The sequence below is a fragment of the Vibrio sp. CDRSL-10 TSBA genome, from assembly GCA_039696685.1.
Lineage (GTDB): Bacteria > Pseudomonadota > Gammaproteobacteria > Enterobacterales > Vibrionaceae > Vibrio.
Window position 1 is genome coordinate 1,903,160 of record CP155566.1, and the last position, 461,373, is coordinate 2,364,532.

Sequence of the window (461,373 nt, forward strand, 5' to 3'; positions counted from 1 at the left end):
AAAGATGCGTTGGTGTTCGAATGTCTGGAAATGGACTTATCGGTACTGAAAGACGATAAAGGCAAGTCCCAACTGAAAGTCACCTACCGTGGCGACAACAACGCCCAAGTACATGAATTTTGGTCATTGAGTACCCCGAAACAGAAAGCAACCTTCAGGCAGCGTTTTGTCCGGCCTCATCTGGCTGACAAACATCGTCCGTTTGACGAGGCATCCCCGACCAAGGTGGTCAACAACCAGCATCGCTTCCGCCCGCCGCAGTTTGTCATCGCGCGAAAATCCGGCCGATTCTGGAAAATGCGCGATAAAATTTTTGAAGATGAACTGCGCTGAACGATACCATTCTGCGCCAATCCCATGTGTTTGCTGACATTGCACCAATATGCAACCGGATGTTAGCTTAACAAACAATTCAGCTTGGGTTCATTTTGTGCTTCGTATACTGAGCATCAAATCGTTAACCACAATCGGACGGAATCACCTATGTTAAATCAAAGCTTAAAACTTCGTACTTGTATCACCCTGCTTGGCTGCCTGTCATTACCGGTTATGGCTCAACAAAGCGTCGGACATGATTTTTTGCAAGATGCAGAGCGACACGGAGCGCGCGTCGAGATTGATGAAGACCAGGATGAAGTATTTGCCGCTGTGCAACAGGGCCGTATCCGCCCGTTTCTCAGAATTATATGCGGCGATTGATGAGCAGCTCTATGGCCGCGTGATTAAAGTCGAACTCGAAGAAGACGATAATGAGTGGATCTACGAACTCAAGCTGGTGCATGACAATAAAGTGATTGAGGTGGAATACAACGCCACCACCCTTGAGCTAATGTCTATTGAAGGACGTAACGTGCTTGAGTTTATCAAACGCTAACTCGGGAAAAGATATGGCGCCTGCCGGCGCCATAAACTGAATAAAAAATAACAAAGAGAAAGTACATGAAAATTCTGGTTATCGAAGACGATACCCGCTTGGGCGAACAAATTATCGACGCCCTGGATCAGGCTGGCTGGGTCGCAGAGTTGTCCAAAGACGGCGTGGATGCGCTGTATCGTGCCACCTCTGAGCCCTGGGATGCGATTGTTCTCGATTTAGGCCTGCCAAAACTCGATGGCCTGACGGTACTTAAAGGTATCCGGGATGAGAACATCAACACACCGGTCGTTATTCTGAGCGCCCGTGACACGCTAACCCAACGGATTGATGGACTGAATGCGGGCGCAGATGACTATCTCACCAAACCGTTTGAAGTTCTGGAGCTGATCGCGCGTTTGCGTGCCCAGTTGCGCAGAGCATCCGGTAGTGCGTCACCGGTTCTGTCATACGGCCAGCTCAGTCTGGACACTCGCACCTCCACTGTAACCTGGCAGGGCGCACCGGTCAGCCTGACGGCTTTGGAATATAAAGTGATTGCCTATTTTCTGCATAACCCGGATAAAGTGATTTCACGAACCGAACTGGTTGAGCACATCTATAAGCAAGATTTTGATCGTGACTCTAATACCATAGAAGTGTTCATCGGCCGGATACGCAAAAAAGTCGCACCTGAAATCATCAAAACCGTGCGTGGCCTGGGATATCAGCTGAATGCCGAATAAGTCCTCGCCGCTCAGAAAGCTCAGTCTAAAAACCCGCTTATTGCTTGCTGCAACCTTATGGCTGGGCGCGATGATTCTTGCCGCCGGTTATCTGATACCAAGCCTTATCAAAGATTATCTGGTTACCGATGCCGAGCAGCAGCTGACTCTCGCGATGGATGAAATCACGGCGAACCTCGGAGCCAATGACCGCGGCAGTTTGAGCCTTGGTATCCGCTTATCAGATCCCCGTTTCTATCAGCCCTACAGCGGCCTGTACTGGACCGCCAAAGTCGGCAGCCAGGAGCTGCGTTCACGCTCTCTGTGGGACCGATCAATGACCAAAGAAACCCATGCACTTAAAACCCGTTACTTTGGCGCCAAAGATGAACCCTTGATTGTGCTGTCGCGTACCATTTATCTGCGCGAGTTCTCCAATCCGATTAACATTGTGGTCGGAGTGGATGAAGCCCCTATCATGGCGACCTTGAAACAGGTCGGAGGCCAATTGTGGGGGATCCTCGGCTTACTGTTTATCAGCGTGTTGATATTGATTGGTGCGCAGATTTCATGGTCTCTGTGGCCGCTGGCCAAAATGCAAAAAGAGCTGGTCGCATTGCGTAAAGGGCAACAATCGAGTCTGGATGAAAGTTACCCGAAAGAAATCGCTCCGCTTATTCGCGATCTCAATGCCCTGCTGTTCCACTACCAGGAGCTGCTGGAAACGCGCCCGTCATCATGCCGGTAACCTGTCCCATGCTTTGAAAACCCCGCTGTCGGTACTGAAAAACGAAAGCGAACAACTGCCACAGGATCAGCAAAGCAAGCTGCAACCTTCTATTGAGCAGATTCAGTCTCAGATTGACTATCATCTCGGCCGGGCCCGAATGGCCGGCTCGGCCAATATTCTGGCCGCCAAAACGAATCCGAGTGAACGAGTTGACGCCATATCCATCGCGTTTGATAAGGTATACGCCGAACGTGACATCATTTTGGTCAACGAATTGGATTCAGAACTCGAAGTCAGTGTCGAAAGCACCGACTTTGATGAGATGATGGGTAACATACTGGAGAATGGCTATAAGTGGGCCTCATCTCTGATTCGAGTTTATAGCCGTGCCGTTGATAAACAACGGGTGGAAATTATCGTTGAAGATGACGGGCCGGGCATCGATGAGGCTGATTTGCATCGTGCGACAAAACGTGGCGTACGCCTGGATGAAAGTGAACCGGGCACCGGACTCGGGCTCAATATTGTCAGTGAAATGGCGCACAGTTATCAGGGCAAACTGACTTTATCACGTAGTCAAATGGGCGGACTGAAAGTCACGCTGCTTCTTAAGCAACCAGCGCAGTGATCAGGTTATGCCGTTATCCGATTAAGACGTTCATTTCAGCACATTTTTATCAGCGAATAACCAAACGCTGCTAAAGGCAGCGGGAATCGGGCAAATAGGCATCACACAGCATCGGGACAGGTGAAATTCTATTGCTCAAAAGTGTTTTGAATGCTAGTATCCGCGCTCGTTTTGATGCTAACTCTTCGTTAGTTTCAAAACTTTAACACAGTAACAAGGTCGCATTGTTACTGTAACACTATCTATTTTTACTAATTTGAGAGTAAATACTATGAAATTTGAAGCAGTAGTACGTACTGAGCTAGGTAAAGGTGCGAGCCGCCGCCTACGTCACGCTGGTCAATTCCCTGCTATCGTATACGGTGGTGAGGCTGCGCCAGTTTCTATCGCTCTGAACCACGATGACGTGATCAACCAGATGGATAAGCCTGAATTCTACGAAACTATCGTTCTAGTAATCGATGGTGCTGAAGTTAAGGTTAAACCACAAGACGTTCAACGTCACGCGTTCAAGCCAAAAGTTGAGCACATGGACTTCATCCGCATCTAATTCCTCACCAGGGAATTAGCCGGATTTAATCCAGCCTTTTGCATAAAGATTATCGGCCTTACCAACCGAGACATCTAAAAATTCGAAACCCCGATGCTACCAACATCGGGGTTTCACCGTTTTTAAAGCCTGAAAAACTCAATTTACCAATTAAGATCAAACACTTAAAATACCTGACTATTTTTTGGGTGTATTAAGGGTGTAGTTAGGGTGTAGTTATACAGTAGTTGGATAAGCACAGGTTTAACGTCATTTTCTTCCCCCCTTCAACAGCCCATTCTCCCCTTCTTTACCTCAACGTTTTTCCCTGGAATGGCCCGTATTTCATTGACACCCTGATGCCTCAAAATGAGTCTGTTCAAATTGTTCTGGGCTTCCAATGCACATCCCGCCAATTGGCAAAATTACCATCAATAGTAAACCCATTCAGTTTTGGGATCTTGCACCAAAACCTCCGCCACCAATATAAAACAAATTGCGTAACATGTTAGTCTCCTTTGAATGAAACTACTTATAAAGGTATCTAAATGGCTTGCAACATTGATGTAGAGTTCAGTTTGGAAAGTAGAAGGGCTTTAGACGAAATTTCAGAAATGAAAGATATGGCAAATGTCCTATCTGTATTCATTGGGATGTCAGCAATGATAGATATTTTCGCAGGTAACGGTGTAATTGGTTCATCATACAAAATATCCACAACTGATTTTGAGCTCCTTACTAAATCTATGTACTCCTCAAACCCAATATTAGTTCGTCAGGTGGAAAACATTGCAGCTCGAATGTATTTGAAGTCATCACTGTCTTATGAAGAAAAGCAATTCTGGAGATGTTTATACGATGCACTTTAAGAAGACATTGATAATACTGTCGTTATTTGTACCTTCAGTATGCTTAGCCGCGAGTAGTTATGATCAGTACAAAGAAGCGGTTACCAACTGTATTGATATCGAGAAAAACAAAGCTCCTCTTGCCGCGCACGACCTAGAACGATTAAAGCCCGAAGACGTTGAAAAATACTTGTTCCTTATCAAAGACATCAGGATTCAGCAATGTTCCTCTCAAGAAGAGATGAAAGCGCTAGTGGATGAACTAGCTGCCAGCGATAAACCTGTTGACGCTAAAGATTTGGGCTACCGTTATCTGTCAATCTACAACAACCGACGCATACGCGAACTGAATGATTTCGAGAAAGAAAAGCTGAACCAAATAGACACATCACTTCGAGGTAAGAATCTGGAGGTCAACTTGTTAGATCTACGGGAAAAGCTAAAAGATAACTAACAACGCGATGAGTGCCGCGGACAGTCCCAAGGCACTCAATACTCTGACTACATTCTCATGCACCGAATCCTGCAGATCCGAGAATATGAACGCCGCGTAAGAGAAACGCCGGAACACCTAAGTAAAACGAGCCGATTCGAGAGTTTAATGGCATATCTTTCGTCGTCACTAACGTCAGCGCATAGAGTAAATAATAAAGCGTAAACGCCCATTCATATTTACTGAACGTTTTCCACTTGAACACCAATATTAATAGCGGAAGAAACACTATCCCCGTCATCCAACCCACCCTGAACATCTAAAAATCAGCTAGTTACTGTAGCTTAACAGAAACATGCTCATGCAATCATAACAATATTCAAATCTGTTATTTTGCCCCAAACGACAGAAAAAACTTGATGACGTTACGGTAAGTAGACCCCAGTACATTGGAGATAGTGTCCTCACCCAATTGGCCATGTGTGTAGAGCAAGCGGATGCGTAGGTAGAATCCCCTGTTATTCAGAATTAAAAATAGATTACTGTTTGATCTGAATGATCATTTTGGTCGTAATGAATCGTCGCATGCTTGATGTAGTGATTGTAAATGTTAGTGATAGCCGCGATATCTTGCTCCGCGACGGTCCTGATTACCATATGTCCTACTGACTGATATAATTAACGCCGCTTATGAAAAGATGGCGTCTCACCAATATTGAGATAGGCATTCTCACTCTATCTCCATTTCCATTCGGTAGTTAGTCAGTGACTGTCCTCGTAACCTCACTTGCTGCTCTTTCACCACTTGAAAACCGGCATGTTCGAAAAACGGACGCGCGGTGATACTGACATAAGCACGAAGAGAAAGAACAGACCGTTGCCGGGCTTGTTCCAATATATGCTGCATCAAGCTCCGCCCTATTCCCTGCCCCTGATATTGATGGTGACAGAAGAAATGATCAATCAGACCATCGGACTGTAAATCTGCATAGCCAACTACTTTGTTATCAATGACGGCAACAAAAGGAGTGAGCGCCTGAAGGTGTGTGTCCCAGGCAGCTTCGTCATACTCATCAGGAGCCCATGCTTGCAGTTGGTCTCTTGTGTAGTCTCGACGATTGATATTGTGTACGGTGCTAAAATAGAGTTCACGTAGTACTTGGCCGTCGCCTGGCTGATAATCGCGGATGATAATCACTTTGAGCTCCTGATAACCTATTAAAAACGTTTACGATTCAGCCGGACTATTTCTAACTTCAGCGGAATATAGAGTATTCGTTATAGCTTTATCTAAGATGTGTGTCCTCCACCAGCATTCAGCAGATATTTACTTGGCTTCACCACACAAGGAGCTGAGATGCTGCGTCAGAGATACGCTGTCAGAGAAAAACTCTTCGCCGGTGATGCTCTGTTTATCAATGTTGAGCAGCGTCACTTGGTCTTCACGCGTTGGAAGGCCGGCAGAAGCCTCGCCGTCACGGTCGAGCCAGACCGGATAGCCATAATCACGCATTTTTGGCACCGCGATGAACTTTGAGATCAACCCCGGCATCGCGCTGATATCCGCAAGATAAACTAATTTCCCTTCATCCATACATTGCGTATCGATGGCATTCAGTGCGTTCTGAATCAGATCTTTACCCGCCATCCCGTCGACAAACAACAAGGCTTGCATGTTGTTTTGATGAGTGAAAGTGTTCTCATTTTGGTCCTGCAGACCAGCCAGATTCACTTTATCACCAATAGCCAGTGGCTGTACTTCAGAAGTCGCGCACCCGGTCAGAGGCAACAACAGTGTCAGTGCAAGCAGAGTTAAAGTTTCTTTGCATAGTAAGCCCGAATAAAAGAATGAATTTAATCTTCTTTTTATCACATAACGTTGCCAGAAACACCTGCGACGCTCGGGTCGGTTAAGGCCAAGCACAACCATTAGTAATTGAAAGGTAAGCATGCCAATTCCTGACGCCGTTTCAGTCATTGCGCCAGATTTTATAACCGGTTTTTATCATTGCGCGGCCAAGCAGATGAGTGGCAACCGGAGCGGTAAGCAGAATAAACAAAATCGTACCCAGAACGCGGGAGATAACCGTAATTTCCGGGATACTTAACGCTAATGCCAGCAATAAACAACTGACGCCAACCGTACCGGCTTTGGTCGCCGCGTGCATGCGTGTGTAGAGGTCGGGCATTCTCAGTACACCTAAACTCGCGATCACAATTAATACCGTTCCCAGACACAGCAGAATTCCCGTGATGACTTCCATTACTCGTCTCCCTTCTGTTTAATGATCAGCCGGGCAAACGCGACTGTCCCCAGAAATGCAACCAGCCCGAGTGTAATCGCAATATCTAACAATGCTTGCTGACCACTATCGAGTGTATAGACAGTCACAAAACCGATGGTGGTAAATGAGATCAGGTCAAGCGCAACGACTCTATCGGCCAGCGTCGGTCCCAGAAACCAAGCGGATAAACGCAAATAATAGGCTAATTAATAACCCGGCGTAGGCGATATTGATACTCAGTGCTAACCAGTCAGTCACGAGTCACCTCCAGAATTCTTTTCTCCAGTCCCTGTTTAATGCTTCGTACCACCTGGTCTTTTTTAGAAGCGAACATGGCATGCACAATAAGGTATTTCTTGTCCGATGTAACATCCAGGCTCAGGCTGCCCGGAGTCAGAGAAACCATATTCGCCAGAAGCGTAATTTCCAGGTCAGACTGCACATCCAGCGGGATATAAAGGATGTCGGGGTCACTGAGATGAGTCGGCGTAATCACATCCCAGACGACACGGGCAGATGAGAGAATCACTTCATAGCCAAAATAGATCAATAGAGCGAACACCGCGCTGAAGCGTCGAAAATAACTGCTTTTGAGTCCAAAAGGCTGGCTAAGACGCAAGATAATTAAACCAATCACAAATCCGGCGATAAAATTAAGGCTGGTGTAACTGCCGTTGAGCATCATCCAGATCAGGGCTAAAAAAAGATTGAGTAATAAATACGTCATCCCTTCTCTCCCAGCACAGCATGAATATAGCCATCAGGCTGTAATAACTGTCCCGCCGCCTGAACAGCAAACTGATAAAATGGCTCGGCCACCAGGCCAATCAACAGACTGATTAAAGTTAGCAGTGCGATTGGTGCACAATACAACCACTGGATTTTCGCCGGTAGAAAGGCCTCTTTCCGGACCTCGGGAGAAGCTTTCCAGAACGCTTCGCTCCAGATTTTGGTCATGGAGAATACCGTTAACAATCCGACCACCAAAGCGACCGTGGCCAGTGCGTAGTACGTTGTTTCCACACTGGCTTTTATCACCAGAAACTTGCCCCAGAACCCCGACAGAGGCGGAAATCCCGCCAGCGAGAATGCCGGTATCAAAAACAACACAGCAAGCCACGGCATGGCCTTATACACGCCCCCCAACTGCACCAGTTGGTCCGAGCCATATTTGCGTTCCAGAAAACCGCCGATTAAGAACAGGTTAGCTTTAACGATAATATGATGAACGATATAAAAAATGGCACCGGATAACGCCAGCGGCGTATACAACGCCAGCCCCATGATCATGTAGCCAATCTGACTAATAATATGAAATGACAATATTTTTTTAATGCTGAACTGACTGGCAGCACCGAGCACACCGGTCAACATCGTCAATGCGGCAACCCATAGCAAGGTTGACTGCCATCCGCTGCCGGGCAGCGGAAACACCAGGGTAAAAACCCGCATCAGCGCATACACGCCCACTTTGGTCAGTAAAGCCGCAAACAGGGCCACAACACCGCTGGGTAAGGTATGATAGGACGCGGGCAACCAGGCAAAAAGCGGAAACAAAGCCGACTTTATCGCAAACGCAAAGAGAAATAACGCGGCTAATGAGGTCTGCATTTCGCCCGACAAGCTGTCCACTTTACCATGTAAGTCTGCCAGATTAAGCGTACCAGTCGCGCCGTAAAGCAAGCCAATCGCCAGTAAGAACACCAGGGTAGACACCAGATTAAGGACGACATACTTCACCGCACCGTCAATTTGTTGCTGACGTGCATTGATGACCATCAGAGCAAATGAAGCGATGAGCATCACCTCAAACCACACATAGAGATTAAAGATATCGCCGGTCAGAAAAGCGCCATACACACCGGCTAGCAGCACGTGCATCAGCATGTGATAAAGTCCGTAGCCTGGTTTATACGACAAATCTGCCATGGCATAAAACACACTCACCACGCCGATCAGGGCGGTTACCGTCACCATCGCCACACTAAACAGATCAGCCACAAACACAATACCAAACGGTGCCGGCCACTGACCCAAAGCCACCGCCTGTGGCCCCTGTTCAAACACAGTAACACCCAGTACCCAGCTCACGATCAGAGTAAAAATCGAGCTTATCGCACTGATCCATTCCGAAACACGATGAGAATCCCGGACAAAAAACAGCCCGATCGCCGTAAACAGAGCAATCACCACCGGCAGAGTCAGCAATACAGAGCTCATTTGTCTTCCTCCGATGACTGCATGCTATCCGTATCGGCCGAAACCTGCTTCAGAATTGGCACGGTAAAGCAGTATCAAAGTGAATATCAGCAAACCAAAACCAATCACAATCGCGGTCAGGATCAAGGCCTGTGGTAAGGAGTTAGCCGCCCCTTCCGGCGGTAAGGCCTGTTCGGCTTCAATCAGTGCCGGTAAGCCTGGTGTCAACCGGCCAGCGGTAAAGATCGCCAGATTAATCGCGCTGCTGAGCAGAATCAGCCCGAACAGTAACCGCAGCACATGCCTCTCTAACATCAGATAGACGCCTGCCGAAACAAATACACCGACGACCATGCTCCAGAGCAGTTCCATCAGTCCAGCTCCTCATTAATACGCAGCAGCATTCCCATCACGCCGCCGATCACCGCCAGGTAAATACCGATGTCGAACATCAGCGGAGTGCCTATCGTGACGGGTTCTGTCCACCATAAACCGGTTAATAAGGGTAAACCGGCAACATAGCTGAAACTGCCGGCCGTCAGACTCAACAGCACCCCGAACAGCGCAATCCGAAACGGCGGATATTGCAATCTGTCACGCACATAGCGCGGTGACTTAGCAAACATCAGCAAAGAGAAACCGATCACCGCGATTAACGCGCCGATAAAACCGCCACCGGGATGGTTATGTCCGCGCAGCAGTAAGTACAGAGAGAAGACCAGCATCAGAGCCGCGACAATATGAGAGGTCGTCGCGAAAATCAGCGACTGGATACGATTTTGTTTACCATAGCGTGAAGAGAGCAAACTCACCGCAGCCAGACCCGACATGACAACCACCAGCGCTTCACCCAAAGTATCCAGCGCCCGAAAGTCAACAAGGATAACGTTAACGATATTACGCCCGTGTCCGCCCGGCACACTGTTGCGTGCATAGAAGTCGCTCACCGTCAGGTCCAGCGGCTGTTTGGTCACATGGAGCAAAAGCATACAGACGCTGAACCCTATCGTCACAGCGACGATCGCATGCACAGTCTTACGCAGAGTGGAATGCGCTTGCACCGTTTCCAGACGGGGAATATGGCGCATCAGAAGCGCCATAAATACCACCATCAAAGTTTCAACCAACAGCAGAGTTTTGGCTACATCCGGCGCACTGTAGAGCATAAACACAAGTGTGGTCATAAACCCTATGCTGCCCAGCGCCGCAATCGCCAGCAGGCGTGCACCGGTTGTGATACAAACCAACACCGCCGCCACCATCAACAGTGCTATCGCAATTTCGTAAAAAGCCACATCAGACAGGGAATGAAAGGGCTGCGAGGTCAACGCCATCGAGCTGATGAGCAGCAAACCGGCCAGTACGCTAAAAAACAATAATACGTAACTTCGCAGCGGTTTGTGTTGCAGGCACTGTGTTTGCCAGCGGGCAAGGTCCGTCATCGCCCGGATGATCCCGGAAAACACCTCCTCAGCTTTAATAACGCGCTCCCCTGCACTGCGCCAACGGCAAAGCAGGCCCGGACATAACGCATACACCGCCACCCCAAGCAAAACCGTGATGACACTCAGCAATAACGCGAAGTTAAACCCTTGCCAAAGTTTCGTTGCTTCAGGCTCGGCTCCGGGCAGGATCGCCGCGACGCCGGGCTTAATGACCTGCTCATCCAGCCAGTTCAGACCAAACAGAGGTAAAAGAAGGCTGCCAAATGCTAACAAGGTCGCGGGAAGCCACAACGCCCAGGTTTTTTCGACCGGTTTGATGGCTGATGCCGTCCCGGTTTGACGGGAGAAAAATGGCTTGCGCACTAACAAAATAGCTACTGATACCATTAATGCATTGGCAGCAACCAGAGTCGCGGTAACCATAACCCCGATTTCCAGCGAGGCTTTGTACATATACTCTTTACTGACAAATCCCATCATGGGCAGCAGACCGGCCTTTGATAACGCCGCAATCACCAATGCGGTTGTGCTCATGACCAGGACTGATTTCAAGCCGGACAGTCGCCGTATATCTCTCGTCCCGGTAGCCAGATCAACGTTTCCCACCACCATGAATAAAGCCGCTTTATACAGAGCGTGCGCCACGATAAAAAGCAGCAATGCTGACACCGATAACTGAGTACCGATGCCGAGTAATAACATCAGTTTACCCAGAGCAACATTAGTACTGTATGCAAGCATTAACTTGAGATCCGTTTGCCGGATAGCGACCAGCGTACACCAGACCGCCGTTATTCCGCCGATGACAACCAGGGTATAAAACCACACTTCGCTGTGGGAATAGATCGGTGAAAAGCGAGCCAGTAAATAGACCCCAGCCTTGACCATAGTCGCCGAATGCAGATAAGCACTGACCGGTGTCGGCGCCGCCATTGCATTGGGCAGCCAAAAATGAAAAGGAAATTGTGCCGATTTAGTCAGGGCACCGAGAAAGATGAGAACCATGGAGGGCAAAAACAGGGTATGGCTGGCTATCACTTCAGTCTGTTGCAATATCACTTCCAGCTCATAGCTGTTCGCCATGGCACCCAGCATGATCAGCCCCGCCAGCAAAGCCAGCCCACCCGCGCCGGTAACCAGTAACGATTGCAATGCATTTTGGCGTGAAGTCGGGCTCTCATGGTTAAACCCGATCAGCAAATAAGAAGTGAGCGTGGTTAACTCCCAAAAAACAAACAGGAGTAACAAGTTGTCACTGACCACCAAACCGAGCATAGCCAGCATAAACAGAGTGAGTTGACAGTGAAAGGAAAACCGGGCCGGTTTACCACGCAGATACGCCAGGGCATACACCTGAATCAGAAAACCGATACCACTGATTAATCCGGCGAAAAGCACAGATAACCCGTCGAGGCGAACACTCAGGTTGATCCCCATCGGCGCAACCCAGGGTACAGACCAGACTATCCCTTGTGCATCAGTCCCCTGCGCGTCATAGCAGAAAAACAAGGCCACCAATATAATCAGCGGCAACAACGGAAACAAAAGCCAGGCTAAAGGCTGTGAACGAGCATGATGAGTCAGTTCAGACATTTCAGCTACAATCTGATACAGCGGTGATGATAACGCTAAGGGGGGAGCTAAACGGCGTATCCAACAGCCGGTTAGCCCACCCTGTCAGCAACATTTGTAACAGGTATTTATTGAGAGATATGGCGCGACACCACCCGGCGTATCTTGATTGCCCGTTTGAGCTATTTGTTGCTGTCGGCGGTGTTAAAAGAACGCAGATCGCTGTGAACAGACTGACTCCGCGTGCTTTCGTAATCGCCGTCCGTGCTGTCAAATGCATCGTAAGTGCAATCGCCGATATCATTTCTGGGGCAGACGTAAACATTAAGACGTTCTATCATTTCTGTTTTACATCGAGGGCAAAATCGTTGCATATCGAGCTCCCTATTTATTTAACATCGGATTAGTTATTTGTAATCGAATCAGTTACTTGAAATTGGGTCAGTAATTTGAAATCAGAATCGTTATTTGAAATCAGATTAGCTATTTAACATCGGCCACATCACTACTTGATCGGAGAAATAAATCCTTCCGGCTTGAGAGCGACCAGAGAACAGCGAATAGATTGCAGAATATTCTCCGCGGTGTTGCCAATGACAAATCCGGCAATGCCGGTTCTCGCCAGAGTGCCCATCACCAGGACATCCACCTCTTCCTGCTGCACGCATTCCGGAATGGCGTCATCTGGACTTCCGTGCAGATAATGAATCACTGTTTCACCTGCAATACCGGACTCTTCAAGCAATTGCTGTAACGCTTGTTGATGGCTGTTTTTGGCTTTATCAACTTCCTGATTCAGCTCTTGCGGATCGGCATGGATCCAACTGTTATCTTCAAGATAGTGCTCGAGATAATATTCCCAGCATGAAATCAGGTGCAGCCGACTGTCACAGGAATCAGCAAGCGAGCGGGCCAGCTCCAGTAAACGCAACGACAGCGCATGTTGCGCCTCACCGCTTGGCGTCGGATCAATCGCTACCGCAACTCTTCGTTTGTTTTTGGGCTTATCGGTGGGACGGTGCAACCAAACCGCACACGGGCATTTTCGTAATAAGGTCATATCAAGCGCTTTGAAGCCGCCGGCCCCATTACGCAGCGGCTCCGCTTCTTTGATGATCAGATCGTGGCCGTTCTCAAGCGCTTGTTTAATGATACAGATGGCAGGTTGCTCACTGTGTTTGACCAGGAGCGGAAATGGTGCTTGCTGTTCAGATAAGTCATTTTCTGCTCTGAAACGGGCCACCTTTTCCTGCAGCGAATGCGACAAGGAGTGTTCATAGCTTTGCTGGTAATGAGCCCACTCTTGCGGGAAAGCCGGACAGGCAATCAGGCCAGTGACAGCAACGCCATTATTGAGGGCGATTCGAATAGCCTGGTCGAGCGCGTCACTATGGCCAGGTAACCCTTGGGTGGCATACAGTATGTTCTCAAATCGTTTCATACACACCTCCTTAAGTGATTAAATTTTAACCACCCGGAAAGTATAATACCTAACCGACAATTGTAACGGCGTATTAATCTCTATAGGTATACCCAAACAACTTGGATTTACAGGTAGGCGGCAAATGAGTGAATCCCCATGAGCATATAGACACTATGTGATTGGGGTGAACGAACGCAGCCAACACCGCTGCAGCTTCAAGTAGCAAGGGTAAAACACGATACCCAACCTGTTGCTTCTACCCCGCAGGCCGGGGGCTTTTTAGCGAATTAAGCCACTGGCTGGATACTTTGACCGCCAGCACTTCTCCGCGGCAGCATAGGACATGCTGTGAGTATAACTGACAAGTTATACTCATCTTATTCTCTTGCACATCCTCAATCTCTGCAATCAGTTCGACTGGATGATCAACGGGAAACAGGCTTGAGATAAGTGACGGTAAGCTGCCCGGTCGCAAACCAAACCGCGTCGCCGCTGCCAATCGGGCACCGCTGTAACTGGTAACCCTTGGCGATAGCGGTACACACACAATGACAATCAATCAGAGTGGAAATAATACCGCCATTAAGAAAATGCAGCGGGCCGGCACTGTGGTGACTGGCCGGGGTAAAGTGGCACACTGATTCATTCTCGCCGCGCCAATGGCTTTTTATCTGTAACCCGAGCGGATTAGACGGTCCGCAGCCAAAACAATGGTTGTTGGGAATCTGATCCTGAAACGCTTGCTCACTCTGCATACGACCTCCTGAATTAACGAAAAAATACCAAAGACCCGGCAGTAACGTTACTCAATAGATAGCACAGCTTTTCATCGTTCGCTGGCCGCGGATACGCGGCATCTGGGATTTTTGGTCAGGACATCTGTCGCAGGTTTACTGTTGGTTATGCCATTAACCTATTGATATATTTCAAAGTATGCATAAAAACTTCATCAAGCTGAAACCTGATTGTCATTTGCAGCGACTAGCATCCTCGCCTGATTTAAGCCTCTGGCGCATACCGTCAGGACTCGCATTGTAAAAGGTAAGGACAACTTTCACCGATGAAACTTCACCACCAGCATAAAATCTTCACGCTAACCGCTCTGGCCGCCGCACTACTCAGTGCCTGTAATTCTGACTCAACCAACTATGATAAGCCGGCAGTGCCACAAGGCTTGGGCTATGAACAGAGTGTCAGTGTCCCTCTGATTAGCGGAACGCCGGTCGTGGATGGGGACATACCGGTGACCAACGCCAAAGGTAACGTTGTGGCCTACCACTCCGGCGTGAACCCGATTCTGCAGATCCTGGCCGGCTTTGATGATATCTGGACGCTGGGCGATACCACCTGGGCAAGCACAGGTTCGGATTCACTCAGTATTGCGGCTGGCTACGAAACCTACCCGGGTATCAGTGGTGGTGCGACCAACAGTACCAGTCGTGCTCTGCTGGTCGATTTCGGCGCAGAGCAGACGCTTGATCAGGACGTATGGCAATATAACTTTGACTATGTAAAAACGCTGACCCGTCCGGGCCAAAGCACTCCTGATGTGGATCGCACTGACGCGGCTTCGCAAGTGTTTGCTTATCTCGATGATCAGCGCGATAAAGGTTACAGCCTGACATCAGGCCTGGGTGCACTGGCGGACGACTATCGCAGCGGTGCCAATTCCGTCTCCAATTATGCCTACAGTGCTGATGGTACTGAGGTCTCTGTCGGCGGAACAACCATTGATATTCTTGATGAATCCCGCCTGATGAACGACGGTCTGGGCAATGGAACCAACTATGGTGAACTTGGTTACGAGCTTGACGATGTGGTCACGCTGCTCAATCTGGTCAGAGACTTTGGCGCGTCAACGGAGGCACCTAAATACCACTTTGAATCACCGCGTCCATGGCGGATTGAAAACGACTACAGTGTCGCCAGTTTCAGCGACATCAATGATGTCACCCAGCTCACCTGTTACAATCTGGATGGCAGCGCGGATACCAAATTCTATGATTTCCCGGTCAATCCGCTTGTGTCCCCTATTCCCGGCCTGCGTTGTGCCGGTCGAACGATTTACACTGATAACGGCGATGGTTCATTCAGTTCCAACTATACCGCCGGCAGCGGCGATGCCTGGGTTTCGGGTCGGGCTAAAGATGGCGGTTTCCCAAGCGGACACACCACTGAAGCGGTTGACCGCGGTCTGGCCTTTGCGTACGCCATTCCAGAACGCTTTGCTGAAATGGCCGCACGCGCAGTTGATTTGGGCACCAACCGCATCGTGGCTGGCATGCACTCTCCGCTTGATGTTATCGGCGGCCGTATCATGGGCACAGCCGTGACCGCCGCTGCATTAAACGCGCGCCCGGATCTGGCCAGTGCAGCATTGGCTCAGGCCAACAGCTATTTTGCTCAGAAAGCACAGGATGCAGGCTTTGACTCTGTGTATGCTTTTGCTCACAGCGCAACCTCTGATGCAGAGGCTCAGCGTTATACAGACCACGACGCGATGAAAGCGCGCTATCGCGCCGCTCTGACGTACGGTTTTCCGGCGCTGGATGAAGCCAGTGTCGCGCCGCAAGTACCAAAAGGCGCTGAAGTTTCTGTTGGCGACACGCTTCCCTTACCTGAGCGATGCGCAGCGCCGCGCGGTGCTGGCCACGACGGAAATTGATTCAAATTATCCGGTCATCAACCAATCTCGTGGCTGGGGACGTCTGGATCTGGTTATGGCAGCCGATGGCTATGGCGCATTCAATGGTGATGTCACTGTGGTCATGGACGCCGCAGACGAAGGATTCAGTGCTCAGGATACCTGGGGTAACGACATTTCCGGTCATGGTCTGCTGACCAAGCAAGGCAGTGGCTCACTGACCTTGCAAGGCAACAACAGCTTCAGCGGCGGCGTTGTACTGCAAAGCGGTGAACTGATTGCGGCATCGTCTTCTGCAACCGGGACAGGCACGCTTTATCAGCAGGATGGTGTACTTTCTGTGTCAATCGAAGCCGGAAACAACGACGCGGCGGCGGGCAGTCTCAATGTCTCGGACTTTGTACAAGATGGCGGGACTCTGGCACTGAACCTGGTCAATAACGCTCAGGTTCAGGCTGACAAGACCATCTATCTGAGCGGTGCTGATCTGCAACTGACTGTGCCAGTGTTATCCGCTGCGACAACTTACATGCTGTTGAGTGCAGACTATCTGCAGGGTCAGTTTGACAACGTGAGCGCAACTGACGCGAACGGCACCACGTACACGGCGCAGCTGATATACAGCGAAACCGGCGTCAGCGTGACCATTACACCCGCAGTATAAAAAGACCAATGCAGCCTCTCTCACTATGATTGAGGCTGTATCCTCCGATAAAAAATGGCCTGTATAACAGACCATTTTTTATTTCAGCCCCCCTGTCAGGCCGCGGTGACTGGTCTGCGGTGGCTGGTCCGAGGTGACTTCGTGTTCACGATAAATCAGTTTTCACGATGAATCGCAAACGGAGACCAGGCCTGATCGGTCGGCATCACTTCCATGCGATTGACGTTGATGTGTGGCGGTAAGGTCGCGAGATAGAACATGGTTTCGGCAATGTCCTCTGCTTCCAGAGCCCGGGTGCCTTCATACAGCGCATCCGATGCAGCCTGATCGCCCTTGGTGCGCACCAGGGTAAACTCGGTTTCCGCAATGCCCGGCGCCAAATCGGTCACGCGCACACCCGTGCCCTGCAAGTCACAGCGCAGGTTATAGCTGAACTGTTTCACAAACGCTTTGCTCGCGCCGTAAACATGGCTGCCCGGATACGGCCACTGGCCGGCAATCGAACCGACATTGATGATGGACGCGCCGCTACCGGTTTCAATCAAAGTCGGCAGAAGAGCGTGCGTGACATTGACCAGCCCCGTAATATTGGTATCAATCATAGTGTGCCAGTCATTGATATCCACTGTCTGCGACGGCTGCGGAGCCAGAGCCAGACCGGCATTGTTGACCAGACAAGTGATGTTTTTAAATGCCTCAGGCAGGGATTGCACCATCTGCACCACTTCTTCGTTGTTTCTGACATCCAGTACCTGATAATGCACCGGGGCCAGTGCAGCTAACTCGTCACTCAATGCCTGCAGTCGCTCTTCTCGCCGCCCGGTAATCACTACCGACCATCCTTGTGAGGCAAACTTTCGCGCCGCAGCGCGGCCAAAACCTGATGTTGCGCCGGTAATAAATGCAACTTTCGACATTTCTCATTCCTTCTTTCAAACAGTCATTGTGCGTATTCAGAGTGACATAGCCTCGCGCTGCTTGTCTATGTCACTCTTGGTCATCTTAGATATATCGGTCGTCTTTGTTTCAGGCTTTATTCAAACCGGCTGGCATAAACGGTTTAGCCAGTGGTGCGGTCAGATACTTGCTGGCAACGAAATAAAGCACAGCACCACTGATAGCCCCGGTAAACCAACCGTAATCATAGAACCAGGTCATCACATCAAACGAAATTGCCAGGAAGGTACACCCGACCGGGATCAAAAAGGCGATAAAGCCAGCCCAGTTCACCGCCGGATAAGCATGCTCCTGATACAGCGCCAGGATATTGAGCTGCTGCTTACGAATCATGAAATAATCGACAATCATGATCCCGGCAATCGGCCCCAGCAGGCTCGAGTAACCCAACAACCAGTTAGAGATAAATGCTTCTACGCTGACATCTGACTCAATCCAGCCCATTTTTTTCAGCAGTTCCCAACTCATCAGCACAATACCCACCGCACCGGTCAGCAAGACACCTTTGGTGTGGTTGATGTAGCGCGGGGCAATATTCTGAAAATCGTTGGTCGGTGAAACCACATTAGCCGCGGTATTGGTCGACAAGGTTGCGATGATAATCAGCACCATGGCGACAGCGACCCAGAAACGGACTCTGGATTTGCGCGATCAAATTGATCGGGTCTGAAATAGTTTCACCAAACAGCGTCTGCGACGCCGCGGTTAATACCACACCCAGCGCTGCGAACAGGAACATGGTCAGTGGCAAGCCAATTACCTGACCAACGATCTGATCTTTCTGCGACCTGGCATAACGGCTGAAATCAGGAATGTTGAGTGACAAGGTAGCCCAGAAGCCGACCATAGCGGTTAAACCGGACAAGAAATATTTTGCCACACCATCCTGCGGCGGGCGATTAGCCGGGGTTGACAGTAATTCAGCATAAGAGACCTTATCACTGGCCCAGAACAGCAGTCCGAGCGAAACAATCAGCAGCAGCGGTGCCGACAAGGTTTCCAGCCACTTAATGGAATTAGCGCCTTTGAGTACGACACCGATATTCAGCAGACAAAAGATAAAGAAACCAAATACCTCACCCTGACCGCCCAGACTGGCCCAGCTGGTTGAAATTTCCGATAATAAAAGGTGAATCGCCAGCCCGCCAAACATGGTCTGAATACCAAACCAGCCGCAGGCAACAAAGCCGCGGATAAGACACGGTACGTTCGAACCCACGATCCCGAACGATGAACGCAGCAGCACCGGAAAAGGTAATCCGTATTTAGTTCCGGCGAACGCGTTCAGCGTCAGCGGGATCAACACGATAATATTGGCAATAAAAATAGTCAGCAGTGCCTCTACCACCGACAGACCAAAATAAGCGGTTAGTATCCCGCCCAGCGTATAGGTCGGCACACAAATCGCAATCCCCACCCACAGAGCCGCAATATTCCACTGACTCCAACTGCGCTCTTTGATCTTAGTTGGCGCTAAATCCTGATTAAAGTTTTTACTGTTTAATAAATCGTCCCCGACTTCTAATTCATAGAAGTCACCCACTTTCTTCATTTGCGTTTGCATAAAAATGTCCTCATCCCGTTGAGATTCATTTATTGTCCTTAATTTTTACAACGCTGAATTATTCAAACCACCTGTTTATTGAAATAGATTTACCGAGCCAAAGTTATCGACAAAAACCATCAAAAAAATTAACCACGCCCACTAAAATCGTCAGCACATTATCAAGATGACAATAGGTAAAATCAGTCACAAAATTGTGTGGTAAAAATAAATCCGTCACTCAAAAAATAGTCCTGCGAGTACGGAAGTAAGTAAAACTCCTCCAAAGCAAATATCATGATTCAGCCTCCGGCGGTGATCAGGTTAATTTGTGATAGCGACGATCAAAATACACCAGGTTGGAGACCTGCTGAGCAGCGCCAATACCCACAATTTCACAGAAAAACACTTCGTGCGTGCCGACCGTCGCGCGCGACGCAATTTTGCAGTCAAATGCGGTCGAGCTGGCCGCTAACACCGGCGCGCCGGTGACAAATGATTGCCATGCCACGCTGTCGAAGCGCTCCTGCTGGCTGAGCTTACCGGCAAATAAGCCGGACACTTGCGCCTGGTCCGCCGCTAACGTGTTGACGCACAAGGTTTGCGCTTGATCGAATACCTCAAACACCGATGAAGATCGGTTTAAACACACCAACAGCGTCGGTGGCGTGTCGGTCACACTGGTCACCGCCGTTGCGGTAAATCCGGCGGCCTGCCCGTCAACGATTGTGGTGACGACATTAACCGCAGACCCCAGGCTTGCCATGCCATCTTTAAAGGCCTGCACTCCGTTATCTGCCACCTGAGCAAACTCGGTAAAATTCATCTCATTACTGACCGGTTCACTGACAACTAAATCCAGACTCATTTCACTCATAACGGCATGCCTCCTCGAAAGTTAAACGCGGTAAACGACCATACAGTTTGCTGCTGTCGCCATAGCCAATATTGATCATCAGGTTAGTTTTCCAGCTGGTGCCGGCAAAGAAGGTTTCATCCACCGCTTGCGGGTCGAAACCTGACAGCGGACCGGTATCCAGCCCCATGGCACGCGCGGCCAGAATCATATATCCCGCCTGCATTGAACTGTTGCGCATTGCGGTTTCCTGGGCCAGCGCCTCACTGGACGTGAACCAGCTTTTCGCATCGCCGTGCGGAAACAGTGCGGGCAGCGCATCGTAAAACTGACTGTCATAAGCGACAATCACAGTTACAGGTGCAGACAGGGTTTTGTCCAGATTGCCTTTGGATAAAGTGGGTGCCAAACGGGCTTTCCCTTCTGCTGAAGTGACAAACACAAAACGCGCCGGAGAAACAGTTGGCGGATGTCGGCCCCATACACGTCAGTTGATAGAGCTGCTCAATTTGCTCCTGACTGACGGCTTTATCCAGCCAGCCATTATGAGTACGCGCCTCAGTAAATAATTGTTTCAGTGCTGCCTCATCCATGATGTGACTCATTTGTTGTCTCCTGCGTATCAATATTTCTGGTGAGTAAATATATTTATTAATGCATTTAGCTGTAAAAATGATCGAGTATCTTTGTGAATTCTTCCGGTTCAGTAATATTGCAGGCATGCCCGCCATACGGCATAAAATATAACGATGAATCGGGTATGGCCTGATTTAATCGCTCCGAACATGAATAAGGCACTAATAAGTCATCACGACTGGCAATAATACCGGTCGGACAACCTATATTCTGCAACTGCCCGGAGAGATCAAATTGCTCGATGGCCGCAATACGTCTGCGCAAATTTGTTGTATCGGCAAAGGCAGCAATCATTTTTTGCGCCTCTTCACTCAGTAGTGCAGCATGCTGTTTGATCCATTGCGCCGGGTATAAAAACAGCGGCTGGGCTTTGACGAACATCTCGACTCCGGACTCCTGCAATAAGCGCTTTCTGATCTCAAAGCAGAGCCGGGTATGGTCATCGGTTTTCTCCCAACTGTTGATCAGCAGCAGACTGGCCACTTTCTGCGGGGCATCGAGCGCCAGTTGCAAGCCGATCAAACCGCCTAATGCATGACCAATGAAATGTACTTGCTGCGTTTTAGTGGTGCTTAGCAACGCATTCACTTCCTGCGCCATATCCGTGACACTGTAACCCTCACTAATCGCACCATCGCTGTTGCCGGTTCCGAAACTGGTCGTACACCACCACTCTGAAGCGCGTTGCCAGCTCAGGGACCAGACTGTCCCAGTAGTGGTGGGAGCCGCCCAGACCGGATGAAAGCAAAACAGTTTCAGGGTGATTATCGCCATGGATCTCAAAATACATGCTGCCCTACCTCACTCTGTGCGTTTACGCCTGGCCAACATGGGCAATCGAAGCAATCTCGATCAAGGCTTCTTCTTTCACCAGACCACACTGAATGCAATAACGCGCCGGTTTATCGCCCGGGAAGAAATCCGCGTACACCGCATTAATCATTGCGTAGTCCTTCCAGTCCCGGATCATAATCATGTTGAAAGTCACATCAGCCATGGTGCCGCCGGCTTCTTCCACCACATCTTTAATGGTGTTGAGGACATGACGGGTCTGCGCCGCCGCATCACCGGGAAACACCACATTGTTGTCGTGGTCGAACGGCAGTGTGCCGGACACATACACCACTCCATCGGCTTGAGTACCCGGGGAATACGGGGCAAGAGGTGTACCGGTTCCTTCAGGGACAACGATTTGTTTAGGCATAATAATCTCCTTTATTTATTTGCCAGAGCCTGGGCGTAATCTTCCAGATTGGAAACCCAGCCAAAAAAAGTACGGATATTGAACAGCGCAGCTTCATGCGCTGCCATCGGGCCTGCCGGATGCGTCGCATCCGATAAAACCAGGCCGAAATATTCGAGATGAAAGCCGTCGCGCAGGGTCGATTCAACACACACGTTGGTGGCGATACCGGTAAACACTAAGTTACGGATCCCACGTGCGCGCAGCATGGTGTCGAGGTTAGTATTAAAGAAACCGCTGTAACGCGTTTTAGGGATTACCCAGTCTCCTTCTTGCGGAACAATCTCATCCACCAGGGCATAATCCCAACCACCTTTGGCCAGAAACTGGCCGGATAACTCCGGCTTACTGCGCATGGTTTTCAGCGCATTGGATTTATGCCAGTTCGGTGAACCTGCGCCACCCGCTTCAACATAATCGGCATCCCAGCCATTTTGCAGAAACACGATCTGCATCCCTGCCTGACGGGACAACGCAATCGCACGGTTAATGTTTTCAATCACCGGGCCGGTGGCGGAAACATCAAATCCGGCCAGATCGAGATAGCCTTGCTGGCTGGCATAGGCGTTTTGCATATCCACCACAATCAGCGCAGTTTCACTCGGTTTAATCGCTAAGGCTTCAGGCTCGGCTTTGACCACCAAAGGGGAATCGCTGTGATTTAGTGTGTAGCCGGAAATCGCGTCGTGACTCATGCTGCGTACTCTCCCTGATAACCAATGTGTTGACGGGTTTTCATCAGCGGCTGAATACGCTCACCAAAAGCGGTCACGCCGCTGATAAAGTCATCGAATGTCAGCAGCACACCGCCGGTACCTTCGACTTCGGCCACTTCATCCAGCATCCTGGCCACGTTTTCGTAAGAGCCCACCAGCGTGCCCATGTTGATATTGACCGCTGAGGTCGGATCCGACATCTGGCGCACGTTGGTATCCGAACCAGAGGTGGTGTCTTTGGCCGCCTGGTCACCGAGCCACTTGAGCGCTTCGACGTCTTTACCTTCTTTATAGCTTTCCCATTTCGCCCGGGCGGCTTCATCGCTTTCATCAGCGATGACCATAAACAGCACAAATGAGCTCACGTCACGCTGCGTTTTTTGCGTCGCTTCAAGCAGGCGATCAGCGGCCGGCGCGAAGGCTTTCGGCGTATTCACACCTTTGCCAAACACAAAGTTGTGATCGGCGTATTGGGCCGAAAATGCCATCCCGGCATCACTGGAACCGGCACAGATAATTTTCATCGTGTCCTGCGGACGCGGGCTCAAACGACAATCTTGCATGGTGAAGTAATCACCTTTCAGATCAGAAACCCCTTCGTCCCACAAATCACGCAATACCTGAGCGTATTCAGATAGATAGTCATAGCGCGACGCGAAAAACTCATCGCCCGGCCATAGCCCCATCTGGGTGTACTCCGGCTTTTGCCAACCTGTGACCAGGTTGACGCCAAAACGGCCGTTGGAAATGGAATCAATCGTCGATGCCATACGCGCGGTAATCGCTGGTGGCAGGGTTAAAGTCGCCGCGGTTGCGAACAGCTTAATTTTTGAGGTCACGGCCGCCAGACCAGCCATCAGGGTGAAAGATTCCAGGTTGTGTTCCCAGAACTCAGTTTTGCCGCCAAAACCGCGTAACTTAATCATGGATAACGCGAAATCTAATCCGTAATGTTCCGCGCGCAGCACAATCTCTTTGTTCAACTCGAAGGTTGGCATGTATTGCGGGGCATTTTCTGAAATCAGCCAGCCGTTATTGCCAATGGGAATGAATACTCCAATCTGCATAGAAACTCCTTTTTTCGACATGCATTTATCTGCTCTTCGCATTGATCCTAATCAATCTTTATGCCAAAAGTTAATTTAACTTATATAACAATGATTTAAATCAAACCATATAATCTAAAACAGACCATTTGGTCTGTTTTGTTGCAATAAAAATGGTGCAATAGCACTAATTGAGTGCGCAATTTTTGCTCAAATCGATGTTAAAACGGACAAGGAGAAAACGGACAGGCGTGCAGGAAAAGCGATACGAAGAGGATGAAGCGGTACAACGAGAAACTGAAAAAGGAAAGAAAAAGGCGCGTCAGATGACGCGCCAAATCATAATCAAGGATAAATAAGAGATTGAGGATGGATAAGAGTCAGAACAGACTGCCCAATACCACTCCCTGAATAGTCTGGCAGGTATCTTCAAAAAATTCTTTGTTATTAAGATCTTTACCGGTAATCGCTTTCACCTGAACGCTGAAATCAGCGTAGTGCTGGGTCGTAGACCAGATAATAAAGATCAGTTGAGCGGGTTTCGATGGGCTTTAGTTTGCCTTGGCTTATCCACTGCTCAATCACTTTCGACTTTTCGCTCATGATCTGTTTAAGCGGACCGGAGAGATAATTTTTCAGGATCGGTGCACCCTGGATGATTTCCAGGCAGAACAGACGCGAAGCCTGAGGTTGATCGCGCGATAACTCCAGCTTAAGACGAATGTACTTTTCCAGAGCGGTTTTGGGATCATCCGGCTCTTCAAAACTGCCAATTGGCGCCAGCCAGTCATTGAGAATATTCTCCAGAATGGTCAGATAGAGTGCCTCTTTACTTTTGAAATAGTAAAACAGGTTGGTTTTGGAAATATCTGCGGCCGTGGCAATCTGCTCCATGGTCGTGCCATGAAAGCCAAACTTTGAGAATACAGACAATGCGGTTTCAAGAATAAATTGTCTTTTGTCCGCAAACTTTTTACGCCGCCGGGTACCGGGCTCGACATTAGTGCGTGTTTTCTTCAGGCCCTCGACCTTAGCTCCCTTTAACGAAATATTTTCTCTAACCATGAGTACGACTCTAACTATAGGATTGACGCGAAACTAAGCGGATAGTTTACCACTTAACATCTGATGTGTGTTCGCTAATCGAGCGTCAGTCGGAACGCGTCAGGTTTGCAGTCATCATCACCAGCCACTGCTTCATCTGCGCTTGCTGCTCATAATCCAGCCCCTCGGTCATTCGCGTCGATACCGCGCGGCGCGCCTCTTTTATCTGCAGTGCCAGCGCCTGACCCGAATCGGTCAGCGACAGTATCAATTCACGTTTGTCGTGCGGATTTTTCATCCGATCTACCAAACCTTGCTTGATCAGCTCATTGATCAAACGAGTAATCTGCGCCTTATCTTTTTTAATCGCCATGGCCACATCATGCGCGGTGCACGGCACATGAGTCGCAATGTAATGCAAAGCCAAACCCTGAAAAAACGGCAGGTCTACTCCCTGCTTTTCTAGCTCCTGGGTAATATTTTCACGCATGCACTGAGTCAGGTAAGCGACATGATGCTCTAAAGGACTACTTTTCATATGGTTGATATTGTCAACTAATCGCCTTAATATAGTTGACTATATCAACTAATAACCGAATCGACCATATGAATCTAAAAAAACTGGCTATCACCTTGCCTGCTCCTGTCTGTATTGTGGCGAGCATCTCAGCTTTCATTACCTACATTAACCACGGCCTGAGTGCTGAATTCGCTAGCCAATGGCTGAAGTCATTCTTATTCTCTCTGGTCGTGATCCTGCCGATTGCCGGCTTGCTGATCATGAAACTGGCGCAGTTGGTTGAACGCCGTCTGCCTCATATTCAGCCGTTAAGCCGCAAACTGATTTTATGTGGTTTGATTGCGCTGAGCCTGGAATCAATCATCAGCCTGATGTCCGTGCTTTCCACTTCACAGGCAGACAGTGCCAGCCAGTTCATCGCTTTCTGGGCGCTGACTCTGCTCAAAGCTCTGCCACTGGGTTACCTGATTGCCATGATCATGGTCTTCATCGTACGTCCGAAAATTCAACGTGCGCTCGCTGCCGCCTGATACTAAAAAGCTGTACGCTGTAAGGTGTATGTCACGTTAACAGGCATACCGACTTCGGCTTCGAGCATAAAAAATCGGGCTGGGCACAGGTGGCTGAATATTATTCAGTGCCTGTGACCAGCCCGACCGCTGTCACTTCTGCCCTACCCGACTTTCCGTCCCCTACAGACGAAATGAAGTGACAGCGCTAAACTTAGGGTCTCATCACCCTTGGGTTTAGTCGAAAATATATTGGTTAATCGAAAATATATCGGTTAACCACGTTTTCCAGATACTCTTGTTTACCGGACTCACGCTGTGGCTGAATTTCATTATCGACCGCGTATTTTGCCAGAGTTTCCAGATTGTGATCGCCGGACAGAATCGCTTTACCCAGCGGCTCATTCCAGCCAGCGTAACGTTGCGCGATATTTTTGCCCAGTTTGTCATCTTCCAGCATACGAGCTGCTTTTTTCAGAGCCAGCGCCATGGTATCCATACCACCGATATGACCGTAGAACAGATCTTCAGGGTCGATAGACGGACGGCGCAGACGTGCATCAAAGTTCAGACCACCGGTGGTAAAGCCACCTGATTTGAGAATTTCGTACATCACCAGAGTGTTTTCTTCCACACTGTTCGGGAACTGGTCGGTATCCCAGCCCAGTTGTGGGTCACCACGGTTAGCATCGACTGAACCAAAGATACCCAGAGATGTTGCGGTCGCAATTTCATGCTGGAAGCTATGGCCTGCCAGTGTAGCGTGGTTCGCTTCGATGTTGACCTTCACTTCATTTTCCAGACCAAACTGTTTCAGGAAACCGTACACAGTAGCGGTATCGTAGTCGTACTGGTGTTTGGTCGGTTCCTGCGGCTTAGGTTCGATCAGAATCGTGCCTTTGAAGCCAATTTTATGTTTATGCTCAACCACCATTTGCATCAGGCGACCCAGTTGTTCGCGTTTCCTGACGTAAATCAGTATTAAGCAGAGTTTCGTAACCTTCACGGCCGCCCCACAACACGTAGTTTTCGCCGCCCAGACGCTGGGTGGCATTCATCGCGTTAAAGATTTGGGTTGCCGCGTAAGCAAATACTTTCGGATCCGGGTTAGTGCCTGCACCAGCCATGTAGCGAGGGTTAGAGAAAGCATTCGCCGTACCCCACAACAATTTGACGCCACTTTCCTGCTGTTTGGCTTCCAGCTTATCGACCATGCGGGCAAAGTTATTCACATACTCTTTGATGCTGTTGCCTTCCGGCGCTACATCCACATCGTGGAAGCAGTAAAACGGTACGTTAAGTTTTTTGTAAAATTCAAACGCCACGTCGGCTTTCATCATTGCCAGTTCCATCTCACTGCCCGCTTTTTGCCAAGGGCGGTCAAAGGTACCGTTACCAAATACATCAGAGCCCGGCCAGACAAAGTTGTGCCAGTAACAAGCGGCAAACCGCAGATGGTCTTTCATCGATTTGCCCATCACCATCTGATCCGGATTGTAATGACGGAATGCCAGCGGGTTATTGGATTCAGGGCCTTCAAACTTTATGGAATCTACATTAGGAAAAAAATCATTCATAATCTTGCTCTCGTTATTTTAGTGAGTGTGTCAATCCGTTGCATTTGAATAACGTTCCATCAATCAAACGTCAGGAATAACTTTATTTTCATTGATAACAGAGAATCTTCAATTACGAATTTTCGCAACCTAGTTCAGATATCTTTCAACTGTGATACTCGCCACACTTCCAAATCAATACCAAACAAAACAATGACTTACTTAAAAAGTAACTTTAAGATCACAATTACAAAATATCATAATGATGATGATTTATTCCGTAATTTATTTATCAGGATTTACTTACAAGAATATTAGCGCCCTACAAAAAATATAACGAGGAATAAACATGAATAATAAAGTCAACGTGCTGCGCCTGACTCTGGTGGTAGCACTCGGTGGGCTCTTATTTGGTTATGACACTGCCGTCATATCAGGAGCAACCGAAGCACTACAATCCTATTTCCAACTGACTCCGGCCGAACTCGGTTTTGCCGCCTCTTCCGCTCTGATCGGCTGTGTACTGGGTGCCATTGTCGCCGGTGATTTCAGTAGCCGTTACGGCCGGCGTGGCGCACTGAAAATCGCTGCCTTGCTGTTTCTGATCTCAGCCGTCGGTTCAGCGATTCCGGAAAGCTACTGGACCTTCGTCATCTACCGTATTATCGGGGGTGTCGGTGTCGGTATCGCGTCCATGGTTTCGCCAATGTACATTGCGGAAGTCGCCCCGCCGAAAAAGCGTGGCGGACTGGTCGCCTGTAACCAGTTTGCGATCATCTTCGGCATGCTGGTGGTCTATTTCGTTAACTACGGTATCGCTCTGATTGGCACTGAAACCTGGCTTAATACCACCGGCTGGCGCTATATGTTTGCTTCTGAGGTGATTCCGGCGGGCCTGTTTCCTGCTGCTGCTGTTTACTGTACCGGAAACGCCACGCTGGCTGGCGATGCGGGGCAGAAACGATGAGGCTTACTCACTGCTTAAAGCACTTAACAATGGTAACGGTGCAGATGTCGATCACCAATGGCAGGACATCCAGTCTTCATTCAAGCAACACAACAGCACATCGATTGTCGCCAGCGGATTCTTTGGTGTACTGGTGATCGGGATTATGCTCAGTGTGCTGCAGCAGGTCACCGGCATCAACGTATTCCTGTATTACGCTCCGACCATTCTGAAAGGCTTTAGTAACTCCAGTATCGATATTGCATTGCTGCAAACCATTCTGGTCGGTGCCGTCAACCTCGGCTTTACTGTCGTTGCGATTGTGACCGTGGATAAATTCGGCCGTCGCCCGCTGATGATGCTGGGTGCAGCCTTAATGGCGGTCAGTATGATTGCGATTGGTACCGCGGCTTATCTCAATGCTATCGGCGGATATCTGCTGATCTTCGTACTGCTCTACATCGGTGCATTTGCGCTGTCACTTGGTCCAGTGGTCTGGGTGTTGCTGTCAGAAATTTTCCCTAACAGTATTCGTTCTAAAGCATTGTCAATCGCCGTGTTTGCTCAATGGGCCGCAAACTTTGTGGTCTCGCAGACTTTCCCGATGATGAACGATCCACAAAGCAGTGTGTACCAAACCTTTAACGGTGGCTTTCCGTTCTGGTTATACGGCGTGATGGGTATCTTTACCATTTACTTTATCTACAAGTGGGTACCGGAAACCAAAGGTAAATCGCTTGAGGAACTGGAAGAATTATGGGAGAAATCTCCCAAACCCGGTGAAGAGAAGATTATTACTAATCATTAAATCTGAACTGAGTACTCAATTTGGAACCAAGAACTAAATCTAAACCAAGTACTCAGTCTGAAAAAATAATAAGCCTGCAAATAGCAGGCTTATTTATTGGCAGCGTTAGTGAACTGAATTAATTATTTTCTTCACTTCCGTTCGAGCGATATTCTTTGGGCGTTTTACCAAACGCTTTCTTGAATACCGAATACATATATTGCAATGATGGGTAGCCACATGCCTGAGCGATTTCTGCAATCGGCAATTCAGTGGAAATCAATAAATTTTTCGCTCGTTCTAATTTTGCTTCATGAATTTCATTGTGGATGGAGTACCCGCGCTCCTGGCGAAAACGCGCTTCCAAATTGGAACGGGAGATACCGACATGATGCAGTACCTGCTCGACTTTGATCCCTTTACAGGCGTTATGACGGATAAAATGTAGCGCCTGAATCACGTAAGGATCGTTGAGAGCCTGAAAATCCGAACTCTCTCGTTCAAACACCTTAGTTGGCGGGATCAACACCCGGGCAGGATTGATGGTCATCGCCTCGCCTTGCTCTTTCTTATCCAGCAAACGATGCAGCATCTTGGCGGCGGTATAGCCCATCGATTTACACCCCTGGCCGACCGAGCTCAGAGATACTCGGGTGAGATAACGCGTCATCTCTTCGTTATCAATACCAACCACAGCGATACGGTCCGGCACCATTAGCCCCAGCGCATCGCAGGTTTGCAGTATGTGTCTGGCCCTCGCATCCGTTACCGCAATGATCCCAATCGGGTTGGGCAGACGTTGCAGCCAGTCGGCCAGTCGGTTCATATCATATTGCCAACTGAGCGGGTTAGTCTTATTGCCACGATAGACCGAATGAAAATAGTCATTTTGTGTCGCCAGTTTAATAAACGCACTTTCCCTTTCGGAAGCCCAACGCTCCCAGGATTCATGGGGAATACCGTAAAAGGCAAACTTTTCAATCCCCTTATCCCTGAGATGGTTAAACGCCATCTCCACCAGCGCATAGTTATCCGTCGCAACATAGGGAAACCTCCGGGTATTGCTGTTCATCTTTGTAAGAGCCACCAATACCGACCACCGGGATCCCCGAATCCTTGAGCAGCGACTCGATGGCCGGATTATCAAAATCGGCAATCACACCGTCACCGCGCCAGGCACGGAAATGATCAATATTGGTGGTGAAATCTTCTTCAACAAAAATGTCCCAATGAGTTTGCGATGCGTGTAAATATTCGCCGATACCCTCCATAATTTGCCGGTCATAAACTTTATTGGCATTAAATAGTAAAGAGATTCGATAATTTTTATCCATAGGCAGCAACCACTTGGTCAAAGAATTGGCGGAGTTTAACAATATCGTACAAAAAATAATGTGATCATTAAGGGAGTCGCTAAATATCTAAACGCAATTAATAAAAATCATAATTGAGACCGCACAGCAAATGAATAGACTGGTTGCAGTACCCTAAAAATAACAAACTGGCCTACGCCAAAGAGGACATAAATTATGTATATCGGGATTGATCTGGGCACGTCAGGTGTCAAAGCCATTCTGCTTTCTGCCAGCGGAGAGATACTCGCCTCAGCAACCACAGCGATGACAGTCTCTCGTCCTAAGCCTTTATGGTCTGAACAAGACCCAAAACAGTGGTGGGATGCCACTCTCAATTCACTGTCAGAGCTGGGAAAACAACATAGTCTGCAGCAGGTCAAGGCGATTGGTCTGTCCGGACAGATGCACGGCGTGACTCTGCTCGACAGCGCAAACCAGGTATTACGTCCTGCCATCCTATGGAACGACGGACGCTGCGAACAGGAGTGCCTCGAACTGGAGCAACTCGTGCCGGAGAGCCGCGCTATTACCGGCAACCTGATGATGCCGGGATTTAGCGCACCCAAGCTGAAATGGCTCGCCAAACATGAGCCGGAGTGTTTTGCACGCGTCGCTAAAGTGTTGCTGCCCAAAGACTACCTGCGCTTCCTGCTCAGCGGCAACTTCGCTAGCGACATGTCCGATGCCGCCGGCACCATGTGGCTTGATGTTGGTATGCGAGACTGGAGTGATGAGCTGCTCTCAGCCTGTGGCCTGAGCCGCAAGCAAATGCCACAGCTGTTTGAAGGCAATCAAATCACCGGCACACTCAGCCCGGAGCTGGCAGAAAAACTGGCGATGCCCTGCGTACCGATCGTCGCCGGAGGCGGTGATAACGCGGCCGGAGCGGCAGGCGTTGGGATCGTCAAGCCTGGTCAGGCGATGATCTCACTGGGCACATCCGGGGTTTACTTTGCGGTCAGCCAGGGGTTTACCACCAACCCGACAGCCGCCCTGCACTCTTTTTGTCATGTACTGCCTGGCACCTGGCACACCATGTCGGTCATTCTCAGTGCTGCGTCCTGCCTTACTTGGGTAGCGAAGCTGACCGGATTTGATGACGTGCCAGCGATGATGCATGTACTGGAACAAGAAACGCCCGCAAACCGATGTTATTTTTCTGCCTTATTTGTCCGGTGAGCGCACGCCGCACAACAATCCGAACGCCAAAGGGGTGTTTTTTGGTTTAACTCATGACGCCAGCCCGGCCCATCTGGCCCAGGCGGTTCTGGAAGGGGTTGGTTTCGCGCTGCAGGATGGACTGGACGCGCTGCACATCACCGGAGACGTACCCGAAGAAATTACCCTGATTGGCGGCGGCGCGCGCAGCCCGTACTGGCGCCAGCTGCTGACCGATATATTCAACAAAGATCTGGTTTATCGCGAGGGTGGCGATGTCGGCCCGGCCCTGGGAGCGGCACGATTGGCGCAACTGGCCATCGAAGGCGATCGTGCCTCCATTGAGCAGATCTGCTCGCAGCCGCAGTTAGTAGAAACTCACACTCCGCAGTCAGCGGCCCACCAGACGCTGGCGGAAAAACGCAAAACCTTTATCCTCCTCTATCAGCAACTGAAACCGTTGTTCCATGCTGATTTCCCTGCTAGCCAGACTGATTTTCCTGCAAATAAATAGCCTGACCATGCCCGCCGCCGTTTGACGTGCGGGCAACCTCAACGCTGACAACAGACACCAATTATCCCAAGGATTGGTCTACAAACGTGGGCTTAGTATTCCAGCCGGGTACAAGGCCACGCTCAACTGCACACCACAAAATTCTGAATCCGAGGCAATAAAATAGTGTCTATACGCTAGAAATTACGCTAACTTGAAGGTACCACGTCGCTTGGAGAAGAGTTATGGCTGATATCATCGATCATTCGCTTAGTGAAATTCGTCGTGAACTAAAAGAACGGTTAACCACTACATTATCCACCCGTCCTATCGCTCGTGAAGCGTGTTACCCGCGCTTACTCACCATGCTCACCTATTATCTGGTCTATGAAGAAGGAGAAATCAGCTACCCTCACTTTCTGTCTCAGCTCAGCCTGGCAGAAAACCAATGGCGCTGCTTTATTATCTTTGGATCGTCCCTCAGTCAGCAGGAAACTGAGGGCAATTATCGACACCTCTCACCGTCACCAGCAAGAGTTAGACCCGATTTTAAACACCCTGGGGATGTATTTACCTTAACTCGCTGTTTTGTAATTCAAGTAAAATCCGGGGCGCAACGCTGATGTTGCGCCTTATAAAACCGACACTTATCCACAGCAAACGCCACAAGTTGCCAACAGCTACGCACAACATCATTTTAATGCTTGCATTCACTATAGGTTTGGGTGTATGTATATGAATATTCGATGACATGTTAAACCCGATTTGGTTTGACACACTACTGTCATACAGGCTGGTTAAGGTAAACCAGAGTTATGAAGAAAACATCGAAACTTGTAAGAATAGTGCTGCGAAAAAGCAGGCATCTTCGGTTATGTCAGATTCGGTTAAATCAGACTCAGTTGTATCAGACTTACTCATAGCAGACTGAGTCACAACAGACTGAGTTATAGCAGAATAATAGTCATAACGTCTTAAGTGCTGAAGCGTAGCAAAGTAAACCTGAAAATAAGCCCACAAAGGGCGTTACTTATAAAGGAGATTACTATGAAAAAAATGAGAAAAGCTCAACTGCATCGTGTTCGTATTCAATATTGGAAAGATACGAAACAAGCAGAGAAAAAATCATAGTTATACGACCGCCATCTTGGCACAGAAATATTAGTCAGAAACCTATTAGTGACAAGCCAATGCGTTAACAACTAATCAGGAATGCACTAAGTAGTTACGGATCAGGTGGTCACGGACTACATCATTAACACCAACAGCCTCAGAATAACAGTCAGAGGCAAAACCAATAGAAACTGGCAATCCCGGGAGGTAAACATCCTACCCGCCTCCTTAATATTGCCAGTTCAAAAATACCCTTGTTAACAAATCACCTTGTTAACGAAGCACCCTGTTAACAAATCACCCGGACAGCTCAACCACAATTTGTAGATCGCAGGTATGATCCATAAACGTGGCCTCTCATGTCTTTAGCAGTTAAAAGCAAAGCTCTGACCCGATAAAGCAAAGTTCAGACCCGATTGGCCGACATTTTACCTAAAGCACCTTCATTTTGACCCGGATCAAACTATTTCCACCCTTCATTCCGTTTAGTTAATTATCCACCCGCTATTACAAAGATTCGATCTAAGAAAATCCGACTGGCGGCAAGAGCTCTTTTCCTGCTTAGCTATACTTAAACTGTAGTTGGGGCATCCTTGCTGTATACGGCTGCGTAAATTCATACGTTTCAATTGAGCTTACTATGTACACTAAACATCGTTCTTACACTTTGGCTGGAAAGGAACACTACCATGCACTGGTCATGGTGGATCCGACAGGTTATTTACACATCGATATCATGGAGGAAAGCGACGAAACTTGACGGTGAGTTTGAAAGCCTGAGTTTCAAAACTCAGGACCGGAAAACTGAGCTGACTTGTCAAGACGCCGAGCACGACTGGCGTATTGCTCTGCAGGGTCAGGATGCACGAGAACTCGTGACTCTGATTGAAGAAGCGAAAGAAGAGTATGAAACACTGATGCGTGATCTGTGTTAATTGTGGTAATGACCACCAGGCCGACAGTTATTTTTAATCACCCCTCTAAACTCTGAACCGGAAAACCTGTAACGTTTTCCGGTTCTTTTATTATGCCTTATGTTATTTGAGCTCAATTAAACAACAACATGAATTTCCTTCATGTTGTATATGAAAAAATATGGATTAACAGGACGTCTAGCCATCCATTACTCTAGCCTTAACAACGCAGAATAAATAACAAGAGGTATCTGTCATGGCTAATCGCCCTCCTTTCCGTACTGACTCCGTAGGCAGCTTTCTTCGTCCAGCTTATCTTCATCAAGCTCGCCGCGAATTTGCAGAGGGAACCATCAACCGTGCTCAGTTAACCGAAGTCGAAGATAAAGCGATTCTTGAGCTGATCGACCAACAAAAAGCAGTCGGCATCAAAGCCATCACTGATGGCGAGTTCCGCCGCGGCTTCTGGCATATCGACTTTCTGGAAAATCTGACCGGTATCGAAGGTTACACGGCTGAGAGCTACAACCAGAAATTCCACGGTAAAGCAGCGCCGGCTTACAACATCCGCGCAACCGGAAAAATTGCATTCAATCCAGAGCACCCATTCCTGGACCACTTTGAATTTCTGCTTAACGCAGTGGGCACCGACAGTGAATTTGTGGCTAAAGCGACGATTCCCAGCCCAACCATGATTCTGCGTCAGGAAGTTCTGGCTAATGATGGTTCTTCAAAAATTCATCAGCTTTATCCGCAAATTGAAGAGTTCTACCAGGATCTGGCGCAGACTTACCGTGACGCAATTGCCGCATTCTATGCACGTGGCTGTCGCTACCTGCAATTTGATGATACCAACTGGGCGTTCCTGATCGATTCAAGCAAGCGTGAAAGCCTGATCGAAAAAGGCATCAACCCGGATGAGATTGCAAACGTATGTACGCAAATCATCAACGAGTCACTGCGTGACAAGCCTGAAGACCTGATCGTGACCACTCACATCTGTCGCGGTAACCACGCTTCTTCATGGCTGTTCTCAGGCGGCTACGAACCAGTAGCTGAAGCCCTGTTTGCAACTCAATACGATGGCTTCTTCCTTGAGTACGACTCAGAGCGTTTCTGGTGATTTCGCGCCGCTGCGTCACTGGTCAAACAACGGCAGTCAAATTGTACTGGGTCTGATCACCTCTAAGTTCCCGGAACTGGAAGATGCAGAGCAAGTGAAAGCGCGCATCCAGGAAGCCACTCAGTATGTACCGCTGGAAAATCTGTGCATCAGCCCGCAATGTGGCTTTGCATCGACTGAAGAGGGTAACAAACTAACTATCGAACAGCAGTGGGATAAAATCCGCTTCCTGACTGAAATCGAGAAACAAATCTGGTCTTAATGATTCAGTGCAGATGGTGACAGCATCATAGTCACGGAAAAGACAAAGGGCGCCGCAGCGCCCTTTTTGCTTTTTTATATGTTGTATTTTGTGTTTTGGATAGCGCTCGCCGCACCAACTAAGCTCTCATGCTACTGAGACGGTACAGTACCAGCGAACCAAGCAGCATCGCACAGCCGATAATTTTATTGAGCGGCATCGACTCATCGTAAATCCAGACACTCAATATCATGGTCCAGACCGGTTCAAGCAGCATCAGCAGTGCCGCATTGGTCGGATTGGCGTGTTTTTGCCCCAGGGTCTGCATCAGATAACGCAAACTGGTTGCCAGCAATACACTGAGCGCGAACCACTGCCAGGTGATGATGCTGACATTTTCCGGCCAGGTTTCCACACTGTAAGAGAGCACCAAACCCAGACATCCGGTTGCGAACAGCTGCAGCGTGGTGAGCAACATCGGTGAAAAACGCGCCGAATACTGACTGTTAAAGTTGAAATGCACAGCCAGCCCCACCGCCGAAACCAGGAACCACATCTGATTGGCGGCAATATTCCATTCTCCGTTCCAGGCCAGTAAAAACAATCCGATTACGGCGATCGGTAAAGACAGCCAGAACGGACGACCCGGACGACGTTTAAACAGTGCCCAGGCAACCAAGGGCACAAACAGCATCGACAGACTCATAATAAACGCCCCCTCACCCAGCGTGTCACTGATTGAGATGGCGTAGATCCAACAGAAAATAGAGCCGCCAAGAAAGACGCCGACGCCCATCGAGCGCAAAATTTCGCCACGCGGCGCTTTGCGTAGCGCAGGCAAACAGAATGGCAATAACAGCAGCGAAGCGGTAACGAAACGCAGACCGATAAAGCCTATCGGCGGCAGCCCTTCAATGGCTTGTTTGGAAAAGACCCAGCCGGCACCAGCCAGCAAGGTTGTGATAATCAGAATGAATTCAGCACGCAGGTTAGCAAACATGATCAGTTGTTATTATTGTTAAACAGGCAGATGTTAATTGTGAGGCATATCCATAGACAACTCCACTACAAAGCGCTTTTATTTCTGTAGGTTAGCCAACGCAGCTCATGCCAGACACCAAAAGGCAGGCAACACTTTGTTAACACAACTGAACACTAGAAAATAGATATTTTTTAGTGTTTTATTCCACATTTAAGATTAAAACACAGAACAATAACCTGTAATTTTGCAAAATACCTAGTCTCATTCATCAGAGAGTAACAAATCTGTCAGTCAATTTGACCAGCATCACAATGTGATCATATCTGCCAATGGTAGTAGGATTTGCAATATTATAATTCACACCATGGCATTATTTCAGTGAAAGAAACTCAAGACGCCGTCGATTTTGGAGTATCCACTACTCAAACCGGCTGGAACAAACACGATACACATTGGTTACTCAGCTTATTTGGCACTGCCGTTGGTGCCGGTATTTTATTCTTGCCGATCAACATTGGCCTCGGCGGTTTTTGGCCACTGGTGCTGATGGCACTGCTCGCCTTCCCGATGACTTACCTTGCCCATCGCGGTCTGGCACGCTTCGTATTGTCTTCGAAACAATCTGATGCAGACTTTACCGATGTGGTTGAAGAGCATTTCGGTGCCCGCGGCGGACGCCTGATCTCGCTGCTCTACTTTTTGTCGATCTTCCCGATCCTGCTTATTTACGGCGTTGGGATCACCAACACGGTCGACAGTTTTCTGGTCAATCAGGCCCAGATGGTATCGCCTCCGCGTGCATTACTGTCCGGCGTTTTGGTATTTAGCCTGATTGCCATCATGCTGGGCGGTGAAAAAATCATGTTGCGCGCCTTTGCCGTGATGGTCTATCCGCTGGCAGCGATTCTGGCGGCATTGTCGCTGTATTTGATCCCTTACTGGAGCATGCCATCACTGGCCATCCCGGCGGCGGGAGATTTCCTGCAAACCGTATGGCTGGCGATTCCTGTCGTGGTGTTTTCGTTCAGTCACGCCGCGGCGATTTCAAGCTTTGCCAATATTCAGCGCCGTCACTATCGCAAGCAAGCTGTGGTGAAATCTGAGCAAATCCTTAAGCGCACCAGCGTCATGCTGATTGCGTTTGTACTGATGTTCGTGTTTCTCCTGCGTTCTCGCGCTGTCGCCACAACAACTGCTGGAAGCAAAAGCGCAAAATGTGTCGGTATTGTCTTACCTCGCCAACGCCACCAATAACCCGTTTATCGCCACGCTCGGCCCCTTGGTTGCCTTTGTTGCGATTACATCATCATTCCTGGGCCATTTCCTGGGTGCGCGTGAGAGCCTGAATGGGTTGCTGACCAAGTACACCAAACTGCCGGTTGCGCTGGCAGATAAGCTCGGCATCGCATTGATGTTTATCGCTATCTGGTTTGCTGCGGTGATGAACCCGAGCATTCTCGGCATGATGGAAGCTCTGTCCGGGCCGGTAATCGCCATGATCCTGTTTATTATGCCGATGATTGCTGTCTTCAAAATCGAGGCACTGAAAGGCTATCGTAAACACATGGGAACATACTTTGTACTGCTAGTCGGCGTACTGGCCGTCTCAGCCCTGCTGTTCAGCTTGTTAGGATAACCGTCCGGTTATCCTTCATTAACGGCCCGCTATGCGGGCCGTTTTCTTTTGTACATGTTTCGTTATACATAGCGCTAACTCGTAAGCGGCTAACTTTCCCTCAATATTGAAATCAGCGAGAAACGTTAAAAGCAACGAGCGGTCAATTATGCGGGCTATGCGGCGGTTACCCGGCAGACTCTGTCGTACACTGATGATAACAATAGAGTTGTTGGCAAAGTTCGCGACGAATCCTTCAACATGTTTGAGCAACCCAATTAAATGTGTTTCATCAATCCAAAGGAACAATGCATGCTGCGCGCCTGGTTTTGGTTACTGATTATTCCTTTGCTGACGGCATGTGGTCAGCAGGACGCATCTCAAGCTCTCGGCACACTTGAGCGTGACAGGGTCACTCTTTCCGCCACCAGTAATGAGATTATCCGCCAGTTGCCGGTAGCAGAAGGCAATCAGGTGAGTGTTGGCGACGTATTGGTCGAGCTTGATGCCACAGAGCAAAAGGCCGTGCTGGCCCAGTCGCTGGCTCAACAGGCACAAGCGCAGGCAGCGCTGGCGAAACTGACCCACGGAGAAAGAATCGAAGACATCGCAGTGGCCAAAGCGCAACTCGACAGTGCCAGAGCGCAACTGACCGAGGCGCAGCAAACGTATCGCCGTGTGGCCGAGCTGGTCAGCAAAAGTCTGCTCAGCCAGTCCGAGCTCGACCGGGTCAAAGCCAGCCGTGACACCGCACTGGCTGAGTTAGCCTCCGCTACTGAGCAATTGACTAAACTGACGGCCGGCGCACGAATTGAAGATATCGATCAGGCGCGGGCACAGCTGGCGGCCGCACAGGCACAAGTCGCGCTACAGCAACAAAAACTGGCTCAGCTCACCGTCACAGCAACCCGCGATGGCATCCTTGACAGTCTGCCCTATCATCTTGGTGAACGTGTACCAAGCGGCGCTGTGGTTGCAGTTTCTGCAATCAAAGGGAGCGCCCTATGCCCGTGTTTACGTACCGGATCGGGTACGCACACGCTTTACTCCCGGCCGCAGTGTGACGGTCCATGTTGACGGCACACAAAGCAGCTATCAGGGCACGGTGCGCTGGGTGGCGACTGAGCCCTCTTTTACGCCATATTACGCTCTGACCGAAAATGAACGTGCCCGGCTGATGTATCTGGCCGAGATCGATTTACCTGCCGACGCGCACAACCTGCCATCCGGTGTGCCGGCCCAGGTTGATTTTCCGCAGGAGGCGCCATGAGCGATCTCGCCATTGAAGCGCGCGGCGTCAGTAAGTCATTTGGCGATTTCACTGCTATTCAGGACATCAACCTCAATGTCCCCACCGGCAGCATCTACGGTTTTCTCGGCCCGAACGGATGTGGTAAGTCGACCACAATTCGGGTTCTGACCTGCCTGCTCACGCCGACTAAGGGCAGCGTTAATGTACTCGGCCTCGACATTCCGCGTCAGTCAGAAGCCCTGCGCCTCGATATCGGTTATATGACACAAAAATTTTCTCTGTATGACGACTTGAGCGTGGAAGAGAACCTGCAGTTTATCGGTCAAATCTTTGGCATGAACCGCCAGGCATTACGCCAGCGAACCAATCAGCAACTCGCCACGTACGGCCTGGATCAACGACGTAAGCAGCGGGTCGGCAGTATGAGCGGCGGACAAAAACAGCGTCTGGCGTTAGCCAGCGCGACGATGCACCATCCGCAATTACTGTTTCTTGATGAACCGACCTCGGCGGTGGATCCGGAAAACCGGCGTGAATTCTGGGAGCAACTGTTCGACCTCTCAGCCCAGGGGACAACCATACTGGTCACCACCCACTATATGGACGAAGCGGAGCGCTGCCATCGCCTGGCCATTATGGATGCGGGCGAAATTCGTGCTGATGACGAACCGGAAAAACTGATGCAGCAAATGGGTGTGCACGTGGTCGAAGTAACCGCTCCGGATTTACGCCAGTTGAAAGAGACCGTCTTAAAACTGTCAGAGGTCCGCTCTGCCGCCCAGCTGGGCGTACGATTGCGGGTACTGATCTACCGTCATATTAACGATCCGGTGCAGTGGCTGCGCCGCACCCTGCCGCAACTGGCACAAGCCAACATCACGCTGGCGCGTCCCAGCCTGGAAGATGTGTTTGTCACTGTAACCGGGAAGAATCGCCAATGAACAGTCTGTTTCGGATTAAAGCAGTGATGATTAAAGAGTTTCGCCAGCTATCGCGTGACCGCATCACCTTTGGCATGGTAATCATGATCCCTCTGATCCAGCTGTTACTGTTCGGGTTTGCCATCAATACCGATGTACGCAGTATCCCGGTGGCAGTGGTCGATAACAGCCAGTCCGTCACCGGACGATGGCTGACAGAATCGGTTCGTGTCAGCCAGGTGGTCGAGATTAAACATGTCTACACTACCGCCCGGCAGGCTCAGCAGGCGATTGCCAGCGGCGAAGTACGAGCCGCGCTGATCATTCCGCCCGATCTGAACCGCCGTATTGAAGATGGACGTGAACTTGGCCAGTGGCTGATAGACGGATCTGACACCATGATTGCCAGTGCGATCTCCGGTTTGCAGACGATGCCGACTGAAGAGATAGCGTTTCACCGCCACGCTGCACCCTCTGCCACATTTGCCATTACCCTGTTTTATAACCCCAGCAAACGGGCCGCAGTCAATATCGTCCCCGGCTTGCTTGGCGTAATACTGACCATGACCATGATTATGTTTACCAGCGCCGCGATTGTACGTGAGCGGGAACGAGGTAATCTGGAGCTGCTGATCACAACCCCGGTGCATTCGATAGAGCTGATGATCGCCAAAATCATCCCGTATATTTTTGTCGGCCTGATTCAGGTGTTCATTATTCTTGGCCTTGGTCATGTGATTTTTGCCGTGCCGATTAATGGCGCAGTCAGCCAGATCTTGTTCGGCACCCTGCTGTTCATCTCCGCCAGCCTGACCCTGGGGCTGATGATTTCAACCATTGCTACCACGCAACTGCAGGCGATGCAGATGACGGTGTTTATTCTGCTGCCCTCCATCCTGCTGTCCGGATTTATGTTTCCTTATGAAGGCATGCCCGTTGCGGCGCAGTGGATTTCCGAAGCCCTGCCCGCGACCCATTTTATGCGTCTGATTCGAGGCATTGTGCTGCGCGGCGCAGATTTGGTTGATCTGTGGCGGGACAGTTTATGGCTGGCCGCTTTCACTCTGCTCGGCCTTGTGATGGCTTCTTTACGCTTTAAGAAATCTCTCGATTAAGTTCATTGAGTTAAAATGACAAATTAATCAGTAAACTCGGCAATACATTTTGTATGTTTGTGATTCAACATTCAGGCTTTACTAATATATAAAGCCTTTCTATACCGCGCCTGAGCGTATAATTGATGGAGTAAATGCATTAGAAAATATAGGGCACCCTTGCGGTTGACTAAAAAGTAACCAGGTTCTAACTTTTTACATTAGTCGTCATCACAACGGAGGTCCCTAAAATGAAACGTGCCAACCCAAGCTACCGTCTTCAGCTCATTAAAGAAGTCGCCTTACGAAAGCAATCCTCTACTCTCGATCCGATGGCGAACTACATACGAACGTTACTTTCTAAAAAATCCGACAGCAAATCCCAAAAAGAATCCACTCGAAGTTTCAGCGGCGCACACTTTGATGAGCATGCCGGTGGCTGGGTCAGTGATCGCTGGCAACTCAATAAATAATAAAAGCCCGACAGCAACGAACAGAATGTCACTTAGGCTAGTGTCAACATTAGCCTAAGTGTGGAATAACAATAAATTAAGTATCTATACCCAAACAACTTGGAGTTGCAGGTAGGCGGCAAATGAGTGAATCCCCATGAGCATAGAGACACTATGTGATTGGGGTGAACGAATGCAGCCAACACCGCTGCAGCTTCAAGTAGGAAGGGGATAAAAATAATAGCGTCCTAGCGAACCTCTTACTTAGCAGCCTTAAGCTTTAGCCAATAGCGGTAACGAACAGAAAAAAGCAGGCGCTTCAAACCATCGTGACCCTATCGCTAATCCGCATCCAGAGTCTTCCTGAACTCGTAATCAAACTCACTGCTTTGTCGACTTCGCGGCTTTATCGACCTCAATGTCTGGGCACCAAGGCAAGATAAAGGGCGGTATACTGTCTGCTTAGCGATCAACGCAGATCAAAACAGCTCTTGCTGCGGGCTGTCTGGTTCATCATTATTTTGCGCGCCCGGTTTTCCGGCCGCCATTTGTCTGCGATAGCGCTGCTGGCACAGCTTAATCACATGCAGTTGTTCTGCGGCAGTCATCTCCAGCCAGCGAAAACGCTCTTCACGTTTGCGCATACAGCCTCGGCAGTAGCCTTTATCATCAAGACTGCATACCCCGACACACGGGCTGGGAAACCTGGAAAAATTCTAGCTGCTCCATAAGCGACGACAATACCCTCTAATCTGCGTGTAACACTCTGTAAAATAGAGATATTCGTTCTATTTTTTGATCGTATTGCATATTAAACTATAACCTTTTACTGACAAAAACAGTGTTTTATTGTCTATACTGTCCGCGTTTTCCACATTTGGAGTGAATATTATGAAGCTTAGTTCAAAATCATTACTTGCAGCAATCACACTGCCCGTCCTGCTCGCAGCGTGTGCAAGCAATGGTGATGATGCGCAAATTAGCCAACAGGATTTGCAACATCATAACTGGCAACTGACCCAAATTGATGGCCAGGCGGTCAAACAAGGTGACCGTCATCAAGTACCGCGCCTGGAAATCGGCGAAAAAATGATGGCCAGCGGCAACGCGGGCTGTAACAACTTTTTCGGTAAAGCTGAGCTGAAAGACAACCGTCTGCGCATTGAAAAAATGGGTATGACGATGAAGATGTGTATCGGCGATATCATGGATACCGAACAGGCGGTTTCCCAGTCTCTGCAAGAGTGGAACGACATCACACTGACCAAAGAGACAATGACGCTGAAAAATGACGTCCACACTCTGACCTTTACCCTGCAAGACTGGAAGCAGTAATCTTCCTGTTTTATTTGGCAGCCGTTGGCTGCCTTTTTATATCCTTGTTTATTCCCTTTCTTATACCCTTGCTACTTGAAACTGCAGCAGTGTTGACAGCAACTTCACCATATTTGGATATCGTGTCATCGCCCAATCATTCCCTTATGTCCTGTTGACGGTCCTGATATCGTGAGCAGTGACGCGAACTATTTCCTTACTAATCAGATCTTTTGCTATTTTTCATTCATAATGAATGAAACTATCCAACCACCCGGTCTGTCTCTGTGTACCCGATGGCACCGGCCCGGTTGATAACGATGACACGAGGTCATTTTGGGCTCGCGTCACTTTCGCATAGCAAAGGACTTCCATGAAAAAACTGCTTACCTTCGTCTGCGCTTGTCTGGTCTCACTCCCCGGCTGGAGCCAATCCTGGCAGGAGATTACCGAACAAGCTCGTGGTCAAACTGTCTATTTCCATGCCTGGGGAGGCAGCCAGGAGATCAACAATTATATCCGCTGGGCCGGGGAACAATTACAGGCACAATACGGAGTTGAGCTGAAACAGGTCAAAGTGAGCGACATTGCTGAAACCGCGACCCGCCTGCTGGCAGAAAAAGCCGCCGGCAAGAATCAGGACGGCAGCGTGGATATGGTCTGGATCAATGGTGAGAACTTTAAGTCAATGAAAAGCAATGGTCTTCTATATGGGCCGCTTGCTGATACCCTGCCAAACTGGCAGTACGTCAATCAGGCACTGCCGGTAGAGACCGACTTTTCAGAGCCGACCAACGGCTTAGAGGCACCCTGGGGTGTCGGCCAACTGGTGTTTATTCACGATGTCAAAACCCTGAATAACCCACCGCAGTCTTTTAAAGAATTGCTTAGTTATGCCAAAGCATTTCCCAACCGTATTACCTACCCGCGTCCGCCTGAGTTTCACGGGACCAGCTTTCTCAAAGCAGCCTTGATTGAACTGACCGATAACGATCAGGCGCTAAGCCAACCCGTTGATGAGCAGACTTTTCAGACCGTAACCGCACCGCTGTGGCACTATCTGGATCAGTTACATCCTCTGGCGTGGCGTGCGGGCAAACAGTTTCCCAATGGCTCGGCACAAATGATGCAGCTATTGGACGACGGACAGATTGACCTTGCGATCACTTTCAACCCGAACGCCGTTTACTCAGCTCAGGTGTCCGGTAAACTGGCGCCGACCACCCGCAGCTACGCGATGGAAGCCGGTGCGTTAACCAACATTCATTTCCTCGCCATTCCATGGAATGCCAAAGCCAAACCCGGTGCTCTGGTGGCAATCAACTTCTTGCTCAGCCCGCAGGCTCAGTCGCTCAAAGGTGATATCAATACCTGGGGCGACCCGTCGGTGCTGCAAGCGTCGGCATTAAGCGGCAGCGCCGCCAAAACACAGTTGTTCAAAGCCATTGCTGAGCCTCATCCTAGCTGGCAGACCGCGCTGGAAGCAGAGTGGCAAGAAACGCTACGGCAGCCGTCAGTAAGCCGTTAGTGTTAGCGTCGTAATGCGAGCTGCTTATTATCTGTTGCTGACCCTGTGTCTGCTGCCTCTGGTTCCGGGGGCAGCGGGTATGTTGCTGTCTGCTTTCAGCTACATACCGGTACTCGGGGCAGACCACTTCTCGCTCGCGGCCTTTAGCGCAGTGTGGCAATGGCACGGCATTGGCTACTCACTGCTGCTCTCCGTTAGCTCTGCGCTGCTCAGCAGCTATCTGGCGCTGCTGCTCTGTTTTGCGATTGTGCAAACCTTGTGGCACAGCCGGTTCTGGCATAGGGTTGAAAATCTGCTGGCAGGTTTACTGGCTTTTCCCCACGTTGCTTTTGCGATCGGTTTCGCTTTCCTGTTTGCGCCGAGCGGCATGCTGGCACGCATAATTACATCCCTACTGGCCGATGAAGGCGCTCACCCCATCGGTGTCTGGCTGGTTCAGGACAGTTATGCGCTTGGGCTTAGCGTCGCGCTGGCCTTAAAAGAAACCCCTTTCCTTTTGATGATGAGTATACCCGTCCTGCAGCAACTGAATGTTCGTAACCAGCTCAAAGTCGGTGCCGCACTCGGGTATGCGCCGCACCAGACCTGGAGTAAGGTGCTGTTCCCGCAGTGGCTGAGAGCCATGCGCTTTGCTCTGTTTGCCGTGATCGCCTATTCGGTTTCTGTGGTCGATGTCAGCCTGATCCTTGGCCCCAACACACCGCCGACTTTTGCCGTCTTGGTCTGGCAATGGTTTAACGATCCTGACCTTAAGCAATTGCCGCGCGCGGCAGCGGGCGCTGTCGTGCTGCTTATGACTGCCGGTATGATGTTGTTTGCGGTCGTCATGATTGAAAAAATCGTGCTGCAGGCATACCGCCGCTGGCAATGGTCAGGGCGCAGCGGATTCGCTCTGCCGGGGCGTTTGTGTCTGTGGCTGGTTGCTGGTATCGCCATCGCACTGGTGCCTGTGATGCTGGTGTGGAGTGTTGCCCAGCGCTGGCGCTTTCCGGATCTGTGGCCAAGTCAGTTCAGTCTGCGTTTCTGGCTCAGTGAATGGCCGACGATGCTGCCGACCCTGTGGCAGAGCATCTGGATTGCTCTGCTCAGCGGCAGCCTGGCTCTGCTCGCGGCCATAGTGGCGCACGAGTACCGCATCGGTCACAAACGGACATTACCGCTGTGGCTGATGGTGCTGCCGATGCTGGTGCCGCAAATTTCCCTGCTACTGGGGATTCAGGTCACCACCTTATGGGTTGCCGCAGAGCGCTATTACTTGTGGGTGGTCTGGTCGCACTGGCTGTTTGCCATGCCGCTGGTTTATCTGGCGCTGGATGGGCCCTGGCGCAGCTACAATGCCGGCTATACCCGCGTCGGGCTGAGTCTCGGTAAAAGTCCGTGGCAGCTGTTCTGGCGGATCAAAGCACCTTTGTTACTGCCGGCGATTTTGTATGCCTGGGCGGTCGGGATCAGCGTCAGCCTGGCGCAATATCTGCCGACGTTGATGCTGGGAGGCGGCCGTATCGCCACCATTACCACCGAAGCGGTCGCCCTGTCGAGCGGCTTTGACCGTCGGGTGATGGCAATTTATGCGCTTTGGCAGGCACTGCTGCCTTTTATATTCTTTACTCTGGCGGTACTTTTAAGCCGCATGCAGACGCGCCGACGACGCACTTTTTCTGCGCCGCAGATTGCAACCACAAGTGAAAAACCATGACCTTCTCAATTCAAAAACTCACGCTCAATGGTCCGGACGGTTCTCCTCTGCTGCGCGACTTCAGCCTGACCATTCAACCCGGTGAAGTGGTCTCTTTAATGGGGCCAAGCGGCTGTGGCAAGTCGACGTTGCTGAGTGTGATTGCCGGCCATCTGAGTGACGATTTCCGCTATCAGGGCAGACTGCAGCTGAATAAGGTGATGCTCAATGCTCTGCCGGCCCACCAGCGACAGGTCGGTATGCTGTTTCAGGACGATTTACTGTTTCCCCATCTCAATATCTGGCAGAATCTGGCATTTGCTTTACCCGATGCCATCAAAGGCAAACAGCGCAGGCAACAGGCGCTGCAGGCCCTGGAAGATATTCAGCTCAGCGCCATTGCTGATGCCTTTCCGGAGCAGATTTCCGGAGGGCAACGCGCACGCGTCAGCCTGACCCGCATGCTGCTCGCCAAGCCTGCCATCGCTTTGCTGGATGAACCGTTTAATAAACTCGATAAAGCCCTGCGCGGTCAGTTTCGCGACTGGGTGTTTACCCGCTTACAACAGGCAGCCATCCCGACCCTGATGGTGACACACGACGAGGAAGATGCGCCGCAGGACGGCCGCATTATCCAATGGCCTACGGAGAATTCTCATGCTTGACCGCCACCTAATCCCTTTGATCCGCTGGCCACTAAACCAGTCCGCCAGCCTGCTGGATAAAATCAGCATTACCGCCAATCAGGTCACCTTGTTCGGCTTTCTGCTTGGCTGCCTGGCATTTCCGGCTCTGGTACTGGAACAATATCTGCTTGCTTTGCTGCTGATTATACTCAACCGTGTGTGTGACGGACTCGATGGCGCTCTGGCCAGAATGCAGGGGCTGACCGACGCAGGTGGCTTTCTCGATATCAGTCTCGATTTCCTGTTCTACTCACTGATCCCGTTTGGCTTCGTCGTCGCCAATCCGGAACACAACGCCATCGCCGGCGCTTTTTTGATCTTTTCTTTTATCGGTACCGGTTGCAGCTTTCTCGCTTTTGCGGTCATGGCCGGTAAACGCGGCATTCAGAATCCGGTCTACCAGCATAAATCGTTGTACTACATGAGTGGCCTGACTGAAGGCACGGAAACCATCGCCACATTAGTGCTGTTCTGCCTGTTTCCGGCTCACTTTGCGCTCATCGCCTACCTGTTTGGCGCTGCCTGCTGGTTTACCACCGCGACGCGTATTTACTCCGGTTACCACACCTTGCGAGCTGCAGAGCAGGAATAACGTTTAATGGTTTATGGTTCCTGCGCGGTAATGCGCAGCAACCCATATTCGGTGATCACAATCTTCGTTAAACACTTGCTACTTCCAGCCCTGTAACCATTTGGCCTGGTTCTTCAGTTTCCTGCCAGTCGATCGGGTATTCATTCTTCGACATAACCGCTTCTATCTTGCATAACGTCACTGCGCCCTCTTCATCAAACTCCATTTCTGAGATCAGAAAATGTTTCTCGCGATTGACAGGTTTGACGGCAGTCCATTTGCTATTCAGCAATTTGGCGGGATTGATGCGGTTCATTTTGGCTCCGTAGTAAAAAAGGAAATATTCGTAATGTGATGGTTTTACGAAGATTTTGTCGGTTCAGTTCAACCTGAATGCATTTGGCTGTCCTGAATTGTTACCTGCTCGTTGGCGTTTCTCGTTGACGCTGCAACATGCTCTGGGTCGGAAATGACTTTGGCGTTTATTATGCCGGCGCCAATGCGCATCGCAGGAACTTCTTTATCAATTGCAATAAGCCCGTATAATCGCGGCCAAATTACACCCCATCCATCATCAGTGAGTTGCAAATGTCCAAACTATTTTTCAAAGGTCGAATCGATGCTCGGCAAAATCACGTCATTTCAGGCTACAACGTGAAACGTGACGTAAAAGCAGGCACTGAAGAAGCTCCGCTCAATCTTGTCGTCCCAACCGAGGCCCGTAAAGCAGAAATTGAAGCACTACTTTCTGAGCACTCAATCGTGGCTCATATTGTCGTCGACGCAAACCAAGCAGAGAACACCGTCGAGCTTGATACGCTGTTAAACAAGCCGAAAACAATTACCTACGACAAAACACCAAACCGTAATGAACCATGTATTTGCGGAATTGGCAAAAAGTACAAAAAATGCTGTGCTTAAGCACCCGATAATTACAGAAAAGCCGTCGTCATGACGGTTTTTCTGTCAATGGGGCCACACAAATTCCATAGTAAATAGCTCACTGAGGTAAAGCGAAATGAGCCAACGAGGATTGAACTGACTGTCACCTAATTTGGAATGTCGTTAAGCACGATATGAATGCTCGGAAAGTGTGGTTTAAACTGAGCAATATAACTTGGGGTAAGGCATAAGAAGATATTCCAAAACCTATTTTTGGAAAGCGTGTCGCTCCCTCAGCGACCCGATGAGTTAAAGCCTGAAATTAAGCAGTCTTTTTAAAGTACGTTTTATAACGAGTGTTCTCTAAATACCCCAAATCTTCGTAGAGCGACTGGGCCACTTTATTATCAAGCGAAGTTTCTAACTCTATACCTTTTGAATCAGTCTTTACTGCATAAATTTCAGCGAACTCCATTAGACCACGGCCCAATCCTAAACCTCTTGCTTCGCTTGTAACATACAGGTCATTCAGCACCCAGTAATGGTTTAACGAAATTGAGCTAAAACCCTGATATAAAGTAACAAAGCCCAATAGTTTCTCATCATTTAATGCGATTAAAAAAACACCTTTCCCGTCTGATATTCTTGATGAAATCCACTTTGACGATTCATCTTCGTTAGCATGGTTATCTAGACTGACAGAAAGTTGTCGATAGGCATGAAAAAGCTTGGACAATTGTACAACGTCTTCAAGTGTTGCTTCGCGATATTCCATTATTTCCTCGATAGTTACTATTTGATATTCAAGCGTTCAACCGTTTTTCAAAGCAACGCTGAACAGGACAAAATTCAGCACTCCATCGGTACCTACTGCGTTCAATCCTGTGCACCAAGCTTATCAATCACAAAATCTAAAAAGACTTTCACCCGTTCAGGTTGATAAGAGCCGCCACGGTAGAGAGCATTCAACGGATATTTGAGCGGCATAAAACCGATATCAAGTTTTTGCAAAAGCCCCTTTTTGACATAAGGTGCAGCGAGAATATCGGGTTGATAGCTCGCCCCGACGCCTGAGAGCGTCAGCTGACGAATAAGCCTTGGGCTATTGCTTTTGAAAACAGCGAGCACGGCTAGACTATTACCAGCATTTTTCGGATGCAAAGTATCAGCCACCACCGGCCAGCGAGCGGTGGAGTGAAGATTGCTATCGATAAGGCAAGGCAGTTGTTTTAATTCCGGCTCATGACGGTACTGTTTCGCTAAATCAGGCGCGGCATACACTGAACTTTGGAGTGACATTACCTTACGGTATCTTAAGTTGGAATCTTCAAGTTCACAGGCACGAAAGGCGATGTCTATGCCTTGTTCCACTAAATCCAGTTTTTGGTTGGTAACGATGATATCAATCTGAATATTCGGATAGCGAACGTAAAACTCAGGGATAATTGGACTTAACATTTCTTCCGCAAAACTTTGGGAAGCCGTAACGCGTATATGACCCGAAGCCTCTTGATTATTTGAGTGGAGCTGATGATATAGCTGGTCAAACTTATCCAGAACCTGTTGTGCTTGAAGGTAGTAATCTTGGCCTGCCTGATTCACTGAAAGCTTACGAGTAGTACGGTGAAAAAGTTTGACGCCAAGTTGCTCTTCGACGCGGTTAACGTACTTGGACGTCAGCGATTTAGATATTCCTAACCGTTCTGAAGCTGCGGTAAATGAACCCGTTTCTATTACTGCCACAACTGTTCTCATACCATCGATAGTGTCCATAAATTATCAACATACTGGAAATTATCATTCCATGTTAGCGGGGTTTTTCTTCTTCGCAAGTTGTTCTTAAATAACGAACAGACAAATAGTTAGGAGAAAACAATGCTAAAACTATACTGGCACCCTATCTCAGGGCACGCACACCGCGTGCACATGCTGTTAAGTATCCTCGAATTGGATTTTGAGCTCATTACCGTCGATCTGCCGGCTGGGGAACATCAACGGCCGGAGTTTTTGGCACTTAATCCGTTTGGTCAAATCCCAGTTTTAGTCGATGGTGAAACCATCATTTCAGATTCGAACGCAATATTGGTTTATCTCGCTACCGTTTACGATAAGGAAAAGCAATGGTTACCGGAGGTGCCTCTGGTACGTGCAAGTATCGAGCAGTTTCTTTCTCTGGCAGCTCATCGGCTGGCGGGCTCAATAGCCAAACTACGCGCAGCAAACTTATTTAATCGCAGCATAGACAGTGAACCGTTAACTGCAGAAGCTTATAAGCTACTTGTTCAACTCCAGAACTACCAAAACGGCCGCCAATGGTTGGTCGGTACACAGCCCACGATTGCGGACTTAGCCCTGTACAGCTATATCAAATTGGCACCAGAAGGCGGCATAGATTTAACTGACTACCCTGCTATCAAAGCTTGGCTTAAACGAGTAGAAGATCTACCTGGCTTCGTACCTATTCGACTCTCGAATGTCGGACTGCGGCAGGAAGTGATAAACAGTGATGTCCGTTAGACTCATCGCTATCACCGCGCTTACCTCTGGTAACGCTTACTGAAGCGTTACCAGAGTTATAAACCCATATTGAAACTTCACTGGCATTGATTGCAAGTGAGGATTGCTAGTGAGGTTTTGCTCTAACCAACAACAGGACAAAACGGTTTAAAGCCGTGCTCTCAAGTGTTGCTGTAATCCTCCGTCATTGAAGGGCACCTCACTGATACTCGACCTGCCAGAGGCTAATATTTCTTACGCCAACAACTGACAACAAAACAGGACCTCCGTTTGTTGTCTAAAATCTTACAGATACACAACCACCAAAACACACAGCGCCCATGACAATTCAGGGAGAGGCAATGGAACACCCAGTTGTCACACTTACACAAGCCAGTAAAAGCTTTGTCGATGGTAAAGAGACACATCGCGTTCTGGAACAGGTCGATTTCTCCCTGACGCGCGCGGCAAGTGTCGCGTTAACCGGGGCCAGTGGCAGTGGGAAAAGTACCCTGCTCAATGTGATTGCGGGCTTTGAGCAGCTGACTAAGGGCGAGCTGTGGTTAGACGGAGAGAACACCGCCACCTGGAAAGATGCTCAATGGGGCCGCTTTCGTTATCAAAAGCTTGGCGTCATCTTCCAGCAATTTAATCTGTTAACGCCTCTCAACGTTCAGCAAAATATCGCCTTTCCGCTGCAGTTAAACCAGCGCAAATGGGATGCGTGGTGTGACTATCTGGTGGACACACTGGGTATCCGTCCCCTGCTTGAACGGCATGTCTCTGCCCTTTCCGGCGGTCAGCAGCAACGCGTGGCGATAGCCCGGGCTTTAGCCCACCAACCCAAACTGTTACTGGCTGACGAACCAACCGGCAACCTGGATCAAAAAGCCGGTTCAGAAGTGATGAGGCTGATCAGCGAGCTCACCACACAGGGCAACACCGCGGTACTTTTGGTCACTCACAACCCGGAATGTGCCGGATTTATGCAGACTCACTTATGCCTGAACAATGGGCGCTTAAACAATGGACAGCTGACTTCTGCACAGCAAAGCTCTATGCACCAGAATAACGGCCAGCCGCATGAAACCGACTAAGCTTGCGCATATTCAACTCACCCTGAGGTTATTTGCGGCGCATTACCGGCAGGCGCCCTTGCAAGCGGCGGCGATTCTGATTGGTATCGTGCTGGCGGTCACCTTGTTTGTCGCGGTGCAGGCCATCAACCTCAATGCTAAACGCAGCTATGCACAATCGACCGAACAGCTGAGTGCACAAGCTCAAACTCTGATTATTCCGCCCGCAGGTCAGCGCTATTTATCCGAATCGCTCTACTTTTCACTACGGCAACAAGGGTTGAGCGCTTCACTGCCAGTGATTGAGGGCAAAGTCAGGGATGCGCAAGGCCGTCGTTGGTCTGTACAGGGCAGCGATCTGATTGCCGCGCTCTCTTCGGGTTTCTCGTTACTCTGCTGATTCTGAGCACGGGCCACCGATCTCGCTGTTTGATAGTACCCTGCCTCTGACTGAACTCTTAGCGGGTGAGCCGATAGTGATGATGAGTCAGTCCCAACACAAAACGCTGGGCTCAGCCCCGCTGATGACTCTGGATAGCATCCAAACCAAGGTTGTGGTGGTGCCCGATGAATGGCAACTGGGCAGCCGCATGTTGATGGATATCAGTTTCGCCCAGCGGTTACTGAATAAACCGGGGCAACTGAGCTATATCGCTGTCTTTGAGTCAGGCAATAAGGCGCGTTCCAACTGGCACAATCTGGTCGGCGAACAAGGACAATGGATTACCAATACTCAAAGTACTGACCTTAGCGCGCTGACCGAAAGTTTCCACCTCAATCTCACAGCAATGAGTTTGCTGGCATTTTTAGTCGGTCTGTTCATCGCCTACAACGGTGTGAAGTACAGCTTGCTTAAACGCAACCGGCTGTTAGTACAAATCCAGCAATCCGGCATTACAGCGCGGTTGGTGTTGTCCGCTTTGTTAGTGGAACTGACTGCGCTGGTGACAGCCGGTGCGTCACTGGGGTTTATATTAGGTATGCAACTGAGCCACTGGCTGCACCCCACGGTCGCCTTAACGCTTGAGCAGCTTTACGGGGCCACCCTGCTGCCCGGGATCTGGCGCTGGCAATGGTGGGCTCAGGCGCTGCTGCTGACTTGGGCCGCAACGCTGCTGGCGTGCTGGCAGCACTTTAAACAGCGGGTTCAGCAGCCGCTCGCTTCCCACAGCGGATTGTATCAGGCGCCGCAAAGGGCGAATGAACGTCAGCTGTTTATCATTGGTGCTCTGCTCACGCTGTTCGCTCTGGCCGGGTTATGGGTAAGTGACCATCATCGTTTCACCATGGCCTGGCTTGGCGTGTTGGTGCTCTCCATCCCCTTTTACCTGCCGCATACGCTCGGCGCGCTCGCACGCTGGAGTAAACGGCGCACGAGATCGGGCCTGATACACTATCTGTTTGCCGAACTGCTTGAACTGATCGCGCCACTCTCACTCGCCATGATGGCACTGCTGCTGGCGGTCACCGCCAATATCGGCATGAATACCTTGGTCGGCAGCTTCGAATCCACTTTAAAGCAATGGCTTAACCAACGGCTGCATGCCGATATTTATGTCAGCCCTTCACAGGCGAATATGGCCAGCGTCGAGCACGCGCTTGAACGCTTCAGCAACATTGAGCAAGTCTATAAACAGTATTATGTGGACGACAACCTGCAAGGTTTGCCGATCTCGCTTGGCACCAAAGACAGAGACACTTTACAACAAACCATGGTGTTTAAATCTCATGTTAGCGATTTTTGGCCGCGCTTCTACCAAGGAAAGTTGGCCGCGATCAGTGAACCCACCGCGGTAAAACTTAATTTAGCCCTTGGCAGCCCGCTTAAACTTAACGCGCTGCCCAATAAGACACTGCACGTCGGCGCGATCTTTTTCGACTACGGCGCCCCCAAAGGTGAAATATTGATCGCGCCCGGATTATGGCGCGAGAGTGGCTTTACAGACTTACCCACCAGCCTCGGCATCAAAGTCTCCGGCGACCCACAAGCGATGTATCAGCAGTTGCAACAGCAACTCAATCTGAGTACTGGCCAGCTCTACGATCAAGCGACAATCAAATCCACCGCTCTGGATATTTTCACGCAAACTTTTGCCATCACACGTGCGCTGAACAGCGTGACCTTACTGGTGGCCGTGATTGGGCTGTTCAGCGCCTGCTTTATGCTACTCGATGCGCGTAAAGCCGCCATCGCAAGGTTGTATGCGCTCGGCGTGCATCGTCGCAAGCTGATGGCACTGGTAGTTGGGCAAATCACCGTCCTCGTCTGCTTTACGCTGGTTATCGCTCTGCCGTTGGGGGCACTGGTCGGCTATATACTGACAGATGTGGTGACCTTGCGCGCCTTTGGCTGGAGTTTAACTTACCAGTGGAGCTGGAGTGACGCGCTGAGTATCGCGCTCATCACCATCGTTGTAGCGGTAACCGCAACCCTGATTCCGCTGTGGCGCTTAGTCAGCAAACCCGTGATGTCCAGCCTGCAAAGTGAGGTGTTATGAGAAATCCGATAGTGAGCAATCTTATCCTCGCACTGGGCTGTTTTTCCCTTATCGGCTGTGAAGAGCCGCAACCTAACCGCGTCGATCTGTTGCTCGGTGGCAATGAACCACAAACGGCGCAGCAGCCGTTCACACAGGTGGTGCAAGGCGTGCCTCTCTCCTTCCCTGCCGATCACCGCGCGCATCGCGACTTTCGCCATGAATGGTGGTATTTAACCGCCAACCTCACCGATGAGCAGGGTAATCCGCTTGGTTTGCAGTGGACTCAATTCCGTTTTGCTTCTGCACCCCAAAACCATGCCTCCGATAGCCGCGAAACGGGCTGGCAAAGCCGGCAAATCTATATGGCGCACAGCGCGGTCACGACGCAAGAACAACACTACGCCGATGAAAAGTGGTCGCGGGACAAGGCTCAGCTTGCCGGGGTCGATGACTCACCCTTTCGGGTCTATCTCGATGATTGGCAATGGACATCAGCGAGCGATGACCTATTTCCTGCCACCTTAATCACCCGCTCGAAGCAATTTGGTTACTCGCTCACCCTCACCAGCGAAGCCCCTTATCAAAAACAAGGCGAGCAAGGCTACAGCACCAAAAGTGCTGATGGTCAGGTCGCTTCCTACTATTACAGTCAGCCCTTTATTGATGTGCAAGGAGAAGTCACCATCGACGGCAAGACATTGCGTGTCTCAGGCAAAGGATGGATAGACCGGGAGTGGAGCTCGCAATATTTACACGACTCACAGCAAGGGTGGGACTGGTTCGCACTCAGGTTAAGTGATGACATCAGCTTAGTGGTGTTCCAGATGCGCGATGCGAAAACCGGCCAGGCCAGTTATGCACATGCCCGGCTGATGAATAAAAACGGCGCAGGAACCGCGGTCGAACAAAAAGATATTCGCTTAGAGGCCATTAAGCAGACCGAAATTGACGCAACGCGTTACCCGACACAGTGGCAGTTGTCGATTCCACGTCACCAAATACAACTCACCATTAGCGCGCTCAATCCAAACGCCCAAATGCCACTGTCTGTCCCTTACTGGGAGGGGCCGGTAACCATTGAAGGCACTCATTCCGGCACGGGGTATATGGAGCTTACCGGCTACTGAATCCGTACTGCTAGGTGATACCAACCCATCAATTAACCTATGATTGATCTTATTTTCAACCAGTTACGTATCACGGTCACGAAGCCAGCCTACGGCTAACAAGGCTTGATTTCGACCGGGCAGCGCCACATTTGCCTATCACCTTGACTTAAAACGGAACCAAACATGCAGAACAAGACATTGAACAGTCAGCAAATCGCCGAGATGGAAAGTCGTTATCGCGCAAGATTAATCAGCAGTCTAAGCGGCTTTAAAAGTGCCAATCTGGTGGGTACGGTTGATGTTGACGGAAACACTAACCTGGCGATTGTCAGCTCAGTGACGCATATCGGTTCTAACCCGCCGTTGATCAGTTTTATCAGCAGTCCGAAATCTGTCGAACGCCACACGCTGGAAAATATTTTGCAGACTGGGGTGTTTAGTTTGAATTCGGTGCAAGCAGACTTCGCTCCCCTTGCCCACCAAACCTCAGCACGCTATCCAAAGCAACAAAGTGAATTTCAGGCTGTTGGATTAACCCCGCAATTTGAGGACGGCTTTGCCGCACCTTTTGTGCAAGAGAGCCAGGTCAAGATCGCCTTGAAGCTGGTTGAGCACCACACCATCAAGGCCAACAACACCGAGATGGTGATCGGTCAGGTTGAGCAAATTCACCTGCCCCAAGAGATCATCATGCCGGACGGCTATCTTGATATTGAATCAATCGATTGGGTAACCATCAGCGGCCTGGATAGTTACCACACCACGCAACGACAGTTCCGCCTGCAATACGCCAAACCCGACAAGCCGTTACTGCCCCTTTCAGTTTCTGGTAAGAAAAGCGCGTATCCTGAGTGAATGACGAGAAAATATGGGGCCGTTAGATTTTAGTAGGGATAAAACTGCACCGTTATGGCAGCTTTTATCCAATCACAGGGCAATATCAGTCGCAGCGTTTCCAGCACACATGCGATGCCCTGACCAATACCGATACACATTGAGACCAACGCATAGCGTTTGCCGGTCTGCTCCAATTGGCGCATCGCGGTGAGGAGAAGACGCGCTCCCGATGCACCCAGCGGATGGCCAACCGCAATGGCACCGCCATTCGGGTTCACTCGCTCGTCGTCAAACGCGAGGTTAAGCTTTTGTAAACACCCCAAAACCTGTACAGCAAACGCTTCATTCAGTTCGATGATGTCCATATCGTCGATCGACAGGCCAGCCCGTTGCAAGGCTTTTTGTGCGGCCGGTGCCGCGCCCAGCCCCATAACTCTCGGCTCGACACCGGCGATAGCCGCACCAATGACTTTCGCCCGCGCTTTCAGCCCCAACGCTTCGCCTTTTGCCCGGTCACCCAATAGCAGAGCCGCCGCACCATCATTGATCCCTGAAGCATTGCCTGCCGTGACGGTTCCGCCCGGAGTCAGGGGTTGCAGCGCACTCAGCTTGTCCAACTGGGTGTTGAGACGCGGATGCTCATCCTGATCCGCCACGGAATACGGGCATTTTCGCTGGTTGGTTTTAACCTGAGTCGCCAAAATTTCACCGTTAAAGAAGCCACGTTCCAAAGCTTGTTGATAGTTAAACTGCGAGCGGTAAGCAAACTGGTCCGCTGCTTGTTTGGATATCGCACAGTCGGTCGCAATGTTTTCAGCAGTCTGCACCAAAGAGTCGTTGCCAATTTTGTCGAGCAGCGCTTTATTGGCAAATCGCCAGCCAATCGCTGAATCTTCAAATTTAGGCACACTGGAAAACGGTGACTCAGCCTTCGCCATCACCAATGGTGCCCGGCTCATACTTTCAACACCACCGGCAATAAAGAAGTCCCCTTCATTGTTACTGGCCATGCGATACGCATCCAACACCGCAGCAACCCCCGAGCCACATAAACGATTCACGGTCATGCCACCGGTGGTGATGTTTAAGTCAGCCAGCAGCGCCGCATTCCGCGCGATATTGCGAGAGTCTTCTCCCGCCTGATTGGTATCGCCGATAATCACATCTTCAATGTGATCCTTTACAGCCGGTGATTTGTCTATGAGATGCTTAATGCATTGGGCCAGCAGATCGTCCGGGCGGGTATACGCTAATACACCGCCTTGTTTACCAAATGGCGTACGAATTCCATCAAAGATTGTAATGTCCATATTTCATCCTATAGCTCAGGGGTAAAAAGGGTCTTCACCCCTTCTTCAGGTAACAGCAAAGGAGCACCGGTAAACTGCTGAAGCTGCTCAACACTGAGTCCTTCCACAATTTCGCGTACAATAAATCCGTTCACGCTGGTATCAATGACCGCCAGATTGGTATAGATGCGGGTGATCACCCCAATTCCTGTCAGCGGATAGCTGCATTGCGCGACTAATTTTGGTTGCCCGTCACGGGTCACATGCTCGGTCAGTACTCCGATGTTTTTGACACCCGCCACTAGGTCCATCGCGCCGCCAACGGCAGGAATGGCGTTCGGGTCATTGGTGATCCAGTTAGCGAGGTCACCACGGGCTGAAACCTGCATTGCACCTAAGAAGCAACGGTTAATATGCCCGCCACGCATCATGGCAAAACTGTCTGCCTGATTAAAAAACGAGCACCCAGGTATCATCGATACCGGACGTTTACCAGCATTGATCAGCTCGGGGTCACACGCTTCTTCTTCCGGCGTCGGACCAAATCCGAGTATGCCGTTCTCAGTGTGGTAACAGACTGTTTTGCCTTTCTCAACAAATTCGGCGACCTTTTCCGGGATGCCGATGCCCAAGTTGACATAAGACCCATCTTCAATATCCTGGGCTGCGCGCCAGGCCATCTGGTTGCGGGTGAGCCCTAACGAAGACAGTTGCTGTACGGATAATTGCTCTACCATGGGTAACGTCTCCCTTGACGAATGAGTTCACTTTCTTGCAATGGCTGTGTCACTTCAACCAGTGTATTGACGAATAATTGGGGAGTAACCACAGCTTCAGGGTCAATGCCGCCCGGCTCGACGATTTGACGTGCCTGTACGATGGTCTTTTTCGCCGCCGTGCACATCATGGGGTTAAAATTGCGTGCCGTTTTGTTGTAGGTCAGGTTGCCCAAACTGTCGGCACGCTCTGCTTTAATTAGCGCGACATCTGCCGTGAGTGAGCGTTCAAGTAAGTAGGGAATGCCGTCAAAGTATTTCTCTTCTTTACCTTCTGCCAGTGGCGTCCCCACCCCTGTTGGGGTATAAAAGCCTGGGATCCCCGCACCACCACAGCGAATTCGTTCCGCTAAAGTGCCTTGAGGAACAATGTCCAGCTCAATCTCACCAGCAAGATACCTTTCGGTAAAAGCAATCGAATTGGATGATCTCGGGAAAGAGCACACCATCTTTTTGACCTGTCCGGCATGAATCAATGCGGCAAGTCCGATATAGCCATTCCCGGCATTGTTGGAGATAATCGTCAGCTCTTTCGCACCATGATCCACCAGAGCGTGGATGAGTTTCGATAGGGCTCCCGGCCTCGCCAAAACCACCAATAAAAATGGAGTCACCATCTTTAATGGATGCAATGGCTTCAGCAACATTATTTACGACTTTATTCATTCGCCTACTTCCTTATATCCGCTGATTCATCGTTAACTTGCCAAACCCACGGTAATACCGCCGCATACAAATAGAGTCTGGCCGGTAATAAAGTGGCTTTTCTCATCAAGGAAAAACTGAATGGCGTGAGACACATCCTCCACACTGCCCATCTTTCTTGCCGGTACTGATGAAATGATTTTTTCGTATTGTGGTGAGTCTTTGGGGTTATTTTCCCAGAAGGCCGTGGTCGCAATCGGTCCCGGTGCGACACAATTGACCGTGATACCAAAAGGCGCCAGTTCCAGTGCCCAAGTGCGGCTCATCGCGGTTAGTGCCCCTTTTGTGGCTGAATAACAAGTACGCAGTTCTTTGCCCAGAATCACCCGGCTGGTGGTGGTGACAATACGGCCAAATCCCTGTTGTTTCATCGCTGGTACCAGTGCCTGTGTCGATAACAGTGCTGCGCGAGCATTGATATTCATTAAAAGATGAAAGTCTTCAATATCCACATCATCCAGCAGAGCGGGTTTGACGATACCAACGTTATTGACCAGATTCAGAGGATTATGTGTCTCAACGATTTGTTGCAGAACACGCTTACTTTCATCGAGTTGGTTAAAATCAACTCGGTAGAAAAAATCCACATCGTTGACCTCTTCAGGATCATTGATATCCGCCACAATCGTGGTGTATCCCAGTTGTTTTAGCGCATGAGTTATAGACCCGCCAATATTGCGGGCCCCACCTGTAATCAGCACTGTATTTTTGTTCATAACCCCTCCAAAGTTCGTATATCGCACTTATTATTCGATATATGAACAAATTAACATTGAGTTAATAAAACACCAACGTTAAAGATCACAAATTTGAAGTAAAAGTATGAACATCTAAGTCAAATAGATAGCTATATTATTGATAAAAAAAGATAAAATATAATTTCATTGAATGCAGTAATACGTACATTGCCATACAGCATTGCAGCATCTCAGCAACATACTCTGTGGAGTAACTGACGGGTAACAGCTTACGATACGAAATTAATGTGAATAAAATCACACAAAATCTCTAATCAACCGCGTAATTGTTAATCTATCTAACACTTTACTTTCGTCGCCGTTGATTAAATAACCATAGTCACATATTTTTACATATCGCACACATTGTACGATATGCGAACATTAGAAAGATAACGAACAAGGACGATCCTATGAAGAAACTACTGACCTTACTTTCTGCAACGTCAGTACTAGTAGCAGGTTTGATACCTCTCAGTGCTCATGCAAAAGACGAATGGCCGTCGAAAAACATCACATTAGTGGTTCCGTTTGCGGCCGGAGGATCAACCGATATTCTGTCACGACGCGTGGCCGAACTTTTACAAAAAGAGGTGGGGCAACCAGTTGTGGTAGAAAACAGACCCGGTGCAGGTTCAACCATAGCGACCGGTCAGTTGGCTCGTGAGCGTAAAGATGTGGATTACCGTATCATCATGGCTTCTCCGGGTCACACCATTAATGCCTCGATTTATAAATCGCTGCCTTATGATCCGGTCGATAACTTCCGCTTCCTGGTCAACATGGTAAAAATTCCCAATGTGATGGTGGTTCCGGCAAGCAGCCCTTACCACAATGTAGGCGAGTTCATCAAAGCCGCAGAATCGAAACAAATGTCGTTCAGTTCATCAGGTATCGGCAGCTCCATCCACATGTCCGGCGAACTGTTTAAGTACCAGACGCACCTTGATAAAATGGTTCACGTGCCTTACCGTGGGAGTGGCGAAGCTTTACCAGCCTTACTTGCCGGTGATGTCGATGTCACTTTCGAAAACCTGCCAACGGTTAACAGCCTGATCAAATCAGGACAGGTGCGTGCCCTGGCTGTCACCACAGAGCAACGTTCGTCCTACTTAGAGGATGTCCCGACCCTGAACGAAGTGGGGGGCGAATACGGCCTGAAAGACTTCTCTACTTCCGCATGGTTTGGTGTGATTGCTAATAAAAATATGTCCGATGAGGCATACAACAAGTTGACCGCTGCACTGGAACGTGTCAAAGAAACCCCGGAATTTAAAGTATTTCTGCCAAATATTGGTGCAGAATCAGCACCGGAAGAAAAAGAAGTATTTCGAGATTTCATTGCAAAAGATATTCGCCAATGGGCAGAGTTAGTTAAAGTTATCGGTTTAGCCAAATAAAAGAAAAGAGAGGGGAAACCCTCTCCTTATTTATGAGATAGTAATGCCATGGATAAATCAATTGCACAATCAATGAAACCATCAAGAAGGATTAATACTGATACTGTCATCGGTTTGATCAGCATTCTAGTAGGATGTTGTATCTATTTTTATATCAATCCAAATTTTATAGACACACCCAGTCGGGTCAAGAATCCCTTATTGTCACCGGATTTCATGCCGAACATTATCGCAATATTTCTGATGGCTTTCGGATTCGGGTTGGCCGCACATTCATTCAAAAGAAACCACGTTATACAGATAGACTTTCAATTTGACCATGAGAATAACTGGCAAAAAAAACTACTGTTAGTCATAGCCTTAATCATTTATTCATTTGCGTTTGAAACCTTAGGTGCACTTTATTCAGCCATAATTACAACAGCAATTCTTTTCTTTGCCGGGGGGATAAGAAATATAAAGGTATATCTGTTGGCCATTATCATCCCTCTGTTAGTGTGCTTATTTTTTGAACACATTATTAATGTACCATTACCTATGTCTATTTGGTCATAATTGTAGAGAGTAGCGAGAGGTCACTCATGGATCAAATCACTGAAGTATTAGCGTTATTCCTGAGCGTTAATAACCTATTAATGATTACCTTCGGGGTATTATTTGGCGTATTAATTGGTGCAATTCCGGGACTAACCGCAACCATGGCCATTGCACTGGCACTACCGTTTACCTTTTCGATGGAACCGATTACGGCGATCTTGTTATTGGTCGGCATTTATAAAGGTGGTATGTATGGCGGCTCGATTACAGCCGTGCTGATTAGAAACGCCCGGTTCACCAGCCGCCGCCTGTACCTTACTGGATGGTTATCCTCTGGCTCAACGAGGCCAGGCGAACAAAGCACTGCAAATGTCTTTGTATGCTTCTTGTATCGCCGACTTTATTTCCAACCTGTCACTACTCTTCTTTGCTGGCCTGTTGGCAAAGATAGCATTAAACTTTGGTGCCCCCGAGTACTTTTGGCTGATCTGCTTTTCATTGACGATTATAGTATCCATCTCCGGTGATTCGGTGTTAAAAGGATTGATCTCGGCGGGGTTGGGATTGCTCATTGCCCTGGTCGGTATGGATCAGGTTTATGGCACTCCACGCTTAACTTTTGACAACTACAATCTATTGGATGGTATCAGCTTCGTTCCACTGTTGATCGGCTTATTCGCCATTCCTGAAGTAATCAGTTTTTATTTCAACAAAATTAAACCGTTTATCAAGTCAGAGAATTCAGGTGAGCCGGTCACCTTAGATGAATTTAAACGCAGTTTTAAAAGCATTATACGTGGCAGTATCATTGGTGTGATTGTAGGTGCCATTCCAGGTACCGGTGCGACGGTAGCATCGTTTATTTCTTACTCTGAAGCCAAACGGACATCCCCAAATAAAGCCAAATTTGGTCATGGTGAAATTGAAGGGGTTGCGGCAGCCGAATCTGGTAATAATGCGGTTGCAGGTGCCACATTAATCCCATTGTTGTCTCTTGGTATACCCGGTGATGTGATCACCGCCATCATTCTGGGTGCATTTATGATTCATGGATTAACGCCTGGCCCTGTTTTATTCCAAGAGAATATCACGCTGATATATGCACTATTCTGCGGTATCATGCTAAGTTCGATTGTATTGTTTGTTTCCGGCATTCTTTCGATTAAATATTTATCAAAAATTGCCGATATTCCAAAAAATTTATTATTCCCGGTAGTATTGATGCTATGTATTTATGGCGCTTACGCGGTCAATAACAATCCTTTCGACATTATTGTCATGCTGTGTTTTGGTTTACTCGGCTACCTGTTTAATCAGTTTAAAATAGCCACGGCACCGTTCCTAATTGCTTATGTACTTGGTCCGATGTTAGAAGATAACTTACGTCGTAGCTTGCTGCTTGGTGATAACAGTATGGATATCTTCTTCAGAAGTCCAATTACCTGGATATTCATTACTCTGACCATCATTTCTGTAGGCTTTGCAGTGTTCCGTGCTTTCAGGCACCAGAAACTTTAGCCAAGCAACGAATTAATTAAGGGGCTGTAACATGAAGTATATTGAAGATGTGATCATCGTGGGGGCTGGAATCATGGGGGCCAGTATTGCCAAACTGTGCCTGGAAAATGGTAAGAATACCCATCTGGTCGATATTTCGGCGTCCGCATTAGAACAGGCAAAACAGTCTATTCTGGCGGGGAATCCCGCCAGTTCGACACTCAGTTGCCATCAGGAATTCCCGCAGTGCTCGCAACGGGTGTTTGTCATCGAAGCGGTCCCTGAGAATATGGCGTTAAAGCAGCAACTGCTGGCCATGATTGAAAGCCGTGTAACCGACGATTCCGTCATTATTACCAATACGTCCAGCTTATCGATCGATGACCTGGTCCGTAGCCTGCGCCTACCAAACCGGTTTGCAGGTGTGCACTTTTTTAATCCGGCAGATCTTGTCCCTGGCGTCGAGGTTATTTTACATTCGGCGGCTTGCACGTTTATAGTAGATGAAATCAAACAGTTGCTGACAGAACTCAAAAAAATTCCGGCTCAAGTGAACCACTCAGTGCCTGGTTTTGTGGTAAACAGAGTGCAGCATGCATTGATGCGTGAGTGCTTTTACCTGATTGAACAAGGTATTATTGAACCTGATGAGCTGGATAAATTAATTAAGAGCACGTTAGGGATTCGTCTTGCGGTCAATGGTCCGTGTGTACAACGCGACTTCAATGGATTAGATACTCATCTGTCGATCGCTGAATATATTTATCCGTCGCTATGTCATCATGAATCTCCCCCAGACATGCTGAAAGCATTTGTCGCGCAAGGCAATCTGGGAGTGAAATCATCACAAGGATTTTATACCTGGAACGATGAAACCAGCCGTGAGGCCAAAAGTGAAGAAGCAAAAAAAATACAGCAGTTAAATGCTGTACTTTATTCCTCAAACGGGTCGATTTAATCAGGGTAATGAGGCTGATATCTGCGCAGAAGCCTGTTTTAATATCGGAACGAAAGTACTCACAATGTATTCCGATGAGACCTGACTGACATGGGTACTGATATTTAACGTCAGTTTAACCTGACCTTTTTGGTTAAACACCGGGACAGCCACAGAGCGTAAACCTAATTCCAGCTCTTGATCATTAATGGAATAACCCTGTTGTTTTACGATTTGCAGTTCTTTTAATAAATCGGCCTGACTAGTTAATGTATAAGGCGTAAGCGCTTCAATATTACTGCTTTCAAGAATAGAGATCACCTTCTGCTCTGGTAACTGAGACAGTAATACGCGCCCCATAGACGTCGCATAGGCAGGTAATCTGGCACCGATTTGCAGATTAAACGCCAACAGAGAAACGGACAGGAACCCGGGCAATATACACAATGTCAGTCCCATCTAATACGGCGGCGGAACTGGATTGATGAATTTGTTGCGTGACTTGTTCTAGCTGGCTTGAAATGACACCGCCGACGTCCAGATTGGCAAGATAAGAATACCCAAGTTCCAATACTTTGGGAGTGAGGCTGAACTGACGCCCTTCAACTTTCACATAGCCCAGAGTCTGTAGAGTGAGTAAAAAACGGCGAGCTGACGCACGGGACATATCATTTGCTTCTGCCATTTCGCTCAGGGTCATTGTCATTTTATTGTTCTGAAATGAACGAATGACCGATAATCCTCGAGCCAAAGTGGTCAGAAAATTTTTATCTTTGATTTCCGAATCCGACATACCGCCTCCTTTTTGTTCGAATATCGCACAATAGTTTCGACAAATCAAATGATAAAATAAAAGTTAAATGAAAACAAACAATTCAATCATTACAATTTTGCTGTCCGTCGGTGTTCTGTTATCGGTGAGCCATTTAATTTTTGCAACACCGCTGATTATTGGCAGTGCTTTTATCGCCTGCTCCTTGATTTTTATGTTGCCTCATTTAACCCCTGTTGTTAAATGGCAGGTGTATTCCTTTACCTCAATTGGCGTCATCGGTTTATTGTTCGGGTGGTATCACAACCCATCTATTGACTGGCAACGATCACTGACGATTAATATTCCTTTAATTTGTATTATCCTTGGTGCCTCCATGCTTAAACTGGTGTGTACCCCTTCGCAAAAAAGCCGCCAGTCAGCAGGAAATAAAGGCATTTGGCAAACACTGCTGAGCACACATCTATTCAGTTCAGTGATTAATATTTCCGCCATGTATATCGCGGCAGATTTCTTTTACCGCAGCGCCAAACTGAGTGATGCTCATGTGGCAATATTTTCGCGCGCCTACACCTTAAGTATGCTCTGGTCGCCGATGATGGCAGGAATGGCGATTGCGCTGACCTGGTCGCCACAGGCATCAATTGTTTATCTACTGGTGATGGGTATGTTGCTTGCCATATTGGGGCTATTGTTCACTGCGCGGCATATCACGTACCTTGATGGCGGTCAGATTGATCAGTTTAAAGGCATTTCAATGAGTGTTGCCGATTTAAAGATCCCCGTCTGCCTGACCTTGTTGGTATTACTGTTTAATTATGCGTTGGATATTGATTCGGTACCACTGCTCGTCACCGGGGTCTCTGTCGGTTTCTGTGCTGCTACTGGTCCTGATCCGATATCCCAAAAAAGGGATTTCAATGGTTGCTGAGTATGCCTCCATTCAGTTACCGAGTATGAAAAACGAAATTGCGTTATTTATTGCCGCCGGAATCTTTGCACAAGGGTTGACGACACTAGCCGCCTTGATACTACCGGAACATTTAGATATGACGCTCAATTGGCTCGGTTGCAGTCTGATTATGATATTGGTTACTTTTCTGGCTTACCTGGGAATGCACCCCATCGCCTCAATCGCCGTCATTGGTTCCTGTTTGCAGAGTGCGCAATTCTCCTCAAACACTCTGGCACTAGCCTTCCTAGTAGCCTGGAGCCTGGGCGCTCTGGCCAGCCCCTTTTCCGGCACCACGATGGTGATAACGCAGCGCTATCGAGTACCGATGAAGACACTGCGCGCCAATAATCAGGCCTATTTGCTGTTCTGTTTAAGCTGTTCGGTGGTTTTACTCTACATTTCAGAAACCATCGGATAACCGGGGTAGGTCCTCTAGCAACTCCTACCTTAGTTCTTCTTCTTCTTCTTCTGCTTTTTTAGGAGCGCTGGCATCCTCGACATCTGTGGTCGATGGCATATGCTCCTGAATCAACCACGTCATCAATCAAAATGACATTCCTTCCTATAATGTTGATGTTCTAGTGATACACAATTTCGAGCTATTGTCTCTATCTTCCGGGGCATGCGGGCAAGAGATATAATCCGTATTGATATCAAAAGATAGCTGGCGAGCAATATTAGCCGTAAATAATATTCCGCCAGGGACAATGGTAATTCGATTCATACAGGCTGTTCGTTCTTTAATGTATCCAGAGCGAATTCTACGGATTGCAACAGCTATCTGTGCTTGCTCACTCTTTGGCGAAACAAACCTCATATTAGGCCGAATAACAGCTTCTGCTATTGCATCAGCATCAATGAAGTCGTTCTTGTTCGTTTTGACGTAAGGCTTTACATATTGTGCAGGGAACAGCTTAACTTGATGACCATACTCCTGACATTTTCGAGCACGCCAATGGTACTCACTGCATGACTCCATTACTACGGTGACTAGCTCATGAACCGAGAGTAATTGAAGTGTTTTCTGTCTGGTTAATTTTTGCGGAAAGTCTCTCGACCTGATAAATCGTGGCCGACAAAATGAAAAACATGTTTTGCTAAGTCGATGCCGATAATATATGTGTTTAGCATGATGGTCAGCTTTTCCCTTTCCTCAATACTATCGAGTTTAGTGGAATGGAGGGCGTACCATCTAATTAGCGAGTTAGGTAAGTTTCTGACACCACTTCGCTAAGGCAAAAAACCACGACGATATATTAGACTCTTGGCGTCGGAACGCCTAAAACCGGCCTGAACAGCGCCAAAGAAATCAAAAAACAACCCCTTTCTGGTTACTCGCTCTTTGTTAATGAGAATGCCAGCAAAGGGTGACTGGCACGCTGACGCTAAGGTCAAAGAAACTGAGAAAGCAAAAGCGTGACATACAACGCCACGAAACTATTAATCCCAGCAAACGGCGCAAAAGCCAATCCCGCTAAACATCACTAAACAAAAACAAAAAAGACGCGACATAAGCCGCGCCATTTCCCCCACCCTTAACTAAACACCAACGCCTTCAGCGCTGATTCACTATCAATATCAGCGAACTCCGGCGGGTTATCCAGTCGGTACTGGAAGGTCAGTTGCGGTGCTTCGGCCTGCATGCCTTCGATTAAGAACTCGCTGCTCACCATCGGTGAGTTGACGCAAGCCAGTACTTCACCGTTCGGGTTGAGCAGTTCCGGCAGGCGGCGCAGGATCTTGGCGTAGTCCTTGGTCAGCGCGAAGCTGCCTTTCTGGAATGACGGCGGATCGATAATCACCAGATCGTACGGGCCGTATTTCTTAATCTTGCCCCAGCTTCTGAAAATATCATGCCCCAGGAAGCTGACCTGATTCAGGTTATGATCATTAAGCTTGTGGTTTTCCCGCCCTTTCGACAACGAGCCCTTGGCCATATCTACATTGACGACGCCATCGGCCCCGCCAGCAATCGCGGCCACAGAAAAGCCGCAAGTGTAAGCAAACAGGTTAAGTACTTTTTTGTGTTTGGCGTGTTCACGTACCCAGTCACGGCCGTAGCGCATATCCAGAAACAAGCCTGAGTTCTGGTTGCGGCCGATATCAAGCTGGAATTTAAGGCCATTTTCTTCCACCACAGGGCGCGTATCGAGCTCGCCGACCAGCACTTGTGACGGCGCGCCATCGGCATAGCGATGTTGCAGCACGATACACAAACCGCCCTTCTCCGCCCACAGCGGTGAAGCCGCCAGTTCAGTCAGCCCCTGTACCAGAACTGCAAGAAACTCATCTTCAACCGGTTTAAACAGGCTGACGACCATCTGGCCCTGCAGCCAGTCACAAGTCAGTTGCTCCAAATCCGGCCAACGCTGACCACGGCCATGGAACAGACGGCGCACTTCATTAGGCACCTGAGACAGCTGCGCGGTAAGTTCTGAAAAAAATTGAGGTAAAGCAGATGTTTGCATACGTTTAATTACTTTTTCACGGTTGGCCAGCTCAGTGACCAGGGTTCAAGCCAGGCATCAATGCCCTGGCTGACAATAGCGCTGTGCCATTTTTCGCCCAGCGCGCTGTGTTGACGCGGATCGCATACCCAGCTGTAGACTTCGCCCTGATAGGGAAAACGCAGCGCAAAGGCATGCAGATAGCCGCGGTCGGCACTGCTGCTTGTATTGTAAATCGGGTCGCCGACAATGGCGGAACCGACCGATTTCAACGCCACCCGAATCTGGTGGGTTTTGCCGGTGTGCGGCTTACACAAGAATAAGCGCTCACCCGGTTCAGCGGCAGCGGAAAAGAACTGAGTCACCGCCGGATTGGTTTGGGTCGGCATCAGCTTCCACGCCGAACGGCGCGAGCGTTCCATATCACCGCTCACCAGGCCCTGTTTCTTCTTCGGCTTTTTACTGCCCAGCGCCAGATAAAATTTTTCCACCGCCCGGTCGGCAAACGCTTTGGACAACTCAGATGCCGCACCGGCATTGCGCGCCAGCAGCAAAATACCTGAGGTCATTTTGTCGAGACGATGTACCAGATAAAGCTGGCTGTCGCCGCTCTGTTGACCCACTTCCTGCAGCAACATGGTGTCGCCGTCATCCTTATGTACAGACACGTCAGGATGCTTGTTGATGATCAGAAAATCAGCATGACTATAGAGAATATCGAACATACGGCCTCACAAAAATGGACCGCCATTATACTCAAGTGACGCCAAAGGTCAGCAAACTCTCGCTTACGCGGCGTCGGCTGACCGATATTTGTCCATTGGCGGCGGTCCGGGCAGTCCGCGCGCTATTCGACGATGCCGCCTTTCACCAGCAGTGCAGGGTCGAGCAAGTGCTCCAGTTCTTCCCGGCTTAACTCTGTCAGCTCTTCAGCCACATCAATCACCGGCCGCCCCTGGCGGTAAGCCTGTTTCGCTATCTCGGCCGCTTTGAGATAACCGATCACCGGGTTGAGCGCGGTGACCAGAATCGGGTTTTTAGCCAGCGCCACTTCCAGATTATCTTCCCGCACCGTAAAGCCCACTATCGCTTTATCAGCCAGTGCGATGGCCGAGTTTCGCCAGCAATTCAATGCTCTCCAGGATATTGTGCGCAATCACCGGCAGCATCACATTGAGCTGAAAGTTACCCGCCTGCCCTGCCACAGTAATCGTGGTGTCATTGCCGATCACCTGCGCGCAGGCCATTGCCACAGCCTCCGGGATCACCGGGTTGACTTTGCCCGGCATGATGGAGGAACCGGGCTGCAGCGCTGGCAGTTCAATCTCGCCCAATCCGGCCAGCGGGCCGGAGTTCATCCAGCGCAGGTCATTGGCCATTTTCATCAGCGCGACCGCGGTGGTTTTTAGTTGACCGGACAAAGCCACGGTCGCGTCCTGACTGCTGAGGTTAAAGAAGAAATTGTCGCTGGAGACAAAATCAATCCGGGTCGCGCGCGACAGGTTTTCGGCAAACGCTTCAGCAAATTGCGGGTCGGCGTTAATGCCGGTTCCGACCGCAGTACCACCCTGAGCCAGTGCCGTCAGCGCCGGCAGCGTCTGTTCAATCGCATGACTGGCATGCTCTATCTGCGCCTGCCAGCCGCCGAGCTCCTGCTCGAAGGTTATCGGCATCGCATCCATCAGGTGGGTACGCCCGGTTTTCACCACATGCGCCAGTTGCTGCTTTTTATTGGCCAGCACCGAGATGAGATGGGACAGTGACGGTAATAAATGATGTTCTATCTGAATCGCGCAGCTGAGCTGAATCGCAGTCGGAACCACGTCATTGCTGCTTTGGCCCATATTCACATGATCGTTCGGGCTGACCACCTGCCCCGACAGCCGCGAGGCGAGCGTGGCCAGCACTTCGTTCATATTCATATTAGAACTGGTACCGGAACCGGTCTGGAACACATCGATCGGGAACTGGTCGAGATGTTGACCTTCAATGATCTGCCTGGCGGCCTGTTGCACCGCGTCAGCAATATCCTGGTCGAGTAAATCGAGTTGGGCATTGGTCATCGCCGCCGCCTGTTTGATGCGCCCCAGCGCCTGAATAAAGGCTTTCGGCATCTGATGCCGGCTGATGGCAAAATTGTCTACTGCTCGCTGAGTCTGAGCCTGGTATAAGGCATCTTTGGGTACCTTAACTTCTCCCATACTGTCTTTTTCAATCCGGTACATAGTGTCCATTTCAGGCTCCTCATTCTGGTTACTGCCGGCAGGTTGTTGGCAACCTACGCCTTGAGGATAGCAGATACAAAAAAGCCACCGGCGGACGCAGGTGGCTTTTTTTATTAAAGATTTGTCTCAGCCCAATCCAATCGCTCCGATTGGCTGCTTAGCTTATCAGGCAAAAAAGACCAGCAGCATCAGTACCGGACAAACCAGGCGCACGTACAGTGGCCAGATTTTCCAGAACCAGCTGTTTCTCAATCTCAGGGCAGCCCTGCTTCAGCTCGGTCAGAATCTGGTTACGGTTCCAGATCCAGCCCACAATCAGCGTGATCAGCAGCGCAATGATTGGCTGCGAGTAAACCGTGGTGAACTGGATTACCAAGCCGAACAGGCTGGAGAAGTTCATCACAATCACAGCAGAAATCACAGTGACCAGACCACCAATCCACAGTACCGCGGTGCGGCGGCTCTGTTTCAGCTCTTCTGTCGCACAGGCTACCGGCACTTCCAGCATTGAAATTGAAGACGTCAGGGCCGCGATGATCATCAGCAGGAAGAAGACGACGCCAATAATCGCACCGGCAGAACCCATGGTATCGAACATCGCCGGCAGTACGGTGAACACCAGTGTATCTGAGTTGAGCAGCTCGCCTGAGTCAGAGAAAATCTCAACTCCGTTGTGTTTGGCAACAAACATCGCTGGCAGAATCATCAGGCCGGCAATAAAGGCAACACCGGTATCAATCAGGGCGACCTGCGCTGCGGTTTTTGGCAGATTAGTGTCTTTTTTCAGGTAAGAGCCGTAGGTGGTCATCACGCACACACCGAGTGACAGCGAGAAGAATGCCTGACCCATTGCGCTCACAACCAGTTGCGGTGTCAGATGAGAGAAGTCCGGTACCAGGTACATTTTCAGACCTTCAACCGCACCATCCTGCGTGAAGATGTAGATAGTCAGCAGACCAAACAGAACGAACAGCAGCGGCATCAGGCGGGTTGACCATTTTTCAATACCGTCAGCCACACCGTTGCGTACCACGAACATGGTCAGCGCCATAAACAGCACCATCAGGATCAGGTTACGTTCCGTGCTGAAGGTAGTCAGCCAGTGACCGGCGCTCTTCATTCCGATCAGATCCAGACCGCTGCTGAAGAAAGAGCCGACCAGCCAGCCGGCAACAATCGCGTAGAAGCTCAGGATCAGGGAAACGACGATCATACCGCCGATACCGAGTAAAATGGCGCCCAGTTTGCCTTTCGGCCACGCTGCACGGAACGAGCGAATCGGGTTGGACTGGCCATAACGACCAATAGTCAGCTCCGCCACCAGCATCGGAAATGCCAGCAAAAAGACCATCAACAGGTAAACGATCAAAAAGACCGCGCCACCATTACTCGCTGCCTGGGTCGGGAAACCCCAAACGTTACCCAGGCCCACTGCCGAGCCCGCAGCGGCCATAATAAAGCCGAACCGCGATGTAAATTGACCTCGAGAACTACTCGCCATTTTTTCTGTACCAATATGTTGTGTTTGTCAGTGCGGTGTCCAAAAGTGGGTGTACAAAAATATTTACACACATTTAAAAATAGAGTGACACCAAGGTTGTGGCAAGTAGAACAGTTTGAGAATAAAATTGGAAGCCCGAACAGTATATTTTTCGGACTATAGCCGCATTTATCAGACTATCTGATGAGTTTTTAACCTCCCCTTCCTTATATAACACTAGAATCACACTCAATTAACAAACTTTTCTGTTATCTTGGTTTCATATTGTTTTTGTTCATTTTCTTTTCACGCTTATGCTTTCAATTTACTATCCGGACAACTGTTTTTGAGTATACTTAGTGCATGGATAAGGTTTATCACTTCTTAACTCTGGCTGGCATCGCGCTGTACTGGTTTCTGGTTGCGGGTGTCTCACTCAGAGTGGTCTTAAAAAGACGCGCCGTCAGTGTTTCTCTTTCCTGGCTGATGGTGATCTACATTCTTCCGATCGTCGGAGTGCTGTGCTATTTCCTGTTCGGTGAACTGAACCTGGGGCGCAAACGTGCTGAGCGCGCCAAAGAGATGTTTAAGCCGTTCGGTCACTGGTTCCGCTCGCTTAATGATTGCCAGGCGCACCGACCGGACGGTATGGGTGCCCACATCTATAAGATTGACGAGCTGTGTAATCACCGGATGGGCATTCCTGCGTTGAGCGGCAATACCCTGTCGCTGCAAAATTCGCCCAACGAGATTCTTCACTCCATCATTGATGATATAAAGCAAGCGCAGCACAGCATTCGCATGGTGTTTTATATCTGGCATCCGGGCGGCCTGGCCGACTCGGTTGCCTCCGCTCTGATCCAGGCTGCAAAGCGAGGCGTGGATGTTAAACTGCTGCTCGACTCTGCCGGCAGTCCGCGCTTTTTCCGCAGTCACTGGCTGACCATGATGCAGGATGCCGGTATTCATGTTGTTCAGGCGCTGGAAGTAAGCCCATGGCGTATTTTTCTGCGCCGCCTCGATCTGCGCCAGCACCGTAAGATCATCGTCATCGATGATGAAGTGGCCTATACCGGCTCAATGAACATGGTCGATCCGGCCTATTTCAAACAAAATTCCGGCGTCGGCCAGTGGATTGACATTATGGTGCGCGTTACCGGCCCTTCGGTGAACGTGCTGTCAGCGATCCACTGCTGGGACTGGGAAGTCGAGACCGGCGAACGTAATCTGCCTAATATTCCGGAATGCCGGATTGATACCAGTTTCCCGCATCATCCGGTTCAGGTCGTACCATCCGGCCCCGGCATGCCAGAGCATTTGATTTCCCAGGTACTGACACTGGCGATTAACCAGGCCAATGAATCGGTGTGTATTACCACGCCCTATTTTGTCCCGAGTGCCGATCTGCTGGCGATGCTGAAAATGACCGCTCAGCGCGGCATTAAGGTCGATCTCGTGATCCCGCATAAGAATGACTCTGTGATGGTCAAGTGGGCCTCGCGTGCATTTTACGGCGAGTTACTTGAGGCCGGTGTAGTGATTCATGAGTTTTCCGGTGGCCTGCTACACACCAAATCGGTGGTCATTGACCGTCAATTCTGCCTGGTCGGAACGGTTAACCTCGACATGCGCAGCTTATGGCTCAATTTTGAAGTGACTCTGGCGGTGGATGACCAAGAGTTTACCCAGCAGCTGTACTGGCAGCAGCAAAGTTATATTGAGCAGTCGACTCAGGTGGATTATCAGGAGTGGGAACAGCGTTTCCCTCGGTCACCGCTTTTTAGAGCGGCTTTTCTACCTGTTCAACCCGCTGCTGTAGACTCTGTTGAACTGCGGCTTACACGTCTGTTTTGGTCAGGCTTGCGGGCTCTGCGACTGAAACAAGCCCTCATCGCCCTATCCGGCGCACGATGAGGGCTTTTTTGTTGTATTAGGCTTGCATTGACCTACAGCTCCATGTTTTAAATAGAGCATTCAAATTTCCAGACAAGGATCGTAAATGTCAGAAGGCAACAAGACCAAACTTATCACCGCCGGCCGTAGTAAAAAATGGACCCAAGGTGTGGTCAACCCACCCGTACAACGTGCTTCGACAGTCGTATTCGATACGGTAGCTGAAAAAAATCACGCCACGATTAACCGTGCTAACAAAACTCTGTTTTACGGACGTCGCGGTACTACGACTCACTTTGCGTTTCAGGAAGCGATGACAGAAGTGGAAGGCGGAGCCGGGTGCGCGCTGTACCCTTGTGGCACCGCAGCCATCAGTAACACCATCCTCTCTTTTGTGGAATCCGGCGATCATATTCTGATGGTGGATACCTGTTACGAACCAACGCGTGATTTTTGTGACAAGATCCTGAAGAAATTCGGCGTAGAAACCACCTACTACGAACCAACCATTGGTGAAGGCATCCGTGACCTGATCCAGCCTAATACCAAGATCCTGTTTACCGAATCTCCGGGTTCCATCACCATGGAGGTACAGGACGTACCGACTCTGGCTCGCATCGCTCATGAGCAGGATATCATTGTCATGCTTGACAACACCTGGGGTGCCGGCGTGAACTTTTCACCGTTTGAGCACGGCGTCGACATTTCAATTCAGGCCGCGACGAAATACATCGTCGGTCACTCAGATGTGATGCTCGGTACTGCGGTTGCCAGCGAGAAATACTGGGATCAACTGCGCGAACAGAGCTACCTGATGGGCCAGTGTGTCTCACCGGATGATGCATACTTAGGTCTGCGCGGTATTCGTACTTTGGATGTGCGTCTGCGTCAGCACGCGGAAAGCAGCCTCAAAGTGGCGAAGTGGCTTGAGCAGCGTCCGGAAGTGGACCATGTACGTCACCCGGCACTGGAAAGCTGCCCGGGCCATGAATTCTTCAAACGCGACTTTACCGGCGGTAACGGCCTGTTCTCGTTTGTGCTCAAAACCAGTAACCCGCGTGCAACCACTGCCCTGCTGGACGGTATGCAGCACTTCAGCATGGGTTACTCCTGGGGCGGCTTTGAAAGCCTGATCCTGGCCAACGAGCCAAAGAGCTTTAACAGCCTGCGCACCGTCGCGAATCCGAACTTCAGCGGCACACTGGTCCGTATTCACATCGGTCTGGAAGACGTCGACGATTTGATTGCCGATCTGGAACAAGGTCTGGCGCGCTACAATGCGGTGATTCTTGAGCAGGAAGCCACTGCCTGAGATAAACCTGATGGCTTATAAACCTGATTGTTTAATAAAACTGATGGCTTAAGCGCTGGCACGTGATAAGCACCTGATACAGCAAAGCCCTGCAAACGCCTGTCTTTCCTACACAAATCCCTCGATGAAAGTTGAGGGATTTTTTTTTGAATTTTTGTCGATTTTTATGATCTCAACAAAAAACAAAGTGTTGAGGTAAAGTATGGTGTTTTTAACAGATGCAGAGCAATGGGCGACTGAGACTTTTTCACAAGCTAATCTCGGAGATCTTAGACGAACCAAACGTTTAGTTAAACTCACCGCATCTCTTGCTAATCACGTAGGGCAGTCTATTGTGCAATCTTTAAAATCTCCTTCTGACATTGAAGCCGCTTACCGTTTTACCCGCAATCACGCTATTGACTCTCAATCGATTGCAGAAGCAGGCTTTGCCGCAACGGCCGAACTGGCTCAATCTTATGACTGTCTACTGGCTTTGGAAGATACAACCTCACTGGACTTTACCCATCGAAACCGTCAGGGATGAAATGGGATATACCACCTCTAGGAAAAGCGCCAAAGGCATGCATGCTCACTCCGTGTTGCTGTTTGCTCCCGAGGAGAAGCAGGTTGTGGGGTTGATTGAGCAGGAGCGCTGGATAAGGGACATGAGCTTATATGGAAAGAAAGCTCAGCGAGGTAACCGAGCCTATGAAGAGAAGGAAAGCTTTAAATGGGAACGTGCGTCGAGAGCCATGGAAAAACGTCTCGGCTCAGTGATAGACAAGGTTATCTCCGTCTGTGACAGAGAAGCCGACATCATTGAATACCTGACCTATAAAATGACCAACCGACAACGCTTTGTCGTCCGATCGATGCAAAGCCGGTGCATCGAAGAGAGTACAGACAAGCTGTACTCATTTAGTGATGCCTTACAGCCCGCAGATGAAAGAAAAGTTCAGGTTAAGCAACGAGGAGGACGTAAAGCTCGAGAGGCTATCTGCGAAGTTCGATATGCCCCAATCACCATCAAAATGCCAGCAAACAAACGAGGTGAACCCGTCTCATTGTACTATGTGGGCTGTCAGGAAACGAATCACGAGCAGGCCCTTTGCTGGCATATTCTCACGTCAGAGCCAGTGTTGAGTAAAGAGGATGCTAAGCGTATCTTGGATTACTATGAAAAACGCTGGTTGATTGAGGAGTTCCACAAAGCCTGGAAAAGCGGAGGAACACAGGTTGAGGAGCTCCGTATGCAAAATAAAGAGAATTTAGAAAAGATGGTCGTCATCCTAGCGTTCATAGCCGTTCGTGTTCATCAACTGCGTTATCTTGGTCTGAACAAAAAAGAAGCGGAAAAACAGAGTTGTGAAACGCTCTTGAGTCCGGTTGCTTGGAAGCTACTTTGGTCAAAACAGGAAAAGACGCGCCCCCCTAAAAGAGCACCAAGTGTGTACTGGGCATACATCAATCTCGGCAAGCTCGCGGGATGGTATGACTCGAAACGTAATGGTCGTGTGGGCTGGGAGCGGTTATGGGAAGGATGGTTCTTATTACAAACCATCCTTGAAGGTTATCTGTTAGCCAAGTCTCTTGACCTATGAGATGTGATCAAGAGACAGGCAAACGCAGGGCTTTTTTGATGGCTCAAATAATGAATCAGTTCAAATAATGAATCAGTTCAAAGCCATTGCGAAGATGACTTGTATCAGGTGACTACTTGCGCGGGCATCCTTGCAGATGATCATTGACCATGCCCATTGCCTGCATAAACGAGTAGCAGATGGTTTCTCCCACGAATTTAAACCCGCGCTTTTTCAGAAAGCGGCTCATGGCACGCGATTGTTCGGTGGAAACCGGCACTTCATCCATCGTCGTCCAGTGATTCACCAGCGGCTGATGATCAACAAACTGCCACAGCGCTTGATCCAGCGAGCCAAATTCCTGCTGCAAGGCTAATGCAGCGCGCGCGTTGGAAAACACCGAAGCAATTTTGCCTCGATGCTTAACCACATCAAACTGACTGATGATTGGCTCGACCCGCTCTTCGCCATACTGCGCCAGACGCTCAATATCGTACTCGTCAAACGCCTGACGATAGCCTTCGCGTTTGCGCAGTATGGTAATCCAGCTCAATCCGGCCTGCGCGCCTTCCAGAGTCAGAAACTCGAATAACACCGTATCATCATGCACAGGTTTACCCCATTCGGCGTCATGATATTCGCGCTCAAGCGGATGCTTCATCGCCCAGGCGCAGGTGGTGTCGGTTTGAGGCTGGCGGTTATTGTCAGCTAAGGTCATGCTTCCTGCCTTGTTCACTGTATGACTTATTCACTGTATAGCTTATTCACTGTATACATCGTTATCGCTATCAATCGCTGAGCTATAAATTACGGAACTCGCGATTGACCTTAAAGGCATCGGAAGTCACGTAGGCTTCCATACGTCGTACCCGCAACTCTGCGTCACTGAGATCATCGTGCAGTGTCTGCAGCAGCTCCTGCGCTGTTTTACCCTGCTCCCAGGGTGAGCTTTTCAGTGTATGTGACTGCTGGCTGCGCAGAGTATCACGATACTGCTGCGGCTGTTTCTCCAGCATCAGTGTCAGCGCGATATAGGCAATCAGCACTAACGCAAACGCCCCCAGCAAGGACACCGTGATCACCACAATCCTGACCACCCAGACTTCCAGGCCAAAATAGTCAGCCAGCCCGGCACACACACCGCTTATTTTGCCGTTGACGGGATCACGATACAGTTCACGACCTATCATACTGACCTCTCCAGTTGGGCGATTCGGCATCCAGGATTCGCTCCAGTGTATTGATGCGCTCTTGCAGCCCTTTTGCCTTGTCGGACAGCCCCTGCAGCGCTTCGTAATCTTCCTGCGACAAACCGTTGGCCGCTTTACGCTTGCTGCGGTAATGCAGCAGCAGCCACAGCGGTGCCACAAAAATCAAAAAGACGACCAGCGGTCCTGCCAGAAAAAATGTGGCCATAGTACGCTCCTGATTAATCCACTGAGATTATTGGTTTTTATTCATATCTTGTTTGAGTTTTGCCAGCTCTTGTTCAATTTCATCCTGAGCCTGCAGCTCGGCAAATTCCTGATCAAGCGACTTGCCTGACTGAGCGTACAGATCCGCTTCAGCTTCCAGTTCATCCACTTTACGTGAGTACTGCTCAAATTTAGCCATTGCCTCATCGGTGCGGCTGGTATGCAGATGACGTTGTACATCACGGCGATGCCCGGCGGTCTGACTGCGGATCGCCAGCGCCTGCTGTTTGGCACGGGTTTCTGTGATCTTGCTTTCCAGCTTGGTGATTTCACCGGTCAGCTTATCAATCGTCTCTTCCACCAGGGTCTGCTCAGTATGCAACCCTTTCAATACATTGTGCAATTTCTGTTTCTCGATCAGTGCGCCACGAGCCAGATCCTCACGCTGTTTGTTCAGAGCCAGGGTTGCTTTGGCCTGCCAGTCTTCAATCTGCTGCTCCAGTGCTTCCACTTTGCGCGCCAGTTCTTTTTTATCCGCAATGGCTTTGGCTGAATTGGTGCGAACCTCAACCAGGGTATCTTCCATCTCCTGGATGATGAGACGAATCATTTTTTCCGGATCTTCAGCTTTATCCAATAGTGCGCTGATGTTGGAATTCACAATATCTGCGAAACGCGAAAAGATGCCCATAATGTCACTCCTTCTGATGAACTCTGCATTTGGCGCGGGCGATAACCTCACCGCCGGGTTTATCGAAGGGTTCCAAGAAGCGTGCCAATAATCAGGCCTTTATTTTTCAGGCGCTTAGTTTGAATAGTGGCACGTTCTTCACTATGCTGTGAAAGAATTCGCTAACAGTTGGTTAAATTCACCAAGCAGTGTTAAGGAAAGGATGTTGAGGAAAGAATTGTTGAGGAAAGGATATGCCCCATAATTTGATTGGTGAATCACCATCGTTTCTGGCCGTACTGGATAAGGCTTCCCGTCTTGCGCCGATTGAGCGCCCGGTGCTGATCACCGGAGAAACGCGGTACCGGCAAAGAGTTGATAGCCCAGCGCGTGCACTACTTATCACGCCGCTGGGACCAGCCGCTGGTCGCGCTCAACTGCTCAACGCTGAGTGAAGGCTTGATTGATTCGGAACTGTTTGGTCATGAATCCGGCTCATTTACCGGTTCGAAAGGCCGCCATCAGGGCCGCTTTGAACGAGCCGAAGGCGGCACCCTGTTTCTCGACGAACTGGCGACGGCCCCTTTGTCAGTACAGGAAAAGCTGTTGCGGGTTATCGAATATGGCCAGTATGAACGGGTTGGCGGTCATCAGGCGCTGACTGCTAATGTCCGTCTCATCTGCGCCACCAACGCCGACCTGCCACAATTGGCACAGCAAGGCGCATTCCGTGCTGACCTGCTCGACCGTCTGGCCTTTGACGTCATTGCCCTGCCACCGCTGCGTGAGCGGCGCGAAGATATTGAGCTGCTGGCGCAGCATTTCGCTATCCGCATGTGCCGTGAGCTCGCGCTGCCGCTGTTTGTTGGTTTTACGCCGCGCGCTAACCAGGCATTACTTGATTACGCCTGGCCCGGCAACGTGCGTGAACTCAAAAATGTCATTGAGCGTGCCGTCTACCAACATGGTCAGCACGAAGCGCCGATCGACAACCTGATTTTCGACCCGTTCAGCCAGCCCTGGGATAATCCACAGCCGCACGATGTCTCTTCGACCTCAGACTCGTCGCCCCCAGACTCTCCGCCCGCAACATCTTCATCCACTGACACTGCGGCGAGCTTTCCGATGGATTATAAGCAGTGGCAGCAGGATCAGGATAAAGCGATTCTCAACCAGGCGCTGCAGGCGGCCAAGTTTAACCAGCGTCAGGCCGCAGAGCTGCTTGGCTTGAGCTATCATCAATTTCGGGGCATGGTGCGTAAATATCAGTTACTGCAAGACAACCCTGAATAAACAGGCGCTTGCTGAACAACAGGCCTGTCCGATCAATCTTTACGCGGCTTAACCCGGCTAAAGCTGAGTTTTCACTGACAGGGCGCGCTTTTCATAGACACAAGGCATGGTTTCAGCCTACAAACAATGGTAAATTAGCGGGATTTTGAGGCGTTCATGCGCAAGAATCAGCCTCGGTTCTCAACTCAGTTTCATTATGAAAACTTTATTACGACTTACTCTGGGATTATGCGGCATCAGCCTGCTGGCAGGATGTGGTGAGGAAATTGATCATAGTAAAATCCGCGAGAGCGGGTTCGTGTACTGTGGTCAGGGAAGCCCGAGCACATTTAACCCGCAACTGGTCGACAGCGGCATCACATCTGAAGCGCTCAGCCCTCAGATCTACGATACGCTGATTAAACTCGATCCTGAAACTCACCTGCCGGTTCCGAACATCGCCACCGAATGGGACGTCAACAGCAGTGGTACCGAGTACATCTTCAAACTGCGTGACGGGGTGCAATTCCAGACCACCCGCTGGTTCTCTCCGACCCGCACGCTGACGGCCGAGGATGTGGTATTCAGTTTCCGCCGTATTATCGACACCACCAATCCTTACCATAACGTTCACAGCGGTGGTTATCCCTGGTTTGCCGGTATCGACTTTTCCAACCTGCTGATCGATGTCCACGCGCTGGACGATCATACGGTCAAATTTACCCTAAGCCGCGCTGACAACAGCTTTTTGTCCAATATTGCTACCACGCACGCCGTGATTCTGTCTGAAGAATACGCCCATCAGCTGGAGATCAAGGACGAAAAATCGATGCTCGACAGTCATCCGGTCGGCACCGGTCCTTTCTATCTGGACGAATTCCAGATGCATGATTTAGTGCGTCTGCGTCGCCATGGCGGTTACTGGAATGGTCCGGCGAATATGGAACAGGTGGTGTTTGATATTTCCCAGCGCGGTACCGGCACTCTGGCCAAATTACTGCGCGATGAGTGTGATGTGCTGAGCTCACCGATTTCGAGCCAGATCCCGATCATTGAAAAACAGCCCAACATCGTTCTGGATCCCAAACCGGCAATGAACGTGGCGTTTATTGCCGTGAATACTTCTCATCCGGGCCTGCGTGATGTTCGGGTACGTAAAGCGCTTAACTTTGCTATCAACCGCCAGAATATTCTTGATTCTGTTTACTATGGCACCGGGAGTATCGCTTACAACATACTGCCACCGACATCGTGGGCTTATAACCGCGATAACGTCCAGGTGCGTTACGATCGTAACTACGCTCTGGCTCTGCTGCGTGAAGCAGGCTTTGAGTCCGGTCTGGAGCTGAGTATGTCAGTGCCGATGGAGCCAAGAGCCTACAACCCGAGCCCGCGTAAAACCGCGGAGCTGATTCAGTCCAACCTGGCTGATATCGGCGTCACCCTGCATCTGGTCCCGGAAGACCGCCTTGACCGCACCGAAACTGGCGGAACGTTCACACATCGATCTGTTCCTGACCGGCTGGAGCGGTGATACCGGTGATCCGGATAACTTCCTGCGTCCGCTGCTCTCATGTGATTCAAACCGTGCCGGGCTGAATGTGGCGATGTGGTGTAATGCCGATTTTGACTTTTTGCTCGATCTGGCGCTGGAAGTAGAACGACCACGCTATCGTTTGAATTTATACCGCCAGGCACAAAATATCTTGAACCAGGAGTTTCCGGTGATCCCGATCGCGCACGGCATGCAGTTTAAAGCATACAACAAAACCCTGACCGGCTTTCGTCTCAGCCCCTTCAGTGTCGAGCCGTTCAATACCGTCGAGAGGGTGTCTGAATAATGCTTAACTACACGCTGCGTCGTTTCAACCTGTTTGTTATTACCCTGCTGATCCTGACCATGGTCGGCTACAGTCTGCTGCGTCTGGAGCCGGACTCAGCCTGGGGCAAACTCGATTTCTGGGCCGGCTGGTCACAATATCTCGGTGAGTTACTCAAACTCAATTTCGGTGTGACCAAAAACGGCATACCGATCGTAACCGAACTGGCTTCGGTGTTTCCGGCCACACTGGAACTGTGCCTGATTGCATTTACTCTTTCACTGTTGGTCGGGATTCCGGTCGGCACCATCGCGGGAATGCGACAAGGTAAATGGATTGATACCGTTATCTCCTTCACCTCCATGTCGGGCTACTCTGCGCCCTTGTTCTGGGTCGCGCTGATCCTGATCATGGTGTTCTCGCTTAATTACGAGCTGCTGCCGGTATCCGGCCGCTACGATTTGCTGTATCAGATTAAACACGTGACCGGTTTTGCCATCATAGATGCGTTTCTGGCTGAAGGCCCTTACCGCAGCTTCGCGCTGCAAAGTGTGATTGAACACATGATTCTGCCTTGTCTGGTCCTGGCTCTGGCGCCGACCACCCAGGTGGTGCGCCTGATGCGGGCCTCAGTGGCTGAAGTCATGACGCAGAACTACATCCGCGCGGCGCGTATCAAGGGTTTGTCGTACTACGAAATCGTTATCCAGCACGTGCTGCGTAACGCAATCCCGCCGATTATTCCCAAATTCGGGGTACAGCTGTCGAGTATGCTGACACTGGCTATCATCACCGAATCGATTTTCAACTGGCCAGGTATCGGCCGCTGGCTGCTCGATGCGTTGTCTAATCAGGACTACGTCTCTATTCAGGCGGGCGTGATTGCCGTTGGTGCACTGGTACTGACCGCCAACATTCTCTCCGATTTGATCGGTGCAATGATCAACCCTCTGGTAAGGAAGGAATGGTATGCTAACAAATAGCGTTTATCAGGAAGAGCATATCCCGACGCAGTTTGAACGCTTCTGGCGCAGTTACAAAGCCAACAATCTGGCGATGTTCGGCCTGTGGTGCCTGATCCTGATCATTCTGATTACTCTGACTTCTTACTGGATCACCCCGCACGACCCGAATATGCAGTCCGGCGAGCTTCTGGTGCCACCGTCATGGGATCCGTCCGGCAGTGTTGAGTACTTTCTCGGTACCGATGATTTAGGCCGTGACATTCTGTCGCGCCTGATTGACGGTTCACGCCTGACATTTGGTGCATCGGTGCTGATTACCCTGCTCGCAACCGTGATCGGATGCGGTATCGGCATTATGGCCGGTATGACCAAAGGGTTGCTGTCGAGTGTACTCAACCACCTGCTTGATACAGTCATGTCGATCCCGACGCTGCTGCTGGCCATCATCTTTGTCGCCTTTCTCGGATTCGGTGAATTCAATATTCTGCTGGCGCTGTGTCTGGCCCTGATTCCGCGCTTTATCCGTTCGCTCTATATCGCGGTGCATAACGAAGTCGAGAAAGATTACGTGATGGCAGCACGCCTGGATGGTGCCAATGACAGTTACCTGCTGTGGCACTCTATTTTCCCTAACATCCTGCCGGTGATCGCCGCAGAAGTCACCATGGCGCTGTCGATTGCCATTCTCGACATTACTGCACTTGGTTTCCTTGGCCTCGGAGCTCAGGCGCCGAGCACGGAATGGGGCGCCATTCTGGGTGATTCAGTCGAGCTGCTCTATCTGGCACCCTGGACGGTCACGTTACCGGGTATCGCCATCATGTATACTGTAATTATGATTAACCTGGTGGGTGAAGGCATCCGTCAGGCACTGAATGCAGGAGTCGAATAATGCCGTTACTTGATATTCGTCACCTGACAATTGAGATTGATACCCCTCAAGGTCTGGTGAAAGCGGTTGACCGCATGAGCATGACCATGAATGAAGGTGAAATTCGTGGCCTGGTGGGTGAATCAGGCTCAGGTAAGAGCCTGGTGGCTAAAGCTATTGTGGGCGTGGGTAAAGAGAACTGGCGCATCACCGCTGACCGGATGCGGCTCGGTAATATTGATTTGCTGCAGTTGACTCCGCGTGAAACGCCGCCGGGTTATAGCTCGTGATGTAGCGATGATTTTTCAGGAACCATCGACCTGTCTCGATCCATCCGACGAGGTGGGCAAACAGTTAATTGAATCTATCCCGTCGCGCACCTTTGAGGGGCGCTGGTGGCAGCGCTTTGCGTGGCGTAAAAAACAGGCGATTGCTCTGTTGCACAAGGTCGGTATTAAAGATCACCGGAGGGTGATGAAAAGCTACCCGTATGAACTGACCGATGGCGAGTGTCAGAAAATCATGATCGCCATGGCTATCGCGGCCAAGCCGAAGCTGCTGATTGCCGACGAACCGACCAACGATTTGGACCCGGTCACTCAGTCGCAGATCCTGCGTCTGCTGAGCCGGATGAACCAACTCAACAACACATCAATTCTGTTGATTGGCCACGATCTGACCACCATCACCCAGTGGGCTAACCGCATCACGGTGATGTATTGCGGCCAGTCGGTGGAATCAGCCAAGACGGAAAGCCTGATGAGTCAGCCCAAGCACCCGTACACGGTCGCACTGCTCAGAGCGATGCCGGATTTCAGTGACTGGATCCCGCATAAGGAAAAATTGCAGTCTCTGCCGGGGTCTATTCCCCCGTTACAGCATTTGCCAATCGGTTGTCGCCTCGGACCACGCTGCCCGTATGCGCAGCGCCAATGTGTTGAAATGCCACAAACACGTTGGGTTAAAACCCATAAATATGCCTGTCACTTCCCGCTGAATATGGAGCAGTAACCATGAGCGATGCCTTACTGCAGGTCAGTAACTTATCGAAAGACTTTGTAACACGCTCAGGCTTGTTCAGAAAAAAAGTCCAGAACGCGGTGAAACCGGTCAGCTTCTCGCTGGAAGCGGGACAAACCATAGGTTTTATCGGCCAGAATGGGTCAGGTAAATCGACTCTGGCGCGCATGCTGGCCGGCATGGTCGAGCCAAGCGGCGGAGAAATCCGGGTCAACGGCGAGCTGCTCGAACACAAAGATTACGCCACGCGCTGCAAGCTCATCCGGATGATTTTTCAAGATCCGAACACCTCGTTAAATCCTCGAATTCAGATCGGCAGAATTCTGGAAGGCCCGCTGAAACGTAACACCAGCATGGAGCCGGAAGCGCGCATGAAACGGGTGAAAGACACCCTGTTAAGGGTCGGTCTGCTGCCGGAGCACGCGTACTTTTATCCGCAAATGCTGGCAACAGGTCAGAAGCAGCGGGTTTGTCTGGCACGGGCGCTGATCCTGCAACCCTCAATCATCATTGCCGATGAAGCGTTAAATGGTCTCGATATGGCAATGCGTTCACAGATCCTCAACCTGTTTCTCGAACTGCAGGAAGAGATGGGCGTTTCGTTTATTTATGTTTCACAGCATCTTGGCGTGATAAAGCACATCACCGACAAAGTAATGGTGATGCATGAAGGGGAAGTGGTCGAGTTTGGGGATACCAGTACAGTACTAGCCGAGCCTCAGCACCCGATTACCCAGCGCATGGTGGAAAGTCACTTTAACAAGGCGCCAAGCTTTAAATAATTAAGCCATGGATGAATAGAGAAAAACCTAAGTACTCAAAATAATAAAGGCCTGTATAACAGGCCTTTCATCTGACGTGCTGAGTAACGCTTAGCGACGCGCGTTTTGTTTGTTGAGTTCGAAATCAAACTCATCCGGGAACAATACCACGCCTTCTTCGTTGTCGTTCGGAAACACTACAACAGACAGGTCATCCTGCTCCAGCCCCTGAGTCCAGCGACTGCGCCATTTGTTAAACGAAATCGCTTCCGCTTCACAATCGGCCCACTCACCCGTTGCCCACGCTTCGGCAAACTCACGGTTAGGCCACACCGGCACACAATCGTCCTCTTCGGTATTGAGCATCACACAACCGTGTTCGTCTTTCAGAATCCACACTTGCTGGTTTGCTACGATCTCTTTAATACAGTAGTTAAAACGCTGCTCCTGATCGTATTGATTAATGGTCGCGATTTGTTCCGCACTCAGTGTTGTCGCCATGTCGGCCTCCCAATAAAAGGGCTTACAGAATCAGGCTGTAACCCTTAAAAGCTTTGCTTAGGCAGGCATGATACCCGATTGCAGTGCTGACGCCAATTCAGCATGCAAACCAACCTCTCCAGCACTGAGCGCCTGTCTTTTTCCAGGCAGCTACAAGCAAGCGGCACACGCGCAAGCAGACGGCCGGAGACGAGAGTCGCAGTTATAAAAATTATCGTTCTCAATAAATCATAATAATTCACTTGATAATCATTCTCATTATCGTATAGTGATAATTATTCGCATTCTCAACGGTGGTAACTATGTTTTCGATTCGATGGCCATCGGCGCTGACAGATTCGTTACGTTCCGGTGCTGCCCCGCTCGGCTACAAACGACTGCTGCTGCCCATCGCCCTGACCATGTTAGTGCTCAGCCCGAATACACGTGAGCTGGCAGTAACCACTTTGTCTGACTCCTTCTGGGCAGTTTCAACGTATGTGGCTCTCACGCTGGCCATTTATCATTATTTATCACGCTGGATTAACAGCACCCATCGTTTTGTGGTGGCTTTTCAGCGCTCGCGTCACCTGCAAGTCATCATCGCCTCTTTACTCGGCGCACTGCCGGGCTGTGGCGGCGCTATTGTGGTCACCACTCAGTTTGTTAACGGCAAACTCGGGTTCGGCTCTCTGGTTGCGGTACTGACAGCGACCATGGGCGATGCGGCCTTTCTGTTGCTGGCCAGCCGTCCGTTAACCGGACTGGGCGTGATTGCGATTGGTATTGTGACCGGCTGTATCACAGGCCTGGTGGTAAACGCGTTGCACGGCGATGATTTTATGCGCCCGAAAAACGCCGGAGCAATGATCCAGCCACCAGAAGACACCAACACACCACTGAATCAACGTGCAATTAACTTACAGGGCATATTCTGGCAATGGGTAATCATTCCTGCCTCGCTGGTCGCTTTTGCCCAATCGTTCCAGATTGATATTAATACCAGTCTGGGATTACCTGCGCACAGTATCGAATGGCTTGGTGCCTGCCTGGCTGTGACCGCGATGGTGTTGTGGGCACTGACCCGTGAAATAGACAGTTATCAGTCTGCGGTAAGTGAAATTGAGAAAGTACGCCAGGCTCATCCACTGCAAAAGGCCGCGCAAGACACCAACTTCGTCAGTGCCTGGGTGATCATCGCTTTTCTGATCTTCGAATTAATGCGCCATTTCACCGGCTGGGAGATGAGTAATGACTGGCAGCAGTGGGGAGTCTGGATGCCGGCAGTCGGTATTATTGTCGGTATGCTGCCCGGTTGCGGCCCGCAAATTTTGATCACCAGCTTTTATCTGGCGGGTAGCGTGCCGCTTTCCACCCAGTTGGCGAACGCGATTTCAAACGATGGTGACGCGCTGTTCCCTGCCATCGCACTGGCGCCTAAAGCGGCTCTGTTTGCCACGATTTATACATCAATCCCGGCTATTGTCGTGGGTTACGGCTACTTTTGGCTGTTTGAAATCTAGCGGCAGCGCTGCCGCTATTTCTAGCAAGCGGTGACTATCGCCCTACTGCCTAGTCCTGCCGGCAGCGTGATCGTCAGGACTTTACTCGCTTCCTCGTGCAGACGTTCCCCACTCCAGAAATCGTACCAACGGACCGGGTTGTTCGCCACCAGGGTAAAATCACGTGCTTCAGCACCATAATTGAACAGACAGTGCAGATCATTAACCTCGGTAAGATGTAAAAATGCGTGGTTGAGGCTCAGACAACTCATTGCAGCACTGCGCTGACACATCCTCTGGCGTGCGATGAGTTTTTCCAGACTATGGCGCGCGAAGTCCCCGGCTTCAGGTAAACGGTCACCGGACAGCAATAATCCGCCACTCGCCAACACAACATCTCGATGGAACTGGTAAGCCGCTGTTGGCACCTCTTGCCCGGGTAACGAGGTCAGCGTCAGGCAATCCGGGTCAATTTGCCACAGCGCGCGATGTTGCCAACTGCGGTAAAAAATTTGCCGCGCTAACTGACTGAAACGGTCAATATTCCGATCCACATCATCAGCGATACGCATCGCATCCACCAGCCCCAGCGACGGCCACATCGGGGCATTACATCCCAGTAACCAGGCATCACCCGCGCCCTGAGCTATCGCCCTCAATCCGAGCCGATAAGCTTCTACCCCCGTAATTCCCGGACGGAAACGCTTGCCCTTCAGTGCTCCCCAGTAACCGGCATCCAGTTTAAACAACCCGATCCCCCACTCTTCACGCATCGTACGCACGACACGGGTCAGGTATTGTCGAACATAAGGATTGGAACAGTCGAGAATATACCAGGGCGTGCGCCGCCATCCGCCATAGGTCACATCTTCGGCTTTGAGCAGCGTGCCGTCGTAATGACGGACGAACCATTCCGGATGAGAGCGAAACAGACAGGAGTCAGCTTCGGCAATAAACGGCGCCAGCCAGATCCCGACCCGCTTCCCACGCCGGCGCAGCTTTTTACTTAATGCGCGGATCCCGCCAGGGTAACGCGTGGAAGGAGAAAGCCAGTCCCCCATATATTTCTGATAGCCGTCATCAATAACCACCCACTCCAGGCTTTCTAACCCGGCGGTCATCATGTCTGCATTAGCGAGAATGCGTGGCTCGCTGGCATCAGTGGCGTAAGCAGGCCATGAGCACCAGCCTTGTGGTGCGTTGGCGTCACAATGTGGCCGGCAACCATGGTGAAGACGCAGATAACGCACATAATCATTAAATAATCCGGACAGTGATTCCGCTTCCAGCATCACCACGGATTCCAGTGCGTTGAAAGCCCAATAGCGCGGCGGGCTCATTTCGCCATCCAGACAGGCGGTCACACAGTAGTGACCGTTCAACATACTTAATTCGAAATAACCGGCAAAACGGCGACAGGATGAAAAGCCAAACAGCAGATAACCGTTGGCACTTTCAATCACCAGATAATTGTAAAAGCGCTTTGGTAACTGCTCGGCATAGAAATGATAGAGTGGCCCGTTATCAGGGCAGCGGCCGACCTCTTCGAAATCATTTATGGTTCCTGCGGTCTGCGACAACATCTGGAAGCCATCGCCATAAATCCGGGCATCCGGTTCGATATCCAGCAGGGTCCGGCACAGCGGAAAAACCTCTGCCATAGGCCGCGTTAACGGCCCCTGGTAAGAAAAACTCAGTTCATTGTAATAACGCGACACTTCGGTATCCCGAGGTTGCAGAATCTCGACTTCGCGCAAATTATCGAGCGTTAGCAGAGTCATGGCATCCTCGCTCACTCAGCCTCAATATTTATTAATTATACCCTTCCTACTTGAAGCGGCAGCGGTGTTAGCTGCAACTCCAAGTTGTTTGGGCATATAAAGTTGTTTGGGTATATAACGTTATTATGTTGATCGTGACCTAACCACAATCACGCAATTTAACGCAAGTGCCTGTGTGTCGTGCTTCACCAACAAAATTTGGTGCTATACGACACAACAAATCCACTTCATACACTACACTTCACCCAGTGTTCGATTCACAAGGAAAGTCAGTGCTCCATCACTACTCATTTGCTCTTCTCAGTTTAGCAGCGTTTTGTTTTGCGGCGCGTGGTGACAACATTATTCACGCAGTTTCAGGATGAATGGCCCCCTTACGTTATTGATAATCCGGACATGCCCGGACTGGCAGTCGAGTTGGTCAGCCGCGCGTTTGCCACACAGGGTTACACTCTGCAACTTAAGATAAAGCCCTGGAGCCGGGTATTAAAAGAAGCGCAGTACGGACGTGATCAAATTGTACTCGCCGCCTGGTATTCCGAGCAGCGTACCCATAACCTTGTTTTTTCAAAGCCCTACCTGTTTAGCGATATTCGGCTGTTTGCCCGCCGTGGTGACCCGGCGCACTACACCAGCCTGAACGACTTTAGCGGCAAACGAATAGGCCTGGTGCAGGATTATGCCTATGACCCAAGCCTGATGACGCACCCGGAGTTAACCCTGCTGCCGGCTGAGACGCTGCTCATCAACCTGCGTAAATTACTAAACGGGCGGATTGACTTACTGGCCGGTGACCGACGAGTGGCTTTATGGACCATGCACGCCAACCAGATCAAGCCCGACAGCCTGATCCCGCTCGAACCTGAACTGTCGCGAACACCAATTCATATCATGGTCGGGAAGAAAAACCCCAAGGCCGGGTTGTATCTGGATGTCTTTGAAAAAGGCATGGACGCAATTCGTGCCAACGGAGAATATAGGGCCATCATGACTAAATACGAATCGTATCCGAACCCCTGACGGCCAGGGAGCGAGTCTGATCCGCCCGCCTGAAAAATGCTGTTCTAAAGCGCTCTGAGTTACTGCTGATATTCGCTATAATAAAGAAAAAAATTAAGGAGTTAACATGAGCAGTGTCCTGGATATCAGTTGGTGGCAACTTGGGCTATTCAGTTGCCTGCTGGTGATCCCGCTAGCCGTCAACCATTATCATCAGTTGCAGATTGGGAAAGAAATAATTATCTCTATCGCCCGGATGGCGATACAGCTTTTACTGGTGGGTATCTATCTGGAATATCTGTTTTCGCTGAATAGCTTATGGGTCAACTTATTATGGCTGTTGATCATGATAAGTGTCGGTGCCAGCTCCATCGTCTCTAAAGCCAAACTACCGGTTAAAATCTTAATTGGACCGGTTATGACAGGATTAGTCGCCGGCTTATTTCCGCTGATTTTTGTGTTATGTCTGGCCATCATCCAGCCCAGCCCGTGGTTTAGTGCCCAATATATGATTCCGTTATCAGGGATGTTACTGGGTAACAGTCTGAGTGGTAATATTGTCGCATTACAGAACTTGTTCACGGCTTACAAAGAGCGGCGCAGCGAATACGAAGCCGCCCTGTCGCTGGGTGCATCACCATTTTATGCCTCACGCAGTTTTGTGCAGAATGCACTGCGCAAAGCCAGTGCTCCTTTGTTGGCATCCATGGCCGCAACGGGTCTGGTTACCCTGCCGGGCATGATGACAGGTCAAATTTTAGGCGGCGCGTCACCGCTCATTGCCATCAAGTATCAACTGCTGATCATGATCGCTATTTTCGTGATGATGAATATCTCGTTAACTTTATCGGTTCACCTATCCCTGCGCGCCGCTTTAAGTAAAGAAGGCAAGGTTAAAGTCCGTTTTACCGACGAAAATGTGCATTAAATGCTCAATTCGCACCAGGTTATTTCCAAACGACTCGAAGCCAAAAGTGTGCACGCATCGCACGAAGTTTGTGCACTTTTTGCACCACAAATCATCGATTTAAGGTTACTCACTCACTTTAAAACAACTTATCCACAGAAAATGTGGATAACCATGATAAACAGTCTCTCCCCGTTCAGGGTGATGGGGTTTCTCAATGCCCATAAAAAGATGTTTTTCAATTCCCATAAAAAGATCGCTTTCAGCGCCCATAAAAAAACGCCACTTCGTGGCGTTTTTTGTTGCAATCAAGTTGAGCTGGCGTCAACTGCATCAGTCTTTCAGGTAAACCATCCAGTACCAGATACCAACAAACACGCCACCACCAACGATGTTACCCAGCGTCACTGGTAACAAGTTGCTGTAGAAGAAGTTACTTAGCGTCAGGTCAGCGTAATGGGCAATATCCGCACCTGTCATCTGCCAGAACGTATCTGGAGCAAAGTTCTTGATCGCAATCGCCATCGGAACCTGGAACATATTTGCGATGCAGTGTTCAAAACCAGACGCAACAAACATCGCCACAGGTAATACCATCACCATGACTTTGTCGGTCAGAGAAACGGGCACTGAACGTCATCCAAACCGCCAGACAAACCAGAATGTTACACATCAGACCCAGGGAAAATGCCTGGAAGAAACTGTGGTGCAACTTGTGCTGGGAAATCGCTAATGCGTTTAGGCCCAAATTACCGCCGTTGTCCATAAACTGCTTGGTGGCAAACATGATTCCGACCAGAAGAATCGAACCGAGCATGTTACCAAAGTAAACCACCACCCAGTTTTTAACTAATTGCAGCCAGGTGATTTTTCCGCTCGCTTTGGCAACCAGAGTCAGGACTGAACTGGTAAACAGTTCACCACCGGTAATCACAACCAGGATAAGACCCAGGCTGAATGCCAGGCCACCCAGCAGTTTAGTCACGCCATAAGGCATATCTTGCGCGCCTGTGGTTACTACGGTGTAAAACACGAAAGCGATACCAATGTGAATACCAGCAGAGATAGCAAGAAGGAAAGATTTAGAGGCAGGTTTAGTCGCTTTATTTACGCCAACATCAGCGGCGCGTTCTGCCATTTGAGGAGGCAGTAATGAGTCGAATTGATTAAGGTCCATAATACGGTTACATTTTGATACAACACAGAGAGGTGGCGGATAATCGCTCTATTTCCATATTTATTCAAGTGCAATTTATTAAGTAATAGATAAATTCTATGATACGAGACGTTATAACTGGGAATATAGTGTTAAACCATAACTAGTATTAGTTATTATCATGAATATATATTTATTATACTGATGTTAATCAATTAAAATGATAATTTACCGTATACTGCCCTGCCGGTTAGCTTTATAAATCCTATGACGATTCTTAGGCGCTTTTATTCCCTCCGGAACTAATAACTGCACAAAAAAGTAACAGAACTGTCCGACCTAACAAATCTGTCAGAGCAAGATTGCATCCACAGCAATGCCCGCCTATGGTGAAACTTATTCAACCTGCAAGAAGGACTTAAGATGAAGTTTTCTCAACAGCATATCGACGAACTGAACGTTCTGCTTCAGTTTGATATCGGCAGTGCGGCGACCGGGATTAAAGTTCACCAAGATGCGTCCGATTCACTGATCAGTGCCGTGCAGCGACTGCATGACAAAGGCTTATGTACTTTACCTGATGGTGGCTATCTGACTAACGAAGGCATTGAGATGGCCGAGCAGGCGGATCGCCTACTGCGCGTTCTGAGCGAATAATCCAGACATAGCAAAAGAGCGTCCTTCGACGCTCTTTTTTGTTGAGGGAGTCAAGCCAGGGCATCAGGTCGCTCTGTGCGCTGCCCCATTCGTTATTCCGTCCCACATCTTTTCAGCCGCATAAATCCGTTATACGGTCACAAACCAGCGCTGGTAAGGCTGGTACCTGTCATACAGCCAGTTAAATACGATGGTATAGACAAAGAAAAACAGTAAGAAACCCGCTTCAACCATCAGCGCCTCCAGCAGAGAAATGTTCAATACCCAGGCCAGAACAGGCACGGTGACAAACACCAGGCTACCTTCAAAGCCCAACGCATGCACGACTCTCAGGCGTAAAGTCCGCAGACTGCGATCATCTTGCATGATGCGATCAAACATCAGGTTATATAAGAAGTTCCATACCACGGTAAACAGGCTCAGTCCCAGGCCAACCAAGGCCAGATGTGTCGCTTGCTGGCCGGAAAACAGCGCGCCGACCGGCACCAGGCACATTAATGCCAGCAGTTCGAAACTGACGGCATGGAATACTCGCTCCCAAGCGGACATCACAGGTTTTTTCATCGTAGATCTTCATTTTAACGTTGAACACACGGCGATTATCATCTAATAGTTAGATACTAAATAATTAGATACCATCACTAATAACGATACATGTACAGCATTGAACAACTGGCCGCATTTATAGCGACCGCCGAACAAGGGTCGTTTTCTGCCGCCGCTCGTAAACTGGGTAAAGTACAGTCAGCCATCAGTCAACATATTATTAATCTGGAAATCGACTGCGATATGCGCTTATTTGAGCGCAGTGGCCGCTATCCGGTGTTAACGGCTGCCGGACATAAACTCTTGCCCTACGCCAAAGCGGCTCTACAGCAACATCAACGTTTTCAGTCTCTGGCAGAGAGTCTGCATGCACCACAAAACCAGCATCTGACGCTGGCGATGGATGAGGGTATTCTGCTGTCGGGTCTTACCCCGCTTATCACCCGGCTGGAACAGGAATTTCCCCGCCTTGAACTGGAATGTTTGAGTGCATCAAGTAAAGATATCATCGAGATGGTTGAAACCGGGCGCGCAAGCTGTGGGCTGATATTCAGTGAGCAAATCCTGCCACAAAGTCTGGATTTCGAATCGATCGGCTCAATTAAGTTTGATGTCTACGTCGCGGCGCAACATACCCTGGCACAATCGGTGGCACCACATGTCGATACCCTGCGTCTGCACCGCCAACTGGTAATAGGTTCCAGAAACCACTCATCCAGCAGCTTTCATCAACCGCACAGCCCGGATGTATGGTACGCTGATAATTATTATTTATTGTTGGATATGGCGCTGCACGGATGTGGCTGGTGTCTGTTACCTGCTCATCTTGCCAGTCCCCATGTTGATAACGGTGAACTGGTCCGTGTCCCGGTCGCTTTTGAGCAACTGGCCTGGTACACCAATGTGGACGTGATTCAACATCACCACACCTCGTCCGACACACTTCATCAACGCACTCGTCAACTTTTGCGACAACTGTTTAAAGGATCTGCCTCATGAAGCACATTGCTATTATCGGAGCCGGCTGGTTAGGTTTACCACTGGCGAAACATTTACAGACACTTGGCTACCAGGTCAGCGCAAGCCGTACCAGCCAGGCCGGTATCGAGCAACTAGCAACACAGCGTATTGAGGGCTTTGTCTGCGACCTGAACAATCCCCTTCATCTGGCTGACACATTAGCGTCATTAGGCTGCGATACGGTAGTCGGTAGTTTTCCGCCCGGTTTTCGCCGTGGTCAGGGCGACGAATATGCCCAACAATGGCAAGATTTAGTATCAGCGGCACAACGCGCGCAGTGTAAAAAAATCATCATGATCAGCTCGACGACTGTCTATCCGAACCGGGCTGAAGCCATGACTGAGCAACAAGCATCTTTGGCTCTGGCTCAATCTGATGCCGATTTCTCAGCCAATGCAAAAGTGATGTTGCAAGCGGAACAGAGCGTTTTAGACTCTGGGCTGGATTACGCCGTTGTGCGCTGCAGTGGCCTGATTGGCCCGGATCGCCACCCGTCCCGCTTTGCGGCCAGACTGAAACAGGTCAGTACGCTGGCACCGGCCAACATGCTGCATCTTGATGATGCCATTGGCGCAGCGACATTTGCCGTCGAGCATCTGCAGCATGATGTGGTCAATGCCACCACGCCGAACACGGTCAGCAAAGCGGAATTCTATCAGGCGGCACTGGATGCGGTTGCATCAACCGACCCGCTGCCGGCGGTGGTGGATGTCGCCGACAAACTCATTGTGGCTGATAAACTGGTTTCCGCCGGTTATCAGTTCCATTATTCGAATACACTGGAGGCTTTAAATGCCGATGGATAAACACCTTTATCAACATCTGGAAACACTGTGGCAATACATGCAACTGGGTCATGAGCTGACGCCAGCCGATGTCATTTTTGTCCCGGGCAGCAATGATACTCGTGTCGCGGAATATGCGGCGTCGCTGTATCACAAAGGGCTCGCCCCGCTGATTGTTTTTTCCGGTGGTCACGGGCGTTTTACCGATGGTATCTTTGAGCACAGTGAAGCGGTTACTTTTGCCACCGTCGCCAAAGATTGCGGCGTGCCCGAAGAAGCCCTGTTACTTGAGCCACGCTCGAGCAATAGCGGCGAAAATGTGCGCTTTACTTATGAAATATTGCAAGCGAGAGGGATTGAAGCCAAGCGTATTCTGCTGGTACAAAAACCGTATATGGAGCGCCGTGCCTATGCCACTTTCGTCAAACAGTGGCCGGGAGAAATAGAATCGCTGCAAGTGACGTCAACCGGCTGTGGTATTTTCGATTACCTGACCGAAGATCTGACCCTGGATTTCGTCATGGAAGCCGTGATTGGTGACTTTGAGCGTATTCAGCACTACCCGCAGAAAGGCTTTCAGATTGAGCAGGTGATCCCGGCCGATGTGGAGCAGGCCTATCTCGCCCTCAAACCTTTGGCAGCGTAATAGTCACGGCGTGACTATTAGCGATAATGGTTAATATTACCGGTAAGTAACCGATGAAAAAAGGATGGGCTAGCCCATCCTTTTTCGTTCGCAACGCACGTTTAATCAGCGACCTAACGCTTCTTTATAGTGCTGACGACACACTGATACATATTTATCGTTGCCGCCGATCGCAACCTGATCACCCTCTGAGATGGCGTTGCCATGTTCATCAGTACGAATCACCATGTTGGCCTTACGGCCACAATGACAGATGGTTTTCAGCTCTATCAGTTTATCCGCCCAGGACAACAGATATTTGCTGCCCTCGAACAACTCTCCCAGGAAATCGGTACGCAGACCGTAGCACAATACCGGGATATCCAGTTTATCTACCACTTCGGTCAGCTGATACACCTGCTCTTTTGTCAGAAACTGACACTCATCAACCAGTACACAGTGACGCTTTTCATTCTGGTGTAGCTGCTTGATGGCATCGAACAGATTGGTTTCTGCGGTAAACAGGTGCGCATCGGCTTCGAGACCAATGCGTGAACTGACTTTACCGACCCCAAAACGGTCATCGATGGCCGCGGTGAAAATCACCGGTGTCATGCCACGTTCCTGATAGTTAAACGAAGATTGAAGCAGTGTGGTTGACTTACCCGCGTTCATTGCCGAGTAATAAAAATACATCTGAGCCAAGAGAGCTGATTCCTGTGCAAAAATTGGCTGTGTAAAGCCAGAAACAGGTGCCCTGCACACGCCCGCCCCTTAACTCGGGGACGGGACAAGCAAAGCACTACACAAACGTGCCCTGGTAAACATACCAAGGCACCGGACAAAAAAAAGGGCGGCTGAGCCACCCTGATTTATTTAACGCTTATTCCGCTTTTTCTTTCGCTGCCGTGACGGCGATCGCCAGCTCTTCAAGAGCCGCCGGGTTCGCTGCACTTGGTGCGTCAGTCAGCAGACACGCCGCTGCGGTAGTTTTCGGGAATGCAATCACGTCACGGATGTTCTCCGTACCACACAGCAGCATCACCAGACGGTCCAGACCAAATGCCAGACCTGCATGTGGTGGCGTACCGAATTTCAGTGCGTCCAGCAGGAAGCCGAATTTCAGTTGTTGCTCTGCCGCATCGATACCCAGCAGGTCGAATACTGCAGCCTGCATCTTCGCATCGTGAATACGTACTGAACCACCGCCGACTTCGTAGCCGTTTAGTACCATATCGTACGCGTTAGACAGTGCATTTTCCGGATTCGCTTTCAGCTCTTCCGCAGTCATGTTAAGCGGAGAAGTGAATGGGTGGTGCATCGCAGAAACATGACCTTCATCGTCAGCTTCGAACATCGGGAAGTCTACAACCCACAGCGGAGCCCACGCTGACTCGTTAGTCAGACCCAGATCTTTACCGACTTTCAGACGCAGTGCGCCGATCGCTTCAGAAACGACGTTGGCTTTATCCGCACCAAACAGGATGATGTCACCAGTTTGCGCACCAGTGCGCTCGATGATAGAGCTGATGATTTCTTCGTTCAGGAATTTAGCAACCGGAGACTGGATACCTTCCATACCTGCAGCCAGATCGTTCACTTTCAGCCATGCCAGACCTTTCGCGCCGTAGATGCCAACGAATGAAGTGTACTCGTCGATCTGCTTGCGGCTCAGTGCAGCACCACCTGGTACACGCAGCGCAGCAACGCGGCCTTTCGCGTCGTTAGCCGGACCAGAGAACACTTTGAACTCAACATCTTTCAGCAGGTCAGCAACGTCCACCATTTCCATCGGGTTACGCAGATCTGGTTTGTCGCTGCCGAAACGGCGCATCGCTTCGCTGTAAGGCATCACCGGGAACTCGCCCAGGTCAACGTTCAGCAGCTCAAGCCACATGTCACGAACCATTTTTTCAGTCACTGCACGAACTTCATCTGACGTCATGAATGACGTTTCGATATCGATCTGGGTGAATTCTGGCTGACGGTCAGCACGCAGGTCTTCGTCACGGAAACATTTTACGATTTGGTAGTAACGGTCAAAGCCTGACATCATCAGCAGCTGTTTGAACAGCTGTGGTGATTGTGGCAGCGCGTAGAAACTACCTTTGTGAACACGGCTCGGTACCAGGTAGTCGCGAGCGCCTTCCGGGGTTGCTTTGGTCAGAACCGGAGTTTCGATATCCAGGAAACCGTTGCTGTCGAGGAAACGACGTACAAAGCTTGACGCTTTAGCACGCAGTTTAATGCGGTCACTCATTTCAGGGCGACGCAGATCCAGATAGCGATATTTCAGACGTTGCTCTTCTGAGTTCTTCTGGTTGAAGTCCAGTGGCAGGACATCGGAACGGTTAATGATCGACAGACCAGTCGCCAGAACTTCCACTTCACCTGTCGCCATGTCTTTGTTCGCCTGGCTTTCAGGACGTGCACGCACTTCACCGGTCAGTTTGATACAGAATTCATTACGAAGCTGGTTTGCCACTTCAAAAACGTCTGCCATATCGGGATCAACAACCACCTGAACGACGCCTTCACGATCTCGCATATCAATGAAGATCAGTCCGCCTAAATCGCGGCGACGGTTTACCCAGCCGCACAGTTTCTACAGTTTGTCCTGCAAGGGACTTGTTCAGGTGACCACAATAATGGCTACGCATAGTGAAATTCCCAATCTCTAATTAGTCATCAAATTCTAAGCCGCGTCGGAAACAGTCTCCGGCGCGGCGCAAAGTTCCATTTATACGCTGAAAGGCAGCTAAAATCGACCTTACAGAATACAATTTGTTGTGATTTATCCAGTGTCGCGCTTTTTTAGTACAATAATGCGTCAAATCCACATATCGCCGTGGCGCAACACGAAAAATTGGCGCCGATTATAACCCTAACCGGCGGCGAATTGCGAGGTTAGCGACCGTCAGATTGGTTCGCACTTGGGCAAAGCGTCAATCTGTCGTATCCTGCCCGACACTGAATCACTCGCTGAACGCGCCGGTGGCATTTGCCCGCAAGTCACCGCTATCGTTAAAACAGCGATACATCCCGGAAACAAGTCACCGCACACGAGAAAAAATCATGACGGAACTTCCCCTAAGACTGGGCCTGACAATGTGGTCCCACCCTGCCTGGCAAAGCAGCTTTTACGGCCGGGGCACTCAGGCATCGGAACGACTGGATAAGTACAGCCGGGTATTTCATACCGTGGAAGGTAACACCACCTTCTATGCGTCCCCTTCTCCGGTGACGGTCAGTAACTGGAAAGCGGCCACGCATGATGATTTTCGCTTCACCTTTAAATTGCCTAAACAGATAACCCACCAGCAAATGTTGCAGGGCTGCCAGGACGAGTTAAAACACTTTATGACGCTGATGGAGCCGCTGCATGAACGCGTTGGCATGTGGACAATTCAGTTACCGGCCGCCTTCGGTCCGGCTCAGCTGGAGCAGTTGAAAAAGTTCTGCGGCTATTTTCCCAAACAATTTCCGCTCGGAGTTGAAGTGCGCCATCCCGGTTTTTTCGCTAAGGGAGAAGAAGAGCGCCAGCTCAATCAATGGCTGCTGGAACAAGGCATTGACCGCATCATTATGGACAGTCGCCCGGTGTTTGCAGCGGAACCGATCAATGAAGTCATCATTGATGCGCAGATGAAAAAGCCTAAAGTGCCGGTCCATGCCATTGCGACGGCCACCCACCCGATGATGCGCTTTATCGGCCATCCGGATCTTGATGCCAATCTCGCTTTTTTCCAGCCCTGGCTAAAAAAACTCCCGCAGTGGGTCGCCCAGGGTAAACAGCCGTATGTGATGATACATACGCCGGATAATAATCTGGCGCCGGAACTCGCGCTGTCGCTGTATCAGCAACTGCAGCAACAGCTGTCTTTGCCGGATCTCGCCACCTTTCCGGCCAGCCAGGGCGACAGTCAGATTTCAATGTTCTGATTGGCGGACTACTCTCATTTCGATAGTTTTTAATCGTTTGCGTCGTGTCTGCGTTGATTTTTTCAGCACTTTCTAAACAGATGAGACGGAATACGCTTTAGCAGCCCGGGTACTAATGACATAAGACTAAATTTTTCATAAAATACGCGCCTTTTATTGAGCCTGATGCTGTTGGTCAGGCTGACGCTAGCCGCCTTGAGGTCACCATGAGCAACAAAGACACTATATTCTCATCACCAATCGATAAGATTGGCGACTTTACCTTTGATGAACGTGTGGTTGAAGTCTTTCCGGACATGATTCAGCGCTCGGTTCCCGGCTATGCCAATATTATTTCTGCAATTGGTATGCTGGCGGAGCGTTTTGCTAAACCCCACAGCAACCTGTATGACCTGGGCTGCTCACTGGGCGCGGCTACCCTGTCGATGCGTCGTGGTATTAAACAAGAAGGCTGCAAAATCATCGGTGTCGATAACTCCGCGGCGATGGTTGAACGTTGCAAATTACACGTGAATGCTTATCGGTCAGATACGCCGGTTGAAATTATCGAAGCCGATATCCGTGATGTAACGATCGAAAATGCGTCGGTTGTGGTGCTTAATTTCACCCTGCAGTTTCTTTCTCCGCAAGATCGTTTTACGTTGCTGGAAAAAATATACGCCGGTCTGCGTCCTGGCGGTATTTTAATTCTGTCGGAGAAATATGTATTTGAAAATCAGGTGGCGAACGAATTATTAATTGATTTACACCATGATTTTAAACGTGCCAACGGATACAGCGAACTGGAAATCAGCCAGAAGCGCAGCGCAATTGAAAATGTCATGCGCCCTGACTCAGTAGAAATACACCGAGAGCGCTTTGCAAAGATCGGCTTCTCCAGTTATGAAGTCTGGTTCCAGTGTTTTAACTTCGGCTCGATGTTTGCGATTAAGTAACGTTTGCGATTAAGTAAGTTCGTACTCAGGCACGTTTTCAAACAGCTCATTTCCAAAGCAGCTTAGTTTGAGAGCATCTCTGTTGGTAAACAGAACAACTCGCGCCGAACCGATTGGCGCACAAATCAGTTTTAGGCAACGCGTTTCCCTGCCCTGACGGAATCAGTGATTGCATTAATTATTTAGGTCAGGGCAAAGATGTCGGAATTAGGAATCCCCTGCCATGTTTGACTTTGGTAATGTTTACTCGCTACTGGCTCAGGACACGCGTCTGCAACCCTGGCTCAAAATCCTGCCTCAGCAACTCGCTGACTGGCAAGACAAAAGTCACGGTGATATGGACCGCTGGTTACGTGCTTTAAAGAAGATCCCGGACTTCAAACCAGACAACATTGACCTGAAAGAGTCGGTAAGTGTAACCAACCAGGAGCCCCTGGCCCTGGGTGAACAGAAAAAGCTGGAAAGCTTATTAAAAATGTTTCACCCGTGGCGTAAAGGCCCATACCACCTGCACGGTATTCATATCGACACTGAATGGCGCTCAGACTGGAAATGGGATCGCCTGCTGCCACACATTACGCCTTTAAAAGGCCGCAGCGTGCTTGATGTGGGCTGTGGTAACGGCTATCACATGTGGCGTATGCTTGGTGAAGGAGCCCATCAGGTTATTGGTATCGACCCGTCAGAACTGTTTCTGGTGCAATTTGAGGCTGTGCGCAAGTTAATGGGAGGTGACCAGCGTACTCACCTGCTACCGCTGGGTATTGAACAACTGCCGGAGCTGGAAGCCTTTGATACGGTATTTAGTATGGGTGTTCTTTATCACCGCCGCTCACCGCTTGATCACCTGCTGCAACTGAAAAATCAGTTGGTTGCCGGTGGCGAACTGATCCTGGAAACTTTAGTGATTGAAGGTGATGAGAACGCGGTGCTGGTGCCATTTGACCGTTATGCGCAGATGCGTAACGTCTACTTCTTCCCTTCTGCGTTAGCACTTAAAGTGTGGCTGGAGAAGGTCGGCTTTGAAGACGTACGGATTGTCGATGAGAATATCACTTCACTGGGCGAACAACGCAGCACGGAATGGATGACGCACAATTCCCTGCCGGATTATATCGATCCGAATGACCCGTCAAAAACCGTGGAAGGATATCCGGCACCACGTCGCGCTATTCTGGTCGCAAAAAAACCCGCCTGATTCAGGCGACACTGCTGTCACTTAATGCTATTAATATTCCCTGAATCTGTTGAAGAAACAGGGATATTTGACACAGTTTTAACTCGCTATTCCTCAGATAGGAATAATCTAGCCAAGGATGCTTTGCTCATCCTTTGCTATAACTACATCAACTGATAATTGAAGAATAAGGTCGCAAATGTTTAAGCGAATTGCACCCGTCGTCGCACTGACAATGCTTTCTGGTTGTACACTATTGAAAGGCGATGAGTATCATCATGCTACGCTGGACGCGATTCAACAGTCCGAATCCACGTTATCTAATAAGATGACCAATCTGGAAACTGCATATCAGTAACCAGATGGATTACATCGATAGCCTTGAAAATCACGTCTCCACATTAACGACTCAAGTCAACGAGTTGCAAACCACTATTGAAGAACACAAAAAGCAAGCAGCCCGGGCGCCTGCACCTTCACCACAACCGACTGTCGTTCAGACCAAGCCTCGTCATGAAGTTGTGTTGGGTGAAATTGAAACCGTGACACTGGATGTTGTTAACAAATCATTTAATGCCCGCATTGATACCGGCGCCGCAACTTCATCACTCAACGCGGTTGATATTGAAGAGTTCGAACGCAATGGTAAAAATTGGGTACGCTTTCATTTAAGTGATGAGCAAGGTGCGAAAGATGACACCAACTGGATTGAAGCGCCAATCTTACGTTATGTGCGTATTCGCCAGTCAACAAGTGAGGATACCGAGCGTCGCGCAGTGGTTGAACTTTGGGTCAAACTCGGCGCTATTCATGAAAAAACTCAATTTACTCTGGCTGACCGTTCACAGATGAGCCATCCGATTCTTCTTGGCCGCGAATTTATTCGTGATATCGCCGTAGTGGATGTCAGTCGCAAACACATTCAGACAGGATCAAAATAAGAAATAAGGTCACTTATGACGTCAAGAATTCCGTTTTATCTATCGATTATTCTGTTGGTCGCAATCGGCATTACCTTAAGCGTGATTCGCCATCAGAGCTACGGTGTCCCTTGGACGCCAGGTGAGACTCGTCAGGTCTGGGATATTGAAGCCAGAATCGAGTTTGTCGCCCAGGGCAAAGAAGCCAAAGTTTCTCTGGCCGCACCACACACCCAGGACGGTTTTACCCTGGTGGGTGAAAACGCCTCTTCTCCAGGTTATGGCATATCCTACGTCACGACCGAAAGCGGTCGCCGTGCCGAATGGTCCATTCGCCATGCCACTGGTCCGCAAACTATTTACTACAAAACTCAATTCCTGGTTGATCCTCAATCACAAGCTAAACCTGTTCCGCCGACCGGCAAACCGGTTAAACCCACCTTTAATGGTCCGGAAGAGGCATCTGCAATTGCTCTGATCGAACGTGCGACTCAACGCTCCGCCGATCACATCACCTTTGCACGTGAACTGATCAAAACCCTCAATGACGCAGAAAGTCAGAATGCCTCCCTGCTGCTGAATAATATGAGCAAGGTAGACGCGGCAGAAAAACTGCTGTCGTATGCTCAGGTTCCGAATAAAGTGGTTGGCGTGATTGAGCTGGAAGACGGCCGTCGCCGTCAGACCATCCAGCACATGAATGAAGTATGGAATGGCAAAAAATGGGTGTTGTTTAATCCGGAAACCGGAACTCAGCCAAGCCATCCGAATCTGCTGGTGTGGGATGAATCCAACATTTCACTGCTGGACGTCATCGGCGGTCAGAACAGCCAGGTGCATTTCAGTATGATTGCCCAGGATATGACTCCGCAACAAGCTACCAGCAACAAAGTTCAGTCTGACGGCCTGCTCAACCTGTCGATTCACAGCCTGCCGCTGGAAGAACAGGCAATGTTCAAAACCATCATGCTAATCCCAATCGGCGCCCTGATTGTAGTCTTCCTGCGGGTGATTATCGGTCTGAAAACATCGGGGACCTTTATGCCTGTATTGATCGCGGTAGCGTTTGTGCAGACTCAGCTCACCACAGGTATTATCGGCTTCCTGCTGATCGTCGGCACGGGCCTTATCATACGAAGTTACCTGTCGAAGCTGAACCTGCTGCTCGTGGCGCGGATATCCGCGGTGATCATATCGGTTATTCTGATCATTTCGGTCTTTACCGTGGTGGCGTTTAAAGTCGGCCTGACCGAAGGTCTGAGCATTACGTTCTTCCCGATGATCATTTTGTCGTGGACCATCGAGCGTATGTCGATTCTTTGGGAAGAAGAAGGTGCGAAGGAAGTCATTCTGCAAGGTGGCGGCTCGCTGTTTACTGCGGTCTTGATCTACCTGGCCATGACGAACTCCTACGTGCAGCACCTGACCTTTAACTTCATCGGTCTGCAGTTGATTGTACTGGCTGCGATTCTGCTGTTTGGTACCTATACCGGTTACCGCATCACAGAACTGCGTCGCTTCAAACCACTGGCTGACGGAGATTAATATGCGGTTTTCTCTCTCTGACTACACCTCCCCTTTCAAGCTAAGTCGCAAGGGGATCATGGGTATGAACAAGCGTAACCACAGTTACATCGGTCGCTACAACGACCGTTCAAAGTACCCATTGGTGGATGATAAGCTCAAGACTAAACTGATCGCGCAGCAGGCTGGCTGTACCGTGCCGAAGCTGATTGGTGTCATTGCTAACCAGGCAGATGTGAAATACATTCACGACATGGTTAAAAAATGGCCAGGCTTTGTCATCAAGCCAGCACAAGGCAGCGGGGGGAAAGGGATTTTAGTCGTCACTTCTCACAAAGACGGGGTGTACACTAAACCTTCTGGCGCAACCATCGGTAAAGAAGATGTCGAACGTCATATCAGTAACGCGCTTGCAGGCCTGTTTTCTCTGGGCGGTAAAAATGACGTTGCTGTGGTTGAGAACCTGATTAAGTTCGATGACTGTTTTGACGGCTTCAGTTACGAAGGTGTGCCGGACGTGCGTATCATTGTCTTCAAAGGCTACCCGGTGATGGCAATGATGCGTCTTTCTACCTCAGCGTCAGACGGTAAAGCGAACCTGCACCAGGGGGCTGTCGGGGTCGGTATCGATATCGCGACCGGTAAAGCGGTGCGTGCCGTTCAGTTTAACCGTCCTGTCACCCACCATCCGGATACAGGTAAAGACCTGTTTACCCTTGAAGTGCCTCATTGGGAGCGACTTCTGACGCTTGCAGCCAGTGCCTGGGAGATGACCGGTCTGGGATACGTGGGGACGGATATGGTGCTGGATAAAGAAGAAGGCCCTATGGTACTAGAACTGAACGCTCGTCCGGGGCTTGCGATCCAAATTGCCAATGGTGCTGGCTTGTTACCACGCCTGCACCACATTGAAAATCTGGGCAGCGTGCTGATTCCACCTACCCCGGCCGAACGTGTCGCCTACTCCATGAAGAAGTTTGGTGTTAAAGGTGAAGCAGTCAGCTTTTAAAGGCGTTTTCTGACCCAAAACAGACATCGTCCTGATCTGAAAACGGAAGTCACCGCGACTTCCGTTTTTTTATCCGCTTATTTTGTTGCGAAGTTCCGGCTCACTCTTTCATCACTAAAATTTCATCACTAAGATGATGTTTAAGCGCTGAGCTCACTGTTACCCGCTAAGCTTGTATCGAATGGCTGACACTGCATTTAAAACGTGTAGAAGTCTAAAGCGCGGAAAAGTCGATCTCAGGCAACGATTCAAAACCAGGTTTAGCAAAGTAATAGCCCTGCATCAGCTCCACCCCGGCCGCTTTTAACCAGCGGTACTCTTCCTCACTTTCAATCCCTTCCGCTAATGCTCTGACCCCAAGCTCACGTAACATATTCAACGTGTGTGTAACGATAGTCTGACGCCCTGTATCAGTATCAATATTACGAATCAGCGCCATATCCAACTTGACGATATCCGTCTGAAAATCAGCCAGAAGATTGAGACCTGAATAACCGGCACCAAAATCATCAATCGCAGTTTTGAATCCCATCGCCTGGTAGTACTCAACAATGGCACGAATATGATTACTATCCTGTACTTTCTCACCTTCGGTGAACTCAAACAGGATATTTTGAATGGGAAACTGGTGGGTTTTGGCGGTATCTAGCGTGGTTCTAATGCAGCGCTGAGGATTGTAAATGGCATTAGGCAGGAAATTGATACTAAGCATGCAATCTATTTTCAGCTTAGCCGCTAAGGCAATCGCCTTGACACGACACAACTGATCAAACAGGTAGCGGTTGTCGTCATTAACCTGAGAAATAATCGAATACGCTGACTGATTCTCAAGCCCTCTGACCAAGGCTTCGTAGCCAAACACTGTTTTTGATGTGCAATCGATAATAGGTTGGAACGCCATCGTGAAATCAAATTCGAGCTTACTGTGCCCGGAACATTGTCTGCACAATGATTTGTCTCCGTGATTGAGACTGTCTTTCATAAAATAGCCTACGAGTATACCAGGCAGTCAGATTAGTCATATTTATACAGGAACGCAACCATCGCCGAATCATGCAGGACGAATAAAATCATTCGTCCTGACACAGAATGAATCATCGACTCTGGTCACAGATCAATAAAAAATATCATTTCAATTTTTTGTTAATTTTCTACTTAATGAATTGGCTTGTGCAGTATTTCCCCACAGAACTATCCGGATCAATATCTAGATTAATTACTCTATTTATTTTTATTAAGGTTATACTGGATCATTAACGACAGCAAAACTAAGAGCAGACTACAACTAAAATGATTAAATTGATATTTAAATTATCTGTTTTTATTACACTTTGTTAAGGAATAACTATAAAACTGTTGCCAATATAAAAACGGCCACCCCCTCCATAAAAACACCTATCTCAAAATTAGCCATATTATTGATATCAATAATTATTATCACGAAAATAATATTGATATTTTTATCATGATCTAAATCAAAACAATGTACGATATAATTTACTACTGATATTTAACTAATAAAAACTAGGCTATTCTGCATAAAGGCTTTTATTATCGATACAAGGAAGTTGGCATGTTTAATAACCTAAAATTAGGCAAGAAGATGGCGCTGAGCTTTGGTGCCTTGTTAACACTGCTTTCTGTCGTTCTGGCAATCAGCATTCTGGCATTAACTAAAACCGACCAGGGTTTGATGAGTTACGGTGATCTCGCCGATGACAGTAACCTGGCGGGAGAGCTACAGGCCAATATGCTGATGGTTCGTATGAATGTAAAAAACTACCTGATTGCTCAGGACGAGAAGAGTCTGCAGGACTATAAAAATTATCTGTCCAAAATGAACGATCTGTTACAGCAAGCTAAGGACGATATTCAGGAACCTTCTCGTGTACAGTTGATCCAGTCCATCTCCTCCTCGGTCATCACATACCAGAACGCATTTGATAACGTCACCCGCCTGATAGAACAACGCAATACTGCCCATGATCAGCGCCTGATCCCCAGCGGGGAAAAAATGCGCCGCCAAATAGACAACCTCATCCAGTCCGTGTACGACAATGGCAACACTGAAGCCGTGTATGACGCCAGTCAGGTACAAAAAGTCATGCTCACCGGTCGCCTCTACGTCGCCAAGTTCTTGCAAACCAATTCAAAGCAGGATTTTGATCAGGCCCTTACCAATATGGATGAGGCGATGAAGCAGGTATTGCCCAACCTTGAAAAGAATCTCTTCACGACACAACACCTCGCTATGCTGACTGAATTCAAACAGGCTCACAGTGATTATGTGGCTGCGATGCGCGATATTAACCGTATGATAACTCAGCGTAACGAACTGATAAACCAAGTTCTGGATATCGAGGGGCCGAATGTCGCCAGTCAAGTTGAGCAGGTGAAACTGTCGATTATCGGTGATCAAAACGCTCTTGGTGCAGAAGTAGAACGCAACACCGACAGCAGTATTCAGTTAACACTGATACTGTCCGTTGCAGCGGTTGTACTGGGAGTCGTAGCGGCTTACCTGCTCACTGTCAACATAACCAAACCGATTCAGGCCGCGGTCGGGGCCGCCAATCAACTTGCCCAAGGTGACCTCACTATACAGGTCGCAACAAATCGTACCGACGAGACCGGCACACTGCTTAACGCGATTCAAAACACTGCCAATCATCTGACCGAGATGATTTTAACCATTCACAGTGCCAGTGCGGAACTGGCTTCCGCGTCAGAGGAAACTGGCGGTGGTCACCGACCAAACCACACAAGGTATCATTCAGCAGGAAACGGAAACCGATATGGTCGCGACGGCGATGAATGAAATGGCAACGACAGTGCACGACGTTGCCTCCAACGCGGCTAAAGCGGCCGATGCTGCCAATGACGCCGATAAACAGGCAGAACAAGGCGCCAAAGTCGTCGCACAGACGGTCAGCTCCATCGGCTCCTTATCGGAGAGTGTGAACCTTTCTTCCGAAAAGTTACATATCGTGCAGCAGGATGTAGTTAATATCAGTTCAATTCTGGATGTCATTCGTGCTATCGCCGATCAAACTAACCTGCTGGCCCTCAACGCCGCGATTGAAGCGGCCCGCGCCGGTGAGCAAGGGCGCGGGTTTGCTGTCGTTGCCGACGAAGTACGTTCACTGGCCGCGCGCACCCAGGGGTCAACCTCTGAAATTCAGTCCATCATTGAGCAGTTACAGTCCGGTACTAAAAGCTCGGTTGAAGTGATGAATCAGGTCAAATCACTGGCGGATGATTGTGTCGATCAGGCAAGCAGAACCGGCGGAGTATTGCAATTGATCACCGATGCGGTTGGTGTGATTAATGACATGAACATGCAAATCGCGAGCGCTTCCGAGCAGCAAAGTACGGTGGCGGAAACCATCAATGAAAACGTGGTCAATGTGAAGCGTATTGCGCAGGAAAACGCCGTCGCTTCAAACCAGACCCGCAGCTCAAGTACCGAAATCGCCCGTTTGGCGGATCAGCTTAACGAACTTGTTACTCAGTTTAAACTCAGCGCGTAACTGAATCAGGCTCAAGACTCTAGCCTGCCGTAAACGACTACCGAATTTTTCGGCGGGCTTTGCTTTTTCTGTTAGAACCTAACTTCTCTGTTAGAACCTAACTTCTCTGTAGAGTTCGTCTATCGGTAAAACCTCGCCTCTCTCTTTAAACACCGCTTCTCGATTTAAACCTGATCTTATGGCCTCATTGTGAGCTAGGCTGACCACTCCCGGTTTCTGCAATACCACTCGATAGCCATCAACATCTTCGAATGTTTTACCAACCACATCCCAATAGGGATTATATGAAGTGACCAGGATAAAACCTGCCTCCAGCATCTGTTCACAGCACTGCTGCCACTCTGACTGTTCGGACAGATAAAATACCAGCAAATTATCCTGCGTCGGCGCTTTGCCCACCTGAGTACCCCGATGATGGGTGAACTCCAGATGATAGTTATGCTGCGGGTGGCCGATAATACTACCGTCAAAACCATTATGGTCGCTAAAACTGCCCAACCGCTCAAAACCAAGTCCCCGGATATACATATCGGTAATGACTTCCAGATTATCGGTCGGACGTGCAATCCTTAGCTTGGTATTTTTAGGAATCATAGCTTTCCTGATTGACTGTTACTTTGCTGATCGATTGTTGCTTTGCTTATCGATTGCTATTGGCTGCCGCCAGTTAAAAAACCATCACGTGATCGACCAAAAATCGGCCATCTTGCTGCACCAGAACCATCTCCGCTACATAGTCACCACTCACTTTGCTGAACTGCTGCTGCCATATCAGCGCGATTGAGTCTGGCCGACGCAGTAGCAGCATCGGTTTTCTGCTGGTGAAGAAGCCCTTATCTCTTTGATAAGTTTCACAGACGTGCTGCAAATAATCCGGCGTTACCAAGCTTCGCAAACGCGGAGTAAAATCACGGGTATGCTGGGCATGGTTGATCGCCGTCGACCCTTCCATCAGGTTATCCATCAGTTGATTGGCAATCTGCCAGATTTCTGCATCCTGCAACGTTGCAAAATTCATCGTAAGACCTTTAATTTTCATGGGGTAAGCGATAACTCATACTAACAGAATCCGGATCCTCAGCCGTAATCTGATAACCCAAACGCTGTAGTTCACCTTATCACACGCCTTAGCATAAGCGCATAATTGATTATAAAAATAGATACACCATTAAACAGATTGCAAAGGCTAAATACAGTGAACACTTAGCAAAAACGGGAGCAGTATGCTCCCGTTGTTTGTCGTGCAACTTTGCTAATCCGCCAGCGTTAAACGCTTGTCACACCATCAGAAGTTATGTTGCAGGCTGACGGTGACGTTGGCAGGATCACCGTAGCTGTAACAGGTGGTGCAGATCCCGGCATAGTATTTTTTATCAAACACATTGTTGATATTGACCTGAACCTGAGTCTGGCGGGTAATGTCGTAGCGCCCCATCAGGTCAACCAAAGCATAGTCACTCTGCTCGGTGCGATAGCCGCTGCTGTCTTCAGCAAAAATCCGGCTTTGCCATTTCACGCCACCACCCAAGGTCAGCTCTGGTAGCGCTGAGGTAAAGTTATAGGTCGTAAACAGCTTGAACTGCTTACGCGGGCGAGTTGTGCTGACAGGCTGATCATCTTTGTCCTTAGCGGTATATTGCGAGTAGCCCGCGCTCAGATTCCAGCCTTCTGTCACCTGACCGTTCGCCTCAAGCTCAAAGCCGTTACTGGTCACCCCATCAACTTCACGGTAAATCGTTTCACCTTTGCTGTTCAGCGTGCCGGTTGATTCAGCTAAGTTATCCTGCTCAATACGAAATACAGAGATGGCAGTATGAATCTGGTCATCGGCAAAACTGCTTTTCAGCCCTACTTCGTAGTTTGTGCCGGTCAGCGGATCAATAAAGTCGCCGCTGGCGTCTTTGTTAAATTGTGGCTGGAAGATTTCGGCATAACTTACGTAGGCACGATGTTGCGCCGTGATATCGTACAGTAATCCGGTGTATGGCGTAATCACACCATTATCACCGTAGTCAACGTCACTGGTTGCCGAGGCGGTCGAATACAGACCATCACGATTCCAGTTAGACACGCGGCTGCCGACAATCCATTTCAGGTTATCAGTGACATCGAAGCGGGTTGCGGCGTAGAAGCCCAGTTTCTTCAGTGGTGTAATCCGAGTCCAGTGAGCGCTCCGGCCAGCCTGATACTGATACGTTGCCTTGATAATCCAGTAAGCTCTGGTTGAACGTTTGTCCGCTCTCAGCCGGATATCCGTAATAAATCTTGCGGGTCTGATGGCTGAACAGTACGCCAGCAACAAAATCGTGCTGACGACCGAATAAGCCAAAGTCACCATTCAGTTGTGTACCGATACTGTCGATGGTGGCTTTTGAATCCCCGTTGATAATCCACTGACCCAGTGAAGCACCACCATCGGCCTTATCTATCTGACCACCGATATAGAACAGTTTGTCATCATTGGTATATTCATTGTGGCTGTAATCGGTCTTTAGACGCCAGCCGTTAGCAAAATAATGCTCGAGATTAACGAAATAGTATTTAGCATCGGTGTCGTAATAGCTCCAGTTGGTCGCTGTCGACATGGAGCGTGACCAGTTAATCTTTTCACCGTCAGTGTAATGTGACGGCAACGAGCCCCAGGTTGCACCGTCAGCATTATTATTTTGCAGACCGGCCCCGACTCTCAGCAGCGTGTTGTCAGTGATATCAGCATCGACCACACCATACAGTACCGAGGTCTCTTTGGTGTAACGATCCATAAACGAACCGTGTTTATCGTATTTCGCCACGATTCGACCGCGCACAGAGCCGCTGTCGTTGAGCGCTCCCGATAAGTCAGTCGTGACTTCACGTCTGTCCCAGCTCCCCGCCTTAACATTGACATAACCACGGAATTCTTTGCTGTCGGCGTGTTTACGTACGAAGTTGATCGCAGCTGCCGGGTTCCCCGAACCTGTCATCAGTCCGGTTGCTCCGCGCACGATCTCCACCCGGTCATAAATCGACAAATCGATCAGGGTCTCCCCGAGCGCGCCGCCAAGATCGCCCAAAGATTGCGGTACACTATCGACCTGATAGCTGCCGACCACAAAGCCGCGCGAGACAAAAGTATTACGCTCAGTATCAGCAGGATCAACCGATAAACCCACCGCGGTATTAACCACGTCTTTAACGTTAGATAGCCCCTGGTCTTTGATACGTTGTTCGGTAATAACACTCACCGACTGCGGTGTTTCCATATCGGACAAATCCATTCCCGTCGCACTGGAGACTTGTTCAGTCGCGGTATAACGCCCGGTGACCACCAGGGTATCCATCGCTGACTCAGTTTGCTGAGAAGACTGGGAAGGTTGAGATAGTTGAGATAATTGAGATGCGCTCTCTTCCTGGGCCAAGAGAGAAGGAGAGTAGATTGCCGCCGCTGCAAATTGCATGGCTACCACTGATGCAATCGTTGTTTTTTTCATAGTGTTACGCTGTTGTATTCATCAAATGCAAATGATAGTAGGTATCATTTGCATTTATTTCAACACCATGAACGAAGATTAATTGACAAGTTCAATTTTTGCTTCGTTAATGTGACAAATGTCTCACATCATCGGTCACTTTGCTGCTTTTTTTCTACCTGCTGATCTTTGATGATCGCCAAAAGTGATGGCAGGAAACTACGATCCTGATACGACTCGCTTTTCCATACCTTTGACAACATCAGTGCTTTAGGGCAATGGAAAAACAGCGCTTCTACCGCCACTTTAACCACCAACTTAGGCGTGCTCTTCCCGTCCAGACATTGCTGACGCAACTCTTCATCAATGTGCAGTGACGCCGTTCCTTTGATGCGGACAATCTCTTCCACCCCCGGAACCATGCACAGCAGTCCGACTTTTGGATTGGCAAGCAAGTTACTCAGAGTATCCAGGCGGTTGTTGCCCGGGCTGTCCGGAAACGCAATGGTGTGATCATCCAGCACCTTGATAAAACCCGCAGCACCACCACGCGGCGATAGATCGAGAAATCCCTCTTTACCCTCGGTAGCCAGAAACATCAGCGTACTATGCTGCAGAAAAGTGCGGCTGTGCTGGTCAATATGGTGAACATCTTTTTCCACAACCAGTGGGGCCGGCATTGGATAGAGCTCGCGAAGTTGCTCCAGTGTCGTAATCTGAGTCATTGTTATTATTTATCCCTACACGTCAAAGAATGATGCATTTGAAAATGCGACTTACTTTTAATTGTTAATAATTTACATTACCATATTTATCACCGGATGACACTGAGCCAAAGGTAATGGCTGCTAATAAATCATGTTCACATTAAAAGACGTCAGCTATCAGATAGATAACACTGTAATTTTACACCCGACCAATCTCACCTTACCGCCAGGCAAGGTGACGGCACTGCTTGGTCATAATGGCTGTGGTAAATCCACCTTAATGAAACTACTCAGCCGCCAATACCATGCCAACCTGGGTAGTATCCATATCGAAGGTCAGCCACTGCAAGGTTTCGAACATAAGTCATTTGCACGTAAAGTCTCCTATTTGCCACAACATCCCCCGCTTACCGATGGAGTGACTGTGCGTGAGCTGGTCAGTTTTGGCCGTTACCCATGGAAAGGCGCTTTTGGCCAGCTCAACAGCGAGGATCATCAGGCGATTGAAGAAGCGATTGAGCATACCGGCCTGACTGCTTATGCCGACCGTTTTGTGGCTACCCTATCCGGCGGTGAGCGGCAGCGAGCCTGGGTCGCTATGCTGCTTGCCCAGCAAAGCGAATGCCTGTTGCTGGACGAGCCGACCTCCGCTCTGGATGTTCATCATCAGTACGAACTGCTGGAGATGATCCGCGAGCTAAACCAGCGCCTTAATCTGACCGTCGTGATCGTATTGCACGACATCAATATGGCCGCGCGCTTTAGCGATCACATCGTCGCGCTCAAATCCGGTCAGGTGATCGCTCAGGGCAACCCTGAACAGATCATGCAGACAGACGTTCTCAAATCCATCTACGGTATGGATCTCGCACTATTTCGTAATCCGGCTAACGGCCAGTTGATCAGCTATATTCCATAGGACGCCCCATGAAAAGAATGCTTTTGACTCTGTTTTTTGTATACACCAGCTGGGCTGTCGCAGCACCGGAGACTGGCCACTCCCTCTCTGACCTGCACCTCGACCATACCCCTGCCCGCGTGGCAACGCTTGACTGGGGATTGAGTGAAGCGGTGCTGAGTCTCGGGGTCACACCCGTTGCCGCATCAGACACACAAAACTACAACCAGTGGGTCAGCAAGCCGGCATTGCCCGACAGCGTCGCCGATCTTGGCTCACGCACCGAACCCAACATTGAGCTACTGACAAAACTCAAGCCGGACCTGATCCTGATCAGCTCTTATCTGTTACCGGCTTATGAGGCTCTCAGCCGCATCGCGCCAGTCGCTGTGGTCGATATTTATAATGACAGCCAGACCCCGCTGGCTAACGCAGAAAAGCTGACACGCGACCTTGGGCAACTTCTTGGCCGTGAACAGCAGGCCGATGAGCTGATTAAGCAAACCCGTCAGCATCTGCAAGACAATGGCGCTAAACTGCGCCAGGCCGGAGCCGACGATCGTAACCTGATGTTTATCCGCTTCGTGAACAAGCAAACGCTGCGTATTCACGGCAAAGGTTCACTGATCAACGACACCATCACTGAGATGGGTTTGCATAATGAATGGCAACAGGCCACCAACAGCTGGGGATTCGCCACCACCGAAATCAGCAAAATCGCAGAGCATCAGGATACGCGTGTACTGATTTTTGGCCCGCTGCGTCCGGAAGATCGCGAAGCCCTGACCCAGTCTCCGTTATGGCAGGCGATGGCATTTACCCGTAACAAGCAGGTGTATGAACTGCCGGCAATCTGGTCGTTCGGCAGCCTGATAGCCGCGCGCCGGCTGAGTGATAACATTACCCGCCTTCTGACCGAGCAGCCATGAGTGACTTAACTGTTTCTGCCCCTCAACACACTCAGCCATCCCGCTCCTGGCGGGTGTGGCTGGGGTTTGGCTCGGCCCTGTTGCTGCTGGCCGTGCTTATCGAACTGACCGTCCCCTTTGGTGGCGCCAAGCTGCTGTTGGAAACACTGTTTTATTATGACAGCGCCAATTATCAGCATATTGTGGTCGGCCTGACTTACCTGCCCCGCCTCACCGTCGCTCTGCTGTGCGGGTTTGCACTCTCGGTCGCCGGGTGCGTGATGCAGTTTGTGCTGCGAAATCCGATAGCGGCGCCAACGACCTTAGGCGTAGCCTCCGGTGCCCAGTTCGGTCTGATTGCCAGCATGTTGCTGGTACCCGGTTTAGCCATGCTGCCGGCGGTGACGTTTGCGTTTATCGGCGGAGTCTTTTCAACCGTGCTGGTGTTCTGGTTATCGGCGCGCAAAGGCTTTGCAGCAGTGCAGATGGTCTTGTCCGGTATGGTTGTCAGCCTGTTTCTCGGCTCAGTAAATACCATGCTGATGCTGCTCAATGAAAAGCAACTGACGAATATTTTCGTGTGGGGTACCGGCTCTCTCAATCAGAATGGCTGGGATGGCGTCTGGCATCTGGCCCCTGTGATTGCTGCCACCACTGCGCTGTTATTACTGGTACAGCGCCCGCTCAGTTCACTGGCACTCGGTGATACCGTTGCAGACTCAATCGGCGTCAATGTAAAACGCTATAAGATCATCAGTTTAGGGCTGGCTATCTTACTGACAGCCGTGGTGGTCAGTGAAGTGGGCCTGATTGGCTTTGTCGGTATCGTCACGCCCAATATTGTGCGCCTGCTCAAAGTGCGGGCTTTGAGTGCGCGTATCCTTTGGTCAGGCTTATTGGGATCCATAATGTTGCTGCTCTCTGACCTGCTGATTCAAGCCATCCCAAAAGAAGTGACCAGCCAGTTACTGCCTACCGGTGCCATGACCGCATTAATCGGGGCGCCCTTTTTCCTCTGGCTGCTGACCAGAAATATCTGGCCGTCGCAACACGCCCAGACCTCAGAAGCAGTGGTGCATTACAAACACACCTCATTCGCGCGCCAGTTGTTATGGCTCGGTAGCGGTTTAGTCTTGGTGATGGTGGTTGCGGCGACGCTCGGTCATCAGCACAGCGGCTGGTTTTTCTCCGTGAGCCCTGATGTACTGGCTCTGCGTGCGCCACGACTGTTGAGCGCTCTGCTGGCCGGAATTGGGCTGGCTGTCGCCGGTACACTGATTCAGCGTATGACCACTAACCCGATGGCCAGCCCGGAAGTACTGGGGATCAGTTCAGGCGCATCTTTAGCCATGGTTTTGTGTGTGATGTTTGGTATCAAGCTTGGCCGGGACGGCCAGATACTCGTCGGCACACTCGGCGCACTGGCGGTCGCGGCGGTCATATGGGCCACCAGCCGCAAACAACATTTCGCACCAATGACGGTGATACTGACCGGTATCGCACTCAGTGCCGCACTGGATGCTCTGCTGCGTATTACTTTGTCCAGCAGCAGCGAAGACGCGCAGTCACTGTTGACCTGGTTATCAGGCTCGACCTATCTGACTTCATGGCGTGACGTGGTGATGCTGGTGTGCGGTATTACCCCGCTGCTTATGCTGGCTTTGAAAACCTCGCGCCACGTCAATGTCGTCAGCCTGGGCCAGGTGTCAGCCAGCAGTCTTGGTATGCACGTCGGCCGGGTCCGGCAAGGCATTCTGCTTATGGTCGCGGCATTGACCACCTTATGTACCATAGTAATCGGACCGCTGACCTTTATCGGCCTGCTGGCACCGCACATGGCAAGAGCCATGGGGCGCTACGATGCCCGTTCGCAGTTAATCAGCGCCTGTCTGATTGGCGCCATCGTGATGACCCTGTCAGACTGGGTCGGACGTATGGTCTGGTTCCCGTGGCAATTCCCGGCCGGATTAATCTCCTCCATGCTGGGCGGAATTTACTTCCTCTACCTGATGCGGAAGAACTGATTGATAAGCAAAAAAAGAGTGATGGGTCATCTCATCACTCTTTTTCTTTACACTTCAGGCGTTATAAGCTTCAAGGCTATAACTCGTCAGCCGTGCCTCTTTCATCCGTAACTAAAAACGCGATATCGATAACCCCGTTTTCATCCAGAGTAAAACGAACACTGTCTCGTTCGATGCCTGACTCGTCTTTGCCGGCACAGCCGTTAAACAGCTGCCAGTCGTAGCGATAGCGCAGCCGGTACTGATTATCGCTGATATGCTCAACACTCAGCACTTCAATCCCGTTGACATTGTGAGCCATCAGATCGATATGGGTTAAATCCGGAATTAAACGCGTTTCAAACTCCGTCTTATGAGCATCCAGAAAAGCCGCTAACTGCTGACACAAATCTTCATCATGTTCCGGGCTGGCTTTAAATATCAATTGCATCGTTTACCTCCGTATCAATCCACTATGATACCAAACACAAAAACGCCTTCCCGAAGGAAGGCGTCTATCAATTAACTCAGCTCTTCAGCCAGGAGTTGTTCGGCAGATTTAGACTTGTCACCCTGACCGAAACCGCGCAGGCCGACCACGTGTACGTGCTCGTGGTCCTTAAACACCTTACGCACCAGTTTATAGGTGGTGCCCTTCTCAGGACTGATGTTTTCCGGCGCCGCGATCAGCAGTTGCATGTCAAGACGTTCACACAGCTCAAACAGGGTCGCGATCGATTTCGCATCCAGACGAGCGGCTTCATCCAGGAACAACAGACGACATGGCATAATGTCTTTACTGCGCAGTCGGCGTGATTCTTCTTCCCAGCTCTGCACTACCATCAGCAGAATAGACTGACCGGTACCAATCGCTTCACCGGTCGACAACGCGCCGGACTCGGCTTGCAACCAGCCATCAGAGCCACGGTTAACCTCAACACTCAGCTCAAGGTAGTTACGGTAATCCAGCAGTTCTTCACCCAGTACCTGCGGTGAGCGCTGCCCCATGTCGATATGCGGGTTGACACGCTGGAACAGCTTAGCCATCGCTTCTGAGAAGGTGTAACGTGAGGTTTCAAACAGGTCCTTATGCTGGGCCTGATTCTCAGCCAGACCGGACAGCAGGATCTCATGGCTTTCACGTACTTTCACATTCAGACGCACACCATTGACCTGACCAAAACCGATGTTTGACAGCCCCTGGTTGAGCATACGGATCCGGTTCTGCTCGCGCTGAATCGTCTTGCGGATAATGCTGGCGACTGATTCTGAACTGATCGCCAGGCGGTTTTCACGCTGGGTCAGCTCTTCGGTCAGGCGGGCCAGTTCCACTTCCATCTCTTCAATCGCTTCCACCGGATCGTCAGTACGAATAATGTCTTGACGGATCCGTTCACGCAGATGCTGGTAAACGGCGATATAGAACAAAACTTTGCGTTCAGGGCGACCGTTGTCTTCCGACAGACGCAGCGCATCACGCAGGTCATCATTGTTGGCTACGGCCAGACGCAGTGCACCCAATGATTTATCCGACATCGAGCGCAGTTTCACCGGCTGACAGATAAGCCAGTTCACGCTTGTGCAGACGACGTTCAACATCATTGTCACGCGCCAGTCGCAGTACCGAACACCAGCCGGCTTTGGCATTCACAACAAAAGTACGCAGCTCTTTGTAGTCTTTCTCGACTTTCTTCATGCGCTTGGCCAGAGACTTCATCTCCAGCTCAGTCGAGGTAATCGTACGCTCGTATTCGCTCTTACGACTGCGCGAGCTGTGCAGGCGCTGTTGCAGTTCATCACGACGACGCTGAGCGCGTTCAACCGCACCTTCGTCTGCGTGTACGCCGTATTCCTGCAGTTCAGCTTTGAATTCCTGTACGGTTTCCAGTTTGGCCTGATGTGAGCTCTTAAGTGAAGCCAACACCTGGTTGTACTGGTTAAGCTGTGACTGAGCCTGTTTCAGCTCTTCACGCTGACGACCGCGCTGATTTTCAGCCTGGACCAACTTGGCTTTAAGCTGCTCACTGAGTTCACTGCTCTGGTTGAGAAGATCAACCGAATCCTGGTACGCAAAGTGGTGACGACGCTCAAGCAGATCCGACAAAGCGAAGATCTGGGTCTTCAGGGTCTGCAGTGCCTGGTCAGCCTGCTGGTACTGCGCTTCCAGCGCATCAAACTGTTCAGGGTCCGCTTCCAGTGCTGAGGCGATATTCTCCAGCTCGGCGACCGCTTTTCCGTGCGTGGTCAGGAAGGTTTTCGCTTCACTCAGGCGGGCAATGTTGGCGCTGATTTCTTCTAGACGCTCCTGCAGGGAATCATCTTCCAGCAGCAGCATATTCGGCGCAATTTTATCCAGCGCCGTCAGCGCCTGCTTGCTGAGCTGCAGTTGACTGCGTTGTTGCTGCTCCTGGTTATCCAGTTCAGCCAGAGTGCGCGCAGCCTGATTGCGTTTATCGCGAATCTGCTGCAGTGCCTGCTCTGGGTCGTCATTAAACGCCACCTGCAGGTGCTGGGCAACAAACTGGTTAAAGCTGCTGTAGAGACGCTGCAGTTTCTGCGAATCAAACGCGGCTTTCGCATGCTGTTCAACCACTTCTTCACGTTCATTGCGCAGCAGTTCCAGGCGCTGTTCACGTGCCGCTCGGCCGAACAATGGAATTTTCGGGAAACGTGAGTAACGAATCTGGTGAGCGTTAAGCTGCACACAGACCGCGCCTTCAAGCTCTTCGGCATTCATCGCACTGTCATCAAAGGCATCCACATCGCCTTCAATCAGGTACAAGTCTTCCGGGCAATCGTCCAGTTCAACCAGTTTTTCTTTGATACCAGACAGATCCGACACCACAATCGCGTGGCGCGCCGGGCCATACATGGCACTGAAATATGGCGCATCGTCAATGGTGATATCATCATAGATCTCTGACAGCAGCACACCGCCCAGCGTATCAGCCAGACCTTTCAGACGCGGATCGTCCGAACCACCCGGCGACGCCAGGCGTTCAATTTCACTGTCGAGCTGAGTGCGGCGCTCGCCCAGACGATCTTTGGCGATCGACTGAGCTTTTTCCTGCTCCAGCACGATCTGCATCTGCGCCATGACTGACTGGCTGTCAGCCAGTTCAGCATCACTCTGCTCACGCAGCGTTTCCAGTGCATCGCTGGCTTTAATCCAGGCCGGTGCAATGGATTCCAGACGGCTAATCTCAGCCTGGTAATCCTGTTCCAGCCGGCGTTGCTCGCTGCGTTTCTCACGCAGTTCCTCATACGAGGCTTCAACGCTTTCCAGCAGCGCAGCATGCCGCTCCTGCTCTTGCTCAACCGTCATGTCATCGCTCAGCGTCACCTGATGCTGCGACTGATAGCTGTCAGCCAGATGGCGCACCACATTCTGCTGCTCGATACGACGCTCCAGGTCACGCTGCTGCGAGTACCACTGGTGTTCGTTTCTGCACCACTTGTTTGGCATCCGTCGCCTGACGTAGCAAAGCCTTGGCTTTATCGGCCGCGTCACCGCGCGCCACTTCACCCAGCACGCTTTTCACCAGAGCATAAGCTTTATCAAACTGGGCCGCTGCCGCAGAGGACATATCCAGCTTGTGTTTCAGAGCCAGCAACTCCGTAGTGCGGTTGTCCTGCTCAGTCTTAAGACCCGAGACCAGTGACTGGGCTGTATCAGCACTCAGAGTCTGGTCATCAAGCAGCGTACGCGCTTTTTCCAGTGCGGTTACGGCTTGCTGATATTGCAAAGCGCGGGTTTGCTGGACATCCAGTGCCTGCTGGTAATCAGCCAGCTGAGTTTTCAGGCTGTCGACTTCTTCTTCCGCAATCAGCGCCTGCTCTTCAACCATCAGGACGCGCTCCTGCGCTTCCTCGACCACCATCATCTGCTCTTCGAGGCGAATGTTAAGCTCTTCGAGGTCATCCTGATAACGGGCAATTTTTTCCTGCTGACGCAGTGCATTCTGCACCAATTGCAGGTGATCCGACGCGCCCTGATAATCCTGCTCCAGGGTCGCTTCTGTTTCCACCAGCAGTTCCAGCTCTTCATGCACCCGGTTAAGCAGACTGTTCTGCTCAATCAAGGTTTCACGGGCGCTGAACAGCTCGCCACGCAGAGCCAGGGCTTGATCCATTTTCTGACGACGATCATTAGCATGGCGCATGTAGTCGGCAGCCACATAGTTGGTCGATTCCGTGATCAGATGCTTGAACAGATCACGATCCGCCTGGGTGGTTTTGATCGCTTCCAGCGTCATGCGGTTTTCACGCAGCGCGGATTCCATGTCCTGGAAAGCTTTTTTCACCCCGCCATTTTGTGGCAGCAGGTAATCACGCAGCGAGCGGGTAATCGCGCTGGAGATACCGCCGTAAAGAGAAGCTTCTATCAGACGGTAGAATTTTGAACGGTCACTGCTGTTACGCAGTTTCTTCGGTACCACGCCCAGTTCGAACATCTGGTTATGGTAATCAACAATCGAAGCAAACGATTTAAAGTGTGCACCTTCAATGCCCGCGACCGCATCTTTCACTTCGTTAATCTGACGCACGCGGGCGTGGTTTTCAGACACACTTTCAACCAACACATCGGTCGGTTTGACATGACTTGGCAGGCCCTGGATCAGAAACGGCTTGATATCGACTTTTTTATCGCGGCCCGCGACCTGTTGCAGCTTCACGGCAAACAGCACGCGTTGCTTGCGCGAGTTAACCACATCCAGCGCGGCGTAACAGGCGCCTGGCTGCAATTTACCGTACAGACCTTTATCACGCGAAGCCTGAGAGCTGCCCGCTTCAGTGGTGTTGCGGAAATGGAGCAGAGTCTGGTCCGGAATTAAAGCCGTGATAAACGCCGCCATCGTGGTGGATTTACCGGCACCGTTACCGCCCGATAAAGTGGTCACCAGATTATCGATGTCAAAGGTACGGGCAAAGAAACCGTTCCAGTTGACCATGGTCAGGGATTGATATTTACCACGTTCAATCATGCGTCACCTTCCAGCTCAGATTGCTCATCATCTTGTGAATCCAATAGATCGTCGTTATCCAACAGGCTTTGCTGATTCGGCTCCTGGGTGTGCACCACGGCTTCACCGTCACGAATCAGACGCAGCTGTGCATCACGCATATCATCACCGACACGAACATCGGCACCAAAGCGGAATACCGCTTCAGAAATACGGAATTTACCGGTATCGCCAATGTGGATGATCATACCCAGACGACGCAGACGACGCAGCGAGGTGCGCACTTTTTCAAACAGTTTCTCTTTATCAAGGTCTGAACCGTTGGCACGGTTGGTGACCAGCTTCATCAGCTTCTTCTCGTCCGCCAATGCCAGCAGCTCTTCATACAGCTCCTGATTGGTGAAGATGCCTTCGTGGGCCAGACGCTCCGGGCTGAGGTACAGGAAACACAACACTTTACCTACCAGCATATCCAGTTCAGACAACACACTACGGTTAATCAGTGAGGTTGAACGCGGACGCAGATAGAAGAAGCCTTCCGGCGCACGCACCAGTTCGGTGTTATAACGCTGATAAAACTGAGCCAGTTCCGGCTCGAAGTCGGACAACAGGGCATGGTTATCCATGTCGTCACTGGAAATATGACGGCCGGCACGCAGCAGGCTGTCCAGCGCCGGGAAACAGAGGGTTCGCGATCGCTTTGGCCAGATTCTCTGGCATGTATTCATTAATATCGGTCGATGACATTTGCTTGTACCTTTGCACCAAATTCGTTGATCGTCTGCCAGTCTGGCTGAATTGCCCGGTAATCCGAGCCTGAGTAACCGAGACGTACCGCCTGGTCGACCACAATTCGTGCTAAATCAAAATGATGAGTTCTCGGGTGAGCGGCGAGGTAATCACGCAATACGCTGCCGAGATCAATCGGCATGCCCTGCTCCTTGTGACCTTTCAGCATCTCGCCGATGCGTTCTGCCAGCTCATCATTGACCTGTTGGAATTCTTCATATTCTACTTCGACCGGCACATGGCCCGTCACTTCTTCGTCACGCAGCACCAATGCCTCATCGCGCAGATCACTGAGGCGCTCCGCATCGGCGTAGGTGAGATACCATGGTTGATCGAAGTAATCATTCACCGACTGACGCAGACGCTGGCTGAAGGCCCGGTTCTGGTCCATATCGATGGCTGTACGGATAAATTTATGCACATGGCGGTCGTAGCCAATCCACAGGTCAATCGCCTGTTGGCCCCAACTAGTGATCCGGTCGAGCTTCATCTGCAACCCAAACAGGGTTTCTCCGATAAAGTCGAGTTCCTCATCGCCATAGACAATTTCCTGAATATCCAGGATCTGGGTCTGCAGCTCATCACCCGCCGCCTGCAAGGTGTCTTGCAGTTCTCGCAGTGTGGACGAAGTCTCCGACAGCAGAGATTCACAGTTGATAATCGCATCGCGCCAGTCTTTATTGAGCAGCTCAGCTATCTGTTGTTTGACAGACTGCTGCTGCTCATCCATGACACGCTGGTTAAGGTCGATACGATCGAAAATTTCGCCCACCGAGTATTTCAGCACTCCATAGACGTTTTTCTTCCAGTGACCCGGCGTCCCTCCCTGCTGAGCAGACTCCACCGCTTTCGCCATTTCGTCAGCCACCATTGAGAGCTGAATCGATAGCTTAAGCTTGGAGAATTCACGGTGGCGAACGTAATAGTCAGTGATGCCGACTGCCAGCGGAGACAGACGATAGATACTGGCACCATCAGTGACTTCACTGGTAAAGCGACTGATCAAACGCTGTTTTACCAGCTCATTAATCGCGTTGTTGGCCCGAAAAGCGGACGCTTCGCCCGTGTCTTCGAACATGCGGGTCACAATCACAAACGCATCATGTAACTCGCCTTCACCTAGCTCTTCATCGAACCGTTCGTTGCTTAACACCGAAATGGCGATAAGAAACGCCAACCGTTCGGTGGTCAGGTTCAATGAGAAATCATTCTGCTTGACCCAGCTGACCAATTCGTCGATTGGCTGCTCCGCAGCGTTTCTGAGTTAACTCACTCATTGTTATTCCTGTTATTGTTTTTCTGGGCCCATACATGGATGTATCGGCCTAATGAGAGGTACGGCTCCTGACGGCAAAATTTCTGCTCCAGAGCCAGCACATCCTCATATTGGTATTCGCCCATATTTTTCATGTTACCGATGTAATCACTAAAACAGCGAATGCCTGACTTACCGCAGATCTCGAATCCGGCCGCTTCTATCCACTGATAAACGTCGGTCGGGATAAGCCCTTGCTGCGGTTGCAGTTTAAATCTTTTACGATGTGGCATGCCATCAAGGACATGCGGGATATTGCCACACACAGCGTTTTTGTAGACCAGGCCATGATAGTTGTAAAACATCACCGATACCATGCCACCCGGTCTCACCTGAGCAAGCAGGTTGTCCAGCGCGGCTTTTGGATCAGCCAACCATTCCATCACAGCGTGGAACATGGCAATATCCACCGGTTCTGATAAATGTTCCTGTACTGACTGTACCGGTGAATGAACCAAGCGATACTGCTCAAGCAACCCGTTATTTGCAATATCCTTCTCTGCCAGTTGCAGCATTTCAGAAGACAGATCACACAAGGTAACGCGATGGCCCAGGCGGGCCAGTTTTTGAGACATCTGAGCAAGACCGCCTCCTGCATCTAAAACGTGCAAAGGTTTGCTTATTCCATCAAAATGCGTTAACAGTTGGAGTAAATCTTCCCAAACAATGACTTGGCGAATCTCGCCTTTGTCAGAACCGTATATGTTTTTTGCAAATTTGTGGGCAATATCGTCGAAATTGCGATCTTCTGTCACTGTAGCATGCGTTATGATAATAAATCGTGCTGCTATTCTGTCATAGGAATGGCAGGAATAAAGAGGCTTTTAGCCCTTTTTATTATCAAGTGCTGTTTTTTCGGACTATTTGTTTATGTTTGAGCTGAAAAAAATTGTTTCTTCTTTAATGATGCCACTTCCGGCATTGCTGCTGATTGGTTTTGTGGGCCTGATGCTGATCATGTTCACTGCCAAACGCAAAACCGGATGCCTTGTTGTACTGTTCTCTCTGTCCGGTATATTTCTGATCTCTTTTCAGCCGGTCTCAAGTCGTTTGCTGATGCCGCTCGAGCGTCAGTACACGGCTTTTCTGCCGGTGGATGGCACCGTTGACTACATCATGGTGCTGGGTAATGGCCATGTGGTTGATGACCAGATTCCGCCGACATCCGAACTGAGCCGGGCGGCATTAATGCGCCTGAGTGAGGGGATTCGGGTGATGCGGATGTATCCCGGCTCAAAGCTGATACTGTCTGGTTATGCAGGCGGTAGTGAGTTTAGTCATGCACGCATGCTGGCTCGTGTTGCGTTAGCGCTGGGAGTCCCTAAATCAGATATCATCTTGCTGGAAACCGCCAAAGATACCTGGGAGGAAGCGCGTCAGGCTGCAGCGTTTGTGCAGCAGAGAAACCTTGGTTCTGGTCACGTCCGCCAGTCATATGCAGCGTGCCCTGAACGAGTTCCACTCTGCCGGTCTGCAACCGATCCCGGCACCGACCAATTATCTGGCACAAAGCAATATTACCCAGCCATGGGACAAGTACACGCCTAAAGCACTCTATCTTGAGCAAACTGAACGCTTTTGGTATGAAAGTATGGGGCTTATCTGGCAATCTCTGCGGGACTGGGTTGCGGGACATCAGCAAACCGCTCCGGTACAAGGTTCTCAAACCACCCTGGAATAATGGCAGATAACGTAAAAAGACCAGCTTAAAGCTGGTCTTTTTTATTGGTTCACTCGTGAACGGCGTATACTGACAGACTGACTGTATCACGCCGCGCCTTAGGGTAAACCACTGACAAAAGTGTTGACCACTGGCAAAAGTATTCGTCATCGGCAACATTAGTCACCAGCAAACATATAGCCCTCGCCATGCACGGTGACAAAGATTTGCGGATTCTTGGGGTCAAACTCTATTTTGGCGCGCAAACGGCGAATCAGAACATCAATCGTCCGGTCATTTGGCATATCCACCCGATGACTGAGCAGATTGAGAATTTTCTCCCGGCTGAGCACCTGGTTCGGACACGCCGTTAAAGCGACCAGCAGTTCATATTCCGCTTTAGTCAGTCGCACTGGCTTTTCGTTGTAAAACAATGCACGACGCAAAATATCGAAGCGCCAGTCACCAAATAACACCATACCTTGCGCCGGCGCCCTTTCGGGCAACTCTTGGCTGCCACTCAACGATACCCGCCACAGCAGATTTTTGACTCTGGCTAAAAGCTCACGCAAGGCTATCGGATGCGTAATATAGTCGTCAGCGCCCATCTCTAAGCCGATAATCCGGTCGATACTGTCTACATGGCCGGTCAGTAAAATAATACCGGCGGTCGACTCCCCGCGTAACTCCCGGGTCAGTAACAGGCCATCCTCATCGGATAAATTAATATCCAGGATCAAAATGTCCACCTGGTGTTGAGTGAATATCGCCCGTAGTCCCGCAGCATCACTTGCCTGTGAAACCCGATATCCTTCTTTGTCAAAATAACCAACCAGGGTATTGCGTGTCACATCATCGTCAACAACAACAAGAATATGATTGCTCATGGCATAATTGGATCCATAAAAACGATGCAACCAATTTTAAATATTGCCGGGGGCAATTCTAGCATTCACGGCAAAAATCCACGTCTTTGTTGATTCAAGACAAGCTCTGACAGCAATGACTTCCCCCACAAACAACAAAACCCATTTTGTTTAACCGTTTTTTCACTTAACGCATTATTACTATTGATGATTATTGATTAGACTTACTACAAGTACACGCAGCCGGAGTCTGACCATGCAAGACATGCAAGAACTGAAAGCTTTCAATGATCAACGCGCCGAAACTCTATTGGTGGTTATCCAGTTTATTCAACCAGGAACTGAGCGCCAAAGAGCTGGCTCAATATCATTCTCCGCAGATTCGTGGTTTCCTTTCGGGGTTAGGTGAAAATGACCAACTCAAGCCCGCTGTGCGAAACATCATCAGCGCCCTTAACCGGTTACTGGAAAGACAGGACGCGCAATTTGAGCTCGCCGCCGATTTTTGCCGTTTGTTTCAAGGGGTCCAACCTCAAGCGCCTATCCCCTGCGCTTCTCATTACAGCAACACATCCACTCCCGGCCACGACACTGCGGCGTCAGAAATGGCGCAGCTGATGAAAGCCGCCGGCATTGCCAATAGCTCACCGACGCAACCTGCCGATCACATCGCAGTCGAGCTCGACTTTCTCGGCCATATGATCATTCGCAGCAATGAGCTGGAGAAACCGGTCCATATGGAACAGGCGTTCGCTGAACAGGCCATTTTTATCGAGAACAGCTTAATCAATTGGGTACCACGGTTTGCCCAGCGGTGCCGTGAGCATGACACCTTCGGCTTTTACGCGGCCGTCACTGACCTGTTGGTCGCGTTATTAAAACTCGACTTAGCCTATCTCACCAACGAGTAACAGGCTTTTATAGCGCTTTAGGTGAACTAACCCGCCCGATTTAGTGATGATAATTTAGACTCATCCGATGAATTTCGTTGCGACTTAGGGCGTTGCAGTCTAGAATCTTGACCGCAAACGATAAAATACAACTTTAAGATGCAAACCGCTGTTTAAGGGCGGTTTTTGTGTTTTTACTACTTATAGGCTTCACTTTGTGTAAAAGCCTAATCGCTGCTGAACCTGAGCATGGCTTCCCCCGAACGGCGGGATATACTGCTCAACGGGCAACATCCATCATGACGTATACCGTTCATGACACGATATTGTTGCATCGGCAGTCATCGACAGGACAAACCTATGGCTACGATTAAAGACGTTGCTCGCCTGGCCGGCGTTTCAACAACAACCGTATCTCACGTAATAAATAAAACCCGTTTCGTTGCAGAAGCCACGCAAGAAAAAGTGATGGAAGCGGTAAAAGAGCTGAATTATGCACCAAGTGCTGTAGCTCGCAGCTTAAAATGCAACACGACCCGTACCATCGGGATGCTGGTGACCCAGTCAACCAACCTGTTTTTCTCCGAAGTGATCGATGGCGTAGAAAGTTACTGCTACCGTCAGGGTTATACGCTGATTTTATGTAACACCGGCGGTATCTACGAAAAGCAACGTGACTACATCCGCATGCTGGCGGAAAAGCGAGTTGATGGCATGTTGGTGATGTGTTCGGATCTGACCGAAGAACTGCTGGAAATGCTTGAAGCACATAAAGACATTCCGAAAGTGATCATGGATTGGGGCCCGGAAACGTCTCAGGCCGATAAAATCATGGACAACTCGGAAGAAGGGGGTTACCTCGCGACAAAATATCTGATTGACCATGGCCATCAGGATATTGCCTGTCTGAGCGGCCATTTTGTCAAAGCGGCTTGTCAGGAAACGTATCGCAGGCTTCCGTCGTGCGATGGCTGAAGCCGATCTGCCAGTATGTGAAGACTGGATCCTGGAAGGTAACTTCGAGTGTGATACCGCAGTACTGGCGGCGGACAAGTTGATTGCCATGGATAAGCGCCCGACCGCTGTGTTCTGTTTCAATGACACCATGGCTTTGGGTCTGATCAGCCGTCTGCAACAACGTGGCGTGCGTGTACCGGATGATATGTCTGTGATCGGTTACGATAACATCGAATTAGCTGAGTACTTCTCCCCACCGCTGACGACTATCCACCAGCCAAAACGCCGTGTGGGTAAAAACGCCTTTGAGATCCTGCTGGAGCGTATCAAGGATAAAGAACACGAGCGCCGTGTGTTCGAAATGCATCCTGAAATCGTAGTACGAGATACGGTAAAACACTTGACAAAATAAGGGTTTCATCGAAAATAAGCATCAAATATCATATCAGAACACGTTGCTTGTTTGAATTTTGTTGCACCCGTTAAATATAAACTTTAGAATGAGTATCACATTTGCAGATTGCAAATGTGATACTCATTCAATGATTTGATCATCCTTTGATAAAAAGGAGATGTCACGCACAGGGCAAACCATCTGAAAAGGTGGGACGCAAAGCCTCCGGCCTAAACCAGTTTCTGGTAGGTAGCGGGGTTACCGATGGCAAAAATGCATTAATTAAGAAGTTGACTCCCTACTGACACACATACTGCATTCTTTTGCTATTCTCTCGGACCTGATTTTGGTGGCGTATTAATTAATACACCGAGACTTAAAGCATGGATAAACCAATACTTAAAGATTCAATGCGGCTATTCGAACAATTAGGACGCGTTAAATCTCGTTCAATGTTCGGCGGATTCGGCATTTTTGTCGATGACACCATGTTCGCATTAGTAGTTAATGATAAATTACACATACGTGCCGACGACGCTTCAACTGCAAAATTTAAGCAACAAGGTTTCGAACCTTATGTTTATAAGAAGCGGGGTTTCCCGGTCGTAACCAAATATTTTGCGTTACCGGAAGACTGTTGGTCAGACACCGGACGTATTCTGGAAGATGCTAAAGCTGCACTTGCCGTCGCGAAAGCGGAACGGGAAACACAAGCTCAGGCAAAACCAGATCGTTTAAAAGACTTACCTAACCTGCGATTAGCGACAGAGCGGATGCTGAAAAAAGCCGGCATTCAAAGCGTTGAAGACTTGCAGGAAAAAGGTGCCGTAGAAGCTTACAAAGCCGTTCGACAGTCACATTCTTCAGATGTCGGTTTGGAACTTCTGTGGGCACTGGAAGGCGCGATAGAGGGCAAGCACTGGTCAGTAATCCCTCAGGCACGTCGCGACGAGTTGTTACAACGTTTGTCTTAATCCTTTAAAAAATCAGAGCAACTTCACTAAATAAAGCACTCGCTGACGCGGGTGCTTTTTTTGTTTTTGGTGCAATCTGTTTTTGGTGACATCTGCTTTTTGATGAAACCTGTTTTTTGGTAAAAATTGCTTTAAGGTGAAAGAAAAACTCGATAAAACCTGTCTCACTAATTATCTAGCAAAGTATCATTATATATCTGTCAGGTTATCACCATCAGGAGCATGTATGAGTAGCAAGTGGGTTTGGGGAATTCTGCTTATCGGGATTATCTTAACAGTCAGTATTGTATTGGGCCCTTCCCTTACTCTGGAAAATGCCAAATTACAGCAATCATTACTCAATGATTATATTCAGAGCCATTTAATTTCAGCTGCCGCTATTTATTTCTTCAGCTACCTTGTGATCACAGCACTATCTATTCCGGGCGCAGCGGTTGTGACACTGCTGGGGGCCGCTCTGTTTGGTTTCTGGTTAAGCCTGCTGCTGGTCTCATTTGCCAGTACCCTGGGCGCCACACTGGCTTTTCTCAGCAGTCGATTTCTGCTGCGTGAATGGGTGCAAAAGCGATTTGGCGCCAAGTTGGAAACCATCAACCGCGGTATGGAGCGTGATGGCGCTTTTTACCTGTTCTCCTTACGCCTGATCCCGGTGTTTCCGTTTTTTCTGATTAACTTACTGATGGGACTGACAACCATTAAAGCCACCCGCTATTACTGGGTCAGCCAATTAGGTATGCTGCCTGGCACTGCGGTGTACCTGAATGCCGGCACCCAGCTTGCCCAGATTGACTCACTGGCAGGTATCGTCTCGCCCTCAGTGCTGCTGGCTTTTGCTCTATTGGGGGTATTCCCATTGCTAATGAAATGGCTACTCAATAAGCTTCCCCATCGTCGCTCCGATGCCACTTAACCGGATGTATACAGTCTATGAAGATATTCATTGCCGCTAACCCGACCGACGCGCACCTGTTGTGCGAATTACTCAAGCAAGCCGGAATAGTCTGTGATGTACGCGGTGAAGGGTTATTTGGCCTGCGCGGCGAATTGCCGCTCAATGATGATACTGCTCCGTATATCTGGCTCTTTCACCCCGAACAGCGAGAGCAGGCACGAGAAAACTGATTGAAGAATACATACGTCCCGTCGCCGACAGCACAACGAAGGCATGGCGTTGTCACTATTGTGGTGAAATCAATGAAGCGCAATTTGCCCTGTGCTGGCAGTGCGGAAAAGCTGACCAAGAGTAGTGAGTGCAATAATCCTCAGCTCTGTACAAGCGATCGGATGATACTCGGCGAAACAGCAACATGCTGCTGAATAAAACCAATTGAAACCTGATTGAAGTGCTCAGGTTGCTCAACGTTACAAACATGGCCGCAATCAGGTATCTGGTATAATTCACTGTGACGGTGCGCAGCAACCATCTCTTTCACCGGTTCAATAAACATATAATCCTTCTCTCCCATCAAATAGAGAGTAGGAATCGCACTGTCCTTCTGTTTGAAATAGCCCATCAGCGGATTGACATCAGCCGCAAGAGTAAACCAGCGTTTAAACTCTTTCTGACACAACTTTTTCGCTTCACGAATAAATAAATGGCGTGACTCTTTCTGACTGCGATGCGGCATGACAATGTAGGCAAATAAACGATACAGCCACATGTAAGGAATGATGTGCTGGCCGAGGCGTCCGAGCTGAACCAGTATCTGAGAGCGGACATTAAAGCGGGTAACTGCACCGCCCAGCACCATAGACGAAATCCGTTCAGCCGACACTTCAGCGATATTACGTACGATAATAGTTCCCAAAGACATAGCGACAAAGTGAGCAGTGCGGATATGCAGGTGATCCATCACACACAGTACATCCTGAGTCACGGAGTGGAAGGTATAACGGTGAGAGATTAACTCTTTGAGCAATTTGCCGGACTTACCATGCCCGCGCAGATCAATCAGCAATAAGTTAAAGTGCTGCTTATAGGCTTTAATTTGCTTAAACCAAATCGACGAACTGCCTCCGGCACCATGCACAAATACCACCCACTCCGAGCTGGATGGATGCAGATACGTTTTATGGAACAAGATGTTGTCAGACATTAGTAAACAGGCTCAGTTATCACTCGCGCACAGACTACCATAATCTGTGCCCGCGTCAGTCATTCAACACCGATAACTGTACGCAAAATGAGCCATTTGCCATAAAAAAACGGAATGCTTTCACATTCCGTCCATAGACCTTGTCCATTCAAAGCCAGATATCGGCCTTCATCTGCTCCGGATTAATCAAACCGGGCCAGACGATACATTTTGACATATTCCAGCGCCGACTCACTCCAGCTGAAATCGGTGGCCATCGCGCGCTGCTGCACTTTTAGCATCTCATCCGGATGTTGCAGGTAAAACAGTAAAGCACGTTGCATCGTAATCAGCAGAGCTTCAGGTGACGGCTCCTGAAAGCCAAAACCGGTCGCCTCATGCGGATACTTGTCATAATCATGTACTGTGTCTTTCAGGCCGCCAACCTCGCGAACAATAGGCAAAGTACCGTAAGCCATACTGTAGATTTGGTTCAGACCACAGGCCTCAAACTCTGACGGCATCAGGAAGAAATCTGAGCCAGCTTCAACCAGGTGGGCAAATCGATTGCTGTAGGCTTCGACAAACGCAAACTTGTCCGCGTGAGCAGCGGCAATCTTATGCAGCTTAGCCGCAACTTCAGGCTCACCGGTTCCCACAATCACCAACTGCACGTCATTACGCAGGAAACTGCTCAAGAATAGGCAGAATGTAATGGAAACCTTTCTGATGAGTCAGGCGGCACACCATGCCAAACATGGGAATATCGCGTTGCGGTAACTGCAGTTCAGTTTGCAATGCCGCTTTGCTGGCTGCCTTTCCGGCACGCAGTGATACGGCGTCATCGCTGTAGGTTTGCGGCAGGTAATTGTCGGTTTTCGGGTTCCATTCTGAATAGTCACAACCATTCACAATGCCGTGCAAATCACGGGCACGATGGACAAAATCATCAACCAGGCCGTGTGAGCCGAGTGGTGTCAGCAACTCTGATGCGTAGTTCGGGCTAACCGCATTAATCTTATCGGCAAACGCGATACCAGCGCGCAACATGCTGATGTGATCATGACCATATTGCAGAAATTCCATTCCCGATAAATTGAGTTCCGGGATCACTTCCAGCTGATGGTAAGAAAAAATACCCTTGAAAATGGCGTTGTGGATGGTCAGGACACTCTTTACATCCTCAAAATAACCATCATCCTGATAGCGGGTTTTGAGCAAAAACGGAACCAGTCCGGTATGCCAGTCATTGGCGTGGATAATATCCGGTTTGATACCCAGTTTAGGCAGTACGTCCAGGCAGGCGGAAGAGAAGAAACCAAAACGCTCTCCATTGTCCGGATACGCCTGGTTACCTTCAGCATAAAGCTGAGGACGGTCAAAATACTGGTCGCAATCGATGAGGTAAACCGGCACGCCATCGAGTTCACGCTGGCGTACCTGATAACGGATATGCGGCCAATGGGTCAGTTCGGTATCAAGGATCACCGGAGCTGAATCTTTATCTGCAATTGTGCGATAACCAGGCAGTACAATCGCTACCTGGTGGCCAAGTTCAGCCAGTGCTTTAGGCAGTGCCTTAGCGACATCCGCTAAGCCACCACTCTTCACCAACCCTTCGGCTTCTGATACAACAAACCAAACATTAATGTGTTCAAGGTTAGAATCCAACTTTTGTTCCTTTTGCTATGACAACGATCCCCTCGTCGGACACATGGAAACGTTGTCTGTCCAATTCCAAGTCTTCGCCGATGATAGTCCCTGGGGCGATCTCCACATTTTTGTCGATAATGGCGCGCTTAACTGTGCAGCCTGCACCAATTTTCACGTCTCCCAAGATAACAGATTCACTAATGTAAGAGCCAGTGCCAATGTTACTGCGATACCCCAAAACCGACTTATAAATCTTCGAAGCCTGGATGTAGCTACCGCCAGAAACCAGGCTGTCTTTAATGGTGACCTTCTTATCGCCGACATCGACAAAGGTAGCCGGTGGCAGTGGCGGATAATAGGTATGCAGCGGCCAGCTACGATTATACAGGGAGAATGGCGGCTCTTTATCAAGCAGATCCATATGCGCTGACCAGTAAGACTCTATCGTACCCACATCACGCCAGTAGCTGGACTCCTTCTCGCCTTTAATTCTATTGGTAGAAAAGTCATAAACATACACGCCGCCTTCCGGGAACATTTTCGGAATGATGTCTTTACCAAAGTCATGACTGGAGTTTTCGTTCGCGGCATCCTGACGTAATTCGTCGCATAAAATTTCGGTATCAAAAATGTAGTTCCCCATTGATACCAGCGCCCACTCCGGTTCACCCGGAATGGATTTAGGGCATTCAGGCTTCTCTTCAAAGCCAACCATCAGCCCGTCTTCATTGACTTCGATAACCCCGAACGAAGATGCCTGCGAAATAGGCATACGAATCGCAGAAACCGTCATACGAGCTTCCTGGCGACGGTGGTAATCCAGCATCTGACGAATGTCCATTTTGTAGATATGATCAGAACCAAAAATACACACCTGATCTGCTTCCGAGATTTCGACAAAACGCAGGTTCTGATAGATCGCATCTGCCGTGCCTTCATACCAACGTTTGCCATCGCGCATCTGGGCCGGAATGGTATCGATAAAACGGTCACGAATACTGGAGACGTTCCACCCTTTTTTCATATGCAGGTAGAGTGATTGAGATTTAAATTGCGTCAGTACGTAGAGACGCATTATGTCCGCGTTAACGAAGTTATTCAGCGCGAAGTCAATCAATCGGTAACTGCCGCCAAACGGCACGGCAGGTTTGGTTCTGGAAGCGGTCAGCGGCATCAGTCTGGAACCTTCGCCACCGGCTAAAATCATACCTAGTACACCAGTCATTATTATTCTCCATTTTTTGTATTGCGCTCGTCATATCTGAAAGATGGGGGAAGACGGCGTTTTCCTCTCAACCGGTAACATTACAGACAGCTAGCAGATGCGTGGGGAAACGCAAAATGCAACCAGTTGGTTAATCTACTTTATCTAAACCGTACAGGAATACAATTCAAGAATCAGCATTCGCTAATGGAATCTGTTGTTGCGTTTCCAACACCTAATACCGCTCACAAAATAGGGGTTTATTAATACCTAAAAACTAACAATTCCGTTACGGCTTTCGCCTAAAGCGATGAATATTCAACCAGCAGTGTAGGAGTGAAATGTGACAGAGGATACCGTCAAGTGACGATGTTCATAACCAGGTTAGAAAATTGCGACACAAACTCACTTTTACTTGGTACGACAATGATAAAAAAGGCAGCCGATTGGCTGCCTTAGATATGTGTAACGCGCTCGTTAACAATAACTCGTTACTTTGCGTTCTTACGCTTGTCCGTGATTTCCCACTTACCGTCGTTAAACAGTGCGGTCCATCCTGACGGTTTGCCGTCATCCTCAGTACGTACGTAATGCTCTTTACTCTTACGACTGAAGCGGACCACTGCCGGACGACCATCCGGGTCGTGAGTCGGTGCATCGGCCAGATAATGGAATTTCTCTGAAATACGATCTTTGTATTTCGCCAGCTCTTCTACCAACGGCGCACGGGTTTCACGTGATTTCGGGAAGTTGCTTGCCGCAAAGAACAGACCGGACGCACCATCACGCAGCACAAAGTATGCGTCTGAGTTTTCACACGGTAACTCAGGGAAATGGACCGGATCTTCTTTTGGTGGTGCAACTTCACCGTTTTTCAGAATCTTACGTGTGTTCTTACAGGTTTCGCTGGTGCAATCCATGTATTTTCCGAAACGGCCGTTTTTCAGCATCATATCAGAACCACATTTGTCACACTCAACCACAGGGCCATCGTAGCCCTTCACCTTAAACTCACCCTTCTCAACAATGTAGCCGTCGCAGTTCGGGTTGTTACCACACACATGCAGCTTACGCTTATCATCGATAAGGTACGCATCCATTGCGGTTTCACAGATAGGACAACGCTTCTTGGCACGCAGTGCAGCAGTTTCAACGTCTTCTTCCAGAACGTTGATAATGCCCTCTTCATCGCCTAAGTTGATCGTCGTCTTACAACGCTCTTTCGGTGGCAGTGCATAACCGGAACAACCCAGGAACACACCAGTTGAGGCAGTACGAATGCCCATCGGGCGCTCACAGGTCGGACAAAGAATATCGGTCATCACGATATGGTTCGGCTTCATACCGCCGTGATCTTCATCCTGCTCAGCTTGTTCCAGATTGTGGCTGAAATCTTCAAAGAAGTTATCCAGCACACCTTTCCAGTTGGTTTCACCTTCCGCAATCTGGTCCAGTTTCTGTTCCATGCGGGCGGTAAAATCGTAGTTCATCAGATCTTCAAAACTGTCATCCAGGCGGTCGGTCACGATCTCGCCCATCTTCTCTGCGTAGAAACGGCGCTGATCAACTTTGACGTAGCCACGATCCTGAATGGTCGAGATGATGGATGCGTAGGTTGAAGGACGGCCGATACCACGTTTTTCCAGTTTCTTTAACCAGCGCAGCTTCAGTGTAACGTGCCGGCGGCTTCGTAAAGTGCTGTTTCGGATCCAGTTTTTCCAGAGCCAGAGTTTCACCAACCTGTACCGCTGGCAGAATCTGGTCTTCATTTTTACCCAGAGGACGTTGTACGCGAGTCCAGCCATCAAATTTGAGAATACGACCTTTCGCTTTCAGGGTGTACTCGTCCGCTTTAACGCTGACGGTGGTTGAATCGTACTTAGCCGGCGTCATCTGACAAGCGACAAACTGGTTCCAGATAAGTGCATACAGTTTGTGAGCGTCCGCTTCCATCCCTTCCAGGTCTTCCGCTTTAACAGACACGCTTGAAGGACGAATCGCTTCGTGCGCTTCCTGAGCACCTTCTTTGCTGCCGTACACATTCGGCTTGCCAGGCAGGTAAGCATCACCAAATTCACTGGTAATGTAGTCACGTACTGCGTCTACCGCTTCTGAACTCAGGTTCGTCGAGTCGGTACGCATGTAAGTGATGTAACCCGCTTCATACAAACGCTGAGCCAGCATCATGGTTTTCTTAACGCCGTAGCCCAGACGCGTACTGGCCGCCTGCTGCAGGGTTGAGGTGATAAACGGTGCCGACGGTTTACTGCTGGTTGGCTTGTCTTCGCGTTTACACACTTCGTAGCGCGCTTTTTGCAACGCAGCTACCGCAGCCATAGCGTCAGTTTCGTTAGACGGTTTGAAGGCCACACCGTCTTTCTGAGCCACCAGCAGACGGAATGCTTCCTGACTTGGCGTCAGAGTGTCAGCGTGGATATCCCAGAACTCTTCCGGTACAAACGCTTTAATTTCGCGCTCGCGCTCCACCAGCAGTTTTACCGCCACAGACTGAACGCGACCGGCTGATAAGCCTCGTGCCACTTTTTTCCATAGCAGAGGTGACACCATAAAGCCCACCACGCGGTCCATAAAGCGACGCGCCTGCTGAGCATTCACGCCAGCCATGTTCAACTCTCCAGGCTGCTGGAAAGCTTGCTGAATAGCGTTTCTTGGTGATTTCGTTAAACACAACACGTTTATATCGCTCTTCATCGCCACCGATGATCTCACGAAGGTGCCAAGCGATAGCCTCTCCCTCGCGGTCCAAATCGGTTGCGAGATAAACGCTGTCTGCGTCTTTCGCTAACTTTTGCAGTTCGGCAACGACTTTTTCCTTGCCGGGTAGAATCTGGTAATTGGCTTCCCAATCATGGTATGGGTCAATACCCATTTTCTTGATCAGTGCAGCACGGTCCTTCTCTTTCTTCAGGCGTGCTTTTTCTTCCGCACTTAACTCTTTGCTTGAGACAGGTGCAGCTTTCTTTTTCGTCGCCGTGCTTTGACCGGCGGTTGGCAGATCGCGGACATGACCGACACTAGACTTCACAATAAAGTCTTTGCCAAGATATTTATTGATCGTTTTGGCCTTGGCTGGCGACTCCACTATAACGAGTGATTTACCCATAATTTGACTCAAATGTCCTTAATCACTATGCGAACAGTAAATCGCATGACGTTCTACAATATTGCTTCTTTTTTTACTATCGAGCCGAATAAAGAGAAGATCAACAGGTTTTTAAAAAAATCCACTTATTTGCTCGACAAATCGACGAAACCTCACTCGTCGCAGGAAATCCCGCACATACTAAAATGACTTGCGTGGCAGCGCGACTGCAAACAGGTGAAATATGGAACAAATCACAGATTAGTCAAATGCAGCAATCTCATTTTTCCTGTTTTTGATCATGGTATTTGCGTGTCACAACCCTAAACTGGCAACACATGACTACCGAGGAGACCAGTTATGACTAGCAAAACCCACATCAGCGAATTCGATCTGCTGCTCATCGCCAACCAACTGATTCAAGAGCATGAAAGTTACATCGAAGGCATGCGCGCAGACAGTGTGGAAGAGAAAGCCGATGTTCTGGTGTTCAAAGGAAATTACTTTCTCGATTCAAACGGTATGCCGACCGAAAAGACAACAGCGGTGTTCAATATGTTTAAATATCTGGCTCATCAACTATCCAAAGAGTTTACGCTGCAAAAATAATAAAAGCCTCTTAAAGAGGCTTTTATATCAATAGCTTTGTGTAACTATTTTTTAAATAACTTTACTCGGCGTGACTCAGCTGAGCAAACTTATCGAAGTAGTCCGGGAAACGTCTTCGACGTACACTTAGGATCATTGATGGTGACAGGCGTATCGCTCAATGCGACCAGTGAAAAACACATCGCAATGCGGTGGTCATCATAGGTATCGATCGCTGCGTGCGTCAGCTGTGCCGGTGGCGTGATGGTAATGTAATCTTCACCCTCATCCACTATCGCACCAACTTTACGCAATTCTGTTGCCATTGCCGCCAGACGATCTGTCTCTTTCACACGCCAGTTGTAGACGTTACGAATCGCAGTCGTCCCGTTGGCAAACAGTGCGGTAGTCGCAATGGTCATTGCTGCATCCGGAATATGGTTGAAATCTAAGTCAACCGCATTCAGCTCACCACGACGCGCGATAACGTAATCTTCGCCCCATTCAATTTGCGCACCCATTTTTTCTAATGCGTCAGCAAACTGAATATCACCCTGGATACTGTTTTTACCAATCCCGGTCACTTTCACCTGGCCGCCTTTAATTGCAGCAGCAGCAAGGAAATAAGAGGCCGAGGATGCATCGCCCTCAACCATGAAATGACCTGGCGAGACATAAGACTGACCGGCAGGAATCACAAACTGCTGGTAATCATTGTTAACGACCTGCACACCAAACTGCTCCATAATGTGCAGAGTGATGTCAATGTATGGCTTAGAAACCAGCTCACCTTCGATATTGATGGTAATCTGCCCCTGCGCCAGCGGAGCTGACATCAGAAATGCCGTCAGAAACTGGCTGGAGATTGAACCGTCGATGGATACGCTGCCGGCTTGCAGACCTGTACCCTGAATACGCAGCGGCGGATAATTTTCATTTTCCAGATACTCGATTTGAGCACCGGCCTGACGCAGTGCGTCAACCAGATGGCCAATCGGACGCTCTTTCATGCGCGGCTCGCCGGTCAGGATGAAGTCACCCTCGCCCAGACACAGAGCGGCTGCCAACGGGCGCATCGCTGTGCCGGCATTACCTAAAAACAGCTCCTGAACATCAGTGGCGGTAAACGGCTTACCTAATCCTTCCACTTCGCACTCAGTTTTGTCATCAGACAGGCGGTATACCACACCCAACTTAGTCAGGGCGTTCAACATATGACGGATATCGTCACTGTCGAGCAGGTTAGTCAGGCGGGTTGTGCCTTTAGCAAGCGCTGCCAGTAGCAAGGCGCGGTTTGATACACTTTTTGAACCTGGCAGGTTCACTTGTCCGTCAATTTTTGCAATGGGTTGTAAAGTGAGGCTTTCCATTAAAGTTGTGTTTCCTTGCACTGCCGCTACTCCTGTCTTATGCAATGATCGTTACGGCAGTGAAAATTCTTCGTATCCGCAGACTAACCAAAATCACCACCCAGCGCCAGTGTTAATCGGGGCTTTGAAATGAAATTCTGACGGTTTGCACCTGGGTCAGTACATTGTCCGCTATCACGCAGTGTCAAACGCGCCTCACATCTCTTTATCGACCCTCACTCCATCATTAAAATAGAGGATACGCACCCGATCACCGGCGGCAAACAGCATCTGGTTGTCGATGTCCTGGATAACGTCAATCAATTTACCATCCTTGGTCTTAATCAGGATTTCGACCAGGCGGTATTCAACCTGATAACTCTGATCGCCCTGATGGCGAACGATACCCGCTCCGGCGATAGCACCAACTGCTGTCGCAACCTGTCGTCCGTGCCCGTCACCGAAACTGATGGCCAATCAAACCACCGACGACGGCACCAAGCAGGGTTTCCCAACCATTAGCCTTAGAATGGACAATGTCCTGCTGAGAGATGTAACGTACTGTATCGACAGTCCCAAACACCACCTCATTCACCGGTCTTGCCTGATTTCGCTGATAGGCAGCATTGGCAAAGAGAGGAAAAATCAATAAGATCCAAATCCACTTGTTCATGTTTTTACTCCTGTCGGGTTCTTGATTACCGGAAAACGCATACTATGACGATTTATCTCACCGAGTTAGCCAGGGATGACTTTAGTTTTCCATCCCCCTACCTTGCTCTGCAAGAGCCAAACGGCCTGCTGGCTTTTGGTGGCGACCTGCACCCAAACCGGATTCTTAACGGCTACCAGAACGGTATATTTCCCTGGTATGGCCCGGGTGAACCGATTTTATGGTGGAGCCCGTCTCCTCGCGCTGTGTTTGATCCTAAGACATTCAACGCCGCCAAAAGTGTGAAAAAATTTCAACGTAAGCACGCTTATGCCGTCAGTATTAATCACAATACCGCTCATATCATTGACATGTGTGCAGCAGTGCGCACACCTGAAGAAACCTGGTTGAATGACGAAATGCGTCAAGCTTATAAGCAACTGGCGCGTCAGGGACATTGCCATTCCGTTGAAGTGTGGCACAACCAGCAAATTATTGGTGGCCTGTACGGCATTCAGGTCGGCAGACTATTTTGCGGCGAATCGATGTTCAGTCTTAAACCGAATGCCTCCAAGATAGCACTATGGCATTTCTGTCACCATTTTGCCGCTCATCAGGGCGAACTGATTGACTGCCAGGTCATGAACCCTCACCTTAAATCATTGGGTGCAAAGGAGTTATCCCGAGACAATTTCATGGATTTGTTGCTATCTTTAAAGAAACAGGACGTAAGCAAACGTTGTTTTGAGCCCCAGTGGCTGCCTTGTCCGGCGCAAACAACGACTGAGGAATAAACATGAGCTCTGAGCTGCAAAACATTCGTATCGGATTGACCAGTAATCACCCGTGCAGTTACCTCAAAGATCGCATGGAACGTGTCGCTGTCGCTATCGACAGCCAGATGCAGTCTGCCGAAAACTATGAAATTCTGCTGGCAAACGGATTCCGTCGTAGCGGTGATACCATCTATAAACCCCATTGTGATGCATGCAACGCTTGTGAAGCTCTGCGAGTCTCAGTCAGCGACTTTGTACCATCCAAAAGCCAAAAACGCCTGCTCAGCAAGATGCGCAGTGAATTTTCGTGGCAACTTAAACAGAATTTGGATAAAAACTGGTTTAGTCTCTATTCGCGCTATATCAAAGCACGTCACCGCGATGGTACCATGTACCCACCACGTAAAGATGAATTTGATAAATTTGCCCGCTGCGCCTGGTTAGATACCCGCTATTTGCATATATACCATCAGGATAAACTGGTGGCGGTCGCAATAACCGATATCCTTCCCCACAGTGCCAGTGCGTTTTACACCTTTTTCGATCCGGACCATCCGCTGTCGCTGGGCACGTTGGGCGTGCTGACCCAGTTGGAGCTGTGTAAGCAGCTGGATAAACAGTGGCTTTATCTGGGATATCAAATTGATGAATGTCCGGCAATGAACTACAAAGTGCGTTTCCGACGTCATCAAAGGCTAGTAAATCAGCGTTGGCAAGGGTAGAATACTGCCCAACTTTACATATTGTTTAATTAGCGGCAGAATGCGGCCGTTAATATTTGCCTAATTTCTAAAGAGGATTAAATGGCTAAAGAAGACGTAATTGAGATGCAAGGTACGGTCCTTGATACTCTTCCAAACACAATGTTCCGCGTTGAGCTAGAGAAACGGTCACGTAGTGACTGCTCACATCTCTGGTAAAATGCGTAAGAACTACATCCGTATCCTGACGGGTGATAAAGTGACTGTAGAGATGACACCATACGACCTGACAAAAGGGCGCATCGTCTTCCGTGCTCGTTAATCATTGATTTTCGAATGCAACAAAAACGGAGCTTTATGCTCCGTTTTTGTTTTTCGGGCCTCCTGTTCCCTTTCCCCTGCTCGACTTGGCCGCTTGTCGAACCTGAGAGTTCCTTGCATGCTTACGATGCCGCTCTGCAAAGAGCAGGCAAACAGGTAACCTGGACGACTCACACAAAGCGGTAATACGTGTTGTGTTCTGTGCGACTTGAATTGGCAAGCAAATCGAACAAACTGCCCAGATCCGAAAGACAAAAAAGCGCACTGAATTCAGTGCGCTTTTTGCATTTATTGAAAAGACTCAGCGGGTCTCAGACGGGTGAATCAGTGAACCACTTCTTCGCGGGTTCCCATGTATTCAAACGTCAGGTTATCGTCACTCAACGCAACTTTTACTGTGCCGCCATCAACCAGTGAGCCGAACAACAATTCGTTCGCCAATGGTTTTTTCAGTTTATCCTGAATAACACGGCCCATTGGACGGGCGCCCATTTCACGATCATAGCCCTTCATTGCCAACCAGTGACGCGCATCTTCGGAGACTTCCAAAGACACTCCACGTGCATCCAGCTTAACCTGCAGTTCGACAATAAATTTGTCGACCACCTGATGGATAACACGTTCATCCAGACTGTTGAACCAGATGATGTGATCAAGACGGTTACGGAATTCAGGGGTGAACACCTTCTTAATTTCCGCCATCGCATCGTGGCTGTGATCCTGCTGGATCATACCGATCGATTTCTTCACGGTTTCTGCCACACCGGCGTTGGTTGTCATCACCAGGATCACATTGCGGAAATCCGCTTTACGACCGTTGTTGTCCGTCAGAGTACCGTTATCCATCACCTGCAGCAGCAGGTTAAAGATATCCGGGTGAGCTTTCTCAATCTCATCAAGCAGTACCACCGAGTGAGGGTGCTTAATCACCGCATCCGTCAGCAAACCGCCCTGGTCGAAACCAACATAACCCGGAGGCGCACCAATCAGGCGGCTCACAGAGTGGCGTTCACCGTACTCAGACATATCAAAGCGCAGCAGTTCAATACCCAGCAATTTAGACAGCTGAACTGTGACTTCCGTTTTACCGACACCGGTCGGACCGGCGAACAGGAAGGAAACCGACCGGACGATTGTCCGAGCCCAGCCCTGCACGGGTTAACTTGATGGATTCGGTCAGAACGTCAATCGCATTATCTTGTCCGAATACCAGCATCTTCATCTTACGATCCAGATTTTTCAGGATGTCTTTATCAGAAGACGAGACTGATTTCTCCGGAATACGCGCCATTTTTGCGACCATGGCTTCAATTTCAGCCACACCGATGGTTTTCTTACGACGACTGGCTGGCAGCAGGCGGATTCGCGCTCCGGCTTCGTCAATCACATCGATAGCCTTATCCGGCAAGTGACGCTCATTAATGTATTTCGCCGACAACTCAACAGCCGCACGCAGAGCCTTGTTGGTATAACGGACATCGTGGTGCGCTTCGTATTTTGGCTTCAGCCCCATCAGAATCTTGGTGGTGTCATCCAAAGATGGCTCTACCACATCAATTTTTTGGAAACGGCGCGATAACGCACGCTCTTTCTCAAAAATGTTGCTGTATTCCTGATAAGTCGTCGAACCGATACAACGCAGTTTACCGCTGCTCAGCAGAGGCTTAATCAGGTTAGCGGCGTCAACCTGGCCACCGGATGCTGCACCCGCACCAATGATGGTGTGGATTTCATCGATAAACAGGATAGCGTCTTTCTCTTTTTCCAGTTGTTTAAGAATCGACTTGAAGCGTTTCTCAAAATCGCCGCGGTATTTCGTACCCGCCAGCAGAGAGCCGATATCCAGCGAGTAGATCACGCTGTCTTTGATCACTTCAGGCACCTGGCCTTCAACGATACGCCATGCGAGACCCTCAGCAATAGCCGTTTTACCCACACCGGCCTCACCCACCAACAGCGGGTTGTTCTTGCGGCGGCGGCACAGAACCTGAGTGGTTCTTTCCAGCTCTTTGTCACGACCAATCAGCGGGTCAATCTTACCTTGCTTGGCCAGATGGTTGAGATTGGTGGCAAAGCTTTCCAGACGTTCGTCTGCGCTGACCTCTTCACCGCTCTCGGTACCGAAAGAATCGGATGAAGAGTCTTCGCCGGAGCTGGACGCTTTGGTGATGCCGTGTGAAATGAAGTTAACAATATCCAAACGGCTGATGTCGTTTTTCTTCAGCAAGTAGGCTGCGTGAGACTCTTGCTCACTAAAAATGGCGACCAGAACATTAGCTCCGGTCACTTCACTGCGCCCGGATGACTGAACATGGAAAACGGCACGCTGCAAAACTCGCTGAAAACTCAGCGTTGGTTGTGTCTCACGCGTCTCGTCATTTTCCGGAATGAGGGGCGTCGTTTGATCGATGAATGTATCCAGCTCACGACGTAATGTGTCGATATCAGCCTGACACGCCAGCAGTGCTTCCTTCGCGGCATCGTTTTCCAACAATGCGAGTAGGAGGTGCTCGACGGTCATAAATTCATGTCTTTTGTCCCGCGCTCGAGCGAACGCGCCATTTAGACTCGACTCTAGTTCTTTGTTAAGCATAAGGCCTCCTTAAGGAACAACCACATCGTCGTCGCAAGTTCTAAGCTTGCTCCATGGTGCATAGCAGTGGGTGCTCATTTTCCCTTGAGTACATTGTCACCTGTGCGACTTTCGTCTCTGCAACCTCTGCAGTAAATGTGCCACAAATTGCTTTACCTTCGTAATGCACCTTGAGCATTACCTGTGTCGCTCGTTCTATATCCATCGAGAAAAAACGTTCCAGGATTTCGATGACAAAGTCCATCGGTGTGTAATCGTCGTTGTTTAACAATACGTTATACATAGCCGGTGGCTTGATCCCTGTTTCTTCTCGCTCCAGTAGTTTCTGAGCCCGGAGACACCCATTCAAAGTTTTTGCTCATGACGGCCGTTATTCAGACTGTTTCTCAAATCAATAACCCATTCAGTCCCATTCACAACACGGTTTCATAACCTAACATGCTGTCACTTCAGGTGAAAAACAACCCTTAATTAGAGACTAATGCAGCAATTGTATCGCTGCAAATAAAAGATTGCTATTCAGTGCCATCACACATGCATTTGAACAAAAAGCAACCACCAATATGCAAACAAACTCACAATATGCTTCGCTATTTGCAACTGTCAAAATTATCAAATTAGCAACTTGCCATTAACAAATTGTAAATCACTCACCAACATGTGCCATAAGTTTGAGTTGCGTACTACCAATAGTGATTTACTTATAAAACTACATATCTTTATACGGTTTTCCTATTGACTGTGTTCAATCATTGACTACATTGGTCAAATAGTGACTAAAAATTTGGCAGCGGCTAAATGGCTATTCACTACTTGGAGATCTCACGACGATGGAGAATAAGTGAGTTTCTCTTAAACAACATCAGTAACGAAAATGCATGAGGGATGTAAAGCATGGCTACAGGTACAGTTAAATGGTTCAACAACGCCAAAGGATTTGGATTTATTTGTCCGGAAGGTGAAGACGGAGACATTTTTGCCCATTACTCAACGATCCAGATGGATGGCTATCGGACGTTGAAAGCGGGCCAGACAGTATCGTATGAAGTTGAACAAGGACCTAAAGGTTACCACGCCAGCAGCGTTGTGCCGATTGAGGGTCAACAAGCAAAATAATCGCTGCCAAAAGATGATAGATATTTTGTTCGGTAAGCGTTACCGACTGCCGTAAAAAGTAAACCCGCCTTGTGGCGGGTTTACTTTTTTTACATCTGAGCGTTTGCTGCAGCGGAGTCGTTACCCACATGTGAGTAACGGTTACTTGTATATAAGTCACGACTCCGTGTCAGTCATTACGCACGATCGATGATGCTGTTCAGAGTCGCACTCGGACGCATAACAGCGGATGCTTTTTCAAATACCGGTGCATAGTAGCCACCCAGGTCAACACTTACACCTTGTGCGCTGTTCAACTCAGCAACGATACTTGCTTCGTTGTCTTGCATCTGTTTCGCAATTGGTGCGAACTCTGCTGCCAGGTCCGCATCTGCAGTTTGCTCAGCCAGAGCTTGTGCCCAGTACATAGCCAGGTAGAAGTGGCTGCCACGGTTATCCAGTTCACCGACTTTACGTGACGGAGACTTGTTGGTATCCAGGAAACTGACCGGTCGCTTTGTCCAGTGCATCAGCAAGTACTTGTGCTTTAGGATTATTGCTGACTTCGCTCAAGTGCTCCAGCGACGCAGCCAGAGCCAGGAATTCACCCAGTGAATCCCAACGCAGGTGGTTCTCTTTCTCTACTTGCTGAACGTGTTTAGGCGCAGAACCACCAGCACCGGTTTCGAACAGACCGCCACCGTTCATCAAAGGAACGATAGACAGCATTTTCGCTGAGGTACCCAGTTCAAGAATCGGGAACAGGTCAGTCAGGTAGTCACGCAGAACGTTACCAGTGACAGAGATAGTATCCAGACCCTCTTTAATGCGAACCAGAGAGTACTTAGTCGCTTCGATTGGTGACAGGATCTTGATTTCAAGACCAGCAGTGTCGTGCTCAGGCAGGTACTGGTTCACTTTCTTAATCAGCTCTGCATCGTGTGCGCGAGCTTCATCCAGCCAGAATACCGCTGGTGCACCCGTTGCACGAGCGCGGGCCACAGCCAGTTTAACCCAATCCTGGATCGGTGCATCTTTCACCTGACACATACGGAAGATGTCGCCAGCTTCAACGGCTTGTTCCAGCAGCACGTTACCCGCAGCGTCAACAACGCGTACGCTACCTTCAGCGTCGAGGATGAAGGTCTTGTCGTGTGAACCGTATTCTTCCGCTTTCTGCGCCATCAGGCCAACGTTTGGCACGCTGCCCATCGTGGTTGGGTCGAATGCACCATTTTCTTTACAGAATTCGATAACAGCCTGGTAAACACCTGAGTAGCAGCGATCCGGGATCAGTGCTTTGGTGTCTTTTTGTTTACCATCCGGGCCCCACATCTGGCCGGAAGAACGAATCATGGCCGGCATAGATGCATCAACGATGATGTCACTTGGTACATGCAGGTTGGTGATGCCACGGTCAGAGTCAACCATCGCCAGTGCAGGCTGGGTTTCATAAACGGCTGCGATCGCCGCTTCGATCTCATTGCGCTGCGCTTCTGGCAGAGTCTGGATCTTCGCGTATACATCGCCCAGGCCGTTGTTCACATCTACACCCAGCTGTTCGAACAGCTCGCCGTATTTAGCAAACACATCTTTGTAGTACACTTTGACCGCGTGACCGAAAATCACCGGGTCAGAAACTTTCATCATCGTCGCTTTCATGTGCAGAGACAGCAGTACATCCTGGCTCTTCGCTTCGGCGATCTCTTTCTCGAAAAACTCAACCAGAGCTTTCTTGTTCAATACTGTGGTATCGATGATTTCTTTATCTTGCAGCGCAAATGGCTTTTTCAGCACTTTGCTTGAACCATCTTTACCGACAAATTCAATTGAAACCTGAGTGGCTGCATCAACAGTCAGTGACTTTTCGCTGCCGAAGAAATCTTTGTCGTCCATGCTTGCGACATGTGACTTAGAATCTGCAGACCAGGCACCCATTGAGTGCGGGTTCTTCTTCGCATAGTTTTTCACTGAAGCCGGAGCACGACGGTCTGAGTTACCTTCACGCAATACAGGGTTTACCGCACTACCTTTGATTTTGTCGTAAGTTGCTTTGATCGCTTCTTCTTCGTAAGTGCTTGGCTCATCTGGGTAGTTAGGAAGGCTGTAGCCTTTTTCCTGAAGTTTCTTTGATGGCTGCACGCAGCTGAGGAACAGATGCAGAGATATTTGGCAGCTTGATGATGTTCGCTTCTGGAGTCTGAGCCAGGTCACCCAGTTCAGCCAGCGCGTCACCGATACGCTGGTCTTCTTTCAAGTGCTCAGGGAAGTTGGCAAGAATTCGGCCTGCTAACGAAATGTCACGCGTCTCAACGTTGATACCTGACGATGCTGTAAATGACTGAATGATTGGCAGCAATGAGTAAGTGGCAAGTGCCGGAGCTTCGTCAGTGATGGTGTAGATAATTGTAGGTTTTTCTGTAGGCATGAACTTTCCCTATTTGTTCTAACAGCGCAATGAATTGCATCACACTGTGTGAATGTCCGTACTCTGTTGACCCCTCCTGCCCAGCAGGAAGCGCCGTCCAACCAGGGTACGATAATCCCACTTTTTCAAGTCTCGGTCTTCAAGTCCCGGGCCGGACACGATGAATCTGTGCGTCCGTCTAATACCCAATCGCTTTGTCGCTGCTTTGATGCCGACGCCGCGCTCCCTGTCCTCAATTCCATACAACTCAATTCCATACAATAAGTTGCTTTTGAGGGCCGATGCGCTTCTGGTCTGACAGCAGATCCAATGACTTGGGATACAGTCCGTGAGTGAAGGCAGTTATAATTAAACAAAACTAAGATAATAGTCTATCATCTTGTTCGTCATTACTGTTTTCGGGCGCGCAAATAATAGCTTAAATCCGTCCGTCTGGAAACTTTGAAATACAAGTCATTCACATTTTTGCAAGGTACTTAACATGTCATCCCGCTCGCCGCGAGCTTCTGCTACCTCAACACACGGCGCCCCAAAGCCGCATTTTAAACGAGCAAAATCTTCCGATTCTGTACGTGGTGCCAAGAGTCCACAACGTCGTCGCAAACCCGCAAACGGGCCACGCACACATGCCGATAAGCCAAGAGTGTCTCCTCAAGACCGTAAAGTCGTGATCTTCAATAAGCCGTTTGACACGCTGAGTCAGTTTACCGACGGTGAAGGGCGTAAAACTCTGGCGGATTTTATTCCGCTCAAGGACATTTATGCCGCCGGTCGCCTTGATCGTGACAGTGAAGGACTGATGGTTTCTGACTAATGATGGCATTTTGCAGGCCAGGCTGACTCAGCCGCAGTCTAAATCGCCGAAGACCTACTGGGTGCAGGTGGAAGGCGCCCCGCAAGAGCAAGATCTGGAACAGTTGCGACGCGGAGTCACGCTCAAAGATGGCCCGACGCTGCCTGCAAAAGTGGACATTATGACCGAGCCCAAACTCTGGGATCGCCATCCGCCGGTGCGCTTTCGTGCCGCAATCCCGACCACCTGGCTGGCCATCACCATCATCGAAGGACGTAACCGTCAGGTGCGCCGCATGACTGCACATATCGGCTTCCCTACCCTGCGCCTGATCCGCTATTCCATGGGTGATATTGTACTCGGCGACCTGCAGCCCGGAGAATGGAAAGAGATTTCACTTTAAACGGTGAGTGAAATGGAGCAACCCAATAATACAAAACGCCCTTAAAGGGCGTCTTGCATTAGGTCGTACTGGGGTATGACTCAGCGTTACTTGTGGCGCTCTTTGAGCTTATCGATCACATCACTCATGGACAGGCCCTGATCCTGCAGCAACACCAGCAGGTGGTAAATCAGGTCAGCCGATTCACAAATCAGTTCCGCCTTATCGCCCGACGTCGCCGCAAGCGCGACTTCAACACCTTCTTCGCCCACTTTCTGCGAAATACGTTTGGTACCACGCGAATATAAACTGGCGGTGTAAGAGGACTCTGGGTCGGCACTCTTGCGGGAAGCCAGTAGCTGCTCAAGTTGATGAAGCCACACCATTTGTGACTCCTCTTGCGAGTCGCCATCCCAGCAGGTCGTGGTACCGGTGTGACAGGTCGGACCGATTGGATTAACTTTAACCAGCAGCGTGTCCTGGTCACAATCCAAAGCGATATTTTTCAGTTGTAACACATTGCCCGAAGTTTCACCCTTGGTCCAAAGACGCTCTTTGGTGCGTGAGAAAAACGTCACCTGCTCAGTTTCCAGCGTCTTTGCCAGAGCGTCCTGGTTCATGTAACCCATCATCAGCACCTGGCTGGATGCGAAATCCTGGACAATTGCCGGTACAAGACCATCGACCTTTTCCCAGTTAATTCGGTCTGAGAGCTCTGTCAGGCTTGGTACTGCTTGGCTCATAGTCTTACCTCGATCTCTTGTTGTTTTAAATACTGTTTCAGCTCACCGATATTGATGATCTGTTTGTGGAATACCGACGCTGCCAGGGCACCATCGACATTAGCCAGCTTATAAGCATCGGCGAAATGCTCCATCGCACCAGCACCGCCGGACGCGATCAAAGGCACTTTACACACAGAAACGCACCATATTGAGCTGGTCAAGGTCGTAACCATTACGCACGCCGTCCTGGTTCATCATGTTCAGCACGATTTCACCGGCACCACGTTTCTGCACTTCCTGCACCCAATCTTTGGTTTCCCATTGGGTTGCTTTGGTGCGCGCTTCATCACCGGTAAACTGATACACCTGGTACTTACCGGTCTCTTTATCAAAGTAAGAGTCGATACCCACCACGATACACTGCACGCCGAATTTATCCGCCAAATCCGTGATCAGCTGCGGATTAGCCAGAGCCGGAGAGTTAATCGACACTTTATCCGCGCCGAATTCCAGAATACGTGCAGCATCTTCTGCTGATTTGATGCCGCCGGCAACACAGAAAGGAATATCAATCACCTCTGCCACACGAGACACCCAGCTTTTGTCCACCACGCGGCCGTCACTGGATGCGGTGATATCGTAAAATACCAGCTCATCCGCGCCTTCTGCGGCGTAACGTTGTGCCAACGGGACGATATCGCCGATGATTTCGTGGTTACGGAACTGAACGCCCTTCACCACCTGACCATCACGAACATCGAGACAAGGGATTATGCGTTTTGCCAACATGCGAACGCCTCCTCTGCGGTAAATTTACCATCCAGCAGAGCGCGACCTACGATCACGCCCGCGACGCCGGTGTCTTTCAGTGCTTCAATATCCGCCAGGCTACCGATACCGCCTGAAGACTGGAACTGAACCTGTGGATACTGTTTACACAAGTCAACATACAGGTCAACGTTCGAGCCTGCCAGCGTGCCGTCACGGGAAATATCAGTACACAGCACGTGTTTGAGACCGACCGTCAGGTAATCATCAATCAGGGCTTCAATGGTCACACCTGAATCTTCCTGCCAGCCGGAAATCGCGACTTTACGTACACCGTCAGCATCGATATTGATGTCCAGCGCCAGAACAATCTTCTCTGCGCCGTATTTGCTCATCCAGCCTTTGACCAGTTCTGGTTGCTTCACAGCGGTAGAGCCGACCACAACACGCTGTGCACCGGCTTCCAGCAAATCAATCACGTCTTGTTCACTGCGCACGCCACCACCAATCTGGATGTTAGCCGGAGTGCTGGCCAGCAGTCTGGCAATCAGGTCAAGCTGACGTGCCGTGGTATCTTTGGCACCAGTAAGGTCAACCAGGTGCAGCCAGTTCGCGCCAGCCTGGTGATACAGGTTGAACTGCTCTGCAGGGTCCACTTTATATTCGGTGACCTGGCCGTAATCGCCCTGATACAGACGTACCACCTGGCCTTCAATTAAATCTAATGCGGGAATGATCATCACTATTCCTTATTAAGGCCTGATAACAGTCACCAGGCACTCATCCTTACAATTCCAAAAAGTTTTGAATCAGCTTTGAACCGGCTTTTGAAGAACGTTCCGGGTGGAACTGTACGCCGTAGTAATTGCCATTCTGAATCGCGGCACTAAACGGGTTGCCATACTGACACTGAGCAATGGTGTAATCCCCCACCGGCATCGCAAAGCTGTGTACAAAGTAGAAGTACTCACCTTCTTCAATGTCTTTAAACAGCGGATGTCCCGGTGTCGCTGACACTGTGTTCCAGCCCATGTGCGGCAGCGGCAGGTCACCGGTTTGCATCAGGCGGACTTCGCCAGCGACCAGGCCAAGACAGTCAACAATCTCATCGGCCTTCTGACCTTTTTCTTCCGACAGTTTGCCCATCAGCTGCATGCCCAGACAAATACCGAGCATCGGCTTTTCAACTTTCTTGACCAGCTCAATCAGATTGCGCAGCTCCAGGTTTTGCATCGCTTCACTCGCGGTGCCTACCCCGGGCAAAAACAGTTTGTCTGCAGCCAGCACCACAGCAGGATCTTTGGAGATGGTCACGGCATAGCCGAGACGTTCAATCGCAAAGCGCACGGAAGATACGTTGGCACAACCGGTATCAATGATAACGACCTTCTGACTCTGGCTCATTACAGCACCCCTTTACTGCTCGGCAGCTCATTGCCTTGCACCTGGATTGCCTGGCGCAGTGTACGTCCGAAGGCTTTGAACAAGCTTTCGATGATGTGGTGATCGTTCTCACCCGCTGAAGACAGGTGCAGCGTGCACGCCAGAGTGTCAGTCAGAGAACGGAAGAAGTGATACACCATTTCAGTCGATAAGTCGCCCACCTGAGGACGGCTGAACTCAGCATCAAACTTAAGGTAAGGACGACCAGACAGATCCAGCGCACACTGGGCCAGACACTCGTCCATCGGCAGACTGAAACCAAAACGACCGATACCGCGTTTGTCGCCCAGCGCATCTTTCAATGCCTGACCCAGGGCCAGTGCTGTATCTTCAACCGTGTGGTGATCATCAATGTGCAGATCGCCGACCACTTTCAGTTTCATCTGGAAGCCGCCGTGCGTGGCAATTTGATCCAGCATGTGGTCAAAAAAGCCCAGACCGGTTTCAATCTGGTTACCGCCGGTTTCATCCAGGTTGACCGCCACCTGAATATCGGTTTCTTTGGTCTTGCGCACCACTTGAGCGGTACGCGCTTTTACCGTCAGGTCTTTAACGATTGCCGGCCAGCCCATGGTTTCCGGATTGTATTGGATACCGCGAATTGCCATGTTTTCAGCCAGTTGCAAATCCGTCGCACGGTCGCCAATCACAACAGAGCGTTTGAAATCCACCCGGCCGCTTTGCAGGTACTCTTTTACCATACCCAGTTTAGGCTTACGGCACGAGCAGTTGTCTTTCTCAAAGTGCGGGCAGATTAGCACATCGTCAAATTTCACACCCTGCGATGCAAAAATGTCCATCATCATATTGTGCGGCGCATCGAAATCTTGCTGCGGATAGCTGTCAGTGCCCAGACCGTCCTGGTTAGTCACCATCACCAGACGGTAACCGGCATCTTGCAACGCCAGCAGGCTCGGAATGACATAAGGCTCAAGTTGCAGTTTATCTAAACGGTCAACCTGAAAATCAACCGGCGGCTCAACAATTAAGGTGCCATCACGGTCGATAAAAAGAATTTTTTGTTGATTGCTCACGGGAATGTCCTTTTCTTAACGGCAGCGCCGCTGGCGCTGCCACACTCATCAAAGATCAGTGTTCATTAATTATCGATTACTGGTAATAATTGCGAATAAACGCGACGGTTTTTTCACACTCTTCCCGGTTACCCACTGAAATGCGTACGCAGTTTTCAATCGGTGAATTGCGCAGAATGATGCCGTGGTCCCAGGCAGCTTTAAACAGCGCATCGCCATCCGGGAATTTCACCAGCAGGTAGTTACCCCAGCCTTCAAATACGGTGATACCTTCAATCATCTGCAGGCCCACCTGCAGATAAGCACGGTTGGCATTGAGATCCAGAACCTGGAACTTAGCACGAGCCAGACCGGCTTCAGACAATGCCTGCACCGCGATATCGGCGACCGGTACCGGTACCGGATACGGCGCAATCACTTTCAGCAGTACATTAATCAGCTCTTCATTCGCCAGGGTGAAACCACAACGCAGTCCTGCCAGCGCAAACGCTTTTGACAGCGTGCGCAGAATCGCCAGATTTGAGTACTGCGCCAGCAGATCAACTGTCGATGCTTCCGGACAGAAATCAATATAAGCTTCATCCATCACGACAATGGCACGGTCTTTGGTCATGTCCAGCAGCTTAACGATATCAGCGCGGTTCACCAGGTTACCGGTCGGGTTGTTCGGGCTGCAGACAAAGACCAGTTTGACGTTATCCAGATTGGCTTCGATCGCATCCAGATCCAGCTGCCATTCAGCCGTCAGAGGCACGACTTTTCGCTCAACACCGATTGTCTCAGCGCTGATCGCGTACATACCATAAGTCGGCGGGCAGTAAAGAATCGCGTCTTCATTCGGTTCACAAAAAGCGCGAATCAGCAGCTCAATGCCTTCATCGGCACCGCGTGAGGTCAGCACCTGGTTACCCTTTACACCAGCGTAGGCCGCATAAGCCTCGATAAGTGCCGGCGGCTGACAATCACTGTAACGGTTAAGACGGGTAAAATCCGTTTTATACTCGTTGTCGAATGGCGATTCATTGGCATTTAGCCAAACATCACCACTACCGCCGATGCGGCGCGCTGACATATAAGGTGTCAGTGCCTGAACTTGTTTACGAGCGAGTTTTTCCATGATGATTACGCCTTTTGTAACTTTTCAACCCGGATGGTGACTGCACGTCTGTGTGCATCCAAACCTTCCGCATTTGCCATTGCAACCACTGTCGGAGCGAGAGCCTGAAGACCATCTGCACTCAGTTCCTGTACCGTCATACGTTTGCTGAAATCCGCCAGACCAAGGCTGGAGTACGTACGGGTATAGCCGTATGTCGGCAATACGTGGTTAGTACCGGATGCATAGTCACCCACAGATTCCGGTGACCAGTCACCGAGGAAAATAGAGCCAGCATTATCAAGCAGAGGCACCAGTTTCGCGCGGATTTTTGGTCTGAACAATCAAGTGTTCCGGACCATAGTAGTTAGAGATAGAGACCGCCTGAGTCAGGGACTCGGCAATAATAATCAGGCTCGATGCCAGAGCTTTCTCAGCAATTGCAGAGCGGGAAAGCTGCGCTAACTGCTTTTGCACCGCATCAGTGACCTGATCAGCGATAATAGGTGACGGCGTCACTAAAACCACTTGCGAATCAGGGCCGTGTTCTGCCTGGCTGAGCAAATCTGCCGCGATAAAGTCCGCATCAGCGGTTTCATCGGCGATGACCAGCACTTCCGACGGGCCGGCCGGCATATCGATCGCCGCACCACGGAAATCATTGCTGACCTGACGCTTGGCTTCTGTAACGTAAGCGTTGCCAGGGCCGAAAATTTTATCCACTTTAGCCACAGTTTCTGTGCCGTAAGCCATTGCTGCAATCGCCTGCCCGCCACCAACGTTATAAACTTCATCGATGTTACACAGTTTTGCGACGTATAAGATTTCATCGGCAATTGGCGGTGGTGAGCAAAGCACCACTTTACGGCAGCCTGCAATTTGTGCAGGCACACCCAGCATCAGAACCGTTGACGGCAGCGGCGCACTGCCGCCCGGAATGTACAGGCCCACTTTGTTGATCGAACGGGTGACCTGCTCACAAACCACGCCTGGCATCGTTTCCACTTTAATCGGTTGTGGCTTCTGCGCTTTGTGGAATTTAGCAATGTTGGTGTAAGCCTGCTCCAGAGCCTGTTTCATCTCGTCAGTCAGACGTTCGGAAGCTGCATCAATTTCTTGCTGGGAAACACGGATCGATTCCGGCTTCACGCGGTCAAATTTTTCAGTCAGTTCCAATAATGCGGCATCGCCACGGGCACGGACCTGACCAATCACTTCTGAAACAGCAACCGTAATGTTTGCTCCTTCAGCGATTGCCGGACGCTGCAGAATAGAATCCTGCTGCTCTTCACTTAATGATTGCCATACAACGGTTCTCATGGCGACTACTCCATAATTTTTTCAATCGGTAGTACAAGGATAGAACTTGCGCCCAGAGCTTTCAGTTGTTCCATCGTTTCCCAGAACAGGTTCTCAGAGCTCACCATGTGTACGGCGACTTTAGTTTTGTCTTCAGACAGAGGCAGAACCGTTGGGTCTTCCGCACCCGGCAGCAGAGACTTAACCTGAGCCAGTTTGTCAGCCGGAGCGTGCAGCATAATGTATTTCGATTCTTTCGCCTGCTGAACACCTTGCATACGCGCCAGCAGTTTCTCGATCAATGCCACTTTATCCGCTGCAAAATCACCGTCACGCTGAATCAGAACCGCTTTTGATTCGTAGATGACTTCCACTTCTTTCAGGCCGTTGGCTTCCAGAGTTGCACCAGTCGATACCAGGTCAGCAATCGCATCAGCAAGGCCAGCGCGCGGAGCAACCTCTACAGAGCCAGTCAGCATACAGGTGCTGAAATCAATGCCCTGCTTGTCCATGTAAGACTTCAGCAGTTGAGGGTAAGTGGTTGCGATGCGCTTACCACGCAGATCCTGAGGACCGTTGTAAGGCATTTCTTTATCGATAGCGATAGACAGACGGCAGCCGCCAAAATCCATACGACGCAGTGATACGTAGTTGCTTGGCTGGTTCAGAGCCTGGCGGTCAAGGCAGGCTTCTTCCAGAACGTTCTCACCGACAAAACCAAGGTCAACCACGCCATCCATGATCAGGCCCGGGATATCGTCATCGCGAACCAGCAGCAGGTCGATTGGCATATTTAGTGAGTGAACCACCAGACGCTCACCCATGATGTTAAATTTAACACCGCACTTTTTCAGTAGTTCCTGGCACTCTTTGCTCAGGCGACCTTTCTTCTGAACGGCGATTCGTAGGCGTTGTGTCTGCATTACATGATTCCTTTGTAAGATATTGAATTTATTTCAGATTTATCTGAGCCAGATAGAAAAAAACCCTCGAGAGATTTGTCTCCCGAGGGTCTGATTTCTGAAAATTTTTTCATATAACCACCGGGAGAGTCCTGCCTCCCGGGTATGCGTACATCTCCCGAAAGACTGCTTAGGGATGATGGTGATGATGAATATTCATTACAAAATTACGCATACTATTTACTTCTGAACTGGTTAACTTGATTGGTTTCAACACTAACTAAGCTCGAAGGAATTTGCAACTGCTAATTGCATTTTTTTTCCGGCTACAGGTTAAATGGCATGAAATACCCTAGCCCCCTCCGAAGAACGACGTCATTTCTGCTGATAGTACCGGCACTACCGATAATGTCGAACTGATGAGTTACTACCCGGCCATCACTTTAAAATAACAATTGCACAGCAACCAACTTCACAAAAAAACGTGTCTGAGCGATAGCTTTCTCATATATAAGACAACTAATCCCCCCCTAATCAGCCCAGAAGCACTACGGTTATATGGAGTCTTGTTTAACAAGGTACGAAGCTGTGAGCACCCATGTCGATGCGTTATGCCCGAATGATTACAAAACTCTGGAGCTGATTGGCAGTAGCTCGAGTATGGCAGACATACGCAACAAAATCTCCAAATACGCCGCCAGTGATGCCGAAGTACTGATCCAGGGTGAAACCGGGGTTGGGAAAGGGCTGTGTGCCAAACTGATTCACTCACTGTCCGCACGAGCCCAGTATCCGTTTATTGAGGTCAATTGCGGCTCCATAGCCAGTGGGCTTATCGCGTCCGAAACTGTTTGGCCATCAAAAAGGAGCCTTTACCGGCGCCATCGCCGATCACATTGGTTATATCCAGCGTTCTAATCACGGAACTCTGTTTTTGGACGAGATCGGTGACATGCCCTCTGATTTGCAGATTCACCTGCTGCACTTTATCGAATCTAAAAAGATGCAGCGTCTGGGATCTGACAATTCGGTCTCCGTTGATTGTCGTATTATTGCCGCCAGTCACGTCGATCTCAAACAAGACATCATTCAGGGCGGTTTCCGCGAAGACTTATATTACCGACTCAATATCTTGCCGCTGTATATTCCGGCATTAAGAGAACGTAAGGCAGATATTCCTGATTATGCCCAGTATTTCCTCAACGTCTTGAGCGACGGCAAGAAAAAACACCTCAGTAAACCCGTGGTCGATTATCTGACCCGCCACTCATGGCCTGGGAACGTGCGTGAGCTGAGAAATGTTATTCAGCGGGCCATTATCATGTGCGGAGACAAAAACATCACTATTGCGGATTTGGGGCTGGAAATTGCGGATCGGCAAATGCTGCCGGTATCCGACACCATTGATTCTGATTACCTGCTGCAGGTCATCAGTGACCACAAGCATAATATGAGTGCTGCAGCGCGCTATATGGGAATATCACGCACGACTCTTTATCGCTTATTGAAGAAATATAATTTACAGAAATAGGCAGATTGGTGCGAGCTCTGAGTAATGTCCGTTTATAGCGCTTTCAGAGCCCCCCGGCACAAATAAAAAACTCCGCGCTTGCGGAGTTTTTTATTCACCTGACCAGTTTTTATAAACCCGCTCAGGTTTACCGAACAGCCACCTGGTTATCAGGCAGTTTTCAGGCTGGCCATTTTGGCACGAGATAACGTCACAAAGGCAAAACAAACCGCAATAAATACAGCCGTTGCTGCTGCCAGAGACAGGAATACCGATGCTGTCATACCCAGTACGACAAAACCAACCGCCGAAACCCCAGCTACAGCCAGTGAGTAAGGCAACTGAGTCGAAACGTGGTCGATATGGTTACAGCGCGCACCGGTAGAAGACAGAATCGTGGTATCTGAAATTGGAGAACAGTGGTCACCAAATACAGAACCCGCCAGAACCGCACTCAGCATAGGCAGCATTAACGCAATGTCTGTCGCACCAGCCATATCACCGGCAATCGGTAACATGATACCGAAGGTACCCCATGATGTACCGGTTGCGAATGCCATAATGCCCGAAAGCACAAACAGGATAACCGGCAACCACTGCGAATCAATATTACCCTGCACCAGAGACGACAGGTAAGCGCCGGTCTTCATATCACCGATCACCGCACCAATCGTCCAGGCAAAGATAAGAATCAGGATGGCACCAAACATCGATTTTGCGCCAATCCACAGTGTCGCGCCAATTTCGCTGACCGCAATCCCCTGCTTCACGACGGTAAACAGAGCCACTACAAGGCCAACCAAGCCGCCATATATCAGTGAAGTACCGACATTCGTGTTCTCGAACGCACCCAAGATATTGAACGCAGTACCCTGTTCTGACAATGACAGACCACCGGTCCATAACATCGCACCAATCGTGGCGATCACCAGCGCAACTATCGGAAAAATAAGGTCAGAGACTTTACCGTTTTCACTTTCACGAATATCCAGATCGTCATTCAGATCACGAGCCTGGGCATCCGCATCCGAACCTTTCCCCATAGACGCGGCAATTTCGTGCTTGCGCATCGGACCGATATCCATCTGGAACCAGACCACAACAAACACCATGATCAAGGCAAAGATCGCGTAGAAGTTCATCGGCACCAGACGCAGATAAGCCCCCAGCGGAGAATAGTCGCTGATACCGTGAGAAAGCAAGATACCGCTGATAATGGTCATGATGTAAGCACCCCAGCTTGACGCTGGCATGACAACACACATCGGGGCAGCGGTCGAATCAAGAATGTAGGCCAGCTTTGAGCGCGATACATTAAAACGATCCGTCACAGGACGCGAGATAGAACCAACGGCGAGGCTGTTAAAGTAATCATCAACGAAGATGAATACGCCGAGAAATGCCGCCAGCAACTTAGCACCACGTTTGCTTTTAACCCTAACCTGGGCCCACTCGGCAAACGCGCGGGTACCACCTGACAGAGACAACAATGCCGTCATCATGCCAAGCAGCAGAAGGAATCCGACGATACTCATATTCCAGGTGTTCAGTCCGCCGTCTTCGACAAATACGTTTGAGACTTTTTCACCGATGTAACTCAATGCTCCACCCACTGAATAATCAGCCAGTAAAAGCGCACCCAATATAATACCGACACCCAGTGAAACCAGAACACGGCGCGTTACGATCGCCAGCGTCAATGCCACCAGAGGCGGAAGTACAGAAAAAGGTGAGGTAGCAAAATCAATTAAATTCATGATCTTCAAAAACCAGTAATAAATGGCTAGAGATCTACTGCAGACAAACCACACGAACTAACGCGTAACTTATGTTGAACTAAGCGAAAGGGAAGCGAACACTTCACCCAACCCTACAGTAGCGCTCCATAGTTTAAGGAAAAAATAGACTATGGCAGTGTTGTCCCTATTCGCTGACAACCCCAGCCAGACGCATTGACAGGCGTGCTGACTTCGGCGATATCACCTTTTGTCATGACTCACTGGCATCACCCTAATCATGACTACTTATCGATATCGCGCCTCTACATCGAAACCAGGACAAACATCTCTGTTAAGCAGTTGTAACAGATTCTCGTCCCGAACTTCGCATCAGGTGTGCGCTATTGTACTTATGATAATTATCAATGCAACACATCCTGTTACTCAATTTTACTCACAAAAGGTTGAAATGCATTTCATTGCTGAGACCCATTTCATACAATTATGCAATGAATATCACTTCGCTTATTTGCTTTTGTGCGACAAATTTCTCCTTTTAACCAATTCAGCGAATAAAACCATAAATAAGATAAGGGTGAAGCGGGGTAATAAATTGCCCACGGCGCAGATATTTTATTTTTACAAATATTTTTCTTAATATTACACTTTCATTGTTGCCAGAATAAATCGCTGGGTTTACTATTGAACTGTTAAAAGAATTTATTTCATAGGAATCGGTAATGTCGGAAATTACAAAAACTCTGTTGAATATTCGCAGCCTTCGTGCGTACGCTCGTGAATTGACTGTTGAACAACTTGAAGAAGCACTGGATAAATTATCTACTGTTGTTGAAGAGCGCAAAGAAGCGGAAGAAGAAGAAACGTGCAGCACGTGAAGCTCAAGACGCTAAATTAGCAGCTATCGCTGAGCAAATTGCAAAAGACGGCATTGATGTTGATGCTCTTATTACCGCACTTGCTGGCGAAACTAAAACAAAAACTAAAGGCAAACGTGCTCCTCGCCCAGCGAAGTATAAATACATGGACAACGGTGTAGAGAAGACCTGGACAGGCCAAGGTCGTACTCCATCTGTTATCCAGCAAGCTCTGGACGAAGGTAAGTCTCTGGAAGACTTCGCACTTTAATAGCTTATCTTTTAAAAAGGCTCCCATATTGGGGGCTTTTTTGTTATTGATATAAATATTTATGTGCTACAGAATGAACATGAAACCGCTTACAGATTTAGCACAGGCCGCTGTTAGATTTTGTTACAGTGAATGGCTTAAACAATAAATCAACATGCTTTCCATAATTTAACCTAATAACAAATAAAAGCATCAACTCAGAATCAGCAAGCGGCGCTGTCGTTGATTTTCACCCCCGCAGGTAAATAAAAAAACACTGCCAAATTGGCAGTGCTTACAGATTCGAATCAAGTTTATAGGCGCAATCAAACCTGGATCACTGATGAGCCGCGATTAACGTTCCCAGTATGCTTCTTCAAGGCTATCTTCACGCTCAGGCAGACCACGAGACAAGCGCGGCGAGTGCTGAACCAGGACTTCATAGCTTACCCGGTTAGAATATTTACACACCTGGGAGAAAGAAGAATAAGTCAAAAACTCATGCTGATGCTTGCTGGAGTTAGGAACATTCTCTTTGTGATACTTATTCGCCGCCATATCGTGTAACAACGCCGACAAAGCCGCATCCCCTGCTCCATTAGTATTTTTTATTTTCTCTGGCCCACCCATATAAGGCGCAATATGAGAATAAATACGAATTGGATTAATACAGCTGACCTTACTTGCCGGGCGACTGAACTCATAGCGGTTAAATTCTGGAATAGAACCGGGTAACAGCGGTAATGACGTTTCACGTTTACTGGATTCTTCCGTATAGCCTGCCATAAACAAGCCGACAGGGCCCGCAGTACATAACACCAGGTCAACCCAGTCCAACGCTTTATCCGAAGCGGCAAGCGGATCGCTTTCGCCAGTCAGAGCTTGCGCTTCATCTTCATTCATGGCTAAAACAGATACGTGGTCATTCAAGAAACTGCTGCCAGAATGCTGGATCGTCCTGAATAACAAATTTAGTTCCTAACGTCAGCACCACAGGCACGTCATATTTTTTAGCGTATTCTATCGCTCGCATGGTTGCTGCGGGCATAGGATCGCCCTCTTTACAACGCACTAAATAAGCTGTCAGTACTAATGCGGAAGCACTTTTAAAAATCTTTTCCGGGATATTATCCGGACTGAGCTGATTCATCTGACCTTCGCTAATCGCAAAAGTTCGCTCACCATCTTCAGTAATTAACGCAAAACAGCGGCCGATCGCGCCGTCTACGCCCTGAAGGTAATTCAAATCCATACGACTGGATGTATTACACAGATAGCGGTATCCGTAGCTGCCGATCTTTATATCCTGACTCATCACCCCTAATAGCGTTGAGCGGTCATCCGCTAATACCGAATAATTATGAAGAGTGTTACCTATGGTTCCACCTGCATATTCATTGGTAATCAATTGCTCAGACTTCAACTCGTTATATAGAGCTTCTGCAATCTCATCACTTATCACCAGAGAATGGCCTTTGCTCAGCCCATAACGCTCAATCAGGCCGGTATCGACTTTCGCTTCAATATCAACCAATGTCTGATCAATACCAATAATATGGGTACGTGACATTTTTTTACTTTCTTGTGCTTGAATCACAAGCGGGTCACGGGCATGAACCGGGAAATAGTGTTTGGATTTGCGTTGGCCGGGAAATTTCATAACGTCAGTATAGGCTCGGATGGAAAGGATGCGCGATTCTACCCCGCGCCCAATGTTGCGGCAACTCACACAATTATAGCAAACGTTTGCAATGATGATATTTTTAGCAGTAGCAAAAATAATAACGATTGCACTCTGAGCTGCGCTATTTCAACACCGAGATGATGGCAATGTCCTTATATTATTCGCTGTTTTACATCCCTAACTTTCATGATGTTTTTATAGAGCACACTGTTCTCATAAAACCGCCCTGATAAAAATGATGGCGGTCGCAAAAACTTGTTTGAAACAACGACAGAAAGCGTCTGAGTGAAGTGTGATTCGAGTCGCGGATCTGTCCTCAAAAAAATCTTTCTGTTAGAATCTGCGTCCTAGTTAATTAAGTGGTGTTTAGTCATGTCAGAAAACCGCAACGCAAACAGCCAAAAGAAAGTTATTGTCGGCATGTCAGGTGGCGTTGATTCCTCCGTTTCAGCTTATCTCCTGCAGCAGCAGGGCTACCAGGTCGAAGGCCTGTTTATGAAGAACTGGGAAGAGGATGATAACGAAGAATACTGCACTGCTGCCGAAGATCTTGCTGATGCTCAGGCGGTCTGTGACAAACTGGGTATCTATCTGCATACCATCAACTTCGCAGCAGAATACTGGGACAATGTGTTCGAGTATTTCCTGGAAGAGTACAAAGCCGGCCGTACCCCGAACCCAGACATTCTTTGTAACAAAGAAATTAAGTTCAAAGCCTTCCTGGAATTCGCAGATGAAGTGCTCGATGCAGACTACATTGCGATGGGCCACTACGTGCGCCGCACTTTCCCTGAACAGGGTGAGAAACCTCAGATGCTGCGGGGCCTGGACAGCAATAAAGATCAGAGCTACTTCCTGTACACGCTGAGCCATGAGCAAGTCGCACGCAGCCTGTTCCCGGTTGGTGAACTGGAAAAACCGGAAGTACGCCGTATTGCTGAAGAGCAAGGGCTAATCACAGCGAAGAAAAAAGACTCAACCGGTATCTGTTTCATCGGTGAGCGCAAATTTACCGATTTCCTTTCTCGCTATTTACCTGCTCAGCCGGGTAAAATCGAAACACCGGAAGGTAAGGTCATCGGCGAACACCAAGGTCTGATGTATCACACCCTGGGTCAGCGTAAAGGCCTGCATATCGGTGGTCTGAAAGACGGTTCTGAACTGCCTTGGTATGTAGCAGAAAAAGATCTGAAACGTAATGTGCTGATTGCCGTTCAGGGTGCCGATCACCCACTGCTGAAATCAGAGGGTTTAATGGCTTCCCAACTGCACTGGGTAGATCGCGAAATCATCACAGAAACCAACACGTTGCACAGTGAAAACCCGCTACCGTCAGGCTGATATACCATGTACTATCATCCCTGTTGATGACAGTAATATCAAAGTTATGTTTGATGAGCCGCAGGTTGCAGTGACTCCGGGCCAGTCAGCGGTATTCTACCAAGGCGAAGTTTGTCTGGGTGGCGGTATCATCGAAGAGCGCATCGTTTAGGCATTCAGGACTTAGTCAACTTTAGGAGTATTTACGTGGCTAACACAAATTACGACCGTACCATCGCTTTTGCCGGTATTTGCCAGGCCGTTGCCCTGGTTCAACAAGTAGCAAAAAACGGTTCCTGTGATTCAGACGCGTTTGAAACTTCTCTCAAGGCCATCTTATCTACCAACCCTGCCAATACACTCGACGTATTTGGCAGTGAGGCGAATTTAAAAGTCGGCCTGGAGTGTTTAGTCAACGGAATCGACAGCACGCCTGCAGGCAGCGAAGTGACCCGCTACATCATCAGCCTGATGGCACTGGAGCGTAAACTGACTCAGCGCCGCGATGCCTTGTCTCAGCTTGGGGATCGTATCCAGATGATTGAACGTCAGGTGGAGCATTTCGATCTGCTGGATGATCAGATGATCAGCAACCTGGCCAGCGTTTATCTTGATGTCATCAGTCCAATCGGCCCGCGCATTCAGGTCACCGGTACACCTGCGGTACTGCAGCAAACCGGTAATCAGCAGAAAGTGCGCGCGCTGTTACTGTCGGGTATCCGCTGTGCAGTGCTGTGGCGTCAGGTCGGAGGCAAACGTCGTCACCTGATTTTCGGACGCAAGAAGATGGTTGAGCAGGCTAAAATCCTGTTAGCCAGACTGTAAAGATTGATTCATTAGCTCGCGCTTCGTCGCGAGCTAATTTTTTTCCGGTTGCTGTCAGGTTTAAATTGCCGAACTTAGTGTAACCAGAAAACGTTTTTTTAAACTGAAACCAATCCAGCGCAAACGATTGCGCAATGTTCGTGACAATTGCCACAGTTATTGGTATAAAGCACACGAAATTTAGAAACTCAATTCAGGAGAACCCCATGGAACTGTCAGCATTGACTGCTGTTTCACCAGTAGACGGCCGTTACGGAAGTAAGACTATTGCACTACGCAGCATCTTTAGCGAGTTTGGCCTACTAAAGTACCGCTCTATCGTTGAAATCCGTTGGTTACAAAAGCTTGCAGCGACAGATGCGATCAAAGAAGTACCAGCATTCAGTGCAGAAGCGAACCAGTTTCTAGATGAGATCGCGGCAAACTTCAGTGAAGAAGATGCAGCACGCATTAAAGAAATCGAGCGCACCACCAACCACGACGTAAAAGCGGTTGAGTACTTTCTGAAAGAGAAAGTGGCGGGCGTTTCCTGAACTGCACGCGGTGAACGAGTTCATTCACTTCGCATGTACTTCTGAAGATATCAACAACACGTCTCACGCTCTGATGCTGCAAGAAGCGCGTGAAACTGTGATCCTGCCTGAGATTCGCAACATCATCGATGCGATCCGCAAACTGGCAAACGAATACCGTGACATCCCTCTGCTGTCTCGTACTCACGGCCAACCGGCTTCTCCGTCAACCATGGGTAAAGAGATGGCTAACGTCGCTTACCGTATGGAGCGTCAGTACAAGCAGATCGAGAACGTTGAAATTCTGGCTAAGATCAACGGCGCTGTAGGTAACTACAACGCACATATGTCAGCTTACCCAAGCATTGACTGGCACCAGTTCAGCGAAGAGTTCGTGACTGAGTCTCTGGGTGTAACCTGGAACCCGTACACCACTCAAATCGAGCCACACGACTACATCGCAGAGCTGTTTGATGCGGTTGCTCGTTTCAACACCATCCTGATCGACTTCGATCGTGACGTATGGGGCTACATCGCTCTGGGTCACTTTAAGCAGAAAACTATCGCCGGCGAAATCGGTTCTTCAACCATGCCGCACAAAGTTAACCCAATCGACTTTGAAAACTCAGAAGGTAACCTGGGTCTGGCGAACGCAGTATTCAACCACCTGGCGCAGAAACTGCCAATCTCACGCTGGCAGCGTGACCTGACAGATTCAACTGTGCTACGTAACCTGGGTGTCGGTGTGGGTTATGCTATCATTGCTTACACTTCGACTCTGAAAGGTATCAGCAAGCTGGAAGTGAACCGTGATGCACTGCTGAAAGAGCTGGATCAAAACTGGGAAGTTCTGGCTGAGCCTGTACAAACCGTTATGCGTCGTTACGGTATCGAAAAGCCATACGAGAAGCTTAAAGAGCTGACTCGTGGTAAGCGTGTTGACGGCGAAGCGATGCGTAACTTCATCGATGGCCTTGAACTGCCTGCTGAAGAGAAAGCACGTCTGAAAGAGATGACGCCGGCAAGTTACATCGGTTACGCAATTGAACTGACTGACAAGCTTTAATCTTAAAGCGAAAATGTCAAAGGGTAGCTTCGGCTACCCTTTTTGTTGATGAATCACAGACCATCAAGTGTTAAAAACCAGCGCCTCTGTTTGCTAAAAAACAAAATCTCTATTTACTGAAAAACAAAGTCACTTTGCCGACCTCAATGCCAAACTTACGTATCGTAGTCACATTGAACAGGCGCGTCTCATCCTGACGATACATCCAGTCATCAAATGTTACCTCAATTTCGCTGTCATCGGTTTTCAGCAAAAAATCATATTGCCACTGCAGCGCATTACCGATTTCCTGACCCGTTGCCACACCAATGATGTCGTCGGCGCGGCCCTCATAAAGCCCGTCGCCAGTACGAGTGATGGTCCAGATACGCTGACTTTGCTCACCATCGTCGAACTCAAAGTCTTCAACCAGGGTCAAAACGTCACCAGAGACCGTCCCTTCTATGTCAACTTCAAAGCGCCGCGTCTGCTTATCGGTATAATCCTGCACCATTCCCCAGGCCTGAGTGCGCCCGGAAAAATAGCCAAATAAATCGAAAGCCGGCTGACTCGCCCTATAATCCTTAAGCTCAGCCGAGCACCCCGCCAACATGGTTGCGGCCATCAGTAACCAGACTCTGACTGCCCAGCAGACTTTTACTGTCGATGTCATCGATTCATCCCTATTAATTGACTGCGAAGTTTTGGATATTGAGTGTTGGGGGATAACCAGATAGCAAGAAAGGCGGAGTTAAACTGCGTATCTGTGACCTCTCCCGTAACCTGAGACTTGTTCTGCAATGACATATGGATCATTTGGCCACGATGCCCGTCAGACACGTATATCAGCTTTTCGCCTGACAGGACATTCGGTAACATCGTCTCTAACAGCGGCAGCCAACGCTCAATCTCATCACTGGAATACCCCATTTTCTGCCATTGATCCTGGGTGGCCTCCACCAGATCTTCACGCTCAATATCACGCAAATAGCGGATCTCTAACGCCAGTGGGTGAAGAGGCACATCGTCCTGCTGCTGATATTTGCCATCCGGAGTTCTCAACCGGGAAGAATAGATATCTAACCACAGCCAGGACAGCGTAGCCTGCCCAACAACAGGCCATTCATTCCATTGTGGCTTTTGTGTTCCATTAACCTCTGCCGCGCTGACTGTTGCGCCGCTCCACAGCAGTGTGCTCAGGAAAAGTGTGGCGATTGACGTTTTCATTGCTAAATACCTTCATCAGTAACACAGACACACCTAACCATTCCAAAAACAGTGCTAAGACTGTATAAAAAACAGGCAATTCGAACCCAACAGCTCCGAAACGATAACCCGCCCAATAACTTAGCGCGCCACCCAAGCCCGTAGCTATTATTACGAGCCAAGACGGCAAATGGCTCAATGCCGGGATGGCAAAAGCTGCAAACCAGGCAAAAATGAACCACAGCGCAATCAGCCACACCGGAAGATGCGGATTAATAAAGGAAAATAGCCCGAGATGCATATTGGCCACATCAATCGCTATACCCGTGACGGCCACGGCGCATATCCGCCCCACGGCAACGGATAGCCGCCAGGCGGTAAATAGCAGCGTAACGACCACCAGCAAAGTGGTCAGCCACTGCCACGGCTCCTGACCCAGCACGGCCAATAACCAAATCAGCTCAAACCAGACTGAAACCAGGAGAAACGAACGCATTATCTGGCACGCTGCAGAGTGAGGTGAATAGTACTGATGGTTTGCGCCTTGAATCCGCCCTCGCAATAGCACAGGTAATAACGCCACATGCGGATAAAACGCTCGTCATAGCCGAGCTCACGAAACCTGAGTTAAGGACAATTCAAATCGCTGCCGCCAGTCGGCCAGAGTTTGTGCATAGTCCTGACCAATATCAAACAAGTCACGAACCACAAAGTCCGTACTGCGGGTCGCCATACTGGTGAGCGCAGTGATCGACGGCAGAAAGCCACCAGGGAAAATGTACTTCTGAATAAAATCGACATTATTACTGTAATACTCGTAACGCTGGTCCGCGATCGTGATGGCCTGAATCGCCATCAGACCACCCGGTTTGAGCAGTTTTTGGCATTGAGTCAGGTAGGAGTGCAAATACGCTTTGCCTACCGCTTCAATCATCTCGATCGAAACCAGCTTATCAAAGGTCCCTTCCAGTACGCGGTAATCCTGCTTCAGTAATGTGATACGTTCAGACAGGCCCAACTGCTCGATTTTATGTTTGGCGTACTCATATTGCTGCTCAGAGATCGTCGTCGTGGTTACGCGGCAGCCATACGTTTGCGCCATATAAATCGCCATCGCTCCCCAGCCGGTACCAATTTCAATCACGTGATCATCGGCCGTGAGTTTGAGCTGCTGACATAAGCGATCCATTTTCTGAACCTGTGCCTGCTCCAGTGAATCCGAAGTATTCAGATACAGAGCACTGGAATACAACATGCGCTCGTCAAGGAAGGTGCGGTACAAATCATTACCCAAATCATAATGGGCTTCGATGTTTTGCTTGGCACGCACAATCGAGTTACGTTTCAGCCAGTGGCCAAGTTTATTGGTCGCGCGCGTGATGACGCTGCTTTGCGCCTCAATTTTGTCCAATGCTGCCAGGTTACGCGCCATCAGCTCTGTCAGCGCCGTCAGATCCGGGCTGTCCCACCAGCCGTCCATATAGGCTTCTGCTGCTGCGATACTGCCGCCTTTCAGAACCCGCACGTAGAATTCCGGATTTGAAACCCGGATCACTGCATGAGGCTCTGTAGCTTTGTATTCGCCAAACTGCTCCTGATTAACTGTATTAGCAAAAAAGTGTTCTTCGATGGTCAATGACCCGGTATTCAGGAAACGAAGTGACTTCAACGCCAGGCTACGCGCCCCTTTCTGCCACTGCGACACGGTCTTGGGTAGTTCTAATGATGAGGAATTTAACATTGAGAATTCTCCTTATTGTTTTTATCCGCCTTGCTCTGGCTACTCTCAGTGTGTGAGTGATACTTGGGATGTGAGCGATACTTAGGATGTAAATAAGTCGGTGCTCCTTTCACCCACAGCTTGAACGCCTGCCAATAAATCCCGAACACAACTTTTACCGTCATTGCCGGAGTGCGTACCAATAACTTTAGTAACCCGGAAGAGGTAAAAGGACGCGCTTTCAGCGCCAGAGTGGCATCAAATTCCTTTTGATCCCGATGACATTCGAGATGCACCATTAATGAATGGTCCAACGGCTTCAGCCGCCACTGGTACTCCTGTTCAACGGGATTGAACGGCGATACATGAAACGCTTTTTCGTGCTTCCAGTTCGCGCCGTCGGCGCCGCTGTCTGCAGCCACTGCATAGTAATGCCGCTCGTTCCAGGGAGTGTTACTGACCTCAGCCAACAAGTAACGCCAGTTTCCTCCCTTATCATAAAGATAGTAAAAATTGACAGGACTGAAATAGAGACCGAGATAACGCAGATGAATCACAGCCAGCACTTTGCCGTCACACTGCTCACCGGTCAGCTCGTACACTCTATCCTGTACCGCCTGTTTCAGCGGCCCCGTACCGAGGTAATCATCACGGCGAAACCTTGCCCAGTGCCACCAGCGTTCGCCCAGCCCCCACACGTTCTGCGACAGTTCCGGCCAGTCATCAAGATCGATACAGGGCATAAACAGCGGATAATCGAGCGAGTGTGTCACCGGGGTAAACCGGCGATGACGTACCTGCCCGACCATAAGAGCGCTGCCCGCTGCTTGCTGCTGCATTACGCTGCTCCTCTCGCATCTCTTGCTGCCTGAGCCTGAATCTGGGTGACAACGTCCAGTGCGCTGCGTACCCCATCCTCATGAAAACCGTTATGCCAGTAGGCACCGCAATACCAGGTATTGTTCAGCCCACTAACCTCCTGCTTTCTCTCCTGCGCCTGAACCGACTGCAAGGTGAATACCGGATGGTGATAAACAAACTTGCGCAGAACCTTGTCCGGTTCTATCGAGTGCGTGCTGTTCAGAGTGACGCACAAGGTGTGCGGTGCGTTAATATGCTGCAGGATGTTCATATTATAGGTCAGAGACGGTAACTGCTGATCTTCTCCCGTCTGACCGCTCAGCCAGTAATTCCACGACGCCCATGCCGCTTTACGTTTAGGCATAAGTGCTGTATCCGTGTGTAACACCACCTCGTTGGCCTGATAGGCCATGGCACTTAAAATATCGGTCTCGTGGCGGTTCGGGTCATTTAACATGTTCAGAGCCTGGTCACTATGACAGGCAAAGATCACCGCATCAAAATGCTCAATACGTCCATTCACTTTTAATTCGACGCCCTGCGCGCTGCGTTTGACGTCAGTTACTGGCGAATTCAGACGGATACGGTCGGCAAAGCCGCGCGTTAAAGGATCGATATAGGCACGAGATCCGCCTTCAATCACATACCATTGCGGTCGGTCGGTGATATCCAGTAACCCGTGATTGAGAAAGAAACGCAAAAAAAACATCAGTGGGAAAGCGCGCATATCGGCCAGCGATGATGACCAGATAGCCGCTCCCATTGGTAAAATGTAGTTGCGGCAAAAGTAGTCAGAAAAGCGATGATGGACCAGGAAACTGCCCGAGGGTTTGCAAGCTTTGCTGCTCGTCCCGTTCAGCCTGTTTGGCCAGTTTATTGAAGCGGACAATTTCACGGATAAAGCGATAGAAACCGGGGCGCAGCCAGTTACGCTTCTGGGCAAACAAAGTACGCAGCGTATGGCCGTTATATTCCAGTCCATTACTATCATTACGAACGCTGAAACTCATTTGGGTCGGCACACCTTTTACCCCGATTTCATCCATCATGCGGATAAAGTTAGGGTAAGTCCGGTCGTTGTAGACAATAAATCCGGTGTCCACAGAGTAAGATTGCCCCTGCAGCTCAACGTCTACGGTCGCAGTGTGACCGCCAATATAATCGTTAGCTTCAAATAGTGTAATGTCATGCTCCTGATGCAGGTAGTAACCGCAGGTCAGGCCAGAAATTCCCGTGCCGACAATGGCTATTTTCATTGTGATGTCCTTCTAAGTACGGAAAAAACGACGGATAAGATGGTATTGCCAGCGATACGGCAACATGCCGAGGCAGCGTATTATCCAGGTAAACCGACGCGGAAAATAAATGCAGTCCTGCCCGCGCTCGAGCCCGTGACGAATCCGTTGAGACGCTTGCTCAGCAGTGACTATCATTGGCATGTTGAATGTGTTTTTATCGGTCAGCGGAGTGGCAACAAAGCCGGGAAAGATGGTTGATACCGCTATTTCGCGCTGACTCCAGTCAAGACGCAGTGTATTGGCCAGATAGGCGACGGCTGCTTTCGAAGCGCCGTACGCCTCCGCTCTTGGCAAGGCAAGCTCGCTCGCAATAGAGCCGACGATGGCAACCCGGTGCCCAGAGCTGAGATGAGGTTGAATTCCTTCTATGGTATTGGCGAGACCAACCACATTAATCTCAAACACACGCGCCATAAGTTTGGCGTCCATCACTCCGTCATCGATGTACTCGCAATCCCCGGCATTTAAAATCCATAGTGTGGGAGTGAGCGGCAATTGTGACAATGCCTCCAGCGTCTGCTCACGCTGGGTGAGATCGAACTGCAAACAGTGTACTGAGGTTGAAAGCGCCGAGAGCTGCTGCAGCTTGCCCTGATTACGGCCGCAAGCGATAACCTGCCAGCCAAGACGAGCATAGTCTTCGGCCAGTTTTTTACCGATACCCGACGTTGCCCCGGTAATCAGTACAGACCTCATTGTCCCAGCCTCCGTTTGATCGATCGAATAACACTGCCGAGTAACGGCAACTGCTCGTACAACATCTCACCTAAATCAAAATAGTCTCGGTGATAAATCACCTTCGCTTCATGAAACTTGAGATGACTCATGCCCTGCACTTGCACCATTCGCCCTCCGGCTAATTTGGGATGCTGCAGCTGCATGGTCCAGGTCAGAAAAGCATTTTGTTCTACCTGATGCTGTTCGTGGATAACGAAGTCACACCGATCAACATTGCGGTACAGGTTATCGAAGTAATCGGCTAAAGACGCAAAGCCTTCAATACGATGTGCCGCATCTTCAAACACGACATCGTGATGGTAGATATCCTGCAATGTATGCAAGGTGCTTTTGTTGAGCTTAGTGTAAAAATGCGCAACTGTTTGTACATCCATGACCGACCTCAATACTTATACAAAACATAATTTCGTACAACATAGCTTTACTGTAGAGCATTTCGCAAAAGTTGTACAAAAAAATATTTGTACAACTTTTTATATCAGGGTGTACGCATGGCGCAGCTAAGCCGATCACTAGAGTGGTGAGTAAGACGCTGAGTTTGGAGGATAAATAAGTAACAAAATGAAAACGGCTCTAAAAAGTAACCAGGTTAAAAAGCGCGAAAACAAAGGGCAAGAGATGTGCGGCAGTCCTTTCCACATTCTGGCTTATGACTTCGATAGCTGTAAAAAAACCAGACTCCGATAGTGCATCGAAATCTGGCTTTATCTTTAAACTCTGTTCACCAGTTACTGATCAGCGATGAATGGCTCTGATTAATGATTGACGACTGATAAACTGACGACTGGCTGAGCCGGCAAGTTGGCGGCAATGTACTCAGCCACGTGTTGTTGCTGTTCTTGGTTAAGATACAAACCTAACTTGGTACGGCGCCATAATAAGTCGTCACTGTTTTTGACAAATTCATGCTCCAGCATGTAATCCACTTCGATTTGGTATACGCCTGGCGCAAACTCGCGCCCCATCTGTTCAGCGTTAGAAACACCCGCCAGCATTTTGTGTGTGTACATACCAAATTGAGTCACATAACGAAACGCCTGCTTATCACTCAGCCACGGATATTGCTGCTGAATGGTGATGGCCAGTTTTTCCCGGCTGCAGCTGAAATCTCCACCCGGCAATGCACTGTGTGCAGTCCATGGGCGTCCCATGTTCGGGAAGAAACGGCTCCAGTTTTTTCATCGCTGACTCACCCAGTTTACGGTAGGTCGTTAACTTACCACCAAAGATAGACAAAATCGGCGCTTCGCCATCTTTGGTCAGTTCCAGGGTGTAGTCACGCGTGATCGCCTGCGGTGAATCGGATTCATCATCACACAGCGGACGCACACCACTGTAAGTCCATACGACATCATCTTTGTGTACCTGGTTAACAAAGTGCTGGTTTACGATATCCAGCAGGTATTCCACTTCTTCATCGCAGATTTCGACTTTACGCGGATCGCCTTTGTACTCCATATCCGTGGTGCCTATGATGGAAAAATCGCCCAGATAAGGAATAACAAATACAATCCGGCCATCTTTATTCTGCAGAATGTACGCTTTATTTTCGTGATGCACTTTTGGCACAACGATGTGGGAACCTTTGATCAGACGGATGTTACGCGGTGACGCAGCGTGCAAACCGTCGTCAAACACCTGCTTCACCCAAGGCCCGGCGGCATTGACCAGAACTTTGGCTTTACGCTCAAAACGAGTGTTGGTCAGTACATTATGAATAGTGACGTGCCAGATACCGTTTTTCTGTTCCGCTTGCTCAACCTTACAATAGTTCGCCACTTCCGCTCCGTTATTCTGGGCAGACAACACGTTTAGCAGCACCATACGCGCATCATCAACCCAGCAGTCAGAATATTCAAAACCAACCTTCATCTCTGGTTTCAGCAAACCAGATTTAGCCAAATCAATTTTGCGGCTCGCAGGCAGCGTGGTGCGCTTGCCCAGGTGGTCATAAAGAAACAGGCCGCAACGAATCATCCACGCCGGGCGCAGGAAACGGGCGATGAGGCAGACGGAATCGCATCGGAATCGAAATATGAGGCGCTTTACGCAGCAGCACTTCACGCTCGGCCAGTGCCTCTGAAACCAGACGAAACTCATAATGCTCCAGATAACGCAGTCCGCCGTGAATCAGTTTGGAACTTGCCGATGACGTCGCGCTGGCAAAATCCTGAGCTTCATAGAGACCGACCGACAGGCCTCTGCCGGCAGCATCCGCTGCGATACCGGCACCGTTGATACCTCCGCCGATAATAATCATATCGAGAAGATGGTCATTATTATGTTGAGTCTTTGTGTTCATTTTTGCTGACCTTAGTATTCTAATGAGCGAACGAATATGATTCATGGTAGATCCATTTTCGTTTTCAGTCATCAAAAATGTTCGTTTATGCGCGATTTGTGTGATTCAGCCACAAAAAAAGCCCACCAGTATTAACTAATGGGCTTTTAATATCGCTTAAATGAGTTTACGCGCTCTTACCTTCGATCACACTCAAAGTTATATTGTGTTCGTTAAGGATATTGATAATCTGTTCCGGCGGGCGCTGGTCGGTAAACAGACTGTGAATTTGAGAAATATTGCCCAGCTTCACCATAGCATTGCGGCCAAATTTCGAATGGTCCACCGCAAGCAGTACGCTGCGGCTGTTCTCGATAATTGCCTGTTTGACCCGAACTTCGTGGTAGTCGAAATCCAGTAATGAGCCGTCCAGGTCAATACCACTGATACCGAGAATACCGAAGTCCAGACGAAACTGCTTAATAAAATCAAGGGTCGCCTCGCCAACAATACCGCCGTCACGGTTGCGTACTTCGCCACCCGCCAGAATCAGCCTCACTTCCGGATTAGGCAACAGTATGGTTGCCACATTCATATTGTTGGTGACCACACGCAGTTGTTTGTGGTTTTTATTCAGGGCGCGGGCTACCGCTTCAGGTGTGGTTCCGATATCAATAAACAGTGTCGCACCATCCGGAATCGACCTGGCAACTTCCTCAGCAATAATGTCTTTTTCGCTGAAATTTATCGATTTACGCGTGTTATAAGAGATGTTTTCCGAACTTAAAGGAATCGTCGCCCCACCGTGATAACGGCGGATTTTATTTTCGTCGGCGAGTTCGTTGAGATCACGACGAATGGTCTGCGGGCTGACATTAAAACGTTCGACTAACTCTTCGGTGCTCACATAACCATGTTTGGTAACCAGCTCGACAATCTGCTGGTGTCGTGGAACTTGCTTCACGTACTCTACTCCTGATAGTGATCTTGTTGTTATAAAGGGCATTGTGCGCCAATTACAACCCTATGAGAAGTTGTGGAGCCCCAAATCAGGAGCTGATGCAAAAAAAGAGCGCTCTAACGCGCTCTTTTTTGTTGGTTTGTCCATAAATCAGACGATTAATCTTCACTATCGCGTAATTCTGACCAAACCTGGGCACATTTCACCGCTCGCTTCCAGCCTTTGTAGCGACGGGCACGCTTATCTTCATCTTCATGCGGTGTAAAGGTGCGATCCAGAACCGCTTTGTTACGCACTTCCTCGATACCACTCCAGTAACCTACCGCGATACCAGCCAGATAAGCCGCACCCAGCGCAGTCACTTCCGTGACTTCAGGACGCTGTACCTCGGTATCCAGCACATCAGCCTGGAACTGCATCAGGAAGTTGTTTGCAACTGCACCACCGTCAACTTTCAACGTCTCCAGGCGAATACCTGAGTCGGCCTGCATCGCATCCAGTACGTCACGAGTCTGGTAAGCAATCCCTTCCAGCGTTGCGCGGATAATGTGGTTGGTATTCGTGCCGCGAGTCAGACCCACAATGGTGCCACGGGCATGTGCATCCCAGTAAGGCGCACCAAGACCGGTAAATGCAGGTACCACGTAAACGCCGTTAGAGCTGTCTACTTTAGTGGCGAAATATTCAGAATCGTGCGCATCCGAAAACAGCTTGAGTTCATCACGCAGCCACTGAATCGAAGCACCGCCCATAAAGACCGCACCTTCCAGTGCATAGTTCGGCTCACCATTCGGGCCACAAGCCAGAGTCGTCAACAGACCATGGGTTGAAGCTACGCGCTCGGTACCCGTGTTCATCAGCAGGAAACAACCGGTGCCGTAAGTATTTTTCGCCTGACCAGGTTCAACACACATCTGGCCGTACAGCGCCGCCTGCTGGTCACCGGCAATACCTGCGATCGGAATACGTGTGCCGCCCTTACCACCGATGTTAGTTTTACCGTAGATTTCAGATGATGACTTCACTTCCGGCAACATAGAGGCCGGAATCCCCAGCTCATCAAGCATCTTTTGGTCCCAGCACATATCATTGATATTAAACAGCATCGTACGCGATGCGTTGGTGTAATCAGTAATATGAACGCGGCCCTGAGTCATCTTCCAAACCAGCCAGGTATCAACGGTACCAAACAGCAGTTTACCCGCTTCGGCATCTTCACGAGCGCCTTCGACGTTATCCAGAATCCATTTCACCTTGGTACCGGAAAAATACGGGTCAAGCACCAGACCGGTATTATCACGCACATAAGACTCCAGACCACGGGCGCGTAACTCATCACAAATGTCTGCGGTACGACGACACTGCCAGACAATCGCGTTGTATACCGGTTTACCCGTTTCTTTGTTCCAGACAACGGTGGTTTCACGCTGGTTGGTGATACCGATAGCGGCAATCTGGTCGCTGCTGATACCGGTTTTCGCCAGTACTTCAGTCAGAGTTGAACTTTGTGTCGCGTAGATTTCCAGCGGATCATGTTCAACCCAGCCACCCTGCGGATAAATTTGGGTAAATTCACGTTGTGATACCGCGACGATATTCGCGTCGTGATCGAGAATAACAGTGCGTGAGCTGGTTGTGCCCTGGTCGAGTGCTACAACGTATTTTTGGTCGCTCATGTCGGGATTCCTTTTGTTTTCTATTATGTTCTATTTTTAAATCGTTTTAATGGTGACTTTACAGGTCAATAAGTCTGTGGTTATGCCGATGCGTTTTCCATCGATTCATCACATTGATTCGGGATAGTGCAGCCCTGTCCTTCCTGAGGTAAGTGTGCACCGATCACTTTCGGATACAACCATCCGCCAAAACACGCACCACAAATGGTAGCAACAATCGGCACGATGAAATAAGGGATATCTTTAGCGCCGGACAGTGCGTAGTCCCAGCCAGCCAGGTAAGCGAAACAGCTTCGGACCGAAGTCACGCGCCGGGTTCATAGCAAAACCGGTCAGCGGGCCCAGTGAGCCACCAATGATCGCAATAAGAATACCGATCAGTAAAGGGTTCATTGCACCACGTGACGCGCCATTGCGCTCATCACCCAGCGCCAGAATGACAAACATCAATACAGCAGTAATGACAAACTCGACCGCAAAAGCACCAGAGAAAGAGAGAGCCGGATTCGGGTAAGTCGAGAAAATACCTGCCGTAGCCAGAGCCTCTTCACTACCTCGGGTGAAATTGTGGGCAATTTCGTAGTCGGTAAACAGCGGGCCGAACAGAGCGTAAACCAGCGCTGCAGCACTGAAAGCACCCAGTAACTGAGCGGCAATATAAGGAATTACTTTTTCCTTTTCGAAGCCATGAAATACGGCTAGTGCAATTGTGACTGCCGGATTAATATGCGCTCCGGAAACACCCGCAGTACAGTAGATGGCAATCGCAACTGCAAAGCCCCACATAATACTAACTTCCCATTGGCCAAACTGCGCACCGGTTAAAACCAGTGCCGCGACGCAGCCAACGCCGAAAAATATCAGTAATCCTGTGCCAATAAATTCAGCAATACATTGTCCTAGCAAACTAGGTTGTTTGAGAGTGGTCATAATGTTCGTCCTTTTGTTTTCACGGCTCGTTATAGTTGCTCGTTATAATTGTGTTGTTACCGGCCTAATTATGCATTCATTATCGAATACGAAAACAAAGAAACACAAAAAATGCGCGTTCACTCATAACTAAATGACAAACTCATTTCTTGTTTGTTACATAGATCACTTTATTCCCATACATTTGCTGCCTCAGATCATGGAAAAGGCGCTAAAGTTCGCAGATAAAGTGCGCTGAAGGAACGAACTTCTTGCTTCGATTAGCCAGAGAAACAACCATAACTCTTTGTTTTAAAATAATTTAATACATGAAACTTTCGGAAGTGACAATTCAGCCACTAAACAAACATCCAAAACAACACAGTTAAGCAACATAAGCATCAAACAATTAACAATACAACGTTCGTTCGCTCGAAAAATAAACAAGAATTTAAAAATAGATCGGGGAATCAATAATTAACTGATAACAAAATCACCTGTCACCTGAAATTCTCAGTATGACTAAGCGCACGGAAAGTGAGTATCTGCAGCAGTTAATAAGCGCACCGGCAGGCATAGAGCAAACGGTATTAGCGCTTAGCGCGGGGATCGCTGCCTGAGCACAAGCAATCATCATCTGAATAATCGCGACTATCAGAGAAGCAGCCCCGGAAGAAACAGGTGGTGGGACAAATGAACAGAAAAAAACAAAAGGCCCTGAGGATGAACTCAGGGCCTTAGATTGAAATCCCCCGTGCACTGAAAGCAGCGCCCGGGGGGGATTGTTTTACTGCAGCGTTGCTTTATTGGTGCATCGCTTTATCGCTGCATTACTTTTAGTTTATTTGGAGATTACGAATTACGCAGCGCGGCAATACGTTTATCCAACGGAGGGTGGCTCATCAGCAGTTTCCGTTAATGTGCTTTTACCGTTGATACCAAATGCCATCATTGACCCTTCAAGCTGAGGTTCATAGCTCATCTTCAGACGCTCAAGCGCGGCAATCATTTTCTGTTTACCAACTAACTGCGCGGCACCGGCATCAGCATGGAATTCACGATGACGGCTGTACCACATCGTAATAAAGCTCGCCAGAAAACCGAACACCAGTTCCAGCACCATAGAGACCGCAAAATAAACCATCATGTTGCTGCCCTCACCCTCTTCGGAGTCACGGGATGCGATCAGGTTGGCAACAAAGCGCGACAGGAAGATAACGAAGGTGTTCACCACACCCTGCATCAGTGTCATAGTAACCATGTCACCGTTGGCAATGTGGCTTATCTCGTGTGCCAGTACCGCTTCGGCTTCATCACGGGTCATGTTATGCAGCAGTCCCGTCGATACCGCGACCAGCGAATCATCACGCTTAGCACCGGTTGCGAAGGCGTTCATGTCCGGCGCGTCGTAAATCGCCACCGTCGGCATACCAATACCCGCTTGCTGTGCCTGGCGACTCACGGTTTGCATCAGCCAGTGCTCCATTTCATTACGCGGGTTTTCAATCACCATTCCGCCCACAGAGCGCAGAGCCATACCTTTCGACATCATCAGCGAAATGAAGGCACCGCCGAAACCAAACACTGCCGCCATAACCAGCAGACCAGACAGACTGCCCGGCTGCATACCGGTAAAGGCATACACAATATTCAAAACAACACTTAACACCAGCACTACAGCCAGGTTGGTTGCCAGGAATAATAACACTCGCTTCATTTACTTTTCTCCGCACAGGATGTGAAATCTAACGCCCATGGTTATTTGTTTAAGTCAGGGCTAGTAGACTGATTCTTTTACTTTAAGACGTAATTAATACTGAAAGACTAATCTAATAGATAGTGTCTAAGATTTGATATTCAAGGTTAAGCAGTAAATTGCAACATTTAATGTCTGTCTTTAATGCCCATTCGGGATCAGGTCGGATCAGTATGACTTTAGACTTTGGTCTTATTGAGGGATCCCGGGAAAGAAACTACATTTTGGGGAGTTCAGGGATTAACCGATAATGAAAGGAAAGTATCATGGCTGAAGCGCATAGCTATCAAATGGCGATTGATTTACTTTGTTGTCACCTAGGCTTAACTGAAGAAGAAGCCAAAAAAGAGCTGGGTATCAATACTGATTCAGCCACACAGCAGAATATCGCTGACACGCATTATGCGCTGATGGGTTTGAGCAAAAACTAAGGTTTGAATTAAATCCATACTTGCAATGCACATAAGTTTTACTGAAAAAGGCTGCCTTGGCAGCCTTTTTTTGATCGTTTGCGTTGCTATCACGTCATCGATCAGGAAATCAGTTATTCCCTGCTGGCCCGCTACGCGTGCGCAGGCTCCCCGACTAACGGCGTCACATCGATGTATTTGCCCAGATCCTGGCGTTTAGCGCTGAGCAGATAAGGGATCTCACCCAACTTAGGCGCGTCGATGTGCTGCTCCAGCATGGTGATGATATCGGCATAATGTTCTGTGCCGGGATTGATGCGGTTCGCAACCCATCCCACCAAGTTCAGCCCGTCGGCTTTGATACTCTCGGCCGTCAGTTGCGCGTGACTCAGGCAGCCCAGCTTAATGCCAACCACCAGTACCACTGGTAACTGCTCTTGCTTAACCCAGCTCGACAGACAGTCTGAATCTGATACCGGAACCCGCCAGCCACCAGCACCTTCAACTAATACCACGTCACAATTGGCTTTCAGCTTCGCCAGCTTGGCGCTGAGAAACTTCATATTCAATCGTCACATTTTCATGTTTGGCGGCGATGTGAGGCGAAGTGGCCAGTTCCAGCGCATAAGGATTAATATCGTCGTAATCCATTTTCTTCGATGCTGCCTGCAACAGGTGCAGCGCGTCTGAATTACGAAATCCATGCTCGGTTTTCTCACAACCGGCGGCCACCGGCTTATAGCCAATTGTCGCTAAATCCCTGGCAGATAATGCCTGTAAAATGGCTTTGGACGCCACTGTTTTGCCAACGTCGGTATCCGTACCCGCAATAAAAAATGCATCTATCATCGATGTATAACCCCTAAACAAACCTGATATGTTGCAGGCAGAAGACCTTGATGGTTACGAAACACCTGGTAGTGCTGCTCGACCTGAGTGAGCACGCGCCGGCTGGTTAAGCCACGCGAACGACCATTGACGTGATTGGCGCCAATCCCTTTCAAATCGCGCATTAACGAAAATGCAGACTCGTACCAGACTGTAATCGTCGGTAAGTCTATTTGATGTTGCAAACACTGGGCTTGCGCTAACGCAATTTTTAACTGATTGAGCGTGATGAAATGATTAACGTGTTGATGTGCATCAATTTTCGCCCAGGCAGATTTAAGTTCACTCAGGGAACCATCAAGTAAAGTGGAAAATAAACCGATGCCGTCTGCTTTCAAGACCCGACGCACTTCGCGCAAAGGTTGTGATAAATCATCACACCACTGCAATGCCAGGCTTGAAAATACGACATCGAATGATTGGGCCGCAAACGGCAGACGCTCAGCATCCGCCAACACGTAGCGCATCATGTCATCACCACAGCGCTCTCGGGCGGTGCCCAGCATGCCGGAAGATAGATCAGCACACACGACATGAGCACCACGCTGACGCAGTAACAGCGAGAAATGACCGGTGCCACACCCCAGATCCAGCACCTGATAGCCAGTCAGGTCTTGGGGCAGAAAACGAAGTAAACGCTCACCGACATCTCGTTGAAAAGCCGCGTGTTGATCGTAGCAGGCTGCCGCTTTACCAAATGCTTCGGCAATCGCGGCTTTGTCCGTACTCAAAGAGGAATCCGATAGCACGGTGACTGTCATACTTGCTCCTCCAGACAACGCAGCAGGCTCTCTGCCATATGCTGGACATGAGCGACCTGATGACTGGCAGTCAGGGTAATACGCAGCCTTGCACTGCCCTGCGGCACCGTTGGCGGACGAATCGCCGTCATCCAGCACCCGGACTGTTTCATTTGTTCAGCAATATCCAGGGCCCTTTCGGCACTGCCGAGAACAAACGGTTTAATGGTGGTATCCGTCGCCATGTAGCCAGGCAGCTCTTTGAGCATGGCATCATAGGTATCGGATAACTCGACCAACTTATCCCGGCGCCATTGCTGTGACTGAATCATCTGCGCGGCGTGAGTCAGCGCGTGGGCCTGGGCAGGCGGCATCGCCGTAGAGTAAACATGATGACGGGCAAACTGGGTCAGATAATCCCCGACCGAAGCGTTACATAAAATCGCGGCACCAGACAGGCCAAACGCCTTACCGAAGGTCGCCACCAGAATATCCGGTTTTATACCCGCGGCATCACAACTGCCTGCCCCTTTACGACCCAGAATCCCAATGCCGTGCGCATCATCAACGGCCAGCCAGGCTTTACCTTCAATACTATGCTGAATTTGCGCCAACGGAGCCTGATCGCCGTCCATACTGAATACGCCTTCAGTGACGACCAGCTTTGCGGCACTATCGGCATCCAGCAGTTGGTTGAGATGCTTGATATCGTTGTGACGAAAGCGCTTCATGGTCGCTGCACAAAGTAATCCGGCTTCCATCAGCGAGGCATGATTCAGTTTATCCTGAATGACAACATCGTCTTTGTTGAGCAGGGTAAACAACAGTGCCTGATTTGCGCTGAAACCAGAGCCGAACAGCACCGCACGCTCGTAACCGAGCCACTGACACAGTTCTTGTTCAAGTGCCTGATGGGCATAGTTGAAGCCGGTGACCAAAGGCGATGCACCGCTGCCACAACCGTATTTATCCAGGCCGGCCTGCCAGGCTTTAACCAGCTCAGGATCCGCCGCCAGCCCGAGATAATCGTTACTGGAAAAATTGACAAACTGGCGGCCGTTTTGTTCAAAACGAACCTTATTACTACCCTGCAGAAACCTGCAGAGTGCGGCTCAGCCCCTGCTGCCTGCGCGCGGCAAGGGCTTGCTCAATTCTGGAGTTAAACGCTGGCATCGTAGAAAATGTCATCCGCAGTTGGACGGGCAGCCACACGCTCTACCACGCGATCAAGCAGTTCATTTTCAGTAATTTCATCCGGCTTCTGCGCCACTTGCTGGCTGTTGATACCCAGCTTTTTGAACAGCATCATATCGCTGTCTTCTGCCGGGTTTGGTGTTGTCAGTAGCTTGCACCCATAGAAAATAGAGTTAGCACCAGCCATAAAGCAAAGGGCCTGCATCTGCTCATTCATATTCTCGCGACCGGCTGACAAGCGCACTGCTGACTGTGGCATCATGATGCGGGCAACCGCGATCAAACGAACAAAATCAAACGGCTCCACATCTTCTGCTGTCTCCAGCGGCGTACCTTTGACTTTAACCAGCATGTTGATCGGCACACTTTCCGGGTGTACCGGCAGGTTAGCCAGTTCCACCAGCAGGCCAGCGCGGTCATTGGTGCTTTCGCCCATGCCGATAATACCGCCTGAACAGATTTTCATGCCGGCATCACGCACGTGGGACAAGGTATCCAGGCGATCCTGATAAGTACGCGTGGTGATGATGTTGCCGTAGAAACTCAGGTGAGGTGTCCAGGTTGTGGTTGTAGTAATCCAGCCCGGCGTCAGCCAGCTCTTTCGCCTGTTCAGAATCAAGCATACCCAGCGTCATACAGGTTTCCAGCCCCATACCTTTCACGCCTGAGATCATCTCTTTAAGCAGTGGCATATCACGCGCTTTCGGGTTCTTCCACGCCGCGCCCATACAGAAACGGGTGGAACCTGAGTTTTTCGCTTTTTGCGCGGCGTCTAATACACGTTCCACTTCCATCAGACGCTCTTTATCAACGTCGGTACGGTAGTGCGCACTTTGCGGACAATACTTACAGTCTTCTGGGCAGGCACCGGTTTTTATCGACAATAAAGTGCTGACCTGAACATAGTTATTCGGGTGAAACTGGCGATGCACCAGCTGTGCCTCAAACAACAGGTCCATAAACGGTTTTTCAAGCAGGGCGTTGACTTCAGCCACTGTCCAGTTATGACGAGTTTCCACGTGTAATCCTTGTTGGGGTTATTAGTTTTATGTTGGCTAGTCTACCGACAAGCGTTAGACTGTCAACAACAACAAAATCAACAGGTTTACACTTGTTTAATTTTTAATCTAATTTTCAGTTCGGATTATCTATGGATCTCGCCTTCGACCGCCAGCACATCTGGCATCCCTACACTTCAACCCTCACACCTCTGACCTGCTATCCGGTGACCCATGCCGACGGTGTCTCCCTCTATCTTGAGGATGGTACAGCGCTGGTAGATGGCATGTCTTCCTGGTGGTCCGCCATTCACGGTTATAATCATCCGCGCCTCAATCAGGCCGCTCACCAGCAGATTGATAAGATGTCTCATGTTATGTTCGGCGGTATCACCCATCAGCCGGCGATTGATGCCTGCCGCAAACTGCTGGATCTGGCTCCGGATAATCTGCAACATGTTTTCCTGGCTGATTCCGGCTCAGTCGCAGTCGAAGTAAGCCTGAAAATGGCGCTGCAATACTGGCACGCGAAAGGCGAACAGCGACCAAAGTTTCTGACCCTGCGCCACGGCTATCACGGTGATACCTTCGCCGCGATGTCAGTCACCGATCCGGACAATTCGATGCACAGTCTGTACAAAGGCTTCCTGCCGGAGCATCTGTTTGCTGAGTCGCCGCAAGGCGGCTTTTGGCAAGAGTGGGATGACAACGACATCGCCGATTTCCGTCGTCAGCTGACCGCCAATCATACTCAGATAGCGGCCGTCATCATGGAACCTATCGTACAGGGTGCAGGAGGAATGCGTATTTATCACCCGCAGTTCCTGCGTGAAGTGCGCGCCTTGTGTGATGAATTTGGCGTCTTGCTGATCCTGGATGAAATTGCCACCGGATTTGGTCGCACCGGCAAGTTGTTCGCCTGCGAACACGCAGGCATTGCACCGGACATTCTGTGTGTCGGTAAAGCGCTGACCGGTGGTTACATGACCTTATCGGCAGCCCTGGCCAGCAAAGATGTCGCAGATACAGTGTGTGGCGGTGAGGCCGGCTGCTTCATGCACGGACCGACTTTTATGGGTAACCCGCTGGCATGTTCGGTAGCGGCTGCGAGTCTGAAATTAATTGCAGAAAATCATTGGCAACAACAGGTTAAACAGATTGAGCAATGCTTTGCTGAACGTTTACCTCTCCTCAACCACTATCCGCAAGTCAAAGCAACACGCTGGCTTGGCGCTATCGGGGTGGTAGAAACACATCATCCGGTGCACATGGAAGCGATTCAGGCATTGTTTGTCGAACATGGGGTGTGGATTCGCCCGTTTGGCCGTTTAATCTATATGATGCCTCCGTTTATCAGTGAAGCACATCATCTCGACCAACTGCTTAACGCGGTAGAAGCAGCCTTAAAGACCCCGGAATGTTTTCAGTCGTAGCAAGGCTTTCAGCACAAAGACCGTTTTTGGGTTAAACCTTCGGGCTTAGCACCGTTTGTTAGTAATCGATATTTGTTAGCAGTACATATTTGTCAGAAATAGAATTTTGTTAGCGATACAAAATGGCCACCGGCGCTCAGGCGCCGATGGCCATTAATAAAAGGAGTCTGGTTAACAGCACTGCTTTACCACCAGATTCGCCAATACTTATACCGCGTGCTGGGTCACATAATGCTGCCAGTACTGGTAAGCCGTGGCCATGGCTTGTTCGCGATCAAGGGTCTTGGCAAACAGAAACCGCAGTCATGGTGGCAACCACGCTATTGGCCATCTGTACTTTATCCTCTTCTGCAGTGCCAAGCGGGCAATCAGCAGGTAATGCAATATCAGACAGGTATTGTTCAGGCCAGTAATAACTGTGTACACCGTCGGTTTGGCTCAGCCACACCGTCTGACTCACTTTCGGGTTATATTCCGACTCACCGGATTGCCCTTTAAACGACACGACAGCATGCGCTGTCTTACCAATCACGTGCTCAACTTCCGCGTGCAGCTGCTGAAAACCCGGGTGAAAGCTACCGCGCAGGCCAATCTCAGCGCCACCAGGATTAAGCGCCCGCACCACGGTATTGATCGGTGTACGCAAACCATAGCGGTTTTTCCAGCTCATCATCAGCTCAGCCTGAGGTGCAAACGCGCTCAGCGGCAAATAGGCGATATTACCGGTTTGCAGCAGGAGTTCGGCATGGTCTGCATCGGATGCCAGCGGTACCTGGCAAGCGGTCAGGTAATCCTGAGCATGTTCACGGGATGCGGGTTTGTCATTGTAGCCGTGCATTAAGATCTTATGACCGTTATCTGCCATGATTCTGGCCGCCAGCAGATGCCATGGTTTTCCCGCCGCAGCGCGTTTACCGGCGTAACATGGCCAGTCAATTTCTGCACCAATCGCCGGCACCCGGGACTGGAATGCTTTTACAAATCCGCCGATTTCCGCATTGGTCTCATTCTGGACCCTGATCAGCATCAGCAGCATGGCCATCTGGTCATCACCCACTTCACCATTCAGATACTCATCCATCACTTGATAGGCTTGATCAAAAGTCAGTGGCTTACGCCCGCGTTTCTCCGCGCCCTACCGTGCGAATACATTCCAGAATCGTACTCATTGCGACCTCATTCCTGTGCACAGCCGATGATACGGCCGTGGTTATTTTGTTATTTATCGCTTTGTTTTACCACGTAATCGTTACGGGTCAATAGCCAGCAGTGATAACACACTTCTCTCTTTCAGTATCGTACAACTTAGCAGCGAAAGGCTGACAAAATCAGCGACGCAAAAATCGCATCGGATTCAAGGCATACGGTGCATGCTAAGCAGTCAACAAAGCGGTATTAGTAAAATAAAAGCGCCCTATTTTGCATAAAACAGGGCGCTTTGTTCTAGGTATTAACTTGGACGAGTTATCTTTAATCAATTTAACATTTGCAAAGCTCGTACCAAAAACTAAACCATTAAAATTCAATACGTTATAAATTAGCATATCAAAACAACGCACCCGATTTGTGCATCATGCCCTATCAGCTATCATTCAGGGCTATTTTAGGTCCCCTATTTTAAGGTATAAAAAGATTTAAGGTATAAAAAAACCGGCAGTTTCAATGCCGGTTTTGGTATTTATATGTCTGAACCGGAGATTAACCGATGTGAGTCAGACCACCCATGTATTTATGCAGTACTGCCGGAATCTCGATACGACCGTCGGCTTGCTGGTAGTTTCTCCAGGATAGCAACCATAGTACGGCCCACAGCCAGACCAGAACCGTTCAGGGTATGAACCAGCTCAGGTTTCTTCTCACCTTTACGGCGGAAACGTGCTTGCATACGACGCGCCTGGAAATCCCACATGTTTGAGCAAGAAGAGATTTCACGGTAAGTTTTCTGTGCTGGAACCCAGACTTCCAGATCGTAAGTCTTACGAGCGCCAAAGCCCATATCACCGGTACAAAGCACCACTTTGCGGTAAGGCAGCTCCAGCAGTTGCAGAACTTTTTCTGCGTGGCCGGTCAACTCTTCCAGTGCCGCCATTGAATCTTCTGGCTTGGTAATCTGAACCAATTCCACTTTGTCGAACTGGTGCATACGAATCAAACCACGCGTGTCACGACCGTAAGAACCTGCTTCTGAACGGAAACATGGGGTATGCGCTGTCATCTTCAGAGGCAGATCTGCTTCTTCTGAAATGGTGTCACGAACCAGGTTAGTTACCGGCACTTCAGCTGTTGGAATCAGAGACAGACGACGAGGCTCTTCATCACTGGCTTTTTCGGCCAATGGTTCAGTGTGGAACAGGTCTTTACCGAATTTAGGCAGCTGACCAGTACCAAACAGCGTGTCAGCGTTCACCAGGTATGGCACGTACAGTTCGGTGTAACCGTGCTCATCGGTATGCAGATCCAGCATGAACTGCGCAATCGCACGGTGCAGACGGGCAAACTGACCTTTCATCACCACAAAACGTGCACCAGTGATCTTGGTTGCGCTGGCAAAATCAATACCGTCGCCCATTTCACCCAGGTCAACGTGATCTTTGACTTCAAAATCGTACTCTTTCGGTGTACCCCAACGAGACACTTCAACGTTGTCGTTCTCATCTTTACCATCTGGTACTGAATCATCCGGCAGGTTAGGCACACTTTGAGTGATCGCTTCCAGTTGGTTCTGAACAGCGTCCAGCTCAACTTTCTTCGCGTCCAGGTCAGCACCCAGGTTACCGATTTGCTTTTTAACTTCCTCAGCACCGGCTTTGTCACCTTGTGACATCAGCTGACCGATTTGCTTGGAGATGGAGTTACGCGTGGATTGTAAATTTTCAACTTCTACTTGAATGGACTTACGTTGTTCTTCAAGTGTACGAATTGCGTCTACGTCGAGTTTGAAACCGCGACGCGCTAGTTTTGCAGCTGTTTCATCCAGCTCTGTACGAAGTAATTTAGAATCCAGCATTGCTAATCCTATGCTTTTAAGTTGCGAAAAAACGCGTGTGCTTCCTTTTTAACCAAAGCCACGCGTATAGAAATTTATTGGGTCAAAGATAACGAAAAGTGACTAGTTTTCATAGCGCTTTCGTGGGCTTTTTGCGTCCAGGTCGGCCAGATAATCTAACTTTTCACCAATCTTAGTTTCTAAGCCCCGTTTGGTTGGCTCATAGTAGCGAGTTCCGGTCATTTCCGGTGGCAGGTAACGTTCACCGGCGGCATAAGCACCCGGTTCGTCATGGGCGTAGCGGTATTCCTCACCATACCCCATATCTTTCATCAGTTTGGTCGGCGCATTACGCAAGTGAATCGGCACTTCAAACTCCGGCAAATTCTGCGCGTCATTGAGGGCCTGAGCCCAGGCGGTGTAAACAGCGTTGCTTTTCGGCGCACAGGCCAGATAGACAATCGCCTGAGCAATCGCGCGTGTCCCCTCGTAGGCACCAACCCGATGGAAACAATCCCAGGCTGATAACGCCACCTGCATCGCACGCGGATCCGCATTGCCGATATCTTCCGAAGCGATCGCCAGCAACCGGCGCGCGATATAAAGCGGATCACAACCGGCGCTAATCATCCGCGCCGCCCAGTACAGGGCACCATCCGGGTTAGAAACCGCGAATCGATTTGTGCACAGCCGAAATCAGGTCATACCAAATGTCACCTTTGTTATCAAAGCGCGCCACTTTTTCGCCGGCCACTTCGGCCAGCAAGCTGATCGTGACCTGCTTGACGCCCTGCTCATCCGGCTCTGCCATATCATACAGCAGCTCGAGATAATTGAGTGACATACGGGCATCGCCGTTCACCAGCTCTGCCAAACGTTCCAGAACCTGGTCATGAAATTCAGCACTTTCCTTACCAAGGCCACGTTCACTATCGGCTATGGCCTGATTCAGAGCCTGCAGGATTTCGTCTTTACTGAGCGATGTAAGCTTATAAACCCGCGCACGGGATAACAATGCGTTATTAAGTTCGAATGACGGGTTTTCCGTTGTCGCTCCGATAAAGGTCACCGTGCCATCTTCGATATGCGGTAAGAAAGCATCCTGCTGAGATTTGTTAAAGCGATGTACCTCGTCGACAAACAAAATAGTTCGCCTGCCCGCCAACTTGTTTTCCCGCGCTTTCTCAATCGCAGCGCGAATTTCTTTCACCCCGGAAGTCACCGCTGACACACGCTCCACTTCGGCATTAGCATAGTTGGCCGCCACTTCAGCTAAAGTGGTTTTGCCGGTGCCCGGAGGCCCCCACAAAATCATCGAGTGAATTTGACCCGCTTCCAACGCCCGGCGCAACGGTTTGCCCGGTCCGAGGATATGCTGCTGACCAATATACTGGTCAACGGTTTGTGGTCGCATACGTGCTGCCAGAGGACGAAAATCTTCGTCCCCGGCAAAGTCAAAGCTGTAGTTACTCAAGGTGATAGTTACTCAGGGTGATTGCTACTCAAGGTTATCGCCATTCAGGGTGATCAGTCACTGACTGTGCGGTTTATTCTGTGCGCTGGTCGTCCACTTCTACGCCATCCGGCACTTTAAAGGTAAAACGACTCTTTGGTGGTGTTTGCGAAGACACGTCATCAAAGGTAAACAGGCTTTGTTGCCCGTCCTGCTCAATCACGGTAAAGCCTTTCACCACACCTGCATTGTTAATAGTGATTTGGAACTGGCCCTGATTGGAGTCGACCGCGGTCGGAGTCAGGGTAAACACATCACCGTTTTCTTCAACCCGGTATGCGTCCCAGTCACTGGCACGGTTGCGGGTCAGCAGCACAAACGGTGTCTGTTTCTGTCGCCTGGGCCTGGTCATAAATGGTGACTTGCTCGATAAACGGGCTGTAGTACCACAATGATTTACCGTCCGAGACCAACAAGTTTTCGTCCGGTGCCTCGGTTTGCCAGCGGAACAGGCTCGGGCGGGCGATATCCACTTCACCGTTACCTTCCATTACAACGTCACCGTCCGGACTGACGACCTGTTGCTCAAATTTAGCACTAAAACCATCGGTCATCGCCAAACGCTCACTGAGCGTCTCTTTGGGTGAGGCGAAAACGGAAAAACTGCAAAAACACAGTGCTAGCCATTTGTTCATTCTGTCACAGCTCCTAGCTATTGGGGATAAGGAAGTTATAGGCGTTTTACTTCCTTATTGTGTCAATCCTGTGTGGGAAAAGTTCGATTCACGCGAATCAAAGTCATCAAAAACTCACCGCGTGGTGACTCACCATACGGCCGATACTTCGACTTACAGTGACGATATCAGCCAACAGCCAATCCGCAGCACTGCTTGAACTTTTTGCCACTGCCACAAGGGCAGGCGTCATTACGGCCGATATCTTTAAACGGATTAATACTCTGCGCTTTTGAGCCAAGCATGGCTTCATCGGCAGCCAGAGCGACTTCATGAACCATGAGGTCCAGTTGCTTGATCATCGAGGCCAGGTTTGGCGGTGAATCGTAGCCTGCCGCTTTCATTTCCGCGTGCGTCTGCTCTTCATCAATCGCCAGCATCAGGGTCGTCAGCAGAGCTTGCAGCATACGCACCGAACCATCTGACAGATGGACTTCATGCCACAACGGCTCAACGTGCGGCCAGACATTCATAAAACCTTCGGCAAAATCAGCCAATGCCTCTTCACTGGATTCAGGTTGCGCAGCCAATAGTGCCAGCAAGCCGTAACTGTTCTGCTTTAACTGATTGTACTGAGCATGGATCTGCTCCACGACTGCTGGTTTAATCGCACCGGCCTGCTCACCAAACACGGCTTGCAACCATTCTTCAGGGTCGAGCGGTTTCGTCGCCAGATTGGCGGCATATACTGCACCTTCAATAAACAACGGTGATTGATCACACTCATCCTGAGTCAGATTGACTAGCTGATAGCTCATGGGGTCTCTTATATTTCATCAATGGCGAAAGCGGCATTATACCCAAACTGACCCGCTTGTGTGTGCCGATTTCCTCACAACTGCAGGCTTCCTCGCCAACAAAACCAATAACAACCGCTTCGCCGACCGGGTATGGCGTGACATTTGGGGTACGCCACACTACAATCTCGCCTCAATTTTGAACGGCAATGATAAAACACACTATGCGAGTAATTTTAGGCCCGATGGAGGGCGTACTGGATCACCTGATGCGTGAGATGCTGACACAGATTAATGATTATGATTTCTGTGTGACTGAGTTTGTGCGCGTCGTCAGCCAGCCATTGCCGGATCACGTGTTTTATCGCCTCTGTCCCGAACTGAAACAGAACTCACAAACGGCCTCCGGCGTACCGGTCAAGGTCCAGTTACTGGGTCAGGATCCGCACTGGATGGCAGAAAATGCTATTCGCGCCGCCGAACTGGGTGCGTGTGGCGTTGACCTTAACTTTGGTTGCCCGGCCAAAATGGTAAACCAGAGCAAGGGCGGCGCAGCGTTGCTGCAACATCCGGAGTTGATTTACCAGGTCATCAAAGCCTGCCGTGAAGCTGTGCCTGCCGATATTCCGGTCACGGCCAAAATTCGTCTGGGCTGGGAAAATCCTGATGACTGCTTTGAAATTGTCGATGCGGTGGAGCAGGCAAAAGCCGATGAACTCACCGTGCATGCCCGTACCAAAGCCGGTGGTTACAAAGCCAATGAAATTAAATGGCATTACATTGACCAGATTCGCCAGAAAACGTCACTACCGCTGATTGCTAATGGCGAAATCTGGAACTATCAGGATGGTCAGGCCTGTATCGAAACCACCGGGGTTGATTCATTGATGGTCTGTCGCGGCGCATTGAACGTCCCAAACCTGGGTAATATTGTTAAGCACAACCACACTGCGATGCCCTGGAATGAAGTGGTTGATCTGCTGCTCAAGTATTCCGCTTATGAAGTGCGCGGCGACAAAGGCAAGTACTACCCGAATCGCGTTAAACAATGGTTTTCTTACCTGCGTCAGGCCTATCCTCAAGCAGCGGACCTGTTCCGGGAAATCCGTACCCTAACCCAGGTCGACCCTATTGTCGATCACTTGAAACGTTATCGTGATGAATTGGACGCAGTCAGCGCCTAAAAAATCAGGCCCCGGATGGTGATATCCGGGGCCTGATTTCTTTTAGTTTTATAAAAAGGTACGTGATAAACAGTTTCTAGCTGCGCGAGCAGACCTTTATACCCAATACCGATTAACTCAACAGTAAGCTATCATCCGACAGTTCTTCACCGCGCACTTTGGAGAACATTTCCAGCAAGTCAGGTACATCCATGTTAGCGCGCTGCTCACCGGCCACATCCAGCACAATATTGCCCTGATGCAGCATCACTGTGCGATCACCACACGCCAGCGCGTCTTTCATCGAGTGGGTGACCATCATCACCGTCAGATTGAACTCAGTGACGATTTTCTTGGTCAGATCGATGATAAATGCCGCCATACGCGGATCCAGTGCTGCCGTATGCTCATCTAAAAGCAGCAGTTTACTGTCCGACAACGTCGCCATCACCAGGCTGACAGCCTGACGCTGACCACCTGACAACAGACCGATACTGTCACCGAGGCGATCTTCCAGGCCTAAGCCCAGAATACTGATCCGCTCCTGAAACAACTTACGACGATTGCTCGACAAAGCATGTTTCCAGCCACGACGTTTACCACGCATGTACGCCAGAGCCATATTCTCTTCAATGGTCAGGGCACCACAGGTACCGGCCAGCGGGTCCTGAAACACACGCGCGCACAGATTTGCACGGCGATCGACACTCTGGCGCGTAACATCAATATCATCAATCAACACCTGCCCGCCCACCATCGGCGTTTCACCAGTGACAGCGCCAAGCAGCGTCGATTTACCGGCGCCGTTCGACCCAATGACGGTCAGGAACTGATGCTCAGGAACTTCAAGATTCACGCCACGCAGAGCGCGGTTTTCGAGGATAGTGCCAGGATTAAAGGTCACTTGAATATCTTCTAACCGAATCATAGCGCTTCTCCTGACGACTTACCCTGCTTGCTTTTTGGTGTTTTGGATTTCATATTGCGTTTCACACGCGGCATGATCAGCGCTGCGGCAACCAGCACGGCGGTCACCAGGTTCAGATCTGAAGCCTGTAAGCCAAACATGCCTGAACTCAGAGCAAAGGCCACAGCCAGACGGTACAACACCGAGCCGACAATCACAGCGACCACTGCCACCCAGATTTTACGTCCCGGGATCAAGGTCTGGCCCAGAATCACCGCCGCCAGGCCAACCACTATGGTACCGACACCTGAGGTAACATCCGCAAAGCTGTTGGTCTGAGCGAAAAGTGCGCCGGCGAAACCGACAAAGCCGTTTGAAATCGCCAGACAAAAATACGTATAAAACGCTGTGCTGGCTCCCTGAGCCGCCACCATACGCGCGTTAACGCCCGTGGCACGCAGACCGAGGCCAAAGTCACTGTTGAGCAGACGAATAATAAACAGCGCTGAGATAACAACCAGCACACCGACCACTAACGGACGAATCCACATCGCGTCGCCCATGGCTTCGAACGGGGTCAGAATGGTGTCTTCACCAAGCAGCGCCAGGTTCGGACGTCCCATAATGCGGATGTTGATCGAGAAAGCGGCAATCATGGTCAGAATCGAGGCCAAAAGATGCAAGATGCCACAACGTACAGTCAGAAAAGCGGTCACCCAACCCGTTGCCATACCAGCGACGATCGCAAGGCCTGTTGCCAGCCAAGGGTCGATACCCGATACAATGGCGGTTGCCGCAACCGCTGCGCCCATCGGAAAACTACCATCGACACTCAAATCGGGAAAATCGAGCACCCGGAACGTCAGATAAACGCCCAAAGCAACCAACCCGTAAATCAGGCCAACTTCTAAGGCCCCAAAAAATGCAAAAGCAGACATACAAACTCCCTTTTCTGCTTAATTCTGAGCGGCCCGCAGGCCGCTCAGTCAGGTTCAGCGCAACAATTCACTGCCGCACTGCCATTTATTATTTTACGCTGGTCGCGCGATCCAGGACGGATTGCGGAATGGTCATACCCAGTTTGTCAGCCGCGGTTTTGTTGATCACCAGATCCGAACCTTTCGCGACTTCAACGTTCAGGCTACCCGGTTTGGCACCGTCCAGGATTTTCGCCACGTAGTCTGCAGTCTGGACACCAATCTGGTAGTAGTCAAAGCCAAGGCTTGCCACAGCACCACGCTCAACATAGGAGGTTGCAGCACCAAATACCGGTGTTTTCGCCTGGTTTCGCCGCCACAATCATACCTTCAATCGCACTGGCGACGGTGTTGTCGATCAGAGCATAAATGATGTCTGACTTAGCAGCGATGGCTTGAGTGGCTGACTGAACATCGGCACTTTTCAGTGCGGTTGCTTCAACCAGAGTCAGGCCATGTTTATCGGCAGATGATTTGAGCAGTTCCATCAGGCTGACCGCATTGGCCTCGCCCGGGTTGTAAACCACGCCAATCGATTTCACGTTAGGCATCAGCTCTTTAATCAGCTCTACGTGCTGCTCTACCGGAGAAAGATCCGACAGACCGGTGACGTTTTTGCCCGGCTGTTCCATCTGCTTAACCAGCTTGGCACCGACAGGATCCGTTACTGCAGTAAAAACGATAGGGATAGATTTGGTTGCAGCAACCAGAGCCTGTGCGGTCGGGGTCGCAATCCCAACCAGTACATCCGGGTTTTCACCGACAAACTGACGAGCGATCTGAACGGCAATTGCCGGGTTACCCTGCGCGGTTTTAAAATCAAACTCGAGGTTTTTGCCCTCTTCATAACCTTTGGCTTTCAAACCATCTAACAGGCCCTGGCGAGCGGCATCGAGCGCCGGGTGTTCAACAATTTGTGATACTGCGACTTTGGCGGTTTTCGCCATAATGCTTTGCGACGAGAGTAATGCAGCGCCCACCAGAACAGCGGTCGCAATAGCTTTGCGTGCTTTCATCTTAACTCCTTGATATAAAGCTTTTTTATTTTAGTGCTATGTTGTGTTTTTTCTTCGTTGTATCCACTGCGTACAACTAACAACATTATTACCAGTTAGTTCGGGTAAAGGGAAGCGAGAGTTAACAGGAAAATAACAAAAAGAGAGCTGGGAATATGGTATCGCGCGCAAATTTGAGAAGAGTTCACTATTTGAGCATTTATGAGTCCGGGTCGCTTACCGGCGCCACGCATGCAAATTAAGTTGAAGATGCAGCCGTGACTGCGCCAGTTTGTGATTTAACTAATTTGTGATTTAACTAACGAGCTCATTAGCGCTGTACGGACCAATAAGAAGTATTAGGCCATTACCCGTTAGATGTTAGACGTTAGAAAGAAGCAACTGGTTGAATATTGTTTTAACAATATTGAAAGAGTGATTAGGTTGTAAAACTTCTGTTTAAAAAAACATCTGTTTACAAAAAATGAGAGGATAAACTAAAGGCCGTACTATTGAACATCGCACGACCAACAAAATACCATCAAGATAGCAACAAAAGTGACTCATTATATTAATACAGTTGAGCACATATTAAATTAATTGAATAACTAATTTATTTGTTGAGTCTTTAAACGCATCAACGGCAACTTTATAAAGGTAACTTCAGTAATGGCATCTTCAGTGCCAATAGAAGAGCTCAAGCTGCCATCAAGGCTCAGAAACCAGCGCTCAAGCGCCGTTTCATCCAACTGGCGAAATGCCCGGTTCAAAATCGCGGCCAATTCTTTATAGCGTGGCTTGGAGTTGGCCGGTTCGAGTGCAAACCCCGTCTCGATGATTTTTTCATGCAGCTCATGATACCAATGCGCCAGAGCCGGCGGCAGTTGGGTATTCGCACGGTTGCCCAGCCACCATATCCCTTGCAGCGGCAGGCTTATCGCAAACAAAGCGACCACAATCGTCTGCGGCATTGCGCCAGCGTTGTGAAAGGTCATTTGCGTCAGCACACTGATCGCGGCTACCGCCGGCATCACTTTAATCGCGAAGCGCGTCGCCTTGATGATGCGTGGTTCCGGAAACAGCAGATTCAGCTCTTTGCGCATCGGCCAGCTGTCCATGTACTTCTGACCATCTTTTAGGCTGTGGATGATTCCTGCTTTATTACTCATACCATTCCCCTCGTTAAAGCTGCCAATCGCTCTTTAAAAAATAGTTGAACGATTCAACAAATGGCGTAAAAATTTGACAAATTATAATATTCTTTCAAATTTTTTTTGTTATCTTGACCTAATATCGCTATCCTTTGCGCATTCTCAATCTCATTGTTGCCCGTAATTATTATTTAAGCAACTCTGCGATGAATGCAGCACGGATTGCACCGACGATTACACTGACACTGTCACGTCTCTATTATACGGAAATTGAAGCTTTATTGACCAAGATTAGTAACGATCCTGTATGGGTCAGCTATTCTTGAGATTAATTTTTGTCCTAACCGATTATTACAGGTAGTTACTCATGTCTAAGCTAGTTTTAGTTTTAAACTGCGGTAGTTCTTCACTTAAGTTCGCTGTTGTCGACGCACAAAATGGCGACGAGTACCTTTCAGGTCTTGCTGAATGTCTACACCTTCCAGAAGCACGTATCAAGTGGAAACTTGACGGCAAGCACGAAGCTCAACTGGGTGATGGCGCTGCACACGATGAAGCTCTGACTTTCATCGTTGAAACTATTCTTGCTTCTAAGCCAGAACTGGCAGCTCAACTGAAAGCCATCGGCCACCGTGTTGTACACGGCGGTGAGCAGTTCACTCAATCAGCACTGATCGACGAAACTGTTCTGAAAGGTATTGAAGACGCGGCTAGCTTCGCTCCTCTGCACAACCCAGCGCACATCGTTGGTATTAAAGCAGCTCAGAAAGCATTCCCTGCACTGCAGAACGTTGCCGTATTCGATACCGCTTTCCACCAAACTATGCCAGAAGAAGCGTACCTGTACGCGCTGCCATACAACCTGTACAAAGAGCACGGCATCCGTCGCTACGGCGCACACGGTACGTCTCACCTGTTCATCGCACGTGAAGCAGCAGAGCGTCTGGGTAAACCAGCTAGCGAACTGAACATCATCAACTGCCACCTGGGCAACGGTGCGTCTGTTTGTGCAATCAAGAACGGCCAGTCAGTTGACACCTCTATGGGTCTGACTCCACTGGAAGGTCTGGTTATGGGCACTCGTTGTGGCGATATCGATCCTGCGATCGTATTCCACCTGCACGACACGCTGGGTTACTCAGTGGCTGACATCAACAAGATGCTGACTAAAGAGTCTGGCCTGCAAGGTCTGACCGAAGTGACTTCTGACTGCCGCTTCGTTGAAGACAACTACGGCACTAGAGAAGAAGCGACTCGTGCAATGGACGTATTCTGCCACCGCCTGGCGAAATACGTTGCAGGTTACACAGCGAGCATGGACGGTCGTCTGGACGCTATCGTGTTTACCGGTGGTATCGGTGAGAAACTCTGCACCAATCCGTGAAATGGTTCTGAACCGCCTGGCTATCTTCGGTATCGAAGTAGACGGCGCAGCTAACCTGAAAGCACGTTTCGGCGGCGAAGGTGTTATCACAACTGAAAACAGCCGTATTCCAGCGATGGTTATCTCAACCAACGAAGAACTGGTTATCGCTGAAGACACAGCTCGTCTGACCAACATCTAATCAGATTCCCTGGCTAACTCCTCGAGTTAGCCAGTGTTTTTTAGGGGCTCAACACCCGCTCTGTCACTCTCATCTTGCAGATCGCCTGTTGGGCTTTGTTCCTTTCAATCTAAGCTCCTTAGATTTTAAACAATAGTGTTGAGGTACTTTAAGAATGTCCCGTACTATTATGCTTATCCCAACCAGTGCCGGCGTTGGTCTTACCAGCGTAAGCATGGGTTTGCTGCGTGCTATGGAACGCAAAGGCGTAAATGTTTCTTTCTACAAGCCAATCGCGCAGCCACGCAGTGGCGGCGACCAGCCTGACCTGACTTCTACCATCATCAGTGCAAACAGCAGCATCAAACTGGCTCAGCCAATGTCGATGCCTGAAGCTGAAGGCCTGATCGGCGGCGAGAAAATGGACGTACTGCTGGAAACTATCGTTGAGCGTTACAACCAAATCAATAAAGATTCGGAAGTAACTCTGATCGAAGGTCTGGTTCCGACCCGTAAGCATCCGTTCGCTAACCAGGTGAACTACGAAGTAGCAAAAACGCTGGGCGCAGAGATCGTTTTGGTTGCCACTCCTGGCACCGACAACCCATCTCAGCTCAAAGAGCGTCTGGAAGTGGCCTGCTCTAACTTCGGCGGCGTGAAGAACAAAAACATCGCTGGTGTGATCATCAACAAGCTGAACGCTCCGGTTGATGAAGCAGGCCGTACTCGTCCTGATCTGTCTGAAATCTTTGACGATTCTGACGCAGCGACCAAAGCAAACCTGGAAGTGATGCAGATCTTCAACTCCAGCCCAATCCGCGTTCTGGGTTGCGTGCCATGGAATGTTGAACTGATCGCGACCCGTGCTATCGATATGGCGAAGCACCTGAAAGCTGAAATCGTTAATGCCGGTGAGATCAACACTCGCCGCGTGAAGAGCATCACTTTCTGTGCCCGTTCACTGCCACACATGATTGAGCACTTCAAACCAGGTTCACTGCTGGTGACTTCAGCAGACCGTCCGGACGTTATCGTTGCGGCATCTCTGGCAGCGATGAACGGCGTTGAGATCGGTGCTATCCTGCTGACCGGTGGTTACGACATCCCGCACGAAATCGAACAGCTGTGTAAACCTGCTTTCGAATCAGGCCTGCCAATCTTCAAGGCACAGGGTAACACCTGGCAAACTTCGCTGAACCTGCAAAGCTTCAGCCTGGAAGTTCCGGCGGACGATAAAGAGCGTATCGAGTTCGTTAACGATCACGTTGCCAGCCACATCGACGGCCCTTGGATCGACTCTCTGAGTGAAGGTACTCAGGGTATTCGTCGTCTGAGCCCGCCTGCGTTCCGTTACCAGCTGACTGAGTTCGCTCGTCGTGCCGGTAAACGTATCGTTCTGCCTGAAGGTGATGAGCCACGTACCGTTAAAGCTGCATCTATCTGTGCTGAACGCGGTATCGCGACTTGTGTCCTACTGGGTAACCCGGATGAAATCCGTCGCGTAGCCGCGCAACAAGGTGTTGAACTGGGCGCTGGCGTTGAAATCATCGATTCTGACGCTATCCGCGAAAACTACGTTGCTCGTCTGGTTGAGCTGCGTGGCGCGAAAGGCATGACTGAAGTAGTTGCTCGCGAGAAGCTGGAAGATTCAGTATTCCTGGGCACCATGATGCTGGAAGCCAACGAAGTCGACGGTCTGGTTTCTGGTGCCGTTCACACAACGGCCAACACCATCGTTCCTCCGTTCCAGATCATCAAGACAGCACCAAATGCGTCGATCGTTTCTTCGATCTTCTTCATGCTGCTGCCTGACCAGGTTCTGGTTTACGGTGACTGTGCAATCAACCCGGATCCAACCGCTGAGCAACTGGCTGAGATTGCTATCCAGTCAGCAGATTCTGCCGCTGCATTCGGTATTGATCCTCGCGTAGCGATGATCTCTTACTCGACCGGTACTTCAGGTAAAGGCGCTGACGTTGATAAAGTACGTGAGGCGACTCGCCTGGCACAGGAAAAACGTCCCGACCTGGTTATCGACGGTCCGCTTCAGTACGACGCAGCGATCATGGAGAACGTAGCAGCTTCTAAAGCACCTAACTCTCCGGTTGCAGGTAAAGCGACAGTATTTGTGTTCCCAGACCTGAACACAGGTAACACCACTTACAAAGCGGTACAGCGTAGTGCTGACCTGGTTTCAATCGGTCCGATGCTGCAAGGAATGCGTAAGCCGGTGAACGACCTGTCACGCGGCGCACTGGTTGACGATATCGTCTACACCATCGCTCTGACTGCAATTCAGGCAGACCAAGAGCAAAAATAATTGCTTATGACTGAAGATAAAGGCCTTCGCACTGCGAAGGCCTTTTGTTTATTTGTGCCCTGCCCTTGTGAAAAGCACTGACACATGAAACAACCAGCTGATGATATTTAGATAATCCACAGCGTCAGTAAACCAAGCCCGACGGACAGCAGCATCACCGGCATCACTCTTATACCGACCTGCCTGTCACCCACGACCCAGGCCATCCCCATTTTCACCAAGGTATTAACCGAGGCAGCAATCACAATACCCAGCGCCGCAGTATGATTATCCAGCCCGTCTGAACTCTGCCTCGCCAGAGCGAGTGTGATCGCATCGACATCGGTAATCCCGGACACCGCGGCCAGCACCAGGGTGCCAGCTTCACCAAACCACTCTGACAAAGCATGCGATAGCAACATGATCAGAGCCAAGACCAGGCCAAACCACAACGCAGATTGCAACGCGAGCGGATTGTTATGGCGTTTTTCCTGTTCACTTTGTTGTTCAGAAGCCACCGTCTCAGCGGATCGCCACAATAACCATGCCGGCAGGTAAAGCGCCAGCATCATCACTCCGACCACAGGCGCCAGCATCGGCAGTAAATTCTTGTTAATCAATGAAAGCACCACCAACAGCCGCGGGAAACATGGTGCCGCACGACAGCAGAATACCGCACGCCAGCAAAGGACTGATGTCAGCCCGCTCACGCGACAACTGGGAAAATTGCAAGGTTAAAGCGGTCGATGAGCTAAGCCCCGCAAACGCAGCGGTAAACAGCACGCCGCGTCGGGCACCACCGATACGAATGGCAAAGTAACCAATAAAAGAGATGCTGGCGATCAGTACTACCATCCACCAAATCTCATACGGATTCAGAGCGCCCCAAGGGCCGTAACTCTGATTGGGTAATAGCGGCAGCATCACAATCGAAATCAACATCAGTCGCAGCGCTGCGTCCAGTTCATATTCCTGCAGCTTTTGCAGCGCCTGGTGCAGCTCCTGCTTATTATCCAGCACCAAGGCGGTGATAACCGCCGCGACGGCCGCCAACACCGGATTGCCGGACACAGCCAGGCTGCCGATGACAAAAGTGACCAACAAGCTCACCACACCGGTAATGCTGATATCCTGTGATTTACGCTGCTTAAGCACAAACGCAATGCAGGTAACAATCACCAGTGCTAACAGCGCAAAACCAAGCAGCAACGGCGAATAACGTTCAGCCAACACCGCCGATAAGCCGCCATACAAACCAACCAAAGAGAAGGTGCGAATACCGGCCACCCGCGACCCTTCGACATTATGCCGGGTTACCCAGCCACGCTGCGTACCGACAATGGCACCCAGCAAGAGAGCAATAAGCAGATTCCAGATAACACTTTGACTGACGTTGGTAAGCTCCATAATAACTCCATCACGAGTTAATCCCGCTAAGCAGGCTCATGGCACAAGTACCCTCTAATAAGTGTATAAGGTTTTGATAAAAATGGAGTTCATATTTCAGATAAAACAAACCCCGGCCAATCAGCCAGGGCTTGTCGGATTGCACTGAGCAAGCGCTGCCGCTAGTATGTCAAACGCCTAAATACCTTCACGGCCGTGCGGCGTGTCCAGATCCAGATCCGGTCCCACCGGCACAATCTGAGTCGGATTGATAGTGGTGTGACTGAAGTAATAGTGACGCTTGATATGATAAAAATCGGTGGTCTCTTTGACGCCCGGCACCTGATACAACTCTTTCAGATAACCGTTCAGATTCGGATAGTCCGCAATGCGTTTTTTATTACATTTGAAATGACCGACATACACCGCATCAAAACGAATCAGTGTGGTAAACAGACGCCAGTCCGCTTCAGTGATCACATTACCGGCTAAGTAACGATGGGTCGCCAGGTGGCTGTCCACCTTATCCAGTGCCGCAAACAGAGAATCATACGCTTCTTCGTACGCTTCTTGCGTGGTGGCAAAACCACAGCGATAAACACCATTATTGATGTTCGGATAAATAAACTCGTTCCACTCATCCACCAACGCCTGCAGGTGCTGCGGATAGTAGTCATCCTGGTTACCCGTCAAGTCGTTGAATGCGGTGTTGAACATACGGATGATTTCAGACGATTCATTGCTGACAATGGTGTTAGTTTTCTTATCCCACAAGACAGGTACAGTCACACGACCGGTGTAATCTGATTTGGCCTGAGTGTAAATCTGATGCATACGAGTATGGCCAAACAGCGGCTCAGGGATACCAAAAGTCCAGCCTTCTGCCAGCATATCCGGACAAACGATAGTGACATCAATATGCTCTTGTAACTGCTTGAGCTGACGGAAAATCAGAGTTCGGTGTGCCCACGGACACGCCAGCGATACATACAAATGATAGCGTCCGGACTCCGGAGTAAATTTTGCGTCTGGTTTGTTTTCCACCCAGTCACGAAAGCCTGCGTCTTCACGCACAAAACGGCCGCCACTGTTTTTTGTGTCATACCAAACGTCGTGCCATACACCCTCGACTAATTTACCCATGATTCACCTCGTTAAAATGCTTTTGTCTCTTAATTAAGACCATTATAGATAGGCGAAATCGGGAAATAACCGGGAAGGATTGGCTTAGTTATTCGAAAAATTTGAACTAGGTGAGAAACAAGCGGTAAATGTCACAACGGGAACATAAGCATCATTGACTCAACCAATTAGCACTCAAAGAGCAATCACCTCATCAATGGCAGCAGGTGTAACCGAAACAAACGGAGAGGCCAATCAATCCAGAGTGAGCATCAACAAACAAAAAAGTTCGGCCATACACCCGGCCGAAGCCGGGAATATGTACCGAACCTTTACATGCTTACCTGAACAGTATTAGCTGTTGGTTGGATCGTGCTTAATGATATCGCTCAACAGCAAACTGGTGATATCCGAGCTGCTCGACTGGTCGTTAAGACCAAACTGACTCGCACTTCCACTCAACACGATAGACTGGCTGTGACTGTCTTCACCCGTGCCGGTTTCAAACGTCAGTTCGATGTCGTTGTCTTCCACTTTGACATTGACGTGTGCCAGCAGATCTTCCATCGAATCACGTCCCAGGTCTTCCATCATTTGTGACAGATCCAGCTTGTCACCTTGGTGGAAATCAGTAATCACATCCATCTGGTGTTTGTATTCATGGTCATTCTGGAACTCACCATCAAACACAAACAGGTCATTACCTTCACCACCAGTCAGAATGTCGTTACCCAGACCTCCAACCAGGATGTCATCACCGGCGCCGCCGTTAAGTGCGTCATCGCCTGTGCCGCCACGTAAGGTATCGTTACCGTCACCACCGAACAGATGATCGTTACCAGAACCGCCGAAGATAAGATCGACACCACCTTCGCCATAGATGTAATCATCACCGCGGCCGCCATGCGCAATGTCAACATATGCGTTACTTGCTCCGCTGATATTAAGCGCACTGTCTTCATCATTCGGATCGACTAGCCAATCGCTGTCATGACCCGTACCAAAGGCCTCCATGACTTCCTGGGCTGCTGCTTGCTTCTGTGCAGCAGTGGCATTGTCATCCAGACCTTCAACATGGCTGTCGCCAAGGAAGATAACGTCATCACCATCGCCAAGGAACACATCATCACCACCGGCACCGACGTTTACTACAAGGCCATTTTCACCGTATTCAACAACGCTGGATGTACTCGCGATATCCACAGGAAACCGAAGACCAGTGGACCGAATCACCATCATTGAACACATGCACGGTATCAACAGCGTCAAGCGTGGAGTTAATATCGTAACCGGTGACAAACGTCATGGTGCTGGAGCTGGAATCCCCATCATTATCGGTCAGGGTATAACCAAACTCGATGCGCTGAGATTGATCTTGATTAGCACCTATGAAACGGTAATCTCCGCTAACTAAATCGATAACTAATTGGTATTCATTGTCTCGATAGATGGTAAGTTCATGACTATCAGAGTTATACCAGGCGCTTAGGTTATTATCACATCCGGTTCTGTATACACAATTCTGGTCAAAACTAAACACCACCCCTTCAACAGTCAACTGACTTAAATAACCGCCATCAGCACCAAAACTATTCCCGCTCTCAGTTAAAGAGCCTTCAATAATCTTAACTTGCGACTGTTGGATCACATTCGGAAGATCACTTGCTGCAGACACAACGACCGCAGAGCTATCTGTGTTGTTAAAGCCATCGTAAGCAATCATATTTAGCTGGTCTACGTCGACATTAGAGCCAAACCCGTACGAAATACTAGTGATCCCGTTAGTCTCCAGATGGTCTAACCATGTAGCTAGTTCAGACCGATTTACAGAATTGTCATTCTTCCACGGACCGAACCCGTCATGCCCATTCGGTTTGCCGTCGGACAAGAAATAACTCACGTTTGTTGCATCGCTAAGAGAACTACCTTCACTCCACTGCTGTGCTGCAAACTCTAATGCTTCGTCATAGTCAGCTTGCCCTTTAGCCTGAGACGGATTGCTTGTAGAGCCATTGTCATAGAGATTGTTAACCAGAGCTAGCGCATCGTCTACATCAAGCCATGCAGTTGAACCCTCAAGCCATGCAGTATCACTAAACACAATCAACTGAACTTTGGTTTCACCTAATGACTGATACTGCTCGAGAATATCAGTCACTGCCTCTCTGACATCATTCTGCCCATTTGATGAAGCTGAAATGTCAACGATCAACTGAACATTAGCACCTTCCTTAGTTTGCGGAGCAGAGAAACTCGAATATCTCAGAAGTAGTAGGTACATCATCTTCAATAGCAATCGCAATGTTACCCGAAGTTGAACCAACACCGTTTGCGGCAGTAACCGGCACCTCTAGAGTCAGAGTGTCTGAGTTTTCAGGATGATCAATCGCCCCAAATAGTTCTGTGCTCACGTGCCCATCACTGTCCACGACTACTTCAATCACCCGGTCACCGTTAGCCAAGCCGGTCAGAGTCTGGCCATCGTTCGACAGTTGCCACTGGATAGTGTCTCCGTTTGAGCTCAATGTTTGCTCAGGCACCTCAAGCGACAGTGTCCCTTGACCAGTTAACGTAACATCACCTTCATCCGTGGCAGAATCAGTGATGCCATTGTTTGGCTGATCCAATGAAGAATCCGCAATACCGTTATCCAACCCCTCTTCCGAGACAGTCAGCATTAGATTACTTACTGTTGGTGGTGTTAGCGGAGTGACAGCAAAGCCGCCAATCGCGATATCACCATCGCCATCAGTGGCATAAACAGTGAAATTAATATCCACGTCACCATCAGTGGCTGACATCGCCTGATACTGATAGAACTCCCATTGACCAGTTGCCGGAGTGAATTCCAATCGGAACACTAGTGAACCATCAATGCCCTCACCTGTAATAGTGTTAGTTCTATTACCATCAGTGACAATCAGAACCCCTGGTGCGATTTCCCAGTCAGCATCATTAAAGCCCAACGCGATAGAGCCTACGCCATCAGCACCCCACTCAACATCAACCTGTCCGCTTCCATAAGCTATCGATTGCGGTTCGGTCGTATCTGAGCCAATAAACTCAATCGACTTAATAGTAAAGTCGCTGTTGTCGCTGTCGTTGCCAACCTGGTTGTCCGTGGCCCGAATAACCACTTTGTCAAAACCGCCATCCTGAGCGATGATAAAATCAGCGGACGCATTACCATTATCATCTTCAGATGCAAAAGTCTGAGTCGAGATCAAAACACCATCACGCCAGAACTCAACTTCACCCGACTCTTTTTCACCACCATAGAAGTAGCCAAAGTCAACGCTAAATCCGTAAGCGACTGTCCCTTCATCGAGAGTAATGATGATCTCTTCCGATGCTCCTTCACCATCAACCTCACGATAATCCACTTCATTATCTAAACGGTGGTAAGGTGAAGGACCACTAACACCAATACCCTCGCTTGACGAAGAAACCGTGCGGTCGACTAAGGTCAGATCACTTTCCGAAGCAAAACCTCTCGCACTAATAGTGAAACCTTGGTCAGAAGAAGCGTTGTAATTGCATAGATTAAATTTACCAACCAGAATTTCTGGAATATTGGTAACGACTAATGCTTGTGGCTCACTTACCGTCGCGACCGGTGAATCATCCTCAACCGAAATATTGATATTGCTTTGCGTCACGGTTTGACCATCAGAGACCGCCAACGTAACGCTAAATTCCAGTACATCCTCTACAGAAGTAACAGCATGATCAATCGGGGCTTGCAATTCAACGCTATAACTCCATTGGGTTGAACCGTCCTCAGGTTCTGTCAACGTTACCGTCACCACAGACTGATAATCTTCACCACCAAGTTCACCGACATATCCAATTAATGTATTGCTTGCAGTATCCCAATACCAGGTTACATCTTCGCCACCACTGGTCAAACTCGCTGAACTAGATAGCGACAGTATCAGAGCATCACCGTCGACATCACTGACATCGAATGTACCGGTCGCTTGTTTGCTGTCCGTAGTGTCCACAGGACCATTAGTATCAGGGTTACCACCCGGAAGTCCCTCTTCAGATACCGAAACAGAGCTAATATTCTCAATCACCGGAGCATCATTGACGCTATGGACTTCAACACTGATCTCTTTTGTCGCTGTAGCACTCTGTTCTGACTCAAGTGCAGCAGGTTTCTCCCTCCGTCGAAGTGGCGGTAAAGGTTAAATTGATCGTGCCATTGAAGTCTTGTGGCGGCGTCAATGACATGTTTTCGAAGTCAAAATCCTTAACTGAAATCACCTGACCTTCAGTGACAAAAGTAACCGTATTCGTTCCGTCAGTCAGTACCGTTCCGACCGGAGCTCCGTCTACAGTCACCTCGGTGATCGTTTCAGATTCATCAGTCACATCAACAGTGAATGACGTCAATGGAATACTTGTGTCTTCATCGCCCTCGTTAACTGAATAGGCAATGTAGTGATCCAGATTTCCTTGTTCGTCGCTGACGGTCCCGCCTAGACGAATACCAGATTCTTCTATCGCATCCGCATCGCTAAACAGCGAGAAGTGATCAGTACTTAAGTTCGATGTAACGCCATTAGCGGTAATATTTACCTGATAAAAGCCATTAGCGTGTTCATTGTGATGCGCGATTTCAATTGGATAATAGCCGGACTCTTCTACCGTCACCGTGTCACCTGAAACTTGTGCCCCAGTTCCCCACGTCGCCGAAGCATCTATATCACTTCCGACTTTCACATACAGGCTGTCATCGGCTTGACCACCAAAGGCATACACTGTATCCGCCTCAAGATAAATGAACCCGGAAATAACCGTTAATGTCCCCTGACCACTGTAGGTACTTCCGGTCACAGTCTGAATGGTTGAAGAGTTATAACTATCAGCGGTAGCACTTCCACTAACATAAGCACGCACCACTGCTTCCAGTCGATCAGCAGAAACACCTGAGCCATCCCAGTTACCTTGAGAATCTTCCGGATAAACTCCGGTCCACGTCTCTATAGTCAGGCCATCTCCAGGATTCGAATTGACAGCGGAGTCCTCAAATTTAGGTGCATCTGCAACCGGTGTAACATCCAACGTCAGTGTCGCATTAGCAGTATTGCCTTCAGCATCCATCGCGGTGTAATTTACGACGATATCTTCACCACTGAAGTTATGTGCCGGTGTAAAGACAATCTGGTTGTTAACAATTGCCACTGTACCTGCATTTTCAAAGCCTTGCGCCAAAGAGACAGAGCCAGCTACCAAAGTCATCTCTCCGCTGTAGGTAGAGTCAGAATCGTTCGCCAAAACGTCAACCGTAATCGCGGTGTCCTCTTTGGTAACATCATCATCATTAGCTGCACTGCCTGAGGTAGCGAAGGTGGTGTCTTTCTGGACCGTATCTTCCGCGGTCGCCACGTTATTGTCCGCATCCGTGTACGTCGCCGTCACGGTCAGCTCGCCGTCCGCCAGGGCGCTCACGTTTACGTCTTCCACCACGAAGCTGCCGTCTTCAGAAACGGTGACGTCTTCCAGAACGATGTCGGTGGTGCCGTCGCTGATGACCAGATCCACACGCGCCGCGTCGGTGTCACCGATGGTGCCGCGGATGGTCGCCTGCTCGGTGCCGCTGATGAGTTCAACGTCGTTGCCGTCTACATCGCCGCTGTTGTCGGTGATGCTCACGGTTGGCTGCACGATCACATTGTCGCCGTTGTCGTCTTCGCCGTAGGTGGTGTCTTTCTGAACCACGTCGGTCGCCGTTGCGGTGTTGTTGTCCGCATCCGTGTACGTCGCCGTCACGGTCAGCTCGCCGTCCGCCAGGGTGCTCACGTCAACGTCTTCGACCACGAAGGTGCCGTCTTCAGAAACGGTGACGTCTTCCAGAAACGATGTCAGTGGTGCCGTCGCTGATGACCAGATCCACACGCGCTGCGTCGGTGTCACCGATGGTGCCGCGGATGGTGGCCTGCTCGGTGCCGCTGATGAGTTCAACATCGTTGCCCGCCACCGCGCCGCTGTTGTCGGTGATGCTCACGGTTGGCTGCACGATCACATTGTCGCCGTTGTCGTCTTCGCCGTAGGTGGTGTCTTTCTGAACCGTATCTTCCGCGGTCGCCACGTTATTGTCTGCGTCCGTGTACGTCGCCGTCACGGTCAGCTCGCCGTCCGCCAGGGTACTCACGTTCACGTCTTCCACCACGAAGGTGCCGTCGGCGTTCACCGCCACATTGTTCAGCTCAATCTGGGTGGTGCCGTCGCTGATGACCAGATCCACACGCGCTGCGTCGGTGTCACCGATGGTGCCGCGGATGGTCGCCTGCTCGGTACCGCTGATGAGTTCAACGTCATTGCCGTCTACATCGCCGCTGTTGTCGGTGATGCTCACGGTGGGCTGCACGATCACATTGTCGCCGTTGTCGTCTTCGCCGTAGGTGGTGTCTTTCTGAACCGTATCTTCCGCGGTCGCGGTGTTGTTGTCTGCGTCAGTAAAGGTGGCCGTCACAGTCAGCTCGCCGTCCGCCAGGGTGCTCACGTCAACGTCTTCGACCACGAAGGTGCCGTCGGCGTTCACCGCCACATTGTTCAGCTCAATCTGGGTGGTGCCGTCACTGATGACCAGATCCACACGCGCTGCGTCGGTGTCACCGATGGTGCCGCGGATGGTGGCCTGCTCGGTGCCGCTGATGAGTTCAACATCGTTGCCCGCCACCGCGCCACTGTTGTCGGTGATGCTCACGGTTGGCTGCACGATCACATTGTCGCCGTTGTCGTCTTCGCCGTAGGTGGTGTCTTTCTGAACCGTATCTTCCGCGGTCGCCACGTTATTGTCTGCGTCCGTGTACGTCGCCGTCACGGTCAGCTCGCCGTCCGCCAGGGTGCTCACGTCAACGTCTTCGACCACGAAGGTGCCGTCGGCGTTCACCGCCACATTGTTCAGCTCAATCTGGGTGGTGCCGTCACTGATAATTAGATCCACACGCGCTGCGTCGGTGTCGCCGATGGTGCCGCGGATGGTCGCCTGCTCGGTGCCGCTGATGAGTTCAACATCGTTGCCGTCTACATCGCCGCTGTTGTCGGTGATGCTCACCGTTGGCTGCACAATCGAGCCGTCGCCGTTGTCGTCTTCGCCGTAGGTGGTGTCTTTCTGAACCGTATCTTCCGCGGTCGCCACGTTATTGTCTGCGTCAGTAAAGGTGGCCGTCACAGTCAGCTCGCCGTCCGCCAGGGTACTCACGTTCACGTCTTCCACCACGAAGGTGCCGTCGGCGTTCACCGCCACATTGTTCAGCTCAATCTGGGTGGTGCCGTCGCTGATGATCAGATCCACACGCGCTGCGTCGGTGTCACCGATGGTGCCGCGGATGGTCGCCTGCTCGGTACCGCTGATGAGTTCAACGTCGTTGCCGTCTACATCGCCGCTGTTGTCGGTGATGCTCACGGTGGGCTGCACGATCACATTGTCGCCGTTGTCGTCTTCGCCGTAGGTGGTGTCTTTCTGAACCACGTCGGTCGCCGTTGCGGTGTTGTTGTCCGCGTCCGTGTACGTCGCCGTCACGGTCAGCTCGCCGTCCGCCAGAGTGCTCACGTTCACGTCTTCCACCACGAAGGTGCCGTCGGCGTTCACCGCCACATTGTTCAGCTCAATCTGGGTGGTGCCGTCACTGATGACCAGATCCACACGCGCTGCGTCGGTGTCACCGATGGTGCCGCGCATGGTCGCCTGCTCGGTACCGCTGATGAGTTCAACATCGTTGCCGTCTACATCGCCGCTGTTGTCGGTGATGCTCACGGTTGGCTGCACGATCACATTGTCGCCGTTGTCGTCTTCGCCGTAGGTGGTGTCTTTCTGAACCGTATCTTCCGCGGTCGCCACGTTATTGTCTGCGTCCGTGTACGTCGCCGTCACGGTCAGCTCGCCGTCCACCAGGGTGCTCACGTCCACGTCTTCGACCACGAAGGTGCCGTCTTCAGAAACGGTGACGTCTTCCAGAAACGATGTCTGTGGTGCCGTCGCTGATGACCAGATCCACACGCGCTGCGTCGGTGTCACCGATGGTGCCGCGGATGGTCGCCTGCTCGGTGCCGCTGATGAGTTCAACGTCGTTGCCGTCTACATCGCCGCTGTTGTCGGTGATGCTCACGGTTGGCTGCACGATCACATTGTCGCCGTTGCCGTCTTCGCCGTAGGTGGTGTCTTTCTGAACCACGTCGGTCGCCGTTGCGGTGTTGTTGTCCGCATCCGTGTACGTCGCCGTCACGGTCAGCTCGCCGTCCACCAGGGTGCTCACGTCCACGTCTTCGACCACGAAGGTGCCGTCTTCAGAAACGGTGACGTCTTCCAGAACGATGTCTGTGGTGCCGTCGCTGATGACCAGATCCACACGCGCTGCGTCGGTGTCACCGATGGTGCCGCGGATGGTCGCCTGCTCGGTGCCGCTGATGAGTTCAACGTCGTTGCCGTCTACATCGCCGCTGTTGTCGGTGATGCTCACGGTGGGCTGCACGATCACATTGTCGCCGTTGTCGTCTTCGCCGTAGGCGGTGTCTTTCTGAACCACGTCGGTCGCCGTTGCGGTGTTGTTGTCTTCGTCAGTAAAGGTGGCCGTCACGGTCAGCTCGCCGTCCGCCAGAGTGCTCACGTCAACGTCTTCGACCACGAAGCTGCCGTCTTCAGAAACGGTGACGTCTTCCAGAACGATGTCTGTGGTGCCGTCGCTGATGACCAGATCCACACGCGCTGCGTCGGTGTCACCGATGGTGCCGCGGATGGTCGCCTGCTCGGTACCGCTGATGAGTTCAACATCGTTGTCGTCTACATCGCCGCTGTTGTCGGTGATGCTCACCGTTGGCTGCACGATCACATTGTCGCCGTTGTCGTCTTCGCCGTAGGTGGTGTCTTTCTGAACCACGTCGGTCGCCGTTGCGGTGTTGTTGTCCGCATCCGTGTACGTCGCCGTCACGGTCAGCTCGCCGTCCGCCAGGGTGCTCACGTCAACGTCTTCGACCACGAAGCTGCCGTCTTCAGAAACGGTGACGTCTTCCAGAACGATGTCAGTGGTGCCGTCGCTGATGACCAGATCCACACGCGCTGCGTCGGTGTCACCGATGGTGCCGCGGATGGTCGCCTGCTCGGTGCCGCTGATGAGTTCAACATCGTTGCCGTCTACATCGCCGCTGTTGTCGGTGATGCTCACGGTTGGCTGCACAATCGAGCCGTCGCCGTTGTCGTCTTCGCCGTAGGTGGTGTCTTTCTGAACCGTATCGTCCGCGGTCACCACGTTGTCGTCCGCATCCGTAAAGGTCGCGGTCACGGTCAGCTCGCCGTCTGACAAGCTGCTCACATCTACGTCTTCGACCAGGAAGGTGCCGTCTTCAGAAACAGTGACGTTGTCCAGTACGATTTGGTTGGTGCCGTCGCTGATGACCAGATCCACACGCGCCGCGTCGGTGTCACCGATGGTGCCACGAATGGTCGCCTGCTCGGTGCCGCTGATGAGTTCAACGTCGTTGCCCGCCACCGCGCCACTGTTGTCGGTGATGCTCACCGTTGGCTGTACAATCGAGCCGTCGCCGTTGTCGTCTTCGCCGTAGGTGGTGTCTTTCTGAACCACGTCGGTCGCCGTTGCGGTGTTGTTGTCTTCGTCAGTAAAGGTGGCCGTCACGGTCAGCTCGCCGTCCGCCAGAGTGCTCACGTCAACGTCTTCGACCACGAAGCTGCCGTCTTCAGAAACGGTGACGTCTTCCAGAACGATGTCTGTGGTGCCGTCGCTGATGACCAGATCCACACGCGCTGCGTCGGTGTCACCGATGGTGCCGCGGATGGTCGCCTGCTCGGTACCGCTGATGAGTTCAACATCGTTGTCGTCTACATCGCCGCTGTTGTCGGTGATGCTCACCGTTGGCTGCACGATCACATTGTCGCCGTTGTCGTCTTCGCCGTAGGTGGTGTCTTTCTGAACCACGTCGGTCGCCGTTGCGGTGTTGTTGTCCGCATCCATGTACGTCGCCGTCACGGTCAGCTCGCCGTCCGCCAGGGTACTCACGTTCACGTCTTCCACCACGAAGGTGCCGTCGGCGTTCACCGCCACATTGTTCAGCTCAATCTGGGTGGTGCCGTCGCTGATGATCAGATCCACACGCGCTGCGTCGGTGTCACCGATGGTGCCGCGGATGGTGGCCTGCTCGGTACCGCTGATGAGTTCAACGTCGTTGCCGTCTACATCGCCGCTGTTGTCGGTGATGCTCACGGTTGGCTGCACGATCACATTGTCGCCGTTGTCGTCTTCGCCGTAGGTGGTATCTTTCTGAACCACGTCGGTCGCCGTTGCGGTGTTGTTGTCCGCGTCCGTGTACGTCGCCGTCACGGTCAGCTCGCCGTCCGCCAGGGTGCTCACGTCAACGTCTTCGACCACGAAGGTGCCGTCGGCGTTCACCGCCACGTCTTCCAGAACGATGTCGGTGGTGCCGTCGCTGATAATTAGATCCACACGCGCTGCATCGGTGTCACCGATGGTGCCGCGGATGGTCGCCTGCTCGGTGCCGCTGATGAGTTCAACGTCGTTGCCGTCTACATCGCCGCTGTTGTCGGTGATGCTGACCGTTGGCTGCACAATCGAGCCGTCGCCGTTGTCGTCTTCGCCGTAGGTGGTGTCTTTCTGAACCGTATCTTCCGCGGTCGCCACGTTATTGTCTGCGTCAGTAAAGGCGGCAGTGACAGTCAGCTCGCCGTCCGCCAGGGTACTCACGTTCACGTCTTCGACCAAGAATGTGCCGTCTTCAGAAACAGCCACGTCTTCCAGAAACGATGTCTGTGGTGCCGTCGCTGATGACCAGATCCACACGCGCTGCATCGGTGTCACCGATGGTGCCGCGGATGGTGGCCTGCTCGGTGCCGCTGATGAGTTCAACGTCGTTGCCGTCTACATCGCCGCTGTTGTCGGTGATGCTCACCGTTGGCTGCACGATCACATTGTCGCCGTTGTCGTCTTCGCCGTAGGTGGTGTCTTTCTGAACCACGTCGGTCGCCGTTGCGGTGTTGTTGTCCGCATCCGTGTACGTCGCCGTCACGGTCAGCTCGCCGTCCGCCAGGGTGCTCACGTCAACGTCTTCGACCACGAAGCTGCCGTCTTCAGAAACGGTGACGTCTTCCAGAACGATGTCAGTGGTGCCGTCGCTGATGACCAGATCCACACGCGCTGCGTCGGTGTCACCGATGGTGCCGCGGATGGTCGCCTGCTCGGTGCCGCTGATGAGTTCAACATCGTTGCCGTCTACATCGCCGCTGTTGTCGGTGATGCTCACGGTTGGCTGCACAATCGAGCCGTCGCCGTTGTCGTCTTCGCCGTAGGTGGTGTCTTTCTGAACCGTATCGTCCGCGGTCACCACGTTGTCGTCCGCATCCGTAAAGGTCGCGGTCACGGTCAGCTCGCCGTCTGACAAGCTGCTCACATCTACGTCTTCGACCAGGAAGGTGCCGTCTTCAGAAACAGTGACGTTGTCCAGTACGATTTGGTTGGTGCCGTCGCTGATGACCAGATCCACACGCGCCGCGTCGGTGTCACCGATGGTGCCACGAATGGTCGCCTGCTCGGTGCCGCTGATGAGTTCAACGTCGTTGCCCGCCACCGCGCCACTGTTGTCGGTGATGCTCACCGTTGGCTGTACAATCGAGCCGTCGCCGTTGTCGTCTTCGCCGTAGGTGGTGTCTTTCTGAACCACGTCGGTCGCCGTTGCGGTGTTGTTGTCTTCGTCAGTAAAGGTGGCCGTCACGGTCAGCTCGCCGTCCGCCAGAGTGCTCACGTCAACGTCTTCGACCACGAAGCTGCCGTCTTCAGAAACGGTGACGTCTTCCAGAACGATGTCTGTGGTGCCGTCGCTGATGACCAGATCCACACGCGCTGCGTCGGTGTCACCGATGGTGCCGCGGATGGTCGCCTGCTCGGTACCGCTGATGAGTTCAACATCGTTGTCGTCTACATCGCCGCTGTTGTCGGTGATGCTCACCGTTGGCTGCACGATCACATTGTCGCCGTTGTCGTCTTCGCCGTAGGTGGTGTCTTTCTGAACCACGTCGGTCGCCGTTGCGGTGTTGTTGTCCGCATCCGTGTACGTCGCCGTCACGGTCAGCTCGCCGTCCGCCAGGGTGCTCACGTCAACGTCTTCGACCACGAAGCTGCCGTCTTCAGAAACGGTGACGTCTTCCAGAAACGATGTCAGTGGTGCCGTCGCTGATGACCAGATCCACACGCGCTGCGTCGGTGTCACCGATGGTGCCGCGGATGGTCGCCTGCTCGGTGCCGCTGATGAGTTCAACATCGTTGCCGTCTACATCGCCGCTGTTGTCGGTGATGCTCACGGTTGGCTGCACAATCGAGCCGTCGCCGTTGTCGTCTTCGCCGTAGGTGGTGTCTTTCTGAACCGTATCGTCCGCGGTCACCACGTTGTCGTCCGCATCCGTAAAGGTCGCGGTCACGGTCAGCTCGCCGTCTGACAAGCTGCTCACATCTACGTCTTCGACCAGGAAGGTGCCGTCTTCAGAAACAGTGACGTTGTCCAGTACGATTTGGTTGGTGCCGTCGCTGATGACCAGATCCACACGCGCCGCGTCGGTGTCACCGATGGTGCCACGAATGGTCGCCTGCTCGGTGCCGCTGATGAGTTCAACGTCGTTGCCCGCCACCGCGCCACTGTTGTCGGTGATGCTCACCGTTGGCTGTACAATCGAGCCGTCGCCGTTGTCGTCTTCGCCGTAGGTGGTGTCTTTCTGAACCACGTCGGTCGCCGTTGCGGTGTTGTTGTCTTCGTCAGTAAAGGTGGCCGTCACGGTCAGCTCGCCGTCCGCCAGAGTGCTCACGTCAACGTCTTCGACCACGAAGCTGCCGTCTTCAGAAACGGTGACGTCTTCCAGAACGATGTCGGTGGTGCCGTCGCTGATAATTAGATCCACACGCGCTGCATCGGTGTCACCGATGGTGCCGCGGATGGTCGCCTGCTCGGTGCCGCTGATGAGTTCAACATCGTTGCCCGCCACCGCGCCGCTGTTGTCGGTGATGCTCACGGTTGGCTGCACGATCGAGCCGTCGTCGTTGCCGTCTTCGCCGTAGGTGGTGTCTTTCTGAACCACGTCGGTCGCCGTTGCGGTGTTGTTGTCCGCGTCCGTGTACGTCGCCGTCACGGTCAGCTCGCCGTCCGCCAGGGTACTCACGTTCACGTCTTCCACCACGAAGGTGCCGTCGGCGTTCACCGCCACGTCTTCCAGAACGATGTCGGTGGTGCCGTCGCTGATGACCAGATCCACACGCGCTGCGTCGGTGTCACCGATGGTGCCGCGGATGGTCGCCTGCTCGGTGCCGCTGATGAGTTCAACGTCGTTGCCGTCTACATCGCCGCTGTTGTCGGTGATGCTCACGGTTGGCTGAACAATCGAGCCGTCGTCGTTGCCGTCTTCGCCGTAGGTGGTGTCTTTCTGAACCACGTCGGTCGCCGTTGCGGTGTTGTTGTCCGCATCCGTGTACGTCGCCGTCACGGTCAGCTCGCCGTCAGACAAACTGCTCACGTCCACGTCTTCCACCGAAAAGGTACCGTCGGCGTTGACGGTCACGTCTGCGATCACAATCTCTGTGGTACCGTCGCTGATGACCAGATCCACACGCGCCGCGTCGGTGTCACCGATGGTGCCACGAATGGTCGCCTGCTCGGTGCCGCTGATGAGTTTCGGCGTCGTTGCCGTCCACATCGCCGCTGTTGTCGGTGATGCTCACCGTTGGCTGAACAATCGAGCCGTCGTCGTTGCCGTCTTCGCCGTAGGTGGTGTCTTTCTGAACCACGTCGGTCGCCGTTGCGGTGTTGTTGTCTGCGTCCGTGTACGTCGCCGTCACGGTCAGCTCGCCGTCCGCCAGGGTGCTCACGTCAACGTCTTCGACCACGAAGGTGCCGTCGGCGTTCACCGCCACATTGTTCAGCTCAATCTGGGTGGTGCCGTCGCTGATGACCAGATCCACACGCGCTGCATCGGTGTCGCCGATGGTGCCGCGGATGGTCGCCTGCTCGGTGCCGCTGATGAGTTCAACGTCGTTGCCGTCTACATCGCCGCTGTTGTCGGTGATGCTCACGGTTGGCTGCACGATCACATTGTCGCCGTTGTCGTCTTCGCCGTAGGTGGTGTCTTTCTGAACCGTATCGTCCGCGGTCACCACGTTGTCGTCTTCGTCCGTAAAGGTCGCGGTGACGGTCAGCTCGCCGTCAGACAAGCTGCTCACGTCTACGTCTTCGACCACGAAGGTGCCGTCTTCAGAAACGGCCACGTCTTCCAGAACGATGTCGGTGGTGCCGTCGCTGATAATTAGATCCACACGCGCTGCATCGGTGTCACCAATGGTGCCGCGGATGGTCGCCTGCTCGGTGCCGCTGATGAGTTCAACGTCGTTGCCGTCTACATCGCCGCTGTTGTCGGTGATGCTCACGGTTGGCTGCACGATCACATTGTCGCCGTTGTCGTCTTCGCCGTAGGTGGTGTCTTTCTGAACCGTATCGTCCGCGGTCACCACGTTGTCGTCTTCGTCCGTAAAGGTCGCGGTGACGGTCAGCTCGCCGTCAGACAAGCTGCTCACGTCTACGTCTTCGACCATGAAGGTGCCGTCTTCAGAAACAGTGACGTTTTCCAGTACGATTTGGTTGGTGCCGTCGCTGATGACCAGATCCACACGCGCCGCGTCGGTTTCGCCGATGGTGCCGCGGATGGTCGCCTGCTCCGAGCCGCTGATGAGTTCGGCGTCGTTGCCGTCCACATCGCCGCTGTTGTCGGTGATGCTCACCGTTGGCTGCACGATCACATTGTCGCCGTTGTCGTCTTCGCCGTAGGTGGTGTCTTTCTGAACCGTATCTTCCGCGGTCGCCACGTTGTCGTCTTCATCCGTGAAGGTCGCCGTCACGGTCAGCTCGCCGTCCGCCAGAGTGCTCACGTCTACGTCTTCCACCACGAAGGTGCCGTCTTCAGAAACAGTGACGTTTTCCAGTACGATTTGGTTGGTGCCATCGCTGATGACCAGATCCACACGCGCTGCGTCGGTGTCACCGATGGTGCCGCGGATGGTCGCCTGCTCGGTGCCGCTGATGAGTTCAACGTCGTTGCCGTCTACATCGCCGCTGTTGTCGGTGATGCTCACGGTTGGCTGCACGATCACATTGTCGCCGTTGTCGTCTTCGCCGTAGGTGGTGTCTTTCTGAACCACGTCGGTCGCCGTTGCGGTGTTGTTGTCCGCATCCGTGTACGTCGCCGTCACGGTCAGCTCGCCGTCCGCCAGAGTGCTCACGTCCACGTCTTCGACCAAGAATGTGCCGTCTTCAGAAACGGCCACGTCTTCCAGAACGATGTCGGTGGTGCCGTCGCTGATGACCAGATCCACACGCGCTGCATCGGTGTCACCAATGGTGCCGCGGATGGTGGCCTGCTCGGTGCCGCTGATGAGTTCAACGTCGTTGCCGTCTACATCGCCGCTGTTGTCGGTGATGCTCACGGTTGGCTGCACGATCACATTGTCGCCGTTGTCGTCTTCGCCGTAGGTGGTGTCTTTCTGAACCACGTCGGTCGCCGTTGCGGTGTTGTTGTCCGCATCCGTGTACGTCGCCGTCACGGTCAGCTCGCCGTCCGCCAGGGTACTCACGTTCACGTCTTCCACCACGAAGGTGCCGTCGGCGTTCACCGCCACATTGTTCAGCTCAACCTGGGTGGTGCCGTCGCTGATGACCAGATCCACACGCGCTGCGTCGGTGTCACCAATGGTGCCGCGAATGGTCGCCTGCTCGGTGCCGCTGATGAGTTCAACGTCGTTGCCGTCTACATCGCCGCTGTTGTCGGTGATGCTCACCGTTGGCTGAACAATCGAGCCTTCGTCGTTGCCGTCTTCGCCGTAGGTGGTGTCTTTCTGAACCACGTCGGTCGCCGTTGCGGTGTTGTTGTCCGCATCCGTGTACGTCGCCGTCACGGTCAGCTCGCCGTCCGCCAGGGTACTCACGTTCACGTCTTCCACCACGAAGGTGCCGTCGGCGTTCACCGCCACGTCTTCCAGAACGATGTCTGTGGTGCCATCGCTGATGACCAGATCCACACGCGCTGCATCGGTGTCGCCGATGGTGCCGCGGATGGTCGCCTGCTCGGTACCGCTGATGAGTTCAACGTCGTTGCCGTCTACATCGCCGCTGTTGTCGGTGATGCTCACGGTGGGCTGCACGATCACATTGTCGCCGTTGTCGTCTTCGCCGTAGGCGGTGTCTTTCTGAACCACGTCGGTCGCCGTTGCGGTGTTGTTGTCCGCGTCCGTGTACGTCGCCGTCACGGTCAGCTCGCCGTCCGCCAGGGTGCTCACGTTCACGTCTTCGACCACGAAGCTGCCGTCTTCAGAAACGGCCACGTCTTCCAGAACGATGTCGATGGTGCCGTCGCTGATGACCAGATCCACACGCGCCGCGTCGGTGTCACCGATGGTGCCGCGGATGGTCGCCTGCTCGGTGCCGCTGATGAGTTCAACGTCGTTGCCGTCTACATCGCTGCTGTTGTCGGTGATGCTCACGGTTGGCTGCACGATCACATTGTCGCCGTTGTCGTCTTCGCCGTAGGTGGTGTCTTTCTGAACCACGTCGGTCGCCGTTGCGGTGTTGTTGTCCGCATCCGTGTACGTCGCCGTCACGGTCAGCTCGCCGTCCGCCAGGGCGCTCACGTTCACGTCTTCGACCACGAAGGTGCCGTCGGCGTTCACCGCCACATTGTTCAGCTCAATCTGGGTGGTGCCGTCGCTGATGAGCAGATCCACACGCGCCGCGTCGGTGTCACCGATGGTGCCGCGGATGGTCGCCTGCTCGGTCCCGCTGATGAGTTCAACGTCGTTGCCGTCTACATCGCCGCTGTTGTCGGTGATGCTCACGGTTGGCTGCACGATCACATTGTCGCCGTTGTCGTCTTCGCCGTAGGTGGTGTCTTTCTGAACCACGTCGGTCGCCGTTGCGGTGTTGTTGTCCGCATCCGTGTACGTCGCCGTCACGGTCAGCTCGCCGTCCGCCAGGGTACTCACGTTCACGTCTTCCACCACGAAGGTGCCGTCGGCGTTCACCGCCACGTCTTCCAGAACGATGTCTGTGGTGCCATCGCTGATGACCAGATCCACACGCGCCGCGTCGGTGTCGCCGATGGTGCCGCGGATGGTCGCCTGCTCGGTGCCGCTGATGAGTTCAACGTCGTTGCCGTCTACATCGCCACTGTTGTCGGTGATGCTCACGGTTGGCTGCACGATCACATTGTCGCCGTTGTCGTCTTCGCCGTAGGTGGTGTCTTTCTGAACCACGTCGGTCGCCGTTGCGGTGTTGTTGTCCGCATCCATGTACGTCGCCGTCACGGTCAGCTCGCCGTCAGACAAGCTGCTCACGTTCACGTCTTCCACCACGAAGCTGCCGTCTTCAGAAACGGCCACGTCTTCCAGAACGATGTCTGTGGTGCCGTCGCTGATGACCAGATCCACACGCGCTGCGTCGGTGTCACCGATGGTGCCGCGGATGGTCGCCTGCTCGGTACCGCTGATGAGTTCAACATCGTTGTCGTCTACATCGCCGCTGTTGTCGGTGATGCTCACCGTTGGCTGCACGATCACATTGTCGCCGTTGTCGTCTTCGCCGTAGGTGGTGTCTTTCTGAACCACGTCGGTCGCCGTTGCGGTGTTGTTGTCCGCATCCATGTACGTCGCCGTCACGGTCAGCTCGCCGTCCGCCAGGGTACTCACGTTCACGTCTTCCACCACGAAGGTGCCGTCGGCGTTCACCGCCACATTGTTCAGCTCAATCTGGGTGGTGCCGTCGCTGATGATCAGATCCACACGCGCTGCGTCGGTGTCACCGATGGTGCCGCGGATGGTCGCCTGCTCGGTGCCGCTGATGAGTTCAACATCGTTGCCCGCCACCGCGCCGCTGTTGTCGGTGATGCTCACGGTTGGCTGCACAATCGAGCCGTCGCCGTTGTCGTCTTCGCCGTAGGTGGTGTCTTTCTGAACCACGTCGGTCGCCGTTGCGGTGTTGTTGTCCGCATCCGTGTACGTCGCCGTCACGGTCAGCTCGCCGTCCGCCAGAGTGCTCACGTCCACGTCTTCGACCACGAAGCTGCCGTCTTCAGAAACGGTGACGTCTTCCAGAAACGATGTCTGTGGTGCCGTCGCTGATGACCAGATCCACACGCGCTGCATCAGTTTCACCGATGGTGCCGCGGATGGTGGCCTGCTCGGTGCCGCTGATGAGTTCAACGTCGTTGCCGTCTACATCGCCGCTGTTGTCGGTGATGCTCACGGTTGGCTGCACGATCACATTGTCGCCGTTGTCGTCTTCGCCGTAGGCGGTGTCTTTCTGAACCGTATCGTCCGCGGTCACCACGTTGTCGTCTTCGTCCGTAAACGTCGCCGTCACGGTCAGCTCGCCGTCCGCCAGAGTGCTCACGTCCACGTCTTCGACCAAGAGTGTGCCGTCTTCAGAAACAGCCACGTCTTCCAGAACGATGTCTGTGGTGCCGTCGCTGATGACCAGATCCACACGCGCTGCATCGGTGTCACCGATGGTGCCGCGGATGGTGGCCTGCTCGGTGCCGCTGATGAGTTCAACGTCGTTGCCGTCTACATCGCCGCTGTTGTCGGTGATGCTCACCGTTGGCTGCACGATCACATTGTCGCCGTTGTCGTCTTCGCCGTAGGCGGTGTCTTTCTGAACCACGTCGGTCGCCGTTGCGGTGTTGTTGTCCGCATCCGTGTACGTCGCCGTCACGGTCAGCTCGCCGTCCGCCAAGGTACTCACGTTCACGTCTTCCACCACGAAGGTGCCGTCGGCGTTCACCGCCACGTCTTCCAGAACGATGTCAGTGGTGCCATCGCTGATGACCAGATCCACACGCGCTGCGTCGGTGTCACCGATGGTGCCGCGGATGGTCGCCTGCTCGGTGCCGCTGATGAGTTCAACATCGTTGCCGTCTACATCGCCGCTGTTGTCGGTGATGCTCACGGTTGGCTGCACGATCACATTGTCGCCGTTGTCGTCTTCGCCGTAGGTGGTGTCTTTCTGAACCACGTCGGTCGCCGTTGCGGTGTTGTTATCCGCATCCGTGTACGTCGCCGTCACGGTCAGCTCGCCGTCCGCCAGGGTACTCACGTTCACGTCTTCCACCACGAAGGTGCCGTCGGCGTTCACCGCCACATTGTTCAGCTCAATCTGGGTGGTGCCGTCGCTGATGACCAGATCCACACGCGCTGCGTCGGTGTCACCGATGGTGCCGCGGATGGTGGCCTGCTCGGTACCGCTGATGAGTTCAACGTCGTTGCCGTCTACATCGCCGCTGTTGTCGGTGATGCTCACGGTTGGCTGCACGATCACATTGTCGCCGTTGTCGTCTTCGCCGTAGGTGGTATCTTTCTGAACCACGTCGGTCGCCGTTGCGGTGTTGTTGTCCGCGTCCGTGTACGTCGCCGTCACGGTCAGCTCGCCGTCCGCCAGGGTGCTCACGTCAACGTCTTCGACCACGAAGGTGCCGTCGGCGTTCACCGCCACGTCTTCCAGAACGATGTCGGTGGTGCCGTCGCTGATAATTAGATCCACACGCGCTGCATCGGTGTCACCGATGGTGCCGCGGATGGTCGCCTGCTCGGTGCCGCTGATGAGTTCAACGTCGTTGCCGTCTACATCGCCGCTGTTGTCGGTGATGCTGACCGTTGGCTGCACAATCGAGCCGTCGCCGTTGTCGTCTTCGCCGTAGGTGGTGTCTTTCTGAACCGTATCTTCCGCGGTCGCCACGTTATTGTCTGCGTCAGTAAAGGCGGCAGTGACAGTCAGCTCGCCGTCCGCCAGGGTACTCACGTTCACGTCTTCGACCAAGAATGTGCCGTCTTCAGAAACAGCCACGTCTTCCAGAACGATGTCTGTGGTGCCGTCGCTGATGACCAGATCCACACGCGCTGCATCGGTGTCACCGATGGTGCCGCGGATGGTGGCCTGCTCGGTGCCGCTGATGAGTTCAACGTCGTTGCCGTCTACATCGCCGCTGTTGTCGGTGATGCTCACCGTTGGCTGCACGATCACATTGTCGCCGTTGTCGTCTTCGCCGTAGGTGGTGTCTTTCTGAACCACGTCGGTCGCCGTTGCGGTGTTGTTGTCCGCATCCGTGTACGTCGCCGTCACGGTCAGCTCGCCGTCCGCCAGGGTGCTCACGTCAACGTCTTCGACCACGAAGCTGCCGTCTTCAGAAACGGTGACGTCTTCCAGAACGATGTCAGTGGTGCCGTCGCTGATGACCAGATCCACACGCGCTGCGTCGGTGTCACCGATGGTGCCGCGGATGGTCGCCTGCTCGGTGCCGCTGATGAGTTCAACATCGTTGCCGTCTACATCGCCGCTGTTGTCGGTGATGCTCACGGTTGGCTGCACAATCGAGCCGTCGCCGTTGTCGTCTTCGCCGTAGGTGGTGTCTTTCTGAACCGTATCGTCCGCGGTCACCACGTTGTCGTCCGCATCCGTAAAGGTCGCGGTCACGGTCAGCTCGCCGTCTGACAAGCTGCTCACATCTACGTCTTCGACCAGGAAGGTGCCGTCTTCAGAAACAGTGACGTTGTCCAGTACGATTTGGTTGGTGCCGTCGCTGATGACCAGATCCACACGCGCCGCGTCGGTGTCACCGATGGTGCCACGAATGGTCGCCTGCTCGGTGCCGCTGATGAGTTCAACGTCGTTGCCCGCCACCGCGCCACTGTTGTCGGTGATGCTCACCGTTGGCTGTACAATCGAGCCGTCGCCGTTGTCGTCTTCGCCGTAGGTGGTGTCTTTCTGAACCACGTCGGTCGCCGTTGCGGTGTTGTTGTCTTCGTCAGTAAAGGTGGCCGTCACGGTCAGCTCGCCGTCCGCCAGAGTGCTCACGTCAACGTCTTCGACCACGAAGCTGCCGTCTTCAGAAACGGTGACGTCTTCCAGAACGATGTCTGTGGTGCCGTCGCTGATGACCAGATCCACACGCGCTGCGTCGGTGTCACCGATGGTGCCGCGGATGGTCGCCTGCTCGGTACCGCTGATGAGTTCAACATCGTTGTCGTCTACATCGCCGCTGTTGTCGGTGATGCTCACGGTTGGCTGCACGATCACATTGTCGCCGTTGTCGTCTTCGCCGTAGGTGGTGTCTTTCTGAACCACGTCGGTCGCCGTTGCGGTGTTGTTGTCCGCATCCGTGTACGTCGCCGTCACGGTCAGCTCGCCGTCCGCCAGGGTGCTCACGTCAACGTCTTCGACCACGAAGGTGCCGTCTTCAGAAACGGTGACGTCTTCCAGAACGATGTCAGTGGTGCCGTCGCTGATGACCAGATCCACACGCGCTGCGTCGGTGTCACCGATGGTGCCGCGGATGGTGGCCTGCTCGGTGCCGCTGATGAGTTCAACATCGTTGTCGTCTACATCGCCGCTGTTGTCGGTGATGCTCACCGTTGGCTGCACGATCACATTGTCGCCGTTGTCGTCTTCGCCGTAGGTGGTGTCTTTCTGAACCACGTCGGTCGCCGTTGCGGTGTTATTGTCTGCGTCCGTGTACGTCGCCGTCACGGTCAGCTCGCCGTCCGCCAGGGTGCTCACGTTCACGTCTTCGACCACGAAGGTGCCGTCTTCAGAAACGGCCACGTCTTCCAGAACGATGTCGGTGGTGCCGTCGCTGATAATTAGATCCACACGCGCTGCATCGGTGTCACCAATGGTGCCGCGGATGGTCGCCTGCTCGGTGCCGCTGATGAGTTCAACGTCGTTGCCGTCTACATCGCCGCTGTTGTCGGTGATGCTCACGGTTGGCTGCACGATCACATTGTCGCCGTTGTCGTCTTCGCCGTAGGTGGTGTCTTTCTGAACCGTATCGTCCGCGGTCACCACGTTGTCGTCTTCGTCCGTAAAGGTCGCGGTGACGGTCAGCTCGCCGTCAGACAAGCTGCTCACGTCTACGTCTTCGACCATGAAGGTGCCGTCTTCAGAAACAGTGACGTTTTCCAGTACGATTTGGTTGGTGCCGTCGCTGATGACCAGATCCACACGCGCCGCGTCGGTTTCGCCGATGGTGCCGCGGATGGTCGCCTGCTCCGAGCCGCTGATGAGTTCGGCGTCGTTGCCGTCCACATCGCCGCTGTTGTCGGTGATGCTCACCGTTGGCTGCACGATCACATTGTCGCCGTTGTCGTCTTCGCCGTAGGTGGTGTCTTTCTGAACCGTATCTTCCGCGGTCGCCACGTTGTCGTCTTCATCCGTGAAGGTCGCCGTCACGGTCAGCTCGCCGTCCGCCAGAGTGCTCACGTCTACGTCTTCCACCACGAAGGTGCCGTCTTCAGAAACAGTGACGTTTTCCAGTACGATTTGGTTGGTGCCATCGCTGATGACCAGATCCACACGCGCTGCGTCGGTGTCACCGATGGTGCCGCGGATGGTCGCCTGCTCGGTGCCGCTGATGAGTTCAACGTCGTTGCCGTCTACATCGCCGCTGTTGTCGGTGATGCTCACGGTTGGCTGCACGATCACATTGTCGCCGTTGTCGCCTTCGCCGTAGGTGGTGTCTTTCTGAACCACGTCGGTCGCCGTTGCGGTGTTGTTGTCCGCATCCGTGTACGTCGCCGTCACGGTCAGCTCGCCGTCCGCCAGGGTACTCACGTTCACGTCTTCCACCACGAAGGTGCCGTCGGCGTTCACCGCCACATTGTTCAGCTCAACCTGGGTGGTGCCGTCGCTGATGACCAGATCCACACGCGCTGCGTCGGTGTCACCAATGGTGCCGCGAATGGTCGCCTGCTCGGTGCCGCTGATGAGTTCAACGTCGTTGCCGTCTACATCGCCGCTGTTGTCGGTGATGCTCACCGTTGGCTGAACAATCGAGCCTTCGTCGTTGCCGTCTTCGCCGTAGGTGGTGTCTTTCTGAACCACGTCGGTCGCCGTTGCGGTGTTGTTGTCCGCATCCGTGTACGTCGCCGTCACGGTCAGCTCGCCGTCCGCCAGGGTACTCACGTTCACGTCTTCCACCACGAAGGTGCCGTCGGCGTTCACCGCCACGTCTTCCAGAACGATGTCTGTGGTGCCGTCGCTGATGACCAGATCCACACGCGCTGCGTCGGTGTCACCGATGGTGCCGCGGATGGTCGCCTGCTCGGTGCCGCTGATGAGTTCAACGTCGTTGCCCGCCACCGCGCCACTGTTGTCGGTGATGCTCACCGTTGGCTGTACAATCGAGCCGTCGCCGTTGTCGTCTTCGCCGTAGGTGGTGTCTTTCTGAACCACGTCGGTCGCCGTTGCGGTGTTGTTGTCTTCGTCAGTAAAGGTGGCCGTCACGGTCAGCTCGCCGTCCGCCAGAGTGCTTACGTCAACGTCTTCGACCACGAAGCTGCCGTCTTCAGAAACGGTGACGTCTTCCAGAAACGATGTCTGTGGTGCCGTCGCTGATGACCAGATCCACACGCGCTGCGTCGGTGTCACCGATGGTGCCGCGGATGGTCGCCTGCTCGGTACCGCTGATGAGTTCAACATCGTTGTCGTCTACATCGCCGCTGTTGTCGGTGATGCTCACCGTTGGCTGCACGATCACATTGTCGCCGTTGTCGTCTTCGCCGTAGGTGGTGTCTTTCTGAACCACGTCGGTCGCCGTTGCGGTGTTGTTGTCCGCATCCGTGTACGTCGCCGTCACGGTCAGCTCGCCGTCCGCCAGGGTGCTCACGTCAACGTCTTCGACCACGAAGCTGCCGTCTTCAGAAACGGTGACGTCTTCCAGAACGATGTCAGTGGTGCCGTCGCTGATGACCAGATCCACACGCGCTGCGTCGGTGTCACCGATGGTGCCGCGGATGGTCGCCTGCTCGGTGCCGCTGATGAGTTCAACATCGTTGCCGTCTACATCGCCGCTGTTGTCGGTGATGCTCACGGTTGGCTGCACAATCGAGCCGTCGCCGTTGTCGTCTTCGCCGTAGGTGGTGTCTTTCTGAACCGTATCGTCCGCGGTCACCACGTTGTCGTCCGCATCCGTAAAGGTCGCGGTCACGGTCAGCTCGCCGTCTGACAAGCTGCTCACATCTACGTCTTCGACCAGGAAGGTGCCGTCTTCAGAAACAGTGACGTTGTCCAGTACGATTTGGTTGGTGCCGTCGCTGATGACCAGATCCACACGCGCCGCGTCGGTGTCACCGATGGTGCCACGAATGGTCGCCTGCTCGGTGCCGCTGATGAGTTCAACGTCGTTGCCCGCCACCGCGCCACTGTTGTCGGTGATGCTCACCGTTGGCTGTACAATCGAGCCGTCGCCGTTGTCGTCTTCGCCGTAGGTGGTGTCTTTCTGAACCACGTCGGTCGCCGTTGCGGTGTTGTTGTCTTCGTCAGTAAAGGTGGCCGTCACGGTCAGCTCGCCGTCCGCCAGAGTGCTCACGTCAACGTCTTCGACCACGAAGCTGCCGTCTTCAGAAACGGTGACGTCTTCCAGAACGATGTCTGTGGTGCCGTCGCTGATGACCAGATCCACACGCGCTGCGTCGGTGTCACCGATGGTGCCGCGGATGGTCGCCTGCTCGGTACCGCTGATGAGTTCAACATCGTTGTCGTCTACATCGCCGCTGTTGTCGGTGATGCTCACCGTTGGCTGCACGATCACATTGTCGCCGTTGTCGTCTTCGCCGTAGGTGGTGTCTTTCTGAACCACGTCGGTCGCCGTTGCGGTGTTGTTGTCCGCATCCATGTACGTCGCCGTCACGGTCAGCTCGCCGTCCGCCAGGGTACTCACGTTCACGTCTTCCACCACGAAGGTGCCGTCGGCGTTCACCGCCACATTGTTCAGCTCAATCTGGGTGGTGCCGTCGCTGATGATCAGATCCACACGCGCTGCGTCGGTGTCACCGATGGTGCCGCGGATGGTGGCCTGCTCGGTACCGCTGATGAGTTCAACGTCGTTGCCGTCTACATCGCCGCTGTTGTCGGTGATGCTCACGGTTGGCTGCACGATCACATTGTCGCCGTTGTCGTCTTCGCCGTAGGTGGTATCTTTCTGAACCACGTCGGTCGCCGTTGCGGTGTTGTTGTCCGCGTCCGTGTACGTCGCCGTCACGGTCAGCTCGCCGTCCGCCAGGGTGCTCACGTCAACGTCTTCGACCACGAAGGTGCCGTCGGCGTTCACCGCCACGTCTTCCAGAACGATGTCGGTGGTGCCGTCGCTGATAATTAGATCCACACGCGCTGCATCGGTGTCACCGATGGTGCCGCGGATGGTCGCCTGCTCGGTGCCGCTGATGAGTTCAACGTCGTTGCCGTCTACATCGCCGCTGTTGTCGGTGATGCTGACCGTTGGCTGCACGATCACATTGTCGCCGTTGTCGTCTTCGCCGTAGGCGGTGTCTTTCTGAACCGTATCGTCCGCGGTCACCACGTTGTCGTCTTCGTCCGTAAACGTCGCCGTCACGGTCAGCTCGCCGTCCGCCAGAGTGCTCACGTCAACGTCTTCCACCACGAAGGTGCCGTCTTCAGAAACGGTCACGTCTTCGATCACAATCTCTGTGGTGCCGTCGCTGATGACCAGGTCCACACGCGCCGCGTCGGTGTCACCGATGGTGCCACGAATGGTCGCCTGCTCGGTGCCGCTGATCAGCTCCGCGTCGTTGCCGTCCACATCGCCGCTGTTGTCGGTGATGCTCACCGTTGGCTGCACAATCGAGCCGTCGTTGTCGTCGTCTTCACCGTAAGTGGTGTCTTTCTGAACCGTATCGTCCGCGGTCACCACGTTGTCGTCTTCATCCGTAAACGTCGCCGTGACGGTCAGCTCGCCATCTGACAAGCTGCTCACGTCTACGTCTTCCACCGAAAAGGTACCGTCGGCGTTGACCGTCACGTTTCTCCAGTACGATTTGGTTGGTGCCGTCGCTGATGACCAGGTCCACACGCGCTGCGTCGGTGTCACCGATGGTGCCACGGATGGTGGCCTGCTCGCTGCCACTGATCAGCTCCGCGTCGTTGCCGTCCACATCACCGCTGTTGTCGGTGATGCTCACCGTTGGCTGCACAATCGAGCCGTCGTTGTCGTCGTCTTCACCGTAGGCGGTGTCTTTCTGAACCGTATCGTCCGCGGTCACCACGTTGTCGTCCGCATCCGTAAAGGTCGCCGTGACGGTCAGCTCGCCGTCAGACAAACTGCTCACGTCCACGTCTTCCACCGAAAAGGTACCGTCGGCGTTGACGGTCACGTCTGCGATCACAATCTCTGTGGTACCGTCGCTGATGACCAGATCCACACGCGCCGCGTCGGTTTCACCGATGGTGCCACGAATGGTCGCCTGCTCGGTGCCGCTGATGAGTTCGGCGTCGTTGCCGTCCACATCGCCGCTGTTGTCGGTGATGCTCACCGTTGGCTGCACGATAGCGCCGTCGTTGTCGTCGTCTTCACCATACAATGTATCCACAAGAGCACTGTCGCTGCCGGTATTTGATTCATTACCTTCCACGTCAGTTTGCAGCGCAGATACTGCTATCGTGTCATCTTCAGCGACATCAATGCTCCAGGTAATTTCCCCGGTGCTCGCGTCATAGCTGTAAGCGGAATTGCTCAGCGTTGAACCATCTTCATTCAAGCTCAGCGTTACTTCAGTTTCAGTGCCACCATTATTAATGGTGAGGGTCACTGAGCCACCGCGAGCCAATTCTGCAGGGTCAACCGTGACACTCACTTGGACGCCATCGTTACCAAGTTCAGATTCGTTAATGACACCATCGTCGTTTAAATCGTCTACAATCTGCACAATCGGAGTAAACGAGTCATCATCACCAAAAGAAAGATCAACGGTGTGGTTTGCAGTAGTACTTGAATCGACTGTGTTACCCGCTTCGTCACTTGAAGTCACGGTAACCACAAAATCCGTATCGTTCGCTAGGTCTTCTCCCGGGACTAGACCGATAGACCAGTTACCATCGCCATCAACGGTAGTTGAATAGTCAGTACCATTAATGGTCACCGTGACAATATCACCCTCAGAAATATCACCACCGGTTGCAGTACCGCCCACTTCGATAGTTTGGCCACTTTCTTGCTCGTTAATGATGTTATCTGAGGTGATAGGATTGATAGTGACCACACCAGAATCCGCAGACAGGTCCACAGTATGAGTAGAGGTCGCACTTGACTCAACGCTTGTACCGTCAGTACTGGTTGACGTTACAGTTACATCGAATTCTGTATCGTTTGCAAGATCGCTACCAGCCACGTCCACTGACCAGTTACCATCGGCATCTACAGTCGTCGAATAAGGCGTGCCATTGATGATCATGCTCACCGTATCACCTTCAGAGATATCGCCTCCAGTCGCGGTACCACTGACAGTGATGGTTGATTCGCTTTCATCAAAGTTGATAACCCCATCGTCTGTGATTGGGTCAACAGTGACGGTGCCGGCAACGGCCAGAGTAATTTCTGTAGCGTCTGCAGTCACTAAGTTGGTCAACGCCAGACTTTGTGTTTCCGAAAGACCGAGACTTTCCAGTCCTGACGTCTCAAAATCGGTTGTAGCGATCGTCTCTGAATCAGTACGTTCAATCGTCGCTGAATCAGTCACTGCCGACCCCTGTACTCCGCCAGCTGCCGGAGCCAGATCGCCATCAATCTGCGTCGGATCCTGACCATCTTCTAATGCAGCAAAGATCTGTTCCACATCATCGGTAATGTCCTGAGGCATATTATTGGCATCAACCAGTTGCGCTCGAACCGCTGCGTCATCATTCACTTCATTACCGATTTGAACGATCACGGTACCCTGTGGTAGCTGTTCACCTACTGTCGCGATTCTGACGTTACCTGCTGGGTCGATAACAATCATTTGATTAGCAGACAGAATTCCACTGGTGACAAGAGAGTTTAATCCCATAAAAAGCCTCTGACCTTATAGAAGATGATATACCGCAAGGTATGCAACTTAATGCGATACATTTGTTCTGAAAAAATTGAGTTAAATTTAGCACTAATCCATAGTTAAACAAGGTTAAAACGTTGTACTGTTAACGTTTTTATGACGCATTTACGATATTCTCAAAGCTAATACAGCCCCGAACTAAAATGAGATCAAAGTTGATGCCGCGCTTTCTGCAATGAGACTGAGTGGATAAAATCTATTTCTAATTAATGAGTTATAAATGCATAATATCTTATATATGCAATAAGTTTAAAACCAATTGGAATTTTGAGTCACTTTATTGACGCTCCTTCCCGTCGTCTCATTAATAAGATCGATTCTGGATTAAGCTTTAGCTTCAATCGTTAATAACCCAACATGGGAGTTTGATTTTGAAAGGTTTTTCCGTAAAGGCTCTGGCCTGTGCTCTTGCACTGTCCAGTCCAGCATATGCTCAAACACTTGAGCAGGCAGTCTCATTGGCACTTGCCACCAATCCGGAGTTAAAAAGCGCTTTTAACCAGTTTAAAACTCGCGTTGCTGATTCACGTGCAGCTACGGGTGCTTATCTGCCAAGTCTCGACTTGGATGCTGGTATCGGCTACGAAGGGATCAGACCGACAGAATCAAGCGGTAACGCTGACACCGACCTGACCCGTAAGGACTTAACTCTTACTTTTAACCAGCTTATCTGGGATGGTTCAGCGACCTTAAACGATATGGACCGCACCTCTGCAGAAGCAGAAGCGGACCGCTACCAATTACTTGCCGATGCATCAGATACGGCTCTGCAAGTAGCTAACACTTATCTGGATGTGACTCAGGCTTACGAAGTGCTTGCACTGTCGGAAAGTAACCTGACGACACATAAAGAAATTTATCGCGACATTAAACGTCGTGCGGATTCGGGGATCGGCTCAACGGCGGATGTGACCCAAGTTGAAGCCCGTCTGGCTCGTGCACAGAGTAACCTGCTGGCTGCGCAAAATAATCTGCTCGATGCTCAGGCACAGTTCCACCGTTTGGTAGGGCAAGAGCCTCAGGCATTGGTCTTCCCAAGAGCAGACAGTGAAGCGCTACCGACCTCTGTTGGTCAGGCTCTTGAGCAGGCACAGCAATCGCATCCTGTGATTAAAGTGGCTCAGACAGACGTCGACGCGGCACGCTTCCAGTATCAACAATCTAAAGCGCCTAACTTTCCGACCCTCTCTTTTGAAGCGTCACAAAGCTGGATGGATGATGCAGGCGGTGACCGCGGCAATCAGCAAGAAACAACCGCAATGCTGCGTTTACGCTACAACCTCTACAACGGTGGTACCGACAGTGCGAACACGAAAAGTGCAGCGTATCAGTTGAATCGCGCTAAAGACTTGCGTGCCAACACTTTCCGTACCGTAGAAGAAGGTCTGCGCCTGTCCTGGAAACGCACTGGATATTACCCTGCAGCAGAAAGAGTTCCTGGCCGATCATGTCGACGCCACCTCGCAAACCGTTGTCGCATATCGTAAGCAATACCAGATTGGCCAGCGTACCCTGCTCGACTTGCTGAACAGTGAAAACGAGCTGTTCGAGGCACGCCGCGATTATCTGGATGCCAAGTACTCAGAGCAATACGCAAAATACCGCGTTCTGAATGCAACCGGCGGTCTGCTGGCGGCTCTGCGCGTGGATGTTCCTAAAGAGTGGATGGAAAAGGTGGATTACTAATATGACAATTCGAAATACGATAATTGCTGTTTTGAGTATGACATTGGCGCATTCTGCCTACGCCGCTCAAGAAGAAAGTTCGGACGTATACGATTACATGGCAACACCTGTTGCACAACAAGGTGCCGATTTGCTCGATGATGACAACGACGGTGTCATTAACGCCCGCGACAAATGTCCGCAAACACCACAAGGTGCACAGGTAGACAATTACGGTTGTGGCGAGCAAATCAACAGCTCCGAACAGCAAAAACTTCATATCCTGTTTGCTAACGATTCCTCTGCCATTGAACCTGTTTTTGATGATCAGATTCGTCAGATGGCGAAATTTCTACAGCTTTATCCGGAAGCCTCCATTGAGCTGCAAGGTTATGCGAGTAAAGTCGGCGGTGCCAAGTACAACCAGGCGCTCTCAGAGCGCCGTTCAGAAGCAGTTCGTATGCAGTTGATTCGTTATGGTGTTACGCCAAACCGCATTCGCGTGATCGGTTTTGGTGATACGGTTCTGGTTGCTGAGAGCGATGACCAGGTCAGCCACGCCCAGAACCGTCGCGTAACGGCGACCGTGGTCGGTCTTAAAGATGAAGTATTGAAAGAGTGGACGGTGTTCACCGCTTTGCCAAATTCTTAATCTCTTACCGATTAAACTGTAAAGAAAACGACCTGAGTATCCTCGGGTCGTTTGTTCATAGCGTGATAGATAAACTGTTTAGAAAGTTCGAACGACCTGACTCCCCTTTTACGCAACCCATTCTTCTGGCTATGTATAATTTTTTTTCAAACCGCCTCGCTAGTTATCAAAACCTCAGGCACAATTGGGCTATTCTTTACCTCTTAGATCGTTGCGGCCTCACTCTGTTAATGCCCGACGAATATCAACGCAGGATAGCCCAATGAGTCAGCATAAATATCACCAGCTCTCTGGTGATGAGTTGGATTTTATCGACGATCAAACCGCCGCACTACTGCTTAACACTCCAAGCAGCGCGCGTATCATGCTTTGGGTTATGGTCGTATTCTTTTTGCTGGCTATTGTTTGGGCCTCTTGGGCGCAGATCGATAAAGTGACTGTCGGCCAGGGTAAAGTGGTGCCATCGTCGCAAATTCAGGTAGTTCAGAACCTGGAGGGCGGCCTGGTCAAACAGATCCTGGTCCGTGAAGGCGAGCAAGTCAAAAAAGGTCAGCAGTTATTGCTGATAGATGACACCCGTTTTCGCTCCGACTATCGTGAGCGTGAGCAGCAAATGGCCAACCTGACAGCCAACGTACTGCAGCTGACCGCTTCCATCGCCAGTGTCATCATCAATGAAGATTTCGAGGAACAGGACTGGCAAAACAGTGTGCGCATTGATTACAACAAGCTAGCTTTTCCGCCTTCACTGCTTGAGTCGCAGCCCAGACTGGTTGACCGTCAGCGCGACCAGTACCAACAAGATCTTGATAACCTGCGCAACCAACTGTCCGTAATTTCGCAGCAGGTTAAACAGAAACAGCAGGATCTGATTGAAATTCAGGCCCGGGTTCGCAACCTGCGCCAAAGTTACGAATATGCGAACAAAGAGCTGGAGATCACCCAACCATTGGCGGATGAAGGCGTTGTTCCGCGTATTGAGCTGTTAAAGCTGCAACGTCAGGTCAATGACACTCGCCGCGAACTCACCTCCAGTGAACTAAAAATACCGGTATTACGCTCAGGTATCCGTGAATCGATGTTGAGCCGTATCGATGCTGCACAGAAGTTCCGTTCGCAGCAGCAAGATGCGCTCAACGAAGCTCAGGACAAGCTGTCAGCGATGACTGAGTCTACCGTAGGGCTTGAAGACCGAGTCAACCGTACCGTTGTCGTCTCTCCGGTGACCGGCACCATCAAAACCCTCAACATCAATACCGTCGGTGGTGTTATCCAGCCGGGTATGGATATTGTTGAAATCGTCCCGACCGAAGACACCTTGCTGGTCGAAGCACAGATCGCACCACAGGATATTGCATTTCTGCGCCCTGAACTGCCTGCGATTGTAAAGTTCAGTGCCTATGACTTCACAAAATATGGCGGTCTGGAAGGCACCCTGGAACACATCAGCGCCGATACCACCCAGGATGAAGAAGGCAACAGTTTCTATCTGGTACGGGTACGCACCAAACAAACATCGTTTGGTCAGGATGAAACGCTGCCAATCATTCCCGGCATGACCGCGTCAGTGGATATCATCACGGGTAAACGCACCGTACTGGATTATTTACTTAAGCCAATTTTGCGCGCAAAAGACAATGCGCTGCGAGAATAATCCGGCAAAGATAAACAGGTCAGTGATGAAAAGCGCGGATTGATGTATAACTAAACCTTATACAACCGGATGCAAAAGATAGTGGAAGAGAGATGACCTTTAGTCACACCGTAGCAACGAGTATGCGATGAAACGCTGGCTATGTTTACTCGCGGCGCTGGTGATTTCATCGCTGGCGGGCGCGCTCAGTACCAAAGAGCAACAGTGGGTTGATGCCGTTACCGCAACCTACGGTCCACGTGCGGGTAAACGGGTTGAGACCTGGCGGCGGGAGATGGTGCGTTACCGATCACTATCAGAAACGCGAGCAACTGACCGAAGTAAACCGTTTCTTCAATCAGCTCTACTTTGTCAACGACGATGTATTGTGGGGCAAAAATGACTACTGGGCGACACCACTGGAATTTTTAGGCAGTAATGCCGGTGATTGTGAGGACTTCACTATCGCCAAGTATTTTTCGCTGCTGGAACTTGGTGTTGCTGATGAGAAGCTGCGCCTGGTGTACGTTAAAGCCATTGAACTGAATCAGTTTCACATGGTGTTGGCCTACTACGCCACTCCCAGCTCACAACCTTTGATTCTGGATAACATTAACCCGCAGATAAAACCAGCCTCTGCGCGGCGTGACCTGCTGCCTATATACAGCTTTAACGGTCAACATCTGTGGTTGATGAAGTCGAAAAATGGCGAGCTGGCGGGTAACGCTTCCCGGCTCAGCCTCTGGAATGATTTACGTTCACGCGAGCGTTCGCTGAATTTGAATAAACCGTTGGTCAATTACGATGAGTAGCTAGAATGACACTATACAAACAACTGGTCGCCGGAATGATAATGGTGCTGATTTTGTTGATGATTTCCGTATTCATCATCGAATTTAATACCACACGCGACAACCTTGAACAGCAGCAACGTTCCGAAGTCAGCAACACGATTAACACCGTGGGTCTTGCTTTAGCGCCCTATCTGGAAAAGAAGGACAGCGTTGCGGCCGAATCCGTCATCAATGCTCTGTTTGACGGCAGTACCTACTCTGTCGTGCGCCTTATCTTTCTTGATGACAACAGTGAAATCGTCCGCTCTTATCCGATTAAACCAAGCCAGGTTCCGCAATGGTTTACTGATCTGGATTTGTTCCAGCCTATCCATGACCGCCGCGTCGTGACCAGCGGCTGGATGCAACTGGCAGAGGTCGAAATCGTCAGCCATCCGGGTGAAGCCTACGCACAGCTATGGCAGGCGCTGATTCGCCTGTCGATCGCGTTCGGCGCTATCGTTCTGATCGGCATGCTCTCGATTGCCTACATCGTCCATCATGCCCTTAAACCGCTGACCACCATAGTGAACAAGATGAAGCAAATCGCCAACAACCAGTTTGGCGAACCGCTGCCTCTGCCCGACACCAAAGACCTGGTCGCAGTGGTACAGGGTATCAACAACATGTCGGCTCAGGTTGAAAAGCATTTTAAAGCCCAGGCTCAAGAAGCACAGCAATTGCGCGAACGCGCTTACATGGATCCGGTTTCGCAATTAGGCAACCGCTCTTACTACATGAACCAATTGAATGGCTGGCTGGCTGACAACGCGGTCGGTGGCGTGGCGATGCTGCAGGTTCAGTTCATCAAAGATTTGTATGAAGAAAAAGGCTACGAAGCCGGCGATAACATGGTGCGTGAACTAGCCACACACCTCAAAGCATCTATTACGGCCCCCAACATCACCATTGCTCGTATCTCGGCCGAAGAATTCGCGCTCATCCTGCCTAATATGGAAGAGGGAGAACTGCGCCAGGCAGCTGACAACATCATGAACTGCGTGAACGATATTAATCCGGATCCTACCGGTATGGCTGCTGCTGACGCAGCGCTCGGCGTGGTGTTCAATGAAGAAGCGAAGAGCTCACGCGAGCTGCTTTCACTGCTCGACAACTCGATGGCCACAGCCAAATCGAATCCGGAGCTGAAATACGGCTTTATTTCCAGCGCGAGCAATCAGATGGTGATGGGTAAACAGCAATGGAAAGCGCTGGTTGAAGAAGCGATTCACCATGACTGGTTCACCTTCCGCTTTCAGGCAGCAACGGATACACACGGTAAAACTTTCCATCGAGAAGTATTCTCTGCGATTGAAAAAGACGGAGTACGCTACAGCGCCAACCAATATCTGTTCGCTCTGGAGCAGCTGCACGCCACTCACCTGTTCGACCAATACGTCCTACAGTCTATGATTAATAAACTGGTGTCCGGTGAAGTGACCGATAAACTTGCGATCAACATTTCGCAAAGCAGTATTGAGCAGCCAAGCTTTATTCGCTGGGTCACTCAATTGCTGACCCGACACAAAGCGGTAGCAGGGTTGCTGCAATTTGAAATTCCGGAGAACTGCTTTGTTAATGCGCCGCACCATACAGCCCTGTTCTGTAACGCTCTGCGCGGCGCGGGTGCTGAGTTTGGTGTTGATAACTACGGCCGTAACTTCCAGTCGCTGGATTATATTAACGAGTTCCGGCCAAACTACGTCAAACTCGATTATCTGTTTACTCACCACCTTGATGATGAGAACCAGAAATTTACTCTGACGTCCATTTCGCGTACTGCTCACGATTTGGATATCACCACTATCGCATCCCGCGTCGAGACCCAGGATCAGCTCGATCTGCTTTCCGAGCATTTCGTCGATGTGTTCCAGGGTTTTATTGTCGATAAATAAGGATGAGCGCAATGCAAGACACGCTGCTGAACTCTCTGATTTACGTCAGCCGCTATTACGGCCTCGCTAATTCTCCCGAGGCTTTGATCAACGGTTTGCCAATGTCAGATGGCAAGCTGACACCATTTTTATTTCCGCGCGCCGCGGAAACGTGCCGGCCTGGTTGCGAAAGAGAACCGCTCCGCACTGCATGAAATCCCTCAACTGGTATTCCCGGTCATTCTGCTGCTGAAAAGTGGCGAAGCGTGTGTACTCAACAGTATTAACGAGGAAAAGCAGGAAGCGGAAGTGGTAACCGCCGAATCGGGCATGGTGCCAATTGCCTATCCGCTTGAAGAACTTAAAGAGCGTTATATTGGCCGTTACTTTATGGTCAAAAAGCAGTTCCGCTTTGATGAGCGCTCTCCGGAAGTGCTGAAAACCCGGCATGGTCACTGGTTCTGGGGTACGATCTGGCAGTCAAAGCGCATCTATCGCGATGTACTGATCGCTTCGATCCTTATCAACCTGTTTGCCATTGCAGCACCGATGTTTACCCGTCTGGTGTACGACAAAGTCGTTCCTAATCTGGCGTTCGAAACTTTGTGGGTACTGGCCAGTGGTGTGCTGGTCATCTTCCTGTTTGATTTAGTGCTCAAACTATTGCGTAACTACTTCATTGATGTGGCCGGCAAAAAATCCGATATCCTGATTTCCTCCAAACTGTTTGCCAAAGTCATGGGCATCCGCATGGAGTCACGACCGCCATCGGTCGGGGCTTTCGCACGCCACTTGCAGGAATTTGAGTCAATTCGCGAGTTTTTCACCTCAGCCACTATAGCTTCTCTGATTGATCTGCCATTCGCGCTGATGTTTTTGCTGTTGATCTGGCTGATGGCCGGTTCACTGGTGCTGGTGCCGATTGTTGGCGTGGTGATCCTGGTTGTGTACTCACTGCTGATTCAGGCACCACTGCGCCGCGCGATCGAAGAGGGTTCCAGACTGGCATCACAAAAATATGCCAACCTGATTGAGAGCCTGGCAGGCCTGGAAACGCTTAAGCTGTTCGGCGCACAAAGCCAGTATCAGTACCGCTGGGAAGAAGCCGTCGCCCACATGGCAAACTGGAACATCAAGAGTCGCCGTATTACCGACGGAATTCAGAATACCGCTGGATTTGTGCAGCAGTCGACTAACGTTGGCATGATTATCCTTGGTGTTTATCTGATTGCGGCCGGCGACCTGACCATGGGCGGACTGATTGCCGCGACGATGCTGAGCGGACGAGCTATCGGCCCGCTGGTCCAGCTGTCGCTGCTTTCAACCCGTTATAACCAGGCAAAATCATCGCTCACCATCATTGAGCAAGTGATGGCCATGCCTGACGAGCAAGAGGCCGGTAAACGCTACATTCACCGTCCGATGATTCAGGGCAAAATTGAGCTCGATAAAGTGACCTTCCATTATCCGGACTCACCGATTGCTTCGATTCGTGATCTCAGCCTGATCATTAACCCGGGCGAGAAAGTGGCGATTATCGGCCGGATCGGTTCCGGCAAAACCACGCTTGAACGCCTTATCATGGGTCTGTATCAACCCACCGAAGGCCACGTTCGTATTGATGAGACAGATATTGCTCAGCTGCATCATATCGACATCCGCCGTAATATCGGCTGTGTACCGCAAGAGAGCTTACTCTTCTACGGCACCATTCGCGATAACATCACGCTGGGACGACCACTGGCTGACGACCGAGATGTCATGGACGCAGCGAACCGGGCTGGTGTCACCGTGTTTACTCAGCAAGATCCGGCGGGCCTTGAACGCCAGGTGGGTGAAGGCGGCTTACTGCTTTCCGGCGGTCAGCGCCAGGCCGTTTCGATTGCGAGAGCCATGCTGGGACGTCCGCCAGTGTTGTTGATGGATGAACCGACCAGTGCGATGGATAACCGCTCTGAGATGCAGATTAAGCACCAGCTCAGTCAGTTAACCCCAAGCGAGACACTGGTACTGATCACTCATAAAACCACCATGCTCGACGTAGTAGACCGGGTGATCGTGATGGAAAAAGGTTCCATCATTGCAGATGGTCCGAAAGAGATGGTACTGACCGATCTGCGCCACGGTAAAGTGCGGGCCGCGAACTAAACTGACCGACCTAGACCTCAGCGTCAGATAAAGCGAAGCGTATAGCGTAGATAAAACACCTCTGATGTTCAGAGGTGTTTTTTTATATCTCGCCTCTGCCCTTTCTCATCCGCTCAAACCAACCAGATTAAAAGAAAACTAATCGACGGATACAAAAAAAGCGCGGTCCATAAAGGCACCGCGCTTAAGCCTGTCACAGGCTGAATTTACACCTCAACGTGCAAACAAGAGACGGAGTGGGTATCACTCCCTTTGATTTGAGGCTTGGTCTTAGCACATTCTGCCGTGGCCTGCGGGCAACGGGTACGAAATACACAACCCGATGGCGGATTAATCGGCGACGGCAAATCCCCTTCCAGCATCTGAATGGTTTTGCTGCGCTCCAGATTCGGATCCGGGATCGGCACCGCTGACATCAGCGCCTTGGTGTAGGGGTGCTTAGGATTGGCAAACAGTGCATCCGACTCACCCAGTTTCGACCGCATTACCCAGATACATCACCAGAACACGGTCAGAAATGTGCTTCACCACTGACAAGTCGTGCGCGATGAAAACCAGGCTTAGACCCAGTTCATTCTGCAGCTCTTTCAGCAGGTTAACGACCTGCGCCTGAATCGAGACGTCCAGTGCTGATACCGGCTCATCACAGATGATCATTTTCGGCTTCAGAATCAGAGCACGGGCAATCCCGATACGCTGACACTGACCGCCGGAAAACTCATGCGGATAACGGTTAATCACGTTCGGCAGCAGACCCACTTTGGCCATCATTTCCTTCACTCTGTCCTTCACTTCCTGCTTGGACAGTTGCGGGTAAAAGGTCTGCAGCGGCTCAGCAATGATGTCACCGACCGTCATACGCGGGTTAAGAGACGCGAGCGGATCCTGGAATATCATCTGGATTTCTTTGCGCGTTTCACGGCGTTTGACTTCCTGCATCCGGGTCAGATCCTGTCCCAGCCACACCACTTCACCCTCAGTAGCCTGTACCAGACCGATGATGGCACGGGCAAAGGTCGACTTACCACAGCCGGATTCGCCCACCACACCCAGAGTTTCGCCCTGATAGAGGCGGACATTGACGCCATCCACCGCTTTCAGTGTCGATGGTTTAGTCCACGGCCAGGCCGACTTAGCGGCAATGCTGAAATGGACCTTCAGATCTTTTACGTCTAACAGTAATGCTTTATCTGCGCTCATTTTGTCCACGCCTCCCAGTCAGAAAAACAAGCACGCTGACGACCGTCACCAAACGGAGTCAGAATTGGTGCTTCACGCTTACAACGGTCCATCACACGGTGACAGCGTTCCTGATAAGGACAGCCGACCGGCAGGCGCAGTAAGTTTGGCGGGTTACCCGGAATCGTCGGCAGAATATCGCCTTCGGTGTCCAGACGCGGAATCGCTTTAAGCAAACCTTCCGCATACGGATGGCTTGGATTGTAGAAAATTTCGTTCACGCTGCCGTATTCCATGGTACGACCGGCGTACATCACCAGCACTTTGTCACACGAGCCTGCCACCACACCCAAATCGTGGGTAATCATGATGATCGCGGTGTTAAACTCACGTTTCAGCTCGTTGAGCAAGTCCATGATCTGTGCCTGAACGGTCACGTCCAGAGCCGTGGTCGGTTCATCGGCGATCAGCAGTTTCGGACGGCACAACAGGGCCATCGCAATCATTACACGCTGACGCATACCACCTGAAAATTCATGAGGATACATGGTAATCCGCTTACGCGCTTCCGGGATTTTTACCGCTTCCAGCATACGAACCGACTCTTCGAACGCCTGTGCTTTGCCCATGCCCTTGTGCAACATCAGCACTTCCATCAGCTGGTCGCTGACTTTCATATACGGGTTAAGTGACGTCATCGGGTCCTGGAAAATCATCGCGATCTGCTCGGCACGCACCTTGTTGAGTGCCTTTTCCGGCAGATTGAGGATTTCTTTACCCTCAAATTTCGCGCTACCTGAGATGATTCCGTTTTTAGCCAGCAAACCCATGATGGCAAACACGGTCTGGGACTTACCCGAACCGGATTCGCCCACGATACCGAGAGTCTCGCCCTGATTAAGCGAGAAGTTTAAATCGTTAACTGCGGTGACAATCCCATCCTGAGTGGTGAATTCGACGCGCAGATCTTTGACATCTAATAAGCTCATCATTACTTCCTTAATCTTGTGTGATTATCTGTCTTTTGGATCCAGCGCATCGCGCAGACCGTCACCCACGTAGTTAAAACAGAACAGGGTGATCACCATAAAGGCCGCCGGGAACAGCAGTTGCCAGATCGCCACTTCCATGGTGTTGGCGCCCTCTTGCAGCAATGCTCCCCAACTGGTCATTGGTTCCTGAACACCCAGACCAAGGAAAGAAAGGAAAGATTCAGTCAGAATCATGCTCGGGATCAGCAGGGTTGAATATACCGCGACAATACCCAGCACGTTAGGTACGATATGGCGGGTAATGATTCTCCACTTGCTGACACCGCACACATGAGCCGCTTCAATAAATTCTTTACTGCGCAGGCTCAGCGTCTGGCCACGTACGATACGTGCCATATCCAGCCAGGCAATGGCACCAATCGCCACAAAGATAAGGATGATGTTACGACCAAAGAAAGTCACCAGTACAATAACCAGAAACATAAACGGAATCGCGTACAGAATTTCCAGCAGGCGCATCATGATGCGGTCGGTACGACCACCGATAAAGCCCGATGCCGCGCCATACAGAGTACCAATCAGTACTGCCACCAGCGCGCCCATGATACCCACCATCAGGGAAATACGGCCGCCGACCAGTGTACGTACCAGCAAGTCACGCCCCAGTGCATCAGTACCAAACCAATGCTCGGCATTCGGCGCAGCATGCATCGCATACCAGTCAGTATCTTCATAGGTATAAGCCGAAAACATCGGCAGAAAAATCACCGCCAGGGTGATCAAACTAAGGATAAACAGGCTGACCATCGCCGCCTTGTTACGCATAAAACGAATGCGCGCATCCTGCCATAAACTGCGACCTTCAATTTCCAGGTTCTCAGAGAACTTTTCGATCGCTTCTAAATTTTCTTTTTTGCTCAACATAATATCCGTGTCCGATTAGTAGCGAATTTTAGGGTCGATATAAGCAAGCAGAATATCCACCACCGCATTGAAGAGGATGAAAAGGAAACCGATCAAAATCGTTACGCCCATAACCAATGAGTAGTCACGGTTAAACGCCGCATTCACGAACAGTTTACCAATCCCCGGCAGACCGAAAATGGTCTCAATCACCACCGAACCGGTAATAATGCCGACAAATGCTGGTCCCATATAGGACACCACAGGTAATAGCGCCGGTTTCAACGCGTGCTTAAACACGATATAGCGATAGCTCAGACCTTTCGCACGAGCGGTACGGATAAAGTTACTGTTGAGGGTTTCAATCATCGAACCACGGGTAATACGGGCAAACGTTGCAACATACAGCAGCGACATACCAATAACAGGCAACGCCATGTACTGGAACGAGCCGTCTTGCCAGCCACCGGCCGGGAACCAGCCAAGATTGATGGAGAAGATATAGATGAGAACTGGTGCCAACACAAAGGATGGCATCACCACCCCGAGCATGGCGGTCGACATGATGGTGTAGTCGACCCAGGTGTTTTGCCTCAGCGCGGCAATGGTGCCAACCCCGACCCCCATGATGACAGTGAAGATGAAAGCAGCAAAACCTACTTTCGCTGAAACAGGCAAAGCAGCGCTGATCAGTTCGTTAACCGAATAATCTTTGTATTTGAATGACGGACCAAAATCGCCTTGCAGAATGTTGGTCAGATAGGTGAAGTACTGCTCGGATACTGGTTTATCCAGGCCATATTTCGCATTGATGTTGGCCATCACTTCCGGCGGTAACGGACGCTCAGAAGAAAATGGGTTACCTGGTGCAAAACGCATCAGAAAGAATGATATCGTGATCAATACCAACAAGGTTGGGATTGCTTCAAATATCCTTTTTGCAATGAATTTAATCATAAACTCACTCTTTCAGTCTGTGACAATAGAAAACGAAAAGACGCTGTATGTGCCGGGCACATACAGTGTCTGTATATTTATAGTTTTAATGCTCAGGATTTACTGAGCTTTGATGTAGAGATCTTTAGTGTAGATCTTGTCTTCCGCGTTATTAACCGGGTAACCACCAAGTTGTGGCGACACCAGACGGGAAGTTACATACTGATAGATAGGGGCGATTGGCATATCACGCGCCAGCAGTTTCTCTGCCTCGACGTACAGTGCTTCACGCTCTTCATCGGTCTTCGCATTCAACGCTTTATCCATCACTGCATCGTACTCTGCGCTGTGATATTTCTGGTCGTTGGAGCTGTTGTTGGACTGCATCAGTGACAGGAAGCTGGATGCTTCGTTGTAGTCACCACACCAACCGGCGCGAGTCACGTCGTAGTTACCTTCACGACGGGTATCTAGGAAGGTTTTCCACTCTTGGTTTTCCAGAGTGATGTTCACGCCCAGTGCCTGTTTCCACATTGACTGAATCGCCGTTGCGATTTTCTTGTGGTTTTCAGACGTGTTGTACAGCAGGGTGAATTCCAGTGGATGAGACTTATCAAAGCCAGCCTCTGCCAGTAATTTCTTCGCTTCGGCAATACGCTCTTTCTGAGTCAGCTTGCCGTAAGCCGGCATCTCTGGATTGAAATCAGCGGTAATTTCCGGCGTCATGAAGTACGCAGGTTTCTGGCCCTGACCCAGAATCGCGTTGGCGATAATGTCACGGTCGATAGCGTACGATAGTGCCTTACGCACGCGCACATCATCAAACGGCGCTTTCTGGTTGTTGAAACCGTAGTAGTAAGTACACAGGTTACCTTTCACGTTGACCGATTCCGGGTACTCTTTTTTCAGACGTTTGAAGTGCTCAAGAGGCAGTTCATAAGTCATCTGAATTTCGCCCGACAGGAAGCGGTTCATTTCAGCCACCTGGTTTTCGATTGGCAGGTAGGTCACCTGATCGATAACTGTGTGCGCGTTATCCCAGTAATATGGGTTACGCTTCATCACTAACCGTTCGTTTACCGTCCACTTATCAACGACATAAGCGCCGTTACCAACGAAGTGGTCAGGTTTGGTCCACTGATCGCCCCACTTTTCAACCGTGGCACGGTGAACAGGTTTCACAGTGGTGTGGCCCATCATTTTTACAAAATATGGAACCGGTGTTTCCAGATTCACTTCCAGTGTGTTCGCATCCAGCGCCTTCACACCCAGTGTCTCTTTGTCTTTTTTCCCGGCGATAATGTCTGCCGCGTTCACCATAGTGGTCATTTCCAGATACCACGAGTATGGAGACGCCGTTGCAGGGTCAACCGCACGCTTAAAGCTGTACACGAAGTCGTCAGCGGTAACCGGGTCACCGTTTGACCATTTCGCATCTTTACGCAGGTGGAAAATAAAAGTTTTATTGTCTGTCGTTTCCCAGCTTTCTGCGACACCCGGAACCGTCTTACCGTTCGCATCCTGGTTTACCAGACCTTCCAGAAGGTCACGAATCACGTGTGACTCTGGTACACCTTCCGTTTTATGCGGATCGATAGAAGCGACTTCAGTACCGTTACCACGGACAAATTCCTGTTTGTCAGCGAGTTTAGTACCAGCGGGAACATTCGCGGCGAGAGATGAGAAAGAAGCACTTGCCACTGCAAGGCCAGCCCCCAGAAGCAGGGCCTGAGTAATCTTATTTTTATACATGCATAAACTCCAAGTTTTCATTTTGCATCCATGACATCTCTGCAGGGCGTTAGGCATCTGACTGCCATAATTAGGGTGTTTAACGCAAAAAACCAAACACAAAACCTAACCCATACAAAGCGAGCGGCATAGAACGGCGAACATCAAACTAACTTGCCATAAAATAGTCTTTCACAAAGACTATGCACTGCGCAGAATCAATAAATCATTGAAATGACTTAATTGATCGTCAATAACGCAGAATTTCAGTACAAATAAGGACTTAGATTCAACCGCATATGCCACATATACTAACCAAGATTACTTTTTCAGCATCTTATGCTAGAAATTCGGCGGAAAATTTAACATCTGCCTCACATGACGTCTAATTGAAAGTGATATTCCACTCATCAGATGACAGGAATTGTGAACAGAATCACCTGTTGCACCATTGTGATCCACTACGCACTTTTTAGGAAACGTTTGCGTATGAGTTTCAAAATGAAACCGGTATCATAACATCAGTTACCGTATAGCCCGTGATATAAAACCAGCTTAAACGTGAGCAAATACGCCGCATTAAATTGCGCCACTGACTATTAACCCTAGTCCAAAATAATCCTTTATAAAGCATCAATTTGCACACTAAATAGAATGACATACTCTAAGAAGTACGTCTATCAGCATATCAATAAGCCCCAGAGCAGCAGGCCGTCACGACAGAGCAAAGGGTTCGAAATAGCGGCGTGCCAGTCAGCACGCCGCTATCAGACGCAGCACCGCAGGGACAACCAACACGAATAACGAGGGGAATAGAGGAAGAGAAAAAGCTGCGTAAGATTGGGTTAAATTCGGCAATACCGAGTCAACTCTAAGCCAAAGCGCGTGTGACCACTTCGATAATTTGTGGCCGGAATATAAAGAACACAGCCCCCAGCAGACATAAACCCGCCCAGATAAAGTCCATTCGAAACGGCTCTTTCATATAAATCAGCGCAAAAGGCACAAACACGCTCAGCGTAATCACCTCCTGCAGGATCTTCAGTTGACCAAGATTGAGTACGGTGTAGCCAATGCGGTTTGCCGGCACCTGAAACATGTATTCAAACAAAGCAATCCCCCAACTGAGCAACGCAGCCACAATCCAGGGTTTATGTTCCAACTCACGCAGATGAGCATACCAGGCAAAAGTCATGAATACGTTACTGATTAAAAGCAGCCCGATGGTGGTCACAATCGGTGGAAGGCCAAACATGATTAACTCCGCTAATAAATGGAAAACCAGCGCAGTTTGCGCCTGACTCTGACTGCCGTCAATCTCAGTACAGCGAAATACCAAAGCAAAAACCGGGAACGATACCAATAATTCAAATCAATTGCTCCTTATTGGCGCTTTATCTTTCTTGTCGATCACAGATTTTATCCTGCACTAACAAACTGCCCGGCTAACCACTTTTCATCAATCGGGCTTGGATTAAACTGAAGCAAATTTACAGGAGATTGAATATGAACAGAGTATGGGTCACCGGTGACGCAGTGATTGATTTGATTCCGGACGGCGAACAGCATTACCTCAAGTGTCCGGGCGGCGCGCCCGCAAATGTGGCTGTCGCTATCGCCCGACTCGGTGGCGACAGCGCCTTTTTTGGCCGGGTTGGCAAAGATCCCTTCGGACAATTTCTGGCACAGACACTTCAAAGTGAAGGGGTCAATATTGATCACCTTCATTTTGACCCTTTACATCGTACCTCTACGGTCGTCGTCGACCTCGATGATGACGGTGAACGCAGCTTTACTTTTATGGTGAAACCAAGCGCTGACCAGTTCCTGCAAGCTGAAGATATTCCTGATTTCCGGCGAGGAGAATGGTTACACATATGCTCTATCGCGCTTGCCAACGAACCAAGCCGTAGCTCTACCCTGGCAGCGATGAAGAAAATGAAGCAAGCCGGTGGATTTATCAGCTTCGATCCAAACCTGCGTGAGGAAGTGTGGAGCGATCCGAGTGAACTCATCAACGTAGTCATGCAGGCGGTCGCACTGGCCGATGTCGCCAAGTTTCTCCGAAGAGGAACTTATGCAACTGACGCGCACCGGATCTATCGAGGGTGGTCTGCAAGCCCTGCGTCGTTACGACCTGCCACTCACCGTGATTACTCAGGGAGCAAAAGGTGCTCTGGTAGTGACCGCAGAGGGACAACAACTGGTCACCGGCAAAGCAGTAAAACCGGTCGATACCACCGGCGCCGGTGATGCGTTTGTCGGCGGATTGCTGGCCACACTGGCACAAAATGAACAATGGCAAACCAAGCCTTCTGTCCATAACGCAGTGCAAGCAGCCAACGGTTGTGGCGCTCTCGCTACCACCGAAAAAGGGGCGATGACCGCTTTACCGAATCAACAGGCATTACTGGCATTCTTGCAGTCTTAAGCCTGCTTACTCACATCCTGCCAGGCGGGCTTAACGCTCGCCTTTCTTCTCATTTCATCCTTCCCGTTTCTTCTCTCTATGCATCAACTTCCCCATATCCGGATCACAAAATTGCAGCAGATCGTGCGTTGAGTAGAATTATCAGTTTATTTTTAGGGATCGTTCCCGAAATGTTCGGTATATTGCTAATCAAATTAAGTCTCCAGATTCAGGGAGCTGACGTGTAACGCATTTTGCTGAATCGATGAGATAAAATTAAAACAACCCACACTGTGTCATGAATCAACGGGAACGTTTGCAGCAACCCCCTATTTTTCATCCATTTGTGGAGACAATAACAATGAAGACAAAAGCCCTGACGATCGCTATCTCGCTTGCCCTGCTACCAACTACTTCTGTATTCGCACAGAGTGACTTAGCATCTCTGGAAGCCCGAATTAACGAACTGGAATCACGTCTGACCCAGACTGAGCAAACCGCCCAGCAAGCGGAACAGAAAGCGTCATCGTTCGAATTTCACGGCTATGCCCGTGCCGGACTACTGATCAATGACGACTTTAACGGTGCGGTCGGCACCGGTCCTTACATGACCGCCGCAGGTGCGCTGGGCGCACCCGTTGGCCGTTTGGGACTGGAAGATGACAATTACCTCGAAGCGAATCTGATTCATAACCGGGTGATGGACGATGGGTCAAAAGCACGTTTTCAGATCATGCTGGCCGACGGCGTTGAGACCAACAATGAATGGACCGCAGATGACAGTAAGCTCAATGTACGCCAAGTCTACGCGGAGCTGAGTTCACTGCCCTCATTCAGTGGCGCATTGGCTGATGCGACCCTGTGGGCCGGAAAACGCTTTGACCGTGATAATTTTGACATCCACTTCCTTGATTCAGATATTGTATTCCTGTCCGGAAGCGGCGCAGGTATCTATGATGTGCAGATGAGTGACAGCTGGAAAGCCAATTTCTCGATTTACGGCCGCGACTTTGGTGACATTGACAGCTCAAGTACTGATATCGAAAACTATGTCGCCACTATGAATAACCATATTGGTCCTTTTCAGATCATGTTAAGCGGCATGAAATCGGCTGATAATCAAGATCGCGCCAGTGAAAACACATCCCCGAGTCAGCGCGCTGAAAACGGTATCCATGCTCTGTTTGCGTATCATGGCGACAGCTTCTATGGCATACAGGACGGTTTCTCCAAGACTGGTATTCTGGCAGGTCAGGGGTTAGGTGCTGAACTAAAGGGCATAGGTTCAAACGGCGATTTGAATGATGATGCCAAAGCGGTGCGTTTGTTCAGCTACGGTGTCACCAAATTTGCTGACAACTGGCGCATCGCTCCAGCGCTGATGGCCGAATACAGCCAGGATCGCATTAAGGACAACGACGAATTTATCTGGGCAACCGCTAACGTTCGTTTAGCGCAGGAGCTGACCGAGAACTTTGAGATGGTTTACGAAGGCACTTATCAGTACATGGATATGGACAACAGCGTTGAAAAAGCCAAGGGCAGTTTCTACAAAGCGACACTCGCACCAACCTTTAAACTGGCGACATCCGCCGGCTTCTTTGACCGCCCGGAAATTCGCTTTGCAGTCAGCTACGTTGACTGGAGCAGCGAACTGGATGACTACGCGGTCAGCCTGGCAAGCGACGCCAGCACCATGGGTAACGGCGGTGAAACCGTATTCGCACTACAGATGGAAACCTGGTTCTGATTTCGATACCAAACTCTAAGCAACTGATTTTAAAATAAATCCCCCCATTCAGCCCGGTACATGCCGGGCTTTTTTCTGTCAGTGGTGCTGACTCCGGCGCTCATAGCTTGCCTTGCCTTGCCTTGCCTTGCCTTGCCTTGCCTTGCCTTGCCTTGCCTTGCCTTGCCTTGCAAAGCAGAGAGCCAGAAAACAGCAAACATAGAAACAAAAAAAGCCATCCCGAGGGGATGGCTTGGCTGAGCATATACTCTTATGCGTCAACAAACGGCGCGTGAGCAGAATGAAGAGGTGTAACCCTGGCACTGACAGCGACACCTTGCAAAGAGATTCGGGTTGCCTGCTCAGGAGTAAATACGCGTCCGGTCATGACCTGCTCACCACCATTAATAAAGATTTCCAGTGATGAGCTGTCGGCCAGAATCTGCAATCTGACCGGCTCACTGCTCAACGCCAGTTCACGGATTGTATCGCCCTGGCGGATCAGGGTTTGAGAGCGGTCAAAACGCAGTAGCCCCTGCTCTTTATCCAGCGTCAGTACTACTTTGTGTTTGTCGTCATGCATCAAGTGCAGTTCACTGCCCCACGCCAGCGTGACCAGCAACTCGAAACTCTTGCTGTTGAGGTCAAGCGGCTTATCACTCAAAGTGACCTGGCTGGTTTCACCACGCAGTAGATCCAGTTCAGCCGCCGGCTGTTGCAGCACCCGGCCGTTAAGCCAGCGTAATTCACGCATTGTGGTTAACTGGTGCAGCCAACCGTGATCACAACTCGGTTGCTGTACTTCATCCGGTAATCCCATCCAACCGCACATCACACGACGTCCGTCTGGTGTTTGCACACTTTGCGGCGCATAAAAATCAAACCCTTGGTCCAGGGCCCAGCCTTCGATAAAGTCAAAGCCGCCCTGCTCGTCCTGATTGACGCGGAAGATACGGTTCTGATGCACTATAGTATGATGCTGGCTTTCAGATTCAATCCCTTGCGGGCCAAACACCACAAACGATTCATCGCCAAGCTCAAACCAGTCCGGGCACTCCCACATATAACCGTAAGGAGAAAGCTCATCACCGTATAGCTTATCGAAACCGCCAGTTAACCAGGTCATCAGAGTGATAAACGGCAAGTCGTCCCTGCAGAGATTCGGTCTGAGCTCCCAGCAACATATGCCAGCGCCCCTGATAAAACGCCACTTTCGGGTCACGGATATGTTCGGTAACACCTGGTGGCAGCTCTCGAATCAACGGTCCTAATTTTTCAAACTGTCCGTCTGCATTCATGCGAGCCGCGCACTGCATAGTCTGACGCTGACGCTCAGGCCCCAAACGAGTATTGCCGGTATAAAACAGCATTAAATCATCGCCCTGACTGACTGCATGGCCGGAAAAGACCCCGTGGCTGTCAAACCAGTCGGACGGGGTTAAAGCCACAGACTGCCAGTGCCAGTTGATCAGATCATCACTCGTAAGATGAACCCAGTATTTGTCTTTGTGCTCACAGGAATATGGATACCATTGATAAAACAGGTGGTAAGCACCCTGATGGTAGATGAAACCATTGGGATCGTTGAGCAAGCCTTGCGGCGGAGAAATATGCCACTGCGGGCGATAGTGGGATGGCCGGGCGACACGATACTGCGCTGCTTTAAACTGTTGCCTGGCAGCAATTGAGCGACCAACCAAGGCCAAATCCTCATCCTGGATGGTACTCTCACGTTTTATACTCAGTTGCCACTCTCCGAGTACGGACTCCGCAGTGACTTCATCGGGTAATGAACAGACGGCGTGGCGATCGGATACCGCCACGACGATGCGCCCGTCCGGCGCTAAAATCCGTTGAATGTTATCGAGCCCGCCCGCGAGTTCGATAAGTCTCTGTAACGACATAAACTGACCTAATAGCTAATTTCGGGAACGTTCTCAAAATATACAACAAAATCCAGTCAGGCAAGTCTTTCCCATTTTTATAGCAAGGTTATGCAGATGTGTGTGAAGCCGGGCACACAAACTCCGCCTGATATGGAGCCGGAGCCGAACATTCAGGCGGATGTGAAAGACAGGTGACATGATACTTAGGGGCAAAGAGTGTCAGATCTGGGTCGTCACGAACAGGTTTCACGGGCAATATTCTGAAATGTCAGCACCACTTTGCTCATTTCCTGCCCTTGCCCGGCAATCCGGTCCAGCAGCATTTTAGCGGCATTTTCACCCGCTTTATCAAATGCATAATTGAAAGTTGATAACCCGGGATTGCTGACAAAAGCCAGCTCATCATTCCCGACACCAAGCACTTTGACCTGTTCACCAACCTGAATACCTGCCGCCTGCAGCGCTTTTACCGCCCCTACGGCCAGACGGTCTGTCGCACAGAAACAAGCCATCGAGTTGCGGATAGTCGCGCATCGCTTCCTGTGCCAGCCGATGACCGGACTCAATCGAAAAGTCACCACGTAAATGACAAACCAACGACTGGTTATGCATCGTCAGCGCCTGCTCTAACCCTTGGCTGCGCTGCACATCGACCGCGATGTCATCACTTTGTACGCCGATAAAGCCAACATGCTGGCAGCCTGCCGCTACCAGACGCTTGCCCGCTTCAAAGCCAACCCGGGTGTCATCATGCACCACGCTAGGAATATTGTGCAGAGAACCATCCTGCCCTACCAGCACGACCGGCACAGCAGAGTTCTGAATCTCTTTAATCAGCGGCATGTCGAGGTGGGTCGCATAAAAAATAATGCCCTCGACCCGCTTTTGATTGAAGATGCGGATGTATTCCAGTTCCTTGGCATGCATCTGATGCGTATTGGCCAGCAGGACATGCTTACCATTCTGCTCCAGTATCTTGGTCAGGCCATCCACACCCTGTGCGGTGGCATGGGAAGACACCCGTGGCACAATCACACCAATCAGGTTAGTCTTCTGTGATTTAAGATCTTTAGCGACCTGGTTGACGACGTAGCCGCACTCTGACACTGCCTGAAGCACTTTCACTTTCGTCGACTCTTTGACCCCGTATTCATCATTAATGACGCGAGAGACCGTCGATTTTGACACCCCGGCCAATCTGGCCACATCGTGCAAACTTGCCATGCCCTATCCTATTACGCTGCGAAAATTGGGATTGATTGCAGAACTAACCGGCATCAACCACTTAACTAGCGTGATTTTAACCTTGTTTTGTCCTTTTTCCTTGCCGGTTTTGCTGATCTTTCTCACAGAATAAACGAGTTGCTTTTGACCGGCGGTTTTTTATTGACAAGAATGCGCATTGCAAACGTTCCCAAAAATTCAAAAATAACGCAGTTAACCACTATACTGACAAGTAACAAGAACCGGAGTGAGTTATGGACTATCCAGTCATAGCAAAACAACTTCTCGAGCATCTGGGCGGTAAACAAAACATCCAGGCGCTGGCACACTGCGCAACCAGACTGCGTTTGGCAGTCAAAGATGAGGACCAGATTAATGAAGCGGCCATTGACGGGCTGCAGGGCGTAAAAGGCCAATTTAAAGTCGCAGGTCAATATCAGATCATTTTTGGATCCGGTATTGTCAACCAGGTTTATGCCGAGATGGCTAAACTGACGGGCATGGCTGAAATGTCGACCAATGACGTGGCCGCAGCCGGCGCAGATAAACAAAATCTTGTACAACGCGCGGTGAAAGGCCTGTCCGATATTTTTGTACCGATCATTCCGGCCATTGTCGCCGGCGGTCTACTGATGGGGCTGTTTAATGTCCTGACGGCAAAAGGGCTGTTTATTGATGGTCAGTCTCTGATTGACGCCAACCCGGGTCTGGCTGACTTGGCCAGCATGATCAACACCTTTGCCAACGCACCTTTTGTTTATTTACCTGTATTGCTGGCCTTCTCTGCGTCACGTAAATTTGGTGGCAACCCCTTCCTTGGCGCCGCACTGGGTATGCTGATGGTTCACCCGGACCTGCTTAACGGCTGGGGTTTTGGGAGTGCGGCCGTGCATGGCACTGTGCCTACCTGGAATATTCTCGGGCTGGAAATAGAAAAAGTCGGTTACCAGGGCTCAGTACTACCGGTTTCTGGTCTCAGCATTTATTCTGGCTAAAGTTGAGCTGGGACTGCGTAAGGTTGTACCTTCGGTACTGGATAACCTGCTGACTCCGATGCTGGCTATTTTTATCACCGGTTTTCTGACCTTCACTCTGGTGGGCCCAATCACCCGTGATGTCGGCTTTATGCTCGGTGATGGCCTGAGCTGGTTATATGACTCTGCGGGTTTTGTTGGCGGTGCGGTGTTTGGCCTGATTTACGCTCCGTTTGTGATTACCGGTATGCACCACAGCTTTATCGCGATTGAAACCCAGCTGCTGGCAGATATCGTAACCACAGGCGGTACGTTCATCTTCCCGATTGCCGCGATGTCCAATGTGGCGCAAGGTGCAGCAGCACTGGCGGTCGCTTTTACCACCAAAGATGTCAAACAAAAAGGCATCGCGATGCCATCGGGTATCACAGCACTGCTTGGCATCACTGAACCCGCCATGTTCGGCGTTAACCTCAAGCTGCGCTATCCGTTCATTGCGGCCATTACCGGTGCCGCAGTCTCGAGTGCTTTCCTGACCCTGTTTCATGTTAAAGCGCACGCGCTCGGCGCCGCCGGTATTCCGGGGATTATCTCCATCAATCCGGAAAAAATCGGCTATTACGTGGTGGGTATGGTGATTTCATTCGCCGTAGCCTTCGGTCTGACCATAGTGCTGGGTATGCGTCAAAAAGCCAAGCAAGGTGTCAGCGCAACAGCCTGATCCTGAATAAACAATCACTGACTGATGAATAGCAAAACGCCCGGCGAAAGCCGGGCGTTGTTTTCTGTGTGCTTTTCTCAGAACTGATAACCCAGTTTGACTTCAATCGTACGCTCCGCACCGTACCAACAGTTCATATTGTCGTAACAGGTGTAGGATTCTTCATCAAACAGGTTACTGGCAATCACGTCGGCACTGACCCCTTGCAGACGCTCACTGACTTTGCCCAGATCATAGCCGAGTGAAAAATCAACAATGGTGTAGTCCGGCACTTTACCCTGGGTGTTGGTAGCATCCATCATCATGCTGCCCACGTAACGTGCGCCTGCGCTGACCCGGCTGCCATCAAGCGCTCCCTGATCAATCTGATAGGTGCTCCACAGTGTTGCGCTGTGTTCAGGCACATAAATCGGTGTCGTACCCTGCAGACCATTGGCGCTATCCTTGGTTACTTCAACATCGGAATAGGTGTAACTGGCGGCAATATCCCAGCCCGGTGTAACCCACCAGCGGCCTTCGACTTCGATCCCCTGTGAGCGCACTTCGCCGACCTGAATATCATCCTGATAATCGGCGGAAGAAGGATCGGTCACCACAACATCGCTTTTGACGATATGGTACAAAGAGATGCTGCCTTGCTTGCTCATATCCGCCGATTGGTATTTAACCCCGATTTCCACCTGTTCACCGGTTTCAGGCTTAAACGGCTGGCCGAATTGGCTGTCGACCCCGGCCACCGGAGAGAAGCTGGTTGCGAAGCTGGCAAAAGGCGCCAGGCCAGAATCAAATTCGTATAATGCACCGACCCGATAGGTAAACTCGTTGTCATCCGCATCCGTGCTGTAACCGGATACCTCGCTGCTGCTGGTATAATGGTCAAAGCGGCCACCGCCAATCAGCACCCAGCGATTCCAGCGTAACTGGTCCTGAAAGTAGAAACCCAACTGTTTGATGGATATATCGTACGCATACAGGCCCGTCTGCGTGACACTGCCACGATCCAATAGGTTATTGTTGGGTGCATACAGGTTGAAGCTATCAAATTCGCTGTTGTTTGAGTCAAAAGTTTTGTAATCCGAATTGCCTTTCAGACGCTGGTAATCCACTCCCACTAACAGATTGTGCTCGACACTGCCCCAGTTCAACTGACCCGATAACTGGTTATCAACCACAATGCCTCGCGAGTCTTCATCGGTGCTGTAAATGTTACGCTGCAGAGTACCGCTGACTTCATCAAATTGTCCGGCGCCATGATAGGTGTTTTCCTGATACAAAGACGCATCGGTATAACGCAGACTTTGCAGAAACGGACCATTGATCGTTGAAATCATGCTGAATTCTATAACCCAGCATCACGAATTCCCGTTCAAACTTGCTCCAGTTCACATCGCCAGCCGAAGTCGATGGTGAGGTTGAACCATAGGGGTTTCCGGTTACGGTACCTGATGCTGGCAACGCAGAATTCATTCCCATATCCGGATCTTTTTGATAGTACAGATTCAGGTTAAGTAACGTATTGTCGGTAATTTGCCAGTCCAGAGACGGAGCAAGCACGTAACGTTCTTCTTCCGTGCCATCGACCTGGCCATCCTGTTTACGCGATTTGGCTACCAGACGATAACGTACATCGCCGTCACCAATCGGACCTGTGGTATCAAGTGTGACCTGTTTGAGGTTGCGCGAACCGCCGGACACCGACAGCTCAGTATGTCGCTGTGACTGCGGTTTTTTAGCAATCACATTCACCATACCGCCCGGTGGCATTGCACCGTACAGTACTGAAGTCGGCCCTTTAAAGATTTCCACTTGCTGCATTGCAATCGGATCAATCTGTGGTTGCAGGTTCCAGCCTTTCAGATACTGCACCAACATACCATCGTAATAGCTCTGATTAGACTCAAAACCACGAATATAGAAATTATCTAGCATGGTGACTGCGCCACCTTTGGTTTCCGTCACCACACCCGGCGCATAACGTACCGCCTGCCCGAGCGAGGTTACTCCGCGCTGCTCTAACTGTTCTCCGTCAAGGACGCTGATACCCTGCGGCGTTTCTTGCGGATCCAGTGTGGTTTTGGTCGCGGTATTGCGATAGGTTTTGCCCAGGATGGTCAGAGTGTCGACCTCCGGGGACTCTGATTGTTGTGCCAGTACCAAAGGAGTGGCGAACATCGCCATGAGCGCGAACGCGATCGGAGAGAGTGTGGAGTGCTTAACAACCGCCATGATGAACTAACTACCCTGCTGTTACATTATGAGAATAAATATCATTTGTATTTTATCCAAAGTGCCGGGCTGAAAGTTAACAATTTGGAGCATGTTAATCCGCTCGTGCGCAAATCGGTAACCAGTATTCCATTGCGGCGTTATCGCAGGCGCAGTTGTAATCAGCCGGATACCGCTCCAGCTCAAATCCGTCCACTCCCCGATAAGGAGAATCCGGCAGCCATTCAAAAATAAACCATTCCAGAGTATCGGCCAGTTGCGAGACCGGTCCGCAGTGTTTCACCACCGCATAAGTTTGCGCCGGAATATGCACTGTATTTAACCCCGCCATCCAATGACTTCCTGCGGCCCAGTAGCGCAACTGCCCATGTTCACTGCCGACCTGGGTCACGTCGATGACCCCCGTTAACGGACCTGACTTGCTATCACTTTGACAAGAAAGATAGGTCTGCCAGATTTTCGGCACCTGAGCAGTGAAATCCGGTTGTGAAGAGAGTAAGCCGCGGATTGTTGTGGCGACACCGAATAACTCAAATGCTGCTTGGCTCTCCAGCCGGACTTCAACCAGACGAGTACGGCGCTCACCACGCGGCGCCAATTGTTGTGCCTGCAACGGTTTACGCACGCCTGTGCGCTGCCCTTTCTGGCGATATTGGCGCGGACTGATACCGAAATGGTGTTTAAAGGCGCGACTAAAACTGACTTCAGAGTTAAAACCGAGCGCCAGTGCAATATCAATCACCCGCTCCTGACTGCATACAAGACGCTCAGCGGCTTCACTCAGCTTAATCTCGCGTACATAGTTCGCCACCGTCAGACCAGTTTCATTGTGAAATACCCGTTGCAACTGCCAGCGCGACCAGCAGCTCTGCTGTGAAAGCTGCTCCAGCGACAGAGGCTGGTCTAAATGCTGGTGAATGTAGTCGAGCAAATTGCAGATTCGCGTAAATGAAGCGGACACAGCGCCCATGTAAACTGACTCCTGAGTATCTTTGCCTGATAGTGTCGCATAAAACCAATCTTAATGAGAAGTGTTATCAACTATACCAAGCAACCTGGAGTTGCAGCCAACACCGCTGCAACTTCAAGTAGGAAGAGGATAATCACTTGATGCAGGGGTGAGCGCGCCAATCGAGCTAAAATGGCGCTGAATGATCAACAGCCACAAAAATCTCTGCTATCATCGGCATCTTATAGTCGGGGAGCTGCAAAGCTGAGATCGCCAGGAGATTTGCCACAGGCAAAGCGCCATTGCGAGACCCGTAGAACCTGATTCAGTTAGTACTGACGTAGGGAACTATAGTGTTGTGGTAAGGCTTGTAAGCGGGTTGACATATAATGGCGCCCTGCCATTTCTCACAACATGACCGCCTCGCGGCGGCTGTTTAGCACAACCTGACCGGTGACGCTAAACGGGTTTCCTGATTGTCAGACGATTAGGAGCCCAAATGCCTCAATCAGATAATCAATCCCAAACCTATCTTAACACACCCATTGTGCTGACCATTGCCGGTTCAGACAGTGGCGGCGGCGCCGGTATCCAGGCCGATATCAAAGCCATCTCAGCCACCGGCGGTTATGCCTGCAGCGTGATTACCGCCATCACCTCGCAAAACACACAAGGTGTCAGCGCCATTCTGCCGGTGCCGGTTGAACATGTCGAAAGTCAGCTCGATGCCGTGTTCAGCGATCTCGATATCGTCGCGGTCAAAATTGGTATGCTGGCCGACAGTCACATCATCGCCGCCGTGGCGCGTAAACTGCGCCAGTATCAGCCGCGTTTTGTGGTTTTGGATCCGGTCATGGTGGCCACCAGCGGCGATTTACTGCTGCAAAGCGCGGCAATCGACAGCCTGAAACAGGAATTGCTGCCCTTGGCGACCCTGATCACGCCTAACCTGCCGGAAGCGGCCGCACTGACCGGCCTGCCAGCGTGCGAGCAAGAATCGCAGCTTGAGGTAATGAGCGAAGCACTGCGTGCCCTGCCATGTAGGGCCGTGCTGCTCAAAGGCGGTCATCTGGCGGGAACCAGTCACAGTGATGACTGGCTGCTGAGCGGCGCGGACACTGTGGCATTCCGCGCTCAGCGGGTCGACACCCAAAACACTCACGGCACTGGTTGTACGCTGTCGTCAGCGATCGCTTCTTACCTCGCGCAGGGATTTGCGTTGCAAGATGCCATTCGCCACGCCAAATACTACATCTCTCAGGCGATTGCCCATGCCGATGAGCTGAGTATCGGCCGCGGTCATGGTCCGGTGCATCACTTCTTTGCCCTCTCTCCTATTGTTTCATCTTCGCAGGAATCATTATGAATATTGAGCTTATCGCACGCACCTTTCAGACCCTGCGCAGCAGTCAGCCGCTGGTAGTCAGCATTACCAATTATGTGGTAATGAACAACAGCGCCAATGCGTTACTGGCCGCCGGCGCCTCTCCAATCATGGCCCATTCACGTCAGGAGATGGATGAACTGATGCAGATTGCCGGAGCGCTGGTGATCAATATCGGCACCCTGGATGAAACCTGGATTGAGCGCATGGCATTTGCCATTGATGCAGCCAATCGCCATCACAAACCAATTATTCTCGATCCGGTCGGCTGCGGCGCGAGCCGTTTGCGCACGGACACTTCGCGCCGTTTCGCCGCGCAGGCCGAGCGCCTGATCATTCGCGCTAATGCCTCTGAAATCATGGCTCTGGCCGGGATGGATACGCAGGGACAAGGAGTCGACGCCAGAGATACCAGCCACAGCGCCATCAGCGCCGGGCAGCAGCTGGCCAGACAATATAACGCCAGTGTGGTGATTTCCGGCGCGCAGGATTTTATCATCAGCGGCGATCAGGTCGTACAGCTGAGTAACGGCGATGCCATGATGCCCAAAGTGACCGGCATGGGATGCAGCCTGAGCGCTTTAACCGGCGCCTGCGCGGCGTGTGGTGATCTGAGCGGGCTCAGCGCCGCCGCCATCATGGGCGTTGCGGGCGAACTGGCGGCGCTGCAGGCTAAGGGGCCGGGCAGCCTGCAACTTGCTCTGCTCGATGCTCTGCACCTGCTGGATGAAAACACCTTAATCAACCGAGTAAAGCTGCAGACTATGCTCAATCCAACTGAACCGCAGGAGTTCAACCGATGAGCGGCTATCGTTTATATCTGGTCACCGATGATCAGCAGGATCTGACCACCTTATGTCAGGTAGTGAAACAAGCCGTACGTGGCGGCGTGACCATGGTGCAAATCCGCGAAAAACACGGTGATGTGCGCGCCTTTATGCAACGCGCCGAAGCAGTCAAACAGATCCTGAGCGGTACGGGTGTACCGCTGATCATCAATGACCGGGTCGACGTTGCTCTGGCAGTCGATGCCGATGGTGTGCACCTTGGTCAGAGTGATATGCCGGCCCGGATTGCCCGTCAGCTGCTGGGCGCAGATAAGCTGCTTGGCCTGTCGGTCGAAAATGAGCAGCAATTTATCGACGCCCATCAGCTGCCGGTTGATTACCTGGGGTTAAGTGCGATTTTTGCCACCCCGACCAAAACCAATACCGTCAAACACTGGGGTCTTGACGGGCTCGACTGGGCCATGCAGCACACTCGCCTGCCACTGGTGGCGATCGGCGGCCTCAATCAAGACAACATTGCCGATGTCGCTGCAACCGGCGTAGACGGCATTGCTCTGGTCTCCGCCATCAGCCATGCCAGCCACCCCGAACAAGCCGCCAGCGCTTTACGTGACTTGATTGATGCACATAATCCTCGAAAAGTCATTCAAAATAATTGAACAAGAGCCACAAGCTGGATTGCTGTTGAGGCCATCAAGAACCCCGTAGACTGCCTCCATCAACCCACAGTACACCAACTGTTGAAAGCAATAAAAGCAATCCGCAGCAAGCGGGTGAGGAGCACAAGATGATTGAAGTAAGAGCGGCAGCAGCGCGTGGCCGGGCAAATTTTGGCTGGCTGGACAGTAAACATACCTTCTCGTTCGGTCACTATTACGATCCGGCGCACATGGGCTTTTCCGAGCTGCGCGTCATCAATGATGACCAGGTCACACCCGGCGCGGGCTTCGATACCCATGGTCACCGTGACATGGAAATCATCAGTTATGTGCTGGAGGGCACCATCGCCCATAAAGACAGTGCCGGCAATGTGAAAACCCTGCCGGCCGGTGAATTTCAGCTGATGTCAGCCGGGCGCGGCATTCACCACAGTGAGTTCAATGCCTCCGACAGCGATACGCTGAAATTCCTGCAAATCTGGATTCAGCCAAATACGCTGGGCGGCGAACCGGGTTACCAGCAGAAAGATTTCGGTCAGGAGCCGGGCCTGACGACCATCGCCACCCCAAACGGTGAGAATGGCACACTGCACATCAAACAGGATGCGAAGCTGCACCAGTTAATCCTGCAGCCAGGCACTGATTTGCACCTGGATGTCGAGCCGGGTCGGCGGATTTATATCCATCAGATCGACAGCGAGCTGATCGTCAACGACGTGATGCTCACGCCGGGCGATGGCGCGAAAATCAGTGGCGAAAGCGAGCTGCAGCTGCGTAACGCCAGCGATGTGGCGGTTAAAGCCCTGGTGTTTGATCTGCCATAAGCTGGCAGCACGCGGTATAACATTCGTTGACCAGCACTCGTTTGCCAGCATGAGAAAGTCGTAACAAGGGCCTGCATATCTGCAGGCCCTTTTGTGTCTCCGGCTGAAGCGTTATCAGCAGGTATGTCTGTTTATCGGCGGCTGAGCTGACGGATAGCAAGCACAGCACGGCGCACCGCTTTACTCACCATCAGGCTAGCGACAATCACCGCGCCGCTCGCCAGCAGCGTACCCAAGGCGTATTGCAGCAATGCACCCTGAGACTCAGCGCCCTGCACGATACCGTGACAGGCACTGAACAGCGCCACCGCGGCCAGCGCCAGCGCCTGCAACGCAGAAACGGCGCATCGCAATCAGAGCCAAGGGCAGCAGAACCAGCGACGCCATCACCACAGTTTCAATATGGCTGGTGTTGACCCACTCAATGCCGACCACAAAACCCAGCGCCAGTGCGCCCAGTACCACACCAATCGCTTTAGATGCGGTCTTCCAGCCATAAGGCGCAGCAAACATGCCAATCAACAGCAGCGCCAGCAGATGATCGGCGCCGGTCAGCGGATGCATGAATCCGTGTGCAAAACTGGCCGTGGTGTCATGACCCGGATGCGCCCAGACCGCACCACTGGCCAGCAGGCTGCTCGCCGCCACAATAAATTTGGTTACTTTCATCACTCTCTCCTTGTCAATTATTGTTCGGTGACCGTGACCTTAACGTCACGCTGTGCCAGCATCCCCTGGCGGACAATAAAGTCGATCACGGTTTTCAGCCCGTCACCGCGCATCAAATTGGTAAATACAAACGGTTTCTCACCGCGCATTTTTTTCGCATCCCGATCCATGACCTCCAGTGAAGCGTTCACCATCGGCGCCAAATCGGTTTTATTAATGATCAGCAAATCCGATTTGGTGATCCCCGGCCCGCCTTTGCGCGGGATTTTATCCCCGGCGCACACATCGATCACATACAGGGTCAGATCGGACAGTTCAGGGCTGAACGTCGCACTGAGGTTATCGCCGCCGCTTTCCACCAGCACCAGCTCGAGCCCGGCATGACGCGCCTGCAGCTCATCAATGGCTGCCAGGTTCATCGACGCATCTTCACGAATTGCCGTGTGCGGACAACCGCCGGTTTCCACCCCGAGAATGCGGTCCGCTTCCAGCGCCTGATGTCTGAGCAAAAATTCTGCATCTTCCTTGGTGTAGATGTCGTTGGTGACCACCGCCAGGTTGTAATGTTCGCGCATCGCCAGACAGAGCTGGCGCAGCAGCGCGGTTTTACCTGAACCGACCGGGCCACCGACCCCGACTCGTAAGCATTGTGTACTCATTGTCTAACTCCTGAATAATCGTGAATACTGCGTCTCATGCCAGCTGCTGAGCATGGCAAAACGTTGCAGGGTTAAGCCGACCGAGGCGTCATCCAGTGACAAGCCCCGCTCTATCGCCGACTCGAATTTCGGCATCATCGCCAGCAGCACCTTTTGCGCTGCCGTCTGGCCGAGGGGAATGGTTTTACACGCTACCGTGACCTGATTCTCCAGCCAGGACCAGAGCCAGCCGACCACGGCCTGTTCCAGATCGAGACCAAAATGGTGCGCGGCCTTGGCGTATAGCGGCAGGTAGCTCATCTGGCGAGCCTCAGCAGGCAGCTCAACCTCCAGGCTGGTCAGCAAGCGACATAAGGTCTGACCGAGGATCTGCTCCTCTTTCACCAGTTCCGCCGTCTCGCGATACGCCAGCAGTATGTCCTGCCAGTGTTGCAGCGCATCAAGGTCGGGTTGTTGCCAGGCATGATAACAGCGTGCCAACAGCGGAATATCGAGGCTGGCCTGGCCCTGCGCCAGCAACGGTTCCAGCCAGGCCAGCAAACTCTGCTCATCGTTCACCAACTGGTGCTCAATGGCACTTTCCAGCCCCTGACTATAGGCAAACGCTCCAATCGGCAGACTCGGACTGCTCAGATGCAGCAGCGAAAGCAGTGCCTGGGTCTTCATCAATGGCTGTGCTCCTCATGCTGATGCTCACCGTGTGAATGGTGGTGATCATGACTATGATTTTGGTGGCTATGCTGATGACTGTGAACATGGTCGTGACTGTGGCCGCCGCGGCCATGGTAAGCCCCGTTTTCCGGACTGAATTCCGCTGTCACCGCGCAGCACGTCATGCCGAGTAATTCCAGCATTTCCTGCAACACATGGTCCGGCTGAAAACGCAGCCAACGCTCGCCGATTTGCATCGGCACATGTCGGTTGCCCATGTGGTAGCAGGCACACGCGAATACCTGCCAGTCACTGCAAGTGGCTTCAATCACCGCTTCCTGCTCTGCTACGACGGCGAATCTCTGCCCGCATTCGGTCAGCAGATGATCGCCGCTTTGCAGTACTTCGCCACGTTCAAGAAACACACCGACATCATGCCCCTGCGCACTCTGAGTGCGAAAACGGCCTTTCTGGCGCACATCAAACGGCAGCAATACCTGATCGGTCACCGGTGCGGGAGATTGATGCTCTGCATCCGCTATGCGGCTGATTACACGAAACATACCCTTCTCCTTATGGGTTAAAATAAACAATAACGTTGTGCGAGCGGCAGTTCTGTCGCCGGATCGCAGGTCAGTAGCTGGCCGTCCGCACGCACTTCATAGGTCTGCGGATCGACCGTGATATTCGGCATGTAACTGTTATGCACCATGTCGTGTTTGGTAACACTGCGGCAGTGACGACACGCCACCAGTTCACGGCTCAGATTGAGGCGACTGCGCAGCTCACCATCAATCGCGGCCTGGCTGGTAAAGGTCACCGAAGTGGCGGCCGCGGCCTGACCAAAACCGCCGAACATGTAACGGTAATGAACCGGTTGCGGCGTCGGGATCGAGGCGTTTGCATCGCCCATCGGCGCGGCTGCGATAAAGCCGCCTTTAAGGATCAGCGCCGGCTTAATGCCGAAAAAGGCCGGTTTCCACAGCACGATATCGGCCAGCTTGCCTACTTCGAGTGAACCAACCATATGGTCGACCCCATGCGCCAGCGCCGGGTTAATGGTGTATTTGGCGATAAAGCGTTTGACCCGGAAATTATCCGCGCCCAGCTCCTGGTCCTGCTCCAGCAGGCCACGCTGCACTTTCATTTTGTGCGCCGTCTGCCAGGTGCGGCAGATCACTTCGCCGACCCGGCCCATCGCCTGCGAGTCCGAGGCGATCATCGAAAACGCGCCCAGATCGTGCAAAATATCTTCCGCGGCAATGGTCTCTTTACGGATGCGCGAATCGGCAAACGCCACATCTTCCGGAATATTCGGGTCCAGATGGTGGCACACCATCAGCATGTCGAGGTGTTCATCAATGGTATTGATGGTATAAGGCCGGGTCGGATTGGTAGATGACGGCAAAACATTGGGCTGACTGCAGGCCACGATAATGTCCGGAGCATGACCGCCGCCTGCGCCTTCAGTGTGATAAGTGTGAATGGTACGTCCTTTAAACGCCGCAATAGTGTCTTCGACAAAACCGGACTCATTGAGCGTATCGGTATGGATAGCAACCTGCACATCATACTGCTCGGCCACACTCAGGCAGTTATCAATCGCGGCGGGCGTCGTGCCCCAGTCCTCATGCAGTTTAAAGCCGCATGCGCCGGCTTCGACCTGCTCAATCAGCGGCTCAGGCAGGCTGGCATTGCCTTTGGCGAGAAAGCCGAAGTTCATCGGCAGCAGGTCGGTACTGCGCAGCATCTGCGCCATATTCCACGCTCCAGGCGTACAAGTGGTCGCATTGGTGCCGGTGGCCGGACCGGTGCCGCCGCCAATCATGGTGGTGGTGCCTGACATCAGCGCTTCTTCTATCTGCTGCGGGCAGATAAAGTGAATGTGGGCGTCAATCGCACCGGCGGTGACAATGTGGCCTTCCCCGGCGATCACTTCGGTACTGGCGCCGATATGGATGGTCACCTGGGGCTGAATATCGCTGTTGCCGGCTTTGCCAATCGCATGGATACGGCCATCTTTGATGCCGATATCGGCTTTAACAATACCCCAGTGATCGACAATCAGCGCATTGGTGATCACGCAATCCACCACGTCAGCACGGCATTTCTGTCCCTGCCCCATGCCGTCACGAATCACCTTGCCGCCGCCAAATTTAACCTCATCGCCATACACGGTGAAATCCTGTTCAACCTCAATGATCAGATCGGTATCCGCCAGACGCACCCGGTCACCGACCGTGGGTCCGTACATATCGGCGTAAGCCTGCCGACTTATCTCTGCCATGTGTTCATCCTTTATAATTTGCCCATCACTTCCGCGCGAAAGCCATACAGTGTCTGTTCACCGGCCAACTCAACCAGTTCAATGCTGCGACTCTGGCCCGGTTCAAACCGGACCGCGGTGCCCGCAGCGATATTGAGGCGCATACCGCGCGCCTGCTCCCGGTCAAAATCGAGCGCCGGGTTGGTTTCATAAAAATGATAATGGCTGCCAACCTGAATCGGGCGATCGCCGTGATTGACCACGGATAACGTCACCGTGCGCCGCCCGACATTCAAATCGAGTGCGTCGGGACGAAGTAAGTACTCACCTGGTTTCATCACAATCTCCTACTGAATCGGGTTGTGAACGGTGACCAGCTTGGTGCCGTCCGGAAACGTGGCTTCAACCTGGACTTCATCCAGCAGCTCGGCGATGCCGTCCATCACATCATTTTTACTCAGCAGATGACGGCCTTCGCTCATCAGTTGCGCCACGGTTTTACCATCGCGCGCGCCTTCCATAATCGCGGCGGAGATATAGGCCGCCGCTTCCGGATAATTGAGTTTGATGCCGCGCGCCAGACGACGCTCAGCCACCAGCGCCGCGGTAAACAGCAGTAATTTATCCTTATCTCTGGGTGACAGTTCCATTGTGTTCTCCTTCAGGTATTCCAGATACGGGGAATGCAGGCTTCACGCCCGAGCAGAGCCGGGCGGATCAGTTGCCAGCAGCCTCTGAGCTGCTGCTGGGCCTGTTCGCTGCAGTCACCGAGATAACGCACCACCAGCACATCGAGCCGATAGGTGATGCTTAATGTCGCGCTTTGTCCGGCCGGAAACGCTTCTCGCAACCGTTCGAGTACGCCGTCCACATCCTTGAGCCCGAAGGCCACCAGCATGCCGGAGACCAGATGCCCGGCGTAACCGCTGCTGGCCTGCAGCAGCGGGTCGTCGGCGGCCAGATACTGACGCTCAAGCAGCAAAGGCCGCCCCTGGTGATACACCGCAAAGCGCTGCTCGATACTGCCGGAAACAAACGGCAGCTGACTTTTCGGCCGGCCCAGACAAAACACATCCATGCCGATAAAACGAGCGTCGCCAAGCAGGTTGACGGTGGTGTCCAGTTTGCCGTGCGCGCCGTCAAACACGATGGTTTCCATCGGCAGCCACTCACAGCAAGCCTGTTCCACCTCGATTTCGACCTGCTGCTTTTGCACCACGCCCTGACTGTCAGCACGGTAAATTTTGCCCGCCGACGGCGTGGTCAGCAGCGCTTCACTGCCGGGCTGACAGCGGATCTGAATCGTCAGATCATCGCCGGATACCAGCCCGCCCGGCGGGTGCAGCAGGTAAACATGGCACAGCCCCTGCTCGGGATAAAACGGCCGCTGAACCCGCAGCGGACCACGAAATTCCATATGGCGCAGCCGGGTCTGCTCGTCTGTCCGGTCAAAACCAAGGGCAAGATAGGCCGGCCAGTGCCGCTCGGCCTGGCGGGATAAATTGAGAAAAGAGAGTTCGCCCATCGCCCTACACCGTCAGGTATTGTTTGACCAGCTTGTCATCAAGCTCAGTCATTTCACCGCTGGCCACCTGACGGCCGCGATCGAGAATACAGAACCGATCCGCCACTTTGCGCGCGAAGGGCAGTTTCTGTTCCACCAGCAACACGGTCAGACCGATTTCCTGATTGAGGCGGCGGATAATGTCGCCGATTTCCGCCACCACATTGGGCTGAATGCCCTCGGTCGGCTCATCGAGGATCAGCAGACTGGGATTAATCACCAGCGCCCGGCCAATCGCCAGCTGCTGCTGCTGACCACCGGATAAATCGCCACCACGGCGGTGCAGCATCTCTTTGAGCACCGGAAACAGTTCATAGATAAATTCCGGCACCTGTTTGGCGCGGTCAGCGCGCACCGGCAGCCCGATACGCAGGTTCTCTTCCACCGTCAGCAGCGGAAATATCTGCCGTCCCTGCGGCACATAGCCAATCCCGAGCGGCGCACGCTTTTCCGCCGCCAGCGGCACAATGTTCTGACCGAGATATTCAATCTGACCGCTCTTAACCGGCAATAGCCCCATGATGCTCTGCAGCAAGGTGGTTTTACCGACTCCGTTACGCCCCATCAGGCATGTGCACTGCCCTTCCGCCACATCAAGGTCGAGATCCCACAGCGTGTGGCTCTGGCCGTAAAACTGGTTGAGTCCTTTAACCTGTAACATCCTTATTCTCCCAAATAGACTTCAACCACCTGCGGGTTGGCCTGAACTTGCTCCATGCTGCCTTCCGCCAGCACGCTGCCCTGATGCAACACGGTCACTTGCCGTGCCAGTGAACGGACAAAATCCATATCATGTTCCACAAGAATCACCGTACGTTTCTCCTGCCAGTGAGGTCAGCAGTTCGCCGGTTTTATCCATCTCCTGATGCGTCATGCCTGCCACCGGTTCATCCACCAGCAGCAGCTTGGGGTTTTGCATCAGCAACATGCCGATCTCCAGCCATTGTTTCTGTCCGTGCGACAAAGCGCCCGCCAGTTGAAAACGTTGCTCAGTCAGACCAATCTGGCCCAGCACGTGATCGATAAAATCAATCTGGCTGCTGCTCAGACGCGCGGTCAGGGTCGACCACACGGTTTTGTCGCCCGCCATCGCCAGTTCCAGGTTGTGGAACACGCTCTGGAACTCAAACACCGTCGGTTTCTGAAACTTACGTCCGATGCCGGCCTGGGCGATTTCCGGCTCACTCATGGTCAGCAGATTGATGTTCTGGCCGAACCAGGCGCTGCCGCAATCCGGGCGTGTTTTTCCGGTGATGATGTCCATCATGGTGGTTTTGCCCGCCCCGTTAGGGCCGATGATGCAGCGCAGTTCACCCTGTTTGATGTACAGATTGAGGTCATTGATTGCTTTAAAACCATCAAAGCTGACGCTGATGCCTTCCAGATAGAGCAGTACCCCTTTATCTACATTGAGCATCGGGTTAACGCTCGGCAGCATAAAATCGTAGACGTGCTCGCGGTCGGTCAGTTGTCGGGCTAAATTGAGTACACTCATGCCTGTTTCTCCTTCAGATTGATCAGCCCGACCACGCCACGTGGCAGAAACAGCGTCACCAGCACAAACATCGCGCCGAGACTGAACAGCCACACTTCCGGCAGCACCGCGGTGAAATAGGTTTTGGCGTAGTTAACCGCCAGCGCACCGACCACGGCGCCATACAGCGTGGCGCGGCCACCCAGTGCAACCCAGACCACCAGCTCAATTGAGTTCAGCGGCGAGAATTCTGACGGATTGATAATGCCGACCTGCGGCACGTACAGCGCACCGGCAATCCCGGCCAGCATGGCGGAGAAACAGAAGATCGCCAGCTTGAAATATTCCACTTTATAGCCGGTAAAACGGGTGCGTGATTCAGCATCCCGTACCGCCATCGCCACCCGGCCAAGACGGCTGACCACGATCATCCGACACGCCAGATAACCCAGTCCGAGCGCAATACCGGAAGCGACAAACAAGCCAACCCGGGTTGCATCCGACTGCAGGTCAAAACCGAGGATATCTTTAAAATCGGTCAGTCCGTTGTTGCCGCCAAATCCCATTTCATTGCGGAAAAACGCCAGCATCAGCGCATAGGTCAGCGCCTGAGTAATAATCGACAGGTATACCCCGGTGACCCGGGAGCGGAATGCCAGCCAGCCGAACACAAACGCCAGTGCGCCCGGCACCAGCACAATCATCAGCGCGGCAAACCAGAACTGGTCAAAACCGTGCCAGAACCATGGCAGCTCCTGCCAGTTGAGGAACACCATAAAATCCGGCAGTTCCGGGTTGCCGTATACGCCGCGGTCACCAATCTGACGCATCAGATACATGCCCATCGCATAGCCGCCGAGAGCAAAAAAAGCGGCATGACCAAGGCTGAGAATACCGAGATAGCCCCACACCAGATCAACCGCGACCGCCAGCAGAGCATAAGTCAGATACTTGCCCATCAGGGTCAGGGTGTAGGTTGAAACATGCAGCGCACTGTCCGCGCCGGTGGCCAGATTGAGCAGCGGAATCAGTGCCACCGCCACCACCAGCACCAGAAGAAATGTCTGGGTTGAACGGTCAAACAATTTGGGTTGTAACATCCTTTAACCCTCCGCCGAGCGCCCTTTCTGAGGAAACAATCCCCGGGGCTTTTTCTGAATAAAGAGAATGATGAACACCAGAACCAGGATCTTAGCCAGCACAGCACCAGCCCAGGGCTCGAGCACCTTGTTGACGATACCGAGCGACATGCCGGCCACCAGCGTGCCCCACAGGTTGCCGACCCCGCCAAACACCACCACCATGAATGAATCGATAATGTACGACTGACCGAGGTTCGGCCCAACGTTAGTCAACTGGCTCAGCGCAACGCCGGCAATACCGGCAATGCCGGAACCAAGGCCGAAGGTCATGGCATCCACCCAGTCGGAGCGAACCCCCATGGCGCGCGCCATACTGCGGTTTTGCGAAACGGCCCTGACTTCAATCCCGAGCCGGGTATAGCGCAGCGCCATAAACAGCAGTGCAAATACCGCCAGGCAAAAGCCGATAATATAAAGCCGGTTTAACGTCAGGCTGAGCAGCGGATTGATTTCAATCACACCCTGCATCCATTCCGGGGTCGCAACCGAACGGTTGAGCGGTGAGAAAATGGTGCGTACGGTCTGCTGCAGGATCAAACTGATGCCGAATGTGGCAAGCAGCGTTTCCAGCGGGCGACCGTACAAGAAGCGAATCACGCTGCGTTCAATCAAAATACCCGCTGTACCGGCAACCAAAAACGCCAAAGGTATGGAAACAACCAGAGACCAGCCGATGTGATCCGGCATCAGTATCTGCACCACATACGTGGTGTAAGCGCCGAGCATCATCAGTTCGCCGTGCGCCATGTTGATGACGCCCATCACTCCAAATGTAATGGCCAGACCAATCGCGGACAGCACCAGCACCGAGCCAAGACTGAGACCAAAGAAACAGCGTCTCCGACATTTCCGCCAACGAAGCGCGCTGGGCAATCATACCGAGCGCCTTGTTGGCTTCACTGAGCAAGGCATCAGAATGCGATCCGACCACAAAGGCATTGAGCGCGATACGCGCTTCCGGTTGGTAACTGTCACCCAGCGTGCGGATTGCCGTACTTTGTCGCGCACCGTCAGTGCTGTTTTTCACATCGTAGATAGCCAGAGCAACGCGCAGCAGATCCTGAATTGCCTCGTCACCTTCCACCGTCAAACGCGTCTGCAGGCGCTGATACATCTCTGCGTCTAAGGTGCCGAGCAGCTGTTTGAGTGCGTCAGCGCGTACATCCGGGTCACGATGGCTGAGATTGAGCGAGGCCAGTTCAGAGCGCAGCAGGCCGCGCAACTGGTTATTGATCGCGATTTTTCGGATTGAGCGCGAGCTGACCGTTTCAGCCTGCGCTTGTTGCGGCGCAAACAGCGCCACAATTTCTGATTTACTGCCCTGCTTATCACGTACCGTCACCAGAGCATCGGTTTTTTTCTGCACATACAAATCGCCGTTGAGCAGCAAATTAAGAACCTGGCTGGCACGCTCATCGCCACTTTGGGCAATCAGTCCGACACCGCTTTCCACCTGCTCGAAGGTATTTTGTGCCAGCGCGTCGAGACCTTGCTGAAAAGTAGCCGACTCAGCGGCATAAATCCGGGTCGTCATTAACAGACCAACCAGAATAAAAATCATCGACATCAAGCGAGATTTTTTAATGCTTAACATAGGGGTTCATCCATGAAGCGCAAATTTGGGGCTTTAGCGTCAATGGTTAAAGCCCGTCACTTATTGCAGCAATCCGTGGCATTCATCGCCACGGATTGCCCGCCCGGGATCAGAAGTTCTGACCCGAGCACTTACCGGTTTTGACGTTGTAGTTGCCGCACGACAGCGGCTGACGCCAGTCCGAGATCAAATCTTTAGAGCCTGGCAGGTAATCAGACCAGGCATCGCCGGCCACCAGCCCGGACGTTTTCCATACCGTCTGGAACTGACCGTCATCCTGGATCTCGCCAATCAGAACCGGCTTGGTGATGTGGTGATTCGGCATCATCGCTGAGTAACCACCGGACAGGTTCGGCACAGTGATACCAATCATGGCGTCCCCGACCGCAGAAGGATCCGTGGTGCCAGCTTTTTTCACCGCTTCGACCCACATTTTGAACCCGATATAGTGCGCTTCCATCGGGTCATTGGTGACTCGTTCATCGTCTTTAACAAACTTATGCCACTCTTCGATAAACTCGTCGTTGGTGTCGGACTCAACACTCATGAAGTAGTTCCACGCAGCCAAGTGACCGACCAGAGGCTTGGTATCCATACCGGACAGCTCTTCTTCACCGACTGAGAAGGCCACCACAGGAATGTCTTCCGCTTTTACGCCCTGGTTCGCCAGCTCTTTATAGAACGGAACGTTCGCATCGCCATTGATGGTCGATACCACAGCAGTTTTCTTACCAGCCGCACCAAATTTCTTGATATCCGAGACGATGGACTGCCAGTCAGAATGACCGAACGGGGTGTAGTTGATCATGATGTCCGCTTGCGCGACACCTTTCGATTTCAGGTAAGCTTCGAGGATTTTGTTGGTGGTGCGCGGATACACGTAGTCAGTCCCCGCCAGCACCCAGCGCTGCACACCCTGATCCATCAGGTAATCCACCGCAGGAATCGCCTGCTGGTTTGGCGCGGCGCCGGTATAGAAGACGTTTTTCGAAGACTCTTCACCCTCATACTGAACCGGATAAAACAGCAGACTGTTAAGTTCTTCAAACACCGGCAGAACAGATTTACGTGATACCGAAGTCCAGCAACCAAACACCGCAGAAACTTTATCTTTCGATATCAGTTCGCGCGCCTTTTCGGCAAACAGCGGCCAGTTAGACGCCGGGTCGACGACCACAGGCTCCAGCTTTTTACCCAACAAGCCGCCCTGTTTATTCTGTTCATCAATCAGCATCAGCATAGTGTCTTTCAAAGTGGTTTCGCTGATTGCCATGGTGCCGGAGAGCGAGTGCAGAATACCGACTTTAATCGTCTCTTCCGCTAACGCCTGCATACTGGTCAACAATGAAGCAGCCAGTACAGCACTGGCGAGAACTTTCCTTTTCATGTTTCGTTTCCTTTGCGTCCGTTTCAGTTTTGGTCATCACGCTCCGGTTACGACTTCCTGACATCAACCGAGCGACTGTGCACAGTATTGATGAATCACGTTTTTATGAATATGCGCAGTTCGTGCATCACACCTACGTCAAATGACGCATAGCGGCAATCCGCTTTCACGGTATACTGTGCGCTTGCATCCGGGCGCGCGGTTTATGTGTTGTGATTGCCTTAAGCAGTGATGATTTTTAGTCGATCATGCTTTCAGGCTTGCCAGACATTGATAAAACGCTGGCTGATTCACTGATTTCGCCGGCCCGGTGCCATCAACCGGCTCAGGAAGAGCAGGAAGCAGACAATACGGAATAGCAAGTCAGGTCGCATGCAAAAAGTCCTCAGGGCAAGGCGTCAATACAACAAACTGGTTGCCAACGAGATGTTGGAAGATTTCGCGCTGCGTTTTACCGCCAAACGGGCGCGTAAATGGTCGGCAGGCTGGATTGCCAATACCGCGCTCGGCATAGTGTCGTTTCTGGTGCTGGAAGCACTGGGCGGCGCGATCACGCTCAACTATGGCGTGGTCAACTCACTGTGGGCCATCGGCGCCGTCGCCCTGCTGGTTATCCTGACAGGTATTCCGATCTGTTATTACGCCGCCCGCTATGGTGTCGATATTGATCTGCTCAGTCGCGGGGCTAGCTTCGGCTACCTCGGCTCCACCATCGCCTCGCTGATTTATGCCTCGTTTACTTTCATCTTCTTCGCGCTGGAAGCCGCCATCATGTCAATGGCGCTGGAACTGCTGTTCGGCATTCCGCTCTACATCGGCTATATCGTCAGCGCCGTCATCGTCATTCCTCTGGTCATCCTCGGCATCACGCACATTGGCCGCTTCCAGATGTGGTCGCAGCCATTGTGGTTGCTGATGCAGGTGGTGCCGCTGTTTTATGTCTTCACCCACCCTGACGCCGATATCGGCCGCTGGCTCTCTTTTGCCGGAGTCGATGGCAATGGTGGTGGATTCGACTGGCTGCTGTTTGGCGCCGCATCAGCCGTACTGCTGTCGGTCGTTGCCCAGATCGGTGAACAGGTCGATTTTCTGCGCTTTTTGCCCCCGCAGGAGCAGTGCGGCAAAGGTAAGTGGTGGCTGGCAATGCTGCTCGGCGGACCGGGCTGGATGCTGTTCGGGGCAGCTAAGCTGGTACTGGGGAGTTTTCTCGCCTGGCTGGCGCTGTCAGCCGGTACACCGGCGGATTTAGCCGGCGATCCGGCGCACATGTATCAGACAGTTTTTTCCTATGTGACTGACAATCCCAAGCTGGCGCTGCTGACCGCGGGTATTTTCGTGGTCATCTCCCAGCTGAAAATCAATGTTGCTAATGCTTATGCCGGCTCTCTGGCCTGGTCGAATTTTTTCTCGCGTCTGACTCACAGTCATCCGGGCCGGGTGGTTTGGATGGTGTTTAACGTCATGTTTGCCCTGCTGCTGATGGAGCTCGGTGTGTATCAGATGCTGGAAAAAACCCTGCAAATCTATTCGGTATTAGTGCTGGCCTGGATTGGCAGTATCGTCGCCGATCTGGTGATCAACAAACCGCTGGGGCTGAGCCCGAAAATGATCGAGTTCAAACGCGCCAAACTGTACGACATCAACCCGGTCGGTGTCGGTTCGATGTTAATCGCGTCCGTGGTCGGCATCGGCGCCCATCTCGATCTGTGTAATGACGTCATCAAGGCGTTCGCCTCTTACATCGCCTTCGGCCTGCCGTTTCTGACCGCACCACTGATCGCCCTGCTGACCCGCAGCCGCTATTATCTCGCTCCGCCGCCTGCCTCGCTGCGGCCGATTTCTGTCGGCGAACATCGCTGCGTGGTATGCGAGTACTCATTTGAACATGAAGACATCGCATTTTGCCCTGCCTATCAGGGCCCCATATGCTCGCTGTGCTGTTCACTGGATGTCCGCTGTCACGATGCCTGCCGGCCGAAAGCAACGTTTCTCGGCGCAAGTTTCCGGCGCTCTGGCCAAAGTGCTCCCGCGCGCCTGGCTCAACGATCAGGCCTCATCACTGGGGCAGTTTCTGCTGGTGGTATTTATTATGACCAGCGTCATTGGCGCCATCCTGTTACTGGCCTATACCCAGGTACCGCTGCTGGAGCAAACCCAAATGAATACCATCGCCAACGGGCTGATTAAAGCGTTTGTCCTGCTGCTGATCCCGCTTGGCGTGATCAGTTGGCTGCTGGTACTGGCGCGTAAAGGCAGCCACAGCGCGATTTCAGAGCTGCAGGATCACGCTGACTTGCTGCTGCGTGAAATCCGCGCCCACGAAAACACCTCGCGTGAACTGGAGAAAGCCCGCCGGGTGGCAGAGCACGCTAACCAGGCCAAAAGTCGTTATCTGGCTGGTCTGAGCCACGAACTGCGCACCCCGCTCAATGTGGTACTGGGCTACGCCCAACTGCTGAGCAACGACCAGGAGCTCGACACTAAAAAGCGCGGCTATGCCGAAATCCTGAAACGTAACGGGAAACACCTGGCCGATTTACTCGAAGGATTGCTGGAAATATCTAAGATCGAAGCTGGCCGGCTCGAACTGCACCGTGACGCGTTCAGCCTGCGTATGATGCTGAGCCAGATTAAAGAGATATTTGATTTGCAGGCGTCACGTAAAGGACTCAAGTTTGAATTCATTATGTCGCAGTACCTGCCGGAGTTTATCGTTGCCGACAAGCAACGCCTGCGCCAAATCCTGATTAATCTGCTCAACAATGCGATTAAATACACCGCCAGCGGCACGGTCACATTTAAGGTGATGTATCGCAATCAGGTGGCGCGTTTCATTGTCGAAGACACCGGTATCGGCATTTCAGCCGCCGATCAGGCGCTGATTTTTAAACCCTTTGAACGCATTCACACCCCTCATACCATGGATATCAGCGGCACGGGGCTTGGCCTGACCATTTCTAATGCACTGGCCGAACTGATGGGCGGTGAGATTACCTGCCATAGTGACGTCGATAAAGGCAGCACCTTTACCCTACGCCTGATGCTATCCAGCGTCGCTAACCCTGATCTGGAGCCGGAAATTTACGATCAGCGCATCTGCGGCTATCACGGCCCCACCCGCACGATTCTGGTGGTGGATGACATTGATGACCAGCGCCAGTTAATCGCCAATCTGTTAACACCGCTTGGATTTAACGTCCTGCAGGCCAACGGCGCTCAGGCGGCACTGGCTCTGGCCAAAAGTGAGTCGGTGGATCTGTTTATGCTCGACATCTTTATGCCCAACATTGATGGCTGGCAACTGGCTGGTCATCTGCGCCAAAGTGGTTATAAACAGCCGATCCTAATGCTGTCAGCCAACATTCGTGAACTGGAGCGACACCAGAAAAACCATCATCATAATGACTATCTGACCAAGCCGGTGTCGATGGCGCAACTGCTGGGTAAGCTGAGCCAGTGGCTGGATATCGACTGGCAGGTCGATTCACAAACGGCACAGTCATCAGACGTGTCCGCTCCCGATAGCATGCGTTTACCATCGGTAAAAGCGATGAAAAAACTGAAAAACTATGCCGAAATCGGCTTTATGAGTGCATTTGGTGAAAAGCTGGAAGAGATAAAACAGCAACAAAGCGCCGGGGAAAGTTTTATCAGACGAATGGAAGAACAGATGCAGCAATGCAATTTTGCCGAAATCAGTCAGCAACTTGAAGAGTGGATCAATGAGTACCATCATGCCGAATAACATAATTGTCCTGGTGGTCGATGACTCACCTGAATCTCTGGGTATGCTCAACGCGACCCTCAATCAGGCCGGGCTGACGGTATTGGTGGCGTTAAACGGACTGCAAGCCCTGTCGATCGTGGAGCGCATTCAGCCGGATGTGATTCTGCTTGATGCTATTATGCCGGAGATGAACGGCTTTGATACCTGTCAGAAGCTGAAAGAACGCCTGCCGGCCACGCCGATCATTTTTATGACCGGACTGGATGACTCAGCCCACGTACTGCGCGGATTTGAATCCGGTGGCGTCGATTACATTACCAAACCCGTGGTACCGGATGAAGTGTTGGCCCGCATTCGCGTTCACAGCCACAACGCCCGCCTGGCCCAGTCAGCGCAAGTGGCGCTCGACTACGCCGGTCAATATATCTTCTGCGTCAATCAAAGCGGTGAGCTCGAATGGGCCACCCCGCAGGCCCAGCAGCTGATCAGCGAGCTCAAAGGGGACATGACCTCAGTGTGGGCCAAACTTCAACCACGCATTGCAAGCTGGCTGGCCGATGAGCAGCGCCCTGCCCATCTGACGTTGGATGAGTTTAACCCGCCGCTTGATGCGCAATATGCTGGCGACTATAACAACCTGCACCGGTTAATCCGCCTCTCTGAGCCCAAGCAAAAAGGCAATGAACAGGATCTGCAACATGCGTTGCAACTGACCAGACGCGAGTCTGAAGTCGCCTACTGGCTCTCCTTTGGCAAAACCAACTGGGAGATCGCGCAAATTCTTGTCATGAGCCCGCGCACCGTCAACAAACACCTCGAACAAGTGTACAAAAAACTCAGTGTGGATAATCGCACCGCCGCTGCCAGTATCTGTATCCGCGTCCTTGAAGGCCACGCCTCCTGACCCAAAGGGTTAAATTTAAGGAAATATCATTTTGTTGCCTCAACCGGGCTCTCCACTGTCATCCACTTTTACCGTCATTATTTTTGTAACCGGTTACAGAAACCGGTTACATTTTAAATTTATCTGATCTAGAATGGCGACCAATGACCTACTATTAGTCCATCGCCCAAAGGGCAAATCGGACAACAATGACGACAGCAAAGAGGTGAAGAATGTCTCAGCAAGGTTTTCCTAAAGATTTCTTATGGGGCGGCGCAGTCGCGGCGCATCAGGTCGAAGGCGGCTGGAATAAGGGCGGCAAAGGCGTCAGCGTGGTTGATGTTCTGACCCGCGGCGCGCATGAAGTGCCACGTGTGATTACCGATAGCGTAGAAGCCGATCAGTTCTACCCTAACCACGAAGCGGTCGATTTCTACGGCCACTACAAACAAGATGTGGCCCTGTTTGCTGAAATGGGGTTCAAATGTTTCCGTACCTCGATCGCCTGGACGCGTATCTTCCCGAACGGTGACGAAGAGACACCAAACGAAGCCGGCCTGCAGTTTTATGATGACCTGTTCGATGAGCTGCTCAAATACGGCATCGAGCCGGTGATCACGCTTTCTCACTTTGAGATGCCAAACCATCTGGTGAAGCAATATGGCAGCTGGATGAACCGTCAGGTGATGGATTTCTTTGTTAAGTTCAGCCAGACCGTGATGGAGCGTTATAAACACAAGGTGAAATACTGGATCACCTTCAACGAGATCAACAACCAGCGTAACTGGAAACTGCCTATCTGGGGTTACTGTAACTCAGGCATGATCTACGCTGAACACGAACATCCGGAGCAAGCTCTGTATCAGGTACTGCACCACCAGTTCCTGGCCAGCGCCAAAGTGGTCAAGCTTGGCCACGAAATCAATCCTGACTTCAAAATCGGTAGCATGATCCATATGATGCCGCTTTACCCGGCAACCTGTCGTCCGCAGGATATGCTGCTGGCTCAGGAAATGATGCGTGAAAAATACCTGTTCAGTGATGTTCAGGTGCGCGGCTACTACCCAAGCTACCTGCTGAAAGAGTGGCAACGCAAAGGTATTACTGTCGAGATGCAGCCTGGTGATGATGAGATTCTGCGTGCCGGTTGTGCCGATTACCTGGCGATCAGCTACTACATGACCAACATCGTATCCGCGCAAAAGGATGAAGAAGGTTCAACCAGTTCTCTGTTCGAAGGCAGCCAGCTTAATCCTTACCTGCCGGCATCAGATTGGAGCTGGCAGATTGACCCGGACGGTCTGCGTTTTGCCCTGTCCGAGCTGTATGAACGCTACCAAAAACCGATTTTCATTGTCGAAAACGGTCTGGGAGCGGTCGATCAGGTTGAAGCCGACGGCTCAGTCAATGATGATTATCGTATCGACTATCTTGGCGCTCACATTAACGCTGTTAAACAGGCCATCAGTTATGACGGTGTTGAAGTGATGGGCTACACCCCTTGGGGCTGTATCGACTGTGTCTCTTTCACTACCGGTGAATATAAAAAACGCTATGGATTCATCTACGTAGACCGTCATGATGACGGCAGCGGCAGCATGGCCCGTTCCAAGAAGAAGAGTTTCTTCTGGTACCAGAATGTGATTAGCACCAATGGTGAAGAGCTGTAATTCGCTACAATGAAGATAACTGTTTCAATCAGTTAGCGAAATTAGCTAAAATCCTCACTGGCCTGAGTATGACCTCGGGCCAGTGAGTGTAATCAAGGAGCAGTGATGGCAACAATCAATGACGTATGTAAGGCCGCTGGCGTTTCAAAAGCAACGGTTTCCCGGGTTCTCAATGGCAGTCAACTGGTCAAAGAGGCCACTCGCAATGCTGTAATGGCTGCCATCGAAGAGTTAGGTTACCAGCCCAATACCCTGGCTCAGGCTTTAGCCACTAATACGTTCAACGCCATCGGTCTGGTCCTCCCTCAATTTCAGAGCAGCTATTTCGGCAGCGTGCTCTATCATGCCGAACAAGGTGCGCAGCAGGCAGGCAAGAAATTACTGGTCGTTAACAGCAAAGACGCCGCCGATGGCGAACGTGAAGCGGTTTTCACTCTGGCTAATCAGCGTTGTGACGCCATCATGCTTTACAGCCGTCACCTGAGTGAATCACAACTGAAACAGCTGCAACAGTCCGTCAAAGTTCCGCTGATAATCATCAATCGCCTGCTCAACGACGCGGACATCTCCAGCTTTGGCCTGGATCAGGCGCAGCTCGCCACTCTGGCGATGCAGCATCTGATTGACCTCGGCCACCACAATATCGCCTGTATTACTTCTCCGCTGAACAGTGAAACCGGCCGTCGTCGCTACCGGGTCTATCAGCACATGCTGCAAGCCAGCCAGTTGCCTGCGCAGGAGAAACTGGGTCGCAGAAGGTGAAAACACACTCGACAGCGGCTATCAGGCTGCGCGGCAATTGCTGAAACATGAAGTAAACTTCACCGCCATTTTCGCCTGTAACGATGACATGGCGATCGGCGCAATCCGTGCCCTGCACGATCACGGCCTTAAGGTACCGCAAGATATTTCCGTTATCGGCATCGACAATGAACCTGCCGCCGCTTACGCCATTCCCAGCCTGTCTACCGTCTCGCTGCCGATTTCCCGCCTGACCCAAGATGCGGTTCAACTGGCGATTAACCTGGCCAACAAGCAGCTGATTGACAGTCAGCACCAGACTTATGGTGGTGAGCTGGTGGTACGAGAATCCAGCCGTGCATGTTGCTGAACCACTATTTTTCCGCGCTTGATCACATTTAAATGATAATTATTGCTATTGGTAGATTTATAGCTAAGCTTAACATTGTACGACGCTCTGGCTTTCGCCTCCCCAAGACAACATGACAGCCTGAGCGCCGACAATATCTCCTCCTGAAAGGCACAAGCAAATTTTCGCTTGCGCCTTTTTCTTTATCTGCAGCCTTCTGTTTTCTTTATATTTATCCATATCGAATCGTCGGTATCCAGCATCGGGCTAATCGTGCCGAATAACGATCACCAAACCAGCCTGAGGCCGTTAAGGATCCCGAGACAGTCAGGGATAAACACCGTTGGCCGCATAAAAAAGGCAGCCCATCAGGCTGCCCGGTAAACTTAACGCTTTGTACATCTTCTGCATTGGTTATGCAGTGATGAGAGATGATACAGTGATTAACGCAGCGCCGGAAACTTCTGCAGCAACGTCGTCATCAGCACCAGAGCCAGCAAGGCAAAGACAGCGCCGACATAACCAATCATTTCCAGCGAACTGAAATGAATCACTTTGGCGCCAATCAAGGCACCGGCACCGATGCCGAGGTTAATAATGCCGGAGAACATCGACATAATCATGTCAGATGCCTGGGTATCAATGTTAAGCACTTTAACCTGCATTGCCAGACAGGCGACCATCAATGCTGTGCCCCAAACCACCAGTAGCGCACTAATGCCCCACAGGTTGCCGACCGACCACATCAGCGCAACCAGACACAGCAGCAGCAAGAAGGTGTTACTCATCAATAACTTGGTGTTAGCACGCTCACCCCAGTAGCCAAAGATGATACTGCCGAGAATACCAGCACCACCAAACACCAGCAGTAACAGAGTGGTGAAGTTTCTCACTCACCTGACCAATCTGTTTAACGAAAGGTTCAATGTAGCTGTAGGCGGAATAGTGCGCTGTGAACAGCAGGAAGATGAACAGGTACAATCCCATCAGTTTCGGGTTACGCAGCAGCTCCGGCAGTTTCTTCATCGAACCGCTGAACAGACTCGGCATCACAGGCAACAGACGCATCAAAGCAAGTAGAATCAGCAAAGCCACAATGCCGATAGCAGCAAAAGTCACTCGCCAGCCGAACCATTGACCGATAATCCGTCCCAGAGGAACGCCCAGTACCATCGCCAGTGACGTACCAGTCGCCAGCACACTTAAGGCCAGCGTTTTCTTACCCGCAGGAGCGACCCGAATCGCGATTGACGCGGTTATCGACCAGAAAACGGCGTGCGCAAATGCAATCCCTATCCGGCTGGCAACCAAGGTTTCAAAGTTCCAGGCAATCACGGAAAAACCGTGGCTGACGATAAACAGAGTAAAAACGCCAATCAGCAGCTTTTTACGCTCAATGCGGCTGGTCAGCATCATCATAGGCAACGACATTGACGCCACAATCCAGGCATAAATAGTCAGCATCCAGCCTGCCGATGACACAGGTACATCCAGATCACGGGCGATATCGGTCAGTAATCCGACCGGCACAAATTCTGTGGTGTTAAAAATAAAGGCACTAAAGCCCAGAGCAAAGACACGCAAATATTGGTTGTGGCGCGAGTTATCATTCGCCGCCGGAACGGTGTGGGTCATACGCAATCAGATGTTTAACCAGGAGGACAAAAGAGTGACCATTGTCTCACTTTTGTTCACAATAAGGAAAGATTTTATACAACAATTTTTATACTGATAACTTTTGCTTACATATTTCCCGCCCACCGATAATCACTTGAATTCACTGCGCGATCTCAAACCGGTAATGTGTTACAAAAATAGTAAAGAGCATTTGCCAGCCACGGCAGTTTAGACAACTATTGATACAGGTACTCTGTGTCATCCGGCATTTCGCCCGTTACCATCCAGCCCCATTGACAGACAAGGAATCCGGCACCCAGCATGACAAGTTATTTTATTCAGGCCTTTATCTATCTGATTGCAGCGGTGATTGCTGTTCCACTGGCAACAAGGTTCGGGCTTGGTTCCGTGCTCGGTTACCTGATCGCCGGAGTGGTGATTGGCCCGATTGTCGGCTTGGTGGGTGATGAAACCCAGGCTATCCAGCATTTCGCCGAATTTGGCGTGGTGATGATGCTGTTTCTGGTCGGGCTGGAACTGGAACCGCAACGTTTGTGGGCGATGCGTCACCGTTTACTCGGACTGGGCGGTTTACAGGTTGGGTTGACTGCCCTTGCGACGATGGCTGGCTGTCTGCTGTTTGATATTCCCTACACCATTGCACTGACCATTGGTCTGATTTTGTCGCTCTCTTCGACTGCGATTGTGCTGCAGACCTTCACCGAAAAACGCCTTAATCGTACCGAGGGCGGTCAGAATGCATTTTCTGTGTTGCTGTTCCAGGACATTGCCGTGATCCCGATGCTGGCCTTTATTCCTCTGCTCGCCTTACCGGAGCTGGTGGAACAGGCACAAAGCGCCGCCGACACTGCGGCTCAGCATGCAGAAGAGTTACTAGTGATGACTCACTTACCCGGCTGGGCATATGGGTTAATCATTACCGCCGCCATCGCGATTGTCGTTGTCGGTGGCCACTACCTGAGCCGGCCGCTGTTTCGTTTTGTCGCTAACGCCGGTGTGCGCGAAATTTTCACTGCCACCGCCCTGATGCTGGTGATTGGTATTGCGATATTAATGAACCTAGTCGGTCTTTCCCCAGCGTTGGGCACCTTCCTCGCCGGCGTCGTGCTGGCCAACAGTGAATTTCGTCATGAACTGGAAGCCAACATTGAACCACTGAAAGGCCTGCTGCTCGGGTTATTCTTTATTACGGTCGGTGCCGGCATTAAGTTCGACCTGCTGTTCAGCCACTTTTTTGTCATCATGGGCGCCACTCTTGCCATCATGTTGCTTAAAGCCGTTGTGCTGTATCTGCTGGCGATCATCTTTCGCATTCGTGGCAGCAATCGCTGGCTGTTCACCCTCAGCCTGGCACAGGCCGGTGAATTTGGTTTCGTGCTGCTGAGCTTTACCGAGCAGCGTCACGTACTGCCTACCGAAATGGCTCAGGTATTATCACTGGTCGTGACCTTGTCGATGTTCCTGACGCCGGGCCTGTTTATCTTATTTGATAAAGTCATCATGCCGCGCTTTGAACAGCAAACCAATCCGCAGCGTGAGGCGGATGTTATCGACGAGCATGGCACCGTCATCATTGCCGGCAGCGGCCGCTTCGGTCAGATAGTCAATCGTCTTCTGGTCGCCAACGGAGTAAAAACCGTGGTACTTGATCATCAGGCTTCACAGATAGACAACCTGCGTAAAATCAATACCCACGCCTATTTTGGTGACGCGACCCGCCCGGGCCTGCTTCACACGGCGGGAATTGAAGAAGCCACCATGTTAGTGGTAGCGATTGATAATCAGGAGAGCAGCGTCGAGCTGGTTAAATATGTCAAACATGCCTACCCGCACGTCAAAGTGTTGGCTCGGGCGTTTGACCGCGGCCACGGTTACCGCCTGCGCCAGGTAGGCGTTGATCTGGCGGTATCAGAAACCTACCATTCAGCCCTGGAAGTCGGCGCTTCGGCCATGAAAGCACTGGGCTTTCACCCCTATCTGGTTGAACAACAGAAGAAGGTGTACAAAAAAGTTGAAGCCAGTCATTCAGATGGTTTGTATCAAGCCTGGTTAAGTGAAGCCCAGGGCAAAGAGCGGGTCGACAATAACTACATCAAACTGTTTATCGAACTGGAGCAGCGCCTCAAAGAAGAGATGGCGTTTGAAAGTGCTGACAGTACTTACGAGTTTGATCGCGGTGCCAGTATGGAAGCCAAAGAAAATCGGCGTAACATTAGCTAATGAGCTCATTTCCTGACCAGTGTACTCAGCCAGCAGAGCTCTTTGAGACTCAGCACCCGAGAACGGAATGTCGGCTCGCTCACAATTATGCACACCGACGTGCCACATCCGACCTGTGCTCCCGGCGGACATGGCGGTACGACCTGTGCGACTCAGGACTATTTCTGTGCATTGAATCACTTAAATCAACCGTTAGCAGAACTGATTTCTGCTGGTGCATAAAAGGGAATAATTCAGTTTGATGCATATCAACAAAGTTATTCGAAAAACTTGGCGATCATCAACAAGGTCTGTTAGCCAACAATACTTGCGGCTGATGCTAAGTTAGAAAAAAATCACTCGGGGATATCACTATGCAAGCACTGTTGAATTGGCTTGACTCACTGTTAGACAAAGACGATCTCGGCAAACTCATTCTTCGTGTCAGCTTTGGATTTATGTTTTTACTGCACGGTATCCACAAAATCTTTGGCGGCACCGAATTTATTCAGGGATTATTTGTGCAGCATGGCCTGCCGGCTTTCTTCGCGTACGGGGTTTACCTCGGTGAAGTGATTGTACCGGTCCTGATTATCATCGGATTATTTACCCGCTTGTCTGCCATCGTGTGGGTAGGCACCAGCCTGATGGTTATCTGGCTGATGCATGCAGACAACCTGTTTACCGTCGATAAAGTCGGCGCCTGGGCAGCGGAAGGCATCGGAGTTTATTTGTTCGCGGCACTGGCGATTATGCTGATTGGCCCGGGTAAATATGCACTGGAATCACGCCGTCAGACTGCCTGAGTCGGTTAGAGCAGGCTGCGATTTACACCAGGTAAATCGTGGCCTGCTTTGCCTTACCTGGTTTACTTTGCATCGCCTTCCTTAGTTAGTCCGTCTCTGAACATCACCGCCTACTCTAAAAGCACCTGACTGCATATAAATTCAGCTCACCTGCTGCTGACTTACTTACTCAGCCTCCGACCTATTTAAATATTCGGTTCTGTTATGGTCAGATTTACGTCATAAAGCTGTGTGATGACTTGCACCCTGCAGCCCTGCCATCTTTAATACCCTCAGATGGGACGAAGCAGGACATCTTATGTTTAATAAATGGTTACTAATTGGAGCGGCAGTCATGCCGTTAGGTATGGCTCACGCAGACGTCGCTGTGCGCCAGAGCGGAGTCAGCGTAGAAACCGACTGTCTGAACATTAAAGTCGACGGCCTGAGTATCGGTGCCGGGGATTGTCGCCCAAGACGTGTTTACCGCGAGACCGTACGCGTTTATGAAGACCACGACCACCACAGACATCCGTCTCACCGGCACCATAAAGATGAGTGGAAACACCATAAAAACTGGAAAAATGGTCAGGGTCACTGGAAGAAACGTGAAAAAGTCATTTACCAGGAAGAGTGGCGCTACGAAGACAGAGGCGGCAGACATCACCACTAACAATCATCATCACTAACAATAATCTTGTCGGCTAGGATTCGGAAGGTCACCCCATGGTGGCCTTTCCTTTTTGGTCTTTACTTCTGGGGCGGCCATTCTTTCCATCGTCCATTTCCCGTCATCAACGACTGATTCTTCATTTCCATTCCTGCATCGATCACTTTTAGTCTGCGACGAATAAATAAGCTAACCCGCTGATTTATTGAACCTCTTATTTCACTCAATTTTGCTGCGTCGGAGCAATCACCATCACATCGGCTCAGAATGCTTGATTTCATTGCTCTGCGCTCATTAAAACGGTTGAAAATTTGGTTCGAAATTAGTGCTGTTTTGTGTTCAAATAGTGGCCTTCGCGTGATCTACTCGACTTATTAAACACAAAACTATTAACGATAGACCAGCGCCCCTTGCTTTAAGGGATAAAAAGCCCAATAAATGGGGGAATGAGGCAGAAACGTGCTTTTAATGAATTCTTGATTCACCGCAATACACCTTTTTCCCTGCCAGATTAGTTTTAGCTTTATTCACAAAGCACCATTCAAAGGATCCATAATTATGTCTGACCTAACGACGAGCATTGACTCTATCCAACCTGTTGCTGAAGCGACTGGCTCCTCTATCTGGGGTTATGTCATCGGCGGCATCGTCCTGGTCCTGGCCGCGGGCTACTTCGGTTACAAAAAGATCAACCAACCTGCTTTTGTTGTAAAACAACTGCGCAAACGCAACCGTAAAGAAATGCAAAAGCAAGGCGTAGAAAGCGCTGAATCAATGGCTGATCTGGATCTGCTGCTGGACTCAGTGCAAAACTACGCGATTGAGAACAAAATGACCGGCACTAAGATGGTTCAGCTGCTGGCGCCGATGAACGATAAATCAAAAGTAAAATCGGGCACTGATTTCTATCATGCGATGGCTTACATCGCGAAAAACATCAATGACACCCAACTGGCGCGTAACTTCCAGAATAAATCGAAACAAGTGAAATCCAGCTCACCTCTGATGGCAGGTCTGCTGAAACGCGCCGGCGTTTAATTTCACCTGACAGATTCCCATTTTAATAGCCCGCATTCGCGGGCTATTTTTTTATTTCAAGCAGTGTCAGCCCTTGAACTCCTGACGACCAGGCTCTCATTTTTATCTCTGTGTCCAATAAACAGTGGCATTTCCGCCGGGCAAGTCTTACTTTCAATCCTATAACCGCCGCGCAGTGTCTGAACATCGCTGTGCGCGCCTCATCTGCACCTTCGTGTTCGAAAAAACACTCAATTCATAATGTCATCGAAAGGATACGTATGACCAGCCTTGTACAACGCCTCAAAAACCCCTCAGGAAGCTTCTGGGTTACTCTCTGTCTATTGGCACTGCCGCCATTATTCTGGGCCGGTAATTTTATTGTCGGACGTTCTGTGCGTGGTGATATCCCGCCTTTGACGCTCTCCTTTGACCGCTGGGTGATAGCCAGCCTGGTTCTGCTGCCATTTACCTATACGATCTTGCGCCGCGAATGGCGCCTTTACTGGCACTATCGCCAGCGAATTTTAATCGCTTCGGTGACAGGCGTGGCAGCATTCAACTCGCTGATCTATGTCGGTCTGCAAAGTACAACCGCCAGTAATGCGCTGATCCTCAATTCATTTATCCCATTACTCATCAGTCTGTTCGGCTCGCTGTTTGTCAAACTTCGCCTTAAACGTTCGCAATGGCTGGGAATGGCCGTGTCATTTACCGGCGTACTGTTTATTCTGACCCGTGGCGACTGGCAGATCCTAAGCTCGCTTAGTTTTAATCAGGGTGATTTAGTGGTTTTTCTGGCAATGGTCAGCTGGGCCATATATACCTTGGTGATCCAAAGAATGCCAAAAGAAATGAACCGGTTAGGTCTGATGTCAGTGCAGATGTTCGTCGGGCTGCTGGTGGTCATGCCATTTTATGGTGTTGAAGTGTATTCAGGCGCCAGCCCGGTTTGGAACAGCCATACCTTATTGGCTCTGGCCTATGTGGGAATCGTGCCGTCAGTGCTGGCTTACCTGCTCTACACCACCAGCGTGGAGCGCCTCGGGCCGGCCAAAGCTGGCCTGTCAATTCATTTGATTCCGGTGTTTGGCGTGCTGCTCTCGATTGCTTTATTGGGTGAGAGCTTGCATTGGTATCAGCTTACCGGCATGGCACTGATATTCATCGGTATTTTGAGAAGCTAACCCACTAAGTCGCCAGGCATACTGATAGCCCACTATCTTTACGAAGCCGCCCCGGCGACAACCAGGCGGTTTCTCCCCTGATCTTTAGCCTGATAAAGTGCCCGGTCAGCCTGAAGTAACATGGCGTCCACTGTAGCGCCATTATCCGGATAAACCGCAGCCCCGATACTGATCCCTATGCTTACCTGCAGCTCACCAATCTTCATCGGCATGCCGATACTGGCGATAATCTGCTGCGATTTAAAAAAATCATGATCTTCAGAATCGAGCAGGATTGCGACAAATTCGTCGCCACCAAGCCGGGCAACAATATCACTGGAGCGCAGACAGCCAACCAATCTCTGGCCGACCATTTTCAGCACGGCATCGCCAATGGTATGGCCATAGGTATCATTAACCGCTTTAAAACCATCGAGATCCATATAATACATGGTAAAGCTGCGCCCTTTCTGGCGGGCAACATCAAGATGTTCATGGGCTAGTTTCATAGAAATGACGCCGGTTGGCGAGCCCGGTTAATTCATCACGGGTCGCCAGACGCCGCTCCATTTCTGCCACTTGTTGGCGACGTAAGACTTCCTGCTGCAGGTGTTCCGTAGCATCAATCACGGCCTTCTCTACATAGACTTTATGGCCAAGTATACGCAGCAGAGCCACCGCGATTAAACCGGTTGAAAGCAGCAGATAGGTCCAGTACCAGGAAGAGAGAATAAAAGACGAATGCTGAATCATACCCTGACGCCCGCCGTACATCGAAAGTGTCCAGGAGCTGTTATTTAGATGCAGCTTACTTTGCAGCAGTGGCTGCTGCCCTTGCGGATCTTCGCCCAGAATGCGTTCATCCAGATGCCCGACCGGGTTCACCGCCCGAATAGACAATATGAATTCATCAGTAAAACGTTTGATGATTGGCGAGCTAAGCAGCGCGTCCATATCAATTAATACCGTCGCAAATCCCCAGAATGTTTGCTTCTGACGTCCTGATTCACTGGGAACATAAATCGGCGCCCGGGCAATCAGACCATAACCACCTTGGATCAATCGCAAAGGGCCATCGACAATCGGACGGCGGGTGGTAATGGCTTTCATCACTCCCTCTTTACGTCGTGGGTCCTGCAGCAAGTTATGGCCAATAGCGCCCTGATTACGTTCAAGGTCGGTAACATAGGTCACCACTCCCTCAGGCGCCAACTGCAGACTGCTGACAAAGTCCGATTTAGCCAGCACTCGCTCGGCGAACAGGGTAAACTCTTGTGCGCTGAAATCCGGGCGTGATATGACGAACGCTTCCAGACTGTCAGTAAGCCGCAACTCGTTGTCCAGCATGGCTTGCAGAGTAATGACCAACCCTTGTAGACGCTGTTTGTACAGATACAGCTGGTCTTGCTTCTGGCTTCCCTGCTCGACATAACGAACGCCAAAACCGATGGCAAGCCAAACCACACAGCTGAGAATAATAATCGTGACGTGCAGCGGGTTAATTTGGAAAATCGAATGACGTAACGAGTATTTGTCCGAAAAAATGCCCCGATATAAAAAATAGGTCGCTATAAAGCGGAACAAATGACCGATTGCATTAACGTCACCATAGACGGAAATATATTGAGTAAAACAGAGTTCCGCCACTATGGTCAGGGCAAAAAAGATAGCCAGGTGTGGAACGTGCACCGATTGCAGGGTTTTACGCTTTAACCATACCGCCAGCCAGGCGACTGCGGTGAGGCCAACCACCACGTACTCACTGTAGAGTTTAAACGGCGTCAGGCCACTGTCTTCCACAAAGGCATCGGGAAATAGCATCAGCGGATAGATAGCCAGAATGCCCGCTGCAGAAACTATGATAAGGCCGCGGATATAGGCTGTTTGATGACGACACTGAAAAGGACAGACAAAGACAATCAGTAAGCCAATTGCTTCAACCAAGCGGCCTAAAGTCCAGAAACTGCGTCGGTGGATTAGGCCCGAGATTACCGGACAACAGGGCCCCTTTATAGGTCAGCATATGAGCCAGGTCGATAAATGCCACACACACGAATACCGTGCTCAGCAATCTCAGATAGCGGGTTTCTTCGGTGGCCTTAGCTTTAAACCCGGCCAGAGCAATTAAGCCCGAGACCAGAATGGTAAATAATTCGACGATGGCATGGAAGGTCATAAAATCTTGTCGGGACAGAATCCACAGTAGACAGACGACCAGCCCCAAAATCAACAGATAAGAGGATCTGATAAAAGTCGACTTGACGGCATATTCATGACGGTCCAACGATGTATTCCCTATTCGACAAAAATGTCGCCCGTTACAAAATGAGCGTGCTAATGACCTGACAGCGATTCAAGATATTAAAAAATAAAACACTGATGAATTGCATCGTGGGTAGGAAATAATAGCAGCCACTTATTCTTCGTATTCATCAAGTTCAATAGTAACTGCATTGTCAAAAACAGGTCAATTATTTACTGTATAAAATGTTGCATACCTCAGTTAGGCACTGCAACAACGAAAGATATTACATCCTTGATACTAACCCGGTCTGTATTTAAATATATATTGGTTTTGAAACACTTTAAAATCGAACCGGAACACACGTTAATTAAGCCCTGCCATTCATCCTCTGATTTACAGAACAAAAAGGCCACCCATTGTTGGGTGGCCAGTGAAAATCGATAATTCTCTAAAGAACAATTAATTGATGCGTACAATTCTCGTATCAACCACAGAATTGTCTTCAACCGCATCCGCGTTGGTGTATGGAGTTGCGCTATCCGGATAGCGTGTACGCAGATATTCCGCGAAACGCATCCTGCTCAGTACCGCTCTCGGCAAAATCGGCCAGACCGGTATCTGCACTCATATTACCTTGCAGATACTGCATGTTCTGACAATAGCTGTTGCCGTCACCGTCCGTCGCGGTCGTACACGGGAACGGATAACCATCACCGCCCTCACCAAGGTAGCTCAAGGTGACAACGCTGAACTGACGACTGCTGTTACCCTGCATCACACCGGCGGTTACCACAATATCATCGTATACCCCATCTCCCGAGGTATCGACCGCCAGTTCAGTAATGCGCTGGCCTGGCTCTCCGGCACTGGTATCCATAGCCGGTTGGGTCGGGTCAAAACTAAAGCGCATACCCGCAATCTGCGGGAAACGGCCACCTGCGTTGCCGGTCGGATCATCGGGATCGATATCAGCGACCGTATGTTCCAGAATCTGCTTGAGCTCAGTCGCCGACACATCGAGAATACCCAAGGCATTATTGAAGGCCAACGTGGTCTGCAAATCATACTGCGAAATATCGCCCTCTTCTTTACCGGCTGCCGGATAGGCGGCAGGTGGGTAATACTGCAGATCATCGGCATTGGTTGAACCCGCCGGATAAGCCGAGTAACCGATAGGGGCACGGATGCCACCGCCATTTTTGATAGAAATCTGTACGCCCGAGTCTTCTAGTTTGGCATACCACAGGTTAGCGTCTGCAGTCAGATCGCCCAGGTTAGTTTCATTGGATCGCACATCGGCACGCAGACCATTCAGATACACAGTCGTATGACCGAGGATGTTACTTTCATCCGCGACAATCACATCGTTGACCGCAGTGACGATCGCATCAACCTCAGCATTATTGCTGCCGCCCAGTGAGCTGACCATACTATCATCACTGATATAAACCCCGCTCTGCTCGGAGTCGATGGAATTGGTGAGCAGATTGCCGTTTTCATCAAAGCCAACCACTAAACGCCCCAGGTACTTGTAGTCGCCATCGACGTTAACCACAGCAATATCTTTACCGTCGGCATCCTTGTATAGCAATGGATAGGTACCAATCGCACTATCGCCGGCCCAGAGTCGGTCGTTGCTGTCCGCCAGTAAGGTATTCGAACCACCAGCAACTATGATATCGACATCTTTCAGTAGCGTTGCCAACTGCTGTTCGACCGTAATGGTCTGCATGTGAGCCAAGACGATGACTTTGTTAATCCCGCTTGCGGTCAGGTCATCAACTTTTTCCTGAATTAACCCCGCCAGTTCAGCGGTAGAATCGTTCGCGGGTAATACCGTGATATCGCCGGTGCTGGTAATCACCTCATTGGTTGGCGTGGTTGCGCCAACAATACCAATCCGTTCTCCATTGACGGTAATGACCGTACTGGACGTCAGACTATTGGGGATGTCAGATGCTGTCTGCCCATCTGCAACCACCAGCGGTGCGGTATTTGCGTCATCGGCAAAGATCATGTTGCTGCTCAGATAAGGGAAGCGGGCTCCCGGGTAATCCATGCTGTAAGAACCGGTTGCCGTCTCGGCAGCGATAATAGCAGCGAACTCCTCGGTACCGCCATCCAGATCATGGTTACCGACAGCAGAGGCCTGCAGACCCATGGCATTGAGCATGGCAATATCCGCACGTCCGACACCAGGCACCCCGACCCCATTTACCGTCGCCATCGTCTCATTGTCTCCGGCCTGATAACGTGAACCGGGAATGTAGTTGTCACCAGAGCTGAGAAACAAAGTATTCTGCGGATATTGTGAAGTCAGCGAACTGACGTTACTGGCAAAATTGCCGGCATTCGCCAGTGCCAAAGCATTTGAGCCATCCATATCCGACACATGCAAGAGTTGTAAAGTAAAAGACGCCTGTGAATCGTTACTGTCATTACAGCCAACTAATGCCATGGTGACGGCTGTGGCCAGCAGTGTGTGGGATAACAAGCGTTTGTTAAGCTTAGGGGTTTTCATTTGTGTCTCCGAGACCTGTCTAACGTTGATGATGAGTGTCCATACGCGAAAAACCGACGATGAAACAAGTCACAAGAGTGGCAACGGATAATGAACGTGATATGAAATTGCAGTGATATTTGGAAGAAAGATCCTATTCGTTTATTAATTATCTGAATGAAATCGCATACATTGATTCTGCCACTCTAACCGTATGATAAATAAAAATGACACAAGCTTAATTCATCACTAAAGGCAGGGAACCGTGTCACTCCCCTCTCTTTCCCCCGCCCGCACAATCACTAATTTATTCAGATAAGATGTTTCTTAATAATTCTTAAGCGACTCTTAAGTTTTGCTTCTCATCATAGCCACACTGTCCGATAACTGTGATTTACTGTGATGACCCATACTCGCCGTTTTAGCTGGCCCCAAATCCCGATGACCATGAGCACACTGATTGTTTTGTGTGCGGTCTATTTTGGTACCGTGATGAACTATCCGGTGCTGTCTGCTATTTTCAACCTGAGCAGCAATGTCTCTAATCCGCTGTTTGCTGCCAGTGCACCTCTGCTGCTGACCTGCGCTTTCATCCTTATTTTCTCTCTCGTTGCCTGGCCCTATATTTTTAAGCCGTTTATGGCCTTTGTGCTGCTGACTTCAGCGGCCGCTTTATATGCCGAAGTCAACTTCCACACGCTGTTTGATTCCACCATGATGGAGAGTGTGTTTGAGACTAACAGCTCAGAAATGTCCTTCTACATGAACGGCGCAACCCTGGCTTATCTGACAGGATTTGGTCTGCTGCCAACCCTGTTGCTGTTCATGGTACGCATTGTTTCCGCAGCGCACCTTGCTGAGAGCGACCCTGTCACGTGTTGGTATTATCGTCATTGCTCTGGCTGGAATTGGGCTGACGGCTGCGACCAGTTATAAAGATTACGCGTCAGTCGGACGCAACAACCATTATCTCAACAAGATGATCATCCCGGCGCACATATACAACGGGTTCCGGTATCTAGAAAAAACCTATTTTACCCAGCCTCTGGTTTATAAAACCCAGGGCGAAGATGCCAAAGTGGTGGCAAATCCCAACGGCAAACCCACGTTGATGGTCGTGGTGCTGGGTGAAACTGCCCGCGCGCAAAACTTTGCCTACAACGGCTATGCACGCGACACCAACCCTTATACCAAAGACATGGGCCTGATTGCCTTTCAGGATGTCTCTTCCTGCGGCACCTACACCGCGCTTTCAGTGCCGTGTATGTTCTCGAATATGACTCGTGAGACTTATAACAAACCACGTGCTCAGGCTCAGGATAACGCCCTGAATGTAATTCAACATGCAGGAGTGGATGTTCTGTGGATTGATAATGACGGCGGTGACAAAGGAGTGGCCGATAATCTGCCGTACCGCACCATTGATAATTCATTGAAAAATCAAGACTGCAACGGCACTACCTGCTTTGACGTGGCGATGATGAAAGATGCCAAACAATTTATTGATGATGGCAAACACGACAAACTGCTGGTGCTGCATACCATCGGCAGCCACGGACCGACCTACTGGCAACGCTATCCGGATGCTCAGGCGCCGTTCCAGCCGGCTTGTGACCGCAGCGATATCGAAAACTGCAGCGACCAGCAAATCGTCAATGTATACGACAACACCCTGGTGTATACCGACTATGTCCTGGCCCAGGTGATTGATGAGCTAAAAAGCGTCTCTGACGATTACAACGTAATGATGACCTATATCTCCGATCACGGTGAATCACTGGGTGAAAGCGGACTTTACCTACACGGCACGCCTTACTCCATCGCCCCTAAAGAGCAGACTCAGGTGCCTTGGCTAATGTGGATTCCTAATCAGTATGCTGAGCAAAAAGGGCTTAATACCCAATGCCTTAAACAAGAAGCGCAAAGCAGCACCGTCTCACATGACAACCTGTTTCATAGTTTGCTGGGGTTGTATGGCGTGACATCACAGGTCCACGATGCTGGCCTGGATATTACCCAAAACTGTCAACTCCATTCATAATCTTGCCTTATAGAGTGCCGAAAAAATGCAACCAGACATTATAATTAAACGTACAGGTATGCACAGGATTGCCTATACTTTCATTCATAGCTTTAACGGTTTTAAGTGGTTGTGTAAAAACGAGGCAGCTTTCCAGCAAGAACTCATGCTGTTCGTGCCGTTAACGTACTTTGCGTTTTGGCTCGATTTACCGGCAATGCATACCTTGTTAGTTATGCTCAGCATGCTGTTTGTCCTCTTCGCAGAAATGGTCAATACCGCCATTGAAGCTGTAGTTGACCGGGTAGGTCTGGAATATCACACCTTGTCCGGGGTCGCGAAAAACATCGGCTCAGCCATCGTGCTGCTCAGTATGGTGTGCTCATTGGCTGTGTGGGGAACCGTATTATGGCTACGCTAATTACCGTACTTTCGGGTGAACGAACCAGATTGAAGACAGGGGCATTACCTGCCCTGCTTGGCTTCTTTGTGATTAATCTGGCACTCTTGAGTCTGTCACGCCTGATGCTGTCCATCTGGCAAAGTGAACGCGTGTTTGCCGCCAGTGACTATGGCCAGATCTTCTTAGGTGGCCTGCGCATCGACCTCTCGACTCTGGGTTATCTGCTGGCACCGGCTTTGCTGGTGATGCTGCTGGCAACTGCCTTGCGTGCGACACGCTTTATCCGCCTGCCACTCAAAGTCTACCTGGTGGGCAGCACCCTGTTACTGCTGTTCTTTGAACTCATTACCCCGACCTTCATTCTGGAATACGATCTGCGACCGAACCGTCTGTTCATCGACTACCTGATCTATCCAAAAGAAGTGTTTTCTATGCTCGCTTCCGGCTACAAGACAGAGATTGCAGTGACCTTACTGGTCCTGTTTTTAGCCGGTAGCGGACTGAGTAAGGTATTTAACCGGGTCTGGAATCCTGATATCAAAGGGGCAATGATTCCCCAGCTTGCTCTGCAACTGGTTCTGGCTTGCCTGTTTGTTTTAGCGGGCCGCGGCACGTTAGAGCACCGTCCGATTAACCCGGCACTGGTGGCATTTTCAACCGATCACTTGCTCAATGATCTTAGTATCAACTCAGCCTACTCAGTTGCCTTTGCCTGGAAACAGGCCCAGAAAGAGATGTCGAGCGCCGACTTTTACGGGCCTATGAATCAACAGACTCTGCTCAGTCAGATCCGTGCCAGTCAGCAAAATCCGGATGCACACTATCTGGACACGACAGCGCCAACCAAAACCATGCACATCAGCAGCTTCCCGGAACGTAAAAAGAATCTGGTGATTCTGCTGCAAGAGAGCTTAGGTGCGCGCTATGTCGGCAAACTGGGCGGGCTGCCACTGACCCCGAATCTGGACAAGCTGATGGATGAAGGCTGGAACTTCACCCGCCTTTACGCAACCGGGACCCGTTTCTGTGCGTGGTATCGAGGCTGTGGTCACCGGCTTTACGCCGACTCCGGCACGTGCAGTGGTTAAACTCGGCAAGTCGCAGCAAAACTTTTTCACTTTGGCCGATTTCTTAGGCAGACAGGGTTACCACACCCAGTTTATCTATGGTGGCGAAGCACACTTCGACAATATGAAGACGTTTTTCCTTGGTAATGGTTTTCAGGATATCGTGCAGGGCAGTGACTTCGACCAGGTGAACTTCACCGGCTCCTGGGGCGCCTCAGACGAAGACCTTTACGACCAGGCTGATCGCGAGTTCAGTCAGTTACACAAAGATGGTAAGCCGTTCTTCAGTCTGGTGTTTACTTCATCGAATCATTCACCTTATGACTATCCGGACGGCAAAATCACCCCTTACGATACCGAGAAGCAAACGCGCAATAACGCTGCGAAATATTCTGATTTCGCCTTGGGTGAATTTGTCAAAAAGGCCAAGAATTCCGACTATTGGAAAGACACCATTTTTGTCGTCGTCGCTGACCACGATTCACGGGTGTATGGTGCCAGCCTGGTGCCGGTGCGTCACTTCCATATCCCGGCAGTGATATTCGGTAACGATGTCACGCCTAAGCAGGATGACCGTCTGGCGAGCCAAATTGACCTGGGGCCGACCTTACTGTCACTGATTGGCGCATCCGGCGAACATCCGATGCTGGGTAATGACTTTACCAAACCCGTAGCAGCTGATCAGACGCGTGCCTTACTGCAATACGATAAAAACTTTGCTTACCTGAAACAAAATAAAGCGGTCGTGTTTCAACCAGACAAAGCACCACAGACGTTTTTGCTGCAAGGGGAAAACCTGACGCCGACCGAGGCAGACACCACCCTGACTGAAGAAGCGCATGCCTACGCCAACTTTGGCAGCGTTGCGTATCAGAAAGGCTGGTACAAACCCTGAGCGGCTCTCTGGGGATGAAACGAATTGCCTCTTGTGGTGTAAACGAATTCCCTTCATCGAGTAAACAAATTGCGCTTGGTGGGAAAACAAACTCTAGTTGGACAAACAAATTGATGTTTAGCGGCTAAAAAAATGCCAGAGGGTTTCCTCTGGCATTTTTTGTTTTAAGTGACCGTCAGTCTATGCGGAATTTTAATCCGCTTAATTTTGTGACACAGCATCCTGACGCAGTTTTGAACGACGGCGATTTGTGTTTTGCCCCTGGCCTGAATTTGCTTTACCGGCACCCGCTGCATTACGCGGTTTATGACCTGAACGATTCGCTGGTTTATCACCTGTTCGGGTATCCGCTGCCTGAGCGCCCTGCTTCTGATTAGCCTGACCCGACGGCTTGTTACCTGCCCCATTACGGCCAGATGTATTTGGGCGAGAAGCATTGGTACCAGAAGCATTAGCCGGCTTACGACGTTGACGTGGTGCGCCTGATTTCGCCTGAGCCGCCTTGGCTTCACTCTGACCCGACTTAGCGTGTTCTGTTGTTGGTTTTTTCGGCTTTTTCAGTTTTTTGGCTTTGATCGGACGTGTATCCAGCTTAGATTCCGGCACGCTGTTACTTGGCTTAAATCCATCCAGTTCAAGACGAGGCAGAACTTGCTGAATCAGTCGCTCAATCCCGAACAGGTCCGGCGCTTCAACTGCACACACCAGAGAAATCGCTTTACCCGCCTCACCGGCGCGACCAGTACGACCGATACGGTGCACGTAATCTTCCGCCACATTCGGCAGCTCGAAGTTAACCACCTGAGGTAGCTGAGGAATATCAATGCCGCGCGCTGCGATATCGGTCGCCACTAACACGCGCAGATCATTCGATTTAAACTCAGCCAACGCGGTCGTACGCGCACCCTGACTTTTATTACCATGAATAGCAGCGGCCTTGATGCCTTCTTCATTCAGAAACGCAGCTAGGCGGTTGGCACCACGTTTAGTACGGGTAAACACCAGCACCTGATGCCAGTCACCTTCTTTAATCAGCTTGACCAGCATCGGCGCTTTCTTTTTCACGTCTGCCGGATAAACAAACTGCTCAACCGTTTTTGCGGTTGAGTTGGCCGGGCTGACCGAAATTTCAACCGGTTGGTTCACCAGTTCTTTGGCAAGTTGGCGAATATCATCCGAGAAAGTCGCCGAAAACAGCAGGTTTTGGCGTTTTTTCGGCAGAAAATCGATGATTTTACGAATATCACGAATAAAACCCATATCCAGCATACGGTCTGCTTCATCCAACACCAGAATTTCAAGCTGATCAAATTTAACCGCATTCTGGTTATACAAATCCATCAGGCGCCCGGGAGTCGCCACCAGAACATCAGCGCCTTTGCGCAGACGCAGCATTTGCGGGTTAATCTTAACTCCGCCAAACACACAAGCGCTGCTCAAAGGCAGATGACGGCTATAAGTAACCACACTTTCCTGTACCTGAGCCGCCAGCTCACGGGTTGGAGTCAGAATCAGCGCTCGCACCTGGTTACCACGTACACGCGGCCCCTGTGACAAACGTTCTAGAATAGGCAGAGTAAAGCCTGCTGTTTTACCTGTACCGGTTTGCGCTGCTGCCATGACATCTTGGCCGGTTAACACGGCAGGAATCGCCTGCTCCTGGATCGGAGAAGGTGTCGTGTAGCCTTTTTCTTGAATGGCTTGCAGGATTGGCGCAGATAAACCTAACGAGGTAAAACCCATAGTCGATACTCAATAGTTAAAATAAAAATCAGGCGTTGTGCAGATGACAACGAAAGGTGCGGCATTCTGAATCTTTTATGCCCGGCTAGCAACAACTAATCACAGGCTATATCAGCAGGCCTGGCTGCGATGCAGTCGCGAGGTACTCAAGCAAGCACATTTATTGATCGCCATAACATTACGAAAAATTAAATTAGGCGGTGATAAAATAACTCTGGTGATTGCCTGAACTGTGTGTATAATGCCGTTAGCTCTCACGTAGGAGCTATTAATGAAACATTTAGTACAAGTTTTTTCTCAGACATCTTTCGATACCCTTCGTATAAGCACCTGCGACAACTTTTCTTCATACGACATCAATAGCTTTCGTAGTCAGCGTCAATTAACTATTGTAAAAATTTAAAATTCAGAGGTATTTATGTCTGGTAAAATGACTGGTTCAGTAAAATGGTTCAACGAAACTAAAGGTTTCGGTTTTATTTCTCAAGACAACGGCGGCAGTGACGTATTCGTTCACTTCAACTCAATCGTTGCTGACGGCTTCAAAACTCTGGCTGAAGGTCAGAAAGTAAGCTTCAACGTTGAAGATGGCAAAAAAGGCCCTCAAGCAACTCAAGTAACTCCGCTGTAAGCATTACTTGGACGTGGCCTGACGACAGGCCGCGTCAAAATCTCCTGACTCTGCCCCGTACTGCCCTCTCCTTTATTCCGCTACATTTCATCCGATTTACTCTTATCTTAATTACAGGAAATTAATGTCCAGAAGAACATCCAGGCAACGCCACTGGTATCAGTTGTTACGCCAACAGAAAACCAACACCAAACCCGCACCTCATCAGCCACACTAATTGATTCGCTCAATCTGATTTATTCACTCAGCCTACGTTGATTAGCGTAACCTAATTCATTAAGTTAACTTATGTTGATGAAGTTAACCGGCGCTTATTAATTTAACAAAATCAGTTTGCTGACCGGTTAGCGCTTGTTTTCTTGCGGTATTACTACCCAAAACTGACCGCCCGCTTAACCTTGTAGCCAATAATGCCGCTATTAGATCTGAGAGCGCTGTTCACAAATCAGTGCAACTGAAACTCATTTCTCCAACACTTGTCATAGTGTTGAGAAATTAAAAATGTTGCAGCCAGAATTTCAGCTAACATCACACTATCGCAACCCAAAAGGATATTGGTATGGCCCGACCGTCAAAGAAAACTCCACCGACTAAACATGACAGCAGCGAAACTGAAGAAACACCGAAAAAGTTAAGTGAGCATCAAACCCGCCGTCGCATCGAGGATATTCTCGAACAACGCGAGTTTGACAAGCAATTTGACATGTAGGTCAGCCCGCTGCAGCAGGAAAATCGTTGCTCTGCTTTTCTGCCCGTCTTACACTGCGGCCCATTAACGCCTACTGCGTAACGGCTTGATATACCTCAATACACTCACAATTCTAGAGAATAAGGTATACTAAGCGCCTGATGGAGGCATTCCATACAGGCTTATATCGCTCAAGTGAACGTTACGTCATCGTTTTGTAGCCCGGGAGTACATAATGAAGCTGCAGCAATTACGCTATATCCGTGAGATACAGCGCAATGGTTATAATATTTCTCTAACTTCAGACAAGCTGTTTACCTCGCAACCGGGAATCAGTAAACAAGTCGCTTTATTAGAAGACGAACTTGGCGTGCAAATTTTTGAGCGTCAAGGCAAACATTTGTCCGGACCGACCGAAATAGGCAAGCAGATCATTCACGAAGCCAGCCAGATGCTGGAAATCGAAGAGCGGATTAAAGCCCTTTCTGCCAGTGTCACCTCACCGGATATGGGTCGCCTTAACGTCTATACTACTAACGCGATTGCCAAATTTCTGTTGCCGCAAACCGTGCAGCATTTCATGAAAAAATACCCTAAAGTCGCACTGCATATGGGAACCATAGAGCCAGAAACCCGGGGTAATGCCCTGCCGATCGGTCCCTATGACTTTTCTATCGTTGCACAAGATATTGACGAGCAGACTGACCTGGCTATTTTGCCGGCTTACAAATGGTCGCTGGCACTGATTATTCCGTCCGGTCATCCTCTTGCCAAAGAGCAGAACATCACGCTGGAACAACTGGCTAACGAGAAACTGATCAGCTACGAGCTGAAATCAACCGGACGCAGCGCTATCGACAGCGCCTTTGCTAAAGCGGGTCTGACGCCGAATTACGTAGTAACCGCTATGGATGCAGAAGTCATCAAAGAGTACGTTAGCCTTGGGGTCGGCCTGGGTATCATCGCCTCGGTAGCAACCCACCAAATCAGCGACTCGATTACAGTACGCTCTCTGGAAGGCCTGATACCTGACTGTTATGCCTGGATTTGCTACAACAAAAATATCTATCTGCAGCATTACATGTACGAGTTTATCGAAAAATTTGCACCGCATCTGACCCGTACCATCATTCAGAACACCGCTCATTTATCAAAAACGGCGATGATGCAGTATTTCGATGAACGTCAGCTTATGACTTATCAATAGTCTGCTTAACGCATAGCATGCCAATCTCACAGGTTATCTGTAAGCCAACACTAACCTGTGAGCCTTTTTATATATATGCCATATATTGATTAATGATGTGAAATTTTTCTGCCTCTTTTTATTGACCTTTCCCCTAGGGGAAGCTCTATACTGAGGACAATACAGCGTTCACTGAAGACATTATGCGACTATCCATAACCCAGACTCTTTGGATTACATTACTGACACTGGCATCTTTGCTTGTGTCTGGTTTTGTCTCCGCGTCGGTGGGGATGGACGCATCAATGCAACACCGACCGTTACAACCCTCGCATGAGATGATGATCTCGTGTAGCAGCCAGAGCTCAATGCCCGCTCCGGTTCATCATGCAATGGGGCCAGAGATGCCACAGCATCACAGTATGACTGTGTCACACATGAGCCAATCAGAAGCAGATACCGATAGCGTTCACTCCGCATCTTGCGACAGTGCGAACAATATAGATATGGGCCACACGTGTTGTGATACTACCTGCACCAACGTACCTGCTGTTTTATCTGGATTCTGTGCTATTTCATTTTTGTCCAGCGTGATGATGGTTGCTCCAGCCACAGCGACCGGCAGTATTATTAACCGAGTTCAGACCCTCTACCGCCCCCCGATAGCTTAATCCCGACTGATCCTTTTGGTCTTCGCACTGTAGTGCGAAGGAAGATTCGTGCGCAATGACTGCAGCTCCCACTTGAGCTTTAACGTCAGCGATGCGCCCAGTTGTGGATTACCCCATGAATATCAAACCATGCCTTTTAGCACTGTCCATCAGTGCCAGTGGCTGGGTGACGGCACCTGTATACGCTGCGCAGACAGCATCATCAGCCGTCACCACAGCGACAAACAATACGCTCACTCAACTGATTGAGGCAGCGCTGGTCAGCGATAACATTCGACGCCAGTTTTATACCGAAGCTGAGGCGATGCGCGAAACCGGCGTTGCCCGCTCTACCCTGATGGATCCAAAACTCAGAGTGGGTGTCACCGGGCTACCGGTCGATAGTTTCGAGTTTGACCAAGATCCGATGACCAATATTTCACTGGGCATCATGCAACAATTCGAACGCGGCGACACACTCGCTTTGCAGCAAACCCAGGCAAACCATCAGGCACAAGGACTGGAAGTGCGGGTTCAGGCCCGTGAAACAGGACATCATCAATAGCCTTACCTCTGTCTGGCTGGAGCTGGGTTATCAACAAACCGCCTATCACATCATGCAGCAAAACCGGCATTTACTGACCGATATGGAACGGTTTATCCAGACCAACTACGGCATCGGTAAAAGCGAAGCTCAGGATCTGCTTAACGCCCAATTACAAGTGTCACGCCTGGACGAAAAGCTGCAGGCCAATCAGCAGATGCAACAAAAACTGACCGCACAGTTATCTGAATGGTTGGGTACTGACTGGCTCAGTCACTCTCGTCAGCTTGAAGCCAGTAATCAGCTCGACTGGTCTTATCTGGAACAATGGCTGACGACCGCTGCCACATCACAACATTACTACGCAGAGCTCAGCCGCCACCCCAACATACGCCTGATTGATAGTGCCATTGACGCTCGCCGTACTCAGGTCGACATCGCCCGTGAAGCGTATTCACCGCAGTTCGGGGTTGAGGTGATGTATGCGTACCGTCAGTCCAATGACATGCGAGGTGAACCCGCGTCCGATCTGGTCAGCGCGTATCTGACCATGGATTTGCCGCTGTTCACCGGCAACCGACAGGACCGTAACTTGTCTGCAGCCCAGTATCAGGTTGGCGCTGCGCAAGCGCAAAAAGACACCTTGTTGATGCAGATGAATGCCAAAGTCAATGCGCTTCTCGTCGAGCGCGACAATCTCACCCAGCGACTACAACGTTATCAGTCCACCTTGTTACCTCAGGCGACAGCACGAGTGAAAGCGGTCGAGCGCGGCTATCAGAATAATACCGCACAGTTTAATGATGTGATTATGGCCAGCAGTGATGAACTCGCCCTTCAGCTTGAATATCAGCGCCTGCTGACCGACCTGAACCAGGTGAACAACAACCTCGCGGCGCTGCTCAGTCGCTACCCGTACAAGGTCACACAGCCAGAACTGGCCATTAATCCAGCCCAACAGCAACAAGGTAAGTAATAATGAAAACAATTCAGGCAACGACAATCGCGCTCGTCATCGGTGCAGCGTTGGGATACGGAGTCCAGTCGTGGATAGGTAACGGCCACGACAGTTCAGGCGCACAAGCAAGCAGTGCCAGCAACGAACCTCTGTACTGGGTGGCACCAATGGATCCGAACTACAAACGGGATAAGCCGGGCAAATCACCGATGGGTATGGATTTAATTCCGGTGTATGCCGAGGATCTGACCGGTGCCAAAGAAGCTCCGGGCACCGTCACTATCGATCCGGCGGTTGAAAATAACCTTGGAGTAAAAACCACGCAGGTACAGCTCAGTCCGTTGTCGCCGAGTATCGAAACCGTCGGTTATATCGGATTTGATGAGAGCCGACTGTGGCAGACCAACGTGCGGGTTGCAGGCTGGGTTGAGCAGTTGAACGTCAATGCAGTCGGCGATCAAGTCCAAAAAGACGATGTGTTATTCACGCTTTATTCTCCCGAATTAATCAAAGCACAGGAAGAGCTGATTAACGCTTATCGGACCGGCCGCAGTGGTTTAGTCAAAGGGGCGACCGATCGTCTCATCACCCTCGGCGTCGACCGGGAGCAAATCCAATCCATTGTCCGACGTGGAAAAGCCTCTGATTTCATTGAGGTCAAAGCCAAAGCCGATGGTGTTATCGCCAGTCTCAATATTCGTCAAGGCGGATATCTGCAACCGGCTCAGGCCGTGATTAGCGCAGGTCCGCTGAACGAAGTTTGGGTCGATGCCGAAGTATTTGAGCGCCAGTCGCATTGGGTCAAATCCGGCAGTAAAGCACTCATGACACTGGACGCCTTGCCAGGAGAGCAATGGCAGGGAGAAGTCGATTATGTCTATCCGATTCTCGACCCGCAAACCCGTACTCTGCGCCTTAGACTCAAATTTGCCAATCCGCACGGTGAACTCAAACCGAACATGTTTGCCAACATCACCTTGCAGCCGATGACCGAAGAATCGGTCCTGACCATTCCGTCTTCAGCGGTTATCCGCTCCGGCGGCATGACCCGGGTGGTATTAGCGCTGGGAGAAGGTAAATACCGCTCTGCACGGATTGAAACCGGGCACGAAGCCGGCGGCAACACCGAAGTGCTGCAAGGACTGACGCAGCAAGACAGGATTGTCACCTCCGCTCACTTCCTGCTTGATTCCGAATCAAGTCAATCGGCTGATCTGGCACGCATCAACGGCGTGGATAGTAAGGCCCAAAATACCGAACGGGTCTGGGCCAAAGGGGAAGTCACGGATGTGATGGCCGGGCACGGCATGGTCACCATTATTCACCAACCAGTACCAGAGTGGAACTGGCCGGGCATGACGATGAATTTCAATCTGGCCGCAGGCCTTGACGCGGCGCAGTTACAACCAGGCCAGGCGATTGAGTTTGAATTACAAAAAACCGCAGATGGCGGCTATGAAATTCTCGATTACAAAGCGGACGACAGTGTATTGGCAGCAGAAGTGTGGATACGCGGCAATATCAGCATGCTGATGGCCGACTTTGGTATGGTCACGGTGAATCACGAAGCGGTTACAGAGTGGAACTGGCAAGCCGGTGAAATGAACTTTAGCGTCGGCAACGACGTCGATCTGAGCGGTTTAGAAGAAGGCGACAGCGTTCGGTTTCTGGTCGCTAAAAAAGGAGCCGATTTCGCTCTGAAGATGATTGAAAAAGCCGGAGGCGAGCAATGATCAATGCCATTATCCGCTGGTCACTCAACAATCGTCTGCTGGTGCTGATTGCCACCATAGCTCTGGTTTCTGGGCGGTTTGTACAGTGTCAAAAACACTCCGGTTGATGCCCTGCCTGATCTGTCTGATGTGCAGGTCATCATTAAAACCAGCTATCCGGGTCAGGCGCCGCAGGTGGTGGAAGATCAGGTCACTTACCCGCTGACGACTGCCATGCTGGCGGTGCCGGGGGCGGTCACCGTGCGCGGTTATTCGTTCTTTGGCGACTCGTATGTGTACATCATTTTCAACGATCAGACTGACATGTACTGGGCACGCTCACGCGTGCTTGAATACCTCAGTCAAGTAGCACCACGCCTGCCGGACAACGCCAAACCGACTCTCGGCCCGGATGCCACCGGTGTCGGCTGGGTGTACAACTATGTTCTGCAGGATAAAACCGGCCAGCACGACCTGGCTCAGCTACGCAGCCTGCAGGACTGGTTTCTGAAGTATGAACTGCAGACTGTGTCCGGAGTGTCGGAAGTGGCTACGGTCGGCGGTATGGTCAAGCAGTATCAGATTCAGATCGACCCGGCCAAACTGCGCGCTTATAACCTGACATTGCAACAGGTCAATACCGCGATCAAAAACGGTAATCAGGAAACCGGCGCATCGGTGATTGAAGTCGCAGAAGCGGAACATATGGTGCGTACAACCGGTTATCTGTCGGGTATCGAAGATATCCAGGCCCTGCCGCTTAAAGTGACCAGTAAGGGAACCCCTTTGTTGCTCGGTGATATTGCCGATATTACCCTTGGCCCGCAAATGCGTCGTGGCATCTCGGAGCTGAACGGAGAAGGCGAAGCCGTGGGCGCGGTGATTGTCATGCGCTACGGTGAGAACGCCAGTCAGGTGATTGCCAATGTCAAACAGAAACTGGCCGAACTGCAACGCAGCCTGCCGGATGGTGTCGAAATTGTGCCGACCTATGACCGCTCTACTCTGATCAATTCCGCCGTCGAGAAACCTGTGGAAGAAGCTGGCAGAAGAGTTCATCGTAGTGGCTATTGTCTGTGCCCTGTTCCTGTTCCACATCCGCTCATCTCTGGTCATTGCTATCAGTCTGCCGATCGGCATTTTGTCGGCATTCATCGTCATGCACTGGCAGGGGATCAACGCCAATATCATGTCGCTGGGCGGTATTGCGATTGCGATTGGTGCCATGGTGGATGGGGCGATCGTGATGATCGAAAACGTGCACAAGCATATTGAACGTACCCCGCTTAACGATCAGAACCGCTGGCAAGTGATTGGCGATGCGGCACAGGAAGTCGGCCCGCCACTGTTTTTCTCGCTGCTGATCATTACCCTGAGCTTTGTACCGGTTTTTGCCTTAGAAGGTCAGGAAGGGAAAATGTTCTCGCCCCTCGCCTTCACAAAAACCTATGCCATGGCGGCTTCGGCTGGTCTGGCGATTACGCTGGTTCCTGTGCTGATGGGCTATTTCATTCGCGGTAACGTACTGCCCGAACATAAAAATCCGGTCAACCGCGGCTTAGTCGGACTGTACCGCCCGCTGCTTAACCTCAGCCTGCGTTACCCAAAGACAATGATTACCTTTGCCGTGGTACTGATGCTGTCAGCCTACTATCCGGCCAGCAAGCTGGGCAGTGAATTTATTCCGCCACTGGATGAAGGCGATCTGATGTATATGCCAACCACGTATCCGGGCATCTCGATTGGTAAAGCGCGTGAATTACTGCAGCAAACCAACAAGTTGATTAAAACCGTGCCGGAAGTGGCTACCGTGTGGGGCAAGATCGGCCGCGCCGAAACCGCCACAGACCCTGCACCGCTGACCATGCTGGAAACCGTGATTCAGCTAAAACCTAAATCACAATGGCGGCCAGGTGTAACCACCGACTCATTACGCAAAGAGTTCGATAGTCTGGTGCAGTTCCCTGGCCTGACCAATGCCTGGGTAATGCCAATCAAAACTCGTATCGACATGCTGGCGACCGGAATCAAAACCCCGATTGGTATCAAAATCGTCGGTCCGGAGCTGGCAACTATCGAGAAGATTGGCGCACAGATTGAGCCCATACTCAATCAGATCAACGGCACTGCTTCTGTCTACGCCGAACGCGTTGCCGGTGGACGCTATGTCACAGTGGATATCAAACGCCGGGCTGCCGCGCGTTACGGACTGAATATCAAAGATGTTCAGCAGGTTATCTCCACTGCGGTAGGCGGTATGAACGTTGGTGAAACGGTCGAAGGGCTGGAACGCTATCCGATTAACGTGCGTTATCCGCAGGATTATCGTGACTCGGTGGTGAAATTGCAGAACCTGCCACTTGTTACGCCAAGCGGCGCGCGTATTGCCCTGGCTGATGTCGCCGATATCCGCTACGAAGACGGACCACCGATGATCAAAACCGAAAATGCGCGCCCGAATGGCTGGGTGTTCGTCGACATTGAAGGACGCGATCTTGGCTCATACGTCACCGAAGCGCAGCAGGTTATTGCTCAGCAACTGACTCTGCCACCGGGTTATGCCTTGGCTTGGGCGGGTCAGTATGAGTACATGCAGCGCGCTAAAGACAGGCTCAGTATCGTGGTACCAGTCACACTGACCATCATCATGTTGCTGCTCTACTTCAGCTTCCGCCGCCTTGGGGAAGTGCTGATCATCATGGCAACACTGCCGCTGGCGATGGTCGGCGGGTTATGGCTGATGCACCTGCTCGGCTACAACCTGTCGATTGCGGTCGGGGTCGGCTTTATTGCTCTGGCCGGTGTCGCGGTGGAAATCGGCGTCATCATGCTGGTCTATCTCAATCAGGCCTGGCACTACGCCAAAATCGATGCCGAGCAAAAACAGCACCTCCCAGACAGTGAAGAACTAAACCGAGCCATCCGCGAAGGCGCCGGATTACGCGTGCGCCCGGTCATGATGACCGTACTGACCGTGATCATAGGCCTGGTGCCGATTATGTACGGTCAGGGCACCGGCTCAGAAGTGATGCAACGCATTGCCGCTCCGATGATCGGCGGAATGGCATCGGCGCTGCTGTTAACTCTGCTGATCATCCCGGCTATTTTCCGGTTGTGGAAACAGCGGGAACTTAAACAATCTCAGACCATTCAACCTAGTTCAACCCAACAGGTCGTTGTTAACAATGACTCAGACATAAGGAAATAACGATGAAGACTCTCGCTCTGGCAATCACACTTGGCCTGACTTCCTGGTATGCACTGGCCAGTAACGATACTGTTCACACTGGTATGGACCACAATGCAATGATGACGGATAACAGCAAAATGAACCACTCGGCCATGATGAATATGGACGGTATGTCTGCGGTCGGCATGCCGGCCCAAGGCGCCAAGCCAGATAAGGTGGTACATGTCCTGCTCTCCGATGATATGAAAGTCACGTTCAAGAAAGACGTCGATATTGAGCCCAATGACGTGGTGCAGTTTGTCATCATGAATACCGGCAAGATGGACCATGAATTTTCCATCGGCTCAGCCGCTGAACAACTCAAGCATCGTGAAATGATGAAAGGTATGAATGATCATCATATGCACGATTCCGGCAGTACCGTGACCGTACAACCAGGGAAGGCAAAGCAGTTGATGTGGCATTTTCACGGTGACAGCGATGTCGAATTTGCCTGCAATATTCCTGGCCATGCTGAGGCAGGGATGGTGAAGAAAGTAGCGCTTTGATACGCAAAGGAAGCTGTCAGGTTACAGATAGCGTGAAATAAAAAACCGCCCTGACGCCAATAAGAGGCCCAGGGCGGTTTTGTTTGTCTCTAGTCAACGGGGAAACTGACCCGCGGTGACGCAACCGCACTTATACGCGGTTGCCTTGCTCATCAATGATCAGCTCACCGTCTTCTTTATACAGCGGGCCTGGTGGCCATTGCTCGAGCAGATCCAGTACCTGTTCACTCGGGCGACACAGCTTAACGCCTTTCTCACTGCATACGATCGGGCGGTTAACCAACACCGGATGCTCCAGCATGGCTGCCAGAATCTGCTCGTCGCTAACGCCTTCTTCCATCAGACCCAGCTCTTTAGCCGGCGACTTACTGGTGCGCAGCGCACTTTTCGGTGTCAGGTTGGCAGCGGCAAACAACGCCAGCAACTGCGGGCGGGTCCAGCCCTCATTAAGATACTCGATCACTTCCGGCTTATAGCCAGCTTGTTCAATAATGCTCAGCACATTACGTGATGTGCCACATTCAGGATTGTGGTGAATTACGATCATTTTGATTGCTCCGAAGATGCAGTAACAGGACCAAACCAATGGCGGGTGCGATTGGCAAACCAGACCAGAGACAGCATAACCGGCACTTCCACCAGCACGCCAACCACGGTTGCCAGGGCCGCGCCCGAGTGCAGTCCGAACAGAGAGACGGCAACGGCGACCGCCAGTTCAAAGAAATTCGATGTGCCAATCATGCAGGCCGGTGCAGCAACATTGTGCGGTAATTGCATGCGCTTCGCCGCCCAGTAAGCAATGGCAAAGATGCTGTAAGTCTGAATCAGCAGTGGAATCGCGATGAGCAGAATGGCTTCCGGACGCTGCAATATGGTTTCAGCCTGGAAACCAAACAACAGCACAACCGTTGCCAGCAGGCCGACAATCGACCACGGTTTCATTGTGGCAAGAAAGCTGTTAAGCCGTGAGTGGTCATTGGCTTTATCCAGTTTCTGGCGCGCAAAGGCACCTGCCAGCAGCGGGATCAGAACATACAGTACCACTGACAACAGCAGCGTATCCCACGGTACGGTAATATCAGTCACCCCGAGCAGGAAGCCGGCGATCGGTGCAAAGGCAAAAATCATGATGATGTCATTAATCGACACCTGTACCAGAGTGTAGTTGGCATCGCCTTTGGTCAGTTGACTCCAGACAAACACCATTGCAGTACAAGGCGCGACACCCAGCAAAATCATCCCGGCGATGTATTCACTCGCAGTTTGCGGGTCAACCCAGTCCGAGAACAGACCTTTGAAAAACAGCCAGCCCAGCAGCGCCATGGTAAACGGCTTAATCAGCCAGTTGATGACCAGAGTCAATACCAGCCCTTTCGGTTTTTTCCCCACATCCTTGATTGAGGAGAAGTCGATCTGCACCATCATCGGGAAGATCATCAGCCAGATCAGCAGCGCAATCACGATGTTCACATGCGCATATTCCAGCCCGGCGATGGCGGCAAACACATCTGGCGCCACACTGCCTAACGCAATACCACCAATAATTGCTAAACCGACCCAAACAGTCAGATAACGTTCAAAAAGTCCCATCGATTTGCTCCTAAATCTCTTTTTGGTTAACGCGCTGCATCAGTTGCTCAGCACTTTCAACCCGCTCTGAATATCGATCCACCAGATAATCACTGTTGTCACGCGTCAACCAGGTAAACTTCATCAGCTCTTCCATCACATCAACGATACGGTTGTAGTAACCCGACGGTTTCATCCGGCCTTCGTCATCAAACTCCAGAAACGCTTTTGCCACCGAAGACTGGTTCGGAATGGTGATCATCCGCATCCAGCGCCCTAAGACACGCAGTTGATTCACCGCATTAAACGATTGTGAACCGCCACATACCTGCATCACTGCCAGTGTTTTACCCTGGGTTGGGCGCACCGCACCGATTGAAAGCGGGATCCAGTCAATTTGTGCTTTCATGATGGCAGTCATAGAGCCATGCCGTTCCGGGGAACACCATACCTGCCCTTCTGACCAGGTGACCAGCTCACGCAACTCCGAGACTTTAGGGTGGCTCGCATCGACACTGTCCGGCAAAGGCAGACCTTGCGGATCAAAGACTTTCACTTCAGCACCCATGCTCTCAAGCAAACGTGCACACTCTTCCACCACCAGGCGACTGTATGAACGCTCTCGCAGTGAGCCGTACATGAGAAGAATACGCGGAGCGTGAGTTGAACGAGGAGCAGAAAGTTGCGATGGCTGGGGAAGATGAAACTGGGATTCATCGATATTAGGTAATGACATGGCGAATACCTTGGCCTAATGTTAGAGAGTCATAATAATAGTCAGTCGATATTGCATTTGGGCTGCGACAGCCAACAAACAAATGCGAAATACCGCATATATGGATTAGCATATATAAGATATATGACAAGTCAATGACAAAACCGTGACGGCCCGCCGATTACATCGCGATACCAGCCCCACTCTCCTCAAGCCTCTGGCCAATCCGTTTATATTCGCCGTCAGTAACCACAAAATAGCCAGGCAAAACAGACAAAAAAAGCCAACCGGTTAAGGTTGGCTTTGCTATCACTTCAACGATTCAGATGTGTTTAGTCATCCAATGCGTAAGCAATCACGTAGTCACCACGGTCTGGTGACTGACGTGCGCCACCGGCGGTAATGATGATGTACTGCTTACCGGTTTCTGGTGAAACATAGCTCATTGGTGTCGCGCCACTACCAACCGGCAGACGCGCTTTCCACACTGGCTCACCAGTCGCAGAGTCAAATGCACGCAGGTAGTAATCCTGAGTACCAGCCACAAATACCAGGCCACCCTGAGTCGCCAGCGTACCGCCCAGTGTTGGCAGGCCAATCGGAATCTGAGCTTTCATCTTAATACCGAACGGACCGGTATCCTGTACTGTACCCAGAGGCACTTGCCACACAACCTGACGAGTTTTCAGATCAATCGCAGACAGCGTACCAAATGGTGGTTTCTGACACGGAATACCCAGAGGTGACATAAAGCGGTTTTTGTTCACGGCATACGGCGTACCTTTCAGAGGCACCGCACCCATACCGGCGTTGACCGCTTCACCACCACTGCTTGCTTCCGCGTTGCTGGTATCTTGCTTAATCATTTGTACCCACAGACCCAGACGCATATCGTTCACAAATGCGTATTGGTTATTCGGGTCAAACGACATGCTGCCCCAGTTCATCCCGCCCAGAGAGCCAGGGAAGCTCAGTGACAGGTCAGTGCCCGGAACTGTGAACAGGCCATCGTAACGCATTGATTTGAATTGAATACGACAGATCAGTTGGTCAAATGGCGTTGCACCCCACATGTCCGACTCGGTCAGTGTTTGCGCACCAATTTGCGGCATACCTACCGAGAATGGCTGAGTTTCAGAGTACTGTTCGTTCGGGATATCACCGACTTTAACTTTACGCTCTTCCACTTTCGTCAGTGGCTGACCAGTCTGACGATCCAGCACGAAGATCTGACCGGCTTTAGTACCAACGATCACCGCAGGTTTAGTCGAACCGTCTTCCATCGGGAAATCGATCAGACTTGGCTGCATTGGAACGTCAAAGTCCCAAAGGTCGTTGTGAACTGTCTGGTATACCCACTTCTCTTTACCGGTTGTCGCATCCAGTGCCAGCACCGAGGTTGAGTATTTGTGGTCCAGCTCAGTACGGTTGGCCCCCCACAAGTCAACTGACGGGCTACCCATTGGGATAAACACGGTGTTCATCGCCGGATCATACGACATTGCTGACCATGAGTTAGCAGAGCTGCGTTTGTAGGTTTCACCTTCCTGCAGTTCTGCATTCGGGTTAGGGTTACGCGGGTCAAATGCCCAACGCATTTCACCAGTGTATGCGTCAAAACCACGCATAACACCACCAGGCATATCGGTTTGCACGTTATCGGCAACACGGCCGCCAATCACAATCGTGGTACCGGCCAAGGTCGGTGCCGCGGTCAGCTGATAAGTCGGATCTTCAGCATCACCCATGCCTTTTTTCAGATCAACCATACCGTTGTCACCAAAACTGGTACAAAGCTCACCGGTATTGGCATCCAGTTCAACCAGCTCGGCATTGATGGTGTTCATGATGATGCGTTGCTGACACTGAGATTCTGCCGCCACATCCATGGTTTTCACCGGAGTGGAACCAGGAACCGTTGGCTGCTGAACCGGACGCGTGGTATCAAAATAAGTCACACCACGACAGCGGTTCCAGACCTGTGCCTGAGCGTTAAACTCATGCTTCCAGATCTCTTTACCTGAATCGGCGTCTACCGCGATAACATTGTTGTGCGGCGTACACAGGAAGATACGGTTGCCCACTTGCAGTGGTGTTTGCTGATCTTCAGCACCGTTACCATTACTGTAGGCGATATCACCGGTGCGGTAAGTCCAGGCGACTTTCAGATCTTTAACGTTATCACGTGTGATCTGATCCAGCGCGACAAAACGGCTGCCTTCAACCGTGTTGCCATAGTGTTCCCAGTTTTTCTGCTGAGTTTCCTTGGTCACAGGGATCAGAGGTAACTCGCTGCCGTTATCAACCGTCGGGTGTGGCTGGAACATGCTGACCAGAGTTGCCACCATAGATACCAGAATCACACCAGCAACGGTAAAAGATGGCTTGCTGCAAGGCGACTTACTCTCACTGGCGCGCAGGAAACGGCCAGGTCACCAGAGCCAACATCATCAGGCCAGCAGGGACCATAAGACGTGAAACCAGCGGCCAGAAGTCAATGCCGACATCGGCTAAAGCCCAGATGAGTGTTCCGATGAAAACAAGACCAAAAACAGTCACGGCAGAGGAACGGACTCGGAAAAATTGAATGGCAGAAATAAGAGTGATGATACCGGCGATGAGGAAGTAAAGGCTACCTCCCAATGAGACTAGCTTGGCACCTGCTATAGTAAAGAACAGGCCAACACAAGCCAGGATAATCGCCATTAGCCAACTCCAAAGTTTTAACTTCGGTGTTGGCTGAACAGGTTTTTCAGGCATGACGTGAATTCTCCTAGGTTGGAATGTAATTTTTCTCTGTAATTCTTTTACACTTCGTTACATAATTATGAGCGGTTCGGTAGATTTAGACAATCAGATTTGTTAGGGAATGTTTAATTGGCGTTAAATTCTCTTTCTTGATACATGACCTGACAGGTATATCGTACACCATTCTGTCGACAGTTTAACGCGCATTAATACTGACTGTTTTAAATTTAGACACATTATACACTGATGTGCATAATTAAACTGCCGCTTTGTCTGGGTGACAACCTAAAACACCAACAGAAACGGAACAGCAATGAAACGAAACAATCTTGATACCAGAATGCTGGTATTGCTTTTGCCTGCCTTCGGCACTCTGGCCGCCGATGAAAAAAGTGCTGACACTGAGCCGATGGAAACCATGGTCATCAGCGCTTCTTCGCAAAAACTGTCAGAATTTGACACTCCCGCCGCTTTGAGTGTGGTATATGGCGATGAATTACGCGATGCCAGTGCAGGCATAAACCTGTCAGAAAATACCTCAGGTATCCCTGGTCTGCTGATCCGCAATCGCAACAACTACGCTCAGGATCTGCAAATCTCTATTCGCGGTTACGGTGCCCGGGCGAGATATGGTGTGCGCGGCATTCGTATGTATGTCGATGGTATTCCCGCAACCATGCCGGACGGCCAGTCGCAAACCTCAAATATCGATATCAGCTCCATTGATAGTATGACGGTTTTGCGCGGTCCGTTTTCCGCGTTGTACGGCAACTCCTCCGGCGGTGTGATTAATATCGAAACTGAAACCGGCGCCCAACCGAACCGGGTTGAAATGAGCAGCTATTACGGCAGTTATGGCACCTGGCGCTACGGGGTGAAGGCGACCGGTAGTATTGGTAGCGGCTACGAACCGGGGGACGTGAATTACACTGTTTCAGGTACCCGTTTTGCGACCCACGGATTTCGCGATCACAGCTCAGCAGACAAGAACATAGCTAACGCCAAACTCAATGTCATTATTGATGATAAAAGCAGCGCGACGCTGATCCTCAATACCGTTGACCTGGATGCCTACGATCCGGGCACACTAAACCGTAGTGACTGGAAAAATAATCCAAGTCAGGCCCGTGATGCGGTTTATACCTACAACACGCGTAAGAATATCAATCAGACTCAGGTCGGCCTGCGCTACGAGCGTGAACTGACCGACAACGACCAACTCAGCGTGACCGGCTATGCCGGTGAACGTAAAATGAATCAATACCAGGCGATCCCCTATGCAACGCAGGAAAACAACCCACTGCATGCCGGCGGGGTGGTCGACCTGACCCGTGAATATCAAGGGATTGATACCCGCTGGACCCACAGTAACGACACATTTAGTGTGCCGTTCACCGTCACCAGCGGTTTCGATTATGAAAATATGCAAGAGCATCGTCGCGGTTACGAAAACTACGTAGAAAACGGCGGCGACTATACCACAGGGGTGAAAGGCGATTTGCGTCGTAAAGAGCGTAACCTGATGTGGAACCTCGACCCGTATGTGCAAACCTCCTGGCAACTGACTCAGGCACTGCGTCTCGATGTCGGCCTGCGTTACAGCTCGGTTTACTTCGACTCGAACGACCAGTACATCACCGCGGATAACGGTGATGACAGCGGTAGCACCAGCTACCACGAATGGCTGCCGGCCGCCTCGTTGCAATACGATATCCGCCCTGACTGGAACGTGTACACCTCGATTGGGCGTGGTTTCGAAACCCCGACCATCACCGAACTTTCGTACAGCAACGCCGGTCTGGGTGGTCTGAATCTGGATTTGCAACCTTCCACGAATACCACCCTGGAAGTCGGTACCAAGAAAGCCGTCGATGGCGGTCTGCTGACCTTCGCCCTGTTCCAGACCGATACCGATGACGAAATCATCGTCGATGACAGCGCCAATGGTCGTACAACCTACACCAACGCAGGCAAGACCCGCCGTCGTGGCGTTGAAGCCGCCTATCAGCAGCGTTTTATGGATGACTGGCAACTGATGCTGGCCTGGTCTTATATCGAAGCGAAGTTCCGCGATAACCAATGTGATGACAGCGGATGCAACAATCTGAGCGATAACTACCTGCCGGGCGTAGCCAGCCAGGTGGGCTATGCGTCTCTGGGCTATCAACCGCAGGTGGGCTGGTACGGTAAAGCCGACGTTCAGTTTATTGGCCGCACTTATGTCAACGATGACAACTCAGAGCACCTCTCCTCTTACGCGGTGTCGTCCCTGAGCAGCGGCTACAAATATGAGCTTGACCAATGGCTGTTCAACGCTTTTGTACGCGTCGATAACCTGTTTGACCGTAATTACTCCGGTAATGTCAGCGTCAACGATACCTACGGCCGCTACTACGAAACCCGCACCGGGTCGCAACTATGGCGTTGGTCTGACGGCAAGCTACAGCTTCGATTAAAACGTGATGAGAGATGGCCGAAGATGACACCCTGCCCGCGATCATCTTCGGTTCATCCATCCCACAGATTTGACGAAGTCTAAACGAAAAAAAAGGATACCCCAAACTGCGCGGGTATCCTTTCATACAGGAAACAGTGATAGCAAATCAGGTATTACAAAAAGGCCTCCGCCACCAACGCGGAACCCACATAAGTTCCGGTAAACACCAGCACAGAGACGATGGCAATTTTAATCCCTGACTGCTTAAAGAGTTTCACCTCCATGTGCGTCACCGCCATCGCCGCATAGGCCAGCACAGGTGTTGCCAGTGACAAAAAGCTCAGGCTCTGCATATAGCCCAGAATAAACTCCGAGTAAGGAAAAACGGGCAGCGTCAGTAACACACTGACAATGGATACCCAGGCAACCACCGGCAGCGGACCGCCAATCAGCTTTTTCAGTCCCATACCGACAATAATCATCGCAAACAGCATCAGCATACCGGGCAGCGCGGCCAGGAAACTGTTACCGGTTCCCGCCCAGTTACTCATCAAGGCAATGCCACAGAAAATCACCGCCAGAATGACATTTTCTTTAAAGCCCAGTACGGTTTGTTCCGGATTGTTAAATTCCATTTCGCTTGCATTCATGGTCATCTCCTCCTTTAAATGACTGACGTCTTTGCCTGAGTGGTGGCGCGCATCGCGTCCAGGCGCTTGTAGTACCACTCTGCAAATGGCAGGGCGATAAAGATCGCCACGTACAAACCTGTTGCATTAGTCAGCAGGTTACTTGCGCCGGCAAAGGCCAGAATATCATCCTTAATGTCTGGATAAGCTGCCGCCAATGTACCTGAACACGCCGCCGTCATGCTGCCGCTACCGACACCACACGCCATGGCCAGCGCTTTAGGATCAATCCAGCCGGTTGTGGCCAGAAAGCCCGCCATCAGGGCAAAGTAAATCGTGCCGAACATGGTGCCCATAACATAAACCCCCATTACGCCCACCCCTTCGCTGCTTTTAAGGCCATATTTGTCTGACACAACCGCAATATTAGGTTCGCGCGCAATGGAATACGTCGCGCCAATCGATTCACGCCCCATTTTGAACAGCAGTACCGCCACCGGCATCGCAATCAGCATGGTGGCCAGGTTACCCAGCTCCTGCATCACCATCGCCAGACCGGAATCGAGAATTTTCGGTAACGCCGGTCCAATCAAAGTGCCGAATTTGGCAATAAACGGCAGAATACCGATAGTGATAATGTAGGTCGCGACACTGGCCTGCTTCTTAGTAATTAACTTACCGGAAAAGCGGGTAATGTTGGGGTTGACGAATAAGCACAAAATAAAGGCGTAGAACAGAGGAAGAAAAAGTAGTTTCGCGCCGCCAACCGGAATACTCTGAATCCCGATTAGCTCAGAGGCAACCGTCGCCACCAGCACCAGACTGTGCAGCCGCCAGTTCAGTAACAGCTTTAATAAATCTTTGCTCACCATAATTCACTCTCCTTGAGTTATTGTTCATCCAATGAAACATTCGGTTCACAAATTCATTACAGCACACAATGTGTTCTATTAATAACGGTTTATTGTTATCAAAAAGGCAACACTAAAAATAAAAATAAATCCTTTAAAAACATAAAGATAAAAACACAAACCCAAATGAGACTAAATTCCTCTTATCCAGCTATAAGTTCAAAGCGCAACAGCTCACGCTGACGTTGTAACATTTGTCAGATAGCCATTACAGACAGATAGTCATTTCGAGAAGACAACCATTCGGGACAGGTTAGCTTCAAAGAACTCGCCCACTATCACCACCGATGAGCAGAAAGTGATAAGACATTAAACGAGGCAGAGCTCCTGTCTGAGATTGACAAACGGCAGCCTACTCTGTGTGCTGAGAGGAAAAACAGGGCCGGCGTGCGGCAAAGAGGCAAAAAATAAGATGGATATTCAGAAAAGAGAGTGGCGCGTATTCTGAGAAGAAAGATGGCAGGTATTGACAAGAAACAAGCGGGTTTCGGCCGCAACCAGAACCCGCTTTGAGAGGACTATTTGAGCAGGGTTTCAATCAGAGTTTTCCAGACACGAATCCCGGACTCAACAATCGTATCGTTGAAATCGTAATAGGCATTATGCAGCGGACGTGAAGATTCACCGGCCCCGAGCCAGAAATAAGCGCCGGGACAATGTTCCAGCATGCAGGAAAAATCCTCCGATGCCATCGACGGCGCAATATTCCAGTGCACCTGGTCCGCCCCCAAGGTGCTGCAGGCCACGTCATAGAGCTGGCGTGCCTGCTGCGGGTGATTTTCCGTCACGCTGTAACCATCGAAAAACTCACACACACAGTCCAGTCCGTGTGTGCGGCATACCCCGTTGGCAATATCATCGATAAGCGCTTTGACTTTGCTGCGCACCTGCTTGTCCAGGCAGCGATATGTCCCCTGCAACTCGACCGTTTCGGGAATGACATTGGTTGCCTCACCGCCATGAAACTGCGTCACACTGACCACCGCACTATCAAGTGGTGACAGCCGACGTGAAGTGATGGTCTGCAAAGCCGAGACCAATTCAGATCCGCACACGATAGGATCCAGCCCTTGCTCAGGCATGGCGGCATGGCCGCTCTTACCGGTCAGGGTAATTTTAAAGGTATCCAGGGATGCCATCATGGCCCCCGGATTAACTGCAACATGTCCGGCAGGCAAAGCCGGCCAGTTATGCAGACCAAACACCGCTGACATCGGATAGTCGCGGAATAGCCCTTCGTCTGCCATTCTTTTCGCGCCGCCGAGCAACTCTTCCGCTGGCTGGAAAATAAAATGCACGGTGCCTTTAAACTGGCGCGTTTCACTCAGGTATTTGGCCGCACCAAGCAGCATGGCGGTATGCCCGTCATGTCCGCAGGCGTGCATCACGCCCTGATGGCAGGACTTATGTTCCGCCTGCCCCAGCTCGGTGAAAGGCAGGGCATCAATATCGGCTCGCAGGCCAATCGTCGGCCCTTCACCGTTACTCAGAGTACCAATCACCCCGGTTTGGGCCATGCCGACATCCACCCGCAGACCAAAACTTTCCAGCAAACCCGCAATACGTTGTGAGGTTTTTACTTCCGCAAATCCGAGCTCCGGATACTGATGGAGCTCGCGCCGCCATGCGATCACCTCATCCAGTAAGGACTGAGAAATCGACATACTATTAACCCTCTACGGTACCGTAATTGAAGCTGAAAGCCGGTGAATCAGAGGTTTCAACCCAGACACTTTTCACTTCGCTGTATTCGCGCAGTACATCCACCCCGGAAGAGCGTCCGTAACCACTCTGCTTGTAGCCGCCAAATGGTGAGCTGACGTGAATGGTCTTGTAACTGTTGATCCAGAATGTACCCGCTTTGACTTTATCCGCCACGCGGTGTGCACGGCCGACGTTATTGGTCCAGACCGCGCCTGCCAGGCCAAACTGACTGTCGTTAGCGATACGCACAGCATCGGCTTCATCTTTAAACGGAATCGCCACCACCACAGGGCCGAAGATCTCCTGCTGCGCAACCTGCATGTCATTGCTGCCTTTGAGCACAGTCGGATTGATGTAGTAACCCGGCTTATCGGGATTCGGCTCAGTGCCGGCTACCACAGTGGCGCCCTCATCCGCCGCGATATTGAGCATGTTAGAGACATGCTGATACTGCTTGGCATTATTGATTGGGCCGATTTCACTGCTCAGATCGGTCGGATCACCGACCCGGATTTGCTGCGCCGCTTTCGCCACAGCCGTGACAAACGCATCAAAAATAGTTTCCTGCACCAGCAGGCGTGAGCCAGACACACAACTCTGACCCGAGCCGCCAAATATCGCGGACATTGCCCCCTTCATCGCTTTATCGAGATCCGCATCGTCAAACACGATATTGGCAGATTTGCCCCCCAACTCCAGCACACAAGGAATGGTACGTTTAGCCGCGGCGCTGGCAATGTGGCTGCCGGTATTGGGCGAAACCGACAAAACAGACTTTGCCGATATCCGCTTTGGCAATCAGGCTTTGACCAATGGTATGGCCGTAACCGGCAATCACACTTACCAACCCTTTTGGAGCACCTGCACGTTCAATCAGAGCGCCCAGAATCAGCGAGCTGACCGGAGTCAGTTCCGATGGTTTGAGAATAACTGCGTTACCGGCGGCAATAGCCGGTGCGACCTGCCATCCGGCGGTGAAAATCGGCGCATTCCACGGCGTGATCTGCATGATGGTGCCGATCGCTTCATATTTAACATAGTTAAGATGTGAGGTCGGGACCGGAATCACTTCACCATGCAGTTTATCGGTCCAGCCCGCGTAGTATTCAAACATTTCCGCAACCGCGATGATCTCACCTTTGGCATTACCAAACGGTTTATTGGCCGTCAGACATTCAATCCAGGCCAGTTGCTCAGCTTCCTGGCGCAGCTCCGCGCCAATGCGGTTCATTACCCGCCCGCGCTCTTTCGCCGGTAACTGCCACCAGGCTTGCTGGGCAACCTTGGCCACTTCGTCCACCGTTGCCACCAGCTCTTCATCCGCATCCGAATAAGAAAGCAGCACGCTCTCATCATGTGCTTGAACCAGGTCGATAGTCTCGCCCTTACCGAGTACAATCGCGCCATTGACCCAACTGCCGATTTGCTCGCTGCCCAGATATTGCTCCAAAGCCGCGCTTAATTGTTGATACGTCATATGATCTTCCTTGCTTAAAACGTAGTGTTATCGGATTGTTTGACGATCGCGTTGAAATCATCCTGATCGGTTAACGCGTCACTTTGCTGCCACATTTCAATCACCGTGCGCGAGAGTGGCATCGCAAGATCAAGCTCATCGGCCAGCTTTTGCGCCAGACCAACGTCTTTGCGCATCAGCCCCATAGTAAAACCGGAGTCGTAGGCCTGATTGAGAATCCATTTCGGGAAGTTGACCTGGCTGACACCACTGCGGCCGGAACCGGCATTGACGCCTTCCAGAACTTTGTGCGGATCAACGCCTGCTTTGACCGCCATGCTGATCACTTCCGCATTGGTAATCAAATGGGCTGCACACAACATGTTGTTGGCAATTTTGGCGATATTACCCGCACCGACATCGCCGATATGAACCTGAACAGAGCTGATTTTTTCCAGTACCGGCATCACTTTTTCAACCACACTGGCTTCGCCGCCTAACACCATGCTCATGGTGCCGGACGCCGCGCCCGCCGGGCCTCCGGAAACCGGTGCATCGATGAAATCAATCCGGGCCGTTTTCAGTGCGCTGGCGACTTTGCGGCTGACATCGGCTTCTGATGTCGTGGTATCCACCACGATAAGTCCCGGTTTACCAAAACTCAGCAGACCTTGCTCGCCCAGGCACAGTTGCTCAACGTGTTCCGCTTTCGGTAAAGACAAAATAATCACATCACACAAGCGGGTAAATTCGCCCAGTTCCGCCACCGGTGTCACTCCGCGCGCGGCGATTTTCTCCAGAGCCTGAGCTGACAAGTCATAACCGAAAACCGTCTGATTTTTGCCGGCCAGAGTCGCGGCCATGCCGGCGCCCATATTGCCCAAACCAATCACGCCTACTTTCATATCTCTATCCTTAAGCTGGTTATCCTTGTGATGACGATAAAGCGCCCGCTGTCGCTGACTAAAGTGCAAGCTTCCCGCTCACCCGCCATGCAGGTAACCATACATCGACCATCACTTTGAAAAAGAAGTGCTACCAAATTGTTAATAAAATGGGTGACTTCAGGTTGTTTTGGAGTATAAATAGAGCCTGTGTTCCTAACAATAAACCTAATTTCAAAATTTGTTGCTTTAACGGCAACACAGAAAACGGTGGTCTATGAGCTTTTTACAAGAGAGTCGCATTAAGTTTTTTTACGAAGCCGTGCAACATGGCAGTGTTCGGGCGGCAGCCGATTTTCTAAACATTGCCCCCTCAGCGGTCAGTCGCCAAATCAGCCAACTGGAGCAGGAAATTGATACGATTCTGATCGAACGTCACCGGCGTGGTATTAAAGCGACAGAAGCCGGTGAGCAGTTGCTGAGTTATTACAAACGCTACTTGATTCAACAGGAAGTGCTGCTTGATAACCTCAAATCACTGCGTGGTTTGCAAACCGGGACCATAGAGCTGGCCATCGGTGAGGGATTCATTAACGTCGTCGCCAAGGCAATGTGTAAGTTTCGCCGAGCGGTATCCGGAGATTAAGATTATTCTCTCGGTGCACAGTGGTAATGACGTGCTGCGGAAGGTGGTGGATGACGATGCCCACATCGGTGTTGTGTTTAACCCACCTCAGCATCCTAAAATGCGTACCCATTACTCCTCCAAACATCCGATGATCGTCGCGGTCGGTAAAAACCATCCCTTGCGCCTGGAACCCCAGCCTTTATCGATGGAAGCGCTGAAAAAGTATCCCATCGCACTGCCGGATCTGGCTCATGGCGTCAGACAACTGATTGAAGAGGTAGAAAAAGAAGTCAGCGTCACTCTGACACCCAACGTCATCAGCAACAACCTGACAGCTCTGCACTGCTACGCCGCGAATGGCGGAGTCACCATCATGCCAAATTTCATGCTGAAAAGTATGCCGGACTGGTATAATTCACTCGATAGCCTGGCGCTCGATAACGAACACCTCAATAACACAGACTCAGTGGTATTTACCCGCTTAGGCCGTCAGCTTGGCCCGGCGCCGGCCGAGTTCTTAAAATGCCTGGTCACCGTGCTTGGCGAAGAGATTGACTAACTGTTAGGCGAACTAAGTAACAGGCTGTCTAAGTGATGATTCGCACAACCATTTTCTGCTCTGGGTGAATGTCTGGCGGATCGGCCGGAACTTAATCTAATCTGACGAAGCCGTTGCAGCGTCGAGCAAAGATGTAACCAAACTGCGTAACCAGAGCATCCCCGGGTCAAGATTGTTGCGCGGGTGCCAGGCCAGCGCCAGTTGATAGCTTTCAGCGGCAAACGGCAGACTAAATGTGTCCAGTGAATCTTCACTCTGCTGCAACAATAAATCCGGTAGCGTGCACACATAATCCGAACTAAGCAGAATCGTACGAACCATTGCAGCTTGCGGTACGGCCACCATAACCGGTCGTTGCAGCCCCATGGCATCGAGATAGTCGTCCATATAACCACGAAAACGCTCACGCTGCGGTGATACAACGACATGTTTTAACTCGCAGTAGGTTTTAATATCCAGCGGTTTGATGCCTCGTGGATGTCCCTTACGCTGCACCATCACAAACGGAGTCTGACTCAGTACGACCGATTCCAGTCCGTCCGGCAGTTCACGCACTGATTCGACCAAAAGATCATAAATACCCAGCTCCATTTCACTGCCTGTCTGCGCGGGTGAACTGATGCTACAGGTTAATTTGATCCCGGGTCCGGCCTGCTCAGCCATACGGGCAATTAGAGATGCACTGAGCAAGGCTGCGGCACCATCGCACATGGCTACATGAAAATGACGTTGATCGGTTTGCGGATCGAAACTCAGCTCCGTGTCGACCACGCTTCCCAGCGTTCTCAACGCCGATTGCAGAGGCTGCTGCAGCATCAACGCCCGCCTGGTAGGGGTCATGCCGCGCCGGTGTTGCAGCGGCACTAATAACGGATCGTCAAACAGCTCCCTTAATCGAGCCAACTGAGCCGACATAGCTGGCTGACTGAGATGCAGCCGCTGCGCGGCCCGGGTAACATTACACTCAGCCAGCAGGACATCTAATGAAACCAACAAGTTAAGATCAATTCTGCTCAGATCCATAAGTCATCCAAATTATTTATAACTTTAATAATAATAAACAATTTGTTCGATAGCAGAAGCGAAAGGTAAGGTGAATATAAGCGACAAGAAGATCGTGTTTTGAGTACAGAGTGAACCGGAGTAGTAAAACATGAGCCCAACCCCATTACGTAAACAGCTGATCGGCACCTGGCGCCTGGTCTCTTATGTCGAAAAACCGCTTGACGGTTCAGAGCCTAATTATCCCTTTGGCAAAACACCTAAGGGGCTGATTCTGTATACACCCGATGGCTACATGTCAGCTCAGCTATGCAGTGTAAACCGCCCTGATTTCGCCTCAGAAGATCGCTTCAACGCGTCAGCGCAGGAATTGGCCACTCAGGCCGGCTCTTACATCGCTTATTCGGGCCCATACTTTGTCGATGATGACACTCACTCACTGAGCCACACCATGTCTCTTTCACTGTACCCTAACTGGACCGGACAAACCCAACCACGCACAGTTCAAATAGACGGTGACGATCTCAGACTGAGCACCCAAATCCCGTTTATTTCCGGCGGCAAACAGGTTCACTCTCATCTGCACTGGATTCGTGTCCGCTAAACTCTCGCTGTATTTGCTGTTACGCAAAGCAAAAGGGATAGCTTCATGGCTATCCCTTCGTTGCCTCACCCTCTGTGATTGATCAACTTAAGCAAATCATAGAAAGACATCGATTTATAGAAATACCAGCCCTGGATAAATGCGGTCGGGCAATGCTTTTGGATCATGTGGTATTCGCGTTCAGTTTCTACTCCCTCAAACACCACTTCTTTTTGCAGGCTGGTCACCAATTCCATAACCGGTGACACCATATCTTTTTTCAGATCGTAGTTCAGTGCATTGACAAATACCCGGTCAACTTTAATGTAATCAAAGTCGATTTCGGTCAGCCACACCAGATTCGATACGCCGGTGCCAAAATCGTCCAGAAACCACCATAAAACCCATCGCCCGGGCCTGATTGGAGAAATCCGCCAGCTCTTTCAGCGGTACCGCAATACGTTCCGTGATTTCAATCTTCAGCTGTTCTGGTAAAAAACCTTGCTCATCCACCAAGCGCTTAAGAAACGGCAAAAATTGCGGGTCCTGAATTTCAAACGTTCCGATATTGATCCCCACGGAAAAATGCGGCAGTTCTTTCAGTACCGGCGCCATATCAACGATGGCTCGCTGGGCAGTAAAATAAGCCAGCTGCGGATACAGACCAAGCTTTTCCGCAATACGGATAAACAGCTCCGGCGACACTTTACCAAACACTTTGTCTTCCCAGCGCACCAAACTTTCCACCGCGATGATTTGGTTGTCGGCAACGGAAACAATCGGCTGATACTCCATATAGAGTGTCTGCTGCCTGAGCGCATGACGAAAGCGCACTTCCATCGCATTGCGCCTCTGCAAAAACGCACAGAACGAATAAGTCAGCAACCAGCAAAACAGCCCGCAAATCACGGTAACGCCCAAAATCACTTTGCCGGAGTAGTAAAACAGCCCTGCATTAGGATTATGGGTATTCACACAGTAACTGTATTTCTGGCTGCAGATATTGGTGTCTAACTCGATTCCGAACGCTTCACCATCAAGATTGGAAGGAGAATAAGCAATGAAAACGTGATTGTTTCTGGGCGAGGTAACATCAAACTCAAAATCCGGCATCTGACGCACTTTACGTGTATACGGCGTCGCCAGACTGACCGTAAAAACGTTGTTCAGTATCGTGATATTGTATTTGTCATTCAGATCAAACAGATTGGACGCATCAGAGTAGAAACGGTAACCCTTAAAAGCGGATACCTCTTTGGCCTCAATCTCTACGGGTGTAAAAGCGCCCCAGTTCGCCGTGCAGGACACCTGAATACCATCGATGTAACCCATGTCATAGATTTCTGAGTTTTGGTGTACCAACTTTCTGAGCGCATTAAGATTCTCATCTTCGCAACCCCTTCCGCCCAGTGCATCGGCCTCATCCAGTACAGCAATGATTTGTGAGGTCACCATCTCGGAGTTTTGCAGGATGTCTCGGGCGAATTCCTGCTGCTTTTCTTCCTGAAACTGATACGCCATAAAAGTAACCACAGACAATATCGCGACCATGAGCAACGAAAACAACAGTCCTTTAAATGCGTATTTGTTCACTGAATACCTAATTGAGCACACCGATTAATGTAATCAATGTAGTTGATTTTCCGATAAATGGTACTGCGGTCAATCACAAAGATTATCAACCAACGACTGCTTTCGGAGCGAAAACCGAGTCAGGTAAATGTACCGAGCAAAGCCATTTCGCGGAGACTGAACCAGCAAAAAGGCCGAGTTTCATCCTCGGCTGCTAAACATCAAACTGATCACAAAAAATATTAGTTATAGTTTTATCATTTAAATATTTGAATCACAGAAACATTATGCAGTACAAGGCCTGAGCGGCCTTAATCGGGTTCGAATAACTGACCGGCAATGTCTAAAGTTAATCAATAAACCCGCTGATTCGGAGCCGTACCGTCCATCAGTCAACAGCCCTGTTTTATTCAAGCTAAGGATAACTTATGTTTTCTCACGCTTTCATACTAACCCGTTCACTCTTGTTGGCATTTGTCTTGGCTGTGCTACCTCTGCATATCCAAGCCGTCCAACCATCTCAGGCATTACAGACCCGAGCTTCTGAAGATACTGTATTAGTGAAGTTTAAGCCCGGTGTAGCAGCAGACTCGAAACGCTCAGCCCATGCCCAGGCTCAGGGCAACGTGAGAAATCACATTGAATCCATTGAGGTGGACGTAGTGCAAGTCCCCAAAGGGTCGGTCTCCGCTGCCATTGCGCTATACAGCAACAATCCCAATGTTGTCTATGCAGAAACCTAACTATGTCCGGCCACTCTATTTTCCAGCCACCAACGAAGGCAGCGAACCCGGGCTGAATATTGAAAACAATTTTGATCAGCAGTATGGCCTGCACAACACGGGTCAGGCGTTTGGCGCCGTAGCGGATGCATTAGGAAATTTAATTGTCCCCGCTTATCAAGGTACAACAAATGCAGACATTAACGCACCGGAGGGCTGGAGCGCGGCAAGTAATCAGACTGAGGTTGCGGTGGCGGTAATTGACAGTGGAGTCACCTGTACTCACCTTGATTTAGCCGGTAAATGCATTGAAGAAATCAACTTCGTTGCCTCGCATGGTTCCGGCCCGGAAGACGTTCTCGGCCACGGTACTCATGTGGCCGGGATTATTGCTGCAACCACAAACAATGGCATCGGTATCGCTGGCGTTGCACCGCAAGCAAAAATCGGTGCGATGAAAGTATGTTGGGAAGACATCAGTTTGGCGTGGCTTGGTATTATCATCAGTCAGTGCGAGGATGCGGACGTTGCGAGCGCACTGACTTATGTTGCTGACTCCGGACTGTACCGGGTCATCAATATCAGCCTGGCAGGCACAGAAGTTTCGTCAACCTTAGGCGCAGCGATAAAATATGCCTGGGACAAAGGGCTCGTGATCATTGGCGCAGCAGGCAATGCTTATTCGTCAGAGGTCTATTATCCTGCCGGCTATGATGAAGTGATCGCTGTTGGCGCAACGGACTATCATGACAATCTGGCCGCCTACTCCACTTTTGGTCACTGGGTATCGGTTCTGGCACCGGGAACCGCCATATTGTCGACCGTTCCGGGTGGTGCTTGTGGCCAGCCTGCTGATGACCCAAGTGATTGTTACGATTATAAATCCGGCACCTCGATGGCTGCGCCTCATGTGGCAGGCGTTGCCGCCGTGATGGCCGCTCAGTATCAGCAGTTAACTAACACGGAAATTCGCGCCGCAATTGAAGGCAGTGCCGACCCGATTGGAGCGCTCGGCCAGAACTTTCATGCCTGGTCAATTTATGGCCGGGTCAATATGCTGGCAGCGGTGAACTACGACTCCACTCCGATCATTGCCGTAACCCACTCTGTCACTGCACTACTGGCCGAAACCGTCAATGCTGGCAAAGGCAGCAAACAGGGGCGGGTTACTGTCACTGTCAGAGATAATCTGGGTAATCCAGTCAACGGCGCGGTGGTACAAGGCGATTTTGACGTCGACAGCCATACATCCGTTACTCAGGTGACAGACAGTACAGGTAATGCCGTTTTTACCTCACAATACTCAGCAAAAGGCGGTATTACGTTCAGCTTCTGTGTCACGAACATCACCAGCAATTCTACCAATTGGAGCGAGACCGAACGTTGTGTCTCATTCCCTTAGCCGTCGTAGCCGGTTAACTTCTGCACCCAGTCAACTTCTGCAAATCATAAAGCCTCCCTTTCAGGAGGCTTTGCTCATATGGATTCAGACAGTTTCAACCAGTTCCGCCTGACTTTGCCGGGCGCTATCTGCCCGCTGGCGATATGGAAGAAACAACAGCGCTGCTGCAGCGATCAACGAACACAGCCCCATCAGTAATGCCACATAGGATAATACTTCGGTTAATCCGCTACCATCATCCACTCCTTGCTGCATCAGAATACCCGCCAGCCAAGGGGCGATAATGGCGCCGGCCCGGCCAACACCAATCACAAATCCGGTACCGGTCGCGCGAACATGGGTCGGAAAAACATACGCCACCAGAGTATAAATGCCCGAAACCCCCGCGTTGGCAAAAAAGCCCGCCAGCGCCGCTAACATGCTAAGCTGAGCCAACTGCGGTTTCAGCGCGGCCAAACAAGGTCACCGCGCCTGACGTCAGGACCAGAATCGCAATGGTCAGTGGTTTAAGGCCGATTTTTTGACTGAGCAGACCAAACAGCAATCCGCCCAGCACACCACCGACATTGACCCAAAACAGTACACCAGCGGCGGATGCTGCGCCAATCCCCATCTGCACTACGATGGTCGGCGTCCATTTCAGGACGTAGTAGAAAGTGATCATCTGAAACAGGTAGGCCAGCGTCATCAGCAGTGTCGCGACCAGCAATTTTCGCGAAAAAATATCCAGGATTGACGCTTTGTGCTCTGCCGCCGGTTTACGTGCCAGCGCCTGTACCGGTGCATGACCAATTTTTATCAGCGCCTGATTAACACGTGCCAAAGCTTGCTTAGGCTGGACGCGGCACAGCCATTCCACCGACTCCGGCAGTAACAGGGCGCTGAGCGGGATCATCACGACTGAAATCACCGCGCCGGCTAAAAACATATCACGCCAGTTTACCGCACCCGCTTCAAGCACCACACTGCCGATCAGACCGCAGATGATACCGCCCAGCGGGTAACCAATCACCATCAGAGAAATACACAAACCGCGCTGCTTCTTATTAGAAAACTCCGCCACCACCGCATTAGTGGTTGAAAGCAACCCGCCAATACCGAGACCAGTGTAAACCCGCCAGGCGCACAGCATTTCGATACTCTCAACGTGAGCCACCAACCACATGCCGCTGGTCATCACCGCCAAACAACCCAGTACCATTTTGCGACGGCCTATTTTATCCGCCACGCCACCGAGCAAAATAGAACCCAGCGCCATTCCGAGCAGTTCCATCGACAGCACGGCGCCAAGCCCTGCGCGATCAAGACCAAACTCGGCCATAATGCCAGAGCCGGACACACTGATTGCCAGTACATCAAAGCCATCAACAGCACTGAACAGTACCGTGATGGCGACAATCACAACCTGCATCCAGGTCATTGGTGACTCGTCAATACGACTGCGTGGATCCGCGGCTAACTGGGTCATGGCTACTATCCTCAAAAAGCAAAACAAGGCTGATATACAACATGAGACATAAATACGTCCGGAAGTCTGCATATTCACTTGATGTGCGCACACGAGCAAGGTGGGTTTACTCATAAGGATTATGAATTAATTTCAAGTTAATGAATTTCGTACAAGTATCGTTCACATAGTTGCCTACAGAGGAGACTTACTTTACCTACTCTACGAACCCATACGTTAAGAGTGGGCGGCAAGTTCTATTTCATTCCAAACCGCCAGGCAAACGTTTACTTAGTTCAAACTCGTGAAATTTGCTGTATTTTCCGCCAACCTCAGCAGTACACAGTGGAGATAAAATCACTCAAATGGTGACTTTTACAGCCAATCTCACTCAGCACCTAAGATAGCGTTTGACACTACTGCGTTTGAGGGTATGTTTAGGTGCCATAAGTCACGGCACCCGCTTCAGGTTGCGTCAATATCGTTAGTTAACAGAGAGAGTCATGAAAGGAATCTTATCCATCCAGAGTCATGTGGTATTTGGTCATGCAGGCAACAGTTCTGCCGTCTTCCCGATTCAACGTATGGGATTAGAAGTGTGGCCGATTCACACGGTTCAGTTTTCCAACCACACCCAGTATCCGCAAGGCTTTACCGGGAAGAGTTTTGATTCCAATGATATTTCCACTCTGATCCAAGGTCTGAATAACATTGGTCAGCTTGCCGAGTGTCAGGCGATCATTTCCGGCTATCAGGGCAGTGCCGAGCAGTGCCTGGCTGTTGCCGACGCAGTCAAACAGATTAAGCAGCAAAACCAAGCGGCACTGTATGTATGTGACCCGGTGATGGGCGATCCGAAGAAAGGCTGTATTGTCTCCGATGGCGTTGCCGAACAGTTAATTCAGAACCTGATGCCTATCGCCGATGTCATTGTGCCCAATCAGTTTGAACTGACCGCCTTTACCGGTATGGAGATTCATTCGCTGGACGAGGCGATCGCCGCCTGTAATAAAGCGCTTGAACTGGGACCTAAAGTGGTACTGGTGAAACACTTGCACTCAATTTCAGATGAGATGTTCAGTTCAATCCTGGCCACGGAAGAAGGCTGCTATCTGATTCAGCGTCCGGAGCTGCCTTTTGACAAAGCACCGGTCGGCGTGGGTGACCTGATCAGCGGCATCTTTACCGCGTGTCTGGTCAAAGGGCTTTCTCCGCTTGAAGCCTTCTCGCATACCAACAATGCGGTTTACGGCGTCATGGAAGTGACCAAGGCGCATGGCGAGTGGGAACTGATGACCGTGCTGGGCCAGGATGAGATCGTCAATCCAACCCACAGCTTTGCGACTGACAAAATTGCCTGAGCGCTTATTGTTTTAAATCGCCCGGCTGCTTGCACTCATTCAAAGTTTCAGGCCACCTGTTCAGGTGGCCTGACTGTTATCCGCGCTTAGCTGCGGCGATGCAATCGCGCATTTTAACTGCTGAATATGCGGTCAAACGCGCTGAGCGGAACTACCTTAGTATTGGCTTTACGCTGCCACTTACTCTGTGTTGCCACCAGCCATTTTTGCTGTGCATTGGCTAAAATGGCGCGGCTGACATTGGCTTCACGCAGCTCATGCTCCATAGCAAAAGTCTGCCTGGCCGGTACCTGCGCCGAACTTGAATCTTCAGCCGCGACAAGTTTCAGTCACACTGGCGCACCCCACAATCGCAATATCGGCGACAAACTGGGCGAAAAACAGCTCCACAGCACCATCGACCACATCACGATCGTTACTACGGATCCGCCCTCCCGGGATCCAGGTTTCTATCTGCTCATACTGCGACAGAATATGCGCGGCCTCAAAATTATTGGTCACCACTCTGAGTTCCCGGTGTTGGGTCAGACTCTGCGCAATCAATGCGATCGTGGTACCAATGCCGAGAAACAGCGTGCTGCCATCAGGGATAGCCGCAACTACCTGTTCAGCTACCGCCTGCTTTTGCGCCTGATTAGTCACCTGACGGGACGTATAACTGCGATTGCTCAACGTCGCAGGCAACCCCACGCCTCCGTGATGACGCCGGGTCAGTCCGAGCTGGCAAAGTTCATTGATATCGCGCCGAATCGTCTGGGTGGTGACGGCAAACCGCTGCGCCAACTCATCAATCGAGCAGTACTCCTGCTGCTGAATCAGTTCGATAATGCTTTGCTGACGGACGGATAAGTCAGTCATTCAGTGCCAGCTCTGGCTCACGCTGCAGCAAAAGCGCGCGATAGCTTTGCGGCACATCACTGATCATCATATCCACGCCCCACTGCCAGTGCGCCTGCACTAACTGCGGAAAATTAGGTGTGTAACAGAACAGCTGATAGCCAAGCTGTTTGATTTGACGCGCTTGCTGCTCCGTCAGGAAACGATAATCGCAATGTACGCTGTAGGCATCGATATGTTGCAATACCGCCGCGAAATCAGCAGGAATCGACTGCCAAAGCTGACCACGGCGCACATCCGGTAAATAGTTCTGCATGGTTGTCAGCACAGTGGAGTTAAAGCCGGAGAACAGGATTTGCGACGGTTCTATTTCCATCTGTTCAATCACCTGCACCACTTTTTCACACAGCAGATCAATCTCATCGTCCGCATACACTTTGAGCTCAATATTGAGCTTCACTCCGGCCTTAGTGACGAGATCCAACGTCTCTTGCAGCGTCGGAATATGTTCTCCGGCAAACTCGTCACCAAACCATACCCCCGCATCCAGTAGTCTTAACTGATGCCAGGTTAACTCTTTCACTCGTCCCTGGCCGTTAGTACAGCGATTAACGGTTTTATCATGGATAACCACCGGAATATGGTCCGCACTCAACTGCACATCAATCTCAATCCATTCGCAGCCAAGGTCAATCGCTTTACGCATTGCGGCCAGAGTATTCTCCGGCGCCATACTGGACAGTCCACGATGCGCGGTAATTTTCAGTTTCTCTTCCATCATTCAATTTCCATCTTGTTCACTTCTTTTCAGATGAACTATCCCAGCGCTCAATGACGCTTTGATTACACCGTGCAATTCAGCGTTGTTCTTCAAGATGTTCAATTAAGTTCACTTTACTGTCACCAGAGCGTCATCTAACCCTTTTAATGTTCATTTCATGTTGCCGGGAGCTGAAAAACAACGGAAATGAACATCCGCCCGCTGACAATCTGTCTTTAAGAAAACAGATCGGTTGCAACAAACACGAGAAGACGATCGGTTTAAGTTATCCCAATCAAAAGGAATCAGTATGGCTATAAAACACCTTGCCGGATTTGCGGTGGCGGCGGCGCTGCTCAGTGCTCAGGCCCAGGCAAAAACCGAGGTTGAATGGTGGCACGCCATGGGCGGCGCTCTGGGAACCAAAGTTAATCAGATTGCCGCTGACTTTAACGCCAGCCAGTCAGAATACGAGATCAAACCTGTCTACAAAGGCACCTATGCCGAGACAATGACCAGTGCAATTGCCGCCTTCAGGGCAAAACAGCAACCGGCCATTGTTCAGGTGTTTGAAGTCGGTACCGCGACCATGATGGGGGCGAAACAAGCGGTGTATCCGGTTTATCAGCTGATGGCCGATACCAAAGAGCCGTTTAACCCGGATGATTACTTGGCTGCAGTGACCGGCTACTACACCAGCAACGACGGCCAAATGCTTTCATTACCGTTTAACAGCTCCACGCCGGTGCTGTATTACAACCAGGATATGTTCGCCAAAGCAGGCATTCAGGCACCGCCCAAGACCTGGCAGGAGATGGAAAGTGTCTCGCGCAAACTACTGGCATCGGGCGCTAAATGTGGCTTTAGCACCACCTGGCAGTCCTGGACCCAAATTGAAAACTTCGGCGCCCGCAACAACATCGCGCTGGCCAGCCAAAACAACGGTTTTGCCGGTTTAGATACCGAGTTCAAATTCAATGGCGCGGCGTTCGTTAAGCACATCGACGAGATGGGCAAATGGTCAAAAGAAGGCATTTTTAAATATGGCGGGCGTCAGTCAGACGGCATGCCGCTGTTCTACACCCAGGAATGTGCCATGACCATGGGTTCATCGGCGAGCCTGGCCGGTATCAAAGAAAATATGCAGGGTATTAACATCGGGGTTGCAGAGCTGCCTTACGATGCCGAACTGGTCGAAAAACCACAAAACACCATTATCGGCGGCGCGTCACTGTGGGTGCTGCGTGGTCATTCTGAGCAGGAATATCAGGGCGTTGCCAAGTTCTTTACTTACCTCTCCAGCCCGAAAGTTCAGGCCGACTGGCATCAGTTCACCGGCTATCTGCCAATCACTAAAGCGGCTTACGAGCTTACAAAGCAACAAGGTTTCTATAGCGCTAATCCGGGAACCGACACCGCTGTACTACAGATGACATCCAGTGAGCCGACTACTAACTCGAAAGGCATTCGCTTTGGTAACTACCTGCAGACCCGCGACATCATCAACGAAGAGCTGGAAGCGGTCTGGGCCGGTAAGGTCGGCGCTCAGGCAGCACTCAATAACGCAGTAAAACGTGGTGATGAGCAGCTAAGACGTTTCGAACGTACCCAGCGATAAACCACACCGGTGCTTGCGGTTCAAAACGGAAGCACCTTTTGCCGGCGCCGCACTGAGTTGGCCTCACGTGTAGCGCCCCGTCTAACTGACACCTTGCACGCTTTTTTCTGGTGAATGTTTTTACTGGTGCATGTTTGTACCTGTGTCTGTTTTTGCAGGTATTTGCTGACCTGTGCTTTTTACCTGAGGTAGTGGTACTGATATGTCCTCACCCGTTATTTTTAACAACAAATGGTTACCCGCCTGTTTGATCGCCCCGCAGTTGGTGATCACGCTGGTATTCTTTATCTGGCCAGCCGGACAAGCGATTTTTCAGTCGGCGCAGCTTGAAGATGCGTTTGGCATGAGCCGCGAATTTGTCGGCCTGGAAAACTTCCAGACGCTGCTGTCGGATCCGCTCTACCTGGACTCTCTGCTGACCACGTTGCAATTCAGCCTCACCGTGGCGGTGCTGGCCCTGCTCAGCGCCCTGGTGCTGGCCGCTTTTGCCGAGCATATCGTGCGTGGCGCCACCGTTTATCGCACTTTTCTGATCTGGCCTTATGCCGTAGCGCCGGTTGTCGCCGGTTCGCTGTGGCTGTTTCTGTTCGATCCCACCATTGGTGTGATTACCGAACTGCTGCACTGGTTCGGCGTTGACTGGAATCCGACCCTGAACGGAACTCACGCCATGTGGATGGTGATCATCACCTCGACCTGGAAACAGATAAGCTACAACTTCCTGTTTTTTCTTGCAGCGCTGCAGTCCGTTCCCAGATCACTGCATGAAGCGGCGGCTATTGACGGCAGCGGTCCGGTGAAACGCTTTATCACCATCAGCTTTCCGCTTATTTCGCCGACCAGCTTCTTCCTGCTGGTGGTTAACTTCGTCTACGCCTTCTTTGATACCTTCGCCATCATCCATGCCATGACCTCCGGTGGCCCGAGTAACAGTACCTCGACGCTGGTTTACAAGGTGTATAACGATGGTTTTATCGGCCTGGATCTCGGCTCATCCGCGGCTCAGTCCGTGGTGTTGATGTTACTGGTTGCCGGGCTGACGGTAATTCAATTTAAATACGTTGAGAAAAAGGTAGCTTACTGATGGTAGAAAGAAGACCCCTGTTCAATCTGTTTTGCCATGTCATTCTGCTGCTTGGCATTGTTGCGATTGCGCTGCCGGTGTGGATAGCTATCGTTGCAACCACCCACCACAATTACGAGTTTGCCACCAGCACCCCGTTATGGTTTGGTGATTTGGGCTTTGAGGTATTTCGCGACCTGTTCAGCAGTGACAGCAGTTTCAACAACAATAGCCTGCCTATCGGCCATATGTTACTGAACTCTCTGATCATGGCGCTGTGTATTACCGTCGGCAAACTGATCATCTCAATTATGTCCGCCTATGCGGTGGTATTTTTCCGCTTCCCCGGCCGTATGCTGGCGTTCTGGATGATCTTTTTCACCCTGATGCTGCCGGTGGAAGTGCGCATCATGCCGACGTTTGAAGTCATCACGAACCTGCACATGCTTAACTCTTTTTCCGGTTTAACCATCCCGCTGATTGCCAGCGCGACCGCGACCTTCCTGTTTCGTCAGTTCTTTCTCACTGTGCCGAATGAACTGATAGAAGCGGCTCGCATTGATGGCGCCGGACCAGTGAAGTTCTTCTTCGATATTCTGCTGCCGCTTTCTCGCACCAATATCGCCGCACTGTTTGTGATCACCTTTATCTATGGCTGGAACCAATATCTGTGGCCACTGCTGATCACCACCGACGCCAAGTATTACACCATAGTGATGGCGATTAAACAGATGCTCGGTGTGGTTGATGGCGTCATCGAATGGAACAAAATTATGGCCACTACCCTTATCGCCATGCTGCCACCGGTTATCGTGGTGCTGGCAATGCAGAAAGCCTTTGTCAAAGGCCTGGTCGACGCGGAGAAATAAATGTCTACTTTAACTCTTACTAACATTGCCAAATGTTACCCGAACGGCTTTCAGGCCATCCCGCAGCTCAACCTCAATATCGACGATGGCGAGATGGTGGTACTGGTCGGCCCAAGTGGCTGCGGCAAATCGACCCTGCTGCGCATGATCGCTGGCCTGGAAACGATTTCCGACGGCGATCTGCTGATCGACAACACCCGCGTGAACCAACTGGAGCCGGGCGAAACGTGACATCGCGATGGTGTTTCAGAACTACGCGCTCTACCCTCACATGACGGTATACAACAACATGGCGTATGGGCTGCGTAACCGTAAAACCCCGCCGGCAGAGATTGAACGTCTGGTGCATGAAGCGGCAAAACTACTGGAGCTGGATCACCTGCTGGCTCGCAAACCAGGCCAGCTTTCCGGCGGCCAGCGTCAGCGTGTCGCCATGGGGCGGGCGATTGTGCGTGAGCCGAAAGTGTTCCTGTTTGATGAGCCGCTTTCCAACCTGGATGCCAAACTCAGGGTACAGATGCGGCTTGAAATCAAGAAGCTGCAGCGCCGCCTTGCCACAACCTCGGTGTATGTAACTCACGATCAGGTCGAAGCCATGACACTGGCAGATAAACTGGTTGTTCTCAACCAGGGCCATATCGAACAGGTCGGCACACCACTTGAGGTCTACGACCGCCCGGCGTCACTGTTTGTCGCGACCTTTATCGGCTCTCCGGCAATGAATATTCTGGACGGCGAAGTGACGGTGGACGGACTAAAGATCGGCCAGGCGTTGCTGCCAATGGATACCTCGGCTCTGAATCTGGGTAAGGTTAAAATTGGCTTACGCCCCGAACATCTGCAATCTTGTGGCTTAAATGAACCGAATGCCGGCCAGAATGCGTGGTTTAGTGTAGAAGTGGAACTGATTGAAGCCTTAGGCGCTGATCTTTTAGTCTACTGTCAATTACAGCAGGATCCAGCGCAAAAATTGGTGCTGCGCGTTGAGGGCCACACGCCGATACAGATTGGCGACAAACTGGCGCTGACCATCCAGCCACAACAGATCCATCTGTTTGGTTTCAATGACGGTCAGCGCATTGCGTGTACAAAACCTGAAGCGTGCACACAATCTCAGGCATCCAAACAATCTGAGACATCCACACAACCTGAGGCTTGCGCACAACCTAAGGCGCGCGAGGTGGTCAATGGCTAAGTTTTTGCCCGGCAGTTTGCAAAGCGGTGACGACCTCCATCATCTTGGCGACATAAACTGGCTGCTGACCGATGTCGACGACACCCTGACCTGGCAAGGTAAGCTGCCGCCTCAAACCCTGCTGGCACTGACCCGCCTGCAGCAAGCCGGAGTTAAAGTGGTGGCCGTCACCGGTGCCTGCGCCGGTTGGTGCGATCAGATGGCCAAACTGTGGCCATTGCATGGTGTGATCGGTGAAAACGGCGCGTTTCTGGATAAGTTGTGGTGAGCGCGGTTTTACCAGTCACTTCACCCGACCAGCAACAGAGATGAAGCGGCAGCAAACCGCGCTGCTTGAGGCGATCAGCACCATATTGCAAGATTATCCCGGCGTCACCCTGGCGCCGGATCAAGCCTTTCGCTTTTGCGACGTGGCGGTCAATATCGCCCAGGACAGAGAGCCGGTAGATAGTGCGGTTTGTAATGAACTGTTACGCCGCATTCAGGCGCTAGAAATAGACTCGCAGCCAGTCAATGCCACTCAGAGTTCAGTGCATATCAACGTCTGGATCGGCGCTCACAGCAAACGCAGTAGCAGCGAAGCTTATCTGCGTCACATGAATCATGGCCATATTCCGGCTTTGGACCAGCTCGCGTATGTTGGTGATTCGCGCAACGATGAGGGGATGTTCGCCTGGTTGCCGCTTACCTTTGGGGTCAATAACATTCGGCCGCTGTTACCCCTGATGACTCACCAGCCGCGCTATATAACCCAGGCTGACGGCGGTCTGGGATTTGCTGAGCTGGCCGAACAAATAGTACAAGCCAGGCTAGATGTCTCCGGGCAAACTGTCTCCAGGCAAACTGTTCCCCGGAAAACTGTCTGTTCCCGGGAAAACTAAGGTCATGGCGGTTCACTAAGCATGATTATCCCTCTTACCAAGCGGTAAGAGGGATGTGTATTAAGCCTCTATAACCTGCTCGATCCTGTGCCATGCAGCGGTCGTTCTCTGTTTCTCTGTTTCTCTGTTTCTCTGTTTCTCTGTTTCTTTAGCCTTATTGTTATGATATAACATTTCAATAAATCAGATAACATACCAACATGGAAGAAACCGATGAGCACGCAAACCGCCAGTTATAATCTCCCGACCGAGCGCCAGGACTTGTGCCGCGCCATTACCTCAGATCATCCTTTGGTACTGACGGAAATTTTCAAGCCGGAACATAATCTTGCCATCTGGCAACGTCGACTGCCCGACAGCCTGACGCAGGGTATTGAACAGGCATTACAACAAGGCCTGCGCGTTAAGATCGCTTTGCAGGTCACACCGCAGAATGTGTGGCAGGAACTGCGCTCGGAACTGGCACAATGGCCATGTGGCGATGAACTCAGCGCCAACATCAGCGAGCTGGCCGAGATGTACAGCATACTTTTTGAAGCCCGGACTCTTGGTATTCGTCTCACCACCCTGGACTCCGCCATGTGTCCGCGCTTTCACGTTGACCGGGTTGGCTGCAGGCTGGTGAGTGCTTTTTACGGCCCGGGCAGTGAATGGCTGGCCGATGAAGACGTGGACCGACGTCACTTAGGCCCGCGCGACAGCAAAATCGACGACATCAGCGCCGGTTTATACATCACCCGCGAGCAAATTCAGCCTATCGGATGCGGCGATGTCGCGCTGCTGAAAGGTTCAAACTGGGAAGGCAATCAACACAATGCCATCGTACACCGCTCTCCGCCAGTGCCGTCCGGACAGACCCGCTTACTGCTATCGATTGATTTAATTGACTAACTTTTGGCTGAAGCACAATCAATCAGCAGGCTTGATAGCGGTCATTCACTTCAGCCAACCTCGCAGCTGTGATATAACAGAGCGCACTATTAAAGCCGGCTAAGTAGCTAAGGATTCGCTGTGAAGAAAGTGCTGTACCTGATGAGACACGGGCAAACGCTGTTTAATGTCAGAAGAAAAATGCAGGGCTGGTGTGACTCGCCGTTAACCGAACTGGGTATTGAGCAGGCCAGACAAGCCGCCGCCTATTTTGATGAGGTTGAACTGACCCACCTGTACAGCTCTTCCTCAGAACGTGCCTGTGATACCGCTGAGCTGGCAACCCGCAATCGCATGCCATATCAGCGCCTGAAAGGTTTAAAAGAGATCAGTTTTGGCCTGTACGAAGGCGAAAGCGAAGATTTACACCCGGATCTGGAAACGCGCGAGAACCACTACGTGCAGTTTGGCGGCGAGTCCAAAACGGCGGTCAGAGAGCGTATGGTCGAAACCTGCCACAAGCTAATGCAAAACGAGGATCATCGCTGTGTGCTGGCCGTTTCCCATTACGGTGCGTGTAAACAGTTCCATCTGCACTGGAATCAGGATGCCGATCCGGCGATGACGATTCCCAACTGCGCCATTTTAAAATACCAATATCAGGATGGTCAGTTTGAGTTTATTGAGATGATCACACTCTAGCAACGATAAGGGATGCCACCGGGCATCCCTTTGTTTTAGGCACTGGAGATGTTTTTATTCACTGAGCATCTCTTTGTTCCCTGAGAATTTCTTCATGCCTTGACAATAAATTGCCTGGCTCCAAACCCGTCGTGAGTTTACAGAAACAGCGCTTTTAACTCATCCGCCAGCCCGGTCGCGTGATTGTTATTGTGCTCAGTGACCCGGTCAGCATGCTGTTTGACTTTGTCGTCTGCATTTTGCATCGCGATCCCCAGGCCGACTTTAGACAGCATCGAGATATCATTGTGGTTATCACCCACCGCGACACAGGCTTCAAGCGGAATGCCGAGCTGTTCAACGTAGCGTGTCAGCCTGTTACCTTTACTGTTACCAATAGCAGAAAAATCGACCCGGTCGACCCACGACTGCTCGCCGATAAAGTGCTGGCTGACAAAATCGATATTGGCAAACGTGTCGACATCACCGCCTTCTACGACAAATTTCCACACATAGTCGGTTGCGGCCAGCTCCTGACGGAAGTCTTCCACCCGGCGGATATTCGGACGCTGGTGCGCAGGGAAACGTCTGTGACCAGGTCAGCATGTCTTCCATGTAGTTGATCGGACGCTGGTTGGAATACAGCATGGCGTCTTTGACGTACATCACCATTTTCAAGTCATGCTGCTCTGACAAATCAATAAACTGAGCGGCGGTGTCTTTCGCTATCGAGTTTTCGCTGAGGACCTTCTGCTGGCCGAAATCATACATGTAGGTGCCGTTGCAACAGATAATCGGCGTGTTCAGTCCGAGCTGGCGGTAAAACGGTTCCGCAGCCACATGATGACGTCCGGTCACAATCATCACATGTGCAACTTCGGCAATGGATTTTACCGCTTCAATCAGAGCAGGACTGACTGTGTGGTCCGACGTTAATACCGTTCCGTCGAGATCCAGTGCCAGTAATTTACGCTGCATAGTTCCACCTTTTGGTCTGTGTTGGTTTAAGGTTCATCAGATCCCAGTGTAATTCATTGCCTATGCCGGTTTAAACCCAAATCGCGCTCATCATTGCCGCTAATCGTTCTAGGGTATCAAATTTAATGCATAGCCAAGCCTTTAAGTCTCCGCTGTGAGTCCATACAATAGTAGCCAGTAGATAAACCGCCAACAGCTCAGCCTGTTACACCATCTTTCAAAGCACTCACCGTTGCCATTAAAGGCGGGCTTGAAAGACCAAACCATTTTTGAGGACAACACTATGCCAATTGCACTATGGGCTCTTGCAATCGGAGCCTTTGGGATCGGCACGACTGAATTTATCATCGCCGGCCTGCTGCCGGTTATTGCTGCGGACTTTGATGTTTCTGTTCCGGTCGCCGGTCACCTCGCTACCGCTTATGCTCTGGGCGTGTTTGTCGGCGCACCGGCACTGGTTATCTTTGGTGCCAGAATTCCGAAAAAAGCCATGCTGGTTGTGCTGATGCTGCTGTTTATTGCCGGTAACCTGATTACCGCGATGGCACCGGATATGAGCATCGCCATTGTGGGCCGAATCGTGACCTCTCTGACGCACGGCGCCTTTTTCGGAATCGGCTCCATCATTGCGGCAGAGATGGTTGAACCGTCTAAACGGGTGCGTGCCATCGCGTTTATGTTTATGGGGCTGACCGTCGCTAACCTGGTGGGTGTTCCGGCCGGGACCTGGCTTGGCCAGCATGTCTCCTGGCGTGCCACTTTTGCGGTTATTTCGCTGATTGGTGTCGTGGGCGTTCTGGGTATCTGGCGCCTGATCCCTCATCAGCCAAAAGCCAAAGAACACAAGTTTTCTAAGGAGTTCAATGCTTTTCGCAGCCGTAATGTGCTGGTTGCAATGGGGATTACCGTGCTGGGTCCGGGTGCTTTCTTTACCTCCATCACCTACATGGCGCCGATGGCGATTGAGCTGGCCGGTTACAGCCCCGCCAATATTACCTGGTTAATGCTGTTGTTCGGCTTTGGCCTGTTTGTCGGTAATCAGCTCGGTGGCAAATATGCTGACAAAGCACTGATGCCGATGCTGTATACCACCTTGTTCGCCCAGGGTGCTGTGCTGCTGGTGTTCAACTTCACCATAGACAGCCAGTTCATGACCGCGTTGTGTATTTTTCTGATGGCAGCGTTTGGCTTTGCCACCGTATCCCCGATCCAGAAACTGGTGATGGATAAAGCCAAAGCGGCTGGCGCGCCGACTTTGGCGGCGACGGTCAATATCGGTATGTTTAACCTCGGCAACGCATTGGGTGCCTGGTTGGGTGGTGTGGTGATTGCCGCCGGCTACGGTTTGCAATCACCTAACTGGGCCGGAGGACTGCTATCCTTTGGTGCATTAATCCTGGCCCTGGTATCCGGTATGATGGATAAAGCTGCGCAAGCAGAACCCGTCACCAGTTAAATCGGTCAACAGCATGTCAGGACACCCGGTTTCGTTACCTGTTCTGACATGCCGTTATTGAACCGCTAATCGTGAAACAGTTCGGCCAAAGCGCGGATTTTAGGGTCGATCTCTTCCAGCGCAACATTACCAAAGCCAAGTACAGCGCCGTGCCATCCTCGGAATGGTGCCGTAGCCGGCTCATAATAGGCCAACGGACGGATAATAATGCCTTTCTGTTCAGCACGCTGTGCCCAACTCACTTCATCAATCCCCTGCTGCCATTTCATCGTGATATGCAGCCCGGCGGGCTGACTGATGATCTCCACCTTATCGGCGAAGTAACACCTGATAGCCTCACACATCGCGGCATATTTGCTCTTATACAGGCGGCGCATTTTACGAATATGACGCAGCAGGTCGCCCTCGACAATGAAATCTGCCAGTGCTGCCTGGATATGAGCCGGTGAATCTCCGCTTAACGCATCTTTAATCATCAGGCATCGCTCAACCAGCGAGTCCGGCACCACCAGATAGCCCAGCCGCAGCCCGTTAAACATCACCTTACTGAACGAGCCGACATACAACACCCGCTCATCCATCCCCATCTGTCCGGCCAGACCTTGTAAACTGGTGAATGGCCTGTGGGCAAACTGAAATTCACTGTCGTAATCATCTTCAATGATCCAGCTTTGCCGGCTCACCGCCCATTCAATCAGGCTGAGGCGTTGCGCTGTATTGAGTGTGGTGCCCATCGGATATTGATTACTGGGCGTGATGTACAGTGCCCGCGCGTCACTTCTCAGCACAGCAGACACATCCAGACCGGTTTTCTCGACCACGGCAACCGGCTGCTGATGAATCCCCAGCAATGCATTAATTTTACGCATCTGGCTATAACCGGGTTGCTCCATCAGCAAGGTATCTGATGCGCCGAGCGTCGCCATAATTGCAATCGATAACGCTTGCTGCGCACCGGAAGTAATAATGATTCTGCCGGCATCACAATGCACCGAACGGCTGGATGCAAGATAATCAGCCAAAGCCGTGCGTAACTCCAGCCTGCCCTGAATGAGATGGTTACCCAATATCGTCGTACGCGAGGCATGACGCTGCATCAAGCGCTGCCATTTGGCGAGCGGAAACTGATCCAGATCCGGCACACCAGGCGCAAACGGACGATTCACTCCCAACGCCGGATCAATGTGAGTGACTGGCTCAGACGCCCTTTGCGCTGGCAGAAAGGATTCCGGCAATTCGACCGCGACGTAGAATCCGGCGCCGGGCCGACTTTCAATATACCCTTCCGCCACCAGCTGCTCATACGCCGCTATCACCGTGTTACGGCTTAAATCGAGCTCCTGCGCCAACTGGCGAGTTGACGGCAATTTACCACCTGTCGGCCACAGATTGTGGACTACTTTGTCACGGATGGCGTGAAACAATCTCGCTTGCCTTGAACCTTGCCGGGTATCTAATCCCAAATCACCACTGTCTATCAGAGCCAAATCGGATCCATCCTTTTTCAAAAACTGGCTCTAAAAAACATACCAGTCAGCCATTATATTGCAATCAAACGATACGCCTATAGCTAAACAATACGCTCATAGCCAAACAATACGCTTGCAATCCAGACGCTCTCTGGCGTGAGTAACGTATTCAAATATAAACAATTACAGGGACTGTTATGCTGTCGAAAAACTCCAGAACTCAAATCAAAAAAGCGCCTCATAAAGCGGTATTCGAACCGGAGAAGCTCTATCAAATTATTGATGAGAGCCTGATCGCTCATATCGCGATTGCGGAAGAATCGGGGCCGGTGGTGATCCCGATGCTGGCCTGGCGGGTCGATGATGCGGTCTATATTCACGGAGCCAACAACAGTCGTTTGCTGAAAACGCTGCAACAGGGTGACTCCACCTGCCTGACTTTCACTCTATTTGATGGCTGGGTGCTGGCCCGGTCCGCTTTTCATCACAGTGCCCACTATCGTTCGGCAGTCGTGTTCGGGCAGTTTGTCTGTGTGGAGGACGCGCAGGAAAAAGACCGCTTATTGAATCATTTTGTCGAACAAATCGCGCCGGGACGCACACAACATATTCGCCTGAGCAACCAAAAGGAATTAGCCGCAACGAAGCTGCTAAAAATCGCTCTGAATGAAGCGTCAGTCAAAATCAGTGCGGGAGAAGTGAGTGATGATAAAGCCGATCTCGATTTACCGGTGTGGGCCGGATATCTGCCCTATCGCACCCAAGTCGGGCCATTGGTGCCAGTAAAAGAACTTGAAGGGGAGACAATAGAAACACCGGACTATCACAGTGCGTATGGTAAACGCTGGTATCAAACACCGTAGACAGGCGCGAATAACAAACCGGCAGCCAAAAAGTCAGCGTCGCCAAGGCCGTTCAGGGACTGAGGGGGATTCAGGAACATCACCCAAACGGCGTTGGTATTACAACTTATGTAGGACAATGCCGGGCTCTGTGCTGTGATCACAGCGCCACTCAAAAATAAGACAACTCTGCGGCATGTTTGGGAAATACCTGCGGCTGAGCGATGATACCCGCCTGATACTGTTCCACCAGAGCCGCAAATTCTCCGCGGCTCATGCTACCTTCCGCCACTTTCACCATGGCATCTGCCAGCAGTTCATTACCGCCTAAACAACGCATTACTGAACTGAGAATGTCCGTTCTGGGCACCCGATCAGTAAGCATCTTTTTAAGCCACATATACTCCGGCGCCTCACCATCAAGGATGGTAGCCCGACCTAACTGAAAACGTTTCATCACAACTTTACAACCTATGCCAAAGGCTCGTTAACCTATACCAACACCACGGTTTTACTTGATATGTAACCGATTACTATTCGTGGTGTAACATATATGTCATACATTGATCGAAATCAACAAATTTCCACTGTGACATCCGCAAGTAAATTGTTAATAAAAGCTACCAAGTCAGATCGCGCTGTGTTGAGTTCGTATCAAGACAGCCGATTATTTTTAAACCCATAATTTAACGACATTTTCCGCTTAATCATTCTCTAATGATGCCCTCGGTTTATATTATCGCCTTTATTGATAGTTAACAAACTAACCATATCGCCAGCATATATATCATTGTTTTTTGAATTATTGCTTTACATATTGTTGCTTTAGCAACTTTATAAATGTAACATTCTGAAACATTTACTCCCCAGCAAGAGCATAATCATGAACGAAAAAGTCAGACACCTGTATGACCTGACCAACTGTCTGCAGCCGGTAAAAATGGCATGGAAACACGCGGTTTCAGAAGCCATCGCCGACTATGGTATTTCGATGTCATTGGCGACCGTGATTGTGCTGGTCCATCGTCACCACGCGGGTTTACTGCAAAGAGAACTGGCGGATGAAATGGGGATCAATCCGGGCACTTTGGTGCGCCTGCTTGATCAGGCCACCAGTGAAGGCTGGCTGGTACGCCACGAAGGCAGCAGTGACCGCCGGGCAAAGACACTGCATATTCTGCCCAAAGGTACCGAAACTGGCGCTGCGGATAGAAACCGCCATCAATGCATTGCGCCTTGAATTAATGGCCGATGTCATCACGGAAGAGATCGAACAGGCAACCCGCCTGCTGCGTCTGTTTGAAAGTCGTGCTATCGAATACGCCCAACAAGCCAAGCAAAGTAAATGAAGATCAGTCGCCACCAGTGGCTATTTGCCGGCAAAGTTTACGCATCTGCGATGCTGGCCTATTTCGTCGCCGCCAGCATGGGGCTGACCAATCCTTACTGGGCCATGGTCACCTGTTGCGTGCTCAACAATCCGTTATCCGGTGCAATGCGTGCCCGCTCCCTGTATCGATTCAGCGGCACTCTGCTGGCCGGGATCCTCGCTCTGGGTCTTTCGGCCTGGCTATCCAGCGAGCCGATGATCCTGGTTTTAGTGACCGGTCTGGTCTCGTCGGTGGTGATGGCGCTCGCCTTTACCGACCGCACGCCGCGTGCTTACAGTCTGCAGTTAGCCGGTATCACCCTGATGCTGGTTCTGGTTGCTTATATCGGGCAGCCGGAAAACATGTTTAACCTGGTCGTGACCCGCCTGACCGAAATTGGCATCGGTATTCTTGCCGTCAGCATAGTCGATGCGTTTTTCAAACCGGGCACAATCAAGCCAGGCTTGACTGCGCGTCTCGACGGCTGGATTCATGATTTGGAGATCTGGCGCGACGACTGTTTCAGCGGCCAGGCCAACCACACCACGGATGTAGACAGAATCAAAATCTTAAACGATGTTTCGTCACTTTCGCAGCTGATCGCCGTGCTGAAATACGATCACGAGTTAGATCCTGCCAGCTATCAGGCCATCATCGCCTTGCAGCGCAAAGCGATGCGCATCATTCCGCGTATTGCAGCCATTGGCCATGCCCTGCACAGTCTCTCGCCGGACATTCGCGACCAGTTTATTGCCACTGTCGAACAGGTGACCCGCCGTGACTCAACTGCTGAAGCGCAGCCGGTCGTCATACCCGATGCTGTGCGAAACCAGGCGTCCGAGTGGGAAATACTGGTGCTCAACCAACTCACCACACTGCTCAACAAGTACGTCAAAGACTGGGCGCTGCTGATGGAGTACCGTGCTGCGGTACATGGGAACTCAACCAGCATCACCACCCGTTATGCGATCAGTAAGGCCAAAGCCTTTCCGCTGCCACCGGATACCGGCCTGGCGCTGCGTATGTTTGTCGGCATTATGCTGACCTATTTTATTCTGAGCGGGATCTGGTATGCGACCAGCTGGAGCCAAGGCCCGAATATGGTGCTACTTGGTGTAGTCGCTATCGGCTTTTTCGGCGGCGCAGACGAAACCTGGGCTGGCAATTGCTCACTTCAGCCGCTTTGCTTTTATTTCGACATTGACCGCTTTTGTACTGGCGTACGGGCTACTGCCGCTGGCCAACAGTTACGACAGTTTTTTGCTGGTTATGGCGGCATTTCTGCTGCCAATGGGCCTTTGGGCTGCCACCAATCCTCTCGCGCTGCTGGTCCTGGTGCTGAGTCTGAGTAACGTCAATTTCCAGAATCACTATACCCCGTTTAACATCGGCTATTTTCTCGATGCGTCTGTCGCGACACTGATTGGTGTCTACGTTGCGTTTCTTGCTGTGGCGATGTGTCGCAGCTGGGGCGCACAAAACGTACTCAAACAACTGGCAGGACGTGAGCTGCGCGATCAGGCCAAGTTACAGACCCAGTTCCATGATGCAGCCATTGACCGTTATGTGGTGCGCTCACTGGATCGCATCGCGCTTCAGGCTACCCGCCTTGGCAGTCGTCTGGAACAGCAGAGTCTGGTCATGATCGCCCATATGAATGGCGCTGTCTTTGCTGCCCGGTTGCGCCAGTGGTTCTACTCTGATCAAGGTGTCCAGACATCGTCGCTCAATAACCTGCTGCAGGCTCTGGCACGCAATGACTATCAATACAGTACTCCATCATCTGATCTGAGCGCTCAATCATCCGACCTGCTTGCTCAGATTGATCACTGCCTGCGTCAGGCATGCGATCAGGCTCAGGATTACGTGCAATATTTACTGACCGGCCTGAGAATCGCGCTGTTCCCGCAGGCTCCGCAATTTATCACCACAGACCACAAATTTATTTCCACAGACCGCAAAATGGACAGCTCAACATGCTGAATGAAATCGATATACTGGGGATTTTTATCTCCCCGTTACTGCTGTGCATGCTGATTGCGTTTTTTACGCGCTTGGTGATCTCCAGCCTGATGACCAAAGCCGGTCTCTACTCTTGGGTCGCCAGACGGCCGATCTTTGATATCGCCCTGTTTATTTCGCTGACCGGGCTGATGTTTCATCTGTTTAACTTAATCACTACTCCCGCAGGGAACACTCTATTATGATCAAAAATAAACTGGCATCTGCATTTCGGGCCCTGCTGACGACCGGGGCCGTGGTTATCGCTGGCTTCGTGGTCTGGCATTTATACGGCTATTATCATTACGCGCCGCAAACTCGTGACGGTAAAATTCGTGCCGATATTGTCCCTCTGGCGACCGACATTTCCGGGACGGTTAAATCGGTCTACGTCCACGACAACCAACGTGTCACACAGGGGACTCTGCTGTTCAGCCTCGACAAAGAGCGCCTGACCCGCGATATGATGCAGGCCAAAGCCACGCTGCAAGAAGCGAAAGCAACTCTGAACGCAGCACAACGTGACTACCGCCGTTATCTGCGCCTTAATAAAGCGGTGTCAGTGCAGGAAAAAGACGACAAACTCGATGCTCAGACCCTGGCTAAGGCCAGTCTGGACAAAGCGCAGGCCGATTTTGAACTGAGCAAAATAAATCTGCAGCGCGCCGATATCTACGCGCCGGTGGATGGCATCATTACCAACTTCTCGCTGCGCCCGGGGGCTTACGCCAGCGCTGGCGTGGCGATCATGGCACTGGTCGATACCAACAGCTTTTATGTCGCGGGCTATTTTGAAGAAACCAAACTCAGCCGCATTCATAACGGCGCCAAGGCGACCATTTTTGTCATGGGTGAAGACCAGCCGCTCTACGGTCATGTGGAAGGATTGTCTGCGGGGATTAATGATAGTGAACGAACCACGGTATCCGGCACCCTGCTTGCGAACGTTAATCCGACTTTTAGCTGGATTCGCCTGGCGCAACGTATTCCGGTCAGAATCGCCATCGACCAGACACCGTCAGATTTCGATCTGATTGCCGGACGTACCGCCTCAATCAGCCTGAGTGAACGAACTCAGTAAGTGAAAGTGAGTAAATCCCCATGAGCCTAGAGACACTATGTGATTGGGGTGAAAGAATGTAGCCAGCACCGCTGCTGCTTGAAGTAGGAAGCGTCTACACAACAGGCCAATCAGGATTTGCACAAAACTCCGGCAATACTCTGACACTTCACGGACAACCCCATAGCAAAAATGGGGTTAACTTCACAGTTTATCTGACTATGACACAGAGATGCAGGTGTGAAAGCTTCTATCCGGACAATCAAACGCAAGATTAAACGAGTGCTGCTGACCTTAATGGGTCTGGCGCTCGGTTTGCCGTTACTGCTTGTCCTGCTGCTTAAATTTGTCAACCCGCCGTTTCTGGGGCTGGGAAATTGCACGCACCCTGTTTCCACCACAGAACTACCCTGCCCGGACTCAGCATCAGTGGGTTCCGTTGAACTCAATCTCACCGGCCATTCCTGCGGCTGTGATTGCTTCGGAAGATCAGCGTTTCCCGCACCACTGGGGCGTGGATATGCACGCCTTACTGTCAGTGCTGGAAAACAGCGGCAGCAACGGCCCGGATCGCGGTGCCAGTACCATTACCCAGCAAACCGCCAAAAATGTATTTCTGTTTCCGAGCCACACCTATGTGCGTAAGGCGTATGAACTCTACATTGCCGTTCTGCTGGAACTCATCTGGGGCAAGGAACGCATCATGGAGATGTATTTAAATGTGGTGGAATTTGGCCCCGGTATTTATGGCGTCCAGGCGGCCAGCCAGCACTATTTCGGGGTCTCGGCCAGTCAGGTCACTGCTTATCAGGCAGCCCAGTTAGCTGTGGTGTTACCTAACCCCTATAAAATACGCCCTCAGCCAATGACGCAGTATGTGCAGCAGCGCGTGAACTGGGTGTTAAGACAAATGCGAAATCTCGGTGCCGTGACATTCTGAGGCACCTTTCCAGCCATAACCATGACGAATCCGATTTTAAGCAACATAACCTTAATCTATCTTTATTCTTTCCGTCACGTTAGCTATCTAAACTTCATCCCGCTCAATTACTTATAAACATCAAGTTAATATTAATTATCGGGAAAGCACACCATGAGTAAGGAAACCTTCAATCCAACACGTTATAACCAAAGTAACAACAAACCCTTTGAAGAGGTGCTGGAAGCGAACCTGTCGCGCCGCAGTATTCTCAAAGGCGGCGTCGGCATCGGTGCAATGACCGCGTTTGGCGCTTTTGGTCTGACGGGTTGTAACTCATCCAGCAGTGAATCGGCCGCAAGCAGTGCGCGCGTCTCTTCGGCGACTCTGAATTTTGAATCCATTGCAGGTTCACTGACCGATGCAGTCGCGGTCCCGCCAGGTTATGTGGCTCAGGTACTGGTTCCCTGGGGCACGCCACTTAACGCACAAGGCAGTGCTTGGTTGAGTGACGGCAGCAACACCAGTACCGATCAGCTTAATGCCTTAGGCATGCATCACGATGGCATGCATTTCTTTCCAATCAATGACAGCGCGACCGACGGCCTGCTGTGCATCAACCACGAATACATCGACCAGGCAGCGCTGCACCCAAGTGGTCCGACTGTTTCAGGCGGCGTACGCACCGTCGTCGATGAAGTGCGCAAAGAGATCTACGCGCACGGCGTGTCTGTGGTTCGTATCCAGTTGCAAAACAACACCTGGCAACTGGTGGATGACGATCCGCTCAACCGCCGTTACACCGGTGCAACTGTGATGGATTTGTCGGGTCCGGTGGCTTATACCGAGAGTGTGGTTACTCGCTTCTCGCCGGACGGCAGTCAGGCGCGCGGCACCCTGAATAACTGTGGCAACGGCTACACCCCATGGGGCACTTACCTCACTTGTGAAGAGAACTGGCCGGGTTACTTTGTTAACGCGGGTACACGTACTGAAGAAACAGAACCGTATCGGCATCGAGAACAGCAGCACTCGCTATCTGTGGGAATCGCTTGCGGGCCATGGGGAAGAACGTCTCGACGAGTTCAGCCGTTTCAATCTCGCGCCAACCGGTGCCAGCTCCAGCGATGACTATCGTAACGAAGCTAACGGCCACGGTTACATCGTTGAAATCGATCCTTATACCGCTAACTCTCGCGCGAAAAAGCGTACCGCTCTGGGCCGTTTCCGCCATGAAGGCTGTACTTTCGCCAAACTTGAAGCGGGCAAACCTGTAGTGTTCTACTCAGGCCACGATTCACGCTTTGAATATCTGTACAAATTTGAATCAGCAGCCAACTGGGATCCGGCGGATGCTAATCCCGCTAACCGCCTGGTGACCGGCGACAAATACATGGATGAAGGCACGCTGTATGTCGCGCGCTTCAATGAAGACAGCACAGGTACCTGGCTGCCATTAACACTAGACAGCGTTACCACAGACAACGGCACTCTGGCGGATCACTTTGATACACTGGCCGACATCATTATCAATACAGCCGGTGCCGCGGACTTAGTCGGGGCAACACCAATGGACCGTCCTGAGTGGTGTACGGTGGACCCTTATACCGGTTCGGTCTACCTGACCCTGACCAATAACACGTCTCGTACCAGTGAAACCAATCCGGCCAACCCACGTCTTAACAACAAATTTGGCCATGTGATCCGCTGGGATGAAGGCGACAGCTCTACTGAGTTCAGCTGGGATATTTTCGTCTTCGGTTCAGCCGCCGGACAAGACGCCGACACCAACCGTTCAAGTCTGACTGAACTCAACCAGTTCGCCAGCCCGGATGGTTTGTCTTTTGACGGACGCGGCATTTTGTGGATTCAGACCGATAACGGCGCCAGCGAAGTCACGTCTTACACCAATGACCAAATGCTGTGTGTGGTCCCGTCCAAACTGACCGACGAAAACGGTGATCAGGTCGCTATCAGTGCTGATAACCAAGCGGATCTGCGACGCTTCTTCGTCGGCCCGAATGGCTGTGAAGTGACTGGTTTTGCCATCAGCCCGGATTACAAATCAGTGTTTGTTAACATTCAGCACCCGGGTAACTGGCCATACAGCGATGACGCTGCAGAAGAGACACCAAACGGCGTGACCGTGCGACCACGTGCTGCAACAGTTGTGATTCGTCGTGAAGATGGCGGTGAAATCGGGGTATAAGTTGTCAAACCGAAACTGACTGCACGGGAAGCCACATGGCTTCCCGTTTTTCTCAGCGCCTAAACATGGCAGCTGATGCACGCCCTTCCTTAGTCGCCTTGTCACTTCCGTTGTAAGTACTGGCTTTGTCTTATCATTCAGACTGCAAAGCAGATGGCGCGGCTTTAAGGTTGCCCATCACGTTTCTCATGACTGTTTAATGGTAGGCTTGGGTACTTTTTATGAATGGAGGTGAGTATGCCCGGCGCCTTTGCCCACATAACCAGCATACATGTCGCGGCCGCGAACAACAGTCTGATGAAACTGAACATTCCCAAGCAGGCTAAAAAGGTCTTGTCACAAAATAAAAGCTTTATTGAACTGGGCTGTGTCAGCCCCGATTACCCTTATCTGGCCATCCTTGATTCGGCGCAGAATAAATGGGCCGACGAGATGCACTACACCAACATCGGCGGATTAATTACCGAACTGATCGCGCTAATTAAAGTGATGGAGGGACGCGAGCAGGATAAAGCCTTTGCCTGGCTGTGTGGATTTGTCGCTCACGTCGCAGCCGACATCACTATTCATCCGGTGGTCGAATTAAAAGTCGGGCCCTACGCAGAAAATGCCAAGCAACACCGAATCTGCGAGATGAACCAAGATGCTTACATCTGGCCAAAACGCATGGGCTTGGGTGAAGTCGGCTATGCTGACCGCGTACGCGACAGTCTCGGCAGTTGTGTCGACAGCGAAAATCCAAAGTCTCTCGACCTGACCATTCTCACCCTGTGGCGCACAGCTCTGATTAACGCCTATCCCGACTATGCGCAACAGTGCCAGCCGGATATTAATGCCTGGCACCACGGCTTCCAGACCGTGGTCGATAAAGTTGAAGAGGGCCACCACCTGTTTGCATGGGCCCGGCATGTGGCCGCCAAACACGGTCTGACCTACCCGCTGCAGCAGGAAGTGGACACGGAATTTATCGAAAATCTGGCAACTCCAGACGGCGACATGCACTACGACGCTGTATTTGATAAAGCAATCCACACCATTCACTGCTTTTGGGAACAACTGTGTCTGGCCGTGTTTGACCAGGGTCCGACAGACTTCTTTAAAAACTGGAATCTCGACACCGGCTTGTGCGAGAAACAATCGCTTAACCGCCTGGGAGGAACTATGAAACGATTGATGTTACTCATCGCTTGCGTGGCACTGACTGCCTGTGCTTCTTCACCTCAGTATCAGGGCGAGGCGATGTATGACATGGCCTCCGTCGTCAAAGATATCGCCCAGTCAGTGGACGGCGAACTCAAGTTCGGTGATACGCAAGGTTTGTCACAAGCGCAGATCGTGCAGAATGCCATGACAGACAACGACGGCAAATTTATCCAGCTACAACAGCTGGCTCGAAAAGCGAAGGTGGAAGATTACCGCATTTTATATGACTTCCAGCAAGAGCATGCGGTGGTTCTGGTGTGTGATGGCGATATCGCCCTGATGGAAGACGCCGGCTGTAACGCCTCGTTTGACAAAGTCTACTGGCATCAGCCACAGCGCAACAGTTGTGAATTTCATCTCGATGCAACCCAACTGTGCGCGCAGTAATGAGCGCTTGATGTCTGTTCGTCATCCGGACATCACCATTTTCGTCTGAATTTGTCGTCAGCCAGACATTATCCTGTCAAACAATATGCAACTATCAACTTATAATTGAGTATGACGATCGGGGACGTTCCCTTGTCTTTGGCCAGGTAAAAAGAGATGACGATGAAAAAACGGAATTTTTGGTTAGCCAGCATACTACTGGTCAGTCCGACAATGGTACTGGCCGAACCTTCAATGACTGAGAATGACTGGCAAATAGTGCAACAAGGTCTTTTTGACGACAACGGCACCTCTTATGTGCTCGACTTGTTCAGTGTGGAGGATTTTTCCTCAGTTTCTCTGGTTGCCGGCGACCCGGACGAAATTCTGATGGGCTACCGGGTTGGCGACAAATGGATGTTTACCCCGATTCCTCAGGGTGCAGACATAGCCACCGAATGCTGGAACCCGCAGCGCCAAGCCTGGGTCAGCGACCGCGGCAATAAAGAACGCAATGCCACTTTTGAAGGCAACGAAATACACACGGTCTATTCCGGCACCGGAATTCCGGTGACGATGCGCATTACCCCTTATCAAACCAAGAGCCAGGCGTGGAAAAATCAGCTCAAACAATTTCCCGCATCGTTAAAACTCACTGCCCTGCAATGGCCGGCTAAAGCTTACCGGGTCGAAACCGCGCAGCAGCAGGATGTATTGTGTCGCTTTGAGAATGAGCTGACCGATACCGTCCCGGACCAAATCCACAGTGTCGACGACTTCACCAGTGCCTCTATCGTCAGTACCTTGTTCTCAGAATATTACCCGGACCATTACACCGTCACCAAAGACAGCTTCGCACTGGATGATATTTCTGAATACCAATGGCATATTGAAAAGCTGAGCAACGGAGTCAAGCTGCTTGCACTGACCGACACCAGCCTGAACGATACAGGGATGGATCAGGAGCCGGACTACTATATGATTCAGAACCGGCAAATATTTCAGGTTCAGCCGTATCCGAAATTCAGCTACGACCAGCAAAAACACAATACCCGCCTGACCTTCAGTGCCAGTTTCGCCACGCAACTGCGTCAGCATTTGCAATCTTTATGATGGATATATTAAAGAAGGCTTCCACGAGAAATTTCACGACAAAACAACGCTCACCGCTAATTTGATACTTTAGGAATAATGTAGGAAAAACCAACATCTATGGCACACTGAGCAGCGTAGTGAAAAGTGTGCAACTTGGGGTTTTCAACACCAATAAATTATTCATGTTACCCACTTTCAATATTAAAGCGTATTCATGATAACTTATGGCAATACAATTAAAACGTCAAAAACAGTTGAAGATCCACGATATAAGGAAGTAAATTGAACCTGTGCAGTCATTGAGTTTTTTGTCGATTGCCGAAGATATTCTTAGGGAGCGGTAAGTGACATCTTTAGCGATAAATAAACGCCTGACAGCGCCAGCATCAGTTGCAGCAGAAGCGTTCGAGCAGTGGTCTCTGGAAACACGCATGGCTCAGGTGCGTTACATGAACTTATTCACTGCCCTGCTCTACTTACTCTAAGCCTATTTTGAAAGTTTGATGGATCTCCCGTATGCCGATGTACGCCTGGCGATACACGGCTTTATGATCCCTCTCTTTTTGCTGTTTATTTATCGCTTAAGTTTCACCCCATCCGCATACTGGCTGATGCGCATGATACTGGTTGGCGCCCCTGTCAGCGCAGTGTGGAGCAATCTGTACTTTAATATGGGCACACCGCTATTTGCCCACTTTGCGCCGGAAATTTATCTCAACATCATCTGGACATTTACCATGTCCGGCCTCACTTTCCGCTATGCGCTGCTGGCAGTCTCTTTATCCCTGTCGGTCACATTAACCAGCACGTATCTCTACTGGGATAATGACCCGACTCTGTACCTGCACTGCTTGTGGTTGCTATCGGCCATGGTATTCGGCGTGGTCAGTGCGCTGGTTCTGGAACGGATGATGCGTTCTATTTATAAACAGCAACGCGAACTGGAACATTCCGCCAGCGTCGATTCACTGACCGGGTTATGGAACCGGGATAAACTGGTGCAACTGTTTAAGCAGGAAATCGAAGAGAAGAGCGAACAGCAGGACTACTGTCTGTTAATGCTTGATATCGACCACTTTAAATCGGTCAATGACCAGTATGGTCACATTGTCGGTGACAAGGTGCTGGTGCAATTTGCTCAACTTATCGAGAGTGTCTTGGCCGAAAAAGGACAGGTTGGCCGCTTTGGCGGCGAAGAGTTTTGTGCCCTGTTACCCAACGCCAGCATAATGCAGGCCAGTACCTTGGCTGAGCAGTTGTTAGCGGCGATCCGTCAGTATGACTTTGTCACCGTCGGCAACAAAACGGCCAGTATCGGGCTGTGTCAGTACCGCTGCAGTGAAAGCTTCGAAGCGCTGATTGCACGTGCAGATAAAGCGCTGTACCGCGCAAAAGAAGGCGGCCGGGATCAGATCAGGAGTTGCTGACTCGGCTCCGCAACGTGTAGAACAAATAGCAACAGCGTCACTTTGCCCAGTTAAATAACGCTGTGCCAGGTAAAGGGCCTTATTAAACAAAACCTAGTAGATGGTCATGTTTTTGCCCAGATGTTTGGCTTTGTAGAGGTGTTGGTCTGCTCTTTCAATCACATCACGATACGAGGAATCGTGTTCAGTAACGCTTGCCACACCGATTGATACTGTAACCTTGAGTTCAATATCATCCAGCTCAAACAGATGGTTGCTAATCTCCTCCCTGACCCTTTCCATTGCGATCACTGCGTCGGAGAATGTGCAGCCCAGCAGCGAGACGAGGATTTCCTCACCACCATAGCGGTACGCCTTATCGTTCGATCTGAGAGTCGACAGCACAATATCGGAAACCCCTTCCAGCACTTCATCACCAACCAGGTGACCATAAGTATCGTTAATGGCCTTAAAATCATCGACGTCGATCAGGGCCAGGCAATGACTATCCATTTCCGCCGCAACTTCAGCAAAATCAATGTCCAAATCGCGCTCCAGAGCTGATCGGTTGAGTAGCCCGGTGAGTTCATCCACATAAGTTAACGTATGCGTGATGTCTTTGCGGAAGTTCTCAATACTTTTATCCAGTTGTTTCATCAGAGATAACAAGCGCCGGTAACTCTCTTTATCAATCGGTTGTTCACACTTTTTATCCAATACTTCTGCGACGTATTCCAGCAGGCTAGATAGACGTTTCTTGAATCGCTTCCAGACGCGGATAATTGGGAAAACGCTCATTGGCCTCTTTCAGCAACGCCGAAAAATCCATCTTGTACTGGATTAGATAATGGTTACCTTTATTACAGTCCCGCTCATCAAGAAAGTGAAGTAAGTAAAACAGATTCATTCGTGCATCGTGATGTCGCACAAGCACACGGCCAAGGTCTACATAAAAACTCTGTAGTTCACTGATCTCAAAATCTTCAAACATAGTATTCACAGTTAGGCTCCTGGCTTTCATGATCAGTCATGAATCCACGAATTGCGGCATACAGAACCTAAAAAATTCGGGCTTTACATGCAGGTTAAGAATCGATTAGTGAGTTGATTATAATCATAAACCGCTGTTCTACGAAGTTAATTAAGATATCGATCATTGAATGCAGCCTTAACGCATCAGATTATTGCTTTGAGAAAGCAGTAACTGTCAGATCAGATAACGCTCTGGCTTTAGGTGTGTTGATTGGAAAAAAATAAGTGGGCAGATGTTGTACTAACAAATGCCCACTCTTCGTTTACCGATTATCAGGTCAGGATGATTCTACCAGTTAAGCCACCATCATCTGCGGCACCTGGCTGCGGGAAAACGCGCTGATCACCGCTTGTAAAATCGCCGATGAGGTATCTTCACCAGTGGTGACGCTGCAATATTTCTGGCCATCAATCACCAAGGCGATACACGCCTGAGCCTGGGCATTGGTGCCTTCAGACAGCGCAGACTCGTCCAGATGTGTGACGTCAATTTTAGTCGAAAAACGTTTTTCCAGACCGTTGACCAATGCTTCCACGATGCCATTACCTTCACCGGTCAACGTGGTATTAATGGCCGGGATACGGAACTCGCCCGAGACTTTACCGTTTTGGGTGTGCACATCGTAACCTTCAATCAACCATTGCGGATCCTGATTAGAGAAATAGTGATCAAAAATAGACTTAATCGCTAAAGAAGTAATTTCCGCCCCACTGGTTTCGGACTCTTTTTGTACCAGTTTGCTCACCTCTGCATGCATCCATTTCGGTAAGCTAATGTTGAAATCCCGCTCCAGGATCAGAGCAATACCGCCCTTGCCGCTTTGGCTGTTGATACGCACTACCGCCTCATAATCTCTGCCGATATCACGTGGGTCAATCGGCAAATAAGCGACCTCCCAGTGCGGCAACTGATGCTTGTCATGATATTGCATCGACTTACGAATCGCGTCCTGGTGACTGCCTGAAAATGCGGTGTAAACCAGTTCACCGACCCAAGGATGACGGGGTGAAACCGGCAATTCAGTACAGTATTCAACGGTTTCAATAATCTCTTGTACATTCGAGAAATCCAGCTGCGGATCCACACCTTGTGAATACAGGTTCATGCCCATAGTCACCAGATCCATATTGCCGGTGCGCTCTCCGTTACCCAGCAAGGTGCCTTCGATGCGATCTGCGCCCGCCATTACACCCAGTTCAGCGGCCGCCACGCCGCAGCCACGATCATTGTGGGTATGCAGACTGATTTCGACCAGTTTCGCGCTGGTTGACCTTACGGCAGAAGTATTCGATTTGGTCAGCAAAGATGTTTGGCGTCGACATTTCGACTGTCGCAGGCAGGTTAATGATCACCCGGCGTCCGGTTTGCGGCTGCCATTCCTCAATCACCGCATTGCAGACGTCCAGCGCGTAATCCAGTTCCGTGCCGGTAAAGCTTTCCGGTGAGTACTGGAACGCCCAGTCGGTTTGCGGATACTGCTCTGCATAATCACGCACCCAACGCGCGCCCTGAACCGCAATCTGTTTAATGCCGTCTTTATCTTTGCCAAACACTTGCTCGCGCTGCACAGTAGAGGTTGAATTGTAAACATGCACAATCGCCTTTTTCGCGCCGGCAAGTGCTTCATAGGTGCGGGCAATCAGCTCTTCACGCGCCTGGGTCAGCACCTGAATCGTCACATCATCCGGAATCAAATCCTCTTCGATCAATGAACGAACAAAGTCGAAATCCGGCTGCGACGCCGATGGAAAGCCCACTTCGATCTCTTTAAAGCCCAGCTTGACCAACAGCTTAAATAAACGTGTTTTTTTCTCCACTCCCATTGGATTGATCAGCGCCTGGTTACCGTCGCGCAGATCCACACTGCACCAGTTCGGTGCCTGAGTAATCACCTGATCCGGCCAGGTACGGTCTGTTAAACGAACCGGTGTAAAAGGGCTGTACTTACGATGGTTAAACATAGCCATAATCCTAATTTGAGTTGGGTTGCTGCCGGGCGGTGAACGGACCGCCTCACGACAGCGTGGAGAGATGTTGTGTTGTTATAGGCCTAGTTTACGCAAGACGGAGCACAATAAGGTTGCGTTATTAGCGAGAAACAAAAATAATGAGCAATATTAATAAACAAAAAATGCAAAAATATTTACTTTTATTGCTGACAACATCTGATAAGAGAAATGTAATGAAGCTTGACCGCTATGACATCAAGATTTTGACCGAGTTACAAAAGGACGGTTCTCTGTCGAACCAGGAGCTGGCCGACCGTATCGGACTGACGCCAGCCCCCTGTTTCGCGTCGGGTACACCAGCTGCAGGATAACGGTGTGATTGAGCGCTACGTCGCGCGTGTTAATGAAAGGCAGGTCGGATTGAATTTGGTGGCACTGCTCTATATCAGCATGGATAAGCACATTCCGGAGCGTTTCGCCGCCTTTGAACAAGCCATCGCAGAGATCCCTGAAGTGATCGAATGTTATCTGATCACCGGTCACGACGCCGATTATCAGCTCAAAGTTGCGGTGTCAGACATGGACAGCTATCACGATATTCTATTGGGAAAAATCACCCGTATTCAGGGCGTCTCCGGCGTCAACTCGTCATTTATTATGCGTAAGGTCGTCGAATCTGCCCCCTTACCGCTGCATTACGCGCAGCGAGAAAACTAAAGGTCGGCGACAGATATAGCGCCGTTATGTACAGCGATTAAATCAAGACTATTGAAATATCAGAAACGCTGTTTTGCTGGCTATACAGAATGAGGTCGCTCACGTATACACTTAAAAACAACTGCTGGGAAATCATCCAACACGTTGATGTCACCTATTAGCAGCAGCTGCCTTCGTATTGGCACTATGCGGATGAAATCTACAACAGTCTTTTAGCCGTATGGACATCAATAATAAGGATATCGACATACCCACCTGTTAGAGCGCCTTTAATTGCAGCTAGCTTATCCATACCACCCGCCAGAGCTACGACTCTCGGACAACTTTTTACCACCTGAAGATCCATGCCAATGACAGGATCTTCATCAGGCCCCAACACTGGCTGCCCATTCTCGTCAAAGTAGTGCAGACAAATGTCTCCAACTGCACCACGTGAAGCAAGATCTTCCACCATATCATCTTTATAGTAGTTGCCTGAAGATTTCAGCAAATGGGAAGGCTCCAACATTCCAATACCAACCAACGCAAAATCTACTTCACCAAACATGTTAACCACAGAGCTTACTTCACCTGTTTTTAACAACATCTGCTTATAATCAACTGTTCTTTCTATACTTTGGGAAGGTAAAAGAAAGGCTTCACAATTAAGCATTTCGGCTAAAGAATGCGTTAGCATTGAAGCTTGTGCATTGCCATTGACACCCACTCCACCTAGCAGTTGAACCACGCCTTTTGCTTTTATGCTCAGAGGATGCAATTGTTCAACCATCTCCCGAATCGTTCCGCTCCAAGCAGATACACCAACTAGCGAATTTGCAGGTAATGAGGTTTGCATGTAGTGAGCAGCAGCAGAGCCGATAGCTCTCTTAATCGCATCTTCGCTCGCTTTTTCTGGCACATCTACAATTATAGCCTGAGCTAAACCATATCTGTTTTGAAGTTCTGCTTCGACGTTTAGATAGACATTAGATGGTTGAACCACGGTAATTTTAACAATGCCTTCCTTAGTGCAGCGGGAAAGAGCTCGGGAAACAAATGACTGTGAAAGATCTAGCTGTTTAGCAATATCGGACTGCTTTTTACCTTCGTCGTAGTAAAGTGTCGCGATTTTTACTAACAAACGCTGTTCATCTCTCTTTAACATATCGAAACCTCAGTCATAAAATAGGCACCACATTAGTGCCGAGACATTATTCAAGCTGGAATAAAAATTCATAATACCTCGACTTCCCAGAAGAAAAAAGACCAACGCACACTGGCGTTGGTCTTTACTCTGTTGAAGAAACCGAAACGAGAAACCGTCAGCCTACTTCTCTGTCATTGTAAAAGTAGCTGCAGTCCGGATCATGACTACTTAAGTAAAACCTAATTAATTGATCGCCGACTTTTTCAACAGTGGCTTTAGTCATTTAAAACTCTCTTGCTCAAGAATGATTATAGGAATCAATCCTACTGATCTTCTGGCTTATCAACTAAACTCAGGGTCATATCACCCAGTTTGGTTACCTGGAAGCCGTTTGCTTTGTACTCTTCATAGTCAAACGCATCCATCTCATCTACTGCGATCTTATGATACTCATAAAAGCCAGGCCACCAGTCATGATCATCACCAAACTGTGTATTCAAAAATGCATCAACTGCAGCTTTACCCATTTCTGGTGCCACATACCATGCCCCAAGTGATAGAAACGTTTACGTCATTACCAATAACACAACGACGTGCTGCTGGTACGCTTTCAACAACCCCACAACGGACACCTGGACACTTGGCAGCAGCTAAGTGGACCCCCATCCCAGTACCACAAAAAATAATAGCACGCTCAAACTCTTTCTCGGTTATCATTGAACCAGCGCGTAATCCAATACGGTGAAACATTTCTACATCAGGGTCATCCGGGTCTTTAACGCCGATATCGGTCACTTCCCAGCCTTTACTTTGCAAATACTTAACAATGACTTCTTTTAGCGGAAAACCAGCCCAATCCGCTGCAACTAAAATTTGCTTGTCTTTAATTAACTTCATTTTTGTTCTCCAGTTTTATTTCATGAAATATGGATTTAATTTTGAAATATTTTATTCTTTAGCTATTAGGACTATAGCGAGTTCTCTCTATCGCCATTTTCCATTGCTTATATTTTTCTTTAACTTTTACATTTTCCGAATTGGGTTTAATAATTTTGACTTTCCTTGGAATTGCATTTAGATCACAATATTCAGGCCACCAATTCAAAGCTCGGCCAGCCATAAATGCGCTTCCCAGTGCAGATATCTCTGAAATTTCACTTCTTATGATTGGAATTTGTAATAAATCAGCCTGAAACTGCATCAGTTCAATATTTTTCGAAGGGCCCCCATCAACTGATAAAGCACTAAATTTCATACCACCAGATAGCTGCATAGCAAAGAAAAGATCTGCCACTTGGTAGGCTACAGACTCGAAGGCAGCACGCGCAACATGTGCCTGGTTAGCGGCATCGGTTAATCCGGTTATCAGGCCACGAGATTTAGCGTCCCAATAAGGAGCTCCAAGCCCGGCCAGAGCTGGGACAAAAAAAACGCCCCCGTTATCTTCTACTGACCAAGCCAAATCGCTAAGCTTATTAATATCCTCTATACCCAAAAGTCGAGAAATGAACTTAACCCCGGATCCGGTATGGATAATGTTACCTTCCATAGCAATCATAGGCTTCCCATCGTCCCAAGCAACGGTAGTTGAAACACCTAAATCATGTTTTGGTACATCTTCGATACAAACCATGAGAGAGCTACCCGTACCATAAGTAGCTTTTACAACGCCATGGTTAAATCCTCCCTGTCCATACAGGGCCGCATGAGAATCTCCTGCTTGCGCTAAAATCGGCACTCCATCAATTATGCAAGAAACGCCAGATGTCACACCACGTTCACCAGCAGACGCACGAACTTCAGGTAAACATTGTTCTGGTATTTGGTATAAATCAAGTAACAACGGATCCCAACGAAAAGTGTTTATATTGAACAACTGATATCGTGAAGCATTAGAAACATCCGTAACAAATTGCTCACCGCCAGTAAGTTTCCACACCAACCAGCTATCTACAGTCCCAGCACACAGTTCACCACGTATAGCTCTTTGCGTACCGTTTTCGATACTATCAAGCAACCAACGGATTTTTGATGCAGGAAACAGGGGGTCAATAACAGATCCCGTTAAAGATTTAACTAGATCCGCTTCCGGTTTTTTTGCGATCTCTGCACAAATATCTTCAGAGCGGCGACACTGCCAACTCACCAACGGGGTTAATGCCTCGCCGCTACTTCTTTCCCAAATCAATACAGATTCACGTTGGTTGCTGATTGCAACACCCGCTAGAAAGCTCTTGTCAAGATCCATAAGACAGGCTGCAATTGCCTCTTCAGTAGCAACCCAAATTTTTTCAGGATCCTGCTCTGCCCAACCAGGATGAGGATATACTAGTTGCACTGGTACACTACCTTTGCTCAACACATCTCCATTTTGGCTGACAGAGATCGCTTTAGCGTTCGTCGTTCCTTCATCAATTGCTAGGATAAACGGCTGAGACATGTTACTTCTCCTCTAACATCTCTAGCGCAGTTTTCACTATGCCATTTACATCAAAACCGTGATAAGCGCGTAGAGATTTACGATCACCAGCCATTGCATAGCCACCATCAGAAATACCAAGTCGTTTAACTCGATTCCCAGTGCCAAACTCCGCTACAACTTCACATATCAGCGCACCGACACCGCCATTTACGTTGTGTTCCTCAACTGTAATAACGGATTGAACTTTAGATAGATACTCAGCTAATTGATGGGTATCACATGGTCGAATTGATGACAGACACAGAACTTGCGAAGAGATTCCCTGATCACGAAGTACAGCCGCAGCATCGACAACTTCGTGCATTGCTGAGCCCATACCAACAAGTAATATATCTTCTCCCTCTGACAGGACATCCACTTTCCCAGGCTCAAATTTGTAGCCTTCACCAAATAATTCAGGCAACTCCTTACCATCCATACGAATATAGACGGGACCCTGTTTATCGATCGCGTAGTCGATAATCTGACGACACTGCATCGGTGACGCAGGAGCGTAAATTTCAATGTTACCGAAACCACGCATAACCGATATATCATCAATACTATGGTGAGTGCTCGCTAGCGGGCCATAACTAGCACCAGAATTTAAACCAAACAACTTCACATTTGTGTTGTTGTAGCATATATCTACTTTGACCTGCTCATTTGCTCTAGAAACTAAAAATGGCGCTGCGTTACACGTAACCGCTACTTTGCCGCCCAGAGCTAATCCAGCAGCAGTACCAACTAAAACTTGCTCTGCAATACCCACATTCACTAAACGCTCAGGAAACGCCTTAATGAAAGGTGCAATTTTCGCGGTGGAAGTGGAATCTGCCACTACAGGTACAAGATCTACTCCTCGTTTCTATGGCTGAGATAAAACGCTCAACCATAATATTTGCAAAATGTTCTGCATTAGCCATGATTCAATTCCTCCAACGCCAACGTAACTTCCTCACCTTTAGGCACTCTGTGGTGCCACTCTGGACGCCCTTGAATAAAGGAAATCCCTGCGCCTTTAATGGTATTCGCAATAACCACATGTGGCTTACCTTCTGGTTTTAAGCTTTCGAGTGTTGTGACGACAGATTCTATGTTATTACCCTCACACTCGGTCACTTGCATACCAAAGGCTTTCCATTTTTCATCCAAAGGATCGGTTTTCATGATGTCTTCAGTGAAACCAGCCAATTGCAATTTGTTTTTGTCGTTGATGATAATCAAGTTATCCAGCTCATAATGGGCGGCGACTAATGCAGCTTCCCAGTTGCTGCCCTCAGCCAACTCACCATCACCCGTGAGAACATAAATTTTGCGTTTACTACCTGATTTTTTGGCAGCAAGGGCTAAACCAACCGCGACAGGAAGTCCATGGCCTAAAGCCCCCGTATTCAACTCGACACCAGGAGTTTTATGCTTAACTGGGTGACCCGGAAGTTTGGAATCAGCATGCTGGTAAGTAGCTAACCAATCGATAGGAAAATATCCTGCTTCTGCTAAACAGCAATAATAACCGCCAGCTGCATGCCCCTTGGATTGAATGTACACATCCCTTTCAGGATCCTCTAAACGGTCTGGAGCACAATTAAGAATTCTAAAATATAACGATGTGACAATTTCAACTTGAGAAAGGTCAGCCCCAGTGTGACCACCAGCTGGACTTTCCGAGTTCAACACCACAATTCGCTTGCGAATATCGGTGGCTTTTTTAACGAGTTCATCAGTCGATAAACGATAAGGGTTCATATTAACCTCCAATATATTCACTACTGAATATATATTCATAAAGAGAAAAAAATAGCATAAGTACATCAGAATGTGACATTAACTGATATTTCGCTCCTGCTAGATTAAACTTAATCAACAGCTTTTTGAGACGTAATTGCTGCTTTGTACTGCATCTTGCTTTGCATCTGATCGATAATAACAGCGATAATGATGACGATACCTTTAATCACCATTTGCCAAAACTCACTTACTCCCATCATAACTAACCCATCAGCCAAAATACCGATAACGAAAGCGCCAATAATGGTTCCAACTACCGTACCACGACCGCCTGCTAGAGATGTCCCCCCTAGCACAACAGCGGCAATGGCATTCATTTCAAATGCTGTACCTGTAGCTGGGTGGCTAGCAACTAATTGAGAGGTGACAACAATACCTGCTAATGCCGCACACAAACCCGAAATTGTATATACCCAAACTTTGACGTTATTAACTTTAACACCCGAAAGTTCTGCTGCACGTTCGTTGTCACCAATCGCGTAAACGTGACGACCAAAAGGCAACTTCTTCGCCACATAAGCAATAATACATGCCACCAAAAACATCAACCAAATTGCATATGGAATTCCGAATAGATAGCCAGAACCAATGAGATCAAACCCCGTATTGCCAAGTTGAGGGTTACCCTGTAATCCTGGGAAGGTTTCGCCACCAGATAGCAACATCGCTGCACCTCGAATCACATACATGGTACCTAAGGTGCAAATGAAAGGAGCTACGTTATAACGTGTTATGAGTAGTCCATTGAGCGCCCCTATGGCTCCACCAATAACCAGTACCATAGGTACAATTACCCATACACTTGGGAATATCGCAATCCCAAACATCGGTAACACAATACCTTTTGATATCAAGTAACCAGCAACCATACCGCAAAAGCCCAAAGTGGCACCAATTGACAAGTCGATTCCTGCGGTAATGATGACAAACGTAATACCTAGCGCAAGAAAGGCGTTGATAGATATATGCTTAACCATGATGATTAAACTACTTGGCGCTAAAAACCCATCCACGGTGAATGAGAAGAAGCCCAATATAATAAATAACGCTATAAAAGTTCTCAATTTCAACAAAATCAAACCAATGTTCGCGGAGTTAAATTGATTTTGTGGCACTGTCATGCCGTCAATTGCTTTGGCTTTCATAATTAAAATCCTTGCGCACTAGCTAGTACTAAGTCTTCTTCTGTAGTTTCTTTTCGAAGCACATTTGCTGTAAGTTTGCCATTTGACATCACCAGTATTCTGTCTGATATCGCCATTATTTCTTTCAGGTCAGAAGTTGAGAACAGAACCCCAATACCTTGTTGTGAGAGCTTCACCATCATTTCAAAAACATCAGCTTTAGCGCCCACATCGATACCCCGAGTTGGTTCATCCAACAACAAAACTTTGGGCTCGTTCAACAACGAACGGCCAATAACCACTTTTTGTTGGTTTCCGCCACTCAACGCCTGAATTTCAACTTTTGGAGAAGAGACTTTTATCGATAAGTTACCAATCGTTTCTTCTACGGCTTTCCCTTCTTCTTGCTCCGAAATCGCCATGCCATTTAATCGCTTCCAAAGGCTTGAAATCGTCAAATTGCTGGCAACAGAACTAACCGGAAAAATGCCAGACTGTTTACGGTCTTCGGGTACTAGACCAATACCCATTTTTACGCGGTCCGGCGTCGTCGTTTTAGAACCAATAATTTTCCCATTCAGAGAGAAACGACCTGAATATTTTGTTTTACCGACCAAACATTCAAATAGTTCCGTACGTCCTGCTCCCATCAAACCGTAGATTCCAACAATCTCACCTTCACGAACATAAAACGACACATCGTTAACTACACTCGATTCAGACTCGTTGACACAAGTAATACCTTCAGCTTCCAATACCTTCACACCGTATTCACGATTCTCAGGCAAGAAATCCGCAACTGGATCGCTACCTAGCATCTGACGAACTATCCAGGGCACGCTGATCTCTTGAAACCGCCGCTTCGGATTGGAATTTCCCGTCTCTCAAAATCGTAATATAAGTACCAATTTCCATTAGTTCTTCTAGACGATGAGAGATATAAATGATGGATACTCCTTGAGCCGTAAGGTCTCGAATAACATCAAATAAAATCTCAACTTCTTTCTTACTCAATGCCGAAGTAGGTTCATCTAGAATTAGGACATCGACTTTTCCTGATAGCGCTTTTGCTATCTCTACAAGCTGTTTCTGACCAACTTTCAAATTAGAAACAAATTCATTTGGATCGATATCCTGTTTGAGCCTCTTCATTAACTCATTCGCAATCTGACATTGTGTTGCATTATCGATAGGGGAAAAACCTTTCTGCTTCTCTCTCCCTAAAAATATATTTTCGGCAACCGTCAAGTTATCAGAAAGATTTAACTCTTGATGGACCATACCAATACCATGTTCAGCCGCGCTGCGAGTGCTATCAAACGAGACAGGTTTACCTGCAATATATATTTGCCCTTCTGTCTGTTGCTGAACACCAGCGAGTATCTTCATCAATGTGGATTTTCCAGCACCATTTTCGCCAATGATTACATTAACAGCACCGCGATAAACGTTATACGAGACATTATCTAGTGCCTTAGTTTCCAGGAAAAACCATTGAAATGTTTTCCGCTCTCATAACAATGTCTTTATTATCAGGTCTCATAACTTTCACCTCTCAATAATTTCAAGAGGAATGATTTCAGTAACATCGTTATCTTTAAAAGTTACTGCTGCCAATACATCTAGTTTACGGCCCCTCCATGAACTATTTGGTCTAGTAAAGTTTTGGATAGCTTTTTTGTTAAGTTCTTTAGATAAGCGAGCAAACTGAACCTGATTCTTGAAATCATCGAAATTAATAAAACTCGCTGCATCACGAATCGAATTACCACGAACTATGGGTCCAATTTGAAGTACAAGCTTTTGATCTTGGGTTTCTAGCGCCATAGTTCCTACTTTATTATTATCATCAACAGCGCTAACCAAACCGCTAATTCTGACAAAAGCGCTATTCCTGCCGTCAGTAGTTTTTTGATCAATTGATCTGGAAACCGTGTTAGCTTCCTGAAGAATGTCACTCCAGAATTTTTCTGCAAGAACCTCCGGTGTCAGATTCTTAATCGAAGTAGCCTCTTCAGCTGTCATTGGGATAATTGGATTACCATTTTTATCTAACTTCACCACGTCACATCCAATAAGGGCAAAGCAAATAACCGAAATCAACGACCATTTCGTAAAATTCATTACACTCATGTCTCTCTATCCTTTAAACATATTGATATAGTCAAAACAGGTGAGCTGGAGAAAAATTCCGCTCACCTTAAAGACTTATTTCAATGCAAAAGTATCAAGTGTCTTAGCGTTAGAATCATCAATCAAAATGCAATCCATCAATTGTTTTTCATCCAAGCCGGTAGAACCTGTTCTAATATATTTATCCGCTTGAACCATTGCCATTTGAGCTTGATCCCATGCTGGCTGCAAAACTGTGGCTTTAATATTCGCGCCGGCGATAATTGAGTCACGAACATAATCACTGCCATCGAAACCAACTACAATCACATCGTTACGACCTGCAGCTTTTAGAGCGGCTTCAGCCCCCAAAGCCATAGTGTCATTACCCGAAATAACACCTTTAATGTCTGGGTTAGCCTGAAGAATAGATTCCATACGAGTAAAAGCTTCTGTCTGACTCCAGTTTGCGGTTTGTTTTGCAACCATTTTCAAATCTGTATAGTCATCAAGAAACGTCATGATAACCTTGAGAACGAACGTGAGCGTTGGTGTCAGACTCACGGCCCAGCAGTTCAACATACTTACCTTCTCCCCCCATCAGTTCAACAAATTTCTCAGCGCCTAGCTGAGCGCCTTGATAGTTATTAGAAACAATCTGAGAAACTGCTACACCAGTTTTATTTATTTCGCGATCAATTAAGAAAGCCGGAACACCAGCTTGCTTCGCCTTCTCTAATGCACCAATTGTCACATCAGAACCTGCGTTATCAAGAATAATGGCTTTTGCTTTACGAGCTATCGCAGTGGAAATCAGCTGATCTTGCTTGTTTGCATCATCATCATGAGATGCCACTAAAGTTGTGTAACCTAACTCTTCGGCTTTCTCTTTTGCCCCCATAGCTTCTGCTTTGAAGAAAGGGTTGTCATGGGATGGAGTGATAATTGCTATTAATCCGTTATCAGCCGAAGCAAGGCCGGGAAAGGCCATAGCGAAAGCTAACGCGCTGATAGTCAGTATCTTGTTTTTCATTATAGTTACCCTCTGAATATATATTCACTTCACGTTATTTATTCATAACAACCTTAATCACACACCTAGAATCTGTCTAGATCGTGTTGTACAAAATCAGAACACAATCACAATCAGAGAATATTAATTACGCAGTGAATGCCATAATCAACATGGAGTTTACATGAAGAGACATACTTTAAATCCGGTAACCAATCGAGCAAAAATTTTTATTAGTATCAATATAAACCATTGATATATAAATATTTAAAAAATAAAAATCCTCGATATGATTATGCAAAAATTAGGAATGCTATTTAGCTATTGAGGTGATATACTCAGCAATGAATATATATTCGAGAATAAATTTAAATTCAGGAGTAGTGTATGGCTTTGAGTAAAATAGAGGACATCATTGAAGATATCCGGCTAGGTAAAATGGTTATCCTCATGGATGACGAAGACAGAGAGAATGAAGGTGACATCCTAATCGCCGCAGAAAAAATTACTCCTGAAATCATAAACTTCATGGTTACTCAAGGGAAAGGACTCCTATGTCTAACGATTACAGAGCAGCGCGCTAAACAATTGAACTTGCCTGTAATGGTACGTAAGAACACCGAGCAATTCGGCACCAACTTTACAGTATCCATCGAAGCCGCTTCTGGTATTACGACTGGTATTTCAGCTCAAGACAGAGCACACACTATACAATTGGCTGTAAATACAGAGGCAAAGGCATCAGACTTAGTATCTCCTGGCCATGTATTCCCAATCATAGCTAAGCCTGGTGGAGTGCTAATTCGTGCTGGCCATACCGAAGCCGGCTGCGATTTAGCTAAACTGGCAGGTTTTGAGCCATCATGTGCAATAATAGAAATTCTTAACCCTGATGGCACAATGGCTCGCCGACCTCAACTTGAAGAGTTTGCAGCACAGCATAATATTAAACTTGGCACTATTGCAGATTTAATTAAGTACCGCCTTCAAACTGAAAGTGTAATTGAGTGCGTACTTGAGCAGGATCTTATGACTAAACAGGGCGCTTTTACTCTTACAACGTTTAAGGATACCATCAACAGCCAACTACACTACGCGCTCTCAACAAAAAAACTAAATGTCAGCGATGAAGAGGGCGCTCCATTGGTTTCGAGTGCATGCCCTAAGTTATCCACTTGATCTTTTCAACGTGGATTCTAATAAGTGGAATATCCAAGACGCAATGGAACAAATACAAGAAAGTCCAACAGGTGGTGTGTTAGTTGTTATTGGTAAACCACTTTCAAATGATTCAATCATTGCTCATTTAACGAATGAAGCCTCAAACAGCACAAAACAACAGGCTAGTAGCGAGATTGGTATCGGTTCGCAAATCCTACAACATCTCGGCATTCATAAAATGCGCTTATTAACATCAACAGAGGTCAAATACGGTGCTCTTTCAGGATTTGACCTGGCGATTGAAGGTAATGTAAAGAAGCTAGCTAAGTAAAATTTTTAAACGTACCTAAACGTTTACGTTTAAGGTACGTTTACTCCTATATCCAGGCTGTTTACTTGTAAAAATCCAAATATATTTCCTTTGATAAAATAAAGGGATAGTAATGAGGGAATCAATCAATATTTTTTCTGAATATTTTAATAGTGCCCCTTGGTTTATAAAGCTGATACAGAACCTTTGTTCACATAGGTAAACCAGTAGAATATACAAGCCAACATTCCATTCAGCTATGTCTGCTATTCTGATGTGGGAAATTATAAACCTCCTCGCCAATAATAAGCTGAATCCCTATTTAGACACAAAATCCACATAGAAAACTTCTACCTTTATACATAGTCAGAAAGATTTATTGTATAAGCTGAAGACCTTTTTCTTAACGCCCTTCCAGCGCGTTAACAGTATGCCGCTTGCAATGACAATATAGATAATCGGCTCCGCGACTTCTGACTTGACCGACCAATAAAAATGTACCACGGCCAGTATTGTCGCGAGGTAGACCCAGTTATGCAGTTTTTGCCATTTCGCGCCCATTTTACGTTGCATCGCATGTGTTGAAGTGACAGCTAAAAGAAACAGAATGATCCAAACGGCTGCACCGACCGTCAAGTAAGGACGTTTAACAATTTCGGAGGCCAGTAAACTCACATCCAACCCTAAGTCGAGCGTTGCGAAAGCAATGAGATGGAGCAACGCCCAGAAAAAGCTGTACAGCCCCAGCAGACGCCGGACACGCATCAACAGGCCTTGCTTTGTCCAGCGCGCAATCGGTGACACCAGCAGAGTGATAAGCAAGGTATTCAGCGAACTGATGCCCGTGAAATGAATGATACTCTGAACAGGGTCCCCACCTAATGTATTGTTACTCACAGCGATCACAAGCAACGCGAAGAAACCCCAAAGAAACGATATGAATCAGGGCTTTCAGGGCGATGATCGCTTTCGGTGGCACCTTTCTCAATAGAATTTCCTCAGATCCATATTTTTGTACAGATACGCGACTTGTTCTTGATAACCATTAAACATTAATGTGGGTTGTCTTCTGGAGTTAAATACACTGCCCTCACCAATAAAGCGCTCGCTTGCCTGGCTCCAGCGCGGGTGGTCGACTTGCGGATTCACATTGGCATAAAAGCCATATTCATCAGCTGCTAAGCGATTCCAAGTTGTGGGCGGCTCTTGATCGGTCAGGCGAATGCGTACAATCGACTTGATGCTTTTGAAACCGTACTTCCACGGCACCACAAGCCGGAGTGGAGCGCCGTTTTGCGGGGCGAGGGTTTTACCGTATAAGCCGACCGAAATCAGTGTCAGCGGGTTCATCGCTTCATCGAGACGTAGCCCCTCAACATACGGGTAATCGATGCTACTGAAAGAGTTCTGAGCCGGAAACTGTTTAGGGTCATAGAGGGTTTCAAAAGCGACGTATTTAGCACTGCTTTTGGGGTCAGCAAGCTTAATGATGTCTGCTAGTGGAAAGCCTATCCAAGGAATGTTCATCGACCAGGCTTCAACGCAACGTAATCGATAAATACGTTCTTCTAAGGTGAATTTACGCAAGATATCGTCGTAGTCGAGTTTTACCGGGTTATTGACTAAACCATCGATCTCAACGCTCCACGGGTCAGTGACAAACTCAGAGGAATTATTGGCCGGATCGGATTTATTGGTGCCAAATTCATAAAAGTTATTGTACGACAACACCTTACTTTCTGGCGTAAGCGACAGATCAGCTTGATACTGCTGCGGTTTGGTTGGAGAGAGAGCAATGCGGCGGTCTTGTACTGATTTTTCTGGTGCCGAAAAGAGATCAAAAATGCCGGCTTGGGCATTCACTGCAACAGGCATGCTGACCGCTGCAATGCCAAGCTTTTTTAATACATCGCGACGTTCCTTATACACCGATTCCGGCGTTACTTCGCTTTCAGATAAGTTCCATCTATGATTCTTTTTTATCCACATATTCTTTCTCCGAATGTCATGCACGCTGCTGTAAAAATCGAAACACGCATGTGAACCAGACCGCTGTCATAACAATTTTCTTTCACCGAACAACATGAAAATCTTCAATCGTTTACAACCGAGACCCTAAGTAAATAATAAATAATAAATAATAAATAAAAGATTAGTTGATATTGATGACGTGGAGTTACATGGAATGGTTCACATCGGCAACGCGCAGACATTCGATAAGCGACCACTCTCATCTCGTTGTTATCGAAGGCCGTTTAAAGGGGATTGTGAGATAGAACCCGTAATCAATACGTGACTTAGAAAAAAGAGCCAGCCAAATCAGCCAGCTCTTGGTTGGAACACATGATTGTTCATCACTAGCCTGGAACCAGGCTAGTCGATTGAGGCAGAGTGACTAAGCGCGCAACTGCTCTACAATACCAACAAATCGACTGACTCCGACTCTGACGTCTTCCAGTCCGTGCGACACCGAGTGCATGCTGTCTTCTCCCTCCAGCGCCACTTGATTTACCGACGTGAGGTGATGTTCCATTTCCGCGATGAGGCGGGCATTTTCACCGACGACATCGGTGATTTCTTCTGTTGCGGAAGACGTTCGGGACGCAAGTTGACGCACTTCGTCTGCTACAACCGCAAATCCTCGTCCGCTTTCACCGGCTCGAGCAGCTTCTATGGCAGCATTAAGCGCCAATAAGTTGGTTTGACTGGCAATACCATTAATTGTATTCACCATCCCATTGATGGTTTTGGATTGTTCAAGCAACTGCTGGCTTAGCGCACTCGCACCTTTCACCCGGTTAGCGACATTATGTGCGGTTTCTACCGCACCGTTGAGGACCTGGACCGCTGAGTCCGTGATGTGGGATGTTTGCTCAGAAATTGACGCCGCCATCTCGACCGCCTGCATGGCTAAATTCACTCTATCGGTGATATCCGATGCGAATTTAATGACCCGGTACACTTGGCCTTGCTCATTCACAATCGGGTTATAGGTGGCTTCCAGCCAAAGGCTGTTACCGTGTTTATCTTTACGTTGGAACTTGCCGGTAAAGGGCTGGCCACTTTCTAAACGTCGCCAAAAGTCCGCGTTATCACGGTAAAACTCCGGGAAACAGAACATCTTGTGATGTTTGCCCACAACTTCGTTTAATGAATACCCCATACTGCGCAGAAAGTTTTCATTGGCGTGCTGCACCGTTCCGTCTGGTGAAAACTCAATCACCGCAAGAGAAACATTAAGAGCCTGCAGGATGGCATTTAAATGGATGAGTTTCTTCCTGGATATGAGTAATATTTTTGCAAACGTTAATCACTTTGACTAATCGCTGCGAACCATCCATAACCGGTATATAAGTCGACTCAAGATAAACCGCACCTTGCTTGGTTTTACGTTTATAGGTCCCACTCTGGCTTTTTCCACTCGCCAGATTTTGCCAGAGTAATTTGTTATCTGAGAGAGCTTGCGGGTCACTATCGCAGAACTGACGCTGATTTTTACCTTTGAGGTCGGAAAGTTGCAACTTCACCATGTCTAAAAACAGGGGATTCGCATCGAGGATATTGCCCTCTGCATCGTAACTGATCACGGCTAAATGCTGAATGATAGCGCTCATATCACCCACAACATGTGCCGTGTTATCAACATCAGCCGTTGTGCTTTTTACTTCTCTTTTATGACCAAACCACATAACGTTATCCCTATTCGTGATCTCTCTGTTCGGAGATATCTATCGTTGCCCTTGGTTCCATTCAGGTACAACTTCCTATTAACTATAGATAACGACCATGCAAACTGCTGTTTCATATTAAAGAAATTTTGAAACAAACTTGGTTTTAGAATGGGCAACTATGCTTGCGTCTGTTTCTGTTTGTTTGGCAACAATCAGCGTCATTAAACCAGCTCATAATACTTATAAGATATTGATTGCTACTTAACAGATATTGGTTATTTCACTAGAGTCGCCAGCTTACGCTTAGGTTATAAACGTAATCGTCACTGTTTTGTCTCTCTTTTAATGGTTTGGCATAATCGACAGCAACATATAAGTTCGCGCCGTATCCAACCTCTACGCCAAGCGCGGCAGAAGAAATTCGGTCTGACCTTGTGGTCACACTCGCTTGCTCTGCGTATGCGTAGTCATAGGTAATGTAAGGATTGAAAAAATATTGCCCATGTTGGTTGCGCTGCAAAATTTTCACCTCTGCCCCATAACCTTGATCACCCTCTAATGTGCTTTCCGGATAACCTCGACCATAATTGAGTCCACCGAAATTCATACGTTGTGATGGGACGATACGTTCGTCTGCATACATTCCGTTGGCTCTGAGTGACAGTACGTAATCCTCAACGACTTCATAAGACGAGGAAAATTGGAGGTCGTAAAAAATAAAATCGTCGTTGTAGATGTCTTCCGACTCTAAATCACTGCGATACTTAAATGCGCTGCCAATACTTTGATTGATACCAAAACCAAGCGAGAAATTAAGCTTCTCGAGACGCTTTACCACATCAATCGAAAGTCGGCTCAGGACATAATCGAGCTTATCGTTTAACTCCCCCAAAGCGATGCCGTCAAAGAAGAGGTCATAGTTGCGTTCCTCATTCTCATAAGTCAGCCCCAAAGACAGACTTAACTCTGTCGCCCTACTTAGTATTATCGGATAATAAATCGAATAATCTAAGCTCCGCCGCTTGAGTTTGTTTTCAACCGCAACGTCTACGTCTTCGACATCAATCGCCGTCGCTTCACTCTCGGTATAAAAGCTACCGCTCAGTTGCCCGGTCATTCCATGATTGGCAATATCGTGCTCCAGTCGCACCGAATAATATTGTTCATCACTGTTATTATCGCGTGGAATTAATCCAATGAGAGTCACACGATTGATCGACAGCCGATTCACATTAATCCTTGCTCCCAGAGAAAAGTTACGATCGGAATCCTGTTGCATTGAATAACCGACAAAAGGCTCGAATACCGTGTTATCGCGGGCAATAACACGGATTGACGTAGCGCCGGAGATCGTCTTAGGTCTGGGTAGTGCGATATCAAATTGGTAACCCGGGATTCTGTTGATCAACAGAATCGCACGTTCTAATGATGCCTGGGTCGCTGGATTCTCATCCATCACAGGTTGCAGTATCGCACGAACTTCCTGCTTCACCGCATCATCCGGTATTTCTAGTTCACTTCGAACGACATAACCTTCGACAATAGTGATGGTTAAACGACCATCATGAAAGCCGTCTTGTTTAACGGTTGCAAATGCCAAGGGATAACCGGCGGTATGGAAACGAACAGTGAGTTTTTCGAGCGTTTTTCCGACACCATCCGCCGAATAGGGCTGATTAAGCAAAACTTGAACATCCAGAGCGAGTAACTCTAGCGGCACCGACGTGCCACCTGCAAAATGGATCGACTGAATAATATCTGAGCTTTGTACCTCCACTTCACCTTGCATCTCATCAAGGCTCACGTTTGGAGCAGATTCGGGTTGCATTCTGTTCATCGATTCAGGTTGCACTAATAAAGGCGGTTCCACGGCTAAACAGTGACTGGTGACAAGTAAGCCAGTGATAACAACAAAGGACTTTTTTTGGCTCAACATAGATTTCCTTATCAAATAAAGAGCCAACATTTGCTGGCTCTTGTGATAGCAAAAGAGAGGCTGTTACTGGCCCAAAATAGGTTTCAAAACGTTGGTTGTAATATGGGTAATCAGTCCTTTCTTCCCACTGACATCGGACAATCCCAGTTGGTCATCGCCTGTCAGGCTGTCTGTCACATTGGTTAACGACAGAGAAACTCAGTGACGAGCCCGTTAAGCCGCCAACAACGTCCTGTAAACTTTGTGCCGTTGAGCCGAGTAAACTGGCCAAGGGCGTTGATGAGCCATCGAGCTGATTAAAGTTAAGTAACGTTGAACTCAAATCCAAAGATCCGACTAATCCGGTTTCCAGATTCAATATGTCACCCAATTGCTGAGAAACCAGTGTGAGATTTCCGTCTGCATCGGCAAATAACCCAGTTCCTGCAAGCAAATTATTATCACCTAAGTCAGACAACGGGTTGGTACTCAACCGCTCTGCAAGCCCTGTTTTCAAGCTCGCCAACAAGGTGTCATCTCTCTGCAACTCGCTGGTCAGCAAAGCAGTCAGGCCATTTTCGCCAACAAATAGCCGACCAACATCTTCGACCGTACCTCGCGTATCCATCAATAATGCAACGGTGCCTTTAGTCAAAGTCGACGCAGAAACATAAACGAAGTTAGGCAAGGTCGTTTTGATATCACCGACATCGTTAAACAGGATCAAGGCGTTGCCTTTAAGATCAATCATGTCCCCAGCCTGAACTAAAATCGGGGCTGTCATCGCGCCAAGATGCTCAGAAAGGCCATACAAACTTCCCTCCTCTGAGGTTTGGTACTGCAGCCACCCCCCGACATTCTCGACTGTCCCACCTAAGTCGGAGACCGTCATACCGGTATAAGTCAACAATCCGGTTCGTTCATTAAGCTGAACAAATACAGGCAACGCATCTAATTGCGCGACGGCATCACCGGCAGAAACCACCGTTGTACCCAACTTATCCGTTGCATTAGCCGCACCTTGCAACGTGGTTGTGACATAGGCATCATCCACTTCCAGCGCTGTCGTTCCAAGCGGTAAGCCATCCCCTAGCGCAGTGACGACTTCTCCGAGGTTAACCAGAACCTCTCCAGACCCGGTGGTTAATGTATCTAAAGTGGTGCTTAACTCACTTTGTGATACGCTGCTTCCCGTTTCCGATACGATATTTCTGGATTGCGAACTTACCGCAACATCATCTTCCGTCACTTCCTGGTTACTACCACCAGACGCCATCGAGCCGGAACCACTGCCGCTGCATGCGGTCATAGCCAACAATGACACGAGTGAAACAATAAAATTTTTATTTAAGATAGTCATGGTATCCTCCTTTAATCAGATACGTTCCTTATGACTGTGCTTAACCGCCGGCCCCATTTCTAGCACCGCGAGTAATCGACATACCTGCGGGTAGCTCAGCGGGACCGGACGCCCCATCAGTTCAAACACGGTAAGCATTCGCCGGTACTGATCTGCCATAGGCTTCAACGGCGAACATTTGTGATTGTGCGAGAACTCGCTGAAAACCATCATTTCAACCGTGATAATTTTCAGTGCTTCAAGATACTTGGACTCCTTGGCAGAGGAGAAACCACGAAACGCATGTTCAATATCATGCAGTTGCTGTTTTTGCTCTGTTGAGAGTCGGTACCATGAAGCGTTAAGTAAACTAAAAAGCTCTAAAACATCGACAACAAAAAGGACGTATTTGTATGGACTGATAGCATCCTTCTCATACAATACGTGCTCCTCTGAGTCGTCAGATTGTTTTAATCGATGATATTTAAAGAAATATAAAAACCTCGCATCGAACCAGACAGAGTTTAATTCAGAAATACCCTCCGTATGTTTTCCAGCACTGTCGACGTTGTAAAATTCTGCTAATACTTCTTTTATTTTATTTAGAATCATATATGTACCACCGTGACAATAAAGCTATTATCCAAACAGCCTAAATACGACACTAATAATAATCATGATAAAGATTTCGCAAAGATCCAGAAATTAAAAAACACCACCAGCATGGATAAATCAACATTAAAACATTAATTATAATATGGTTATATAGCTAATTTCTTTTTCATCAATAGCTTAAAATCAATTAATAACCACCGTGTATTCATGGTTAATATGCCCACGGTTTTACGCAACAAAACTCATTATTAATTTCGTGATCTGAATCACAAAAAATATTCATCATCACTCATATAACCTGACTACGATTAGGTTGAAGGCAACAGTGCAACACTGTTTAACTTCTGAGAATAACTAAAAGTGCTCGAAGATGAACTTCATCATCTAAGCGTCAGTTTGAGGAAGGTTACTATGTTTCTATTCAAAGACTTAACCACCAAAGCGTGGTGCTCACTCATCTCATTCCTACACTGCAGTAAAGGCGCATCCGGTATCGAATACGCCATTATTGCCACCATCGCGGCCGTAGCCATCGCGCTATTTAGTACGGGAGGCACAGACGGTGATAGCATCGCAGATCGCATCACGGCCATTTTGGATGATGTCAAATCTGCTTTACCAGAGGCAGACGGCTAAGTATTTTAAGTCCAAGCTAATATTTGTTAAATTCTAAATATGGTAGTTCAATGAGTTTATTCGCAACTTATTGCGGACTCTTGTTGATTGCTAGTGCCTACGATATAAAAACCCAGCGGGTGCCCGCATTATTAATTGCTATCTTAATGCTGGCACCTCCTTTAATTCTTTATGGCATAGGCAATTTTACTTTCAATCACCAAGTTCTGCTTTCAATCGTTGTTACGTTTCTGATTGTTTTTATTGGACACGTTGCTTTTGGTTTTGGTGGCGCGGACGGAAAAATATTGCTTGGAATTTCCTTTATATTTCCTATAGATGTAATGGCAATGTTTTTATTCATCTGCTTGTCGATATTCACGATTTATTTTACCGTTTTTTTTGCAAAGAAAAACGAAGCCCCCTTTGTTCCGGCCATCGCTCTTACAGCGATTGGATTAAATTTTGTCACGAGTATGTAGGAATGGATATGCCTCAATCGATAACAAAATCAAATAGGCAAACGGGTTCTGTGGCGATTGAGACTGTTTGCCTGCTGCCGGTTATTATTATTTTGCTGTTTGCGGTGATCCACTATTGCATGATTTTCTTTGCGGCCAGCATATTCGACCATGCCGCGAAAGAGAGCATTCGCCAGTCAATGGCATACGTGAATGAAGAGTGTTACTTCAGTTACCGCAGCTGCTCTGGGGATGAGGTGTTAAATGACGTCGCACCGACCATTCGTAACAATGCAATGATGGTCATCCAGGGCTTTACCCACGGAGAAGGAAACAACCCGGGGACGCTGTTTGGTATTACTCTGCCTGCGGCCGACCAACTAATACGCGTTTCAACCATAACCGATCCCGCAGATGGTTCTGAGGCCTGTTGTCAGGTATCGATTGTCCTCGACGGGTACCGAACGACCCCTTTTCTACCGATCGGTATCATTGATGGTCTGCTTCCCGGAGACGCTTCCGTGTTCCCCGACCAGATTGTCGGCACTGCCGTTCTTAAGTTGAATTAGGAGCCAGCTATGAATATAACCCACAACAAAGTCAAAGCACTAAAGTTGGCGTCTGTCGTTCTTTTCGCCATCGCGATTATCATAGTGCTTATTGGTCTGCTGTCAGCCCCCAAGGCTAAGCCGCAGCCATCGCAGTCTCCTCCCCCTTTATACAGTGCCTGGGTATTTGACCAATCTCTTGAGCAAGGCATGATGATCGCGCCCGAGATGATCAAACAGGTGAATACTCCACAACATAGCCAACGATATATACAAAACAAACAATTCGCTGTTGGTCGACGCCTCAACCAGTCCGTAGACGTTGGCGACTACGTAACCGATGATCTACTTGCCGCTAACCGACCAGTCATCGACGGCCTCCCGCCTCATCATAGAGCGATTGCGATTAAAGCGGGTGAAGTCTTAACCGTCGGTGGCTACATTCAGCCGGGCGATTATGTAGATGTCATGCTGTTGCTCAAACCAAATCGAGAATCTGGTACGAGTACAACATCGAGAAAAATCGCCTCCAGTCTTAAAGTGCTGGCAGTGGGAGATCTTCAATTAGGCACAGACAGTGATAACCGCGAAAATCACGCCAAATCTGTGGTTCTCTCCGTCCGGGAAGATCTGGCTCCAACTATTTTGCTAGCAGACAGTAGCGGTGAACTCAGACTCGCGGCAGTAGGCAGCCAAGAACTGGCCTTTGAGGAACCATCTAACGATTTGGATCCAGCGTTACTGTTGCAAACCGTTTCATTAACGCGCCAACCCAGTGTAACGACAACAAACACGCCTGTGGCAGAACTTAAACAGTTTGAGCCCCCGAAAAAAGAGACTAAAAAAACGTCTAAGCCCGAACCCACTCGTCAACGTGTCACTACGCGCACCCGATATGTCGAAGTCATTCAGGGTAATGAGCGCTCTGTCGTGAAAGTACCTCAACAATAAGGAATGTTGTCTATGAGACTACACAGACTGGTTTTATTATTTTTGCTCACGTTACCGTTTATCTCCCAAGCGGCAGAGACCATTATTCTCAAAGAGCATGCTCAGCAAAGTATTCACATCCCACGAGGCGATCTGAAACGAGCCGCTATCGCCACACCGGATATTGTCTCACTCACGGTACTCAACGACAAAACGCTATTACTCACCGGTCAACAAATTGGCTCAACGACCCTGAACGTCTGGACCACAGCTCAGGACACGCCGTTAGAATACATGCTAAAGGTTCAGCCAACGGCCGTTAGTTATAATAATGTTCAGGTTCAAACAGACATTAAAGTGGTAGAAATCAGTAAAAGCGCACTGAAGCAGGCAGGCTTTTTCCTTGGGCGGCAAACTGGCAATACAACATTTGGTATTGGCAGCAGCTCGGCTTTAAATGGCGCTTCATTTGGTGGGGAGCTGTCCTCAAGCAGTAATTTTTTATCGCTGAGTGATGCGTTTAACGTGGTCATTGGCGATGTATCAAAAGGGATTTTAGGGACCATCAGCGCACTCAATGCTAATGGCTTCGCCTACACCTTGGCCGAAACCTAGCCTCGTTACCCTGTCTGGACACACAGCGACCTTTTTAGCCGGCGGTGAATTCCCGTATCCGAGATCTTCCAATGATGGGGATATTTCCATCGACTTCAAAGAATTTGGCGTGAGGTTGAATTTGTCTCCCACCGTTATGGAGGACAATCGCATCATGTTGAAAGTAGCGCCCGAAGTCAGTGAGCTCAATTACAGTAATTCAGTCAGCACCGGCGGTGTTCAGGTACCCGGTATCAGCGTACGACGCACCGACACGACAGTACAACTTGGTGACGGCGAAACCTTTATCATCAGTGGATTGATCAGCAGTACCACGATGAAAAATGCCGACCGCTTTCCTGGCTTGGGTGACATCCCGATCCTTGGCGCCTTTTTCAGCTCCAGCCGCCTGGAAAAAAATGACAAAGAGCTGATGATGGTCGTGACGCCCCACTTGGTGCGTCCGATAGCAAAAGGCGCCACATTGCCGCCGCTGCCCGGAGAGATTTACCGCAATTACCAACCGGACTTTTTCAAGATGGTCTTCATGCATGCAGAGCCAGAAGATCTTCCCAGTGACATAGGATTTTCTAATTGATTTTGGCCAGAGCTGATTCTTTCCCAATAATCAGCCAACTCAGCTTCAGGAGCCGTTTTATGACAACAATCAACTGGTTGAATGCCTTTAAAAATTCTGTCTGTCAGCCTTTAGATTTGGAGTTAAAGGCTGACTTACATAGATACGTACTCGAACAAATGGAAGATGATGGTGTTCTGTTTGGTCTCGCCTCTGATAGTCGTGAGAATCTGATGCTGCCGGTCATCACTTATATCCAGCAATATTTGATGAAAGAACATATTAACCAATCAACGCCGCTCGACACACTCGCCGCAGAGTTAGTCGATGAGATGCTGGGTTATGGCCCTATAGAGAACTTACTCAAAGATCCATCGATCAACGATATTCTGATTAATGGCCCGAAACTGGTTTTCGTCGAGCGCGATGGTTTATTGGAACAAGTTGACCATCATTTCCTCAACGACGAACACGTTATCAGAGTCATTAGAAAAATGCTTTCCCCGCTCGGCCGGAGAATTGATGAATCCAATCCGATGGTTGATGCTCGTCTTCCTGACGGCAGCCGTATCAACGCCATCATTCCACCTCTGGCCTTGGATGGCCCTTGTCTCTCGGTCCGCAAGTTCAAGCAGGACAGCTTAACGGAACAATACCTTCTGGCTAATGACACTCTGTCCCCTGACATGATGGCATTTTTGAAACGCTGCGTCGCATCACGCCTTAATATTTTAATCAGCGGGGCAACCGGTTCAGGAAAAACCACATTGCTGAATATTCTCAGCCAGTATATCTCACCACATGAAAGGGTTGTCACCATTGAAGATGCCGCCGAACTGCAGTTGCGGAATACCCATGTCGTGCGTCTTGAGACAAGACCGCCAAACTCGGAAGGAAGCGGCGAAGTGACCGCGCGAGAGCTGGTAAAAAATGCTCTGCGCATGCGCCCCGACCGTATCATTTTAGGGGAAAGTCGTGGCGGTGAAGTGCTGGACATGTTGCAAGCCATGAACACAGGACACCTGGGGTCCATGAGCACCTTACATGCCAACTCACCACGAGATGCCCTGCTCCGACTGGAAATGATGGTGACATTGACCGGCTTTAATTCCAGTGAAAATTTCATCCGAAAAGTGGTTTCATCCGCTGTCGACATGGTCATACAGATAAGTCGCCTGCCGAATGGCAAAAGAATTGTTTCAGAAGTGGTGGAAGTGGGCGCGGTTGAAGATGGGCACATCAAAACTCATAAGCTTTACGAATATACCCAAAGGACGTTTAAGACAAGTGGTATCCCGACCAATGAGCTGCAAATGAAGCTTGAGGAGCAACTATGGTAAACCTCTACCTGCTGCTGAGTCTGGGAATCATGGCTGTCGCCGGTGTCTGCTATGCCTTAGCCGCCCACGTCCAGAAGAAACAATCCACTCAAGTAAGTAACAAAACGGAGCTTGAAACCCGAATACGTCGCGAAAGCCCGCAAGCTTACGTCATAGAGAAGGCCCAGCAGATGGGATTTAGCCAGTCATGGTTCAAAAATGGCTTGTTGTTATTACTCATCATTGGCGTCAGTTTCATCGTGGGACGAATATTGGGTAGCCTGGCTTTTGTGATCAGTTTCGTCACCTGTCTTTTGCTCGTTACATTCGTGGCACGCCTTCGTAAAGCCAAAATGAGATTACGCCTGACTCAACAACTTCCCTCTTTTATCGATCAGGTTCATCGCCGTATCAAAGTCGGACTAACCGTACCACAAGCGGTGGATCAATCAGCACAAGTCACAACCAGTCCACTCAAAGACGTACTGCAACGAGTCAATAATCGCAGAGCGATAGGAATTGAACTACAACATGCATTTATTAAAGAGAGCCAGATTACCGGCGTTCCGGCACTCCGGTTATTGGGCTCTATATTCAGCATCAATACACGTTACGGTGGCAGTATTACGGATTCCCTCGACAGCCTGGTTAAACTGCTCAGGCAACAAGACCTGAGCCGACGTGAGCTTAAATCGATCACCGGAGAAACCCGAATCACAGCCTGGGTCATCGGCTCCGCGCCAGTCTTGGTCAGTGCCTACATGCTGACGCAGAATCCAGAGCTGTTGATCAACATGTGGTACTCCGAGACAGGTCGTCAGGCGCTACTGTTTGGTATCGTCCTGCAGTTATCGGGCATCGTCGTGATCTGGCGAATGTTTCGTAGTTTATAACCAGTGTGGAATGTCTACAGCTAAGGAAAAGATCCATGACTCAGACCTATTTTGTACTGTCAGTGGTGTTAACGCTTTGCGCAGGGATTTGCCACTTAATCGCCATCCGCCAAGAAAAGTTACTGCTTGATTCTAACGAATCGATGACAGTGACACCAAAGACAAAACCTATGCGCGAGCCATTGATGCAATATTCGATGCAATGGTGGCGAAAATCAAAACAAGATCATCAAAAATCTCTGTCCGACATTGTACTTGCTATGCGTCAGGCCGGGTATATCAGTGGGCGTCAGCAAGTGTTGTGCCTGTTCAAGATGTTCGTCATCTGGTCCGGACTGTTTTTAATTTTTACCGGCCAACAGTACCTCTTTTCCTCAACCATGCAGCGCACCTTCCTTTTTTATGCCTTATTCATGGCGCTAGGCGCGTTACTGTCGCTCTACTGGTTCAAAATTCAAGCACGAAGACGAGCGCGCCGAATTGATGAAGAAATGCTCACCACCGTGCATATGATGGCCATTCTCTGGCAGGTTGGCCTTTCGTTGGAAGGCTTGCTCAAAGCTTACCTCCAAGAAGCGAAGGAACTGACCCCTGAGGTCAATAAGGATTTAGAGCTTATCGTGGCTCGTATCGACGCGGGTCAAAACCGTGAGAGCGTGTTTAATGATATGGCGCAAATAACCTTATCCAGTGGATTCCAGGATTTTCTGACCATGTTATCGCAAGCGGCAGCAACCGGTGGTGGCTTAAAGGAATCGTTCCAGTCTCTGGCGGAGTTGATATATCAGCACAAACGGGTCGAATTGCAGGAAAAAGTGACAAAATTATCGGGGAAAATATCCATTGCCATGATGGCGCTGATGTTTCCCGCTCTGTTTATTGTTCTCGGTGGTCCGGCAGCCCTGGCGCTGATGGCAGCCTTTGGAGGTTAAATGAAATCTTTATTAGTTTTGATACCTTTAATATTGGCAGGCTGCTCATCCAGCCAACAACCAGCGAAATATACTCAATCGCCAGGTGCGTGTAATGAAACATTATCACAATCTCAAGGAATGAAGTTGTCGATGGCCCAGCAGGCCTTTTCTAAACAGCAATACTATTCCACTTTGGCGATGCTTAAAAAAATGGAGACTACATCCGTCAGCCAATCCTCTTTGCAGGCCAAAGCTTTTCTGAAAACGAGCCAATGGGACGAGGCCAGTAAAGTCTACGACCGCTTATTGGATACCTGCCTGAGAGGTGAGGCAGCGCATGGGCTCGGTTTGATTTCAGCTTACCAGCAAGACTACCAACAGGCCGGGAAGTGGCTACGACTGGCCGTCGATGTGGAGCCCGATAACTCGGCTATCCGCAACGATTACGGTTTTTTCTTACTACTCAATGACGACACAGACGCGGCAAAAAGAGAATTCCTCACCGCGTTAGAACTGAACCCAAACAATCACCGTTCGGCCAAAAACTTATGGCTGGCTTTATCACGCGACAATGATCGTAAAGGCGCGCAAAGCCTCATCAAGCGATACGGCTGGGGATATAAAGAAAATCGGCAGTTAGTCACTGCCCTGCGCAGTTTTAGCCCATTAAGTACCAAGGAGACGGAATAATGAGAGCACTTTTTGTTTTAGTTAGCGTTATCACGTACGCATCCGCAACGGTTGCGCAGACATTACCGGCCAAACCACAGAAAGGTGAAGAAGTGACAGGTCAGCAGACGCGTATCTGGCTGCAAATCCAACGGCAGAATATGCTTGCAACCAGCCATAAAGATACACTCACCCCGGAAGCGGCAAAAGCGGCCCAGCAACGTGTTGAAAAATCATTTTCTCACGCGATTCCGGAAAAATTCATTAAGAACGATTTCGGAGAATAATCATGGCGAAGCGCGAACAGTCAGGCGCCATCACTTTGTGGCTTGCGGCTGCCTTACTCAGTTTGGTTATCTTTACTTCCGTCGCTATTGATACCGCACGCCTGGCTTTTCAGCGTCAGCAACTGCAGTCTATCGCTGATCTTGCCGCCTCGGAAATCGGGCTCAACAATCCTTACTTCATTCAGTCTGAAGGTGCCTCAAACCTGGCTACGATGCTCTCGGACAAATATAAGGATAAGGTAGACAGCCTGACCGTTCAGAATGGCTATGCCACTATTCAAAACAATCGCTGGGTCATCGACACCAGCACTGCCGCGGTCGCCAATGGCTACCCGGCATCTAAAGTTGTGGTCACCAAAACGGTTCCCCAAAGTATGATTGCAGGGGGGTTATTTAACGACAATGAAATCACCCTGATGGCAGAAGCTGCCGTCCAGAAAGCAGGTATCATCAGTTTTGGCATTGGCAGTAAAACCCTCAGCTCAGCAGACAGCGGGATCTTGAATGGATTGCTGGGCGGACTGCTAGGCACCAACCTCAATTTAGGCGTAGCCAGTTATGAAGGCTTAGCGAACACCTCATTAAAACTGGGCAGTGTCCTTGACGCACTGGCACTTGATCTCGGTTTAGGCTCACCGCAGGAAGTACTCGAAACCAACATATCTCTCCTGTCCGTGCTTGAGACCTACCTCAATGTCCTGGACAACGGCGATCAGTTTCCGGATGGACTGAACATCATTATCAACCAACTTGCTCTGGTCGAAAGTATTCCTGACATTGTCCTGGGGGATGTATTCACACTGAGTGAAAATGGAACTCAAGGCGCGGCACTGGAGACATCGCTCAGTGCACTGGATTTAATTAAAACCACTATATTTGCTGCCAATAAAGACCATTTTGTTAATATTCCCGCTCTTTCTCTTGATGTACTGGAAGTTGCCAATGTGGCAGTGAAAACCCAAATCATCGAACCGCCGCAGTACACGGTTGCAACACTACCGGTAGTTGAAGGCCACGAAACCAACCGCAACAACCTCTCAGCTTGAACTAGGTCTCACTGTTTCATTGTTACAAGAAGGGCAGAATAGCGTTTTAGATTCACTGCTAAATATTTTAGATAATCCTATTCTGGGATTAACACTCAAAATCGACCCCATTGTCGTCAATGTTTCCGCAGCTAAGGCAAATGCTACACTAACAAGCGTGACTCGAACACAAGAAGAAATGTTGGGAGAAGTGAAAGCTGAAAGCCCGCTAGTTGAAGTGACCGTTCAGCCTGTCGCAATTACCGCCGGGCTTACTGTCTTGAGCATTCCCATAAACTTAGGATTACAAGCTGAAATTAACATCTTCAACACCAGCCCTGAATTAACTTCATACACGATCCCGATACCAACACCGAGTGATTATCCCGAACAAATTTCTGCAAATCAAAATTTTGATATTGATGTGGGGGTTGGCGTTGTATTAGGTAACAGTACAGTAGGTGCGCTAATTTTAAATTCTATTACCTCCGGATTGGAAGCTGTTCTTAATCCATTATTATCCGATATTATTTCTAGCATTTTAATTCCGATCTTAAATACACTTGGCGTGCAAGTCGGAGGCGCAGACTTATGGGTAGATTCCATCCAGGCATCCTCACATGGTTTGATTCTTTGAATTTAGCCATGCGTGAAGTGTGAGCTACGGCTATCACCCTTAGTATTACGGTCAATCATTTGAATGATTCAAAACTACCACGCAGCAGCAAATCAAGTTGGATAGTAGAATGGATAACTATATGATTTATAATATAAAAGACTTAAATAAAAGGCAGCGTTTGCAGGAAACTGTCATCCCTATATTTGAATATGATGGCCAGTCCTATAACTTTAAGGTTCAAGGCGAAGTGGTATTATCGCTGCAAGGATCAGTCATCAAGCATGAAGAAGCTGAGAAAATTTATTTGGCATTGCTAAAAGCGATGGAGCTAACACTATCGATAAAATAACCAGTTCTATCTAACACGGAGCGAGTAACAATATATTGCTAATTTTATAATTAACGCATCATGATTCTTTTTCCACACGTCTGACACAAATAAATTTCTTTTACACCGAATATTTTGTGCCAAAATCTACGTCGAATTTTCCTCAAGCAGTCGAAATGACGACAATCCATCCTAACCTCCTGTTGAGAATGACAGTTTTCTGAATTTATTCCGCACATAAATACATATTACTTAGTTGGCCAAACAGATAACACGTCAAACATAACCACTTGGTTTCTGCCCAAAGATTTGGCTTTATAAACGGCATTATCCGCTCTTTTTAGTACCTGCTCTTGACTAAAATCACCAGGTTGAAGAAACGTCACACCAATACTTAATGAAGCTTGTATTTCAAACGCATCAAATTTTACTACCAGCTCTTCGACAGCCAATCTTACTGATTCAAAAAAATCCAAGGCTATGTTAGCGTCCGCCTCACGAAGAAGAATACCGAACTCCTCTCCTCCTAGTCTATAGATCGTGCCTTTGCCCTGTAATAGGGCATTAATCATTGACACAGTTTGTTTCAGGTAATGATCGCCTGCGAGATGACCATATTGATCATTGATATTCTTAAAATAATCTAAATCTGCAAAACCTAAGAAAGAGATTTCCCTACCAAGAAGAAAATAGTTGATGGCAGTCTTGAGATCTTTAATAAAACGCCTTCGATTATAGCATTGAGTCAAATGGTCAATGGATGCTTGATAGTTAAGCATCTCTATCTGTTGATGTAAGTGCACGTTTGACGCAATCCAATTGGCAATGCATTGAAGTTTAATCGCATGATGGCTCGTATAGTGAAAGGGGCTTCGATGCGCAACATTCAACGTACCTAAACATTTGTTGGAACTTAATAGTGGTGCATCCATGCACGTGTTTAAACCATTCTCCTTTAATAATTCACAATCAAGTTTCCGTTGATTGTGTCACATCATCACAGATCATTAACTGTCGAGAGCTAAACACTTTGCCAACAAACGTTCCGGTAATCGGAAGACTGAGTCCTCGCGGAATCGCACTGTCACCGCTGATGGCATAAACTTTAAGTGAGCCCTCTTCATCAACCAAAGTAACACTCGCCCTCTCGGCATCAAAAATTTGATGTAACCACTTTGCCACACTATCCAATACTTCCTGAACGGAAATGCATGATGAGAGTTCATGTATAAAGTCAACGGGCAAACTGACTCTATGATAAACGTCGCTCTCGTCATCGAAATATTGATGTTCCTTATCCATAATCAATCCCCAGATAAATAATATGCCAAAGCCAGCGTGAAAGCATTAAGTCGCGTTGATATTACTGAGTAATTACTAATTATAACACCATCCTGTCCCTATCATTGATTAAATCAAAAATAACAATCATCCACGATGAATACGAATAGTTATTAATTAGAGGATGTCAATTCTTAGAAACTTCAATTTACATATGCTATAGTTTTACCCTGCCTTATAAGTGTTGGTTGTATTTTTGCCGTCTTTGGACGGCTTTTTTATGCTTAAAATCATCAAGTCCCTAGTCCTCATAAGCAACATTACCTGAACAGTATTTAAGATAAAGGAATCGTAACTTTTTGAAAATCATTTCTACATAGTTCTAATTTTTCAAAAGATGAAATCATAAGCCTACTAAGAAAGCCAAAGGATATACTGACAGTCAGCCAATATATCCTTTTGATAGTTCACATCTATATCTATTTGATTAAAATAGCTTTTATTCTTGCACTTGGTACTTAAATGCCGGAATCACGATTTCTACGCGGCGGTTTTGCTCACGACCTTCTGCCGTTTTGTTCGAAGCAACCGGGCTGTTTTCCCCCTGACCAGTCGCTTTGATACGAGAAGCTACAATGCCTTTTTCTTCTAGTACAGCGGCCACTGCCAGAGCACGTTTCTCAGACAGTGTCTGGTTATAGGCTTCAGGACCACTTGAGTCTGTGTGGCCGGTAACTTCTACTTTCGCCTGCGGATGCTCTTTCATGAATATGACCAGATCATTCAGTTGCGCTTTTTTCTCAGCACTCAGCTCTGCGCTGTCATTAGCAAAAGTTTTACTATCCAAACGTTGGAACTCAAAGGTTTTGGTCACAATTTCTGGCTCAGGTGCAGGTTGTGCTACGGGAGCTGGTTTCACAGGTGCCATCACTGGTGCAGGCTCTTCACTGCCACCGAAACGGTAAACCAAGCCTAGCGTGGTTGTGTGCGCTTTGGCACGTACAACATCGTTATTGATATCACTCAGGTATTGATACTCAAGACGAACACCAAGATTGCTGGTCGCTGCATATTCCAGCCCCGCAGCACCTAAGTAGGAGTAGTCCGAAGAATTGCCGTAGAATACACGCGCACCACCAACTTTACCGTACAGATCGAGCGCGTCTGTCAGGCCAACGCTCAATTTGGGCGCAATGGTGAATGCTTCTGCGGTATCACGATCAATGCCCGCGCCATTAAATTTCCCTAAATAGTCGTACCCCCCCTCCAGAGCCAGCCAATCGGTGAAGTTATAACCGAGTAAAGCCCCTGCTGTAGTACCATCCAAGTCACATGATTCAGTATTATGGCACGCATCATCAAGCCAGGTTTTACCCACTTTAGCGCCAACATACAGATCTGCCATGGTGGCCGTTGATGCGACTAACATGGACGCGGATACCATTGCTGTTAACTTTTTCATAACCATTCCTTACGGTTCATTATTGTGATAGTAGGACTCGCGACTGAAACCTATAAATGGAATTTTTGACAACTGACTTACCATTAAATCGCAAACCTCATCATTTACTATAATAAACAACTCAAAAAGTTGCCTAATGAGTGAGAGGTATTCTTGTCAAAAGTGCAAATTAACGATAATTAAGTGTATCGACGGTTTGAATCAGCTTTACGGAAAATATAGAAGAATCGTTTAGGAAATAATGAACACTAAATATCTGACACTAAAACTCAACGCTTTGACACCATACTTTTAATCGGTCACGTTGAAGACACTCTTTAGTATGGAAGATATAATGTTTACGAACGTGGAGCCCATTTCGCGAATTTTTTGTAATACTACATTTCATAGCTTTTATGGGTTAACAATAATAAGCGCACAAAAGCTTTGAAACAGCAGAAACGCGAAAAGCCGCTCATTGAGCGGCTTTTCTGAATTGGGTGGAGGCCCCAGCCACATCCCGGCACACACATCATCCGCTGTGGCTGCTTCCTTCCGGACCTGACCAGGTTCACGAACTAGTGTTGCGGGAGGACCAAGGCCCCCATAGTTCACTTCAGCTTGTGGCCGAAGAGTGGGAAGGATTATCAGGCATCCCTATCCTCATTGCAACCCCAAATCAGACCAAAAGCATTGATTTCATTTCAACTGCCCAGCAATTGAGCGATTCGGGAATTGAATCACAAGGCATGATAGAGCGCGTCGCTTGTATCATGACCTGCCCGGCTGCGTTTTTCATCATACATGGCACCATCGGTTTGATGGATAACATCATGCAGCGACATATGCTTGCTGCGCCCGCTTGATACTCCAACGGCCGCCGTTACCTCAAAACTGATGTCACGTTCAGTGCAGATAAACAGAAAGCTCTGCAGTTTATTCACCACCGATGTCAGCTCTTCACCTTTTACATCGCCAATCAGCACAAACTCATCGCCACCGATTCGATAAGCTTTACCACGCCAGACATGATTGATGCGGCTGGCCAGTTGTTTTAGTACCTTGTCACCGATTTCATGACCATAGGTGTCATTAATCGATTTAAAGTCATTCAAATCCAAATATAGCAACGTGTTACTCGGCGAAACTCCACGTCGGTAGCGACGATACAAGGCTCGCCGGTTACGCAGTTTGGTCAGATTATCGGTATCTGACACAAAGTGCAGATAACCCGCGATAAGCACTAAAAACACCACCAGAGATGCAAACAACCACTGACTATGCCGGGCAACACGTTGTTCAGTTAAAAGTGTCGCACGCCAATCCGGCTGATAGTCATAATGTTTAACGATTTTCTGCGAGTCGATAATTTTAATCGCACGGCTGATAAGCGGTGCGAGTGCGGCACCAAATGCATTTTTCGGAAACGCGATGCCGACATCATAAGTATAAAAACTGCCAATCAGCTCATCTTCAACAATAGATAAGAGCGAATGCGAGTGACGTAATACATTGTTGAAGTTACCCAGGCTGAGAAACAATGTAATCAACCTGCTTATCGACCAGAGCCTGAATCAGTTCATTTTGCGAATCGAAGGTCTGCAACGTTTTGTTTGGCAGCATGCGCATCATCAGCTCTTCGAAAAAATCGTTTTTCACCACACCGATGCGTTCAACGACCAACTCAGAGACATTGCTGTAGACGTTGTCTTTGTAGCCTTCACGTTTAACCATAATGGCCTGAGGGCTGTAATAACTGTCGCTGAAATAGACTTTCTCTTTGCGCGGCTCTGAGATAGTGATTGGCGCAATCATATCAATACGGGCCTGCTGGATGTCGTTGTACATGCTTTCCCAGGTTTCGTCGGCTTTGCTGACCAAATCGCATTTCAGTACCAGGAGATCGCACGCCTGAAACAAAATATCCGCGCTGATACCACGTACAGAACCATCACTGGCGTAGTGAGCAAACTGAGGAATATTTTCCAGCTTAACCCGCAGCGGACGCTGTAAATTGATATCACTGTCGAGTACCGCCTGGCGCAGTGCCTGCTTGCGGATGTCGAACTGATATTTTTGTATCGATTCGCGCAGTAATTTTTGCACTTTCGCCGAATGAATATAGGCCTCGAACTGATTCAGTAACGCCCCGTGCTGGCCTTTCGGCACTACAATCGACACCGGCTGAATAGAGATATGGTCATTCAATAGCTGGGCATCCATCCCCGCACTCAGCATAGGTTTGAGCTGATTGATGGCATCGATCACGCCATCCACTTCACCACTTTTGAGCATCGCCTGTGCATCTTTGGACCCGTCGTACTCGACCTGCTCAATATCTGGGTAGTTTTTCGCCACCAGCTCACCGTAAATCGTCCCTTTCGGAACACCAATGCGCTTAATCCCGGTTAGCGTCGCATTATTATGGCTGTATAAATAGGTGTATTCGATATTGGTGGGCGCAGAGTAATCAAACCGCTCAGCGCGCTCACTGGTGTAGGTAACATTGGCGGCAAAGTCAGTTTCGCCAGACTCAACGGATTTAAGAATCGCATCAAAACTGGGATAATTGACATATTGAATGTCGACATTGAACTGATACGCGATGGCATCAAACAGCACACGCGTGACTACATCGTCGGCTTCGGTAGCGACTAAATAGGGCGCGTCAGCATTTTGCTCTGCATGGACCGATACTGAACAGACGAACAGCACCAGTCCCAAACAGGCACGAGTGACTAGAGTTTTAAGCATTGACGTTGATATAAATAAATTTTATTTTTAGTAGTAACTGATGATAACCATTTTTTAAGGATATGCATAAAGACTTATTTGAGGCCAGTTCATAACTTTGCACTGGCTTGGATTTTTCATGCATATTCTACAGCGGTTGTTCCTCATTACTTTTGAGGATGTAGTCGGTCATCCAGGCCGTTGCCAGCAGGCATAACCACACCACAAACACCGGATTGGGGACATCAATTTCCGGTGACAGAATCACAGCCATAAAGCCGACTGAAGGCAGTGTCCAGCACAGCAGCTTACCCCACTGGAATTTTTTCTGCTGGCTCAGGCTTTCGATCACAGCCACTAATCCGGTCAGGCACAAGGCAAGCACGGCAGCCATCTGCAGCCCGGAAACCCAAAGCGGAACGATCAGCGCTAACGGCCACCAACTGTGTTGCTGGGTTGGTTTCCAGCTTGCCGCTGACCACCAGATCATGCCCATCGCGAGGATCTGCACCATGGTCATCGCCGGTGTTCCTGACAGCCTCCCGGCCGACTGAGTGACCATGATGCCCACTTCAAGAGTAATCACAATCAATGCGCCAACCGCGATCACCGGCATATTACACGGGTGGGAAAACACCACCATCAACAACGGAAAAATGACCCACATACTGACTGAAAGCGAGGCAGGCTGATAAGGAATGGTTAACGCATAACCAAGTACGCCCAGCAACAAAATAACACCGCTGAAGCCGCTGCGGCTCAGCAGCCACAAAGCCGGAATGATAAACGCAATAAACGGCATGTCACCACCACTCAGGCCAAGTGCTCGCGCACAGACCATCGCCAGCAGTATTGTGGTGATGAACTGAAAAGTAGACAATAGCAACGCCCGCTCCTTATCCTTTCCCTGGAATCCTTACCCTAGAATAAAATAGGACTTTGTTATTATGGACCAATTTTTAATGCAGATCTTTGCCGTTATTCACCAAATTCCATGTGGAAAAGTCTCTACTTACGGTGATATTGCGCGCATGGCCGGCTATCCGGGTTACGCCCGCCATGTCGGCAAAGCACTTGGCAATCTGCCCGAGGACAGCACACTGCCTTGGTTTAGGGTCATCAACAGCAAAGGCCAGATTTCTCTGACCGGGCCGGACTGGGAACGGCAACGCGAGAAGCTGGTCGCAGAAGGTATCGCGGTCAGCAGTGCAGGTAAAATCTCACTGCGTCTGTTTCGCTGGCAACCGGATTAGTTACTCAGTGCTGTCATTGTTATGAATACGAATCAGGTTCATTTCAACCTGGTGCGTGCGCTTGTCGTCGGTAATCACACCATAATGACTGTCACTGATGAACATCAGACGACCATCCACTTCGATGCGGGCGCTGATTGAGTAGCGGTGTTTCGGGTCAATGTCAGCGCAATCATAAGGAATAGAAAACTCAAACGGCACCTGCTGCCCCCAGGTGGTAAACTCCTGGGTTCCGAGCAGTTTGGCCGGCGCATCCGCTTTTGAAACATCGAACAGGGAAACCCGTACAATCGCGTTATCCGGCAGCGCAATACGCTCGCGATAAGCCACAGTACCACTCACCGTATCGAGCACTTTATCGGGCATAACTTCGGCTTTTTCCAGGTCAGGCGTGGTTTGAAGCATACCATTATCAAACATCTGGCAGCCAAACAGCGCCGAACCAATAATAAAAGTTGACGTCAGAATCAGAACATTTTTCATAGTATTTTTATTTAGTTAGTAAGCCTACTTTCATTGTAGATACCTTGAATTATAGTGTCACCTTTATGAGAAGGTCTTGACAAGCATTTGACCTAGTTCACAAAATAGTAGAGTAAAAACACAATAAGAGAGGCGCTATGAGCAAACCATTACAAGAGCTGTTGAGTTTACTCCAGCTGGAAAAACTGGAAGAAGGGCTGTACCGCGGCGAAAGTGAAAACCTTGGCCTGCCACAGGTATACGGCGGACAAGTGATTGGTCAGGCACTCTCTGCTGCGCGCTATACCGTGGATGCGGGACGCACAGTACACTCTTTCCATAGCTACTTCCTTTATCCGGGCGACCCGGAAAAACCGATCATCTATGATGTCGAGAACCTGCGTGACGGACGTAGCTTTTCCACCCGCCGGGTCAAAGCAATCCAGAAACGGGCGCCCGATCTTCTACCTCACCGCCTCATATCACGGTGAAGCACCGGGTTTTGAACATCAGAAAACCATGCCGGATGTGCCGGGGCCGGAAAACTTTGCTTCTGAATCTGAACTCGCGGAGCAGATTGCTCACCTGCTGCCGCCAAAAGTGAAAAAAATCTTGTGTGGTGAAAAGCCAATTGAAATGCGCCCGGTAACGGTGATTAACCCTCTCAAACCAGAAAAGGCAGAACCCAAACAGTATCTCTGGATTCGTGCCAATGGGGCCATGCCGGACAATCAGCTGATTCACCAGTATCTGCTGGCCTACGCTTCCGACTGGGGCTTTTTGGTAACCGCCCTGCATCCGCATGAAGTCACGCTGATGACGCCTAAGTTCCAGGTTGCCACCATTGATCACTCTATCTGGTTCCACCGTCCGTTTAAAATGGATGAATGGTTGCTGTATGCGATTGAGAGCCCGACAGCCAGCAATACGCGCGGTCTGGTGCGGGGCGAAATATACAATCAGCAGGGCGATCTGGTCGCCAGTGCCGTACAGGAAGGAGTGATGCGATTTAAAGATCGCTAGGCAGTCAGCTTTTTCATGCTTTACCTTACCCTTAGGGTAAACGTTACACTGTTGGCTGAATTCACCTACTGGAGGCCATCTTATGGGATGCTGTAATCAACCACCAAACGGCGGCAGCTCGGATATCAAACCGCTGCTCAAGGCGTTTGCCGGTCTGCTGATTTTCGTTCTGCTGCTCGCCTGGCTGTTTGGCTGACAATCTCAAGCCAGCGCCCGGGACAAGTTAAGACAGAGGCAGCTCGGTGGTGTATTTTAATGACTCCATCGCAAAGGTGGAGGTCACGTTATTGAGCCCGTCGACGCCGTTGACTAACTTCTTATAAAACTGGTCAAAGTGCTTCATGTCTTTGACCAGAACTTTCATCATGTAATCGTAGTCACCTGCCATGCGGTAAAACTCCATCACTTCCGGATAAGACTCAACGCTGCTGACAAAACGCTGATACCATTCATGGGAGTGATCGCTGGTTTTAACCATCACAAACGCGATAAACGATAAGCCGAGCTTATCGGCATCGAGTAATGCCACCCGTTTGGTCAGTACACCACTCTCTTCGAGTTTTTTCAGCCGTTTCCAGCACGGCGTGGTGGTCAGGTTGACAGCATCAGCCAGATCATTGAGTGACAGGGTCGCATCCTGCTGCAACATGGCCAGAATTTGGCGGTCCACTTTATCCAGTTCCATTACAACTTCACCATTGGGAGAAAATTATTCTCCAAACCTAGCAATCCATAGCCAATTTAGCCAAGCTTTTCTCGCAACAGGTGGGTAAATTATTTCCATTACCTGTTAAGGAGCACAGCTATGCAACGCGATACCCAATGGACAACCGAGGCCATCCGAATCCTCGAAGCTGATGTACAACGTACAGCAGATACTCACTTAATCAAGCTTGACCTGCCCTGTTTGGACGGTATCGATATTTATCTGAAGGACGAAAGTACCCACCCGACCGGCTCACTCAAGCACCGCCTGGCCCGTTCCCTGTTTCTGTATGCGATTTGCAATGGCTGGATTGGCCGTGATACGCCGATTATTGAATCGTCTTCCGGCAGTACTGCTGTGTCTGAAGCCTATTTTGCCCGCCTGCTCGGACTGCCGTTTATTGCGGTCATGCCGGAATGCACCGCGCGCAAAAAGATTGAACAGATTGAATTTTATGGTGGTAAAGCGCATCTTGTCGCTCGTTCGGATCAGATTTATGCCGAATCGCGCCGGCTGGCAACGGAACTGGGCGGCCATTATATGGATCAGTTTACCTACGCGGAACGCGCGACGGACTGGCGCGGCAATAACAACATCGCTGACAGTATTTTCCGCCAGATGCAGCTTGAGCCGCATCCGGTGCCAAGCTGGATCGTAATGAGCGCCGGCACCGGCGGTACGTCCGCAACCATAGGGCGTTTTATCCGCTACCAGCAGCACACCACCAAACTGTGTGTGGTTGACCCCGAGCACTCGGTGTTTACCGACTATTACCGCACCCGCGATAGTCATCTGACCCGCGATTGTGGCAGCCGGATAGAAGGTATTGGCCGCCCGCGCGTGGAGCCAAGTTTTATCGCCGATGTAGTTGATGAAATGCGGGTCATTGATGATGCCGCCAGCATCGCTACCATCCACTGGCTTGAGCGCGTGATTGGCCGTAAAGCAGGAGCCTCGACCGGTACCAACTTGTACGGGGCATTACAACTGGCTAGTGACATGCAGCAAAAAGGTGAACAGGGCTCGATTGTGACCCTGCTGTGTGACAGCGGCGAGCGCTATCTTGATACCTATTATAATCAGGCCTGGCTGGCTTCCCGTATCGGCGATCTAACGCCGTATTTGGCGCAACTGGAAAGTTTTCAGGCCAGCGGTAAGCTGGCCTGATAAAAGAAGCGAGAACGTTGAGCGCTCGCTGTTGTCGTTCTGCTTGCGGCGGGCTTTCAATCCTGTCGCTACAGCTCACGCTTACGGTAGCGCGCATTGAGGATATCCTCGATATGCTTTTGCTCTTTGCGCGCTTTGTCGTAATCCTGCTTCCTGCGCCAGCGATCCAGTACCTGCTCAATACCTTTCACCCTTGCGTGACGACTGGCGAGCTCTTTTTGTACCGAGTGACACTGTGCTTCCATCACCGCTTGTTCCTGCTCGTGGTGCACCAGCAATTTTTGCAGCATGTGATCAACCCTGCTGAGATTCATCAGTACCGTACTGTTGAGCGCCGAGACCTGCCGGGTCGATTCGCCGTTGCCGGACTTTAGCTGCGCAAGTTGATCCAGCTGATTTTGCATATGCTGGTGACGCTGTCGCATGGTGTCGAGCTGCTGGCCGATACGATCCCGGCGTTTCTCTTCGACCTGCTGCAATTTACCGACTGCGCGAATTTTATCTTTCATCACCACCTCTTTCTGCCTGCTTACCCTGTATGATGCAGGATAAGCTACTGATTCTGAAACAGCTGTGCGAGCTGGGTCAGACTGGACGGATAATCGACCGCTTCACCGGCAGCCTGCTGCAAATAGGCTTTCAGTTGCGGATACATGGCAACCGCGCGATCCAGTTCACCATCCTGCCCCGGCTGATAACCGCCTAATGGCAGTAGCTCTTTGACCTGCAGATAATTTGAATAAAGCTGACGGAAACTGGTTCGACACAGTGACATGTGCCGGCTGAGTACAGGCCGACATACAACGGCTTATCGAGGCATTAATATCAATTGCCGGATAATGGCCCTGCTCGGCCAACTGACGTGACAGCACGACGTGACCGTCAAGGATTGCCCGGGCTGAATCAACCACAGGGTCCTGCTGATCATCACCTTCCGCCAGCACGGTATAGATAGCGGTCAGACTACCATCCGGGTTGTCACTGTTACCGGCCCGCTCTAGCAGTTGCGGCAGCACGCTGAACACCGACGGCGGATAACCGCGTGACGCCGGCGGCTCGCCGAGCGAGAGCGCGATTTCACGCTGCGCCATCGCATAACGGGTCAGAGAATCCATCAGCAGCAGCACATCTTTGCCCTGATCGCGGAAATACTCCGCGACCCGATGGCATAATAAGGTTGAACGCAGGCGCATCAGGGGCGATTCGTCCGCCGGAGCTGCGATGATAATGGCCTTTTTACGTGCTTGTTCGCTCAGATTACGTTCAATGAATTCACGGACTTCGCGTCCGCGCTCGCCGATCAGGCCCACCACAATCACATCCGCTTCGGTGTTCTTAGTGATCATCCCCATCAGGACACTTTTACCCACGCCGCTGCCCGCCATCAGACCGATACGCTGGCCTTTGCCGACCGTCAGTAAGCCATTGATCGTCCGTACACCCACATCCAGCGGCGTATCGACCGGACGACGTTTAAGCGGGTTAATTGGCTTTGGCTCAAGCGATACCCGCTCACCACCCCGCAGCGCAGGGCCGTCATCGAGCGGCTCACCAAGACCATTCACCACCCGTCCCAGCCACTGGCTGCTGATCTGCACCATGCTGTCGCCTTCGAGCGGAATCACCTTAGCGCCGGCAAACAAGCCGCCCAAACGACGAATAGGCATTAAATAGGCAACATTGTGATCGAAACCAACCACTTGCGCTTCGATCATGTCGCCTTCTGCCGTTTCAACCATGCAGCGCTGCTCGAGCTTAAACCGGCAGCCGACCGCCTGCAGCATCAGGCCGTTCACTTTGACCAGACGTCCGGTGACCCGAGCCACCGGTACCGAATCGAGTGATGCCAGAGCGTCGTTAAGCCGCTCTGACAACTGACCGGACGAAACCGAGCTACTCATGCTCAGCCTCTGGCGGGTTCACGACCTCTTCCAGCAAATGCTGCTTAACACTGTCCATACAGGTTTCCAGACGTGAATCGCAGCTGGCGTCCGCTTCGGCATCATCCGTCACCAGATGACAGCCTCCAGCCGGCAGCTCTTTGTTGGCGACCAGTTTCCAGCTTGAGGGCAGATCGGCATTCACCTGACGGATGCGATCCAGATCCTGCGGATTAAGATGCACGGTGACGCTTTCGGTTTTGCCCGGCATGGCATCAAGGGTCTCATCCACCAGCGACAAAATCTGCTGCGGCATCAGCGTCAGTTCTGCGCGAATGACCTGCTGCGCCACTTTCTGCACCAGTTCGCAAATCATATGGCGCTGCTGCTGCTCACGCTCAGCCTGCCAGTCAGACAGACGCTGATACAGCTCGTTTACCGGCTTAGCGGCCTCAAGAAACGCCTGCTTACCGGTCTGTTCGCCGGAGACAAACCCTTTCTGAAAGCCCTCTTTCTGACCTTCCAGCAGCCCTTGCTTCTGACCCTGTTCGACACCCTGACGTACGCCTTCATCGTAGCCCTGCTGCAAACCTTGCTGAAAGCCCGCTTCGAGTTGCTGCTGAACATCAACCTGACTGTCTGGCCATTCATCGTCCATGCCCGGCTCAGACTTAACTTTGACCGGCTGAGCCAGAGGCGGGAAACGGTGACGGCGATAGCTGCCACTTGGCAGACGCATAATTTTTTCCGTTGCCATGGCTTACTCCACCGTCGGTTCCTGATAAAGCAGCAGCTCAATTTCACCGGCATCATTGAGTTCGCGCACCGTTTGCATGATATCCTGACGTGCCTGTTCCACCCGACTCAGCGCCACTGCGCCGCGAGCCTGCATATCATCTTCGAGGGATTTCGCCATCCGCTGCGGCATGGAACGTTTGATTGCCTGTTGCAGGGTAATTTCCGCGCCTTTAAGCGCAATACTCCACTGCTCAACCGCAATTTCCTGCACCAGACGGTCCATGGTCTCTTCGCGCTGACGTCCCAGCACCATGAAATCAAACATGTTCTGTTCAATTTCACTCACCACTTGTTCGTCATGCAGTTTGAGCATTTCCATCAGGGTCGCGCGGTCACCTTCAAAGCGGTTAATAATATCCGCCACCTGCTTCACGCCGGACAACGGCGCACTTTGCGTCACGGAGACCTGCTCAATGCAGCGCTCAATCAGTTCGTTGAGATCGTTGGCGACCTGATGGTCGATATCCTGCAAACGCGCAATGCGGTACAGCAACTCGTCCTGATAGTCAGACGGCAGATTTTTCAGCACCGCCGATGAGCTGTCCGGTGGCAGATAAGCGAGAAAAATCGCCTGCATCTGCGGGTGCTCATTGGCAATAAAGCGCGCCAGCACCTCAGCATCAACCCACTGCAAACGCTGCATGTTATTGCGAATTTCATCGCCATACAGATTGTTGAGCAGCCCTTTGGCCAGGTCATTACCCAGCGCTTTGCGCAGGGTATTTGACAGATACTCTTTCGATGCGCCGCGAATGCCACTGTGCTGACGAAAATCTTCAAAGAAGTGCTGAATAATATCCTTGGCACTGTCGCTCTTGATGCCACTCAGCTTGGCCATCGCACGGGTGACACGCTGAGTTTCATCACGGCTGAAATGACGCAGCACTTTGGCCGCCGCGTCTTCACCCATACCCAGCAGTACCAGCGCGGTCTGCTCGATATGGTTAAACTTCTGGTTCTGCGTTGACTGTGCTGTGCTCATTCACATTTACCCACTGTTTCAGTACTTCTGCTACCCGTGCCGGTTCTTCATTGGCGATCAGTTGCAGGTGCTTCAATTGAATTTCCAACGGCGATCCCGGCGGTGGCAGCATATCGCTGGTCACATCCAGGCCAGTGCTGGCTTTAATACCTTTCTCTTCCAGACGACGGTTGAGTGCTTCTTCACGCTCGCGCTCTTCACGCGTCTGCAGATTTTCGTAATACGGCTCTTCCGGTGGCGGCGCCACGTCCAGTTCGCGATCGCGACGATCTGCGCCGGTCAGGTGCATGATCAGCGGACGAAGGACAAAGAAGATCATTGCCAAACCAAGCAGGCCGCCAATCACGTAACGCAGTGGCTGCTGCACGGTCGGATCCTGCCACCATGGAATGCTTGGTGGTGCTTCGATTTCTACCGGAGTGAAGTTGAACGTCATCAGGCTCAGACTGTCGCCACGCTCGGCGTTAATCCCGACCGCATCCATCAGCATGGCGGAGATCTCAGTTTTCTGTTGATCGCTCCAGCCTTCCGTGCCGGGTGCCGCCGCCGAATTCAGCAGAACGGACACATTCAGCTTGCGCACCTGGCCTTGCTGATACTGAGTACGGCGCACACTGCTGCCGACCGCATACTGACGATTCACTTCCAGACGGGCATTGCTGTTTTCACTGTCATTGGTCGGCTGCTCACCGGTCACCGGCGGCTGATTACTCAGTGAACCGGGAATTCCCAACGCAATCTGGTCAATCGAATTATTCTGGATGGTATGTTCGTTGCGGACCACAGGTGCGTTGTCGAGAATCTCTTGAGTCTCTTCCACGCGGCTGAAGTCCATATCAGCGGCAACCTGAACCCGGAAGTTGCTTGGTCCCACAATCGGCGTCAGCATATCCGACGCACGCTGAATCACCTGCTTCTCGAGGTTTTTCTGATAGTCGAGATACTTGGCATTCACTTTACCGCTTTCGCCGGAAGCAACATCGGCACTCAGCAGGCGACCATACTGATCCACCACAGAGACGTGTTCTGGTTTCATCCCGGTCACACTGCCGACAATCAGATTGATGATCGCTTCAACCTGCTCTGGTTTGAGATCTTCCCCCGCTTTCAGCTCCAGCATCACAGAAGCTGACGGCGCTTCGGCATTCTGGCGCACAAACAGTGTCTGACGCGGAATCGCCAGATGAACGCGTGCATTGTTGACCGAGTTAAGAGCGATGATAGTACGTACTAACTCGCCTTCCAGACCATGCCGATAACGTGCCGTTTCCATAAACTGGCTGGTGCCGAGCGAGCTGTCATCTTTAAGCGAATCCAGCCCGGTTGGCAGCTTGGCCTTGATGCCTTTCGCGGCCAGTAACATACGCACCCGCGCCACATCCCCTTCCGGCACCAGAACCTGGCCGTTTTGCTCCTGCAGACGGTAGTTAATGCTTTCCGATTCCAGCAGAGAAACAATTTCGCCGACATCAAACTGCTCCTGCTGACCATACAGCGGACGAAAGCTTTGGGATGAACTCCATAGCGCCACCACAATGATCGCTGCCACAATCGCCGCCAGTACTGCCGACAATACCAGATTACGCTGGCTGCTCGACCACAGTTGCTTGGCCTTTCGGGTAATGTTTTCCATACCCGGCGCCGCTGAAGCTGTCGAGACTTGCGGACTGAGACTGGCCGAACCAGCCACTTGAGTAGAAAGTTCAGACATGATTACACCGGCATCTTCATAATGTCATCAAACGCTCCGACCACCTGATTACGAACCTGCAGCAGTCCATTAAAAGACAGGCTGGCCTTTTGGCTGGCAATCATCGCTCCGACCAGGTCATCACTTTTACCGGTTTCGACATCCGTCATCATTTGGCTCGCAACCGACTGGTGAGCGTTAACCCGGTCTAACACACTGGTCATCGCCGCCGAAAAAGAGAGCGGCTGATTGAGCGACGGCTCATCAACCGGATTCGGACGCACCACAAATTGCGGTGTCGCCATGTCACGCATCGCGTCCATTTTACCCAGCATCAGCTGCTCGGCTGACATTGCATTCGCTATCATTTGATTTGCCATGTTTCCCCTTCCTTTAGGCGGCTGAACCTAATACTGACTGTAGATCGATTCCTTGCTCACGCATGGCGGCAAGTTTGTAGCGCAGAGCTCTGGTCGTCACACCCAGTGCGTTGGCGGTTTTAGTACGATTGCCACCAAACTGACGTAATTTGTCCAGGATGTACTGATATTCCGCCTGCTTTTTCGCTTCAACGTGCCCCATCGTGGTATCGGTAACACTCGGCGCAGACGTTGCAGCATATTCGACGGGCAGCATGAGATCCTGCGCGGTGATGTAATCACCGTGGCGCATTACCAGTGCACGCTGAATAATGTTTTCCAGCTCCCGGATGTTCCCCGGCCAAGGGTACTGGCTGAGAGCCTGACGCGCGTCCTGAGATAGAAAACACTGGCTGCCATCCTGATACTTGTTAATAAAAAATTGGCTGATAGGCAGAATGTCCTCTTTGCGCTCCCGCAACGGAGGCCAGTGCAGCGGCAGAAACATCAAGACGATAGTAGAGATCTTCCCGAAACAAGCCTTTCTGTACCTGTTCACGCAAATCTTTATTGGTAGCGGCGATAACGCGAATATCGAGTTGAATTGCCTTGTGGCTGCCAACCCGCTCCACCTCACGCTCTTGCAGCACACGCAGTAGTTTGGCCTGTACCGCCGGAGACATTTCACCAATTTCATCCAGCAAAATGGTGCCGCCGTTGGCTTCTTCGAACTTGCCGCTTTGCGAGGCCAGCGCGCCGGTAAACGCCCCTTTAACATGGCCAAACAGCACCGCTTCCAGCATAGATTCCGGAATAGCCGCACAGTTAACCGCCACAAACGGGCCATCTGCGCGACTCGATTGCTGATGGACATAACGCGCCAACACTTCTTTACCTGTACCGGATTCACCGGTAATCAACACACTGGCGCTGGTACAGGCGGCGCGATGAGCCAACTGCAACACCTGTTTACTGCGCCAGGATTCAGCAACGATATTGGCCATCGGCTTACCTAAAGCTTCAACGCGGCGCAGCAGGTTCAGTAACTGAGCGGACTCAAACGGACGCAGCAGGTAATCGGTCGCTCCGGCTTTCATCGTTTCCGCCGCAACGATACCTTGATCCTGATCGACGATCGCGATCGCCACGCCTGCCCCGGTCTGCTTCTGGTGGCACGCGACCCATTCGCGTACTCCCATATCCGGTAAGTTTGCACTAACAACGGTTATTGCTGCCGATTGCTCAAGCAATGCGCTGCGCCCGGTACGAACATGGCGCACGCGATAACCGGCTTCCATCAAGACATCAATCATAGGTTGAGCAAGATTGTCATTGGGCTCAACCAACAGAACATCTGACTTCGTCATTATTTGACCTTTATTTTATTGTTGGTATGCGCAGAATTGACCACGCTTTCGTTATCCCTGACTAAACGTATCGCGACCCGGCGGTTTTTCGCCCGCCCTTGTTCACTGTGATTACTGGCGAGCGGATAACGCGATCCATGCGCTCGAATCTGCACTTTCGCTCCATCCAATCCCAGGCTCTTTAGTGCCTCGGCGACTTGCTCAGCACGCTTGCGCGATACGGCCAGATTCGCCAAACGGGCACCGTCGCTATCGGTATGACCATCAATCAACACCTGGGTGACGCGCTTATCCAGACTGACATAACTCATCAGCGCCTTAAGCTGGCCGCGTTGGGCGGCCGTTACGTTTTGCTGCCCGGCCTGATAGTGCAACGTCATATCACGTGCTTCACGATAGGTGATTAACGGCAGTCGCTGACGACAATCGGCAAACTGATCCAGTGCGGACTGAATACGAATCGTCGGCAGAATCAACTTGAGCGAGGAGGAAGTCGCACTTCCACCCACGGAAACCGTCAACCACTTCCCGTTTTTCATTGAGTGAAGTATTCGCTCAACATCTGAACTAAATGAAAAACCACGCCCTGAATTTATCTGCCCTTGACTAATAGTGTCCGCTTGTAACGGCTTAATCCATGGTGGGGTTAATAAGCCAGCCTGTGCATATCTCCACCCAGGTTGATTACTATTAAAACGATATTCTAAAGTAACATTATCTTTTTTATTTGAGCGGAAATAAAACTTCCCCTGCGGAACTTCCGTATGCATCAGTGTGCAATTAAAAGTATCTCCTTTATATATCCATGAAGATTCATCCATGGGATAAATTATCTCATCTTCTGAATAAGAATTTGGAGATAATAATGTAGCTGTAGAAATAAAAGCCAGAGAACATAATTTAACCATGAAACTACAAAAGTATTTCTGACACTTTTTTGACACTTTCCTGTCATTCAAATATGCCATGGAATTATCATGGCTGGCATACGCTTTCATACTGAAACTCCAATCTAGCCTTATGCCACAGCTTGGATGCAGCCTGTACAGAACAGACATACAAGTTGCGCATATGATTAAAAAAACAGCTTATTAGCTATACTTACTGGCTTCAGACGTTTTATTAAGCATATAAAGTTTATTCATATATATCACTTATTGAACAACACATAGTGATATGGACGAAACAAAATGCTGCCGCATGAATGTAGCAGCATATCTAAATCTTAATAAACTTTTAACAAATTCCCGTTCTTGGGCGTTTTTTGCATAATTATCTGTATATTATAATCCTCACAAACTACCCGTTTTCTTTTATTTATTGAAGAATAAAACAGCCACTTCAAATCAACATGTGAACTAACCTCACAAAGTTATAATTAGATACTAAAAATAATTAAAATTTTCTGTATAGACTGTGCGCCATCGAGTAAACATCTCCACAATGTCAACGCACGGTAAAATATAAATGGAAACACATATCCAGAACGCTATTCCCGAAGTGAGAACACTCAATGTGGAATTACTGGGAAAACCCATACATATCATTCGGGAAAAACTGGAAACCATTATCACCGAATCGTGTCACGGATTAAGCGGTGAGCTGCAAACCTGGCTCAATACCCATCATATCGATGCCGAACTCAGCGCTGTGGAACTGCATACCCTAAAGCCCTCCGATATTGATAAATCGGCGGTGACCCAATTTCGCCATCAGGACAGCGGCTGTCTGTTCGTCAGCCTTAACAGTGAGTTACTGATCAAACTGGCGGATCGTTTCTACGCTGCCAACATGGAGCGCTCACAAAGCGTTATCACCAGCAGTGATTTACGCCTGCAAGAACGCATGGGAAAAATCACGACTCGCTGGATAGCCCCCGGTGACATGTGGCGCAGCGGTGACGGGGAAATCAGCAGTGGTGTGGGCCTGAAAGCAGAGATTACCCTGCGCTATCGTGACCACAGCGGCCTGCTAACTCTGATTTTTGAAAGCCAGCTGGTGCAGACCCTGATTAATCAATTGGACATCCAGCCCAACCAGCAATTAGCGCAACAATTTAACCGCTCTTTGCAGCAAACTCCGGTGCGCCTAACCGCCCTGTTGAGTAAGAAGACTATGCCGCTCAGTGATGTACTGAGCCTGGCACCCAACGATATTTTACCGATTGATCTACTGACTACCGTGCCGGTCAGCATTGGCGGTGAGCGCCTGTTCAGCGGGCGTATTGCCGAGCAGGATGAGCAACTGGTGCTGATTTTAAACCAAGATAAGGAATCCCTAAGATGAGTGACGTTTTGGACAACGTGAACTTTGACAGCGACGATCTCAATTTCGATGATTTTCACCTGGAAGATTTAGATGCTGACAGCGTGGTTGAAGCCCCGGCGAAAGTGGAACGTGATCTGAGTTTTTTCAAAAACATCCCGGTCACCGTCACTCTGGAAGTCGCCAGCAAGGAGATCGCACTGGGTGATCTGATGCAAGCCGGTGAAGGCAGTGTGATTGAACTGGATAAGCTCAACGGTGAACCGTTGGATGTGAAAGTCAACGGCTCCCTGCTTGGTCACGCTGAAGTCGTTGTCGTCAATGACAAGTATGGCCTGCGTCTGATTGACGTGCTCGACAGCGCGCTAAGCTCTGTCGGTCAGTAACACAGGTTTCTTACATGATTCAACCGCGCTCCTTCCGCTGTCTGGGCCTTCTGGCGTTGGCACTGATATTGTTTTCAGTGCCGACTCTGGCCGCCGATAACGGCCTGACTCTGTTTACGGTCTCGGACGGCAATACCGAGCAAGAGTACAGCGTTAAACTGCAAATTCTGCTGCTGATGACTGCGCTCAGCTTTCTGCCCGCCTTTATCCTGATGGCCACCAGTTTCACCCGCATCATCGTGGTGCTGGCAATATTGCGTCAGGCGCTTGGCCTGCAGCAAAGCCCACCCAACCGGGTTTCTGGTCGGAATTGCGCTGGCGCTGACCGTGCTGATTATGCGCCCGGTGTGGAGCGACGTTTACGAACACGCGTTTAAGCCTTATGACCAGGGTGAAATCACCCTGATGCAAGCCTTTTCGACTGCAGAAAAACCGGTACGTGATTTCATGCTGGCACAAACACAGCAAAGTTCACTCGAACAGATGCTGCGCATTGCCAACGAGCCACTCGATCAAAACCTGGACGATATTTCATTTGCCGTCGTGCTGCCGGCCTTTGTGATCAGTGAATTGAAAACTGCGTTCCAGATCGGTTTTATGCTGTTTATTCCGTTTTTAATCATTGACCTGGTGGTCGCCAGCGTACTGATGGCGATGGGTATGATGATGCTGTCACCGCTGATTGTGTCGCTGCCTTTCAAACTGGTGGTGTTTGTCTTGGTGGATGGCTGGGCAATGACGGTCGGCACACTGTCCGCCAGTTTTGCCCAGTGACGTAAGGAACACACTGTATGACACCTGAACTGGTAGTAAGCCTGATCTCCGATGCGGTTTGGATGGTGATCCTGCTCGTTGCGGTATTGGTTGTACCCGGACTGATTGTCGGCCTGTGCGTCGCCGTATTTCAGGCCGCAACCCAGATTAACGAACAGACCCTGAGTTTCCTGCCGCGTCTGATGGTCACTCTGCTGATGGTCATCTTTGCCGGACACTGGATGCTGCGCAAAATCATGGAGCTGTTTGATTATCTGTTCCACAACATACCGAGGATGATTGGCTAATGACGCTGACCTTTGCCGAGCTGTCGGCATGGATGGGGCAACTCTGGTGGCCGTTTTTCCGCATCGGCGCCGCGTTTATCGCGATGCCTTTTTTTGGCGATAATCTGATCCCGGTCTGGGTGCGCAGCCTGCTGGCATTGTCGATCACCGTGATCACCGCGCCGCTGATGCCGGCCATGCCGGCCGTTGACCTGTTTTCGATGACCTCGCTGTTTCTGGCGTTTGAACAAGTGATCTGGGGGCTGATGTTCGGCCTCATTCTGCATATGCTGTTCACCGTGTTTACCATGCTCGGTCAGGTCGTCTCGCTGCAAATGGGCCTTGGCATGGCGATGATGAACGATCCAGTCAATGGTTTGTCCGTAGCGGTACTGGGCCGGCTGTTTCTGATTTTCTCAACCTTGCTGTTTCTGGCGCTGGAAGGTCACCTGCTGGTGATTGATGTGCTTATTCAGAGTTTTACCGTCTGGCCGGTTGGATCAGGCATTACCCTGCTTTCTCTGCAGGGAGTAATCCATAATTTCAGCTGGATGTTTTCCGCCGCGCTGGCACTGGCACTGCCAGCGATCGTATCCATGCTGCTGGCTAACATCAGCTTCGGGGTAATGAACCGTGCTGCGCCCAGCCTCAACGTCTATGCTCTCGGCTTTCCGATGACCATGCTGCTGGGTTTGTTCAGTGTGCTGATTTCTGTTTCCGGGGTACCCGGCCGTTATACGTCGCTGGTGCATGACACGCTGCGCTTTCTTAACCAGTTTATGGCGGGGGGCGCATGAGCGATTCAGCTTCTGCTCAGGACAAAACCGAGAAGGCCTCGCCGCAGAAAATCAAAAAAGCGCGCGAGCAGGGCCAGATCCCAAGAGCCAAAGAAACTGACCACAGCCATGATTTTTCTTGCCGTGGTGGTCTATTTTTCCGCACAGATGTCGGCCATCTGGCAGGCGGTTTCCGGTGTGTTCCGCTACAACATGTCGCTGACCAAACAAGATCTGGCCAATCCGATGCAGATGGTGGAACAGCTCGGCCATACCCTGGGTATCCTGATTGAACTCTTGCTGCCGCTGTTTATCGTCATCATTGTGGTCACACTGGCCGGCAGTATGATTCTTGGCGGCTGGATGTTTCGCCCGGCCAATGTTCAGCCCAAGCTGAGCAAACTGAATCCAATAAGCGGTATCGGGCGAATTTTCTCCAGCCGCTCAGTGGTTGACCTTATTAAGTCCAGCCTCAAAGTCAGTGTCATCTTTGCTTTGCTGTATGGCTACATGGATAACCATTTACAGCCGCTTATTGGTATCCAGCGTCTGCCGTTAAACGAAGGTTTTGTGCTCATCATGCAGATCCTGTTTGATGGTCTGCTGCTGATGGGATTTGCCCTGCTGTTGTTTGGTTTTGTCGATGTGCCTTACCAGCGCTGGGAGCACCTCAAACAGTTAAAAATGAGCAAGCAAGAGCTGAAAGAAGAATACAAAAGTAATGAAGGCCGTCCTGAGGTCAAACAGCGTATTCGTCAGATTCAGCAACAGTTTGCGCGGCGTAAGATTGACAAAATGGTACCGCAGGCAGATGTGGTGATCGTTAACCCGACCCACTACGCGGTCGCCATTAAATACGATACGTCAATGTCAGAAGCGCCGTTTGTGGTGGCCAAAGGGGTGGACGAAACCGCCATGCATATCCAGCGCATCGCACGTGAAAACCAGGTGGAAATTATTAATTCTCCGCCGCTGACCCGATCGATTTATTACACCACTGCGATTGAGCAGGCAATTCCGAGCCAGCTTTACATCGCTGTGGCCCATATCCTGACCTACGTCCTGCAGCTGAAATCGTTCCGGCGCGGTAAAGGCCAAGAGCCGCTCCCGCTGCCGCATTTTACGATTCCAAAACATCTGCAGCACTGATTAGCATTACAGAAAGGACTGATAACCATGCTCAACTGGTTAAAACACTGGCAACACTCCGGCAAGGGCTATATCGGCATTCCCCTTGTCCTGCTGATGGTACTGGCAATGGTGATCCTGCCGCTGCCACCACTGCTGCTGGACGCCCTGTTTACCTTTAACATTGTGCTGGCCATCCTGGTGCTGCTGGTCAGTACCACCGCCAAACGACCGCTCGATTTTTCCATCTTCCCGACCATTTTGCTGGTCGCGACCCTGCTGCGCCTGACTCTGAACGTCGCGTCGACCCGGATTGTCCTGCTCGAAGGCCATAATGGAGGTGACGCGGCAGGTAAAGTGATCCAGGCCTTTGGTGAAGTGGTGATCGGCGGCAACTATGTAGTCGGTATGGTGGTGTTCATCATCCTGATGATCATTAACTTCGTGGTGATCACCAAAGGTGGAGAACGGATTTCTGAAGTATCGGCACGTTTCACCCTGGATGCTCTGCCAGGTAAACAGATGGCGATCGATGCCGATCTTAATGCCGGTCTGATTGATCAGGAAGCCGCCCGCCTGCGCCGCCGCGAAGTCGCCAACGAAGCCGACTTCCACGGTTCGATGGACGGTGCGTCTAAATTTGTGCGCGGTGACGCCGTCGCCGGTCTGATGATCCTGTTTATCAACATCATCGGCGGTATCAGCATTGGTGTGTTCGAGCATGGCCTGCCGGCATCCGAAGCGTTCAAAACCTACGCACTGCTGACTATCGGTGATGGTCTGGTGGCCCAGATCCCGTCACTGCTGGTGGCGACTGCCGCTGCCATCATAGTGACCCGCATTAATGACAGCGACAACGACATGTCGCAAACCATGCACAAGCAGTTACTGGCCAGCCCGGCTACCCTGTATACCGTGGCCGGTATTATGGTGGTCATCGGTATCGTACCCGGCATGCCTCATCTGGCTTTCTTTGCCTTTGCTGCCGCCCTCGCGTTTGCAGGCTGGCGCCAGAGTAAACGCCCGGCCGATGAACATCAGCTCGATGAAGTGGCCGCCATTTCTCAGGCCATGCAGCAGGAATCACAAGGCCCGCTCGGCTGGGAAGATATTCCCCACGTGCATACGTTATCGCTGTCACTGGGTTATCGTCTGGTGCATCTGGTCAATAAAGAAACAAGGGGCACCGCTGACCCAGCGGATTCGCGGCGTACGACGTAACCTCTCCGAGCAGGTCGGTTTTCTGCTGCCTGAGGTACGCATTCGCGATAATCTGAGTCTGAAACCAAATCAGTACACCATTGCCCTCAATGGCGAACAGATTGAACAAGGCTTTATCGAGCCGGATCGCCTGATGGCGATTGCGGTTGGCGAAACGTACGGTGAAATCGACGGTATTCTTGGCAGTGACCCGGCCTATCAGTTGCCGGCGGTATGGATTGAACACAGCCAGAAAGCGCGTGCGTTGAATATGGGCTATCAGGTAGTGGACGACGCAACTGTGGTCGCGACCCATATCAGCAAAGTGATGAAAACCCACCTGGCCGAGCTGTTCCACCATGATGATGTCGAAGCCATGAACCAGCGTCTGACGGCTCAGGCACCCAAGTTGGCAGAAGCACTGGGCGCTGCGCTGAGACCGGCTCAGCAGCTCAAGGTGTACCGCCAGTTGCTGCTCGATCAGGTGCCGCTGAAAGACGTACGTACCATTGCCAATACCATGCTGGAGTCTTCGGAAAACACCAAAGACCCGATTCTGCTGGCCGCCGATGTGCGCTGTGCGTTGCGCCGCACCCTGATTAATCTGCTGGCGGGACAAAAAAACGAAATCCCGGTTTATGCCTTGTCGGATGAACTGGAAAAAATGCTGATGACGTCGCTGCACCAGGCACAAGCCAGTGGCAGCGTCATGCTGGACAGCTTCCCGATCGAGCCGAATATTCTTGGTCAGTTCCAGCAAAATCTGCCGCTGATCCGTCAGCAGCTCAAGCAGCAGGGCATGACCCCCATCTTGCTGGTGATGCCGCAGTTGCGTCCGCTTATCGCACGTTATGCGCGAACCTTCTCGCAAGGTTTAGCGGTGTTGTCATACAATGAAATCCCAGAGAATAAACAAATCAACGTGGTAGGAAACCTTGGCTAATCTCACTTCACATCATGCGCTGTTTCATTATCTGCGCGATCTTATTGAACAGTATGTCGTCACGGAGGACGACATGCTGGTGTTCGAAGCGTTTAAGTGCAACGATATCCGACATGCCTGCCAGGCGATACGTCACGCGGGCAACGCAGAAGTCGAATATCAGCACCTGACCCTGCGCTTTGGCAGTCGCGGCGAGCAAAGTGTGTATCAGTTTCAGCTTTCACCACATATGACCTACTGTCTTGATCTGTTCAGCCTGTACCTTGCTTTGCGTCAGACCCACTTTCAAATGGAAACCTTCCATCCCGATTTAATCAGCAATGTGGTGGTTCCCATCCGTACTGATGCTCTGTTGTGGCCGCCCGGCTTTGAATTTTTACAGCAGATTCTGCGCTATCACGCTCTGGCTTTTTCCCATGTTGTCCCTTCCCTGCAGATCAATTTTAATCAACCTTTGCCGCTTGAAATCGACAACCTGGTTAGCAAGATGCGCAGCCAGACCTACGCTTTATGGTTTGAGCTCTACACTCACGCCGAACACTTCGAACAAGTGATCCGCTTTAAGCCGGATATGATCAAACTGGCGGTATCACTGGAAGACAAACAGGATCGCAGCGAACTGCTGCCACTGATGCGCTTTCTGCGCCGCTATCACCTTCCCTGGGTCGCCGGCAGAGTCGCCAGCCAAAAAGAGCTGAATCACTACAAATTACTGGGCGCCAGCTACTATTTCGGCTATTTCAGCGATATTCCCACCTCATTGAGCTTTAAAACATTTGATGAAGCCGATAACGACGCTTGGTAAACCATCGGCATATTACTGTTACGCTGTTGGTTTTTGCCGCACTTGAAGGTCAACAGCGCTCAAATTCGCTCCATTTCTGGAACACAACTCACCTAAAGCCATCCTTTTCACGACTTTTCGCTAAATTTTTATTTTTTTAATTAATAGCCGGGGAAAAGCGTCCGCCTCTAGTGATTGAACCGGGAAACTTCCCAAGCCTGAATACAGTTATCAACCAAGGAGACTACGATGGCTCTATCAATGCACACTAACTACGCTTCACTAGTGACTCAAAACACTATCAACAGCACAAGCAACCTGCTGAACACCGCGATGGAGCGTCTGAGCACTGGTTACCGCATCAACTCAGCAGCTGATGATGCAGCTGGCCTGCAAATCTCTACCCGTCTGGATGCGCAAACTCGTGGTATGAATGTAGCGATGCGTAACGCACAAGATGGTCAGTCTATGATGCAAACCGCTGAAGGTTCTATGGATGAGATGACCAACATCGTTTACCGTATGAACGACCTGGCAACTCAGGCATCGAACGGTTTCTCTGACGGATACTGACCGTACTGCTCTGGATACTGAATACCAGCAACTGGGTGAAGAGCTGGCGAACATCATGGATACCACCAGCTTCGGTGGTAACAAACTGCTGCAAACTGGCGGCGGTACGTTTGAAGCAGCAGCGGTGAACTTCCAGATCGGCACTCAAGCCGGTGACCAACTGGCAGTCGACGTAAGCACTGAAGTTCAGGCTATCAACACAGCTGTAGGTACTTCAGGAGCTCTGGCACTGGGTGACCTGACTTCTGAAGCTAATGCACAAGCTGCTCTGACAACGCTAACTGGCGCAGACGGTGAAGCCGGTCTGTTGGGTCAAATCGGTGAAGCACGTTCTGCATTCGGTGCCAACATCAACCGTCTTGATCACACCATTGCTAACCTGGGCAACATGGTAGAAAACACTTCTGCAGCGAAAGGCCGCATCACGGATGCTGACTTTGCCGTTGAATCGTCAAACATGACTAAGAACCAGATGCTGATGCAGGCAGGTACTACTGTTCTGTCTCAGACTAACCAAATGCCAAGCATGGCAATGTCACTGCTGCGCTAAGCGTTTTAAGCCACACAATCTGAATGTTTGTGTTTGCCTCCCGCACGGCGGGGGGCTTTTTTTAGTTTCCCGGATTGAAACAGCGCCTCTCCTCCACCTTCCGACATTTATTTATTACCGAGGAATCACAGAGGCGCTTTTTTCTCCTCCGGCCAGTCTCCCTTCTTTTTCCACGCACTACTCCTTCTTTTTCCCACGCACTACTGTAGGCCACTTCAATCTGAGCGACTTCGCGTACCTCTGCACCCACACATTTAATGCCCATAGGTTTAATCCCTGCTCATTTCTGGTCGCATTACTAGCGGGACAACCGCTTTGTGACTGAGGAATCAGCGGAACTACCGATCAGGAAAACCCACTTCCGCTTTGCAAAGCAGATATCAATAAGCTTTTGTTTTTAAATAGACAAACCAATGGCACGCATTTTGTAATCAGACAAAGATTCTATTCATGGCGTGAATTCTGGCAGGCCAGTCGTGGCGGCAGACCGAGCAACAGGGAGACTCCAAATGAGTTCATTAGATCCAATTACAATGGCAACACAATTGGCGACATTTGATGTGCAGTCATTTCAGCAGCGCTATCAGACCCAGGCCAATCAGTACCAGTCACAGCTCAAAGCGCTGGGCGATATTGAAAGTGCACTGCAAGAGTTCCGCACCACCATCAATGAGATGAACAGCTCGACCAGCAGCATCCTGCAAAACAGCGCGACCGTTTCGCAGGATGGCTTTTTCTCCGCCACAGCGGATGCCGGCGCGCTGTCCGGCAGCTACCAGATTTTTGTCGAACAACTGGCAACTGCCCATCAGATTTCCGCAGGCATGCCCGCAAACCTAGACGCCACCACTTTGGTGCCAACCACGGGCACGCTCGATTTTAGTGTGAACGGCGAAACCATGAGCCTGGATCTTTCTACCGTCGACACCGATGGTGACGGCACCGCCACGGTCGCAGATCTAGTTTCAGCGATTAACAACGACAGCACCAACCCGGGTGTAAACGCTACGCTGGTACGCTCTAACGGACAAACCTACTTCATGCTCTCCAGCACGGAAACCGGTGTCGCCAACAGCATCAATGTCTCCGCCAGTGGCACCGGTCAGACCTGGTTTGAAGACGCATTCAGTAACGTCACCGAAATCAGTGCCGCCCAGGATGCAACCATCTGGCTTGGCGCACAAGGCACTGGCCTGCAGCTTACCAACAGCAGCAACACCTTCAGTGGCGTCATTGACGGGGTCGACCTGACGGTCAGTCAGGCACAAACCAGCGGTGAAGCACCGTTAACCCTGTCGGTCGGTGCTGACGATGAAGCGACCAAAGAGCAGATGAACGGCTTTATCGATGCTTACAACAGCTTGATCAACAAAATCGATTCACTGACCGGTATCGGCGATGAAAATACCAGCCGCGGTGCGCTGGCCAGTGATCCGACGGTGCGTTCCATCAAGAGCCAGATTCAGAGCATGGTCCGTGGTCAGTTTGACGGCATGCGCCTTAGCGACCTTGGTCTTGAAATCAGTCGTGACGGCAAGATGAGTATAGATAACGATAAGTTTGAACAGGCACAAAGCACCAATGGCGCGGCACTGGAGTCGTTCTTCAACGGTGACGGCAATCTGTTCGACAGTATGGATGAGCTGCTTAATCCCTATCTGAAATTTTCCGGCAGCCTGTTTGCGTCGCGTAAAGACTCTCTGCAGCAAAGCATTGATCGTATCGATGACAAGCAAGCCAGCCTGGAACGCAAATATGACATGGCGTACGACCGCTACCTCAGACAGTTTACTCAAATGAACCAACTAATGACCCAGATGAACCAGACCATGTCGATGTTCAGCTAAAGCGGGTCGGGAGATCTTTTTATGTTAATGGATTCAGGCTACGACTCTTACCAACAGGTCGATCTGGACGCACAAGCCGCAGCAGCCACCCCGCATCAGTTGGTGGTGATGCTGATTGACGGTCTGCTGGATGAAGTGGAACGCGTGCGCGGCCACATCCAAATGGGCCGCCTGGCCGCGAAAGGCACCGGCATTAATAAATGCATGAATATCCTGATTGGCCTGGATAGCGCACTTGATTTAGACAACGGCGGCGAGCTGGCGCAAAACCTTCACCAACTGTATGACTTTTGTCAGGTCGAATTATATCAGGCCAGCGTAAACAACGACTTCGAACGACTCGGCGCCGTTGAAAGCGTGATGGAAAACATCAAACAGGGATGGATGAATTTTGGTCAACAGGCATAAGGTCTCGCCGGAGCGCTTCCGGCACCTGGCCCAGAGAATAAAGATTGCCGCCAAACTCGAGGACTGGCGGGCACTGGCCCGCTGTGACAGCGAGTTACGCGAGTTACTGCACAGCCACAAACCCTTTCTGAACGAATCTTCGTTGGCAGACGTCATCAATGAGGTAAAAAGCGAGCATCAGCTCGCCTTTCACGCATTACAGACAGCCACTAAAGCACTCGAGTCAGAAATGGAAACCGTGAACGCCCAGCAGGAACGGGCCCTCGCCTACCAACTGGCGATGACGATGGAGATGTAACGATGCAAAGTGTCAAAACTATACCTAGCAGCCAAACGATGCCAAGCAGCCAAAAGATGCAAAGTGTGACGCCTGCCCAGACATCAGCGGCGCAGCACAAGCAAAGCGCCAACCGCAGCGAAATCAAACAAGCGCGTCAGTTTGACGGCCAGTCGTCCGGCCCGGCAGACAGTTTTCGTCTGGCGCCAAATTCGACGGCGCAAATCGCAACGATGGCGCCGGCAGAGAGCGAAGAAGCGATCACGGATAGCACCGACTCAGAACAAGAGATGTCTGATCTGATGCAGCAGCTGTTCGCTGTCGTTGCCGTACCGAGTGATAAACCGGTAATGACCTCTCAGGCTCTGGCAGCAGGCGCTTTACAAAGCAGTCAAACGGGCTTTGAGAGCGCAATGTCCGCCGGCAATTCTGCAGCCTCACTCAACCAGAGTACAACCGGCTCAGCGGCTCAGGCTTCGGCACTCAGTTCACAGCTGCTGTCCGGGTTAACCGGCGACCAGGACATGCCTCTTCATAAAACCGCATCGCTCAGCCAGGATAACCTGCAGTCCGTGCCACCTGCCGCCGCAACCACAAGCGTGACAACTGCAACGACAACAGCCTTGTCGTCAGCACTGACCGGTTCGACAGCCAGCAGCAACGGCGGCGCAGAATGGGCCAGTGTCCGCATTGACACCCAGGCCGGTAAGTGGGGCGAACAAATGCTGCAGGTTTCTGCAGGATCGGGTAACCCTGCAAGCGCAGCAAAATCTGCAGGAAGCCAAAATCAGGCTTGATCCGCCCGACCTGGGTAAGCTGGATTTGACGGTGCGGGTTGAAGGTGATCGTCTCAGCGTACAAATCCACGCCAACAGTGCCGCCACCCGTGAAGCTCTGCTGCAGGTTTCTGACCGTTTACGCGCGGAATTACAGAACCAGAACTTCGTTCACGTCGATGTGAATGTCGGCTCAGAGCGTGGCGGTCAGTCGCAACATCAATCCGATGCGCAGGAGGACAATACTCCGACGGTTTTCGCCGCCCGTAACAGTGATTCATCTACGCCCAACCTTTCGATGTCTGAGCACTGGCTCAGTACTCAGGCCTGAGGCTAATAGCAGGAAAAAATCATGACCAAAAAGCAACTCACTCTTATTTTTATCATCATGCTGGTGGCCAGTATTCTTGTCTCAGCCGCTACCGTATTCGGTGGTCTGTGGTACATGAAACAACAATCTTCCAATCAGTCTGCAGAAGAGTGGCTGAGCGATACCCCGCTCTCCTTCCTGACCGAAGACAACAGCGCGGAAAAAGCGCCGAGTTATCATTCGCTGGAAAAGGTGGTACTGAGCGTCAAAGGTAAGCAGCAGAACCACTTCCTGATGCTGGAGCTGGCGGTCGAGACACGCAACCCGGAGAAAATCGCCAACATCAATGATTACATGCCGGTGGTCGAAAACTCACTGATCAAACTGTTCAGCGATAAAACCTATGAAGATCTGCAAGCTGACGGTGCGGTGGATCATCTGCAACGAGAGGTCAAACAGACCATACTGACCGCGTTTGACAAAACCCCGCTCATCCGCAACATCGATGACGTCCTGCTGACCAAATACGTCGTACAGTAAGGACACTGATATGTTGGATATGCAATATCAGGACAGCTATGACATCTCAGATGATATCGCTTCCCCCACGTTACCGATTGATGAAAACCGTCTGCTGAGCCAGTTTCAGCATCTGGTTAAACGGGTTTCCAACCAGCTACGCGTGCATGCCACGACCCATTGCAGCATTGAAGACATGCAGCAAATCGGTCTGATTGGCCTGCTTGAAGCCGGTCGTCGCTACGGCAACCTCGACGATCCTAATTTTCCCGCCTTTGCGGTATGCCGGATTCGCGGTGCCATTCTGGACGAACTGCGCCGACTCGACTGGCGTTCGCGTAAAACCCGCCAGCAGGCGCACCAGCTGAACGATGTCACCCGGGATCTGACCCGTAAGCTGGGTCGTCAACCCAATGACCAGGAAATAATCCTGGCCTTGGGTAGCGATGAAAAAGACTACTACGCCCGTCTCAACGCCTCACTGGCCGGTGAAATGCAAAGCCTGGATCAGCTGCTGGAAAACGGGATTGAACAGGTCGCCGAAGGCCGTGATGACGGCATGAGGCAAGAAAACCTGCGCCGCAGTCTGGAACAAGCGGTCAGTCAGTTGTCGAAGCGCGATCAACTGCTGCTGACTCTGTTTTACCAACACGAACTGAACTTACACGAAATTGCGCTCGTGCTTGATCTGACGCCTCCGCGCATCTGTCAACTGCATAAACAGGCGCTCAAACAACTTAATCTCTATATGTCCTCTTAGGAGTCAGTTATGCAAAAGTTTCTTGGCGCCATTACCATCCTGATGTGTGTTTTTGGCGGCTATATGTGGGCCGGCGGTAATCTGGGCGCCATCTGGCAGCCTGCCGAGTATCTGATTATATTCGGCGCGGCGCTCGGTGCGACCATCATCGGTAACCCGCCGCACGTGATTAAAGAGATGCGCCGTCAGCTGCGTCAGTTACTGTCGCCGCCGAAAAACGAACAAGACTACTACATGGAGTTGATGGCGGTATTGCAGGTACTGCTGGAAACCGTACGCAGCGGTGGCTTTAAATCGCTCGACCGCCATATTGAAAACCCGGACCAAAGCCCGATCTTTTCTCGCTACCCTCTTATCGCGGCAGATAATCGTCTGGTCTCTTTCATTGCCGACAATTTACGTTTAATGGCAATGGGACAAATGTCGCCTCATGAACTTGAGGGGTTACTTGAGCAGGAAATCGAAGCGATTCAGACCGATTTACTGCTGCCGTCCCGTTCTTTGCAGCGCACCGCAGAAGCCCTGCCCGGGTTTGGCATTCTGGCGGCCGTAGGCGGCATTATTATCACCATGCAGGCCATCGACGGTTCAATCGCCATGATTGGTTACCATGTCGCTGCGGCGCTGGTCGGTACGTTTGTCGGCATCTTCGGCTGCTACTGCTGCTTTGACCCGGCTAGTAATGCAATGGCGCAGCGAGTCAAACGTGACATGACCGCTTATGAGTGCGTACGTGCAACGCTGGTTGCTTACGTGGCGAAAAAACCGACTTTGCTGGCCATTGATGCCGGCCGTAAACACATCCAGCTAGACATTAAACCGACCTTCAGTGATATGGAGAAATGGCTGGCGGAACAGGAGGCATAATGCAGAAACAGGAGCACGTGGTTTTCAAGCGCGCAAAAGGTGGTCATGACGAAGAGCATCATGGCGGCGCATGGAAAGTCGCGTTTGCCGATTTCATGATAGCGCTGATGGCGCTGTTTCTGGTTCTGTGGGTCATGCAAGTGGTCGATAAGGAAGAGCGCAAAGCAATTGTCGCCCATCTGCACAGCTCAAGCGTCTTTGATCGAAGTTACGGTAACCCGTTTGATACTTCGCAAAGCATCTCGCCGATCGATCTGGCCGCCGATTCATCTGTGGTCAGCAAGCATGATTCTAATCACACCGTGACTTCATTTAATAATGGTAACGGTGAAGGTCCGGAGTCGGATGCTCTGCTGCCCGGCACCTTTGATACCCAGGCCCAGCTCGCGACGCTGGCCAAAGTGGTTGAGGAGATGATGCGGCAAATCAATGCGCAGGGGAACGTTAATGTTTCGGTGACCCCGCAAGGTTTACGCATCGTGTTACAAGATGACTTTAAGCAGAATATGTTCAGCCGCGGCGGTAGCGAAATCACGCCGTTTTTTGAAGATCTCCTGCTGGCTCTGGCACCGGTGTTTAAACGGGTTGAAAACCCGTTGATCATCAGTGGCCATACCGACGCCACTGCGTTTAAACAACGCTTTGGCAGTAAAACGAACTGGGAACTGTCGGCGAACCGCGCCAATGTTGCGCGTCAGACACTGGTCGCTGGCGGAATGCCGGACCAACGTGTACTGCAGGTGACCGGGATGTCAGACCGGGCGCTGCTTAATCCGGATGAGCCGGATGGCAGTGAGAACCGCCGGATTGAACTGTTTGTCCTGACCACACCAGCCGCTAAAGTGCTGGAAACCTTCTTCGGTGATAAACAACCGGGCGAACTGGACAAAGCCCGTGATGAGGCTCAGTTCAATCAGCCGGTTCGTCGTGAGCCCGCGATCAGCCATCAGCAAGAGGTCAGGCTTGAGATCAGTGCCGAAGACCAAGCAGACTCTTAAAACGGTCTGACACAGGACCGTCATAACCTGCCCTGTTGATTCAGGGCAGGTTCCATCAGCATGATTCAGAGAACGTTATGCCGCAGCTAACCCGACACACCAATCACAAAGACAGCTTAAAGAAAGCCTTTCTATGGCTGATTGTGCTTGATTACTGTCTGCTGGCCCTGTTTCTGACCCAACTGACCAACCTGACCCTGCATGCCGGCACCAGCATCAGCTTACTGCTGCTGATCTACAACATACTGCTCAGTTTCCTCTGTTTTCAGCGCACCAGTCAGCGGGATTCCTACATTATCTATCCGACGATCTCGGCGACACTGCTGGCGTTTATTTGTTTCCTCTATTTCTTCTTTCTTATCTAATTCACAGAAATCTAACAACTTCCTGACCGCACCGGTAGAAAGCATGACCACGCACTGACGGTTCTGACATGAGTTTGGTGAATAATCTTTTCAACCCTGTCCACACAACAAATAGATAAGGATAAAAGATGAAAAAAGCGATGTTCGCCCTGAGTGCACTGACGTTTATTTTGGCTGGCTGTGACACTGCGGAAAACGCGGCAACGCAACAAGCAGAACCGGTTGCCGATACCCTGCCAAGTAAAGTCAGCGATTCAATTGCAACGGTAACCGACAGTGTTTCTTCAGCGGCTAATGCAGTGACTGAATCGATTGAAGATGGCGACGCAGCCAACTGGCAAGGCACCTATCAAGGCACTCTTCCTTGTGCTGACTGCGCAGGTATCGACTACACCCTGACTCTGAACGAAGACCAGAGCTACAGCCTGGTGCAGGCTTATCAGGGTAAAGAAGGCGCAGAGCCAACCACTTCTGAAGGTAAATTCCACTGGAACGACACCGGCAGCGTGATTACTCTGGAAGATGGTTCAGAGACACCAAACCAGTACTTTGTTGGTGATGATATGCTGATGAAACTGGACATCAATGGTGAGAAAGTGACCGGCGATATGGCGGCACTGTACAATCTGCAAAAGCAGTAATCATCTGACAAATACAGCAATCAATCGGTAAAACAGTCATCGATCGCTGAAAACAGCTACCCGTGCTGTATTCGGATGTAATAATAACGCCGGCCCATGGGCCGGCGTTACTGTTTATTCTGTAATGAAACGCTTTATCCTGCAACGAAACTTATCTTCAGCGCAGCAGTGCCACAACCGTATGACGACGTACATTAGCCTGCGCGTTAAGCACCTGATAAGTAGCGGTAAACGTATCACCAGCAGCATAAAAGCTTTCCAGCTTATCTGCCACGCCACCCACCGACAACACCTGATTTTGCTCACGCAGCGTCTGCATCTGACTACTCAGTTCACTGTGATAACTGCGTGCCTGATCCAGACTGACCTGCACCTGTTGCAAATGCTGATTGACCTTAGCAATGGTCTTTTTGATGCCGTCACGTGAACCGAGATCAAAGCGCAATTCAGCAATACCATCCGGCTCGGATTTCAGCGTCAGGGTATTCGCCTGCCCGGCCGGGAAACGGTGTCCCTGTCCGGTGACCATCACCTTTTGCTTCATCTGCTTATAGGCCGCGTCCGAGGCCTCAAACACGATATTGCCATCACTGCCCAGAGAAGCTCGCATCCCGAGCGGGATCAGGCTGCGATCCAGCATTTTTACCGTTTTACTGCCATCGGTACGACCATCAAACTGCATCAGCACCGACTGACCCTGCGGAAAATCCAGACGAATCTGCTCAGCCTTATCCTGCAAACGCTGTACATTAAGCCCCGGTACGGAAAAGCGCCGCAGATCGCCTTGGTTCAGTTGCAGTTTCAGCTCATTACTCACCACTCGCTGACCATCAAAGCGGGCTTGTTCAAGCGTGCTGTCGAGCTGCATTTTAGAACGGGTCAAGGTCTCTTTCAGATTGGGGACCCGATCCACGCCCTGTGTCACAGCCTGAGTGAGACTGCGCTTAATATTCGTAAGTTCTTTGCCGGCAACCTGCAGGGTTTTCGTCGCGATCTGCACCAATGTGGCTTGTTGCTGCCCGGCAGTCAGCCGGAGTGCAGAAATGGAATAGGCTGACGGTGGGTCAGCCTGGAAAGTGCGGTTACGCGGTGGATTAAAACGCGGACTTTGTGTCGTGCGGGAGGGAGTAATACTCGCCTGATCCTGCCCGGTCAGACGTATTCCCTGACCGCGCACTTCCACTGTACTCATGACCATAGTGTTAACCTCTAAATCCGGTCAAACAGCGACAGACCGTCAATTTTGACGTAACTGGCCTGAGTCGCCTGCAGTGCGGCCATGAAGTTACTCAGACGCACTGACGCTTCACCGTAATCCAATGCCGACAGATCGCTGGTGACCTTATCCACGAACAACTTGTTTTCACCATGAGCACTGTCAAGCAGATCCAGGTTATTCTGCCGTCCCCCCAGTTTCGGTAATGGCCGCCAGGACATTATCCATCGTGCCATCCACAGCGTTGAGTGTCGTCGCGACCTGGTTTTGAAAATTGGCCGTCGGCGCCTCAAATTCAGCAATCAGGTCATTGATCGAGTTGAGTACATTACTGCCCCCGCCTAAATCGAGCAGATCGCGGGCAGTCATATTGGACTCCATGCTCACCCCTTTGGCCACCGTAACTACGCGTTTATCCGCATTGCCCTGAATTACATAAGCCCCCGCACTCTCGTCCAGTGCCGCAGTATTGCTGGCGGTACCGGAAAACAGATAAGCGCCCTCTTCATCCTGAGCATTAAAAGAAGAGGCAACTGAGTCACGCAGACTATGCAGTTCCGTCACAATCGCGGTGCGGTCAGCATCAGTCAGGGTATCATTAGCGCCCCACAAAATGCGGTCCCGAATGTTCATCAGGCTGCTGTTCGCCGCATCCAGATACACTTCCTGACTCGACAAGGTGGTTTTGACATTGGCGATATTGCTCTGATACTGGCTGATGGCACTGTCTTCACGATCCAGGTTGAGCAACTTAATCGAGGCCATCGGATCATCCGACAGTTTAGTCAGGCGATCACCGGTCGCCATCTGCTGCATCACAGTACCCAGACCGGCATTATTGGTCTGCAGGCTCTGCAACATCATCTGACTGAATTGAGTGTCACTGATTCTCATCCTGACTCCTTAAAATAACTGTAATACGGTATCGAATAGCTGATTGGCGGTACTGATCACCTTCATATTGGCATTGTGCGCATTAGCAAAGGTCATCAGATTGGCCGCCTCTTCATCGCTGTTGACGGCACTGACGTTATCGCGTTTGGCGATAGCCTGCTCATTCATAGTGGTTTTCGCCTGAGAATCAGATTCGGCCTGACGCGCTTTAATGGCGACTTCTCCTACCATACTGGTAAACGCATCATTGAGTGACTGAGCGCCGAAACCAGCAATGGTAAAGGTTTGACTGCCTATCGCAATCAGCGCCTGAAGATTGTCACTGTTGCCGGGATTTCCGTCACCGGACAGTGCCAGTTCAGTGGCGGTGATATCCGTCATGGTCAGGCTGGCTGCCGGGTTATCGGGGTCGTAACTGAACAAGGCTTTACCAGGCATACCATCCAAATCCAGCCCCAGGGCCAGCTCTGAATTAAAGGCATCCGCCATTGACTGCGCCATGTCATCCACGGCAGTCATGTAGGGTTTCAGCACCTGAGTCTGGTAGTCGTTCAACGCGCCGATTTCCCCGCCCAGTTGACCGGGGATGGCAAAACTCTGATTACCGAAGACCACCTGCATGTTCGCCATATAGGCGTCACTGCTGTCCGGAACAGCCTGTAAAGTACCGGATTCAGAACCCATCACCAACGGCTGACCGTTACTGAGAGAAATCTGCATACTGCCGTTGGCCTGATTGGTGGTTTTGACCTCGACCATCTGCGACAAATCACCCACCAGCGCATCGCGCGTATCCATCAGCTGAGCCGGGTTACCGCCGGTCCCCTGCAGCTCAACGATCTGCTGGTTAATATCGGCAATGTTGCTCAGCAGGCTGTTGACCTGGCTGACCGCCGCACTGCGCTGATCACTCATATCCTGATGCTGGTTATACAGCGACTCAGTCAGGGTATTAAAGCGGCGCGACAGCGCTTCCGCTTCATTGATAATCTGCTGGCGCAGCGGAGTCGATTCGGGTTTGGTCGAGGCATCATGCAGCGCCGCAAACAAGCTATCGAGCCCTGCGGAGAGGCTGAAACCGTCCGCACCCAGCGTATTTTCAATCTGACTCATATTGGTGGTATAACGCGAGGCATAGGCCGATTCACTGCCGGTCGACCAGGTCTGTTTGACCAGAAACTGATCGGTCACGCGACGAATGCTGGTCACCTGAACCCCCATCCCCGCGCTTAAACTGTCATATTTGCCGCCACCGACCGAGGCCATCAGGGCTTGCTGGCGGCTGTACCCGGGCGTATTGACATTCGCCACGTTTCTGCGCGGTAACATCGAGCGCGATGCGGTTCGCGTTCAGTCCGGTTAAAGCTATGTTAGTCAAGTTCATGTCCGATCTCGCTCCATGGTCGAATCAGTGGCTGAGCGAAGGCCGTATTGACCATCACTTTGCTGTTTTGCTCTGCGTCTAAGGCGGCACGAAGCGGAGCCGGGTTAAGTTCTGCCTGTAATCCGGCTGCATTTTGTGATTCCGCTTCCGGGATGGAAAACATCACGCTTTCTACCGGTACGGTATCTGCGTCAATCGCGGTAAATGAACTGTCATTGACTGAATTGGCTTGCACCGCACTGAGACCTGCGGCCGGTCCCAGCTGGCGCACCAGCATATCAGCGATTCCGGCGTTGTTCTTCTTGGCCAGTTCAATCGCCAGCTGGCCATCGTACATATCGCGAAATACCCCCTGCTGCTGGGAGGAAAACGGGCTGTCCTGGTCAGCCAGCGCATCGCTGCTGCTGCGCATCTGGCGCAACACCAACTGCAGGAACATGGCTTCAAACTGGCCGGCCACCTTTTGCAACGCCTCACCTTTGTCCGCGGCATGTTTGATATTGGCCAGTGCGCTGTTGTCATGATAAAGCACGGCATCGCCGGCTACGGATTGGTTGGAATGGTCAATTTTCATCAGATCACCACCAGTTCGGCATTCAGGGCACCGGCTTCATGCAGAGCCTGTAAAATGGACATCAGATCGGTCGGCGTTGCACCCAGGCTGTTCACCGCATCGACTATGGTATTGAGCTCAGTGCCTGCCGGCCAGATCATCATCTGTGCCTGCTCTTCAGTAATATCCACATTCGACTGGTCGACGGTTTGGGTCTGGCCGCCGGAAAGCGCGTTTGGCTGACTGACCTGCTGTGACTCGCTGATGCTGACCGTCAGGTTGCCATGACTTACCGCTGCTTCGCCAACCTTGACGTTTCTTACCGATCACTACGGTGCCGGTGCGGGAGTTAAACACAATACGTGCGGGTTTACGGCCTTCCACCACACTCATCTCTTCCAGCATCGACATCATGATGACGCGTTGCTGAGTGTCCTGCGGCGCGCGCATTTCAACCCGGCCTTTGTTAATCGCAACCGCGACTTTGGGGCCAAACGTATCGTTAATTTCACGGGCGATATTTTTCGCCGTGGTAAAGCTCGCTTCACGCAAGTTGAGCGTCACCGTATCGCGCTGGTTGAAGTCGGTCGGGATCTCGCGCTCCAGCGTCGCGCCATTGGGCACGCGCCCCGTTGTTGGGGTATTGATGGCAATACTGCTGCCACTGCGCCCCTGGGCCGACACACCGCCAACAACGACATTGCCCTGGGCAACCGCGTACACTTCGCCGTCAACACCACGTAGCGGCGTCATCAGCAGCGTACCGCCACGCAGGCTTTTCGCATCACCAATCGACGACACGACGATATCCAGCGTCTGGCCCGGCCCGGCCATAGGATCAACTGAAGCGGTGACGCTCACTGAAGCCACGTTGCGCAGTTTAGGATCGGAGGATTCATCAATCTGCACCCCGAACTGGCGCAGCATATTAGTGATGGACTGGGAGGTAAATTCAACCTGGTTCCGGTCACCCTGACCGTCCAGCCCCACCACCAGACCATAACCAACCAACTGGTTTTGACGAATGCCCTGAATATCAACCAGATCCATCAGCGGAATAGCGACTTCCGCTTTTACTCCCGGCGTCAGGCCCAGGCTCAGCACCAGCAACAGCGTGGTCAAAAATGCGTTGTGTTTTGTCATCAGAATGGCATCCATGGACTGTTAAAGAATTGCGTCAGCCAACCGGAGGCATTACTGTCTGCCAGCGCACCGCGACCGGAGTACGTAATACGTGCATCGCCGATACGCTGGGAAGAGATTTGGTTGCTGCGGCTGATGTCATCCACACGCACAATGCCGGTCAGACGAATAAACTCATCCCCCTGATTGAGGCGAATCCACTTTTCACCGCGAATACGAATCACGCCGTTAGGTAAAACCTCACTCACAGTGACCGTAATCGCACCCTGCAAACGGTTGCCCTGCGAGCTGGACGCACTGCCGTCAAAAGCGCGATTGCCATCAATCGAGGCGGAAACATCGTCAAACGTTTTGGCACCAATAATCGGCGCCGCCAGGCCAACACTGGAGGATTTACCATACTGGGTATCGGCACTTTTACTCGATTGAGTCGACTCAGACAGCTGCACGGTCAGGACATCGCCGACCCGATAGGCCCGGCGGTCCTGAAACAGAGTCATCGCATAGTGATGGCGATAAAGGCTGCCGGACTGAGCCTCTGGCAGAGAGTAATCGAGCTCCGGCGGACCATATTTTTCTTCGTCCGGTGACGGCAGACCAAACTCCTCCCGTCCGGCACAACCAGCCAGCACTAATACACTCAGTAATCCGGCTTTGCTCAGCTTTGTCATTACCTTTTCCTTCATCGCTCACTGCCCCTTACATTGACTGCGCAACGAAACTGCAGCATGTCATCGGCGGCCGAGACCACCTTGGCATTCATCTCGTAGGCGCGCTGAGTGGTGATCATATCCACCATTTCTTCCACGACTTCGACGTTTGAGCCTTCCAGCACACCTTGCTTGATGCTGCCAACGCCGTCTTCACCCGCCACAACCTCATCAGCAACACCACTGGCTTCCGTTTCACGGAACAGGTTACCGCCTACCGCTTCCAGACCAGCCGGATTGATGAAACGCGCCAGCGTGATCTGACCGATCTGCTGTGGCGCCGGATCGCCGGCACTGGTCACACTGACCGTACCGTCCACGCCGACCGACAGAGAAGTGGCGTTATCCGGAATCTGAATCTGTGGTTGCAACGGCAGGCCCTGGCTGTTGACCATCAGGCCTTCCGAGTTGACGTGAAACTGGCCGTTGCGGCTATACATGATTTCGCCGTCAGAGTTTTCAATCTGAAAAAAGCCCTGGCCCATTACCGCCAGGTCCATATCCTGACCGGTGTTTTGAGTGTTGCCCTGGGTAAAGACTTTTTGGGTGCCGACCACGCGCACACCGCTACCCAGCTGAACCCCGGTTGGCAGCTCATTGACCTGATCGACCTGCGCGCCCGGCTGACGCTGGATGCTGTAGAACAGATCCTCAAACACCACCCGATCGCGTTTGAAACCAACGGTATTGACGTTCGCCAGGTTGTTGGAAATGGCGGTCATCTTGGTGTCCTGAGCCGCCATACCGGTTTTACTGACCCATAATGCTGAATGCATGGAAAGTTCTCCTTCGTGTGAGCGCTTAGCTGTTGCTCATTAATCGGTTACCGGCCTGGGCCAGGGTTTCAGCACTTTTCATCATGCGGATTTGCATTTCGAAATTACGCGTCAGAGACATGACGCTCACCAGCTCATCAATCGCCGAAACGTTACTGCCTTCAATATGTTCCGGCGCCAGTTGCACCGTATCATCGGCCGCAAACGGGGCACCGTTCACGCTGTGCAGTAGTGCATCACTCTCTTTTTGTAATTGAGCCGGCTCCGGCTTAACCCGCTTTAAAGTGCCAACTTCAATTTCAGCACCACCACCCGGCGGCACCACCGAGATCACGCCGCGTTCACTCACTTCCACCGTTTGAAAATCCGGCAGCACCATAGGCCCGTTTTCACCGATGACGGCAAAACCGTTGATGGTCAGTGCACCATTAACATCAACCGAAATATTACCGGCGCGGGTATAAGCTTCACCGCCATCCGGGGTCTGTACGGTCAGGTAACCGTCGCCCATGATCGCCACATCCAGTGCGCGGCCGGTTTTGACCACATCACCGCTGTCAAAACGGGTCGTGCCCGAGTTGGTGACCACCATGGTACGGCCGTCGAATCCCGCGCCCTGCAACGGCACACTGCGTACCCGCTCCATATCGGCCCGGAACCCCGCCGTATCGGCGTTCGACAAGTTGTTGGAGCGCACATGCTGGGCTTTGAGAACCCGGCTCGCGCCTGACGTTGCAGTAAACAGCAAACTATCCATGTTCAGCTCCGTTAGATTGAATTGAACAGAACTTGCATCAGTTCATCTTCAGTGGAGATGGTTTTGGCGTTCGCCTGATAGTTACGCTGTGCGGTCATCAGGCCAACCAACTCACCGGTCAAATCAACGTTCGAACCTTCCAGCGCGCCCGGCGTCAGATCGCCCAGCGTACCGGTGCCCGGTACACCCACTGTCGGGTTACCCGAACCAAAACTTTGCGTCCAGGCCGTGCCGCTGACCTTGGTCAGGCCCTGCGGGTTAGCGAAATTGGCCAGCACCACCTGACCTTGCAGCTGTGACTCACCGTTGGTGTACGTGGCGTAAACCATGCCGTTATTTTCAACCCGTACTCCGGCCAGCTCTCCCGAGGTGTAACCGTTCGGATTGTTGGTACTGACACCAAAGTCAGCGCCAAACTGGGTGCTGCCGGTCAGTGACACATCAATGCTCATGGTTTCGGCACCAGCGGCCGGAAAAGTGACGTTAAACGCGCTGACCGGAGAGTTGAGCGTACCGTCGGTATTGAAGGTGACCGGAACAGTGTCAACCACTGAGCCGCCGTCCACCTGGACATTCACTTCCCAGCTGTTGGCATCGGTTTTGGTAAAATACTGGGTGACGGTGTGGCTGTTACCCAGCGAGTCAAATACTTGCGAGGTGTATGACGAGTTGAACGAGGTTGGATCGTTGGGGTCAAAAGCCACCGCTGTCGAGTCATAAGCCGGATCCGCCGGGTCCAGAGCAGGATTACCTGCCGGAACCAGATTGATCGCGCTGGCGCTGGCATCAAAGTTAGCCACAAACTGCAGCGAATCAGTCGCACGCGCCGCCAGAGAAGACGTCGCAATTTGCACATCCCCCACAGTCCCTGTCATCAGGTTGTTGTTAGCATCCACGCTGTAGCCCTGCAATTTGGCACCGGTGTTGCCCACAACGTAGTTGTTGCTGTCGGTACCGAACACACCGGCACGGGTGTACAAGGTTTGTCCCATGCTGTCTTTGGTAACGAAAAAGCCGCTGCCGTTAATAGCCAGATCCATTGCACGACCGGTGCCGCTGATTGAACCGTTTTCATCAAAGTTCTGGGAAATTGACGCCACTTCCACACCACCCGGCTGCATTCCGTTGTAAACGGCAGAGAATTCGGTGCGCGAGCCTTTAAAACCATAAGTGGAAGCGTTGGCAATGTTGTGACTGATGGTGTTCAGTTCCGAGTTGGATGCATCTAAGCCACTCAGCGCAATGTTTAAACTCATAAAATAACCTCTGTGTCCTTAAGGGGGTTAAGCACCAAATTGGGTGATCTGATAAAAAGGAATACTGCCAAGACCGGCAATATTGACCAGCGGCGAACCGCCGTTACTCGGAATGCGTACCTGCTCGACAGCGCCGGCCAGTAACACGTTCGGACTGGCCTGGCCATCCTGAACCTCGACCGTCACCTGATAACTGCCTGGTTTCAGGCCCAGCTCCTGGGGATCAATAGTGAAATCGACATCGCCGGCCGGATGAGCACCGAGCGGCAGCTTGGTGCTTTGACCAAACTCATCAGTGATAACCAGATTGACCTGACTCGACGCGTACTCGAGTTCGACTTTGCCACTTTGTGGCGCTTCTGCACCGAGCTCAAACTGGTTACCGGACACCAGCACTGTCTGACCGACCAGACCTGCGGTACTCAGTACCTGCATGTTATCCAGCAGTACCATGCTGTTTTGCATCAGGCTGGTCATGTTCTCTGTGCTCTGCACCTGAGAAAACTGCGCCAGCTGACTGACGTATTCGGTGCCATCCAGCGGGTTGAGCGGATCCTGATTCTGGATCTGCGCCACCATCAGGCTGATAAATTCATTTTGCAGCGACGATGCCGAGTTAGCATCGACACCATTAGCCGCAATAGCGCCGCCGGTTGTAGTGGCAGCGCCACTGGTATCAGCTGATAAAGCATTAAACTGTGCAATCGTCATTAGCTGCCCTGCCCCAGACGCAGCAGCCCCTGCTGCATACTCTTCACATTGGAGAGCACTTCAACGTTAGTCTCGAAACTGCGGGTCGCCGACATCATATCGGCCATTTCCGCCACCACATCAACATCCGGGTAATAGACATAACCTTCGCCGTCCGCCAGCGGGTTACTCGGTTCAAAACGTTTTTCCGCTTCACCCTGCGCTTTGACCACATCGACAATGCGTACTTCCGCACTCGGATAATCATCTTCGCCTGCGGTCAGTTGACTCTTGTTATATACCGTCGCAAACACCGGCTTGAGCGCCCGATAGGCATCATCCGGGTTAGCCGACACGGCATCGGCGTTCGCCAGATTACTGGCCACCGTGTTCAGACGCACGGTCTGAGCATTCATTGCCGAGCCGGCAATGGAATAGATATCAGTAAATGCCATGATTAACGTCCTTCAATTGCTTTGGCTAAACCACTGAATTTCATATTGAGAAATGTCAGGCTGGTTTGGAAATCCATACTGTTCTGCGTGAATTTGCCCTGCTCGACACCCAGCTCAACCGTATTACCGTCTTTGCTGTTCTGATAAGGAATTGCATATTGAGTTTTAACCAGCAATTCCGGGACTTCCGGGTTCACTCCGTGCAGACCCGCGCCGCGCATCGCGGTGGTGAAACTCAGGTCTCTGGCGAGGTATCCCGGGGTATCAACATTTGCTAGGTTACTCGCGAGGACTTTGGTACGCTGAACCCGAAAATTCAGAGCCTCGGGATGAACTCCTAACGCGCTTTCAAATGAAATTGCCATGCATCTTCCTTACAAGTTGGCTCAAGTAGCCCTGAGAAGAAACAAGATGCATGCCACAAAATAAAACATTTAATATCAATGATTTACAAAAAAATAAGGAAGACGCGCTTCCGCACATCGGAAGCAAGCGCAAGGCAAGGGGAAACAGCCTCAGAGCAACAACACATCAGGTCAACACCAACAAAGCAGACCCGTTCCGGCTTCGTGTTGGGTGCAATGTTGCTGCTCATCAGCCTGGCCTTCAGCCAGCCTGTAAGTGCCAATCCGCAACAGGAACCTTTAATACGCCATGCTGTGGAATCTGCACTGCAGCAGGAAACAGAGCAGACAGCGGCGCTACATCAATGGCCTGACTATCAAACCAACTGGGAGATCTGGGTCCCGGGTGCGGCCAGTCACCTGCCGCAATGTCCTGGTAAGCTTGTCGTCACCGGACGCGATAACCAGTTGCTGCCGGTCGGACGTCTGAAACGTCAGGTCAGCTGTGACAGCGGCTCAACGTCGTGGCACATCAATGTCACCATCAAAGCGTCACTGACGTTACCTGTGGTGGTCACTCAAACCGCCTTGTCACGAGGTCAGGCGCTGGATGCCTCCATGTTGCTACTGGAAAAACGGACCTTGGACAGGGCAGATGAATTTTTCACCAACATCCGCGATACGATCGGAATGGAAGTATCAAGAAGAGTACGCAGCGGCGACATTCTCAGCCCGACGCTAGTCAGCAAGCCGCCTTTGGTTCTTAAGGGGAATCAGGTGGTCATCATCGCTGCTAAAAACGGTATCAACGCCAGTACCAAAGGCGTCGCACTGGAAGATGGAGGCCAAGGAGACCAGATTGAGGTGCAAAACAGCACGTCACACAAAGTCATTCATGCCGTGGTCAGCGGCCTGAATCAGGTCCGAACCCAATTCTGACTGTGCGGAATTTATTGACTCAAGGTAACATTTTTGGCACGCAGCACTCGAATGGCAGCGCGGATTTCGGGTACAAAACCGCGCGATAACTTTTTCTTACCAAAATGGCCGTCAGATTTAATTCGGCACGGCGGCTGGTCGCCTATCGGTATTGACGACGAAGATTGAGGACCCCAGCTATGAAAATTGACAAAGTCTCCGGTGGACACGTACCGCAAACGGCGCTGCAACAGAGCAGTAAACAACCGCTGCAAACTCAAAGTGCCACTCAGACCAACGAAACCGGCGATGAATGCCAACACCGTTGCTCTGGATAAAGCTCAGACCGAACTGGCTCAGCTTCCGGATGTGGACATGGCTAAAGTGGAACAGGTGCGTACGATGCTGGCTAAAGGCGAGTTAAGTCTGGACAGCAAAGCATTAAGTCAGGCACTGATGCAATTTCATACTGGCCACGAATAACGCGTCAAGAAAGGGAAGCAGTCATGGCCTTAAACCGCGGACAACTCATCCAGAGCTTTTTGTACACGATCAGCGAAGATGTCAGAATGTATCGTCAGCTACATCAACTGCTGCAGCAGCAAAAAGCACTCTATCTGCAGTTTGACGGCGAGTCTCTCGGCAACAATATTCGTCAGCAGGTTCCGCTGCTCAATCAGCTCAACCGCAACGCCACACAGCGCTCACAGTGCCTGCAACGCCTGGCGTTACCTAATGACCCGGCCGGCGTGAAACATCTGTTTGGTGCACTGCCTCAGCATTTACAGGAACGGGTACGCAAGCAATGGCGTGCACTGAATACGATGATCGAACAGTGCCAGCACCTCAATCAGAGCAACGGCCACAGCTCAGCCATGCTGCACGAATTGCTGGCAGAAATGACCAACCCGTCTCCGACCTATCAGGAGCGCAGCAGCGCGACACTATGAATCAATGCTCCCTGTTGTACCGCCTTTCCCACTCCAAGTTGTGTCGGTTAGCCGGGAGTATCCTTTTTGTCATGCTGGTGCTTCCGCTGACCAACGCCCAGAGCGCCGCCCAAACCTTTCAGCAGCAAATTGATCGCCAGCACGAGGTATTATCACCTTATCAGACGCAGATTGCCGCTCGCTTCGACCTGTATCAACCTCTGCTCGGGCATATATTCACCCAGCTTAAAAAGCGCAGCCTGCCACCTCAATTAGCTCTGCTGCCGATGCTCGAATCGTCTTTGAACCCTGACGCGATTTCCCATGCAGGTGCTCGGGGTCTGTGGCAATTGATGCCCGCCACAGCAAAGCGCTTTGGTCTTACGATGCCCCCGCAGGATCAACGCCTGGATGTATTTCACAGTACCGATGCGGCGCTTAAGTATCTGACATTTTTGTATAACAAATTTAGCGGCGACCTGGCACTGACCATAGCAGCCTACAATGCCGGTGAAGGCCGCGTTGCCCGCGCGATAGCGCGAGCCAACAGCCGTGAGTTTGAACACTTAATCCTGCCAGCTGAAACCCGCCAGTACGTGGCGCGTTTTTATGCTCTCAACGGGCTGGTTGATGTGGATAAGCTCGATAGCCGGAGCTTTAGCCCGCTGATGTTGTTCAGCAGCCAACCCAGCATCACCCGTCAGCCGCTGATTGACCTTCAGCCTCTGCCCCCTCTGGTCAAATTGTAACGGGCAAAGCCCCTTCATCATTGTCCAGCGACCACAAAAAAGCCGCCAGGACAGGCGGCTTGGGAAGATTATTTTTTCTGACGCGCTTCAAACGCGGCCAGCTGCTCCGGCGTCGCCGCTGGTTGATGATTGGCTTTCCACTCATCGTAGGTCATACCGTACACACGCTCACGAGCGTCATCAATATCCAGATCTAATCCCATTTGTTCCGCTTCTGCCAGGTACCATTTGCTGAAACAGTTACGGCAGAAGCCCGCCAGAATCATGAGGTCGATATTCTGCACATCTTTGTTGTTATCCAGATGCGCCAGCAAACGGCGGAACACCGCTGCATCCATTTTATCCTGCTGTTCTTGGGTCAGATCTTTATGTTTAAATTCGGCCACGGGACTTTCCTTTCTTGTTGTCTGCCTGCCACCGGCCAAAGCAGACCGGTCACAGAGGTGTATCTGTCATTTATAACACGCTGCCAGTTATTTATAAAACTCACACCGCTATTTTAAAACGGATAAAGTCATTATAAAACAAGCAAACAAAAACGCCCGGGACAAGCCCGGGCGTTGAGATTCAGTCGTTGTGACTCAGAGAAATCAGCCCTGAATACCAACAATCAGCCATGGTGCATTCGGCGTTGTCAGGTCACGTTTCCAGGTGCCAGATGTCTTCGATATCCTCTTCGATACCTTCACCCGCATCACGGTAACGGCCGCTAAACTGCAGGCTCAGCTGCGCTTTGCTCGCATCATAATCAGCACGTACGATTTCTGCATCCACATACATCACGTCGGTCTGCGGAGCCGTGTCAATCTTGGCACGCTCTTCTTTCAGGTCTTCAAACAGGCTTGGTGACACATATTCCTCAATGGTGTGCAGCTGGTTGTGGTTCCAGGCACCTTGCAGAATACGGTAATGCTCACGCGCACCGTTGATGAACGCGACGCGATCGAAACCGGCCGGTAAATTGTGCGGTACATCGCTTTGCATCGTGCTACCAAAACCACCTGCAGGTGCTTGCGGCTGCTCAAAGTTGTGCACATTCGGCTGTTCAAACTGGTTGCGGTTCATTCCGCCAAACGCCGGTTGCTGCTGGTTCATACTGCCCTGCTTGGCCCCCAACACTCCGCGCATCAGTTTAAAGATCACGAAAGCAATCAGACCCATGATCAGGATATCCATAAACTGGATACCTTCAAAAGCGCCACCGAAGAAGGCAGCCAGCAAACCACCAGCCAGAAGGCCGCCCAGCAGACCACCCATTAATCCTTTTTTAGAGGAATTCTGTGCTGTTTGTGTGCCGTTTTGTTGTTTTAGCGAATTGGTCGGTTGGCTACTTTGCGTCGGCGCAGGCGATGTGTTGTAGCTTTTACCAAATGACTTACCGCCACCAAATTTTTTGGCAGCATCCGCCACTGGGGTAAACGCAACAGAAACCATCACTAATGCGACCAGAGAAAACAGACGTTTCATACTTATCCTTAGCTCGTTACTGGTAATGGCCCTTAACAGGACCCTAAACCTATTTTGATACCGGGTCATCATAGCGGCTTCAATATCACAATCAAACATTTTGCTTTTGCTGACTTGTATCAGGATATTGCAAACTTCGTTCGGACATAGTGAACCATTTACTGTGTTAGGTTGTCTAATCGCCATCAACAGCCTTTGATTTTCAAAGCGTTGCTGTAAATTTTCATGTATCCCGAACGGAACTCAACCGACAAGCGATGTTACAAACGGCAGCAATAAAGCCGACTTCGCTGCAAAAATCCGTTGTACACGCTTTCAAAAGCACATGCTTATTGAGAGATTAGTTGACGCTCCATCGGGGGGTTATTAGAATAATTGAACATTGTTCATTAAGTGTTATTCCACATGGCAAGACGAAACGACCATACACGAGACGAGCTGATTGCGTTGACCCTCAATACGGTAAAAGAATTTCTCCACACGCACTCTCACCACGAACTGAGCCTGCGTAAAATCGCGACAATGATCGGCTATGTGCCGAGTACATTAGTGAACGTGTTTGGTAATTACAATCTGCTGCTGCTTCATGTGGTGGCACAAACGCTGGACGAAACTGGCTACCGAAGCCAAAGCCGTAGTGACCCAGAGTAAAGATCCGGCTCAGGCACTTTATCAGCTCGCTTACTGCTATCACGACTTTGCCAAGAAAAATCCTTATCGCTGGCAGTTAATCTTTGCCCATAATATGAATGGCGAACAGTTGCCTGAGTGGCAGTCGCAGCGGATTGAACACATGACCAGCATGCTGGAAGGACTGCTACACGTCATGGCCCCTCAGCGTACCGACAGTGAAATTCTGCGCACCAGCCGGGTTTTGTGGTCAGGAGTGCATGGAATCACCCTGCTGAGTGTAGACGACAAATTCTTCGCTGCTGAGCCTGTCGATGGCAAGGCATTGATTGAAGACCTACTCTCTAACTATCTGGCCAACTGGTAAGCATCAAGGAAACGTAATGCCACATTCTCAAACGTCACTGTTAACCCAGCGGCGTTTTCTACCCTATTTTATTACCCAATTCTTTGGCGCATTCAACGACAATATTTTTAAAAACGTATTGTTACTGCTGGTTGCCTTTGCAGGCTCCGGTGCTCTGCCGGTATCCAGTGATCTGTTTATCAACCTGGCTGCCGGCTTATTCATTCTGCCTTTTTTCCTGTTTTCCGCCTCTGCTGGCGTGCTGGCCGACAAATACGAAAAGTCCGCCTTTATCCGTAAAGTAAAGTTGGCAGAGATTGCCATCATGTGTGTCGGTGCTCTTGGGTTGGTGACGGAAAGTTATGGTCTGTTGTTGTTTATCCTGTTTTTGATGGGTACTCAATCTGCTTTTTTCGGGCCGGTAAAATACGCATTACTGCCACAGCAGCTTAAATCTCAGGAATTAGTCCCTGGCAATGCGCTGGTCGAAACCGGCACTTTTTTAGCTATTTTGCTCGGTACGCTGGGAGCCGGCATCATCGCGTCTGCAGAACATGCGCGCTACATCGCTGCCGGCGCCGTATTGCTGTTTGCTCTGTTCGGCTACCTCGCCAGCCGCGCTATTCCTGAAGCGCCGGCCAGCGCACCGGATCTCAAATTTCGTTGGCGGCCGATTCAGCTGACCCGCCAGACTCTGGCTATCGCACGCAGTGACCGCACTATTTTTCAGTCGATGATGGCGATCAGTTGGTTCTGGTTTCTTGGCGCCGCTTACCTGACCCAGTTTCCCAACTTCACCAAACTGTTTCTCAATGGTACCGAAAGTTCGGTCTCTTTCTTACTGGCCCTGTTTTCTATCGGTATTGCGGCCGGATCACTGGCTTGCGACAAAATGTCCGGCCACCGGATTGATGTTGGTATCGTGCCGCTCGGCAGCCTGGGGATCAGTATTTTCGGCTACCTGATGGCAAGCAGCATTCCCGATGATTTACCGCTCTTCCAGCAATTCAGCGAATTTGTCAGCTACACCCCTTTATGGCCATTGTATATTTATCTGTTGTTACTGGGCGTATCCGGCGGGATCTTTATCGTGCCGCTGTATGCCATGATGCAGCAACGCGCCAAAGCGAGCGAGCGTGCTCAGGTCATCGCAGCACTCAATATTTACAACTCACTGTTTATGGTCGGCAGCGCGCTGCTCGGCATTGTCTGTTTATCACTGCTGAACCTGAGCATAGTGCAGCTGTTTATCCTGTTGTCTGTGATGAATGTGCTGATGGCGGTCTACCTGTTTCTGCAAGTGCCGATTTTTGTGGTGCGTTTTCTGGTCTGGGCACTGACTCATACTATTTACCGTGTCCGGCATAAAAACCTGCATCATTTACCACAGCAAGGCGGTGCTCTGATCGTGTGTAACCATGTCAGCTATATGGATGCCCTGCTGCTGAGTGCAGTTTGTCCGCGCCTGATTCGCTTTGTGATGCACGAAGAGTACGCCAATATCCGCATTGCGCGCCGTTTCCTCAAGCGGGCCGGCGTGATCCCGATAGACTCCGATGACCGCGCCTCGATCCGCCGTGCATTTACCGAGGTAGAACAAGCTTTGCAACAAGGTCATCTGGTATGCATTTTCCCGGAAGGCCGCCTGACCGAAGATGGCGAAATGAATCCGTTTATGCGCGGTATCGACCTGATACTAAGACGCAGCCCGGTGCCGGTAATTCCGATGGCGATTAAAGGGCTGTGGGGCAGTTTCTTCAGCCGTTATAAAGGTCGCGCCTGCAGCAGTCTGCCCAGTCGTTTCCGCTCACGGATTGAAATCGAAGCCGGCAGCGCCGTTGCCGCCTGCGACGCTAACACTCAAATGATGCACGCCAAAGTCGCGGCCCTGCGTGGTGACTGGAAGTAGCTTGGTGCGACTTTCCGTTCACCAATTTCCGCTCACGACTTTCCGTTCATTACTTTCAGTTCGCTGCTTTCCGTTCACGAAGAACAAGCGTTCAGTTTAGCTGAACGCTTGTTCAAAACATTAAGACTTTCTGACCATCAGCAATGGGTTACAATCAGTTTCCACTTCGCTCAAGGTCAATCCTATGTCGTGCAACTCACTGCCTGTTAAGCTGAGATATCTGCCTTTTGTGCTGGTTCTGCTGGCCTGTATCACGCCTTATCTTACCTCTCCCACTGCGCTGATACTGGGGTTCCTGCTGGCGACGTTGGGTTGGGTTCCAGGCGGACTGCCACTTGCGAAGATCACCAAAAGATTGCTGGCTTACTCGATTGTCGGCCTCGGTTTTGGCATCCCGTTGCAGGAAGCACTCAGCGTGACCAGCGACGGTATCGGCCTGATTGTGGCAAGTATTTGCGGTACTCTGCTGCTTGGTACCCTGCTGGCACGGCTTATCGGCCTGAATGCCACCGCCGGTCATCTTATTGCCTCGGGGACCGCCATTTGTGGCGGCAGTGCTATTGCGGCCGTGGCTCCGGCAGTCAATGCCGATGACGATCAAACCGCAGTGGCCCTGGGTACGGTATTTCTGCTCAATTCACTGGCGCTGTTCGTGTTTCCGCTTATCGGCCATGCCCTCAATCTTGATCAGCATACCTTTGGTACCTGGGCGGCCATCGCCATTCATGATACGTCATCGGTGGTCGGCGCTGCTTCAGCGTACGGTGAAGAGGCGCTAAAAACGGCCACCACACTCAAGCTGGCGCGCGCATTGTGGATTGTGCCGGTTGCCCTGCTCAGTGCCTGGATGTTTCGCAGTGAATCGAAAAAAGTGACCATCCCGTATTTCATTCTCTTTTACTGCGCGGCGATAGGATTCAGCGATCAGTTGCCGCAGTTTGAGGTGGTATATCAGCAGATTTTCGGCCTGGCCAAGCAAGCCCTGGTGGTGTGTCTGTTCTTGATTGGCTGCAGCTTGTCGGTCCGGCGTTTACGCGCTGCCGGTGCCAAGCCGCTGTTGTTCGGTATTGTACTCTGGATAGTTATATCGACTTCGTCTCTGGCTTGGCTGCTGAGCCAGACAAACGGGTAACTGGAGAGCGCTGTACTTCCCAGGCGACGACCAGCACCAACAGGAAAGCACTTAACTCAGCCACCGAACGCGGCCAGCCATCCTGGGTCAGGGCAATCAGCAATTGCAGGGCGATGACGCCAACAAGTAAGCCTTTCTTCATGGTCAGATAATCCCGAATCTTTATAAATCCGGGTTCATTATGCCCAACCGTTATAAGAAGCAAAATTCTGTTTTGGTCTAACTCATAACCCGATATCGGGTCTGATGATGCGCCAGCCATTGCTTCAGGGCCTGGCGCGATACTTTAATGCCGCTGTTCATCAGTTGCTCCGGCATAGTGAAATAAGCCACCGGCCACTTGAATTTCTCAAGCTTCCCTTCGCACCAGGCTGCCCCTTGCTCCAGCGAAAATTCCGCTTGTGCGCTATGCACTACCGCAACCGGTCTGGCGCCAAATTCGTCATCTTCAACTGCCACTACCATCGCCAGCTGCACTTCCGGATGACGGCTGAGCACGGCCTCAATTTCTTCACAGTGAATGTTTTCACCGCCGGAAATAAACTGATTGTCGGCGCGTCCGATAATCACCAGTTGCTCATCCTGCCATGCGCCGAGATCTTTACTGTCAAACCATCCGTCCGGCTCAGCGACAGGATGCAAAATCCCTTGATGGTAATAACCTCTGGCCAGGGTTTCGCCACCAATGTAAATCCGCTGGCCGCGCAGTTGTACCTGGCGTCCGGCTAATACATGTCCGGCTCCGCTGTGCCCGTCTACCCGTTTCGCCGTAACGGTTGAGGCAGCTTCTGTCATGCCATAGCCAAGCCAGGTTTCAATGCCCGTTTCCGCAGCCTGCTGCGCCAGCCGGACCGGAATATGGCTGCCACCAAGTAACACATGAGTCAGGCTGAGTTCGATTCCGGCATCCAGCAGCCGTTTGAGTTGGGTCGGCACCAGAGACGCGTGCGTAACCTGAGCCATGTCACAAGCCAGATCAGCGCTGCCAATTTTCAGGCAGCCGCCGGCCAGCAGCCAGCGGTAAACAATCGCCAGACCGGAAACGTGATAGAGCGGTAAGCTAAGCAGCCAGGTATCTTCAGCGCTGAACACAAACTCCTGCAATAAGCCCTGCGCGGAAGCCAGATGCTGGGCATGAGTGTGCGCCACCGCCTTAGGAGTGCCGGTTGAACCGGAGGTAAAAATCAAAGTGGCCAGGTTGTCAGCCTGATAGAGATCGCCATGCCACTCAACCGAACGGCCAGCAGATTCAGTAACGTGTAATGCCTGGGGTATCTGAATGAAATTGACGGCTCTGTCTGTCTGACAACAATCTGTCTGAGAAGAATCACTCTGCGAAGAATCAATGTGCAACAAATCAGACAGCCGGGAAACTTCGGCCCCGGGAGCCAGCCAGAGGTGGGGCTTTTGATGCGCGCTATAAAGCGCGTCCAGTTTGAGGAGCAAAGCCTGCGCAGGCTGAGGCATAGTCAGGGCACAAATGACGCCACGCGACGCCGCGGCCAGTAACCACAGCAACGTATGCGGATGATTTTTACCAACCAGTGTCAGCACGTCTCCGCTCTGTAAACCTTGCAGATGAAGTGCCTGAGCATACTGCTCAATACGCTCAGCCAGCTGCTGCCAGGTTAACGATTCTTGCTCAAGACGCAGCGCCACCTTATCCGGCGTGCGCTGCTGCCATTGTTGCCAAGGGGTCATGCGTGGTGCGACTGCCACACCAGCTCCTGATCCTGCAGTGTCTGCACTGGCAGTTCACAACCCGGCCAGGCGGTTTCAAGCTGCGCCTGATAAAGACCTATGGTATCCAGCCCAGGAATTTCATCCGGTAACAACCATTTGGACAGGCGGGCTAACTGGGTCAGACCCAGACTCGATTCCAGGCTGGAACTGACCACCACCTGAAGATTGAGTGCTCTGGCTTTCTCAACCAGACGAATACAGAAAGGTACGGAACCAATCACGGTCGGTTTAATAATGATGGTTTTGGCGCCGGTCAGCTCTTCGAGACGAAAATCATCCATCCGTACTGCCTGCTGCAGCGTCTCATCCCAGGCAATCGCGATCCCGGTATCGATGGCAAACGACAGGCTCTCACTCGGTGAATGGCACGGTTTCTTCGATATAAGTAATCCGGCCACGACGTGACGGAGCGACATACTGAGCGAATTTAGCCGCTTTTTCTTTGTTCCAGGCGCGATTGGCATCGAGACGCAAAGTCAGATCCGGCATGGATTCGAGAAACAGGTTAACCAGCATGCCGTCACGTACCGGCTCATACAGGCCAACCTTAATTTTAGCGACCTTTTTACCAGGCATAGCTTCCAGTTGCGGGATCAGTTCATCCGGGTCGCCGGTGCACAGCGGTGCGGCCTGATATTGCCCATCTTGGGGCAACTCACCAGCCAGTTCCAGCTCAGCCATAGACACACCAAATGCCACAGACGGAAATAATTCATCCAGTCCAAGCGGTTGCCCTTTAACCCACAGTTCCAGCTGTTCCTTAGCCAGGGCTCCCGCCTCGTCAATGGTTTCGACGCTAAATCCTTTTAACGGCGCGACTTCACCACGCCCTATTCGGCCATTTTCCTGAAGTTCGACAATGAAGCCTTCACGTTCGGTTAATTTCTCTTCACGAAGAATGACGCCGCTATCCATCGGCAGACGATAACGGTACAGTTTTGCGCTGCGCATATCCAACCTAACTCTGTTGTTATTCCTGGATGTTCCCACTGTCGGCACGGAATGCGCCAAGACAATGACATCACATAGGGTTATACGTCGTAAGCAAAAAGCGGCCCACTTTTGCGCGGACCGCAGTGATTTTACGGGTTACGCGGGAATTTATTGAAGTCCGGGCGGCGTTTTTCGTTAAACGCGTTACGGCCTTCCTGGCCTTCATCTGTCATATAGAACAGCATGGTGGCGTTACCAGCCAGTTCCTGCAGGCCAGCCTGACCATCACAGTCCGCGTTCAGTGCGGCTTTGAGACAGCGTAGCGCCATCGGGCTGTGTTGCAGGACTTCACGGCACCAACGTACGGTTTCTTTTTCCAGATCCTGCAATGGCACCACAGTATTGACCAGGCCCATATCCAGCGCTTCCTGGGCGTCATAGAACCGACACAGGAACCAGATTTCACGAGCTTTCTTCTGACCGACAATCCGCGCCATGTAAGAAGCGCCCCAGCCACCGTCAAAAGAGCCGACTTTAGGCCCGGTCTGACCAAACTGGGCGTTTTCTGCGGCAATCGTCAGGTCACACATCATATGCAGTACGTGACCACCACCAACGGCCCAGCCGGCTACAGAAGCAATCACAGGTTTCGGGCAGGTCCGGATCTGACGCTGAAAGTCGAGCACATTGAGATGGTGGGTGCCCGATTCATCTCGGTAACCGCCGTAATCGCCACGAATTTTCTGGTCACCGCCCGAGCAGAATGCATCTTCACCCAGGCCGGTTAAAATGATCACACCAACATTTTCATCGTAGCGTGCATCCGCCAGCGCATTGATCATCTCTTTGACGGTCTGCGGACGAAACGCATTGCGTACCTGAGGGCGGGCAATGGTAATTTTGGCGATGCCATCCGGCGACTTGTGATAATCGATATCTTCATAAACTGAGCCGCAATCATGCCATTCGACCGGTGCATAAAGTTCTTGTTCTGAAATGCCTACTGTTTTAGCCATGCTGATTCCCATTGTTGTCACTCGCTGTTGATGACAGCGAGCCAATTAAACGCTGAATGATCAGGGCGAACGCCTCAGGCTGCTCATGATGAACATTGTGCCCGGCCTGCCCGACCTGACTGAAGCTCAGCCCGCTTTGTGTTGCGAGCTGCGAAAATTTGCTGTCCCGTTCACCACACACATAATGCATCTTTAAGCGGGTTCGTTGCAGTGCCGGCAGCAGGTAAGGCTGGGTTGCCAGCGAGGTTGATAACAGCATACCTGCCACTGCCTGACCAAGATTAGCACTGCGTTTGGTGATTAAGGTTTGTCTTTGCGCATGGTTTAGTGAACTAAATACCGCTTGTTGATACCAATCGCTTAATACCTGTGCAATCGGTTCGTGCGCGAAACGCATCGCCCAGCGACTGTCATTAATCCAGCGCTGCTGCCGTTTCTTGATCGGTTTGCAGGCCAAAATTACCACCTTCAATCAGCAAGCCTGTGAGGTTACAGCCACTGAACCAGCCACACGCGGCCCCTGCCATGGCAATGCGTCCGCCAAGTGAATAGCCGACCAGCCATATCGGGCGCTTTCCCCCGGCGCGGCGGACAATGGTTTGTGCCACCTGTTCACAGCATTGCTGTAAATCGTCACAGCAAATCGCTTGGCTGTGACCATGTCCGGGCAAATCAATAGCCAACCAGTCTGCATCCGGTAGACGATCCAATACCGGCTGCCAGTCATGTGTGCTGCCGAGCAAGCCATGCAGAAACACCAGCAACGGCCGTTCTACCGCCGATGGCGTGTTATCTGAGCAATGACCGGACGAGCGACTATAGAGCATGAATCTGTGCACTGATCTGTTGGATGTGTCGGGCGGCCTGCTGCGGCTGCGTGACAACCTCCACCAGCAACGTCCCCTGTCCCGATTCAAAATGGGCGTCGATTACGGTTTGATAATGCGCCAGAGTTTGCGGGCGGGCATAAGCCAGACCAAACTGCTTGGCCGCGAACTCAAACTGCATGCCGTGTGGCATCTGATACAAGGCCTGACGCTCCTGCTCAGGCACCGGCAGCAGATCAAAAATCGCCCCGCCATCGTTATTAGTCACCACAATCACAACCGGCTGCGAAGTTTGACGCAGCAAAGCGAGTGAATTGAGATCGTACAGCAGTGAAGTGTCACCAAGCAGAATCATTAACGGCTGGTTAAGCGCGCGCTGCACACCGGCTGCACTGGCGACTAGGCCATCGATACCCGATGCACCGCGGTTGGAATAGACTTCACGGCCATCAAGTCTGCTCAGCATATCGGTCAGACGGACAATCAGGCTGTTACCGATAAAAAGCGGCACCAAGGGCGCGCGCTGACTGAGATCGAGCGCAACAGCGACTTCGGTCAGACTATCGGCAGAGCCGTTCAATCCGTCGCCAGACAAAGTTGATGCAGCCAGTTGCGCGGTTGCACCGGCCATGTGGCGCAGTTCATCTGCCCAGCCACGGCCGGCGTTGTTAAGCGGCTGCTTTACTGAGCGCTGCGCGGCGGCGGACTGAATCGAAACCCAGTCACGGATATTAGCCACCCAGTGCTGCTGCGGCAGGTGAGACGGGTTGTTACGGCCGGCATCCGGCGACACATACCAATAGTCGCAATCAAAGGCGCTGATTTGACGTTGCAGCCACTGATTAAGCCGTTTAGATACCACTCTGGCGCCAAACTGAAGCACCACCTGGCACTCACTCAAGCGGGCACTGGCTGTGGCATTTTGCAGCCACAAATCATAATGTGCCCACTCACTGCTGACACCGGACTGGGTATCACACAGCACCGGCCAGCCGAGCTGGCGGGCAAAATGCAGCGCCGCCTGAGCCTGACACCGCGGCAAAGAGCCGATAATCACCAGACCTTTACGATTAAACGATGTGGCCTCGAGTGGCGTGACGTGAGTCTCCGGCATCAGACGCAGAGTATAGGGCACATCTGCATTGTGCCAGTCGGCTACCCGCGCAAGATAATCGCTGTATAAGTCCGCAGATGAAGTCGAATAAAGCGGCTCGGGGAACGGGCAGTTAATATGTACTGCGCCGCCATACTGCGCCTGTTTGAACATTGCATCATCAAGGGCACTGAGCAGCCAGCTCAAGGGCAGGTGCACACCCGGACTGGGTAAATTCATCGCCGCAGTGACATGGGAAGAGAAAATGCCGACCTGATCGATCGCCTGGTTAGCTCCACAACCGACTAACTCAACCGGCCGGTCTGCGGTTAACACCACCAGCTTTTCTCCGGTCAGGCCGGATTCGGCAATCGCCGGCAACAAGTTGGCGACCGCGGTGCCTGACGTGACGATCACCGCCACCGGCTTGGTACTGGCTTTGGCCAGTCCCAGAGCTAAAAAGCCTAACCCGCGTTCATCAAAGTGAGTATGCAGAGTCAGATTGGGATGCGCGGCGGCTTCCAGTGTCAGCGGTGTCGAACGAGAGCCGGGCGCGACGCACACATCACTGACCCCGAAGTGGGTCAGCTCTTCAAGCAAGGTCCGGCTCCAGATCCGGTTAAGCTGTGCCTGATCGTGGCTCATGAGGCAACTCCCAGCGGCAGATTGTCACTGATCAAACTGAGCAGAGTGGACATCTTCTTGTCCAGCTCCTGCCACTCATAGTGAGCTTCTGAGCCTGGTACAATCCCGGCCCCGGCATAAAGTTGGACTTCATTTTCCAGCACCAGAGCACTGCGGATTGCGACACAAAATTCTGCCTGCTGATGGCTGAAATAGCCCATCGAACCGGCATACCAGCCGCGGGCAAAAGGTTCATGCCGGGTAATAAAATCCAGCGCCGGTTTACGCGGCAGTCCTGCCACAGCAGCGGTCGGCTGCAAAGCACTCAACAGCTGTACGCCATTCACCCCGGGTTGCAAATTGGCGTGAATCGCCCGCTTCAAGTGCTGCACTTTACTCAGGCGCACCAGGTGCGGTTTCCGGATCGACATCGATAGATTCAGCATGTGGCGTAAGACGTTCAATAATGTCATCCACCACCACCTGATTCTCATGCAGATTCTTGCGATCTTGGGTCAACCAGTTCGCCAGTTCCAGATCATGAGCGGCATTAGCACCGCGCCCGATAGTCCCGGCCAGCGCTTCGGTATACAGCTCCTGACTGTGGCGTAAATAGAGCCGCTCGGGCGTCGAGCCCATAAAACAGTGTTTACTGTCCAGCGCCAGCATAAAGTGAAAACTGTGATGGTTTTGCTGCGCACTGGCTTTCAGCAACTGAGCGGCACTGAGCGGGCCATCGAGAGTTAAACGGGTCTGACGGGCAAGGACGACTTTTTTAAAGTCCTGTTTTTCAATACCGTCTAACACGTCCTGTACCAGTTGCGCCCAGCCGGACTCACTCGGTGCATGCCGGACCTGTCTCACTTCACGGTGAATGGCAGGTAACGGTTTAACTTCCGCCACCAACTTGTTGAGGGTGGCAAGTGTCCGGGCCGATTCCTGATTGACATTCGCCGCCAGCAGCCAGGTATTATCCACCCGCATCAGTTCAACCTGAGGCAAAAAGAAAAATGACGACATGCAGCGCTGGTTTTTATCGGTATGACCGTCAAACGATCGTCCGCCCCAAACGCGTTGATTCTCACCGACAATGGCATAGGCCGGTGCCGGATCGGTAAAAGTATATAACTGCCCGAGCGCAATCACTTCCTCGCGGCTATCTCGTGACTGCCAGTAAAATTTAGGGTAGACCGGTTGGGCTTCAAGCCAATCGATAAGCGCGAATGGCGGCTTTCCTGCCAGCACCTGAGTGAAACGGACGTCGTTTTCCTGCGCGTCGTGGATTTGCTCTATTAAGTGAGCAATGGCTTGATAAAAATTCAACAAAACGACCTCGACTTAGCTGAGACTCGATGTAACACGGTTACTCTATTGAGAGAACCCACTAAAATCAAGGGTATATCGTATCTTTTCCCACCAATTCTGCGTGCCACAGCCACATTGTACACATAAATTCATTACCTTAACGAATGTAAGGTCATAAAAACTTTCGGACAGCTTATCTAAGCTCTGAATTGAGCAACTTGGGGTACTGACAAAATTTAACCTCGAAAGGACAATATGGCCTAGATTTATATCCTAAAAAAAGGCAATCTGTAGAGGTTTAATAAACAAATTTCATCATTTTCAGGAACAAGACAATGCAAAATATCGGGATGTCGTCAAAACTCGATAATGTCTGCTATGACATTCGAGGACCAGTGCTCAAACATGCTAAGCGCATGGAAGAAGAAGGGCAGAAAATACTAAAGCTTAATATCGGCAACCCGGCCCCGTTTGGTTTCGACGCCCCGGATGAAATCCTGGTCGACGTAATTCGCAATCTGCCAACCTCGCAAGGTTACTGTGATTCCAAAGGTATCTACTCGGCACGTAAAGCAGTCGTTCAGCACTACCAGAAAAAAGGCATCCGCTCTCTGGATGTCGAAGATGTTTATATCGGCAACGGCGCATCCGAACTGATCGTGATGGCGATGCAGGCGCTGCTGAACAACGGTGATGAAATGCTGGTTCCTGCCCCGGATTACCCGCTCTGGACCGCCGCTGTTGCGCTGTCCGGCGGTAAAGCGGTGCACTACCTGTGTGATGAGCAAGCCGACTGGTATCCGTCACTCGACGACATCAAGAAAAAGATTACGCCGAACACGCGTGGCATCGTCCTGATCAACCCGAACAACCCGACCGGCGCGGTATACAGCCGTGACTTCCTACTGGAAGTTATTGAAATCGCACGTAAGCATAAACTGATTATCTTTGCAGACGAAATCTATGACAAAGTCCTGTACGACGGTGCGACCCACACGTCGGTGGCGACGCTGACCGAAGATGTCCTGGTTGTGACCTTCAATGGCCTGTCCAAAGCCTACCGTGTTTGTGGTTTCCGTGGCGGCTGGATGTTCCTGACCGGACCAAAACATCAGGCCAGCGGCTATATCTCCGGATTGGATATGCTGGCCTCGATGCGTTTGTGTGCCAACGTACCAATGCAGCACGCGATCCAGACTGCTCTGGGCGGCTATCAGAGTATCAATGAATTGATCCTGCCGGGCGGACGTCTGCTTGAGCAGCGTGACCGAGCCTGGGAACTGATTAACCAGATCCCGGGGGTATCGTGTGTGAAGCCGAAAGGCGCTATGTATCTGTTCCCGAAAATTGATACCAAAAAATACAGCATTAAAGACGATCAGCGCATGGTACTCGACTTCCTGAAACAGGAAAAAGTCCTGCTGGTACAGGGTACCGGCTTCAACTGGCCGAAACCGGACCACGTACGCATCGTGACCCTGCCGCATGTTGAAGATCTGGAAGTGGCGATCGGCCGTTTTGAGCGTTTCCTGAGCACTTACAGCCAATAACGCTTTCCTCTTCCTTTCCTGATCAGTTAGGCTTAAAAGGCTCTCTTTTCTAAACTAAAAGAGAGCCTTTTGTTTTATTCAGCGATCAACCAGGATGTCGAGCGTTATGAAAGAAAGCCATTTTTTTGCCCACCTCGCCCGTATGAAACTCATTCAGCGCTGGCCACTGATGCGTTCCGTTTCCAAAGAGAACATCTCCGAACACAGCCTGCAGGTAGCGTTTGTCGCCCATGCACTGGCCGTGATTAAGAATAAAAAATTCGGCGGACAACTCAATCCCGAGCGGATTGCGATTCTGGCCATGTATCATGACTCGAGTGAAGTGCTGACCGGCGACCTGCCAACACCTATCAAATACTTCAATCCGGACATCGCCAAAGAGTACAAAAAAATCGAAGCAGCCGCAGAAACGTCGCCTGCTGTCAATGCTGCCGGAAGAATTTCACGACGATTTTGCGCCTTTTCTGGTCTCCGATGCAGCGCATGCCGAGGATTCCGCGATCGTCAAACAAGCCGACTGCCTGTGCGCTTATCTGAAATGTCTGGAAGAGCTCAGCGCCGGTAACCACGAATTTGCTCTGGCCAAAAAACGTCTCGATGTGACGCTGCGTGAGCGCTACACCGAAGAAATGGATTATTTTCTGCAAACCTTTGCCCCCAGCTTTGAATTAACACTGGACGAGATAAGCTAACTCGCTGTAGTTTTTATAAAAACCGTGTCATATCGGGAGCAATCAATGCAGGTAACCATCAGTTCAGACTGGCAAGAGCGCAACAATGACGAACATAAAATTCGTCGCAATGATCATCGGAGTCCGTATCAGCGTGATCGGGCCCGTATTCTTCACTCGGCCGCGTTTCGCCGCTTACAGGCCAAAACCCAGGTGCACGGCACCAGTTTGAACGATTTCCACCGCACCCGGCTGACCCACTCGCTGGAAGCCTCGCAAATCGGCACCGGTATTGTCGCGCAGATAAAACTCAAGCAGCCTCAGTTTCGTGATTTACTGCCGTCAGACAGCCTGATTGACTCGCTGTGCCTGGCGCATGATATCGGCCATCCGCCTTACGGCCATGGCGGTGAAATCGCACTCAACTATATGATGCGTGAGCACGGTGGCTTTGAGGGCAATGCGCAGACGTTTCGTATCGTCACCTGTCTTGAACCCTATACCGAGCATCACGGCATGAACCTGTCACGTCGTACCCTGCTCGGCCTGCTCAAATACCCGGCGCTGCTCAGCCGCACCCGGGCGGAAAAACTCCCGGAATCTGTTCCGCACCAGCGTCAGCTGAAAGCCAAAGACTGGGCGCCGGCCAAAGGGGTCTACAACTGTGACAGTGCAATTCTGAATTGGGTACTGGCTCCGCTCAGCGCCCATGACCGTAAACTGCTGGGCGAAATGCGTGCAGAAACCCGCTCGCCTTATCAGCACCAGAAGACACGTTTTAAATCCCTCGATTGCTCAATTATGGAGCTGGCCGATGATATTGCCTACGGCGTGCATGATCTGGAAGATGCAATTGTGCTCGGCATGGTCACGCAGACCCAGTGGCAACAGGCCGCGGCCAGCCAGTTAGCTTTGTGCGGTGATGAGTGGTTTGCTGAGCATATTGAAGCATTGAGCAGCATGCTGTTTTCCGGCCAGCATCATGTGCGTAAAGATGCGATTGGCGGCATCGTGAATGCCCTGCTGACCAGTGTCAGCGTCCAGCCGGTTGATGCCGCGTTCGACAGCGATCTTCTGGCATTTAACGCCTATCTGGAGCCGAACATGCATAACGCGCTGGAAGTGCTGAAAAGCTTCGTCAGTCAGTACGTTATCCAGGTACCGCAGGTGCAACGCTTTGAATACAAAGGTCAGCAGATCATTATGGATTTGTTTGAAGCCCTGGCCGCCGACCCGGAACGTCTGTTACCGGAGGCAACTCAGGAGAAATGGCGCACCGCAGAGCATGCCTCAGAAGACGGAATGCGGGTCATCTGCGATTACATTGCTGCGATGACCGACGGCTACGCTCAGCGCCTGCATCAGCAGCTGTTTTCCGCCCACGTTAATTACTAAAACAAATGACTGAATGAAGGCAAGGGGCATCTGTGCCCCTTGTTATTCCTTATTGAGGTAATTACGCTCAAACACACCGGGCGGCATTTGCTGAATCTGGTAGTCGATCATGGTATCAAATGCCGACATCAGCGGCGAAAAGTCCTGTTCAGGTTGCAGGCTCTGCAGCAAATGATAGCCCGCTTCCACGGTTGATAACGCATTCTCACTCGGCGCTTTACGAATCCGGTAGTTGCCCTTGAGATCTTTGGGCAGATGCAAGGCGGGTAAGTGATGAAGCTGGGTGTTAACCTGCCACATCTTAAAGGCTTTTTTCCAGGTACCATCCAGCACAATCACCCGTATCGGCCGCTCGGCTTCTAAACTAAGTTGTTCGCTGGATTGCGACTGCTCACTCGGATACAACACAAAATGCTGCACGCTGGTGTCAGCCAGCAGACGATTGAGTTCCTCATGCTGACGGAAATCTTCACCAACCAGCAGGCGGCAGTTCGCCAGCGACAGACTGAGGATACGCGCGGTACCCATGGCGCGATGTTCTTCTGTCGGATGCTGAAGAATGATAAGCTCCACCTGTGAATCGATCGGCACTATCGCAGCGCAGATACAGGCTTTATGTGCTTTACCGCACCGGGAACAATAACGGGACATATTGTGAATTTATACCTGTGGCTAGTCATAATCAGTATGGTCTGTGTCGGACTGCAGTTCGAACCGCTCTCCTCTGCCGCAGCCTGGCAGTTAAACGCCATTCAACACGGCCAATGGTGGCGCATCCTAACAGGAAACTTCACCCATACCAACTTTGCTCATCTGGCGATGAATCTGGCCGGGTTATGGCTCATCAGCTATATCTTCAAGCCCACAGTCCAGCTATTACTGCCCACCCTTGTGCTTATCAGCCTCTGGGTCGGTATTGCGGTATTAATGACAGACATGAGTTCCTACGTCGGTCTGTCCGGCACCCTGCACGGACTGTTTGCCTGTTGCGCTCTGCAAGAAGCCAGGCAGGGACGGCGCAGCAGTTGGCTGCTGGTTGCCGGCGTGATCGCCAAAGTGGTCTGGGAGCAGTGCTACGGCAGTTCACTCGGCACTGAAGCCCTGATCCAAGCCCGGGTAGCAACCGAGGCGCACCTGGCTGGGGTACTGGGTGGCTTGCTGCTGGCGCTGAGTACTAAAAAAACGTTAAGAATGCCCTAAATAAGGTGACAAGAAAGTACTGACTTCTTCACCGCACATCCCGACCTCTACAGTGATCCCGGCATTTTTCAGCATCTCAATACCCATGCCATTATTTCGCGGGTCCGGATCTAACATTGCAACCACAATGTGCCGAATTCCGCTATTCACCAGAGTCACCGCACAAGCCGGTGTTCTGCCAACAAACGAACATGGCTCCAGAGTTACATAAGCGGTTACGCCTTCACGACTGCCCCTTAGTTGATTGAGAGCCTCAACTTCTGCATGATTATCACCAACAGCCTGAGTAAATCCTTCAGCAATAATTTCGCCATTTCTGACTAAAACACAGCCTACCGGTGGATTGGGTCTGCATTGAGGCAATGCCAGTTGTGAGATGGCTAATGCTCTTTGCATAAATATTCGTTGTTTGTCTGAAGTGTGCATGGTTTTTTCTTCCTCTTTGACGGATCAGACTGCGACTAACCCACTTCCACCACTGCCGGGTTAAACACCGGACTGTTAATAATGATCTGCTCCAGACGGCGTGTCGCTTCATTGATTTTAGGTGAAGTAAACAGGGTCACTTCCATATCCGGCAGCTCCGGCAGGTCGCTTAAAATCACCAGATCGTCTTCCAGTGTATGATAAGGCATCACGGCAATCCCTACTCCGGCACGTACCGCCGCCAGAACACCAGAGCGGCTTTGACTGGTAAACGCAATCCTATAAGGCATTCTGGCTTTTTCCAGCGCAGAACAGGCATATTGACGATGCTGACAACCTTCATAAAACACCACCAGCGGCAGCACTTCATGGGTATGGACAAAGTGATCTTTCGAGCCAATCCAGACTAATTCATCACGCCGCAGCCGGGTTCCGCCTTGCGTTTCCGGCCAGCATTTCAACTAACGCGATATCGAGCTTACCTTTATCCAGTAAGTCAACCAGATGATCGGGACGGTAGTCGCAGAAAGCTTCCAGTTCGGCCTCCGGATAACTGAGGATAAAGTCCTGCAGAATCGGGGCCAGTGTCTGGCTGGCATACTGGTCATGCGTTCCCAACCGCACTACCCCGTCAATATCCATATTAAGGAAAGAGCCGACAATTTGATCGTGCAGATTAAGCAATTGCTGAGCATGGGTTTTGAGCTGCATGCCTGCCGCAGTCAGGCGCACGCCGTGCTGGCCGCGCTCCATCAGCGGATTGGCTACCAGGTCTTCCAGACGGTTGAGTTGCATACTCACCGTAGACGGAGCCTTGTGTAATAACCTAGCCGCCTCGGTAAGATTCAGTGTGTCTGCCACCATCATAAAAGTACGCAGCAGGTTTATAGGTAAGTCATGCATGGCTGAGTTTTCAACAAATCCGAACGTAGAATTGAATATTTATCGATTTACCGAATAAACGCAAGCCCATAGTATAGCGCCATCGCTATTTTGTAGCTGGATTGTTAATTTTTAACATTTTAGGTTCAATGATTTTTCCTGGTTAGATGGTAATCAGTTGAGGTCAAAGTACCTTGGACAAGGAGGATTACGATGCGCATGGCAATGACATTTGGTTTTAACCAGGTTATCAGTCACGGCTTTGGATTGTTTCTGTTTGCGGCCATGATGCCGATGATGCAATCCTCAATTGAGATCAGCAGCTGGTACCTTGCCGCGGCAGGAGCACTGACTCAAATCTCTTATTTGTCCGGTGCCATGGCACTTGGTGTCATCGGACATCGCATCGATTCCGGCCGTTTACTGTTAGCCACCGGTTCACTGACCACTGTCTTGCTGTTTACAATGGCCTGGCTCAACGACCCGATGGTTATGATCGGCGTGCTGACCGTGTTAGCTGCCAGCGCCGCCATGAGTTGGGGAGGCATCGTTGAGCTGACCACCAGCTATGGTGAAGAAAAACGCACCGCCACCAATCTTTCCGTGTCCGCCAGCGGCACAGCCTGGGGCTGCAGCCTGAACGGTCTAATCATTTTGCTGGTTGTGCCTGTTCTGGGCTGGCGCAGTGGCTGGATTGTCGCATCGGTGATGGGACTGGTAACACTAATAGCCACCATGTACCTGCTCAAGCATCTGCGCAGTCAACCGCACCTGGACAATATCAAAGTGACCAAAGCGCTCAGCACCCGTGAACTGTTTTCCATCGTACTGCGTGAACGCACCGCTTTCCTCTCCTGCCTGATGCTATTTTTGGTCGGTTGCTCAACCATGACTTTTTCAACCTGGCTGAATACCTTCCTGGCCCAGCTGAACCTGCCTTCTGCACTGGGGGGCTATACCTGGAGTGTGATTGGATTTACGGGCATGGTGGCGGGCTTCTTTATCGGTAAACTGGCCGATAAACGTGGTCACAGCCTGGCGCTGTTACTGATCTTCGGTGCTTTTGCGCTCGGACTTATCGCCTTCACCTACAACCCCGCCAAATTCGTTATGGTGGCAGGCTTTGGTTACGGGCTGATGTATTTCCCGGTCTGGGGAGTCGTTTCCGGCTGGATCAGTCGCCGCTACAGTTCCAAGTCTACCATGCAGATCAACGGCATCGGCATGGTCACTTTCGGTATGGGTGGCGCGCTGGGTAATCTGCTGGCCGGCATCGTCAATCAAAACACCGGTAGTCTGCTGGATGTCTTCTGGCTGATTACCGCTCTGAGCATGACATTGTTTGCGCTGGCCACTTATATCTATGCTACCGAGCGCCAGGTCAAACGTCCGGTTGCCAGAGCGATTTAACGGCTCACAACCGATGATACAAGAAGAAGCCAAACGGCTTCTTCTTTCGTTTGAGCTGATTATGGAATTTAATTCCACTAAGCTAATCCCTGTCGCCGGTTTATCCGACCGGCCATTTATCCCATATTGATCTCAGAAGTTTAGCTGCACTGAGCTAAGTCGAACTCAATTGTTTGACATGCTCAACTGCTCGGTTACTTACTGGCAGCAGCGGCACACCATTCACATTTGATCACCGGGATTAATATGTCTAAATTATTTTCACCTGTCACCATCGGAAATACACAGTGTAAAAACCGGGTCGCGATGGCGCCAATGACCCGTGCCCGGGTCAACAACCCGCTCGATACGCCAGACGCCAATACAGCACTTTACTTTGCACAGCGCGCCTCCGCCGGCCTGCTGATTACCGAAGGCTCTCCAATTTCCAAGCAAGGTCAGGGATTTCTTTATATTCCGGGAATCTATAATCCACAGCAAACGGAAGCATGGAAACAGACCACCCAAGCGGTACACGACCAAGGCGGTAAGATTTTCATTCAAATCTGGCATGTCGGCCGTATGTCTCACACTTCCCTGCAACCGAATCAGGCCAACCCGGTCAGCAGTGTCGATACCAAAGCCAATGGCACCTGTTTCGCTTTCGACCACAATGGCCAACCTGGCAAGGTCGATGTCTCTCCTGCTCGCGGGGTTTCTGTGGCAGAAATTGAAGACATCAAACAAGACTATGTTCAGGCTGCCAAAAATGCGATGGAAGCAGGGTTTGACGGTGTGGAAATCCATGCCGCCAACGGCTATCTGATCGAGCAGTTTATTAATGCCGGTTTAAACACCCGTGATGATCAATATGGTGGACAGACACTGGAAAACCGACTGCGTTTCGCGCTGGAAGTCACCGATGCCGTCAGTGATGCGATCGGGGCACAGCATACCGGCATCCGCATTTCACCGTTTGGCCGCTACGGCGATATGCCTGCCTTTGAAGAGGAGGAATTCACCTGGCTGGAGCTCGGCAAACAGTTAAGCGACCGAAACCTGGCTTACGTGCATGTCAACGACCAAGACCTGCCTGAAGGCGGAACTACCTTACCGCAAGGCTTTATTGAAAAGTTCAGACGCGACTTTTGCGGTACCTTGATGGTGGCCGGTGGCTTTGATAAAACCAAAGCAGAAGATTACCTGCAGGGCGACCTGGCTGACATGGTTGCGTTTGGCCGCCCGTATATCGCGAACCCGGATCTGGTCGAAACGCATGCAAAATGACTGGCCACTGGCACAAGCAGAGCGTGAATACTTCTACGGCGGTGATGAAAAAGGCTATGTGGACTACCCGCCTTATCAGCCGTCATGACTGGCCAGTGACATATAAATAAGAGTCAGGACACAGCGGAAAGCTGGCTGTGTCCTGCTTTGTAGAACCACTCCCGGCTCTGACTCAATCAGCCGTCTTTATTATTCAGACGCTTAAAAATATCCTCAGCGGCATGCTCCCACGCAGAACAAAAACGCTCTGAGTTGAGACGCTCAACACCGCGGGCAGTATATGTCCCCTCGGTTGCAATCGAGCGGCCCAGCTCGAGCAGTGATTTATCGGAGTGATGCAGACCATAAGCAGCACTGTCTGCCATGGCTCCCAGCACCAGTTTTCTGGCCTGTTGCGCTGGCATCCCTTGCTCGATAAACCACGCCTGCAAACGATCAGAGAAAAAATACATCCAGCCATTCATACACATTCCCACCGTCGCCAGTTCAAACTCACGCTCACTATCCACCACCAGAGTCCGACCCAGAATGGCAAACAAGCTTTCAACCTCGGCTGGTACAGAGGTGAACACAATGGTGGTCTGGTTTATTTCAGCAGCATAAGTGGTCATCATGCGCTGAATATTATGGTGTTGAAAATACTCAGCCAGCTCAGCCCTGCTGACTCCGGCTGCCAGAGAAAGGGTTTGTTTATCCTCCGCGATAGTGATCTCCCGAGCTAACCCGGGCAACTGCTGTGGCCTAACTCCGAGGATGATCAAATCCGATTCATCCACTACCGCCTGATTACTCTCCATGATGTTGCAGGAATACCGGGCAGCAAGATCACTGGCTCGCTCATGGTTGCGCGGAGACAAGTTCACAACGCGCTGGCCATCTTGTTGCATTAATCCGGTAATAATCTTTTCGGTCAATTCACCGACTCCGATAACGCCCACTTTCATCATTTACATTCCTTTGCTTATCAACATGCCCTTACGGTGCGTACCAAAGCCACACCTTCACAATTATTCCATTCCGATGCGTTGTGCACCGCTTCTTTGTAGGTGGAGTTCATCTTCCGGGTTCAACAGATGACATTTTTTCATACTCAGGCACCCACAACCGATACAGCCGGTCAGGTTCGCTCTTAAAGATTGTATTTGAGCCATTTTCCGGTCTAAGTCAGCTTGCCATTTTTTCGCTACCCTCTCCCAGTCCCGTTTTGTTGCGGCTTTATGTAACGGTAATCCACTCAGTTTCTTGCGTGATCTCGTCCAGAGTAAAGCCAACTGACTGCGCGACCTGAATCAAAGCAATCCGGCGTAGCATCGATGACAAATAGCGGCGCTGATTCCCTTCAGTCCGGACCGAAGCAATCAGACCTTTAGTTTCATAAAAACGCAGTGCTGAAGTAGCGACCCCACTGCGCTCAGCAAGCTGACCGATAGTCAGATAGTTTGTTCTTACCTTATTTGTCACAAGCTAACGCCAATTCTAAATCCTTTATTGACTTCAAGTTAACTTGAACTTTTATACTTGGCCAACCTTATTTTTAATCATCCTAAAAGGTTACCTCATGAACTGTCATCTGCCCGTATTTCATAATCCCGATACTCTGTTTGACCCGACACCCTTCGGCTTTTGCCACACCGTATCTGCTCCTGACAATGGCAGCTTGATTTTTATTTCCGGACAGAGTGGTGGTGAAGGACCAGAGCATCATTTAAGTGATGATTTTGCACATCAGGTTAATGTCGCATTGTCCAATCTGGCAAGTGCGTTAAACGCACATGGATTGAGTTTTGGTGATGTACTCAAGATCAACGTATTAATTGTTGATCATGATGCCAATAAATTGGCTATCTGGAGCCAAGCCGTACAACGAGCTTGGCCGCAAAATCAGCTTCCGGCCAGTACACTCATTCCGGTACCTCGCCTTGCTCTGGACGGAATGAAGGTGGAAGTCGACGCAACCGCTTTTAAACCAAACTCGAATGATTGCGCTTCTCCCACCAATGAGGAGAAATCATGAAGGTGAAGAATTATGCAGTCCTGTTCACCATCGGTGGCATTTGGGGCTCACAGTTCGTCTTCCAGCAACAGGCACTGACCCTCTTTTCTCCGCTGTGGATAGCCACTTTACGGGCATTACTCGGAGCGCTGACGCTGATAATTCTGTGTAAGTGCTTGGGTCTGAAGAGCGAAAATAAGCAGTGGGGGTTGTTTTGCCTTATTGGCCTGCTGGAAGCAGTGATACCTTTTATTCTTGTTCCCTGGGGACAATTGCAACTGAGCAGCGCAACGACCGCCGTATTAATGGGTACAATTCCCTTTTATGCCCTATTGTTAGCCCCGCTGCTGATCAGGGGGAGCACCATTGGTGTGTACAGTTTACTCAGTGTAGTAATAGGTTTTTGCGGTTTATTGTTGCTGTTTTATCCGGATCTGTCTTCACAAGAGCAGGCCATTCCGTTTACCAGCGCGGGGGCTATTTTGCTTGCTGCCGCCTGTTTTGCCATCGCTCTGCTTCTGCTTAACCGCGTCTATGATGAACACCCGTTGATGGTCGCAAGGAATGTGCTGATAATGGCTAGCATGCAACTTATTGTTCTTTCCCTGCTTAAGGCTCCCACTGATTTAGTTTCTTTGCACTTCAATCAGCTATCTGCCTTTAGCGTCTTTTCCGTTTTCTACCTCGGAATCATGTGCGCTGGTGTCGTGTATTACCTGTACATGCTCAGCGTGAGAAATGCTGGTGCTGTGTTTACATCGATGACCAACTATCTGGTTCCGTCATTTGGGGTTGTTTTTGGCATGAGCTTTAGCGATGAGGCGCTACCTTTTACAACCTGGTTAGCACTGAGTGTGATACTGCTGGCCTTACTGCTTAATCAGATGCCAAGCCGGAAGAAGCAGTCGTAATCAGTGGTTCGCTCAAAACAGACACACCAATTTGCTCACCAGAACGTGCTAACCAGGACACACACCAAACTTCACTCAACAAGGGTGTGTGTCCTCTTAAACAATCAACACTCTCTTAAATACTCTTAACCAATCCCCTCTCAACGTGGCATCTGAACGTTAGTTACGCCTCGGCGAAACCGCTGCAATGCCTCACCACTCAAGCGGTAAATTCGCCACTCGGATTGCTCTTCGGCACCAATATGGCGGTAGAAGTCAATCGCTGGCTGATTCCAGTGCAATACCGACCACTCAAACCGTCCACAATTATTTTCCAGTGCGGTCTCTGCCAGCGTTTTCATCAGTCGCTTTCCTGCTCCGCAGGACCGGTACGCAGGCGTTACATAGAGATCTTCCAGATACAGACCATTTTTACCCAGCCAGGTGGAGTAATTAAAAAAGTAAACCGCATACCCGACCGGGCGCCCCTCAACTTCGCAGATCAGTGCCTTTGCGGTGGCGGTTGAACTGAACAGACTGGCCACAATATCCGCTTCTGTAGCCTGGACGCAGTGCAGAGCCTCTTCATATTGCGCCAGCTCTTTAATAAAGCCCAAAATCACTCGGGCATCGCCGATGGTTGCAGTTCGAATATTCATTACTACTTTCCTTTTTCTGTGGTGTATGAACAGTATATCGACCCGAACATTATGATTTAAGTGCATT

339 protein-coding genes, 1 other RNA gene, 107 pseudogenes, 3 riboswitches and 1 other annotated feature (1 of these 451 running past the window's edge) are annotated in these 461,373 nt (G+C 50.6%); of the genes and pseudogenes, 204 read left to right on the forward strand and 243 right to left on the reverse strand.

Annotated features, from left to right (window positions below; genetic code table 11):
• The 7 genes and pseudogenes from ABDK09_16275 to ABDK09_16305 form a co-directional block, all read left to right on the forward strand.
• Positions 1–333 (forward strand): annotated as a pseudogene (locus ABDK09_16275) (DEAD/DEAH box helicase); it begins 1,405 nt to the left of the window's first position.
• Between the two features lie 150 nt (positions 334–483).
• A pseudogene (locus tag ABDK09_16280) lies at positions 484–874 on the forward strand (PepSY domain-containing protein).
• Positions 875–939: 65 nt separating this feature from the next.
• The gene (locus ABDK09_16285) at positions 940–1,599 is read left to right on the forward strand and encodes a response regulator transcription factor (protein XAW88620.1); all 660 of its coding nucleotides are present in this window, start codon (positions 940–942) and stop codon (positions 1,597–1,599) included.
• Positions 1,589–2,936: pseudogene (locus ABDK09_16290) on the forward strand (ATP-binding protein). The gene ABDK09_16285 and the pseudogene ABDK09_16290 overlap by 11 nt, the downstream one beginning before the upstream one ends.
• A 271-nt stretch (positions 2,937–3,207) precedes the next feature.
• Entirely contained in the window at positions 3,208–3,486 is a 279-nt protein-coding gene (rplY, locus tag ABDK09_16295; protein ID XAW88621.1) for a 50S ribosomal protein L25, read from the forward strand.
• 527 nt (positions 3,487–4,013) lie between these two features.
• Positions 4,014–4,334, forward strand: coding sequence for a hypothetical protein (locus ABDK09_16300; GenBank protein ID XAW88622.1), 321 nt, complete (start codon positions 4,014–4,016; stop codon positions 4,332–4,334).
• Positions 4,324–4,767, forward strand: coding sequence for a hypothetical protein (locus tag ABDK09_16305; protein ID XAW88623.1), 444 nt, complete (start codon positions 4,324–4,326; stop codon positions 4,765–4,767). The genes ABDK09_16300 and ABDK09_16305 overlap by 11 nt, the downstream gene beginning before the upstream one ends.
• 709 nt (positions 4,768–5,476) lie before the next feature.
• Here ABDK09_16305 and ABDK09_16310 read toward each other — a convergent pair.
• From ABDK09_16310 to ABDK09_16360, 11 genes and pseudogenes are all read right to left on the reverse strand, one after another.
• Positions 5,477–5,944 carry a GNAT family N-acetyltransferase gene (locus ABDK09_16310; protein XAW88624.1) on the reverse strand — a complete coding sequence of 156 codons (468 nt, stop codon included), beginning with the start codon at positions 5,942–5,944 and terminating at the stop codon, positions 5,477–5,479.
• Positions 5,945–6,073: 129 nt separating this feature from the next.
• Positions 6,074–6,535, reverse strand: coding sequence for a hypothetical protein (locus ABDK09_16315; GenBank protein ID XAW88625.1), 462 nt, complete (start codon positions 6,533–6,535; stop codon positions 6,074–6,076).
• A gap of 181 nt (positions 6,536–6,716) precedes the next feature.
• Positions 6,717–7,010: a monovalent cation/H(+) antiporter subunit G gene (mnhG, locus tag ABDK09_16320; GenBank protein XAW88626.1), complete on the reverse strand. Its 294-nt coding sequence runs from the start codon at positions 7,008–7,010 to the stop codon at positions 6,717–6,719.
• Positions 7,010–7,289 (reverse strand): annotated as a pseudogene (locus ABDK09_16325) (cation:proton antiporter). Before ABDK09_16325 ends, mnhG begins: the two are co-directional and overlap by 1 nt.
• A complete protein-coding gene (locus ABDK09_16330; protein ID XAW88627.1) occupies positions 7,282–7,758 on the reverse strand; it encodes a Na+/H+ antiporter subunit E in 477 nt (158 codons plus the stop codon). The pseudogene ABDK09_16325 and the gene ABDK09_16330 overlap by 8 nt, the downstream one beginning before the upstream one ends.
• Complete coding sequence (locus ABDK09_16335; protein XAW88628.1) at positions 7,755–9,251, reverse strand: proton-conducting transporter membrane subunit; 1,497 nt, start codon at positions 9,249–9,251, stop codon at positions 7,755–7,757. The genes ABDK09_16330 and ABDK09_16335 overlap by 4 nt, the downstream gene beginning before the upstream one ends.
• Positions 9,248–9,602, reverse strand: a pseudogene (locus tag ABDK09_16340) (Na+/H+ antiporter subunit C). The gene ABDK09_16335 and the pseudogene ABDK09_16340 overlap by 4 nt, the downstream one beginning before the upstream one ends.
• On the reverse strand, positions 9,602–12,112 hold the full coding sequence (gene mbhE, locus ABDK09_16345) for a hydrogen gas-evolving membrane-bound hydrogenase subunit E (GenBank protein XAW90765.1): 2,511 nt from the start codon (positions 12,110–12,112) through the stop codon (positions 9,602–9,604). Before mbhE ends, ABDK09_16340 begins: the two are co-directional and overlap by 1 nt.
• Positions 12,113–12,429: 317 nt before the next feature.
• The gene (locus ABDK09_16350) at positions 12,430–12,621 is read right to left on the reverse strand and encodes a hypothetical protein (GenBank protein XAW88629.1); all 192 of its coding nucleotides are present in this window, start codon (positions 12,619–12,621) and stop codon (positions 12,430–12,432) included.
• 131 nt (positions 12,622–12,752) lie between these two features.
• Entirely contained in the window at positions 12,753–13,688 is a 936-nt protein-coding gene (locus ABDK09_16355; GenBank protein ID XAW88630.1) for a universal stress protein, read from the reverse strand.
• Positions 13,689–14,095: 407 nt separating this feature from the next.
• Entirely contained in the window at positions 14,096–14,425 is a 330-nt protein-coding gene (locus ABDK09_16360; protein XAW88631.1) for a hypothetical protein, read from the reverse strand.
• Positions 14,426–14,730: 305 nt separating this feature from the next.
• Between ABDK09_16360 and ABDK09_16365 the strand changes: the two genes are divergently transcribed.
• Positions 14,731–16,335, forward strand: a complete 1,605-nt coding sequence (locus ABDK09_16365; GenBank protein XAW88632.1) for a phosphatase PAP2 family protein — start codon at positions 14,731–14,733, stop codon at positions 16,333–16,335.
• Entirely contained in the window at positions 16,268–16,978 is a 711-nt protein-coding gene (locus tag ABDK09_16370; protein ID XAW88633.1) for an autotransporter-associated beta strand repeat-containing protein, read from the forward strand. Before ABDK09_16365 ends, ABDK09_16370 begins: the two co-directional genes overlap by 68 nt.
• Before the next feature lie 155 nt (positions 16,979–17,133).
• Here the strand turns inward: ABDK09_16370 and ABDK09_16375 are convergent, their stop codons facing one another.
• From ABDK09_16375 to ABDK09_16425, 11 genes are all read right to left on the reverse strand, one after another.
• Positions 17,134–17,895 carry an SDR family NAD(P)-dependent oxidoreductase gene (locus ABDK09_16375; GenBank protein ID XAW88634.1) on the reverse strand — a complete coding sequence of 254 codons (762 nt, stop codon included), beginning with the start codon at positions 17,893–17,895 and terminating at the stop codon, positions 17,134–17,136.
• A gap of 109 nt (positions 17,896–18,004) precedes the next feature.
• Positions 18,005–18,547, reverse strand: a complete 543-nt coding sequence (locus tag ABDK09_16380) for a cytosine permease (protein ID XAW88635.1) — start codon at positions 18,545–18,547, stop codon at positions 18,005–18,007.
• Entirely contained in the window at positions 18,501–19,499 is a 999-nt protein-coding gene (locus ABDK09_16385) for a cytosine permease (GenBank protein XAW88636.1), read from the reverse strand. The genes ABDK09_16380 and ABDK09_16385 overlap by 47 nt, the downstream gene beginning before the upstream one ends.
• Before the next feature lie 298 nt (positions 19,500–19,797).
• Positions 19,798–20,355: a flavin reductase gene (locus ABDK09_16390; GenBank protein XAW88637.1), complete on the reverse strand. Its 558-nt coding sequence runs from the start codon at positions 20,353–20,355 to the stop codon at positions 19,798–19,800.
• The gene (locus ABDK09_16395) at positions 20,348–20,776 is read right to left on the reverse strand and encodes a malonic semialdehyde reductase (protein ID XAW88638.1); all 429 of its coding nucleotides are present in this window, start codon (positions 20,774–20,776) and stop codon (positions 20,348–20,350) included. The genes ABDK09_16390 and ABDK09_16395 overlap by 8 nt, the downstream gene beginning before the upstream one ends.
• Positions 20,777–20,994: 218 nt before the next feature.
• Positions 20,995–21,744: a pyrimidine utilization protein D gene (gene rutD / locus ABDK09_16400; protein XAW88639.1), complete on the reverse strand. Its 750-nt coding sequence runs from the start codon at positions 21,742–21,744 to the stop codon at positions 20,995–20,997.
• 40 nt (positions 21,745–21,784) lie between these two features.
• Positions 21,785–22,174, reverse strand: a complete 390-nt coding sequence (gene rutC, locus ABDK09_16405) for a pyrimidine utilization protein C (protein ID XAW88640.1) — start codon at positions 22,172–22,174, stop codon at positions 21,785–21,787.
• An 11-nt stretch (positions 22,175–22,185) separates the two neighbouring features.
• Positions 22,186–22,908: a pyrimidine utilization protein B gene (gene rutB / locus ABDK09_16410; protein ID XAW88641.1), complete on the reverse strand. Its 723-nt coding sequence runs from the start codon at positions 22,906–22,908 to the stop codon at positions 22,186–22,188.
• On the reverse strand, positions 22,905–23,996 hold the full coding sequence (rutA, locus tag ABDK09_16415; GenBank protein XAW88642.1) for a pyrimidine utilization protein A: 1,092 nt from the start codon (positions 23,994–23,996) through the stop codon (positions 22,905–22,907). The genes rutB and rutA overlap by 4 nt, the downstream gene beginning before the upstream one ends.
• A 468-nt stretch (positions 23,997–24,464) precedes the next feature.
• A complete protein-coding gene (locus tag ABDK09_16420) occupies positions 24,465–25,040 on the reverse strand; it encodes a TetR family transcriptional regulator C-terminal domain-containing protein (GenBank protein XAW88643.1) in 576 nt (191 codons plus the stop codon).
• Positions 25,041–25,125: 85 nt separating this feature from the next.
• A complete protein-coding gene (locus ABDK09_16425; GenBank protein ID XAW88644.1) occupies positions 25,126–25,557 on the reverse strand; it encodes a MarR family transcriptional regulator in 432 nt (143 codons plus the stop codon).
• Positions 25,558–25,625: 68 nt separating this feature from the next.
• Between ABDK09_16425 and ABDK09_16430 the strand changes: the two genes are divergently transcribed.
• Positions 25,626–26,069, forward strand: coding sequence for a DUF2798 domain-containing protein (locus tag ABDK09_16430; protein ID XAW88645.1), 444 nt, complete (start codon positions 25,626–25,628; stop codon positions 26,067–26,069).
• A gap of 235 nt (positions 26,070–26,304) precedes the next feature.
• Here the strand turns inward: ABDK09_16430 and ABDK09_16435 are convergent, their stop codons facing one another.
• The gene (locus ABDK09_16435) at positions 26,305–26,988 is read right to left on the reverse strand and encodes a xylose isomerase (GenBank protein ID XAW88646.1); all 684 of its coding nucleotides are present in this window, start codon (positions 26,986–26,988) and stop codon (positions 26,305–26,307) included.
• Positions 26,972–27,625 (reverse strand): xylose isomerase, encoded by a 654-nt coding sequence (locus ABDK09_16440; GenBank protein XAW88647.1) that lies wholly within the window; start codon positions 27,623–27,625, stop codon positions 26,972–26,974. Before ABDK09_16440 ends, ABDK09_16435 begins: the two co-directional genes overlap by 17 nt.
• A 328-nt stretch (positions 27,626–27,953) precedes the next feature.
• Here ABDK09_16440 and ABDK09_16445 point away from each other — a divergent pair, with 328 nt between their 5' ends.
• On the forward strand, positions 27,954–28,571 hold the full coding sequence (locus ABDK09_16445) for an MFS transporter (GenBank protein ID XAW88648.1): 618 nt from the start codon (positions 27,954–27,956) through the stop codon (positions 28,569–28,571).
• Positions 28,552–29,358, forward strand: a complete 807-nt coding sequence (locus tag ABDK09_16450; GenBank protein XAW88649.1) for an MFS transporter — start codon at positions 28,552–28,554, stop codon at positions 29,356–29,358. The genes ABDK09_16445 and ABDK09_16450 overlap by 20 nt, the downstream gene beginning before the upstream one ends.
• 118 nt (positions 29,359–29,476) lie before the next feature.
• Here ABDK09_16450 and ABDK09_16455 read toward each other — a convergent pair whose 3' ends face one another.
• Together ABDK09_16455 and ABDK09_16460 are read right to left on the reverse strand one after the other, a co-directional pair.
• Entirely contained in the window at positions 29,477–30,409 is a 933-nt protein-coding gene (locus ABDK09_16455; GenBank protein ID XAW88650.1) for a substrate-binding domain-containing protein, read from the reverse strand.
• The gene (locus tag ABDK09_16460) at positions 30,366–30,671 is read right to left on the reverse strand and encodes a XylR family transcriptional regulator (protein ID XAW88651.1); all 306 of its coding nucleotides are present in this window, start codon (positions 30,669–30,671) and stop codon (positions 30,366–30,368) included. Before ABDK09_16460 ends, ABDK09_16455 begins: the two co-directional genes overlap by 44 nt.
• 195 nt (positions 30,672–30,866) lie before the next feature.
• Here ABDK09_16460 and xylB point away from each other — a divergent pair, with 195 nt between their 5' ends.
• The 6 genes from xylB to ABDK09_16490 all read left to right on the forward strand — a co-directional run bounded on the left by xylB (position 30,867) and on the right by ABDK09_16490 (position 35,755).
• Entirely contained in the window at positions 30,867–31,871 is a 1,005-nt protein-coding gene (xylB, locus tag ABDK09_16465) for a xylulokinase (protein ID XAW88652.1), read from the forward strand.
• A complete protein-coding gene (locus tag ABDK09_16470) occupies positions 31,810–32,364 on the forward strand; it encodes an FGGY-family carbohydrate kinase (GenBank protein ID XAW88653.1) in 555 nt (184 codons plus the stop codon). The genes xylB and ABDK09_16470 overlap by 62 nt, the downstream gene beginning before the upstream one ends.
• A 224-nt stretch (positions 32,365–32,588) precedes the next feature.
• A complete protein-coding gene (locus ABDK09_16475; GenBank protein XAW88654.1) occupies positions 32,589–32,966 on the forward strand; it encodes a hypothetical protein in 378 nt (125 codons plus the stop codon).
• 1,179 nt (positions 32,967–34,145) lie between these two features.
• Positions 34,146–34,391 carry a hypothetical protein gene (locus tag ABDK09_16480; protein ID XAW88655.1) on the forward strand — a complete coding sequence of 82 codons (246 nt, stop codon included), beginning with the start codon at positions 34,146–34,148 and terminating at the stop codon, positions 34,389–34,391.
• 235 nt (positions 34,392–34,626) lie between these two features.
• On the forward strand, positions 34,627–35,493 hold the full coding sequence (locus tag ABDK09_16485) for a 5-methyltetrahydropteroyltriglutamate--homocysteine S-methyltransferase (protein XAW88656.1): 867 nt from the start codon (positions 34,627–34,629) through the stop codon (positions 35,491–35,493).
• Entirely contained in the window at positions 35,465–35,755 is a 291-nt protein-coding gene (locus ABDK09_16490) for a hypothetical protein (protein ID XAW88657.1), read from the forward strand. Before ABDK09_16485 ends, ABDK09_16490 begins: the two co-directional genes overlap by 29 nt.
• A gap of 118 nt (positions 35,756–35,873) precedes the next feature.
• Here ABDK09_16490 and ABDK09_16495 read toward each other — a convergent pair whose 3' ends face one another.
• Complete coding sequence (locus ABDK09_16495) at positions 35,874–36,734, reverse strand: DMT family transporter (GenBank protein ID XAW88658.1); 861 nt, start codon at positions 36,732–36,734, stop codon at positions 35,874–35,876.
• Between the two features lie 360 nt (positions 36,735–37,094).
• Between ABDK09_16495 and ABDK09_16500 the strand changes: the two are divergent.
• The 5 genes and pseudogenes from ABDK09_16500 to ABDK09_16520 all read left to right on the forward strand — a co-directional run bounded on the left by ABDK09_16500 (position 37,095) and on the right by ABDK09_16520 (position 42,070).
• Positions 37,095–38,352 (forward strand): annotated as a pseudogene (locus ABDK09_16500) (aromatic amino acid transport family protein).
• A 291-nt stretch (positions 38,353–38,643) separates the two neighbouring features.
• Positions 38,644–39,601: pseudogene (locus ABDK09_16505) on the forward strand (HlyD family efflux transporter periplasmic adaptor subunit).
• The gene (locus ABDK09_16510) at positions 39,598–40,524 is read left to right on the forward strand and encodes an ABC transporter ATP-binding protein (protein XAW88659.1); all 927 of its coding nucleotides are present in this window, start codon (positions 39,598–39,600) and stop codon (positions 40,522–40,524) included. Before ABDK09_16505 ends, ABDK09_16510 begins: the two are co-directional and overlap by 4 nt.
• Complete coding sequence (locus tag ABDK09_16515) at positions 40,521–41,618, forward strand: ABC transporter permease (protein ID XAW88660.1); 1,098 nt, start codon at positions 40,521–40,523, stop codon at positions 41,616–41,618. Before ABDK09_16510 ends, ABDK09_16515 begins: the two co-directional genes overlap by 4 nt.
• A 230-nt stretch (positions 41,619–41,848) precedes the next feature.
• Positions 41,849–42,070 carry a hypothetical protein gene (locus ABDK09_16520; GenBank protein ID XAW88661.1) on the forward strand — a complete coding sequence of 74 codons (222 nt, stop codon included), beginning with the start codon at positions 41,849–41,851 and terminating at the stop codon, positions 42,068–42,070.
• A 458-nt stretch (positions 42,071–42,528) separates the two neighbouring features.
• On the opposite strand, the pseudogene ABDK09_16525 reads toward ABDK09_16520, so the two are convergent.
• Positions 42,529–42,778, reverse strand: a pseudogene (locus tag ABDK09_16525) (DUF1289 domain-containing protein).
• Between the two features lie 162 nt (positions 42,779–42,940).
• Between ABDK09_16525 and ABDK09_16530 the strand changes: the two are divergent.
• From ABDK09_16530 to ABDK09_16550, 5 genes are all read left to right on the forward strand, one after another.
• Positions 42,941–43,384, forward strand: coding sequence for an META domain-containing protein (locus ABDK09_16530; GenBank protein ID XAW88662.1), 444 nt, complete (start codon positions 42,941–42,943; stop codon positions 43,382–43,384).
• Between the two features lie 352 nt (positions 43,385–43,736).
• Positions 43,737–44,891, forward strand: a complete 1,155-nt coding sequence (locus tag ABDK09_16535) for an ABC transporter substrate-binding protein (protein ID XAW88663.1) — start codon at positions 43,737–43,739, stop codon at positions 44,889–44,891.
• Positions 44,892–44,904: 13 nt separating this feature from the next.
• Positions 44,905–46,587, forward strand: a complete 1,683-nt coding sequence (locus ABDK09_16540; protein ID XAW88664.1) for a thiamine ABC transporter permease — start codon at positions 44,905–44,907, stop codon at positions 46,585–46,587.
• Positions 46,584–47,231: an ATP-binding cassette domain-containing protein gene (locus ABDK09_16545; GenBank protein ID XAW88665.1), complete on the forward strand. Its 648-nt coding sequence runs from the start codon at positions 46,584–46,586 to the stop codon at positions 47,229–47,231. The genes ABDK09_16540 and ABDK09_16545 overlap by 4 nt, the downstream gene beginning before the upstream one ends.
• Complete coding sequence (locus ABDK09_16550) at positions 47,224–47,844, forward strand: CDP-alcohol phosphatidyltransferase family protein (protein XAW88666.1); 621 nt, start codon at positions 47,224–47,226, stop codon at positions 47,842–47,844. Before ABDK09_16545 ends, ABDK09_16550 begins: the two co-directional genes overlap by 8 nt.
• A gap of 78 nt (positions 47,845–47,922) precedes the next feature.
• On the opposite strand, the pseudogene ABDK09_16555 reads toward ABDK09_16550, so the two are convergent.
• A pseudogene (locus tag ABDK09_16555) lies at positions 47,923–48,139 on the reverse strand (TIGR02450 family Trp-rich protein).
• A gap of 272 nt (positions 48,140–48,411) precedes the next feature.
• Here ABDK09_16555 and ABDK09_16560 point away from each other — a divergent pair.
• The gene (locus tag ABDK09_16560) at positions 48,412–48,744 is read left to right on the forward strand and encodes a PBPRA1643 family SWIM/SEC-C metal-binding motif protein (GenBank protein XAW88667.1); all 333 of its coding nucleotides are present in this window, start codon (positions 48,412–48,414) and stop codon (positions 48,742–48,744) included.
• A gap of 283 nt (positions 48,745–49,027) precedes the next feature.
• Here ABDK09_16560 and ABDK09_16565 read toward each other — a convergent pair whose 3' ends face one another.
• Both ABDK09_16565 and ABDK09_16570 read right to left on the reverse strand, forming a co-directional pair.
• Entirely contained in the window at positions 49,028–49,480 is a 453-nt protein-coding gene (locus tag ABDK09_16565) for a GNAT family N-acetyltransferase (protein ID XAW88668.1), read from the reverse strand.
• A gap of 101 nt (positions 49,481–49,581) precedes the next feature.
• Positions 49,582–50,478 carry a LysR family transcriptional regulator gene (locus ABDK09_16570; protein XAW88669.1) on the reverse strand — a complete coding sequence of 299 codons (897 nt, stop codon included), beginning with the start codon at positions 50,476–50,478 and terminating at the stop codon, positions 49,582–49,584.
• Positions 50,479–50,580: 102 nt separating this feature from the next.
• Here ABDK09_16570 and ABDK09_16575 point away from each other — a divergent pair, with 102 nt between their 5' ends.
• The 5 genes and pseudogenes from ABDK09_16575 (at position 50,581) to ABDK09_16595 (ending at position 56,721) form a co-directional block, all read left to right on the forward strand.
• A complete protein-coding gene (locus tag ABDK09_16575; GenBank protein ID XAW88670.1) occupies positions 50,581–51,222 on the forward strand; it encodes a glutathione S-transferase in 642 nt (213 codons plus the stop codon).
• A gap of 341 nt (positions 51,223–51,563) precedes the next feature.
• A complete protein-coding gene (locus tag ABDK09_16580) occupies positions 51,564–52,298 on the forward strand; it encodes an ABC transporter ATP-binding protein (protein ID XAW88671.1) in 735 nt (244 codons plus the stop codon).
• Positions 52,285–54,775, forward strand: a pseudogene (locus tag ABDK09_16585) (FtsX-like permease family protein). Before ABDK09_16580 ends, ABDK09_16585 begins: the two are co-directional and overlap by 14 nt.
• Positions 54,772–55,884, forward strand: coding sequence for a lipocalin-like domain-containing protein (locus ABDK09_16590; GenBank protein ID XAW88672.1), 1,113 nt, complete (start codon positions 54,772–54,774; stop codon positions 55,882–55,884). The pseudogene ABDK09_16585 and the gene ABDK09_16590 overlap by 4 nt, the downstream one beginning before the upstream one ends.
• A 165-nt stretch (positions 55,885–56,049) precedes the next feature.
• Positions 56,050–56,721 (forward strand): flavin reductase family protein, encoded by a 672-nt coding sequence (locus tag ABDK09_16595; GenBank protein ID XAW88673.1) that lies wholly within the window; start codon positions 56,050–56,052, stop codon positions 56,719–56,721.
• A 29-nt stretch (positions 56,722–56,750) separates the two neighbouring features.
• Here ABDK09_16595 and ABDK09_16600 read toward each other — a convergent pair whose 3' ends face one another.
• The 4 genes and pseudogenes from ABDK09_16600 to ABDK09_16615 form a co-directional block, all read right to left on the reverse strand.
• On the reverse strand, positions 56,751–58,013 hold the full coding sequence (locus ABDK09_16600; protein ID XAW88674.1) for an acetyl-CoA C-acyltransferase: 1,263 nt from the start codon (positions 58,011–58,013) through the stop codon (positions 56,751–56,753).
• 8 nt (positions 58,014–58,021) lie between these two features.
• Positions 58,022–58,729, reverse strand: a complete 708-nt coding sequence (locus tag ABDK09_16605) for a 3-oxoacid CoA-transferase subunit B (protein XAW88675.1) — start codon at positions 58,727–58,729, stop codon at positions 58,022–58,024.
• A pseudogene (locus ABDK09_16610) lies at positions 58,723–59,434 on the reverse strand (3-oxoacid CoA-transferase subunit A). The gene ABDK09_16605 and the pseudogene ABDK09_16610 overlap by 7 nt, the downstream one beginning before the upstream one ends.
• A 32-nt stretch (positions 59,435–59,466) precedes the next feature.
• Positions 59,467–60,189 (reverse strand): SDR family oxidoreductase, encoded by a 723-nt coding sequence (locus ABDK09_16615; protein ID XAW88676.1) that lies wholly within the window; start codon positions 60,187–60,189, stop codon positions 59,467–59,469.
• Between the two features lie 434 nt (positions 60,190–60,623).
• Here ABDK09_16615 and ABDK09_16620 point away from each other — a divergent pair, with 434 nt between their 5' ends.
• The 5 genes and pseudogenes from ABDK09_16620 to ABDK09_16640 all read left to right on the forward strand — a co-directional run bounded on the left by ABDK09_16620 (position 60,624) and on the right by ABDK09_16640 (position 64,602).
• On the forward strand, positions 60,624–61,610 hold the full coding sequence (locus ABDK09_16620) for a tripartite tricarboxylate transporter substrate binding protein (GenBank protein XAW88677.1): 987 nt from the start codon (positions 60,624–60,626) through the stop codon (positions 61,608–61,610).
• 48 nt (positions 61,611–61,658) lie between these two features.
• Positions 61,659–62,165, forward strand: coding sequence for a tripartite tricarboxylate transporter TctB family protein (locus tag ABDK09_16625; GenBank protein XAW88678.1), 507 nt, complete (start codon positions 61,659–61,661; stop codon positions 62,163–62,165).
• An 80-nt stretch (positions 62,166–62,245) separates the two neighbouring features.
• Positions 62,246–62,365: pseudogene (locus ABDK09_16630) on the forward strand (tripartite tricarboxylate transporter permease).
• A 115-nt stretch (positions 62,366–62,480) separates the two neighbouring features.
• The gene (locus tag ABDK09_16635; protein ID XAW90766.1) at positions 62,481–63,665 is read left to right on the forward strand and encodes a tripartite tricarboxylate transporter permease; all 1,185 of its coding nucleotides are present in this window, start codon (positions 62,481–62,483) and stop codon (positions 63,663–63,665) included.
• 31 nt (positions 63,666–63,696) lie between these two features.
• Positions 63,697–64,602, forward strand: a complete 906-nt coding sequence (locus ABDK09_16640; GenBank protein ID XAW88679.1) for a 3-hydroxyacyl-CoA dehydrogenase NAD-binding domain-containing protein — start codon at positions 63,697–63,699, stop codon at positions 64,600–64,602.
• Here the strand turns inward: ABDK09_16640 and ABDK09_16645 are convergent, their stop codons facing one another.
• Positions 64,603–65,028, reverse strand: a complete 426-nt coding sequence (locus tag ABDK09_16645) for an IclR family transcriptional regulator C-terminal domain-containing protein (protein XAW88680.1) — start codon at positions 65,026–65,028, stop codon at positions 64,603–64,605.
• Positions 64,982–65,374, reverse strand: a complete 393-nt coding sequence (locus ABDK09_16650; protein ID XAW88681.1) for a helix-turn-helix domain-containing protein — start codon at positions 65,372–65,374, stop codon at positions 64,982–64,984. Before ABDK09_16650 ends, ABDK09_16645 begins: the two co-directional genes overlap by 47 nt.
• 67 nt (positions 65,375–65,441) lie before the next feature.
• Between ABDK09_16650 and ABDK09_16655 the strand changes: the two genes are divergently transcribed.
• Complete coding sequence (locus tag ABDK09_16655) at positions 65,442–66,284, forward strand: hypothetical protein (protein ID XAW88682.1); 843 nt, start codon at positions 65,442–65,444, stop codon at positions 66,282–66,284.
• Between the two features lie 25 nt (positions 66,285–66,309).
• Positions 66,310–66,726 carry a hypothetical protein gene (locus ABDK09_16660; GenBank protein XAW88683.1) on the forward strand — a complete coding sequence of 139 codons (417 nt, stop codon included), beginning with the start codon at positions 66,310–66,312 and terminating at the stop codon, positions 66,724–66,726.
• Between the two features lie 294 nt (positions 66,727–67,020).
• Here ABDK09_16660 and ABDK09_16665 read toward each other — a convergent pair.
• The 5 genes and pseudogenes from ABDK09_16665 to ABDK09_16685 form a co-directional block, all read right to left on the reverse strand.
• Positions 67,021–67,439, reverse strand: a pseudogene (locus ABDK09_16665) (transposase).
• 404 nt (positions 67,440–67,843) lie between these two features.
• Positions 67,844–68,776, reverse strand: coding sequence for a class I SAM-dependent methyltransferase (locus ABDK09_16670; GenBank protein ID XAW88684.1), 933 nt, complete (start codon positions 68,774–68,776; stop codon positions 67,844–67,846).
• An 8-nt stretch (positions 68,777–68,784) separates the two neighbouring features.
• On the reverse strand, positions 68,785–69,480 hold the full coding sequence (locus ABDK09_16675) for a TIGR01621 family pseudouridine synthase (protein ID XAW88685.1): 696 nt from the start codon (positions 69,478–69,480) through the stop codon (positions 68,785–68,787).
• Positions 69,481–69,602: 122 nt separating this feature from the next.
• Positions 69,603–70,989 (reverse strand): annotated as a pseudogene (locus ABDK09_16680) (class II fumarate hydratase).
• A 156-nt stretch (positions 70,990–71,145) separates the two neighbouring features.
• Positions 71,146–72,481: pseudogene (locus tag ABDK09_16685) on the reverse strand (sodium-dependent transporter).
• 342 nt (positions 72,482–72,823) lie between these two features.
• Here ABDK09_16685 and cls point away from each other — a divergent pair.
• From cls to ABDK09_16700, 3 genes and pseudogenes are all read left to right on the forward strand, one after another.
• Positions 72,824–74,279, forward strand: a pseudogene (gene cls / locus ABDK09_16690) (cardiolipin synthase).
• A 180-nt stretch (positions 74,280–74,459) separates the two neighbouring features.
• Positions 74,460–75,665: a cystathionine beta-lyase gene (locus tag ABDK09_16695; GenBank protein XAW88686.1), complete on the forward strand. Its 1,206-nt coding sequence runs from the start codon at positions 74,460–74,462 to the stop codon at positions 75,663–75,665.
• Positions 75,666–75,867: 202 nt separating this feature from the next.
• Positions 75,868–77,248, forward strand: a pseudogene (locus ABDK09_16700) (IS4 family transposase).
• A gap of 112 nt (positions 77,249–77,360) precedes the next feature.
• Here the strand turns inward: ABDK09_16700 and ABDK09_16705 are convergent.
• The 4 genes from ABDK09_16705 to pspA all read right to left on the reverse strand — a co-directional run bounded on the left by ABDK09_16705 (position 77,361) and on the right by pspA (position 79,333).
• Entirely contained in the window at positions 77,361–77,945 is a 585-nt protein-coding gene (locus tag ABDK09_16705; GenBank protein ID XAW88687.1) for a DNA-3-methyladenine glycosylase I, read from the reverse strand.
• A gap of 82 nt (positions 77,946–78,027) precedes the next feature.
• Positions 78,028–78,417 (reverse strand): envelope stress response membrane protein PspC, encoded by a 390-nt coding sequence (gene pspC / locus ABDK09_16710; protein ID XAW88688.1) that lies wholly within the window; start codon positions 78,415–78,417, stop codon positions 78,028–78,030.
• Positions 78,404–78,643: an envelope stress response membrane protein PspB gene (gene pspB / locus ABDK09_16715; protein ID XAW88689.1), complete on the reverse strand. Its 240-nt coding sequence runs from the start codon at positions 78,641–78,643 to the stop codon at positions 78,404–78,406. Before pspB ends, pspC begins: the two co-directional genes overlap by 14 nt.
• 27 nt (positions 78,644–78,670) lie before the next feature.
• Positions 78,671–79,333, reverse strand: a complete 663-nt coding sequence (gene pspA / locus ABDK09_16720) for a phage shock protein PspA (GenBank protein XAW88690.1) — start codon at positions 79,331–79,333, stop codon at positions 78,671–78,673.
• 233 nt (positions 79,334–79,566) lie between these two features.
• On the opposite strand from pspA, the pseudogene pspF reads away from it, so the two are divergent.
• The 6 genes and pseudogenes from pspF to ABDK09_16750 all read left to right on the forward strand — a co-directional run bounded on the left by pspF (position 79,567) and on the right by ABDK09_16750 (position 86,042).
• Positions 79,567–80,605: pseudogene (pspF, locus tag ABDK09_16725) on the forward strand (phage shock protein operon transcriptional activator).
• Between the two features lie 196 nt (positions 80,606–80,801).
• Positions 80,802–82,425, forward strand: a pseudogene (gene sapA, locus ABDK09_16730) (ABC transporter substrate-binding protein SapA).
• Positions 82,425–83,387, forward strand: coding sequence for an ABC transporter permease subunit (locus ABDK09_16735; protein XAW88691.1), 963 nt, complete (start codon positions 82,425–82,427; stop codon positions 83,385–83,387). Before sapA ends, ABDK09_16735 begins: the two are co-directional and overlap by 1 nt.
• Complete coding sequence (locus ABDK09_16740; GenBank protein XAW88692.1) at positions 83,374–84,261, forward strand: ABC transporter permease subunit; 888 nt, start codon at positions 83,374–83,376, stop codon at positions 84,259–84,261. Before ABDK09_16735 ends, ABDK09_16740 begins: the two co-directional genes overlap by 14 nt.
• A pseudogene (locus ABDK09_16745) lies at positions 84,261–85,251 on the forward strand (oligopeptide/dipeptide ABC transporter ATP-binding protein). The gene ABDK09_16740 and the pseudogene ABDK09_16745 overlap by 1 nt, the downstream one beginning before the upstream one ends.
• Before the next feature lie 2 nt (positions 85,252–85,253).
• Positions 85,254–86,042, forward strand: coding sequence for an ATP-binding cassette domain-containing protein (locus ABDK09_16750; protein XAW88693.1), 789 nt, complete (start codon positions 85,254–85,256; stop codon positions 86,040–86,042).
• A gap of 90 nt (positions 86,043–86,132) precedes the next feature.
• Here the strand turns inward: ABDK09_16750 and ABDK09_16755 are convergent, their stop codons facing one another.
• Positions 86,133–86,522 (reverse strand): DUF2750 domain-containing protein, encoded by a 390-nt coding sequence (locus ABDK09_16755; protein XAW88694.1) that lies wholly within the window; start codon positions 86,520–86,522, stop codon positions 86,133–86,135.
• Positions 86,523–86,824: 302 nt separating this feature from the next.
• Between ABDK09_16755 and ABDK09_16760 the strand changes: the two genes are divergently transcribed.
• Positions 86,825–88,024 carry a putative manganese transporter gene (locus ABDK09_16760; protein XAW88695.1) on the forward strand — a complete coding sequence of 400 codons (1,200 nt, stop codon included), beginning with the start codon at positions 86,825–86,827 and terminating at the stop codon, positions 88,022–88,024.
• A gap of 20 nt (positions 88,025–88,044) precedes the next feature.
• Here the strand turns inward: ABDK09_16760 and ABDK09_16765 are convergent, their stop codons facing one another.
• Positions 88,045–89,784 (reverse strand): alpha-galactosidase, encoded by a 1,740-nt coding sequence (locus ABDK09_16765; GenBank protein XAW88696.1) that lies wholly within the window; start codon positions 89,782–89,784, stop codon positions 88,045–88,047.
• A 333-nt stretch (positions 89,785–90,117) separates the two neighbouring features.
• On the opposite strand from ABDK09_16765, the gene ABDK09_16770 reads away from it, so the two are divergent.
• Together ABDK09_16770 and ABDK09_16775 are read left to right on the forward strand one after the other, a co-directional pair.
• The gene (locus tag ABDK09_16770) at positions 90,118–90,804 is read left to right on the forward strand and encodes a transporter substrate-binding domain-containing protein (protein XAW88697.1); all 687 of its coding nucleotides are present in this window, start codon (positions 90,118–90,120) and stop codon (positions 90,802–90,804) included.
• A 106-nt stretch (positions 90,805–90,910) separates the two neighbouring features.
• The gene (locus tag ABDK09_16775; GenBank protein ID XAW88698.1) at positions 90,911–91,711 is read left to right on the forward strand and encodes an ABC transporter permease; all 801 of its coding nucleotides are present in this window, start codon (positions 90,911–90,913) and stop codon (positions 91,709–91,711) included.
• 312 nt (positions 91,712–92,023) lie between these two features.
• Here ABDK09_16775 and focA read toward each other — a convergent pair.
• Positions 92,024–92,867, reverse strand: a pseudogene (focA, locus tag ABDK09_16780) (formate transporter FocA).
• A 402-nt stretch (positions 92,868–93,269) separates the two neighbouring features.
• Here focA and ABDK09_16785 point away from each other — a divergent pair.
• A complete protein-coding gene (locus ABDK09_16785; protein XAW88699.1) occupies positions 93,270–93,503 on the forward strand; it encodes a TIGR02647 family protein in 234 nt (77 codons plus the stop codon).
• Positions 93,504–93,632: 129 nt separating this feature from the next.
• Here ABDK09_16785 and ABDK09_16790 read toward each other — a convergent pair whose 3' ends face one another.
• Positions 93,633–94,052 (reverse strand): PACE efflux transporter, encoded by a 420-nt coding sequence (locus ABDK09_16790; protein ID XAW90767.1) that lies wholly within the window; start codon positions 94,050–94,052, stop codon positions 93,633–93,635.
• 105 nt (positions 94,053–94,157) lie between these two features.
• Between ABDK09_16790 and ABDK09_16795 the strand changes: the two genes are divergently transcribed.
• From ABDK09_16795 to ABDK09_16805, 3 genes are read left to right on the forward strand one after another with little or no spacing between them, the layout of a single operon-like run.
• Entirely contained in the window at positions 94,158–95,048 is an 891-nt protein-coding gene (locus tag ABDK09_16795) for a LysR family transcriptional regulator (GenBank protein ID XAW88700.1), read from the forward strand.
• Positions 95,045–95,875, forward strand: a complete 831-nt coding sequence (locus tag ABDK09_16800) for an NAD(P)H-binding protein (protein ID XAW88701.1) — start codon at positions 95,045–95,047, stop codon at positions 95,873–95,875. The genes ABDK09_16795 and ABDK09_16800 overlap by 4 nt, the downstream gene beginning before the upstream one ends.
• Positions 95,868–96,500, forward strand: coding sequence for a YdcF family protein (locus tag ABDK09_16805; protein ID XAW90768.1), 633 nt, complete (start codon positions 95,868–95,870; stop codon positions 96,498–96,500). Before ABDK09_16800 ends, ABDK09_16805 begins: the two co-directional genes overlap by 8 nt.
• A gap of 105 nt (positions 96,501–96,605) precedes the next feature.
• Here ABDK09_16805 and ABDK09_16810 read toward each other — a convergent pair whose 3' ends face one another.
• Together ABDK09_16810 and aspS are read right to left on the reverse strand one after the other, a co-directional pair.
• Positions 96,606–97,184 (reverse strand): thymidine kinase, encoded by a 579-nt coding sequence (locus tag ABDK09_16810; GenBank protein XAW88702.1) that lies wholly within the window; start codon positions 97,182–97,184, stop codon positions 96,606–96,608.
• A gap of 178 nt (positions 97,185–97,362) precedes the next feature.
• Positions 97,363–99,139 (reverse strand): annotated as a pseudogene (aspS, locus tag ABDK09_16815) (aspartate--tRNA ligase).
• Positions 99,140–99,554: 415 nt separating this feature from the next.
• Between aspS and ABDK09_16820 the strand changes: the two are divergent.
• The 6 genes and pseudogenes from ABDK09_16820 (at position 99,555) to ABDK09_16845 (ending at position 105,986) form a co-directional block, all read left to right on the forward strand.
• A complete protein-coding gene (locus tag ABDK09_16820) occupies positions 99,555–100,421 on the forward strand; it encodes a DUF72 domain-containing protein (protein XAW88703.1) in 867 nt (288 codons plus the stop codon).
• A gap of 206 nt (positions 100,422–100,627) precedes the next feature.
• Positions 100,628–101,356, forward strand: coding sequence for a carboxy-S-adenosyl-L-methionine synthase CmoA (gene cmoA, locus ABDK09_16825; GenBank protein ID XAW88704.1), 729 nt, complete (start codon positions 100,628–100,630; stop codon positions 101,354–101,356).
• A 223-nt stretch (positions 101,357–101,579) separates the two neighbouring features.
• Positions 101,580–102,554, forward strand: a complete 975-nt coding sequence (cmoB, locus tag ABDK09_16830) for a tRNA 5-methoxyuridine(34)/uridine 5-oxyacetic acid(34) synthase CmoB (GenBank protein ID XAW88705.1) — start codon at positions 101,580–101,582, stop codon at positions 102,552–102,554.
• Between the two features lie 178 nt (positions 102,555–102,732).
• Positions 102,733–103,474: pseudogene (locus ABDK09_16835) on the forward strand (ATP-dependent zinc protease).
• A 15-nt stretch (positions 103,475–103,489) separates the two neighbouring features.
• Positions 103,490–104,998, forward strand: coding sequence for an inactive transglutaminase family protein (locus ABDK09_16840; protein XAW88706.1), 1,509 nt, complete (start codon positions 103,490–103,492; stop codon positions 104,996–104,998).
• Positions 104,994–105,986 (forward strand): alpha-L-glutamate ligase-like protein, encoded by a 993-nt coding sequence (locus ABDK09_16845; GenBank protein ID XAW90769.1) that lies wholly within the window; start codon positions 104,994–104,996, stop codon positions 105,984–105,986. Before ABDK09_16840 ends, ABDK09_16845 begins: the two co-directional genes overlap by 5 nt.
• Positions 105,987–106,200: 214 nt before the next feature.
• Here ABDK09_16845 and ABDK09_16850 read toward each other — a convergent pair whose 3' ends face one another.
• Complete coding sequence (locus ABDK09_16850; protein XAW88707.1) at positions 106,201–106,887, reverse strand: EAL domain-containing protein; 687 nt, start codon at positions 106,885–106,887, stop codon at positions 106,201–106,203.
• A gap of 672 nt (positions 106,888–107,559) precedes the next feature.
• Here ABDK09_16850 and ABDK09_16855 point away from each other — a divergent pair.
• Entirely contained in the window at positions 107,560–108,804 is a 1,245-nt protein-coding gene (locus ABDK09_16855) for a methyl-accepting chemotaxis protein (protein ID XAW88708.1), read from the forward strand.
• On the forward strand, positions 108,728–109,516 hold the full coding sequence (locus ABDK09_16860; GenBank protein ID XAW88709.1) for a methyl-accepting chemotaxis protein: 789 nt from the start codon (positions 108,728–108,730) through the stop codon (positions 109,514–109,516). The genes ABDK09_16855 and ABDK09_16860 overlap by 77 nt, the downstream gene beginning before the upstream one ends.
• A 90-nt stretch (positions 109,517–109,606) precedes the next feature.
• On the opposite strand, the gene ABDK09_16865 is transcribed toward ABDK09_16860, so the two are convergent.
• The 5 genes from ABDK09_16865 to ABDK09_16885 all read right to left on the reverse strand — a co-directional run bounded on the left by ABDK09_16865 (position 109,607) and on the right by ABDK09_16885 (position 113,690).
• Positions 109,607–110,110: a VOC family protein gene (locus ABDK09_16865; GenBank protein ID XAW88710.1), complete on the reverse strand. Its 504-nt coding sequence runs from the start codon at positions 110,108–110,110 to the stop codon at positions 109,607–109,609.
• A gap of 73 nt (positions 110,111–110,183) precedes the next feature.
• Positions 110,184–110,534 (reverse strand): hypothetical protein, encoded by a 351-nt coding sequence (locus ABDK09_16870; GenBank protein XAW88711.1) that lies wholly within the window; start codon positions 110,532–110,534, stop codon positions 110,184–110,186.
• A gap of 267 nt (positions 110,535–110,801) precedes the next feature.
• Positions 110,802–111,725, reverse strand: a complete 924-nt coding sequence (locus ABDK09_16875; protein XAW90770.1) for a TonB-dependent receptor — start codon at positions 111,723–111,725, stop codon at positions 110,802–110,804.
• Positions 111,616–112,986, reverse strand: a complete 1,371-nt coding sequence (locus ABDK09_16880) for a TonB-dependent receptor plug domain-containing protein (GenBank protein XAW88712.1) — start codon at positions 112,984–112,986, stop codon at positions 111,616–111,618. The genes ABDK09_16875 and ABDK09_16880 overlap by 110 nt, the downstream gene beginning before the upstream one ends.
• A 128-nt stretch (positions 112,987–113,114) precedes the next feature.
• Positions 113,115–113,690, reverse strand: a complete 576-nt coding sequence (locus ABDK09_16885; protein XAW88713.1) for an MSMEG_1061 family FMN-dependent PPOX-type flavoprotein — start codon at positions 113,688–113,690, stop codon at positions 113,115–113,117.
• A gap of 133 nt (positions 113,691–113,823) precedes the next feature.
• Here ABDK09_16885 and ABDK09_16890 point away from each other — a divergent pair, with 133 nt between their 5' ends.
• The 3 genes from ABDK09_16890 to fhuB are packed head-to-tail and all read left to right on the forward strand — an operon-like array spanning position 113,824 to position 117,502.
• Positions 113,824–114,591 (forward strand): ATP-binding cassette domain-containing protein, encoded by a 768-nt coding sequence (locus ABDK09_16890; GenBank protein XAW88714.1) that lies wholly within the window; start codon positions 113,824–113,826, stop codon positions 114,589–114,591.
• Positions 114,592–114,599: 8 nt separating this feature from the next.
• Positions 114,600–115,499: an iron-siderophore ABC transporter substrate-binding protein gene (locus ABDK09_16895; GenBank protein ID XAW88715.1), complete on the forward strand. Its 900-nt coding sequence runs from the start codon at positions 114,600–114,602 to the stop codon at positions 115,497–115,499.
• Positions 115,496–117,502: a Fe(3+)-hydroxamate ABC transporter permease FhuB gene (gene fhuB, locus ABDK09_16900; protein ID XAW88716.1), complete on the forward strand. Its 2,007-nt coding sequence runs from the start codon at positions 115,496–115,498 to the stop codon at positions 117,500–117,502. The genes ABDK09_16895 and fhuB overlap by 4 nt, the downstream gene beginning before the upstream one ends.
• A gap of 76 nt (positions 117,503–117,578) precedes the next feature.
• On the opposite strand, the gene ABDK09_16905 is transcribed toward fhuB, so the two are convergent.
• The 5 genes and pseudogenes from ABDK09_16905 to cmoM all read right to left on the reverse strand — a co-directional run bounded on the left by ABDK09_16905 (position 117,579) and on the right by cmoM (position 125,304).
• Positions 117,579–117,932 carry a hypothetical protein gene (locus tag ABDK09_16905; GenBank protein XAW88717.1) on the reverse strand — a complete coding sequence of 118 codons (354 nt, stop codon included), beginning with the start codon at positions 117,930–117,932 and terminating at the stop codon, positions 117,579–117,581.
• A gap of 71 nt (positions 117,933–118,003) precedes the next feature.
• A pseudogene (mukB, locus tag ABDK09_16910) lies at positions 118,004–122,466 on the reverse strand (chromosome partition protein MukB).
• Positions 122,463–123,192, reverse strand: a pseudogene (gene mukE, locus ABDK09_16915) (chromosome partition protein MukE). Before mukE ends, mukB begins: the two co-directional pseudogenes overlap by 4 nt.
• Entirely contained in the window at positions 123,173–124,474 is a 1,302-nt protein-coding gene (gene mukF, locus ABDK09_16920; protein XAW90771.1) for a chromosome partition protein MukF, read from the reverse strand. Before mukF ends, mukE begins: the two are co-directional and overlap by 20 nt.
• A 29-nt stretch (positions 124,475–124,503) precedes the next feature.
• Entirely contained in the window at positions 124,504–125,304 is an 801-nt protein-coding gene (gene cmoM, locus ABDK09_16925; protein XAW88718.1) for a tRNA uridine 5-oxyacetic acid(34) methyltransferase CmoM, read from the reverse strand.
• Positions 125,305–125,419: 115 nt separating this feature from the next.
• On the opposite strand from cmoM, the pseudogene elyC reads away from it, so the two are divergent.
• Positions 125,420–126,230 (forward strand): annotated as a pseudogene (gene elyC, locus ABDK09_16930) (envelope biogenesis factor ElyC).
• A gap of 158 nt (positions 126,231–126,388) precedes the next feature.
• Here the strand turns inward: elyC and torR are convergent.
• On the reverse strand, positions 126,389–127,096 hold the full coding sequence (gene torR, locus ABDK09_16935; protein XAW88719.1) for a two-component system response regulator TorR: 708 nt from the start codon (positions 127,094–127,096) through the stop codon (positions 126,389–126,391).
• 244 nt (positions 127,097–127,340) lie between these two features.
• On the opposite strand from torR, the pseudogene torD reads away from it, so the two are divergent.
• From torD to ABDK09_16960, 5 genes and pseudogenes are all read left to right on the forward strand, one after another.
• Positions 127,341–127,986, forward strand: a pseudogene (torD, locus tag ABDK09_16940) (molecular chaperone TorD).
• A gap of 339 nt (positions 127,987–128,325) precedes the next feature.
• Positions 128,326–129,334: pseudogene (gene purR / locus ABDK09_16945) on the forward strand (HTH-type transcriptional repressor PurR).
• 163 nt (positions 129,335–129,497) lie between these two features.
• A riboswitch (cyclic di-GMP riboswitch) is annotated at positions 129,498–129,582 on the forward strand.
• 117 nt (positions 129,583–129,699) lie between these two features.
• Positions 129,700–130,290, forward strand: a complete 591-nt coding sequence (locus ABDK09_16950) for a TfoX/Sxy family DNA transformation protein (protein XAW88720.1) — start codon at positions 129,700–129,702, stop codon at positions 130,288–130,290.
• Positions 130,291–130,516: 226 nt separating this feature from the next.
• Positions 130,517–131,200, forward strand: a complete 684-nt coding sequence (locus tag ABDK09_16955) for a TVP38/TMEM64 family protein (GenBank protein ID XAW88721.1) — start codon at positions 130,517–130,519, stop codon at positions 131,198–131,200.
• Positions 131,201–131,217: 17 nt separating this feature from the next.
• A pseudogene (locus tag ABDK09_16960) lies at positions 131,218–131,537 on the forward strand (DUF2007 domain-containing protein).
• Positions 131,538–131,552: 15 nt separating this feature from the next.
• On the opposite strand, the gene ABDK09_16965 reads toward ABDK09_16960, so the two are convergent.
• The 4 genes and pseudogenes from ABDK09_16965 to topA form a co-directional block, all read right to left on the reverse strand.
• Complete coding sequence (locus tag ABDK09_16965) at positions 131,553–132,386, reverse strand: alpha/beta hydrolase (protein XAW88722.1); 834 nt, start codon at positions 132,384–132,386, stop codon at positions 131,553–131,555.
• A gap of 182 nt (positions 132,387–132,568) precedes the next feature.
• Positions 132,569–134,036 (reverse strand): annotated as a pseudogene (gene glgA / locus ABDK09_16970) (glycogen synthase GlgA).
• A complete protein-coding gene (glgC, locus tag ABDK09_16975) occupies positions 134,026–135,243 on the reverse strand; it encodes a glucose-1-phosphate adenylyltransferase (protein XAW88723.1) in 1,218 nt (405 codons plus the stop codon). Before glgC ends, glgA begins: the two are co-directional and overlap by 11 nt.
• A 470-nt stretch (positions 135,244–135,713) precedes the next feature.
• Positions 135,714–138,346: pseudogene (gene topA / locus ABDK09_16980) on the reverse strand (type I DNA topoisomerase).
• A gap of 339 nt (positions 138,347–138,685) precedes the next feature.
• On the opposite strand from topA, the gene ABDK09_16985 reads away from it, so the two are divergent.
• Positions 138,686–138,934, forward strand: a complete 249-nt coding sequence (locus ABDK09_16985; protein ID XAW88724.1) for a YciN family protein — start codon at positions 138,686–138,688, stop codon at positions 138,932–138,934.
• Between the two features lie 61 nt (positions 138,935–138,995).
• Here ABDK09_16985 and aroA read toward each other — a convergent pair.
• Positions 138,996–140,283: pseudogene (gene aroA / locus ABDK09_16990) on the reverse strand (3-phosphoshikimate 1-carboxyvinyltransferase).
• A gap of 195 nt (positions 140,284–140,478) precedes the next feature.
• Positions 140,479–140,935 (reverse strand): annotated as a pseudogene (locus ABDK09_16995) (glycine zipper 2TM domain-containing protein).
• 44 nt (positions 140,936–140,979) lie between these two features.
• Between ABDK09_16995 and aat the strand changes: the two are divergent.
• From aat to infA, 3 genes and pseudogenes are all read left to right on the forward strand, one after another.
• Entirely contained in the window at positions 140,980–141,708 is a 729-nt protein-coding gene (aat, locus tag ABDK09_17000) for a leucyl/phenylalanyl-tRNA--protein transferase (GenBank protein XAW88725.1), read from the forward strand.
• 2 nt (positions 141,709–141,710) lie between these two features.
• Positions 141,711–142,412 (forward strand): arginyltransferase, encoded by a 702-nt coding sequence (locus ABDK09_17005; protein XAW88726.1) that lies wholly within the window; start codon positions 141,711–141,713, stop codon positions 142,410–142,412.
• An 81-nt stretch (positions 142,413–142,493) separates the two neighbouring features.
• Positions 142,494–142,713 (forward strand): annotated as a pseudogene (gene infA, locus ABDK09_17010) (translation initiation factor IF-1).
• Positions 142,714–143,036: 323 nt separating this feature from the next.
• Here the strand turns inward: infA and clpA are convergent.
• Positions 143,037–145,305, reverse strand: a pseudogene (gene clpA / locus ABDK09_17015) (ATP-dependent Clp protease ATP-binding subunit ClpA).
• Positions 145,306–145,345: 40 nt separating this feature from the next.
• Positions 145,346–145,667, reverse strand: a pseudogene (gene clpS / locus ABDK09_17020) (ATP-dependent Clp protease adapter ClpS).
• Positions 145,668–146,199: 532 nt separating this feature from the next.
• On the opposite strand from clpS, the gene cspD reads away from it, so the two are divergent.
• Positions 146,200–146,421, forward strand: a complete 222-nt coding sequence (gene cspD, locus ABDK09_17025; protein ID XAW88727.1) for a cold shock domain-containing protein CspD — start codon at positions 146,200–146,202, stop codon at positions 146,419–146,421.
• A gap of 176 nt (positions 146,422–146,597) precedes the next feature.
• Here cspD and ABDK09_17030 read toward each other — a convergent pair.
• Positions 146,598–148,828, reverse strand: a pseudogene (locus tag ABDK09_17030) (NADP-dependent isocitrate dehydrogenase).
• Positions 148,829–149,309: 481 nt separating this feature from the next.
• On the opposite strand from ABDK09_17030, the pseudogene ABDK09_17035 reads away from it, so the two are divergent.
• Positions 149,310–150,024 (forward strand): annotated as a pseudogene (locus tag ABDK09_17035) (pseudouridine synthase).
• Between the two features lie 86 nt (positions 150,025–150,110).
• Here the strand turns inward: ABDK09_17035 and hisIE are convergent.
• The 8 genes and pseudogenes from hisIE to hisG form a co-directional block, all read right to left on the reverse strand.
• Positions 150,111–150,746 carry a bifunctional phosphoribosyl-AMP cyclohydrolase/phosphoribosyl-ATP diphosphatase HisIE gene (gene hisIE / locus ABDK09_17040; protein ID XAW88728.1) on the reverse strand — a complete coding sequence of 212 codons (636 nt, stop codon included), beginning with the start codon at positions 150,744–150,746 and terminating at the stop codon, positions 150,111–150,113.
• Positions 150,743–151,517: pseudogene (gene hisF, locus ABDK09_17045) on the reverse strand (imidazole glycerol phosphate synthase subunit HisF). The gene hisIE and the pseudogene hisF overlap by 4 nt, the downstream one beginning before the upstream one ends.
• On the reverse strand, positions 151,499–152,236 hold the full coding sequence (gene hisA / locus ABDK09_17050; protein ID XAW88729.1) for a 1-(5-phosphoribosyl)-5-[(5-phosphoribosylamino)methylideneamino]imidazole-4-carboxamide isomerase: 738 nt from the start codon (positions 152,234–152,236) through the stop codon (positions 151,499–151,501). Before hisA ends, hisF begins: the two are co-directional and overlap by 19 nt.
• Before the next feature lie 46 nt (positions 152,237–152,282).
• A complete protein-coding gene (gene hisH, locus ABDK09_17055) occupies positions 152,283–152,900 on the reverse strand; it encodes an imidazole glycerol phosphate synthase subunit HisH (GenBank protein ID XAW88730.1) in 618 nt (205 codons plus the stop codon).
• Positions 152,900–153,973 (reverse strand): bifunctional histidinol-phosphatase/imidazoleglycerol-phosphate dehydratase HisB, encoded by a 1,074-nt coding sequence (gene hisB, locus ABDK09_17060; GenBank protein XAW88731.1) that lies wholly within the window; start codon positions 153,971–153,973, stop codon positions 152,900–152,902. The genes hisH and hisB overlap by 1 nt, the downstream gene beginning before the upstream one ends.
• A gap of 76 nt (positions 153,974–154,049) precedes the next feature.
• The gene (gene hisC / locus ABDK09_17065) at positions 154,050–155,090 is read right to left on the reverse strand and encodes a histidinol-phosphate transaminase (GenBank protein XAW88732.1); all 1,041 of its coding nucleotides are present in this window, start codon (positions 155,088–155,090) and stop codon (positions 154,050–154,052) included.
• A 5-nt stretch (positions 155,091–155,095) separates the two neighbouring features.
• A pseudogene (gene hisD, locus ABDK09_17070) lies at positions 155,096–156,389 on the reverse strand (histidinol dehydrogenase).
• Between the two features lie 5 nt (positions 156,390–156,394).
• Positions 156,395–157,291, reverse strand: a complete 897-nt coding sequence (gene hisG, locus ABDK09_17075; protein ID XAW88733.1) for an ATP phosphoribosyltransferase — start codon at positions 157,289–157,291, stop codon at positions 156,395–156,397.
• A 54-nt stretch (positions 157,292–157,345) separates the two neighbouring features.
• Positions 157,346–157,482, reverse strand: a sequence feature (His leader region).
• A gap of 448 nt (positions 157,483–157,930) precedes the next feature.
• Here hisG and ABDK09_17080 point away from each other — a divergent pair.
• A pseudogene (locus ABDK09_17080) lies at positions 157,931–158,801 on the forward strand (sigma-54 dependent transcriptional regulator).
• 149 nt (positions 158,802–158,950) lie between these two features.
• On the opposite strand, the gene ABDK09_17085 reads toward ABDK09_17080, so the two are convergent.
• On the reverse strand, positions 158,951–160,537 hold the full coding sequence (locus ABDK09_17085; protein XAW88734.1) for a Na+/H+ antiporter NhaC family protein: 1,587 nt from the start codon (positions 160,535–160,537) through the stop codon (positions 158,951–158,953).
• A gap of 111 nt (positions 160,538–160,648) precedes the next feature.
• Positions 160,649–160,832, reverse strand: a riboswitch (Lysine riboswitch).
• Between the two features lie 406 nt (positions 160,833–161,238).
• Here ABDK09_17085 and ABDK09_17090 point away from each other — a divergent pair.
• Positions 161,239–161,644: pseudogene (locus ABDK09_17090) on the forward strand (H-NS family nucleoid-associated regulatory protein).
• 333 nt (positions 161,645–161,977) lie between these two features.
• Here ABDK09_17090 and ABDK09_17095 read toward each other — a convergent pair.
• Positions 161,978–163,283 (reverse strand): annotated as a pseudogene (locus ABDK09_17095) (inosine/guanosine kinase).
• Between the two features lie 396 nt (positions 163,284–163,679).
• Here ABDK09_17095 and mnmA point away from each other — a divergent pair.
• From mnmA to purB, 3 genes and pseudogenes are all read left to right on the forward strand, one after another.
• A pseudogene (gene mnmA / locus ABDK09_17100) lies at positions 163,680–164,799 on the forward strand (tRNA 2-thiouridine(34) synthase MnmA).
• 35 nt (positions 164,800–164,834) lie between these two features.
• On the forward strand, positions 164,835–165,452 hold the full coding sequence (hflD, locus tag ABDK09_17105) for a high frequency lysogenization protein HflD (GenBank protein XAW88735.1): 618 nt from the start codon (positions 164,835–164,837) through the stop codon (positions 165,450–165,452).
• A gap of 206 nt (positions 165,453–165,658) precedes the next feature.
• Positions 165,659–167,030, forward strand: a pseudogene (gene purB / locus ABDK09_17110) (adenylosuccinate lyase).
• Between the two features lie 109 nt (positions 167,031–167,139).
• Here purB and ABDK09_17115 read toward each other — a convergent pair.
• The 13 genes and pseudogenes from ABDK09_17115 to htpX form a co-directional block, all read right to left on the reverse strand.
• Complete coding sequence (locus tag ABDK09_17115; protein ID XAW88736.1) at positions 167,140–167,682, reverse strand: DUF3833 domain-containing protein; 543 nt, start codon at positions 167,680–167,682, stop codon at positions 167,140–167,142.
• A complete protein-coding gene (locus tag ABDK09_17120) occupies positions 167,679–168,236 on the reverse strand; it encodes a chalcone isomerase family protein (GenBank protein ID XAW88737.1) in 558 nt (185 codons plus the stop codon). Before ABDK09_17120 ends, ABDK09_17115 begins: the two co-directional genes overlap by 4 nt.
• Positions 168,160–168,711 (reverse strand): DUF2878 domain-containing protein, encoded by a 552-nt coding sequence (locus ABDK09_17125; protein XAW88738.1) that lies wholly within the window; start codon positions 168,709–168,711, stop codon positions 168,160–168,162. The genes ABDK09_17120 and ABDK09_17125 overlap by 77 nt, the downstream gene beginning before the upstream one ends.
• Positions 168,711–169,956 (reverse strand): annotated as a pseudogene (locus ABDK09_17130) (cyclopropane-fatty-acyl-phospholipid synthase family protein). The gene ABDK09_17125 and the pseudogene ABDK09_17130 overlap by 1 nt, the downstream one beginning before the upstream one ends.
• Positions 169,950–170,774: a DUF1365 family protein gene (locus tag ABDK09_17135; protein XAW88739.1), complete on the reverse strand. Its 825-nt coding sequence runs from the start codon at positions 170,772–170,774 to the stop codon at positions 169,950–169,952. Before ABDK09_17135 ends, ABDK09_17130 begins: the two are co-directional and overlap by 7 nt.
• Positions 170,774–172,052: pseudogene (locus tag ABDK09_17140) on the reverse strand (NAD(P)/FAD-dependent oxidoreductase). The gene ABDK09_17135 and the pseudogene ABDK09_17140 overlap by 1 nt, the downstream one beginning before the upstream one ends.
• A 12-nt stretch (positions 172,053–172,064) precedes the next feature.
• A complete protein-coding gene (locus ABDK09_17145; GenBank protein XAW88740.1) occupies positions 172,065–172,790 on the reverse strand; it encodes an SDR family oxidoreductase in 726 nt (241 codons plus the stop codon).
• Positions 172,787–173,206: a nuclear transport factor 2 family protein gene (locus ABDK09_17150; GenBank protein ID XAW88741.1), complete on the reverse strand. Its 420-nt coding sequence runs from the start codon at positions 173,204–173,206 to the stop codon at positions 172,787–172,789. Before ABDK09_17150 ends, ABDK09_17145 begins: the two co-directional genes overlap by 4 nt.
• 381 nt (positions 173,207–173,587) lie before the next feature.
• Positions 173,588–175,134, reverse strand: a pseudogene (gene glpD, locus ABDK09_17155) (glycerol-3-phosphate dehydrogenase).
• A 166-nt stretch (positions 175,135–175,300) separates the two neighbouring features.
• Positions 175,301–176,077, reverse strand: coding sequence for a DeoR/GlpR family transcriptional regulator (locus ABDK09_17160; protein ID XAW88742.1), 777 nt, complete (start codon positions 176,075–176,077; stop codon positions 175,301–175,303).
• Between the two features lie 155 nt (positions 176,078–176,232).
• Positions 176,233–177,750, reverse strand: coding sequence for a glycerol kinase GlpK (gene glpK, locus ABDK09_17165; GenBank protein ID XAW88743.1), 1,518 nt, complete (start codon positions 177,748–177,750; stop codon positions 176,233–176,235).
• Positions 177,751–177,830: 80 nt separating this feature from the next.
• A pseudogene (locus ABDK09_17170) lies at positions 177,831–178,680 on the reverse strand (MIP/aquaporin family protein).
• A gap of 831 nt (positions 178,681–179,511) precedes the next feature.
• Positions 179,512–180,376, reverse strand: a pseudogene (htpX, locus tag ABDK09_17175) (protease HtpX).
• 305 nt (positions 180,377–180,681) lie between these two features.
• Here htpX and ABDK09_17180 point away from each other — a divergent pair.
• Entirely contained in the window at positions 180,682–180,846 is a 165-nt protein-coding gene (locus ABDK09_17180) for a hypothetical protein (GenBank protein XAW88744.1), read from the forward strand.
• Positions 180,847–180,977: 131 nt separating this feature from the next.
• On the opposite strand, the pseudogene bioD reads toward ABDK09_17180, so the two are convergent.
• The 4 genes and pseudogenes from bioD to bioB all read right to left on the reverse strand — a co-directional run bounded on the left by bioD (position 180,978) and on the right by bioB (position 184,666).
• Positions 180,978–181,695, reverse strand: a pseudogene (gene bioD, locus ABDK09_17185) (dethiobiotin synthase).
• The gene (gene bioC / locus ABDK09_17190) at positions 181,671–182,474 is read right to left on the reverse strand and encodes a malonyl-ACP O-methyltransferase BioC (GenBank protein XAW88745.1); all 804 of its coding nucleotides are present in this window, start codon (positions 182,472–182,474) and stop codon (positions 181,671–181,673) included. The pseudogene bioD and the gene bioC overlap by 25 nt, the downstream one beginning before the upstream one ends.
• Positions 182,471–183,626 (reverse strand): annotated as a pseudogene (gene bioF, locus ABDK09_17195) (8-amino-7-oxononanoate synthase). The gene bioC and the pseudogene bioF overlap by 4 nt, the downstream one beginning before the upstream one ends.
• Positions 183,613–184,666, reverse strand: a pseudogene (bioB, locus tag ABDK09_17200) (biotin synthase BioB). The pseudogenes bioF and bioB overlap by 14 nt, the downstream one beginning before the upstream one ends.
• A gap of 131 nt (positions 184,667–184,797) precedes the next feature.
• Between bioB and bioA the strand changes: the two are divergent.
• The gene (gene bioA / locus ABDK09_17205) at positions 184,798–186,078 is read left to right on the forward strand and encodes an adenosylmethionine--8-amino-7-oxononanoate transaminase (GenBank protein XAW88746.1); all 1,281 of its coding nucleotides are present in this window, start codon (positions 184,798–184,800) and stop codon (positions 186,076–186,078) included.
• A 207-nt stretch (positions 186,079–186,285) separates the two neighbouring features.
• Here bioA and ABDK09_17210 read toward each other — a convergent pair.
• From ABDK09_17210 to ABDK09_17230, 5 genes and pseudogenes are all read right to left on the reverse strand, one after another.
• A pseudogene (locus tag ABDK09_17210) lies at positions 186,286–187,247 on the reverse strand (glycosyl transferase family protein).
• A 529-nt stretch (positions 187,248–187,776) separates the two neighbouring features.
• Positions 187,777–189,085 (reverse strand): annotated as a pseudogene (gene serS / locus ABDK09_17215) (serine--tRNA ligase).
• Positions 189,086–189,187: 102 nt separating this feature from the next.
• Positions 189,188–190,538, reverse strand: a pseudogene (locus ABDK09_17220) (replication-associated recombination protein A).
• A 73-nt stretch (positions 190,539–190,611) separates the two neighbouring features.
• A pseudogene (gene lolA, locus ABDK09_17225) lies at positions 190,612–191,212 on the reverse strand (outer membrane lipoprotein chaperone LolA).
• A 167-nt stretch (positions 191,213–191,379) separates the two neighbouring features.
• Positions 191,380–192,009: a YecA family protein gene (locus ABDK09_17230; GenBank protein XAW88747.1), complete on the reverse strand. Its 630-nt coding sequence runs from the start codon at positions 192,007–192,009 to the stop codon at positions 191,380–191,382.
• A 203-nt stretch (positions 192,010–192,212) separates the two neighbouring features.
• Between ABDK09_17230 and dusC the strand changes: the two genes are divergently transcribed.
• Positions 192,213–193,172 carry a tRNA dihydrouridine(16) synthase DusC gene (dusC, locus tag ABDK09_17235; GenBank protein XAW88748.1) on the forward strand — a complete coding sequence of 320 codons (960 nt, stop codon included), beginning with the start codon at positions 192,213–192,215 and terminating at the stop codon, positions 193,170–193,172.
• Positions 193,173–193,284: 112 nt separating this feature from the next.
• Here the strand turns inward: dusC and ABDK09_17240 are convergent, their stop codons facing one another.
• The 4 genes and pseudogenes from ABDK09_17240 to yfbV all read right to left on the reverse strand — a co-directional run bounded on the left by ABDK09_17240 (position 193,285) and on the right by yfbV (position 197,199).
• Positions 193,285–194,079, reverse strand: a complete 795-nt coding sequence (locus ABDK09_17240; GenBank protein XAW88749.1) for an ABC transporter ATP-binding protein — start codon at positions 194,077–194,079, stop codon at positions 193,285–193,287.
• Positions 194,076–194,996 (reverse strand): ABC transporter permease, encoded by a 921-nt coding sequence (locus ABDK09_17245; protein XAW88750.1) that lies wholly within the window; start codon positions 194,994–194,996, stop codon positions 194,076–194,078. The genes ABDK09_17240 and ABDK09_17245 overlap by 4 nt, the downstream gene beginning before the upstream one ends.
• Before the next feature lie 88 nt (positions 194,997–195,084).
• A pseudogene (locus ABDK09_17250) lies at positions 195,085–196,051 on the reverse strand (ABC transporter substrate-binding protein).
• A 698-nt stretch (positions 196,052–196,749) separates the two neighbouring features.
• Positions 196,750–197,199 (reverse strand): annotated as a pseudogene (gene yfbV, locus ABDK09_17255) (terminus macrodomain insulation protein YfbV).
• 349 nt (positions 197,200–197,548) lie between these two features.
• On the opposite strand from yfbV, the pseudogene ABDK09_17260 reads away from it, so the two are divergent.
• Both ABDK09_17260 and pta read left to right on the forward strand, forming a co-directional pair.
• A pseudogene (locus tag ABDK09_17260) lies at positions 197,549–198,746 on the forward strand (acetate kinase).
• A gap of 154 nt (positions 198,747–198,900) precedes the next feature.
• Positions 198,901–201,045 carry a phosphate acetyltransferase gene (pta, locus tag ABDK09_17265; protein XAW88751.1) on the forward strand — a complete coding sequence of 715 codons (2,145 nt, stop codon included), beginning with the start codon at positions 198,901–198,903 and terminating at the stop codon, positions 201,043–201,045.
• Positions 201,046–201,152: 107 nt separating this feature from the next.
• Here the strand turns inward: pta and ABDK09_17270 are convergent.
• The 13 genes and pseudogenes from ABDK09_17270 to ABDK09_17330 form a co-directional block, all read right to left on the reverse strand.
• A pseudogene (locus ABDK09_17270) lies at positions 201,153–202,431 on the reverse strand (MgtC/SapB family protein).
• 177 nt (positions 202,432–202,608) lie between these two features.
• On the reverse strand, positions 202,609–203,553 hold the full coding sequence (locus ABDK09_17275) for a glutathione S-transferase family protein (protein XAW88752.1): 945 nt from the start codon (positions 203,551–203,553) through the stop codon (positions 202,609–202,611).
• Positions 203,554–203,886: 333 nt separating this feature from the next.
• Positions 203,887–204,735, reverse strand: a complete 849-nt coding sequence (locus ABDK09_17280; protein XAW88753.1) for a type I secretion C-terminal target domain-containing protein — start codon at positions 204,733–204,735, stop codon at positions 203,887–203,889.
• Complete coding sequence (locus ABDK09_17285) at positions 204,704–205,744, reverse strand: vWA domain-containing protein (protein ID XAW88754.1); 1,041 nt, start codon at positions 205,742–205,744, stop codon at positions 204,704–204,706. The genes ABDK09_17280 and ABDK09_17285 overlap by 32 nt, the downstream gene beginning before the upstream one ends.
• A gap of 19 nt (positions 205,745–205,763) precedes the next feature.
• Positions 205,764–207,611: a hypothetical protein gene (locus ABDK09_17290; GenBank protein ID XAW88755.1), complete on the reverse strand. Its 1,848-nt coding sequence runs from the start codon at positions 207,609–207,611 to the stop codon at positions 205,764–205,766.
• A gap of 67 nt (positions 207,612–207,678) precedes the next feature.
• Positions 207,679–209,454 (reverse strand): cadherin-like domain-containing protein, encoded by a 1,776-nt coding sequence (locus tag ABDK09_17295; GenBank protein ID XAW88756.1) that lies wholly within the window; start codon positions 209,452–209,454, stop codon positions 207,679–207,681.
• A complete protein-coding gene (locus ABDK09_17300) occupies positions 209,372–211,561 on the reverse strand; it encodes a hypothetical protein (GenBank protein ID XAW88757.1) in 2,190 nt (729 codons plus the stop codon). Before ABDK09_17300 ends, ABDK09_17295 begins: the two co-directional genes overlap by 83 nt.
• On the reverse strand, positions 211,479–214,361 hold the full coding sequence (locus tag ABDK09_17305; protein ID XAW88758.1) for a hypothetical protein: 2,883 nt from the start codon (positions 214,359–214,361) through the stop codon (positions 211,479–211,481). The genes ABDK09_17300 and ABDK09_17305 overlap by 83 nt, the downstream gene beginning before the upstream one ends.
• Positions 214,288–215,775, reverse strand: a complete 1,488-nt coding sequence (locus ABDK09_17310; protein XAW88759.1) for a hypothetical protein — start codon at positions 215,773–215,775, stop codon at positions 214,288–214,290. Before ABDK09_17310 ends, ABDK09_17305 begins: the two co-directional genes overlap by 74 nt.
• Positions 215,693–217,246, reverse strand: a complete 1,554-nt coding sequence (locus ABDK09_17315; protein ID XAW88760.1) for a hypothetical protein — start codon at positions 217,244–217,246, stop codon at positions 215,693–215,695. Before ABDK09_17315 ends, ABDK09_17310 begins: the two co-directional genes overlap by 83 nt.
• Positions 217,176–221,735, reverse strand: coding sequence for a hypothetical protein (locus tag ABDK09_17320; protein XAW88761.1), 4,560 nt, complete (start codon positions 221,733–221,735; stop codon positions 217,176–217,178). Before ABDK09_17320 ends, ABDK09_17315 begins: the two co-directional genes overlap by 71 nt.
• On the reverse strand, positions 221,662–227,010 hold the full coding sequence (locus tag ABDK09_17325; protein XAW88762.1) for a hypothetical protein: 5,349 nt from the start codon (positions 227,008–227,010) through the stop codon (positions 221,662–221,664). The genes ABDK09_17320 and ABDK09_17325 overlap by 74 nt, the downstream gene beginning before the upstream one ends.
• Positions 227,011–229,301: 2,291 nt before the next feature.
• Positions 229,302–231,422: an Ig-like domain-containing protein gene (locus tag ABDK09_17330; GenBank protein XAW88763.1), complete on the reverse strand. Its 2,121-nt coding sequence runs from the start codon at positions 231,420–231,422 to the stop codon at positions 229,302–229,304.
• Positions 231,423–231,838: 416 nt separating this feature from the next.
• Between ABDK09_17330 and ABDK09_17335 the strand changes: the two are divergent.
• The 6 genes and pseudogenes from ABDK09_17335 (at position 231,839) to ABDK09_17360 (ending at position 240,272) form a co-directional block, all read left to right on the forward strand.
• Positions 231,839–233,153, forward strand: a pseudogene (locus ABDK09_17335) (TolC family outer membrane protein).
• Position 233,154: 1 nt separating this feature from the next.
• A complete protein-coding gene (locus ABDK09_17340; GenBank protein ID XAW88764.1) occupies positions 233,155–233,784 on the forward strand; it encodes an OmpA family protein in 630 nt (209 codons plus the stop codon).
• A 262-nt stretch (positions 233,785–234,046) separates the two neighbouring features.
• Positions 234,047–235,438, forward strand: a complete 1,392-nt coding sequence (locus ABDK09_17345; GenBank protein ID XAW88765.1) for an HlyD family type I secretion periplasmic adaptor subunit — start codon at positions 234,047–234,049, stop codon at positions 235,436–235,438.
• Between the two features lie 127 nt (positions 235,439–235,565).
• Positions 235,566–236,229 (forward strand): annotated as a pseudogene (locus tag ABDK09_17350) (transglutaminase-like cysteine peptidase).
• A gap of 5 nt (positions 236,230–236,234) precedes the next feature.
• Positions 236,235–238,145, forward strand: coding sequence for an EAL domain-containing protein (locus ABDK09_17355; protein ID XAW88766.1), 1,911 nt, complete (start codon positions 236,235–236,237; stop codon positions 238,143–238,145).
• A gap of 11 nt (positions 238,146–238,156) precedes the next feature.
• Positions 238,157–240,272, forward strand: a pseudogene (locus ABDK09_17360) (type I secretion system permease/ATPase).
• A 206-nt stretch (positions 240,273–240,478) separates the two neighbouring features.
• Here ABDK09_17360 and oppF read toward each other — a convergent pair.
• The 6 genes and pseudogenes from oppF to ABDK09_17390 form a co-directional block, all read right to left on the reverse strand.
• A pseudogene (gene oppF, locus ABDK09_17365) lies at positions 240,479–241,472 on the reverse strand (murein tripeptide/oligopeptide ABC transporter ATP binding protein OppF).
• On the reverse strand, positions 241,469–242,440 hold the full coding sequence (locus ABDK09_17370) for an ABC transporter ATP-binding protein (protein ID XAW90772.1): 972 nt from the start codon (positions 242,438–242,440) through the stop codon (positions 241,469–241,471). Before ABDK09_17370 ends, oppF begins: the two are co-directional and overlap by 4 nt.
• A gap of 24 nt (positions 242,441–242,464) precedes the next feature.
• Positions 242,465–243,367 carry an oligopeptide ABC transporter permease OppC gene (gene oppC, locus ABDK09_17375; GenBank protein XAW88767.1) on the reverse strand — a complete coding sequence of 301 codons (903 nt, stop codon included), beginning with the start codon at positions 243,365–243,367 and terminating at the stop codon, positions 242,465–242,467.
• A 15-nt stretch (positions 243,368–243,382) separates the two neighbouring features.
• Complete coding sequence (oppB, locus tag ABDK09_17380; protein ID XAW88768.1) at positions 243,383–244,303, reverse strand: oligopeptide ABC transporter permease OppB; 921 nt, start codon at positions 244,301–244,303, stop codon at positions 243,383–243,385.
• A 99-nt stretch (positions 244,304–244,402) separates the two neighbouring features.
• The gene (locus ABDK09_17385) at positions 244,403–246,034 is read right to left on the reverse strand and encodes an ABC transporter substrate-binding protein (protein ID XAW88769.1); all 1,632 of its coding nucleotides are present in this window, start codon (positions 246,032–246,034) and stop codon (positions 244,403–244,405) included.
• Positions 246,035–246,884: 850 nt separating this feature from the next.
• On the reverse strand, positions 246,885–247,268 hold the full coding sequence (locus ABDK09_17390) for a DMT family protein (GenBank protein XAW88770.1): 384 nt from the start codon (positions 247,266–247,268) through the stop codon (positions 246,885–246,887).
• 251 nt (positions 247,269–247,519) lie between these two features.
• Between ABDK09_17390 and ABDK09_17395 the strand changes: the two are divergent.
• Positions 247,520–248,444 (forward strand): annotated as a pseudogene (locus ABDK09_17395) (aminoimidazole riboside kinase).
• Positions 248,445–248,784: 340 nt separating this feature from the next.
• On the forward strand, positions 248,785–250,173 hold the full coding sequence (locus ABDK09_17400; GenBank protein ID XAW88771.1) for a carbohydrate porin: 1,389 nt from the start codon (positions 248,785–248,787) through the stop codon (positions 250,171–250,173).
• 29 nt (positions 250,174–250,202) lie between these two features.
• Here ABDK09_17400 and ABDK09_17405 read toward each other — a convergent pair whose 3' ends face one another.
• From ABDK09_17405 to ABDK09_17415, 3 genes and pseudogenes are all read right to left on the reverse strand, one after another.
• Positions 250,203–250,391, reverse strand: a complete 189-nt coding sequence (locus tag ABDK09_17405; GenBank protein ID XAW88772.1) for a hypothetical protein — start codon at positions 250,389–250,391, stop codon at positions 250,203–250,205.
• 32 nt (positions 250,392–250,423) lie between these two features.
• A pseudogene (locus tag ABDK09_17410) lies at positions 250,424–252,056 on the reverse strand (glycoside hydrolase family 32 protein).
• 215 nt (positions 252,057–252,271) lie between these two features.
• Positions 252,272–253,262: pseudogene (locus ABDK09_17415) on the reverse strand (LacI family DNA-binding transcriptional regulator).
• Between the two features lie 254 nt (positions 253,263–253,516).
• On the opposite strand from ABDK09_17415, the pseudogene ABDK09_17420 reads away from it, so the two are divergent.
• Positions 253,517–254,957 (forward strand): annotated as a pseudogene (locus tag ABDK09_17420) (sucrose-specific PTS transporter subunit IIBC).
• Between the two features lie 77 nt (positions 254,958–255,034).
• Here the strand turns inward: ABDK09_17420 and ABDK09_17425 are convergent.
• Together ABDK09_17425 and ABDK09_17430 are read right to left on the reverse strand one after the other, a co-directional pair.
• Positions 255,035–257,183: pseudogene (locus ABDK09_17425) on the reverse strand (TonB-dependent siderophore receptor).
• A 94-nt stretch (positions 257,184–257,277) separates the two neighbouring features.
• Positions 257,278–258,153 carry an AraC family transcriptional regulator gene (locus tag ABDK09_17430; GenBank protein XAW88773.1) on the reverse strand — a complete coding sequence of 292 codons (876 nt, stop codon included), beginning with the start codon at positions 258,151–258,153 and terminating at the stop codon, positions 257,278–257,280.
• A 218-nt stretch (positions 258,154–258,371) separates the two neighbouring features.
• Positions 258,372–258,496: riboswitch (TPP riboswitch) on the forward strand.
• 135 nt (positions 258,497–258,631) lie between these two features.
• On the opposite strand from ABDK09_17430, the gene thiD reads away from it, so the two are divergent.
• The 4 genes from thiD to ABDK09_17450 all read left to right on the forward strand — a co-directional run bounded on the left by thiD (position 258,632) and on the right by ABDK09_17450 (position 261,787).
• Complete coding sequence (gene thiD, locus ABDK09_17435) at positions 258,632–259,498, forward strand: bifunctional hydroxymethylpyrimidine kinase/phosphomethylpyrimidine kinase (protein XAW88774.1); 867 nt, start codon at positions 258,632–258,634, stop codon at positions 259,496–259,498.
• Positions 259,495–260,319, forward strand: coding sequence for a hydroxyethylthiazole kinase (gene thiM, locus ABDK09_17440; GenBank protein XAW88775.1), 825 nt, complete (start codon positions 259,495–259,497; stop codon positions 260,317–260,319). Before thiD ends, thiM begins: the two co-directional genes overlap by 4 nt.
• Complete coding sequence (thiE, locus tag ABDK09_17445; protein XAW88776.1) at positions 260,316–260,963, forward strand: thiamine phosphate synthase; 648 nt, start codon at positions 260,316–260,318, stop codon at positions 260,961–260,963. The genes thiM and thiE overlap by 4 nt, the downstream gene beginning before the upstream one ends.
• Before the next feature lie 128 nt (positions 260,964–261,091).
• Positions 261,092–261,787 (forward strand): pirin family protein, encoded by a 696-nt coding sequence (locus ABDK09_17450; GenBank protein ID XAW88777.1) that lies wholly within the window; start codon positions 261,092–261,094, stop codon positions 261,785–261,787.
• A 131-nt stretch (positions 261,788–261,918) separates the two neighbouring features.
• Here the strand turns inward: ABDK09_17450 and ABDK09_17455 are convergent, their stop codons facing one another.
• The 14 genes and pseudogenes from ABDK09_17455 to urtA all read right to left on the reverse strand — a co-directional run bounded on the left by ABDK09_17455 (position 261,919) and on the right by urtA (position 273,193).
• Positions 261,919–262,095 (reverse strand): hypothetical protein, encoded by a 177-nt coding sequence (locus ABDK09_17455; GenBank protein XAW88778.1) that lies wholly within the window; start codon positions 262,093–262,095, stop codon positions 261,919–261,921.
• Positions 262,052–262,456, reverse strand: a complete 405-nt coding sequence (locus ABDK09_17460; protein ID XAW88779.1) for a HupE/UreJ family protein — start codon at positions 262,454–262,456, stop codon at positions 262,052–262,054. Before ABDK09_17460 ends, ABDK09_17455 begins: the two co-directional genes overlap by 44 nt.
• Positions 262,457–262,473: 17 nt before the next feature.
• Positions 262,474–263,115, reverse strand: a complete 642-nt coding sequence (gene ureG, locus ABDK09_17465; protein ID XAW88780.1) for an urease accessory protein UreG — start codon at positions 263,113–263,115, stop codon at positions 262,474–262,476.
• A gap of 3 nt (positions 263,116–263,118) precedes the next feature.
• Entirely contained in the window at positions 263,119–263,781 is a 663-nt protein-coding gene (locus ABDK09_17470) for an urease accessory UreF family protein (GenBank protein XAW88781.1), read from the reverse strand.
• On the reverse strand, positions 263,781–264,329 hold the full coding sequence (ureE, locus tag ABDK09_17475) for an urease accessory protein UreE (GenBank protein XAW88782.1): 549 nt from the start codon (positions 264,327–264,329) through the stop codon (positions 263,781–263,783). The genes ABDK09_17470 and ureE overlap by 1 nt, the downstream gene beginning before the upstream one ends.
• A 17-nt stretch (positions 264,330–264,346) precedes the next feature.
• The gene (ureC, locus tag ABDK09_17480; protein XAW88783.1) at positions 264,347–266,053 is read right to left on the reverse strand and encodes an urease subunit alpha; all 1,707 of its coding nucleotides are present in this window, start codon (positions 266,051–266,053) and stop codon (positions 264,347–264,349) included.
• Between the two features lie 11 nt (positions 266,054–266,064).
• On the reverse strand, positions 266,065–266,370 hold the full coding sequence (locus ABDK09_17485) for an urease subunit beta (protein XAW88784.1): 306 nt from the start codon (positions 266,368–266,370) through the stop codon (positions 266,065–266,067).
• A 9-nt stretch (positions 266,371–266,379) separates the two neighbouring features.
• A complete protein-coding gene (ureA, locus tag ABDK09_17490; GenBank protein ID XAW88785.1) occupies positions 266,380–266,682 on the reverse strand; it encodes an urease subunit gamma in 303 nt (100 codons plus the stop codon).
• Positions 266,683–266,693: 11 nt separating this feature from the next.
• Complete coding sequence (locus ABDK09_17495; protein XAW88786.1) at positions 266,694–267,557, reverse strand: urease accessory protein UreD; 864 nt, start codon at positions 267,555–267,557, stop codon at positions 266,694–266,696.
• Between the two features lie 4 nt (positions 267,558–267,561).
• Positions 267,562–268,257, reverse strand: a complete 696-nt coding sequence (gene urtE / locus ABDK09_17500) for an urea ABC transporter ATP-binding subunit UrtE (protein XAW88787.1) — start codon at positions 268,255–268,257, stop codon at positions 267,562–267,564.
• A gap of 2 nt (positions 268,258–268,259) precedes the next feature.
• Positions 268,260–269,091, reverse strand: a pseudogene (gene urtD / locus ABDK09_17505) (urea ABC transporter ATP-binding protein UrtD).
• Entirely contained in the window at positions 269,088–270,170 is a 1,083-nt protein-coding gene (gene urtC / locus ABDK09_17510) for an urea ABC transporter permease subunit UrtC (protein XAW88788.1), read from the reverse strand. The pseudogene urtD and the gene urtC overlap by 4 nt, the downstream one beginning before the upstream one ends.
• A 3-nt stretch (positions 270,171–270,173) precedes the next feature.
• Positions 270,174–271,806: pseudogene (gene urtB, locus ABDK09_17515) on the reverse strand (urea ABC transporter permease subunit UrtB).
• A 109-nt stretch (positions 271,807–271,915) separates the two neighbouring features.
• Positions 271,916–273,193 (reverse strand): urea ABC transporter substrate-binding protein, encoded by a 1,278-nt coding sequence (gene urtA / locus ABDK09_17520; GenBank protein XAW88789.1) that lies wholly within the window; start codon positions 273,191–273,193, stop codon positions 271,916–271,918.
• Between the two features lie 372 nt (positions 273,194–273,565).
• Between urtA and ABDK09_17525 the strand changes: the two genes are divergently transcribed.
• The 5 genes and pseudogenes from ABDK09_17525 (at position 273,566) to ABDK09_17545 (ending at position 280,584) form a co-directional block, all read left to right on the forward strand.
• Positions 273,566–275,380 (forward strand): hypothetical protein, encoded by a 1,815-nt coding sequence (locus tag ABDK09_17525; protein ID XAW88790.1) that lies wholly within the window; start codon positions 273,566–273,568, stop codon positions 275,378–275,380.
• Positions 275,283–276,938 (forward strand): ATP-binding protein, encoded by a 1,656-nt coding sequence (locus ABDK09_17530; protein ID XAW88791.1) that lies wholly within the window; start codon positions 275,283–275,285, stop codon positions 276,936–276,938. Before ABDK09_17525 ends, ABDK09_17530 begins: the two co-directional genes overlap by 98 nt.
• Positions 276,928–277,824 (forward strand): DNA-binding response regulator, encoded by an 897-nt coding sequence (locus ABDK09_17535; GenBank protein XAW88792.1) that lies wholly within the window; start codon positions 276,928–276,930, stop codon positions 277,822–277,824. The genes ABDK09_17530 and ABDK09_17535 overlap by 11 nt, the downstream gene beginning before the upstream one ends.
• Positions 277,825–278,036: 212 nt before the next feature.
• Positions 278,037–279,473, forward strand: coding sequence for a 6-phospho-beta-glucosidase (locus ABDK09_17540; GenBank protein XAW88793.1), 1,437 nt, complete (start codon positions 278,037–278,039; stop codon positions 279,471–279,473).
• Positions 279,474–279,578: 105 nt separating this feature from the next.
• Positions 279,579–280,584 (forward strand): annotated as a pseudogene (locus ABDK09_17545) (LacI family DNA-binding transcriptional regulator).
• Between the two features lie 422 nt (positions 280,585–281,006).
• On the opposite strand, the gene ABDK09_17550 reads toward ABDK09_17545, so the two are convergent.
• Together ABDK09_17550 and ABDK09_17555 are read right to left on the reverse strand one after the other, a co-directional pair.
• Complete coding sequence (locus ABDK09_17550; protein ID XAW88794.1) at positions 281,007–281,456, reverse strand: hypothetical protein; 450 nt, start codon at positions 281,454–281,456, stop codon at positions 281,007–281,009.
• Complete coding sequence (locus ABDK09_17555; GenBank protein ID XAW88795.1) at positions 281,374–282,198, reverse strand: MFS transporter; 825 nt, start codon at positions 282,196–282,198, stop codon at positions 281,374–281,376. Before ABDK09_17555 ends, ABDK09_17550 begins: the two co-directional genes overlap by 83 nt.
• Before the next feature lie 303 nt (positions 282,199–282,501).
• Between ABDK09_17555 and ABDK09_17560 the strand changes: the two genes are divergently transcribed.
• The 5 genes from ABDK09_17560 to ABDK09_17580 all read left to right on the forward strand — a co-directional run bounded on the left by ABDK09_17560 (position 282,502) and on the right by ABDK09_17580 (position 288,059).
• The gene (locus tag ABDK09_17560) at positions 282,502–284,421 is read left to right on the forward strand and encodes a monovalent cation:proton antiporter-2 (CPA2) family protein (GenBank protein ID XAW88796.1); all 1,920 of its coding nucleotides are present in this window, start codon (positions 282,502–282,504) and stop codon (positions 284,419–284,421) included.
• Between the two features lie 353 nt (positions 284,422–284,774).
• Positions 284,775–285,206: a DoxX family protein gene (locus tag ABDK09_17565; protein ID XAW88797.1), complete on the forward strand. Its 432-nt coding sequence runs from the start codon at positions 284,775–284,777 to the stop codon at positions 285,204–285,206.
• Between the two features lie 334 nt (positions 285,207–285,540).
• Positions 285,541–285,858, forward strand: a complete 318-nt coding sequence (locus ABDK09_17570) for a hypothetical protein (protein XAW88798.1) — start codon at positions 285,541–285,543, stop codon at positions 285,856–285,858.
• A 555-nt stretch (positions 285,859–286,413) separates the two neighbouring features.
• Positions 286,414–286,893 carry an LPXTG cell wall anchor domain-containing protein gene (locus ABDK09_17575; GenBank protein ID XAW88799.1) on the forward strand — a complete coding sequence of 160 codons (480 nt, stop codon included), beginning with the start codon at positions 286,414–286,416 and terminating at the stop codon, positions 286,891–286,893.
• 260 nt (positions 286,894–287,153) lie between these two features.
• On the forward strand, positions 287,154–288,059 hold the full coding sequence (locus tag ABDK09_17580; protein ID XAW88800.1) for a DMT family transporter: 906 nt from the start codon (positions 287,154–287,156) through the stop codon (positions 288,057–288,059).
• A 38-nt stretch (positions 288,060–288,097) separates the two neighbouring features.
• Here ABDK09_17580 and ABDK09_17585 read toward each other — a convergent pair whose 3' ends face one another.
• The 4 genes from ABDK09_17585 to ABDK09_17600 form a co-directional block, all read right to left on the reverse strand.
• Positions 288,098–288,547, reverse strand: a complete 450-nt coding sequence (locus ABDK09_17585; protein XAW88801.1) for a GGDEF domain-containing protein — start codon at positions 288,545–288,547, stop codon at positions 288,098–288,100.
• Positions 288,531–289,982, reverse strand: coding sequence for an MASE3 domain-containing protein (locus ABDK09_17590; GenBank protein XAW88802.1), 1,452 nt, complete (start codon positions 289,980–289,982; stop codon positions 288,531–288,533). Before ABDK09_17590 ends, ABDK09_17585 begins: the two co-directional genes overlap by 17 nt.
• Complete coding sequence (locus ABDK09_17595) at positions 289,975–290,322, reverse strand: MASE3 domain-containing protein (protein XAW88803.1); 348 nt, start codon at positions 290,320–290,322, stop codon at positions 289,975–289,977. Before ABDK09_17595 ends, ABDK09_17590 begins: the two co-directional genes overlap by 8 nt.
• A gap of 496 nt (positions 290,323–290,818) precedes the next feature.
• Positions 290,819–292,804: a bifunctional metallophosphatase/5'-nucleotidase gene (locus tag ABDK09_17600; protein XAW88804.1), complete on the reverse strand. Its 1,986-nt coding sequence runs from the start codon at positions 292,802–292,804 to the stop codon at positions 290,819–290,821.
• A 426-nt stretch (positions 292,805–293,230) separates the two neighbouring features.
• On the opposite strand from ABDK09_17600, the pseudogene ABDK09_17605 reads away from it, so the two are divergent.
• The 3 genes and pseudogenes from ABDK09_17605 to ABDK09_17615 all read left to right on the forward strand — a co-directional run bounded on the left by ABDK09_17605 (position 293,231) and on the right by ABDK09_17615 (position 297,168).
• Positions 293,231–294,824: pseudogene (locus ABDK09_17605) on the forward strand (phosphoethanolamine--lipid A transferase).
• A 145-nt stretch (positions 294,825–294,969) separates the two neighbouring features.
• A complete protein-coding gene (locus ABDK09_17610; protein XAW88805.1) occupies positions 294,970–295,224 on the forward strand; it encodes a diacylglycerol kinase in 255 nt (84 codons plus the stop codon).
• Positions 295,212–297,168, forward strand: a pseudogene (locus ABDK09_17615) (LTA synthase family protein). Before ABDK09_17610 ends, ABDK09_17615 begins: the two are co-directional and overlap by 13 nt.
• Positions 297,169–297,369: 201 nt before the next feature.
• Here the strand turns inward: ABDK09_17615 and ABDK09_17620 are convergent.
• Positions 297,370–298,911 carry a DEAD/DEAH box helicase gene (locus tag ABDK09_17620; GenBank protein XAW88806.1) on the reverse strand — a complete coding sequence of 514 codons (1,542 nt, stop codon included), beginning with the start codon at positions 298,909–298,911 and terminating at the stop codon, positions 297,370–297,372.
• 418 nt (positions 298,912–299,329) lie between these two features.
• On the opposite strand from ABDK09_17620, the gene ABDK09_17625 reads away from it, so the two are divergent.
• The 7 genes and pseudogenes from ABDK09_17625 (at position 299,330) to ABDK09_17655 (ending at position 309,018) form a co-directional block, all read left to right on the forward strand.
• Positions 299,330–299,542, forward strand: coding sequence for a cold-shock protein (locus tag ABDK09_17625; GenBank protein ID XAW88807.1), 213 nt, complete (start codon positions 299,330–299,332; stop codon positions 299,540–299,542).
• A 559-nt stretch (positions 299,543–300,101) separates the two neighbouring features.
• Positions 300,102–300,251 carry an adenosine deaminase gene (locus ABDK09_17630; protein XAW88808.1) on the forward strand — a complete coding sequence of 50 codons (150 nt, stop codon included), beginning with the start codon at positions 300,102–300,104 and terminating at the stop codon, positions 300,249–300,251.
• Positions 300,252–300,465: 214 nt separating this feature from the next.
• Positions 300,466–301,437, forward strand: a complete 972-nt coding sequence (locus ABDK09_17635) for a LysR substrate-binding domain-containing protein (protein XAW88809.1) — start codon at positions 300,466–300,468, stop codon at positions 301,435–301,437.
• A 765-nt stretch (positions 301,438–302,202) separates the two neighbouring features.
• Positions 302,203–303,586 (forward strand): annotated as a pseudogene (locus ABDK09_17640) (TolC family protein).
• Positions 303,587–303,588: 2 nt separating this feature from the next.
• Positions 303,589–305,301 (forward strand): efflux RND transporter periplasmic adaptor subunit, encoded by a 1,713-nt coding sequence (locus ABDK09_17645; protein XAW88810.1) that lies wholly within the window; start codon positions 303,589–303,591, stop codon positions 305,299–305,301.
• Positions 305,298–308,488 (forward strand): annotated as a pseudogene (locus tag ABDK09_17650) (efflux RND transporter permease subunit). The gene ABDK09_17645 and the pseudogene ABDK09_17650 overlap by 4 nt, the downstream one beginning before the upstream one ends.
• 2 nt (positions 308,489–308,490) lie before the next feature.
• Entirely contained in the window at positions 308,491–309,018 is a 528-nt protein-coding gene (locus ABDK09_17655; protein ID XAW88811.1) for a cupredoxin family protein, read from the forward strand.
• Between the two features lie 130 nt (positions 309,019–309,148).
• On the opposite strand, the gene arsC is transcribed toward ABDK09_17655, so the two are convergent.
• The 5 genes from arsC to ABDK09_17680 form a co-directional block, all read right to left on the reverse strand.
• Positions 309,149–309,565 (reverse strand): arsenate reductase (glutaredoxin), encoded by a 417-nt coding sequence (gene arsC, locus ABDK09_17660; protein ID XAW88812.1) that lies wholly within the window; start codon positions 309,563–309,565, stop codon positions 309,149–309,151.
• On the reverse strand, positions 309,562–310,608 hold the full coding sequence (gene arsB / locus ABDK09_17665; GenBank protein XAW88813.1) for an ACR3 family arsenite efflux transporter: 1,047 nt from the start codon (positions 310,606–310,608) through the stop codon (positions 309,562–309,564). The genes arsC and arsB overlap by 4 nt, the downstream gene beginning before the upstream one ends.
• 10 nt (positions 310,609–310,618) lie before the next feature.
• Complete coding sequence (gene arsH / locus ABDK09_17670) at positions 310,619–311,323, reverse strand: arsenical resistance protein ArsH (protein XAW88814.1); 705 nt, start codon at positions 311,321–311,323, stop codon at positions 310,619–310,621.
• A 311-nt stretch (positions 311,324–311,634) separates the two neighbouring features.
• Positions 311,635–313,665, reverse strand: a complete 2,031-nt coding sequence (locus tag ABDK09_17675) for a membrane-bound PQQ-dependent dehydrogenase, glucose/quinate/shikimate family (protein XAW88815.1) — start codon at positions 313,663–313,665, stop codon at positions 311,635–311,637.
• Between the two features lie 43 nt (positions 313,666–313,708).
• A complete protein-coding gene (locus ABDK09_17680) occupies positions 313,709–314,062 on the reverse strand; it encodes a hypothetical protein (GenBank protein ID XAW88816.1) in 354 nt (117 codons plus the stop codon).
• A gap of 301 nt (positions 314,063–314,363) precedes the next feature.
• Here ABDK09_17680 and ABDK09_17685 point away from each other — a divergent pair, with 301 nt between their 5' ends.
• A complete protein-coding gene (locus ABDK09_17685; protein ID XAW88817.1) occupies positions 314,364–316,589 on the forward strand; it encodes a TonB-dependent receptor in 2,226 nt (741 codons plus the stop codon).
• Positions 316,590–316,660: 71 nt separating this feature from the next.
• Here ABDK09_17685 and ABDK09_17690 read toward each other — a convergent pair whose 3' ends face one another.
• From ABDK09_17690 to ABDK09_17715, 6 genes are all read right to left on the reverse strand, one after another.
• The gene (locus ABDK09_17690) at positions 316,661–317,137 is read right to left on the reverse strand and encodes a hypothetical protein (protein XAW88818.1); all 477 of its coding nucleotides are present in this window, start codon (positions 317,135–317,137) and stop codon (positions 316,661–316,663) included.
• Between the two features lie 14 nt (positions 317,138–317,151).
• Positions 317,152–317,988 carry a DUF3100 domain-containing protein gene (locus ABDK09_17695; GenBank protein ID XAW88819.1) on the reverse strand — a complete coding sequence of 279 codons (837 nt, stop codon included), beginning with the start codon at positions 317,986–317,988 and terminating at the stop codon, positions 317,152–317,154.
• A gap of 557 nt (positions 317,989–318,545) precedes the next feature.
• Entirely contained in the window at positions 318,546–319,691 is a 1,146-nt protein-coding gene (locus tag ABDK09_17700) for a M20 aminoacylase family protein (protein XAW88820.1), read from the reverse strand.
• A 4-nt stretch (positions 319,692–319,695) separates the two neighbouring features.
• The gene (locus ABDK09_17705; GenBank protein XAW88821.1) at positions 319,696–320,499 is read right to left on the reverse strand and encodes an aldehyde dehydrogenase family protein; all 804 of its coding nucleotides are present in this window, start codon (positions 320,497–320,499) and stop codon (positions 319,696–319,698) included.
• Complete coding sequence (locus tag ABDK09_17710; GenBank protein ID XAW88822.1) at positions 320,450–321,208, reverse strand: aldehyde dehydrogenase family protein; 759 nt, start codon at positions 321,206–321,208, stop codon at positions 320,450–320,452. Before ABDK09_17710 ends, ABDK09_17705 begins: the two co-directional genes overlap by 50 nt.
• 14 nt (positions 321,209–321,222) lie before the next feature.
• Entirely contained in the window at positions 321,223–322,161 is a 939-nt protein-coding gene (locus tag ABDK09_17715; protein ID XAW88823.1) for an NAD(P)-dependent oxidoreductase, read from the reverse strand.
• A gap of 187 nt (positions 322,162–322,348) precedes the next feature.
• On the opposite strand from ABDK09_17715, the gene ABDK09_17720 reads away from it, so the two are divergent.
• Together ABDK09_17720 and ABDK09_17725 are read left to right on the forward strand one after the other, a co-directional pair.
• Complete coding sequence (locus tag ABDK09_17720; protein ID XAW88824.1) at positions 322,349–322,717, forward strand: LysR family transcriptional regulator; 369 nt, start codon at positions 322,349–322,351, stop codon at positions 322,715–322,717.
• Positions 322,718–322,730: 13 nt separating this feature from the next.
• The gene (locus tag ABDK09_17725; GenBank protein XAW88825.1) at positions 322,731–323,258 is read left to right on the forward strand and encodes a LysR substrate-binding domain-containing protein; all 528 of its coding nucleotides are present in this window, start codon (positions 322,731–322,733) and stop codon (positions 323,256–323,258) included.
• A 96-nt stretch (positions 323,259–323,354) separates the two neighbouring features.
• Here ABDK09_17725 and ABDK09_17730 read toward each other — a convergent pair whose 3' ends face one another.
• Positions 323,355–324,281, reverse strand: a complete 927-nt coding sequence (locus tag ABDK09_17730) for a LysR family transcriptional regulator (protein ID XAW88826.1) — start codon at positions 324,279–324,281, stop codon at positions 323,355–323,357.
• A gap of 130 nt (positions 324,282–324,411) precedes the next feature.
• Here ABDK09_17730 and ABDK09_17735 point away from each other — a divergent pair, with 130 nt between their 5' ends.
• Positions 324,412–324,864 carry a lipocalin-like domain-containing protein gene (locus ABDK09_17735; protein ID XAW88827.1) on the forward strand — a complete coding sequence of 151 codons (453 nt, stop codon included), beginning with the start codon at positions 324,412–324,414 and terminating at the stop codon, positions 324,862–324,864.
• Between the two features lie 65 nt (positions 324,865–324,929).
• On the opposite strand, the gene ABDK09_17740 is transcribed toward ABDK09_17735, so the two are convergent.
• Positions 324,930–325,199 carry an EAL domain-containing protein gene (locus ABDK09_17740; GenBank protein XAW88828.1) on the reverse strand — a complete coding sequence of 90 codons (270 nt, stop codon included), beginning with the start codon at positions 325,197–325,199 and terminating at the stop codon, positions 324,930–324,932.
• Positions 325,174–326,364 carry an EAL domain-containing protein gene (locus ABDK09_17745; protein XAW88829.1) on the reverse strand — a complete coding sequence of 397 codons (1,191 nt, stop codon included), beginning with the start codon at positions 326,362–326,364 and terminating at the stop codon, positions 325,174–325,176. The genes ABDK09_17740 and ABDK09_17745 overlap by 26 nt, the downstream gene beginning before the upstream one ends.
• A 611-nt stretch (positions 326,365–326,975) precedes the next feature.
• Here ABDK09_17745 and ABDK09_17750 point away from each other — a divergent pair.
• Complete coding sequence (locus tag ABDK09_17750) at positions 326,976–327,158, forward strand: hypothetical protein (protein XAW88830.1); 183 nt, start codon at positions 326,976–326,978, stop codon at positions 327,156–327,158.
• A complete protein-coding gene (locus tag ABDK09_17755; GenBank protein ID XAW88831.1) occupies positions 327,145–328,539 on the forward strand; it encodes a S8 family serine peptidase in 1,395 nt (464 codons plus the stop codon). The genes ABDK09_17750 and ABDK09_17755 overlap by 14 nt, the downstream gene beginning before the upstream one ends.
• Before the next feature lie 84 nt (positions 328,540–328,623).
• Here the strand turns inward: ABDK09_17755 and ABDK09_17760 are convergent, their stop codons facing one another.
• Positions 328,624–328,995 carry an MFS transporter gene (locus ABDK09_17760; protein XAW88832.1) on the reverse strand — a complete coding sequence of 124 codons (372 nt, stop codon included), beginning with the start codon at positions 328,993–328,995 and terminating at the stop codon, positions 328,624–328,626.
• The gene (locus ABDK09_17765; protein XAW88833.1) at positions 328,961–330,007 is read right to left on the reverse strand and encodes an MFS transporter; all 1,047 of its coding nucleotides are present in this window, start codon (positions 330,005–330,007) and stop codon (positions 328,961–328,963) included. The genes ABDK09_17760 and ABDK09_17765 overlap by 35 nt, the downstream gene beginning before the upstream one ends.
• A gap of 482 nt (positions 330,008–330,489) precedes the next feature.
• Here ABDK09_17765 and pdxY point away from each other — a divergent pair, with 482 nt between their 5' ends.
• Positions 330,490–331,347, forward strand: coding sequence for a pyridoxal kinase PdxY (pdxY, locus tag ABDK09_17770; protein XAW88834.1), 858 nt, complete (start codon positions 330,490–330,492; stop codon positions 331,345–331,347).
• A 113-nt stretch (positions 331,348–331,460) separates the two neighbouring features.
• Here the strand turns inward: pdxY and ABDK09_17775 are convergent, their stop codons facing one another.
• The 3 genes from ABDK09_17775 to ABDK09_17785 are packed head-to-tail and all read right to left on the reverse strand — an operon-like array spanning position 331,461 to position 332,950.
• Positions 331,461–331,613 (reverse strand): hypothetical protein, encoded by a 153-nt coding sequence (locus ABDK09_17775; GenBank protein ID XAW88835.1) that lies wholly within the window; start codon positions 331,611–331,613, stop codon positions 331,461–331,463.
• 43 nt (positions 331,614–331,656) lie between these two features.
• Positions 331,657–332,205 carry a DeoR/GlpR family DNA-binding transcription regulator gene (locus ABDK09_17780; protein XAW88836.1) on the reverse strand — a complete coding sequence of 183 codons (549 nt, stop codon included), beginning with the start codon at positions 332,203–332,205 and terminating at the stop codon, positions 331,657–331,659.
• Entirely contained in the window at positions 332,198–332,950 is a 753-nt protein-coding gene (locus ABDK09_17785; GenBank protein XAW90773.1) for a glycerophosphoryl diester phosphodiesterase, read from the reverse strand. The genes ABDK09_17780 and ABDK09_17785 overlap by 8 nt, the downstream gene beginning before the upstream one ends.
• A gap of 304 nt (positions 332,951–333,254) precedes the next feature.
• On the opposite strand from ABDK09_17785, the gene ugpB reads away from it, so the two are divergent.
• The 7 genes and pseudogenes from ugpB to ABDK09_17820 all read left to right on the forward strand — a co-directional run bounded on the left by ugpB (position 333,255) and on the right by ABDK09_17820 (position 340,142).
• Entirely contained in the window at positions 333,255–334,562 is a 1,308-nt protein-coding gene (gene ugpB, locus ABDK09_17790; protein ID XAW88837.1) for a sn-glycerol-3-phosphate ABC transporter substrate-binding protein UgpB, read from the forward strand.
• A gap of 202 nt (positions 334,563–334,764) precedes the next feature.
• Positions 334,765–335,646, forward strand: coding sequence for a sn-glycerol-3-phosphate ABC transporter permease UgpA (gene ugpA, locus ABDK09_17795; GenBank protein XAW88838.1), 882 nt, complete (start codon positions 334,765–334,767; stop codon positions 335,644–335,646).
• Entirely contained in the window at positions 335,646–336,494 is an 849-nt protein-coding gene (ugpE, locus tag ABDK09_17800) for a sn-glycerol-3-phosphate ABC transporter permease UgpE (GenBank protein ID XAW88839.1), read from the forward strand. The genes ugpA and ugpE overlap by 1 nt, the downstream gene beginning before the upstream one ends.
• A pseudogene (locus tag ABDK09_17805) lies at positions 336,495–337,689 on the forward strand (sn-glycerol-3-phosphate import ATP-binding protein UgpC). It abuts the gene before it with no gap.
• Positions 337,682–338,570: pseudogene (locus ABDK09_17810) on the forward strand (HAD-IIB family hydrolase). Before ABDK09_17805 ends, ABDK09_17810 begins: the two co-directional pseudogenes overlap by 8 nt.
• A gap of 213 nt (positions 338,571–338,783) precedes the next feature.
• The gene (locus ABDK09_17815) at positions 338,784–339,461 is read left to right on the forward strand and encodes a DUF1826 domain-containing protein (protein XAW88840.1); all 678 of its coding nucleotides are present in this window, start codon (positions 338,784–338,786) and stop codon (positions 339,459–339,461) included.
• Between the two features lie 120 nt (positions 339,462–339,581).
• On the forward strand, positions 339,582–340,142 hold the full coding sequence (locus ABDK09_17820; protein ID XAW88841.1) for a histidine phosphatase family protein: 561 nt from the start codon (positions 339,582–339,584) through the stop codon (positions 340,140–340,142).
• Between the two features lie 137 nt (positions 340,143–340,279).
• On the opposite strand, the pseudogene ABDK09_17825 reads toward ABDK09_17820, so the two are convergent.
• A pseudogene (locus ABDK09_17825) lies at positions 340,280–341,099 on the reverse strand (pyridoxal phosphatase).
• A gap of 283 nt (positions 341,100–341,382) precedes the next feature.
• Between ABDK09_17825 and ABDK09_17830 the strand changes: the two are divergent.
• The gene (locus tag ABDK09_17830) at positions 341,383–342,555 is read left to right on the forward strand and encodes an MFS transporter (protein XAW88842.1); all 1,173 of its coding nucleotides are present in this window, start codon (positions 341,383–341,385) and stop codon (positions 342,553–342,555) included.
• 65 nt (positions 342,556–342,620) lie between these two features.
• On the opposite strand, the gene ABDK09_17835 is transcribed toward ABDK09_17830, so the two are convergent.
• Positions 342,621–344,042 (reverse strand): PLP-dependent aminotransferase family protein, encoded by a 1,422-nt coding sequence (locus tag ABDK09_17835; protein XAW88843.1) that lies wholly within the window; start codon positions 344,040–344,042, stop codon positions 342,621–342,623.
• Positions 344,043–344,221: 179 nt separating this feature from the next.
• Here ABDK09_17835 and ABDK09_17840 point away from each other — a divergent pair, with 179 nt between their 5' ends.
• A complete protein-coding gene (locus ABDK09_17840; GenBank protein ID XAW88844.1) occupies positions 344,222–344,887 on the forward strand; it encodes a pyridoxamine 5'-phosphate oxidase family protein in 666 nt (221 codons plus the stop codon).
• Positions 344,888–345,038: 151 nt separating this feature from the next.
• Here the strand turns inward: ABDK09_17840 and ABDK09_17845 are convergent, their stop codons facing one another.
• Positions 345,039–345,326, reverse strand: coding sequence for a hypothetical protein (locus ABDK09_17845; protein XAW88845.1), 288 nt, complete (start codon positions 345,324–345,326; stop codon positions 345,039–345,041).
• A gap of 423 nt (positions 345,327–345,749) precedes the next feature.
• On the opposite strand from ABDK09_17845, the gene ABDK09_17850 reads away from it, so the two are divergent.
• The 11 genes and pseudogenes from ABDK09_17850 (at position 345,750) to ABDK09_17900 (ending at position 356,516) form a co-directional block, all read left to right on the forward strand.
• Entirely contained in the window at positions 345,750–346,106 is a 357-nt protein-coding gene (locus tag ABDK09_17850; protein XAW88846.1) for a MarR family transcriptional regulator, read from the forward strand.
• A gap of 105 nt (positions 346,107–346,211) precedes the next feature.
• A pseudogene (locus ABDK09_17855) lies at positions 346,212–347,348 on the forward strand (FUSC family protein).
• Positions 347,349–347,400: 52 nt separating this feature from the next.
• Positions 347,401–348,219 (forward strand): FUSC family protein, encoded by an 819-nt coding sequence (locus ABDK09_17860; GenBank protein ID XAW90774.1) that lies wholly within the window; start codon positions 347,401–347,403, stop codon positions 348,217–348,219.
• Entirely contained in the window at positions 348,213–348,443 is a 231-nt protein-coding gene (locus tag ABDK09_17865; GenBank protein XAW88847.1) for a DUF1656 domain-containing protein, read from the forward strand. Before ABDK09_17860 ends, ABDK09_17865 begins: the two co-directional genes overlap by 7 nt.
• Positions 348,440–349,318: an HlyD family secretion protein gene (locus tag ABDK09_17870; protein ID XAW88848.1), complete on the forward strand. Its 879-nt coding sequence runs from the start codon at positions 348,440–348,442 to the stop codon at positions 349,316–349,318. The genes ABDK09_17865 and ABDK09_17870 overlap by 4 nt, the downstream gene beginning before the upstream one ends.
• Before the next feature lie 276 nt (positions 349,319–349,594).
• Positions 349,595–350,237, forward strand: a pseudogene (gene mtgA, locus ABDK09_17875) (monofunctional biosynthetic peptidoglycan transglycosylase).
• A 153-nt stretch (positions 350,238–350,390) separates the two neighbouring features.
• A pseudogene (locus tag ABDK09_17880) lies at positions 350,391–352,425 on the forward strand (PhoX family phosphatase).
• Between the two features lie 237 nt (positions 352,426–352,662).
• Positions 352,663–354,015 carry a zinc dependent phospholipase C family protein gene (locus tag ABDK09_17885; protein XAW88849.1) on the forward strand — a complete coding sequence of 451 codons (1,353 nt, stop codon included), beginning with the start codon at positions 352,663–352,665 and terminating at the stop codon, positions 354,013–354,015.
• 162 nt (positions 354,016–354,177) lie between these two features.
• Positions 354,178–355,107 (forward strand): hypothetical protein, encoded by a 930-nt coding sequence (locus tag ABDK09_17890; protein XAW88850.1) that lies wholly within the window; start codon positions 354,178–354,180, stop codon positions 355,105–355,107.
• Between the two features lie 326 nt (positions 355,108–355,433).
• On the forward strand, positions 355,434–355,574 hold the full coding sequence (locus ABDK09_17895; GenBank protein XAW88851.1) for a hypothetical protein: 141 nt from the start codon (positions 355,434–355,436) through the stop codon (positions 355,572–355,574).
• An 18-nt stretch (positions 355,575–355,592) separates the two neighbouring features.
• The gene (locus ABDK09_17900) at positions 355,593–356,516 is read left to right on the forward strand and encodes a GGDEF domain-containing protein (GenBank protein XAW88852.1); all 924 of its coding nucleotides are present in this window, start codon (positions 355,593–355,595) and stop codon (positions 356,514–356,516) included.
• 93 nt (positions 356,517–356,609) lie between these two features.
• On the opposite strand, the gene ABDK09_17905 is transcribed toward ABDK09_17900, so the two are convergent.
• The 4 genes from ABDK09_17905 to ABDK09_17920 form a co-directional block, all read right to left on the reverse strand.
• Positions 356,610–357,293: a GGDEF domain-containing protein gene (locus ABDK09_17905; GenBank protein ID XAW88853.1), complete on the reverse strand. Its 684-nt coding sequence runs from the start codon at positions 357,291–357,293 to the stop codon at positions 356,610–356,612.
• Positions 357,238–357,495, reverse strand: coding sequence for a hypothetical protein (locus tag ABDK09_17910; GenBank protein ID XAW88854.1), 258 nt, complete (start codon positions 357,493–357,495; stop codon positions 357,238–357,240). Before ABDK09_17910 ends, ABDK09_17905 begins: the two co-directional genes overlap by 56 nt.
• A 328-nt stretch (positions 357,496–357,823) precedes the next feature.
• Positions 357,824–358,831 carry an alpha-isopropylmalate synthase regulatory domain-containing protein gene (locus ABDK09_17915; protein ID XAW88855.1) on the reverse strand — a complete coding sequence of 336 codons (1,008 nt, stop codon included), beginning with the start codon at positions 358,829–358,831 and terminating at the stop codon, positions 357,824–357,826.
• Positions 358,752–359,489: a hypothetical protein gene (locus tag ABDK09_17920; GenBank protein XAW88856.1), complete on the reverse strand. Its 738-nt coding sequence runs from the start codon at positions 359,487–359,489 to the stop codon at positions 358,752–358,754. Before ABDK09_17920 ends, ABDK09_17915 begins: the two co-directional genes overlap by 80 nt.
• Positions 359,490–359,710: 221 nt before the next feature.
• Between ABDK09_17920 and ABDK09_17925 the strand changes: the two are divergent.
• Positions 359,711–360,194, forward strand: a pseudogene (locus ABDK09_17925) (Lrp/AsnC family transcriptional regulator).
• Between the two features lie 199 nt (positions 360,195–360,393).
• Here ABDK09_17925 and ABDK09_17930 read toward each other — a convergent pair.
• The 12 genes from ABDK09_17930 to ABDK09_17985 all read right to left on the reverse strand — a co-directional run bounded on the left by ABDK09_17930 (position 360,394) and on the right by ABDK09_17985 (position 369,841).
• Positions 360,394–361,338 carry a sugar-binding transcriptional regulator gene (locus ABDK09_17930; GenBank protein XAW88857.1) on the reverse strand — a complete coding sequence of 315 codons (945 nt, stop codon included), beginning with the start codon at positions 361,336–361,338 and terminating at the stop codon, positions 360,394–360,396.
• Between the two features lie 305 nt (positions 361,339–361,643).
• Positions 361,644–361,847: a hypothetical protein gene (locus tag ABDK09_17935; GenBank protein ID XAW88858.1), complete on the reverse strand. Its 204-nt coding sequence runs from the start codon at positions 361,845–361,847 to the stop codon at positions 361,644–361,646.
• Positions 361,840–362,217 carry an RpiB/LacA/LacB family sugar-phosphate isomerase gene (locus tag ABDK09_17940; protein XAW88859.1) on the reverse strand — a complete coding sequence of 126 codons (378 nt, stop codon included), beginning with the start codon at positions 362,215–362,217 and terminating at the stop codon, positions 361,840–361,842. The genes ABDK09_17935 and ABDK09_17940 overlap by 8 nt, the downstream gene beginning before the upstream one ends.
• A gap of 58 nt (positions 362,218–362,275) precedes the next feature.
• On the reverse strand, positions 362,276–363,760 hold the full coding sequence (locus ABDK09_17945) for an FGGY-family carbohydrate kinase (GenBank protein XAW88860.1): 1,485 nt from the start codon (positions 363,758–363,760) through the stop codon (positions 362,276–362,278).
• Between the two features lies 1 nt (position 363,761).
• Positions 363,762–364,622 carry a transketolase C-terminal domain-containing protein gene (locus ABDK09_17950; GenBank protein XAW88861.1) on the reverse strand — a complete coding sequence of 287 codons (861 nt, stop codon included), beginning with the start codon at positions 364,620–364,622 and terminating at the stop codon, positions 363,762–363,764.
• A gap of 77 nt (positions 364,623–364,699) precedes the next feature.
• Positions 364,700–365,530, reverse strand: a complete 831-nt coding sequence (locus ABDK09_17955) for a transketolase (GenBank protein ID XAW88862.1) — start codon at positions 365,528–365,530, stop codon at positions 364,700–364,702.
• Between the two features lie 110 nt (positions 365,531–365,640).
• Positions 365,641–366,717: an ABC transporter permease gene (locus ABDK09_17960; GenBank protein XAW88863.1), complete on the reverse strand. Its 1,077-nt coding sequence runs from the start codon at positions 366,715–366,717 to the stop codon at positions 365,641–365,643.
• A gap of 2 nt (positions 366,718–366,719) precedes the next feature.
• The gene (locus tag ABDK09_17965) at positions 366,720–367,535 is read right to left on the reverse strand and encodes an ATP-binding cassette domain-containing protein (protein ID XAW88864.1); all 816 of its coding nucleotides are present in this window, start codon (positions 367,533–367,535) and stop codon (positions 366,720–366,722) included.
• Positions 367,504–368,181, reverse strand: a complete 678-nt coding sequence (locus ABDK09_17970) for an ATP-binding cassette domain-containing protein (protein ID XAW90775.1) — start codon at positions 368,179–368,181, stop codon at positions 367,504–367,506. Before ABDK09_17970 ends, ABDK09_17965 begins: the two co-directional genes overlap by 32 nt.
• 63 nt (positions 368,182–368,244) lie before the next feature.
• Positions 368,245–368,829, reverse strand: a complete 585-nt coding sequence (locus tag ABDK09_17975; protein ID XAW88865.1) for a DUF2291 family protein — start codon at positions 368,827–368,829, stop codon at positions 368,245–368,247.
• 75 nt (positions 368,830–368,904) lie between these two features.
• Entirely contained in the window at positions 368,905–369,330 is a 426-nt protein-coding gene (locus ABDK09_17980) for a substrate-binding domain-containing protein (protein XAW88866.1), read from the reverse strand.
• Positions 369,317–369,841 carry a substrate-binding domain-containing protein gene (locus ABDK09_17985; GenBank protein ID XAW88867.1) on the reverse strand — a complete coding sequence of 175 codons (525 nt, stop codon included), beginning with the start codon at positions 369,839–369,841 and terminating at the stop codon, positions 369,317–369,319. The genes ABDK09_17980 and ABDK09_17985 overlap by 14 nt, the downstream gene beginning before the upstream one ends.
• Before the next feature lie 366 nt (positions 369,842–370,207).
• On the opposite strand from ABDK09_17985, the pseudogene ribB reads away from it, so the two are divergent.
• A pseudogene (ribB, locus tag ABDK09_17990) lies at positions 370,208–371,312 on the forward strand (3,4-dihydroxy-2-butanone-4-phosphate synthase).
• 345 nt (positions 371,313–371,657) lie between these two features.
• Here ribB and msrQ read toward each other — a convergent pair.
• From msrQ to ABDK09_18025, 7 genes and pseudogenes are all read right to left on the reverse strand, one after another.
• Positions 371,658–372,279 (reverse strand): annotated as a pseudogene (gene msrQ, locus ABDK09_17995) (protein-methionine-sulfoxide reductase heme-binding subunit MsrQ).
• Entirely contained in the window at positions 372,276–373,280 is a 1,005-nt protein-coding gene (gene msrP, locus ABDK09_18000) for a protein-methionine-sulfoxide reductase catalytic subunit MsrP (protein XAW88868.1), read from the reverse strand. The pseudogene msrQ and the gene msrP overlap by 4 nt, the downstream one beginning before the upstream one ends.
• Positions 373,281–373,686: 406 nt before the next feature.
• A complete protein-coding gene (locus tag ABDK09_18005; protein XAW88869.1) occupies positions 373,687–374,514 on the reverse strand; it encodes a methyl-accepting chemotaxis protein in 828 nt (275 codons plus the stop codon).
• Positions 374,515–374,527: 13 nt separating this feature from the next.
• The gene (locus ABDK09_18010; GenBank protein XAW88870.1) at positions 374,528–374,980 is read right to left on the reverse strand and encodes a PAS domain-containing protein; all 453 of its coding nucleotides are present in this window, start codon (positions 374,978–374,980) and stop codon (positions 374,528–374,530) included.
• 265 nt (positions 374,981–375,245) lie between these two features.
• A complete protein-coding gene (locus ABDK09_18015; protein XAW88871.1) occupies positions 375,246–376,898 on the reverse strand; it encodes a POTRA domain-containing protein in 1,653 nt (550 codons plus the stop codon).
• 151 nt (positions 376,899–377,049) lie between these two features.
• Positions 377,050–378,237 carry a collagen-like triple helix repeat-containing protein gene (locus ABDK09_18020; GenBank protein XAW88872.1) on the reverse strand — a complete coding sequence of 396 codons (1,188 nt, stop codon included), beginning with the start codon at positions 378,235–378,237 and terminating at the stop codon, positions 377,050–377,052.
• A 15-nt stretch (positions 378,238–378,252) separates the two neighbouring features.
• A complete protein-coding gene (locus ABDK09_18025) occupies positions 378,253–378,828 on the reverse strand; it encodes a YfbU family protein (protein ID XAW88873.1) in 576 nt (191 codons plus the stop codon).
• Positions 378,829–379,242: 414 nt separating this feature from the next.
• On the opposite strand from ABDK09_18025, the gene ABDK09_18030 reads away from it, so the two are divergent.
• The 14 genes from ABDK09_18030 (at position 379,243) to ABDK09_18095 (ending at position 388,631) form a co-directional block, all read left to right on the forward strand.
• On the forward strand, positions 379,243–379,467 hold the full coding sequence (locus ABDK09_18030; GenBank protein ID XAW88874.1) for a Flp family type IVb pilin: 225 nt from the start codon (positions 379,243–379,245) through the stop codon (positions 379,465–379,467).
• A 50-nt stretch (positions 379,468–379,517) separates the two neighbouring features.
• Positions 379,518–379,928, forward strand: a complete 411-nt coding sequence (locus ABDK09_18035) for a prepilin peptidase (protein XAW88875.1) — start codon at positions 379,518–379,520, stop codon at positions 379,926–379,928.
• A 50-nt stretch (positions 379,929–379,978) separates the two neighbouring features.
• Positions 379,979–380,476, forward strand: coding sequence for a TadE family protein (locus ABDK09_18040; protein XAW88876.1), 498 nt, complete (start codon positions 379,979–379,981; stop codon positions 380,474–380,476).
• Between the two features lie 9 nt (positions 380,477–380,485).
• Complete coding sequence (gene cpaB / locus ABDK09_18045) at positions 380,486–381,406, forward strand: Flp pilus assembly protein CpaB (protein XAW88877.1); 921 nt, start codon at positions 380,486–380,488, stop codon at positions 381,404–381,406.
• Between the two features lie 12 nt (positions 381,407–381,418).
• Complete coding sequence (locus ABDK09_18050) at positions 381,419–382,000, forward strand: pilus assembly protein N-terminal domain-containing protein (protein XAW88878.1); 582 nt, start codon at positions 381,419–381,421, stop codon at positions 381,998–382,000.
• Positions 381,969–382,577 (forward strand): hypothetical protein, encoded by a 609-nt coding sequence (locus tag ABDK09_18055; GenBank protein XAW88879.1) that lies wholly within the window; start codon positions 381,969–381,971, stop codon positions 382,575–382,577. The genes ABDK09_18050 and ABDK09_18055 overlap by 32 nt, the downstream gene beginning before the upstream one ends.
• Positions 382,578–382,636: 59 nt before the next feature.
• Entirely contained in the window at positions 382,637–383,896 is a 1,260-nt protein-coding gene (locus ABDK09_18060) for a CpaF family protein (protein ID XAW88880.1), read from the forward strand.
• Positions 383,890–384,768, forward strand: coding sequence for a type II secretion system F family protein (locus ABDK09_18065; protein XAW88881.1), 879 nt, complete (start codon positions 383,890–383,892; stop codon positions 384,766–384,768). Before ABDK09_18060 ends, ABDK09_18065 begins: the two co-directional genes overlap by 7 nt.
• Positions 384,769–384,803: 35 nt before the next feature.
• Positions 384,804–385,700, forward strand: coding sequence for a type II secretion system F family protein (locus ABDK09_18070; GenBank protein XAW88882.1), 897 nt, complete (start codon positions 384,804–384,806; stop codon positions 385,698–385,700).
• Complete coding sequence (locus tag ABDK09_18075) at positions 385,701–386,372, forward strand: hypothetical protein (protein ID XAW88883.1); 672 nt, start codon at positions 385,701–385,703, stop codon at positions 386,370–386,372.
• Positions 386,372–386,638 (forward strand): DUF3613 domain-containing protein, encoded by a 267-nt coding sequence (locus tag ABDK09_18080; GenBank protein XAW88884.1) that lies wholly within the window; start codon positions 386,372–386,374, stop codon positions 386,636–386,638. The genes ABDK09_18075 and ABDK09_18080 overlap by 1 nt, the downstream gene beginning before the upstream one ends.
• Before the next feature lie 2 nt (positions 386,639–386,640).
• A complete protein-coding gene (locus ABDK09_18085; protein ID XAW88885.1) occupies positions 386,641–387,684 on the forward strand; it encodes a pilus assembly protein TadG-related protein in 1,044 nt (347 codons plus the stop codon).
• 19 nt (positions 387,685–387,703) lie between these two features.
• On the forward strand, positions 387,704–388,300 hold the full coding sequence (locus ABDK09_18090) for a hypothetical protein (protein XAW88886.1): 597 nt from the start codon (positions 387,704–387,706) through the stop codon (positions 388,298–388,300).
• Positions 388,301–388,409: 109 nt separating this feature from the next.
• Complete coding sequence (locus tag ABDK09_18095) at positions 388,410–388,631, forward strand: hypothetical protein (protein XAW88887.1); 222 nt, start codon at positions 388,410–388,412, stop codon at positions 388,629–388,631.
• A gap of 227 nt (positions 388,632–388,858) precedes the next feature.
• On the opposite strand, the gene ABDK09_18100 is transcribed toward ABDK09_18095, so the two are convergent.
• The 6 genes and pseudogenes from ABDK09_18100 to ABDK09_18125 all read right to left on the reverse strand — a co-directional run bounded on the left by ABDK09_18100 (position 388,859) and on the right by ABDK09_18125 (position 394,951).
• Positions 388,859–389,542, reverse strand: coding sequence for a GGDEF domain-containing protein (locus ABDK09_18100; protein XAW88888.1), 684 nt, complete (start codon positions 389,540–389,542; stop codon positions 388,859–388,861).
• A 37-nt stretch (positions 389,543–389,579) separates the two neighbouring features.
• Positions 389,580–389,912, reverse strand: coding sequence for a hypothetical protein (locus tag ABDK09_18105; protein XAW88889.1), 333 nt, complete (start codon positions 389,910–389,912; stop codon positions 389,580–389,582).
• Between the two features lie 478 nt (positions 389,913–390,390).
• Positions 390,391–391,353 carry an OmpA family protein gene (locus ABDK09_18110; GenBank protein ID XAW88890.1) on the reverse strand — a complete coding sequence of 321 codons (963 nt, stop codon included), beginning with the start codon at positions 391,351–391,353 and terminating at the stop codon, positions 390,391–390,393.
• Between the two features lie 483 nt (positions 391,354–391,836).
• An RNA gene (gene ffs / locus ABDK09_18115) (signal recognition particle sRNA small type) lies at positions 391,837–391,933 on the reverse strand.
• A gap of 139 nt (positions 391,934–392,072) precedes the next feature.
• A pseudogene (locus ABDK09_18120) lies at positions 392,073–394,086 on the reverse strand (GGDEF domain-containing protein).
• Between the two features lie 127 nt (positions 394,087–394,213).
• Positions 394,214–394,951 (reverse strand): hypothetical protein, encoded by a 738-nt coding sequence (locus ABDK09_18125; protein ID XAW88891.1) that lies wholly within the window; start codon positions 394,949–394,951, stop codon positions 394,214–394,216.
• A gap of 61 nt (positions 394,952–395,012) precedes the next feature.
• Between ABDK09_18125 and ABDK09_18130 the strand changes: the two genes are divergently transcribed.
• Entirely contained in the window at positions 395,013–395,318 is a 306-nt protein-coding gene (locus tag ABDK09_18130; GenBank protein ID XAW88892.1) for an MGMT family protein, read from the forward strand.
• Here ABDK09_18130 and ABDK09_18135 read toward each other — a convergent pair whose 3' ends face one another.
• Entirely contained in the window at positions 395,319–395,801 is a 483-nt protein-coding gene (locus ABDK09_18135; GenBank protein ID XAW88893.1) for a YbaY family lipoprotein, read from the reverse strand.
• 137 nt (positions 395,802–395,938) lie between these two features.
• Between ABDK09_18135 and tesB the strand changes: the two are divergent.
• Positions 395,939–396,803, forward strand: a pseudogene (tesB, locus tag ABDK09_18140) (acyl-CoA thioesterase II).
• Positions 396,804–397,026: 223 nt separating this feature from the next.
• Here the strand turns inward: tesB and ABDK09_18145 are convergent.
• Positions 397,027–397,488, reverse strand: coding sequence for an Lrp/AsnC family transcriptional regulator (locus ABDK09_18145; GenBank protein ID XAW88894.1), 462 nt, complete (start codon positions 397,486–397,488; stop codon positions 397,027–397,029).
• Positions 397,489–397,608: 120 nt separating this feature from the next.
• Here ABDK09_18145 and ABDK09_18150 point away from each other — a divergent pair, with 120 nt between their 5' ends.
• A complete protein-coding gene (locus ABDK09_18150; protein ID XAW88895.1) occupies positions 397,609–398,676 on the forward strand; it encodes a PLP-dependent cysteine synthase family protein in 1,068 nt (355 codons plus the stop codon).
• A 68-nt stretch (positions 398,677–398,744) separates the two neighbouring features.
• Here ABDK09_18150 and fliJ read toward each other — a convergent pair whose 3' ends face one another.
• The 8 genes and pseudogenes from fliJ to ABDK09_18190 all read right to left on the reverse strand — a co-directional run bounded on the left by fliJ (position 398,745) and on the right by ABDK09_18190 (position 406,750).
• Positions 398,745–399,185 carry a flagellar export protein FliJ gene (fliJ, locus tag ABDK09_18155; GenBank protein ID XAW88896.1) on the reverse strand — a complete coding sequence of 147 codons (441 nt, stop codon included), beginning with the start codon at positions 399,183–399,185 and terminating at the stop codon, positions 398,745–398,747.
• 44 nt (positions 399,186–399,229) lie between these two features.
• Positions 399,230–400,577: pseudogene (gene fliI / locus ABDK09_18160) on the reverse strand (flagellar protein export ATPase FliI).
• Entirely contained in the window at positions 400,570–401,313 is a 744-nt protein-coding gene (gene fliH / locus ABDK09_18165) for a flagellar assembly protein FliH (GenBank protein ID XAW88897.1), read from the reverse strand. Before fliH ends, fliI begins: the two are co-directional and overlap by 8 nt.
• A 3-nt stretch (positions 401,314–401,316) precedes the next feature.
• Positions 401,317–402,336, reverse strand: a complete 1,020-nt coding sequence (locus ABDK09_18170) for a flagellar motor switch protein FliG (GenBank protein XAW88898.1) — start codon at positions 402,334–402,336, stop codon at positions 401,317–401,319.
• Entirely contained in the window at positions 402,299–404,047 is a 1,749-nt protein-coding gene (gene fliF / locus ABDK09_18175) for a flagellar basal-body MS-ring/collar protein FliF (GenBank protein XAW88899.1), read from the reverse strand. Before fliF ends, ABDK09_18170 begins: the two co-directional genes overlap by 38 nt.
• Positions 404,048–404,049: 2 nt before the next feature.
• The gene (gene fliE / locus ABDK09_18180; GenBank protein ID XAW88900.1) at positions 404,050–404,406 is read right to left on the reverse strand and encodes a flagellar hook-basal body complex protein FliE; all 357 of its coding nucleotides are present in this window, start codon (positions 404,404–404,406) and stop codon (positions 404,050–404,052) included.
• A 13-nt stretch (positions 404,407–404,419) separates the two neighbouring features.
• Positions 404,420–405,752 (reverse strand): annotated as a pseudogene (locus ABDK09_18185) (sigma-54 dependent transcriptional regulator).
• Positions 405,752–406,750 carry an OmpA family protein gene (locus ABDK09_18190; GenBank protein XAW88901.1) on the reverse strand — a complete coding sequence of 333 codons (999 nt, stop codon included), beginning with the start codon at positions 406,748–406,750 and terminating at the stop codon, positions 405,752–405,754. The pseudogene ABDK09_18185 and the gene ABDK09_18190 overlap by 1 nt, the downstream one beginning before the upstream one ends.
• 469 nt (positions 406,751–407,219) lie before the next feature.
• Here ABDK09_18190 and ABDK09_18195 point away from each other — a divergent pair, with 469 nt between their 5' ends.
• The 20 genes and pseudogenes from ABDK09_18195 (at position 407,220) to ABDK09_18290 (ending at position 423,165) form a co-directional block, all read left to right on the forward strand.
• On the forward strand, positions 407,220–408,038 hold the full coding sequence (locus ABDK09_18195; GenBank protein XAW88902.1) for a FliM/FliN family flagellar motor C-terminal domain-containing protein: 819 nt from the start codon (positions 407,220–407,222) through the stop codon (positions 408,036–408,038).
• A complete protein-coding gene (fliN, locus tag ABDK09_18200; protein XAW88903.1) occupies positions 408,035–408,403 on the forward strand; it encodes a flagellar motor switch protein FliN in 369 nt (122 codons plus the stop codon). Before ABDK09_18195 ends, fliN begins: the two co-directional genes overlap by 4 nt.
• A gap of 14 nt (positions 408,404–408,417) precedes the next feature.
• Positions 408,418–409,177 (forward strand): annotated as a pseudogene (gene fliP / locus ABDK09_18205) (flagellar type III secretion system pore protein FliP).
• A 17-nt stretch (positions 409,178–409,194) separates the two neighbouring features.
• Positions 409,195–409,464: a flagellar biosynthesis protein FliQ gene (gene fliQ, locus ABDK09_18210; GenBank protein ID XAW88904.1), complete on the forward strand. Its 270-nt coding sequence runs from the start codon at positions 409,195–409,197 to the stop codon at positions 409,462–409,464.
• A complete protein-coding gene (gene fliR, locus ABDK09_18215; protein ID XAW88905.1) occupies positions 409,464–410,240 on the forward strand; it encodes a flagellar biosynthetic protein FliR in 777 nt (258 codons plus the stop codon). The genes fliQ and fliR overlap by 1 nt, the downstream gene beginning before the upstream one ends.
• A pseudogene (locus ABDK09_18220) lies at positions 410,237–410,302 on the forward strand (hypothetical protein). The gene fliR and the pseudogene ABDK09_18220 overlap by 4 nt, the downstream one beginning before the upstream one ends.
• 22 nt (positions 410,303–410,324) lie before the next feature.
• Positions 410,325–411,368, forward strand: a pseudogene (locus tag ABDK09_18225) (flagellar type III secretion system protein FlhB).
• 27 nt (positions 411,369–411,395) lie between these two features.
• Positions 411,396–413,490, forward strand: a pseudogene (gene flhA, locus ABDK09_18230) (flagellar biosynthesis protein FlhA).
• Entirely contained in the window at positions 413,483–414,295 is an 813-nt protein-coding gene (locus ABDK09_18235; GenBank protein XAW88906.1) for a diguanylate phosphodiesterase, read from the forward strand. Before flhA ends, ABDK09_18235 begins: the two are co-directional and overlap by 8 nt.
• A 228-nt stretch (positions 414,296–414,523) precedes the next feature.
• A pseudogene (lafA, locus tag ABDK09_18240) lies at positions 414,524–415,397 on the forward strand (lateral flagellin LafA).
• Positions 415,398–415,906: 509 nt separating this feature from the next.
• On the forward strand, positions 415,907–417,244 hold the full coding sequence (fliD, locus tag ABDK09_18245) for a flagellar filament capping protein FliD (GenBank protein XAW88907.1): 1,338 nt from the start codon (positions 415,907–415,909) through the stop codon (positions 417,242–417,244).
• A gap of 21 nt (positions 417,245–417,265) precedes the next feature.
• A complete protein-coding gene (fliS, locus tag ABDK09_18250; GenBank protein ID XAW88908.1) occupies positions 417,266–417,652 on the forward strand; it encodes a flagellar export chaperone FliS in 387 nt (128 codons plus the stop codon).
• Entirely contained in the window at positions 417,636–417,950 is a 315-nt protein-coding gene (locus ABDK09_18255) for a LafD (GenBank protein XAW88909.1), read from the forward strand. Before fliS ends, ABDK09_18255 begins: the two co-directional genes overlap by 17 nt.
• Positions 417,951–418,594: 644 nt before the next feature.
• Positions 418,595–419,036: pseudogene (locus tag ABDK09_18260) on the forward strand (flagellar hook-length control protein FliK).
• 21 nt (positions 419,037–419,057) lie between these two features.
• Entirely contained in the window at positions 419,058–419,555 is a 498-nt protein-coding gene (locus ABDK09_18265) for a flagellar basal body-associated FliL family protein (GenBank protein XAW88910.1), read from the forward strand.
• Between the two features lie 10 nt (positions 419,556–419,565).
• Positions 419,566–420,294 carry a FliA/WhiG family RNA polymerase sigma factor gene (locus tag ABDK09_18270; GenBank protein ID XAW88911.1) on the forward strand — a complete coding sequence of 243 codons (729 nt, stop codon included), beginning with the start codon at positions 419,566–419,568 and terminating at the stop codon, positions 420,292–420,294.
• A gap of 9 nt (positions 420,295–420,303) precedes the next feature.
• Entirely contained in the window at positions 420,304–421,161 is an 858-nt protein-coding gene (motA, locus tag ABDK09_18275; protein XAW88912.1) for a flagellar motor stator protein MotA, read from the forward strand.
• Positions 421,161–422,159, forward strand: coding sequence for a flagellar motor protein MotB (locus ABDK09_18280; GenBank protein XAW88913.1), 999 nt, complete (start codon positions 421,161–421,163; stop codon positions 422,157–422,159). Before motA ends, ABDK09_18280 begins: the two co-directional genes overlap by 1 nt.
• 77 nt (positions 422,160–422,236) lie before the next feature.
• Positions 422,237–422,524, forward strand: coding sequence for a hypothetical protein (locus ABDK09_18285; protein ID XAW88914.1), 288 nt, complete (start codon positions 422,237–422,239; stop codon positions 422,522–422,524).
• Positions 422,525–422,652: 128 nt separating this feature from the next.
• A complete protein-coding gene (locus ABDK09_18290; GenBank protein ID XAW88915.1) occupies positions 422,653–423,165 on the forward strand; it encodes a copper resistance protein NlpE in 513 nt (170 codons plus the stop codon).
• Positions 423,166–423,322: 157 nt separating this feature from the next.
• On the opposite strand, the gene ABDK09_18295 is transcribed toward ABDK09_18290, so the two are convergent.
• The 12 genes and pseudogenes from ABDK09_18295 to flgB form a co-directional block, all read right to left on the reverse strand.
• The gene (locus ABDK09_18295) at positions 423,323–424,363 is read right to left on the reverse strand and encodes a flagellin (GenBank protein XAW88916.1); all 1,041 of its coding nucleotides are present in this window, start codon (positions 424,361–424,363) and stop codon (positions 423,323–423,325) included.
• Between the two features lie 11 nt (positions 424,364–424,374).
• Positions 424,375–425,275: pseudogene (gene flgL, locus ABDK09_18300) on the reverse strand (flagellar hook-associated protein FlgL).
• A gap of 9 nt (positions 425,276–425,284) precedes the next feature.
• Positions 425,285–426,659 (reverse strand): annotated as a pseudogene (gene flgK / locus ABDK09_18305) (flagellar hook-associated protein FlgK).
• Positions 426,646–427,233, reverse strand: coding sequence for a rod-binding protein (locus ABDK09_18310; protein XAW88917.1), 588 nt, complete (start codon positions 427,231–427,233; stop codon positions 426,646–426,648). Before ABDK09_18310 ends, flgK begins: the two are co-directional and overlap by 14 nt.
• Positions 427,233–428,355, reverse strand: a pseudogene (locus ABDK09_18315) (flagellar basal body P-ring protein FlgI). The gene ABDK09_18310 and the pseudogene ABDK09_18315 overlap by 1 nt, the downstream one beginning before the upstream one ends.
• Complete coding sequence (flgH, locus tag ABDK09_18320) at positions 428,355–429,026, reverse strand: flagellar basal body L-ring protein FlgH (GenBank protein ID XAW88918.1); 672 nt, start codon at positions 429,024–429,026, stop codon at positions 428,355–428,357. Before flgH ends, ABDK09_18315 begins: the two are co-directional and overlap by 1 nt.
• An 11-nt stretch (positions 429,027–429,037) precedes the next feature.
• Positions 429,038–429,841 carry a flagellar basal-body rod protein FlgG gene (gene flgG / locus ABDK09_18325; protein XAW88919.1) on the reverse strand — a complete coding sequence of 268 codons (804 nt, stop codon included), beginning with the start codon at positions 429,839–429,841 and terminating at the stop codon, positions 429,038–429,040.
• Positions 429,842–429,866: 25 nt separating this feature from the next.
• Positions 429,867–430,598: a flagellar basal body rod protein FlgF gene (locus ABDK09_18330; protein XAW88920.1), complete on the reverse strand. Its 732-nt coding sequence runs from the start codon at positions 430,596–430,598 to the stop codon at positions 429,867–429,869.
• 11 nt (positions 430,599–430,609) lie between these two features.
• Positions 430,610–431,854 carry a flagellar hook protein FlgE gene (flgE, locus tag ABDK09_18335; protein ID XAW88921.1) on the reverse strand — a complete coding sequence of 415 codons (1,245 nt, stop codon included), beginning with the start codon at positions 431,852–431,854 and terminating at the stop codon, positions 430,610–430,612.
• A 27-nt stretch (positions 431,855–431,881) separates the two neighbouring features.
• Positions 431,882–432,565 carry a flagellar hook assembly protein FlgD gene (gene flgD / locus ABDK09_18340; GenBank protein XAW88922.1) on the reverse strand — a complete coding sequence of 228 codons (684 nt, stop codon included), beginning with the start codon at positions 432,563–432,565 and terminating at the stop codon, positions 431,882–431,884.
• Positions 432,565–432,999, reverse strand: coding sequence for a flagellar basal body rod protein FlgC (flgC, locus tag ABDK09_18345; GenBank protein XAW88923.1), 435 nt, complete (start codon positions 432,997–432,999; stop codon positions 432,565–432,567). The genes flgD and flgC overlap by 1 nt, the downstream gene beginning before the upstream one ends.
• A 2-nt stretch (positions 433,000–433,001) precedes the next feature.
• Positions 433,002–433,364 carry a flagellar basal body rod protein FlgB gene (gene flgB / locus ABDK09_18350; protein ID XAW88924.1) on the reverse strand — a complete coding sequence of 121 codons (363 nt, stop codon included), beginning with the start codon at positions 433,362–433,364 and terminating at the stop codon, positions 433,002–433,004.
• Positions 433,365–433,580: 216 nt separating this feature from the next.
• Here flgB and flgA point away from each other — a divergent pair, with 216 nt between their 5' ends.
• From flgA to ABDK09_18370, 4 genes and pseudogenes are all read left to right on the forward strand, one after another.
• Positions 433,581–434,282, forward strand: a complete 702-nt coding sequence (gene flgA, locus ABDK09_18355) for a flagellar basal body P-ring formation chaperone FlgA (GenBank protein ID XAW88925.1) — start codon at positions 433,581–433,583, stop codon at positions 434,280–434,282.
• Between the two features lie 179 nt (positions 434,283–434,461).
• Positions 434,462–434,744: pseudogene (flgM, locus tag ABDK09_18360) on the forward strand (flagellar biosynthesis anti-sigma factor FlgM).
• 23 nt (positions 434,745–434,767) lie between these two features.
• Complete coding sequence (flgN, locus tag ABDK09_18365; protein XAW88926.1) at positions 434,768–435,211, forward strand: flagellar export chaperone FlgN; 444 nt, start codon at positions 434,768–434,770, stop codon at positions 435,209–435,211.
• Between the two features lie 71 nt (positions 435,212–435,282).
• On the forward strand, positions 435,283–435,939 hold the full coding sequence (locus tag ABDK09_18370; GenBank protein XAW88927.1) for a lytic transglycosylase domain-containing protein: 657 nt from the start codon (positions 435,283–435,285) through the stop codon (positions 435,937–435,939).
• Between the two features lie 68 nt (positions 435,940–436,007).
• Here ABDK09_18370 and ABDK09_18375 read toward each other — a convergent pair whose 3' ends face one another.
• Both ABDK09_18375 and ABDK09_18380 read right to left on the reverse strand, forming a co-directional pair.
• On the reverse strand, positions 436,008–436,325 hold the full coding sequence (locus ABDK09_18375) for a DUF1244 domain-containing protein (protein XAW88928.1): 318 nt from the start codon (positions 436,323–436,325) through the stop codon (positions 436,008–436,010).
• 204 nt (positions 436,326–436,529) lie between these two features.
• Positions 436,530–437,406 (reverse strand): annotated as a pseudogene (locus tag ABDK09_18380) (TIM44-like domain-containing protein).
• 405 nt (positions 437,407–437,811) lie between these two features.
• Here ABDK09_18380 and ABDK09_18385 point away from each other — a divergent pair.
• The 3 genes and pseudogenes from ABDK09_18385 to ABDK09_18395 all read left to right on the forward strand — a co-directional run bounded on the left by ABDK09_18385 (position 437,812) and on the right by ABDK09_18395 (position 441,423).
• Positions 437,812–438,403 (forward strand): annotated as a pseudogene (locus ABDK09_18385) (TetR-like C-terminal domain-containing protein).
• Between the two features lie 16 nt (positions 438,404–438,419).
• Positions 438,420–440,291, forward strand: coding sequence for an MFS transporter (locus tag ABDK09_18390; GenBank protein ID XAW88929.1), 1,872 nt, complete (start codon positions 438,420–438,422; stop codon positions 440,289–440,291).
• A 184-nt stretch (positions 440,292–440,475) separates the two neighbouring features.
• A complete protein-coding gene (locus ABDK09_18395) occupies positions 440,476–441,423 on the forward strand; it encodes a putative sulfate exporter family transporter (GenBank protein ID XAW88930.1) in 948 nt (315 codons plus the stop codon).
• On the opposite strand, the gene ABDK09_18400 is transcribed toward ABDK09_18395, so the two are convergent.
• The 7 genes and pseudogenes from ABDK09_18400 to ABDK09_18430 all read right to left on the reverse strand — a co-directional run bounded on the left by ABDK09_18400 (position 441,374) and on the right by ABDK09_18430 (position 448,985).
• A complete protein-coding gene (locus ABDK09_18400) occupies positions 441,374–441,565 on the reverse strand; it encodes a hypothetical protein (GenBank protein ID XAW88931.1) in 192 nt (63 codons plus the stop codon). The two genes, ABDK09_18395 and ABDK09_18400, sit on opposite strands and share 50 nt — an antisense overlap.
• 77 nt (positions 441,566–441,642) lie before the next feature.
• Positions 441,643–443,124: an o-succinylbenzoate--CoA ligase gene (gene menE / locus ABDK09_18405; protein XAW90776.1), complete on the reverse strand. Its 1,482-nt coding sequence runs from the start codon at positions 443,122–443,124 to the stop codon at positions 441,643–441,645.
• Positions 443,121–444,117 (reverse strand): annotated as a pseudogene (gene menC, locus ABDK09_18410) (o-succinylbenzoate synthase). The gene menE and the pseudogene menC overlap by 4 nt, the downstream one beginning before the upstream one ends.
• A gap of 131 nt (positions 444,118–444,248) precedes the next feature.
• Complete coding sequence (gene menB / locus ABDK09_18415) at positions 444,249–445,115, reverse strand: 1,4-dihydroxy-2-naphthoyl-CoA synthase (GenBank protein XAW88932.1); 867 nt, start codon at positions 445,113–445,115, stop codon at positions 444,249–444,251.
• Positions 445,108–445,942 (reverse strand): annotated as a pseudogene (menH, locus tag ABDK09_18420) (2-succinyl-6-hydroxy-2,4-cyclohexadiene-1-carboxylate synthase). The gene menB and the pseudogene menH overlap by 8 nt, the downstream one beginning before the upstream one ends.
• On the reverse strand, positions 445,932–447,680 hold the full coding sequence (menD, locus tag ABDK09_18425) for a 2-succinyl-5-enolpyruvyl-6-hydroxy-3-cyclohexene-1-carboxylic-acid synthase (protein XAW88933.1): 1,749 nt from the start codon (positions 447,678–447,680) through the stop codon (positions 445,932–445,934). The pseudogene menH and the gene menD overlap by 11 nt, the downstream one beginning before the upstream one ends.
• A pseudogene (locus ABDK09_18430) lies at positions 447,677–448,985 on the reverse strand (isochorismate synthase MenF). Before ABDK09_18430 ends, menD begins: the two are co-directional and overlap by 4 nt.
• 314 nt (positions 448,986–449,299) lie before the next feature.
• On the opposite strand from ABDK09_18430, the gene ABDK09_18435 reads away from it, so the two are divergent.
• From ABDK09_18435 to ABDK09_18445, 3 genes and pseudogenes are all read left to right on the forward strand, one after another.
• Entirely contained in the window at positions 449,300–450,514 is a 1,215-nt protein-coding gene (locus tag ABDK09_18435; GenBank protein XAW88934.1) for a pyridoxal phosphate-dependent aminotransferase, read from the forward strand.
• Positions 450,515–450,620: 106 nt separating this feature from the next.
• Positions 450,621–451,206, forward strand: a pseudogene (gene yfbR, locus ABDK09_18440) (5'-deoxynucleotidase).
• Positions 451,207–451,251: 45 nt separating this feature from the next.
• A complete protein-coding gene (locus ABDK09_18445) occupies positions 451,252–452,580 on the forward strand; it encodes an anti-phage deoxyguanosine triphosphatase (protein XAW88935.1) in 1,329 nt (442 codons plus the stop codon).
• A gap of 42 nt (positions 452,581–452,622) precedes the next feature.
• Here the strand turns inward: ABDK09_18445 and ABDK09_18450 are convergent, their stop codons facing one another.
• Entirely contained in the window at positions 452,623–453,231 is a 609-nt protein-coding gene (locus tag ABDK09_18450) for a DTW domain-containing protein (protein XAW88936.1), read from the reverse strand.
• 3 nt (positions 453,232–453,234) lie between these two features.
• Between ABDK09_18450 and rrtA the strand changes: the two genes are divergently transcribed.
• Positions 453,235–453,780, forward strand: a complete 546-nt coding sequence (gene rrtA / locus ABDK09_18455) for a rhombosortase (GenBank protein ID XAW88937.1) — start codon at positions 453,235–453,237, stop codon at positions 453,778–453,780.
• Here the strand turns inward: rrtA and ABDK09_18460 are convergent.
• Genes ABDK09_18460 through ABDK09_18470 form a run of 3 tightly spaced genes read right to left on the reverse strand, consistent with a single transcriptional unit; the run spans position 453,766 to position 455,109 of the window.
• Positions 453,766–454,206 (reverse strand): bifunctional diaminohydroxyphosphoribosylaminopyrimidine deaminase/5-amino-6-(5-phosphoribosylamino)uracil reductase RibD, encoded by a 441-nt coding sequence (locus ABDK09_18460; protein ID XAW88938.1) that lies wholly within the window; start codon positions 454,204–454,206, stop codon positions 453,766–453,768. The genes rrtA and ABDK09_18460 overlap by 15 nt on opposite strands.
• Before the next feature lie 35 nt (positions 454,207–454,241).
• On the reverse strand, positions 454,242–454,667 hold the full coding sequence (locus ABDK09_18465) for a LysR substrate-binding domain-containing protein (protein ID XAW88939.1): 426 nt from the start codon (positions 454,665–454,667) through the stop codon (positions 454,242–454,244).
• Positions 454,621–455,109: a LysR family transcriptional regulator gene (locus tag ABDK09_18470; GenBank protein XAW88940.1), complete on the reverse strand. Its 489-nt coding sequence runs from the start codon at positions 455,107–455,109 to the stop codon at positions 454,621–454,623. The genes ABDK09_18465 and ABDK09_18470 overlap by 47 nt, the downstream gene beginning before the upstream one ends.
• Before the next feature lie 192 nt (positions 455,110–455,301).
• Here ABDK09_18470 and ABDK09_18475 point away from each other — a divergent pair, with 192 nt between their 5' ends.
• Entirely contained in the window at positions 455,302–456,498 is a 1,197-nt protein-coding gene (locus tag ABDK09_18475) for an MFS transporter (GenBank protein ID XAW88941.1), read from the forward strand.
• A gap of 246 nt (positions 456,499–456,744) precedes the next feature.
• On the forward strand, positions 456,745–457,764 hold the full coding sequence (locus ABDK09_18480; GenBank protein XAW88942.1) for an alkene reductase: 1,020 nt from the start codon (positions 456,745–456,747) through the stop codon (positions 457,762–457,764).
• Between the two features lie 176 nt (positions 457,765–457,940).
• Here the strand turns inward: ABDK09_18480 and ABDK09_18485 are convergent, their stop codons facing one another.
• Together ABDK09_18485 and soxR are read right to left on the reverse strand one after the other, a co-directional pair.
• The gene (locus tag ABDK09_18485) at positions 457,941–458,711 is read right to left on the reverse strand and encodes an NAD(P)-binding domain-containing protein (protein ID XAW88943.1); all 771 of its coding nucleotides are present in this window, start codon (positions 458,709–458,711) and stop codon (positions 457,941–457,943) included.
• Positions 458,712–458,771: 60 nt separating this feature from the next.
• Positions 458,772–459,225, reverse strand: a pseudogene (gene soxR, locus ABDK09_18490) (redox-sensitive transcriptional activator SoxR).
• 97 nt (positions 459,226–459,322) lie between these two features.
• Between soxR and ABDK09_18495 the strand changes: the two are divergent.
• Together ABDK09_18495 and ABDK09_18500 are read left to right on the forward strand one after the other, a co-directional pair.
• Positions 459,323–459,778, forward strand: coding sequence for a Rid family hydrolase (locus ABDK09_18495; GenBank protein ID XAW88944.1), 456 nt, complete (start codon positions 459,323–459,325; stop codon positions 459,776–459,778).
• Complete coding sequence (locus ABDK09_18500; protein XAW88945.1) at positions 459,775–460,668, forward strand: DMT family transporter; 894 nt, start codon at positions 459,775–459,777, stop codon at positions 460,666–460,668. Before ABDK09_18495 ends, ABDK09_18500 begins: the two co-directional genes overlap by 4 nt.
• Before the next feature lie 140 nt (positions 460,669–460,808).
• On the opposite strand, the gene ABDK09_18505 is transcribed toward ABDK09_18500, so the two are convergent.
• A complete protein-coding gene (locus tag ABDK09_18505) occupies positions 460,809–461,306 on the reverse strand; it encodes a GNAT family N-acetyltransferase (protein ID XAW88946.1) in 498 nt (165 codons plus the stop codon).
• Positions 461,307–461,373 lie beyond the last annotated feature (67 nt).

Bases quoted from the DNA above. Each gene is read 5' to 3' on its own strand.
- ABDK09_16285 (XAW88620.1), top strand. From the start codon at position 940: ATGAAAATTCTGGTTATCGAAGACGATACCCGCTTGGGCGAACAAATT.
- rplY (XAW88621.1), top strand. From the start codon at position 3,208: ATGAAATTTGAAGCAGTAGTACGTACTGAGCTAGGTAAAGGTGCGAGC.
- ABDK09_16300 (XAW88622.1), top strand. From the start codon at position 4,014: ATGGCTTGCAACATTGATGTAGAGTTCAGTTTGGAAAGTAGAAGGGCT.
- ABDK09_16305 (XAW88623.1), top strand. From the start codon at position 4,324: ATGCACTTTAAGAAGACATTGATAATACTGTCGTTATTTGTACCTTCA.
- mnhG (XAW88626.1), bottom strand. From the start codon at position 7,010: ATGGAAGTCATCACGGGAATTCTGCTGTGTCTGGGAACGGTATTAATT.
- ABDK09_16330 (XAW88627.1), bottom strand. From the start codon at position 7,758: ATGACGTATTTATTACTCAATCTTTTTTTAGCCCTGATCTGGATGATG.
- ABDK09_16335 (XAW88628.1), bottom strand. From the start codon at position 9,251: ATGAGCTCTGTATTGCTGACTCTGCCGGTGGTGATTGCTCTGTTTACG.
- mbhE (XAW90765.1), bottom strand. From the start codon at position 12,112: ATGGGGATCAACCTGAGTGTTCGCCTCGACGGGTTATCTGTGCTTTTC.
- ABDK09_16350 (XAW88629.1), bottom strand. From the start codon at position 12,621: ATGCAACGATTTTGCCCTCGATGTAAAACAGAAATGATAGAACGTCTT.
- ABDK09_16355 (XAW88630.1), bottom strand. From the start codon at position 13,688: ATGAAACGATTTGAGAACATACTGTATGCCACCCAAGGGTTACCTGGC.
- ABDK09_16360 (XAW88631.1), bottom strand. From the start codon at position 14,425: ATGCAGAGTGAGCAAGCGTTTCAGGATCAGATTCCCAACAACCATTGT.
- ABDK09_16365 (XAW88632.1), top strand. From the start codon at position 14,731: ATGAAACTTCACCACCAGCATAAAATCTTCACGCTAACCGCTCTGGCC.
- ABDK09_16375 (XAW88634.1), bottom strand. From the start codon at position 17,895: ATGTCGAAAGTTGCATTTATTACCGGCGCAACATCAGGTTTTGGCCGC.
- ABDK09_16380 (XAW88635.1), bottom strand. From the start codon at position 18,547: ATGGTGCTGATTATCATCGCAACCTTGTCGACCAATACCGCGGCTAAT.
- ABDK09_16385 (XAW88636.1), bottom strand. From the start codon at position 19,499: ATGCAAACGCAAATGAAGAAAGTGGGTGACTTCTATGAATTAGAAGTC.
- ABDK09_16390 (XAW88637.1), bottom strand. From the start codon at position 20,355: ATGAGTGAAATGAGTCTGGATTTAGTTGTCAGTGAACCGGTCAGTAAT.
- rutD (XAW88639.1), bottom strand. From the start codon at position 21,744: ATGGCGATAATCACCCTGAAACTGTTTTGCTTTCATCCGGTCTGGGCG.
- rutC (XAW88640.1), bottom strand. From the start codon at position 22,174: ATGCCTAAACAAATCGTTGTCCCTGAAGGAACCGGTACACCTCTTGCC.
- rutB (XAW88641.1), bottom strand. From the start codon at position 22,908: ATGAGTCACGACGCGATTTCCGGCTACACACTAAATCACAGCGATTCC.
- rutA (XAW88642.1), bottom strand. From the start codon at position 23,996: ATGCAGATTGGAGTATTCATTCCCATTGGCAATAACGGCTGGCTGATT.
- ABDK09_16420 (XAW88643.1), bottom strand. From the start codon at position 25,040: ATGGTTAGAGAAAATATTTCGTTAAAGGGAGCTAAGGTCGAGGGCCTG.
- ABDK09_16425 (XAW88644.1), bottom strand. From the start codon at position 25,557: ATGAAAAGTAGTCCTTTAGAGCATCATGTCGCTTACCTGACTCAGTGC.
- ABDK09_16430 (XAW88645.1), top strand. From the start codon at position 25,626: ATGAATCTAAAAAAACTGGCTATCACCTTGCCTGCTCCTGTCTGTATT.
- ABDK09_16435 (XAW88646.1), bottom strand. From the start codon at position 26,988: ATGCAAATGGTGGTTGAGCATAAACATAAAATTGGCTTCAAAGGCACG.
- ABDK09_16440 (XAW88647.1), bottom strand. From the start codon at position 27,625: ATGAATGATTTTTTTCCTAATGTAGATTCCATAAAGTTTGAAGGCCCT.
- ABDK09_16445 (XAW88648.1), top strand. From the start codon at position 27,954: ATGAATAATAAAGTCAACGTGCTGCGCCTGACTCTGGTGGTAGCACTC.
- ABDK09_16450 (XAW88649.1), top strand. From the start codon at position 28,552: ATGCGGGGCAGAAACGATGAGGCTTACTCACTGCTTAAAGCACTTAAC.
- ABDK09_16455 (XAW88650.1), bottom strand. From the start codon at position 30,409: ATGAACAGCAATACCCGGAGGTTTCCCTATGTTGCGACGGATAACTAT.
- ABDK09_16460 (XAW88651.1), bottom strand. From the start codon at position 30,671: ATGGATAAAAATTATCGAATCTCTTTACTATTTAATGCCAATAAAGTT.
- xylB (XAW88652.1), top strand. From the start codon at position 30,867: ATGTATATCGGGATTGATCTGGGCACGTCAGGTGTCAAAGCCATTCTG.
- ABDK09_16470 (XAW88653.1), top strand. From the start codon at position 31,810: ATGTACTGGAACAAGAAACGCCCGCAAACCGATGTTATTTTTCTGCCT.
- ABDK09_16475 (XAW88654.1), top strand. From the start codon at position 32,589: ATGGCTGATATCATCGATCATTCGCTTAGTGAAATTCGTCGTGAACTA.
- ABDK09_16480 (XAW88655.1), top strand. From the start codon at position 34,146: ATGCACTGGTCATGGTGGATCCGACAGGTTATTTACACATCGATATCA.
- ABDK09_16485 (XAW88656.1), top strand. From the start codon at position 34,627: ATGGCTAATCGCCCTCCTTTCCGTACTGACTCCGTAGGCAGCTTTCTT.
- ABDK09_16495 (XAW88658.1), bottom strand. From the start codon at position 36,734: ATGTTTGCTAACCTGCGTGCTGAATTCATTCTGATTATCACAACCTTG.
- ABDK09_16510 (XAW88659.1), top strand. From the start codon at position 39,598: ATGAGCGATCTCGCCATTGAAGCGCGCGGCGTCAGTAAGTCATTTGGC.
- ABDK09_16515 (XAW88660.1), top strand. From the start codon at position 40,521: ATGAACAGTCTGTTTCGGATTAAAGCAGTGATGATTAAAGAGTTTCGC.
- ABDK09_16520 (XAW88661.1), top strand. From the start codon at position 41,849: ATGAAACGTGCCAACCCAAGCTACCGTCTTCAGCTCATTAAAGAAGTC.
- ABDK09_16530 (XAW88662.1), top strand. From the start codon at position 42,941: ATGAAGCTTAGTTCAAAATCATTACTTGCAGCAATCACACTGCCCGTC.
- ABDK09_16535 (XAW88663.1), top strand. From the start codon at position 43,737: ATGAAAAAACTGCTTACCTTCGTCTGCGCTTGTCTGGTCTCACTCCCC.
- ABDK09_16540 (XAW88664.1), top strand. From the start codon at position 44,905: ATGCGAGCTGCTTATTATCTGTTGCTGACCCTGTGTCTGCTGCCTCTG.
- ABDK09_16545 (XAW88665.1), top strand. From the start codon at position 46,584: ATGACCTTCTCAATTCAAAAACTCACGCTCAATGGTCCGGACGGTTCT.
- ABDK09_16550 (XAW88666.1), top strand. From the start codon at position 47,224: ATGCTTGACCGCCACCTAATCCCTTTGATCCGCTGGCCACTAAACCAG.
- ABDK09_16560 (XAW88667.1), top strand. From the start codon at position 48,412: ATGTCCAAACTATTTTTCAAAGGTCGAATCGATGCTCGGCAAAATCAC.
- ABDK09_16565 (XAW88668.1), bottom strand. From the start codon at position 49,480: ATGGAATATCGCGAAGCAACACTTGAAGACGTTGTACAATTGTCCAAG.
- ABDK09_16570 (XAW88669.1), bottom strand. From the start codon at position 50,478: ATGGACACTATCGATGGTATGAGAACAGTTGTGGCAGTAATAGAAACG.
- ABDK09_16575 (XAW88670.1), top strand. From the start codon at position 50,581: ATGCTAAAACTATACTGGCACCCTATCTCAGGGCACGCACACCGCGTG.
- ABDK09_16580 (XAW88671.1), top strand. From the start codon at position 51,564: ATGGAACACCCAGTTGTCACACTTACACAAGCCAGTAAAAGCTTTGTC.
- ABDK09_16590 (XAW88672.1), top strand. From the start codon at position 54,772: ATGAGAAATCCGATAGTGAGCAATCTTATCCTCGCACTGGGCTGTTTT.
- ABDK09_16595 (XAW88673.1), top strand. From the start codon at position 56,050: ATGCAGAACAAGACATTGAACAGTCAGCAAATCGCCGAGATGGAAAGT.
- ABDK09_16600 (XAW88674.1), bottom strand. From the start codon at position 58,013: ATGGACATTACAATCTTTGATGGAATTCGTACGCCATTTGGTAAACAA.
- ABDK09_16605 (XAW88675.1), bottom strand. From the start codon at position 58,729: ATGGTAGAGCAATTATCCGTACAGCAACTGTCTTCGTTAGGGCTCACC.
- ABDK09_16615 (XAW88676.1), bottom strand. From the start codon at position 60,189: ATGAACAAAAATACAGTGCTGATTACAGGTGGGGCCCGCAATATTGGC.
- ABDK09_16620 (XAW88677.1), top strand. From the start codon at position 60,624: ATGAAGAAACTACTGACCTTACTTTCTGCAACGTCAGTACTAGTAGCA.
- ABDK09_16625 (XAW88678.1), top strand. From the start codon at position 61,659: ATGGATAAATCAATTGCACAATCAATGAAACCATCAAGAAGGATTAAT.
- ABDK09_16640 (XAW88679.1), top strand. From the start codon at position 63,697: ATGAAGTATATTGAAGATGTGATCATCGTGGGGGCTGGAATCATGGGG.
- ABDK09_16650 (XAW88681.1), bottom strand. From the start codon at position 65,374: ATGTCGGATTCGGAAATCAAAGATAAAAATTTTCTGACCACTTTGGCT.
- ABDK09_16655 (XAW88682.1), top strand. From the start codon at position 65,442: ATGAAAACAAACAATTCAATCATTACAATTTTGCTGTCCGTCGGTGTT.
- ABDK09_16660 (XAW88683.1), top strand. From the start codon at position 66,310: ATGAAAAACGAAATTGCGTTATTTATTGCCGCCGGAATCTTTGCACAA.
- ABDK09_16670 (XAW88684.1), bottom strand. From the start codon at position 68,776: ATGCAAACATCTGCTTTACCTCAATTTTTTTCAGAACTTACCGCGCAG.
- ABDK09_16675 (XAW88685.1), bottom strand. From the start codon at position 69,480: ATGTTCGATATTCTCTATAGTCATGCTGATTTTCTGATCATCAACAAG.
- ABDK09_16695 (XAW88686.1), top strand. From the start codon at position 74,460: ATGTCAGAAGGCAACAAGACCAAACTTATCACCGCCGGCCGTAGTAAA.
- ABDK09_16705 (XAW88687.1), bottom strand. From the start codon at position 77,945: ATGACCTTAGCTGACAATAACCGCCAGCCTCAAACCGACACCACCTGC.
- pspC (XAW88688.1), bottom strand. From the start codon at position 78,417: ATGATAGGTCGTGAACTGTATCGTGATCCCGTCAACGGCAAAATAAGC.
- pspB (XAW88689.1), bottom strand. From the start codon at position 78,643: ATGGCCACATTTTTTCTGGCAGGACCGCTGGTCGTCTTTTTGATTTTT.
- pspA (XAW88690.1), bottom strand. From the start codon at position 79,333: ATGGGCATCTTTTCGCGTTTCGCAGATATTGTGAATTCCAACATCAGC.
- ABDK09_16735 (XAW88691.1), top strand. From the start codon at position 82,425: ATGCTTAACTACACGCTGCGTCGTTTCAACCTGTTTGTTATTACCCTG.
- ABDK09_16740 (XAW88692.1), top strand. From the start codon at position 83,374: ATGCTAACAAATAGCGTTTATCAGGAAGAGCATATCCCGACGCAGTTT.
- ABDK09_16750 (XAW88693.1), top strand. From the start codon at position 85,254: ATGAGCGATGCCTTACTGCAGGTCAGTAACTTATCGAAAGACTTTGTA.
- ABDK09_16755 (XAW88694.1), bottom strand. From the start codon at position 86,522: ATGGCGACAACACTGAGTGCGGAACAAATCGCGACCATTAATCAATAC.
- ABDK09_16760 (XAW88695.1), top strand. From the start codon at position 86,825: ATGTTTTCGATTCGATGGCCATCGGCGCTGACAGATTCGTTACGTTCC.
- ABDK09_16765 (XAW88696.1), bottom strand. From the start codon at position 89,784: ATGACTCTGCTAACGCTCGATAATTTGCGCGAAGTCGAGATTCTGCAA.
- ABDK09_16775 (XAW88698.1), top strand. From the start codon at position 90,911: ATGAGCAGTGTCCTGGATATCAGTTGGTGGCAACTTGGGCTATTCAGT.
- ABDK09_16785 (XAW88699.1), top strand. From the start codon at position 93,270: ATGAAGTTTTCTCAACAGCATATCGACGAACTGAACGTTCTGCTTCAG.
- ABDK09_16790 (XAW90767.1), bottom strand. From the start codon at position 94,052: ATGTCCGCTTGGGAGCGAGTATTCCATGCCGTCAGTTTCGAACTGCTG.
- ABDK09_16795 (XAW88700.1), top strand. From the start codon at position 94,158: ATGTACAGCATTGAACAACTGGCCGCATTTATAGCGACCGCCGAACAA.
- ABDK09_16800 (XAW88701.1), top strand. From the start codon at position 95,045: ATGAAGCACATTGCTATTATCGGAGCCGGCTGGTTAGGTTTACCACTG.
- ABDK09_16805 (XAW90768.1), top strand. From the start codon at position 95,868: ATGGATAAACACCTTTATCAACATCTGGAAACACTGTGGCAATACATG.
- ABDK09_16820 (XAW88703.1), top strand. From the start codon at position 99,555: ATGACGGAACTTCCCCTAAGACTGGGCCTGACAATGTGGTCCCACCCT.
- cmoA (XAW88704.1), top strand. From the start codon at position 100,628: ATGAGCAACAAAGACACTATATTCTCATCACCAATCGATAAGATTGGC.
- cmoB (XAW88705.1), top strand. From the start codon at position 101,580: ATGTTTGACTTTGGTAATGTTTACTCGCTACTGGCTCAGGACACGCGT.
- ABDK09_16840 (XAW88706.1), top strand. From the start codon at position 103,490: ATGACGTCAAGAATTCCGTTTTATCTATCGATTATTCTGTTGGTCGCA.
- ABDK09_16850 (XAW88707.1), bottom strand. From the start codon at position 106,887: ATGGCGTTCCAACCTATTATCGATTGCACATCAAAAACAGTGTTTGGC.
- ABDK09_16855 (XAW88708.1), top strand. From the start codon at position 107,560: ATGTTTAATAACCTAAAATTAGGCAAGAAGATGGCGCTGAGCTTTGGT.
- ABDK09_16865 (XAW88710.1), bottom strand. From the start codon at position 110,110: ATGATTCCTAAAAATACCAAGCTAAGGATTGCACGTCCGACCGATAAT.
- ABDK09_16870 (XAW88711.1), bottom strand. From the start codon at position 110,534: ATGAATTTTGCAACGTTGCAGGATGCAGAAATCTGGCAGATTGCCAAT.
- ABDK09_16880 (XAW88712.1), bottom strand. From the start codon at position 112,986: ATGAAAAAAACAACGATTGCATCAGTGGTAGCCATGCAATTTGCAGCG.
- ABDK09_16885 (XAW88713.1), bottom strand. From the start codon at position 113,690: ATGACTCAGATTACGACACTGGAGCAACTTCGCGAGCTCTATCCAATG.
- ABDK09_16890 (XAW88714.1), top strand. From the start codon at position 113,824: ATGTTCACATTAAAAGACGTCAGCTATCAGATAGATAACACTGTAATT.
- ABDK09_16895 (XAW88715.1), top strand. From the start codon at position 114,600: ATGAAAAGAATGCTTTTGACTCTGTTTTTTGTATACACCAGCTGGGCT.
- fhuB (XAW88716.1), top strand. From the start codon at position 115,496: ATGAGTGACTTAACTGTTTCTGCCCCTCAACACACTCAGCCATCCCGC.
- ABDK09_16905 (XAW88717.1), bottom strand. From the start codon at position 117,932: ATGCAATTGATATTTAAAGCCAGCCCGGAACATGATGAAGATTTGTGT.
- torR (XAW88719.1), bottom strand. From the start codon at position 127,096: ATGAGCAATCATATTCTTGTTGTTGTTGACGATGATGTGACACGCAAT.
- ABDK09_16950 (XAW88720.1), top strand. From the start codon at position 129,700: ATGGATAAACCAATACTTAAAGATTCAATGCGGCTATTCGAACAATTA.
- ABDK09_16955 (XAW88721.1), top strand. From the start codon at position 130,517: ATGAGTAGCAAGTGGGTTTGGGGAATTCTGCTTATCGGGATTATCTTA.
- ABDK09_16965 (XAW88722.1), bottom strand. From the start codon at position 132,386: ATGTCTGACAACATCTTGTTCCATAAAACGTATCTGCATCCATCCAGC.
- glgC (XAW88723.1), bottom strand. From the start codon at position 135,243: ATGACTGGTGTACTAGGTATGATTTTAGCCGGTGGCGAAGGTTCCAGA.
- ABDK09_16985 (XAW88724.1), top strand. From the start codon at position 138,686: ATGACTAGCAAAACCCACATCAGCGAATTCGATCTGCTGCTCATCGCC.
- aat (XAW88725.1), top strand. From the start codon at position 140,980: ATGACGATTTATCTCACCGAGTTAGCCAGGGATGACTTTAGTTTTCCA.
- ABDK09_17005 (XAW88726.1), top strand. From the start codon at position 141,711: ATGAGCTCTGAGCTGCAAAACATTCGTATCGGATTGACCAGTAATCAC.
- cspD (XAW88727.1), top strand. From the start codon at position 146,200: ATGGCTACAGGTACAGTTAAATGGTTCAACAACGCCAAAGGATTTGGA.
- hisIE (XAW88728.1), bottom strand. From the start codon at position 150,746: ATGAGCCAAGCAGTACCAAGCCTGACAGAGCTCTCAGACCGAATTAAC.
- hisA (XAW88729.1), bottom strand. From the start codon at position 152,236: ATGATCATTCCCGCATTAGATTTAATTGAAGGCCAGGTGGTACGTCTG.
- hisH (XAW88730.1), bottom strand. From the start codon at position 152,900: ATGAGCCAGAGTCAGAAGGTCGTTATCATTGATACCGGTTGTGCCAAC.
- hisC (XAW88732.1), bottom strand. From the start codon at position 155,090: ATGGAAAAACTCGCTCGTAAACAAGTTCAGGCACTGACACCTTATATG.
- hisG (XAW88733.1), bottom strand. From the start codon at position 157,291: ATGCAGACACAACGCCTACGAATCGCCGTTCAGAAGAAAGGTCGCCTG.
- ABDK09_17085 (XAW88734.1), bottom strand. From the start codon at position 160,537: ATGAATTTAATTGATTTTGCTACCTCACCTTTTTCTGTACTTCCGCCT.
- ABDK09_17115 (XAW88736.1), bottom strand. From the start codon at position 167,682: ATGACATCGACAGTAAAAGTCTGCTGGGCAGTCAGAGTCTGGTTACTG.
- ABDK09_17120 (XAW88737.1), bottom strand. From the start codon at position 168,236: ATGAAAACGTCAATCGCCACACTTTTCCTGAGCACACTGCTGTGGAGC.
- ABDK09_17125 (XAW88738.1), bottom strand. From the start codon at position 168,711: ATGCGTTCGTTTCTCCTGGTTTCAGTCTGGTTTGAGCTGATTTGGTTA.
- ABDK09_17135 (XAW88739.1), bottom strand. From the start codon at position 170,774: ATGCAGCAGCAAGCAGCGGGCAGCGCTCTTATGGTCGGGCAGGTACGT.
- ABDK09_17145 (XAW88740.1), bottom strand. From the start codon at position 172,790: ATGAGGTCTGTACTGATTACCGGGGCAACGTCGGGTATCGGTAAAAAA.
- ABDK09_17150 (XAW88741.1), bottom strand. From the start codon at position 173,206: ATGGATGTACAAACAGTTGCGCATTTTTACACTAAGCTCAACAAAAGC.
- glpK (XAW88743.1), bottom strand. From the start codon at position 177,750: ATGAGCGACCAAAAATACGTTGTAGCACTCGACCAGGGCACAACCAGC.
- ABDK09_17180 (XAW88744.1), top strand. From the start codon at position 180,682: ATGGCTGAAGCGCATAGCTATCAAATGGCGATTGATTTACTTTGTTGT.
- bioC (XAW88745.1), bottom strand. From the start codon at position 182,474: ATGACAGTCACCGTGCTATCGGATTCCTCTTTGAGTACGGACAAAGCC.
- bioA (XAW88746.1), top strand. From the start codon at position 184,798: ATGGATCTCGCCTTCGACCGCCAGCACATCTGGCATCCCTACACTTCA.
- ABDK09_17230 (XAW88747.1), bottom strand. From the start codon at position 192,009: ATGAGCTATCAGCTAGTCAATCTGACTCAGGATGAGTGTGATCAATCA.
- dusC (XAW88748.1), top strand. From the start codon at position 192,213: ATGCGAGTAATTTTAGGCCCGATGGAGGGCGTACTGGATCACCTGATG.
- ABDK09_17240 (XAW88749.1), bottom strand. From the start codon at position 194,079: ATGATTCGGTTAGAAGATATTCAAGTGACCTTTAATCCTGGCACTATC.
- ABDK09_17245 (XAW88750.1), bottom strand. From the start codon at position 194,996: ATGTCTGCTTTTGCATTTTTTGGGGCCTTAGAAGTTGGCCTGATTTAC.
- pta (XAW88751.1), top strand. From the start codon at position 198,901: ATGTCCCGTACTATTATGCTTATCCCAACCAGTGCCGGCGTTGGTCTT.
- ABDK09_17275 (XAW88752.1), bottom strand. From the start codon at position 203,553: ATGGGTAAATTAGTCGAGGGTGTATGGCACGACGTTTGGTATGACACA.
- ABDK09_17305 (XAW88758.1), bottom strand. From the start codon at position 214,361: ATGCAGCGCGTGTGGATCTGGTCATCAGCGACGGCACCACAGACATCG.
- ABDK09_17315 (XAW88760.1), bottom strand. From the start codon at position 217,246: ATGTGGACGGCAACGACGCCGAAACTCATCAGCGGCACCGAGCAGGCG.
- ABDK09_17320 (XAW88761.1), bottom strand. From the start codon at position 221,735: ATGCAGCGCGTGTGGATCTGGTCATCAGCGACGGCACCACAGACATCG.
- ABDK09_17330 (XAW88763.1), bottom strand. From the start codon at position 231,422: ATGGGATTAAACTCTCTTGTCACCAGTGGAATTCTGTCTGCTAATCAA.
- ABDK09_17340 (XAW88764.1), top strand. From the start codon at position 233,155: ATGACAATTCGAAATACGATAATTGCTGTTTTGAGTATGACATTGGCG.
- ABDK09_17345 (XAW88765.1), top strand. From the start codon at position 234,047: ATGAGTCAGCATAAATATCACCAGCTCTCTGGTGATGAGTTGGATTTT.
- ABDK09_17355 (XAW88766.1), top strand. From the start codon at position 236,235: ATGACACTATACAAACAACTGGTCGCCGGAATGATAATGGTGCTGATT.
- ABDK09_17370 (XAW90772.1), bottom strand. From the start codon at position 242,440: ATGAGCTTATTAGATGTCAAAGATCTGCGCGTCGAATTCACCACTCAG.
- oppC (XAW88767.1), bottom strand. From the start codon at position 243,367: ATGTTGAGCAAAAAAGAAAATTTAGAAGCGATCGAAAAGTTCTCTGAG.
- oppB (XAW88768.1), bottom strand. From the start codon at position 244,303: ATGATTAAATTCATTGCAAAAAGGATATTTGAAGCAATCCCAACCTTG.
- ABDK09_17385 (XAW88769.1), bottom strand. From the start codon at position 246,034: ATGTATAAAAATAAGATTACTCAGGCCCTGCTTCTGGGGGCTGGCCTT.
- ABDK09_17390 (XAW88770.1), bottom strand. From the start codon at position 247,268: ATGTTTGGCCTTCCACCGATTGTGACCACCATCGGGCTGCTTTTAATC.
- ABDK09_17400 (XAW88771.1), top strand. From the start codon at position 248,785: ATGAAGACAAAAGCCCTGACGATCGCTATCTCGCTTGCCCTGCTACCA.
- ABDK09_17405 (XAW88772.1), bottom strand. From the start codon at position 250,391: ATGGCTTTTTTTGTTTCTATGTTTGCTGTTTTCTGGCTCTCTGCTTTG.
- ABDK09_17430 (XAW88773.1), bottom strand. From the start codon at position 258,153: ATGGGCGCTGTGTCCGCTTCATTTACGCGAATCTGCAATTTGCTCGAC.
- thiD (XAW88774.1), top strand. From the start codon at position 258,632: ATGCCTCAATCAGATAATCAATCCCAAACCTATCTTAACACACCCATT.
- thiM (XAW88775.1), top strand. From the start codon at position 259,495: ATGAATATTGAGCTTATCGCACGCACCTTTCAGACCCTGCGCAGCAGT.
- thiE (XAW88776.1), top strand. From the start codon at position 260,316: ATGAGCGGCTATCGTTTATATCTGGTCACCGATGATCAGCAGGATCTG.
- ABDK09_17450 (XAW88777.1), top strand. From the start codon at position 261,092: ATGATTGAAGTAAGAGCGGCAGCAGCGCGTGGCCGGGCAAATTTTGGC.
- ABDK09_17460 (XAW88779.1), bottom strand. From the start codon at position 262,456: ATGAAAGTAACCAAATTTATTGTGGCGGCGAGCAGCCTGCTGGCCAGT.
- ureG (XAW88780.1), bottom strand. From the start codon at position 263,115: ATGAGTACACAATGCTTACGAGTCGGGGTCGGTGGCCCGGTCGGTTCA.
- ABDK09_17470 (XAW88781.1), bottom strand. From the start codon at position 263,781: ATGAAGACCCAGGCACTGCTTTCGCTGCTGCATCTGAGCAGTCCGAGT.
- ureE (XAW88782.1), bottom strand. From the start codon at position 264,329: ATGTTTCGTGTAATCAGCCGCATAGCGGATGCAGAGCATCAATCTCCC.
- ureC (XAW88783.1), bottom strand. From the start codon at position 266,053: ATGGCAGAGATAAGTCGGCAGGCTTACGCCGATATGTACGGACCCACG.
- ABDK09_17485 (XAW88784.1), bottom strand. From the start codon at position 266,370: ATGAAACCAGGTGAGTACTTACTTCGTCCCGACGCACTCGATTTGAAT.
- ureA (XAW88785.1), bottom strand. From the start codon at position 266,682: ATGGAACTGTCACCCAGAGATAAGGATAAATTACTGCTGTTTACCGCG.
- ABDK09_17495 (XAW88786.1), bottom strand. From the start codon at position 267,557: ATGGGCGAACTCTCTTTTCTCAATTTATCCCGCCAGGCCGAGCGGCAC.
- urtE (XAW88787.1), bottom strand. From the start codon at position 268,257: ATGTTACAGGTTAAAGGACTCAACCAGTTTTACGGCCAGAGCCACACG.
- urtC (XAW88788.1), bottom strand. From the start codon at position 270,170: ATGTTACAACCCAAATTGTTTGACCGTTCAACCCAGACATTTCTTCTG.
- urtA (XAW88789.1), bottom strand. From the start codon at position 273,193: ATGAAAAGGAAAGTTCTCGCCAGTGCTGTACTGGCTGCTTCATTGTTG.
- ABDK09_17525 (XAW88790.1), top strand. From the start codon at position 273,566: ATGCAAAAAGTCCTCAGGGCAAGGCGTCAATACAACAAACTGGTTGCC.
- ABDK09_17530 (XAW88791.1), top strand. From the start codon at position 275,283: ATGACCAGCGTCATTGGCGCCATCCTGTTACTGGCCTATACCCAGGTA.
- ABDK09_17535 (XAW88792.1), top strand. From the start codon at position 276,928: ATGCCGAATAACATAATTGTCCTGGTGGTCGATGACTCACCTGAATCT.
- ABDK09_17540 (XAW88793.1), top strand. From the start codon at position 278,037: ATGTCTCAGCAAGGTTTTCCTAAAGATTTCTTATGGGGCGGCGCAGTC.
- ABDK09_17555 (XAW88795.1), bottom strand. From the start codon at position 282,198: ATGACCCACACCGTTCCGGCGGCGAATGATAACTCGCGCCACAACCAA.
- ABDK09_17560 (XAW88796.1), top strand. From the start codon at position 282,502: ATGACAAGTTATTTTATTCAGGCCTTTATCTATCTGATTGCAGCGGTG.
- ABDK09_17565 (XAW88797.1), top strand. From the start codon at position 284,775: ATGCAAGCACTGTTGAATTGGCTTGACTCACTGTTAGACAAAGACGAT.
- ABDK09_17570 (XAW88798.1), top strand. From the start codon at position 285,541: ATGCCGTTAGGTATGGCTCACGCAGACGTCGCTGTGCGCCAGAGCGGA.
- ABDK09_17575 (XAW88799.1), top strand. From the start codon at position 286,414: ATGTCTGACCTAACGACGAGCATTGACTCTATCCAACCTGTTGCTGAA.
- ABDK09_17580 (XAW88800.1), top strand. From the start codon at position 287,154: ATGACCAGCCTTGTACAACGCCTCAAAAACCCCTCAGGAAGCTTCTGG.
- ABDK09_17585 (XAW88801.1), bottom strand. From the start codon at position 288,547: ATGAAACTAGCCCATGAACATCTTGATGTTGCCCGCCAGAAAGGGCGC.
- ABDK09_17600 (XAW88804.1), bottom strand. From the start codon at position 292,804: ATGAAAACCCCTAAGCTTAACAAACGCTTGTTATCCCACACACTGCTG.
- ABDK09_17610 (XAW88805.1), top strand. From the start codon at position 294,970: ATGCTGTTCGTGCCGTTAACGTACTTTGCGTTTTGGCTCGATTTACCG.
- ABDK09_17620 (XAW88806.1), bottom strand. From the start codon at position 298,911: ATGGGTTTTACCTCGTTAGGTTTATCTGCGCCAATCCTGCAAGCCATT.
- ABDK09_17625 (XAW88807.1), top strand. From the start codon at position 299,330: ATGTCTGGTAAAATGACTGGTTCAGTAAAATGGTTCAACGAAACTAAA.
- ABDK09_17630 (XAW88808.1), top strand. From the start codon at position 300,102: ATGGCCCGACCGTCAAAGAAAACTCCACCGACTAAACATGACAGCAGC.
- ABDK09_17635 (XAW88809.1), top strand. From the start codon at position 300,466: ATGAAGCTGCAGCAATTACGCTATATCCGTGAGATACAGCGCAATGGT.
- ABDK09_17645 (XAW88810.1), top strand. From the start codon at position 303,589: ATGAAAACAATTCAGGCAACGACAATCGCGCTCGTCATCGGTGCAGCG.
- ABDK09_17655 (XAW88811.1), top strand. From the start codon at position 308,491: ATGAAGACTCTCGCTCTGGCAATCACACTTGGCCTGACTTCCTGGTAT.
- arsC (XAW88812.1), bottom strand. From the start codon at position 309,565: ATGATCGTAATTCACCACAATCCTGAATGTGGCACATCACGTAATGTG.
- arsB (XAW88813.1), bottom strand. From the start codon at position 310,608: ATGGGACTTTTTGAACGTTATCTGACTGTTTGGGTCGGTTTAGCAATT.
- arsH (XAW88814.1), bottom strand. From the start codon at position 311,323: ATGTCATTACCTAATATCGATGAATCCCAGTTTCATCTTCCCCAGCCA.
- ABDK09_17680 (XAW88816.1), bottom strand. From the start codon at position 314,062: ATGCCTGAAAAACCTGTTCAGCCAACACCGAAGTTAAAACTTTGGAGT.
- ABDK09_17685 (XAW88817.1), top strand. From the start codon at position 314,364: ATGAAACGAAACAATCTTGATACCAGAATGCTGGTATTGCTTTTGCCT.
- ABDK09_17690 (XAW88818.1), bottom strand. From the start codon at position 317,137: ATGAATGCAAGCGAAATGGAATTTAACAATCCGGAACAAACCGTACTG.
- ABDK09_17695 (XAW88819.1), bottom strand. From the start codon at position 317,988: ATGGTGAGCAAAGATTTATTAAAGCTGTTACTGAACTGGCGGCTGCAC.
- ABDK09_17700 (XAW88820.1), bottom strand. From the start codon at position 319,691: ATGTCGATTTCTCAGTCCTTACTGGATGAGGTGATCGCATGGCGGCGC.
- ABDK09_17710 (XAW88822.1), bottom strand. From the start codon at position 321,208: ATGACGTATCAACAATTAAGCGCGGCTTTGGAGCAATATCTGGGCAGC.
- ABDK09_17720 (XAW88824.1), top strand. From the start codon at position 322,349: ATGAGCTTTTTACAAGAGAGTCGCATTAAGTTTTTTTACGAAGCCGTG.
- ABDK09_17730 (XAW88826.1), bottom strand. From the start codon at position 324,281: ATGGATCTGAGCAGAATTGATCTTAACTTGTTGGTTTCATTAGATGTC.
- ABDK09_17735 (XAW88827.1), top strand. From the start codon at position 324,412: ATGAGCCCAACCCCATTACGTAAACAGCTGATCGGCACCTGGCGCCTG.
- ABDK09_17745 (XAW88829.1), bottom strand. From the start codon at position 326,364: ATGGCGTATCAGTTTCAGGAAGAAAAGCAGCAGGAATTCGCCCGAGAC.
- ABDK09_17755 (XAW88831.1), top strand. From the start codon at position 327,145: ATGCAGAAACCTAACTATGTCCGGCCACTCTATTTTCCAGCCACCAAC.
- ABDK09_17765 (XAW88833.1), bottom strand. From the start codon at position 330,007: ATGACCCAGTTAGCCGCGGATCCACGCAGTCGTATTGACGAGTCACCA.
- pdxY (XAW88834.1), top strand. From the start codon at position 330,490: ATGAAAGGAATCTTATCCATCCAGAGTCATGTGGTATTTGGTCATGCA.
- ABDK09_17775 (XAW88835.1), bottom strand. From the start codon at position 331,613: ATGGAGCATGAGCTGCGTGAAGCCAATGTCAGCCGCGCCATTTTAGCC.
- ABDK09_17780 (XAW88836.1), bottom strand. From the start codon at position 332,205: ATGACTGACTTATCCGTCCGTCAGCAAAGCATTATCGAACTGATTCAG.
- ugpB (XAW88837.1), top strand. From the start codon at position 333,255: ATGGCTATAAAACACCTTGCCGGATTTGCGGTGGCGGCGGCGCTGCTC.
- ugpA (XAW88838.1), top strand. From the start codon at position 334,765: ATGTCCTCACCCGTTATTTTTAACAACAAATGGTTACCCGCCTGTTTG.
- ugpE (XAW88839.1), top strand. From the start codon at position 335,646: ATGGTAGAAAGAAGACCCCTGTTCAATCTGTTTTGCCATGTCATTCTG.
- ABDK09_17815 (XAW88840.1), top strand. From the start codon at position 338,784: ATGAGCACGCAAACCGCCAGTTATAATCTCCCGACCGAGCGCCAGGAC.
- ABDK09_17830 (XAW88842.1), top strand. From the start codon at position 341,383: ATGCCAATTGCACTATGGGCTCTTGCAATCGGAGCCTTTGGGATCGGC.
- ABDK09_17840 (XAW88844.1), top strand. From the start codon at position 344,222: ATGCTGTCGAAAAACTCCAGAACTCAAATCAAAAAAGCGCCTCATAAA.
- ABDK09_17850 (XAW88846.1), top strand. From the start codon at position 345,750: ATGAACGAAAAAGTCAGACACCTGTATGACCTGACCAACTGTCTGCAG.
- ABDK09_17865 (XAW88847.1), top strand. From the start codon at position 348,213: ATGCTGAATGAAATCGATATACTGGGGATTTTTATCTCCCCGTTACTG.
- ABDK09_17870 (XAW88848.1), top strand. From the start codon at position 348,440: ATGATCAAAAATAAACTGGCATCTGCATTTCGGGCCCTGCTGACGACC.
- ABDK09_17885 (XAW88849.1), top strand. From the start codon at position 352,663: ATGCCCGGCGCCTTTGCCCACATAACCAGCATACATGTCGCGGCCGCG.
- ABDK09_17890 (XAW88850.1), top strand. From the start codon at position 354,178: ATGAAAAAACGGAATTTTTGGTTAGCCAGCATACTACTGGTCAGTCCG.
- ABDK09_17900 (XAW88852.1), top strand. From the start codon at position 355,593: ATGGATCTCCCGTATGCCGATGTACGCCTGGCGATACACGGCTTTATG.
- ABDK09_17905 (XAW88853.1), bottom strand. From the start codon at position 357,293: ATGAGCGTTTTCCCAATTATCCGCGTCTGGAAGCGATTCAAGAAACGT.
- ABDK09_17920 (XAW88856.1), bottom strand. From the start codon at position 359,489: ATGTTTAACCATCGTAAGTACAGCCCTTTTACACCGGTTCGTTTAACA.
- ABDK09_17930 (XAW88857.1), bottom strand. From the start codon at position 361,338: ATGTTAAAGAGAGATGAACAGCGTTTGTTAGTAAAAATCGCGACACTT.
- ABDK09_17935 (XAW88858.1), bottom strand. From the start codon at position 361,847: ATGGGTAAAGCTGCAGTTGATGCATTTTTGAATACACAGTTTGGTGAT.
- ABDK09_17940 (XAW88859.1), bottom strand. From the start codon at position 362,217: ATGAAGTTAATTAAAGACAAGCAAATTTTAGTTGCAGCGGATTGGGCT.
- ABDK09_17945 (XAW88860.1), bottom strand. From the start codon at position 363,760: ATGTCTCAGCCGTTTATCCTAGCAATTGATGAAGGAACGACGAACGCT.
- ABDK09_17955 (XAW88862.1), bottom strand. From the start codon at position 365,530: ATGAACCCTTATCGTTTATCGACTGATGAACTCGTTAAAAAAGCCACC.
- ABDK09_17960 (XAW88863.1), bottom strand. From the start codon at position 366,717: ATGAAAGCCAAAGCAATTGACGGCATGACAGTGCCACAAAATCAATTT.
- ABDK09_17975 (XAW88865.1), bottom strand. From the start codon at position 368,829: ATGAGTGTAATGAATTTTACGAAATGGTCGTTGATTTCGGTTATTTGC.
- ABDK09_17980 (XAW88866.1), bottom strand. From the start codon at position 369,330: ATGACGTTTCTTGATGACTATACAGATTTGAAAATGGTTGCAAAACAA.
- ABDK09_17985 (XAW88867.1), bottom strand. From the start codon at position 369,841: ATGAAAAACAAGATACTGACTATCAGCGCGTTAGCTTTCGCTATGGCC.
- msrP (XAW88868.1), bottom strand. From the start codon at position 373,280: ATGTGGATAAAAAAGAATCATAGATGGAACTTATCTGAAAGCGAAGTA.
- ABDK09_18010 (XAW88870.1), bottom strand. From the start codon at position 374,980: ATGTGGTTTGGTCATAAAAGAGAAGTAAAAAGCACAACGGCTGATGTT.
- ABDK09_18015 (XAW88871.1), bottom strand. From the start codon at position 376,898: ATGTTGAGCCAAAAAAAGTCCTTTGTTGTTATCACTGGCTTACTTGTC.
- ABDK09_18020 (XAW88872.1), bottom strand. From the start codon at position 378,237: ATGACTATCTTAAATAAAAATTTTATTGTTTCACTCGTGTCATTGTTG.
- ABDK09_18025 (XAW88873.1), bottom strand. From the start codon at position 378,828: ATGATTCTAAATAAAATAAAAGAAGTATTAGCAGAATTTTACAACGTC.
- ABDK09_18030 (XAW88874.1), top strand. From the start codon at position 379,243: ATGTTTCTATTCAAAGACTTAACCACCAAAGCGTGGTGCTCACTCATC.
- ABDK09_18035 (XAW88875.1), top strand. From the start codon at position 379,518: ATGAGTTTATTCGCAACTTATTGCGGACTCTTGTTGATTGCTAGTGCC.
- cpaB (XAW88877.1), top strand. From the start codon at position 380,486: ATGAATATAACCCACAACAAAGTCAAAGCACTAAAGTTGGCGTCTGTC.
- ABDK09_18050 (XAW88878.1), top strand. From the start codon at position 381,419: ATGAGACTACACAGACTGGTTTTATTATTTTTGCTCACGTTACCGTTT.
- ABDK09_18055 (XAW88879.1), top strand. From the start codon at position 381,969: ATGGCTTCGCCTACACCTTGGCCGAAACCTAGCCTCGTTACCCTGTCT.
- ABDK09_18060 (XAW88880.1), top strand. From the start codon at position 382,637: ATGACAACAATCAACTGGTTGAATGCCTTTAAAAATTCTGTCTGTCAG.
- ABDK09_18065 (XAW88881.1), top strand. From the start codon at position 383,890: ATGGTAAACCTCTACCTGCTGCTGAGTCTGGGAATCATGGCTGTCGCC.
- ABDK09_18070 (XAW88882.1), top strand. From the start codon at position 384,804: ATGACTCAGACCTATTTTGTACTGTCAGTGGTGTTAACGCTTTGCGCA.
- ABDK09_18075 (XAW88883.1), top strand. From the start codon at position 385,701: ATGAAATCTTTATTAGTTTTGATACCTTTAATATTGGCAGGCTGCTCA.
- ABDK09_18080 (XAW88884.1), top strand. From the start codon at position 386,372: ATGAGAGCACTTTTTGTTTTAGTTAGCGTTATCACGTACGCATCCGCA.
- ABDK09_18085 (XAW88885.1), top strand. From the start codon at position 386,641: ATGGCGAAGCGCGAACAGTCAGGCGCCATCACTTTGTGGCTTGCGGCT.
- ABDK09_18095 (XAW88887.1), top strand. From the start codon at position 388,410: ATGGATAACTATATGATTTATAATATAAAAGACTTAAATAAAAGGCAG.
- ABDK09_18100 (XAW88888.1), bottom strand. From the start codon at position 389,542: ATGGATGCACCACTATTAAGTTCCAACAAATGTTTAGGTACGTTGAAT.
- ABDK09_18105 (XAW88889.1), bottom strand. From the start codon at position 389,912: ATGGATAAGGAACATCAATATTTCGATGACGAGAGCGACGTTTATCAT.
- ABDK09_18110 (XAW88890.1), bottom strand. From the start codon at position 391,353: ATGAAAAAGTTAACAGCAATGGTATCCGCGTCCATGTTAGTCGCATCA.
- ABDK09_18130 (XAW88892.1), top strand. From the start codon at position 395,013: ATGGACCAATTTTTAATGCAGATCTTTGCCGTTATTCACCAAATTCCA.
- ABDK09_18135 (XAW88893.1), bottom strand. From the start codon at position 395,801: ATGAAAAATGTTCTGATTCTGACGTCAACTTTTATTATTGGTTCGGCG.
- ABDK09_18145 (XAW88894.1), bottom strand. From the start codon at position 397,488: ATGGAACTGGATAAAGTGGACCGCCAAATTCTGGCCATGTTGCAGCAG.
- ABDK09_18150 (XAW88895.1), top strand. From the start codon at position 397,609: ATGCAACGCGATACCCAATGGACAACCGAGGCCATCCGAATCCTCGAA.
- fliJ (XAW88896.1), bottom strand. From the start codon at position 399,185: ATGAAAGATAAAATTCGCGCAGTCGGTAAATTGCAGCAGGTCGAAGAG.
- fliH (XAW88897.1), bottom strand. From the start codon at position 401,313: ATGGCAACGGAAAAAATTATGCGTCTGCCAAGTGGCAGCTATCGCCGT.
- ABDK09_18170 (XAW88898.1), bottom strand. From the start codon at position 402,336: ATGAGCACAGCACAGTCAACGCAGAACCAGAAGTTTAACCATATCGAG.
- fliF (XAW88899.1), bottom strand. From the start codon at position 404,047: ATGTCTGAACTTTCTACTCAAGTGGCTGGTTCGGCCAGTCTCAGTCCG.
- fliE (XAW88900.1), bottom strand. From the start codon at position 404,406: ATGGCAAATCAAATGATAGCGAATGCAATGTCAGCCGAGCAGCTGATG.
- ABDK09_18190 (XAW88901.1), bottom strand. From the start codon at position 406,750: ATGAAAGCGTATGCCAGCCATGATAATTCCATGGCATATTTGAATGAC.
- ABDK09_18195 (XAW88902.1), top strand. From the start codon at position 407,220: ATGGAAACACATATCCAGAACGCTATTCCCGAAGTGAGAACACTCAAT.
- fliN (XAW88903.1), top strand. From the start codon at position 408,035: ATGAGTGACGTTTTGGACAACGTGAACTTTGACAGCGACGATCTCAAT.
- fliQ (XAW88904.1), top strand. From the start codon at position 409,195: ATGACACCTGAACTGGTAGTAAGCCTGATCTCCGATGCGGTTTGGATG.
- fliR (XAW88905.1), top strand. From the start codon at position 409,464: ATGACGCTGACCTTTGCCGAGCTGTCGGCATGGATGGGGCAACTCTGG.
- fliD (XAW88907.1), top strand. From the start codon at position 415,907: ATGAGTTCATTAGATCCAATTACAATGGCAACACAATTGGCGACATTT.
- fliS (XAW88908.1), top strand. From the start codon at position 417,266: ATGTTAATGGATTCAGGCTACGACTCTTACCAACAGGTCGATCTGGAC.
- ABDK09_18265 (XAW88910.1), top strand. From the start codon at position 419,058: ATGACCAAAAAGCAACTCACTCTTATTTTTATCATCATGCTGGTGGCC.
- ABDK09_18270 (XAW88911.1), top strand. From the start codon at position 419,566: ATGTTGGATATGCAATATCAGGACAGCTATGACATCTCAGATGATATC.
- motA (XAW88912.1), top strand. From the start codon at position 420,304: ATGCAAAAGTTTCTTGGCGCCATTACCATCCTGATGTGTGTTTTTGGC.
- ABDK09_18280 (XAW88913.1), top strand. From the start codon at position 421,161: ATGCAGAAACAGGAGCACGTGGTTTTCAAGCGCGCAAAAGGTGGTCAT.
- ABDK09_18285 (XAW88914.1), top strand. From the start codon at position 422,237: ATGCCGCAGCTAACCCGACACACCAATCACAAAGACAGCTTAAAGAAA.
- ABDK09_18290 (XAW88915.1), top strand. From the start codon at position 422,653: ATGAAAAAAGCGATGTTCGCCCTGAGTGCACTGACGTTTATTTTGGCT.
- ABDK09_18295 (XAW88916.1), bottom strand. From the start codon at position 424,363: ATGGTCATGAGTACAGTGGAAGTGCGCGGTCAGGGAATACGTCTGACC.
- ABDK09_18310 (XAW88917.1), bottom strand. From the start codon at position 427,233: ATGAAAATTGACCATTCCAACCAATCCGTAGCCGGCGATGCCGTGCTT.
- flgH (XAW88918.1), bottom strand. From the start codon at position 429,026: ATGACAAAGCTGAGCAAAGCCGGATTACTGAGTGTATTAGTGCTGGCT.
- flgG (XAW88919.1), bottom strand. From the start codon at position 429,841: ATGCATTCAGCATTATGGGTCAGTAAAACCGGTATGGCGGCTCAGGAC.
- ABDK09_18330 (XAW88920.1), bottom strand. From the start codon at position 430,598: ATGGATAGTTTGCTGTTTACTGCAACGTCAGGCGCGAGCCGGGTTCTC.
- flgE (XAW88921.1), bottom strand. From the start codon at position 431,854: ATGAGTTTAAACATTGCGCTGAGTGGCTTAGATGCATCCAACTCGGAA.
- flgD (XAW88922.1), bottom strand. From the start codon at position 432,565: ATGACGATTGCACAGTTTAATGCTTTATCAGCTGATACCAGTGGCGCT.
- flgC (XAW88923.1), bottom strand. From the start codon at position 432,999: ATGGCATTTACTGATATCTATTCCATTGCCGGCTCGGCAATGAATGCT.
- flgB (XAW88924.1), bottom strand. From the start codon at position 433,364: ATGGCAATTTCATTTGAAAGCGCGTTAGGAGTTCATCCCGAGGCTCTG.
- flgA (XAW88925.1), top strand. From the start codon at position 433,581: ATGTTGCTGCTCATCAGCCTGGCCTTCAGCCAGCCTGTAAGTGCCAAT.
- flgN (XAW88926.1), top strand. From the start codon at position 434,768: ATGGCCTTAAACCGCGGACAACTCATCCAGAGCTTTTTGTACACGATC.
- ABDK09_18370 (XAW88927.1), top strand. From the start codon at position 435,283: ATGCTGGTGCTTCCGCTGACCAACGCCCAGAGCGCCGCCCAAACCTTT.
- ABDK09_18390 (XAW88929.1), top strand. From the start codon at position 438,420: ATGCCACATTCTCAAACGTCACTGTTAACCCAGCGGCGTTTTCTACCC.
- ABDK09_18395 (XAW88930.1), top strand. From the start codon at position 440,476: ATGTCGTGCAACTCACTGCCTGTTAAGCTGAGATATCTGCCTTTTGTG.
- ABDK09_18400 (XAW88931.1), bottom strand. From the start codon at position 441,565: ATGAAGAAAGGCTTACTTGTTGGCGTCATCGCCCTGCAATTGCTGATT.
- menE (XAW90776.1), bottom strand. From the start codon at position 443,124: ATGACCCCTTGGCAACAATGGCAGCAGCGCACGCCGGATAAGGTGGCG.
- menB (XAW88932.1), bottom strand. From the start codon at position 445,115: ATGGCTAAAACAGTAGGCATTTCAGAACAAGAACTTTATGCACCGGTC.
- menD (XAW88933.1), bottom strand. From the start codon at position 447,680: ATGAGCCACGATCAGGCACAGCTTAACCGGATCTGGAGCCGGACCTTG.
- ABDK09_18435 (XAW88934.1), top strand. From the start codon at position 449,300: ATGCAAAATATCGGGATGTCGTCAAAACTCGATAATGTCTGCTATGAC.
- ABDK09_18445 (XAW88935.1), top strand. From the start codon at position 451,252: ATGCAGGTAACCATCAGTTCAGACTGGCAAGAGCGCAACAATGACGAA.
- ABDK09_18450 (XAW88936.1), bottom strand. From the start codon at position 453,231: ATGTCCCGTTATTGTTCCCGGTGCGGTAAAGCACATAAAGCCTGTATC.
- ABDK09_18460 (XAW88938.1), bottom strand. From the start codon at position 454,206: ATGCACACTTCAGACAAACAACGAATATTTATGCAAAGAGCATTAGCC.
- ABDK09_18470 (XAW88940.1), bottom strand. From the start codon at position 455,109: ATGCATGACTTACCTATAAACCTGCTGCGTACTTTTATGATGGTGGCA.
- ABDK09_18475 (XAW88941.1), top strand. From the start codon at position 455,302: ATGCGCATGGCAATGACATTTGGTTTTAACCAGGTTATCAGTCACGGC.
- ABDK09_18480 (XAW88942.1), top strand. From the start codon at position 456,745: ATGTCTAAATTATTTTCACCTGTCACCATCGGAAATACACAGTGTAAA.
- ABDK09_18485 (XAW88943.1), bottom strand. From the start codon at position 458,711: ATGATGAAAGTGGGCGTTATCGGAGTCGGTGAATTGACCGAAAAGATT.
- ABDK09_18495 (XAW88944.1), top strand. From the start codon at position 459,323: ATGAACTGTCATCTGCCCGTATTTCATAATCCCGATACTCTGTTTGAC.
- ABDK09_18500 (XAW88945.1), top strand. From the start codon at position 459,775: ATGAAGGTGAAGAATTATGCAGTCCTGTTCACCATCGGTGGCATTTGG.
- ABDK09_18505 (XAW88946.1), bottom strand. From the start codon at position 461,306: ATGAATATTCGAACTGCAACCATCGGCGATGCCCGAGTGATTTTGGGC.